This is a genomic window from Erythrobacter sp. NE805, assembly GCF_046452355.1.
GTDB lineage: Bacteria > Pseudomonadota > Alphaproteobacteria > Sphingomonadales > Sphingomonadaceae > Erythrobacter.
Genome location: NZ_JBKFDI010000001.1, coordinates 673503 through 1118950 on the forward strand (window position 1 = coordinate 673503; position 445448 = coordinate 1118950).

Below are 445448 nucleotides of genomic sequence, written 5' to 3' on the forward strand. Positions count from 1 at the left end.
AGGCCCCGAGAGGACCCGCATCGCCGCCGGGTACTTGGCCGCGCCGGTCGAGATGTTGACGATCCGCCCCCAGCGCCGCTCGACCATCGGGCCGACCACCGCCTTGATGTAGTCGATCGGGCTCAGGAGCGCGGTCGCCACCGACTGCTCGAAGGCCTCGCGCGAGACGGTCCGGAAGTCGCCGGTGAAGGGCGGCGGGGCGCAGGTGGCGACGAGGATGTCGGGATCGGGGATGGCGGCGAGGATCGCCGCGCGCCCCTCTTCGGAGGCGTGATCGGCGATGATCGGATGCACCCGTGCCCCCGTCACCGCGGCGATCTCCCGGCAGGCCGCCTCGAGCCGCTCGGCGCCGCGGGCGGAGACGAACACCTCGCAGCCCTCGCGCGCAAGGGCGAGCGCTGCCCCGCGTCCCATGCCGGCGCTGCCGCCGTTGACCAGCGCCCGGCGCCCCCTGATGCCCAGATCCATCGCTACACCCTCACCAGCATCTTGCCGCGGCTGCGGCCTTCCATCAGGTCGACGAAGCCCTGCGGCGCGGCCGCAAGGCCCTCGACCACCGTCTCGGTCTCGACCAGCGCGCCCTCGGCTTCCGCGGCGGCGAGGTCGGCGATGATTTCGGGTGCGCGCGGGAAGTAGAAGCCGGCGTTGAAGCCGGTCAGCGTGACGTGCTTCTCGATTGTCGCGAAGAGGTTGCGCGGCCCGGCGCGGTAATTGGCGCTGTCGTAGAGCGCGATTGCGCCGCACAGCGCGATCCGGCCCTGCGGCGCGGCGGCGTCGATGAGGATCTCGAGCTGCTCCCCGCCGACATTGTCGAAGGCGGCCGCGAGGCCCTCGGGGGCGAGCTCGGCGAGACGGGCGCCGAGGTCCTCGGTCCGGTAGTTCACCACGTGATCGGTGCCGAGTTCGCGCAGCCAGGCGCATTTCGCGTCCGAGCCCGCCGAGGCGATCACCCGCGCCCCCGCGCGCTTCGCCAGCTGCACTGCGACCGACCCCACCGCCCCGGCGGCGGCGTTGACGAACAGCGTCTCCCCCGGCTCCGGTTTCAGGACCCCGTGGATGCCGCCCCAAGCGGTGATCCCGGTGAGCCCGTAGAGCCCGAGCCAGCGCTGTGCCGGACCGGCCTCGCGGTTCACCGCTTGCAACTGGTCGGCGCGGGCGAGGTAGTGGTCGCGCCAGCCATGCGCCATCGAGACGACCAGCGCGCCGACCGGCATCGCCTCGCTCGCGCTGGCGATCACCTCGCCGACCGCACCGCCGGGCATCGCCTCGCCGAGCGGGACCGAGCCGTGGATGCTGCCGGTCTCGGCCATGAAGAGCCTCATATAGGGATCGAGCGAGAGCCACAGGTTGCGCACCAGCACCTCGCCCTCGCCGGGCGCGGCAAGCGGGACCTCGCGGATCGCGAAGTCACCGGCCCGCGCCGCGCCCGCGGGCCTGCGGACGAGCACGATCTGGCGGGCGTTGGCGGGCATGACGGCGCTCTCCCCAAGCGGTTCGGGCGAGGGTGTGCGCCCGCCGGCCTGCGCGCGTAAACTGGCGAAGTTGCTGGCGCGCTCAGCCTTCGGGGACGATGCGGAACAGCCGGCCGCTGCCGCTTCCGGGCACCTCGACGAGGCCGGGCGGGGGGACGAAGTCGCGGGGAATCGCGCCGACCATCCAGACATGGGTGAAGGCCGCCCGCGGGAGCATCGCCAGCGCTTCCGACAGCGGCCGGCGGGCGCGGTGGCCGCAGCGATCGCCCTGCACAAGGTGCGAGGGATCGCGGGTGAAGGGCTCGGCGGCGGGGTAGTGGACCTTGAGCGGGTTGACGCCGGGCTGCTGCCACTGGTCGTTGACGAAGGCATCGCGCCGGGCCGTCGCCGCGCCGGCGAGGTGGTCGAGCGGCGCCAGCGCCCACGCCACGCGGCACGGCTTGACCGCGAAGAAGGCGACCCGCGCGCCGCGCGGCATCTGGTCGACCGCGGGCAGCGCCGCCTCGGCCGAGCGCGCCTGCTCGACATAGGCCCAGCCCGTCGCAGTCATGCGCACCGCGAAGAAAGCCAGCGCCACCGCGCCGGCTGCGGCGAGCACCCTCGAACGGGCGCGCACCGGCCCGATCGCGACCAGCCCGATTCCCATGCCATAGGGCAGCAGCCGCATGTCGGCGAAGGCCGATCCGAACACCTTCACCGGCAGGGCGGCGAAGAAGAACAGGCACAGGAGCGCGGTGATCGCGAGGCCCCGGTCATAGCGCACCGTGCGGCTGAACAGCGCCCAGACGAGCATCAGCAGCACCACCAGTGCCGAGCCGATGTCGAAGATCTCCCACTTGGTGCGCAGCGGCGAGAGCAGGAAGACCCACTTGTAGAGCAGCGACCAGCCCGACATCGCCGCGCCCGAGCTCTCGGCGCGCCAGATCACCATCGGGATGACCGGCAGCAGCAGCGGCCAGCACGCGCCGAGAATGCGGCCGATGGCGGGCAGCACCCGATCGCGCTCGGCGAACACCTGCGCGAGCATGGTCGATCCGGTGAGCAGGCCGAGGAACGCCCAGCCATAGGTGTGCGCGACCCAGATCGCCGCCCCCGCGACCGCCAGCCAAAGCCGCGCGGCAAGGCTGCGATCCTGTCGGTGGAGCCGCAGCCACACGATATAGGCGAGCAGCGCCAGCGCCATGCTCAGCGCGTAGTTGAGGAAGCCGTAGTTGAAGGGGTAGCCGTAGAGCATCGGAATGGCGGCGACGGCGAAGGGCGTCACCCGACCGTGGACCTCGCGCGACACCAGCAGCAGCCCGAACGCGCCGAGCAGCTGGGCGAGGATCACCGCTGCGCGCACCGAAGCCTCGAGGCCGAGCAGCGGGTGGAGCAGCTGGACCACGATATCGCCGCCGAGATTGCCGATCAGCTTCCACTCGTAGGAGAAGAACGGCTGCAGCGCGGGCCGCTGGGCGAGCTCGGTCTGCACCGCGTAGCGGCCGAGATGGCCGTAGAGATCGGTGAGCGGCGGGAAGTCGACCACCAGCAGCGGGAGGATCGCGGCGAGGCAGACGAGCGCGATCACCGGTCCGCGGTCGAGCCAGCCGGGCGCAGGAGTCGGGCCGCCGCCCGGCGACGTGATCGGGGATGTGAGGGGGGTCATTCGGAAGCGGTGGGCCTGAACACGAAGAACTGGGAAAGGGCGAAGAAGATCACGACATAGGCGGCGATCGCGGGCAGCTGGGCGAGCGCGTTGCCCGCGCCGAGGACACCCCGGGCCGTGTGGAGCACCGCGAGGTTCGCTCCGTAGGCGACCGCGAAGGCGGCGAGGAATCGCGCCACCTCGCGCGCGCCGACCGCGCCGGTCACGCCGAACACGAAGCGCCGGTTGAGCGTGAAGGACAGGACGAGGCCGACCCCGAAGCCCGCGGCATTGGCGGCGAAGTCGCCGAGGCCTGCCCACAACCCGCCGAAGATCACCGCCCAGCCCACGGCCGAGTTGGCGAGCCCCGTCAGTCCGAAGCGCAGCAGCCGCGCCAGCATCGCCCCCGCGCCCTCGTCAGCGCGCGACGAGGCAGTATTGCGCCCCGAGCGGCAGCCAGCCGAGCGCCCCCTCGAGCGGGCGCAGCGCGCCGAGGAACGCCGGGAAGAACAGCGTCCACTTGAGGTCGACGTCGGCAAAGCCCGCCGCGCGGAAGCGGCGCCGCATCTCGGGCGCGCTGATCAGCACCGCGTTGGCATCGAAGGGACAGGTCGCGACCGCGTGGCGGGTGAGCGGGTTCCAGGGATTATGCTCGAACAGGATGAAGCGCCCCTGCGGGCTCAGCGTCCGGCGGATTTCCGCGAGAAGACGGACGTGGTCCGCTTCCGGGATGTGGTGAAACACGCAGGCGGTGAAGACGAGGTCGAAGCTCCCGTCTGCGAAGGGCAGGGTCTGCCCGTCGTAACACACCGTCTCGAGCGGCCGGACCGCGCGCGCCGCGCAGTGGGTGAGCGAGCGCGCCGAGACGTCGAGCGCGGTGAGCTGGCCTTCGGGAAAGGCCTCCTGCAAGTGCGGCACGCAATTGCCCCGCCCCGCGCCGAAATCCATGATCCGCCGCGGCGCGATGCCCGCCGCGGCCATCACGCGCGCGGCTTCCTGCGCCTTGTAGGCGGCGAAGAAATCGGGGTCCTCGCCGCTCAGCTTCACCGAGGCGGCGTGCTGCGCGTCGTATTCGTCGACATAGGCGTCGAACTCAGCCTGCGACACGGACGGCCTCCCCGGCTTCCTCGGCCGCGTCCTCCGCATTGGCGGCGACCGGGTGGCGGCGCACCTCGGCGACGATGAACAGCGGGCGGTGCTTGCCCTCCATGTACATGCGGCCGAGATATTCGCCGAACACACCGAGCACCAGCAGCTGGACCGAGCCCATGATGAGGATCAGCGCGGCAAGGCTCGCCCAGCCCTGGACCGTGCCGCCCTGAAGCCAGACCCAGCCGATGAAGGCGAGCGAGGCGAGCCCGGCGAGACCGAACAGCATGCCCAAGTGCGAGGCGAAACGCAGCGGCACCACCGAGAAGCTCGTCACCGCGTCGATCGCCAGCGCCATCATCTTGCGCAGCGGGTAGTTGGTCTCGCCCGCGAAGCGCGGATCGCGCTCGTAGGGGAAGGGCACCTGGCTGAAGCCGATGAAGGCGACCAGCCCGCGGATGAAGCGGTAGCGCTCGGGCATGGCATTGAGCTGCTCGACGACCCGGCGGGTCATCAGGCGGAAATCGCCGGTGTCCTGCGGGATGCGGGTGTCGACCAGCTTGTCGAGCAGGCGGTAGAACAGCGCCGCGGTGCCACGCTTGAAGGCAGTCTCGCCGTGGCGCTTGACACGCTGGCCGTAGACGACGTCGTGCCCCTCGCGCAGCTTCGCGAGCATCGGCCCCAGAAGTTCGGGCGGGTCCTGGAGATCGGCGTCGAGCACGAAGACCAGCTCGCCGCGCACGTGGTGGAGGCCCGCGGTCAGCGCCAGCTGGTGGCCGTGGTTGCGCGCGAGGTTGATCGCGACGATGCGCGGATCGCGCTCGGCCGCGGCGCAGATCCTGGCCCAGCTCGCGTCCTTGGAGCCGTCGTTGACGAGGATGAACTCGTAGCGCTCGCCGAAGTTCGCGCGCGCGGCCGCGGTGACCCGCTCGATCAGCGCGTCGAGCCCGGCTTCCTCGTTGTAGACGGGGATCACCACCGACAGCGCGCAGGTGCCGGGTGCTGTTTGCGAAACCTGCAACTTTCCCAACCTCCCGATGTCTGGCGTGAGCGATCAATGAAGCGTGTCCGGCCCGGTTCCCGGGGACTCGCCGGGCGCGCAGGACGTCTCGCCCTTCCGCGTGCGAAAGGCGTGGACAGTATCGCCCCTTGGACGATCTTTGCGCGGTGCACAACCCGAACCTCGCAAGCGAGGCGCGCGGATCAGGCGCTGCGGTAGATCCGTTCGAGGAGGTCGGAGGCGGCGCCGATCTCGCGGGCCTCGGGCGCGAAGCCGCGGTCCTCGGCGAGGCGGTGAGCCCAGGCGGCGGCGGCGCGGCCGCCCCAGTCGTCGGGCGGGGCGACGAGGCGCTTGGTGGCGGTGCCGGTGAGGTGGAGCAGCTCGAGATCGTAGAAGCTCCCCGCGACGTTGCGCAGCGACGCGCCGCCCCTGGTGCCATAGAGGCTCGCCGCGATCACCGCGTCCTGCCCGGCATTGAGCCGCCACGAGCAGGCGAGCCGCACCGCCGCGCCCGTCGCCAGGCCGAACTGCGCGGCGGCATAGTCCTCGACCTCGCCCGCGTCGGGAGCAAGCGGCCGTCCGCCCGCGAATATCCGGGCCGCCACGTCGCTCACCTCGGGAAAGCCGGTCAGCCACAGCACGAGGTCTGCAAGGTGGACGCCGAGGTCGATCAGGCACCCCCCGCCCGCCTGCGCCTTGTCGTAGAACCACGGCTTGTCGGGCCCATAGGCGTTGTGGAAGGTGAGGTCGGCCGCGAAGATGTCGCCCAGCGCGCCCGACTGGACGAGCTCGAACAACGCCTGCGCGGCGGCGGTGTGGCGGTAGCAGAAGTCGACGCCGAGCAGCCGGTCGGCGGCCTCGGCGGCGGCGATCACGCGGGCGACCTCCTCCCCGCTGCGCCCCAATGGCTTCTGGCAGAACACCGCCAGCCCGCGTTCGAGCGCGGCGATCGACTGCTCGGCGTGGGAAGCGCTCGGCGTGGCGATCACCACGCCGTCGAGCCCCGCATCGAGCAGCGCCTCGAAAGAAGGCAGGATCGCGGCCTCCGGCGCGATCGCCTGCGCCTCGCGGGCGCATTCCTCGGACGGGTCGACGATCGCGGCGACGGCGATCGCGCCGGTCTCGCGCATTGCCCCCATGCGGTGGCGGCCGATCCATCCGGTGCCGAGGAACCCCACCTTCGGCGTCATGGCGCGAGCTCGATCAGCGCCTTGACGAAGCCCTCGGGCTTGTCGCGCGTGGCATCGAGCGCCTCGCCGAGCCGCTCGAGCGGATAGCGGTGGGTGTAGAGCGGCGCGGGGTCGAGCCGTCCGCTCGCGACCGCCTCGACCGCCTCGCGCACTCCGCGCAGCTGGACCTCCACGTCGCGCTCGTGGGCGTTGACGACGTCGATGCCCTTCCAGTTCCAGCCTTGCATGTTGATCTGCCGCAGGCCGTCCTGGTGGTAGCCGGCGATCACCAGCCGCCCGCCGAAGCCGACGAGTTCGCCCGCGAGGTCGAGCGGCCATTGCTTGCCGACGCATTCGATCACCCGCTCGCAGAAAGCCTCGCCGGTGATCGCCTTCACGTCCGCGATGATCCGCCAGTGATCGTCCATGCTGATCGTCTCCGCCGCGCCGTAGTGCCGCGCGAGCGCAAGGCTTTCCGGACGGCGCGAGATGGCGATGACCCTCGCCCCCGCCTCGTTCGCCAGCCGGGTGAGCACCGCGCCGAGGAAGCCGATGCCGATGATCGCGACGTGCTGGCCCGCGCGGATGTCACTGCGGCGGAAGATGTTGAAGGCGCAGCCCAGCGCCTCGCCGGGGAAGGGCAGGCCGTCGAGCTCCTTGGGGAGCCGCACCACCATCGCCGCGGGCACCACCTCGGCCTCGGCATAGGAGCGCGTGCCGAGCGCCGCCACCCGGTCGCCCTCGGCGAGCCCGGTGACGCCCGGCCCGATCGCCTCGATCCGCCCCCAGCCCTCGTGGCCGAGCTCGCCGGGCGCGGTCGGATAGGTCATCCACTCCGGGCCCTCCCAGGGCGTGAGGTTGGAAGCGCATACCCCGCAGCCCTCGAGCCGCACCCGCACTTCGCCCGCGCCGGGCTCGGGCCGCGCCGCCGCCTCGATCCGCATCCTGCCCGGTGCCGCCAGCACCGCCGCCTGCATCGTCATCGTCATCGTCATGTGCCCCTCGCCTTGTGTTGATCGATCTCGTCGAGCACCTCGCCCGCGACCACGTCCCGCTCGATCTCGGCGAGTTCCGCCCGGTCGACCGGCACCTCGAGCCGCTCGGCGATACGGTGCAGCAGTTCGGCGAGGCGGGTCAGCTCGTGCTCGGTGAGGAGCGAGATGTGGAGGTCGAGGTCCGCCCGCCGGTCGGCGAGCGCGGCCATGCGGTTCTGGCTGATGAGCACGAAGGTGGAGAGGAAGATCGCCTCGACCGACGCCGCGCTCGCGAGGATCACGAAGCTCGGGTCGAAGCGCGGACCCGGCAGCCAGCCGAGGTTGACCGCGATCCACGCGGCGACGATCGCGACATGGACCCAGACGAAGACCATCGAACCGGTGAAGGCGGTGATGACCCGCGCCAGCCGCTCGGACCATGGCGCGCGCGCATTCTCCTCGTCCTCGCGTGTCGCGAGGGCGACGATGTTCTCGCGCAGGGTGCCGCTGAGGCCGGCTCGGGCAGGCATCAGCCGGCCGCGATGAAGGCTTCGAGTGCGGCGAAGGCCTCGTCGTCGGTCATCTGCTCGGGCGGGTGCTTGCAGAAGTAGGCCGCTGCCGGGTGGATCGGCCCGGCAAGGCCGCGGTCCACGGCGAGCTTGGCGCAGCGGATCATGTCGATCGCGACCCCGGCGGAGTTCGGCGAATCCTCGACCGACAGGCGCAGCTCGAGGTTCATCGGCACCCCTCCGAACATCTCGCCCTCCATCCTCAGGAAGCACACCTTGTTGTCGTTCTGCCAGGCGACGTAGTCGGAGGGGCCGACGTGAATGTTCTCGTCGACGAGGCGGCTGGCAGCGACCGACTGCACGGCTTCGGTCTTGGAAATCTTCTTCGAGGCCAAACGCTTGCGCTCGAGCATGTTGAGGAAGTCGGTGTTGCCCCCGGTGTTCAACTGGTAGGTGCGCTTCAGCTCGACGCCGCGCTTCGCGAACAGGTCGGTGAGCACGCGGTGGACGATCGTCGCCCCGAGCTGCGCCTTGATGTCGTCGCCGATGATCGGGACCCGCGCCGCGCGGAAGCGTTCGGCCCAGGCGGGGTCGCTGGCGATGAAGACGGGGATGGCGTTGACGAAGGCGACCCCGGCCTCGAGGGCGCATTCGGCGTAGAACTCGCTGGCCTTCTGCGAGCCGACGGGCAGGTAGTTCATCAGCACCTCGGCGCCGGTGTCGCGCAGGGTGGCGACGATCCTGTCGCGATCGGGTTCGGGGGCGGTCGAGGGGGCGAAGGTGCGATCTTCGGGAAAGTCGCGCATGTGCGCGGCGATACCGTCGAGCTTGCGCCCCATCTGGACGATTGCTCCCGTATTTTCAACGGTTTGGCAGAAGCGCGCGGTGCAGTTCGGAGGTGCGAAGATCGCCTCGGCGACATCCCGCCCGACCTTGCGGCGGTCGATGTCCCAAGCGGCCACCACACGGATGTCGCCGGGCTCGTAGCCCCCCAGCGAGCGGTGCATCAGCCCGGTCGTGTCGTTCGCCCCGCCGCGGTAATGCGCGATGCCCTGCACCAGCGAGCTTGCGCAATTGCCGACGCCGACGAGGGCGACATTGATGCCTTGCGAGGGGGGGCTGAGCATGGGTTGGTCCTTGGTCGAGGGGGTCTGAAGGGGGTCTAGGCCCGGGCAAGCAGGGGCTGCGCGGCGGCCGGCGCGTAGCGTTCGGTCATCTCGGCGCAGAAATCGGCGAAGGCCTGCGGATCGCGCGCGCAGCTCGTGTGATGCGCCTCGACCCCGAGGTGCTCGGGGGTGAAGCAATAGGTCACCATCACCTCGAAATCGGCGAGGGCTTCCATCTGGCGGTCGAACCAGTCGAGCGCGCCCTCGCGGAAGCGGTCGGCCCAGCTGAGGCCGGTGCGGATCTTCCTGACCCCCAGCTCGCGCATCCAGCGCACCGCGTCGTCGAGGCGCGGGTCGTGGAAGTGGAACCATTGCATGATGCCCATCTCGCCGGCCACCCGCCGGTAGGACTCCAGCGCAGGCTTGGGAGAGCCGTCCGCGCGGATCAGGCCCATGTAGAAGTGGCGGTAATAGCTCGATCCCTCCGCCTCGCGGTGGCGGGTCTCGGCGCCCCACTCCTGCGGCAGGTCGAAGAGCGAGTACCAGTAGACGTTGGGCACGCGGCCCAACAGCAGCTCGGCGGTGCGCTCCAGCCCGAAGACCTGCACTTCCTCCGCCCCGAAGCTGCCGACGCCCACTTCGGTCGCCCAGATCGGCTTGTCGGGCACCACCGCCTCGATTTCGGCGATCTTGCCCGGCCAGGCATTGATCGGCCACAGGTTCCAATCGAGCGGGAAGCCGTGGACCGCGACCACGTCCACCTCCTCCAGCGCGCCGTGGCCGCGCATTCGCTCCACCCAGTGCGGGTCGATCGGGCTCATCCCGCCGAGCACGCGCGTCACCTCCGGGTTGATCGCGGCGATCGAGCGACCGGCACGGATCACCGTGTCGGCATAGATCGCCCAGTCGGGGTCGAGCTCGGGGTTCCAGTGCGACTTGTTGTTGGGCTCGTTCCAGATCATCGCGGCTTCGATCACGCGCGCTCTCCTCTTGCGGGATAGACCGCCGCGGGACCCAGCGCGGCATAGGGGACGGAGGCGACGCGGCAGAGGTAGACCTCGGCCTCGATCTGCGCCTCGATCGCGAAGCCCGCCGCGCGCAGCATCGCCTGCGAGCAGGCCGCGTTGGGCGCCCACCAGTTGCTCCAGTCATGCGCATATTCGCGCTCGATGAAGTGCAGCTTCGGGTAGCCGGGCTCGTCGAAATACTCGGGCGGGTCGAAGGTGCCGGGCTTGTGGAAGGGGTGGTCCGCCGGGACCTCGGCGACCGTCTCGCTGCCCCGCTGCATTGTCTGGAACAGCATGAGGTCGCCCGCCACGTGCTCGCGGATCAGGTCCAGCGCGAGCAGCGGGTGGCGCAGGTGGTAGAGCACCCCCATGAAGATCACGAGATCGAACGTCTCGCCCAGCCGCGCCACGTCGTAGACGTCGAGCCGGCGGAACTCGAGGTGCCCGAAGCCCAGCGCCCCGCTCGCCAGCTCCGCCTGCGCCAGATAGCGGGGGTCGCTGTCGATCCCCAGCACCCGCGCCGCGCCGCGCTTGGCCATCTCGATCGCGTAGAAGCCCGCGTTGCAGCCGATGTCGAGCACCGACTTGCCGGTGAGGTCAGCCGGCAACGTGTCCATGAAGCGGCGGTATTTGAAGGCCGGATAGTCGCCGAGGAAGTGGTCGGGCGCGGTGGTCAGCCCCTCCCCGAGGTCGATGTTCTGGAACCAGGGCGCGAGAGCCTCGACCTGCTCACGCAGGTCGCCGGCGGCGCGCTCGCGGGGCGGGGCCTCGGCCATCCTCACGCGCTCCGCTCGTTGAGCGTCACGAGCCGCTCGCCCCACTCGCCCGCCTCGATGCGCGTCACCGAAGCGGGGTCGATGGTGAGCGCGAGAATGCGCGAGAGCGAGAGGCCGATGATGCCCGCGACGCACGCCCGGATCACGTCGGCGTGGCTGACCATCGCCACGACGCTGCCCGCCGCGCTGCGGGCGACCTCGCGCAGGTGGGCGAGGACCCGCGCCTGCACCGCGCCGATGGTCTCGCCGCCCGGCGGGCAGGCGTCCGCGCGCTCGCTGTTCCAGGCCTGCCAGCCCGGATCGGGGGCGAGGTCGGCGAATGACCGGCCGGTCCATTCGCCGAAGTCGACCTCCTCGAGCGGCGACGCGACGAGCGGCGCGAGACCGGCCGCCTCGCCGATCGCGGCGGCGGTCTCTCGCGCGCGGCGGACGGGGCTGGTCTGCAGCGCGTCGAGGCGCCCCGCGGCGAGCCTCGCGGCAAGCGCGCCGACCTCGCTGCGCCCTGCCTCGGACAGCGGCAGGTCGCCGCCCCGGCCGGTCAGCACCCGGCCGATGTCGCGGGTGGTGCCGTGGCGGACAAGAAGGATGGTGGCGGTCATGAGGCTCCGGGAAATCGAAAGGAGGTAAGTAGAAGCCGAGGGGAAAGATGCCCTCAAGCAGCCATGTTCCTGCCTTGGTTTATGGCCGATCGGTTCAGCCGATGATCTTGGCCGTTCATCGCGATTCCGCAGTCAAACGACTGGTTCTGAACTTAAATTAACATCACCTACTATGATGCTCTTCGGGGCATTCGGACTAGGAACTTACAAGAACAAGAACCCGCCCGTTCAGGAGGCGCAATTTGTCTGGTAAGGTCCTCATCACCGGCGGTGCCGGGTTCATCGGGCGTCATCTTTCTCGCGAACTGCTGGAGCGCGGCTATGCGGTCCGCGTGCTCGACGCGCTGATCGAGCAGGTTCATCCCGACGGCGAGCCTCCCGCCGATCTCGAGGGCGATGTCGAGCTTATCCGCGGCGACGTGCGCGACGGGGACGCGGTCGCGATGGCGCTGAAGGGCATGGACCATGTCGTCCACCTCGCGGCCGAGGTCGGGGTCGGCCAGTCGATGTACGAGGTCGAGCGCTACACCTCGACCAACGACACCGGCACCGCGGTGCTGATGGAGCGGCTGATCGACCATCCGGTAAGGCGCATCGTCACCGCCTCCTCGATGAGCATCTATGGCGAAGGCCTTTACTGCGACGCGGAGGGCGCGCTGGTCGAGGATGCGGCGCGCGGGGCGCTGCGTGACGGGCAGGGAAGCTGGGACCCGGTCGATGGGCAAGGCCGCCCGCTCACCCCCGTCGCCACGCCCGAGTGGAAGCGCCCCAACCTCGCCTCGGTCTATGCGCTCAACAAGTACGTGCAGGAGCGCATGACCCACATCATGGCGGCGCCCTACGGGATCGAGAGCACGTGCCTCCGCCTGTTCAACGTCTACGGGCCCGGCCAGGCGCTCTCCAATCCCTATACCGGGGTGCTCGCGATCTTCGCCGCGCGGCTGATGAACGGGCAGGCGCCGATGATCTTCGAGGACGGCGAGCAGCGCCGCGACTTCGTCCACGTGAGCGACGTCGCGCGCGCCTTCGCCGAGGCGCTGGAGCACCCGGCCGCACCGGGGGGCACCTTCAACATCGGCTCGGGCGATGACCGCTCGGTGAAGGAAGTTGCCGAGGCGCTCGCCCGCGCGATGGGGAAGAACGCCATCGAGGCCGAGATCGTCGGCAAGGCGCGCACCGGGGACATCCGCCACTGCTACTGCGACGTCACCGAGGCGCGCGAGACCTTCGGCTTCACGGCGCGGCAGGACTTTTCCGAGGGCCTCGCCAACCTCGCCGAGTGGCTCGCCGGCCAGACCGCCGAGGATCGCGCCGCGCGCGCCCGCGAGGAACTGGAAGCGCGGGGGCTGGTCGCATGATCCCGCGCGAGGGCGACACGATCCTCGTCACCGGGGGCGCGGGCTTCATCGGCTCGAACCTCGCGATGCGGCTGCTCGAGCGCGGCTGCCGGGTGCGGGTGCTGGATTCGCTCGAGCGCCCCGGAGTCGAGCGCAATCTCGAATGGCTGGTCGCGGCCCACGGCGACCGGGTCGAGCCGCTGATCGCCGACCTCACCGACCCCCAGGCGGTGACGCGCGCGGTCGCGGGGGTGGATGCCGCCTTCCACTTCGCAGCGCAGGTCGCGGTGACGACGAGCCTCGCCGACCCGCGGCTCGACTTCGCGGTCAACCTCGCGGGCACCTTCGCGCTCCTCGAGGCGCTGCGCCGCGACCGGCCGGGGGCGCCGCTGATCTTCGCCTCGACCAACAAGGTCTACGGCGACCTCGCCGACCTCGCCTTCCGCGACGACGGTGCGGGCTACGTCCCCTCCGACCGCGCCCTTGCAGCGCACGGGGTCGCAGAGAACCGGGCACTCGACTTTCACACCCCCTACGGTTGCTCGAAGGGCGCGGCGGACCAGTATGTGCTCGAATATGCCCGCAGCTTCGGCCTGCGCGCCGCGGTGCTGCGGATGAGCTGCATCTACGGCGAGCGCCAGATGGGCACCGAGGACCAGGGCTGGGTCGCGCATTTCCTGATCCGCGCGCTCGCGGGCGAGACGATCACGCTCTACGGCGACGGGCGGCAGGTGCGCGACATCTGCGACGTGGCGGACACCTGCGCGGCCTATCTCGCCGCGCTGGAGCGGATCGAGGCCGTCGCGGGCCGCGCCTTCAACTGGGGCGGGGGGCCGGCCAATGCGGTGAGCCTCCTCACCCTCATCGACGAGATCGGGCGGATCACCGGCGCCGCGCCGCGGGTCGCGTTCTCGGACTGGCGCGCGGGCGACCAGCGGTGGTTCGTCGCCGACACCCGCGCCGCCGACGCCGCACTCGGGCTCCCCCCACGCAAGGCATGGCGCGAGGGGGTGCGCGACCTTGCCGCCTGGCTCGCGGGCAGCCGCCCGGCCCCCGCCGCGAGCGCGCCCACGCCCGCCCTCGCCCCCGAGCGCGTCGGATGAGCACCCCCACCCCCGGCCACGTGCTGATGACCACCGACGCGGTCGGCGGGGTGTGGCACTATGCCTGCGACCTCGCCGCCGAACTCGCGCGCGCGGGCACGCGGGTCACCCTCGCGGTGCTCGGCCCCGCCCCGGGCGCGGCGCAGCGCGGCTGCCTTCACGATGCCGCGGAGATCACGCTGGTCGAGACCGGCCTGCCGCTCGACTGGCTGTGCGCCGACGCCCCCGCCGCCGCCGCCAGCGCGCAGGTGCTCGCCGAGATCGCGCGGGCCTGCGGGGCCGAGCTCGTGCACTGCAACTCCCCCGCACTCGCGGGCGCGGCGCGCTTCCCGGTGCCGGTGGTCGCGGTCGCGCACGGCTGCATCGCGACCTGGTGGGAGGCGGCGAAGCCCGGCGCTCCGCTCGATCCCGCGCTGCGCTGGCACGCCGAGATGATGCGCCGCGGCCTTCTCGCCGCCGATGCGGTGGTCGCGCCGAGCGTCAGCTTCGCCGCGACGCTCCAGGCGACCTACCGCCTGCCGCGCCTGCCGCTGGTCGTCCACAACGGCCGCCCGCCCGCCGCGCCCGACCTCGGCGCCCAGCGCCTCAACGCCGCGCTCTGCGCCGGGCGGATGTGGGACCCGGTCAAGAACGCCGCAGTGCTCGATGCCGCGGCAAGCCTCACCGACATCACCGTCCTCGCCGCCGGACCGACCCGCGGCCCCAACGGCGAGGAGGCGCGCTTCGCCCACGCCGTCGCGCTCGGAGAGCTCCCCGGCCCCGACCTCGCCGACCTCCTCGCGCTGCAACCGATTGTCGTCTCGCCCGCGACCTTCGAGCCCTTCGGCCTCGCCGTGCTCGAGGCGGCCGCGGCGGGCTGTGCGCTGATCCTCTCCGACATCGCGACGTTCCGCGAGCTGTGGGACGGGGCTGCGGTCTTCGTCGACCCCGCCGACCCCGCCGCCCTCGCCGCCGCCATCGCCGAGGTCCACGCCGACCCCGACCGGCGCGAGGCGCTCGGCGCGGCCGCCCGCGCGCGCTCGGCCCGCTTCACCCCCGCCGCCACCGCTGAGGGCATGGCCGCGATCTACCGCAGCCTCGTCACCCGCAAGGAGGTCGCCGCATGAGGATCGCCTATTTCACCCACTCGCTGACCTCGTGCTGGAACCACGGCAATGCGCACTTCCTGCGCGGGGTGCTCGATGCGCTGATCGCGCGCGGCCACGAGGCCCGCGCCTACGAGCCCGAGGGGGCGTGGAGCCGCGAGAACCTCGTCGCCGACCACGGCCTCGCGGGCCTTGCCGCCTTCGAGCAGGCCTACCCGCGCCTCATCTCCACCATCTACCCCGCCGACGCCGACCCCGAGGCGCTGGTCGAGGGCGCGGACCTTGTCATCGTCCACGAGTGGAACGCGCCCGAACTGGTCGCCCGGCTCGGCACCCTCAGGAAGCGCGGCGCGCGCTTCACGCTGCTGTTCCATGACACCCACCACCGCGCCGTCAGCGAGCCCGCAGCGATGCGCGCCTACGACCTGTCCGGCTACGACGGCGTGCTCGCCTTCGGGGAGACGCTCGCCGAGGTCTATCGCGGCTGGGGCTGGGGCAACCGCGTCCACGTCTGGCACGAGGCCGCCGACATCACCCGCTTCCACCCGCCCGAGCACGAGGACGAGCGCGAGGGCCTGGTCTGGATCGGCAACTGGGGCGACGGGGAGCGCTCGGAGGAGATCGAGGAGTTCCTCCTGCGCCCGGCGCGCGCCACCGGCCTGCCGCTCGACATCTACGGGGTGCGCTACCCCAAGCCCGCGCTCGCCGCCCTCAAGCGCTACGGCGCGCGCTTTCGCGGCTGGGCGCCCAATGCGCTCGCCCCGGGCATCTTCGCCCGCCACCTCGCGACCGTCCACGTGCCGCGCCGCTTCTATGTCGAGGCGCTGCCCGGCATCCCGACGATCCGGGTCTTCGAGGCGCTCGCCTGCGGCATCCCGCTGGTCTCGGCCTATTGGGACGATGCCGAGGGGCTGTTCCGCCCGGGCACCGACTACCTCGTCGCCCACGACGGCGCGGAGATGACCGCCTGCCTCGCCGACCTCGCCGCCGACCCGCAGATGCGCGCCGAGCTGGTCGCGAACGGCCTCGCCATGATCCGCCGCCGCCACACCTGCGACCACCGCGCGGCCGAGTTGCTCGCGCTGGTCGGGGCGCCCGCACCCGCACCCGCCGCCACCGAGGAGCCCGCATGAACATCGCCTTCTACGGATCGAGCCTCTTGTCCTCCTACTGGAACGGGGCGGCGACCTATTACCGCGGCATCCTCAAGGCGCTCGCCGAGCGGGGGCACTGCATCACTTTCTACGAGCCCGACGCCTTCGACCGCCAGCAGCACCGCGACATCGAGCCGCCGGAATGGGCCCGCGTCGTCGTCTATCCGGCCACGCCCGAGGGCCTCGCCGGGGTGCTCGCCGAGGCGGGCGAGGCCGATGTGGTGGTCAAGGCGAACGGTGTCGGCGTCTATGACCGCGAGCTGCTCGAAGGGGTGATCGCGAGAGCCGCGCCGCACGCGCTGAAAATCTTCTGGGACGTCGACGCCGCCGCGACCCTCGACGAGATGCGGGGCGACGAGGCCCACCCCGTCCGCCGCGCGCTCCCCCACCTCGACATGGTCTTCACCTATGGCGGAGGGCCGCCGGTGGTCGAAGCCTATCGCGGCTTCGGCGCGCGCGATTGCGTGCCCATCTACAACGCACTCGATCCCGCGACCCACCACCCTGTCGCCCCCGATCCGCGCTTTGCCAGCGACCTCGCCTTCCTCGCCAACCGCCTCCCCGACCGCGAGGCGCGCGTCGAGGAATTCTTCCTCAAGCCCGCTGCGTCCCTCCCCGAAAGGCGCTTCCTGATCGGCGGCAACGGGTGGGCGGACAAGCCGATGCCCGGCAACGTGACCGCGATCGGCCATGTCGGGACGGGCGCGCACAACGCCTTCAACGGCTCGCCGCTCGCGGTGCTCAACGTCGCGCGGGATTCGATGGCCGAGGTCGGCTTCTCGCCCGCCACCCGCGTCTTCGAGGCGGCGGGCGCGGCTGCGTGCCTCATCACCGACGCCTGGGAGGGAATCGAGCTGTTCCTCGCCCCTGACGAGGAAGTGCTGCTCGCCCGTGACGGGCAGGACGTCGCCGAGCACCTCGCGAGCCTCACCCCCGATCGCGCCGGCGCCATCGGCCGCGCCGCGCTGGAACGGGTGCAGCGCGAGCACACCTATGACCTGCGGGGCGCGATCGTCGACCGCGAGCTGCGCCGCCTTGCCGCGGGGGTGCGCGAGGTGGCGGCATGAAGCTCGTCGTCCTCGGCCTGTCGCTCTCCTCCTCCTGGGGGAACGGCCACGCGACCACCTTCCGCGCGCTGCTCTCGGCCTTCGCCGCGCGCGGCCACGAGGTGCTGTTCCTCGAACGCGACGTGCCCTGGTATGCTGAGCACCGCGACCTGCCCGATCCCGAATTCTGCGAGCTTGCCTACTACGACGACCTCGCAGGGCTCGAGGCCTTCCGCGAACTCATCGCCGCAGCCGACGCGGTGATGGTCGGCTCCTACGTGCCCGAAGGCACTGCGGTCGGCGCCTTCGTGCAGGGATGCTCGCGCGGGATCACCTGCTTCTACGACATCGACACGCCGGTGACCCTCGCGGCGCTCGACCGGGGCGCGTGCGAGTATCTCTCGCGCGAGGTGCTCGGCGGCTACGACATCTACTTCTCCTTCACCGGCGGCGAGACCCTGGCGCGGCTGGAGCGCGACTACGGCGCGAGGTCCGCCCGCGCGCTCTACTGCTCGGTCGACACTGCGCGCTACCGGCCGCTGGACGTGCCGACGCGCTGGGACCTCTCCTATCTCGGCACCTACAGCCCCGACCGCCAGCCGACGCTCGAGCGGCTGCTGATCGAACCCGCGCGCCGGCGCCCCGACCTGCGGTTCGCGGTCGCCGGGCCGCAATACCCCGAGGACATCGCCTGGCCGGCGAACGTCACCCGCATCGAGCACCTCCCGCCCGCCGAGCACGCCGCCTTCTACTGCGCCTCGCGCTTCACGCTCAACGTCACCCGCGCCGACATGATCGCCGCCGGGTGGTCGCCCTCGGTGCGGCTGTTCGAGGCGGGGGCCTGCGGGACGCCGATCATCTCCGACCGCTGGCGCGGCCTCGACGAGCTTTTCGCGCCCGGCGAGGCGATCATCCTTGCGGACGGTGCCGAGGACGTGATCGCCGCGCTCGACCGCCCCGCCCGCGCGATCGGCGCGGCGGCGCGCGCCGCGGTCCTCGCCGGCCACACCGCCCAGCAACGTGCCGCGCAGTTCGAGGCCGACCTCCTCGCGGCGATCCATACCCACCAGAACAGAACCCCCAGCAGGAGAGAGATGGCATGACAAGCGAAACGAGGGGCGAACCGAGGGGCAGGAAAATCGGCTGGACGCTCGTCGCCGGCGGTGCGGGGTTCATCGGGTCGCACCTGTGCCGCACCCTGCTCGAGCGCGGCGAGCGCGTGCTGTGCCTCGACAACCTCCAGACCGCGCGCGCCTCGAACCTCGACCTCCTCGAGAGCCATGCTGGCTTCCACTTCGTGCGCGGCGACATCACCCTGCCGCTCCCGCCCGAGGTGACCGGCAAGACCGCCGCGATCCGGCGCATCTACAACCTCGCCTGCGCCGCTTCGCCGGGCCTCTACCAGGCCGATCCCGAGCACACGATGATGACCAACGTGGTCGGCACCGACCGGCTGCTGCGCCTCGCCGAGCAATCGGGGGCGCGTTTCCTCCTGACCTCGACGAGCGAGGTCTACGGCGATCCCGACGTCCATCCGCAGCCCGAGAATTACCGCGGGAATGTCAGCTGCACCGGCCCGCGCGCCTGCTACGACGAGGGCAAGCGCGCCGCCGAGACGCTCGCCTTCGACTTCGCGCGGATGGGCCGCGCGGACGTGCGCGTCGCGCGGATCTTCAACACCTACGGGCCCCAGATGCGCATCGACGACGGGCGGGTGGTGTCGAATTTCATCGGCCAGGTCCTCGCGGGCGAGCCGCTGACGATCTACGGCGACGGCAGCCAGACGCGCAGCTTCTGCTATGTCGAGGACACGGTCGACGCGCTGATCCGGCTGATGGAGGCGGACCTGCCGGAGGAGACGCCGGTCAACATCGGCAACCAGCACGAGCTGACCATCGCCGAGCTGGTCGAGGCGCTCGGCACCGTGACGGGCCAGCCGGTCGAGGTAGTCCACCGCGCCCTGCCCACCGACGACCCGACCCGCCGCCGCCCCGACATCGGCCGCGCCCGCGCCTTCCTCGGCTGGGAACCGACGACGCCGCTGCTCGCCGGCCTGCGCAAGACCTACGCGTGGTTCGCCAGCGAACACGCCGCCCGCCCGCGCACGCCCCTTGTTGCAGCCGCGCGGCACGAGCCGGCACGGTCGCGGCTGTGACAGCTTCCGGCGATGTCAGGAAACAGGCGAGTGGTGCCGCTTACGTGACTCGAACACGTGACCCCATCATTACGAATGATGTGCTCTACCGACTGAGCTAAAGCGGCATCCTCGCGTCCGGACCTAGATCGGGTGGTCCGCTCGCGCAATGCGAAGGTATCAAATCTCAGCGGAAGCCCCTCAAGCTATCGCTGATATCAAACAGATTCTTCGAACCTGGGGCGGAGCCGATTGCATCAGTTTCCCCTCATTTCAACATAATTTTTCGAGCACGCCTGTCGCTGGGAACTGCCAATCGACGGATGATCCAGATATTCAAGGCTTTTGTCGTAGCGCCAAGGAAGCTTGAGCCCGACCCGATGCGCCAGCACTCGAAGGCTCGATGAAAGCGCCGAGAATCCGGGTCTTTTGTGCAGCAGCGACGATTCTCAATGCGTGCTCTCTAGCCCCCCTCCAGGCACGACTTCTGATCCGATCAGTTCACCATGACCTTGCCTACAAGAGTTTCGCCGGTGCGTCCTCGTCTCGCACGCACAGACCGAGGTGGCGGCCGCGTACGTCATCGTGTTGCGGCCCGAAGCCGTTGGGGAACGTCGCCGTGCCAATATCCTTCGGATCGCTGCGCATCGCACCGGCCCCATGGGCATCGACCCAGCGGCGCTGCCCGGATCCGGGCGGCAACTCCATATAGCCGAGGGCAGGACCGATGGCGGCGTAGACTGCAAGCTCACCCCGGCGTGTGAAGGGACGATCAGCCACTTCGGGCCCGGGCGGCGCTTCAAGATGAGTGGTGGACGACCACAGATAGGCTGCCGTGTCAGAGAGGACGAAACGCGGATCGATGGCCGGGCTGCGCGTGTAATCGACGATCGAATGCAGCTCCTTGGCGTTCGGAAGGCGCCAGTCCTTCGCGCCGCCCAAAGTGAGACCGTTGCAGTAGGCGAGCGCCTCTGCCCAGCTTCGCATCCTTCCATCATCGCGGCGCTGCCACATCAGCCCAGTGGCACGGTCACTTATCGTCTGCTCGCCGACGATGAAGGCGTTGATGCCATAGGCGCGCCCGCGCACGAGCCGAACAGCAAGTCGGTTCGGGCTCTGCATCCGGTTGGCAGGGTCCATCACAGGATAGCCCTTGATCCGGCCATCGGCGAAGTTAACGCCGAAGACCGTCTCGTCACGCCCCATGGTCAGACCCACGTAGCGGGTTGCACTCCACTCCTGGACGTCGATCGGACGGCGTCCACGCGCGGCATCACCAAGCCCTGTGCCGTTTCCGTAGCGGAACCTGAAGACCGTCGTGTCCAGGTAGGGGCGCGAAGTGGCGGGGTCACCGCTATAGCTGCCACGGTAATCAATCAGCGAGTAGAGCTCACGGATCGTCGGCACACGCCAATCCGAGTAGCCGCCCAGACGGCTGCTGCGGGCAAAGGCCTGTGTCTCGGCGAAAGTCATCGGGGAACTTGGGGCTTGCGACCACATCAGTCCGGTGACCTCATCCGAGACCGTGCCGTTGCCATTGGCGACATAGACCGGGTCATGGCCGCGATGCGCTGCATCCTGACCTTCGCCTGAAGCGCTCGCGCAGTCGACCCGCGTCCCGGTCGCCGTATAGCAGGCGTCCTGCCCGGTCCCGACAATGGGATACCACGCAGGGCCCGAGAGATTGGCGGGCGCTGCCGATCCGCAGGTGAGGATTGCGGAAAACACCAGGACAGCACGCTTAAGCTGCATCATTGCTCACCTTTTTTGCAGAGTTTCGTGAGGGGCGCGGCCGCCCAACGCGTCGCGTGCCCGCAGCGCCGCCCCGCCGAGTCCGTGTTGCAGTTCAGGCCCGAGTATCTCGCGCAGCGCGTCCTCGACCCGAGACCAGGCTTGCTCGATCTTGGGCACAAGCGCCGCACCGCTATCGCTGAGCCTGACGAGAGAGCGTTTCCTGCCCTCAGCGTGCTGCCGATCGACCAGCCCTTCCCGCACGAGGCGCTCGATCATGACCGTCATCGAAGGCCGGGAGACAGCAAATGCCTTGGCAAGGGCAGCCTGCGATATCGGCCCGGAACCACCAATCGCCACGATGATGCGAGCCTGACGCGGTTGAAGTCCGGTGCAGCCCAATTCCTTGCGCACCATATCCTCGATGAGGTGGGCCGCATGAAGGACAGGGTGGAAACTCCAATGCATGCGACACTAATGTTAGATATCTAACAAAGAGTCAACCCGGCGTTCGTCCGCAATGCATGGGACATAACCGCGCTTCATCTGGCGGCAGCCGGCCCTCACCGTGCACTTCATGAAGCTCGCCTTCCGTGATCGTGAGATCGGCGCCAGCGCTGTCGAGGGGATTGTCGCGGATCTGAGGCGGAGCATTCCCGCTGAAGCGCAGCTACTGGTTCGGCAGCCTTGGTCTGACAGTCTGTCGCGAGGAGTGGCAATAGACGGTCCTGGCGAGGGACCCCACGTATTCCAGTGGCTAAGCTTTGAATGACGAGCGGCGTTTAGCGCTCGCGAGCTGCCCCCTCGTTCGAAAAATGAGAAGAGCTCGCTGAAATCTGACAAAAGGTGGAGGCCCGAGCCGGAATCGAACCGGCGTATACGGATTTGCAGTCCGCTGCGTCACCACTCCGCCATCGGGCCGAGCCTTCCGGGAGCAGTGTCCCGGTCGGAGCGCGGGCACTAGCGATTCGACAGGGCAAAGGCAATGCGAGATTGGGATCCCGCTGACGCGCGGGCAGACCCCCCACCCCGCCTCCCCACCCGGCCACCAATGATACCATCAGGCTATGGTGGCCGGGTGGGGAGGCGGGGTGGCCAAAGAAGCGGAAGGTCTGCGCCACCGAAAGTGGCCGCCGAACCGGAATCCCTTCCGCTACGTCAGTCTGGACGGGGCCTCGCGCGCGCGGCAAAGCGCGTGGCATGACCATCGCCAGCCTGCTCGAACCCGTCACCGGCCAGCCCGGCCCCGCGCGCCTCGCCCATGCCGCCGACTGGATGCAGGGGCGCACGCTCTACGGCGGCGCCTCGGCGCTCGTCGCCTACACCACGGCGGTGCGCGCCTTCCCGGGCCTGCCCCCGCTGCGCGCCGGGCAAGTCGCCTTCGTCGCGCCGGTGGGCGAGGACATCGAACTCACGGCCGAGATCGTCCGGCAGGGCCGCAACGTCACCCAGGTGAGGAGCGAGATCCACTGCGAGGGCCGCGTCGCCCTCACCGCCTTCTGGCTGTTCGGCGAAGGGCGCGAGGCGAACGCGCATCACCCCTCCGGCGGCCCCGAGGACTGGCCCGGCGCGCCCGAGGACAACGAGGTCGTCACCCACCAGTTCGCTCCCGCCTTTGTCGCCAAGAACTTCGAGCTGCGCCACGGTCAGCCGAAGGGCACCGACAAGGGTGCGACCGTGCGGCGCTGGGCGCGGCTCACCGAGGCGCACGATCTCGACCCCGTCTCCAAGCTCGTGCTGATGGGCGACGTCATGCCGCCCGGCGCGATGCGGGCGATGCAGCGGCTGGGCCCGATCAGCTCGATCAACTGGTCCTTCAACGTCCTCGAACCCGAGAGCCGCTCGCGCGACGGCTGGTATCTTGCCGAGAACGCCAGCCAGCACGCCGACGCGGGCTATTCCTCCGAGCGGCTGAGGATGTGGGACGTCGACGGACGGCAGGTGCTCGATGGCCTTCAATGCGTGGCTGTTTTCGGCTGAACAGGTCAGCCGGGGCGATCTTCGGCTGATTAAGCCCCCTCGCAATCGCCCCTAGCCGGGCGCGACGGTCTCTTAAGCCGCAGGTTAAATAATCTCCCCATCGCGACACAGCACTCAGGGGAGCCGCATGACCCATCCCGCACCAGACCACGCCTTCGCCCGCACCATGCTCGAGGAGGCGCTGCAATTGCAGGAGGCCGGCAACCTCGCCGCCGCCGAGCCCCGCTATCGCATGGTTGTCGAGCAGGGTTACCGCGTGCTCGAGGTGCTGCCGATCCTCGCCTGCCTCGTCGCCCTGCGCGGCGCCGACGACGAGGCGCTCGCGCTGTGGGACGCGGTGCTGGCGCTCTCCCCCGACCATGCCGTCGCGCATCACGAGAGGGGCCTGATCCACGCCCGCGCGGGCCGTTTCGAGCCTGCCATCGCCGCGCTCCGGGCAAGCTGCGCCGCCGACCCCACCGACCCGGTCGTCGCCAACAACCTTGCGGTGACCCTCGCCGATGCCGGGCGCAAGAGCGAGGCGCTCGAGCAGTTCGCCCGCGCGCTCGCCCTGAACCCCGGCAATATCCACATCGAGCACCAGATCCGCCGCCTCAGCGCCGAGATGGTGCCCTTCTGGCACGTGCCGATGCTCAACGACACGCGCCGCAACGATGCCTTCGAGGCGGCGATCCGCGCCGCCCTTGCCAAAGCCGGGCCCGATGCGCGGGTGCTCGACATCGGGACGGGGAGCGGGCTCCTCGCGATGATGGCGGCGCGCGCGGGGGCGAGGCACGTGACCGCCTGCGAGATGGTCCCGATCATCGCCGCGATGGCGCGCCGGATCATCGCCGACAACGGCTACGACCGGCAGATCGCGGTCCACACCCTCGCCTCGAGCGAACTCAGCGTCGGCGAGCATCTCGACGAGCCGGCCGACATCCTCGTCTCGGAAATCCTCTCGAGCGACCTCCTCACCGAGCGCGTGCTCGACACCTTCGAGGACGCCCATGCGCGCCTCCTCAAGCCCGGTGCGATCGTCATTCCGCGCGCCGCCGCGGCGATCGGCTGCCTCGTCGAGAGCGCGACCCTCGCCGACTACGTCTTCGTCCAGGAGGTCTCGGGTTTCGACGTCGCGCGCTTCGGCGCGCTGGCCGCGCCCAAGCTGCCAATCCACGGTACCATGACCGACTGGAAGCGCCTCTCGGAGGATGTCGAGCTGCTGCGCGTCGACCTCACCGCGCGCGCCCATCCGAGCGACCTCCAGCTGCTCAGCATCCGCGTCACCGCGGACGGCATCGCGGCGGGGATCGTCCAGTGGATGCAGGTCGATCTTGCCGAGGGGATCACCTTCGACAACCACCCCGACGGCTATACCGACGGCGGGTGGCTCCAGGTGCTCCACGCCTTCCCCGCGCCGCTCGCGGTCAGGGCGGGCGACGTGCTGCACCTCGCGGTCGGCCATGACCGGGTGACGCTCATCATCCGCCCGCTGGAAGTCGCCTCGGCCTTCGCCGCCCGCGCGCAGGTCGCCTGACGCGCGAGCGGGGGCGGGGCTCAGACGTCCTCGAAGTTCGGCTTCCTGCGCTCCATCTCGGCCATCACCGCCTCGATCTGGTTGCGGGTGCGCATGATCGCGTGCTGCTCGATGCTTTCCTCGAGCAGGATCGCATCGGTCTCGCGCTCGTGCATCCCGGCATGGAGGCGCTTGGCGGCGCGGATCGCGTGGGGGTTCTTGAGCGCAATCTGGCGCGCGATGGCGAGCGCACGCTCGCGCGGGTTCTCGTCGAGATAGGTCGCAAGGCCCAGCGTCTGCGCTTCGGCTCCGGTGAACTCTCGATTGGTGTAGACGAGCTCGCGCAGCACGTCGTCGCGCACCAGCCCGCGCCACAGGGCATAGCCGCCCATGTCGGGGACGAGGCCCCACTTCATCTCCATGACCGCCATGCGCGTTTCCGGGTGGACGATGCGGATGTCCGCGCCGCTCGCGATCTGGAGGCCCCCGCCGAAGCACACGCCGTGGACCGCGGCGATCACCGGCACCGGGAGCTTCCTCCACTGCATCGCCACCTGCTGCGGGCGGTTGGCATTGCCGTAGGTGCGCTCGGTGAGGGCGGGTTCGTCCTCGGGGGGCTTCCTCGAGAAGTTCGACAGGTCGAGCCCGGCGCAGAACGCCCGTCCCTCGCCCGAGAGCACCACCGCGCGCAGGCCCTTCATCTGGTGGAGCGTGTGGCCCGCCTCGATGATCCGCTGAAACATCTCGGGATCGAGCGCGTTCATCTTGTCGCCGCGCACGAGGCGGACCTCGGCGACGCCGTCCTCCCCGAGCGCGATGGCGACGCGGTCGTTGGCGATCGTGGTGGGAGCGGCGTAGACTTGGGCGGACATGCGTGTGATCCCTCGAAGGCTGATGCGCGCGAGATTGGCGGATCGCCCGCGCCCTGTCCAGACAGGCTTTCGTTCGCGGCGGGGGCTAGGAAAGGCGCGCGGCGGGGATCACCCCCGGCACCGCGCGCACGGCGAGCTGGTAGCCTCCCTCCGGCCGGGCCGCGATCAGCCCCGCAAGGCCGAAGCCCGCGAGCTTGTCGGCGAGCCTTCGGACCTGGTCGGCGATGTCGCCAAGCTCGCAACCGAAGCGCACCCGCAACAGGTCGGCGGTCAGCGCCGTGTCCGCGACCAGCGCGCCGGGGCGCTCGGCGAGGCGCCAGAGGATCGCGAACTCGCGCGGCTGGAGCCCCAGCCAGCGGTCCTCGACCCGGCCGTCGTGGTGGAACAGGTCGAGCGTGAGGTCGCCCGCCTCGCGGAAGCGCGTGGTGGTCCCCTCGGCGAGGAGGTAGTGGCCGAGGCCGGGGAGCGCGTTCACAGCAGGCCTCCCGCGCGCATCGAATAGACCTCGTGCGGGGTGAAGATCAGGTGGTCGATCAGCGCGATGTCGAGCGCCCGCGCAACCTCGGCAAGGCGGCGCGTGGCGGCGATGTCGCAGCCGCTCGGGCGGCAATGGCCCGAGGGGTGGCTGTGCGCGAGGATGAGGCCCGCCGCATCGAATCGCAGCGCCTCGCCGAGCAGCGCGCGCATGCTGAGCGTGAGGGTGCCGACCGAGCCGATGCCGCAAGGCGCGTCGCCGAGCCAGCCGCGCGCGCCGTCGACGAAGATCGCGTGCCCGCGCTCGTGGGTCGCGGGCGGGGCGAGCACGACGCCCTTGAGATAGGCGATCATCGCGCCGGTGCGCTGCTCGGGCGCGCGCGCGGCCGCGGGGGCGGCAGGACGGGCCGGGGTCAGGAGCGCCACGCGCCCGCCCCCCTCATGCGCGCCACCATTGCGGCGCCTGCCAGCCCAGCCGCCATTCGCGATAGGGCCCGAAGCGGCGCTGGCGCGCGGTATGGCGCGCAAAGCCGCCCAGCAGCAGCAGCAGCTGGCAATAGGACGGCCCGATCACGAGCACCGCGTAAGCGAATGGCGAGACGTCGTGGACCAGCGCCTTGACCAGGTGCGCGACCACCGCGACCAGCTGGAATCCCGCGATCCATAGCGGGTAATTGCGGTTGGCATTGAGCGCGATCGCGGTGAACAGCGCGGCGGCGAGGACGTCGAGCCCGATGTAGAGCGGCGCGTAGGGGCTCGCCTCGGCGGCCCAGATGCCGAGCGCGTCGAAGACATACATCGGGGCGATCATGGTCGCGAGGAACGCGCCCATCAGCCACCGCTCCGGGGCTCCGCCCCAGCGCCAGATCGCCGCTGCGAGCAGGACGCTGGCAAGATGCTGGGCGGAGACCCGGTAGGCGTTGAACCATTCGACCCAATCACCCATCGATCAGGCCTGGACCCGGTCCTTCGGCGCCGGCATGGCATCGAGCGCCGAGGGCGTGATGACGGTCGGCACGCCGCTGTCGCCGCCGGCGTGGACCTCGGCGACCTTGCTGAGTTCGTCGTGGACGCGCAGCAGGTTGGTCGACATCGCGAGCGCCTGGCTTTCGGCCTCGGTGAGGCGCAGCAGCGCGCGCTGGCCGGTGTGGACTTCGACCACCGGGTTCTGCCGCGCGGCGAGCATCGCCTGCTTGAGGCGCGCCATCGCGATGATCGCCTCGTCCGCGAGCGCCTCTGCCTCGCGGATCAGCTTCTTCAGATTGTGGGCATCGGCAAGAATGCGGTTTTCCATCGATGTTCTCCAGCGCCGCCGGTGCTCACCCGGCGACGACCCCTGGTTCCCCGGAGTAGGTGGCCTTGCCTTCCGTCGCCGCACTGAGGGTCACCGCCGCCGTCACCGCGAGGATCACGGCAGCGAGCACACCCGATGCAATCCCGATGATTGCCCCAAGCCGAAACAGGACGGCATGCTCACCATCGAGCACTCCGGGGACGACCTTCGGCTCGCCCGGCTTCAGCCACGGTGCCTGTTCTATGAGCGGCATCGCGTCGCTGAGGACCAGGTGGCCCGGATCGTCCCGCCGCTGGAAATCGGCCAGATCAGTCGCCGGGTTAACCTGAGAAAATATGTATGCAGATTCGCTGAAGACCTGCGACGGGCCGGGTTCGCCGGCCGCTCCGGCGGAGCCGTCGGGCGCGGCGTCGGCGGCCTCGCGGCGGGGCCGGGTGGCACGGTAGTTCTCGACCAGCTCGCCGAGGCTCGCGGCCGCGTAGAAGTCCTTCAGGGCGCGGATATGCTGGTTGATCCGGGTCTCGGATACGCCGAGTTCCGTGGCGATCACCTTGATCGGCACGCGCCGGTCGATGCGCTCCATCACGGCACGTTGCCTGTCGGTCAGCCGACGAGCGGCTCCGGACGCCATGTACCCCTCCCTGTGCGATTCACCCGATTTGTAACACTCTCGTATTCGATTCTGGACGACTCGTTAATCAAATTCGGACTAAATCGATCCAATTTGATCTCGCGCAAATTTCCGGGCGACCGCCCCCTCACGCCGCCGAGCTGTTGACTCCCACCGATTGCAGATACCGCTTGATGTTGCGCGCAGCCTGGCGGAGCCGCTGCTCGTTCTCGACCATCGCGATCCGCACATAGCCCTCGCCGTTCTCGCCGTAGCCGACGCCCGGCGCGACCGCGACCTGCGCCTGGGTGAGGAGCTGCTTGGAGAATTCGAGGCTCCCCATCGACTTCAGCGCCGGGGGGAGCGGGGCCCAGGCGAACATCGAGGCGGGCGGCGGCGGGATCTCCCAGCCGGCGCGCCCGAAGGCCTCCACCATCACGTCGCGGCGCTTGTGGTAGAGCTCGCGGTTGCTCTCGATGATGTCCTGCGGGCCGTTCAATGCCGCGCAGGCCGCCGCCTGGATCGGGGTGAAGGCCCCGTAATCGAGGTAGGACTTGACCCGCGTCAGTGCCGCGATGAGCTGGCGGTTGCCGACCGCGAAGCCCATCCGCCAGCCCGCCATCGAATAGGTCTTGGACATCGAGGTGAACTCGATCGCGACGTCCTTCGCGCCCGGCACCTCCATGATCGAGCGGGTCGGCTTGCCGTCGAAATAGAGCTCGGAATAGGCAAGGTCGCTGACGACCCAGACCTGGTTCTCCTTCGCCCAGGCGACCAGCCGCTCGTAGAACGGCAGCTCGACCGTCTCGGCGGTGGGGTTCGAGGGGTAGCTCACGACCAGCACCGAGGGGCGCGGAACGGTGTAGTTCATCGCCCGCTCGAGCGATTCCCAGTAGTGCTCGTCGGGCGTCGTCGGCACCGAGCGGATCGTCGCCCCGGCAATGATGAAGCCGAAGGTGTGGATCGGGTAGGAGGGATTGGGCGCGAGCACCACGTCGCCCGGCGCGATGATCGCGGTGGCGAGGCTCGAGAGGCCCTCCTTCGAGCCCATCGTCACCACCACCTCCGTCTCGGGATCGAGCTCCACCCCGAAGCGGCGCGCATAGTAGCCCGCCTGGGCACGGCGCAGGCCGGGGATGCCCTTGGACTGCGAATAGCCGTGCGCATCGGGCTTGGCGGCAACCTCGCACAGCTTGTCGATGACGTGCTGCGGCGGGGGCTGATCGGGGTTACCCATGCCGAGGTCGATGATGTCCTGGCCGGCGAGACGGGCTGCATGACGCATGGCGTTCACCTCCGCGATCACGTAGGGGGGCATCCGCTTCATGCGATAGAACTGGTCGTTCATGGCCGTCATTACCTCGTCACGCGCGGCAGTGATGCAGCCGCTGCAACTCTTCCCTAGGCGAAGAGGGCGTTGGCTGGAAAGCGGGTTTTCGGCAAGTTGCGGTGGCGGTCGATTGGCGGCAGTATCGCCACAAGGCCGATGCGAAGGGACGATTGCGGGCGATGGCACAGGATGGCGACCTGATGGCGACAGCGGGCGAGGGGCTGAAGGGCTTTCTCGCAATGCAGGGCGAGGCGTTTCGCGGGATGATGGGCGGGGCGGGGCTCGAGGCGCTGCTCGGCCAGGGTGCGGACGCGGGCGAGATGACCGAGTGGGCGGCGAACGCGGCGCAGCTCCAGCAGCTGTGGCTCGACTTCGCGACCCACCAGACCGAGGCCGCGGCCGAGAAGGCGGCCAAGGGCCTCGCCGCCAGCCCGGTCGACCCGGCGCAATGGCTGCTCGTCTCGCAGGCGATGCTCGGCCAGATGCCCAAGGGGCTGTTCGCGGCCGCGGGCAAGCTCGCCGAGGGGCAGATGCAGCTGTGGTCGGGGGTGATGCAGAGCTTCGCCGCGGGCGCGACCGGGGGCAAGCTCGCCGAGGCGCCCGAGGCCGCCGCGCTCCCCAAGCACGACCGGCGCTTCGCCGACCCCGCGTGGCGCGAGCACCCGGCGTTCCTGCTGCTCCACCAGACCTACCTGATGCTCGCCGACTACTTCCGCACCGCGGTCAAGGGCATGGACGGGCTCGATCCGGTCAAGCGCCAGCAGCTCGAATTCGCGGTGACAGCGCTCGCCGAGGCGATGAGCCCGGACAATTTCGTGGCCTTGAACCCGGTGGTGCTGAAGCGCACCGTCGAGACGCGGGGCGCGAACCTCGTCAAGGGGATGCAGCACCTCGTCAATGACCTGAAGCGCGGGCAGCTCACCCACACCGACCCGGACGCCTTCCGCCTCGGCGAGAACCTCGCCGCGACGCCCGGCAAGGTGGTGCACGAGACGCCGCTCTACCAGCTCATCCAGTATTCCCCCTCGACCGAGGCGGTGCTCGAGGTGCCGCTGGTGATCTTCCCGCCGTGGATCAACCGCTTCTACATCCTCGACCTCACCCCCAAGAAGAGCTTCATCAAGTGGGCGGTCGATCAGGGGATCACGGTCTTCGTGGTCAGCTGGAAGAGCGCCGACGAGAGCATGGCCGAGGTGGTGTGGGACGACTACATCCGCAGCCAGATCGAGGCGATCGATCATGTCCGCGCGCGGCTCGACGTTCCGGCCGTCCACACCATCGGCTACTGCGTGGCAGGGACGACGCTCGCCGCGACGCTCGCGGTGCTGCACCGCCGGGGCGAGGCGGACAAGGTCAGATCCGCGACCTTCTTCACCGCGCAGGTCGATTTCGAGCGGGCGGGCGACCTCAAGCACTTCATCGACGAGGGCCAGCTCGAGATGATCGGGCAGCTCTCCCCGCAGGGCTATCTCGACGGGCGCTATCTCGCGGCGACCTTCAACGCGCTGAGGGGCCGCGACCTCATCTGGAACTATGTCGTCAACAACTACCTGCTGGGCGAGGACTACCCGGCCTTCGACCTGCTCCACTGGAACGGCGACGTCACCAACCTGCCCTCCAAGTGGCACAATGCCTACCTGCGCGACCTCTACCGCGACAACAAGCTGGTGGTGCCCGACGCGCTGTCGGCGGACGGCACGCCGATCGACTTGCGCCTCGTCGCCACGCCCACCTTCGTGCAGGCGGGGCGCGAGGACCACATCGCGCCGGCCGAGAGCGTGTGGCGGATCACCCGGCACTTCCGCGGGCCGGTCGAGTTCCTGCTGGCAGGCTCGGGGCACATCGCCGGGGTCGTCAATCCCCCGGCGGCGGGCAAGTACCAGTACTGGGTCGGCGACAGCGCCGCGCCTTCGCTGAAGGAATTCGTCGAAGGCGCGACCGAGCATCCGGGAAGCTGGTGGCCGCACTGGCTCGAATGGCTCCACAAGCAGTCCGACACGCGGGTGCCGGCGAAGGGCAAGCGGGTCCCGGGCAGCAAGGGCGACCGGGTGATCGAGGATGCGCCGGGGCGCTATGTGAAGACGCGCTGAGGGGCCTTCGTTCAGCAAGTACATCCAGCGCGCAGGATCAACTTGTTGAATCCGAAGCAAATCCAACAGGATTGTGCACTGCACAAAAAGACTTGACTTCGCATCCGCACTCACTATTTTGTGCAGTGCAACATGAAGCGAGGTCGTATGTCCGACGTTGAGAAGACTGCTGCTGCCGAGACCGCTCCGGTCGCCAAGGTGCCCGCCCCCGCGGTGAAGGCGCCCAAGCCTCCGGTCGCCAAGATCGATGCCGCCGCCGAGAAGGCCTATGCCGAAGCCGCCGCCAAGGCCGCGCCGGTGAAGGTCGCCCCGGCCAAGACCGTCGCGCCGAAGGTCGAAGCCGCGAAGGTCGAAGCCGCGCCGGCCGCCGCTCCCGTCCAGGGCCCCGCCGCCACCAAGGTTATCGCCGCTCCGAAGACAAAGACCCCGGTCGCCAGGAAGGCGCTGAAGGTCACCAAGGTCGCGGCCAAGACCGTCAAGAAGACGGCCACCAAGACCGCCGCCAAGCTCCCGGTCAGGAAGCCCGTGCTGGCCAAGGCGGGCGAACCCGCCGCTGCCCCCGCTGCGCCGAAGACCAACCCTGTCATCAAGCTCAAGGATACCGTCATGGAAACCGTCCAGAACACCGATCTCACCGCGACCGCCAAGAAGGCCTTCGCCGAAGCCCAGACCCGCGCCCAGACCGCCTATGCCAAGGGCACCGAGTTCGCCACCGAGGCGACCGAGTTCACCAAGGCGAACGTCGAAGCCGTCGTCGAGAGCAGCAAGATCTTCCTCGCCGGCGCGCAGGAACTGCTCAAGGACAATGTCGCGACCGGCAAGACCGTGGTCGAGACCGTCACCGAAGACGCCAAGAAGATCGCCGCCGTCAAGTCGCCGACCGAGCTGTTCCAGCTCCAGGGCGAGATCGCCCGTCGCAACTTCGACGCGGTCGTCGCCTACGGCTCGAAGCGCACCGAAGCCTGGGTGAAGCTCTACAACGACGCCTTCGCCCCGATCTCGAACCGCGTCAGCGTCGCGGTCGAGAAGGTGAAGACCGCCGCGTAATCCGAGGAATTCTCCGACCGGGCCTCTCTCCTCTCTCTCCCAACCCGGTCCACGAGAGCGCGCCGCAAGGCGCTGGCCCGAGCAAGCCCTGCTTGCTCGGGCCTTTTTCTTGCTCGCAGCATGAAGCCCACCCCGCTGCGACTAGGCGGCAGCGCCGCCAAGTCTCGCTCCCCTCCCGCTTGCGGGAGGGGCCGGGGGTGGGCCCGACAGGCCAAATGTTTCGCACCTATCGCTTGCACCCTGCGGAGCGAATCCCATAATGGAGGGCCATGCCCACACCCGTGCCCTCGACCTGCGCGATGCGCGACGTGCTGCCTCGCTGGCAGCCGCTCGCCGTGCGCGCCGCCGAGGACGAGGATTCCGACAAGGACGGCGGCGGCCAGAACCAGGTCGGGGTTGCCACCAAGACCCGCGCCAAGCCCAAGAAGCCGAGCCAGTACAAGGTGCTGATGCTCAACGACGACTACACCCCGATGGAATTCGTGGTGCTGGTGCTCAAGCGCTTCTTCGCGATGGACCTCGAACAGGCGACCCGGGTGATGCTCCACGTCCACCAGCGCGGCGTCGGGGTGTGCGGGATTTTCACCTACGAAGTCGCCGAGACCAAGGTGAACCAGGTGATGGACTTCGCGAGGGCGAACCAGCACCCGCTCCAGTGCACGCTCGAAAAGGCGTGAGCGCGGCGGGCTGATGCGCCAGCCGCACCACCCCGAGCCCGATCCTGTCCTCCCCGGGCAGGAGAGCGTCTGGCACTACCCCCGCCCCGCCATCGCAGAACCGACCGCCCGGCACATCCGCATCGTCCACAAGGGCGTGACCCTCGCCGACAGCCGCGCCGCGTGGCGCACGCTCGAGACCTCGCACCCGCCGACCTACTACCTGCCGCAAGCCGACATCGCGATGGCGCATCTCGTCTCCAACCCCGTACGCTCGATCTGCGAATGGAAGGGGCAGGCGACCTATTGGGACGTGGGCGTAGCCGGCGAGCGCATCGCCGCGGCCGGCTGGTCCTACCCCTCGCCCACCCCGGCCTTCGCCGGCATCGCGGGCCATATCGCCTTCTACGCCGCGCCCTTCGACGAAGTCACCGTCGACGGCGAGCAGGTCATCCCCCAGCCCGGCGGCTTCTACGGCGGGTGGATCACCTCGCGCGAGGCCGGTCCCTTCAAGGGGATCCCCGGCAGCCGCTTCTGGTAAATCCGGGGCTAAGGCACGCACCGGCACAGCAATTGGGGACATGACGCGGGCCCGCCAAAGCGCTAGGGCTTGGGCGCCATCGCGAACCGACGGACCGACACCTCTTGTTCAACCTCCTCCCCGCCATCGATCGCTACGTCCTGCGGCTCACGCTCGTGCCGATGCTCGGGGTCTTCGCACTCGCCGCCTCGCTGCTGATGCTCGACAAGATGCTGCGTCTGTTCGATTTCGTCGCGGTCGAGGGCGGGCCGGTGGCGGTGGTGTTCAAGATGCTCGGCGCGCTGATCCCCGAATATGCGAGCCTCGCGATCCCGCTCGGGCTGCTGCTCGGCGTGCTGCTCGCCTTCCGGAAGCTCGCCACCTCCTCCGAGCTCGACACGATGCGCGCGGTGGGCCTCTCCTACAACCGCCTGCTGCGCATGCCCTACGCGATCACGCTGGTGCTGGTCGCGATCAACGTCGCGCTGGTGTTCTACATTCAGCCGGTCAGCCGCTACTACTACGAGCAGATGGAGTACGAGCTGCGCTCCGGCGCACTCGGGGCCTCGATCAAGGTCGGCGAGTTCAACACCATCGGCGGCCGCATGGCGCTGCGCATCGAGGCGAGCGAGGACGAGGGTCGGAAACTGGTCGGCATCTTCGCGCGGGTCGCCAACAAGAAGGGCCAGGTGCTCAGCATCTCCGCGCGCGAGGGATCGTTTCTCGCCACCAAGGACAACCCGGACACGATCATCCTGCGCCTCACCGAGGGCACGATCATCCAGGATACCGGCATGAAGGGCCAGACCCCGCGGGTGCTCTCCTTCAGCCGCCACGACCTCCCCATCGACCTCCCCGCGATCGAGAAGTTCCGCGCCCGCGGCGACGAGACCCGCGAATACATCCTGCCCGAGCTGCTCCGGATCGGCTGGAGCAAGGCGAGCCCCGCCGAGGCGCGCGATGCGAGCGTCGCGAGCTTCAATTTCCGCCTCGTCGAAGTGGTGATGATGCTGCTGATGCCGCTGCTCGCGGTGGCGCTGGCGATCCCGCCCAAGCGTTCGACGAGCGCATTGGGCGTGTTCGTCTCGATCGTGATGGTGGTCGCCTATCACAAGGTCAACCAGTACGGCGAGGACGTCGCCGCGCTGGGCCGGCTCGATCCGGTGCTGGCGCTGTGGGTGCCCTTCGCGCTGTTCGCCGCGCTGATCCTGTGGATGTATTACCGCGTCGCCTATGTCCCCGGCGGGCAGGCGATCGGGGCGCTCGAGACCGCCTTCGCCAAGCTCGCCAAGCGCCTCGGCAAGCTCTTCGCGCGCCGCCAGCCGCGCGGGGCCGCGCCGCGCGCCGCCGAACCCGCCCCTGCGGAATAGCCCATGCAGCTCGACTTCTTTCCCTCGCGCACGCTGACCTTCTATCTCGCGAAGCTGTTCATCGTGCGCATCCTCGCGGTGCTGGTGATGCTGGTGCTGGTGCTGCTCGCATTGGACCTGCTCTCGGCGACGGGGGACATCCTCGCGGTGAAGGGGAACGGCCAGGCCGAGATCCTCAAATATGCGAGCCTGCGCGCGCCGCAGCTGGCGAGCCGCTTCCTGCCCTATTCGGTGCTGCTCGCGACGCTCATCACGCTCGTGACCCTCAACCAGAACAGCGAGGTGGTGGCGATGAAGGCCGCCGGGCTCTCGGCCCACCAGGTGCTCGCCCCGCTGCTGCTCACCTCCGCGCTCGTCGCCGCGGTGAGCTTCGGCTTCAACGAGCGGATCGTCACCCGCGCCAATGCGACGCTCGATGCCTGGGAGGCGGCGGACTACGGCCCGATCCCAAGGGCCGAGACCGCGGGCGGGGTGCGCTCCAACCTCTACCTCATCGACGGCGACAACATCCTCGCCGCGGCGACCATGTCGGGCACCGGCAGGGACATCGTGCTGACCGGCGTCACCTGGTACGCCCGCGCGCCCGGCGGGATCATCCGCGAGCAGATCCGCAGCCCGCGCGCGACCTACGCCGCGCCCGGCTGGCAGCTCGAGAACGCGGTGCGCTTCGACGTCGCGGGCGCGGTCACCGAGCGCTCGCCGGCGCTGGTGGTCGGCCGGGACCTCACCCCCGAACGCATCGGCCTCCAATCGGTCGACGCCGACGGGCAGAGCTTCTGGGAACTCAAGCAGTCGATCGACGCCTACGAGATCGCCGGGCGCAACACCGACGAGATGCGCGCGAACTGGTGGCACCGCCTCTCGGGGCCGCTCTCGGCGCTGCTGATGCCGCTGCTCGGCTCGGTCGCCGCCTTCGGGCTCGCCCGCTCGGGCCAGCTGTTCGTGCGCGCGATCATCGGCATGGCGCTGGGGTTCGCCTATTTCGTCGTCGACAATGCCGCGCTCGCGATGGGGAGCTTCGGCGGCTACCCCCCGTTGCTCGCCGCCTGGGCGCCCTTCGTGCTGTTCCTGCTGCTCGGCGAGACGGTGCTGATCCGGACCGAGGAGTGACACCGACAGGTGCGCGAGACTGGTCGCTTCGGCTGGCACGGGCCGAGGACGTCGAGGGGCTTCGCGCACTGCTGCCCGAAGCCGCCGACCCGGCGCGCCTGATCCGCCGGGGGCACAGCCTCGTCACCCATGTCGGCGAGGCGCTGGCAGGCGCGCTGCTCGCCCAGCCCTTCAGCCGCGAATTGCACCTGTGGCACCTTGCGGTCGCAGCGCCTTACCGCGGGCGCGGGATCGGCAGCGGGCTGGTGCGCGCCGCGCAGATCGATGCGCGCAACACCGGGATGAAGGCGCTCACCTGCACCACCGACCGCGAGAGCCGCGCGCGGTTCTTCGCGCGGCTCGGTTTCGAGGAAGTCACAGCGCTCGACGCGCATCTCAGGCTCTCCGGCGAACTCGCGGTGGAGGTCGACGACGGGCTCGACGCGCAGCAGCGCTGCGCGATGATCTGCTTTCTGGATTGAGGCTTCACCCACGCTCCCCGTCCCTACGGGATGGAGGAAGACTCAGGCGCGCCGCCCCATCGTGCTCTTGGCGATCCGGCCGACCAGCGTCAGCATCCCCGGGTGGTTCGCGCCCTCGTAGGTCGAGCCCGTTCCCAATTCGCGCACCAGCCGGCGGTGCGCCTCGGGGAGGTCGTGGTAGGGCATCGAGGGCATCAGGTGGTGGAGCGCATGGTAGCGCAGGCCCACCGGCGCCCAGATCTCGGCGGCGAGGCCCGGCGGGGGGACGTTGACAGAGTCGAGGAACTGCGCGGTCACCGTCATCGCCTCGCCCTCGTTCTCCCACAGGTGCGCGACCAGCGTCCTCAGCTGGTTGAGCACCGCGGCGAAGGAGAGGATCGCCATCGCGGTCGCGAGCGGCTCCCAGCCGAACACGAAGGCGCTCGCGATCAGCGCCATCGCCCACAGGCTCGCGCCCGCTTCCTGCCAGCGCACCCGCCCGGCGAAGTCGCCCTCGGGCGCCTTGCGGCGGAACTCGGGATTGATCGAGAGCGCGGAGAAGCGCTCCCAGACGAAGGTGCGCAGAGGCGGGATTATCAACCCGAGCGGATAGAGAATGCCGAAGCGCAGCAGCAGGCCCACCGGAAGCAGCATCGCCACGAGCACGAACAGCGGCAGGCTCCACGGCTTCATCAGCGCGAGCGGCAGGTATTCGGGGTCCTCCACCGTGCCGTATTGCGTGCGCTTGTGATGGATGGTGTGGACGCCCTCGTACATGAAGGAGGGGGTGAGCATCGGGATGCCGACGAGGAGGTTCCACGCCGTGCGGAAGCCCGGCAGGGCGTCGCGGTGGATGTGGGTCAGCTCGTGGATGAACATCAGCGCGCGGTAGAGCGCCAGCGCCGCAACCAGCCCGGCGGCAATCTTCACGCCGATGCTGCCCGAGGCGATCGCCACCGCGATGCCGGCATAGCCGATCCCGGCCGAGAGCAGCATATCGGGCCAGTAGATCGACGCCTTCGCCTCGCCGAGCCCCTTGGTGAGGTCGCGCGCGGCGCGCAGCATCGCCTTGTCGTCCTCGGCCATGAACTGGACGCGCGTCGCCCGCACCGCGACCGGTGCGGCGCCTGGGGGCTGGGAGGGGATGGTCTGGTGCAGGGTCATTCTCGGCATTTCCTGTGGGGCCGCCCTACCCGAAAACGGGCGCGCGGCCAAACGCGTGTTGTTGGTCAATGTGATCGACGGCCTTGCGCAGATGGCGCCGGCGCGACACAGACGCCTTGACCTGACGCAATACGAGGACGAGCGCGTGACGGATGTGGCGAGCCGCGAGGCCGAGATAGTGATCGTGCCGGTGACCGGCAAGCGCGGGCGCGAGGCCTTCGTCGACCTCGGGAGGGCATTCTCCGACCGCCTGCCCCATTTCGTCCCCCAGATCCGCGCCGAGCAGCTCGAACTCGTCGATCCGGGCAAGAACCCCTTCTTCGGCCATGCGCGGGTCCAACTGTTCATCGCCGAGCGGGCCTGCAAGCCGGTCGGGCGCATCTCCGCGCATATCGACGAACTCGCGCTCGCCATGCCCGCCGAACAGGGCTTCGGCCCCGGCACCGGCTTCTTCGGCTATTTCGACGCCGAGGACGAGAGCGTCGCCCGCGCGCTGCTGACGGCGGCGGAAGGCTGGCTGGTGGCCGAGGGCATGACCCGGGTGCTCGGCCCGATCTCGCTGTCGATCTGGGAGGAGCCGGGGCTGCTGGTGAAGGGGCAGGATCACGCACCGATGCTGCTGATGGGCCACCACCCTGCGCATTACGCCGCCTGGATCGAGGCGGCGGGCTATAGCCTCGCGAAGACGCTCTACACCTACGATCTCGACATCTCGAAGGCCTTTCCCCCGCTGGTGCAGCGGATCGTGCAATCGGGCCACAAGAACGCGCGGATCACCGTGCGCCCGGTGCGCAAGCAGGACTGGGACGCGGAGGTGGCGACGATCCTCGGCATCCTCAACGATGCCTGGTCGGACAATTGGGGCTTCGTGCCCTTCACGCCGGAAGAGGTCGCCTACGCCGGCAAGAAGCTGCGGCCGATCATCAAGGAGGACCTCAACATGGTCGCCGAGCTCGACGGGCGGCCGGTCGCCTTCATGCTGACCTTCCCCGACGTCAATGACGCGCTGGCGAGGATCAGGGGCAGGCTCTTCCCGTTCGGGTGGATCACCATGCTGCGCTGGCTGCGCTTCCCGAGGGGCGCGGGGATGCGCGTGCCGCTGATGGGGGTGGTCAAGGAGCTCCACAACTCGCGCCTCGCCAGCCAGCTCGCCTTCATGATGATCGAGGCGATCCGCCACAACGCGAACACGAAATACGGCTCGGTGCGCGGCGAGATCGGTTGGATTCTCGAGGACAACCAGGGAATGGTGGCGATCGCCGACACGATCCAGAGCAAGATCAACCGCGAATACGCGATCTACGGGAAGGGTTTGGGGTAAGCGATCGCGCTGACGCGCGATGCAGACCTCCCGCCCCGCCTCCCCACCCGGCCACCAATAGTACCACTATTCTGTGGTGGCCGGGTGGGGAGGCGGGGCGGGAGGTCTGCGCCACCAAAGGTGGCTCCAAAGAAAAAAGGCCTCCGTTGCCGAAACAACGGAGGCCTTTCGGGATCGTATCACCAGCCGCTTGGACGGGAGGGGGGTCTCGGCGGTGACAATTCCAGAATGATCGTCCGCAACGTCGGTTCCCGGACCGGCCGAAATTTTTTTCGCGGGCGCGGAACAGGAAGCGGGGCCGAGAGATTCCAGAGACTTGCGGGTAAGCCGCGACGGCGCGGGCGCGACATTGTATGGCTGCGAATCGGCAGTTCCGGCCAATCCGCCGGCTCACCGACCAGCGAAAGGTGCCCCATGTCCCTCGCCAGCCAGATCGCGGCCAACCTGCCCTTCCTGCGCCGCTACGCCCGCGCGCTGACCGGATCGCAGACCACCGGCGACGCCTATGTCCGCGAGATGCTCGAGGGCGCGCTCGCCGACGAGGAGCTGAAGGCGAGCCTCGCGGGCGGCCGCGTCCCGCTCTACCGCGCCTTCGGCAAGCTCTGGGCGAGCGCCTCGGCGGCGATGGCGGCGGTCCCGGCCGACGGCACCGCGACCAGCGAGCACGAGGCCGGCGCGCAGGCGCGGCTCGGGATCATCACCCCGCCCGCGCGCCAGGCACTGCTGCTCACCACGCTCGAGGATTTCACCATCCCCGAGGCCGCGGCGATCCTCGAGACCACCCCCGAGGCGGTCGCCGCGCTGGTCGCCGAGGCGATCGCCGAGATCGACCGCGAGCAGTCTACAGCCGTGCTCATCATCGAGGACGAGCCGCTGATCGCGATGCAGCTGGAGGACCTCGTCACCGGATTGGGCCACACCGTCAGCGGCACCGCGGCGACCCGCACCCAGGCCCGCGCCGCGGTCGCCGAGGCGATGCCGGGGCTGGTGCTCGCCGACATCCAGCTCGCCGACGGCTCCTCGGGATTGGACGCGGTGGACGACATCCTGAGCGTCGGCTCGATGCCGGTGATCTTCATCACCGCCTACCCCGAGCGCCTGCTGACCGGCGACCGGCCCGAGCCGACCTATCTGGTGACGAAGCCGTTCCAGGAAGCGACCGTGCGCGCGGCGATCAGCCAGGCGCTGTTCTTCGGGTCGACCAGGCCTCTTTGATCGCGTGCCACCTGCGGTGGCGCAGACCACCCGCCCCGCCTCCGTCCGAGGGTTACGAAAACGTCCGGGGGACGTTTTCGCCGAGGGGCCGGCCACCAATGATACCATCAGGCTATGGTGGCCGGGTGGGGAGGCGGGGCGGGAGGTCTGCATCGTGCGTCAGCACGATCGCCATACTAGGGCTTCCGCACCCGCCGGTCTCCGTCCTTCTCGCGAATGCGGAACCCCGCGGGCCGCCGCACCGGGACCCGCAGCACGCAGCGCACGCCTTCGGGGGCGAAGTCGAGGGTGACGGGCTGGCGCAGCTCGTGGGCGACGACCTTCTCGATCAGCTCGGTGCCGAAGCCGCGGCGGCGCTGCGCGGCCGCGGGCGGTCCGCCGACCTCCTGCCACTCGACCTCGGCCCAGTTCGTCTCCGCGCCCTGCTCCTCGCCGCGCTGCCAGCGGATCGTCACCTGCCCGCCCGGCACGCTCAGCGCGCCGTATTTCGCCGCGTTGGTGGCGAGCTCGTGCACGGCGAGCCCGAAGGAGAGGGCATCGTTGGGGGCGAGCTCGAGCTCCGGCCCCTCGAGCCGGATCGCCTCGCCGAGCACCTCGCGGAAGTGCTGGAGCTCCGCCTCGATCACCGCGCGGATCGGGGTCGTCCCCCAGTCGGTCACCGTCAGCAGGTCATGCGTCGCCGAGAGCGCGCGGATCCGCCCCTGGAGGCTGTCGGCGAACTCGTCGAGGCTGTTCGACCGCCGCCGCGTCAGCGACAGGATCGACAGCACGTTGGCCAGCGTGTTCTTGACCCGGTGATTGAGCTCGCGGGTGAGCGAGTTCCTGATCGAGTGCTGCTCCTCGAAGAAGGCGAGCCGCGCCTGGTCCTCGAAGGCCTGCTGGGTGAGCAGCCGGGCGAGCAGCATGAGGAGGCTCGCGAAGCCCAGCCCGAAGATCAGCGTCACCATCGACAGCGGCGAGAGCACGCGCGCATCGACGCTCTCGATCACCAGCATCAGCTGGCGGTCGGCGATGTTGACCGCCTGCGAGACCGTCTCCTTCGGCGCCCCGCCGCCGACCGACTGCGCGACGAGCAGGTGCCCGGTCCCGACCTCGCCGTCGTAGAGCCTGACGCCGAAGCGCTCCTCCCCCTGCCGGTCGATCGCCGCGTCGAGGAACTCGCGCGCGCGGAAGGGCGTGTAGACGAAGCCCGCGAGCCGGGAGGCGCGAACCACCGGCATATAGATCGCGAAGGCCGGTGCGGTGCCGCTCGTCTCCTGCATCAGGATGATCCGGCCCGAGGCGGCGGGGCGCAGGTTCATCTCGGCCTCGGCCATCGCCGCGGCGCGCGCCGGGTCGGAATACATGTCGTAGCCCAATGCCCGGCGGTTGAGCGCGGTGGCGGGGGCGAACATCTGCACCGGCGCGACCCGTCCGGTTCCCGAGGCGGGCGCGGGGTAGATGTCGGGGTAGGAGGGCTGGCCGATGCGGGTCCTTGCGAGGAAGGCGGGCACGTCCTTCGCCTCGATCACCGGGATCCAGCCGATCCCTTCCGCGCCCGAGTATTCGGTGTTGAGCTTCAGCACCCGCACGAAGTTGTCGAAGGTCTCAGGGGAAACCTCCCCGAGGCTCGCGAACAGCGCCGCCCCGGCGCGCAGGTAGGAGGCAAAGCCGCTCCCGCTGCGGTCGAGCGCGGCGGCGACGCCTTGGGCATATTCGCGCATCTGCGCGCGCTCGCGGGCGCGGGCGTTGCTCTCGATCGCGAAGACCGAAAGCGCGGTGATCGCGGCGATGGCGAGGAAGATCGCGAGCGGGATCGCGCGCGGATACTGCACCAGCCAGCGCCGCGCCCGCGCCGTGCCCGAGGGCGGCGGGAGCGCCGGATCGGCGTCAGTTTCGGGGGCGAGCGGCTCGATGTCGTGTGTCCTGTCCGGCGCAGGCGGAACCAAACAGGTAGCGCATCGTTCCCGAATCGTCCAAACTCCGCTTTACCGGGACGGCGGGCCATGCTTCTGTCGCCCGCCCCGGCAGCGACAACGGCCCCGGCCGGGGGTCGCACGACGGGATCAGGGACGCGGCGCAAGGCAGGTATGGCTTCGAATTCAGCACAGGGCCCGGGCGGCAGCAGCGGCGGCGACGGCAGCGTCCCGCGCCGCGCGCCGGAATGGGCCGACGGCCTGAAGCAGCTGTACGATTCGGTGGTCGAGGAGGACCTGCCCGACACCTTCCGCGACCTGCTCGACCGGCTCGACGCGATCCCGACCAAGCGCGGGCCCGCCGGCGGGCAGGACGGCAGCCCGGGAGTGGGCGGCCAATGACGGACGGCGGCCGGCCCGGCAACCCGCGTTCGGTCACGGAGCAGTCCGATTTCAAGCGCGAGCTGACCCAGGTGGTGCCGCACCTGCGCGCCTTCGCCCGCGGGCTGTGCGGGCGGCCCGACCTCGCCGACGATCTCGTGCAGGAGACGCTGCTCAAGGCCTGGGCGGCGCAGGACCGCTTCGAGCCGGGCACCTCGATGCGCGCCTGGACCTTCGTGATCCTGAGGAACGCCTACCTCACCGACATGCGAAGGAACCGCTTCCGCGGCGAATATGACGAGGGCGTCGCCGAACGCATCCTGACAGCGCCCGCCGGGCAGGAGGAGCCGATCCACCTCTCCGATCTCCACCGCGCGCTGCTGACCCTCCCCGCCGAACGCCGCGAGGCGCTGCTGCTGGTCGGCGCGGGCGGCTTCTCCTACGAGGAGGCGGCGGCGATCTGCGGCTGCGCGGTCGGCACGATCAAGAGCCGCGTCGGCCGGGCCCGGGCCGCGCTGTCGGAGATGCTGGCGAACGGCGCGATTCCCCGGCGCTCGAGCGACGACGACGTCGCCCACCGCGCGATCCTCGAGGAATTGGACGAGGTAGCGGCGGGCAATGGGGTGAGTTCTCGCCCCTGATCGTCACCCCAGCGAAAGCTGGGGCCTAGAGCCTCATAGAACAGCGCCTGCCGCCCTGGGTCCCAGCTTTCGCTGGGATGACGACGAAGCAAAAAGGCCCGGAGGCGTTTCCGCCCCGGGCCTTCCCTTTATCCGTTCAGATCAGACTTACGCGTAGGTCCACACCGTCCCGCGCGCGAGGTTCTCGCTCGCGAAGGCCCAGTTGAGCTTGGTCTCGACCACCGCGTCGAGATAGGCGGGGCGCTTGTTCTGGTGATCGAGGTAGTAGGCGTGCTCCCACACGTCGAGCACCAGCAGCGGGTTGAAGCCCTTGTCCGCGAGCGTGTCGGCGTCGTGCGATTCCTCGACCGAGAGCGTGCCGTCCTTCTCGGCGAGCCACACCCAGCCGGACGCGAAGTGGCCCGCGCCGCGGTCCTTCAACTGCTGCTTGAGATTGTCGATCGAGCCGAAGGCCTCGTCGATCTTGGCGGCGAGCTCGGCCGAGGGCGCGGTGGTCGCGGGCGCGAGCGAGTTCCAGTAGAAGGCGTGGTTCCAGGTCTGCGCGGCGTTGTTGAACAGGCCCTGGTTGGTCCCGCGCGAGGCGGCGACGATTTCCTCGAGCGACTTCGTCTCGTGCTCGGTGCCGGCAATCGCGGCGTTCGTCTTGTCGACGTAGGTCTGGTGGTGCTTGCCGTGGTGGAACGACAGCGTCTCGGCCGAGATCGCGGGCTCGAGCGCGGTGTCGGCATAGGGAAGCGGGGAAAGTGCGAAAGCCATGGGGTTCTCCAAGGTCGTTGGTGTGAATCGGGTCGGGGCTCAGTAGCAGCAACGCAGATGAGGGCGAAGGGTTGCGGGATCAAGTCGCGGCGTGGGCCGTCTCGGCACCCCGGTCAACCGCGCTGGTGACCGCGACGTTCATCGTGACGTTGCCGAGGGTGCGCATCAGGTCGGGCAGCATCTCGACCGCGACGAGCAGTGCGAGCGGCTCGACCGGCACGCCCATCGCGAGCGCGATCGGGCCGATCGAGACGACGAAGCTGATCGATCCGGGCAGGCTCACCGCGGACAGGCTGATGATGCTGGCGATGAGGATGCCGGCGATGGCGACCGAGGGCGCGACCTCGACCCCGGCGAGCGCGGCGATGTAGTAGACCACCGCGAGGTTCATCGCGGCGCTGGTCGCCCGGAAGATCACCACCGCGAGCGGCAGGACGAATTCGGCGGTCGCGGGTCTGAGGCCGAGGCGTCCGGCCGAATCGAGCATCGCGGGCAGGCTCGCCAGCGAGGACTGGGTCGACAGCGCCACCGCCTGCGCGGGCAGCAGCGCGCGGGCAAAGCCGAAGAGCCCCTTGCCCCCCAGCACCGCCGCGACGAGGTAGGCGAGGAGGAAGATGAAGGTCCCCATCAGGGTGACGGTCACGACATAGTGCCCGAGCGCCGCGAAGGCCCCGCCGCCGCTCTGCACGCCCACCCCGTAGGCGAGCGCCAGCACGCCGACGGGTGCTGCGGCGAGCACCCAGCCGATGATCAGCAGCATCGCATTGCCGAGCGCGTGGAAGAAACCGAGCAGCCGCTCGCCCTCGACCTCCGGCAGGCGGGTGATCGCAACCGCGAACATCACGAAGAACAGCGTCAGCGGCAGCATCGCCGTCTCGGCCGCGGCGGCGACGACGTTGGGCGAGACCAGCGTCGCGAGGAAATCGAGCACCTCGGGCACCTTGCCGACGTCCTTGGGGCTGTTGGCGAGGAACGCCTCGGCCCCCTGCGGCACCGGGAAAGCGGCGAGCAGCATCGGCATGAACACCGAGGTGAAGGCCCCGCCCGCGAGCTGCACGGCGACCATGATCGCGATCATCCGCTGCGCCACCTTGCCGACCCGCGCGGCGTGGATCATCTGCACGAGGCCGAGCACCAGCAGCGCCGCGACCAGCGGGATGATCGTCATCTGCAGGGCCTTGAGCCACCATCCGCCGACGAGCCCGGCGATCTTCGTCACATCCTCGGGCGCGCCGGCGAGTCCGCCGACGATTCCGGCACCCAGCCCGCCGACCAGCGCGGCGAAGGTCAGCGCCACCGGCAGGCGGATCTCGACCAGCGCGAACTTCCCCTGCCCGGCCGCATGGCTGCCGGTCTTCCTAGCTTCGTTTTCCTGCAACGACCTGTCCTCAACCGGGCGCAGCGCCCTTCCCTTTGACCGATAACCGCGCCAGAAGAATGAGACAACACGGGCCGCGACACGCACGAGGGCAGGGGACACGATGGCAAGGAAGCTGTTCGGGACCGACGGGATCAGGGGCCGCACCAACGCGGGCGCGATGACCGCGGCGACGGCGATGAAGGTCGGGCTCGCCGCGGGCCGCCACTTCATGCGCGGCGGGCACCGGCACCGGGTGGTGATCGGCAAGGACACGCGCCTGTCGGGCTACATGATGGAGAGCGCGCTCGTCGCGGGATTCACCTCGGTCGGCATGGACGTCATCATGACCGGCCCGCTCCCCACCCCCGCCATCGCGCTCCTCACCCGCGAGATGCGCGCCGACCTCGGGGTGATGATCTCGGCGAGCCACAACCCCTACGCCGACAACGGCATCAAGCTGTTCGGCCCCGACGGCTTCAAGCTCTCCGACGAGGCGGAGATGGCGATCGAGGCGCTCATCGCCGATCCCGACATTCCCCTCGCCCCGCCCGAGGCGATCGGCCGCGCCCGGCGGATCGAGGACGCGCGCGGGCGCTATATCCACGCGGTGAAGGATTCGGTCTCCTCGGAGATCAGCTTCGACGGCCTCAAGGTGGTGGTCGATTGCGCCAACGGGGCTGCCTACCAGGTCGCGCCCTCGGCGATCTGGGAACTGGGCGCGGAGGTGGTCGCGCTCGGGGTGACGCCCAACGGCACCAACATCAACGACGGCGTCGGCTCGACCGCGATCGCCGCGCTTCAGGCCAAGGTGGTCGAGGAGGGCGCGGACATCGGCATCGCCCTCGACGGCGACGCGGACCGGCTGATCGTGGTCGACGAGACCGGCCGCGCGGTCGACGGCGACCAGATCATGGCGCTGATCGCGGGCCGGATGCAGGACCGGGGGAGCCTCAGGGGCGGCGGGATCGTCGCGACGGTGATGAGCAATCTGGGGCTCGAACGCTACCTCGCGGGCCGCGGGCTCGACCTGATCCGCGCCAAGGTCGGCGACCGCTACGTGCTCGAGGCGATGAAGGCGGGCGGCTACAATGTCGGCGGCGAGCAGTCGGGGCACATGATCCTCCTCGACTACGCCACGACCGGCGACGGCACGGTCGCCGCGCTCCGGGTGCTCGCGAGCCTCGTGCGCAGCGGCAAGCCCGCGAGCGAGCTGCTCCACGTCTTCGACCCCGTGCCGCAGCTCCTCAAGAACGTGCGCTACGAGGGCGGCAAGCCTCTCGACAACGCCGCGGTGCAGAAGGTGATCGCCGAGGCCGAGGCGAGCCTTGCCGGCAAGGGCCGCCTCGTGATCCGCCCCTCGGGCACCGAGCCGGTGATCCGGGTGATGGCCGAAGGCGACGACCAGCGCCAGGTCGAAGCGGTGGTCGACGCGATCTGCGAGGCGGTGCGCGAGGCGGTTTAGGACAACCACACAAACCCCGCTCGCCCTGAGCTTGTCGAAGGGCTGTCCTTCTTCCTATCGTGCCGCAAGAAAGGAAGTGCAGTGCTTCGACAAGCTCGGCACGAGCGGAATTAGGAGGTTAGGCCCATGCTCGAAATGCGCCCCGATTGCGAGACCTGCGGCGTGCTCCTGCCCGCCGATGCGCCCGGCGCCTTCATCTGCTCCTTCGAGTGCACCTACTGCGCCGAATGCGCCGAGGACCTCGACGACCGCTGCCCCAATTGCGGCGGCGAGCTGATGGACCGGCCGACCCGGGCGAAGGCGCTCCACGCGAAGTTCCCGCCGAGCACGACACGCAAGTTCAAGGGCTGAGCCGCCCGCGGGTCCCGCGTCAGCCGAGCAGCACGCCTGCCGGCGCGCCGACCAGCAGCAGGCCGGCGCCGACCGCCTCCATCCCGACCGCGGCCCAGTTCTTCGCCGTGTTGCCGTCGTCGAGTGCGATCGAGATCACCCGTCCGACCGCCGCGCCCAGCCAGCAGGCGCCGGCGGTCAGAAAGGCGTGGGGGTCCTGCGTCACCAGCGGAACCGCGCCAAGGAACACGAAGGTCACGCCGAGCGTCCCGCGAAACTCCGCACGCGCGGGCGGCGTCGAGGCGACCAGCCCGGTGAGCGCCGATGCCTTGCCGGGAAAGAACAGGCCGAGGCATCCCATGCCGATCGTCGCCGCCGCGCCGAGGTTGTTGAGCCACTCCATGATCCACGCTCCCCTTGCTTGCAGGCATGGGCTATCGCGCGGATCACCTTTCGTATAGTACGCACCTTCTGGTGCCTGCCACAGGCGTGTGAGGAGACGACCGATGCAACCCGACGTGATGGCCAAGCGCTGCGCCTCGCGCGCCTACATGGCACTGCTCGCCGACAAGTGGTCGCTGCTCGTCATCAACGCGCTGGGCGAGGGGCCGATGCGCAACGGCGCGCTGATGCGCCGGATCGAGGGCATCTCGCAGAAGATGCTCACCCAGACGCTGCGGAGCCTCGAGACGCTGCACATCGTCGCGCGCCGCGACCTCCAGACCATCCCGCCGAACGTCACCTACGAGCTCACCGCGCTCGGGCAGTCGCTGCGGCGCGAGGCGGTGGCGCTGATCCGCTGGGTCGAGGCGCACGTGCCCGACCTCGCGCCGCGCTGAGCGCCCCGGGCGGCTAGCCCTTCGGCTTTCCGCTCTTCGGTCGGCCGCGCACCTCGTCGTGCTTGAGCTGCGCAGTCGAGGGCTTGGCCCCGCCCGCCTTGCCGCCGCGCTTGCCTGCGTGGCCGTCGCCGCCCGCGGGGACGGCACCGGGGTGGACGTCGGCGCTCTTCTTGGTGGTCATGTCATGTCGCTCCTTCAGGGGAAGCGCCGAGCCTCGCCCCCGCAGCGAGGCCGGGCCATGACATGGGCGAGCCGCATGGGAGGCGAACCGGCGGTCCGGCGCGCCTCCCGGGCGGTTCAGGGCTTGCGCGCCGTCGCCGGGTCGACGCCCGCACGGCGCAGCGCCTCGTCGAGCGCCTCGCTGGCCGGAACCGCAACGTCGGGGGCGATGCCGGTGCCCTCCCAGCCAACCCCGGTGCGCGGGTCGAGCGTGCGGCCGTTGGGGACGAAGGCGGCGTAGCTGAAGCCCTTGTCGAGCGGCACCATCCCGCCGAAATTCCCCGCACCGTAGGTCGTCTCGCCGATCAGCGTCGCGCGGGCCGTGCCCTTAAGCGCCAGCGCGAGGTGCTCGGCGGCGGACGCGCTGCGCTTGCTCGTCAGCACGAAGACCTGCGCGCGCTGGAAGGCGCCGTCCTTGGCGGGCTCGACATAGTGCTCGTCGCGCACCATGCCCTCGGGGCCCGCGACGCGGCGCACCCGCGCATCCTCGACCGGCGAGCCCTGCCGCGCGGCGACGCTCGCACGGGTGTCCATCGCCACGAGCGTCGTCGGCTCGGCGTAGATCTCGGGGAAGAGCAGGTCCATCTCGGCGAGCCCCCCGCCGCGGTGGCCGCGGATGTCGATGATGAGCGTTTTCGCGCCGCGGTGCTCGGCGATGAAGCTGCGGAGCGCGGCCATCGTCGCCTCGGTGCCGAAGAAGGCGTCGAAGCCGATATAGGCCACCCCCTCGGCGAGCCAGCCCGAGCCGGTAATGGTGTTGGTGTCCGGCCCCGGCATCCCCGGCCCGCCGCCGCCCTGCCGCTCGCCCTCGGGCCCGCCGCGCGCCTCGGGGGGGACGACGTGGACGCGCAGGTGCCCGTCGGGCGAGACCGCCTGGAGGTCGGCGCTGACCGCCTTGGCGAAGGCCTCGGCGCTCGCCGAGCCGTCGTATTTCCCGGCCGCGAGGTTGGCGCGCAGCATCGCGGCATAGGCCCGGCCCTTGTCGGGGAAGACGAAGTCCTCCTCGAGCCGGGTGGCGAGCGCCGCGACCGCCTCGCGGCCGACGGCGGGATCGAAGGGGGTCGCGGCGGGCGCGGCGGCGGGGACGGCAGGCGCCGCCGACTGGGCGAGCACCGCGCCCGCAGGGAGAACCGCGGCAGCCGCGGCGAGGAGAAGGATGCGCATTCGGGGGTAACCTCTTCAACGTGTCTTAGTCCCACAACACACTAGGCCGATCCGGCAACCAGTTGCGCGTAAAATTCGTGCGCACCGTGCCAGAATCTGGCACACTCGCCGCGATGCTCGACGATTTCGACCGCGCCCTTCTCACCCACGTCCAGCGCGACGACGGCGCGACTGCCGAGGAGCTCGCGACCCGCGTCGCGCTCTCCCCCTCGGCGATCGCGCGGCGGCTCAGGCGGCTGCGGCGCGACGGGTGGATCGCGGCGACCATCGCGCTCCTCTCCCCGCGCCTCACCGAGCGGCGCCTGCGCGCGGTCGTCGCGCTGCAGCTCGCCGAGCACGCCGACCTCAAGGGCAAGCGCGCGCTGCTCGACCGGCTCGCGGCCGCGCCGCAGGTGCAGTTCTGCTACGAGCTCGCCGGGGCGGTCGACCTCCAGCTGCTGCTCGACTGCCGCGACATGGCCGAGTTCAACGCGCTCGTCGAAGCCCTGTTCGAGAGCGACGGCGTGGTGCGCCGCTACGAGACGAGCTTCGTCAAGCGCGCGGTCAAGTTCGCGCCCTTCATCGACCTCGCCGCCCCCGACAGCGCGGCCTGATCCTCTCCGTCCCGGCATTTGCACGGCAAGGCCGAAGCGGCGAAACCTTCCGTGCCGCGTGCGCCTTGTCCCCGGACCAGCGTGAAGGAGACGAGAGCATGGACGACGAGCGCATCTGGGAATTCGAGGCGAGCCTGTGGACCGGCGATGCCGAACACTACCGCAAGGTCATCGACGCGGCCTGCCTGATGGTCCTCCCCGCCGAGCCCTTCACCTTCACCGGCGCAGACGCGATCCGCGCGGTGCAGGACACCCCGCGCTGGGAGGAGGTGACCTTCTCGCACCAGCAGGTTGCGCGCCCGCAGGAGGGGCTGATCGTGATCCACTACAAGGCCGAGGCGCAGCGCGAGGGGCAGGCCTACTCCGCCTATTGCACGAGCACCCTCAGACGCCTCGCGCACGACGAATGGCGCGTGGTCCAGCACCAGCAGACGGTCCCGCTCACGACCGGCTGACGGCGCGGGGGCGAGCCTGCTATGGCGGGGGGATGACCACCCCTGCTCCCCCCCGCATCCTCTCCATCGCCGGCTCCGACTCGAGCGGCGGGGCGGGGATCCAGGCCGACATCAAGACCATCGCGATGCTCGGCGGCTATGCCATGACCGCCGTCACCGCGATCACCGCGCAGAACACCCGCGGGGTGCAGGGGATCGCCGGAATCGCCCCGGAGATGGTCGCGCGGCAGATCGCCGCCTGCGTCAGCGACATCGGGGTCGATGCGGTGAAGATCGGAATGCTCCACGAGGTGCCCGTCATCGCCGCCGTCGCCGCCGCGCTCGAGGGGCTGGCCGTGCCGGTGGTGCTCGATCCGGTCATGATCGCGACCTCGGGCGCCGCGCTGATCGATCCGCAAGCGGTCGCGGCCTTGCGCGAGCAGCTGTTCCCGCGCGCGCGCCTCCTCACCCCCAACCTCCCCGAGCTCGCCGCGCTGACCGGGCGCTCCTTTACCGGCACCGCGGCGATGGTCGCGGCGGCCGAGGCGCTGGCCGAGGCGAGCGGCGCGGCGGTGCTGGCCAAGGGCGGGCACGCCGACGGGGAGACCATCACCGACGTGCTGGTGGTCCCCGGCGAGCGCCCCCGCTTCTACGAGCACGCGCGGATCGACACGGTCCACACCCACGGGACGGGCTGCACGCTGTCGTCCGCCATCGCCACGCTGCTCGGGCGCGGCGAGAGCCTTGCGGAGGCGGTGCGGCTGGGCCGCGAGTTCGTCTTTGCCGCGATCGCAGCCGCCCCCGGCTACGGCGGCGGCCACGGTCCGCTCGGCCATCAGGCGGTGCGCCCGGCATGATGGCGCCGGTGATCCGGGTCGACGGCACGGGAGCGGACCCCTGCGGGGGGACGGTGCGGATCGACTGGCCCAAGGCGCTATGGAACGCGGGCATGATCGCCGGAACGCTCGCCGCGCTGGCGATGGCGACCCGGCAGGCGGTCGCCCTGTTCCTCGTCCTCACCTGGGCGAGCCTGCTCGTCGGACATTCGGTCGGCATGCACCGGATGATGATCCACCGCACCTTCCGCGCGAAGCCGTGGGTGGCCCGCACGCTGATCTATGTCGGCACGCTGGTCGGCGTCTCCGGCCCCTCGGGCATCATCCGCATCCATGACACCCGCGACTGGGCGCAGCGCGAGCCCCGCTGCCACGACTTCTTCGCCCACCGCGCCGGGTTCTGGCAGGACCTCGCCTGGAACCTCTTCTGCCGCTTCGACTTCACGCGCCCGCCGCGGATCGTGATCGAACCTGCCATCGCCGCGGACCCCTTCTTCCGCTTCCTCGATGCGACATGGCGCTGGCAGCAGGTGCCGCTGGCGCTGGTGCTCTACGCGGCGGGCGGCTGGCCCTTTGTCCTGTGGGGCGTGTGCGCGCGGGTCTTCGTCAGCACCGCGGGGCACTGGAGCGTCACCTGGTTCTGCCACAATCCCGGACCGGGGCGGTGGATCGTCAGGGGCGCAGGCATCCAGGCCTCGAACCTCCCCGGCCTCGGCCTCCTCACCTATGGCGAGTGCTGGCACAACAACCACCACGCCTTCCCCGAGAGCGCGCGCATCGGGCTGGAGCCCGGCCAGACCGATCCCGGCTGGTGGGTGATCCGCGCGATGGCGCGGCTGGGGTGGGTGAGCGACGTGGGCGCGCCGCGGCCCGAGGGCGCGCGGGAGGATCTGGAGGAGCGGGGGCAAGACCTGCCCCGCCGGGCGGACCTCAATCCTCCGAGGGTTCCCGGATCTCGTAGAAGTCGCTGATGCACTTCCACGCGTCCTCCGCCGTCTCGCACCAGGTGATGAGGTCGAGGTCGCCCTTGGAGATCACGCCCTCCTCGGCGAGCGCCTCGAAGTTGACGACGCGCTCCCAGAATTCCTTGCCGAACAGGATGATCGGCATGGGCTTCATCTTGCCGGTCTGGATCAGGGTGATGAGCTCGAAGAACTCGTCGAAGGTGCCGAAGCCGCCGGGGAAGACCGCGACCGCACGGGCGCGCAGGAGGAAGTGCATCTTCCTCAACGCGAAGTAGTGGAACTGGAACGAGAGGTAGGGCGTCACGTAGGGGTTGGGCGCCTGCTCGTGGGGGAGGACGATGTTGAGCCCGATCGATTCGGAGCCCGCGTCGGACGCGCCGCGGTTCCCCGCCTCCATGATCGACGGCCCACCCCCGGTGGTGACGACGAACTGGCGGAGGCCGTTCTCGATGATCCCCTTCTCGCTGACGAGCCGGGCGAGGCGGTAGGCCTCGTCGTAGTACTTCGCCTTCGCCGCGAGCCGCTCGGCGACTGTCTTGTCCCACTCCGAGCCGTTCTGGGCCGCCGCGAGCCGCGCCTCGGCCTGCGCGGGGCTGGGGATGCGGGCCGAGCCGTACATCACCAGCGTCGAGCCGACCCGCGCCTCGTCGAGCAGCATTTCGGGCTTCAGCAGCTCGAGCTGGAAGCGGACCGGACGCAGCTCGTCGCGCAGCAGGAAGTCGGTGTCGCGGAAGGCGAGCTTGTAGGCCGGGTGCGCGGTCTGGGGGGTGCGCTCGGGCCCGCCCTCGGCGAAGCGGGTCTCCTCGCCGGCGCGGTAGAACTTGCGGTCAGTCAGGTCTTTGTCGGTCATGCACGGGTCCCTGCCAGACCCCCGCTGGCCCGGCAATAGCCGGCGTTTGCCGGGCGTCAGGCCGCGGCGAGGCGCATCAGGTTGGCGACCGCCGCCGGGCCGGTCTTGCGCAGCTCCTGGAGGATCGCAATCCGCGCGGTGTCGCTCTTGTCGAGCGCGGCGGCGATCTTGCCGAACCCGTCGAGCCGGCTCCGGCGGATCCACGCGCCGAGCCGCTCGTCGCCGAACCAGGCGCCCTGGTTCATGATGTTGACGATGTTGGTGGTGAGGAAGTCCTTGAGCGAATGCGGGAAGGGCACGGTCCGGCAGAGCGCGTTCCGGACCGCGTCGTCTTCGTAGTGGACCTCGACATAGGCGATCAGCGCGGCCGAGAAGCACGGCTGGGGGACGCGCACGAGCTGGGGGACGATCGTCTCGCCCTGGAAGATCGGCTGCGTCGGCCTGGGCTCGACCGCCGAGGCGGTGCAGTCGATGTAGAGCGCGTTCGGAATGGCGGGCTCGGTGCCCTCCTCGAGCTGGATCATGTCCGGCCGGATCGCCGCGACCCGGCCCTTTCGCACGACATTCGTGACGCAGCGCAGCGCCTCGACCTCGCCGCGCGAGATGGTCGCGTAGTGAAACATGGTGGGGGTCACCTCGGGGTCGATCCGGAGCATCATCCCCGCCGCCTCGAGCCGGGCGAAGATGTCCTCGGGCGAGGTCCCCTCGGCGAAGGCGCGCATCTGGGCGAGCTGGGCGCCGAACACCGCGTCGAAGAACTCCGCGCCCGGCTGGGTCGTGGCGCGGTCGATGAGCCAGCTCTCGCGCGGCTTGACCCACTGGATCGCCTCGGGAGGCGTGCCCATCGCGAGCAGCCAGCCCACAGTGTCCATGGCGGTCTTTCCCGCGCCGAGGACCACGAAGCGCTCCGGCCGCTCGGGGGCGAGCCACAGGCGGGCGAGCTGGCCGGGGGGCACCACGCGCACGCCTTCCCCGATGGCGAAGCGCGGGGTGTGGTTCGCCGGGATCACCGGGCTCATCAGAGTGGAATCGACGAGCTTGCGGCGAACCGTCACCTGCACCGCCTCGCCCGACATCAGCGAGACCACCCGGCCCTCTCCCCGATAGTCCGACATCGGCAGCCACGTGACCCGGCCCGAGGGCAGCAGGCTCTGGCGCAGCACCTTGTCGAAATAGCCGCTCACCTCCGCCCCCGAGGCGAGCTCGTAAAGCCCCGCGTTTACCCCGTGCGCGTCCTTGCGGTTCTCGCCCAGCGGCAGCGAGTTCACCCCGTAGAAGGCCGAGGGCTGGTGCAGCGCGACGAAGGGATAGGCGTCGTTCCAGTGCCCGCCGGGCCGCGACTGCCGGTCGACGATGGTGACGTGCGCGTCGCTCTCGGCGATCATGGTGTCGGCGAAGGCCATCCCCACGGCGCCTGCGCCGATGATCAGGTAATCGGTCTCGATGTGGCGCACGGCCCTGCTCCTGACGTCATTTACACCGTAAATTTACAGCGTAAGATTGCTGAGTCAAGCCGCCCCGGCTAGGCTCTCCCGCGATGCCCCCCGCCTCGCGCACCCTTTCCGATGCCGAGCTGGCCGCCTTCAAGGAGCGGCTGTGCGACGTCGCCGAAGCGATGTTCGCGCAAGCCGGCGCCGCCCATGTCTCGATGCGCCAGATCGCCGCCGCGCTCGGGGTGAGCCCGATGACGCCCTACCGCTATTTCGCGGGCCGCGAGGAGATCCTCGCCGCGGTGCGCATCCGCGGCTTCGAACGCTTCGCCGGGCTGCTCGAGGCGGCCCATGCCGGGACCCCCGGCAGCGCCGCCGCCAAGGCCGCCGCGGCGGGGCGCGCCTATGTCGACTTCGCGCTGGCCAACGCCAACACCTACCGGCTGATGTTCGACACGCACCAGCAGGGGGACAGCGCAGACACCCCGCTCGGCCGCGCGGTGGCGCGGGCGCGGGCGACGCTGTCGGTCTATGGCGACGGGCTGATCGCCGCCGGGACGCCCGAAGCCGAGGCGCGGGCGATGGAGCTTCTCATCTGGTCGACGCTCCACGGCGCGGTGACGCTCGAACTCGCGGGCACCACCCCGCCCGGTTCGGCGCGCGAGACGCTGCGGCTGCTCGCGCGGCTCGGCTAGCCCCGCGCCGCCGCGATCACCTTGAAGGTCGCCGCGGCCTTGGCGACGAGCGCGCCGTCGGCGCTGATCCGCGCGTCGGCGAAGGCGAGCGAGCGGCCGAGCTTCGCCGGCACCGCGCGGACTTCGAGCCACTGGCCGATCCGGCCGACCGACAGGAAATCGACCGACAGGCTGACGGTCAGCGCCGAGGTGCCCTCCATCCCGAGCACGCAGGCGAGCCCCATCGCATTGTCGGCGAGCGCGGAGATCACTCCGCCGTGGAGCAGCCCGCGGGCGTTGCAATGCGCCGCGGCGATCCTCAGGCCGAGGCTGAAGGCCTCGCCCTCGGCCCGCGCGAAGAGCGGCTCCCAGGGATCGGTCACCGGGCTCTTGCGGAAATGCGGCTCCCAGCCGGGCGGCACGTCGCCGCTCATCGCGCGAGGAATTCCCGGATCGCCGCCAGCACCAGCTCGGGCGCCTCGAGCTCGGGCGTGTGGCCGAGGTCGTCGAAAGTGACCGTGGCGACGCCGTCATACAGCGCGGCGAGCGAATGGGCGTTGCCCTCGGGGTGCGAGCGGTCGGCGGCGCCCCAGATCGAGAGGATCGGCTGCGGCGGGCGGGGGAGCTCGCCTTCGAGGTCCATGTAGATCTGGTAGGCGCTCGCCAGCGACCACATCGCACCGTGCGCGAAGGAGCGTTCGGCGCAGGCGCACAGGTGCGGAATTTGCTCCTTGCGTCCGACCGAGAGCCGGTACCAGTCGGGCATCCGCTTGGGCGCCATCCGCGCCATCGCCAGCTGGCCGAGCACGGGGCGGGCGAGGATGCCCTTGGGGTCGCGCCCCGCCTTCCACCGCGCGAAGGCCGCGGTCCCGCCCGCCTGCATCAGCGCAAGGTGCGAGGCGAGCGCGGGGCGGCGCGCGGCGATGTCGAGCGCGGCGAGGCTGGCGACGCAGGAGAAGGCGAAGATGCTCCCCTCCCCCGCGACCGCTTCGAGAAAGGCGGCAAGATCGTCGTTGGTCTCGCGGAAGGCGAAGCCGTAGTCGCCGGTGGTCGCGGAAAAGCCCATCGCGGGAAGCTCGACGACGATCACCCGGAAGCGGGCGGCGAAGGCCTCGACGAGCGGCCCGTAGACCTCGATGGTCATCGGCGGGTCGGCGGTGAAGACGATCGTCGGCCCGGCGCCCACCTCGAGGTAGCGGTATTGCACCTTGGGGGTGCGGTGGAACCTGACCTGCGGGGTCGCGGTCGCGGGCCAGCCGCTGCGGAAGGCACGCATCTTCGCCTCGCCCCCGCGGGTGTCGAGCCGCGCACCGAGCCGCGCGAGGAGGCCGGTCACGGCAGCTCTCCCGGCCGGCGGGCGGCGCGCGCGAGCACCAGCGCCGCGATCACCAGGAACACCGCGATCCCGAGGTGGCGCGCGACGATCGCCGTCGGCGCGCCCGCCTCGGAAGCCAGCCACGCGTCGCCGAGCGGCATGACCAGCGCGGCAACCGCCATCCAGCGCAGCGCGGCGAAATCGCGGCGCAGCAGCAGGATCGCGGCGAGCACCGCGACAAAGCCGGCGCGCAGGCCGTAGACCTGCACCCAGCCGAGCGCGTCGAGCGCGTCGACCGGCAGGCCCATGTAGGTGGCGAACCCCTGCGGATCGAGCGCGGTGCGCAGCGCGTTCACCCCTTGGAGCACCGCCATGATCCCGGCGAGCGCGAAGCCCGCGACGTGGCTCGGGCGAAGTGTCGATGTCGATTGTGCCATGGCAGCCTCCCTCGTGATCGTGTGCACGGCATGGTAAGCGATTGCGCGGCGCGGGTGATCTTGCGATATGGCAAAACAGTTTTCGATTATCGCAAGGACGTGCCGCGATGCCGCTCGATCCGCAGGACCTCGGCGACCTGGTCGCGATCCGCGACGCGGGCACGCTCAGCGCGGCGGCGAGGCTGCGCGGGGTGGCGGTTTCGACCGTCTCGCGGCGCGTCGCGGCGCTCGAGGAGGCGCTCGGGCTCCAGCTCGTCGACCGGCGCACCGATGGGGTGCGGCTGAGCCGCGAGGGCCTTGCGCTGGCCGAGGCCGCCGCCCCGCTCGCCGAGCAGGTGCGGCGGGTCGAGCGGGTCGCGGAGAGCCTCAGGCAGGGGGCGCGGCGCGTGCCGGTGCGGATCTCGGCGACCGAGTTCGTGATCTCCGACGTGCTCGCCCCGGCGCTCGGGCGATTGTGGGCGATGGGGGCGGATGTCCCGGTGCACTTGCAGTCGCAGGCCGACATCGTCAGCCTCGCGGGCCGCGACGCCGACCTCGCGATCCGCATGGTCCGGCCCGAGGGCGCGAGCCTTTATGCGCGGCGGCTGGCGGATATCCGGCTGGGGCTGTTCGCTGCGCCCGGCTATCTCGGGGCCCGCGCGCCGGAAGAGCTCGACCTCGCGCGCGAACGCCTGCTGATCTACGACGAGAGCTACGGCCGCCTGCCCGAGCTTGCCTGGGTCGAGCGCCACGGCCTCGCCGAGGCGGTGGCGATGCGCACCGGCAGCACGCGCGGGCTGCTGGCGGCGGCGCTCGGCGGCGGCGGGGTCGCGATGTGTCCCGCCCCCTTCGCGCTGCGCACCGCCGGCGCGCTGGTCGAGATCCCCCCGCCCTCGCCCCTGCCGAGCCGCCAGCCGTGGCTGATCGTCCACCGCGACCTGCGCGGCCTTGCAGGGATAAGGCTGGTGCAGAAGTGGATCGTCGAGGCCTTCGCCGGCCTGCCGGGCGGGGGATGACGGATTCGCAGGCCGGGCCTTGCAACCCTCCAGACCCCGTCCAGACGCCCTTTGGCCCCGTCCAGACCCCTCCGAGAGCCCTCCAGACCCCCGCCAAATGCGCGTTTTCGCGATGTTTCACGTGAAACATCCGGAAAATGGGGGGGTGCGGATACCGAATTCACGATCGACCGGAGAGCGCGCCGGTCTTTCCCGCAGACGACCGTCGATGACTCACGCCCGTAGGCGGGTTCGTTACAGGCGTGCAATGAACTCGGAAAAAGATCGACACAATCGGCGGCGATGAGACCCCCGGGGGCCATGACGCTCGCGCCGGACCGGCGCGGGCCGCCTGGGAGATTGGTTCACCATGACGATTGGACGCCTGGCCCTGCTCGCAACCGCCGGGGCACCGGCGATGCTTGCCTCGCCGCTGCTTGCACAGACCACCGTGAACGACGAGCGCACCGGACCGCTGCGGACTTCGCAGGCCGGCAACATCACCCTCACCGAGGACGGAGTGGTGACCGTCACCAGCGGGCCGGCGATCATCGTCGATAGCGCCAACTCGGTCACCAGCGAGGGCGAGATCGAGACCGGCGAGGACAGCGGCGCGGCGGGGATCGCCATCCGGCCCAACATCGCCGCCAACATCACCAACGAGGGCGACATCTACGTGCGCGAGAGCTTCTCGCCCGAGGATCGCAACGAGGACGGCGTCGTCGACGGGCCGGTCGCCCGCGCGTCGGGGCGCTATGGCATCCTCGTCGAGCCGGGCGGCACCTACACCGGCAACATCACCGATGACGGCCGGATCGTGGTCGAGGGGCTCAACTCCGGCGGGATCGTCGTCGCCTCGACGATGCGCGGCGACCTCGTGCACACCGGGTCGATCAGCGTGCTCGGCGACAACTCGGTCGGGGTGCGCACCGCGCGGGTCGAGGGCGATGTGCAGCTGCGCGGCGACATCACCGTGCTCGGCCGCGGTGCGAGCGCCTATGTCGCCGAGGGCCCGATCGACGGCGAGCTGGTGCTGCAGGGGACCATCGCCCAGCGCACCAACTATACCGACGACCGCGGGCGGAGCATGTCGCTCTCGCGCAACGACCTGCGCGCCGGCGCAGCTGCGGTGTGGATCAAGGGCGACGTCACCGGCGGGATCACCGTCGCCGAGCCGCCCGAGACCGAAAGCGCCAGCGACGACGACGAAGACGACGACGGCTTCGACGATGCCGACGAGGGCACAGGCTCGGTCGTCGGCTACGGCGCCGCGCCGGCGCTGCTGATCGGGGGCAGCGGCCCGATCACCATCGGCGCGGGCGATCGCGGCTTCGCCCTGCAGATCGACGGGAGCGTGAGCGGCAACGGCGGGAGCCGCGGCATCGATGCCACCGGGGTCTCGATCGGCGGATCGGGCGAGGTCGTGACGCTCGAGGGCGGAGTGCTGCTCACCGGGCGCATCAACGCCTCGACCATCGACACGACGGCGACCGGCCTCCTGATCGGCCGCAATGCCGTGGTTCCCACGCTCGAGCTTCGCGACGGCGGGACGATCACCACCTCGATCAGCTCGACCGGCGACGGCGCTTCGGTCGGGGTCCGGGACCTCTCGGGCACGCTGACGACGATCCGCAGCCAGGGCTTCATCACCGCCAACGGCTCCTTCGAGGACGAGGTGGTCGCGATCGACCTCTCCGCCAACACCACCGGCGTATCGATCATCCAGTACTCGGCCGACGACGAGGACGAGGACGAGGAGGACCTCGTCAACACGTCGATCAGCGGCGACATCCGGACCGGCTCCGGCAACGACCTTGTCGACATTTCCGACGGCCAGGTGCGCGGGGATGCCTTCCTGGGCTCCGGCTCGGACACGGTGAAGCTCAGCGGCGATGCGGTCTGGCGGGGCGACATCTCCTTCGGCAGCAGCACCGGGACGCTTTCGGTCATCGACGACGCGCAGCTCGTGGGGTTGCTCGACTTCGCCGGGGCGCCGGGCACGATCACCATCGATGGCCAGGGCTCGGTTCTCGCGGAGATCTCCGGCGGCGAGCGGCTCTCGGTCGACGTCAGGTCCGGCTCCTTCGGCGCGCGCGAGGTCGAGACCCTGTCCTTCTCCTCGCTCTCGGTCGGCAGCGACGGCACGCTGGTCGTCCGCATCGACACCGAGGAAGGCACCAACTCGCGCTACGAGGTCGGCACCGCCACCTTCGCCGCGGGATCGAAGATCGGGCTCGCCGTCCCCTCGCTCGATGTCGAATCCGGAAGCTACACCGTGCTCACCGCCGACAGCCTGACCGGCTCGCCGGACTTCGCGACCGAGGGCGGCGACCTGCCGTTCCTCTATGCGGGCGAGGTCGTGACCGACACGGCTGCGGGCGAGATCACGCTCAACATCCGGCGCCGCGACGCGACCGAACTCGGCCTCGATCCGGTGCTCGATGCCGCGCTGCCGAGCCTGCTCACGGCCGCGGCGGAGGACGCGGGGCTCGAGACGAGCCTGCTCGCCGCCAACGACGGCGCGGTGCTGCGCCGCCAGTTGCTCGCGCTCACGCCCGAATACACCGGGGGCAACTTCGACCTCGTCACCCGCGCCTCGCGCACGGCCGCGGCGAACCTTGCCGACCGGGACACGATGTTCGAGGCGAGCGGCACCCGCATCTGGCTCAATGCCTACACGCTCTCGGGCGAGCGCGACGCCCCGGCGCTGGCCGGCGGCTACGACATCAGCGGCACGGGGATCACCGGCGGCTACGAGTTCAGCCTGGGGATCGGCCGGGTCGGCCTGTCGGGCAATGCCTTCTGGGGCGAGAACGCGCGCTCCGACGTCGACGGCACCACCGAGGCCTCGCAATACGAGCTCGCGCTGCACTGGCGCCGCAACTTCGGCAAGCTGCTCGCCTTCGCGCGCGGATCGGCGGGCTATGTCCAGTTCGGCTCGGAGCGCACCTTCAACGGCTACAGCGACGGGGTCGAGGACGACGACGAGGACGGCGAGCGCGACGATCCCGACGTCGTGCGGACGGCGACCTCCGACTCCTCCGGCGTCCTCCTGTCGGGCCTCGCCGGCGTCTCGTGGGAGGGGCAGATCGGACGCAGGCTTACGATCACGCCCGAGGCCTCGGTCGAGTATTTCCGCCTGACCGAGGACGGCTACGAGGAGGACGGCGCAGGCGCAGGCATGAACCTCACGGTCGCCGACCGGAAGAGCGACGCGCTGAACCTCAATTCGCTGGTCACGCTCTCCTATTCGCTCGGCGATCGGGGCCGCGGCAGATTGCCCCTCGCGGTGTCGCTCTCGGGCGGCCGGCGGACCAATCTTGGCGGGGCGCTCGGCGACACCACCGCGAACTTCGAGGACGCCGATCCCTTCACGCTCGGCGGACGCCGGCTCGACGATGCCTGGCTCGGGCGCGCGACGATCAGCGGCGGCGGCTACGACTGGAAGTGGTTCGTGACCGGCAGCGGCGAGAAGGAGACCGACCAGACCACCTACAGCGTGCAGGCCGGTCTGGAACTGGCGTTCTGAGCATGGCCGTGCACCTCATGGACCGCGCCCTCCTGCGGAGCCTCGTCTTCGCCTGCGCGATAGGCATGGCGCCGGACGCGCTTGCCGCGCAGGACCCGCCAGCCCCGCCCCCGCGCGAGCAGGAACCGCTGATCACCGCCGTCACCGTGGAGGGCAACGAGCGGCTCGAGGCCTCCACGATCCTCAGCTATGTCGCGCTGAGGGTCGGCGATCGCTACACCCCCGCCCTCGCCGACGCTGCGCTCAAGGATCTCGCCGCGACCGGCCTGTTCAGCGCCTCCCGGATCGTCTTCCGCGACGGGATCGTGACGATCGAGCTCACCGAGAACCCGGTGATCAACCGCATCGTGATCGAGGGCAACAAGCGCATCAAGAACGACAAGATCCTGCCCGAGATCAAGCTCGCCCCGCGGCAGATCTTCACCCGTTCCAAGATCCGCGCCGACGTGGCCCGGATCATCGAGCTCTACAAGCGCCAGGGCCGCTTCGCCGCGACGGTCGAGCCCAAGATGGTGCAGCTGCCGCAGAACCGCGTCGACATCGTCTTCGAGATCAACGAAGGTCCCAAGTCGCGCGTCCAGAAGATCAACGTCATCGGCAACACCCTGTTCGATGACGAGACACTGCTGCGGCAGATGGTCACCAAGGAGAACCGCGCCAAGAACTTCCTGAGTTCGGGCACCAGCTACGACCCGGACCGCCTCGCCTTCGACCAGCAGAAGCTCCGGCAGTTCTACCTGACGCAGGGCTATGCCGATTTCCGCGTTGTCTCGGCCGTCGCCGAGCTCACCCCGGACCAGCGCGACTTCATCATCACCTACGTGGTCGAGGAAGGGGAGCGCTACACCTTCGGCGACGTCTCGACAGACGTCCAGCTGCGCGACTTCGACAGCGAGGCGTTGAACGCGAAGCTGCCGATGAAGGACGGCGACGTCTACAACGCGAAGACGGTGGAGGACACCGTCGAGCAATTGACCGAGCTCGCCGCCCGCTTCGGCTATGCCTTCGCCGACGTCCAGCCGCGCTTCCGCCGCGATCCCGAGGCGCGCCGGATGAACGTCACCTTCGTGATCCGCGATGCGCCCCGGGTCTATGTCGAGCGGGTCGATGTCAACGGCAACACGATCACGCAGGACAAGGTCATCCGCCGCGAGTTCCGGATCTTCGAGGGCGACGCCTTCAACAGCCTGCCGGTCGCCCGTTCGGCGGCGCGCATCAAGTCGCTCGGCTATTTCCAGGAGAACTTCGAGATCAGGCAGACCCAGGGCAGCGGGCCCGACCGGGTCGTCCTCGAAGCCAATGTCGAGGAGCGGCCGACCGGCGAATTGCAGCTCTCGGCGGGTTTCTCGTCAGCGGAATCGATCCTGTTCAACGGCTCGATCCGGCAGCGCAACTTCCGCGGGATGGGCCAGACCCTCGGGCTCTCGCTCAATTATTCGAACGTGACCCAGTCGATCCAGGCGAGCTTCGCCGAGCCCTACATCTTCGACCGCAACATCTCCTTCGGGGCCGACGTCTACCGCCGCGATTACGACGATGCGGCGACGCGCGATGCGGATTCGTCCTACCGCCAGGCGACCACCGGCTTCGCGCTGCGCCTCGGGCTGCCGCTCTCCGAGTTTTCCTCGCTGATCGGCAGCTACACCCTCAACTACGACGAGGTCACTCTCGACGAGAACACCTACTTCGCCGATCTCGACGGCGACGGCGAGAACACCTGCGAGCCGCTGCTCGCCGGACGCTACCTGTGCGACGCGGTGGGCAACCGCCTGAGCTCGATCCTCGGCCTCAGCTACAATCACAGCACGCTCGACAACGGCTTCCGCCCGACCCGCGGGCGCCGCGTGATTGTCAGCACCGAGCTGGCGGGGCTCGGCGGGGACACCGCCTATGTGCGCCTGCGCGGCCAGGCGACCCGGTTCTGGAACATCGGCAGCGGCTTCATCGGCCGGGCGCATGTCGAGGGCGGCTACATCCACAACCTCGAGCGCGGCGAGACGCGCCTCACCGACCGCTTCTTCCTCGGCGATCCGCAGCTGCGCGGCTTCGACATCCGCGGGATCGGCCCCGCGATCGAGCGCATCGAGCTTGTGAGCGACGGCGACGGCGACGAGGAGGACGGGGACAGCACCCGCGAGGGTCTGGGGGGCAATGCCTATTACCTCGGGCGGCTCGAGCTGGAGATCCCGCTGCCCGGCGGCGCGCGCGAGCTGGGCCTCAGGCCGACCCTGTTCCTCGATGCGGGCTCGGTCTTCAGTCTTGCCGACCCGGCCTTGTCCTCGAGCCCCTTCCCCGACGGCCGCTTCATCGCTTCGCGCGACGATCGCGGGCGGGCGCTCTACAGCCAGACCTACGACACCAACGGCGACGGCGTCGCGGAGACGATAACGACGATCGCGAGGCGCGCGCCGGACGGGTCGGAGAACCAGGCGCTCGGCACCACCATCGGCCCGTTCCGCGAGCGTTACGTGGGCGACACCTGGCGGCCGCGGATGTCGATCGGCGCAGGGATCAACTGGAACTCGCCCTTCGGCCCGTTCCGCATCGATCTGGCCTTCCCGATCCTCAAGGAGGACGCGGACGATACGCAGATCGTCTCCTTCAACGTCGGCACCCAGTTCTAGGTCGCCGCAAACCGGAGTGCCATCCATGACGAGAAAGCCGGTTCCGGGAATCCTGACGCAGCGCGCCGCGCAGGCCCTCACCCTTGCCTTGGCGGCCGCGGTCGCACTCGCGGCCCCGGCCGCCCAAGCCCAGAGCGGACCGCCCGGGGGCATGCCTCCCGGCGGGATGCCGCCCGGCGGCATGCCCCGCCCGCCCAAGCCGCCCAAGCCGCTGAAGGTCGAGGTGTTGCTCGAGGCCGTGGACGAGCAGTTCCGCGCCGGCGACCGCGACCGCGACGGCTTCCTCACCGTCACCGAAGTGCGCGAGCAGATCCGCGAGGCCGCCACCCGGGCGGTACGCCGGCGCTTTGCCGCGATCGACCTCGACCGGAACGGCGCGCTCGACTTCGGCGAGTTCCAGCAGTGGCAGGAGCAGATGGGCTCGCAGGCCCTCTCGGATGTCGCCGCCGCGTCGATCCGCGGCGAGATGGTGCCCTCGGCGCTCCCGCTCGATCTGGGGTCCGGGGACAACGCGATGATCCTGCGCCTGCTGATCGAGCCGCTCGGTGCGACCGTAGTCCTGCAGGCGGATGCGGATTCGGATGGCCGGGTCGATCCTGCCGAGCTCCGGCAGTACCAGCGGCGCCGGTTCGACCAGTTCGACGCGAACAAGGACGACGCGCTCGACATGATGGAGCTGCCGCGACCCGGACCGGGCAAGGGGCCGGGCGGCGGGATGCCGATGCCGCCGCCGCCGAGCGGGATGCCGATGCCCGAGCGGCCCGGCTGATCGGCCCTTCCCCTACCGATGTGTCAGCTTCGAAATGTTTCGCGGCTGACACAATCGCGCAATTCCGCGACAATCCGGCGCCCCTAGCACGGCTCCATCATGAAGCCTGGGGACGAGACCGAGCGAGCGGAAGGGCGAGTGTGCGGATGGGGGCCACCGCGCGCGGCGCGCGTGCTGCTGCCGGCGCTGCTGCTCTCGGGCTGCGCGACCGGGGCACTTCCCGCCCCGACCGACCCGGGCATCGCCGTGCCCGACCGCTTGCCCTCGCAGCCTGCGGACGCCGCCGCGCCCACCCCGCTCGACCGCTGGTGGGCGCGCTTCGGCGAGCCCCCGCTCGACGCGCTCGTCGCCATGCTGGCGAGCGATAATCCCGATTTGGCCGCAGCCCGCGCCCGCTACGAGGCGGCGCGGAAGAGCGCGATCGCCGAGCGGGCCGGCCTCTTCCCGCAGCTGTCGGCAAGCGCGTCGTCGAACCGCACGGTTGCCGGCGACACCCAGCCCGGGTCGGGGCGAAGCATCTACCAGGCCGAGCTCAGCGCCAGCTGGGAGATCGACCTCTTCGGCGGCCTGCGCGCGAGCGCGCGCGCCGCCGACGCCGAGGCGCGCGCCTCTGCCGCCGACTACGGCGACCAGCGACGCGCCCTGATCGGCTCGCTTGCCCGCAGCTATGTCGACGAGCGCCTCGCGGCGGCGCGCATCGCGCTCACCGAGGACCTGCTGGTCTCGCAGCGCCAGACCCGCCAGATCGCCGCCTGGCGGGTGCAGGCGGGGCTTGCCACCGGCCTCGACAACGAACAGGCGCGCCAGCTCGTGCTCGGCACCGAGGCGCAGCTGCCCGCCCTCGCCGCCGACCGGCGCAGCGCCGCCAACCGGCTCGCGGTGCTTTCGGGGCGGACCCCGGGCGCGATCGACGAACTGATCGGCGCAGGCACTGGCATCCCCGCCCCGCTCGACGTCGCGCCCCTGACCCCGGTCGAGATCGTGCGCCGCCGCCCCGATCTGCGCGCCGCGGAAGCGAACCTTGCCGCCGCGCTTGCGCAGGTCGGCGTCGCGCGGGCTGCGCTGCTGCCGCGCCTGTCGCTCAGCGGATCGCTCGGCGGCAGCGGCAGCGGCCTCGGGAAGCTCGCCGACGCTGTCGGCGGCAGCATCGGCGCGCTGATAGACCAGGTGCTCTTCGACGGCGGGCGCAACCGCGCCAACCTCGCCGCGCAGAAGGCGCGGGCCGAGGCGGCGCTCCAGGACTACCGATCGGCACTCCTCGCCGCACTGGAGGACGTCGACAATGCTTACGCCGCGCTCGCCGCCGCGCGCGAGCGGCTCGCACTCAGGCGCGGGGTCGAGACGGCCACCGGCAACGCTGCGCGCATCCTGCGCCAGCAATACGCCGCCGGCGTCGTCGACTTCCGCGACCTGCTCGACGCCGAGCAGAACCTCGTCACCGCCAGCGACCAGCGCGTCCAGGCCGAGGCCGACGTGACCCGCGCCGCCATCACCCTGATCCAGGCCCTGGGCGGCGACGACCCGCTCGCATCGCCGAAGCCGGAGCAACCGACATGAGCGACACACCGCAAGGCCTCGTCGCGGGCGTCAGGGCAGAGCTGGCGCGGCGCCGCCTGCCGCGGCGCTGGGTCTGGGCGCTCGCAGCAGTCGGCGCGGTCCTCCTTGCGCTGGCGGCACGCGCGCTGTTCTTCGGCGCGGATACCGGGCCGCAATATGCGACCTTCGATCTCGAGAAGCGGGATCTGCTGGTCACGGTCAGCGCAACCGGCAATCTGCAGCCGACCAATCAGGTCGAGGTCGGTTCGGAGACATCGGGGATCATCACCCAAGTCTATGTCGACAACAACGATCTCGTGACTGCCGGCCAGGTGCTCGCCGTGGTCGATACCGAGCGGCTGCGCGCCTCGCTGCGGCAGGCCGAGGCGACACTCGCGTCGGCCCGGGCGCAGCTTGCGACCAACGAGGCGACACTCGCCGAATCCGCAGCCCAGCTCCAGCGGCTCGAGGAGGTGCGCCAGCTCTCGGGCGGGCAGGTGCCCTCCAGGGCCGAGTTCGACGTCGGCCGCGCCGACTACCGCCGCGCGCTCGCCCAGGTGGATTCCGCAAGCGCCTCGGTGAAGCAGGCCGATGCGCAGGTGTTCAGCGCCCGGATCAGCCTCGAGCGCGCGACCATCTTCGCGCCCGTCACCGGCATCGTCCTCTCGCGCAAGGTCGATCCCGGCCAGACCGTCGCCGCGCAGTTTCAGACGCCCGAGCTGTTCGTCATCGCCGAGGATCTCTCGACCATGCGCCTCGATGTCGAGGTCGACGAGGCCGACATCACCCGCGTGAAGGCGGGGCAGGCCGCCCGCTTCACGATCGACGCCTTCCCGGGCCGGAGCTTTCCGGCGCGTGTCGAGCGGGTGGACGTCGGCGCAACCAAGTCCTCCGACGGCGGCACGGGCACGAGCGGCAGCGGCGACGTGGTGTCTTACGTGGCGCGGCTGTCGGTGGCCAATCCCGACGGCCTGCTGCGACCCGGCATGACCGCGACCGCCAGCATCACCGCGCAGACCTACCGCTCCGCCTTCGTGGTGCCGCTCGCGGCGATGCGCTTCGCTCCGGCCAGGCCCTCGGCGGGCAAGGCGCTGAGTGTCGGCCCGCCCGACCTCGGCGACCAGCAGCGCCAGCAGGCGCGGATCGGGGCAGGGAGCACGCAGACCATCCATGTGCTGGGCGCGGACGGCAAGCTCAAGGCGCTGACGGTGCAGATCGTCGCGGTCTCCGCCGACCGCGCCGCGGTGACGGGCAAGGGCCTGCGCCCTGGCCAGAAGATCGTGCTCGGCCTGCTCGAGGCGGCGAAACCATGAGCACCCCGCTGGTCGAACTCGCCGGCATCACCAAGCTTTACGACAGCGGTCCTTCCGCCTTCGCCGCGCTCAAGGGCGTCGACCTCAGCATCCCGCGCGGGCGCTTCGTCGCGGTCATGGGCCCCTCGGGCTCGGGCAAGTCGACGACGATGAACATCATCGGCTGCCTCGACCGGCCGAGTGCGGGCGAATACTTCCTCGAGGGGGAGGCGATGGTGAGCCTCACCAACGACGAGCGCGCGCTGATTCGCCGCCGCGCGATCGGCTTCATCTTCCAGGGCTTCAACCTGCTGGCACGGACAAATGCGGCGAGGAACGTCGAGCTGCCGCTGCTCTATCGCGGCGATCCCAAGCCGGCGCGGCGCAAGGCGGCGCTCGAGGCGCTGGCGCTGGTCGGGCTCGAGCAATGGTGGGACCACACCCCCGCCGAGCTCTCCGGCGGGCAGCAGCAGCGCGTGGCGATCGCCCGCGCGCTGGTCACGAACCCGCGCCTGCTGCTGGCCGATGAGCCGACCGGGAACCTCGACAGCGCCCGCTCGCAGGAGATCATGGAAATCCTCGTCCGGCTGAACCGCGAGCGCGGGATCACCATCGTCATGGTCACGCACGAGCCGGAGATGGCCGCCTATGCCGACCTCGTGGTCCACTTCGCCGACGGGCTGATCGCCCGGATCGAGGACCGGCGATGATGTGGACGGCTGTGGCGATGGCGCTCGAGGCGCTGCGGCGGCACCTGTTGCGCAGCGTCCTCACCGTGCTCGGCCTCGTGATCGGCGTGTGGTCGGTGGTCACCATGGTGACGCTCGGCAATGCCACCACGGTCGCGATCACCGCCTCGATCAGCGCGCTGGGCTCAGACACGCTCACGCTAATGCCGGGGCAGACGGTGCGCGGCGGCGGGGCGGGCGGGCGGCCCTTCAGCCTCGACGACGTCGCCGCAATCGCTGCGGAGATCGCCGGCGTCCGGCTCGCCGTGCCGCAGGTGACGACTCAGCGGACGGTGGTGGCCAACGCCTCGGACTGGAAGACCTCGGTGACCGGCACCACGGGTGCCTATCTCGACGTGCAGCAATGGCCCGTCACCGCCGGCCGCCGCTTCACCGCCGAGGAGGAGGACAGCGGCAGCGCCGTTTGCCTGCTCGGCGACACCGTGCGCCAGCGCCTGTTCGGGGACCTCGCCTTCGTCGGCGGGTTGATCCGCGTGGGCAAGGTGAGCTGCACCATCGTCGGCGGGCTGAAGCCGCGCGGGCAGGGCTTCGGCAACAATCCCGACGACAGCGTGCTCATGCCGATCGGCGCGGTGCAGCGGCGCCTGACCGGCTCGCGCGACGTCAGCACGATCGTGGTCGCCTACGACAATCGCTACGACCCGGAGCGCATCAAGGAAGACCTCAGGCGCCTGATGCGCGACCGGCGCTATATCGACGCGGGCACCGACGACGACTTCAGCATTTTCGACGCCCGCCAGATCGCCGACACCGTGTCCTCGACCACGGCGATGCTCACCGCGCTGCTGGCGGCGGTCGCGGCGGTGAGCCTGATCGTCGGCGGCATCGGGATCATGAACATCATGCTCGTCTCGGTCACCGAGCGCACGCGGGAGATCGGCATCCGGCTCGCGGTCGGCGCGACCGCGCGCGACGTGCTGGTGCAGTTCCTGATCGAGGCGGTGGTGCTCTCGGCGTTCGGCGGGTTGGTGGGTCTCGCGCTTGCCACTGCCACCACCGCCCTCGTGGCCCCCTTGATGGGGGTCACCTTCGCCTTCGATCCCTTCATCAGCATCCTGGCGGTCGCCTTGTCGGGCAGCGTCGGCATCCTGTTCGGCTATGTCCCGGCAAAGCGCGCTGCGGCCCTCGACCCGATCCAGGCACTGCGGCATGAATAGGTCCATGGATCCCGCTTATCCCGCCGCGGCACGCGATGCCGCCGCCGCGCCCGCCGAACGCATCCTCGTGGTCGATGATGACGAGGCGATCCGCCGTCTCGTCTCGGCAAGCCTCACTCGGCACGGATATGAGGCGAGCGCCGCGGCGGATGTCGCCGAAGCCGAGCGGATGCTCGCTGCGCGCAGCTACGACGTGGTGATTCTCGACGTGATGATGCCGGGCGAGGACGGCCTCAGCTTCTGCCGCCGCATCGCCGGCCCGGACGCGCCGATGATCCTGATCCTGAGCGCGCTCGACGCCAGCAGCGATCGCACGGTCGGGCTCGAGGTCGGCGCCGATGCTTATTGCCCGAAGCCCTGCGAACCGCGCGAGCTCGTCGCGACCGTCCGAGCGCTTCTGAGGCGTAGCCGCCGCGCGGTCGACGAAGGGCCGCAAACCGGCCGCATCCTCGAATTCGGCACATGGCAGTTTGATCTCGTCGATCGCGCACTTCGCACCTCTGAGGGCGAGAGGATCGAGCTTTCCGCCTCCGAGTTCAGCCTGCTGCGCAGCTTCGTCAGCATGCCGCGGCGGGTGCTGACCCGCGACCAGCTGCTCGACAGCGCTTACGGCTCTGGCGTCGACGTCTTCGACCGCGCCGTCGATGTACAGGTCTCGCGCCTGCGCCGGAAGTTCGGCGCGGAGGGCGCCAGCGTGATCCGTACCGTGCGCAACGGCGGCTATATGTTCACGCTGCCGGTGGTGCGCCGGTGAGCTGGCTGCGGCGCCCGCGCCTCGGGATCTTCGGACGAACCTACGGGCTGATGCTGGCCTCGGTGCTCGGCGCGGAGGCGCTGATCTTCTCCGCGATGCTGTTCACCGCCCCGTCGCTACCCCCAATCGTCGAGTTTCCGCGGCTGCTCGAACTGCTCGAGGGCGACACGGCGGCGGCGGCGGACCTGAGGATCGACATCACGATTGAAAGCAAGGCGCCGCCCGGGGGGGAGGACGCTGCCTCGCAAGCTCTGGCGAGCGCGATCCGGCGCGAGGAGGGCCTGGCGCGCGATTCGGTAAGGGTGGACATCTCCGGCATCGGCCCGCCCACGCCGTTCGGCCCCCAACCGGTAGACAGCGTCGCGCGCGGTGCCCGCCCGCTGGTTCTGGTCGGCGAATTCACCGTCGCCCGGCGACTGGCCGACGGACGCTGGCGGGTCCTCAGGAGCGATCCGAGCTTCGTGTGGGAGGCGACCATCAGGCTCGGCCTGCTGCTGCTCGGAACGCTCGCGCTGGTGGTGCCCGCCGCCTACCTCCTTGCGCGCCACTCCACCCGGCCGATCCGCCGCTTCGCCGAGGCCGCCGAGCGGCTCGGGCGCGATCCGCACGCCCCGCCGCTGGTAGAGCAGGGACCGCAGGAAATCCGCGTCGCCGCCGAGGCGTTCAACCAGATGCAGCAGCAGCTGGCCTCCTACATCGAAGAGCGCACGACGATGGTTGCGGCCGTGGCGCACGACTTGCGCACACCGCTCATGCGCATGGCCTTCGAGATCGAGGAGGCGCCGCAGCCGCTCCAGCAGGCGCTCACAGCGCAGATCAGGGAGATGCGCGAGATGGTGGACGCCATCATGCGCTTCCTTCGCGCGGAGCACTCGCGCCACCACCGCGAACCGCTCGATCTCGATGTGCTCGTGCGCGAAATCGTCGAAAGCTTCGCGCGGGATGGCGCCGCTGCGCGCATTGCGGGGCATCAAGGGGCTCTTTCGGTGGTCGGCGATCCTGCCGGTCTCAAGAGCGTTATGCGCAACATCATCGGCAACGCCATCACCTATGGTCAGGAGGCCGAGGTCGAGATGACGGAGCGCGAGGGGCGCGCAGTGGTGTCGGTTCGCGACCGTGGTCCTGGCCTTGCGGAGCTCGACCTGAAGCGGGTCTTTCAGCCCTTCTACAGGGTAGAGAAGTCGCGCAACCGGGCGACGGGCGGCATCGGTCTCGGCCTGACGATCGCCCGCTCCATCGTCGCTGCGCACGGCGGCGGTATCGTCTTCGCCAACCGTCCGGAAGGCGGTCTCGAAACAATCGTCCACCTGCCACTCTGGAGGTCAGGACGGAACTAGTGCAGACGAGCGCGGGAGCCCCCCGACAATGCGCCTGTCTTGACCCTCAGATGCACGTCATTCCCTGTTCTTCCCTGTTTATCAGGCGAACCGAACCAATGCAGGAGCCGCCAGAGACGCGCTCCGCAGACGCCCTCGATGTCGTTGAAGAGATGGGCAGCAGCCTCGAGCGCGCAGGGGTCTGGAGGGAGAGGATGTGCATCGCCAAAAATGATGTGAAGAATGCTCACATCCATGTCGAGGACAATTCGTTGGTTTCGCGCTCCGCGGCGTGACAATCATCCTGCCATGAACGAAATCGAACTTCTCGCCGACGCCGATGCACGTGCGCGGCGCTTCGTCGCCGGCAGCGAGACCCGCCGCGCCTTTCCGGGGGCCGAGGCCATCGCAGCGCTCGCCGCCTTCGACGAGACGCTCACCGATGCGGGGCGGCCGCCCGAAGAGACGCTGGCGATGCTGGATGAGATCGGCTCGCCTGCAGCGGTGGCCGGCAACGGCCCGCGCTATTTCGGCTTCGTCGTGGGCGCGAGCCTGCCCGTTGCCGCCGCTGCCGAACGGATGGTCCTGGCATGGGACCAGAGCGCCAGCACGCCGCTCGGCGCGCCGGGCGGGGCCGCGATCGAGAAGGTGGCCGAGCGCTGGGTGCTCGACATCCTGCGCCTGCCGCCCGGGAGCGCGGTGGGCTTCGGCACCTCGGCGAGCGCCTGCGGCCTCACCTGCGTCACCGCCGCCCGGCGCAAGCTGCTCGCGCAGGCAGGCTGGGACTTCGACCGCAAAGGCCTGGCAGGCGCGCCGCCGATCCGCGCCGTTGTCTCCGATGTCGCGCACGTCACGATGATCAAGGCCCTGCGGGTGCTGGGCTTCGGTACCGACAACCTGGTGGTCGCAGCGACCGACGACAACGGACGGATCGATCCCGCCCGGCTGCCCACGCTCGACGATCGGACCATTCTCTGCCTCCAGGCGGGAGAGGTGAACACCGGGTCGTTCGATCCCTTCGCCGAGCTGATCCCCCGGGCCAAGGCCGCCGGGGCGTGGGTCCACGTCGATGGTGCCTTCGGTCTGTGGGCGAGGACGTCCGACAGGCTGCGCTGGCTGACCGACGGGATCGACCAGGCCGACAGCTGGACCACCGACGGGCACAAGTGGCTCAACACGCCCTATGACTGCGCGATGGCGATCGTCCGCGACCCCGCGGCGCTGACTGGCGCGATGTCCAGCGATGCCGCCTATTCGAGCGCCGGGGCCGAGGCGCAGAAGAACCGCACGATGGAGTTCTCGCGCCGCGCGCGCGGGGTGGCGATCTGGGCGGCGCTTCGCTCGCTCGGCCGGACCGGGGTCGCCGCGCTTGTCGAGCGATGCGTCGCCCATGCCCAGCGGATCAGTGCCGCACTCGAGGAGGCGGGGTATAATGTGCTCAATGAGGTCGTCCTCAACCAGGTTCTCTTCCGGGCCGCGAGCGACGCGGAGACCGTAGCCATCAGGGACGCCGCGGCCGCCTCGGGCGAAATCTGGTTCGGCGGCACCGTATGGCGCGGGCAACAGGCCTCGCGCATCAGTGTATCGTCCTGGCGGACCGGCGACGAGCACGTCGACTTGGCGATCGCCAAATTGCGACAGCTGATGGAAGGTCATCAAGCGGGCGCCACCGAGCCATCAATGTGAGGGACGGTTCAGTCCCAACCATCCCTGCAGCGCGTCGCGCGAGACTGGCTCAACCCGCCAGAACTGCAAGAAACCTTGCGACCTCCTCGTTCAACTCATCGTAAGCGGGCTGCTCCAAGGGGAGATGCGAGCCGTTGGTCAGTTGCACGAAGGCCTTGCCGATCTCGACGAGATCGCGCATAATGTCGGCAGTCTCCTTCTCCGTCTTCACGAAAGCGCGGGTCTTGCCATTGCGCTGCCGAAGGACCGTGATCGCCTGCCGCTTGCCGGACTGATTAGCCGTCTTCCTGCGATCGCGGCGGTGCGTCTTGAGATTGGCCGGCTTGACGTAGCCGCCGACATCGGTGGCGTCACCCTCCACCTGCCCAGACAGCTTCTCGGCGTGCTGGAGCGCGCCCATAACCTCACGCAGCTTCTTCTCCAGCAAGAACGCCGTCTTCACGTTCACGTTCATGTCGCGACACAGATGAAGATCGGCTTCGCCCTTGGCACCGTTCACCCACAGGCCGATGCCGAACAGAATGTCACGATGTTCGAGCTTACGTCCGTGGAAGATGGTGCCCGAGGTCGGCGAGAACTGCTTGAGGCAATCGGCACAGGTGAACTTGCGCCGCCTCCCGACGATCTGGCCGGTATTGCGGTTCTTTACGTTGCGATCGATCCGATAAACGACAGCACAGCCGCAGTATGGGCAAAAGGGCTCTCCGTCCGTCTCTGCCCAACGCAGCCGGACGAACGCATCCACCGCCTCCTCCTCGGACATGCGAGCGATCCGCTTGAGATCAAGCGTCCTTGCTCTTGCCGAGGTGAGAAAATGTTGCGACTTATCCTCCGATGCAGTGAATTTGCATCGGATTTGATGAATAAGTCCGAGTCGGTCAAGTGCTTTTTCACCATATGTGGTGAAAAATCCTTTCAGGAGATGAAGTTTGGAGGACTGGGGCGATAAGGCCGGAGCCATACTGAGGTCGGAGATGGCGAAGCGGCGGATGAAATATCCCGATCTCGTTCGGGCGCTCGCCGGGATCAGAATCCAAGACAACGAGAGGAATCTCAGCAACAAGATCGGTCGCGGGACCTTCTCTGCTGGATTCTTTCTCCAGTGCCTCGCCGCGATGGAGGTGAAAAATCTCCGTCTCGACGAGGACTAAGTTATTGTCTGGACTCCAAAACGCGAATCAGGCATAGCGTAATAACGCGCAGTTGATCTGCACGGTTCACCTCCTTCCTACCACGAGGGCGCATGAATTGGAGCCACAGTCGTGTTCGAGACGACTGTGGCTCCGACCTGTGCATCAGGTCGGCGAATCACTAATGCACTGATTCGGATGCGTTTGTCTTCGGCAATTATGAGTTTACATTAAGCGTGTCACTGTAAACTCAAACTATACATTGCTAAGGGTCAAACGTGATCTCGGGCTTGTTGATGGCCCGCCACTGAGCCGGATACTTCCCCGACGACTCCACGGTCCGGCCTCGAAACTTCCGAAATGATGCTTCCACGGCGTTCTGAACGCGGCGAAGGGTCTCGGCATCGGGCGCTTCACATCCGACCTCTCGCAGGACTGTCTTGGCAACTTCGCGAACGGTCATCGGGACCTCAGACTTCCTCAGAACCTGCATCCCTCGCCTGCCGCACTGGCCGAACGGCACCGGGATATGGTGCGTCCAAGGCTTAACAGGCGGCGCTTGCTCCTCCTGCCAATCGGGATCGGCGTCTTCGAGCAGCAGTCGAGCGCTATCAATCAGTCGTTCAAGCTGTGGGATGCGCGCTTCAAGCTCCGGCAGCTTTTCGACCTCGCGGTGGATGCGAGCGATCGATGCGCGGACATCTTCAAGCTGGCCGGTCAGAGCAGAGTAGCGCTTGTTCAGCGATTGACGAAAATTGGTATGTCCCATGCCCCTAATGATGCGGCGCGGCGGATTGGAACGCCATCCGGGTCTTTGTGCGTTTGCTACCAAATACGGGAAGGCTGGATGCCCCGCAAGGATTCGAACCTTGATTGACGGAGTCAGAGTCCGCTCTCTTACCATTAGAGGACGGGGCATCGGCCTTGCCGCGCGCGTGCTGCGGCATCAGCGAGCGCGCTCCCTAGTTTCGTGCGCGCGCGAGGTCAAGCGCTCACGTTGCGCACGCCGCCTTGCCCTCGGCGAAGGCTTCGGTTAGCTTGGTGGCAAGTGCCGTGCGGTCGGAGGGTATGGTCCGCGCGGTGAGATGAAAGCGTTGCGATCATGGCGGAAACACTCCCGCCGGACAGAAATGAAAATGCTGGGAAAAACCGGGGCGGCAAGTCCGGCAAGGTAGCCGATTTCCGCTACAAGCGCCCCCCTCAGCCCGACCCGAGAGCGAGCGGCCGCGACGGCCGGCCCAAGGGCGCAGCCAAGGATGGGCGCCGCCCCCCGCGCCCTGCGAACGGAACCCCGCGCGCCCGCCCGGACCTCGCCGAGATCGGGCCGGAGATCGGCGCGAAGGCGCAGGGCGAGGCCTATGCCGCCCTCGACCTCGGCACCAACAATTGTCGCCTGCTGATCGCCCGCCCCTCGGGCCGCGACTTCACCGTGATCGACGCCTTCAGCCGGGTGGTCAAACTCGGCGAGGGACTCGCCACCACCGGGCGCCTCAGCGAGGCGGCGATGGAGCGCACGCTCTCGGCGCTCGCGATCTGCGCCGACAAGCTCCAGCGCCGCAACGTGCGCCTCGCCCGCTCGGTCGCGACCGAGGCCTGCCGCCGCGCCGAGAACGGCCCCGCCTTCATCGAGCGCGTGCGGCGCGAGACCGGCATCGCCTTGGACATCATCAGCGCCGAGGAGGAGGCGCGCCTCGCGGTGCTCGGCTGCCACATCCTGCTCGAGGCGGGAGAAGGCCCGGCGGTGATCTTCGACATCGGCGGCGGCTCGACCGAGCTCGTCCTGGTCGAGGCCGGGGCCGAGGGCGGGGCGCGGGTGCCGCGCATCCTCGACTGGCAGAGCGTCCCCTGGGGCGTGGTCTCGCTCACCGACACGGTCGGCCGCGGCGAGGACAGCGAGGCGGCGCGCCTCGCCCGCTTCGCCCGGATGCGCGAAATGGTCGCGGAGAGCTTCGCGCCCTTCGCGGGCCGCGTCGCCGCAGCGGCGAAGCACCCCGACATCCGCCTGCTCGGCACCAGCGGCACGGTGACGACGCTCGCCAGCCTCTACCTCGAACTGCCGAGCTACGACCGCAAGGCGGTCGACGGGCTGATCGTCCCCGCCCCGGCGATGCGCGACATCAGCGCGCGGCTCGCGGTGATGACCCCCTACGAGCGCGCGACGCTCCCCTGCATCGGGCAGGACCGCGCCGACCTCGTGGTGGCGGGCTGCGCGATCCTCGAGGCGATCCTCGACCTGTGGCCCGCGCGGCGGCTCGGGGTCGCCGACCGCGGCATCCGCGAGGGCATCCTCAGGAGCATCATGGCCGCCGAACAGCACTCCGAGCGGACCCTCAAGGCGTTGCACAAGCAGCGATCCGGGCGCCCCGAGCGATGACCCGCGGCGCGAAGGACACCGGCAAGCGCGTCAGGACCGCGAAGGGCCGCACCGCGAGCCAGGTGCGCTGGCTCGAACGCCAGCTCAACGACCCCTACGTCCGCCAAGCCAAGGCCGACGGCTACCGCAGCCGCGCGGCCTACAAGCTGATCGAACTGGACGAGAAGTTCGCCCTGCTGAGGAACGCGAGCCGGGTTGTCGACCTCGGCATCGCGCCGGGCGGGTGGAGCCAGGTGGTGCGCGCCAAGCGCCCGAAAGCCGAGGTGGTGGGGATCGACCTCCTGCCCGTGGAGCCGCTCGAGGGGGTGACGATCTTCCAGATGGACTTCATGGCCGACGAGGCCCCCTCGGCGCTTGCCGAGGCGCTCGGCGGCAAGCCCGACCTCGTGCTCTCGGACATGGCGGCGAACACGGTCGGCCACAAGCAGACCGATCACCTGCGCACGATGGGCCTTGTCGAGGCAGCGGCGTGGTTCGCGGTGGAGAACCTCGAGGCGGGCGGGGCCTTCGTCGCAAAGGTGCTCGCGGGCGGCACCGATGCGGACCTGCTGGCGCTGCTCAAGAGGCACTTCGCCACCGTCAAGCACGCCAAGCCCCCGGCGAGCCGCAAGGGCTCGTCGGAGTGGTACGTCATCGCTCAAGGGTTCAAGGGCCAGGCCTGAGGCCCGGTCCCCTGCGCGGATTACTGCGCGGGGGTCTCGGTCGCGGCCGGGGTCTCGGTCGCCGCCGGGGTCTCGCCACCACCCGCCGCCGCGTCGGCGACGAAGGTCGGCACCGGCAGGTTCGAGCCCTGCGAGTTCAGGTACATCGCCACCGCGGCGCGGTCCTCGACCTTGGAGAGGCCGGCGAAGCTCATCTTGGTGCCCGAGGCGAAGGCCTTGGGGCTCTTGAGCCACGCGTTCATCGTGTCCCAGTCCCAGTTGCCGCCCTTCGACGACAGGTCGGCCGAGAAGGCGAAGCCGCGGCCCTTGCCGATCGGTTCGCCCATCACGCCGTGGAGGTTGGGACCGATGCCGTTCGCGCCGCCTGCGTTGATCGTGTGGCAGCTGGCGCACTTCTGGAAGATCTTCTCGCCCGCGGCGATCTGCTCGGCGGCGGGCATCTTGTTCAGCGCCTCGGCCATGCTCATCTCGGCCGGGCCGGAGCCGCTCTCCTCGACCACGCCTTCGATCACGTAGCCGAGCTTTTCAGGGCGCTGCGGCTTGTCGCCGTGGAAGAACTTGCCCGAGAGGATCGAGAGACCGAGCCCGAGGCCGGCGGCAAACAGCACCCAGCCCGCGGCGGTGTTGAACAGATCGCCGCCGCTCTTTTGAACGTCGGCCGTCGGCTGCGAAGAGTTGTCCTGTGTCATCCCGCGCGCTCCATAGTGGCGGCTTTACGGGCGCGCAAGACCGATCGTGCCACGAATTCTTGCGCCTTTTGCAATGGGGCTCTAGGCGCGTGCACCATGCGATCCTTTCCCGGCCCCGCCCTCGAAATCGTCGACCGGATGCGCGCCGCCGCCGCCGCCGAACCTGCGCGCGCAATCGCCTTCCAGGGGTCGCCTGGCGCCAACTCGCACCGCGCCGCGACCGAGGCGCGCCCCGATCTTGCGCCGCTCCCTTGCTTCAGCTTCGAGGATGCGCTCGACGCGGTGAAGGACGGTCGGGCCGGCGCGGCGATCATCCCGATCGAGAATTCGCAGCACGGCCGCGTTGCCGACATCCACTTCCTGCTGCCCGAAAGCGGCCTCAACATCGTCGGCGAATATTTCATGCCGATCCACCACGCGCTGATGGCGGTCGGCCCGGCGAGCGAGGGGCGGAGCTTCGAGGCGGCCTACAGCCACCCCCAGGCGCTCGGCCAGTCGCGCCGCTACCTGCGCGCACGGGGCATCGTGCCATTGAGCCACGCCGATACCGCGGGTGCTGCCGCCTACGTGGCCGAGCGCGGCGACCCGACCGTCGCCGCCATCGCCCCCGCGCTCGCTGCCGAGCTCTACGGGCTCACCATCATCGAGCGCAATGTCGAGGACAGCGCCGACAACATGACCCGCTTCGTGATCCTCGCGAAGGAGCCCCTCGCGCCCGAGGCGCTCGCCGGCCGGCCGGTGATGACCACCTTCATCTTCGAGGTGAAGAACATCCCCGCCGCGCTCTACAAGGCGCTGGGGGGCTTTGCGACCAACGGCGTCAACATGACCAAGCTCGAGAGCTACCAGCAGGGCACGAGCTTCGCGGCGACGACCTTCTATGCCGACATCATCGGCGCCCCGGGCGACGCCGCGGTCGACCGCGCGCTCGAGGAATGCGCGTTCCATTCCAAGGAATTGCGCATTCTCGGCAGCTACGAACAGGCCCGCGCGCGGGGTTGAGGCAGGGGCAGGACGGTTTCCCGTTGCGCCGGCCCGAGCGCCGTGCCACCACCCGCTCCGGGATGACCGCAGCGGCCGCAACGAACCCTTCCGAATCAATAGCCAATTCGGGCGGTTCACCCCCTGCCGGGTGGGAAGCCCTGCGCGCCGACGGCAACCTCCAGTTCGCCCCCGTCCCGATCCCCGAGATCCCGCCGCGCGAGCCGAGCTGGTTCGAGCGGATGCTGAACAAGCTCGCTGCGTTCCTCGCCGACGTGCTGGGCCCGGTCGGCCAGGCGCTCGGCGCCTCGTGGTGGTGGCTGCAATGGGTGCTGCTCGCCGCGGTGGTGGCGCTCGCGCTGGTGCTGCTCGTCCGGATGCTCGGCCCCGGCTTCGGCAGGTCCCGCAAGGCGGCCGAGGCCGCAGCCGAGGACGAGTGGCGCCCCGACGCCGCGACGAGCCTCGCGCTGCTCGAGGATGCCGACCGCCTCGCCGCCGAGGGCCGCTATGACGAGGCGACCCACCTCCTCCTCCAGCGCAGCGTCGGCCATATCGCCGAGGCGCGGCCCGACTGGACCCGCCCCTCGAGCACCGCGCGCGAGCTCGCCGCGCTGCCCGCGCTGCCCGAGGCCGCCCGCGCCGCCTTCCGGGTGATCGCCGAGCGGGTCGAGCGCTCGCTGTTCGCGCTGCGCTCGCTCGACCGGGCCGACTGGGAGGCCGCCCGGGCTGCCTATGCCGAGTTCGCGCTCGCCCGCTTCGATCCGCGGAGCCGCGCCGCATGAGCGCCGCCGCCGCGCCGCCGGCCGCCTTCTCGCGCGGCGGCGCGCTCGCGCTCGTCGCGGGCGGCGTCGCGCTGTTCCTCGCGCTCATCTACCTGATCGGCTCGGGCGCCGATCTCGGCGGCGACAAGGGCGATGGGCAGGCCCATGCCGCGGCGAACGGCCTCAACGGCTATGCCGGGCTCGTCCGCCTGGTCGAGGCGCAGGGCTACAGCGTCGAGCGCTCGCGCAGCCGCGCGGGGTACGAGACCGAGGGGCTGCTGGTGCTGTCCCCGCCCCTGCTCACCGATGCCGCGGAGCTCGCCAAGATCCTCAACGAGCGCCGCTATATCGGGCCGACGCTGGTGATCGTTCCCAAGTGGTGGGCAACCAGGCCGCCGCGGAACACGCCGCCCAAGGTGCGCGAGAAGTTCAAGCGCGGCTGGGTCGCGATCGACGGCGTGCTGGAGAGCGAGTGGCCCACCGAGCTTCCCGCGCCCTACGCGTTCACCCTCGCCCTCGACGGCGACAGGGAGGGCGCGCAGCCCGTGCGCTGGAGCGGGCTCGGCGAGGCCGGTAAGCTCCCCGCCCCGCAGGTGCTCCACGCCGAGCCGAAGGGCGCGCGCCGGACGCTCTTCACCGACGCGAGCGGCCGCATCCTCGCCTTCGAGATCCAGCTCGGCCAGAACAACCAGCCCGACGACGAGGCCTACCCGGTGACCTTCCTCGCCGAGCCCGACCTTGCGAACAACTGGGGCCTCGCCGATCGCCAGCGCGCCGCGGCGATGGTCGCGCTGTTCGACGACCTCACCTACGGGCAGGAGATCGAGGACGTCACCTTCGACCTGACGCTCAACGGCTTCGGCGCCTCGGAGAACCTCCTCACCCTCGCCTTCCGCCCGCCCTTCCTCGCGGCGACGCTGAGCCTCCTGGTGGCGCTGCTGATCGTCGGCTGGCGCGCCTTCCAGCGCTTCGGCCCGGCGGCGGCCTCGGACGGCCCGGCGATCGCCTTCGGCAAGCGCCAGCTGATCCTCAACGGCGCGGGCCTGATCCTGCGCGCCCGGCGCTTCGGGCTGCTCGGGCGGCCCTACGCCGCGCTCTCCGCAAGGCGGCTCGCCGAGCGGCTCGGGCTCGCGCGGCCCGACCCGGAGGCAATCGACGCCGCGCTCGCCCGGCGCCTGCCGGACGAGGAACCCTTCACCCGCCGCGCCGCGCGGCTCGAGGCGGCGGCCAGGCCCGCCGACATTCTCGCCGCCGCGCGCGCGCTCGACGATCTTGCCACCAGGCTGCAACAGGGACCGCCCACCGAATGACCATGACACTCGATGATGTCCGCGCGCTCGCGGACGCGATCCGCGCCGAAACCGCCAAGGCGATCGTCGGTCAGGAGGCGATGGTTGACATGCTGCTGGTCGCGCTCCTGTCCGAGGGCCACGTGCTGCTCGAAGGGCCGCCGGGCACCGCCAAGACCTTCCTCGCCAACAGCTTCGCGACCGCGCTCGGCCTCGACTTCGGGCGCATCCAGTTCACCCCCGACCTGCTGCCGGGCGACATCCTGGGGTCGAACCTGTTTAACTTCCAGACCAGCCAGTTCACCCTCACCCGCGGTCCGATCTTCCGCGACCTGCTGCTCGCCGACGAGATCAACCGCACTCCCCCCAAGACCCAGGCCGCGCTGCTCGAGGCGATGCAGGAGCGGCGCGTCACGCTCGACGGGGAGACGCACCTCCTGCCCGACCGCTTCATGGTGATCGCGACCCAGAACCCGATCGAGAACCAGGGCGTCTACCCGCTTCCCGAAGCACAGCTCGACCGCTTCCTGTTCAAGCTGCTGGTGCCCTACCCGGCCGAGGCGGAGGAGGCGCGGATCGTCGCCACCTACGGCCAGCGTTCGGGTCCGCAGCGCCCCGCCGACCTCGGGGTCGCGGCGGTGACGAACGCCGCCGGGATCGGCGCGGCGAGCGCCGCGCTCGACCAGGTGACCGTCGCCGAGGAGATCGTGACCTACGTGGTGCGGCTGGTGCGTGCGACCCGCGAGCATTCGGAGCTCACCGTCGGCGCTTCCCCGCGCGCGGCGGTGCTGCTGGCGAACGCCGCCCGCGCCCGCGCCGCGCTCGAGGGCCGCGCCTATGTCATTCCCGACGACGTCAAGGCGCTCGCCGTGCCGGTGCTGCGTCACCGGTTGACGCTCTCGCCCGCCGCGGAGATCGAGGGCCGCGACATGGAGGCGCTGGTTGCCGAGCTGGTAGCAGCGACCGAGGCGCCGCGCTGAGGTGAATCGCGCCCTCGCCCTCCTCGCCCGGCTCTTCGCGCCGCTGCGGCCGCTGCTCGTGCTCGCACCGACCGAGCGCGCGGCGTGGGTGGCGGCGGGGCTTGCGCCCTTCGCGGTGGTGATCGCCGCGACCTCGCCCGGGGCATGGGTGGTCGCCCCGGTGCTCGGCGGCGCGCTGCTGGTGCTGGTGGTGCTCGACGCCGTGCTCGCCGGGCGGCTCGCGGACTGGGAGCTTGCCGTCCCCTCGGACATCGAGGTCGGCCAGCCGAGCCCGCTCACGATCACCGCGACCTTCGCCGCTCGCCAGCCCGCCCGCGCCGAGGCGGCGCTTTCCTGCGACCCGCGCCTCGCGCCCGAGGGGCGGGCGATCTTGGCGCTCGCGCGGCAGCCCTACGAGGACGGCTGGCGCGGCGAGGCGATGCTCGCGCCCACCCGCCGCGGCACCGGGATCGTCAGCCGCGTCTGGCTGCGCTGGCAGGGCCCGCTCGGCCTCGGCGCGCGGCAGGCCGACTTCGCGCCAGACCGGCGCATCCGCGTCTGGCCCGACCTCTCCGCGGTCCGCTCCCCCGACCTCCAGACCTTCCTCAGGAACGCCCAAATCGGCCTCATCGCCCGGCGCATCCGCGGCGAGGGCACGCAGTTCGAGGCCTTGAGCGAATACGAGCCCGGCATGGACCGCCGCCGCATCGACTGGAAGGCGAGCGCGCGTCACACCCGCCTGTTCGCCCGCGAGAACGAGAGCGAGCGCAACAACCAGATCGTCTTCGCCTACGACTGCGGGCAGGCGATGTGCGAGCCCGTCGACGGGCTCCCGCGCATCGACCGCGCGGTCTCAGCGGCGCTGACCTGCGGCTATGTGGCGCTGAAGGGCGGGGACAAGGTCGCGCTGTTCGGCTTCGCCCGGCGGCCGCAGATCATGACCCCCTTCATCGGCGACGCGCGGGCGTTCCACCGCTTGCAGAGCGCCGCGGCGGGGCTCGATTACGAAGCGGTCGAGCCCAACTTCACCCTCGCGCTCGCGACCCTCACCGCGCGGCTCCAGCGCCGTTCGCTGGTGGTGATCTTCTCCGACTTCGCCGATCCCACCGCGGCCGAACTGATGGTCGAGAGCCTCGGGCGGCTCGTGAACAAGCACCTCGTGCTGTTCGTGACGATGGGCGACAGCGAGGTCGAGGAACTGATCGCCGCGCCCCCGGGCGACATCGCGACCCTCGCCCGCAGCGTCACCGCCGACAGCCTCGCGCAGCAGAGGAAGCTGGTCCTGACCCGGCTGCGGCGGCTCGGGATCGACGTGCTCGAGGCGCCGTGGCAGAGCATCGGCCCCCGGCTGATCGACCGCTACCTCACCATCCGCAACAGCGAGGCGATAGGATGAAGGCACCGGTCATCTCCTCCTGGTTCGGCCGCGGACAAGTCGCCGCCCCCTCCGATATCGAGAGCGCGACACTGCGCTCCGACCGCTTCCGGCTGGAGCGCGAAGGCGAATGGAAGCGATTGGAGGCGATCCTCGCGCGGATGGAGAAGGGCGGCCTCAAGCGCATCGCCGACGATGACCTGATCGCGCTACCCGCGCTCTACCGCACCGCCGCCTCGAGCCTCGCGGTGGCGCGCGAGACTTCGCTCGATGCCGCGACCCTCGCCTATCTCGAGGCGCTGGTGCAGCGTGCGTGGTTCCAGGTCTACGGCCCGCGCATGGGCTTCGTGCGCTGGCTGCGCGGTTTCCTGATGGGCGGGTGGAGCCGCGCCGTGCGGGCGCTGTGGCTCGACATCTGCATCGCGCTGTTCGTGATGGTCGCCGGCGCGATCGTCGGCTGGCTGCTCGTGGCGCAGGACGAGGCCTGGTATTACCGGCTCTTCCCCGCAGGCGGCGGCGAGACTCGCGTGCCGGGCGCGAGCCGCGAGCAGCTGCTCGAGACGCTCGGGCACGACGAGGGCGCCTTCGGCCTCGCCGGCTTCGCCGCCTTCCTGTTCAGCAACAACGCGGGCGTGTGCATCCTGTCCTTCGCGCTGGGCTTCGCCTTCGGCATCCCCTCGCTGATGCTGCTGGTGCACAACCTCGCGATGCTGGGCGCGATGCTGTGGCTGTTCAACGGGCAGGGGCTGGTGGTCGAGCTTGCCGCCTGGCTCTCGGTCCACGGCACGACCGAGCTGTTCGGGATCATGCTCTCGGGCGCGGCGGGGCTGCATATCGGGCGCGCGATGGCCTTTCCGGGCAAGCTCCCGGTGCTCGAGGCCGCCGCCGCCGCCGGGCGCCGCGCGGCGGTGGTGATGGTCGGCGTGGTCATCATGATGATCGTCGCCGCGCTGCTCGAGGCCTTTCCGCGCCAGCTCGTCGAGGACACCGGGAGCCGCTTCCTGATCGGCGGCTCCATGCTGCTGTTCTGGCTCTCCTACTTCATCCTCTACCGCCCCGCCCCGCAGGAGCAGGCCGGATGAGCGCGGGCAAGCCCAGGCGCGCCCGCGCGCCCAACGACACGCGCCGCACCCGCACGCTGGTGACGCCGGAGGGGCTCCAGCTGCCGATCGCGCTCGCCCCGCGCGGCGCGCGCGCCGGGGCGCTGGTGATCGACGTGCTGATCATCTTCGCGGTCCTGATCGCCGTCCAGCTGATGCTGGTGTGGATGCTGACCGGGATGCTCGAGGGCACGGATTTCGACCCCGACCAGCTCTCGCGGGGCGCGGCGGAGTTCCTCGGCATCGTTCTCACGCTGTTCGTATTCTGCGGCTGGTACGGATACTTCCTCGTCCAGGAGCTCGGCCCGGGCGGGGCGACCTTCGGCAAGCGCATCGTCGGCATCCGCATCGCCGCAAGGGGGCAGGCGCGGCTCACCCCCGAGGCGGTGATCGCACGCAATCTGCTGCGCGACATCGAGATCTTCTATCCTTTGATCGCGCTGCTGATCCTCACCGTCTCGGCCGAGGCGGGCGAGGAGGTGGGCGTGCTCGCCTGGGTGCTGACCGGGTGGTTCGGGCTCTTCGCGCTGTTCCCCTTCTTCAACCGCGACGCCCTGCGCGCGGGCGACATCGTCGCCGGCACCTGGGTGGTCGAGCGCCCGCGCGCGCGGCTCGCCACCGTGCTCTCGGCACAGGGCGCGGCGGCCGCCGCGGGGGCCAGCGAGGTCACCGGTGCGCGCTACGAATTCGGCGAGGCGGAGCTCTCGGTCTATGGCGAGAAAGAGCTCCAGACGCTCGAGCGGATGCTGCGTGACGCGCGGCCCGAAGCGCTTCAGGCGGTCCACGCCACGATCTGCCGCAAGATCGGCTGGGACCCGGGCGCGGGTGACGAACGCGCTTTCCTCGAGGCCTTCTATGCGCAATTGCGCGCGAAGCTCGAAGGCGACATGCGCTTCGGCAAGCGCAAGGCGGACAAGTTCTCATGATCGACAGGCGGCATTTTCTCGGCGGAGCGCTGGCGCTGGGCGCGAGTGCCTGCATCCCGCCCGACCAGAGCCCGATTGGCCGCCTCCAGGCCGAGCTGCGGCTGATCGAGGGAAAGGCCGATGCGACGCTGGGCGTCTGCCTGTTCGACACCGGCACAGGACGGTCGGTCGGGATCAACGAAACGCGCCGCTTCGGTCACACCTCCTCCTTCAAGCTGTCGCTCGCCGCGCTACTGCTCCAACGCCATGCCGCAGGGACGATCGACGCCGACCGGCGGGTGACCTGGACCGAGGCGGACCTGATCTTCCACGCGCCTTTCACGAAAGAGCGGCTGGGGACCGGCGCAACGCTGCGCGAGCTCGCCCGCGCGGCGCAGATCACCTCGGACAATCCGGCGACCAACATCCTGCTGCGTGCGCTCGGCGGACCTGCCGCAATGACTGCGTTCTGGCGCTCTATCGGCGATACGGAAAGCCGGCTCGACCGCTACGAGCTCGGCCTGAACGAGGTGCCGCCCACCGAGTTCCGCGACACCACCACGCCCGCCGCGATGGCGCGAACGGTGGCGAAGATCGTCTATGGTGATGTCCTGCCGCCGACCGGACGCGCCGAGCTCAAGGGCTGGATGATCCAAACCGAGAGCGGCCTTAGGTATGTGCGCGCTGGCCTGCCTACGGATTGGGCAGCGGGAGACAAGACGGGCTTTTCCGGCATGGTCGGCGACGAGAACAACTTCGTCGACATCGGCTTTGCGGAAAGCCCCGCCGGCCGCGCGCCGATCACTTGGGCCGCCTACATCCGCACCCGCCAGCCGGAGGCGACGATGCAGGCCCGCGCCGACCGGGCGCTCGCCGAGGTCGGGCGGGTGATCAAGGAATTCGCCGAGCCCGAAAGGGGCCTGCCGGTCATCGGCAAGCTCTATTAGCTCAATCCCGCTCGGCCTGAGTTTGTCGAAGGCCTGCACTTCCTTCTCGAGGCAGCGCGGACATCAAGAAATGCAGCCGTTGGCCTATCAGCCAGCTTCGCTTCCGACAAGCTCAGGGCGAACGGAAGTTGACACCGGGAATTCAGTGGTTCGGCGTGCCCTTCGCGCCTGCGCCGACCTCGCCGCCGAAGATCGCGACCTCGTTGACGCCCGCGCTGGTGGCGCGGCCGCGGTACATGCCGGTGGTATTGAAGCTGAAGATCGCATGGCCCTCGGGCGTCACGAGGATCACTCCGCCATCGCCACCGAGTGCCGCGACGTCGGCCATCACGGAGTCTGCGGTGTATTCGGCCTCTTCGGGCTCCAGCACAGCGACGCCACTACTATCTGCTGTCAGCGTATTGAATTCTCGTATCCCCCGCAGCCGCGCACAAATCTCGTGCGCTACGCCAACGCGGATGAAGTACTCCCCCCACCCCGTGGCAGACACCGCGCACGAGCGATTATCCGCATAGGTCCCCGCGCCGATCACCGGTGCGTCACCCACGCGGCCCCAGCGCTTGCCGGTCATCCCGCCAGTCGAGGTGCCCGCCGCAAGGTTGCCCTTCTGGTCGAGCGCCACCGCACCCACCGTGCCGAACTTGTGGTCGACATCGAGCGCCGAGAGCTTCTCCGCCTTCAGCCGCTCGAGCGCCTCGCGCCGCGCTTCGGTGGCGAAATATTCGGGCGGGGTGACGGGAAAGCCCTTGGACAGGGCGAACTCCTCGGCGCCCTTGCCGATCAGGAACACGTGCTCGCTTTGGGTGCGCACCGTGTCGGCGAGAAGGATCGGGTTCTTCACCGTCTTCACCCCCGCCACCGCTCCCGCAGAACGGTCGCGCCCGTCCATGATCGCGGCGTCCAGTTCGTTGGTCCCGTCCCAGGTGAACACCGCACCCTTGCCCGCGTTGAACAGCGGCGAATCCTCGAGGATCACGATCGCGGCCTTGACCGCGTCGATCGCCTCGCCGCCATCCTTCAGCACCTTCGCCCCGGCATCGAGCGCCGCCTGCAACGCGCTCTCATAGGCGACCCGCTTGTCGGGGGTCATCTGCGCGGGGTCGAGCGTGCCGGCCCCGCCGTGAATGGCGAGCGACCATTTCGGGGCGGCGTCTTCGGCGAGGGCGGGCTGGATCATGAGGGCGAGGGCTGCGGCTGCAAGGAGTTTCTTCATGAGCGGCAGGTCTAACGCGCCCCCGCCGCTTTCGCCAGCTTAACAGCGCATCGGCGAGCGGCTAGGGCGCGGGGATGATCCTCAGACCCGCCACCCCCGCCGACGCCGCGCCCCTCGCGAAGCTCGGCGCCGACAGCTTCGTCGCCGCCTTCGGCCACCTCTACAGGCCTGAGGACCTCGCCGCCTTCCTCGCCGAAGTGCACGACCCCGCAGCGGTCCTCGCCGAGATCGAGGGCGCGGACTGCACCCACCGGCTCGTCGAGCATGACGGCACGCTCGTCGCCTTCTGCAAGCTGCGCCATCCCACCAAGTTCGGCGAACACACCGACGCGGCAAGGCCGATCGAGCTCGCCCAGCTCTACGCCCTCCCCGGCCACACCGGCGCCGGCATCGGCGCGCAGCTGATGGACTGGGCGCTCGCGACCACGCGCGCGGGCGGGCACGACGCGGTTCTGCTCAGCGTCTATGCCGAGAACTTCGGCGCACAGCGCTTCTACCAGCGCTACGGTTTCGCGAAGATCGCCGACATCACCTTCAAGGTGGGCAACCACCTCGATCCGGAATATCTCTACGAACTGAAGCTATAACGAAGGGAGAGGGACATGAGCGGATTCGGCTGGGCGAGCACCACCGACGAGGTGCTGGCGGGCAAGGACCTGTCGGGGCGGACGGTGTTCATCACCGGCGCCAATTCCGGCCTCGGGCAGGAAACCGCGCGGGCGATGGCGAGCAAGGGTGCGCACGTCGTCATGGCGGGGCGCGATCAGCACAAGCTCGACGCGGCGGTTGCGGCGATCCGCGAGACCCTGCCCAAGGCGCAGCTCGACACGCTGACCGTCGATCTGGGCTCGCTCGAATCGATCCGCGCCGCGACCTCGCGCGCGCGGCAGGCCTTCCCGCGGATCGATCTCCTCATCAACAACGCCGGGGTGATGGCGACCCCCTTCGAGCACACCGCGGACGGATTCGAGCGCCAGTTCGGCACCAACCACCTCGGCCACTTCGCGCTCACCGCCGAGCTTATGCCCGCGATCGAGCGCGGGCACTTGAAGCGCATCGTCAACCTCTCGAGCCGCGGGCACTTCATGGGGCAGGTCGATTTCGACGACCCGAACTTCACCCGCCGTCCCTACGATCCCTGGGCGAGCTATGGCCAGTCGAAGACCGCGAACGTGCTGTTCACCGTCGGGCTCGAACAGCGCTTCGCGGTGCTCGGCATCCACGCCTACGCGGTGCACCCGGGCGGGATCGAGACCAATCTCGGGCGCTACATGACGCCCGAGATGCGCGAGGGGCTGATGAAGCGGGTGTCCTCTTCGGATACCGGCTTCGCGTGGAAGACCATCCCGCAGGGCGCGGCGACGAGCTGCTGGGCGGCGACCGCCGACGAGCTCGAGGGCTGCGGCGGGGTCTATTGCGAGGACTGCCACGTCGCCGAGGTCGACGACGAGAACCCGAAGGAGGGCGTACGCTCTTACGCGGTCAACAGAAGCTATGCCGACCGGCTGTGGAAACTCAGCGAGGAGCTGACGGGAGCGCAATTCCCCAGCTGACGGGGGTGCTGACCCCGCTTCCCGATGGGTAAGCGGGGTCTCGGGCGGGCTTAGTGGGCCCTCAGGAACTCCTTGAGCAGCCCGAGCGCGTCCTTCGCCTCGCGGGTCGGGACGATCGCCATGAAGACGTGGGGTGCGGCCTCGTATTCGTAGAGCTTGGCGTCGACCCCGGCCGCGCGCAGACGCCCGAGGAAGCTGCGCGAATCGACGATGAAGAGATCGTGCCGCCCGGTCCAGATGCGGGTCGGGGGAAGCTGGGCGAGGTCTTGGGCGCTCGCGTAGAGCGGGCTTACCGCGGGATCGTCGATCGCGCGCCCTCCAGCGACCAGTGCGCCGCAGGCGCGCAGGGTGCCGATCTTGAGCATGATGTCGTGGGGCTCGACCGCGGCAATGGCGGGATCGGCGAGCCCGAGGTCGAGCCACGGTGCGAACAGCGCGAGCTTGCCGGGCAGCGGCCCGCCAGCCCGCACCAGCCTGAGCGCGAGCGCGAGCGCCATGTGCCCGCCCGCCGAATCGCCGTTGAGGATGATCCGCGCCGGATCATGGGCGGCGGCAAGCTCGGCATAGACTGCATCGGCAAGCGCGTCCTGCGCTGTATAGCTCGCCTCGGGCACCACCGGGTAGAGCGGGACGGTGACGCTGATCCCGCAGACCTTCACCATCTCGGCGACCAGCGGCCAGTGCTCCTTGAACATCGGCCGCACGAAGCCGCCGCCGTGGAAATAGAGCATGTGCCATTCCGCCGGGCCCGCCTTGGGGTGAAGCGTCACCACCTTGTGCCCCAGAACCTCGCGCTCCTCGACGAGGAAGCGGCTCCGAAAGCCCTCGGGCATCGGCGCATCCTCGGGCCGCTTGCGCCCGTTCATGACCGCGTGGAAGCCCGCCTCGTCATGCGGGAAGACCGCCGGGCGGCGGCCCACCAGCCACTTCACGAAGCCCAGCAGCAGGCTCGGGCTGGCCGAGCGCAGTTCGATCGAGGTGTCGGTCAGCATGGTCTCTCCCTTGTCGCAGCCCAGACTGCCGCGCCCGTTGCCCGAGTCAAGCGGCGGCAAGCGCTTTGCATTGCCCCGCGCGGCTTTGCGGCCTATATGCGCGCGCATGTCTTCCATCCGTCCGTGGCGCACGATCGAACGGCGCAAATGTCGCCAGATCATGGTGGGGAACGTCCCCGTTGGTGGGGACGCGCCCATCACCGTCCAGACCATGACCAACACGCCGACGGAGGACGTCAAGGCGACGGTCGACCAGATCCGCCGCTGCGAGGAGGTGGGCGCCGACATCATCCGCGTCTCCTGCCCGACGGAAGAGTCCACGCGCAACTTCAAGAAGATCACCCGCGCCGCGCGCATCCCGGTGGTCGCCGACATCCACTTCCACTACAAGCGCGCGCTGGAAGCTGCCGACGCCGGCGCGGCCTGCCTGCGCATCAACCCCGGCAATATCGGCTCGGCCGACCGGGTTGCCGAGGTGGTGCGCGCCGCCAAGGCGAACGGCTGCGCGATCCGCATCGGGGTCAATGCCGGGAGCCTCGAGAAGGATCTCCTCGAGAAATACGGCGAGCCCTGCCCCGAGGCGCTGATCGAGAGCGCGCTCGACCACATCAAGCTGCTGCAGGACCACGATTTCCACGAATACAAGGTGGCGGTGAAGGCGTCGGACGTGTTCCTTGCGGTCGCGGCCTACCACGGCCTTGCCGAGACGGTCGATTGCCCGCTGCACCTCGGCATCACCGAGGCGGGCGGCCTGATCGGCGGCACGGTCAAGTCCTCGATCGGCATCGGCTCCTTGCTGTGGGCCGGGATCGGCGACACGATCCGCGTCAGCCTCTCGGCCGAGCCCGAGCAGGAGATCAAGGTCGGCTTCGAGATGCTCAAGGCGCTGGGCCTGCGCACCCGCGGCGTGCGCATCGTCTCGTGCCCCTCGTGCTCGCGCCAGGGCTTCGACGTGATCCGCACCGTCGAGGCGCTCGAACAGCGATTGGAGCACATCAAGACCCCGATGAGCCTCTCGATCCTCGGCTGCGTCGTCAACGGCCCGGGCGAAGCGCGCGAGACCGATGTCGGCCTCACCGGCGGCGGCGCGGGCAAGCACATGGTGTACCTGCGCGGGGTGACCGACCACACGATCCAGGACGAGGATATGCTCGACCACATCGTGCGCCTCGTCGAGGAAAAGGCCGCCGAGATCGAGCGCGGCGAGACCACTGCCTTCGATCCGCACGCCGCGCCGCAAGCCGCCGTCGCCGCCGAGTAGGGCGTGGGCTGGGCCTATCTGCTGCTCGCCGGGCTCTTCGAGGTCGGGTTTACCACTGCCATGCGCTACACGCATTCGCTCCGGTTCGACTGGCCCAATCTCGCTTTCGTGATCTGCGTCGTGCTGAGCTTCGGCTTCCTCCAGGAAGCGCAGAAGACCATCCCGCTCGGCACTGCCTACGCGGTCTGGGTCGGGATCGGCGCGGTCGGCACGATCGTGGTGGGGGTGGCGCTCGGACTGGAAAGCCTGAGCCTCGCGCGGGGGCTGCTGCTGGCAGGTCTTGTGGGATGCGTGATCGGCCTCAAGGCGCTGCATTGACCTTGCGGATCGCTGCGGCCCTTTCGGCTTTGGCGCTGGCTGCCTGCGCCACCATGCCGCCCGACGGGGCCCATCCCGAGGCGCGAGTCTATGCCGTCGAGGCCGATGCGGAGGCCGATGTCGACGCCGCGCTCGCCCGCGCCGACGCTTCGGGCAAGCGCGTGCTGCTGGTGCTCGGCGCCAACTGGTGCCACGATAGCCGCGCGCTCGCCGGGTGGCTCGAGAGCCCGCGCTTCGCCGGGATCAGGGCTCGCTACGAAATCGTCTATGTCGATGTCGGCGTGCCCCAGACCGGCAAGGGCCGCAATCTCGAGATCTCGAAACGCTTCGGACTCGCGGAGCTGACGGGGACGCCCGCACTCCTGGTGCTCACACCTGACGGGACGGCCGTAAACCTCGATACCGCCGCCGGCTGGCGCAATGCCGCGAGCCGCAGCGAGGACGCGATCTACACCGAACTGACCTCGCTCGCGGAAAGGCCTGCACCATAATCGCCGCCCTCCTCCTCGCCATTGCCCTCGCGATGGACGCCTTCGCCGTGGCCCTGACGCAGGGCGCGCGGTTCCGGCCTTCGGTGCGCGGCGGCATCGCCATCGCAGTCACCTTCGGGGCGTTCCAGGCGGTCATGCCGCTTGCCGGGTGGGCGGTGGGCACGGTGGCCCTGGCCTATGTGGAGGCGGTCGACCACTGGATCGCCTTCGGCCTGCTCGCCTTTCTCGGCGCACGGATGCTGACGGGGCACGTCGGCGATGCGGAGGGCACCCACGCGCTGACCGGCCGCACGCTGCTCGTCGCCGGGCTCGCCACCAGCATCGACGCGCTCGCCGCCGGGCTGACCCTGCCGACGCTCGGCGTGCCCCCGCTGCTCGCCGTCGCGCTGATCGGCGGGGTCACCGCGCTGATGAGCGGCGCGGGCGTGGTGCTCGGCCGACGCGCGGGCGAGCACCTCGGCGAATGGGCCGAGCGCGCGGGCGGGCTGATCCTGATCGGGCTGGGCGTGAAGATTCTCGGCCAGCACCTCGGCTGGCTGTAGAGGCGGGCGTGCTCCACGTCGTCCACCACGCCGACTACATGGCACCCCGACCCGAGCGCGGCTACTTCCGCTTCGACAAGTATTACCTCGTGATGGAGAAGCTGCGGGCCTCCGGCGCGCCCCTCACCGTCCACGCCCCGGAGCCGATGCCGCGCGAATGGCTCGAGGCGGTGCACTGCCCCGACTATGTCGACGAGGTCTTCCGCGCCGCAGTCCCGCGCCACAAGGAACGGCGGATCGGCTTCCCGGTCACCCCGGCGATCCGCGACCGGGTGCGGCACACCAACGGCGGCACCTGGCTCGCCGCGCAGCTCGCGATGGCGCACGGCTATGCCGCCAACTCCGCCGCGGGGAGCCACCATGCGCTCCACGACACCGGCGCGGGTTACTGCGTGTTCAACGACCTCGCCGTCACGGCCAACCGCCTGATCGCGGAAGGGGACGCGCGCCGGGTGCTGATCGTCGACCTCGACGTCCACCAGGGCGACGGCACCGCAAGCCTCACCGCCGGGCGCGCCGACATCTTCACCCTCTCGCTCCACGCCGAGAAGAACTTCCCCGTGCGCAAGGCCCGCTCGAGCCGCGACGTCGGCCTGCCCGATGGCACCGACGACGAGGGCTATATGGAGGCCCTCACCCGCCACTTGCCGCAGGCCCTCGCCGACTTCGCCCCCGACTTCGTGCTCTACCAGGCGGGGGTCGATCCGCACCGCGAGGACAAGCTCGGCCGCCTCGCGCTCACCGACGCAGGCCTTGCCGCGCGCGACCGCTTCGTGGTGCGCGAGGTGCGGGCGTGCGGGCTGCCGATCGCTAGCGCCCTGGGCGGCGGCTATGGCGACGATCCGCGGGTGGTCGCCGCGCGCCATGCCGCCTCGATGCTGGCGATGGCGGCGCAGAACGCCGCGTTTCCCGCTCCATCGGCGACGAAGTGAAACTAACCTGCGATAGGATGTGACGATCCCCGCTTGGGAACCGGGCGTGTTGCGTTTACGTTGCAACGCAATGCAGCGGCGCGACATTCTCAAGGGTAGTCTGATCGCCGGGGCGGCGCTTGCGCTCCCCGGGCGCCTTGCCGCGCAGATGCTCCCCGCGACCCCAGCCAGCGGCTCCCCGCGCGACCGCATCCTCTTCGACATCGCCAAGCGCGAGTTGCTGCGCGCCGGCGATGCGATCTGGAAGCACGACATCGTCGGCATCGCCGATTTCGGGCTGCACTCGGCGAAGCCCCGCTTCCACTTCGTCAATCTCGAACGCGGCGAGGTGCGCTCGCATCATGTCAGCCACGGGGTCGGCTCGGACTACCAGCACGACGGCTGGCTCAAGCAGTTCTCCAACGTCGAGGGCTCGAACGCGACCAGCCGCGGGGCCTATGTCACCTGGGAATGGTACAAAGGCCGCTACGGCACCTCGGTGCGGCTGGGCGGGCTCGACGAGAGCAACAGCGCCGCGCTGCAACGCTACATCGTCATGCACCACGCCGACTATGCCGAGCCGTCGCACCTCGCGCGCTACGGCCGGATGGGCCGCTCGAACGGGTGCTTCGCGATGGGCACCGAGCAGTTCCACGACGCGCTGATGTATCTCTCGGGCGGGCGCCTGCTGTTCGCCGACAGCCTCGGGCTCGAGGAGGACGGCTCGATCCAGCCGGTCCCCGAGCTGGCGATGTACGACCGCCGCCCGCTCGATTTCGGCCCGGGCCCGGTCGCCAGCGCGTTCTGAATTCCCGGACCACCCAAATCCGTCCGTGCCGAGCCTGTCGAAGCACCGCAAGCCTCACTGGAGCCTGGTCTGAGCTCAAGTGAAATGCAGCCCTTCGACAAGCTCAGGGCGAGCGGAGGTAGGCGGGAAAAGCTCTCCCTCAGGTATCCTTGAGGTCGTCCTCGATCACAATCACCTCGCTGGTCGGGATCGCGGAACGGTTGCGCACCCGCGGCTTGTCGAGGCTGGCGAGGACCGGGGTGTCGCGGCCGTAGATGTCCTTGAAGGTGGCGAGCTCGCCGTTGATGTCCGAGGCCATCGTGAAATAGGTGATGTAGGCCGCCCAGGGCTTCTGCAAGGCCACCTTGGTGTACTTGCCCGAGTTGGCGATGGTCACCGCCTCGTCCTTGGTCGCGCCCTTGCCGAGGATCGCCATCGTCATCGCCAGCTCGAGCGCGCGCTCGGTGCGCACGCAGCCGTGCGAGAGCGCGCGGTCGGCGTTGGCGAAGAGGTGGCGCGAGGGCGTGTCGTGGAAGAAGATCGCGTGCTCGTTGGGCATCTCGAGCTTCATCAGCCCCAGCGAATTGCCCCTGCCCGGCTGCTGGACGACGGTGATCGTCCCGTTCGCCGACTTCGTGCCGACATAGCCGTTGGCTTTCGCCCAGCCCGGGTTGGCGAGCACCTTGGCGCCCAGCCCCTCGCCCTTGACGATCGACTGCGGCACCGTCCAGGTCGGGTTGAAGACCACGCCCTCGACCGTCTCGGCGAGCTGCGGCGTGGCGGTGCGCCCCGGCTTGCCTACGATCGTGCGGTAGGTGCTGATGATCTTGTTGCGCACCGTCAGGCGCAGCTGGAACTCGGGCACGTTGGTGATGAGGTATTGCGAGCCCAAGTCGCGCGCCAGCCAGCGCCAGCGGTCCATGTTGGCGCGGATCAGCTTGCGCTTGGCGACGGCGCTCGCGGGCGTCGCGGCAAGCTCGGCCTTGAGGCGCGCGTAATCGGGGTGCGTCGGATTGAGCTTGGCGAGCGTGCCCGCGATGTCGCCGCTGGCGAGCGCCTCGGCGAGGACGTCGCCGGTGCGGCTCACGTCGCGGTCGGGATCGACCACGAACCACTGCTGGCGTGCCTCCATCGGGGTGCGCCCGTCGCGCAGGTCCTCGACCAGCCAGGCGAAGGCCTGCGAGGCGATCTGGTTGAGCTCGGCCGAGGGCCCGGCCTTGATCGCGGTCTTGAGCGGATCGAGATCGTAGTCCTTCGGGTCGAGCCCCTCGGCGCCGATCCCCTCGATCGCCGCGACGAGCTTGGCCGCATTGGCGAGGCTCCAGGTCTGCACCGTCGGCGCCTCGGGCGGCAGGACCTGCACCACCGGCTGCGCGGTGGTCGGAAAAGCCTGGGTAAAGGCCTCGGAGGCGGGCTTGGGCGCGGGCGCGGCAGGGGCGGGCACGACCGCGGGGCCGCCCGCCGGCTGGCTCGCCGCGACCGGACGCTTCGCGCCTGCGCCATCCTGCGCGAGAGCGGCCGTCGCCACCAGCGCCGCAAGGGCGCTGCCGCCAGCGAGTTTACCCAACAACCTCATCATTTCACGTCGCTTTCATCGCCCCGTGCCGCCGGAGGACCGGCAGCCTGACATATCGCCGCAGCCTTACCCGCTCGGCCCTGCCCCTATCAACCATTCTCGCTTTCACCTGCATTAATGTTCACAGGCGTGACCTTGCCATCCGCCGGGCCTATGGAGCCCTCCATGGTCCCGAGCGGTCTCCCCCTGCTGCCCTTCGCCGCCGCACTCATGGGGGTCGGGTTCCTGTCGCTGATGGACGCCTTCATGAAGGAGGCTGCGCTGCTGCTCGGGGCCTATACCGCGACGGTGCTGCGCGCCTTCGTGGGCGCGGGGATGATCGCCCCGGTCTGGCTCGCGCGCGGCGCCCGGGTTCCTTCGGGCGCGGTGATGAAGCTCCACGCGGAGCGGGGAATCGTCTCGGCCTTCATGGCGCTGACCTTCTTCTATGCGATCACCAAGCTGCCCCTCGCCGAGGCGATCGCGCTGTCCTTCATCGCACCGCTCGTAGCGCTCTACCTCGCCCGGGTGCTGCTCGGCGAGACGATCAGCCGGGCGGCGATGGGGGCGAGCCTGCTCGGCTTTTCGGGCACGCTGGTGATCGTCGGCGGGCGGATCGGCACCGGCCGGTTCGACGCGGACGCGATGCTCGGCACGGCCTCGCTGTTCGTCTCGGCGCTGCTCTATGCCTACAACTTCATCGTGCTACGGCGGCAGGCGCAGGTCGCCGGGCCGCTCGAGATCGCGACCTTCCATTCGGGGATCGGCGGCCTCGTGCTGCTGACCCTCGCGCCGTTCCTGTGGGAGGCGCCCTCGGGCGAGGCGCTCGCCCCGCTGCTGGCGGCGGGTGCGCTGACCGTCGCCGGATCGCTGTCGATCGCCTGGGCCTATGCCCGCGCCGAGGCGAATGCGCTGGTGCCGACCGAGTATTCGGGCTTCGTCTGGGCGGCGATCTTCGGCTGGGCCTTCTTCCACGAGCCGGTCACCTGGCCGACCCTCGCCGGCACCGCGCTGATCGTCACCGGCTGCTGGCTCGCCGCCCGCGCCCCGCGCGAGGCGGCTGCCGCGGCGGCCGCATAGGACGAATTGCCAAGGGCAGCCCCCTTGACCTCGCGCGCGAGGGAGCGCAGGAGCGCGCGCATATACCGCGCCCCCTGAAGAATTTTCTTCGCGTGGATCGGGGGCGGGCCAATCGAAAGGACGGACCTCTCCCATGACCGCAATCGGCCAGGATTCGCTCGGCACGCGCCAGATGCTTGACGTGAACGGCAAGCAGTATGCCTATTACTCGCTGGCGAAGGCCGCCGAGCAGCTGGGCGACATCAGCAAGCTGCCGATCTCGATGAAGGTGCTGCTCGAAAACCTGCTGCGCTTCGAGGACGGCGGCTTCACCGTGGGCGCTGAGCACATCAAGGCGCTGGTCGACTGGCAGGCGAACCCGACCACCGGCGAAGAAATCCAGTACCGCCCGGCGCGCGTGCTGCTCCAGGACTTCACCGGCGTGCCCTGCGTGGTCGACCTTGCCGCGATGCGCGATGCGATCAAGAAGCTCGGCGGGGACACCGCCAAGATCAACCCGCTGGTCCCCGTGAACCTCGTGATCGACCACTCGGTGATGGTCGACGAATTCGGCCACCCCAAGGCGATGGAAGCCAACATGGCGCTCGAATACGAGCGCAATGCCGAGCGTTACGACTTCCTGAAGTGGGGTTCCAAGAGCTTCCAGAACTTCACCGCCGTGCCCCCGGGCACCGGGATCTGCCACCAGGTCAATCTCGAGCACCTCGCCCGCGCGGTGTGGTCCTCGGAAGGGCCTGACGGCGTCACCGTCGCCTATCCCGACACCTGCGTCGGCACCGACAGCCACACCACCATGATCAACGGCCTCGGCGTGCTCGGCTGGGGCGTGGGCGGGATCGAGGCGGAGGCCGCGATGCTCGGCCAGCCGGTCTCGATGCTGATCCCCGAAGTGGTCGGCTTCCACCTCGAAGGCGCGATGGCCGAAGGCGTGACCGCGACCGATCTCGTGCTGACCTGCGTCCAGATGCTCCGCCAGGTCGGCGTCGTCGGCCGCTTCGTCGAGTTCTACGGGCCGGGCGTCGCCAACCTCACCCTCGCAGACCGCGCGACCATCGCCAACATGGCCCCCGAATACGGCGCGACCTGCGGCTTCTTCGGGATCGACGACAAGACCCTCGACTACCTGCGCCTCACCGGCCGCAGCGAGGAGACCATCGCGCTCGTCGAGGCCTATGCCAAGGCGCAGGGGATGTGGTTCGATCCGGCGAACGTGCCGGTCTTCACCAAGACCCTGAGCCTCGACATGGCGACCGTCGTCCCCAGCCTCGCCGGGCCCAAGCGCCCGCAGGACAAGGTGGTCCTCCCCGAGGTCGACGACCTGTTCAACGCGGACCTGACCAAGGTTTACGGCAAGAGCGCCCCGGCGCGCGTGGGCGTCGAGGGCAAGGATCACGACATCGGTGACGGCGACGTGGTGATCGCGGCGATCACCTCGTGCACCAACACCTCGAACCCCGACGTGCTGATCGCCGCCGGCCTCGTCGCCAAGAAGGCGAACGAGCGCGGCCTGAAGCCCAAGCCGTGGGTCAAGACCTCGCTTGCCCCCGGCTCGCAGGTGGTGACCGACTACCTCGTCAAGTCGGGCCTGCAGGAGCACCTCGATGCGGTCGGCTTCGACCTCGTGGGCTATGGCTGCACCACCTGCATCGGCAACTCCGGGCCGCTCGCCGCGCCCATCAGCGCCGCGATCAACGGCAACGACATTGTCGCCGCGAGCGTCCTGTCGGGCAACCGCAACTTCGAGGGCCGCGTCTCGCCCGACGTGCGCGCGAACTTCCTCGCCTCCCCGCCGCTGGTGGTCGCCTATGCGCTGAAGGGCACCGTCACCGAGGACATCACCACCACGCCGATCGGCCACGACCAGAACGGCGCGCCCGTCATGCTCGCCGACCTGTGGCCGACCAACGCCGAGATCGCCGAGCACCGCGCGGCCAACATCGACCGCTCGATGTTCGAGACGCGCTACGCCAACGTCTATGACGGGGACGAGCACTGGCAGGCGATCACCGTCGCCCCGTCGGACACCTACACCTGGCGCGCCGGCAGCACCTACGTCGCCAATCCGCCCTACTTCGAGGGCATGACCATGACCCCCGCGCCGATCACCGACATTGTCGATGCGAAGCCCCTGGCGATCCTCGGCGATTCGGTCACCACCGACCACATCTCGCCGGCCGGCTCGATCAAGGAGGACAGCCCCGCGGGCAAGTTCCTGATGAGCAATCAGGTCACCAAGAAGGACTTCAACTCCTACGGCTCGCGCCGCGGCCACCACGAAGTCATGATGCGCGGCACCTTCGCCAACATCCGCATCAAGAACGAGATGGTCCCGGGCGTCGAGGGTGGCTTCTCGACCTATGCGGGCGAGACCATGCCGATCTACGACGCGGCGATGAAGCACAAGGAAGACGGCACGCCGCTGGTCGTCATCGGCGGCAAGGAATACGGCACCGGCTCCTCGCGCGACTGGGCGGCCAAGGGCACGATCCTGCTCGGCGTGCGGATGGTGATCGTCGAGAGCTTCGAGCGCATCCACCGCTCGAACCTCGTCGGGATGGGCGTGCTGCCGCTCCAGTTCAAGGACGGCGACACCCGCCAGAGCCTCGGCCTTGCGGCGACCGACAGCTTCTCGATCCGCGGCCTTGCCGACCTCACCCCCGGCCAGGACGTCACCGTCGAGGTCACCCGCGCGGACGGCTCGACCTTCACCTTCACCGCGCTCTGCCGCATCGATACCGCGAACGAGATGGAATATTACCGCCACGGCGGGATTCTCCATTACGTGTTGCGCAAGCTTGCGGCATAAAGGAGCCGATGACGCCCGCCCGCTCCGCCTTGCCTCTGACCGCCGCCCTGCCGCTGCTTCTTGCAATGGCGGCCTGCGGGGGCGAGCAGGGCCGGTCGGGCGGCGAGCGCGGGGCGGGCTCGGCCCCGCTCGGCTTCGAGCTGGCCTTCGCCGCTGCGGGCGGTGTCGGCGCGGGTGATCCGGCTCCGCAGACGCCGGCCCCCGTGCCGCTCTCGCCCGAGGAACTCGCCGCCAGGGTCAAGGCCGGCAACATCCGCCTGATCGACGTGCGCACCGAGGCCGAGGTCGCCGAGGGCACCATCCCCGGCGCCGAGCACATCCCCCTCGACCGCTTCGATCCCGCCAGGCTCGACCTGTCGGACGGCCGCGAGGTGGTGCTCTACTGCCGCTCGGGCCGCCGTTCGGGAATCGCGGCGGAGCGGCTGGCGAGCGTCACCGGCGCGCCGGTCGAGCACCTCGAAGGCGGAATCCTCGCCTGGGAAGCCGCGGGGATGCCGGTGGCGAAGAAGCCCTAGCCCCCATCAGCGCGGCGCAAACGAAAAGGGGCGGCCTCGCCGGGCCGCCCCTTTTCGTTTGCGCCCGGAGCGCGCCTCAGCCGAGGAACTTGCGCCGCCCGAGGATCGCCGCGGCGCCGAGGCCGAACAGCGCCATCATCGGCGGCGCGGGAACGTCGTGACCGCCCGAGGAGCCGCTCGAGCTGCTGGTGCTGGTGCTGCTGCTCGAGGAGGTGGAGCTGCTGCTCGAAGTGGACGAGGAGGTCGAGGAGGAGGAGCTGCTGCTGCTCGAGCTCGACGAGGACGAGCTGCTGCTGGTGCTGCTGGTCATGTCGCCCGAGGTGCTGCCCCCGCTGGTCGCCCCGCCCGAGGACGAGGACGACGAAGACGACGAGGAGCTCGAAGACGAGGAGCTCGACGAGGACGAGGACGAGGACGACGAGCCCGAGCTCGACACCGCGCCGGTCGAGGAGCTGACGTTCCCCGAGGAGGACGAGACGTTGCCCGAGGAGGAAGAGACGTTCCCCGAAGAGCTCGAAACCGCCCCGGTGCTCGACGAGACCGCGCCCGTGCTGCTCGACACGGCCCCGGTCGAGGAGGACACGTTGCCGGAGGTGCTGGTGCTCGACACCGCGCCGGTCGAGGAGGAAACATTCCCCGAGCTGCTGGTGCTCGACACCTGCCCGGTGCTGCTCGACACCTGCCCGGTCGAGGAGGTGACGCTCCCCGAGGAGGTGCTCGTCGAGGTGCTCACCTGGCCCGAGGACGAGGTGCTGGTCGAGCTGATCTGACCCGAGGACGAGGTGGTGGTGGTCGAATTGTCGATGATCACCACAACGCCGCTCGACGACCCGCCGCTCGACGATCCGCTGCTGCTGCTCGACCCGCTCGAGGAGCCGCTGCTGCCGCCCGAGGTCGAGGTCGAGGTGGTGGTGGTCACGTTGACGCTACCCGAGGACGAGCCGCCGCCGCCGAAGAACCCGCCGAAGAACCCGCCGCCGAAGCCGCCCCCGAAGCCGCCGCCCCAGCCGCCGCCCCAACCGCCGCCCGGCCCGCCGCCGCCGCTGATCGGCGCGAGCGCCGGGAGCGGCGCGGGCATGTAGGCGACCTGCTGCAGGGGCGGACACTCGGCCGCGTCGTAATAGGCCTGCACTGCGCCCGCCGGCAGGCTCGCCGGAGCCGCCGCGCCCGCCGGGCCGACCGGCTGGCACTCGATGGTGCGCTCGACGATGCGGCGACGGCGCTCCTCGGGCTGCGGGATGATCCGCTCGCGGGTCTTGATGTAGCGCGCCCCGGTGACCGGATCGACCTTGATGAGCTTGCCGTCGATATTGGTCGTGAAGTCCGGCGCGTCGGTGTTCATCGGTTCGGCCATGCGCACCGCACCGCCTTGCAACAGCGCCACGCCCGCCGCGGCGGCGGAGAGTTTCGCGATGGCCAATCTGAGCGACATGGTCTGGTACCCTGCTTGCCTGAGGCGACGGACCGGGAGCCCGGACGTCCTTACAAATCCAGCCTTCTTGTGATGTCATAAACGGCACAGGGGCAATGCGGATTAACCATGTCGCCCGCTGCACCGCGCCCGGAATCGCCCGGAATCGCGGGGTTTTGGGAGGCGCTGTCCCGAACTGGCACCGAAACGGAGGGTCGTGTTAGCCCAAAGGTTAACGCAGAAGCACCCTTCAGTCCTCGAACAGGGGACCCGGCGGCGGGGGTGATTCTCGCGGCGGCGTCATCTCGAGATGCGCCCAGCCGGCGTCGTTGAGCACCCGCCCGCGCGCGGTGCGGGCGACGAGGCCGAGCTGGATGAGGTAGGGTTCGACCACCTCCTCGATCGTGTCGCGCGGCTCGGCGAGCCCCGCCGCGAGGGTCTCGATCCCCACGGGGCCGCCCTTGTAGGTGGTGGCGATCATCGCGAGGTAGCGGCGGTCCATGAGGTCGAGCCCGAGCCGGTCGATCTCGAGCCGGGTGAGCGCCTCGTCGGCGACCGCGCGGGTGACCGAGGCCGCCCCCGCGACATCGGCGAAGTCGCGCACCCGCCTGAGCAAGCGCCCCGCGACGCGCGGCGTGCCGCGCGAGCGCCGCGCGATCTCGCGCGCGCCCTCGGGCTCGATGGCGAGGCCGAGGAGGCCCGCAGCGCGGGTGACGACACGGTCGAGTTCGTCATGGGTGTAGAAATTGAGCCTGACGGGGATGCCGAAGCGGTCCCTCAGCGGCGTCGTCAGCAACCCCTGCCGGGTGGTCGCGCCGATCAGGGTGAAGGGCGGCAGGTCGATGCGCACCGAGCGCGCCGAGGGTCCCTCGCCGATGATGAGATCGAGCGCGCGATCCTCCATCGCCGGGTAGAGCACCTCCTCGACCATCGGCGAGAGGCGGTGGATCTCGTCGATGAAGAGGACGTCGTTGGGTTCCAGGTTGGTGAGCAGCGCGGCGAGGTCCCCCGCCTTCGCGATCACCGGGCCGGAAGTGGCGCGGAAGCCGACGCCGAGCTCTCCCGCGATGATCTGCGCCAGCGTGGTCTTGCCGAGGCCGGGGGGGCCGAAGAACAAGGTATGGTCCATCGCCTCCCCCCGCGCACGCGCGGCGGCGATGAAGACGGCGAGGTTGCCCTTGGCCGCCTCCTGCCCGACGAACTCGGCCAGCCGCCGCGGGCGCAGCGCGGCGTCCGGATCGCCGGGCTGGCGGGCGGGAGAGTGGAGGGGAACGGGGTCAGTCATGACTCGATCACGGGGGCCGAACGCGAATGGTGCAATACGCGCACGATGATGATCCGCTTCTCGTCGAGACGATACAGAATCCGATAGCCGCGCAGCACCTTGCACCGGATGTTCTCGCCGAATTCGGGACGTTCTGGTGCCGACCGGGGAAATTCCGCCAGCATGACGAACGCCTCGCGGATGGCAGCTTGCATCGCATTGGCAGCCGGCTCCCCGAAGCCGCTGAGGCCGTAATCGTCGATCGTTTCGAGGTCGCCGCGCGCCAGCGGCGAAATCTCGACCCTAAGCACGCCGCGCTTTGCGATTGGCCACGATCTCGTCCAGCACCGCGAAGGCGTCCTCTTCGCACACCCCCGACGCGAGGCCCTCGGCCACCTTTTCGCGCACCCAGGCGATGTATTCAGGGGTTTCGCTGGCGTGGCTCAATTCCATGCCGGGCAGCAGGCCACCCTGATCGCGTCGCACCAGGTCGCGCAGATAGTCCGCCGCGTCGGCGTAGCGGCCCTCGGCCACCTGCGCCTCGATCCACCGCTCAAGGGCGGGGGGGAATTGGAAGGTCATCTCGCCCATGCCCGTGCTATAGGCGGTTTGTCAGCGAGGGGGAAGAGACGCCGCCGCCGATCACCCCGCCGCCTTCTTCAGCGCCACGCGAATGAGGTCGCCCTCGCTGGCGTCCTCGCCGAGTTCTTCCAGCGCCCGAGCCACGGCCTGGGCTGCCACCGCGGGCTTGAAGCCGAGGTTCTCGAGTGCGCTCGCCGCGTCGGCACCCTTGCCGCCGGCGGGGGCGATGGCGGCCGAGACCGCAAAGCCGCCAGAGCCGCCCGGCATGGCCCCCGCCTTGTCCTTGAGCTCGTTGACGATCCGGCCCGCCAGCTTCGGCCCCACGCCCTGCGCGCGGGCAACCATCGCTGCGTCGCCCTTGCCGCAGGCGTCACGCAACTCGCCGGTCGAGAGAGCGGAGAGGATCGCCAGCGCCACCTTGCTCCCCACGCCCTGCACCCCGGTCAGCAGCCGGAACCAGTCGCGCTCCGATGCTTCCGCGAACCCGAGGAGCCGCATGTCGTTCTCGCTCACCTGCAATTCGGTGTGGACGGTGCAGGCCTCCCCCACCTCGCCGAGCGCGGCGAGGGTGCGGCGCGAAGCGTGGACGAGGTAGCCCACCCCGCCGACATCGACCACCGCCCAGTCCTCGCCGGTCGCGTCGAGCCTGCCTGAGAGCTTTGCAATCATGGTTTGTTCCTGAATGAAACGCTCTGGTTTGGCTAGATGTTCGGAAGAGTTTTTCACGCGGAGACGCGGAGGCGCGGAGATGTCGGGGACGTTGGCAGAGCGATCGCGGCCGCCCTTGTGCAGCGCGCCTTGTGGCGGCTTTGCCGCAAGAAGCTTCTTCCCGCCCCTCCGCGTCTCCGCGTCTCCGCGTGAACCCGAATGGCGCTGGATGCTCGACAAGAACGGGACTTCGGGTAAAAGCACCGCCCCATGAGCTGGAACACCTTCGGGCGCGTGCTGCGCTTCACCACCTGGGGCGAGAGCCACGGTCCCGCATTGGGCGCGGTGGTCGACGGGTGCCCGCCGGGGTTGGCGATTTCGGAAGAGTTCATCCAGCCCTTCCTCGATGCCCGCAAGCCCGGCACCAGCCGCTTCACCACCCAGCGGCGCGAGGATGACCTGGTGCGGATCCTCTCGGGCGTGTTCGAGGGGCAGACCACCGGCACGCCGATCAGCCTGATGATCGAGAACACCGATCAGCGCTCGAAGGACTACTCGCAGATCGCCCAACAATACCGCCCGGGCCATGCCGACTACGCCTACGACGCCAAGTACGGCATCCGCGACTACCGCGGCGGCGGGCGCTCCTCGGCGCGCGAGACGGCGGCACGGGTCGCGGCGGGCGCGGTGGCGCGGCTGGTCGTCCCCGAGGTGAGCATCACCGCCTATGTCTGCGAACTCGGCGGCGACCGGATCGACATGGCCAACTTCGACGCCGCCGAAATCGCGAACAACCCCTTCTTCTGCCCCGACCCCGCCGCCGCCTCGCGCTGGGAAGAGAAGGTCGACGCCGCGCGCAAGGCCGGATCATCGCTCGGCGCGATTGTCGAATGTGTCGCTACCGGCGTCCCCGCCGGCTGGGGCGCGCCGATCTATGCCAAGCTGGACAGCGATCTGGCCGCCGCGATGATGAGCATCAACGCGGTCAAGGGCGTCGAGATCGGCGACGGCTTCGCGGCCGCGCGCCTCTCGGGCGAAGAGAACGCCGACCGGATGCGCCCCGGAAACGAGGGCGCCCCGATCTTCCTCGCCAACCATGCGGGCGGCACGGCGGGGGGCATCTCGACCGGGCAGCCGGTGGTGTGCCGCGTCGCATTCAAGCCGACCTCCTCGATCCTCACCCCGGTGGAATCGATCAACAGCGCCGGAGAGGCGGTCGAGGTGGTCACCAAGGGCCGCCACGACCCCTGCGTGGGCATTCGCGGGACGCCGGTGGTCGAAGCGATGATGGCGCTGGTGCTGGCCGACCATAAACTCCTCCACCGAGGACAGGTCGGCTAGCGCACCATCTCCTTGGGCGGCACGTAGCCCGGGTCGTGCGTGAAGGGCATCGCGCGCGCCTCGCGCAGGGCCGCCAGCACCGCCGCGAAGTCGGTCCGGCAGCGGAAGCCGAGGTTGCGCTCGATGGCGGAGGGGTCGTAGACCCGCCCGATGCTCTCCGGCAGCACCCAGCCGCGCGCGGCGTAGAGCGCGGGGGCTTCGGGGAAGCGTTCCGCGATGAGGGCGGCAGCATCGTGCTTCAGCCGCGCGGCATCGGCGGGGGTGAAAGGCGGGGGCGCCGAGACGACGTAGAGCCCCCAGCCGACCCGCGGCGCGGCCTCCAGCGCGGCGATATGCGCGGCGGCGCAGTCCTCCACCGTCAGGCGGCGATTGAGGAACTCGTTGGCCTTGAGGTTCTCGCCCGAGGGGACCGCCAGCGTGTCGTCGTCCTCGGGGAAGAACCGCGCGGTCCGCAGCACCACCACAGGCAGGCCGTGGAGGTCGTGCCACAGCCGGCACAGCTCCTCGGCGGAGCGCTTGGTTACCCCGTAGATGTTGCGCGGGGCGAGCGGGCCCGAGGTCTCGTCGAGCCACGCCGCCGCCGCGCCCGCCTCCTCGCGGATCGCGCGGGTAATCATCAGCGAGGTCGTCGAGGTGAAGACGAAGCGCCCTGCCCCGTGCCGCACCGCCGCCTCGAGCAGGTGGAGCGTCCCGCTCACGTTGACGTCGACGAAGGCGCTTGCCGGATACCGCGCGATGTCCGGCTTGTGCAGCGCGCCCGAATGCACCACCGCCTCAAAGCGCTGCTCGGCGAAGAGCCGCTCGACCAGCGCCGCGTCGGCGACGCTGCCGATCACGTCGGTGTGGGCACCCGGAGCGACATCGAGGCCGATGACCGCGTGACCCTCGCCCGCGAGCAGCGGGGCGAGAAAGCGGCCAAGCCAGCCCGAGGAGCCTGTCAGCAGGATGCGCACGCCGCCCCCTAGCCGCGCGTCGCGCAGGAACGCAAACGCCTCTTGCGGCTTATCCGATTGGTTCCCGCCGCACAGATAGAAAAAACCGATCTTCGCAATCGCAACAATGCACTTTTGTGCAGCGCGCAAAACCCTATCTGGGCAGCGTCGGAAACGACCCCTCTTCCCACACCCAGCATAAGGACACACTCCCCATGGGTATCATCGGTTCGACCATCAAGCCGTTCACCGCCACCGCCTACCAGAAGGGCAAGGACTTCTTCCAGGTCACCGAGGCGGACCTCGCCGGCAAGTGGTCGGTGTTCTTCTTCTACCCGGCCGACTTCACCTTCGTGTGCCCGACCGAACTCGAGGACATGGGCGAGAAGTACGCCACCCTCCAGTCGATGGGCGTCGAGGTCTATGCCGTCTCGACCGACACGCACTTCAGCCACAAGGCCTGGGCGGACACCTCGGACAAGATCGGCAAGCTGACCTTCCCGTTCCTCGGCGACCAGAACCACGTGCTGTCGAACAACTTCGGCGTGCTGCGTGAAGGCGCCGGCCTCGCCGACCGTGCGACCTTCGTGGTCGATCCCGAGGGCGTGATCCAGATCATGGAAATCACCTGCGAGGGCGTGGGCCGCAACGCCAACGAACTGACCCGCAAGATCAAGGCCGCCCAGTACGTGCGCGCCAACCCCGGCCAGGTCTGCCCGGCGGCGTGGGAAGAGGGTGCCGAGACGCTCGCTCCCTCGCTTGATCTCGTCGGCAAGATCTAACCAGACCGGTCTCGCGCACCGGCACTCCCCCCTCGAGCCCCGCGCGAGACCGTCAATCCCGAGAGCCATCCAAGAGCCCTCGGGTCGTAGCCGGGACCGGATGCGCCCGCCCTTCCCCCCATTTCGGGGCGGGCCGTCCGGTCCCGCGTTGCCCGTCTCGGATCATCTGAGACCAACGCGCGCTGCCCGATGCGCGCCCGGAGGACCCCATGCTCGACGCCGCCATGCAGGCCCAGCTCAAGACCTACCTCGCCAACCTGCGCGAGGGCGTGGAACTTGTCGCCTCGCTCGACGACAGCGAGAAGTCGCGCCAGACCCGCCAGCTCCTCGAACAGATCGCCTCGCTGCACGACCTCGTGACGGCGCGCTTCGACGGGACCGATGCGAGGAAGCCCAGCTTCGTGATCCGCCGCGCCAGCGACGCCAAGAAGTGGGTGCGCTTTGCCGGCCTGCCGATGGGCCACGAATTCACCAGCCTCGTCCTCGCCCTGCTGTGGGCGGGGGGTCATCCTCCGAAAGTCGACGCCGACCTGATCGAGCAGGTCCGCGCGCTCGAGGGCGACTATCACTTCGAGATGTTCTTCTCGCTCACCTGCCACAACTGCCCCGACGTGGTGCAGGCGCTGACGCTGATGGCGCTCGAGAACCCGCGCGTCACCGCGACGCTGATCGAGGGCGGCACCTTCCAGGAGGAGGTCGAGCGCCGCGACATCATGGCGGTGCCCGCGACCTTCCTCAACGGCGAGCCGTTCTGGAACGGCAAGATGGAACTCGCCGAGATCCTCGCCAAGCTCGACACCAATGCCGATGCCAAGCAGGCCGAGAAGCTCGCCGCCAAGGCGCCCTTCGAGGTGCTGGTGGTCGGCGGCGGTCCGGCGGGCGCGGCGGCGGCGGTCTACACCGCGCGCAAGGGTTTTCGGACGGGCATCGCGGCGGAACGCTTCGGCGGGCAACTGATGGACACGCTCGGGATCGAGAACCTTCCCGGCACCCCCTACACCGAAGGCCCCAAGCTGACCGACAGCCTCAGGAAGCACGTCGGCGAATACGAGATCGACCTGATGGACTTGGCCCGCGCGGTCGAGCTGCGCGCAGCGAAGGACGTGGGCGGCTACCATGAAGTCGTGATGGCCAACGGCGCGACCCTGCGCGCCCGCTCGCTGATCCTCTCGACCGGCGCGCGCTGGCGCAACCTCGGCGTGCCGGGCGAGGCGGAGTATCGCAACAAGGGCGTCGCCTATTGCCCGCACTGCGACGGCCCGCTGTTCAAGGGCAAGCGCATCGCGGTGATCGGCGGCGGCAACTCGGGCGTCGAAGCGGCGATCGACCTCGCGGGGATCGTCGGCCATGTCACCCTGATCGAGTTCGACACCAAGCTGCGCGCCGACGAAGTGCTCCAGCGCAAGCTGCGCTCGATGCCGAACGTCGAAATCATCACCAATGGCCAGACCACCGAAATCCTCGGGGCCGACGGCAAGGTGAACGGCCTCGTGGTCAAGAACCGCGCCAATGGCGAGGAGCGCCGCATCGCGCTGGAAGGCGTGTTCGTCCAGATCGGTCTCGTGCCGAACACCGAATGGCTGCGCGAGACCGGCCTCGAGCTTTCGAAGTTCGGCGAGATCGTCACCGACGATCACGGCGCGACCAGCATCCCCGGCATCTATGCCGCGGGCGACTGCACCACCGTGCCGCACAAGCAGATCGTCGTCGCGATGGGCGAAGGCGCGAAGGCGGGTCTTGGCGCATTCGACTTCCTGATCAGGAACGAGCCGGTCGAGGACGTGGCGAAGGCTGCTTAAGTCACATTCCCACCCCTAACCCCTCCCGCAAGCGGGAGGGGAACTGGTGGCGCTGACACTCCCCTCCCGCTTGCGGGAGGGGCCGGGGGTGGGCCTGAAAAAGGCTCGCCCCTTTTTCATGTTCGCACCCTTTGACTAATCACCTCACTCAATCAAAAAACGCGCATTAATCGATTGGACGCTCCATCGCGAAAGCGTCATTCTCCCCCCATAGGCTCGGCCCCGAGGCGAGTCCGATCACGAGAGGAGAGACGATCATGGACGCAAAAACCGGTGAGATGAGCGGGGGTTGCCCGTTCCACGGCAGCATGGACATGCGCAACCTTCTGGGCCGCACCAACCGCGACTGGTGGCCGCAGGCGCTCCAAGTCGACATCCTGACCGAAGGGGGCCGCAGCGCCAATCCCTATGGCGAGGACTTCGACTACGCCGAGGCCTTCAACGCGCTCGACTACGATGCGCTCAAGGCCGATCTCACCGCGCTCATGACCGACAGCCAGCCGTGGTGGCCGGCGGACTACGGCCACTACGGCCCCTTCTTCATCCGCATGGCCTGGCACGCCGCGGGTACTTACCGTACGGGTGATGGCCGGGGTGGAGCCAACAGCGGCCAGCAGCGCTTTGCTCCGCTCAACTCCTGGCCCGACAACGGCAACCTCGACAAGGCCCGCCGCCTGCTGTGGCCGATCAAGCAGAAATACGGCAAGAACATCAGCTGGGCGGACCTTTTCATCCTCGCCGGCAATGTCGCGATCGAATCGATGGGCGGCCCGGTGTTCGGCTTCGGCGGCGGCCGTGCCGACGTGTTCGAGCCCGAGTCTGTCTACTGGGGCACCGAGGAGCAGTGGGTCAACGAAGGTGTTGCCACCCGCATCCAGCCCAAGGAAGGCAAGGCGCTCGAAAACCCGCTCGCCGCGATCCAGATGGGGCTCATCTACGTCAACCCCGAAGGCCCGCAGGGCAACCCGCATGATCCCGAGGGCATGGCCCGCGACATGCGCGAGACCTTCGCCCGCATGGCGATGAACGACGAGGAGACCGTCGCGCTGGTCGCGGGCGGCCACGCCTTCGGCAAGGCCCACGGCGCGCACCCGGCCGACACCTTCGGCGGCGCTCCGGAGAGCGAGGACCTGCACCTGATGGGCTTCGGCTGGCTCAACGACGCGGACGAGATCGCAGCGGGCAACATCACCACCTCGGGGATCGAGGGCGCGTGGTCGAACAACCCGACCCAATGGGGCGGCGACTACTTCCGCATCCTCTTCAAGTACGACTTCGAGCTGGTGAAGTCGCCCGCCGGTGCCCACCAATGGACCCCAATCAACCCCGATCCCGAAGACATGGCCCCCGACGCGCGCGACCCGTCGAAGAAGGTGCCGACGATCATGACCACCGCCGACATGGCGCTCAAGAACGACCCGGGCTACCGCGCGATCTCCGAGCGGTTCCGGGACGATCAGGCCGCGCTCGACGATGCCTTCGCCCGCGCGTGGTTCAAGCTGTGCCACCGCGACATGGGACCCAAGATCCGCTACCTCGGGCCGGAAGTGCCGTCCGAAACGCTGATCTGGCAGGATCCCGTTCCGGCGGGCACCACGCCCTCCGACGCCGAAGTCGCCCGCTTCAAGGAGGCGATCCTGAACAGCGGCCTGTCGGTGCGCGAGCTCGTCAAGGCGGCCTGGGCCTCGGCCTCGACCTACCGCAACTCCGACCACCGCGGCGGCGCCAACGGCGCGCGCATCCGGCTCGAGCCGCAGCGCAACTGGGCGGTCAACGACCCGGCGGAGCTCGCCAAAGTGCTCGCCACCATCGAGCAGCACCGCGGCGCGCTGAGCATGGCCGACGCGATCGTCCTCGCTGGCAGCGCGGCGGTCGAGAAGGCGGCGCGCGATGCCGGGCATGACGTGACCGTGCCCTTCCTCGGCGGGCGCGGCGATGCGACCGAAGAGCACACCGACGCGGCGAGCTTCGAACCGCTCGAACCCTTCGCCGACGGCTTCCGCAACTACTTGAAGACCAAGGCGCAGGTCCGCACCGAGGAGATGCTGATCGACCGGGCGCACCTGCTCGGCCTGTCGATCCCCGAGATGACGGTGCTGGTCGGCGGGATGCGGGCGCTGGGCGCGGTGAGCGACCATGCGCACCACGGCCACCGCATCGGGGTGCTCACCGAGACCCCGGGCAAGCTCACGCCCGACTTCTTCCGCAACCTCCTCGACATGGGGACCAAGTGGTCGCCGGTCGACGACAGCGGGGACGAGGAATATGTCGGCGTCGACCGTGCGACCGGCGAGGAAAAGTGGCGCGCCACCCGCACCGATCTCGTCTTCGGCTCGAACTCGATCCTGCGCGCGCAGGCCGAGGTCTATGCCGAGAGCGGGAACGAAGGCAAGTTCGTGTGCGACTTCATCTCGGCCTGGAACAAGGTGATGAACGCCGACCGCTTCGACGTGACCTGGGCGAAGTACCACGCCTGAGGTTGACGCGCTGACCCAAGGAGAGGCCTCCGGTGGCGACACCGGGGGCCTTTTCCTTTCTCCCCCTCCCCTTGCGCGAGGGGGTCGGGGGGAGGGGACTCCCGCCAGCGGCCACGCGGCGAGGCCTGCGGCCTCGCCCCCCCGGCCCCTCCCGCGAGGGGAGGGGAGATATGCCTAGATCCAGCGCGCGTCCCTCAATTCGGCGACCTTGGCCCGCGCCACCGGGGCCTCGATCCCGCGGGCGAGCTTCAGGCGGACGTTGCGCCCCTCGCGCACCACGTCCTCGACCGCGCCGCGCGCCACCCACCACGAGCGGTGGACCTGCATCCCCTCGATCTCCGCCACCAGCGCCACCGCGTCGCGCATCCGCATCAGCACAAGTGCCGAGCCGAGCGCGGTGTGGACCCGCACGTAGTGGTCCTCCATCTCGAGCGCGAGGATGTCGCTGCCGAGCTCGGCGGGGAGCTGTTCGAGCAGCGGATTGGACGGGGGCGGAACAGGAACCGGCGCCACTGCGGGTGAGGGTGGGGGGGCGACGCTCGCTGGCGCGGCGGGCGCCCCGGCCACCGCCGGGGTCCCGGGCCGCGGCGACTGGACGAGGTTGAACAGCACCGTCACCGCCCCGCCGATCACCAGCACCGAGAAATAGGTCCCGACCCACACCTCGAGCCGCGGCCAGCGCCAGCCGCCCGCCGCGAGGCCGTTCACCCCCAGCACTGCGACCGTCATCGGCACGGTGGCGATCAGCACCGCCGCCGCGACCATCCCCCAGCGCGGCAGGGCGAGGGCACGTTCGCCCCAGCTCACCACCGCCTGCATCGGGCGGTAGCAGGCATAGCCGAGCCACGCGAAGCCGAGCCACGTCACCAGCCGCTCCGAAAGGGGCGCGGCGATGCTGCCGAAGGGGCCGATGATCGCGAGGAACACGCCGATCACCGTCATCGCCGCAAGGTCGACGAGCACCCGGCGCAGCAGCGCGTTGCGGGACGAGACGGACGCGGCGGATGCCTCGGCAGCGGACATGGCCCGCATTCCTGACGGTCCGTTCGCGCTTCGTAAAGTGGCAAGCCCCCCGATTTGCGGACATTTCGCGCGGAAGAGGCGCGCTCCGCGAAGTTGCGATTGCCCGCGAACGGCGCCGGGGCAACCCGGGGGCAGACAGATCACCCGGCCTTCAAGGAGACCCGCCATGACCACGCTCGCCCTGCCCTTCGCCGCCACCGCCGCTGCCCGCCCCGGCCTCGACATTGGACCCGCCGCCCGCACCGCGATCAGCCTCGCCTGCTTCACGTTGAGCTTCCTCGCGCTCTGGGCGCTCGCCCGCTGGGCGCTCGGCCTCGCCCCGGATGTGAGCTTCTACGCGAAGCTCCCGATCGTGATCCACGTCGCGGCGGTGCTGCCGACGATCCCGCTCGGCGGCTGGCTGCTGCTCGCGAAGAAGGGCACGCCGATGCACAGGAGCCTCGGCAAAGTGTGGATGGGGCTGATGGTGGTGACCGCCCTGTCGGCGATCTTCATCAAGACGTCCGGAAGCTTCAGCTGGATCCACCTCTTCGTGCCGCTCACGCTTCACGCCGCGTGGAAGGTAATGCAGACCGCGCGCAAGGGCGACATCCGCGCGCACAAGGCGCACCTGGTGCGCACCTACCTCACCGCGCTGCTGATCCCCGGCCTGTTCGCCTTCGCGCTCCCCGGGCGGCTGATGCACGTGCTCGCCTTCGGGTGAGGCTTGCACGCGGGCGCGGCGGGCCTAGTCTGCCGCGCCATGCCGAAGACCAACGCCCTGCTCCTTGCCGGAGCCGCCGCCCTCCTCCCCGCCGCGCCGCTCGCCGCGCAAGGAAATCCCAACCCCGCCGACACGACACCGCAAGCGACGCAGGGCATCGGCCCGGGCGCGCGGCCGGTCGGCGCGGAATGGAGCCGCAGCCCGGTGGTCGCCCCGCACGGCATGGCCGCGACCGCGCACCCGCTCGCAACGCAGATCGCGCTCGACATCCTCAAGCAGGGCGGCAGCGCGGTCGATGCCGCCATCGCCGCCAATGCGGCGCTCGGCCTGATGGAGCCGACCGGCAACGGCATCGGCGGCGACCTCTTCGCGATCGTCTGGGACCCGAAGACCGGCAAGCTCGTCGGCATCAACGGCTCGGGCCGCTCGCCTTCGGGGCAGACGCTCGATCAGCTCAAGGCGAAGCTCCCCGCGGGCGCGACCGGGCTGCCGCCGGTCGGGCCGCTGCCGGTCACCATCCCCGGCACGGTCGACGCATGGTTCGATCTCCACGCGCGCTACGGCAAGCTGCCGATGGGCGAGGTGCTCGCCCCGACGATCCGCTACGCCCGCGAGGGGCACCCGGTCGCGCCGGTGATCGCGATGTACCTCGCGCGCAATCTCGAGGCCTTCGAGCGGCTCGGCAAGCGCACGCCCTTCGATCTCGGCAATGCGCGCGCGACCTGGTTCAAGGAGGGCCGCGCGCCGCAGCCCGGCGAGATGTTCAGGAACCCCGATCTCGCCAGCACCCTCGAGGCGATCGTCAAGGGCGGGCGCGATGCCTTCTACAAGGGGCCGCTCGCGAAGGTGATGGTCGATTACCTGCAAAGGCAGGGCAGCGCCTTCACCCTCGCCGATTTCGCCGCGCACGACAGCACGTGGGTGGACGTCACCTGCGTCCGATACCGCAAGGGCTACGAGCTGTGCGAGCTGCCGCCCAACTCGCAAGGGTATGCGGCGCTCCAGATGGTCAACATCCTCAAGAACGTCGACTTGGCGCAATGGGAGCGCGGCAGCCCGCAGGTGCTGCACTACATCATCGAGGCCAAGCGCCTCGCCTTCGAGGACGCCGCGCGCTTCTATGCCGATCCGGACTTCGCGAAGACCCCGGCGGAGCTGCTCACCGAGGAATACGGCAAGGCGCGCTTCGCCCTGATCGATCCGGCCAGGGCGACCCCGGCCTTCACCCCCGGCGCGCTCGTCGCGCCGAAGCTCGAGGGCGAGGGGGACACCACCTACTTCACCGTCGCCGACAAGGACGGCATGATGGTGAGCCTCATCCAGTCGAACTATCGCGGGATGGGCAGCGGGCTGGTGCCCGACGGGCTCGGCTTCATGTTCCAGGACCGGGGCGAGCTCTACAGCCTCGATCCCGCGCACCCCAACGCCTATGCGCCCGCCAAGCGGCCGTTCCAGACGATCATCCCGGCCTTCATCAGGAAGGACGGCAAGCCGTGGGCGAGCTTCGGGGTGATGGGCGGGGGGATGCAGCCGCAGGGCCACGTGCAGGTGCTCGTCAACCTCGTCGACTACGGGATGAACCTCCAGGAAGCGGGCGACGCCGCGCGGCTGTTCCACGATGGCGGCCGCCAGCCGACCGACGCGCTGGCGGGGAGTCCGAGCGACACGCGGGCGATCGACACGCTCGGCGTGCTCCAGGTCGAGCCGGGCATCCCGGCGGCGACGGTGGAGGCGCTCAGGGCGATGGGCCACAAGGTCGAGGTCGAGACCACCGGCATCCCCTTCGGCGGCTACCAGGCGATCGCGCGCGATCCCGTCACGGGGGTCTACACGGGCGCGACCGAGATGCGCAAGGACGGGCAGGCCTCCGGCTACTAGGCCGGCAAGGCGAGGTGCTTGCCGCCGAACACCGCCTGCCAGCCCGCGATCTCCTCGACCACCGCCTCGTCCAATGCATGGACGAGGTCGGCGGCGGCGGCATAGGTGAGCGCGCTCTCCTCGCCCGCCAGAAGCAGGCCGATGCGCTCCTCGAGCGCGCGCAGCTTCTCGGCGGCGACGTGCGAGATCGCGGCGAAGCGCTCGAAATCGCCGAAATAGCGGATCCCGGCGAGGTTCGCGCCCAAGGTCGGGAAGGCGACGCCACAGAAGGTGAACAGCCCCGAGAGCTCGCCCGCGAGGTGCTTCGGCACAACCCCCGCGAGCCCCAGCCCCTTCAGCGCGAGATAGGCCGCGACCGAGGCGACCGCGAGCGCGAAGCACGCCTCGGCCGTCTTGTCGAGGCGGTGGTGGACCCGCTCGAGCCGGTGCGCCTTGGCCTCGTGATAGGCGGCCTGCGCGACGACATGGGGGAGCACCGCGCCGACCAGCCCGGCGCGCAGGTAGGCCTTCGTCACCGCCGCCTGCGGCAGGCCGACATCGCGCAACGCGTGGCGGGCGAAGTGCTCGGGCCAGCGCGCCGCGCCGCCGCCGCGCGGCCAGCGCCCGGTCGGCCGCACCACTCCGAGCAGCAGCAGCGCGGGCGCGTGGCGCAGGTATTCCGCGACCCGCCGCATCGCGAACCACCGCCGGTGCCACCCGAGCCGCGATCCCGCCGCGGTCAGCGCAAGGATTCCGCCGAGCAGCAGCAGCTCGGCGAGCGCGAAGACCCACTTCGTCTCCTTCAGCCCGAGCGGCAGGTAGAGCAGCCCGATCATCACCGCGAGCGCCGCCAGCACGAAGTTCACCGCCATCCCGCTGCGATAGGCATCGGCGAGGCGGTTCGCGATCCCGTCGGCCCAGGCGAAGCGCGGCAGCACCTCCTCGGCGAGGCGGCGCGTCACCGCCGCATCGCCCCCCGGCATCGCCTGTGCCGCCGCGACCAGCTCCGCCGCGCTCCCGCCGGCAATCGCATCCGGCGCCTCGTAATCGATCCGCAGCGAGCCGAAGGGCGAGCCGCCGCCGCCGAACACCCGCTCGATCCGGCGGTGGAGCCCGAACACCCGGCTCGAGCGCGGCCGCCAGCGCTCGGCGGCGAGCTGCGCCGGGCTCCAGTCCTCGACCGCCACCGCGGCGCGGATGATCGCGGCGAGCTGCGCGCGGGGCGGCGCGGCCTCGGGATCGGCGCGATGGGCGAGCGCCTCGGGCCGGTCGAGGATGCGCCATGTCGCGGGCGCCGCCGGGTCGATCAGCAGCACCGGCGCCCCCATCGCCAGCGCGCGCGTCACCGTGTGCCCGGTCCCGCCCGGCAGGTTCGCGACTGTCCCGTCCCACACCGCGACGAGGAGATCGCAGCGCTCGATCATGACCCGGCCCGCCAGCGCGACATTGTCGGATGCCAGCGCCTCGAAGGCGCGCGCGGCGGCGCGGTCATCGGGATCGGCAAGGCTCGCACGCCACAGGGCGGCAATCTCGGCATCGCTGTCGGCAAGGGCGAAGACCCCGGCATCGGCAGTGACCGCGCGGATCGCGGCCGCCTTCGTCTCCACCGCCGGATCGCTCGCCGCGCCCCCGGCGAGCAGCGCCTCGGCATCGGCGAGGCTTTCGGGATGGGCGTTGATCGCGCAGTTGAGCGCCTCGCCGAAAGGCAGCGGCACCGCCAGCTCCCAGCCCCGCTCGAGCGCGCGGGTCGCGGCGACCTGGTCGGTCCCGTCGACCAGCAGCGAGTGCAGCCGCACCGGCCCGATCGCCCCCGGCAGCGCGGCCGCAACCGCGTCGATCTCGGCGAACAGCGCCGCGAGCGCTGCGTCGATCGCGGCGGCGTGGGCGCGGTAGGAGGGGTTTGAGGCGCGGTGCCCGGTCACCCCGAGCGCGAGATGCGGCTGCCAGTTCGCGCTGACCGGAGGAGGCTCGCCCGTCGCCATCGTCTCGCGTCTCTCCCCCCCTTGCCTTCCGGCGTCCCCAAGGCGCGCGCCCCCGCGCGGGGGCCTTCGCAAGCTGCTTAACCGCTCACCCGCGCGCCTCACAAGCGGCAATGGCCGCGGTTTGACCGACTCGGGCGAAAAATGGCATTCATGCAGGGGCTTGAGGGGGCTTTGGGGGGAGAGCGACAATGCGCAGGCGATGGGCGCGGATGATGCTCGCGGCGCTGGCGATGCTGGCGGTTCCGGTCGCAGACCTCGAGGCCCAGACGCAGCTCCCCGCACAGGCGCCGGAGGCCTGGTCGCGTTTCACCCCCAGCGACGGGCCCGAGCGCGCCCGGACCGACACCTCCCCCGCCCTGCGCGCCCGCGAGGCGGAAGCGGCGGCGGCTGCCGCCACGCGCTGCGATGCGGGGGAGGCGGCGGGCTGCGCCGCGCTCGGCCGCGCCTATCTCCACGGCGAGGGCCGCCCGCAAAGCCGCCCGGTCGCCGAGATTCTGCTGCGCGAGGCCTGCGCGCGCGGCGCGGGTGAGGCCTGCGGCAGCCTCGGCTACTTCCTCGTCGACACCCGCAGGCCCGATCTCGCCCCCGAAGGCGCGGCGCTGCTGCGGCGCGGCTGCGATCTCGGCGCGCTCGACGCCTGCGCGGACCTCGCCGACCGCCTCGCGCAAGGGTTCGAACCCGACTACCGGCCCGATCCCGCCGCCGCGACCGCCCTGCGCGAGGCGACCTGCGCCAAGGGCGGGGCGGCGGCCTGCGCGACGATTTTCGCGGCGCGGCTCGCCGCTGCCGCCTCGGCCGCGGAAGAGGACGAGGCGCTCGGCGCGCTCGGGCGGCTGTGCCGCGAGGGCACGGCCCCCGCCTGCCGCACGCTCGTCACCCGGCTGGTGCGCGAGGACACGCCGCGCAAGGTGCCCTATATCGCCGCGCTGCTGGGCGATGCCTGCCGCGCCGGGCTCGCCGAGGCCTGCGCCGACCTTGCCCGCAGCGCCTTCCGCGCGGGCGAGGGACCACCCGAGAGCCGCGCCGCCGCGCTCGAACTGTTCGACCGCGCCTGCGATCTCGCGCGCCACGAATGCCGCGCCGCCGCCGACATCCGCGCCCGCCCGGCGCTCGCCGTGCCTTGCGCGGGCGGCGACCAGGCGGCCTGCACCGGGCTCGCCGATCTGCTCGCCGTCGGCAGCTCGCCCCTCGCCGACGAGGGCGAGGCGCTGCGTCTCCTCGCCGCCGCCTGCGAGGCTGGGCACATCCCCGCCTGCGGCCGGGCCGCGAGCGTGCTGCGCGGGATGCAGCCGCGCCCCCTCCCGCCGCAGGATGCCGCGCGCGTGCTCGGCTGGCTCGGCAGGGCCTGCGAGGCTGGCGAGGCGCTGCAATGCGAAAATTTGGGTGAGCTGCTGGTGCGCGGCGAGGACGTGCCTCAGGACCGGGCGCGCGGCTTCGCCTTCGTCTCGCTCGCCTGCGAGGGCGGGCGGACCTATGCCTGCGACGCGCTCGAGGAGGCGGCGGAAACTGACCCCGAGGCCCCGCTGCCGACCGCCGACAGCCGCCTGCTGCCGCCGATGGACGCAGCCGAGGAGGCCGCGCTCTACGCGCGGGCGGAAGAGGAGCGCCGCGCCGAGAACGAGCGCAACCGGACGACGGACTGCACCACCACCACGGTCGAGTTCCGCGGGCAGGCGTTCACCGACACGATCTGCGAGAAAATCCAGCGCGTCACCGGCGCCTTCATCGCGCGGATCGGCGAGGCGCCGTGGCAGGCGCTGCTGTGGCGCCCCGCCAGGCTCGGGGACTTCCCGCTGACCCGCGCCCAGCAGGTGCTGTGCGGGGGCGCGGTGGTGCGCACCGGCTGGGTGCTGACCGCGGCGCATTGCCTCACCGACGAGATCACGATTGCGCCCGGCCGCAAGCAGTATTTCCCGGTGAATGCGACCTCGGGGCACCGCATCCGGCTCGGCCTCGCCAATCCGCTCGCCGACGAGGGGATCACCTATCCGATCCTCAAGGTGCTGAAGCCCAAGCAGTTCTCCCGCGCGGGCTTCGCCTTCGACATCGCGCTGGTGCAGTATGACCCGAAGGCCGGGCGGCGCGGCGCGGTGGTGCGCCCGGTGGCGCAGATCCGGCTCGACCCGCAGCCGCTCGGCACGCGGCGGATCGTGCCGCGGGCGCCGGCCTATGTCTATGGCTGGGGCAGCACCGCCTACGAGGGCGGGAGCCTGCCGCCCGACGCGCTGCGCGGGGCGCGGCTGCTGCTGCGCGGCGAGGAGGATTGCATGGAGGTCACGCGGCTCGGCGGGCTGCGCGCGGGCTCGGTGCTGTGCGCCGCCGGGGCGCGCGGCGAGCAGGCCTGTTTCGGCGACAGCGGCGGCCCGCTGGTGAGCTTCGACGATGCGAGCGGGGTGCCCACGGTGATCGGGGTGGTGAGCGCCGGGATCAAGTGCGGGACGACCGGCAAGCCGAGCCGCTTCACCCGGCTCGGGCACCCGGTGGTGCGCAGCTGGCTCGCCTCGCACGTGCCGGGCTACGTGGTGGGCCGGGTGCCGCGGTGATTCTCGCGGGGAACGGGGGCGGGTGGCAGGGTCGGTCCAGCCCCCGGCCAAACGCGTCCAGACCCCTGTCAGACCCCGGTTAGCCCCTCCTTAGGGCCCTTCAAGGTGGCGCCCGCGCCGATGTTTCATGTGAAACATCGGACGCGGGGCGCTGGCCGGGCGTTACTGCGCCGGAGCGGTCGCGGCCGTGGTCGGGGCCGGGGCGGCGACGCCGGGGCCGATCGGGTTGCCGGTCGGATCGAGGGTCTCTTCGGCCGCCGGGGTCTCGGTGGTGGCCGGGGCCATCATCTCGGTCGCCGCGGTTTCCTCGGCCGCCGGAGCCGCCTCTTCCTTGGCGCCGCACGCCGCCAGCGCCAGGGCGCCGGTCGCAACCATCGCAAAGTTCACGATTTTCTTCATGTCGGGAATCCCCCTCGCGCGCGCCCCCCATTGAGCGCGCGGGGCTTTGCTATCACGAGCCGAGCCGCTTGAGCAAATCCGCGAAGGCCGGCTCGGCGCGCAGCGGATCGAGCAGGGGGTCGTTGGGGGCCCACAGCAGGCCCGGGTCGCGCGCGGTGTAGGCATCCTCGAGCAGCGCGAGCGCCTGGGCTCCCTCGCCGCGCCCGGCATGGACCTGCGCCTGCTGGTAGCGGCTGTCGTCATAGCCCTTGGCGAGCTCGGCAAGTGCCTGATCGGACGCGGGTTTGTCGCCAAGCCTGGCCTTGGCGACAGCGATCATGGTGAGCGCGTACGCCTTGCCCGGCTCGGCCTCGGCGGCCTTGAGCGCGCCCGCGGCGTCGCCCTGCATCAGCTGCGCGATGGCGATCGCGAAGCGCGCGCTGGCGAGGCTCGGATTGAGCGCGAGAGCCCGCTCCATGCGCGCGACGACCTGCGGATAATCGCGCGAAAACAGCGCGATGTAGCCCGCCGAGCGGAAGGCGCGGGCGTTCAGCGGATCGAGCTCGAGCACCGTTTCGATCATCCGCCGGGCGAGCGCGAGGTCGGTCCCGTAGGCATTGAAGCTCGCCACCGCGCGCAGCACGTCGGCGTCCCCCGGCGCAAGGCTCTCGGCCGCCCGGTAATGCGGCGCCGCCCCCCTCCGGTCGAGCCGCCCGTTGGCGAGCGCGAAACCGAGCGCGAGATGCCCCCGCGCGAGCCGCTTCTCGAGCGCGACCGCGCGCCCGGCGGCGGCGATGGCGGCGTCGAACAGGCGGCGGGATTCGCCCTCGCCGCGCCCCACATTGTTGGCGATCGCGGCGAGCATCGTCGCGCGCATCGCGTGGGCGGCGGCGTAGTCGGGGTCGGCGGCGACGGCGGCCTCGAACTGCACCAGCGCGGCGCGGTCGGTCTCCTCGCCCGAGGACAGGTCGTAGAGCGCCATGCCGCGCAGGAAGGCCTCGTAGGCAGCCACCGAGCGGGTGCCGCCGATGTCCTGCTGCGCCTTCGCGGCGGCCTCAGCCTCGCCTTCCGAGGCGACCTCGGCGACCAGCGAGAGCGCGACGGTCTCGGCGATTTCGGACTGCACCGCGAAGACGTCGGCGAGCGGGCGGTCGTAGGTCTCCGCCCAGCGCACCAGCCCGCCGTCGATCGCCACCAGCTCGGCCGAGACCCGCACCCGCGCGGTGTCGCGCTGGACCGAGCCGCGCAGGATGTGCCCGACCCCGAGCTTGCGGCCGATCGCGAAATCGTCCTCGCCCTCGATTGCGCTCGAGGAGGTGGGCGCGGCGACCCTGAGGCGCGGGTTGCGGGCGAGCACGCTGCGCAGCTCGCGGGCGAGGCCGTCGGAGAAATACTTGCGGTCGGGGTCGCCGGTCTGGTTGGCGAAGGGCAGCACCACCATCGAGATCGCCGCCGAGGCGGGCGAGCCGAAGAGCCCGAACTGCCACGCGCCGAGCAGCCCCGCCGCGCCCGCGATCCCCGCGCCGCCGAGGACCAGCGCGCGCCGGGAGAGCGCGGGGCCGGGGCTGCGGGAAGGCACCGGCGGCGCGGGGCTCGTCGGCGCCGTCGCCGGGCCACCCCCCGCCTTGGCCCGCACCGCGACGAGGATTCGCGCCGCCTCGACGCTCGCGGGAGAGCCGTCCCAGGCGCTGATGTCGAGCAGCTGGAACTGCCGGAAGCCGAGCGGCGCGATGGTGCCGTCGATGGTCAGCGGCACGAGGCACCCGCGCTCGCGCCCGCGCTGCGCCTCGTCGCGCACCCAGTGCGATTGCGTCGAGGTCGCCGACCAGAGCACCACCACGCAATCGGCGGATTCGAGCGCGGCCTCGGTGGTCTGGAGGTAGTTCTCCCCGCCCTCGAGCCGGCCGTCCCACCACACCGCGTAGCCCGCGCCCTCGAGCAGGTCGATCACCGGGCGGGCGCGGGCGAGGTCGGTGCGCGAATAGCTGACGAACAGCCGCGCAGGCCTCGCACCCGCCGTCCCGTCGCCCTCGCCGCCGCTCACCACCGCCCGCGCCCCCCGATGCCTCGGCAGCACTGCTACCGCGAAACCGCCCCCCGCGCCAGACGGCGATGCGCGGCGCCTCGGCTCGCCCCGCGTGCGAAACCGCTTGACGCGCGCCTCATTTGATATAAAGGCAATATCACAATTATATCGCAACCGGAGATTCGTCATGTCCCCTACCGATACCCCCGCGCTCAATCGCAGCCGGGAAGTCCCGGCCTCGACCCAGAGCGGCTATGTCATGCTGCTGGTCAGCCTCGCGCTCGTCGCATTGGCGGCGTGGCTGTTCATCGGCGCGATCGAGGGCGAGGGTCCGCCCGAGGGCCTGCCGCTGATCGGCGCCTTCCTGGTCGGCTTCGTCGGCCTGTTCATCCTCACCGGCTTCTACATGATCAACCCCAACGAGGCCGCCGCGATCCAGCTGTTCGGCGCCTACAAGGGCACCGACCGCAGCGAGGGGCTGCGCTGGGTGCTGCCGTGGCTCGCCCGCAAGAAGATCGCGGTGCGCGCCAACAACGTCATCTCCGAGAAGATCAAGGTCAACGACGCGCGCGGCAACCCGATCGAGATGGCGGCCCAGGTCGTGTGGCGCGTCACCGACACCGCGCAGGCGCTGTTCGACGTCGACGACTACCGCGAGTTCGTCACCGCCCAGATCGAGGCGGCGGTGCGCGCGATCGGCTCGCGCTATCCCTATGACGACATCGAGCACCTCGAGGTGACGCTGCGCGGCAACCACGAGGAGGTCAGCGCCGAGCTGCGGGTGGCGCTGATCGAAAGGCTATCGGTCGCGGGGATCACCGTCGACGAATGCGGCCTCACCCATCTCGCCTATGCCCCCGAGATCGCCGGCGCGATGCTCCGCCGCCAGCAGGCCGAGGCGGTGCTCGCCGCGCGCCGCAAGCTCGTCGAAGGCGCGGTGACGATGGTCGACATGGCGCTCCAGCAATTGAGCGAGAAGAACGTCGTCGAGCTCGACGACGAGCGCAAGGCGGCGATGGTCTCGAACCTGATGGTGGTGCTGTGTGGCGAGCGCGACACCCAGCCGGTGGTCAACGCAGGTTCGCTCTACTGATGAACCGAAGGCCGTTCATGTCGAGCGCAGTCGAGACACTTCGCTCCGGCACGGACGGCCTTCATGCATCTCGACTTCGCTCGATGCGAACGGAGTTAGAATGACGGTATGACCGGGAAGAAAGCCTTTCCCCTGCGCCTCGATCCGGCGCTTCACGATGCGGTCCAGCGGCTGGCCGATGCCGAGCTGCGCAGCGTGAACGCCGAGATCGAAGTGCTGCTGCGCGAGGCGCTGGCGCGGCGAGGGATCCGGCCGGAGCGGAGCGAGCCGGCGCGGCGCGGGCGCCCGCCCTCGGGCTCGGGCTCGGGTCCGGACGTGCCGGATTGCAACAAAAGTTAAACAACTTCTTCGATTTCCTTACCTGGATCAGAGTCCTTGGTGTAACGCACGATATTCGCCCCTCGAATAGCGGAGCGTCGCACAGGCGCCCGTGGTCGCAGGAGAAGGTCGTCGTGTCGGGCAAGCAAAGGCCCTTTGTCGTCTATGTCGGGGGTGCGATAGCCTATCGGATCGCGCCGCGCGGCCTGCGGGGATGGCTCCACCTCCTCGTCTGGCTCGCCCTGCTGGTGCCGGCGATCCTGTGGCTCGACGAGCATCTCGATAGTCCTCTGACAAGGTCGGAATACGCCGCCGGGCTGCTGCTGTTCGCCGTCGGTGTCGTGGCGTGGCTGATCGGCGGCATCTGGTGGATGCTGGCGCATGGCGAGATCGTCCAGGTGGTCGAGATCAAGCGCAAGCGGCAATACGAACGCCTGCGCCGTGCGCGCGAGCGCGAGCGCGGCGAGGAGCGCGGGGGCTAGGCACGGGCGCGGCCTGCTGGCATCCCGCCGCCATGCTTGCAGCCCCCCGCCTCGCGCTGGCCTGCGCGGCCCTCCTCGCCGCCCCGGGCACCGACGCCCAGCCCATCGCTCCTGCCGAGGCACCCCGCGCCGCGCTTCCCGAGACGCTGGTGCTGGCGGGCGAGAACCTCGTCACCGTCACCGTCAACGGCGTGCCGCTCCGCTTCGAGGTCAGCGCCGAGGCCTTCGGCCCGCCGGTCGTCAATCCCGCAGTCGCCGCGCGGCTGATGCTGGTGCCCGAGGCGGCGCGCGGCTGGCGCTTCGGGCCGGTGGTGGTCGAGGGCCACTCGGCCAGCGCGCTCGCCGATTTCGGGGCGGGGCCAGCGGTGCTGACCCTCGCCTGGTCGGACCGCACCGCCTCGGAGAAGGCCGACGGGGTGATCGGGGTCCACCACCTGCCCCACGCCCGCGTGACCTTCGCCTTCCATGCCCCGGCACCCGGCGAGACGATCGAACGCTTCGCCCTCAAGCGCGCCGGGGGCCGCGGCAATACCCGGCTCGGCACCGAGGTCGCGGTCGGCAAGAAGCGGCTGATGATGATCTTCGTGCCCGAGCGGCGCGAGAACCTCGTCACCGCGCCGACCGCGAACTTCATCGCCACCCACCGCGAGGGCGGCTTCGAGCCGGGCTCGGATGGCGTCGCGGTGATGGATTTCGGCGTCGAGCGGCCCACCCGGATGATGCGCATCGCCGATCCGATTGCGCTCGGCAGCCTCGCGCTCGAGCGCTTCGCTGTGCGCGTCGAGGACTACGGCGCGCCGCGGCAGGTGGGCGAGATCGCGCGGGACGATCCGCGCTTCGACCGCAACGGCATCCTCGTGAGCCGCCGCAGGGGTCGCGGCCGTCCCGACCTCCTGACCCGCATCGGCAGCGACCAGCTCGCGCATTGCTCCTCGCTCACCTACGACCTCGCAGGGCGCGCGATCGAGCTCAGCTGCGCGCCGCCGCCCGGCTGATCGCGTAGGCGCGCAGCGGGGGGAAGTCCTCGTCCGGCTCGGCCATCCGGCAGGTGCAGTCCCCCGCGACGAGCGTGCGGTAGAGGCGGGTGAAGACCGCGGCGTACCAGGCGAACAGGCTGTCGGGCGGGGGCAGGCTGTCCCCGGCCTCGGAGCGGTCGATGGTGAAGCGCCACGCGCCGGTGCTCGCGAAGGCGCCGCCGCCGATGAAGGTCCAGGCGTGCTTGCGGATCGCCGCCATCAGTGCCCACGCGGCGAGCCCGGGCGGCGCGTGGCGCAGCAGCCACACGGCGGGCCGCGGGATGCGGTGGGCGATGATGTAGTCCGCGGTCCGCGCCCCCGCCTCCTCGGCGACGACGAAGGCGCCCATCGGGTCGTGGAGCGACAGCCAGCGGTGGAGCCGCAGCGCCTCGATCTCGGGGATCATGTGCTCGCCCGAGGGCAGGCGCTCGATCTGCGCGTCGGCGAGGATCGCGCGCGTCTCGGCATGGCCGAGCCGCTCCTCCATCACCGCCACCGCCTGAAGGATGGCGTTGGGGCCGATCAGGGCGCCGGGCTTGCGGCGGGCGAGGATGCGGCGCTCAATCGACATCGATCCGGTCCCGGCGCCGCGCCTCGCCCCGCTGCTTCATCTGCGCGCGCACCGCCTCGCGGCGCTCCGCGGCCTGAGCCGCGCGGTCGGCGGCGGTCTCCCAGTCGCCCGCGGCATCGATCGCGGCGGCGCGGCTTTCGTCGAAGTGGAACGCGACGCTCTTCTTGGTCTGCGGCCCCCAGTAGCCCGCCTTGCCGAGATCGTAGAAGGTCCGCTTGAACCCGGCGCGCAGGAAGGCCCACAGGCACCCCAGCAGGTAGCGCCGCCGGAAGCCCGTCCCGCGCCACGGATAGTGGAACAGCGCCTTGCGGCTGTAGAAGCGCCGGTAGTTCTTCATCACCCCGTCGAGCAGCTCCCCGCGCTCCATCGCGGCAGGCTTCATGATCGGGGTGACGAAGTTGTACTTCGAGAAATCGTGGACCTCGACCTGGTCCTTGAGCGTCTCGAACAGCGGGGTGTAGGGCCATGGCGTGTACATCGCCCAGTTGGCGAGGTCGGGCTGCCAGTCCCACGCCATCTGGAAGGTTTCCTCGAGCGTCTCGGGCGTCTCGTTGTCGAGGCCGACGATGAACTGCGCCTCGACGAAGATGTCGGCCTCACGCAGCAGCCGGATCGCCTCCTTGTTCTCCTCGACCTTGGTTTCCTTGTTGAACCGGTCGAGCTTCATCTGCGCGGCGGCCTCGGTGCCGAGGCTGACATGGACGAGGCCCGCGCGCCGGTAGAAGGACAGCAGCTCCTTGTCGCGGTAGATGTCGGTGACGCGGGTATTGATGCCCCACTTGACCTTGTCGGGCAGGCCGCGGTCGATCAGCTCCTGACAGAAGCGGATGAAGGTCTTGCGGTTGATGGTCGGCTCCTCGTCGGCGAGGATAAAGAAGCCGACGCCGTGCTTTTCGTGGAGCTCCTCGATCTCGTCGACGACATCTTTCGGGTCGCGCACCCGGTAGTCGCGCCAGAACTTCCACTGCGAGCAGAAGGAGCAGGTGAAGGGGCAGCCGCGCGCCAGATTGGGGATCGCGACGCGGGTGCCCAACGGGATGTATTTGTATTGGTCCCAATCGAGCACATCCCAATCGGGCTTGATCGAGCCCATGTCCTTGATCGTGTCGGCAGCCTCGGTGGCGACGACCTGATCGCCCTCTCGGAAGGCGAGGCCCTTGATTGTGCGGGCATCCTTGGGCCAGCGGCCTTCTTCGATCGCGGTGAACAGTTCGACCGCGATTGCCTCCCCCTCCCCGCGCACGATCACGTCGATATGCGGCGCCTCGGCGAGCACCTGCGCATACATGAAGGTCGCATGGATGCCGCCGAGCACCCTGACCGCGCGTGGCACCGTCAGCGCGGCGACTTCGAGCACGCGTTCGGCGGCATAGATCGAGGGCGTGATCGCGGTGGTGCCGACCACATCGGGCTGGAGCGCGCGCATCCGCTCGGCCAGCTCCTCGTCCGACAGCCCCTCGGTCATCGCGTCGATGAAGGTGATGTCGTCGAACCCCGCACGCTTCAGCGGCCCGGTCAGATAGGCGACCCAGGCGGGCGGCCAAGTCCCCGCGATCTCGGCGCCCCCTGAGCGGTAGTTGGGATGGACGAACAGGATACGCATGGGCCGACTCCCCCTTGTTGGACGGCCCAAGGTGGGGGAGCGGCGGGGATCAGGCTTTGCGGTGGATCAAATGTTAGACGCGCGAGGCAGTGCGCAGGATCGTTTCACGCAGAGGCGCAGAGGAAGCAGAGGCGCGGAGGCTTCGCGTCCGCCGCGCGAGCGGCATCCGCATTCTGGTTCGCGCTAAAAAGCCAAGGGGCCAAGCCGCGCCCGCCTTCTCCGCGCCTCCCTTCTTCTCTGCGCCTCTGCGTGAAAACACTCGGTGCGCGGCGTCATCACGCAGGCGTGCGCGGGGAGCACGCCCACCCCCGGCCCCTCCCGCAAGCGGGAGGGGGGTTACTGGCCCCTCGCCGCGTGCTCCGCCCGCGCGATCTCGTGGAGCCAGTCGGCGTGGCGGGGGGCGGTCTTGGTCTGCGACCATTCCTCGAGCATCACCGGGGCGACGCGGGCGAGTTCGGCATATTGCTCGGCCGTGCCGATATCGGCGGCGAGTTCCACCCGGTGGCCGTTGGGATCGAAGAAGTAGATCGACTTGAAGATGCCGTGGTGCGTGGGGCCGAGCACGTCGATCCCTAAGCCAACGATATGCGCCTTGGCCGCCAGCAGCGCCTCTTCCGAAGGCACCTTCAGCGCCAGATGCTGGACCCATGCGGGGGTGTTCGGGTCCTTGCCCATCTCCGGCTGGTTCGGGAGTTCAAAGAACGCCAGAATGTTGCCATTCCCCGCATCGAGGAAGATGTGCATGTAGGGATCATACTCGCCGGTCGAGGGCACGTGATCCTCGGCAAAGGCGGTGGTGTAGGTCATGCCGAGCACGCGGGCATACCACTCCACGGTCTCCTTCGCGTCCTTGCAGCGGTACGCGGCGTGGTGGATGCCTGACAGGGATACGGGGTGGGTCATTCGGCCGGTTCCTCGACGTTGAGCACGCCGCGGATGATCTGGTCGCGTTCCATGCTTTCGAACAGGGCCTTGAAGTTGCCCTCGCCGAAGCCTTCGTCGCCCTTCCTCTGGATGAATTCGAAGAAAACGGGGCCGACCTGCGCCTGCGCGAAGATTTGCAGGAGGAGGCGGGGCGCGCCGCCCTCCGTGGTGCCGTCCAAAAGGATGCCGCGCATCTTCAGCGCCTCGACATCCTCGCCGTGGCCGGGGAGGCGGCCCTCGAGCATCTCGTAATAGGTCGCGGGCGGCGCGGTCATGAAGGGGACGCCGAGTTTCTGGAGGCGGTCCCAGCAGCTCACCAGATCGTCGCAGATCAGCGCGATGTGCTGGATGCCCTCGCCGTTGAACTGGCGCAGGAACTCCTCGATCTGGCCCTTCCCGCCCTCGCCTTCCTCGTTCAAGGGGATGCGGATCTTGCCGTCGGGCGCGGTCAGCGCCTTGGAGGTGAGGCCGGTGTATTCGCCCTTGATGTCGAAGAAGCGGATCTCGCGGAAGTTGAAGAGCGTCTCGTAATAGTCCGCCCAATACTTCATCCGCCCGCCATAGACGTTGTGGGTGAGGTGATCGATGGTGTGGAAGCCCGCACCCTCGGGGCGCTTGTCGACGCCGGGGAGATATTCGAAATCGATGTCGTAGATGGTGAGGCCGTTGCCGCCGGCCGCGCCCTCGTAGCGGTCGACCAGATAGAGGATCGCTCCGCCGATGCCGCGGATCGCGGGGATGCGCAGTTCCATGACGCCGGTCTGGACAGCGACCGGTTCGGCGCCGCGCGCAATGAGGTAATCATAGGCCTTGGCGGCGTCGCGCACGCGGAAGGCCATCCCGCACGCGGAAGGTCCGTGCTCGCGGGCGAAATACCACGCGGCCGAGCGCGGCTCGTAATTGGCGATGAGGTTGATGCCGCCCTGCCGCCACAGGTGCACGTCCTTGGAGCGGTGCTGCGCGACGCGGGTGAAGCCCATCGCCGAGAAGACGGGCTCCAGAACGCCCTTCTCGGGGGCGCAGAACTCGACGAATTCGAAGCCGTCGAGCCCGGCGGGGTTGTCGAAGAGGTCCTTGGTGGGAGCGTTCATGGCGGGTTCCTCGGGCGCGGGAGATAGTTTCAATTGAAACCATCTAGCGCCCTCGCGCGATTCGCGCAAGGCTCGCGGGATGCGCGCGCCATGACTTGCGGTGATGGGCGTGTCGCGGCACTCTCTCCGCCCGAGGGAGAGTGACACATGCTGACGACCAAGGGCATCAACCACATCGCGCTGGTGTGCCGCGACATGGCGGAGACGACGCGCTTCTACACCGAGGTGCTGGGGATGCCGCTGTTCAAGACGGTGCAATTGCCCGACGGCGGGCAGCACTTCTTCTTCGATGCGGGCGGGGGGAACGCGGTCGCCTTCTTCTGGTGGAAGGACGCGCCCGCCGCCGCCCCGGGGGTGGCCTCGGTGCGGAAGTTCCCGTTCGACGCCAAGACCGCCGTGGGCTCGATGAACCACCTCGCCTTCCACATGGAGGAGGCCGAATTGGAGGCCGCGCTGGACCGGCTCGCGACGGCGGGGGTGGAGCACACCCACATGGTCTTCAACCACGACGACAGCCCCACGGGGTACGCGCGCGAGATGCACGAGGGCGTGTTCGTGCGCTCGGTCTATTTCACCGACCCCAACGGGATCATGCTCGAATTCGCCGCGACCACCCGCGCCTTCGGCCCGGAGGACGTGCGCCACGAACCCGCGACGCTGGCGGAGGACGCCTGATGCCGCGCCTGCGCGAAGTGCCGCTCGCCGAAGCCGACGCGAAGGTCGCCCGGCCGCTCTACGCCCAGCTCTTCGGGACGCGCGACCCCGTCGCCGAGCCCGGCACCGCCACCGGCACGCGGGGCGACTGGTGGACGGTCTTCGCCAATTCCCCCGACACCCTGCGCCACGCCGCGCAGGGGTTCGCCTATTACCGCTCGCCGGAGCGCAAGCTCGATCCGGTGCTGAGGGAGCTGGGGCAGACCTGGGCCGGGTGGGCTTGCGGATCGCAGTTCGTGTTCTCGCAGCACTGCAAGAGCCTGCGGGGGCTGGGGGTCAGCGAGGACAAGATCGCTGCGCTGCCGGTGTGGCAGACGTCCGACGTGTTCGACACGAAGGAGCGCCTCGTCCTTGCCTATGCCGACAGGCTAGTGTGCCATCAGGGCCGCGTGCCCGACGCGCTGTTCGCCGAGTTGAAGGCGGCGTTCAGCGACGAGGAAATCCTCGAGCTGACCTACATCACCTGCCTCTACCAGATGCACGCGGTGATGAGCCGGGCGCTCAGGACCGAGTTCGATGATCGGGACGATCCGATTGTCGAGGTGGCCGCGCCCGAGGGCTTCGATGCGCTGGACTTTCTGGGTGGCCGGCGAAAGGAATAACCAACTCCGTTCGTGCTGAGCTTGTCGAAGCACTGTCCTTCTTCTCGAGCGAGGCACCCGAAAAAAGGACAGCCCTTCGACAGGCTCAGGGCGAACGGGTTTAGAGAGTGACCCGCCCCACAGTCCTTCCCCGTTCGTCCTGGATCAGCGACAGCCGCACCCCGAAGGGCTCGCCGCTCTCGAAGGCGTCGGCCGTGGCGGCGTCCGAAAGATCGGCATTGCCCACCACCCGCTCGCCCGCCTCCGAGCGGCCGATAAAGATCGCCTCAGGCCCCTTGGGTCCGCGGTTGATGGTGTAGGTCTCGACCACCGCCGCCTCGACCGGCCCCTTCGCCACCGGCACTGCGTCGGTTGCCTTGGGGAGCACGGCGAAGCGGTCGTTGCCGCTCCAGTCGGCAGGCTGCGTCGAGTAGATCCCGGTCGCGTACTTGCTCATCCAGCCGCCATTGGCGCCCACCAGAGCATAGGACCCGCGATCCCCCCGCACGCGCTGCACCGCCTCGGCGATGGCGTGGGCCGAGTAGTTGTTCCCCGCGCCCCCGAAGAACGGCAGGCCCCCGGTCAGCGTCAGCCCCCGCGGGTCGTCGACCGAGAGGCCGAAGTGGTCGCACTGGTTGAAGACGGGAATCGCGAAGCACGAGTAGAAGTCGATGTAGCGGATATCCGCCATTCCCTTCCCCGCCCGCGCCAGCGCCGCGTCGACGCTCGCGAGCGAGGCCGGGTTGCCCGCAAGATCGGGCCGCTCGGAGAGCTTCAGCTCGGTCGCCGCGGTGACGGCGTGGATGTGCACCCACTTGTCCTCCGGCACCCCGAGTTCGCGCGCCAGCCCGGCGCTCGCGACGATCACCGCCGCCGCCTGGTTCACCTGATCGCGCGCGACCGTCATGCGCGGATAGGGTTCGGCGACGATGCGGTTGCGGTCGGTGACGGTCGCCAGATCCTCCGCGGTCCGCGCGACCGGCGCCGCCGAGTGCGGGTTCGCCGCCGCGACACGCGTGAAGGGCGCGAACAGCCGGCCGATCTCGAGCCGGTATGCCTCGAGCCCCATCCCCAGCCTGCGCCGCCGCGCGTTCTCCGCGAGCGCATAGAGCGGGATCGCCCCCGAGGCGCCGTGCGCGAAGAGCGCCGGTTCGAGCAGCTCCTCGACGCCGAAGCCCTGATCCTCGAAGTCGCCGGGCACGTCCTCCGACCAGTCGGGCTTCTCGCCCTTGGCCGAGAGCGCGAGCACGGTCGAGATCGCCTCGCTCCCGACGATCACGGCACAGCGGCTCTCGCCCGCCGCAATGGCCTGAGCGAACTCGCCCACGAGCTGCTGGTTGGTCTGCCCGCCGGTGGTGGTGAGGATCGCCCGCGCCGGGTTCGCCCCCACCCGCTTCGCGAGGGCGCGGGGCACGTTGTTCGCCGCGCCGAAAGGCGGCTCGCGCCCCGGACGGCTCATCTCGAAGGCGCGGATCGCGGCGAGGGTGTCGATGGCCCCCGCCACGTCACCGCTCGCGCCCGTGTCGGCGATCGCCGCCGCCAGCGCGCGGCCGCCCAGGTCCATGTAGGAGAGGGCCGCGTAGCCGGGCTCGCCGACCCTCTCCGAATATTGCCCGACCCCGATGACGACCGGGGTGTTGTCCGCAACCTCAGTCGACAAAGCCGTCGACCCGCTCAACGAGGATCGCCGGGGCCATGCCGCCCGCCGCGCACATGGTGACGAGGCCGTAGCGCCCGCCACGACGCTCGAGCTCGTCGACGATGGTGCCGATCAGGATCGACCCCGTCGCGCCGATGGGATGGCCGAGCGCGATCGAGCCGCCGTTCACATTCACCTTGTCCCAGTCGAGCTCCAGATCGCGCACGAATTTCGCGGCGACCACCGCGAAGGCCTCGTTGATCTCGTAGAGGTCGATGTCGTCCTTGCTGAGACCTGCCTTGGCCAGCACCTTCTTCGCCGCCGGGACCGGCGCGTTGAGCATCAGCGTCGGGTCGTCGCCCATGTTGGCGGTGGCGACGATGCGGGCGCGGGGCTTGAGGCCGTGCTTCTGCGCATAGTCCTTCGAGGTGATGAGCACCGCCGCGGCACCATCGACCACGCCCGACGAATTGCCCGCATGGTGGAAGTGCTTGATCTCGAGGTCGGGATACTTCTGGTTGACGAGCTTGCGGAAGGTCGTGCCCTGCTCGTCCAGCGGCATGTCGGCGATCTTGGGGAAGGCCGGCTCGAGCTTGGCGAGGTCCTCGCGGGTGGTCTGCGGGCGCGGATATTCCTCGCGGTCGAGGATCACGCTGCCGTCGTCCGCCACCACCGGCACCACCGACTTGGCGAAGCGGCCTTCGGAAATCGCCTCGGCGGCGCGCTGCTGCGAGCGGTAGCCGACCTCGTCGAGCTCCTCGCGGGTGAAGCCTTCGAGCGAGGCGATGGCATCGCCGCAGATGCCCTGGTGCGACTGCGGGTGCACCTTCTGGAGCCGCTCGTTGTAGCTGCCCATCATCGGCGGCCTGATCCCGGCGCGCATCTTCTCCTGGCTCATCGCGGCGGTGAGGCTCATCATTTCGGTGCCCCCGGCGACAACGCAGTCCTCCATCCCGCTCATCACCTGCGCGGCGGCGAGCGCGACGCTTGTGATCCCGCCGCCGCAGAAGCGGTCGAGCGTGGTGCCCGAGGAGGTGATGTCATAGCCCGCATCGAGCGCCGCCATGCGGCCCATGTCGCCCGCCTGCATCCCGTCCTGCGTCGAGACCGACCAGATCACGTCGTCGACGGTCTTGGTGTCGAGGTTGTTCCGCTCCTTGATCGCCTTCAGCACGGTCGCGGCGAGGTGCTGCGGGTGGCACGCGGCGAGCGCGCCCTTGCCCTGCTTGCCGATCCCGCGCGGGGTGCGGACGGCGTCGATGATGTAGGCTTCGGCCATGATGGAATCCTCTCCGGTCTAGCGAAAATGCGGTTGACGCGTCCGTAAACCGGCTGCACCACTCGCACAAGAATTGCGTTTCGAAACGTAATGACAAATTCGATAGGCCAAAGAGAGAGGATCCGCCCCGTGAGCGACACCACCGCGCCCGAAGTCCTGACTGAAGTGGAGGACGGCGTCCTCATCGTCACCATCAACCGCCCCGAGGCGAAGAACGCCATGACCAAGGCGGCGTCCGAGGCGATCGCGGCGGCGATGGACCGTTTGGATGCCGAGGACGACCTGCGCGTCGGCATCCTCACCGGCGCGGGCGGGACCTTCTGCTCGGGGATGGATTTGAAGGGCTTCCTGCGCGGCGAATCGCCGAGCGTGCCGGGCCGCGGCTTCGGCGGCGTGGTGCAGGCTCCGCCGGCCAAGCCGCTGATCGCCGCGGTCGAGGGCTATGCGCTCGCGGGCGGGCTCGAGCTGATGATCGCCTGCGACCTCGTGGTGGCGCACGCGGGCGCGAAGTTCGGCATTCCCGAAGTGAAGCGCGGCCTTGTCGCGGCGGCCGGGGGCGTGATGATGCTCCCCGACCAGATCCCCGAGCGGATCGCGATGGAGCTCGCGCTGACCGGCGACTTCATCGACGCGCCCCGCGCCTACCAACTGGGCCTCGTCAACGAAGTGACCGAGGGCTCTGCGCTCGATGCCGCCAAGGCGCTCGCCGCGCGGATTGCGGCCAATGGCCCGCTCGCCGTCAAGGTTTCGAAGCAGGTGATGAAGCAGTCGCGCGGCTGGGCGATGGACGAGCGCTACGCCAGGCAGGGCGAGCTGATCGGCCCGGTGTTCGTCAGCCACGACGCGCGCGAGGGCGCCGCGGCCTTCGCCGAGAAGCGCAAGCCGAACTGGACCGGGAAGTAAGCCCGTCCGAGAGGGGCGCTAGCGGGCGGGAAGCGGGCGCCAGACCCCCGCTTGCCCCCCTCCAGACCCCTCCCAGACCCCCCTTCAGCGCAGTGCTTCACGTGAAACATCGCAGGACTTGATCACCAGGAGAGAGAGAGACCATGCCCGTCATCGACGTGCCCCCGCCCGCCTTCATGGAAGACGAGGAGATCGCCATCTTCGCCGATGCGGTCGGCAAGTTCTACGCTCAGCACGCCCCCCAGAAGCGGGTCGAGAAGTGGCGCGAGGACGGGATGGTTGAGCGCGAGTTCTGGCGCGAGGCCGGGGCCGCCGGGCTCCTCGGCGTCTCGGTGCCGACCGAATACGGCGGCCACGGCGGGGACTTCCGGCACGACATGGTGGTGATCGCCAAGCAGGGCGAATACGGCGTCGACGGCTTCGGCGCGTCGCTCCACAACACCATCATCCTGCCCTACCTCGTGCGCCATGGCACTGAGGAACAAAAGAAAAAATACCTCCCACGGCTGGTGAGCGGCGACCTCGTCAGCGCCATCGCGATGAGCGAGCCCGACGCGGGGAGCGACCTCCAGTCGATCAAGACCACCGCGCTGAAGGACGGCAACGGCTACCGGCTGAACGGCTCGAAGACCTGGATTTCGAACGGGCAGCTCGCCGACTTCATCATCGTCGTCGCCAAGACCGACCCGAACGAGGGCGCCAAGGGCATCTCGCTGCTGCTGCTCGAGACCGAGGGGGCAGAGGGCTTCCAGCGCGGGCGCAAGCTCGACAAGATCGGCCTCGACGCGCAGGACACCAGCGAGCTGTTCTTCGACAACGTCTTCGTTCCGGCCGACAATCTGCTCGGCGGCATCGAGGGCCGCGGCTTCTACCAGCTGATGGGCGAGCTCCCGCAGGAACGCCTCGTGATCGCGATGAACGCCATCGCGGGGATCGAGAAGGCGCTCGACGTGACGGTCGAATATGTCAAGAACCGCAAGGCCTTCGGCAAGACCATCTGGGACTTCCAGAACACCCAGTTCACCCTCGCCGACCTCAAGGCCCGCGGCACCGCGGCGCGCGTGTTCGTCAACGACTGCATCGCCAAGCTGCTCGAGGGCAAGCTCGACGTCGCGACCGCCAGCATGGCCAAGTACTGGGTGACCGAATTGCAGTCGGAAGTGGTCGACAAGTGCCTGCAATTCCACGGCGGGGCGGGCTACATCAACGACTACGCCATCGCCCGCATGTACCGCGACACCCGCATCGCGCGGATCTACGGCGGCTCCAATGAAATCATGAAGATGCTGATCGCGCGTTCCATGTGAGCAGCCCCATCCGGGGCTGCTTCCTCGGTGCGTTTCGAGCCCTGCGGCCTCGAGTACCTGCGGGGCGGCCGCGTGGCCTTGCGGTCGCTGGCGCGACCGATCTGGTGGCCTGCGCAAAAAGAAAGGGGCGGCCCGGTTTCCCGAGCCGCCCCTTCTGTTTGGCCGAAGCCGGCTGGCCTAGAACTTCGCGCGCAGCGTCACACCGTACTGGCGCGGCGGCAGGGTGAAGGCCGAGCGCGAGTTGGCCGCGCCCGAGCCCCGCAGCGTGGTGTTGAAGGTCACCCCGCGCACCACCTCGTCGGTGAGGTTGTTGACCCAGCCTTCGAGCGCGTACTTGCCCTCGGCGAAGCGGAGGCCCGCGCGCAGGTTCACGAAGGCCTTGCCGTCCTGGATGTCGGCAACGATCTTCGGCTGCGCCGCGACGGCCCCGGCAACCCCCAGCGTTGCGATCTGCTGGACGCTCGGCGGCACGATCGGCTGGGTCGAGGTGCGCTGATCGTCTTCCATGCGCACCTGGCCCGCAACGAAGAAGTCGATGCCGTCGGTCAGCGGCGTCTCGTAGTTTGCACCGGCGAGCGCGATGATGCGCGGCGCGTTGGTGAGGTCATTGCCGCACAGCGACACCACCTGCGGCGCGATCTGCGTGCCGGCGCAGTCGTCGGGATAGGCGGCCTTGAGGAAGGTCGCGGCGAGGTTGAAGGTCAGGCCGGGAGCCGGACGCAGCAGGCTCTCGATCTCGACCCCGCGGGTCTTCGCCTTGGGCACGTTGAAGGTCGCAAAGGCGGTGCCGGTGAACTCGAGCACCTGGAAGTTCGTGAACTCCTCGATGAAGCCCGCGACGTTGACCGTCACCGAGCGGTCTGCGGTCTGCGCCTTCACGCCGACTTCGTAGGCATCGACTTCTTCCGACAGGAAGCGCGGATCGGCGCCGCTCACGGCAGCTGTCGAATCGAGGTTGATACCGCCCGACTTGTAGCCGTGGGTGAAGCTTGCATAGGCGTTGATCGACGGGCTGAACTCGTAGGCGAGCTTGGCCGTGTAGATCAGTTCCTCGTCCTTGAAGTTGGTCTGGAAGGTGCGCGGCAGCGGCAACGCGGCGGCCTGCGGGAGGTTCACCGGTGCAACAAAGCCGAGGCAGCCGACCGCGACATAGGCGCCCGTGACCTGCTGGCGGGTCGCGGCCGGCGTTCCCGCCGGCAGCAGGGTGTTGAGCGCGCCGAGAGAGGCAAGCGTTGCCGGGCAGATCTGGTTGTTGGTCGCGATCTGGCGGAAGCCGCCCGACTTGTCTTCCCACGAATAGCGCGCACCCAGGGTGAGTTCGAGCCCGTCGGTGATTTCGAAACTGTTGTGCGTGAAGAGCGCGTAGCTCTTGGCATCCTGATTGAAGCCATTGGTGGTGCTCGTTCCGGTCGGGGTACGCACAGGCGTGGTCCCGGCGACAGTCTGAAGGAGCTGCAGAGGCGCAGGCCCGAAGGAGCCGCCCAGCAGGGCGCCGAGGTTCGCCTCGTATTGCGAGCCAAGACCGAAGGTCTGGTTCTGGTCAATGCGCTCGTCGGAATAGAAGCCGCCCACCATGTAGTTGAGCCTGCCGCCCGCCGCTTCGCCCTGCAGGCGCAGTTCGGCAGTCCAGGTGTCGATGTCGAGATTCAGCCCGTCGACGTTGAAGAGATTGAGCCCGGTGAAGTCCGTGTCGTAGCGCTCGAAGCTCTGGTACTTGCGGTAGGAGCCGATGAAGATGAGGTTCGCGTTGTCGGAAACGGGGAACTCGAGCTCGCCGGTGACACCGTAGTTCTTGATGTTCGCCTCGGGCACGAAGTTGGCGGAGACGACGCGATTGTCCATCGCCCGCTCGAAGCCGCGCTGATCGTTGGCGGCGGTGGCGACGAAGGGCTGGCCATTGCCGCCCCGCGCACCGAGGCCGACCGCATTGTAGACGCCGCCAGTCACCAGTGGCGACTGGTACAGCTCGATGGCGCCGCAGCAGCTCGAGGTGTTTTTCGAATAGTCCGCGATGATCCGGCCGCGAATGCCGCTTTCGGTATCCCAGCCGATCTGGCCGCGCACCATCCACTGGTCGACGTCGTTGGTCTCGCCGATCTTGGTGCCGCTGGCGTTGACGACGTCAAGGAAGCCGTCGCGGTTGCGCCACGCGCCGGTGACGCGGACCGCGACCGTGTCCTTGACGATCGGCACGTTGATCGCGCCCTGGATCGCCTTCTCGTTGAAGTTGCCGTATTCGGCGTTCACGAAGCCGCCGAACTCGGTCACGTCGGGGCGCACGTTGGTGATGTTGAGCGCACCCGCCGAAGTGTTGCGGCCGAACAGCGTGCCCTGTGGCCCGCGCAGCACCTCGACGCGCTCGACGTCGACGAATTCGCTGAGCGCCACGCCCGGGCGCGACTGGTAGGCGCCGTCGATGAAGATGCCGACCGCGCTCTCGAAGCCGATGTTGTTCGAGGTCGTGCCGACGCCGCGGATGCGCAGCACCACCGAGCCCGAAGCGAGCTGCGCCTGGCTGGCGGTGAAGGAGGGGGCGAGCGCGCCAACCTGCTGGATGTTGACGACGCGCTGGGTCTCGAGCTGCTGCGGCGAGATCGCAGTCACGGCGAGCGGAATGTCCTGGACGTCCTGCGCGCGGCGGGTCGCGGTCACGATGATCACGCCGTCGTCGTTGGCCGGGGCCTGGGCTTCGGTTTCCGTGTCCTGAGCAAAGGCGGGGGTGGTCAGTGCACTGCAGGCCATCAGGCCGCACGCATAGATTGCGAGCTTGCGCGTCATGTTTTCCCTTCTCTCCACATGCCAGCCGGTCTTTTTGCCGACTTGGGTTAGCGGGGCGAAACCTATCAGGGTCGCGCGCCCTAACAAGAGTGAGAGCGAAAGTTCTGGCCGATAGTAGCAAAAATGCCACAACGGGCGGCTGACAGGCAGCATAGCGTCGCCAATGGCAGTGTAGCCGCAACTTTGTTTTGCAAGCGGGATCGGGCCTCTCAGAACCCGTAGCGCAGGCCGATCCACCCGGTGCGCGGGGTCCCGAGATCGATCGAGCCCGCCTGGTTGCGGGTGACGATCCGCTCGCCCGTCAGGTTCTCGCCGCGCACCACCACGGAGAACTTCTCCGCGAGCGGCATCGCGAGGAAGGCGTCGAGCGTCGTCGCCGCGGGGAGCCGGTCGGTCCCGCGGTCATCCTCGAACTGCGCCGCAACGTGCCGCAGCGTGCCCGCAAAGCGCCAGCCGGCTGCGGGCTCCCAGCCGAGGGTCGCGGTCGCGGCGAGCTTCGGCGTCTGCGCCGGACGCTTGCCGTCGAGGTCGGCGGAAAGCCCGCGCCCGCGCGCCTCGGCATCGGTCCAGGCGAGCGCCCCGTCGAGGCTCACCCGGCCGACCCGCGCCGCGACGCTCGCCTCGACCCCCCGCGCATCGATCGCGGGGAGATTCGCCCGGCGGCGCAGGTTGGGGCCGATGGTGACGTTGGCGATGGCGTTCTCCACCCGGTTGTCGAAGGCGGTCACCGCGATCACCACGGCGCTGACCGGCTGCCAGTCGAGCCCGACCTCGTAGCCCTTGAGCCGCTCGTTCCTGAGGTCCGCATTGGCCTCGGTGGTGACCGGGAAGACCACGAAGGGGCGGTAAAGCTCGTTCAGCGTCGGGAGCCTCAGGCCGGTGTAGGCCGCCCCGCGCAGGGAGAGGCGGCGGGTCGCGTAGAACAGCGCACCCGCGCGCCAGCTTGCCGACCAGTCGGAGCGGTCGGCGGGCAGGATGGTGTTGACCGGCACCCCGGTGGCGCTCACCGCGCGATAGAAGCCGCCCGTCACGCTCGAGCGGTCGGCGCGCAGACCACCGTTGATCGTCAGCGGGCCGATCTGCCAGTCGTCCTCGACGAAGAGGCCGAGGTTGTCGGTCGTGCCCCCTGCCCGGCGACGCTCGGTGACGCGGCCGGTGACCGCGTTCAGCGCCTCCTCGCGCGTCTCCCCCTCGGCGCGGCGGTAGTCGGCGCCGATGCGGATATCGTGGCCCTCGAGGAGCGGCGGGCGCAGCTCGAACTTGCCGCCGACCCCGGTCGAGGGGGTGGCGCGCTGGTCGAGCGTCGGGGTGAAGCGGGTGGCGGAAATCACCACGTTGGAAAAGTCGCGCGCCTGGACATAGGCGAGCGCGTCGAACTGCCAAGCCCCGCGCCCGACGAAGCGGATCGAGGCCTCCTGCCCCTCGCTCGCCGAGACTGCGCCCTTGAAGCGCAGCGTGCGGGTGTCGCGGAAAGCGGCGATGCGGGCCTGGACCTCGATATCGGGGGCGAGCGGCGCTACCGTGCGCAGGGCCGCGTTCCAGCTGTCGAAGGCGGCGCGGGCGGTGGCGGGGACGCGCTGGTCTGCGGGCGTGGTGAAGAAGCCCTGCCCCCGGTCCCAGCGCCCGCTCGCCACCGCAAAGCCGCTGCCGAGCCGCCGGGTGAGCACCCCGCTCGCCTCGGTGTCCGCACGGTCGTTGATCGCCGCGCTCCCGAGGAAGCCGCCAGCCTGCCCAGGCTCGGCGCTCTCGAGCTCGATCGTCCCCGCCAGCGCCCCTGCGCCGAAGGGCCCGGAGCCGCCGCCGCGCGTCACCCGGATCGTGCCCAGGGTCTCGGGCGGGATCGCCGACAGGGGAATGTAGCCGAAGAAGGGATCGGCGACCGGCACCCCATCGAGCAGCACCAGCGCGCGGCTCGTCGCGTTGCCGCCGAGCGCGCGCAGCGTCACGCCCTGCGCACTCGGGTTCGAAGAGCGGCTGTCCGATCGGCGGAACTGCTGAAAGCCCGCGACATTGCGCAGCACGTCCTCGATCCGCCCCGAGGGCGCGGCGACGATGGTCTCGCGCTCGAGGGTGGTGGTGGCGTAGATTCCGGTCGAGAGCGCCGGGTCGAGCCCGCGTCCGGTGACGACGATCTCCGCGGCGGGAGGGCTCTCCTCCGCCTCTTCAACATCTTGCGCGGCGAGCGGCACTGCAAGGGGCAACAGCGAGACGGCGACGAGCAGGCGGGCGGCGAAGGTCATGGCCCGCGCCCTATCGCCTCGCCTTTCCCCCGTCACCCCAAACTCGGTTGCAAATTGCCATTCGAGACTCGCTTTTGGCCCGCACGTGTGGTTACATCGGTGTCAATTAGGGAGAGAGAGGCCCGCCATGCTTGCGACACCACCAGACTTCGACGTGCTGATCGTCGGTGCCGGAATTTCCGGCATCGGAATGGCCGCGCACATGGAGATGAAGGCGCCGCAGCACCGCTACGCCATCGTCGAGCGGCGCGACAATCTCGGCGGCACCTGGGACCTGTTCCGCTACCCCGGCATCCGCTCGGACAGCGACATGCACACCCTCGGCTTCGACTTCGAGCCGTGGCGGCACGAGAAGTCGATCGCCGATGCGCCCGCGATCCTCGAATACCTCGACCGCATCGTCGACGAGCGCGGCATCCGCCAGCACATCCGCTTCGGCCACAAGGTGCTGAGCGCCGATTTCCGCCACGACGAGGCGCGCTGGCACGTCGAGTGCGAGCTCGCCGACGGCAGCAGCACCCGCCTGACCGCGAACTTCCTCTATCTTGGCTCGGGCTATTACGACTACGACGAGCCCTACGACCCCGGTTTCGACTTCGGCGCGTTCGAGGGACAGGTGCTCCACCCGCAGTTCTGGCCCGAGGACCTCGACTATTCCGGCAAGCGCGTCGTGGTGATCGGATCGGGGGCGACCGCGGTCACCATCGTCCCCTCGATGGCGCGCGAGGCGGCGCATGTGACGATGCTCCAGCGCACCCCGACGTGGATGTTCACCCGCCCCGCCAAGGACGCCTTCGCGAACTTCCTGCGCGCGGTGCTGCCCGAGCAGCTGGCCTACCGGCTGACCCGCTTCAAGAACATCTGGTTCCAGGACTTCAGCTTCAAGATGGCGCGCGACAAGCCGCAGAAGGTGAAGGACGCGCTCTACAAGAAGATCGAGAAGTCGCTCGGCAAGGACTACGACAAGGCCGCCTTCACCCCGCCCTACAACCCGTGGGAACAGCGCCTCTGCCTCGTGCCCGACGAGGACCTGTTCCGCGCGATGAAGGCCGGCAAGGCCGATGTCGTGACCGGGCACATCGCGAAGTTCGAGAAGGGCGGCGTGCGGCTTGCCGACGACCGCTTCCTCCCCGCCGACATCGTCGTCACCGCCACGGGCCTCAAGCTCGCGGTTGCGGGCAAGATCGCGGTCAGCGTCGACGGGGAGCCGGTCGCCTTCAACGAGCGGTTCTACTACAAGGGCTGCATGTTCTCGAACCTGCCCAACCTCGCGGTGGTGTTCGGATACCTCAACGCGAGCTGGACGCTGCGCGCGGACATCAACTCGGACTACGTGTGCCGGGTGCTCGAGCACATGCGCAAGACCGGCACCGCGATCGCCACCCCGGTGCTGACCAAGGAGGCCGAGGCGGCGATCGAGGAGGACGACGTGTTCGACTTCTCGAGCGGCTACATCCAGCGCGGCAAGCACATCATGCCGAGAAACTCGGTGAGCTATCCCTGGCGCCTCAACCAGGAATACGTGATCGACCGGAAGCGCATGAAGGAGGACCCGCTCACCGACGGGATCCTCACCTTCACGAGGCCGGGTGCCAACGCGCGCGCCGCGGACCAGCAGCTCGAGGCGGCGGAGTAGCATCCTTCCGTTCCGTTCGTGTCGAGCGGTTGCAAAGCACTGCCGAAGGAAGAACGCGAGACACCTCGCGCGGGTGGCATCTCGACTTCGCTCGAGGCGAACGGAGGGTGATGAAGCCCTTTTTCTCGCCGCCAATCTCCCCTAACCAATCCCCATGACCTCTCCCGACAAGATCTGGACCGCCGGGCTCATCGTCATCGGCGACGAAATCCTCTCCGGCCGCACGCAGGACAAGAACATCGCGCAGATCGCGAGCTGGCTGCAGGTGCAGGGCATCCGCCTCGCCGAAGTGCGGGTGGTGCCCGATGTCGAGGCGCGGATCGTCGCCGCGCTGAACGCTTTGCGCGCCGATTACGACTATGTCTTCACCACCGGCGGGATCGGGCCGACGCATGACGACATCACTGTGGACGCCGTCGCCGCGGCGCTCGGCGTGCCGGTCGTGATCCACCCGGAGGCGCGCGCGCTGCTCGAGCGCTACTACGCGACCCGCGGCGGCCTCAACGAGGGGCGCCTGAGGATGGCCCGTGTGCCGGAAGGCGCGGAGCTCATCCCCAACCGCATGTCGGGCGCGCCCGGAATCCGCATCGGCAACCTCTTCGTCATGGCCGGGGTGCCCCACATCACCGCCGGCATGCTCGACGCGCTCACCGGCCAGCTCGAGGGGGGCGCGCCGCTGCTCTCCGAGACGATCGGCTGCTGGGTCGCCGAAAGCGAGGTCGCCGACCTCCTGCGCGAAACCGAGGCCGCGCACCCGGCGTGCCAGATCGGCTCCTACCCCTTCTTCCGCGAGGGCCGGGTGGGCGCCAACTTCGTGATCCGCTCGGTCAGTCCCGAGGACCTCAGGAGCTGCTGCGAGGCGCTCGCGGGCGCGCTCGCAGCGCAGGGCCACGCCCCCACGCCCGGCGGCATCTGAAACCCGAAAGATACATCATCACCGCGTCTTAACCCTCTTGCCCTATTGGGCAGGAACATGACGACGCGGGTCTTCATCACGATCGACACCGAGTATTCCTCGGGGCTCTACACCGGGCCTACCGCCGCGGACCGCGCGGAGAACTTCGCGCGCTCGATCGCCTGCGTCACGCCCGAGGGGCCCTCCGGCATCACCCACAAGCTCGCCCTGCTCAACCGCCACGGGCAGAAGGCGGTGTTTTTCGTCGACCCCATGCCCGCGCTGGTGTGGGGCATCGCCGCGATCGAGGATATCGTCGGCCCGATCCTCGATGCCGGGCACGACGTCCAGCTCCACTGCCACACCGAATGGCTTGCGCTCGCCGGAGCCGCCAACCCGGTGCCCGGCAAGCCCACGGGCACCTTCCTCTACGACTTCCCCTTCGAGGAGCAGTGCCGCATCCTCGACTACGCCCGCGCGACGCTGGTCGCCGCCGGAGCCCCCGCGCCCATCGCTTTCCGCGCGGGCAATTACGGCGCCAACGACGACACGTTGCGGGCGCTCGCGACGATCGGACTGCACTACGATTCGAGCCACTGCCCCGCCCTTTCGACCGGGGGCAGCCGCATCGGCCTCGGCCCGGACGACCGCGACCCGCTCGGCCACATGGGGGTGATCGAGGTGCCGGTCGGCGCGATCAGCACGCTCTCCGGGGGGCTGCGCCACGCCCAGATCACCGCGCTGACCCTCACCGAGATGCTCGCCGCGATCCGCCATGCGCGCGATAACGGGCATGAGAGCTTCACACTCGTCAGCCACTCCTTCGAGCTCATCAACCGCCGCAAGCAGGCGGTGAACCATGTCGTGCGGCGACGCTTCGTCGGACTGATCGGCGCACTCGCGGCGATGCGGCGGGTCGAGACCGGCACCTATGCCGAGACGCCGCCGCTGCTGCGGCTCACCGGCGGCAACGCCACGCTCCCGGCGAGCCCGCTGCGCACCAGCATCCGCCTCGCCGAGCAGTTCGTCTCCAACGCCTTCTACGGCGCGCGCTGAGCCTTACGGGTGCGGCGGTGAGCGCGATCGACTTCACCCTCGGCTCGCGCCGGCTGGCGAGCGTGCCGCGCGCGCTCGCGACCTGGGCCTTCACCCTCGAGGAGGTGCTCGCCGGCGCGCTCCCCGAGGCCCCGCCTGCGGGCCGCGACGGGGTGCGGGTGCTCTCCGCCCCGACCGCGCGGCTCGCCGAGATCGCCGCGCGCTACCCGGGCGCGCTGGTGGGGGCGCGGCAGGACTACCGGCGGCACTACATCGATATGCAGACGGGCTTCGCGGCCTACATGGCGCGCTTCTCGGGCAAGACCCGTGCGACCCTGCGCCGAAAGGCGAAGCGGCTCGCGGACGAGGCGGGGAGCTTCGCGGTCACCGCGCACCGCACTCCGGCCGAGGTCGAGGCCTTCCTCGCGCTCGCCCTGCCGCTCTCGGCACGCACCTACCAGGCGCGGCTGCTGGATGCGGGGCTGCCCGACACGCCCGAGGCGCGCCGCACGATGCTCGAGGCTGCCGAGGCGGACCGGATGCGGGCCTTCCTGCTCCACGCGGGCGGCGCTCCGGTTGCCTACCTCTCGCTCCCGGTGACGGGCGCGACGCTGGTCTACGCGCACCTCGGCCACGATCCCGCCTGGGCGCGGCTTTCGCCGGGGACGGTGCTCCAGATGGAGGCGCTCGAGCGGCTGTTCGGCGAGGGCCGCTTCCGCTTCTTCGACTTCACCGAGGGCGAGGGCGCGCACAAGGCGATGTTCGGCACGCACCACGCCGCATGCACCAGCCTCGTGCTGCTCGCCCCGACGTTCGCCAACCGCACGCTGCTCGGCGCGCGGGGCGCGTTCGACGGGGCGGTCGCGGGGGCGAGGACGCTTGCGGAGCGCTCAGGGGCGCTGGGTCGGATCCGGGCGCTGCTGCGCGCCTAGGCCGGTGCGCGCCTCGGCCTTGCGGCGGTTGCGGCTGTGCACCGCGGCCGTCTCGACGATCGAACTGCGCACCGAACGCGCGCCCGACAGCGAGCCGTAGCGCAGCGCGAGGTAGAGCCACACGGCGATTACCCCCCCGAACAGCGCGCCCGCCGCGAAGCCGAGGCGCGGATCGTAGCTCGCCAGCATCACAACCGCGGCAAGCGCGACGGCGGCGACGATCCACTTGGGCGCGAGCCAGCCGACCAGGCGCTCGGACGGGAGGGGCATGTTCCGGACCTCTTTCAAGATGCGCGGCGGGAGTGGGGAGGAGGTGCCGCAGGCTCGCGAAAGAGATGGATGATCTTCCGGGAAAGACAAGTGCCCGGGCAATATAAGTTAAGTTCCCGCGCTTCGATCAGTGCGGGTCGGCGCCGCTGTCCCGTGCCCGCTCGGCGCGCTGGCGGTGCGTCGCCGCCTCGGCCTCGCGGACACTGGCGCCCCGGGCGCTGCGATTGAACAGCCAGCCCAGCAGCAGCACCGCGAAGAGCAGGGCCGCACCGATGCCGGGGGCGACGAAGGACCGGGTGACGTAGGTCGCGATCAGGCTCGCGAGGATGATGGCGATGATGACGGGTCTCAGCATGGGATGCTCCTTGCCGGAACCCTACCCGCGCCCGCCCCGACATGATCCGCAAGGGATCGCGCCCCTGCCGCCGCCCGGCGCAAAAGGGGCCGGAAGCGCGATGCTTCCGGCCCCTCTTGATCCGTTGATGCGAAACGAAGGTGCTTACGCGCCTTCGACTTCCGACAGGTCGACCTTGAGGCCCGGGCCCATCGACGAGGTCACGGTGACCTTGCGGACGTACTTGCCCTTGGCGCCCGAGGGCTTGGACTTCACCACCGCCTCGGTCAGCGCCTTGAAGTTCGCCTTCAGCGCGTCGTCGGAGAAGCTGAGCTTGCCGATGCCGGAGTGGATGATGCCCTGCTTCTCGACCCGGAACTCGACCTGGCCGGCCTTGGCATCCTTGACCGCCTGGGCGACGTTCGGGGTGACGGTGCCGAGCTTCGGGTTCGGCATCAGGCCCTTGGGGCCGAGCACCTTGCCGAGGCGGCCGACCACGCCCATCATGTCGGGCGAGGCGATCACGCGGTCATAGTCGAGGTTGCCGGCCATCATGTCTTCCATGAGGTCTTCCGCGCCGACCTTGTCCGCGCCGGCGGCAAGCGCCTTCTCGGCATTGTCGCCGCGGGCGAAGACAGCCACGCGCACGTCCTTGCCGGTGCCCGAGGGCAGCGAGACCATGCCGCGGACCATCTGGTCGGCGTGGCGCGGATCGACGCCGAGGTTCATCGCGACTTCGACGGTCTCGTCGAACTTGCTCTTGTACTGGCGCAGGGTCGCGAGAGCTTCCTCGACGGTGTAGAGCTTCTCGCGGTCGAGGTTGGCGAGCACCTTCGCCTTCTTGGTGATCTTGCCCATGTGCTTAGCCCTCCACCACTTGCAGGCCCATCGAGCGGGCCGAGCCGGCGATGATCTTCATCGCCTGGTCCACGTCGTTCGCATTGAGGTCGGCCATCTTGGCTTCGGCGATCTCGCGGATCTGCGATTCCTTGATGGTCCCTGCCGACACCTTGCCCGGCTCCTTCGAGCCCGACTTGAGGTTGGCCGCCTTCTTGAGGAAGAACGAGGCGGGCGGGGTCTTGGTGACGAAGGTGAAGGAGCGGTCGCCGTAGACGGTGATGACCGTCGGGATCGGCATGCCCTTTTCCATTTCCTGCGTGGCGGCGTTGAACGCCTTGCAGAATTCCATGATGTTCACGCCGCGCTGACCCAGCGCCGGGCCGATCGGCGGCGAGGGCGTGGCAGAGCCCGCGGGCACCTGCAGCTTGATATAGCCTTCGATTTTCTTGGCCATGAGGCCTTACTCCTGTCGCACTGTTGCCGCGCTGTTTCCATCGCGGCTCATGTTGAGCGGTCAAACGCCAGCGGCTGTGCAACGCCGCAAGCTCCCGCACGGAATCACCCGGAGCCGAAGCCCGAGCGAAGGCGCGCGCCTAGGCGCAAGCCGGGCAAAAAGCAACCCGGCTGTGACTGCGCCGCAGGGCAAGCGGACAAAGCGGACACCCTGTCCGCTTTGCAGGACTGCCAATTGTACCATGATTTCAGTCGCTAAGGGCCAGTTTCGTCAAGCGGACGGACAGGGGATCGGGGCCTTGTGTGGCGCCGCACAGACCCAACGGCCTCGCAGACCGGCCGAACGATGGGAAAGAGCCTGGAGGCACCTTAGCGGCTGGCCGGGGCGTAGGAAATGTCGGCAATCGCCCCCTGACCGCCGAAAGCGAACGTTCGGCTATCGACCCCTAAGCAGCCGCTTACGCAGGGCCGGATAAGCGGATCGCCAATCGCCATGCTTCCCGTGCAGCGCCATGTGCGGCGGGTCAGCGGCTTGCTTTGTCCCCCCCAATTCTCAGTGCGGTCGCTGGCACCTTTTCGCAAAGGATGCCCCATGACCGAAACGCCTTCACCCGCTCGCCGCCGCTGGGATCCGATTGTCCGGATCACCCACTGGTCCATCGCGCTGGCCGTGCTCGCCAATGCTCTTGTCACCGAGGAAGGCTCCGGGCCGCATATCTGGGTCGGTTACGGTTTGGCCGCGATCCTCGGCCTGCGCCTGCTGTGGGGTCTGGTCGGCCCCGCCGAAGCGCGCTTCTCGGCCTTCTGGCCCAGCCCGCACAAGGCGCTCAGCCATCTGCGCGATATCCGGGCGGGCAGGAAGGAGCACCACTCCTCGCACAATCCGCTCGGCGCCTTGATGGTCTATGCCATCTGGGGCTGCCTGCTGACGATCATCGGCACAGGGATAGCCATGGCTGGCCCGCCGCCATGGGACGGTTCGGAGCGTGAGGCCGAGCATCGCACCATCGCCACCGCCACCCAAGGCGAAGACGCAGAGGGTGAAGAGGAAGGCGGAGAGGCAGGTGAGGCCGAGGAAGGCCCGCTTGGCGAAATCCACGAGACGGCCGCCAATCTGCTCTACCTGCTGATCCTGCTCCACATCGGCGGGGTGATCTTCGAGACCCGGCGCAGCGGCAAGCAGGTTCTTATGGCGATGGCCCCGCTCGGACGATAGGCAGGCAGCATGACCACAAGAGCGCGCAGCATTGAACGCAAGGCCACCGGGATCAGCATCCTCGTGGCCTTGCAGGCCCTGGCCTGCGCGTTCTTCATGGCCGATCTGGTGGGGGATGTGCTGGCCGAAGGGATCGGCTCGCATCTCGTGATCGAAGCCATGGCCGCCACCGCCCTCCTCGTCGCCGTCGTGCTGGGGGCCTTGCAGGTGCGCAGCCTTATCGCCGCCGCCCGGCGTGACGAGGCCGCGGTTGCCGCGGCGCAAGGCGCACTGGCCGATCTGATTGCCTTGCGCTTCGCGGAGTGGCAGCTCACCGCGGCCGAGGCTGACGTGGCGCTGTTCGCGCTCAAGGGCTGCGATATCGCCGAGATCGCGGGCTTGCGCGGCTCGGCAGCCGGCACTGTCCGCGCGCAGCTTGCGCGGGTCTATGCCAAGGCCGGGGTCGATTCCCATTCAGGCCTGATTGCGCAATTCCTCGAAGAGCTGATCGCCTTGCCGGATCGGGAGCCTTTAGGATCGCTTTGAGGCGGTCAGGCAACTTTCCACCCACCATCGGTCACAACGCAATCGGACGCTCACGCCCGAAAGCGGACGCGACGCAGGTGATTGCGGCATGGCGCAGCGCTATGCCTTGCGGCTGGGTGCATCGCCAGCCGCGACGCGCGGCACCCGCAGGCCCTTGGTCCGGCTGGTGAGGTGGAATTGCGCGCACAGCGTGCACTTATAGGCGCGCAAGCTGACGTCGGCGGCGAGCGCCACGACCTCGGCCTCCTCGCGCGTGGCGAAGCGGCGCTTCCTTCGGCAGATCCCGGGGCGCGTCCTTACTTGACGAGCTCCACTTCCTCGAAGCCCAGTTCCACCGGCGTCGCGCGGCCGAAGATCGAGACCGAGACCTTGACCCGCTGCTTGTCGAAATCGAGCTCTTCCACGATCCCGTTGAAGCTCGCGAAGGGCCCCGCGTTGACCTTCACCGAATCGCCGATCTCGTAATCGACGCTGATGTCGCGCTTGGGCGCGGCCTGGGCCTCGGCGACGCCGCCGAAATAGCGGGCGGCCTCGCGCTCGGAGATCGGCTGCGGCTTGTTCCCCGAGCCGAGGAAGCCGGTCACCTTGGGGGTGTTCTTGACGAGGTGGTAGATGTCGTCGGTCATGTTCAGCTTGGCGAGCACGTAGCCGGGCATGAACTTGCGCTCGACCTGGACCTTCTTGCCGCGCTTCACCTCGGTCACGGTCTCGGTGGGCACCTGCACCTCCTCGACGCCCTCGGAGAGGCCGAGGCGCTCGGCTTCGGCGATGATCGCGTCGCGCACCTTGTTCTCGAAACCGGAGTAAGCGTGGATGATGTACCAGCGAGCCATGGGAGGTCCTTGCGTATTGGGGTCTGTCGGGCGGGGGGGCGCGGAGCCTACTGGAGCAGGCCGATCAGCGCGCGCACGACCATGCCGAACAGGCTGTCGATGCCGAGGAAGAACACCGCGAGGATCAGCATGAAGATGAACACGAAGATCGCGGTGCGATAGGTCTCTTCCCAGGTCGGCCAGGCGATCTTGTTCGTCTCGGCCTTGACCTGGTTGAAGAACTCGCCCGGCGAGGTCTTGCGCTTCTTTTCTTCGGCCCCGTCCTTGGGAGCGATCATCTTGTCGGCCATGAGAGCCTTGATCCTTCGCGTAATGCCTTCACGTCTCGTCCGGCCGGCTTTGAGGTAGGGCTCCGCGCCGCCCGGGACAAGGTCGCCGGAGGGGCTGGAGGATCTGCCGATGTCGGAAAGACGTCTGCGCCCTTACGCGCGAGGGCGCGCGAATGCAAGAGGGGCGGGGCAGCGCCGGTGCTGCCCCGCCCCTCCGTGTCGTTAGGCCGGGGGCCGTGCTCAGACCCCGACGATCCCGCCGTCGGCGCGGGTGATCGCGACCACGCCCGAGCGCGGGCGCACGCCCGGCGCGGCGCCGGTCTGGCTGGCGGGCCAGTTGCTGTCGGGGTTGTCGGCGGTGCCGTCCTCGCCCGGGTGCTGGATGCCGACGAACAGCGTGCGGCCGTCCGGAGTCGTGTCGACGCCGGTGATCTCGCAGCCGACCGGGCCGGTCAGGAAGCGGCGCAGGGTCGCCCCCGTAGCCGCCGCGCCGACGAAGGTCGCCTGGGTGCCGGTGCCGCCGTTGGTGTTGGTGATCGTCCGCGCCCCGCCGTCGCCGACCTGGCCGGGGAGGGCGGCGAGCATCTGGTTGTTGGTGCGGTCGGTGAAGGCGCCGTCGTCGGTCTGGATCCACAGCAGCGGCCGCCCGACGCCCGAGGGGTTCTGCGGCCGGGCGAACCACAGGCCGTCGGGGCTCGAGAAGTCGTTGTCGGCGGTGAGCCCGGAGAGGTTCACGTTCTGGGCATCGGCGTCGATCGAATCCGCGCCGAACAGGTAGATGTCCCAGGTGAAGCTGGTCGCTGTGGGCAGGTTGCCGTTCTCGCGCAGGCGGATGATGTGGCCGTTGGGGTTGCCCGCGCTGGTGCCCGCGCCGACCGGCTCGACATAGGAGCGCGGGTTGGCCGCATCGGTGCCGGTGACCGGGCGCCCGGCGGCGTTGTTGTTGGTGAGGGTCAGGTAGATCTCGCCGTTGGCCGGGTTGACCGCGGTCCATTCGGGGCGGTCCATCGGGGTCGCGCCCACCGCGTCGGCGGCGAGGCGGGTGTTGACGAGGATGTCGGCCTGGCTCTGGAACACGTATTCAGGCTCGCCGCTCACCGCCGGACGGTTGGGCACCTGGCCGAACACCAGCGGCAGCCACGTGCCGGTGCCGTTGGCGTTGAACCGGGCGACGTAGAGGGTGCCCGCGTCGAGATACTTGTCGCCCACCGCGAGGCGGTCCGAGCGGTTGCGGTCGGCCTCGGTCCAGGCGGCGTCGGAGACGAACTTGTAGAGGTATTCGCGCCGCGCGTCGTCGCCCATGTAGACCGCGATGCGCTGGCCCTCGACCAGGTTGGAGAGCCACGCACCCTCGTGCCCCATGCGCCCCAAGGCGGTGCGCTTGCGGGGCGCCAGGGTCGGGTTGTAGGGGTCGATCTCGACCACCCAGCCGAAGGTGTTGGGCTCGTTGCGGTAGTCGCTGGTCGCATCCCCGGTGCCGGCGCGCGCGTCCCAGCGGCGGAAGATCGGATCGGTGGTCGAGGCCGAGGCCCAGTTGTAGTTGCCGCGGTTGCTGTTCACCCCGTAGCGGCGCAGGCTGGTGAGCTCGCGCGCGGTGCGGTTGGCGGTGTCGGCGCCCGGACCGGTGTTGTCGCGGCGGAAGTAGCCCGCCCAGTTCTCCTCGCAGGTGAGGTTGGTGCCCCACGCCGCATGGCCGTTGGCGCAGTTGTTGATCGTGCCGGTGGCGGCGGTGCCGTCGGGCGAGGCGACGGTGCGCACGAAGGCGCTGCCGCGCACCGGACCGCTGATCTGCATCGGCGTGTTCGGCGTGATGCGACGGTTGAGCGCACTGTTCGGAATCGTCACCCAGTTGCGGTTGCCGGTGTCCTGGATCTCGACCACCGAGACGCCGTGCGCCTCGATCTCCTTGATCGCCTCGGCCGCCGGGCGCGCGCCCGAGGTGAGGTTGGTCGGGCCCGAGGGGTGGAGATACTGGACGTTGAGGTTCTCGTGGTTCTGCACCAGCAGCCCGCGGATCGAGCTGTTGTCGTCGCGCACGCCGGCGGCCGAGAGGCCGTAGAAGTAGAGCGCATCGCCGTGGTCGCCGATGCGGCCGGCGAAATTGGTGTCGGTGCCGTTGTTGGCATAGGCCGGGACGCCCGCCGCGATCGGATCGCCGAGGCGGGTGAGCACGGTGACGTTGTGGCCCGATGGCACGGTCACCACGTCGTTGCGGTTCTTGGCCACCGCGGTGAAGCCGAGCTGCGCCGGGTTGACGGTGATGTTGACGTCGTCGACCTGGCCGTTGGCGGCGATGCGGAAGCCGAGCACGGTCGGCGCCGAGACCCCGGGGGCGAAGAAGCTGCGGGTCGCGCCCGTCCCCGACAGCGTGACGGTCGGGCCGGCGAACTGCTCGACGGTGAAGGCGGCATTGTTGGCGGTGGTCGGCGCGATCGTGACCAGCCGCCCGGCCGAGGTCGTGGCATCCTGGCCGGCATTGACCAGCACCCCGGAGGAGGGGGTGCCGTCGTCGTCGCCGCAGGCGGTCAGCATCGAGGTCCCGAGGAACGCCGTCAGCGACGCGGTGAGCGCGCCCATCAGCGTCTGGCGCCGCGAGAAGCGCTCGTCGGCGAGCTCGTTGAGGGTGCGCAGGTTGGTGAAGTTGGTGTCGACGTCCCCGTCGGAATAGGCGGCGTCGATGATCTTGGTAGCCATGGCTGAGTGTGTCCCCCTGGGAATGAATTCCAGCGGGTGACACATGGCCGCAGGTCATGACGCGGCGGTTGCGAAATCATGGCAAAGCGATGAAATCGCCGATCAAATCGGCGACTTTGCGACGAACGGAGTGCACCCGTCGCAGGCCCCGGGGCGACCGGAGCGGCGCTGCGCCTCAACGCAGGCCGAACAGGCGGGCGAGGAGGCCGGGCTCCTCGTGCATCGGGCGCAGCGGCCCGTGGATCGCCGCGAGCCGCGCCGGATCGCGGGTCGGGCGCGGGCTGACCCACTGGTCGGGACGCGAGGAACGGAAGGTGTGGGCGCTCATCCTGAAGTCTCCTGTGCGAGCGACGTGGAACTCAACTCGTCGACAGGAATACACGCCTCGCCTTGCCGCGGGATGAATGCGGGATTCGGGAAAGCGCAAGGAACGGCGGCTGTGACCACGGAGCATGGCTGCCGGGCGGCGGCTCGGCGCGCAGCGCCGCGAAGCCACGCGGCCGAGCCGGACCGGCCCGGAACGAAGCGCAGCGAAGTGGAGGATCAGCCGGGAGGACGAACCCGCGGAGGCGGGTTCGCGAACAAGAATGGCAGGGGTGACAGGATTCGAACCCGTGGCCCTCGGTTTTGGAGACCGATGCTCTACCAGCTGAGCTACACCCCTGCACTCGCGGCAGGCGGGCCCTTTAACGAAGGCGCCGGAGATAGGCAATCCACTTTACCTGCCCGCGTGCGCGCCTGTAGTATCGCCTGCGACCATGCATTCGCCCCAGCGCCCCCCGGTCCCCGTCGAGACCCTGCTGCTCGCCTATCGCAGCGGGATCTTCCCGATGGCCGACCGGCGCGAGGACCCGGAGGTGTTCTGGGTCGAGCCGCGCGAGCGGGCGATCATTCCGCTGGACGGGCTGCACATCTCCAAGTCGCTCCGGAAGGTCATCCAGTCGGATCGTTTCACCGTCACCGTCGACCGCGCCTTCGAGCGGGTGATCCGCGCCTGCGCCGAGCCGCGCCCCGACCATCCCGATACGTGGATCTCCGAGCGCATCGTGCGGAGCTATGTCGGCCTCCACCGCGCCGGGCACGCCCACTCGGTCGAGTGCTGGCTGCCGGGCGCGGACGGTGCCCCGCCGCAGCTGGTCGGCGGGCTCTACGGGGTGAGCTTCGACCGGGTGTTCTGCGGCGAATCGATGTTCAGCCGCGTGCCCGACGCGAGCAAGGTCGCGCTCGCCTGGCTGGTCGCGGTGCTGAGGCGCGCGGGCTTCGTGCTGCTCGACTGCCAGTTCATGACCGAGCACCTGCGCTCGATGGGCGCGGTCGAGATGGCGCAGGCCGATTACCGGCGGCGGCTCGAGGGGGCGCACGGAAGCCCGCGCTCGAGCATCGGCATGGCGTGGCGCTGGTTTGCCGAGGGCTATGCGGCGGGGGTCGCGGCAGGCGCGGGCGCGGCTTCGGGCGTCGCCGCGGCCGAGGGGCTCGCCGAGGGCTTGGCGCCCGGTGCGGAAGGCGGCGGCATGGCGGGGCCTTCCTCGCCCGGGAAGCGCATCACGCAGTCCTTGACCCAGACGTCATAGACCGGGTGCTCGACGACGTTGAGGCTCGGGCTCTCGAGGAACATCCAGCCCGAGAAGACCCGCGCGTGGTTCTGCTGGCCGCGCCCGCGGATGTCGACCTGCACGAAGGCGCCGGTCTGCTGCGGCATCTCCCAGGGCGCGGTGCGCTCGCAGGCCGAGACGCGGACGATCACCGGGCCGATCTCGCGCGCCTCGCCGGGCTTGAGGCGGATTTCCTCGGAGACGTTGTTGCGCTTGTTGAGGAGGCCGAGCACCGCGACGCGCGCGTTCATCGGGGTCGCGCCGTAATCTCCGGTCGGCGCCGTGGCGGCGGCGACGGGGGCGGGGCTCGCCGCCTCCAGCGGAACCTTGACCGCTTCGGCCTGCTTGGGCGCGAGCCAGTCGCAGCCAGCCAGCGCGAGCGTAAGGACCAGCAGGGTGACGGGCGCCCGCACGAGGGCGACTCAGTCCGCGGCCCCGGGGGTCCAGGCCTCGTAGTCGCCGACCGCCTTCGCCCGCACGCCGCCGCGTTCGAGCGCGCCCTGCGGGCGGTAGGCGGCGGCGGTGCCGGTGGCATTGGGGGTCCAGTCGGCCTCCCAGATCTTGGCCGGGGGCAGGTGGCTCTCGGGCACGTCGTCATAGGTGCCGTGGAGCCAGCCGTGCCACTCGGGCGGCACGCGGCTCGCGTCGTTGGCGCCGGCGTAGATCACCCAGCGCTTCTCGCGGCTGGTGTAGGAGCCGTCGCGCTTGCCGGTCTCCTTCGTGCGCGCGCGGTAGTACTTGTTGCCGGCCGCGTCGGTGCCGACATGCTCGCCCCTGACACGGCTCGCCCAGAGGTGGGTGCCGATGGTGGCGCCGTCCCACCAGGTGAAGATCTTTGCGAGGATACCCATGGGGTGCGCGCCTAGCGGATTCGGCGGGAGGGGCCAATACCTGTTTGCTTGCCCGCCTCTGCGGGCACGTCCTCGGTGCGTTTCGAGCCTTGCAGGCTCGAGCACCTGCGGCTCGGCCGCGTGGCCTCGCGGTCGCTAGCGCGACCGAATCCAAAGCCACACCCGGGTCTGGCAGTGATCCGGCCCGCCATCGGACGGGCCGCGAGCGCACGCGCGCGAGCCGCAGGCGATCAGGCCCGCAAGGGCCTGAGACTCGCCGAGGACGTGCCCGCGGAGGCGGGCACGCAAACTAGAACACCACCTTGTCCCCCGGCACAATCCCCAGCGCCGCTGCCCGGCCCGCGCGCAGCTCCAGCACCGCGCTCGCATTCCCCTTCGAGCTCACCGAGGCGAGTGAATAGGGCTCGGTGTTGGCGGCGATGTTGAGGATCCGCCCGTCAGCGCCGATGAAGATGATGTCGAGCGAGAGCGGCGTGTTCTTCATCCAGAAGCTGCGCGGCTGGGGGGTGCCGGAGGGGAAGATCATTCCCTCGAAATCGCCGAGGCTCTGGCGGAACATCAGCCCGCGCGCCTGGGCTTCCTGGGTGTCGGCGAGCTCGACCTTGAAGGCGAGCCTCTTGGCGCCGCGCTCGACCGTGAGGTCGATCACCCTGAGGCCCGAGACCGGGTGCACCGCCGCGCTCGCCGCGGCGGGCGCGGGAGTCTGCGCGCTCGCGGTCGCGCTCTCGCCGGTCGAGCAGGCCGCAAGCGCCAGAGCCATCACGCTGCCTGCCAGGATATGCCTCACCATGCCTCGTCGATCCCTTCCTCGTCGCCCTCGGCTTCGGCGACCCATTCCTCGACATCCTCGACACGCTGCGCGGCGAGGATGAGCTTCACGTGCTCGTACTGGTGGCCTGCGCGCAGCATTGCTGCAACGGCTTTTTCGTGGGCCTTGCGCCGAAGCAGCGGGTCGGCGGGCTCGGCCGACGTGCTCCACGGCCCGAGCCGGCGCTTCGCCGCGAGCAGCGCCGCCGCGCGGCGGCTCGCCGCCTCGCCCGGGGCATGGACGCGGCGCAGCCCCTCGCCCACCCCGGCGTGGCGCAGGCTCTCCTCGACCCGCCGCGCGCCGTAGCCGCGGCTGCCGAGATCGCGCGCGCGCATCCGGGCATAGGCGTCGTCGTCGACATAGCCGAGCTCGACCAGCCGGGCGACCAGCGCCGGCAGGTCGGGCGCGATCACCCGCCCGTCGGCGTCCGCGGCGAGCCCGCGTTCGCGGATCTTGCGCGAAAGATAGGCCTCGAGCCGCGCGCCCGTAGAGGCGAAGCGGGCGGCGTAGTGGAGCGCGAGGTCGCGCAGATTCGCCTCGGTCAGCGGGGGCTTGACCCGCCGCGCGCCCCGGCTCCGGCCCGGGCGATCCTCCCCGGCAGCGCGGCCGGGCGATGACGAATTCGCTTTACCTGAAACCATTTCGCCTTATTCGTGCCACTTTCCTTATCAAATGCGAAATATTCAAACGCCGCCGGGCGTGGCCCGGTGGCACGGGGTTATGCCAGAGCGCGTGAGGGAACGTCACCATGAAACGCGCCGCAACTGACGGGTATCGCACAACAACATGACCGACGCCGTCCTGACGCCGACGCCGAACGACTGCGAGCTGCCGCGTATCCGCGCGCAGTTCGCGACCTTCAACGCAGCGATCGACTATGCCGCGCAGAGCCGCAAGGGCCTGAATTTCCACGACATGCGCGGCGAGCTCGCGCGAGTCTATCCCTATGCACAGATGCGCGAGGACGCGCTGGTCATGGCCCGCCGCCTCGTCGCCGCCGGGATCGGCAAGGAGGACCGCGTCGCGCTGATCGCCGAGACCGGGGCGGAGTTCGCCGCGCTGTTCTGCGCCTGCGTCTATGCCGGGGCCTGGCCGGTGCCGCTGCCGCTGCCGACCACCTTCGGGGGCAAGGACAACTATATCGACCAGCTCGCGATCCAGCTGATGAGCTCGGACCCGAAGATCCTCCTCTACCCCGAGGAAATCGCCGAGATGGCGAGCGCCGCCGCCGCGCGGCAGGGCTGTGCGGCCGAAAGCTGGCAGGCCTTCGCGACGCGCGAGGCACCCGAGGTGACCCTCCCCGAGGCTTCGCCCGACGATATCTGCTACCTGCAATATTCCTCCGGCTCGACCCGCTTCCCGACCGGGGTCGCGGTGACGCACCGCGCGCTGCTCCACAACCTCTACGGTCACGCGACCACGATGGACCTCGGCACCAACGACCGCTGCGTGAGCTGGCTGCCGTGGTATCACGACATGGGCCTCGTCGGGTGCTTCCTGTCGCTGATCGCCAACCAGGTCTCGGCCGACTACATCAAGCCCGACGCCTTCGCGCGGCGGCCACTGGCGTGGCTCGACATGATCACCCGCAACAAGGGCAACTCGCTCTCCTATTCGCCGACCTTCGGCTACGACATCTGCGCGCGCCGCATCTCGAGCCAATCGAACGTCGCCGAGCGCTTCGACCTTTCGCGCTGGCGGATCGCGGGGAACGGCGCGGACATGATCCGGCCCGACGTGATGCAGAACTTCGTCAACGCCTTCGCCCCCGCCGGCTTCAAGGCCGCGAGCTTCACCCCCTCCTATGGCCTCGCCGAGGCGGTGCTGGCGGTGACGGTGATGCCGCCGGGCGAGGGCATCCGGGTCGAGCTGGTCGAGGAGGAGCGCCTCTCGGGCGCCCCGCGCGACCTCTCCCGGCCCGCGCGCTATCGGGCGATCGTCAATTGCGGAAAGCCGCTCCCCGACATGGAGGTCGCGATCCGCGGCGAGAACGGCGAGGCGCGCGGCGATCACCAGATCGGCAAGGTGTGGTGCAAGGGCCCCAGCGTCATGCACTCCTACTTCCGCAACGAGGAGGCGACGAACGACTGCCTCGTCGGCGAATGGCTCGACACCGGGGACATGGGCTACACCGCGAACGGCTACCTGTTCATCGTCGGCCGGGCGAAGGACATGATCATCATCAACGGCAAGAACCACTGGCCGCAGGACATCGAGTGGGCGGTCGAGCAGCTCCCCGGCTTCAACCACGGCGACATCGCCGCCTTTGCGATCGAGATGGAGAACGGCGAGGAAGCGCCCGCGGTGCTGGTCCACTGCAAGGTCTCCGACCCCGAAGAGCGCGTGAAACTGCGCGACCAGATCGCCGACAAGGTCCGCTCGGTCACCGGCATGAGCTGCATCGTCGAACTGGTGCCGCCGCGGACGCTGCCGCGCACCTCCTCGGGCAAGCTCAGCCGCGCCAAGGCAAAGAAGCTGTATCTCGCCGGCGAGATCGTCCCGATCGACCTGGCGGCCTGAACCCGCACCACTCCCCCAGCGTCGCCCCGTGCTCGACACGGGGCTCGGCTTCCTTCGGTTCACGCGCAGATCAAGAAAAGCCAAGCCCCGGATCACGTCCGGGGCGACGGGGTTGTTCTTCAGTTCCCCCTGCCACCCCAGCGCAAGCTGGGGCCCAGGGCTTCACAGGACAGCACCCGCCGCCCTGGGTCCCAGCTTCCGCGGGGACGCCGGGGAGTGGCAGGTTCAGGCGTTGCGCCGAGCAATCGGGAAGGACCCGGAGTGGGTGATAGCCGCGGGATTGGTGACCCTTGCGACGCCGGCATCATCGTATCGCGTCGTGCAACACAGCTGACCCACCTTCAGCCTCGGCCCGGCCATTGCTGACGTGCGCGAAGCCAGCCTCACGAAGCCCGCCAGATACGGCATCGACGAAAAGAGCCTCCTCGCCATAATCCTTTCGGGCCGCCCACGCGTGCGTGATCCCGATCAGGCGCGCGCCCGGGCGCAGAGCTTCTGCGAGCTTCGCAGCGGTCGGTCCGAATGGGCGGCAAATCTGCAACGTGTGGACCGCAATGGCCGCGTCGAACGGCCCGGTGGCTGGATCGAGATCGGCGGCGGTGCTCTTGATCAGCCGCAAACGCCCGGCCTGGATCGCCGCCCTGTTCCGGGCCGCAGCTGCATCTTGCATGACCTGCGAAGGGTCGATCCCAACCACAAGGTCGACCGGGTGCTCAAGCAGGTATTCAAGGCCGACGCCTGGCCCGAACCCGATCACCAGCACTTTGCTCCCTTGCAGCGGATCAAGGCGGCGCACGGCTTCGCGTTCCGCCTCGGCGTTCATCCGTTCCATCACCTTGGCCGCGATCCGGCCCGAAACACCCTCGAACATCGACATTGTGTCGCCCCAGTAAATTGACAACAGAGTTGACATAATTGGCGATTGAAGAATGTCAATTTGGTTGTCATTCAGGAGGTGTGAGCAACACGAACCACACCGACTTCCTCGCCAACCTGACGCGCACCTATCACTTGCTGGACGCGGTTTCAGAACAGCTCCATGCCGGTCACGGGTTCTCGGCCGGAGCTCGCGCGATCCTGCTCCTGCTGGATCGGAAAGGGCCCATGACAATGTCCGAAATTGCCCGCGACCGGGCTGTCTCGCGGCAACTCATTCAACGTCTGGCGTCGGCATTGCTGGACAAGGGCGTCATTGAAGCGATGCCCAATGTGGCTCACCGCAAATCCGCGAAACTGGGCCTGACACCGCAAGGCCGATCGGCAGTGGAAGGGATCTTGCTGCGCGAAAGCGGCATTGTGGCCGCTGTGATGGAATCCATCGAAGAGATCGAGCTGCAACAGACGCATGCTGTCCTGACCAAACTGAACGCGCTTCTGGCACAGATCAGGAAGGTCGGGTCCGTGAAAGAGTGACGCCGTTGGCAGCTTCAGGGGAACGGCCGAAGCGCGGCTCTTGGCCGTGACACCAGCGATTGCCGCCCGCCCCCATCCGACCTACCATGCCTGCAACGCTTGAAAGGCGTGTCTTAGATCACTAATACAGTGGGGAGCCCGCGCGCGCGCTGCGGGTTACAGGGAGCACGAGGCAAGGCATGAGCACCGAGACGCAGACGATCACCGCCACCGAGTTCACCCTCACCCCGCCCGATCCGGTGCCCCAGGTCGCGCCCGAGCAGGCCGCGGGGCTCGTGCCGGTCACCTCGGAGCAGAAGTCGAAGCTCGACACCAAGGTCGATGCCTTCGTCAACGAGCTCGTCAGCGTCGATGCCAACTCCCCGGCCTTCGGCGAGAAGGTCGACCAGATCACCCGCATGGGCCAGGAGCAGATCCGCGCGGCGGCGGCGATGTCGAACCGCTTCCTCGACCGCCCGGTGCGCGCGATGGATGCCGATGGCTCCGTGGGCAAGGACCTCGCTGAACTGCGCCGCACCGTCGAGGACCTCGATCCGGGCAAGCAGGGCAAGCTGTCGGGCCCGCGCAAGATCCTCGGGATCATCCCCTTCGGCAACAAGATCAAGAACTACTTCGACAGCTACACCTCGGCGCAGGGGCACATTGCCTCGATCCTCGCGCGGCTCGAAAGCGGCAAGAAGGAGCTGCATCTCGATAACGCCGCGATCGATACCGAACGCCAGAAGCTGTGGGCGGCGATGGGCGAATTGGAGCAGATGATCCACATCGCCAAGCGTCTGGACGAGAAGCTGGAGGCCAAGGCGCTGGAGCTGGACTCGTCCGATCCGGCCAAGGCCAAGGCGCTGCGCGAGAGCGCGCTGTTCTACGTCCGCCAGCGCACGCAGGACCTGCTCACCCAGATGGCGGTGAGCGTGCAGGGCTACCTCGCGCTCGATCTCGTCAAGAAGAACAACGTCGAGCTGGTGAAGGGCGTCGACCGCGCCAGCACCACCACCGTCGGCGCGCTGCGCACCGCGGTGACGGTGGCGCAGGCGATGACCAACCAGCGGCTCGTGCTCGGGCAGATCACCGCACTCAACAAGACCACCGCCGACATCATCGATTCGACCAGCACGCTGCTGCGCGAACAGACCGCGCAGATCCACGAGCAGGCGGCGTCGAGCACGATCCCGCTCGAGACGCTCCAGCGCGCCTTCCAGAACATCTACGACACGATGGACGAGGTCGACGCCTTCAAGGTGCGCGCGCTCGATTCGATGAAGCAGACGGTGAACGTCCTCACCAGCGAGGTCGAGCGCTCGAAGGGCTACATCGCCCGCGCCGAAGGGCAGGCGCAGGCGCAGGCCAAGGTCGCAGCCTCGGGCCCGTCGCTGCTCGCACTGGACAGCTGATGCCCGACACCGCCCGCGATAGCGACCGCATCCTGCGCGAGGCGAAACGGAGCCTCCTCACCCAGCGTAACGGCGGGACGCACCGCCCGGCGCCCCGGGCGCGGAGCATCGGCAAGGCCTCGGCCGAGCTGAAGACGAAGGCCCTGCTGAAGAAGGTCCGCAACATCGCGCTGGCGGTCTTCGCGATCTGGGTCGGTGCGGGGATTTTCAGCGCGATCGTCGGCCCGCTCTTGTTCTGGGGCTTCATGGCGACACTGGTCGCGACGGTGGTCGCGGTCGGCGTGTTGGCGATGTCGGGCAAGGTCAAGGTCCCCCAGCGCGCCGAATTGAAGCAGGGCAACCCCGCGCAGATGGTCGCGCGCACCGAACTCTGGCTCGAGGCGCAGCGCCCCGCGCTCCCCCCGCCGGCGCAGGCGCTGGTCGACAAGCTCGGGGTGCAGCTCGATGCGCTGGGGCTGCAACTGAAGGGCCTCTCGCCCGACGAGCCGGCGATGGCCGAGGTGCGCGAGCTGGTCGGCGAATACATCCCCGAGACGATCGACAACTACCGCAAGATCCCCGCGCACCTGCGAGGGGAAGAATATGCCGGCAAGACCGCCGACGCGCGGCTCGTCGAAAGCCTCGAGAAGCTCTCGGGCGAGGTCGACCGGGTGACCCGCCGCCTCGCGGAAGGCGCGCTCGACGACCTCGCGATCAAGAGCCGCTATCTCGAATACCGCTACGGCGGGGCCGAGGCGCTCGAGGACGGGACGGGGATGCCCGACACCGGCGTCCCGCTCCCCGACTTCTCCGCGATCCCCACCAAGCAGGAGCGCTGAAGCCATGCGCGTCGCCCTTCCCCACAACCTCGGCAAGGACGAGGTGCGCCGCCGGATGCACAAGCACGCGGACGAGATCGGCAGCTTCTTCCCGGCGGGCCTCGCGCGCGTCACCACCGCCTGGCCGCACGAGGACCGCATGACCATCACCGCCGAGGTGATGGGCCAGTCGATCCCCGGCGGGGTCGAGATCCGCGAGCACGAGGTCGTCATCGAGATGGACCTGCCGCTGCTGCTCAGCGTGATGAAGGGGCCGCTCGAGGCCGCGGTGAAGAAGGAAGCCGGGCGCCTCCTCGCACCCTGAACGCGGGCTGCCGCAAGCCGCTCGCGCTTGCCTTCGATTGCTTTACACCTTGATCCGTGTCATATGTGTTGGACACGACTTTTGCCTAATTTGCCTTACACTGCGAGATCGGTGAGGTGGATCGGCTCGAGAGCCGGTCAGGGCAGGAAGGACGGGTCGGATGGCACCGGTCAAGGAGGATACCAGCCTGCGCGGCCAACTGCGGGCCGCGACGATGGCCGCGCACGAGCTGCTCGACCACGCGATGCAGGCGGCGAGCGGGTGGCGGACGCGGGAGGACTACGCGCGTTTCCTCGCCCTGCAACACGCCGCGCGCGCGCCGCTCGAAGCGTGGCTCGCCGCGAATGCCCCCGCCGACCTCCGCCCCCCGCCGCAAACCCCGCTGCTCGCCCGCGACCTGCGCGCTCTGGGTGCGGACCTGCCCCCTGCCGCCCCGGCCCCGGAGGCGATGCCTCGCGCGGAGCACGGTCTGATCGGCGCCGCCTGGGTGCTCGCCGGATCGGCGCTCGGCAACAAGGCGATCGCGAAGCAGGTGGCGCGGATCGGCGGCGGCACCTGGCCCGTCGCCTTCCTCGGCGACGGAGCGATGATGACCTTCTGGCAAGGCCTGCGCGCCCGCATCGAGCGCCCCGCCACCCCCGCCGAGGCCGAAGCCGCGACCCGCGCCGCCGAGGCCGTCTTCGCGCATTTCCTTGCCGTGGCCGAGGCCGGGCAAGCCCCTGAACGGGAAGCCGAAAGCCTCGGCGCATGAACCTCCAGCAGCGCACCCCCGCGCTCACCGAATGCGACCGCGAGGCGATCCACCACATCGCCGCGATCCAGAGCTTCGGCGGATTGATCGCCGTCGATGTGGAAGCGCGGATCGTCCACCGCTCGGCCAATGTCGCAGCCTTGCTCGGCCTCGCCGCGCTCCCCGATCCCGGCACGCCGCTCGCGGAGATAATCGCCCCCGCGGCGCTCGCCAGCCTCGAACAGGCGCTCGCCGCGGCGACCGCCCCGGACGCGATCGAGCGCCGCTTCGGCCTCGATTTCACCGGCGCAAACAGGCTCTTCGACGCCGCCGTCCACCGCAGCGGCGCGCTGTCGGTGATCGAGTTCGAGCCCCACGCCCGCAGCGACTTCGCCGATCACGTCAGCATGATCGTCCCCGTCATCGCCAAGCTCGAACAGGCCGGCACGGTGGGCGCGCTGTGCGACACCGCCGCGCGGCTGGTGCGGCAGATGACCGGCTACGACCGCGTGATGGTCTACCGCTTCCACCCCGACGAGAGCGGCGAGGTGATCGCCGAGGACCGCGAGCCGAGCCTCGAGCCCTACAAGGGCCTAAGATACCCCGCCGCCGACATCCCCCGCCAGGCGCGCGAGCTGTTCCGGCGCAACCGCTTCCGGATCATCGCCGACATGGACGCCGCCGCGGTGCCGATCCTTCCCGCGCTCGGCGAGGGCGACGCGCCGCTCGACCTGTCGATGTCGATGCTGCGCTCGCACTCGCCGATTCACCTCACCTACATGCGCAACATGGGGGTGGGGGCGAGCCTCGCCATCGCCATCGTCCGGCACGACCGGCTGTGGGGCATGATCTCGTGCCACCACCGCGAGCCCCGGCTCCCGCCCTATTCGCTGCGCACCGTCGCCGAGCTGCTCAGCCAGACCTTCTCGCTGATGCTCGACCGCATCCTCGTCGCCCAGGCCGAGGCCCTGCGGGAGCGCGCGCGGCAGCTCAATGACCGCCTGCTCCTGCGCATGGCGGGCGGCGTCGCGCTCGCCGACAGCCTGCCGATGATCGAGGAGCTGCTGCGCGGCACGATCCAGCACGACGGCATCTCGCTCTTCGCCGGCGGCGAATACCGCGCCAGCGGCGAGGCGCCGGGAGAAGAGGCGTTCCTGCGGATCGCCCCGCTGCTCGCCAGCACGCTGGGGGCGGCGACCCATGCGACGACCCGCCTCGCCGAGCAGATCCCCGAGGCGCTGCCCTTCGCGACCCGCGCCGCCGGCGCGCTGGTGCTCCCCCTGTCGCGCGGCACGCGGGATTCGCTGGTGCTGTGGCGCCGCCCGCTGGAGCGCACCGTCACCTGGGCGGGCGACCCCGAGAAGGCCGCCGCTGCGCCGGGCGAGCTGCTCCAGCCGCGCGCGAGCTTCGCGGCGTGGCACGAGACGGTGCGCGGCCACTCGGCCGAGTGGTCTCCCGAGGAATGCGAGATCGCCGCGCGCCTGCGCCGCACGCTCATCGAGGTGATCCTGCGCATGAGCGAGGACCTCACCCGCGAGCGCGCCCGCGCCGCCGAGCAGCAGGACCTGCTGATCGCCGAGCTCAATCACCGGGTGCGCAACATCCTCGGGCTGATCCGCGCGCTGGTCGCGCAGTCGCAGGCCGAGGCGCTCTCGGTCCCGGGCTTCGCGGCGATCGTCGGCGGGCGCATCGCCGCGCTCGCATCCGCGCACGACAACATCACCGCCAAGAACTGGGGCCCGGCGAGCCTCACGCGGCTGATCGAGCGCGAGCTTGCCCCCTATGCCGCCGAAGGGCGCGCGCGCTTCCGGCTGACCGGGGAGGACGTGCTCGTCACCCCCGAGGCCTACACCATCCTCGCGCTGGTGATCCACGAGCTCGCCACCAACTCGGCGAAATACGGCAGCCTCTCGGCGCGCGCCGGGAGCGTCGAGGTGCGCCTCGCGCGGACCGCCTTCGGCGACCTCGCGCTGGGCTGGCGCGAGCGCGGCGGCCCGCCGGTCACCGCGCCCACGCGCCACGGCTTCGGATCGACGATCATCACCCGCTCGATCCCGCACGACCTCCAGGGCGAGGCCGACGTGCGTTACCGGCTCGGCGGCGTGGAGGCCGATTTCCTCGTGCCCGCGCGCTACCTCGCCGCCGCCGATGCGCCGGGCGGCCGGACCCTGCCCCCGCCGCCGACGCCCGCCGAGGACATCCGCCGCACCGCCGCGCTCCAGCCGGGGCGGGTGCTGGTGGTCGAGGATTCGATCATCATCGCGCTCGACACCGAGGAGAACCTGAAGCGCCTCGGGGTCGGCGAGGTGCAGCTCGAAAGCTCGGTCGAGGGCGCGCTCGCGGCGATCGCGGCGCACCCGCCGGACTTCGCGATCATCGACTTCAATTTGGGCGGCGAGAGCTCCGAGCCGATCGCCGCGGCGCTGCGCGCGGCGGGGGTGCGCTTCGTGCTGGCGACGGGCTATGCCGAAGGCGCGGGCAGCTTCGAGCGGCTCGGCGCGGAGGCGGTGCTGAGGAAGCCCTACGGGATGACCGAGATCGAGAAGCTGCTGGTGGGCGCGTGATTTCAGCCCGGCGCTTGCGGGGTTCCAGCCCCCCGCAAGATGGCGGCAGACCCCTGCTACACCCCCTCTAGCCCCCCGTCAGAGGCGTGTTTTTGCGATGTTTCACGTGAAACATCGCCGTTCAGACGGGACGGGTGAGCAGGGTCACGCCGGCCTTGGCGAAGTCGAGGCTCGCGAGCCCGTCCGCCACCAGGCACTCTCCCGCCGCGGCCCGCGCCGACCCGTCCTTGGCCGCCACCTCGCCCGCGAGCGGGAGGACCAGCAGCGCGCCGGGATAGGCGGCGCGGGTGGCGGCGTCGGGTGCGCACTCGATCCGGTCGAGCCGGAAGTGGGGCCCGTCGACCAGCACCGGGCCGTCGGCGATGCTGCGGCGATGCTCGGCGGCGTAGGGAACGCCCTCGGCGACCTCCAACCCGCGCGCGAGGTGCAGCTCGCGCGGGCGACCGTAGTCGTAGAGGCGGAAGGTGGTGTCGCTGGTCTGCTGCACCTCGACCAGCGCGAGGCCCGGACCGATCGCATGGACCGTCCCGGCGGGGAGGTAGAAGAGGTCGCCGGGCCGCGCCCGGTGCCAGGTGAGCAGGTCCTCGATGGTGCCGTCCTGCGCGGCGGCGGCGATCTCGGCCGGGCTGACCGCGCGCGCGAACCCGATCGCGAGCCGCGCGTCCTCCTCGGCATCGAGCACCAGCCAGCACTCCTCCTTCCCCGCCTCCCCGGGCCGCGCGGAGGCGTCGGAGGGGTGCACCTGGACGGACAATTTCTCGCTCGTGAACAGGTACTTGACGAGCACCTGCGGGAGCTCCGGGGGCGGCTCGAACCAGATCTCGCCGATCCGCTGGCCCTCGGGCGGGACGAAGGGAGAGGGGAGGCGGTCGCGGCCCCACACCTTCTCGACCATCCGGGTGGGCAGCCGCCGCGCGCTCAAGGGGTCGCGGCTCCCGGCAGCTTGCCGACCGCCTGCGCGCCCTCGCGGGTGGTGACCAGCACCTCGCCCCCCGAGACGATCACGCACACCCCCTCGAGCCCGACGACCGAGACGCGCGGTCCGTCGGTGATGGCGAGCACATCGCGCGCGCCCGACAGGTCGACGGGCCCGCGCACGACGTTGCCCTCCCCGTCCGCGTCGCCTGCCAGCGCCTCGGCGAGCGCGGCCCAGTTGCCGATGTCGGACCAGCCCATGTCGGCCGGCACCATCGCCGCGCGGGCGGTGTTCTCCATGACGGCGTAGTCGATTGATTCCCCGGCGATTGCCGCGAAGGACTCGGCCGCCGGGTGGAAGCGCGCGCCGTCCTCGCGGCCGCCCGCGACCGCCGCCCGCACCGCCTCGGCCATCGCCGGGCGGTGGGCGGCGAGCTCGGCGAGCAAGTGCCCGGCGCGGAAGGCGAAGATCCCGCCGTTCCAGCTGTAGTCCCCGCTCGCGAGATAGCTCTCGGCGCGGGCGAGGTCGGGCTTCTCGACGAACTGCCGGATCGCATAGCCCCCGGGGAGCGGCTCGCCGCGCCGCAGGTAGCCGTAGCCGGTCTCCGGGCGGTCGGCGGCGATGCCGAAGGAGACCAGCCAGTCCTCGCGCGCCAGCGCCGCGGCGGCGAAGGCGGCGGCGCGGAAGGCCTCGTGGTCGGCGACATGGTGGTCGCTCGGGCAGACCAGCATCACCGCGTCCTCGGGAAGCAGCGCGGCGGCGAGCGCGATCGCGGGAGCGGTGTTCTTCGCGGCGGGCTCGATCACGAGCCGCGCGCCCGAGCGATTGCCGAGCTGCGCGGTGACGAGCTCGGCATGGGCGGCGCCGGCGACGATGATCGGGGGCGCGAAGTGCGCGCCGTCCGCGACCCGGCGCAGCGCCTGCTCGAACAGCGTCTCCTCGCCCAGCAGCGGGAGGAACGGCTTGGGCAGTGCCTGGCGGCTCATCGGCCACAGCCGCGTCCCGCTGCCGCCGCACAAGATGACCGGATGGATTGCCGACACGCCGTTTGGACCCCTTGCCTTCCCGCCGGGGGGTATATCAGGGGCAAGCCGCGATGCCAGATCGAAGTTGCACGCGCTGCCGCGTCAGAACCACTGCTGGCGCCAATAGAAGGGCGCGGGCACCGGGCGGCCCGCGGCGTCGGTTGCCGGGCGGAAGCGCAGGCGGCGCTCGACGAGGTCGCAGGTGATGCGGTCGGCCTCGGGGTCGGGGCTGGGGCGGACCACCGCGCAGTCGCGCGCGCGGCCGTCGGTGCCGACGGTGACGCGCACGATCACCTGCGTGCCCCGCCGCGCCGCGCGCCCGCCGGCGGGGACCGGGAAGTCGCGCGCGTTGTCTATGCTGCCGGAGACGAGCACCGGCTTCGACGCCGCCCCGCCGCCGCGCCCGGCACCGCCCTTGCCGCTCCCGGTGCCCGCGCCGCTGCCCGCCGCGCCGGTCCCTTCACCTGCCGCCGCCGCGCCCGAGAGGCTGGCGATCCCCGTCGAGGCGGCGCGCGGCGCGGGCGGATCGCGCCTGACCGTGACCCGCGGCGGCGGGCTGACGACGGGCTTCGCGACCGCCTCGCGCCCCGGTGCACCTTGCGCGCCCGAGTCGGGTTCGGAGGAGACGGTAGGGGGCGGCGGCGGCGGCTCCGGGATCGCGAAGGCCGCGACGACCTGGCGCCCGGCCGCCGCGGTGATGTCGGGCGCAAGCGCACTCGCAAGGCCGTAGAGCACGGCAAGGTGCGCGGCGAGGATCGCCGCCAGCAACTGCCAGCTCGGCCGCCTCGTCCCTGCCCTGAAGCCCTCCGGTTCCATGTCCCTCGCGTATTTGCTCCGATCCGGATGCACTTCTGCCCGCAAGCGGCTGCCCGCGACTATAACAGAGGCGCAGAACCTGGCGATGGAGCGCAGCGATCGAGCGCGCACTGGATCATGACCGGCACGGCGCACAGGATCACGCCGATGCTCTGGACGACCTCGCCTCCACCGAAGCGACGGGCGACGAGCCGCGCGCACCGCCTGCGACCCTCCAGTCGCGCGGGCCTTCGCCGCGCCCGGGCGCCGACACGCGCCTGCCGGGCGGCCCCGGCGAGCCTGCCGGCTCCCCTTCTTCCCCCCGCCGCGCAGTCGGCGGCGCGGCGTGGCCCGCGCGGCTCGCCGGGGTGCTGCGCATCGCCGCCGGCCCGCTCGACAGGGCAAGCCTGCTGGCGGCGCTGATCGGCGGGGCAGGCTATGCGCTGCTCGCCTGCCTCAGCTCCTATCTCGCCGAGACGAGCGGCCTCGCCGGCTCGCTGTGGCTCCCCAACGCTTGCGCGGTCGCGCTGCTGCTGCGCGCGCGGCTGCACAACGAGCTGCCCTTCCTCCTCGCCTGCTTCGCCGGGAGCCTCGCCGCCAATGCCGTGCTTCACCTGCCCGACGCGCTCGCGCTGCTCGAGGCGGTCGCCCACCTCGTCGAGATCGCCGTCGTGCTCGCGCTGTCCCGCGCCCCGGGCCGCGCCGAGCCCGACATGAACCGCCTCGCCGACCTCGGGCGGTTCGTGTGGGCCGGCGGGCTGGTCGGCCCGCTGCTCTCGGCGCTGATCACCGTGCCGCTCGCCGGGGCGAGCCTCGGGGCGCTCGGCGCCGCGCTGCTCGCCCGGTTCCTGACCGACAGCATGGCGATGGTGCTGATCGTGCCGACCGTGCTGCTGCTGGTCGACCGCCGGCGCGGCGTCCTGCCGCGCGCCGCTGCCCCTGTGGCCGAGCGCATCGTGCTGCTCGGCGGGGGCATGGCCTGCGCCTTCCTCGTGTTCCGGCAGGAGGCCTCGCCGCTGCTGTTCCTGATCCAGCCGATCACCCTGCTCCACGCCTTCCGCCTCGGCAGCCTCGGGAGCGCGCTCGGGGTCGCGGGGCTGGCGGCGGTCGCGGGGGCGATGACTTTCGCAGGCCACGGGCCGGTCGCCGCGACGAGCCTCGCCGGGCTCGCGCAGCTGCACCTCCTCCAGGCGTTCATCGCCGCGAACTTCCTCACCGGGCTCCCGGTCGCCGCGGTGCTCGCCGGGCGGGACCGGGCGCTGGCGCGGCTCGCGGTGGGCAAGCGCGAGGTCGACCTGCTCGCCGAGAACATCAGCGACGCGGTGCTGCGCTTCGACCTTGGCGGGATCTGCACCTATGCCTCGCCCTCGGTGCGCGAGGTGCTCGGCGCGCCGCCCGAGCGCTATCTCGGCCGCCATGCCACCGCGCGCCTCCACCCCGACGCGCAGGACCGCGCCGCCGAGGCGCTCGCCCGGCTGATCGACGGCACCAGCGAGCGCGAGCGCGTGACCTATCGCCGCCTCGATGACGGGCCGGACGGTGCGCCGGTGTTCCTCGAGGCCGATTGCACCGTGGTCGCGGACCCGGTGACGGGCCTGCGCGAAGGCATCATCGTCGCCGCGCGCGACGTGACCGAGCGGGTCGAGCTCGAGCTGCTCCTGACCCGCGCCCGCCGCCACGCCGAGAACGCGGCGCGTGCGAAATCCGAATTCCTCGCCAACATGAGCCACGAGATCCGCACGCCCATGAACGGGGTGCTCGGTTTCGCCGAGCTGATGCTCCAGGGCGAGCTCGCCGAAGACCAGCGGCGCTTTGCCGAGCTGATCGTCCAGTCGGGCCGGTCGATGATGATGCTCCTCAACGACGTGCTCGACCTCTCGAAGATCGAGAGCGGCCAGTTCGCGATCGACCGCGCCCCTGTCGATCTCGCCGCCTGCCTCGCCGAATGCGCCGCGCTCCACCGCCCGGCGGCGGCGCGCAAGGGCCTCGCGCTCGATATCGCGTGGGAGGAGGGCGCAGGGCGCCCGTGGCTGCTCACCGACGGGCTGCGGCTGCGGCAGATCCTGCTCAACCTGATCGGCAACGCGGTGAAGTTCACCGAAGCCGGCGCGATCCGCATCGAGCCGCGCCTCTCGCGCCACGAGGTGCGGGTCAGCGTCGCTGACAGCGGCATCGGCATCAGCCCGCTCCAGCTCGAGACGATCTTCCACCCCTTCACCCAGGGCGAGAGCTCGACTGCGCGGAAATATGGCGGCACCGGGCTCGGCCTGTCGATCAGCCGCCAGCTGGCGAGCCTGCTCGGCGGGCGGATCGAGGTCGCGAGCGCGCCCGGCGAGGGTTCGCGCTTCACCCTGGTGCTCCCGGCGACGCTCGTGCCGCCCCGTCCGGAAGGCGCGCCCGAAGGTGCTCTCGGCGATCCGCTGCCGACCGGCCGGGGCAGCGCGGCCGATTTCGTTCCCGAACTGCTCGGCCCGTCGCGCATCCTCCTCGTCGAGGATCACGACATCAACCGTATCCTCGTCACCGAGATGCTCGAGCGCTGCGGGCAGGAGGTCGCGGTGGCGCATGACGGGAACGAGGGAATCGCGATGGTAATCGATTCGATCATGCGCGGGAGGCCTTACGATCTCGTGCTGATGGACGTGCAGATGCCCGACTGCGACGGGCTCGCGGCGACCCGGGCGATCCGTGCCGAGGGGATCGGGCCCGGCGAGTTGCCGATCATCGCGCTGACCGCGAACGCCTATCCCGAGGATGTCGCCGCGGCGCGCGAGGCGGGGATGCAGGGACATCTCGCCAAGCCGGTGGTCTTCGCCCAGCTCGCCCGCGCCCTGCAGCGCTGGCTGCCCACCCGGATCGTCGAGGACGAACCCGCCGCGCCATGCGCGAGCGCCCCGCCGCGCTCGCCGAAGCTGGTGGCGCGCTGGCAGGCCCGCCGCCGCGAGACGCTCGCCGCGGTGCGCGAGGCGCTCGAGGAGGGCTGGCTCGCGGGGGTCTTGCCGCCAGAAGCCGAGGGCGCAGGCGATCGCCGCACGGCCCTCGCGCGGCTGCTCCACAAGCTCGCGGGCAGCGCCGCGCTGTTCGACGAGCCTGCGCTCGGCGAGGCCGCGGGGACGCTCGAGCGGGCGCTGGCGGGCGGAGCGGCGCCGCGCGACACCGCGGCGCTCGCCGAGGCCCTGCTCGCGCTCGCCGCGGCCGCGGTCTCGGCACCCGGCCTAGACGGGCCGCCTTTCGAGCGGGGATGAAAGACACGCGCCCCGGCTGACCGCTCGGCCAATGGAGGCTCCCGCGCCGCCGCGCAGCACGGCTCCGCCCCTGCCGCCCGCCCCAACGAGAAAGGGCGGCCCGTCGCCGGACCGCCCTCTCGTATCACTCGATTTGCGGCGCGAATTAGAACTCGTAACTCACGCCGACCTTGATGCGCCACACCGAACCGGTGACGTTGATGAACTCGTCACGGTCGAAGTCGCTCACCCCCTGCGCGTTCGGGGTGATCGCGTTGGCGTTGGTGAAGATGTAGCGGCCCTGCGCGTCGACGCCGGAGATTTCCGCAAGGTCCGTCCAGCCGGTGAAGTTGCGACGCTTCTGCAGGTTCCAGCTCGAATCGAGCAGGTTGAAGAAGTTGTCGACCGTCGCGAACAGCCGGATCTTGTCCTGGGTCAGGCCGAACACGCGGCCCGGGCCCGGGATTTCCTGCGAGAACGACAGGTCCATGTCGAGGTACCACGGCAGCGAGCAGGTGTTCCGCTCGATGCTGCGGCCGATATAGCCCTTGGCGCAGTCGAGGTTGTTGGCGAAGTCCGTCAGCGCCTGCACCGCCGTCATGTTCGAGGTCGGCGCGACGTTGGGATCGTTCACCCCGGTTGGCAGGTAGATCAGCGAGCTGTCGAAGGCCGTCGTGTTGATGTCGTTGAAGTAACGGCCGGTGAAGGTCAGGCTGTAGGGACGGCCCGAGCGCGCGACGAAGGTCATGCCAAGACGCGTGCTGAGGTTGTCGAAGAACTCCTCGCGGAAGTTCGCCTGGGCGGTGATGTTGAGCTTGCTGTTGTAGAAGCCGCGCGACACGTCCGGCTGCTGACGGTCGAAGGCGGCGTTGCCGTCGTACACCGAGCCTGCGGTCGACGAGTACTGGTTCCGCCGGTCGTTCGAGTCGGTGTAGGCAAGGCCGAAGCTGAAGAAGGTCGAGCCGTTCTCGGTGAGCACCCCGCCGTCGAAGGTCTTCGACAGCACGAAGGAGGCCACCTGGCTGTCGTAGCCGTCGTCGTTGGTCAGCATCAGTTCGTCATCGCGCTGGGTGCTGAAGCAGGCCGCCGCATTGGCGGCGGTCAGGCCCGAGTAGACCGGCACCGGATCGAAGCTGACGAGCCGCGCGCCGCAGCCAGGCTGAAGCGGATCGAGCGAGCGGTAGATCGGGCGACCGTCGCGGGTGAACCCGTTGAGGCCGAGGCGGATGTCCGGGGTCTGCGACAGGTCGACGAGGCCGAGCGGGTTGCGGTAGCGGCTGTAGATGTAGTCGATGTTGAGGTTCCAGCCGCTGAAGAAGCCGCTGTCGGCGAAGTTCAGCTCGCTCGAGAACCCGAAGTTCGCGCGCAGCACCGTCGGCGGCTTGATGTTCGGGTTGATCGACTGCGCATCGCCGAGGCCGCGCGCGGCCTGGCTCACGCCGTCCTGCACGAAGCAGCTCGGCACGCCGGTGAACTTGCCGTTGGTCACGACGTCGACCGACTTCGAGGTCGCGCCGCCCGGGCAGTTCGCCGACTGGTAGGTGCCCTCGGCGAAGGTGATGCCGTTGTTCTGGAAGGCGTTGCCGAACCACACGCCGGGGTCGCCGCCGCCGAAGATGCCGACGCCGCCGCGCAGCACCGGGCGGGCGAAGAAGGCGAAGTCGTCGGCTTCGTAGGTGAGCGCGACACGCGGCTGGAGGACGCCGCCCAGTGCGCTGAAGCCGGTGGTGTTGCTGAAGCCGTAGCGGTTCAGGAACAGCGGGTTCGACGCCGGCGCATTACCGTCGTACCAGTCGTAACGCAGGCCGAGGATCGCGCTGAGGCGGTCGCTGATCTCCCAGTCGTCCTGCGCGAAGACGGTGTAGATCTTGCGCTTGACGAAAGCGGTCGCGCTGCGCGGATCGCCGGTCGCGGAGAAGTTCCCGTGGATGCCGATGGTCTGACCCTGCACCAGCTGGGTGGTGGTGGGGTTGGTGCTGCCGTTCGGAACCGAGAAGATGATGCCTTCGCGCAGGTCGTTGACGTTGCGGAAGTACAGCGTGCCGGTGGCGTTCTGGATGAACAGGTTCTCGAGATCGAGGTCGTTCAGTTCGGCGCCGAGCTTGAGCTTGTGGTTGCCGGCATCGAGCTTGGCGACGAAGCGGTATTGGTCGACGCGGTAGCGCAGGTCGTTCGCCGAGCGCGAGAAGCCGGGGCCGGCGAGCACCGAGCCGAACGGCGCGACGCCGTCATTGCCGGTGTCGATGCCGACGATGATGCGCGGGATCGGATTGGCGTCCTGCGCCTCGCCGCCACCGACCGGCCCCTGATTGTCGACCACGTCGGAGCGGGCGACGCGGACTTCGGTCGAGAAGGTGTCGCTCCAGTTCGAGTAGAGGCGGCCGGAGTAGAACTTCGAATTGCTGCCGCTGTTGCGATAGGTGTTGAGGCCGGTGATGCGGGCGTTGGCCGGCGTGGTGCTGAAGTCGTCAGTCAGCACGGTCGTCTCGTCGACCTGCTGGTAGGTCGCCTCGAGACGATGCCGATCGTTGATCTGGAAGTCGAGACGGGCGAAGTAGCGGTCGTTCTCGAAGGGCCGGCTGAACACCAGCGGGCCGGTGTCGATGCCGTAGACGTCCTTGAGGACGGTCGAGATCTCGTTGAAGGCGGCAACCGGAATCGAGGCGATCGGGTTGGTGTAGCCGGCACCCGAGGGGCCGTCGTCCTGCGACTGACCGGCTTCCTGGTGCTCGTAGGCGCCGAAGAAGAACAGGCGGTCCTTGATGATCGGGCCGCCGAGGTAGGCGCCCCAGCGCTTCTCGGGCTCGATCGCAGCGACCGGCAGGCCGTTGACGTTGTCGCCGCGCAGGCCGTTGTCCGAATATTCGAAGAAGCCGCCGCCGTGGAAGGCGTTGCTGCCCGACTTGGTCACAGCGTTGATGGCGCAGCCGGTGAAGCCGCCGAACTCGACGTCGAAGGGCGCGAACTGGACCTGGATTTCGCGGATCGCGTCATAGGGGATCGGCGAGGAGCTGCGCGAGGCGAAGGGCGCATCGTTGAGGCCGTAGACGTCGACCTGCGGAATGCCGTCGAGCGTGAAGGCGTTGCCGCGGTCGAGGCCGCCGAGGCACGAGATGCGGTCCTGGCCGTTGCCGCCGGTGGTCGAGTCCTCGCGGTCGAGGCTGACGCGCGGGTCGATCTTGATGACGTCGCGGATGTCGCGGTTGAAGCTCGGTGCGGCGGTGAGCACTTCGCCGGTGAAGCTGGTGCCGGGGCCGACCGCCAGCTGGGTGACCTTCACGCGGGCACCGGTCACGACGATCGCGCCCGAGCCGGACTGAAGCGAGAAGTCGAGGCGGGTCGCACCCTGCAGCGAGGTGTAAACGCCCTCGATCGACTGGCCTTCGAAGCCGCCCGCGTTGGCTTCCACGGTGTAGGGGCCGCCGGTGACAAGGCCGGTGGCGACGAAGGTGCCGTCGGCACCGGTCGCGAGGGTGCGGCTGGTACCGGTGCGGGTGTCGGTGACGGTCACGGTCGCGCCGGCGACCGGCTGGCCGTTCTCGTCGGAGACCGAGCCCTGCACGGTGGTGGTGATCTGCTGGGCGAAGGCCGGAGTGGCGATCGTGGTCGTCGCCGCGAGGCTGACGATGCTCGCCGCGAGGAGATAATTAAGCTTCATGGTGTGAGGCCCCTGGGTCGATGGAGAGAGTGAACTCAGAAATTCGATACGCGGCCTCAGCTAGGCCGGAACGCTTTCGGCAAAGCGACTGTTCTGTGACAGTTTGATGAAATGCCCTGCCCCTGCGCGGCGTTTCCTTAGTGCGGCGCGTGCAGAACGCCAGAAAAGCCTCGCAATTGCGCGACTTCCGAGGCGGTGTGTTGCATCGCAGCAACGCCCGTTCAGAAATTTTTAATGCGGATCGACAGCGTCGAAACCGCCCCCTCAGGCGAGGTTGATCTCGCGCAGGCGCTGCATGAGGAAATCATGCGCGGTGATCGGCGGCGGCGGGGGATTCGCGGCGCCTTCCTCGATGCATTCGGGGAGCGGCTCGATCAGGAAATCGGGCCGGAAATGGAGGAAGAACGGCATCGAGTAGCGCGCCCGCCGCGCCGCATCGCCGCGCGGGTTCACGACCCGGTGCGTGGTCGAGCGCAGGCGCCCGTTGGTCTGCCGGTCGAGCATGTCGCCGATGTTGATCACCAGCGCGCCCTCGGCGGCCGGGATCGGCAGCCATTTGCCCTGCTTGGTGAGCAGTTCCAGCCCCGCCTCCTCGGCGCCGAGCAGCAAGGTGATGGTGTTGATGTCCTCGTGCCCCGCAGCGCGCACCGCGCCTTCGGGCGCACTCTCCCCGAGCGGCGGGTAGTGCAGCAGGCGCATCACCGAATTGCCGTCCGTGACCGAGGCCGCGAAGAAGTCGCGCGGGCGGCCGAGGTGCAGCGCGATCGCTTCGAGCACCCGCCCGCCGGCGGTCTCGAAGGCGTCGAACAGCGCGCTCATCGTCTCGCGGAAGCCCTCGACCTCGGCGGGCCAGACGTTGGGGGGCATGTATTCGGCGAGCGGGTGGCCCTCGGGCAAGGTGCGGCCGACGTGCCAGAACTCCTTGAGGTCGAACACCTCGGCGTCCTTGGCCTTCTCGGTGCCGAACGGCGTGTAGCCGCGCGCGCCGCCGTTGCCCGCGATCCGGTAGCGGCGCTTGACCTCCTCGGGCAGCGCGAAGAAGGCCTTCGAGGCCGCCTCGGCGCGGTCGATCAGGTCCTGCGGGATGCCGTGGTCGCGCACCACCGCGAAGCCGTATTCCCCGAAGCTGCGGCCGAGTTCGTCGGCGATGGTCTCGAGCGGCTGGGCGAGGCTGACGGATGCGATGTCGATCATGCGCGCGCCCTTACACCCGGCCGGGCGAGCCGCCAAGCGTCAGAGCGGCAAAAACAGGCTCGCCAACGCCGCGCTCATCAGGTTGGCGAGGCTCCCGGCGGCGAGCGCCTTGAGGCCGAGCTTGGCGATCACCGGGCGCTGGTTGGGCGCAAGCCCGCCGGTCACCGCCATCTGGATCGCGATCGACGAGAAGTTGGCGAAACCGCACAAGGCAAAGGTGACGATCGCGCGGCTGCGGTCGGTCAGCTCGCCGGCGGTCAGCTGGCCGAGGTCGATGAAGGCGACGAATTCGTTGAGCACGATCTTGGTGCCGAACAGCCCGCCCGCGATCTGCGCCTGCTGCCAGTCGGAGATGCCGATCAGGAACATGACCGGCGCGAAGATGTATCCTAGCAGCTCCTGGAAGCTGAGCTTTTGCAGCCATGCTGCGACTTCGGGATCGAAGGGCGTGCCGAGCTGCGCGGCAAGGCCCACGAGCCCGCCGCCGATCCCGGCGAGCATCCCGTTGGCGAGCGCGACCAGCGCGACGAACACCATCACCATCGCGCCGACCGCGACCGCGAGCTTGACCCCGGTCTGGGTGCCCTGCGCGGCGGCCTCGATGATGTTGGCGGGGCGCTGGCCCTCCTCGAAGGTCTCGGCCGCGCTCACCTCGTCGGCCTTGCCGCCGCCCTCGACCAGCGCCGCGGGGCCGACCGCGCTGATGCGCGCCTGGGGGAGTTCGACCTCCTCGCCGTTCTCGTCGTACATGACGACGCGGGTCGCCTCGGTGAGCGACTGGGTCTTGCGCGCGCGGGCCGCGGCGGCGGCGGCGATGGCGTGATCGCGGCCGATTGCCTCGGGCACGTCGGGCATGATGATCTTGGCCATCAGGATCCCGCCGGGCGCCGACATGAAGGCCGCCGCGAGCAGGAAGGGGACCGCCTCGGTGCCGATGAAGCTCGCATAGGCGGCGAGGATCGTCCCAGCGACGCCCGCCATGCCGACGCTCATCAGCGTGAACAGGCCCGAGGGGCTCAGCGCGGCGAGATAGGGGCGCACCACCAGCGGGCTTTCCGACTGGCCGACGAAGATGTTGGCGGCCGCACCCAGCGCCTCGACCTTGCTGATGCCGGTGATCCAGCCGATCGCCCCGCCCACCCAGCGCACCAGCCGCTGCATGATCCCGAGATGGTAGAGGATCGAGACGATCGCGGCGAAGAACACGATCACCGGCAGCGCGGCGATGACGAAGGTGTTTGCAAAGGGGTTGCTCTCCATCGGCCCGAACACCGAGGTGATGCCGATCTTGGAGAAATCGAGCAGCGCGATCACGCCGGAGGACAGGCCCCCGATCACCGCGACCCCCGCCTCGCTGCGCAGCACGATCAGCGCCGTCACCGCCTGCAGCGCGAAGGCCGAGCCGACCACCCTGAGGTTGATGCGTTTGCGGGCCGAGGACAGCGCGACGGCGATGCCGAGAATGGCGGCCACGCCTGCAAGGCTCAGCAGGATGGACGTGATACTTGCGTTCACGGCAGCGAATGTCCCTCGATGGCAGAATGCGACCCGACCCGTGCACGGACCGGTTGGCCTCGCGCACGGCACGTCCGGGCGTGGCAGTTTGCGCTGGCACTTGCAAGCCGGTTGCGACGGCGCGCCGTGCGAAGCCCCGCAGGCATGGCACCGGTGACACAGTGCCGGCGGCGCTTTCCTTTTGCCCGCGCGCTGGCTAGCACCGCGGGCGATGGAAACGCCCGCAATCGCCAGCCTCGCCCCCAACCCCAACGCCCGGCAGGTCGCGATGCCGCTCGGGATGTTCGTCTTCACGCTGCTCTACGGCGGCATGACCGTGCTCGCCGGGGTGCTGGCGTTCAAGCAGGTGCAGCTGTGGCCCACCCAGCTCGCGGTCGAAAGCGGGATCTTTCCTTTCCTGCTGCTGGTGGTGATCTCGAGCACGCTCTCGCAGCTCTACGGGCGCGAGGCGGCCAAGCGGATCGTGTGGTGGGGCTTCCTGCCGCTGGGGCTCTCGGCGCTGCTGATGCAGCTGGTGCTGACCCTGCCCGCCTCCTCGGAGATGATCGCCTTCCGTCCCGAGGATTTCGCCGCCTTCGAGCGGGTGCACCATTCGACCTGGCGCGTGTGGATGGCGGGCCCGGCGAGCTACATCACCTCGCTGCTCCTCAACATCTGGATCTTCGACCGGCTGCGCGGGAGCGGCGACGGCGAGGGCACGCTCGGCCTGATGGTGCGCGGCGCGGTCGCCTCGGCATTGAGCCAGGCGGTGGATTCGGTGATCTTCATCACGCTCGCCTTCTACGGCGAGTTCGACATCACCGACCTGATGATCGGACAGGTGCTCGCCAAGGTGGTGCTGAGCCTGGTGCTGGTGCCCTTCCTCATCACCGGCGGCGTCAGGGCGGCGCGCTGGCTCGACGCGAGGAAGGCCGCCTAGGCTCCCGCCCCGCCTGCGCCACGGACCGGCGCGGGGAGCGGACCCGCGGTGCCGCTCGCCGAATTTCCTTCCCGCCGGGAGCGCGAAGGAGACGGGAATGCTGGCATCGATTCTCATGGGCCTCGTCGCCGGGCAGCGCGCGATGACGCCGCTTGCCGCGGTGGCGGCGGCTGCGGCGCGCGGAGAACTGCGGCAGGAGGGCGCCGCCGGACGCCTGCTCGGTCACCCGCTGGTGGCGGCAGGAGCCCTCGCGCTCGCGGCGGCCGAGATGGGGGGCGACAAGCTGAAGTCGGCGCCCGACCGGATCGTCCTGCCCGGCCTCGCGGCGCGCGTCGCGACGGCGACAGTCGCCGGAGCGGCGCTGGCACCGCGCGGTGAACGCAGGATGGCAGCGGCGCTCGCCGTGGCGACGGCGCTCGGCGCCTCGTGGCTCGGCTGGCGCGCGCGGCTCGCGGCGATCGAGCGCCACGGCCGCGTCCCGACCGGCTTCGCGGAGGACGCCCTGGCGCTCGGCTCGGCGGTCGCCATCATCCGCGCGGCCAGCCGCTAGCCCGCCGCCTCATTCGTGCCGCAGCGCGTCGATCGGGTCGAGCTTCGAGGCGCGGCTCGCGGGGTAGTAGCCGAACACGATCCCCATGCCTGCAGCGAACAGGAAGCTGACGATGTTGATCACGGGATCGAAAACGAACGGCACGTCGATCAGCGTCGCGATGCCGATCGAGGCGCCGAAGCCGAGCGCGATCCCCGCGAGCCCTCCCAGCGCGCAGAGCACCACCGCCTCGGTCAGGAACTGGAGCCGCACCTCGCGCGCCAATGCGCCGATCGCGAGACGGATGCCGATCTCGCGGGTGCGCTCGGTCACCGAGACGAGCATGATGTTCATGATCCCGATGCCCCCGACGAGCAGGCTGATCGAGGCGATCACCGCCACCATCGCGGTCAGCGCGCCGGTCGCCGAGCTCAGCGCCTGGTTGACCTGCGCGGTGTCGATCACGTTGAAGTCGTTGGGGGTGCTCCCCTGAAGCAGCCGCCGCTCCCGCAGCAGGTCGACGAGCGAGGCCTGGATCACAGCCGGGGCGTAGGTCGGGTCATACTTGACCACGAAATACTCGAGGTCGTCATTGCCCTTGAAGCGCCGCTGCACGGTCTTCAGCGGCATATAGACGGCATTGTCGTCGTCCACCCCGCCGCCGCCTTGCCCACGTTCCTGGATCTCTCCGACCACGGTGCACGAGACGTCGCCGAGCCGCATCCGCGCGCCCAGCGGGCTCGCGTCCCTCGGGAAAATCGCGGCGCGCACCTTCACGCCGAGCAGGCAGACGTTATTGCCCGCAAGCTCCTCTTCGCCGGTGAAGCCGCGCCCGCGCTCGATCTTGAGGCCCTGCGCGCGGAAGAAAGCGTTCTCGACCCCCTGCACCCGCGTGTCCCAGTCCTGCCCGTTGTAGAAGGCGGTGGTGCTCGCCGACACGCTCCCTGCAGCGATCTCGACCCCGGCGATCTGCTGGCCGACGATGCGCACGTCCTCGGCGTCGAAGGGGCGGATCGTGCCGCGGTCGGTGCGCACCGGGAAGACGATGAAGTTGCTCGCGCCCAGCGAGGAGATCTCGTTCTGCACCGAGGCGGTGACCCCGTTGCCGAGCGTCACCATCGTCACCACCGCGGCGACCCCGATGATGATCCCGAGCGTGGTCAGGATCGAGCGCAGGATGTGCCGCCGGATCTCGCGCAGCGCGAGCAGCAGGGTCGAGCCGAGCATCAGGCGGGCACTCCCGCCTTGCGGTCGATCCGCTCGACAAGGCCGTCGCGGAAGCGGACGATGGTCCCGGCATAGGCCGCCATGTCCTCCTCGTGGGTGACCATCAGGATGGTGATACCCTCGCCGTTCAGCCGCCGCAGCAGCTCCATGATCTCGACCGAGCGTTCGGAATCGAGGTTGCCGGTCGGCTCGTCGGCGAGCAGCACGTCGGGGCCGGTCACCAGCGCCCGCGCGATGGCGACGCGCTGCTGCTGGCCGCCCGACATTTCCGCCGGGGTGTGCGAGGCCCAGGGCACCAGCCCCACCTGCTCGAGCGCCCGCATCGCCGCCTCGCGCCGCTCGCCCTTCTTCTGCCCGCGGTAGAGCAGCGGCAGCTCGACATTCTCGAGCGCCGAGGTGCGTGCGAGCAGGTTGAAGCCCTGAAACACGAAGCCGAGGTAGCGGCGCCGCAGCAGGCTCCGCTGGTCGCGGTCCATCTTCTGCACCTCGACCCCGCGGAACCGGAACACCCCGCCCGTGGGCACGTCGAGGCAGCCGAGGATGTTCATCATCGTCGACTTGCCCGAGCCCGAAGGGCCCATGATCGCGACGAACTCGCCGCGCGCAATGGTGAGGTCGACGCCCTTCAGCGCCTGGAAGGCGGCCGCCCCGCTGCCGAAGGTCTTGGTGATCCCCTTCAGCTCGATGAGCGGTTCGCCCGTCATTGTGCCGCGGCCTTGACCCCGGTGACGACCTTCATGCCGGCCTTGAGGTCCTTCGAGCGGACCACGGTCAGACGCCCGTCGCTGCGCCCGGTGACGACGTCGATCGCGCGCAGCGTGCCGTCGGCCTGAAGCACCTGCACCTGCTGGCGGCTGCCCTCGCCGATGGTCGCCTTCTGCTCCTGTTCCTCGAGTCCGATCTTGGGCTGGAACACCCCGCCCTCCTCCTTGGCCTTCTCTTCGGGGCGGAAGCGCAGCGCGGCGTTGGGGACGAGCAGCGCGGGGCCGGTGTTCTGCGTCTCGATGGTCGCGGTCGCGGTCATGCCGGGGCGGAGCAGTCCTTCGGGGTTCTGAACGTCCAGCCGCGCCTCGTAGCTGACCACCGAGGCGCCCGCCCCCGCCGCGGCCGCAGCGCCGCCGGTCCCCGAGCCCTCGACGGTGTTCTTCGAGGCAAGGTCGACCCGCTCGAGCACCGCCGGGAAGCGCCGCCCGGGATAGGCGTCGACGGTGAAGGTCGCCTGCTGGCCGGGCTTGACCTGGCCGACGTCCGCCTCGTCGATCGCGACGCGCAGCTGCATCTCGGAGAGGTCCTCGGCGATCACGAACAAGGTCACGGTGTTGAAGCTCGCGACCACGGTCTGCCCCGGCTCGACCCGCCGCGCGAGCACCACGCCGGTGACGGGCGCGCGGATCACCGCGCGGCTGCGGGTGGTGAGGTTCGCCTTGAGCGAGGCTTCCGCCGCATCGATGTTGGCCCGCGCCGAGGCGAGCGTCGCCTTGTCGCGCTCGACCGCCGCGGCCGCCTGTTCGAGCTCGATCTGCGAGGGCACCCGACCGCCCGACAGGCGCCGCACCTCCTCGAGCCGCTTGAGCTGGACGGTGTCGATGTTGAAGGTCGCCAGCGCCTGCCCGAGCGCGGCGCGCGCGGCGTTGAGGTTGGCGCGCGACTGGGCGATCTGCTGGTCGATGATCTCGGTGTTGATGACGGCGATCACCTGGCCCTTGGTGACCCGGTCGTTGACGTCGACCAGCACGGAATCGAGCGGGCCGGTCACCTCCGCGCCGACCTCGACCTGATTGGTCGGGCGCAGGTTCCCGGTCGCGGTGACCGACAGCGCGAGCGACGCCTGGGTCACGCCCTCGGTGATGTATTCGGGCCTGGGGTCCTCGGCGGTGCAGCGGGCGACGAGCAGCACCACCACCAGCAGGAGGAGACCGGGCAGCCAGTACTTCATCCACCGCCGCCAGCGGGGCACGGGCTTCGTCCCGAGGAATTCGTCCACGCCCGGCGCCTCTGCCGGATTGCTCGCTTCGCTCACCTGGAACCTTCCCCTGCCGTCATGTCTGCGTTTGTCGGAGCGGCGATCGCCGCCCCCTCGGGCACCGACCACCCGCCGCCCATCGCCCGGGCGAGCGCGATGAACGCCTGCGCCCGCGCGCCCTCGGCACTCACCAGCGCGGTACGGGCGGAGAGCAGCTGGCTCTCGGTCACGAGCAGCGTCTGGAAGTCGATCAGCCCCGCCTGGTACTGGCTGCGCGCGAGGATCGCGGCGTTCTGCGCGCCCTCGCTCGCCTCGGTCAGCGCCGCGACCCGCGCGTCGCCGGTGTCGAGATCGACCGCCGCGCTCTCGACCTCCTCGAGCGCGGTGAGGATGCTCTGCCGCCACGCCGCGAGCGAGCCGTCGGCATTGGCGCGCGCGGCGTCGATCTGGCCGCGCACCCGCCCGCCGTCGAAAATCAGCTGCGAGATGCCGGCGAAGACGCTGCCGGTGACGATGTCGAACAGGTCGCCGACGTCGGTCGCGCCGGTGTTGAGGCTGCCGGTGAGCCGCACCAGCGGATAGAGCTGCGCGCGGGCGACGCCGACCCGGTCGAGGTCGGCCGCGAGCCGCGCCTCGGCGGCGCTCACGTCAGGGCGGCGGCGCAGCAGGTCGGCGGGCGCGGCGAGCGCGACGCGGCTCGGCGGGACGGGCACGGCGCGCGGGTCATCGGCAAGGGCGCGGTAAACCCGCCCCGGCGGCTCGCCGATCAGCGTCGAGATCGCGTTGGCGACCGTGACGAGGTTGCTCTCGAGCTGCGGGATCGAGGCCGCGGTCTGCGCCCGCTGGGTGCGCGCCTGCTCGACGTCGAGGCTGGCGACGAGCCCCGCCTGGTTGCGCCAGCGCGCGATCTGAAGGTTGTCGTCCTGGTTGGCGAGCGTGTCGCGGGCGATCGCGAGCTGCGCGGCGAGCGAGCGGGCGGTGACGATCTGGGTCGCGACCTGCGCGACGATCACGCGCTGGAGGTCGCCAAGCGAATAGCCCGCCGCCTGGAGATCACCGCGTGCCGCATCGCGCGAGGCGTCGATCCGGCCGAACAGGTCGGCCTCCCACTGGATGTCGGCACCGAGCGAGAACTGCACGCCCTCGCGCCGCAGGTCGCCAACGTCGCGCTGCGCGCCGCCGCTGCCCGAGATCGTCGGCAGGAACCCCGCCTCGGCCTGCCGCAGCCCGGCGCGCGCGACCCTGAGGCGCGCGGCAGCCTGGGCGATGTCGAGGTTCTGATCCTGCGCCCTGGCGACGAATTCCTCGACCAGCGGATCGCCGAGCATCGTCCAGTAGCGATCGAGCGGGACCTCGGTGTCGCCCGGCCGGGCGACCGCCCACTGGTCGGGCAGGGGCTGGACGCTCGCCATCGGAGGCGGATCGCTCGCGAGGCTCGTGCATCCCGCAAGCCCGAGTGCGGCGGCCATCGCGAGGAGGCTTGCAGGGCGCCGCGCCGCGACGCGCAATCCTGCCGCTGGTCTCAACACACGTTTGCGCCCCCTTGTCCGTCCGACTTTGGACCCCCGCACCGGCAATGTGGCCGAAGCGCGGGATGTCAGGCGCCTTCTAGCACTTGCGCACGGCGCGGCAACGCGCGTTCGTCGGACGCGCTGCCGCCGTCATCGATACCCACAGAAAATCCGCCCCGCCCGTGAAGAGGCGGGGCGTCAGTCGGGGCCTGGTCAGAACCGCACTTGGACGGTAGCTCTGGCGCCGTGGTCTGTGACGGTGTCGCCGATGAGGCCTGTATAGCCGACGGCGATGGAGAGGTTCTTGCCGAGGGCGAGGGTGGCGTCGAGGCGGGCGGCGAGCGCGGTCTTGTCGATCTGGGTGCCCGCAATCGCGAAGGCCGAGGCGGGGGCCGCGGCGAGCGCGAGGCTCGCTTCGGGGTCGCGGTCGCCGAGCTGGTGGCGCGCGGCGAGCGTGCCGGCGAGCTTCAGGCTCTTGCCGACCTCGACCACCCCGTCGATCCCGCCCGTCACCGTGCCGGTCGAGTAGCTCTGCTTGCGCATCACCAGCGCCGCCGGCCCGCCGACCTCGGTCAGCGCGTCGAGCTTGAAGCTGCCGATCGTCCCGTTGACGAAGGGCCGGATCTGGCTCTTGCCCGAGCCGAAGCTGTAGGACAGCTCGGCGAAGGCCTGGCGCGCGGTGCCCTCGGTCTTGCCCACGTCGGTCTCGGCAAAGCCCGGCAGCGCGATGTCGCGGAACGCCCGCAGGTCGACGTCGGCGAGGTAGCCGCCCACCGCGATCCCGAGCCTCCCCGAGTTGAACGCCCCGTAGACGCCGCCGCCCGACTGGCTGACCTCGGCCCGCGAGACGCGCGCCGCGACCGTGACGTCGCTCTGCACGTGCATCCCGAAGGCCCCGAGGCGCCAGCTGCCGGTGTCGTTGCCGCCGCCGAAGTCGATCCCGGTGATGAACCCGGTGCGATCGCTCTCGAAGCTCGCGGCATTGCCGTCGCTGTCACCATCGCCCCAGCCGCCGAACAGCTGGCCCCAGGCGCCGAAGCGCTTGGCGGTCGCCCCGTCGGCGCGCGCATCGGCCGCAACCGAGGCGATCCGCCCGAGCACCGCTTCCTTGAACAGCCGCTCCTGCTCGATCCCCACGCCCGCCGCGGTCGCATAGACCTCGCCCGAGAGCTGGTCGAAGGCGCCGGGAAGCTGGGCATTGGGCAGGATGTAGATGTTGAACAGCGGCTGCGGGTTGTAGCCGGCGGTCACCGCGGTATCGATGCGGGTCACCACCGAGCGCTGGTTGGGCGTGAGCGGGGTGTTGCCGACGATGTTGGTGAGCAGGTTCGGCGCGAAGCGCAGCCGCACCTGGGTGCCGGTGTAGACCAGCTCGGGCCGGTAGATGATCCCGAACCCGGCGAGCCCGGCGGCGTTCGCGAAGGTCCCGGTCCGCCCGCCGTCGGCCTGCAGCAGCAGGTACTCGCTGCCAAAGGCGTAGGCATTGGCGCCCGAGAGGTTGATGAAGGAGGCATTGCCGGCGAGCGAGGCGGTGCCGGTCGCAAGGATGCGGTCCCACGGGGCGCTCGCGGCGATCTCGTAGACCACGTTGCTGCCCGCCGCGAGGCTGACATTGCCGTTGACCGTCAGCGTGCCCGGGCTGGTGCCCGGCGCGATCGTGCTGCCGCTCTGCGCGACCAGCCCGCCGATGATCCCGGTGCCCGACAGGGTCGTGCCGGTCTGCACCGTCACCACCGAGCGCCGGAGGTCGCCGTTGACCCGCAGTTCCCCGCCGACGACGAAGCTGCCGCCGGTGAAGGTGCTGGAGTTGCCGGTCAGGGTGAGGAGGCCCGCCCCGGTCTTCTCGAAGCGGCCATTGCCAAGCAGTGCGCCGGCATAGGTGCCGGCCGTGCCTTGCGCGAACTCGAGCACGCCCGGGGCGTCGATCTGGATCGCGCCCTGCAGCGCGGTGGTGTTGCCCACCAGGCGGCCATTGGTGACCAGCGTGCCCCCGCTGTAGGTGTTCGCCCCGGTCAGCGTGGTCGTGCCGGTGCCGATCTGCGCGAACATCCCCGTGCCCGAGATCACGCCCGCGAAGGTGTAGGCATCCGAGCGGTTGACGATCAGCATGCCGTTGTTGAGCACCGGACCGACGATCGCGCCCGAGGTCCCGCCGTCACCCAGCTGCAGCGCGCCGCCGCTGATGGTGGTGCCCCCGCTGTAGGTGTTGGCGCCGGTCAGGGTGAACCGCCCGGTGCCGACCTTCACGAGGCTGCCCGTGCCGCCGATCACCCCGCTGAACAGCGTGTTGGTGTTGAGCCCGCCGGTGGTCAGCACCGCGCTGCCGAGCGTGATGCTCCCCGCGCCCGCCACCGAGCCCACCGTGGTGTTGAACCCGGCAAGGTCGAAGGTGCCCGCCGCGGTCTGGCTGAAGGCGGTGATCCCGGTGGTGGTCCCGGTCAGCGTGAGCGAGCCCGCGTTGGTCACGAAGCCGTTGACCGCCCCCTGGACCCGCGCCGTGCCGGTGTTCTCGAGGCCCGTGCCGATCGTGCCCGTAGAGGTGAGGGTCCCGGCGTTGCTCGCCCCGCCCGCGATCGTCCCGCCGTTGGTCGCGGTGCCGGTCGCATTGTTGAACAGCGCGCCGGTCACCGTGCCGGTGCTGGTGTTGGTGAAGCTGCCCGCGTTGGTGACGTTGCCGCCGATCGTGCCGCTGTTGCTCGCCGTGCCGCTCGCATTGTTGACGAGCGAGCCCGCCACCGTGCCGGTGTTGGTGAAGCTCGCAGTGTTGGTGACGCTGCCGCCGACGCTGCCGGCATTGGTGAAGGTCGCGTCATTGGTCACCGAGCCCGCGATCGCCCCGCTCGCGGTCACCGCCAGCGTGCCCGCGCTCACCGTGGTGAGGCCGGTGTAGGTGTTGACGCCGGTGAGCGTGAAGGTCCCCGTCCCGACCTTGGTGAGGCGGCCGCCCGCCCCGGCGATCACCCCGCCGAAGGTGGTCGAGGCGTTGTTGCCGCCGAGCGTCAGGAGCCCTGCGCCGAGGTTCACCGTGCCCGCCCCGGCAAGGCTGCCGAAGACAGTGTCGAACCCGCCGAGGTTGAACACCCCGCCCGCCCCTTGCGTCACCGCGCCGATCCCGGTGGTGGTGCCCACCAGCGTGATCGTCCCGTCGTTGCCGATCGGACCGTTCAGCGCGCCCGCCAGCTGGGCGGTGCCGCCCGTCTGGTTGGTCAGCGTGCCGTTGACGGTCCCCAGCGAGACCAGGCTGCCGGCGTTGGCGATGTTGCCCGCATTGAGCGTGCCCGCGGCCACCACCCCGAAGGTCGCGCCCGCGCGGTTGGTCACCGTGCCCGCCGTGGTCAGCGTGCCGCCGATCAGCACCCCGCCGGTCGGGAACGTGCTCGCATTGTCGAGGCCCGTCAGACCCGTCCAGGTCACCCCGGCCAGCACCTGCACCGTGCCCGTGCCGGTGTTGGTGAGGAACCCGTCGCTCGACAGGTTGCCGTCGACCGTCAGCGCGCCCGCATTGCCGATCGCCCCGTTGAGCGTGCCCTGCACGAAGGCCGTGCCGCTCGCGGTGTTGGTCAGCCCGCCCAGCAGCGAACCCGACGAGACAAGCCCCCCGGCATTGGTCACCAGGCCCACGACCGTGCCGCCGTTGGTGAAGCTGTCGTTGTTGAGCACCGTCCCGCCCAGCGTCCCGCCGTTGGTGAGGATCGCGTTGTTGACGACATTGCCCGCAAGACTGCCGGTCACCGCCAGGATGCCCCCGTCGACCGTCGTCAGCCCCGTATAGGTGTTCGCGCCCGAGAGCGTCTGCGTGCCCGCGCCCACCTTGGTCAGGCCGCCGTCGCCAGAGATCACCCCGGCAAAGTCCGCACTCGTCCCGTCAGTGCCGACCGTCAGCAGCCCGCTGCCCAGCGTAACCGTCCCGCCCCCCGCAAGACTGCCGACGCTCGAGGCGAAGCCCTCGAGCCGGAAGCTGCCGACAGCGCCATTGGTGAAGCGCCCGGCAAAGGTGCTGTCGCCAAACAGCACGATCTCGCCATTGTTGAGCGTCGCACCCTCGATCCGCCCGAAGATCGAGGCGAAGCTGGTGGTGGCAAGATTGGTGAAGTCCCCGAAAATCCGGCTCCCCGCCGGCGTGTCCCCACCCAGCGCAAAGCTCGCATTGTTCACCACCGAGCCCGCAAGGCTCCCGTTGAACACCGTCAGGAACCCGCCATCAACCTGCGTCAGACCAGTGTAAAGCTGGTCGCCGAACAACGTCTGCTGGCTCGTCCCAACCTTCGTAACCCCGCCGCTCCCCGAAATCACACCGAAGAAACCGTAAAAACCCCCAGCCGTGCCAATCGTCAAAGTGCCAGAGCCGAGCGTCACGGTCCCACCGCCTCCGAGACCCCCCACGCTCGCATCGAAGCCCTCGAGCCGGAAGCTGCCGGTGATGCCGTTGGTGAAGGTCCGCGCGAAGATGCTGTCGCCGAGCAGCACGATCTCGCCGTTGTTGAGCGTCTCGCCCTCGATCCGCCCCCTGATCGAGGCGAAGCTGGTGGCGGCAAGGTTGGTGAAGTCCCCCGCGATCCGGCTGCCCGCGGCGGTGTCGCCGCCGATCGAGACGCTCGCATTATTGACCAGCGAGCCCGCGAGGCTGCCGTTGAACAGCGTGAAGAACCCGCCTTCGACCCGGGTAAGGCCGGTGTAGAGCTGCTCGCCGAACAGCGTCTGCTGGCTGCCGCCGGTCTTGGTCACCCCGCCGCTGCCCGAGATCGTGCCGAAGAAGCCCTGCGACCCGCTCGCCCCGTTGAGAGTCAGCGTTCCGGAGCCAAGCAGCACCGCCCCGTCGCCCGCCAGCAGCGCGATCGCCGCGTCGTTGCCCGCGAGGTCGAAACTCGCGTTTGCGGTCTGGGTGAACACCCCGTCGCCCGAGAGCGCGCCGGTCAGCGTGATCGTGCCGGTCCCCTCGTTGCTGATCCCGCCGTTGACGGTGCCCGCGAGCTGGGCCGATCCGGAGTTGGTCAACCCGCCCGCGATCGTGCCGGTCGAGACCAGCGTCGCGGCATTGTTCACCCCGCCGCGGATCGTGCCCTGGTTGACGAGCGTCCCGCCGATCACCGCGGTCGGGCCGGTGTAGGTGTTGTCGCCCGAGAGGGTGAGGGTGCCCGCGCCGCTCTTGGTCAGAGAGCCGTTGCCGGTGATGATCGCCGCGATCGTCGCGCCCACGCCGTCCGCGGTGCTGATGCCGGTCGGGCCGGCGAGTTCGAGCCGCGAGGCCGCATCGCCGCCGACGATGGTGTAGCCGTCGGTCACGAAATCGAGGCCGACCGGGGCGACGGTCTCGCCCGCCGCGATGGTCACGGTCCCACCGCTCGCGCCGCCGAACACCGCGAGGCTGCCGTTGCCCGCCCACGGCCCGCTCACCGTGCCCGCAGCGTTGGCGAAGTTGCCGCCCGAAAGGCTCCAGGTGCCGCTGCCGCCGACCAGCGCGCCGCTCGGCACGGTCGTCGAGCCGTTCCAGTGGACGAGGTCCGAGGCGGTCGCGACGTTGAGCAGCACCGTGCCGGTCCCCAGCGCAAGGTTGCCGAAGAAGTCCCCGCCGAGCGGGTTCAGCGTCATGTTGCCGAGCGCGCCCGCGAGCGAGCCATATTCGAACAGTGTGTATTGCCCGCCCGAGAAGCCTGCACCGCGCACGATGTCGATGGTGCCGCCGTTGAGGGTCAGGAGCCCCGTCACCCGCACCAGGTCGTTGTTCGCGCCGCCCGCGACCCCCGCCTCGCCGAGCTCGAAGATCGCCGTCGACCCGGCGTTGAGGGTCAGCGAGGGCATGGTCAGCGTGCCGGGGCTCTGCCCGGCGGCGAGGATGCCGCCCTCGTTGATCGACACCGACCCGAGCAGGGTGCCGGTCCCGCCGAGCGAACCGCCGTTGATGTTGATCGCGCCGCCGAGCGTGCCATTCACCACCAGCTGCCCGCCCGACACCGTGACGGTGCCGATGAAGCCGCTGGCGTCGCCGGTGTAGGTCGTGGTCCCCGTGCCGCGCTGCTCGATGGTGCCGTTGCCGGCGATGAGATTGCCGAGCGTCAGCGCGTCCGAGCGGTCGAAGACCAGCCCGCCGCTCACGAACACCGTGCCGGTTCCGAGCGTCCCGCTCGTCCCGCCGTCGCCGATCCGCAGCGTGCCCGCGTCGATGAAGGTGGAGCCGATGTAGGTGTTCGTGCCGGTCAGCGTCAGCGTGCCCGCGCCGACCTTCTGCAAGGTGCCGGTGCCGCCGATGGCGTTCCCCACCATGATGTCGTCCGAGCGGTTGAAGATCAGCGTCCCGCGATTGGTGACGCTGCCGGTGCCGAGCGTCCCGCTCGTCCCGCCGTCGCCGATCCGCAGCGTGCCCGCGTCGATGAAGGTGGAGCCGGTGTAGGTGCTCGTGCCGGTCAGCGTCAGCGTGCCCGCGCCGAGCTTCTGCAAGGTGCCGGTGCCGCCGATGGCGTTCCCCACCGTGATGTCGTCCGAGCGGTTGAAGATCAGCGTCCCGCGGTTGGTGACGTTCCCGCTACCGAGCGTCCCGGTCGTGCCGCCATTGCCGATCTGCAACTGGTTGCCGCCCGCGATGTCGGTCGCGCCGTAGGTGTTGGTGCCGGTCAGCACCAGCCGGCCAACGCCGCCCACGACATTGAGCTGCCCGCCCGAGAGCGTACCGGTCAAGGTGGTGGGGCTTGCGATGCTGAAGGGATCGATCCGCGATCCCGCGCCGCCGCCGAGCACGATGTCGTTGGCGAAGGTCAGGCCCGAGTTGAACACGAAGAGGGTCGTGCCCTCCGCCATGGTCAGCGTGCCGGTGCCGAGCGAGGCATTGTTGAAGACACTGATTCGGCCCTGCTGGAGATCGATCCCCCCGCTGAAGGTGTTGGCGCCCCGCAGCTCGAGCACGCCGGCTCCCAGCTTCGTCACCGATCCCGTGCCGCTGATGATGTTGCTGACGCCGAAGTCGTTCGAGCGGTTGAACACCAGCGAGGCGTTGTTGACGACATTGCCGGTGCCGAGCGTGCCGGTTGTCCCGCCGTTCCCGATCTGGAGCGTGCCGCCGTTGATCGTGGTTACGCCGCCGTAGGTGTTGTTGCCGGTCAGCGTGAAGGTGCCGGTGCCCTGCTTCGTCAGCGACAAGCCGGCGTTGATGAGGTCGCCCGCATAGGTGGTCGAGGCGTTGTTGCCTCCGAGCGTCAGCGTCGCCGGCTCGAAGGCGTAGACAACGGTCCCAGCGTTGCCCGAAAGCGAGCCGATCGTCTCGTCGCGGGCAATCAGCATGGAACCGCCGTTGAGGGTGATCGAGGCGCTGTCGTCGATCGCGCTGTTGGTTGGGCCACCCCCGTAGCTCAGTTGGAGATCGCCGTTGTTGACGATGACGTTCCCGGTGAAGCTGTTGACGGAGTTGAGCGCGAGCCGCCCGCTGCCATCCTTGACCAGCGTTCCGCTGCCGATGGCGATCCCGCCGTCGATGATGGTGATGCCGCTCCCGCCGAAGGTCAGCGTCTGCCCGTCGCCGAGGATGGCGCCGATCACCGAAAGGAAGCCGCTATCGGCGTTGATCCGGCTGTCGCCTGCCAGCGTAATGGTGTTGAAGAGGAACGAGTTGCCCCCGAGGTGGCGGATCGCGCCCGCGCCGCCCACCCCGCTGCCGGTGATCGTGATGGCGTCGGAGGTCGATTCCCCTGCCGCCGCAAGGGCGAGGGTCGCACCGTCGAGCACCCGCGTCCCGTCGCTGTTGGATCCCAGCGCGCTGCTGCTTGCGATGAGCAGCGTGCCGGCCCTGACGACGGTTTCGCCGGCATAGGTGTTCGCGCCGCTCAGGGTCACTGTGCCGGATGTCGTCTTGTCGAGGCCGATAGATCCCGCCAAGGCAGCCGAAATGTTGCCGGAGCGGACGTCGAAGTCCAAATTTGCCGTCAGAGTGTAGGAGCCGGTGATCGACCCCCCGGCCAGCGTGACGCGGCCAACCTCGCGGTCGGACAGCAGCTCCAGCGTGCCGCCATCGACCAGCAGGCTCGCGACTGAAACGCCGGTGCCGCCGAGGCGGAGCGTACCGTTGGACACCTGATAAGTCCCGATGAACTGGTGCGCCCCGTCGAGCTGGAGAACGAGCTCGTCTGCCAAGAGACGAAAGGTGCCGGCGCCAATCAGCGTGGCGGTGCTGGTCGCCGTGAAGGGCGTGCCCACCCCGGTCAGCGTCAGGGTCCGCCCGTTCAGGTCCAGCACCCCGGTGTCGCCGCCAACCAGCGCGCCGATCGACTCGCTGTCGAGCAGCCTCACGGTGGCCGCATCGATCGCCAGAATGTTCTGAATCCCGATGGCGTTGCCGCCTTGCAACTGCAAGGTGCCCTGGTTCACCTCGATGCGGCGCGCGCCCGTCGTGGTGTTCGCCCCGGCAAGGGTCAAGGTGCCGGCCCCCGACTTCACGAAGTATGGGCTGTTGAAGCCGCCATTGCCCGTGAGCGCGCCCGAGAAGGTGCCATCGACCGATTGATTGACGGTCAACTGCGTCCCGTTCCCGAAGTTGATCGTCCCGCCCCGGCCCGACAGCGAGCCGATCGTGTCCGAGCGGACCACATTCACCAGACCGCCATCGAGCGTGAAGGCAGCGGTGTCGGAGAAATCGGAATTGAAGCTTACTTCGACGGTCCCGCCGTTGATCGTCGTCGTGCCCGTGACAACCCCGTAATTGAAGAACCTTGCGTTGCCAGAGCTGAGGGGGGTGAAGAGCACGTTGCCACTGATGGTCGTCGTGTTGGAAAGAACCGCCTCGCGTCCCCGCACCTCGACATCGCCGTTCAGCTTGCCATTGGCTGAGATGATCAGTTGCGCGCTGTCCAGCAGCGTCGTCCTGATCGCGGTCAACTGCGCCCGCGCCACCAGAGACGCGCGATCCTGCAAGTCGAGAAAGCTCAGGTTGGCGGAATCGACCAGAAGTTCCACATTGTCCGTCTGGTCGAGGGTGACAGACCGGTTATTGGTGGGGACGCCATCAGGGTTCCAGTTCGCGGCGTCGGACCAATTCCGGGTGCCCGCACCCCCGTCCCAGTCCTGCGCCGCCGCTGGCGCGGACATCGCGAACAGCGCGGGCACAAGCGCAGTGGTGGCGAGCAGCTTGGCGCTGCGGCGGGTGGCGGCGGTGGTCATGGCTCTTCCCCTGAAATCACGTGCGTGACCGGCCCGGTCTGCGCCCCCGGGCATCTTCATGGGGCAGGTATTTATACGATGATCGGGCGGGGCGAGAGGCAATCCGTCTCACGCCATTTGGCAAATCGTCTCAAAGGCCTTCAGATCGCGCGATATTTCTCGCGGAACTCGCTCGGGCTCAGGCCCTCGTGGCGGCGGAAGGCGCGCGCGAAGGAGGCGCTGTCGTACCACCCGCAGCGCGCCGCCACGGTGCCAACCGGCAGCTCGGGCGCGCCCGCGAGGATCGCCTTGGCGCGCTTGATCCGCATCTGCGCGATCGCGTTGGAGACGCTCGTCCCCGCCTCGGCGAAGGCGCGGTAGAGTGTCGCGCGCGAGCAGCCGAGATGCGCCTGGAGCATCCGCGCGTCGAGCCCCGGGCGCCCGAGGTTCTGCTCGATCAGCCCGAGCGCCGCGCCCAGGAGGTCGGCGCGCTGGGAGCCGCGCAGCGGGTTGTGCGCCGTGGCGCTCTCGCAGGCGAACAGCGCGAGCTGCATCAGCTGGCCGAGCATGAAGTCGCGCTCGACCTCGTTGGCCGCGACCATGTGCCGCGCCGCGAGCAGCATCTGCGACTTGAGCACCTCGCCCATCGGCGAGCCGCCGAGCAGCGCGACCATCGCGGCCGGATCGGGAATGCGCTCGCCGATCCGTTGCTCGAGCTCGGCGCGGGGAACCGAGATCTGCACCGCGCGGTGATCGCTCCACGCCACGCGCGAGCTCCAGCGGTTGTCGAAGACGAAGAACTCGCCCGCGCGGCTGACCACCTCGCCCGCGCCCTCCTGCGCATAGGTGCGGCGGCCCGCGACCACCACGCCGATCGTGTAGGTCTCGCGGTCGTTGGCCCGATCGGCGGGCACGCCGCGCCCGCTCACCGCCTTGGAGCGGTAATGGAGCAGCTGCACCGGATCGGTGATGAGGCACTGGGTGCGCGCGCTGAACGCGCGCGCCGCGTCGGCGGGAAGGCTGTCGCCCTCGAAGCTGTAGTAGAGCAGCGTGCGCCACATCTCGTAGCGCGCGTGCTGCGGCATGGCATCGGTGGAGACGTCGAAATAGACCGGTGCCTTGGGCATCCCGAGATCGAGCGACCAGCGCACGGTTTCGGGCGACCAGGCCCAGTCGGTGGGCGACCAGGACCACAGCCCCGCTTCCTTCGCCGCACTCCAGAGTTCCCCCATGAACACTCCTGCCGACAGCCGCGCTCCGCTGGCGATTGCGCAGACTAGAGGCCAAAAGATGCAGCGCAAGGCCTCTCGGCGCTTCGGCGGCGCGAGCCGCGCGCGGCGCGCGGCGCGCGGGGCGGCGGGAGAGGAGAGGCGCGGTGGTGAGCCCGACAGGATTCGAACCTGTGACCCGCTGATTAAAAGTCAGCTGCTCTACCTACTGAGCTACGGGCCCACACGCTTGGGGTGGCGCGATGCCGCGCGAGCGGCGGGCGCGGGCTCACCTAGGCAGGGGGCGCGGGCGGGTCAAGCGGGCATGGGCCTGGGCAAGGGCGAGGCCGCTCTCCGGATCGCGCCAGCGGGGGGCGACCTCGCGCGCCGGGGCGAGGACGAAGCGGCGCTGCGCGAAGTGCGGGTGGGGAATCGCGAGGCCGTCCGCGCGCGCCCCGCTGCGCCACGCGCCGCCGCTCCACAGGATGATGTCGCAATCGAGCACCCGGTCGCCCCAGCGCCGTCCGCGGCGGCGGCCGAATGCGCGCTCCATCCGCTTGAGCGCCGCGAGCAGCGCGGTGGGTGCGAGCGCGCTGTCGAGCACCAGCGCGGCGTTGGCGAAGCGGCGGCGGGCGGCGCCCAGCGGGGCGCTGGCGATCACGCGCGAGCGGGCGGTGACGGTGCCGAGCGCGGCGCATTCCTCCATCGCCGCGCGCACCACGCCCTCCGGCGCGCCGTGGCGGTGATGCCGCCGGTTACTCCCCAGCGCGACGAGATAGGTGCTGCTCAAGCCGCCCCCGGCCTGCTCGCTCAGATGTGCCCGTCAGACATCTTGGGCGATCCGCCCATAGAGCTGCGGGCGGCGGTCGCGGAAGAAGCCCATGCCGGCACGGTGCCTCGCGGCGCGGGCGAGGTCGAGCCGCGCGGTCAGCACGCCCGTCTCCTCCTTGCCGTAGAGCGCGAGGTCGTCGCCCCACTCGTCGCAGATGAAGGAGTGGCCGTAGAAGCTCTGGGCCCGTTCGGCCGGACCCTCGTGGCCGATGCGGTTGGAGGCGACCACCGGCATGCAGTTCGAGACCGCATGGCCGAGCATCGCGCGGCGCCACATCCGGCTGGTGTCGAGGTCGGCGTCATAGGGCTCGGAGCCGATCGCGGTCGGATAGAGCAGCACCTCGGCGCCCAGCAAGGCCATGACCCGCGCGCATTCGGGATACCACTGGTCCCAGCAGATGCCGACGCCGACCTTGACAATGGCGCCGCCTTCGCCGGGCACGTCCCACACCTTGAACCCGTCGTTCCCGGGGCGGAAGTAGTACTTCTCCTCGTAGCCCGGGCCGTCGGGGATGTGGCTCTTGCGGTAGGTGCCCATGACCCGCCCGTCCGGGCCGATCATGGCGAGGGTGTTGTAGTAGTGGTGCCCGTCGCGCTCGAAGAAGCTGGTCGGGATCGTCACCTTCAGCTTCGCGGCGAGGTCCTGCATCGCGATCACGCTGGGGTGCTCGGCGGTCGGCCGGGCGAGGGCGAACAGCGCCTCGTCCTCCTCGCGGCAGAAATATTCGCCGGAGAAGAGCTCGGGCGGGAGGATCAGCTGCGCGCCTTGCGCGGCGGCCTCCTCGACCAGCGCGGCGACGGCGGCGATGTTGGCGGCCTCGTCCTGATCGGAAAGGGCGAGCTGGAGGGCGGCGACGGTGATGGCGGTCATGGGCGCGCCCCCTACAGCAAGACCCGGCGCGGGGAAACCTCCCGCCCGCGCCGGTGCGGCGAGCTACTTCGCCTTCTTGAACAGCAGCGTCATCCGGTCGCTCTCGCCGAGGCCCTTCAGGTCCTCGCGCTTGGTGGCGAGCACCGGGGGCATTTCCCAGACGCCCTCCTTGTGGTCGGCGGTATCCTTGGGGTTGGCGTTGATCTCGCTCGAGGCGACCAGCTCGAAGCCGTTCACCCGCATGAAGTCGATCACGTCCTTCTCGCGCAGGTAGCCCTTGGTGCCGTCGGCATAGGACCACGGCGCATCGGCGCGCGCGCGGTGCTGCTCGATGCCGATCAGCCCGTCGTCCTTGAGCAGCGCGCGCATCGCCTTGAGGTCGGTGTCGGCGGTGCCCGAGCGCCACATGTTGTGCATCGCGCGCATGATGAGAATGCGGTCGAAGGTGCCCTTCTGGCTCTCGATATCGTCGAGGGTGAGCCCGCTGAACCGCTCCGCCGGAAGGCCGGTGTAGCCCGCGACCTCCTTGCCGAAGCCCGCCGCGGTATCGCGGATGCGCTGCTGGCGGGCGGGATCGGGGGTGAAGGCGACCGGGTTCGCATAGAGCCCGACGAGCTGCCCCTGCCCGCCGAGGTAATGCCCGAGCAGGCGCGAATACCACCCGCCGCCGGGCGCATATTCGCCGACCTTCATGTCCTCGCCGACATGGAAGAAGGCGAGCGTCTCGGCCGGGTGGCGATACTTGTCGCGCGCCGAATCCTCCTTGCGGCTCGGGTGGTTGATCGCCCCCGACAGCGCCTCGCCGTGCATCTTGAGGAAGGTCGCGGTGTCCTTGATGTGCGCCTCGTCGACCTCCCCGGCGGCGGCGGCGTGGCCGGCATGGCCCGCGTGCTGCGCGAGCGCCGGCGCGGCGAGGGCGAGGCCGCTCGCGGCGGCGAGGGCGAGGATCGGCTTGGTCATCATGTAACTCTCCCGGGAACTTGAAAGAACCTGCGATTGCCGTGCTGGCAAAATCGGGCTGCTGGCCTATCTCTGGCACAAAGCAACGGAGAATTCGATGAGCAACATGGACACGGCGATCATTGCAGGCGGCTGCTTCTGGTGCACCGAGGCGGTGTTCCGCGACGTCGTCGGGGTGAGCGCGGTCGAGAGCGGCTATATCGGCGGCAACAAGCCGAATCCCACCTACAAGGAGGTCTGCACCGGGACGACCGGCCATGCCGAGGGCATCCGCGTGACCTTCGACCCGACCGTCATCACCCTCGCCGAGATCTACGACGTGTTCCTCGGCACGCACGACCCGACGCAGCTCAATCGCCAGGGCAACGACATCGGCACGCAATACCGCAGCGCGATCTTCCCGCTCTCCGAGGAGCAGGGCCGCGAGGCCGAGGCCGCGATCGCGCGCTGGAACGCGGAGAACGGCAAGACCGCGGTGACCACCATCGAGGGCCTCTCGGGCGGCGCGCAGACCGCGGCGTGGTATCCGGCCGAGGACTACCACCAGGAATACTGGGACGGCGAAGGCCAGCGCAATCCCTACTGCCTCGCGGTGATCCCGCCCAAGCTGATGAAGCTGCGCAAGTCGTTTCAGAAATATGTGAAGTAAGGGGGCTGAACCCTCACAACATCGTCGCCCCGTGCTTGACACGGGGCGACGATAATCGAGAGTTCACCGATATTTCCCCGCGGTGATGAACTTGCCGAAGGCCTCGCACCAGATTACCACCGTGTCGTAGTCCTCGATGTTCACGCCCGCGGGCACCTCGGTGATGAAGCCCTTGTAGCTCTTGATCGAGCCCAGTCGCACCGACTTGTCCTTGATCGCGCGGAAGCCCGCGTCGGTGTCGACATAGGAGGGCGCGAGGTAGATCTTGTAGTCCGGCCCCGGCGCGAGCTCGCCCTGGTGAACGATCCGATGCGGGGTGACGCTGATCGTGCCCGTGCCCCAGTGGAGCGCATCGCTGCCCGGCAGGTCCTTCTTGAACGTCGCGGTATAGGCCGCCGACTTCGCCGCCGCGGCAAGCTGCGAAGCCTCGGGCGCGCGCTCGGCGACGAGGATTGGGAGGTAGTAGACCCCGAGCCCGAACCCCACGCCCAGTGCGGCGAGGTGGGTGGCGGCGAGGAGGATGGTCTTCTTCATGTGCGCGGGTCTTTCGCGAGTGGTGTCGGGCACCTTTCGCGCGTCGGGGCGGTCCGGTTACCCACCGCTCTCGACTGATCGTCTGCCCGGGCTTGACCCGGGGCCCCGCTGCCTCAGCCCCGCGAAGAAAAAAGCGGGGTCCCGGGTCAAGCCCGGGAAGACGGGAGGGTTATGGGCTGACCCACCGCCCCACGAAGAACCCGTCGAGCCCGCCCTCGTCGGCCAGCATCCCCGGATGGGTCCGCAGCCAGCCCTCGCTTGTGGGCGCGAGGCCCGCCGGAAGCTCGTCCGCCGCGATCGGCTTCGCGGTGAGGCCCAGTTCGACGTCGATCCACGCGCCCTGTTCCTCGCCCTCATCGGCCTCGATCGAGCACACCGCATAGACCAGCACCCCGCCGGGATTCAGCCACCCGGCGGCGCGGGCGACCAGCGCGCGTTGCAGCTCGACCATCTCGGCGATCGGCCCCCTGCCGATGCGGTGGAGCACGTCGGGGTGGCGGCGGCAGGTGCCGGTCGCGGTGCAGGGCGCGTCGATGAGGATCGCGTCGAAGCGGTGCTTCGGCTCCCAGACAAGCGCGTCGGCGCGCACCGGCGAGGCCTTGAGGCCGGTGCGCCTGAGGTTGTCCTTGAGGAGCTCGAGCCGCCGCTTCGACAGGTCGAGCGCGGTGACCTTCCACCCCGCCGCGGCGAGCTGCATGGTCTTGCCACCGGGCGCGGCGCAGAGGTCGAGCGCGCTCCGGCCCTGCCCTTCGCCCAGCAGCCGCGCGGGCAGCGAGGCGGCGAGGTCCTGCACCCACCAAGCGCCTTCCTTGAACCCTTCGAGGCTCTCGACCGCGGTCCCGCGCGGCAGGCGGATATGGCCGGGGGCGAGGCTCACCCCGCCCATGCGCACGGCGCGGGTCTCGGTCTCGGCGGGGTCGCGCAGGGCGAGGTCGAGTTCGGGCGGAAAGGCGAGGCCGGGGGCGATGGCGGCGGCCTTCTCGGCGCCCCAGCGGGCGGTGACGCGTTCGGGAAGCGACGGGACGGGCGGAAGCGCCGCGCCCTCCTTCACCAGCGCCGAGAACACCCCGTGGGCAAGGCGTCGCGGGCCGCCGGCGAGGAGCGGCAGCCCGGTCGCGATCACCGCGTGCGGCGGCGTGTCGAGCCGCAGCGCCTGGGCGAGCATCAGCCGCAGCACGCTTCGCGCCTTGGCGTCCTCGGGCAGGCGCTGCTTCGTCGCGCTGTCGATCAGCGCGTCTAGATCGGTGAGCCAGCGCAGGGTCTCCCCCGCGATGGCGCGGGCGAGCGCGCGGTCGGGGGCCTTGCGGATGTCGGCGAGCGCCGGGCCTTCCGCCTGCTCGAGCGTCTCGCCCCGTCGCAGCACGGCGTCGAGGAGGCGCAGCGCAGCGCGGCGCACGGGGAGACCGGAGGGAAGTGCCATTCGCCCCGCCCTAGCCCCGCTTGAATCGAAGCGCCAGCATGGGCATTTGGGAAGGCATGACCAAGGAAAAGTCCGAAGCCGCCAAGGCCTTCAGGAAGCCCGCCCACTGGACCAACGACCCCGCGCCGGCGCCCAAGCCGGTCGAGGATGACGAGACGCTCTCCCCCACCCGCTACGGCGACTGGGAGAAGGACGGGATTGCGGTCGACTTCTGACCCGACCTCGTCGATGCAAAGAGCCGCAGGCGACGAAGCATTCCACGGGCTGACGCGGCACCTCCCGCAAGATGGGTCCACGGCCAGACCCCTGCCCGCCCCCGCACAAGTGCCCTTCAGCCTCGCTTAGACCCCCTCAAGACCCGTCTGGACCCCCTCCAGACCCCCCGTTTGAACGATGTTTCACGTGAAACATCGCGTTTCAGAGCGGTGTGAAGGTCACCTTGAGGCCGTCCCTGGGCTGCGGGATAGGCCAGTCCTGCCAGGCCGGATCATAGCCATCGGCGACCTCGATCCTATAGCGCTGGAGCAACTGGGCGAGAAGGATCTTGACCTGCATGTAGGCGAAGTGGAGCCCGAGGCACATGTGCGCGCCGCCGCCGAAGGGGACCCAGGCATACTTGTGCCGCTCGCGAACCTTGTCGGGGGTGAACCGCATGGGGTCGAAGGCATGGGGATTTTCCCAATATTCCTCAGAGTGATGCGTCCAGTGGATGTTGATCCCGACCATCGCGCCGGCGGGGATGCGGTAGCCGCCGTACTCGAACGCGCGCAGCGCCCGGCGCGGCATCGAGGGGACCGGGGGGATCATCCGCAGCGATTCCTTGAACGCCATCTCGGTGAGGTCGAGCTTCGCAAGATCGTCGTAGTCGAGCGCTCGGGGGTTGCCCTCCCCGTCCGGGCCGCCGGTCACCGCGATGATCTCCTCGCGCAGTTTCTCCTGCCATTCCGGGGACTTGGCGAGGTAGAAGATCAGCGAGGTCGCCGAAGAGGTGATGGTATCGTGCGCCGCCATCATCAGGAAGTTCATGTGGTCGACCACCTCGTCGACCGGCAGTAGGGAACCGTCCTCGCGGGTCGCCGTGGCGAACTGGCTGAACATGTCCTGCCCGCCCCCTTCCGCGCGGCGGCGCAGGGTCTCGCGGGTAAAATAATCAACGAGATAGGCGCGCCCGTCGACGCCCTTCTTCATCTTCGTGAAGGGCAGCGGGCGGCGCACCGGGGCGACCGAGGCCTGCACCATGTCGACGAAGGCGGCGTTGATGCGGTCCGCCTCGGGACCCCACGGAAGGCCGATGAAGCTGTCGGCGGCGAGGTCGAGGGTCAGCTTCTTGATCGCCGGATAGAAGGTCATCGGCCCCGCCCACGAGGCGACTTCCCTTGCAATTCCGCGGTTTAGCGCGCCCGAATAGTGCCGCATCGGCTCCGGCTTGAAGGCGATCGAGAGCGCCCGCCGGTCGATCCGGTGATGCTCGAAATCGATCAGCATCAGCCCCCGCGGGAAGAGCTGGTCGAGCACCGGGCCCCAGCCCTGTTCGGAGGAGAAGATCTTGTCCTTGTTGAACAAAAGCAGCTCGTTTGCCTCCGCTCCGATGAGCGCCACCTGCCAGCCGCCGAAAGCGCGGTTCTTGTAGACCTTGCCGTGGGTGCGGATCATCCGCTCGGCGAAGGCGTGGGGGTTGGCGAGCATGGTGAAGGTGTTGCCGACCACCGGCCAGCCCGCATCGCCCGGGATGTGGGCGAGATCGGCCTCGGTGAGACGCCGCTCGCTCCAGTGTCGCGGGGCCTCGGCGGGGGCCAGGTCGGGGGTGCGGGGGGCTTCGGCGAGGGTAGCCATGGGGTGTCTCGATGCTCCGGTACGGGTTCGGATTCGCTACTGACCCTTATGTAAATACGCCGTCCCGTCAATCCGGGGGGAAGCCTCAGATCCAGCCGGCAAGTTCCCGCCGCAGCATCGCCTCGATCATCGCGAGGCCATCGCCCGAGGTGTTGAGGCATTCGAGCACCGCATACTTCTCGCCGCCGGCCTCGAGGAATTCGTCGCGCCCCTCGAGCGCGAGCTCCTCGAGCGTCTCGACGCAGTCCGCCGCGAAGCCGGGGGCGGCGACGATCAGCCGCTTGGTGCCCTTGCCCCCTTCCGCGATCAGCGTCGCGTCGGTCGAAGGTTCGAGCCAGGCCGCCGGGCCGAAGCGCGACTGGAAGGTCGTCTCGAAGCGAACGCCGGCGAACTCCGGCCGCTCGGCGAGCATCTCGCGCAGCAGCCGCGCGGTCTTCATGCAGTGGCAGTAATAGGGATCGCCCTTCTCGAGCGTCTGCTGCGGCATCCCGTGGAAGGAGAGCAGCATCACCTCGGGGGTGAAATCGAGCCCCCGCACCTGCCGGGTCAGGTCCTCGGCGAGCGCGGTCAGATAGGTCGGCTCGTCGTGATAGGGCGGCACGAAGCGCAGCGCGGGTTGCCAGCGCATCGCCTTCAGCACCCGGGCGACCTCGTCGAACACCGTCGCGGTCGTCGCGGCGCAATATTGCGGATACATCGGCGCGACGAGGATGCGGTCGCACCCTTCCGCCATCAGCGCGGTGAGGCGGCTCTCGATCGACGGGTTGCCGTAGCGCATCGCGTAGTCGACGACGACGTGCTCGCCGAAGCGCCCCGCCATCGCCTCGGCCTGTCGCGCGGTGATGTCGGCGAGCGGCGAGCCGCGCTCCGTCCAGATCTTCTGGTAGGCCTTGGCGCTCTTCTGCGGGCGGGTGTTGAGGATGATCCCGCGCAGGATCAGCTGCCACACCAGCGGCGGGATCTCGACCACGCGGGTGTCGGAGAGGAACTGCTTGAGATAGCGCTTGACGCTCTCGGGGTCCGGCCCGTCGGGCGTGCCGAGGTTGACGAGCAGTACGCCGATGCGGCCGCTCTTCGCAGGAGGATGGTCGCCCGGAAGGCGCTGGGTCTGCCAGGTCATGACCCGCCCAACGGTCGGCGGGCGTTTCGTATCCGGGCCGCGGCAAATCGCGCCCGGCGCAGTGGCAAACATGTCGGGATCATATGCCGTCCGAAAGTAGGGGCAAGCGCCTGAGCCTCAAGCCCGTAGCCGAAAACAGCGCGTTGGCAATCGCCGGCGGGGCGACCACCGCGCCGAGCTCGCCCGGATCGGCGGGCGCCCCGTCGCTGGCGAGGAACTCGATGCGCATCTCCGGGCAGTCCGCGAGGGTCGGCAGGCCGAGCGCGGCGTCGTTCGCCACTTCGGGGAGGCCGCCGCGCAGCCGCACCGGGTTGCCGAGCGCGATGCCGATGCCGAACACCAGCCCGCCCTCGATCTGCTGGCGGGCGATGTCGTGGTTGACGATCCGCCCGATGTCGACCGCCGCGGAGAGCCGGATCACCCGCACCCCGCCCTCGCCCTGGCGCGCGGTGGCGACGCAGGCGATGCGCGCGGCGTCCGGCCCCTCGCCGAGGCGCGCGCAGGCGAGGCCCTGGCCGCTGCGGTCCGCCCCGCCGTCCCACTCGGCAAGGCTCGCGGCGCGCTGGAGGCAGGCGGCGAGCCGCACGTCGCTGCCGAGCATCGCCATGCGGTAGGACAGCGGCTCGCGCTTCATCTTGGCGGCAGCCTCGTCGATGAAGCTCTCGATCGCGAAGATCGTCGGGCCATAGGCATTGCCGCGCACCCGGCCGGCAGGAAGGCCGATCTCGGCCGGGATGTGCTCGACGAGCAGCGCCGGGATCCGGTAGGGCGGCACCGCGCCCGCGCAGGCGAGCGGGTCGGCATCGCCCGCCGTCTCGCGCATCGCGGCGCCGGGCGTCAGGTTGTCGAACAGCCGCTTGCCGAACTCGCGCGCCGCGGGCGGGGTGGCGATGCGGATGCGCATCGCGTCGATCGCGCCCCCCTCGCCCGCGGCGCCGGGCTTGGCGAGCTGCGCGCCGAGCAGCAGCCACGCGGGCGGGCGGGGCCGGGCGCGGATCAGCTCGTCGCGGCGCGGCCAGGTGAGCTGCACCGGGCGCCCGAGCTCGCGGGCGATCTGCGCGATCTCGATGGCGTGGTCATGCTCGAGCCGCGCATCGAAGCTGCCGCCCGCGGGCATGGGATAGAGCGCGACGTCCTCGACCGCGAGGCCGATCGCCTTCGCCGCGGCGAGACGCGCCTGCTCGGGCGCCTGCGTGGCGATCCACAGGTCGAGCCGCCCGTCGGCGAAGCGCGCCGCGGCCGAGGCGCTTTCGAGCGGCATCGCATAGGCGGCCTCGACCTCGTAGCGGCGGCCGATATCGACGCGCTGGAGCCCCGCTCCGCCGAAGCCGGTCTCGGCGATGACATGCGCCTCGCCGCCGGTCAGCAGGGTGTCGAGCTTGGCCGCGATGTCGCCGCTGTCGACGGGCGCGGCGGTGGTCCAGCGCGGCTTCATCGCGGCGAGCGCGGTCTCGGCGCTCCACCAGGTGTCGGCGGCGACGGCGATCCAGCGCTTGCTCTGGACGATCCCGGCAAGCCCGCGGATGCCGGCGAGGCCCTTGGGGTCGAAGCCGGCGAGTTCGGAGCCCTCGGCGGGGCCATGGCGGATCGAGGCGAACACCATGCCCGGCAGGCGCACGTCGCCGGCAAAGCGATAGGAACCGTCGACCTTGGAGGGCAGGTCGATGCGCGGGTAGGCGGGCGCGCCGTCGACATCGGCGGGGAGCGGCTTTTCGCGCATCGGCTCCGGGCGCAGCGGCGGGGGCTCGGGCGGGGTGAGTTCGGCGGCGTCCTGCGCAAGCTCCCCGAAGCTCGCGCGCCGCGTGCCGTGGGTGACGAAGCCGCCGGCGACCTCGCACTCCTCCCAGCCCACGCCCCAGCGGGCCGCAGCGGCCTCGGCGAGCATCGCGCGGGCGGCGGCGGCGGCCTCGCGGCAGGGCAGCTCGTAGGCGGCGAGCGCGGTGCCCTCGGCGGTCGCGTTGAAGCGGCGCGATTGCGCGAAGCGGGTCGCGATCAGGTCGTCCGTGGCCGCGCCCACCCCGGCGAGCGCCGGGTCCCACAGCGCCATCCATTTTGTCGCCAGCGGGATGTTGGCATAGGCCCCCGAGATCGGCGCGGGCTCGACGGCGACCTGCCGCCAGTCTGCGCCGAGCTCATTGGCGACGATCTGCGGCAGGAGCGTGGTGATCCCCTGCCCCATCTCGAGCTGCGGCACTGCGACCGTCACCACGCCGTCCGCCGCGATCTTGAGCCAGGCGCCGAACACCTGCTCGCCCTTCGCCGCCACGAGCGGCGTCCGGTAGCTGCGCGGCATCAGCCACCAGGCGACGACCAGCCCGCCGCCTGCCGCCGCCCCGGCGAGCAAACCGCGCCGCGTCACCGCCACCGGTCAGATCGTCCCCGTGTCGAGCCAGCGCGCCAGACGCTCGGCGATCGCGCGGAAGGGCGCGGCCTCCTCGCCCTCGCCCGCCGCCGGGGGCTCGCCCTTGTCGCCGGCGATGCGGGTGGCGAGGGTCAGCGGCACGCGGCCGAGGAAGGGGATTTCGAGCGCCTTGGCGAACTTCTCCACGCCCCCGGCGCCGAAGGGATCGCTGACCTCGCCGCAATGCGGGCAGGCATAGCCCGCCATGTTCTCGACGAGGCCGATGATCGGCACCTCGCCCTGCTCGAACAGCTGCCCGGCGCGCGCGGCGTCGATCAGCGCGAGGTCCTGCGGCGTGGAGACCAGCACCGCCCCGTCGGGCTTGTGGGCCGAGAGCATCGAGAGCTGCACGTCGCCCGTCCCCGGCGGGAGATCGACGAGCAGCAGGTCGGTCTCGCCCCAGTCGGCATCGATCAGCTGCGACAATGCCTTGCCCGTCATCGGCCCGCGCCAGGCGAGCGCCTTGCCGGGGGCGACGATGTGCCCCATCGAGAGCACCTTGACGCCGTGGCGGCTGTCGATCGCGACCAGCTTGTCGCCCTCGGGCGTGGCGGCGGGCTTGATGCCCTCGGTCGCCAGCAGCTTGGGCTGCGAGGGGCCGTAGATGTCGCCGTCGATCACGCCGACGCGGCGGCCCATCCTCGCCAGCGCCACCGCGAGATTGGTGGTGAGCGTCGACTTGCCGACCCCGCCCTTGCCCGATCCGACCGCAATCAGCCGGCGGCGGCGGCGCTCGCCGGTCAGCGCGATGCGGACTTCGCAGACCTCGGGGAGAGGTTCGAGCGCGGCGGTGATCTCCGCCTCGAGCGCGGCGCGGCCCGTGTCGGAGAGGTCGCCCGCCTCGGCGACGATCACCGCGCGCCCCGAAACGATCCGGGCCGAACGCAGCCGGTGGTTGATCTCGGGGGTCAGCGCGGCGCGGATCAGCGCCTCCTCGGCTTCAGGCTGGCGCGATGGTTCGGACGGGTTGCTCATTTCGCGACGCCTCTAGAGCCTGCCCCGGCCAGGGGGAAGTCTTGTCATCGCGTCAGGAAGCCCGCTGGACAGGAGCGGCGCGCAGCAGGGGCTGGTTGCCCCTGCAAGGGCCGCGACGAAGCCAGCGGGCTTCCTGACGCGACCCCGGAGGGGCGGGCCGCTTTCGGCCCTTCGCCACGTCGCTCGTCGGTCCCTATGCTTTGGCATGGCTCCCTCCTCGCTTCTCGCGCAGGGCCAAAATCGGCTCCGTGCCAAGACATCCCCCTGGCCGGGGCAGGCTCTAACACCAAATTCACGCAGCGAACCCCTGTTTTTCGCCCGAACCCGTGCCTATAAACAGCTCATGCAGAGTATGGACGGCTGGAGAAAGCGTCTTGGTGCGGGCCTGAAGGGCCTTGCCATGGCCGGCAGGAACAACCCCTGGGGCGGAAGCGGGTCGGGCGGCGGCGACGGGCCGTCGGGCGATGACGGTTCGGGCGGCGGTGGCGGCTCGGGCGAGGGTCCGCGCAATCCGTGGCTCCCCGGCGGCGGCGAGCCCGGCAAGCGGCGCTCGGCCAGCATCGAGGATATCTTCAAGAACCGCGGCCCCGAAGGTCCGCGCCGCGCGGGCGGCGGGGGCGGCGGCGCCGGCTTCCGCCTGCCCGAGCGGCCCGGCGGCAAGAGCTGGGTGCCGGTGATCCTCGGCGGCGTCGCGCTGGTGTGGATCGCGGTCTCGAGCGTCCACTTCGTCCAGCCCGGCGAGCAGGCGATCGTCACCTGGTTCGGCGGCAAGTATTCGCACGAGCTCGAATCCGGCACCAACATCACCGCGCCCTGGCCGATCCAGCAGGTCGAGAAGGAGAACGTGACCCAGGTCCGCCTCGAGCAGGTGCCCGGCACCAACACCGAGAAGCTGATCCTGACCGGTGACCAGAACCTCGTCGACCTCTCCTACCTGATCCGCTGGAACATCTCGGACCTGACGCTTTACAAGTACCAGCTGAGCGACCCGCGCGACGCGCTGCTCGAGATCGGCGAATCCGCGATGCGCGCGGCGGTCGCGCGGCAGAAGCTCGACACGGTGTTCACCGGCGAGGGCCGGGCCGAGATCGAGCAGGACGTGCGCACCGCGATGCAGGCGCGGCTCGATGCCTATCGCTCGGGGATCCAGGTGCAGGGCATCGAGATCAACAAGGTCGATCCTCCGCAGCCGGTCGAGGAGGCCTTCAAGGACGTCTCCTCGGCGCAGCAGGACGCCGACGCGGCGATCAACCGCGCCCGCGCGGTCGCCAACACGGTGATCGCGCGCGCGCAGGGCGACGCGCGCGAGTTCAACGACATCTACGAGGAATACAAGCTCGCCCCCGAGGTGACGCGCCGCCGCCTCTACTACGAGACCATGGAGCAGATCCTGTCCAAGACCGACAAGACCATCGTCGAATCCGGCAACGTGCAGTCCTACCTGCCGCTCCCCGAATTGAAGCGCCGCGCCCAGGGCGCGTCGCCCCAGCAGCAGGGGCAGTGAGGCGATGAACAGCGTGTTCCAGAGGTACAGGAACCTCGTCATCGGTGCGATCGTAGTGCTGGTGGCGCTGCTCGCCAGCGTCGTCATCATCCCCGAGACCCACCAGGGCGTGGTGGTCGCGGCGGGCAAGCCGGTGCGGGTGTTCAACCAGTTCCGGCCCGATGTGCCCTACGGCCAGACCGGGGCGGGCCTCGTCCTGCGCGTGCCCTTCTACGAGCAGGTGCGGATGATCGACCGCCGGGTGCTCGACGTCGACATGGAGCGCACCCAGGTGCTTTCCAACGACCAGCAGCGCCTGCAGGTCGACGCCTATGCCCGCTACCGCATCATCGACCCGGTCAAGCTCGTCGAGCGCGCCGGGACCGAGGCGCAGTTCGAGGCGCAGCTGCTGCCGATCCTCACCTCGGTGCTGCGCCAGGAGCTGGGGCGCATCCCCTTCACGGCGCTCATCAATGCCGAGCGCGGGGCGGCGATGGCGAACATCACCAAGTCGCTCGACCAGCAGGCGCGGACCTACGGCGTGCAGGTGCTCGACGTGCGCATCAAGGCCGCGGACCTGCCCGAGGGCCGGCCGCTCGACGCCGCCTTCACCCGCATGGAAACCGATCGCCAGGAGGAGGCCGCGACGATCCGTGCCGCCGGGCAGCGCGATGCGCAGATCATCCAGGCCGAAGCGAGCGCGCAGGCCGCCAAGATCTACGCCGATGCTTACGGGAAAGACCCGAAGTTCTACGACTTCTACCGTGCGATGCAGAGCTACCGCCAGACCTTCCTCGTCGGGCAGGGGCAGAGCAGCATGGTGCTGTCCGACGACAGCGAGTATTTCCGCCAGTTCAAAGGCGAGCGCTGATCGACCAAGCGCGGATGCGGGGCGCCGAACGTGATGGGCGTTCAATCCGCGTTCAGGGCTCGGGGACGCATTTGGAGCCGCCGCTCCGGCTTGCCGGGGCGGCCTCTCGACGGGTTTCAGGAACGGCGCGGTAGCTCCACGCATTTCCGATCAGGATAAGGACCAAGAGGACGTGAACAAAGTGCGCTATGTATATGGACTGACGAGCGCGCTGCTGGTGGGCGGCGCTGCCATGTCGCTGATCACCGGCTCGCCGCTCGGCGCGCAGGTGGCGCAGAACGACGATGCGGTGATGAACCGGGTGGTGCCGGTCGCCGGCGCCCCGGCGAGCTTCGCCGACCTTACCGCGCAGCTCGCCCCGGCAGTGGTCAACATCTCCACCCGCCAGCGCGTCGAGGTCGCCAACAACCCCTTCGCCGGCACGCCCTTTGCCGACCTCTTCAACGGCCGGCAGGGCAATGGCGGCGGCGCGCCGCAGACCCGCGAGGCGCAGTCGCTGGGCTCGGGCTTCATCATCTCGGCCGACGGGATCGTGGTCACCAACAACCACGTGATCTCGCCCCCCGACACCCGCGCCAAGCTCGAGGCGATCACCGTCACCTTGCCCGACGGCACCGAGTACGAGGCCGACCTCGTCGGCTCGGACGCGGCCTCGGACCTCGCGGTGCTCAAGATCCGCAGCAACAAGACCTTCCCCTTCGTCAAGTTCGGGGATTCGAGCTCGGCGCGCGTGGGCGACTGGGTGGTGGCGATCGGCAACCCCTTCGGCCTCGGCGGCACGGTCACCAGCGGGATCATCTCGGCGGTCTACCGCAACACCGGCCAGGGCGGCGCCTATGACCGCTACCTCCAGACCGACGCGAGCATCAACCGCGGCAATTCGGGCGGCCCGCTGTTCGACATGCGCGGCAACGTGATCGGCATCAACAACGCGATCTTCTCGCCCTCGGGCGGGAGCGTCGGCATCGGCTTTGCCATCCCCGCCGAGATCGCCGCGCCGATCGTCGAGAAGCTGCGCGCCGGCCAGGAGATCCAGCGCGGCTACCTCGGCGTCGGCCTTGCCCCGATCGACGAGGACTTCGCCGCCTCGCTCGGCCTGCCCAAGCGCCGCGGCGAGCTGGTCCAGACCGTGCAGGACGACAGCCCCGCCTCGCGCGCGGGCCTCAAGCCGGGCGACATCGTGGTCAAGGTCAACGGCAAGGACATCTCGCCCGAGCAGACCGTGTCCTTCACCGTCGCCAATCTCCAGCCGGGCGCCAAGGTCCCGGTCGAGCTGCTGCGCGACGGCGAGCGGCTGAACCTCACCGTCACCCTCGGCAAGCGCCCGAGCGAGGCGGAGCTCCAGAGCCAGACGCAGACCTTCGACCCCGAGGCGGACGAGCCGATGGCGCCGGGCACCTCGGACGCGACCATCGAGCAGAAGCTCGGCCTCCAGGTCATGCCGATGAACGCCGCCGCGGCGCGTGCGCTCGGCGTGCCGGCGGACACCAAGGCGGTGGTGGTCGCCGCGGTCGACCAGAACTCCGACGCGGCGCGCAAGGGGCTCCAGCGGGGCGACCTGATCCTCTCGGCGAACTACCAGCCCACCCCGACGGTCGAGGCGCTGCTGGCGCAGGTCCGGGCGGCGACCGACGCCAAGCGCGAGGCGCTGCTGCTGCGCGTCCAGCGCCGCAACAACCCGCCGATCTTCCTCGCCATCCGCCTGCGCTGACGGCACGGTCAGGGCCAGGACAAAAGGCGCCGGGAGCCCAGCTCCCGGCGCCTTTTTCGTGGCCGAACGGCCCCCGCGCCTACTGGGCGGGCAGCTTGACCTGCGGCTGCGGCGGGGGCCGCCGCGGCTCGCGTTGCGGGCGCTGGTTCGGCTGCGGCAGCGCGCCGCCGGTCGCCTGTTCGAGGAAGTCTTCGCTCGCAGCCGGAGGCGCCGCCTGGTTGCCGATGCGCTCGCCGTCGGGGCCGAGCAGGCCCGGCTGCTGCTCGCGCCGCCCGGGCTCGACGAGATTGCCCTCCTCGTCGATGTAGTAATAGTCCTCGGGCGCGCCGAACATCGCCTCCTCGTCGGGCTCGAGCTGCCAGTCGGGGAGCGTGAGGGTCACGTCGAACTGCTCGACCGGGCGGCTCTTGACGGCGAAGCGCATATAGGCCGCGAAGGCCTGCGCCGGCGCGCGCCCGCCCTGGAGGCCCGGCACCGCCTTGGCATCGTCGCGGCCCATCCACACGCCCGTCGTGATGCCGCTCGAGAAGCCGATGAACCAGCCGTCCTTGTTCGAGCTGGTCGTGCCGGTCTTGCCGGCGACCGGGCGGCCGATGTCGGCGGCGCGGCCCGTGCCGGTCTGCACCGCGGCCTGGAGGAGGTCGGTGATCCCGGCGGCGACATAGTCCGGCACCGCGGGCGAGGCCTTCGAGGGCGCGCGGCTGTAGAGCACCTCGCCGTTCGTGCCCGTCACCTTGACGATGCCGTAGGGCTCGATTGGGACGCCCTTGGCGGCAACCCCGGCGAAGGCCTGGGTCATCTCGATCACCCGCACCTCGGAGGAGCCGAGCACCATAGAGGGGTAGGTGTCGATCTTCGAGCTCACCCCGAAGCGCCGCGCCATCGAGGCGACCGTGCCGAACCCGACCTCGTTGCCGAGCTGCGCCGCGACGGTGTTGATCGAATAGGCGAAGGCGGTCCTGAGGTCGGTCTCGCCGACATTGCGCCCGGTCGAGTTGCGCGGGCTCCACCCGTCGATCGTGACCGGGGTGTCGACCACCTTGTCGTCGGGCTTGTAGCCCGCCTCGAGCGCCGCGAGGTAGACGAACAGCTTCCACGCCGACCCAGGCTGGCGCAGCGCGGCAGTGGCGCGGTTGTAGTTGCTCGCGACGTAGTCGGTGCCGCCGACCATCGCGAGGATCGCCCCGTCGCGGTCGAGGCTGACCAGCGCCCCCTGCGCGCCCTTGGGGGTGTTCGCCTCGATCGCGGCGGTCGCGGCGCGCTGCATCCCGATGTCGAGCGTCGTCCAGACCTCGATCGGCTCGTTGGTCTCGGGCAGGATGATGTCGAGCTGGGGGAGCACCCAGTCGGTGAAGTAGCGCACCGAGTTCTGCCCGGCCTGCTCCTTCAGCTGCACCGCGTCGACGTCGACATTGGCCTGGTCGGCGGTGATGTAGCCCTGCTCGCGCATCAGCGAGAGCACCACCTTGGCGCGATCGACCGCGGCCTGGACGTCGGCGGTGGGGGAATACTGGCTCGGCGCCTTGACCAGCCCCGCGATGATCGCCGCCTCGCCGACGTTGAGCTCGGTCGCGGGGTGGCTGAAGAACTTGCGGCTCGCCGAATCGATGCCGTAGGCGCCGCCGCCGAAATAGACCTTGTTCAGGTAGAGCTCGAGGATCTCCTCCTTCGAGAACTTCCACTCGAGCGCCAGCGCCAGCACCGCCTCGCGCGCCTTGCGATCCAGTGAGCGGTTGTTGTTGAGGAACAGGTTGCGGGCGAGCTGCTGGGTGATCGTCGAGGTGCCGCCAAGGCGCTTGCGCGATCCGGTCAGCCCCTCGATCATCGCGCCTGTCAGGCGCACCGGATCGACGCCCCAGTGCGAGCGGAAGCGCTTGTCCTCGACCGCGACCATCGCGTTGGTCATGTTCTCCGGGATGTCGCGATAGGCAATCCACTCGCCGAAGCTCGGCCCGATCTCGACCAGCTCGCGCCCGTCGCGCGCGCGCACGAGGATCGTCTGGCCGGGCTGGGTGGCCTTCAGCGTCGCGTAGCTGGGGAGCGAGGAGGCGGCGAAGCCGACCGCGCAGACAAGGAACAGGAGGCCGAGCGCGGCAAGTCCGCCGCCCCACACCATCGCGCGCCGCAGCCAGAACCGGAAACGCGAGGGCGCTTGGCCGCCTCCCGCCGGCCCGCCGCCGCGGGCGGGGCCGGTACGCTCCGCCGCCGCGCGCCGCGCGCCGCGGGCGTCCTTGTTCTGCAACCGCTCACCCCTTTTCGACATGACCTGTGCCCATCCGATGGCCGCCTCGCTACCGGGCGGCTCGCGGGCCCATGCATAGGGAAGTTGTAACCGCCGGTGAACCCGGCTTTACGCGTGGCTCCCCCGCGCCGGCTCAGCCGGCCGCCGGAGTGAAGATCAGCGCCGCCGAGTTGATGCAATAGCGCAGGCCGCCCTGTTCCGGAGGCCCGTCCGGGAAGACATGGCCGAGGTGCCCGCCGCACTTGCCGCAGCGCACCTCGGTGCGGACCATTCCGTAGCTGGTGTCGCGGTGCTCCTCGATCACCTCCTCGTCGGCGGGCCGGGTGAAGGCGGGCCAGCCGCAGCCGGAATTGTACTTGGCGGTCGAGTAGAACAGCTGGGTCCCGCAGGCGGCGCAGTGGTATTCGCCCTCGTCGTAGAACTTGTCGTATTCGCCGGTGAAGGCGCGCTCCGTGCCGGCCTCGCGCAGGATGTGATACTGCATCGGGGTGAGCTTCTCGCGCCACTCGGCGTCGGTCAGGCTGCGGGGATCGTCGGTCATGGAATGTCCTCTCTGCTCGGCGCCAATATCGGCGCGGCAGGGGCAATTCGCAAGCGTGCGGGCGGGCGTTACCCGTCGAGCAGGGCGTAATGCGGCGGCGGCTTGATGACGTCCATCCGTTCGGTGAGCAGCGGGCGGAAGCTCGGGCGGCTCTTGAACACCGCGTACCAGCCGCGCGACTGTTCGTGCCCGGTCCAGTCGATCCCGCCGAGATAGTCCGCGACCGAGATCTGCGCCGCGGCGGCAAGATCGGCGAGGCTCATCGTCGCGCCCGCCACCCAGGGGCGGTTGTCGATCAGCCAGTCGAGGTAGTCGAGGTGCCCGTGCGCCATCTTCATCGCGTCGCGCAGCGCGCGGCTGTCGGGAGGCTGGCGCAGGATGCGCTTCTTCATCCGCTCGGAGAGCAGCGGGGCGGTGACGTCGGCGTAGAAATTCTCGTCGAACAGCGCGACCAGCCGGCGGATTTCGGCGCGCTGGGTGGCGGTGCCGTTGATCATCGGATTGCGGTCGACCGTCTCCTCGAAATACTCCGCGATCGCGCGGCTGTCGGGGATGGTGATCGCCTTCTCGCGGTTGACGATCACCGGGGTGCGCCCTGCCGGGTTCAGGTTGAAGAACATCTCCGAGGCCGCCCAGGGGTCCTCGCGCACCAGATCGAAGGGGATGTTCTTCTCGCTCAGCAGCAGCCGGATCTTGCGGCTGAACGGGCAGAGCGGGAACTGGTAGAGGTGCCACATGATGCGCCGGTCCATGCCCCATCCGGCGCGGCGAATCCAGCACAGGGGAGGGTGCGGGCGGGGGTTTTTCGCCCCTGATTACAATCCTGCGGCCGATTTCATCAGCTGGCAGGCGGGCATCAGCGCCGCGATGCGCTCCGCGCCGTCGGGCCGGTCGTGATCCTCGACCCCGGCCTCGGCGAGCGCGACCACGTCCTCGCGGGTGAGGCCGGCCTCGTCCATGAGCTTGGCCATGACCCGCACGAAGAACTCGCGCCCGCCGCCCGCCGCGATATCGGGATAGGCGCTCCCGCGTGCATCGCCCACCCGCTGCCAGCGGCTGACCGTGGCGAAGGCAATCGCGCAGCGCGCCGCGGCGGCCTGCTCTATGGGCAGCGCGTCGATGGTCACAGGAGCCCGGGGCGGCGGCGCAGGCTCAGCGGCGGGCGTGTCCTGGAGCGCGAGCGCGGCGAGAAGAAAGGGCGTGAGCATGGCCTCTCCTATGGCCTGCGAGATGAACCTGTGGCTACCGGAAAAGCGCGTTGCCGCAGCAGGTCGTCCGTCCTATGCCCTCGCCACCTTACGCAAGGAGAGGGGAAATCATGTTCAGTCACGTGATGGTGGGCACCAGCGATTTCGATCGCGCCAAGGCTTTCTACGACAGCGTTCTCGCCACGCTCGGCGCGAAGCCCGGGATGATCAACGTCGCCGCCACCGGCCACAAGCGTGCCTTCTGGATGCACAATGGCGGGATGTTCGCGATCAGCGAGCCGATCAACGACCAGCCCGCGACCTGCTCGAACGGCTCGACCATCGGCTTTGCCTGCGACAGCCTCGAGCAGGTGCAGGCCTTCCACGACGCCGCGGTCGCCGCCGGCGGCAAGTCGATCGAGGATCCCCCGGGCCCGCGCGTGGGAGCGATGGGCACGCTCAACCTCGGCTACGTCCTCGACCTCGACGGTCACAAGCTGTGCATGCTGCATAGAGCCTGATGTGTTTGCGCGTTCACTGACGTGAACGGCAGACCCCCCGCCCCACCTCCCCACCCGGCCACCATACCGTAATGGTATTCTTGGTGGCCGGGTGGGGAGGTGGGGCGGGAGGTCTGCGCCGCGCGATAGCGCGGCCGCCAATCAACGACTTAATTCAAACACCGCGAATTCGGCGCGCCAGTTTGCCGCTGGCGCGCCGATCTGTTTCTCATTCGCGAAGAACCACGCCTGCTCGATCCGCGCCCTCTTTATCCGGACGAGGTCGCGGAAATCCTCGACCGTCACATGGTGGATGTTCTGCGTCTCGTACCAGCTCACCGGAAGCGCGCGGGTGACCGGCATCTTCCCCCCGAACATCAGCGCCGCGCGGGTGCGCCAGTGGGCGAAATTGGGGAAGGACACAAAGGCGCGCCGCCCGACCCGCAGCAGCTCGTCGAGGATCAGGTCGGGCCGGGTCGCGGTCTGGAGCGTCTGGCTGAGGATCGCGTAATCGAACGCCTTGTCGGGGTAGTTGGCGAGGTCGACATTGGCATCGCCCTGCACCACCGAGAGCCCCCGCGCGACGCAGCGCTCCACCAGCGCGCCGTCGAGCTCCATGCCGCGCGCATCGCACCCGCTCGCGCTCTCGAGCTCGGCCATCAGCGCCCCGTCCCCGCAGCCGATGTCGAGCACGCGGCTGCCCGGCGCGACATGGGCCGCGATCGCGGCGAGGTCGGGGCGGAGGGTCATGCGTAGACCTGCGGGTCGTGGCGCTCCATCGCGAGCGCGGGGTTGGCGAGCGGCGTCCAGCCGAACTGGGCGTAGAGGCCATGGGCGTCGCGGGTCATCAGCATCCATCGCCTGAGGCCCTGCAATTCCGGATGAGCATGGAGCGCGGCCACCATCGCCTTGGACAGCCCCTGCCCGCGATTGGCGTCGAGCACGTAGACGTCGGCGAGGTAGGCGAAGGTCGCCCTGTCGGTGACCACCCGCGCGAACGCGACCTGCGCGCCAGCATGGCGTACCGCGACGCACAGACTCCCCGCCAGCGCCCGCTGCACGGTCTCGAGGGGGATGCCGCGCGACCAGTAGCTCGTCGTCAGGTAGGCATGCGCCGCCACCGCGTCGATGGCGTCCTGGTCGGTGACGAGCGTGTAGCCTTCGGGAAGCGCGGTCATTCCACGAACCCCTTCACCACCCGGTCGAGCTGGGCGTGTTCGAGGAGGAAGGAGTCGTGCCCGTTCGGCGCGGAGAGTTCAACGAAGCTGACCTTGGCGCCGGCGGCGTTGAGGGCATGAACCACGTGGCGGCTCTCCGCGGTGGGATAGAGCCAGTCGGTGTCGAAGCTGACGATGCAGAAGCGCGCCTCGGTGCCCCGGAAGGCGTCGGCGAGCTTGCCGCCGTGCTCCTCGGCCCCGAACTCCTCGGCTAGGTCGAAATAGTCCATCGCGCGGGTGATGTAGAGATAGGAGTTGGCATCGAACCGCCTGGTGAAGCCGCTGCCCTGATAGCGCAGATAGCTTTCGACCTGGAAATCGGCGTCGAAGCCGAAGCTCTTGGCGTCGCGGTCCTGGAGCCGCCGGCCGAACTTCTCGGTCAGGCCGGCCTCGGAAAGGTAGGTGATGTGCGCCGCCATCCGCGCCACGGCGAGGCCGTTGTCGGGCTTGGCGTCGGCCGCATAGTAGTTGCCCTCGGCCCAGGCGGGATCGGCCATGATCGCCTGCCGTCCGACCTCGTGGAAGGCGATGTTCTGCGCCGAGTGCCGCGCGGTCGAGGCGATCACCAGCACCCGCGCGGCGCGCTCGGGCCAGTTGGCGGCGAGGCTCAGCGCCTGCATCCCGCCCATCGAGCCGCCGACGACGGCGTGGAGCTTCGCGATCCCCAACCCGTCGAGCAGCGCGACGAGGCCCCTCACCATGTCGCGGATGGTGATGACCGGGAAGCGCATCGCGTAGGGCGCGCCGTCGGGGGCGAGGCTCGCGGGGCCGGAGGAGCCCATGCACGAGCCGATGACGTTGGCGCAGATCACGAAGTGGCGGCTGGTGTCGATCGGCTTGCCCGGGCCGACCATCCGCTCCCACCACCCCGGCTTGCCGGTGATCGGATGCGGGCTCGCCAGATACTGGTCGCCGGTCAGCGCATGGCACACCAGCACCGCGTTCGAGGCGTCGGGCGCGAGCGTGCCGTAGGTCTCGTAGGCGATCTCGCACGCCTCGAGCACCTGCCCGCTGTCGAGCGGCAGGGGGCGGGGGATGCGATAGACGGGCGAAAGGATCGACAAGGGTGCGCCTGACAGGGGGACTTTTCGAGGAGCGCCCCCATAACCGTTCGTCCCGAGCTTGTCGAAGGGCTGTTTTTCTATAAGCGGGCTTGCGATGAACGCCAGACCCGAACCCAAGCCCTGGATCGCCGAGATCCACGCCTACGTCCCCGGCAAGTCGAAGTCGGCGAGCGGGCGGCCGCTGGTGAAACTCTCGGCCAACGAGAACCCGCTCGGCTCGAGCCCGGCGGCGCTGGCGGCGCTTGCCGAGGCGCACGTCGCGGCCGACTATCCCGATCCCGACGCGCGCGCGCTGCGGGAGAAGATCGCCGAGGTGCACGGGCTCGACCCCGACCGGATCGTGTGCGGCACCGGCTCGGGCGAGCTGCTGCACTGCGCGGTGCAGGCGCTCGCCGGGCCGGGGGACGAGGTGCTCGCCTCGCGCTATTCCTTCTCGCTCTACCCGCTGCTCGCGCAGAAAGTGGGCGCGACGCCGGTGCTCGCCGAGCCCGAGGGCTACGGCGCGAGCGTCGACAACCTCCTCGCCGCCGTCACCGCGCGGACCCGGGTGGTGCTGCTCGACAACCCGAACAATCCGGTCGGCACCTTCCTGCCGCTCTCCGAGGTGGCGCGGCTCCACGCGGGGCTGCCCGCCGACGTGCTGCTGGTGGTCGACGAGGCCTATGGCGAATATGTCGATCCCGCCCACCAGCGCGCCGCTTTCGACCTTGCCGCGGCGCACGAGAACGTGCTGGTCAGCCGCACTTTCTCAAAGGCTTACGGCCTTGCCGCCGAGCGGGTCGGCTGGGTGACGGGGGCGCCGCACCTCGTCGATCTCGTCAACCGACTCAGGGGCGCGTTCAACGTCTCGGTGAGCGGGCAGAAGGCGGCGCTGGCGGCGCTCGGGGACCAAGCCTTCGTCGCCGCCGCCCGCGAGCACAACGCCCGCGAGCGCGCCCGGCTGGCCGAGGCGATCGCGGGGCTCGGCAATCACGGCATCTCGGCCTCCCCGAGCGAGGCGAACTTCCTGCTTGTGCACTTCGAGGGCGCGGTCACGGCCGGCCAGGCCCTCGAGGCGCTCTCCGACGCGGGCTACGCGGTCAGGCACCTGCCCTCGCAGGGGTTGCCCAACAGCCTTCGCATCACCATCGGCCGGACCGAGGACATGACCCGGGTGATCGCCACCCTTCGCGCGCTGTGCGGGGAGGCGGCATGAGCATTCGCTCGGTCGCGATCATCGGGCTCGGGCTGCTCGGCGGGTCGATCGGGCTGGCGGTCCAGGCGCGCGCGCCGGACATCGCCACGAAGGGCTGGGACCGCGACCCCTCGGTGCGCGAGCGGGCCGCCGCGCGCGGGCTGATGGGCCACGTGTATGACACGCCCGAGGACGCCGTCGCTGAGGCCGACCTCGTCATACTCTGCGTCCCTGTCGGCGCGATGGGCGATGCGGCCCGCGCAATCGCGCCGGGGCTCGCACCCCACGCGATCGTCAGCGATGTCGGCTCCTCCAAGGCCGCGGTCGCCGAGGCGCTGGCCGCCGCGCTCCCCGGGGTCACCGTCATCCCCGCCCACCCGGTCGCGGGGACCGAGCAGTCCGGGCCCGAGGCGGGCTTCGCCTCGCTCTTCGCCGGGCGCTGGTGCATCATCACCCCGCCCGAGGGTGTCGACAGCCAAGCCCTTGAAGCGCTGAGCGATTTCTGGACGCAGCTCGGCTCCAAGGTCGAGATCATGGACGCCGCGCACCACGACCTCGTGCTCGCCGTCACCAGCCACATCCCGCACCTCATCGCCTACACCATCGTCGGCACCGCGAGCGATCTCGAGGACGTCACCCAGAGCGAGGTCATCAAGTATTCCGCGGGCGGTTTCAGGGACTTCACCCGCATCGCCGCCTCGGACCCGGTGATGTGGCGCGACGTGTTCCTGACCAACAGGCAAGCCGTGCTCGAGATGCTCGGGCGCTTCACCGAGGACCTGACCGCGCTCCAGCGGGCGATCCGTTCGGGGGACGGGGACACTTTGTTCGACCTCTTCACCCGCACCCGCGCGATCCGCCGGGCGGTGATCGAGCAGGGCCAGGACGACGAACGCCCGGACTTCGGACGCGGCCATGGCGAGTGACGATGTTTCACGTGAAACATCGCGAAACCCGGGGGTCTGGCGGGGGTCTGGTGGGGGTGTGAAGGGGGTCCAGCCGAGGGTAGCGGGGGCCTGACCGCACTTTCGGGCCGGCTGAACGGACCCTGCGATTCACCCCGCCGCGTTCAGCACATTGATCGCCGCGTGGACCCGCGCCTCGACCTCCTCGCGCGGCAGGCCCGCGGGGATCATCTCGCCGACCCGGTAGGTGATCCGCCCGGGCCGCTTCACCACCCGGTGATAGAGCCGCCCGCTGTCGACCGCGATCGGCACCACCGGCAGGCGCAGCAGCTTGTAGAGCCCGGCGAACCCGGCCTGGAGCGGCGGCTGCGTGCCGTGGGGAACGCGCGTGCCCTCGGGGAAGATCACCAAGGGGCGGCCCGCCTCGACCCGCTCCTTCGCGGTCGCGATCATCATGCGCAAGGTCTTCGCCCCCTCCTCGCGCGCCACCGGGATCAGGCCGTAGACGAGCGCCGAATAGCCCCAGCCGGGGATGCGGAACAGCTCCTGCTTGGCGAAGACCGCCGGGTAGGCGAACAGCCGCGGGGTGTCGATCGCCTCGAAGAAGGCCTCGTGCTTGACCGCGATCAGCACCGGGCCGGCCGGCAGCTCGCCCTCGAGCACCACCTCGATCCCGAGCACGTGGCGCACGCACCACAGGTGCCAGCCGCCCCATGTCGCCACCACCGGCGCCAGCCAGCGCTTCTGCGCGATCACGGCGATCACCGAGGCGCTCACCAGCAGCGCGCTGCCGCCATAGAACAGCACGTAGAAGGCAAGGCTCCGCAAGGCGGCGAGGAGCCAGCTCACAGGTCGATCAGCCCGGCCGCGCGGCTCGCGATCAGCTTGTGATATTCGAGGAACAGGGTCCGCAAATTGGGCTGCGAGCGCACCGCGTCGCGGATCACCGTGACGTGACCGGGCAGCGTCCGGTCGAGCTCGCCCGCGGCGCGGCGCATATGCCAGTCGGTCGTCACCAGCCGCAGCGAGCGGACCTCGTTCTGCGCCACCCACTTGGCGGTCTCGGCGGCGTTGGAGCGGGTGTCGACCGCCGCGTAGCCCAAGGTGATGCAGCACGCCATCTCGCGCGGGGCTACGCCGAACTCGGCGGCGAATTCCTGCGGGCGCACCTCGGGATCGACGCCGCTCACCAGCATCTTCTTGGCCTTGCCCTCCGCCAGCACCGCGAGCCCGCGGGCGATCCGCCCCGGCCCGCCGGTCGGCACGATCACCGCGTCGGTCGTCACCCCCTCCTCGGCCGGGCGCGGCAGGGCGACGACGAACCACAGGAAGCCGATCGCCCAGACGAGGAACAACAGGGAAAGGGCACGCCGGAACATCGTTGTGCCCCTAGAGCATGTCCTTGAGGGCAAGCGCAATGGTGATGCGCGCGGTGGCGAGCGCGAGCAGCACCCCGGCGAGCGGGATGCAGGCGATCGCCAGCCAGTCGCCGAGCAGCAGCCCGCCGCCGCTCACCATCCCGCTGTCGAGCGCGGCGAACTGCCGGCCGAGCAGCCACACCGCCCCCGCGCCCGCCAGCCCGCCGAGCACTGCGCCGAAGGCCGCCTCGCGCACCACGTCGCGCAGGAACACCGCGGCGATCTGGCGCTGGCTCGCGCCCAAGAGGTGCATGATCTCGACCGTGTCGCGCGCCGCGGCGAAGGCGTTGCGCACCGCGAGCCACACCGCCGCCGCGGTGGCGAGCGCGACGAGCGCGATCAGCCCGAAGGCGAGATATTCGAGCGCCGCGAGCGCGTCCTCGACCGGGCCCAGCCATGTCCCCTGCGCATCGACCCGCGCGCCGGGAACCTCGGCGGCGAGCGCCTGTTCGATCCGCGCGACCTCGCCCGGGGTGGCGGGGCGGGTCAGCTCGACGTCGATCAGCGCGGGGATCGGCACGTCGCCGCTCGCCGCCCCCTCGCCGAGCCAGGGTTCGAGCATCGCGGTGAGCTCGGCCTCGGGTACCAGCCGCACCGCCTGCACCCCCTCGAGCCCGGTGAGGAGGCGCGCGGCGGCGGCACCGCGCGCGGGGCGCAGGTCGGGGTTGGGCTCGATCACCTGCACGCTGATCGCGCGCGACAGCCCGGCATTGGCGCTCGCCGCGAGATTGCCGAGCGCAAGGCCCCCGGCCGCCGCGATCACCACCAGCGCGATCAGGATCGCGATCACCCAGGGGATCGGCCCGGTCAGCCGGGTCGGCGGCAGCAGCCGCGCCGCCGCCCGGCCGCGGGGCCGTTCGGGCGCGCGCGCGGCCTCGTCGCTGTCCGGCTCGGCGGGAAGCGGGGGAAGCGTGCTCATGCAGCGCTTCCCCCGCTCCCGCCCGGCCCCGAGGGGCGCGGCGGGTAGCGCAGCGCGCCGGTCGGATCGGAGAGCTGGCCCTTGTGGAGCCGCATGATGAGGCTGTCGGGCACCTTCTTCAAAAGGTGGACGTCGTGGGTCGCGACCACCACCGTCGTGCCGACGCGGTTGTTCAGCGCCTCGAACAGGCGCAGCAGCTTCAGCGCCATGTCCGGGTCGACGTTGCCGGTCGGCTCGTCGGCGATCAGCATCTTGGGCCGGGCGATCACCGCGCGCGCGATCGCGACGCGCTGCTGCTCGCCGCCCGAGAGCGTCTGCGGGACGGCATGGGCGCGGTGGGCGAGCCCCACCCAGTCGAGCATGTCGCCGACCGCCTTCACCACCTTCCTCTCCTCGGTCCCCGCGAGCCGCAGCGGCAGCGCGACATTGTCGAAGGCGGTGAGGTAGGGGACGAGGCGGAAGTTCTGGAACACCACGCCGAGCCGGCGCCGCAGCTCGGGCAGGCGGCTCTGCGGCATGGTGACGAGATCGTGCCCGAACATCCGGATCGCCCCGCGCGAGGGGGCCTGCGCGAGGTAGAGCATCTTCAGAAGGCTGGTCTTGCCCGCCCCGCTCGCGCCGGTGAGGAAGTAGAAGCTGCCCGGGTAGAGCGTGAAGGAGAGGTTGCTCAGCACCTCGGGGTCGGTGCCGTAGCGCAGCCCGACGTTGTCGAATTTGACGTGGCCTTCGAGGGAAGCGCTCATCGCTTGCGCACCTAACAGGGGGCCGGGCGGCGGGGAAGCCGCAGAACGCGCGAAGTTGCGCCGCGACCGGCGGTTTTGGGCTGCGCAATGTGGAAAACGCGTCACAAATCGGACGCCCGGCGGCCCGCGCTCTTGTGCGCGGGAGAGCGAAGACTATCACCTGATGTGCAATGATCATCGCCTGCCCAGCCTGTGGCACCCGTTACGCCGTGCCCGATGCCGCGATCGGCAACGAGGGGCGCACCGTGCGCTGCGCCAAGTGCAAGCACAGCTGGTTCCAGGAGCCGGGCGAGCTCGAACTGACCACCCCGGCCCCCGCGCCCGAGGCAGCGCCGCCGCCGCCGCCGCCTCCGGTTCGCACGCCGACGCCTCCGCCCGCGGCCGCTCCGACGCCGCGGCCCGCCGCCGAGCCGCCTGCCGCGGCGCCCTCGGTGAGCCACTGGCGCACCCCCGAACCGGAGCCCCGGCCCGAGCCTGCGCCGCCCTCCGCCGAGCCGCGCAACTACGGCGAGGACGACGCCCCGCTCGCCGCGCGCGCGCTGCGCCGCGGTCTCGGCGTGCCGGGCGAGGCCGGCGCGCCTCCGCCGCCTCCGCCTCCTCCGCCGCCCCCTCCCCCGCCGCCCCCGGTGTTCGACGACCCGCCGGCCGCCTTTCCGGACGCGCCGCTCGCCGGGGACGGCGCGGGCTATGCCGAGGACGAGGGCGACTTCGACGAGGACGGCGGCTCGCAGTTCGATTACCGCGCGCCCTTCACCCGCCCGCGCAACACCCTGCGGCTGTGGTGGATCGCGGTAGTGCTCTTCGCCGCGCTCGCCGGGGCGGGGGTCTTCGCGATCAACCAGTACGGCCCGCCCGACTGGCTGCCGATCCAGCGCCCGACCTTCGGGGTCGGCCAGCCCGGGCTCACGCTCGACTTCCCCAAGGCGCAGATGGGCAAGGAATCGCTCGAGAACGGCGAGGAGATCTTCCGCGTGCGCGGCACCATCACCAACACCGCGAGCGAGAGCCTCGACGTGCCCGATCTGCTCGTGGTGTTCAGCGACCGGCGCGAGCGCAATGTCGGCGACTGGGTGGTGCGCCCCGCCAAGCGCCGCCTCGCGCCGGGCGAGACCGTGACGGTGACCGAGGCGATCGCCAACATTCCGCCCGGCGCAGCGGAGGCCGCGCTCGGCTGGGCGCCGCGCTAGGCTCCCTTTTCGGCCTCTTTCCCGGAGGCGGCGTTTAAGCCCTTGCGCAGGTCCCGGCCCCTTGCTAGGGGCGCGCTCCTACCGCGGGGCCGCCTTTCTGGCAGCCCCGGCAAACCCCGAGTGCGGTCGTGGCGGAACTGGTAGACGCGCAACGTTGAGGTCGTTGTGGGCGAAAGCCCGTGGAAGTTCGAGTCTTCTCGACCGCACCAATCTTACTCCGAGGAAATCGCGATTTCTCGCCTTCGGGCGCGCCGGCCTTCGCGAGCGGCGTGGCCGCTGCGGGATTCCGCTGTCCGCTGCCGCCTCGGGCCGGATCAGATGAAGCCGAGGCTCCCGTCCGCCCGCGCGATGCCGACGCGGTTGACGATGAAGGGGCGGTAGGCGCGGCTGGCGATTGTGTCGACCGCGACGAAACTCGCCGTCGCCGCCTCGCGCGCCATGTCGAGGCGGACATAGCCCTGGTGCATGTTGTCGGTCCACGCGACCTCGCGGACGTGCTCGGCGAAGGCCGTGTCGAGCGCGCGTGACAGCGCCTCGCCGAAGCCGCTGTCGACGAAGTCGCCGGGCGAGGTGATCCCGGCGGTGCCGAGCTCGACCCCGACCGGGCGGCCCGCGGCGTCCTTGAGGCTGTTGGCCCAGAAACTGTGGCTGTCGCCGGTGAGGAACACGAGGTCCGCCGCCCCCGCCTCCCGCGCGAGGTCGTAGAGGCGTTCGCGCGCCCAGGGGTAGCCGTCCCAGGTGTCGGGGTAGAAGGGCAGGCCCGCGCGCCCCTTGGCGGCGAGCTGGCGCGCATTCTCGAGCGCCGCGCCGGTGAAGGGCGCGCCGGGCGCGTCGGGATCGGGGAGGACGCCGAGCGCCACGAGGTCGGGCACGTCGGTGCGCGCGATCGGGATGGCGTTGCCGATCAGCCGCCACGGCTGCCCGGCCGCGACCGATGCAGCGAGGCTGCGCGAAAGGTCCGCCTCGCATTCCGCCGAGATCATCCGCCGGCCGGGCGCGCCCAGCACGTCGCGGCGAAAGGCCGCGACTGCCGCAGCGTCGCCCGCTTTGCCCAGAATCGGCGCGTAGTCGATCTGCTCGGCGCGCGCGGTGTGGCGGGTCTCGAGCGTCGCGAGGGTCGCGAGGTCGCCGAAGCTGTAGCTGCGCCAGAACTCGATCCGGGTGGCGCCGGGGCGGGCGAGCCATTCGGGTTCGCGGACCGGCATCCACTCGTAATAGGCGCGGATCGAGGCGTCGCGGCGGGCCTGCCAACCGCCTTCCGTGGCGCTCTGGTGGTTCTGCGCGCCGCCGGTCCAGGGGTTGTTGGCGCTCTCGTGATCGTCCCAGCAGGCGAGGAAGGTGTGCGCGGCGTGCATCGCCTGCGCGCCGGCGTCGGTCTTGTATTGCGCGTGGCGGCGGCGGTAGTCGGCGAGGCTGACGATCTCGCGGGGCGGATCGTGCCGCCGCCCGAGCCCGCGCGCGGTCGCGTCGCCCCACTCGTCGTGCCCGTATTCGTAGATGTAGTCGCCGGTGTGGAGGACGAAATCGACCGCCGGGTCATGGGCGATCGCGTCGTAGGCGTTGAAGTGGCCGAAGGCGAAGTTCGAGCACGAGGCGAGGGCGATGCCGAGCCGGTCGAGCCGCCCGGTCGGCAGGGTGCGCGCGCGGCCGACGGGGGAGACCGCGCTGCCGAGGCGGAAGCGGTAGTGATAGGTTTCGCCCGCAGCGAGCCCGGTGGCGAGCCACTTGACGGTGTGATCGCGCTCCGGGCCCGTCGCGAGTTCGGCGCGGGCGGCGATCTCGGCGAAGTGCGGGTCGCGGGCGATCTCCGCGGTCACCCGCGCCTCGCCCGAAGTGGTGACCCGGGTCCACAGCACGAGGCTCTCCGCATCGGGATCGCCGCTCGCGACGCCGTGGTGGAACGGGCCGTCCTGCGGGACATCGGCAGCGGTCGCGGGCAGGGTCAGGACGGCGCTCCCCGCGGCAAGCGTGCCGAGCGTGGTGCGGCGCGAGACGGGCCTGTCGAGGGGGTTGCGGATCACGGCTGGGGCCTCGTCGCGAAAGCAGGAGGGCCGGCCCGGCAGGACGCGCCTGCCGGGCCGGCCTCGCGGGCTCAGAAGCCCTTGCGCAGGGTCACGAAGAACTGCTGCGGCGCGCCCGCGAGCAGGGTCTGGTTGTCGCCCGAGAAGCCGAAGCCGTTCGAGCCGATCGTGCCGACATATTCCTCGTCGAAGAGGTTGGTGACGGTCCCCTCGATGGCCAGCCCGTCGAGGAAGCGGTTGTCGCTCTTGAGGCGGAAGCCGATCAGCGCGTCGACGAGCACGCGGCCCTCGACCGAGCGGTCGTTCGAATAGGTGAAGAACCGCTCGGAGGTGTAGTTGCCGTTGGCCCGCGCGTAGAACTGGCCGTCGTCATAGGCGAGTTCGAGGTTGGCGATGCTCTCGGGGCTGTCGACCACGGTCTTGCCCTTGGTGCGCTGCACCACGGTGCCCGACTGGTTGATCACGTCGTCGCGGTAGGTGTTGTCGTTGTAGGCGTAGCTCGCGGTGACGGTGAAGGCCGACACCGGCTGCCACTGCACCCCGATCTCCGCACCCACCGAGCGCACGTCGCCGACGTTCGAGAGCAGCGCGGCGTTGCCGACGATGCCCGGGCCCTGCGGGATGGCGAGCAGGCGGTTCGAGAAATTGACGAGGTAGGCAGCGATCACGCCCGAGAACTGACCCTCGCCGAAGCGGAAGCCGCCTTCGAAGGTGTCGGTCTTTTCCGGCTCGATCCGGTCACGCAGCGCGGCGAAGCCCGCGGCCGAGGTCGCGAAGGGACCGGTGGTCGCAGCGGCGGTGAAGGCGCGCTGGTTCTGGGTGAAGCTCGCGAAGAGCTCAGCTCCGCCGGCGAGCTTGTAGAGCACGCCGACCTGCGGGAGGAACAGATCCTCCGACTTGATCTCCCCGAGCGCGAGCGGGCCCGGGGTGGGGTTGATCGGGGTGGCCTCGAGCTTCACCGACTGGCCCTTGAACCCGGCGGTGACGGTGAAGGCGTCCGAAATCTCCCACTGGTCCTGCACCGCATACTGGAAGGTCTTGGTGTTGTAGGCGTTGTTCCACTGGGTGAAGAACGGGTTCGACTGGTAGTCGAGCGCGCTGCGTCCCGGCACGGTCAGGCTGGAGCCCATGTCGTAGAAGCGGCGCGCCTGCTCGAAGTCGTTGTTCTCGTACCACAGGTCGAGCCGCAGCGTGTGCGCGCCCAGTTCGGCCTCGAGGTTGCCGAGCACGCCGAGGCGCTCGATCTCGTATTCGGTGGTGCGGAAGCTGATCGGCAGGCCGCCGCTCGGGCTGGCGACATAGGGCGTGATCCACGAGCCCTGGCCCTTGTTGGTGTGGTAGTAGACCTGGAGGCCCGCGCTCACCGCCTCGCCGAACTGCTGGTCGATCCGCCCGCTCGCGAGCCAGTCGCGGCGCAGGCCGGCGGCGTCGAAATAGGCATCGTCGACCGAGGTGATCGGCGCGGGCCAGGCGGTTCCGAAGGTGTTGGGACCGACCACGACGCCGGTGCCGCCCGACAACCCGGCGGCGCTCCGGTTCGCGCCGATGAAGGCGAGACGCACCGCCAGCGGCCAGTCGTTCGAGATGTTGTCCCAGTCATAGCCCAGCCGGTTGATCATCTCGAGGCTGAGGTCCTGGTAGTCGCTCTCCTTGCGGTCGGAGAAGTTGACGAAGGCGGTGAAGGTGGTGGAGGGGCTCAGGTCCGCGACCAGCTTGGCGTTGACCTGGGTCGAGCGCTGGGTGCCGAAGCCCTTCCACTTGTCGGCGTCGATATGCGCGGCGCTGATATAGGCCTTGAGCCCGCCGAGATCGCCGGTGTCGAGCGCGCCGAAGACGCGGAAGGTGTTGCTGTCGCCGTAGGTCGCGTTGCCGGCGATGCCGAGCTCGTCCTGCGGATCGCGGCTGAAGAACTCGATCGTCCCGCCGAGGTTCGAGGTCGAGGCGGTGCCGAGCGCGCCCGCACCCTGGCTCACGCGGGTCTCGCCGATGTTGTCGGCGATGATCGCGCGGCTGATGTGGAGGCCGTTGGTGTTGCCGTAGCTCATGTCGCCGAGCGGCACGCCGTCGAGCGTGAAGCCCAGCTGGTTCTGGTTGAAGCCGCGCAGGGTGATGCGGGTCGACCATTCATAGGTGCCGAAGGGGTCGGCCGACTGGAAGTTGACGCCGGGCAGCTTGCGCAGCGCGATAAAGGGGCTCGAGCCGGCGGTGGTGAGCGCGATGTCGGCGGCGCCGATCTCGGTCACCTGGCGCACTTCGCCCTTGCCGTAGACCATGATCTCGCCGCCGTCGGTCGTCTCGGCGGTCTCGGCATCGGCGGCCGCGGCGACGGCGGTCGTCTCGGCGGTTTCGGCCTCGGCGGCGAAGGCCTGCGCGGGGATCGCGAGGCCGATGATCGCGGCACTGGAGAGGAAAGCGTGACGCAGGATCGAGGATTTCATTGTGCTGTGCCCCTGGCTTGGTTGTGGTTGCCGCGGCAGCGCCTAGTCCCGCGATGTTGCGGTTCGGTGAGATTTCGGTTGCACCTCGGCGACGCGCGCATGACGATTTCAGGACGTTGCGCCGGCGACACAAACCCCCGCGATCCTGATCTGGGATAATGTGGCAGGGCAGGGAACCGCCGAGGGTCGCGCACGGGGCCGCCGATCGGGGCCGCTTTAGGGCAGGGGCCTTTCGTGACGTCTTTCACCAACAGGCGCATCCTCGTGGCGGACGACGAGCCGCTGGTCGCCCTCATGGTCGCCGACATGCTGGGGGAGCTCGGCGCGATTCCCGTCGGTCCGGCCCGTTCGTTCAAGCAGGTCTCCGCGGTGATCGGCGCGGGCGGCTTCGACGGGGTGGTGCTCGACGTGAACCTCGGCGACGGGTTGAGCTTCCCCGTCGCCCGCGAGTTGCGCGCGCGCGGGATTCCCTGCTGCTTCGCGACCGGCTACGGCGGCGCCGCGATCCCCGAGGAGTTCGCCGACATGGCGGTGCTCCAGAAGCCCTACGGGACGACGGCGCTGGCGCGGTCGCTCGACGTCATGTTCCGCGAGGTGGAACCGCGCCCGGGCGGCGACGACGCGCCGCCGCCCCGGTCCTGACCCGCCGCGATGACCCGCGAGCGCCCGTCATCAGGCGGCGGCACCAACGCCGGCCGCCACCCCGCACCGCCCCGGCCTGCGGACGACCCCGCGGTCGCACACGAGCGGCTCCTGCTCGCGACCGAGGGCGCCGGGGTCGGCACCTACGACCTCGATATCGCAAGCGGCCACGGCTACTGGTCGCCGCGCGCCTTCGCGCTCCTCGGGATGGAACCGACCCCCGACGGCGCGGCGCGGCTCGAGGCCTGGTCGGAGCGCATCCACGAGGCCGACCGCGCGCGCATCGCCGCGGAGCACGCCGCCGCCGCGGCGCGCGGCGGGGCGTGGCAGGCGGAGTACCGGATCGTGAGGGCCGACGACGGCGCGGTCGTCTGGCTCCAGACCTTCGGCCATTTCACCCACACCGCGAGCGGGCACGTCCGCTCGACCGGGGTGGTCATCGACATCACCGAGAAGAAGCAGGCCGAGGCCTCGCTGCGCGAGAGCGAGAGCCGCCTCAGGCGCTCGCAGGAAGCCGGCGGCGTGGGCAGCTACGAGTGGTTCATGGACGGCAGCGGCGGGACCCAGTCCGAGGGTATGCTGCGGCTGATCGGCCTGCCGCCGGGGCGCAACTACACCTTCAAGGAGATCATCGCCCCGGTCCTGCCCGAGGACATGGAGGACGTGATCGCCACCACCCGCGCGATCCGCGAGGGCAGCCCGCGGCGCGAGACCCATTACCGGGTCAGGCGCAGCGACGGCGAGGTGCGCTGGATCCGCGACATCGGCCAGCTCGAACGCGACGAGGCGGGGCGGCCCTACCGCTGGGTCGGGATCGTCCAGGACATCACCGAGGAAAAGCGCGCCGAGGAGCGCCGCGAGCTGCTCATCAACGAATTGAACCACCGGGTGAAGAACACCCTCGCGGTGGTGCAGTCGCTGGCGCACCAGACCCTGCGCTCGGCCCTGCCGCTCGACGCTGCGCGCGCCTCCTTCGAGCAGCGGCTGGTGGCGCTCGCCACGGCGCACGACCTGCTGACCAAGGAGAGCTGGCAGTCGATCGCCATCACCGAGCTGGTCGACGGCGCGCTGAAGGCGCTCGGCGTCGCGGAGAGCCGCGTCGCCGTCGCGGGGCCCGACCTCCAGATGAAGCCCAAGCCCGCGGTCTCGCTCAGCATGGCGCTGCACGAGCTCGGCACCAATGCGATGAAATACGGGAGCCTGAGCGTCGAGACCGGGCGGGTGGCGGTCAACTGGGGGCTCGAGGGCGAGACCTTCGTGTTCTCGTGGGTGGAGCGCGGCGGCCCGCCGCCGCCCGAGGTGCGCCAGCCCGGATTCGGCACACGGATGATCCAGCTCGCGCTCGCCGCCGAGCTCGACGGGAGCGCGGAGCTCCGCTTCGAGGCCGACGGCCTCACCTGCCGCGTCACCGCCCCGCTCGGCAACGCGGTCGAGCCGGGACGCGCGTGAACGGCGCCTTTCCGCTGATCGCGGTCCTCGCGCCGAGCCTTGGCGAGGAGGCCTGAGCGCCGCGCGTGCGCGTCAGCGCGGCGCGGCGCCCTCGAGGAACAGGCGCCAGCTGCACTCGACCCAGGGCGCGACATCGTCCGGGCCGGTGTCGCGTCCCACGACGCACCACTGCATGAGGATGCCGGCGGTCATCTCGATCAGCAGTTCGGCGAGCTGCCAGGGGTCCTCGGGGCGGATCGCCCCCTGCTCCTGCGCCTCCCCGACCAGCTGCGCGCAGCGCGCGATCAGCGGGTCGCGCGCCGGGTCGCTGAAGATCGAGGCGATCTCGGGGAAGCGCAGCGCCTCGGCGATCGACATGCGGTAGAGCGCGACCATCTGCGGATCGACCGCCACCTGCGCCGCGCGCAGCACGATGGCCTTCAGCCGGTCGAGCGGTCCACCGCTCTCGCCGTCCTCGCCGGCGCGCGCCTCGACGATGGTGAGCATGGTGCGATCGACGCAGGCTCTGAAGAGCGAAGCCTTGTCCGGGTAGCGGCGGTAGATCGTGTGCTTGCCGACCCGCGCCTCGCCCGCGATCGCCGCGATCGAGGTCGCCTCGTAGCCCCGCTCGGCGAAGAGCCGCATCGCGGTGTCCAGCACCTTGTCGGTGAGCTGGGCGGATTCGTCGGAACGAGGACGACCGACGCGGACCTGGATCGAGCACAGTGACATCACGGATGCACCACTAAACCGCTTGCGTCGCGAAGGGAAGCCGCTATGAAACGGCACGTATCCGTTCCATTAAAGAAATAAGACATGCCCCCTCTCCTCCCCCGCCGGCACCCCGCCAGCTTCGCCGTTCTCGGCGCGGCGCTGCTGCTCGCGGGCTGCGTCTCGGCGGGACCGATTCGCCCCGCCGAGGTGGCGGTGCCCGGCGCCTTCGAGGGCGAGCGCGGCGCGCTGCCGGCAGCCGCGCTCGACCGCTGGTGGCTCGCCTATGAGGACCCGCAGCTCGCAGGCCTGATCGAGACCGCGCTCGCCCGCGGCACCGACGCGCGTGCCGCCGCGGCGCGCCTTCGGGAGGCGCGGGCGATCCGCCGCGGCGCGCTCACCGACTACGGGCCGCAGGGCAATCTCCAGGTCGGCGCACAGGGGCAGGACACCAGCATCCTGCGCGGCGGCGACTCGGGGCTCGGCAGCGCGCCCGGCACGCCGGGGCAGGACGACCAGAACCCCTTCGTCCAGCAGGGCCTCGTCAAGTCGGGCAACATCGGCTTCGACGTCTCGTGGGAGATCGACCTGTTCGGGCGTCAGGGCGCGGCGCGGCGCGAGGCCGACGCGACCCTTGCCGCCGAGCGCTTCGCCTTCGAGGCGAGCCGCGCGAGCCTCGCCGCGCAGGTCGCCGATGCGCTGTTCGCCGCGCGCGGGCTCGCACTGGAGCTCGAGGATGCGCGGGTCACGCTGCGCATCCAGCAGCAGCTGCGCGCCACCGCCCTCACGCGGGCCGAGCGCGGGCTTTCCGCCGAGACCGACGTCGCGCGGATCGACGCCGACCTCGCCGCCGCCGAGGCCGAGGTCGCGCGGCTCGAGGCCGAGCTCCAGGCCAATGCCCGCGCGCTGCTGGTGCTGACCGGCACGCCTTTCGAGCCGACCGCCGCGCTGCCGCTCGAACCGCTGCTCGCCGCGCTGCCCGCGACCCCGGACGCGCTCCCCGGCGAGCTGCTCGCCCGCCGCCCCGACGTGCGCGAGGCGCAGGCGCGGCTCGCGGCGGCGGCGGGACGGCTCAGGCTCGACGAGCTCGCCTTCTTCCCGCGCCTCACCTTGAACCCCGGCGTCGGTCTCAGCGACAGCCGCGGCGGGATCTTCGACGCGACGAGCTTCGTGTGGACCATCGCCGCCGGGCTCACCGCGCCGATCCTCGACCGCCCGCGTCTCGCCGCGCAGCTGCGCGGGCAGGAAGCGCGGACCGAGCAGGCGGTGATCGCCTACGAGCAGGCCGTGCAGACCGCCTTCTCGGAGAGCGATCAGGCGCTCGTCCGCCTCGCCGCCGACCGCCGCCGGGTGACGAGCCTCAAGGCCGGCGAGGTCCGGGCGCAGCGCGCCTTCGCGGCCGCGCAGCAGCTCTACGCGCGCGGGGTGACCGACCTCCCGACGCTGCTCGATGCCGAGCGCGCCTACCGCGCCAGCCGCACCAACGCGATCCAGGCGCAGGTCCAGGCGCTGCGCCGCTCGGTCCAGGTCTTCAATGCCTTGGGCGGCGGCTGGAACCCCGCCGACACCTCTCTCCCGCAACAGGACACCCCATGACGCTTCGTGCCGGCGCCCTCTTCGGCGCGCTTCTTCTGCTCGCAGGCTGCAACAGCGGCGCCCAGGTCCGCGAGGAAACCCTGCAGGACCAGGCGCGCGCGGTGCGCGTCGCCGCGGTGACGACGCGGCTGCTCGAGGTGCCGATCAGCGCCTCGGGCCGGCTCGTCCCGCGCGAGGAGGCGGCGGTCGGCGCGGAGCTCGCAGGCTACCGGGTCGCGCAGGTGCTCGCCGAGGAGGGCGACGTGGTGCGCCGCGGGGCGGTGCTCGCCCGGCTCGACCCGGCGCTCATCGAGGGCGAGATCGCCCGCGCCCGCGCCGAGGTCGCGCGCGCCGACGCGACCGCGGCGCGCACCCGGCTCGAGGCCGAGCGCGTGAAGGGCCTCGACGGCAGCGGCGTCCTCTCGCAGGAGGCGATCGACCAGCGGCGGATCGCGCAGCGGGAAAGCGACGCCGCGCTCGCTTCGGCGCGCGCGCAGCTCCGGGACCTCACCACCCGCCGCGCGCGGCTCACCCTGCGCGCGCCCGTCGGCGGCACGATCATCGCCCGCAGCATCGCGCCGGGGAGCATCTCGGGCGCCGGGACCGACCCGCTGTTCCGGATCGCCCGCGACAGCCTCATCGAGCTCGCCGCCGAGGTGACCGAGGCCGACCTCGCACGCATCCGTCGCGGTGCCAAGGTCGATGTCACCCTCCCCGACGGCAGCCTCGTCGCGGGCGAGGTGCGCACCATCCAGCCGCGCATCGAGGAGGCGAACCAGCTCGGCATCGTGCGCGTCCGCCTGCCGGTGCGCGAGGACCTGCGCGCCGGGGGCACCGCCACCGCGCGCTTCGCGGGGGCGGCGCGCAATGTCCTCGCCGTGCCCGAGGCGGCGATCCAGTACGGCGCGCAGGGCCCCTCGGTGATGGTCCTCGCCGCCGGCAACCGCGCCCAGCGCGTCGCGGTGCGCACCGGCACCCGCGCAGGCGGCTATGTCGAGCTGCTCGCGGGGCCGAAGCCCGGCACGCAGGTGCTGCTGAGCGGCGCGGCCTTCGTGCTCGAGGGCGATATCGTGCGGCCCGTGAAGGACACCCCCGCCAAGGGAGCGCCCCGCCCGTGAGCCTGCGCATCTCCGCCTGGGCGATCCGCAACCCGATCCCCGTCGCGGTGCTGTTCATCGCGCTCGCGCTCGCCGGCATCGCTTCCTACACCCTGCTCGCGGTCAAGCAGTTCCCAGACGTCAGCTTCCCCGTCGTGCAGGTCACCGTCACCCAGAACGGCGCCGCGCCCGGCGAGCTCGAGACGCAGGTCACCCGCCCCGTCGAGGACGCGGTGGCGGGCATTGCGGGCGTGAAGACGGTGCAGTCGACCGTGGTGCTCGGCGCCTCGACCACCACCATCGAGTTCAAGATCGGCGAGGACGAACAGAAGGTGACGGACGAGGTCCGCACCCGGATCGCGCAGATTCGCGCGAACCTGCCGCGCGACATCGACGAGCCGATCGTCGAGCGGCTCGAGGTCACCAACGCGCCGATCGCCACCTGGGCGGTCGCGGCGCCGGGCATGACCGCCGAGCAGCTCTCGTGGTTCATCGACAACGACCTGACCCGCCGCCTCCAGGGCCTGCCCGGGGTCGCCGAGGTCAGCCGCATCGGCGGGGTCAGCCGCGAGATCAACGTGACGCTCGACTTGGACCGGCTGCGCGGCCTCGGCCTCACCGCGCCCGAGGTCAACCAGGCGCTCGCCCGCTTCAACATCGACGCGCCGGGCGGCACCGCGCGGGTCGGATCGCGCGAGCAGACCATCCGCGTGCTCGGCGAGGCGGACACCATCGAGGCGCTGCGCGCGCTCACCATCCCGACCGGACAAGGCCGCCAGGTGCGCCTCTCCGACGTCGCCTCGATCGGCCCCGGCGCGGCCGAGCAGCGCGCCTTCGCCCGGCTCGACGGGCGCCCGGTGGTCGGCTTCCAGGTCAACAAGACCAACCAGGCGAGCGACGTCGCGGTCGAGGACGCGGTGATCGCCGCGCTGGAGAAGCTCGAGGCCGAGCGCAAGGACATCACCATCACCAAGCTTGTCTCGACCGTCGACGAGACCCGCGCGAGCTTCGCGGCGACGCTGCACGTGCTGATCGAGGGGATGCTGCTCGCCGCGCTGGTGGTGTTCCTGTTCCTGCGCGACTGGCGCGCGACCGCGATCGCCGCGGTCGCCATGCCGCTCTCGCTGGTGCCGACCTTCACCTTCATGCTGTGGTTCGGCTTCAGCCTCAACATCGTCACCCTGCTCGCCCTGACGCTGGTGATCGGCATCCTCGTCGACGACGCGATCGTCGAGGTCGAGAACATCGAGAAGCGCATCGAGCGCGGCGAGCCGCCCTACAAGGCCGCCTTCCTCGGCGCCGACGAGATCGGCCTCGCGGTGGTCGCGACCACCATGACGATCGTCGTGGTGTTCGTGCCGGTGTCCTTCATGGGCGGGATGGCGGGGCAGTATTTCCGCGAGTTCGGCCTGACGGTCGCGGTCTCGGTGCTGTTCTCGCTGCTGGTCGCGCGGCTGGTGACCCCGCTGATGGCGGCCTATTTCCTCAAGGACAAGAAGCGCCACGCGGAGCCGAAGCCCTTCGCGGGGCGCTACCGCCGGACGCTCGACTGGGCGCTCGACCACCGCTGGCTCTCGGTCGGCCTCGGCGGGGCATTCTTCGCCGGGTCGCTGTTCCTCGCGACGCTGCTGCCGACCGCCTTCGTGCCGACCACCGATGCGGGCTTCCTCTACCTGAAGCTTGAAGGCTCGCCCGGCTCGACCGCGCGGAACATGGAGCAGATCGTGCAGGACACGACTGCGATCCTGCGCCGCGAGCCCGATGTCGCCAATGTCTTCGCGCAGGTCGGCTCGACCGCGAGCGCCGGGCCGAACCTCGGGGGTGCAGGCGTGACCGACGGGACCATCACCGTGGTGCTGAAGAAGGACCGCGACCTCTCGACCGACGAATTCAAGCAGAAGATCCGCCCCCTCCTGCGCCTCGTGCCCGATGCGCGGGTGACCACCCAGGGCGGCTGGGGCACCGCCGATGTCGAGATCATCCTCGCGGGCAACGACGGCGACGCGCTCCAGGCCGCCGCCGACCGGGTGCAGCGCGAAATGCGCGGGCTCAAGATCATCAGCGACGTGCGCACCACCACCCCGCCGCCGGGCGGCGAGCTGATCGTCCGCCCGCGCCCCGACGACGCCGCGCGCCTCAACGTCACCTCGGACGCGCTCGCCTCAATCGTCCGGGTCGCGACCATCGGCGACATCGACGCCAACGTCCCCAAGCTCTCGGAAGGCGAGCGCCGCATCCCGATCCGCATCCGCCTGCCCGAGGGGGCGCAGAGCGACCTTGCAGTGCTCGGCGCGCTTCAGGTGCCGACCAGCGACGGGCGCACCACGCCGCTCTCCGCCGTGGCGGACCTCAGCTTCGAGCCCGGCCCGGCGCAGATCCAGCGCTTCGACCGCGAGCGCCGGATCGCGGTGCAGGCCGATCTCAACGGTGCGCAGCTCGGCACCGCGCTCGAGGCGATCGGCAAGCTGCCCGCCTTGAAGAACCTGCCGCAAGGCGTGCGCCAGGCGGTCTACGGCGAGGCGGCCGACCTCGCCGACCTCCAGAAGAACTTCGGTCTCGCGATTGCCTCGGGCGTGCTGCTGATCGTGGGCGTGCTGATCCTCCTGTTCCGCAGCTTCTTCCTGCCGGTCACGATCCTCTCCGCCCTGCCGCTGTCGGTCGGCGGCGCCTTCCTCGCGCTGCTCGCGACCGGCCTGTCGCTGAGCCTTCCGGCGATGATCGGCTTCCTGATGCTGCTCGGGCTTGCCGCCAAGAACTCGATCCTGCTCGTCGAATACGCGATCGAGCGCGAGCGCGAGGGGATGCCGCAGCGCGAGGCGATCATCGCCGCCTGCCGCGAGCGGGCGCGGCCGATCGTCATGACGACGCTGGCGATGATGGTCGGGATGCTGCCCACCGCGCTGGCGATCGGCGAGGGTGCCGAGTTCCGCCAGCCGATGGCGGTGGCGGTGATCGGCGGGCTGATCTCCTCGACCCTGCTGAGCCTCGTGCTGGTGCCGGTGGTCTACGAGATCATCGACGATATCGAACGGCGCATCAAACCGCGCCTCGCCCGTCTCGTCACCCCTCCGCCCGAACAGGAGGAGACGCTGCACGGGGCCCGTCCGCACACCGCGCCTTGATCTCAGGCGCTCGCCGCCGCGACCTCCACCATCCGCTCGCGCAGCCAGGCGAGCAGAGGGTCCGCCCCGCGGTAGCGCGCCCACACCATCACCACGCCGAGCCGCACATTGGCGAGCGGTGGTTCGATCAGCGCGAGCGGCAGCGGCAGGGTGCGGGCGAAGGCGCGCGAGATGGTGGTGACCGCATCCGACGCCGCGACGATCTCGGCCGCGGCGCGGAAGCTCGGCACGATCGCGGCGATCGGCCGCTCGATCCCGGACGCGGCGAGCTCGGCGTCCATGTCGGAGGCGCGGTCGCCGAGCAGCGAGATGAACACGCTGGGGTAGCGCGCGTAATCCTCCCGCGACCAATGCCCGCCGCAGGGATGGCCCTCGCGCACCACCGTCGCTACCCGGTCCTCGACCAGCGGGGCCGACGCCGCGCCGGGCGGCAGGGGCGTGGTATCGAGCGCCAGCGTGACGTCGATCTCGCCGGCGAGCATCTTGCCTTGGAGCCCCGGGCCGATCGGCACCCACTCGATCACCACGCCGGGCGCCTCGCGGCCGACGCGCGCCACCAGCGGCGCGAGGATCAGCGCGGCCTGTGCGTCCGTCATCGCGATGCGCAGGGTGCGCCGCTCGGCGGCGGGATCGAAGGCGGGCTCGGCGAGCAGGCCTTGCAGCTCGCCCAGCAGCGCCGCGAGCGCCGGGCGCAGCGCTTCGGCGCGCGGCGTCAGCAGCGCCCCGCCGGCTCCGCGGACCAGCAACGGATCGCCGAGAAGCTCACGCAGCCGCCCCAGCGCGCGGCTCATCGCCGGCTGGCTCAGCCCCACCTCCTGTCCGGCGCGGGTGGCGTTGCGATGGCGCAGCAGCGCGTCGAGCACCGGCAGGAGGTTGAGGTCAATCGATCGAAGATGCTTCCCAAGCATGGCAGGCATTAGATCATTGCATTGGGCGCATGGTCAAGCCTGCGCTATGCTCCGGGTCATCGAAGGAGAAGCGACATGACGACAGACATCCTGGTGATCGGTTACGGCCCCTGCGGGCGCGAAACGGTCGAGCGGCTGCACGCCCGCGGCACTCCGGTGCGGGTCGCGCAGCGGCGCCGGCCGGCGGACCTGCCCGACGGCGTCGGCTTCACTTCGTGCGACGTGCTCGACCTCGCGCAGCTGCGCGAGGCCGTGGCGGGCGCCGCGCAGGTGGTGCTCACCATCGGCTTCGCCTACGAAGGCCGGGTCTGGGAGGAGGTGTGGCCGCGCACCATGCGCAACCTGCTCGCCGCCTGCGAGGAGGCGGGCGCCCGGCTCGTGTTCCTCGACAACCTCTACATGTACGGGCCCCAGACCGCGCCGCTGGTCGAGACGATGCCGCTTACCGCACACGGCCGCAAGCCCGCGGCGCGGGCAGCGGCGAGCCGCCTGTGGCAGGAGCAGGGCCGGGTGCGTGTCGCGTCGCTGAGGGCGCCCGACTTCTACGGGCCGGGCGTGACGCTCTCGCACCTCGGAGCGACCGGGCTCGCCGCGGTGGCGAAAGGCAAGCTGGCGAGCTTCGTGTTCTCGCCCGACGTGCCGCACGACTACGCCTATACCCCCGACATCGGCCGCGCGATCGTCACCCTGCTCGACGCAGGCGACGATGCCTTCGGACAGGTCTGGCACATGCCTTGCGCGCCGACACGCACCTCGCGCGAGCTGCTCGCGATGGGCGCCGCGGCGGCGGGCACGAAGCTCAGGCTGTTCGCGATCCCGCCGCTGCTGTTCGCCCTGCTCGCGCCCTTCGTGCCGTTCCTGCGCGAGCTCAAGGAAATGCGCTTCCAATGGGACCGGCCCTACCATGTCGACGCGAGCAAATGGCGTGCGCGGTTCTGGAGCGACGTAACCCCCTTCGAGACCGGCGTGGCGGCGACGACCGCCTCGTTCCGGGACTAGGTCGGGACGAGCTCGGAGCGGCCCGGCGTCACTTCTGGAAAACGACCTCGGTGCGCCCCGAGACCATCTGCGCGAGCCGTGCCGCGTCCCAGTTGGTCAGCCGCACGCAGCCGTGGCTCTGGGTCTGACCGACAAGCGCCGGCTCGGGCGTGCCGTGGATGCCGTAATGCTCCTTGTCGAGGTCGATCCACACCACCCCCACCGGGCTGTTCGGCCCCGACGGCAGGTGCTGCTTGTCCTCGCTGTCGTCGACGTCCCAGAACAGTTCCGGGTTGAAGACGAAGGTCGGGTTGTAGGCCTTGCCCTTCACCCGCCAGTCGCCGATCGGCAGCGGGTCGTGCTGCGAGCCGGTCGAGACGGTGAAGGCCGCCACCAGCCGGTCGTCGGCGTCATAGGCGCGCAGCCAGCCCTCGCTCTCGTCGACCACCAGGCGCGCGGCCTCGGGCTGATCGGTGCCCACGCCGAGCATCCGCAGGGTCGCGCGCCATGCCCTGTCGTCGACCCGGGCAGGGTCGATGCGGTCGGCCCCGACATTGGGGACGCGGATCGTCTGGCCGGGCTGGAACGACACCGCCGCCGGTGCCGGTGCAGGCGCCGAAGTGGGCACGGTCTCGGCCGGGGCAGGGGCTGCCGCGGGAGCGCCCGCCGGCCGCCCGCCGGGGTTGAGCGCGGCGAGCACCTCGGGGGTGGTGTGGAACCGCTCGGCGAGCTTCTCCGCAAGGCTCTCGTAGTGCAGCTCGGCGAGCTTCGCCTGGTCGGCAGGCTTCTCGGGGAGCGGGGCGAGGGTCGTCCGCACCCAGTCCACGGGGATGGTGACGACCCGGGTCGCCGGGATCGCGTTCCATCGGGAGAGCGCCTGCCGGGTCTCGGCGTCGAACTCGCCCGTCACCGCGAGGCCGCGCGATTCCTGGAAGGCCTCGAGCGCCCGGACGAAACGCGCGCCCGCCCGGCCATCGACCACTCCGACGCTGAAGCCCAGCCGGTCGAGCACCACCTGCGCCTGCATCACCGGGCGCGGCGCGCTGTCGGGCACGGGCTCCTCCACCGCCTCGCCCGGCGCCGGGTCGCGCGAGGCCATGCTGTCGGCGCCCTCCTCCGGATCGGGGGCGCTCGCCGCCCGGTCGTCCTCGACCCCGTCGGCCTTGAGGAAGTTGCAGCCGGAGAGGATCGTCAGCGAAAGGCAGGCGGACAGGATCGGCAGGCGCATCGAGGCTCCTTGGCGGGTGAGCGTGGGGGGTGGTGTCAGGCAGGGGTCGCGGCGACCCAGGCGCGCGCCGCGTCGACTGCGGCGGCGTCGAAGGCGCGGGATTCGAGCGGCAGGAGCTTGCCGAAGGCCTCGACCCCAGCCGCCGCGATCGCCGGGGCGGCGACCACCGCATAGCGGCGCACCGGCCCGATCGAACGCAGGCTCGTCCACGCCCCCTCCGCCGAGAGGACAGCGCCCGGCGAGATGTGCTCGGTCGCACGCATATCGAGCAGCAGCGCCAGCGCGTCGCCCTCGGCAATCGCGCTCTCGACCACCCGCGCCATCTCGATAACCTGCGCGTGATCGAGCGTCGCATCGAAGGCGAAGGCGAGGATCGTGAGACCCTCGCGGTGCAGCATCTCGACTTTCATGGCGGCACATTCTCCTCGGGCGCACACCTTCGGCAGCAAGGCCGGCGGCGTCGCTAACCCAGGCTGGCGACATGGTTGAGTAGCGGTCGCGACGCCTTTTGCACCTGCGAAATACCATGTAAAATCAGACACTAACATGGATCAACCGAGCGCTGTTCAGCCGACTTGCGCTTCGCTTGACCGCTTAGCTCCCGCGCCCGTCCGGGCGACGCGTTATGCCTTGCGGCACACGGCAGGAGATTCACCCATGACGACGAATTCCGAAACCGGCGGAACCTTGCGCGAGGAACTTGGCAACGACACCGCGCATCTCGGCAGCACCCTCAAGGACCGCGCCAAGCAGGAGGCCGAGACCCGCAAGGGCGCGGCGCTCGGCGTGGCGAACGCGGCGACGGGCGCGCTCGGCAAGGCCGCCGAGGAGCTCAGGAACGATCCCGAGGCGCCCGAGTGGCTCGCGAACGGCCTCCAGCAGGTCGCCCGCCAGGTCGACCGGATCGCGAACGATCTCCAGGGCCGCAGCGTCGACGACCTGACCCGCGACGCGAACCGCCTCGCCCGCGAGAACCCGGGCACCTTCCTCGCCGTCGCGGCGCTCGCCGGCTTCGCCGCCGCGCGGGTGCTGCGCGCCGGGGCCGACCACAAGCGCAACGCGGGCGGCGCGAATGCCCGGCAGCAGCAGGCCTACCAGCCCTCGCAGCAAAGCTTCGACAGTGCCCCCGCCTGGCCCGCCGACGAGAACATCATGCCGACCGACACCGGCACCGACCCGGGCTTCGCCCCTGCCTATGGGGGCGCCGAGGGAGGGACGATCCGGTGAACGACCTGCCCCGCACCCCTGTCACCCCCGGGCCGCGTCCCGATGGCGCGGGCGAGGATCGCAACATCGTCGATCTTCTCGGCCGGCTGACCCAGCAAGGCGCGCACCTCGCCCGCGAGCAGGTCAACCTGATGCAGGCCGAGATCCGCGAGACCGGCAACGACGTGAAGGCCGCCGTCGCCGCGATGGCCGGCGCCGCAGTGGTCGGGATCGCCGGGCTCGGCGTGCTGCTGATGGGCATCGCCTACCTCGTCGGCGACGCGATCGACAACCTCGCGCTCGGCACGATCATCGTCGGCATCGCCACGCTGCTGCTCGCCTTCGTGCTCTACCTCGGCGGTCGCAAGAAGGTCGACGCCGCGCACCTCAAGCCCGAACGCAGCATCGAGACCCTTTCCGATACCCCCGCGGTCGCGACGGGCGACCTGCATCACCACTCCGGAGTCCGCAAATGACCGACACCACCACCACCGACCAGCGCAGCCCCGAGGAAATCGAGCGCGACATCCGCGCGACGCAGGAAGAGATGAGCCGCACCGTCGAGCAGATCGGCGGCGAGTTGAACGCGCGCAACATCCTCAACTCGCTGCTCGACAAGGCCGAGGACGGCGGGATCGATGCCCGCTTCTTCCTCGACAACGCGCGCCGCAACCCGATCGCGCTCGGCATGATCGCGATCGGCGGGCTGTGGCTCGTCAGCGACGCCGATGCGCGACCCGCGGCGCTCGGGATCAGGCTCGGCGGCTCGGGCAGGAGCGACAGCGAGATCGAGAGCTTCGGCAGCACCTCGGGCAGCTCCGGGCGCAGCAGCGGCAGCTTCTGGAACCGCAAACCGGATGGTTGGCACCCCGATCACCGGCGCTATGTCGAGCACATGTCCGCCTGCCAACCCGAGAGCGGCGAGGACGACGAGACCTATCGACGCCGCCGCGACATTGCCCGCGCGAACTATTTCATGATCGAGCAGGGTCACGACGAGGACCACTCCGCCTTCCGCCAACGCCTCGACGCGGCGACGCAGACCGCGCGCGACAGCTGGACCAGGGCCGGCGAGGCCTGGTCGAAGGCCGGGCGCGGCGCCTCGCGCGTGGCGAGCGGCACCCGCGAGCGCGCGCGCGGCGCGGCCAGCGACGTGCAGGACTTCTACGGCGACAACCCGCTGCTGATGGGGCTCGGCGCGGCCTTCATCGGTGCGGTTGTCGGGGCGATGCTCCCGGCGACGCGCACCGAGGAGCAATATGTCGGCGGCCTTGGCGAACAGGCGCTCGGCGCGGCGAACGCGCAGGTGAAGAAGGTCGGCGAGGCCGCGCGCCAGAAGAAGGACGAGCTGCTCACCAAGGTCGACGACAAGGTCGGCGCGAGCGGGCAGCAGCAGTCGGGCGGCCAAGACATGGGCGGTCAGGAGACTGGCGATATGAGCACCGCCCGGCAGGGCAGCGGCGTCGGTCAGCAGGTCTGAGCCATGAGGGGCGGGTCCGGACGCAGCAGCGCCCGGCTCCGCCCCCTCACCCGCCCTGCCGCTCGACCGAATAGTCGATCGGCTTGAAGCTACCCCCGTTCGATGCGTAGGCCGAGCACGCGGTGAGCCCCACCACCAGGTCCATCTCCGCGCGAAAACGCACGAAGTCCCCCGGCTCGGTCCCCGGCGGCAGGACGGCGATCTTTCCGCCCTCGCCGACCGCGACGTTCATGAAGATGTTGAAGGCGGTGGGGATCGCGTCCTCTTCCAGCCCGTAGGGCGCGAGCGCCTCGGCGAGGTTTCCGAAGCAGCCGCGGTGGAGCGGCTTGTCGGGGTAGAAGTGACGGAAGGTGTCGACCGAGCATGGCGTCAGCAGGAAGTCGTGCTGCGGCGCGCGGTCCTCGAGGATCGTCAGCATCACCCGCGAGCGGTTCGACCACAGCCGCGCGCCCGTCGTCAGCCGCAACGTCTCCTCGTAATCGAAGGTGCGTCCGTTGGAGAGCACCTCGCGCGGGTCTTCGGCGGCGATCGCCAGCATGTCGCTGACCTGTCCGCCCTCGGGGTCGATCACGGTGAGGATGTCGCCCTTCGCCAGCTGCACCGCCACCCCCGAGCGCGGCGCGATGCGCGCGCTCATGCGTCGCCCCGCAGGTTCGCCGCCATCGGGCAGACCCAGTCATCGCCGACCGCGCGGCCGCTGTACTGGCGCGCCTCGCTGATCTCGCCGTGGCGCGCGACCATCGGGTTGACCGAACCGGCAAAGGCCGCGTCGCGGGCGAGGATCACGCTGCGCATCTTCTCGTAGCGGCCATCGGCGCGCAGGGCGGCGAACTGACTGTGGAGGTTGAAGACGATCCCCGGATAGGGGAGCCGCCGCGCGCGGCGCGAGGCGCCGGGGTGAAGACCGACCGCGAAATAGGCCTCGCCGCCGAAGCTCAGCGCGAAATCCGGCGCGGCCGGGTCGGCGCTGAAGCCCGCTGCCTGGGCATAGCCGCGGCGCCGGTCGAGCGCGCGCAGCGCGGCGAGCCGCTCCCACAGCCGCGCCTCGAACCCGCGCTCGTCGAGCATCACCGGACCGGCGAAGACGACAACGAGGCTGCGGAACCCATCGGCGAGCCTCTTCGCCGCGCGGCTCCACGCGACGAGGCGGCGATGGATGCGCGCATCGTCGGCGTCGCTGTCGAGCGATGCGGCGGTCATGATCTCGAGATTGCCCTGCGCGAGGGCCGACTTGGCGCCCACGCAGGGAAACTCCGGGTCCTCGACGAGTCGCGTCAGCGCCCCGCCAAGCCGCGGGCAGGACGCCTCGGGGTCGCGCGCAGGAATGTCCCCAGCGAGCGGAAATTCATCGGAAAGGGGCCAATTGCGACGAAACGCGGGAATGAAGTTCATGATGTGGTCCACCAGAATTGCACAATCGAACCGCCGCCGACCGCCCGCGCACCGCGAACACTTCGCGCTGGCGCCAGACGATCTCGGGCAGGGCCGACAAGACTTTGGATATTCCGCTAAGTGGGCGCCGGGCGCCGCCCCCTAACCTGGGTCGCCAACGCGCCGCGCGGGCGGGCTGACCGGTGCCACGACTGCGGTGATAGGTGCTTGCGACAAGCTCGGATCGCGGGCGGCAGCGCAGATTGCTGCAAGCGTTCACCCGGCGCCGAACGACCTGCGGCTCTCCACGCTTCGTCGCAGACGCTTTGTTAAAACCTGCGGGCGCAGGGCCTTGCGGGTGACGGAAGAAATGCGCCTCGATGCCATCCGCAAGCTCGATCTCGAGGCGATCGCGGATCGTGAGCTGTTTTCCCGCATCACGCTGCTCGCGAGCACCATGCTGGGCTGCCCGATCGCGCTGCTCTCGGTGGTCGAGGGCGACCGCCAGTGGTTCCTCGGGCGCACCGGCACCGAGCTCGGGGGCACGCGCATCGAGGATTCCTTCTGCGCGGTATGCATCCTCGACGAGGGGCCGCTGCTGGTCGAGGACGCGCGCGCGGACCCGCGCTTCGCCGCGAACGACCTCGTCACCGACGCGCCCTTCATCCGCTCCTATCTCGGCGTCCCGATCCGCGGCGACGACGGCCTGCTGATCGGTGCGCTGTGCTGCATCTCGGACCGGGAAGGCGCCTTCCGGCCCGAGCACATCGCACCGCTGTCGATGCTCGCAGAGATGGCCGAGCAGTCGATCACGCTCCACGCCCGCACCCGCGCGCTGAGCCTCGCCAACGTCGCGCTGCGGCAATCGAGCCTGATCTTCCGCCAGGCCGAGCGCGCCGCCAATGTCGGCAGCTGGCGGCTCGACCTCGCGACGCGCCAGCTGCACTGGTCGGACCAGGTCTACGCGATCAACGGGGTGTCGCCGAGCCATACCCCGCGGATCGAGGATTCGCTCGCGCTCTACGCGCCCGAGGACCGCGCGATGGTGCGCGCGCAGATGGAGAAGGTGATCGCGGAGGGAAAGCCTTTCATCTTCGAGGCGAGCGTCCACCGCCCCGACGGCGAGCCGCGCCGCATCCGGGTGGTCGGCGAGCGCGTCGATGTCGGCGGCAAGCCGGATTCGGTCGCGGGCGTCGTGCTCGACTGCACCGAGGAGCACCTGCGCAACGTTGCGCTGAAGCGCGCCGCCGAGCGCGACCGGCTGACCGGCCTCTACAACCGCGCGATCTTCGACCGGCGGCTGGCGGGCGCGATGGGCCGTGTCGAGGAGGCGCCGGTGACGGTCGCGCTGCTCGACCTCGACGGCTTCAAGGAGGTCAACGACACGCTCGGCCACCTCGTCGGCGACCGCGTGCTCGAGACGATCTCCGCGCAGATCCAGCACCGTATCCCCCCCGGCGTGTTCCTCGCGCGCTGGGGCGGCGACGAGTTCGCGATGATGTTCCCCCCCGCAATGGCGCTGGCCGAGGTCACCGCCTTCCTCGAGGACCTGCTCGGCGAGCTCGCCGAGATGCCGCCGCTCGGCGCCACGCATATCCGCATCGGCGCGACCTGCGGGCTTGCGCGGATGACCACCAGCGCGAGCAGCGAGGAGATCATGCGCCGCGCCGACCTTGCGCTGTATCGCGGCAAGGAGCTCGGGCGCGGCACCGTGGTGTGCTGGGACAGCCAGATCGACGCCCGCCAATGCCAGCGCCAGCGCGCGATCGTGCTGCTGCGCGCGGCGCTCGACGGGCGCGGGGCGATGGCGGCCTACCAGCCGATCATGGAACTCGGCACCGGCCGCACCGTCTCGGTCGAGGCGCTGCTGCGGCTGCGCGACGAGCAGGGCCGCCTGATCGAGGCCTCGGAGGTCTTCGCGGCGCTGCTCGATCCCGAGCTGTCGCGCCGGGTGTCACGGGTGATGCTCGACCAGGTGGTGCGCGACGGACCGGCGATCCTCGCGCTGTTCGGGCCGGAGACGCGGATCGGGATCAACCTCTCGGACGCGGACTTGCGGCGCGGCGATTTCGTCCGGCATCTCATCGACGTGATCGACGACAGCCCGCTCTCGCCCGCCAACATCACCATCGAGGTGACCGAGACGATGCTGCTCGACGCGAGCGGCCACCTGCACGCCTCGCTGGCGATGCTCGACCAGTGCGGCTTTACGATCTGCCTCGACGACTTCGGGACGGGCTTCTCCTCGCTCACGCACCTGCGCGCCTTCCCGATCAGCAAGGTCAAGATCGACCGCGACTTCATCGCCGGGATCGGCGAGGACCACCAGTCGCGGCTGATCATCCAGGCGATCGTGCAGATGGGCCACTCGCTCGGCCTCAGGGTCGTGGTCGAGGGGGTCGAGACCGAGGAGCAGGAGACCTTCCTGCGCGCGGTCGGCTGCCGCCACGTGCAGGGCTATCGCTACGGTCGGCCGATGCTGCTCGCGGACCTCCAGACGCGCTTCGCGGCCGTCCAGACCCCGCGCCGCCGCCGGGCCTAGGGCGCGAGCGGGGCCTCGCGCGGGTCGTCGCCGAGCCGGAAGATGAAGGTCACGGGCGCGGTGCCGCCGCCGATGTTGACGCGGTTCTCCTGCCGCGCCCAGACATCGGTGAGGATCTGCGAATTGACCCGCACCACCGCCCGTCCCGCCGCCGGTGCGGGGACCTCCTGGTAGACCCACAGGCTCCCGCGGGTGATCTCGCTGCCGACATAGGCGGGCGTGGCAGGCTGGCCGTCGATCTCGATAAGGAAGCGCCGGGTGACATAGGCGGCGAAGGCCTCGCGGCTCTTGGCGCTGCCGATGATGTCGGGGGTCTTCACCCCCTGCGCGGCGAGCGCGTGCTCGGCATCGTGGACCGGCACCTGGTGGGCAAGCTCGATCATCCCGGTGCGCGGATTGAGCGCGACCGTGCTGATCGCGATCTTCTGCTGGTGCGCGCGCGCGGTGAGCGCCCCGGCGAGCGGGGCGAGCACCAGCGCGAGCAGGACGAGCCAGCGGCGCAGCATCACTTGCGCTTCTTGTCGGGCTCGGCCCCGGCGGCCTCGCCCATCAGGTCGCGGTTGACGCGGGCCTTCGACGCCTCGTCCTTGAAGGCTTCGACGCGGCTTGGGATGATGCGGCGCGGGTAGTGGTTGTTCTCTTGGTCGGCATCGCCGGTCTCCCAGTCGGGATCGACGACCACCTGCACCAGCTCCTTGCCCTTGGGATAGACGAGCAGCTTGGCGACCTCCTTGGCGTTGCGCCGCCAGATCTCGGCCGGGATCGTCAGCTTCTCGGTCTTGCCGTCCTTGAAGGTGAGGCCGAGGATGATCGGCATCACGAGCCCGCCCCGGTTGGTGAAGTTGAGGACGTAGTAGTTCGCATCCTCCTTCACCGCGCGCTCGAAGGCCTGCCGCTCCCAGGGCTGGAGCCCCTCGAGGAAGTCGGCGTAGCCCTTGCGGTCCTTGGGCGTGACGGTGAACTCGTCGTTCTTGTCGTAGAAGTCGGTGACGCCGGGGTTCTCGAGCACCCAGATCGGCAGGCCCTGCTGCTGGTTGAGGCCGATGCCGACGGGCGTCGGCTCGTCGGCGCGCTCCTGGCGGCGGCGGGCAAGGTCGATGTCGGGGTTCCTGGTGTCGATCTTCAGGCGGTAGATCGAATCGAGGCTGATATCGACATGGTCGGTGGTGTAGAACCAGCCGCGCCAGAACCAGTCGAGATCGGTGCCGCTCGCCTCTTCCATGGTGCGGAAGAAGTCGGCAGGCGTCGGCCGCTTGAACTTCCAGCGGCGGGCATATTCCTTCAGCGCGAAATCGAAGCGTTCACGCCCGATGATCGTGTCGCGCAGCAGGTGGAGCGCCGCCGAAGGCTTGCCATAGGCGTTGGAGCCGAGGTTCGTGATCGAATCCGACTGGGTCATGATCGGCTGCTGGTCGGAGGAGACCATGTAGCTGACGAGATCGCGCGGGATGCTGCGGGTCCACGGCATGTTCGGGTCCCACTCGTAACCCGCGACCGAATCGAGGAACGAGTTCAGCCCCTCGTCCATCCAGGTCCACTGGCGCTCGTCGGAGTTCACGGTCATCGGAAAGTAGATGTGCCCGACCTCGTGGATCACCACGCCGACAAGGAACATCTTCTCGGCCAGCGAATAGGTGCGCGTCCCGTCCTTGTTGAGTGTGGTGCGCGGGCCGTTGAAGGTGATCATCGGGTATTCCATCCCGCCGACCGGCCCGTTGACGGACTGCGCGGTGGGATAGGGATAGTCGAAGCTGAAGCGCGAATAGACCTTGAGCGTGTGGACTACCGCGGCGGTCGAATACTTGCGCCACAGCTCCCCGCCCTCCTTGGGCCAGAAGCTCATCGCCATGACGGTTTCGTGCTCGGCGCCGGGCTGCTTCACGCCTTGCGCGTCCCACATGAACTTGCGGCTCGAGGCCCAGGCGAAGTCGCGCACGTTGGTCGCGGCGAACTTCCAGGTCTTGGTGCCCTTCGGATTGCCCGCCTCGGCAGCGGCGGCCTCCTGCGGGGTGACGACGAAGACGGGAGCGGCGGCGTTCTTCGCGGTTTCGAGCCGCTGGCGCTGCGCGGCGGTCAGGACCGCGTCCGGGTTCTGGAGCGTGCCGGTCGCCGCGACGATGTGATCGCTCGGCACGGTCATCTCGACCTCGTAGTCGCCGAATTCGAGCGTGAACTCGCCCCGCCCGAGGAACTCCTTGTTGTGCCAGCCCTCGTAGTCCGAATAGACCACCATGCGCGGAAACCACTGGGCGAGCAGGAAGATGTCGTTGCCGCCCTTCCGCGGATCGTCGGGAAAGTGCTCGTATCCCGAGCGCGCGCTGACCGCGTCCTCCTCGACGATGTTGAAGGCCCATTCGATCGCGAACTCAGTGGTCGCGCCCGGGGCGAGCGGCTCGGGCAGGTCGATGCGCATGAGCGTGCCGACGATGGTGTGCGGCAGCTTCGCGCCCGCGAGGCTCGTCACCGCGGCGATGTCGTAGCCGTAGTCGTTGTCGGCCATCGCCTGCTGGCGGCGCAGCTCCTCCATCGACAGCTTGGTGGGCTCGCTGCCCGAGCCGAGCGTGACCTTGGGCCCGCGCCGGCCGGGGCCGCCGAAGACGTCGGTGAGCTCGGCCATCGAATCGCGCTTGAAGATGTTCTGGTCGAGCTGCATCCACAGCCACGGCAGCGCATCGGGCGAGTTGTTGGTGTAGCGCACCGTCGCGCGCGCGGTGATGCGGCGCTTCGCCTCGTCGAGGCTCGCGGTGATCTTGTAGTCGACCTTCTGCTGCCAGTATTCGTGCCCCGGCGCACCGCTCGCGTTGCGATAGGTATTGGGGGTAGGCAGCACCTCGTCGAGCTGCCGGAACTTGTCCTCGAAGGCGCCCTTGGTCTGCTGGACCCCCTGGCCTTGGGCAGGCGCGGCGATGGCGAAGAGGGCGGCGACGAACAGCACGAAACGACGCAAGGGGGGTCTCCGAATTGACGGCAGGCGAGCTTGACAGCGCAAAAGCAGGGTCCACGCAAGGGGGGTTTAATGCGCAAGCGAGGCATTTTGTTTCACGCATGGCAAATGGATCACATCGGGGGTAGGGCAACTCCCATGACCGAGCCCGCCTGGCACGCCCTGCACGAAGCCGCCTGCGCGCGCGGTGAGGCGACCTATTGCGATCCCGAGACCGGCTTCGACGTGTTCACGCGGGTCGCGCACTTCGCACGGGGGAAGTGCTGCGGCTCGGGCTGTCGCCATTGCCCTTACGGTCACGAGGCCGTAACCCGCCGCTCCTGAGCTTCGGAGACCTCATGCTATGAAGACCCGCGCCGCCGTCGCCTTCGCCGCCAAGCAGCCGCTCGAGATCGTCGAGCTCGACCTCGAGGGTCCCAAGGCCGGCGAGGTGCTGGTCGAGATCATGGCGACCGGCATCTGCCACACCGACGCCTACACCCTCGACGGCTTCGACTCCGAAGGCATCTTCCCGAGCGTGCTCGGCCACGAGGGCGCCGGGATCGTGCGCGAGGTCGGCGCGGGGGTGACGAGCGTGAAGCCGGGCGATCACGTCATTCCGCTCTACACCCCCGAATGCCGCCAGTGCAAAAGCTGCCTCTCGGGCAAGACCAACCTGTGCACCGCGATCCGCGCGACGCAGGGCAAGGGGCTGATGCCCGACGGCACCACGCGCTTCAGCTACAAGGGCCAGTCGATCTATCACTACATGGGCTGCTCGACCTTCTCGAACTTCACGGTCCTGCCCGAGATCGCGGTGGCCAAGATCCGCGAGGACGCGCCGTTCCAGAGCGCCTGCTACATCGGCTGCGGCGTCACCACCGGCGTCGGCGCGGTGACCAACACCGCCAAGGTGCAGGTCGGCGACAATGTCGTGGTGTTCGGGCTGGGGGGCATCGGCCTCAACGTCATCCAGGGCGCGCGGCTGGCGGGCGCCAACCTGATCGTCGGGGTCGACATCAACCCGGCGCGCGAGGAATGGGGCAAGCGTTTCGGCATGACCCACTTCCTCAACTCGTCGGGCATGAGCCGCGAGGAGATCGTGGCGAAAGTGGTGGAACTCACCGACGGCGGCGCGGACTACACCTTCGACGCGACGGGCAACACCGAGGTGATGCGCACCGCGCTCGAGGCCTGCCACCGCGGCTGGGGCACGAGCGTCATCATCGGGGTCGCCGAAGCCGGCAAGGAAATCGCCACCCGCCCGTTCCAGCTGGTGACGGGCCGCAACTGGCGCGGCACCGCGTTCGGCGGCGCCAAGGGCCGCACCGACGTGCCGAAGATCGTCGACATGTACATGACCGGCAAGATCCAGATCGACCCGATGATCACCCACGTGATGGGGCTCGAGGAGATCAACACCGCCTTCGACCTGATGCACGAAGGCAAGTCGATCCGCTCGGTCGTGGTGTTCTGATGACCGCGCCGAGCCCCGCCAAGGTCAACCTCGCCGAGAAGCTCGCGCTGTTCTCCGACCATTGGGCGCCGCGCATCGCCGGGCGCTACAACGGCAACGAGATCCGGCTGGTCAAGGCCGCGGGCGACTTCCGCTGGCATGCGCACCCCGAGACCGACGAGCTGTTCCTCGTGCTCGAGGGCCACCTCCACATGACCTTCCGCGACCGCACCGAGGTGCTCGGCCCGGGCGAGATGATTATCGTGCCCGCCGGGGTGGAGCACTTCCCGCGCGTGCCGGAGGGCGAGGTCAAGGTGCTCGTCATCGACCCCGCCGACACCCCCAACACCGGCGACCCGCAGAGCGCCTTCACCCCGCTCGAGATCTGAGCCGCGGGCGCTTGTCGCGGGCAGTGGTTAACCGGGTGGTTACGCCCCGGGCGTAAGGCGGACAGCGACAGAGGTCCCTCCCCCGGGACCGGCAGGTGAGGAATGTACGCAAGCAGGATTGCAGCCGATCCCGTGACCGTCGTTGCGGTGGCGGGCTTCGCGCCCGAGCTCGACGCGCTGGCGGCGTGCAACCCTGCGCGCCTCGGGTTCCTGCGCGCGGCCTGGTATGGCGCGGGCAGCCCCGCAGGCGCGCGCACCCTGGTGATGCGGCGCGGCAGCGCGGGCGCGCCGATCGCGGCGATCCCGACCGTGCCGCTCGGCCCCGCGCTCACCGGCGCGCGGCAGGTGCCGGGGGCCTATTGGCCGCTGCGCGCCGTCCCCCTCGCCGCCGATTGCGACACCCTCGAGCTCGCGCAGGCGCTCGAGCACCCGGCTGCCCGGATGCTCGGCCCGGCATGGCGTCTCGGACCCGCGCGCCGCGACGATCCGGCGACCGCGCTGCTCGCGGACGCCGCCCGGCTCGCCGGATGGAGCGTCCTCGCCCGGCCCGCCGGAACCGCCTTCGTGATCGACTGCCACGCCGCCCGCGCCGGGGGCTGGCCGCGCCCCTCGACCACCCGGCGCCTCGCCCGGATCGAGCGCCGCCTCGCCCGCACCGGTGCGGTCAGCTGGGACATCGTTCGCGGAAGCGGCTGGAACGATGCCGTCCTCGCGGAGCTCGGCGCGATCGAGGCGGCGAGCTGGATCGCCACCCGGACCAACGGGCGCGCCGCCAAGTTCATGACCCCGCCCCAGCGCGCCCGGTGGCGCGGGGTGCTTGCCGACCCGGTGCTGGCCGAGATGCTCTGCGCGACCATCCTCAGGCTCGACGGCCGCGCGGTCGCCTTCTGCTTCGACCTCGACGACGGCCCGGTGCAATACGGCATCGCCGGAAGCTACGCGAGCGACCTTGCCCGCTACGAGATCGGCAAGCTCGTCAATCACCGCACCCTTGCCGACGCGATCGCCGACGGCCAGCGGGTGCTCGATCTCGGCGCGGGCGACAGCGGCTACAAGCGCGCGATGGGCGCGGTGGCGGGCTACGATCTCGTCGACCTGATGTTCGTGCGCCACGCCGCGGCGGCGCGGCTGATGGAGCGCGTCTGGGGCCGGCCGCTCGCGCCGGGCAAAGACTGGGCAATAGAGGTGCCGGGCCATGAGTGAGGGCCCGCTCCAGGATGCCTCGGTGACCGGGGCGCCGCAGCCCTCGCTCGCGTCGCAGGTGCGCACCGCGGTGATCTGGCGCTCGGGCAGCCAGATCGGCACGCAGCTCGTCTCCTGGGCCTCGACCCTGATCGTCATCCGCCTGCTCGCGCCGCAGGATTACGGCCTCTTCGCGATGGCGCAGGTCATGCTGATGCTGCTCAACACGATGAACGGCTGGGGCCTCGCCAGCGCGCTGATCCGCGAGCCCGAGGTCAGCGAGGAGCGGCTGCGGCAGGCGCTCGGCATGCTGATCCTGCTCAATGGCGGCCTTAGCGTCATCCAGTTCCTCACCGCCCCGCTGGTCGCGCTGTGGTTCGAACAGCCGCTGGTCGCCGACCTCCTCAGGGTGCAGTCGCTGATCTACCTCACCGTGCCGTTCAGCGCGCTGCCCTATGCAATCCTCTCGCGGCGGATGGACTTCCGCAGCCCCGCGCAGGTCAAGCTCTTCTCGGCGATTGCCGGAGCGGTGACGGCGCTCACCGGCGCGCTCTCCGGGTGGGGGGTGTGGACCCTCGTCTTCGCGCCGCTGGTGATGTTCGTCACCGAGGCGGCGGGCATGACCTGGGCCGCCCGCGCCCCGATCCGCCCGAGCTTCCGCTTCAAGGGCGCGGGCCACATCGCCGGGTTCGGCGGGGTGATGACCGCCACCCAGCTGTTCTGGTTCGTCCAGAGCCAGTCCGACGTGATGATCGCGGGGCGCGTGCTCGATCCGCACGAGCTCGGGGTCTACACCACCGGGCTGTTTCTCGCCCAGCTGCTCGCGGCGAAGTTCGTGCCGCCGATCAACGAGGTCGCCTTCGCCGCCTATTCGCGCGCGCAGGAACATGGTCAGGGCGGGGGCCTCGGCAACGACGGCGCGGCGAAGGCGCTGCTGGCCACGATCCGCCTCGTCATGATGGTCGCGCTGCCCGCCTATGCCGGGATGGCCGCGGTCGCCCCGGCGCTGGTGCCGGTGGTGCTCGGGGAGCAATGGCACGAGATCGTGCCGCTGCTGCCGATCATGGCGACGGCGATGGCGATGATGACGCTCCAGATCCTCTTCGCCCCCGCCACCAACGCCCGCGGGGTGCCCTTCGCGGCGCTGAGGATCACGATGATCGGCAGCGTGGTGATGACCGGGGCCTTCTTCATCGGCTCGCACTGGGGGCTGCCCGGCTTCGCCTGGGGATGGGTCGGCGGGATGGCGGTGCTGACGAGCGCGACGGTCGTGCTGTCGGGCGGGATCGTCGGGCTGCGGCTCGGCGCCCTCGCGCGCGCGGTGCTGCCGCCGCTCGGCGCCGCGCTGGCGATGGCGGCGCTTGTGCGGATGGTGGTGCTTCTGCTTCCGCCCGGGCTGCTGCCGCTGGTGGTGCTCGCCCTCACCGTGCCGCTCGGCGTGGCGCTCTATCTCGGCGGGCTCCAGCTGATCGCGCCCGAGCGGATCGCCGAGGCGCTGCACTTCATCCGCCACCGCGACGACGACGCCGAACCCGCCCCGGCGGAGTAGCAGGCCCTGACAAAAGCGCGCGATTGACTTGGGGGCGGCGATGCGGTTCCTCGCCGCCATGACCACCGCCCGACCCGCTCCGGAAACCCGCCTCCACGCGATCGGCGGCACGACCATCGCCGCGCACCACTGGGCTGCCGAGGGCGATGCGGCGCCGCTCGTCTTCGCCCACGCGACGGGCTTTCACGGGCGGGTGTGGGACGCGATCGCCGAGCGCTTTCCCGCGCACCCGGTCCACGCGCTCGACCTGCGCGGGCACGGACGCTCGGGCGGGGGGCCGATCCACGACTGGCGGGTGCTGGCGAGCGACGTCGCGGAATTCCTCGCCGCCGAGGGCATCGCGGGGGCGGTCGGCATCGGGCACTCGATGGGGGCGCACACGCTTCTCCAGGTCGCTGCCGACAATGCAGGAAGGTTTGCCCGCCTCGTGCTGTTCGACCCGGTAATCCTCGCCCCCGCGTTCTACGCCCCCGGCGAGCCGCTCTACACCGCCGAGAACCCCCACCCCGCCGCCCGCCGCAAGCGCGATTTCGCCTCGCCCGAGGCGATGATCGAGAGATTCCGCGAGCGCGATCCCTACAACCTCTTCGACCCCCGCGTGTTCGAGGACTACTGCCGCCACGGCCTCGTCCCGGCCCCCTCGGGCGAGGGCATGGAGCTCGCCTGTTCGCCCGAGGACGAGGCGAGCGTCTATGCCTCGAGCCGCAGCAACGGGGGCATCCTCGAGGCGGCGAAACGGGTCGAGATCCCGGTGCTGGTGGTCCGCGCGCTGCACACGACCCTCAACGATTTCAAGAGCTCGCCGACCTGGCCCGAGCTGGCGAAGGTCCTCCCGCGCGCCACGGACCTCTACCGGCCCGACATGACCCACTTCCACCCCTTCCAGGACCCGGCCGATGCGGCGCGGATCATCGCGGAATTCATGGGGAACGGGTGAGCGGGACAGCAATGTTTCACGTGAAACATTCCCCGCATCTAGCCCGCCGCTTCAAGCAGGTCTCTGATATCGCTGCGAATCTGCTCGAGCACCGCGGCGTCGGCGTGTAGGATTTGCGCCCCGATCTGGCTCGCCAACCCGCCATAGAAGGCGACGAGGCTGGGGCGCAGCGGGTGCTCCGGGGCGACCGACTGGGCGAGCCACAGGAGGATCGTCTGGGCCCGGGTCAGGGGCTCGCTGGGCGGGGGCGAAGAGCGGTCAAGCGCGGCCTGGACCTGGCCTAGCGCGGCCCAGGCTTCCTCGAGACAGATGCGGGTGAGGTCTGCCCCGCCCGAGGCCTCGATCCGCGCCTCGAGCGCGACGCGGCGATAGGCGGCGGCGGGATTGCGGCTGAGCATCTGCATCGCGCGGCCCCCTTACCGGTCCTTTGCCGACCAGACGTCGACCTGCTGGCGCAGGAAGGCGAGGGTCGACTGCGAGGCGGCGACGCGCTTTTCCGAGGCGTTGAACTCGCGGGTCAGACGCTCGCGCAGCGCCTCCTGCTGCTCGGCGATCTTCGCGAGCTTCTTCTCGTTGGCGCTGCGCTCGGCCTCGAAGCGCTTCAGCGACCCGCCGAGCGAGCCGGGGTCGCTCGCCAAGGACGTGTCGCGCGACAGCCGGTCGAAGGCGGCGAAGACCCCGCTCGCCCCCGTGGTGAACATCGCCCCGACCGCGTCCGGGCTGGTTTCGAGCGCGCGGGTGAGGCGCGCATTGTCGAGCTTGAAGGTGCCGTCGCGCTCGAGCACGAGGCCGAGGTCGCCGAGGGTGCGCGGCTCGCCCGCCGCCGCGCCCGCCATCACCACCTGTCCGGCGAGCCCGGCGAGGTCGCGCTTGAGCTCGCGCGCGCCGGGATCGCTGCCGAGCCTGCCGCCGACCGGCGCGGCGAGCTCCTTGATCTGCCCGGCGATGTCGTTGAGCGCGGCGACGAGGTCGTTCATCACCCCGGTGATCGCCGAGGCATTGCCCGCGAAGCTCAGGGTGGTCGGCGCGCCGCTGTTGGTCGCGGTGAGGTCGAACGTGAAGCCCGCCGGCAGGCCGCTGACGCGGTTGGTGGGGCTGGTCATCGCCACCCCGTCGAGCCGGAAGGCGGCGTCGCGCGCCGCGGTGCGCAGCAGGGTGCCGGAGCTCGCCGGGGTCCAGCCGAGATAGGTAAGGTCGCCCGCGACATCGCTCGGCGCCGCGGCGGCGCTCGCCGCTTCGAGGACGAAGCCGTTCGCGGCGCCATCGCGGCCCTTCATGACGAGCTGCGCGCCGCCGGTCCCGGTCGCGACATAGGCGGTGACTGCCCCGCCGCTCGACTGTGTGATCTTGGTGGCGAGGCTCGCCAGCGTGTCCGAGGCGGTGACGGTGATTGCGACCGGGGTGCGCGCGGCGTCGGCGGTGAAGCTCGCACCGTCGATCGTGCCGAAGCGCAGGGTGAGCGTTCCCGCGCCGACCGTCGCGGTGGGGCTCGCGAGGCTGCGCGAGAGCAGCGTCTGGCCCTGCGCGAGCTGCGTGACCTCGAGCGAAAAGTTGCCGCGCGGGGTCTGGCCCGGCGCCACGGCGACCTTGGCGACGGCCGAGTTGCCGAGCTCGCCGCGCGGGGCGAGGTCGCCGTTGCGGACCCGGTCGCCGAGCGCGCTCGCGATGCTGCTCATCGCCCCGCGCAGCTGCCCGGCGGCGGAGATCTGCGCCTCGAGCGTGGTCTTGCGCGTCGTTGCCCTGTCGCGCTGTGCGGCGAAGCTCGCCTCGGCAAGGTCGCTGGCGAGCTTGGCATAGTCGATGCCGCTGCCCGCGCCGAGCGCCGAGATGACGGAGGAACCGGTGGTGGTCATGGCAGGGAGGACGGATCGGGGGCCGGGAGTTTAAGCCTCGGCAGGCGGGCGGCGATCACGTCTCCACCCTCCCGTCGCCGTCGAAGCGCAGGGCCTCGGGCACGTCGATCACCGGGCGGCGCGGGCGCTGGCCGCGCTTCAGGGCCATGACGAAGGCGACCAGCGAGGCGAGCGCGATATAGAGCTCCTCGCGCACCATCTGGCCCTGCCTTGTGGTGAAGTAGACCGCACGCGCGAGCTGCGGATATTCGAGCACCGGCAGGCCGCTCTCGGCGGCGATCTCGCGCATCGCCAGCGCGGTCTCGCCGCGGCCCTTGGCGAGCAGCAGCGGCGCAGGCGCGCGCGCCGGGTCGTAGGTCAGCGCGACCGCGAAGTGCAGCGGGTTGACGATCACGAACTGCGCCTCCTTCATCGCCTTGGCGACCCCGCCGCGGGCGAGGTCGCGCTGGCGCTGGCGACGGGCCGAGCGTATCTCGGGCGAGCCCTCGGATTCCTTGGTCTCCTCCTTCATGTCCTGGAGGCTCATCATCAGCCGCTTGTCGCGCTGGAAGCGTTGCAGCGGGTAATCGATCGCGGCGATGACGAGGAGGCCGATCAGGAGCGCGCCGATGAGCGAGGTGATCGCCTCGAGCCCGCGCGCCACCTGCGTCTCGAGCGGGAGGGTGCCCAATGCGAGAAGCTCGGGCAGGCGGCCCTTCGCCCAGAACCACGCGATCCCGCCGAGCAGCGCGAGCTTGGCGAGGCCCTTGCCGAGCTCGATCAGCCCCTGCCAGCCGAGGATGCGCTTGAACCCCGAAAGCGGATTGATGCGCGAGGGCTTGAAGGCGAGGTTGCCGGGATTGAAGCGGCCCTCCTGCCCGAGCAGCAGCTGCGAGGCGAGCGCGGCGGCGGCGACGATCAGGCCCAATGCCATCACCGGCGGCAGCGCCGCGAGCGCCGCCGCGCCGAGCAGCGCGCCCGGCGCGAAGTGATCGAGCGCGGCGGCATCGAAGGTCAGCCCCGCGCGCGCGACCGCGCCGAGCGCCTCGCTCATCCACGCGCCCAGTGCATAGAGCCCCATCGCCCCCGCGCCGGTCGCGGCGAGGGTGGCGAGCTCCCTGGAGCGCAGGACGTCGCCCTTCTTCGCCGCGTCGGAGCGGCGCTTCGGGGTCGGCGCGAAGGTCTTCTCGCCCGGGGTCTCCTCAGCCATCCGCGCCTCCGATCAGACGGGCGCCCTGCGCGAGCGCGCTGTCGAGCACGCCCTGAAGCTGGGAGGTCGTCACCGGCAGCGCGACGATCAGCGCCGCTACCCCTGCGAGCACGCCCGCGGGCAGGCCGAGCGCGAAGAGGTTGAGGGCGGGCGCCGAGCGGGCGAGCAGGCCGGTCACGATCTGCACCAGCAGCAGCACCAGCACCACGGGCAGCGCGATGGCGGCGGCGGTGGCGAGCCCGGTGCCGAAGAACAGCACCAGGCTCTCGGCGCGCCACGCTCCCACGCCCGAGCCTGCGGGGAGGAGGCGGTAGCTCTCGACCAGCAGCTCGAACCAGGCGAGATGCGCGCCGGTCGCGTAGAAGAGGAGGCTGAGGACGAGGCTCAGGAAGGTGCCGAGCGCGCCCGCCTGCGCGCCGCTCGCCGGGTCGATCGAGGTGGCGATGGCGAGGCCCATCGTCCCCGCGATCTGCTCGGCGGCGATCAGCGGAATGGCGAAGGCGATCTGGAGGACGAAGCCGAGCATCAGGCCGATCGCGATCTCGCCCAGCACCGCGAGGATCGCGGCGATGCTCGCCATTGCGGGCGGCGGGGCGAGCGGGACCCAGGCGGCGATGAAGAAGCCGAGGGTGAGCGACAGCAGCACCCGCACCGGCGCGGGGACGGCGTTCCCCCCGATCATCGGCGCGGCCATCAGCGCCGCGCCGCAGCGGATCGACAGGAACAGGATCTGCCACAGCTGCGCCTCGATCCCGGCGAGGCCGAAGTCGAGGATATTCACGCCGTCACCGGCTGAGCCCGGCGACCTGCGCCATGATCTCGCGGGTGAAGTCGGTGAGCAGCCCCATCATCGCCGCGCCGAGCACCACGAAGACCAGCGCGGTGACCGCAAGCTTGGGGATGAAGGACAGCGTCTGTTCGTTCACCGAGGTGGCCGCCTGGATGATCCCGACGACGAGGCCGACCACCAGCGCCGCGATCAGTACCGGCCCGGCGATCAGCGCGGTCACCCACATGGTCCGGTCGGCGAGCGCGAGAAGGGCGGTGTCCTCGGGCATCAACTGAAGCTCATCGCGAGGCTGCCCATCAGCAGCGCCCAGCCGTCGACCAGCACGAACAGCAGCAGCTTGAAGGGCAGCGAGATGATCGTCGGCGAGAGCATCATCATCCCAAGGCTCATCAGCACGCTCGCCACGACGAGGTCGATGACGAGGAAGGGCAGGAAGATCATGAAGCCGATCTGGAAGGCGGTCTGGAGCTCGCTCGTCACGAAGGCGGGGAGCAGGATCGAGAAGGGGACGTCCTTGCCGCTCCGGAAGGTCCCGCCCCCGGCGACATCGGTGAACATCACGAGGTTCGATTCGCGGGTCTGGCGCAGCATGAAGGCGTGGAAGGCCTCGCCCGCCTTGCCGATCGCGGCGTCAGCGGTGATCTGGTCGGCGGCGTAGGGCGCGATCGCCTGGGTGTTCACGACGTCGAGCGTCGGGGCCATGACGAAGAGCGAGAGGAACAGCGCAAGCCCCGCCAGCACCTGCCCCGGGGGCGAGCCTTGCAGGCCCAGCGCCTGGCGCAGGATCGAGAGCACCACGAGGATGCGCAGGAAGCTCGTCATCATCAGCACCAGCGCGGGCAGGATGGTGAGGAGGCCCATCACGACCAGCAGCTGGAGCGAGAGGCTCAGCGGCGAGCCGTCGCCCGCGCCCTTGTCACCCAGCGCCCGCTCGACCGCCGCGCCGACCCCCGCCGCGACCGGATCGGGCGCGGGCATGGCGGCGGTGGCCGTCGCAGCAATGGGTGCCGCCGCGGGTGCCGCGGCGTGGGCGATCTCCGGCACCAGCCAGAACATGGTTAACGCGGCAAGGCAGACGATGCCGATACGGACGATCAGCGAGCGGAGCATCACACGCTCTCCGGCGCGGTCGCGGAAGGAGCGGGAAGCGGTGCCTCGCCGAGGCGCACCATGCCCTGCCGGGTGCAGCCGAGCAGGATCTCGCGGTCACGGAAGCGCACCACCGCGAGCTTGATCCCCGGCGCGATCAGGCTGGTCTCGACCAGCTGGAGCTGGCGCGCACCGCCTATCCCGCCGGGCGCGCCGTGGAGCCGCTGCTGGAGCCAGCGGGTCAGCCACAGGCTCCCCCAGATCAGCCCCGCCAGCAGCGGCAGCAGCAGCGCGAGGCGCAGGAGATATTCGAGCATCGCCCGCGCGCCCTACTTGAGGAGCTCGTCGAGGTTGAACGGATCGTCGTCGACCGGCGGAGGCGGCGCGGCGGCAGGCTCCGGCGCGGCGGCGAAGGACGGCGCGGGCTCGGGGACGGCAGGGGTAGCGGCATGGGGCGGCGGCGAGGGCGCGGCGCCGCCGGGGGCGGGGGTGGGGGCGGGGGCGGGGGGAACGTCCTGCCCGTCCTCGCCGACGAGACTCACGATACGCAGCGCGAAGCGCCCCTTGTCCGCGACCACCTCGCCGCGCGCGATCACCCGGCCGTTGGCGGTGACGTCGAGCAGCTCGTCGGTCAGCCGGTCGAGCGTCACGGTGCTCCCCTCGCCCAGCGTCAGCACCTCGCGCAAGGGCAGCTCGGCGCGGCCCAGCTCGACCGAGAGGCGCACCGCGACATCGCCGAAGCGGGAGAAGGCAGCGGGTTGGAAAGCGGTCATGGCCGGGCACCTCGGGCGAAAGCGGGGACGGGAACGGAAGCGGGCGCCGCCGGGGGCAAGCGCGTGAGGCGGATCGCCATGCGGTCGGCGGCGGTGCCGACCGAGCCGTGGGCGAGCACCGTCTCGCCGATCATCAGCGGCACCTGCCGCCCGACGGTGAGCGGGATCGTGTCGCCCGGGCTCAAGGTCTGGAGCCGCGCCAGCGAGAGGTCGAACTCGGCGAGCACCACGTGGAGACCCAGCGGCATCTCGGAGAAAGGCGCGGCCATCCCGCTCGCGGGCGGGCGCGGCACGCGCGGGCGCGGGGCGACGCGGCGGCTCCCGCCGGGGAGCAGCCGGGCGACCCGCGCGGCGGCCATCGCGAGGCCCGCGCGCCAGGTGCAGCCCTGGCGGTTGGCGATCTCGATGACGAAGAACAGCGCCTCATCGTCGAGCGCGAAGGGCTTGAGGCGCGCGGCGCTCTCGCTGCGCACGATCACCTCGCCCGCCTTCGCGGAAGCCGTGGCGATCGGCGGGGGCTGGTCGCCGTAGCTCGCGCGGGTGATCGCGGCGGCGATCATCGTCGCGGTCTCCTCGACCAGCAGCGCCGCCGAGCGCGGCAGCGCCTCGGGCACGCCGCCGCCGGTGCGCCCGTCGCCGCCGAAGGAGCGGTCGGTGAGCGCGATCGCGGTCGCGAAGTCGAAGGAGAGGAGCGCCGTCTCGCCGGTCGCGCCGACGCGGATCAGGCTGTTGGCGGCGACCGGCCCGATGCGGCGCAGCGCGTCGGCGCCGCTGAGGCTCTCGGGCTCGCCGATCGCGACATCCAGCCGATCGCCCGAAAGCAGCGCGGAAAGGTCGTCGGCGAGCAGCCGGGCGAGGTCGCGGCGGAAGGCGGCGAGCAGCGCGGCGCTCTCCTCGGGGCGGGGTCCGCGGCTGGTGAGCTCGGGGCAATGCTGCGCCGCGATCCGGGCAGCGGCGAAATCATGCGCCATCCTCATTGGACCAGGAAGCCCTTGAAGTGCACCGCGTCGATCCCGCCGAAGCCTTCCTTCTCCTCGAGCACCTCGTTGATCGCCTTGGTGAGCCGCGCGGCGATGCGCTTCTTGCCCTCGACCGAATAGGCCTCGGCCTCGGTGGTGGCGGCGAGCTGGGCAAGGATCGCCGAGCGGATCGCAAGCTCGTGGGTCTTGACCCATTGCAGCACCCGCCCGTCGCGGCGGGTCGAGACGGCGAGCTCGACCTGCACCAGCCCCGGCGAATCCGCGAGGTTGGAGGTGAAGCTCTCGGTGAAGGAGTAATAGGCGGTGCGGTACTTGCTCCCGCCCTCGCCATAGACCGGCGCGGAGGCGTCCTTTTCCTTGGAGGCGCCTGCGAAGGGATAGGGATCCTCCTCGTTCTTGAGCACCAGCTTGGGCTCGTCGGGCTCGTGCTTGGCGTCCGCGCCGGGGATCAGCCCCATCGCGAAGGCGCCGTAGGCCCCGCCCGCGCCAAGGCCGAGCAGCAGCACCGCGCCGAGGATCATCTTGATCGCCCCGCCCTTGCCCTTGCCGCCGCTGTCCGCGTTGTCGGACTTGTCCTTGCCCTTGGCCACCCTGTCAGCTCCGTCATTGACTCATCCGCCGGTCAGGCGAACAGCCCGCCCGCATGCGGCGCGGCGCTGCCCGGGCCGCCGTCCTCCGCCTCGGCCCGCGCCGCGAGGGCGGCGGCGGTCGAGGGGCGGCGGTGGTCCGGCGCAGCCTCGCCGTCACGGCCTCCCGATTGCCCGAGGTATGGTTGCGAGGCCCCTTGCCCGCCACTAGGGGATGACCCGGAGCGGTGCTCGCCCGTCCCGGAATGGCCCAGGAAATTGCCGCCATTCTGGGCGCTGTCGGAGGAGGCCGCCGCGGCCTGCACCGCGCGGGCATCGAGCGCGGCCTGGATCGCCGGGACGAAGCCGGGGTCGCGGCTCGCGAGCACCGCGCGCCAGCCCTCGCTCCCGCCGGCCTCGAGCCGCAGCGAGACCGCGCCGAACTCGGCATGGTTGAGGGTCATCGCCGGGCGCGCGGAGCGCAGCGCCTCGCGCAGGTCCCCGACCTGGTCGATGGTCGATTGCTGGTGCGGGCCCGGCGCGGCGGCACGCGGCTCGGGGGCATGTGCGGGCTGCGCCGGGCCGGCGGCAGCGGCGAGCGCGGTGGGGGCCGGAGCAGGGGCCGGGGAGGCGGTCGCGGAGGTGGCGGATGCAGCGCCACCGGCAACCGTCTCCGGCCCCGCCGGATCGGCCGGGGCGAGGTCCGGGGAGGCGGGGCCGAGCACCTCGGCGAGGCTCGCGAACACCGCCGGGTCCGGCGCGATGACGTGCGTGGGCTGCGGCGCCGCGGGGGCGCGCGGAGCGGGCGGCGACGCCGGACCTGCCGGGGCGGGTGCGGCAGGGAGAGCGGGATCGGTCACCGGCGGCGCCTCCCCACCCGCCCCGGCGAAGGCGGTTGCGGCGACAGCAGGCGCGGCAGGCAGAGGTGCGGTCGGCGAAGATGCGGAGGGCGCGGCGCTGGCGGGCACCGGCGTGGAGGGGGTGTCGGGCAGTGGCGGCACGAGCGTCGCCCCCGGGCTCGCCGAGGTGGCCCTCGGCATTGCAGCGGCCGCGATCGGCGCGGCGTTGCGCTGCGCGGCGCGGGCAGCCACCGGCAGCGTCGCAAGCGGGGGCGGAGGCGCGCTCGCAGGCACGGGCAAGGCGACGGCCGACGGCGCAGGCGCCGAGGGCACCGGCGGCAGCGCGACAGCCTCGAGGCTTGCGGCGAGATCGGTCTCCTCGCCATCCGCCGCATCCAATGGGGGCGCGCCCGGGACAGGAACGGGGATTGCCCGCGCCGACCCGAGTGCAGAAGTCTCGGCGCCGCTCGCCTCGGGGAGTGCAGCGAGGCTCGCCGCCTCGCGCCGGAGCAGCAGATCGCGGCGGACCGCTACCGGTAGGCGCTCGGGTGTCGCGGACGCGGCCTGCGGCAGAGGCGCCGTCGCGGCGGCACCCTCTGCGGGGAGCGCCTCCGGCAGCGGCGGGACAGCGGCTATCGGCGCGAGGCCAGGCCGCGCATCCTCAGGCTTCGACCGGACGGCAGCGGGCGGCCCGGCCGCCCTCGCCGGTCGCGGCTGCGCATCGGCCGAAGGAGCGGGCAGTTCAGGCAGGGCGGGCGCGTCGGCGACCACGGCGGGCCGCTCCGGCTCGGCCATGTCCCCCGCGACCGGCGCCATCGGCGCCGCCTCGGCCCCGGGGGCGCTCTCGGACGGCACCGGCGCGAGCGGCGCAGCCGCGAGCGCCCGCTCGGGCACCACCACGACCGGCAAGGACGTGCCCGGCAGCGGCAGGCTCCTGCCGGTCGGCACCGGCTGCGCCAGTCCCGCGAGCGGCGCAATGCCCGTCGCGGGCTCCTGCGGAAGGGGGGGATCGCCCGGGACCGGAGCCGTCACCGGGAGCGGCGCTGCCGGGCCGGAGGGAGATTGCGTCGAGGGCGCCGGCAGGGCGGCGTCGAGCAGCCCCGCGAAGTCGAGCCCGATCGTCTCGCCCCCCGCCGGAAGCGGCGGCAGGGCGGCTCCCGGGGGGGTGGAGGCGGGCGCAAGCGAGAGCAGATCGGGCAGCAAGGGGTTCATCGTCACGTCCTCGTGCGGCGCGTCCGGCGGGGGGCGCGGACGGCAGGCTTCACTTCGAGCTGTGCAACTTGCGTGCCAGCGGCAGTCCGCGGGCCTGCTCGCGCCGCTCCTTCGCCGCCGCGAGCGCCGCGCGGGCCTCGGCGGTCAGCTCGCCGAGGCGGCGCGCACGGGTCTCGGCTTGCGCCAGCGCCTCGGTCGCCCAGGCGCTCTGGCGGCGCGCGTCCTCGGCCCCGTCGCGGGCATGGGCGGCGAGCTGCGCGAGCCCGGCGGTGAAGCCCGCCCGCGCCTGCAAGGCCGCCCCCGTGGTCGCGCCCGCGCGCGGCGCGCCGGCGGCGACCAGAAGGCGGCTGCGCTCGGCCAGCGCAGCCCCGCGCGCCTCGGCCTCGAGCGCCTCGGCAAGTCCCCGCAGCGCCTGCTTCCGCGCCACGTCGGCGATCAGTCGCTGCCGCTCGAGCAGCGCGAGGCGCCGCGCCTCACGCATCGGCCATCAGCGCGAGCAGGCCCGCGTGGCTCGCCGCCAGCGCCTCGGCCTCGCCCCGGCGCTGCGTCAGGAAGGCATCGATCGGCTGCGAGAGCGCCAGCGCCGCGTCGAGCAGCGGGTCGCCCCCGGCGCGGTAGGCGCCCATCATCACCAGGTCGCGCCCGCCCTCGCGCGCCGCGATCAGGCCCCGGAGACGCCGCGCAGCGGCGGCGACGGGCGCGCTCACCAGGTCGTCCATCACCCGGCTCAGCGAGGCCGGCACGTCGATCGCGGGATAGTGCCCGCGGCTCGCCAGCTCGCGCGAGAGCACCACGTGCCCGTCGAGGATCGCCCGCGCAGTGTCGACCACCGGGTCATTGGCGTCGTCCCCGTCGGCGAGCACGGTGTAGATCCCGGTGACCGCCCCGCCCGAGCGCGCCGAGTTCCCAGCGCGCTCGACGATGCGCGTGATCGCGGCGAGCGCGGAGGGCGGATAGCCCCGCGCCGCACCCGGCTCGCCGAGCACCAGCGCGAGCTCGCGCGCGGCGTGGGCGACGCGGGTCAGGCTGTCGAGGATCAGCAGGACGCGCCTGCCCTGCGCGCGGAAATACTCGGCGATGCTGCTCGCATATTGCGCCGCGCGCAGCCGGAGGTTCGGCGCATGGTCGGCTGGCACCGCAACCACCACGATCCCCCCGCGGCGGTGCCCCGCCATGTGCCGACCCACGAAGTCCGAGACCTCGCGCGCGCGCTCGCCGATCAGCGCCACCACGGTGACGTCGGCGACCGCGTGGCCGGCGATGGTGTCGACCAGCACCGACTTGCCGACGCCCGAGCCGGCCATGATCCCGAGCCGCTGGCCGACCCCCATCGTCGCCAGCGCGTTGATCGCGCGCACCCCGCAGTCGAAGGGCTCGGTGACGCTCGCCCGCTCGAGCGCGCCCTCGCGCCGCCCGGCGAGCGGCCAGGCGAGCGGCAGGTCGAGCCCCGGGCCGCCGTCGATCGGCTCGCCGAGCGCGTCGACCGCGCGGCCGAGCAGCGCCTCGCCGACCCGCACCTCGCCCGGATTGCCGAGCGCCCGCACCCGCGCCTGCGGCCGCAGCAGCATCGCATCGCCGAGCAGCATCATCAGCGAGTGCCCGGCGCGAAAGCCGATCACCTCGGCGAGGCACTCGGCGTGCACGTCGTTCTCGATCAGTCCCAGCGAGCCGACCGGCAGCGGGAGCCCCGCGACCTCGATCAGCCCCCCGTCGCAGGCGACCACCCGGCCGGTGAGCACCGGGCCGCCCGGGACCGGCGCGCTGCGCATCCGGGCGAGTTCGAGCTGGAGCTGGTCGATCATCCCCGCACCGCGGCGGCGATTGCGCGGCGCCATTCCTCGGGGCCGTCGCCGACCGCGCCGTCGGGCCCCTCGATGCGTAAGCCGCCGCGGACGATCGCAGGGTCGGGCACGACCCGCCAGCCGGCGAGCGCGTCGGCGCCGATGATGTCGATGTCGGCGGGGTGGAGATGGAGCGCGAGGCTGCCCGCCGCCCCGCCGATCCGCCGCGCCGCGGCCTGGCAGCGCGCGAGCAGCCCGCCGCGGTCGACCGCCGCCTCGCCGAGCACGCCCTCGGCGAGCGTCATGACCGTCGCGGCAAGATCCTCGGCGAGCACGCCGAGCGCGGCCTCGTCGAGGCTGCGGAAGGTGAGCCGCAGCGCCCGCTGGCGCGCGGCGCTGTCCGCCGCCTCGGCCTCGGCTGCGGCGCGCCCGGCCGCCTCACCGCGCGCATAGGCGAGCTTCGCGGCCCGCGCGCGGGGATCGGGCGCGGGCGCCTCCGGCGGAGCGGGCGCGGGCTCGCCGAAAGGCAGGGCCTCGCGAAACGGCTCGGGCCCGCCGAGCACCGCCAGCCAGTCCGGCCCGCCCGCGGGCGGGGCCTCGGGCGCAGGAAGCGCGGCGAGCTGCCCGAGCCAGCCGGAATCCCCGGGCCCTGACCCAATCCGCTCAGACAAAGTCGGCACTGCCGCTGCCGATCACGATCTCGCCTGCATCGGCAAGACCGCGGGCGATGTCGACGATTGCCTTCTGCGCGGCGTGGACCTCGCTCTTGGCAAGGCGCCCGCGCAGCTCGATCTCGTCGCGGATGCCGTCCGCGGCACGGCTCGACATGGCGGCGAAGAAGGGCGCGCGGTCGGGTTCCTTGAGGCCCTTCAAGGCGTCGATGAGCTTCTCGTTGTCGACGTCGCGCAGCAGGCGGCCCATCGCTTGCGGGTCGAGCACGAACAGCATCTCGAAGGTGAACAGCTGCTCCTCGATCTGCTCGGCGAGCGCGGCGTCGCGCTCGGCGATCGCGGGGAGGACCGTGTTGCGCAGCTCGCCCGCGGCGAGGTTGATGAGGTTCGCCGCCTCGCGCGGGCCGCCGATCATCAGCGCCGCGGTGCCGTAGGCCGCGCTGATCCGCTGGGTCAGCAAGGTGTCGATGGTGGCGATCGCGGTCGCCGAGATCGTGCCGCTCCGCGCGACCCGCTCGACCACCAGCGACTGGAGCTCCAGCGGCAGCATCGCGAGCACCTCGGCGGCGGGCTCGGGTTCGATCAGCAGCAGCAGCGCGGCGATCACCTGCGGGTGCTCGTCGAGGATCAGCCGCACCAGCACGCCGGGCGCGAGCCACTGCGCGAGCTCGAGGCTGCGCGGGGGCGTATCGGGGGCGATGCGCTGCATCATGCTGTCCGCGCGCGCGGGGCCCAGGGCCTTGTCGAGCAGCGAGCGCACCCGGTCGTCGCGCCCGCGGCGGGGCAGCGCCTCGCGCGCCGCCTCGCCCGCGAAATCGGCGAGCGCCTCGGCCATGTGCGCGGCCTCGACCTCGCCGAGCGCCATCATCGCCGCGCCGAGCTTCTCGAGCTCGGTCGGCGAGAGGCGCGAGAGGAGGCCGGTCGCCTCCTCGTCGCCGAGCAGCATCAGGAAGACCGCGGCGCGGTCGACCCGGCTGAGCAGGGCGGGTTCGGCGCTCATGCGGCGTCCGCCTGCCGGTCGGGCGCGTCGAGCATCCGCTGGAGCGCCTCGACCGCGCGCTCGGGCTGGCTCGCGGCGAGACGCCGGGCGAGCTCGACCTGGCGGGGGAGGTCCTCGAGCGAGGGCGCCGGCGTGCCCGCCCCGGCGCCGGTCGCGTCGGCGAGCGCGGGCGGCGCGTCCTCGCCGGTCTCCGCGGCCGCCGCGCCCCGGCCGCGCAGCCGCGCGATCAGCGGGCGCACCGCGAGCAGCAGCACCAGGATCACCGCAATCAGCGCCGTGGCGTAGCGGACCAGCATCGCGAACCACGCCTCCTCGTAGAAGGCGGGCGGCGCGAGGTCGGTCGGCTCGAACTTGCTGGCGACGACCTTGACCATGTCGCCGCGCTGGGTGTTGGCGCCGACCGCGGCGCTGACCAGCGCCTCCAATTGCTGCGCGGTGAGCGGCGCGGCCTTGCGGAGCGCGACGTCGCTGACCGCGACCGCGACCGAGAGCTTCCTGAGGCTCCCCGGCCCGGCGGTGGTGACGGCGACCTCGCGGCCGAGCTCGTAGGAGCGATCGGTCGAGGTTTCGGTGTCGGTCGAAGTGGCGGGGGCGGCGGGCGCGGCGGGCTGGGGCGCGCCGTTGACCAGCTGGGCCTGCGGGGGCGGGGTGTTGGCCGCAACCCCCGGCACCCCGCCCGCGGGCGCGGCGCCGGTGCGGGTCGCGTTCCGCTGGCTCTCGGCGCGGACCGCACCATCCTTCTGGTAGGTCTCGCGCGCCGAGGTCACCTCGGAGCGGTCGAGCTCGACCTGCACCTGCGCGGAGAAATTGCCCTCGCCGAGCAGCGGCAGCAGCAGCGCGTCGACCTGCTCGGCGAGCTTCGCCTCGTGCTCGCGCTGGAGGGTGAGCCCCTCGCCCTGGCGATCGCGCGGGTCGGAGAGCAGGCGGCCGTTCTGGTCGACCACCCGCACCGCGTCGGCGCTCATCCCCGGCACGGAGGCGGCGACGAGGTTGACGATCGCCCCGACCTGTTCCTGGGTGAGGCTCCGCCCGCTCGCGAGGCGCAGCATCACCGAGGCCGAGGGCGCGCTGTTCTCGCGCACGAACACCGAGCGGTCGGGGGTGGCGAGGTGGACGCGCACGGTCTCGATGCCGTCGATCTCCTTGATCGTCAGCATCAGCTCGCGTTCGCGCGCCAGCCGCAGGCGCTCGCCCTCGAGGGTGCGCGAGGTGCCTAGCGGCATCGAGTCGAGCATCGCCTCGGCCCCCTCGGGCGCCGCGATCCCGGCATTGCTCGCGACCAGCATCTTGGCGCGGTAGAGGTCCTTGTCGGCGACCGAGATCGCCCCGGTGCCGCTGTCGATCGCGTAGGCGATCCCGCCCGCCTCGAGCGTCTCGACCACCTTGGCGCGCTCGGCGTCGGTGAGGCTGGTGTAGAGCACCCGGTCGGGGCCGTTGGCGATGGTCATCCACAGGGCGGCGGCGGCGGCGAGCGCGCCCACGCCCGCGAGCGCGGGGAGCGCGCGGGCGAGCGCCGGCTGGGCGAGGAAGCCCGCGACCGGCGGCGGCAGCATCGCGCGCCAGCCGGTCTGGCTTGCGGGCACGCCGGGAGACTCGACCGGAACGGGGAGCGCAGCGTCGGCCATCTATCAGCCCCCCATCCGCATGATGTCTTGATAGGCGTTGAGGAGCTTGTTCCTCACCTGCAAGGTCGCCTCGAAGGCGACGCCCGCCTCCTGCCGCGCGAGCATCACCTGGGCGATGTCCGTGACCTGGCCGCGTTCGTAGGCGGCCTGCATCTGGCTGGAACGCTCCTGCACCGCGCTGACCTGGCGGAGCGCGGTGGTGAGCGTCTCCGCGAAGCCGGCGCCCGGAGCCCTGCCGGGGGCCTGAAGCGCGCCGCTGGCTTCGCTCGCGGCGCGCACGTCGCGCAAGGCCGCGCTGCGGGCGAGCACCTGCTGGCGCAGCGCCATGACGTCCTCGACGCCGAAGCCAACCCGACCGACGCCGCTCATGCCGCACCTCCCGCCGCAAGCATCCCGGCGCCGCGCATCGAGGCGAGGCGGTAGCGCAGGGTGCGCTCGGAGATGCCGAGGCTGCGCGCGGTGGCGGCGCGGTTGCCGTCGTTCTTCGCGAGCGTCTCGAGGATCGCCCGCGCCTCGGAGGCGAAGGCGACATCGGAGAGCGAGCGCGGGGCGGCGGCGCCCGCGCGGGCGAGGCCGGACGCGGTCGGCGCAGGTTCGGCGACCGCGCGCACCGCGGTGTCGAAGACGATGTGCGACGGCGCGATCGCGTCCTTCTCGCCGGCGAGCAGGATCGCGCGGCGCATGACGTTCTCGAGCTCGCGGACATTGCCGGGCCAGGCATGGCTCTCGAGCAGCGCGAGCGCCTCGGCCTCGATCCAGCCGGGGCGGCCGGGCTTGGGGGCGTGGCGCAGCAGCATCGCGAAGGCGAGCGCGGCGATGTCGCCCGGGCGGTCGCGCAGCGCGGCGAGGCGCAGGGGGAAGACGTTGAGGCGGTAGAGCAGGTCCTCGCGGAAGCGGCCGGCCTCGACTTCGGCGGCAAGGTGGCGGTTGGTCGCGGCGACGACGCGCACGTCGACCTTGTGCGGCTTGGTCGCGCCGAGCGGCAGGACCTCGCCCTCCTGGAGCGCGCGCAGCAGCTTGGCCTGCAACGGCAGCGGCAACTCGCCGATCTCGTCGAGCAGCAGCGTGCCGCCGTCCGCGGCGCGGAACAGGCCCTCGCCCGCCTCCGCCGCGCCGGTGAAGGCGCCCTTGCGGTGGCCGAACAGCAGCGCCTCGAGCATCGCCTCGGGCATGGCGGCGCAGTTGACCGCGACCAGCGCGCCCCCGCTCTCGCGCGCGGAGAGGCGGTGAACGAAGCGCGCCAGCACCTCCTTGCCGGTGCCGGTGGGGCCCTCGAGCAGCACCGGGATATCGCTCGCGGCGATGCGTTCGGCGAGGGTGAGGAGCGCCAGCGACTGCGGGTCGCCCGCGACCGGCCAGCCGCCCTGCGCCGAGGCGGCGATCAGCGCGGCGCGCGCCGGGACGAGGTGCTCGGGATCATAGGCGAGGCGGGCGCGGCCCGTCCCCGCGAGAGTCAGCGCGGGGCGCGCAGCGTGCTCGAGCGCGATCGCGACCTTGCCGCCGCGCGCGATCCCGGCGGCCATCGCCGGGGGCATCGCGTCACCGATCACGATCCGGTCGCGCTGCCAGCTGCCGCCCATCAGCGGCAGGGTCATGTCGATCAGAATATCGTGGGCACCCCGCCCGGGCGTCGCCATCGCGCCGGGCACAGTGCCGCTCGCCGCTTCCATCATGCTTGCCCCTGAATGCGTTGCGGGTTGGTCTCGGCAATCCTGTGCCGCAGGCAGGGCTTTCAGGAGGCAAATTTAAGCCCCCGTAGCTTTCCCTAAGCCGGCGGGCAGCGGCACGGCAGGGACGATCGCGGGGCCGGGCCGCGTGCCAGAGGCTGCCGCGGCAAGTCTTTCTCGGCAAACGGGAAAATGTCCGGCTTAAACATTTCCCGCGGCGACCGCTCTTAGCCCCAGCAGCGACGGGCCAGTTCGTCCTGCATGATGGACCACTCGGGAGTTCTCACAATGAACGTTGTCAACACCAACATCTCGGCGCTGCGCGCCACCAACGCCAGCGTTGCGGCCGGCAAGGCCCTCGGCACCTCGATGGAACGCCTGTCGAGCGGCAAGCGCATCAACAGCGCCGCCGACGACGCCGCCGGCCTCGCGATTTCGGCCTCCTTCACCTCGCAGATCCGCGGCATGGCTCAGGGTATCCGCAACGCCAACGACGGCATTTCGCTGGCCCAGACCGCGGAAGGCGCGCTCGACGAAGTGACCAACATGCTCCAGCGCATGCGCGAGCTGACCGTGCAGCGTTCGAACGGCACCTATTCGAGCAGCGACGTCGCGAACATCGACTCCGAGCGCGACGCGCTGGCTTCGCAGATCAACTCGGTCCTTTCGAACACCACCTTCAACGGCATCAACCTGTTCTCGACCGGCAGCAACAGCATCTCGATCCAGGCGGGCGCTGAATCGGTCGACGCGATCAGCGTGACCCTGCCGGAACTCGACGCCGCATCGACCATGACGGCCGTCATCACCTTCGGTTCGAGCAGCGCAGCTGTCACCGGTGCCACGCTGGATCAGTATGACTCGGCGATCGGGGAAGTCACCACCGCCCGCGCCGACCTCGGTGCGTTCCAGAACCGTCTGCAGTCGGCGGTGAACAACCTCACCAACGTCTCGACCAACCTCACCGACGCCCGCTCGCGGATCATGGACACCGACTACTCGGCGGAAACCACCGCGCTCGCCAAGGCGCAGATCCTCGGTCAGGCTTCGACCGCGATGCTGGCGCAGGCCAACCAGTCGCAGCAGAACGTCCTCTCGCTGCTCCGCTAAGTCCCTCGCGCGCGCCCTCTCCCCTGGGGCGCGCGCAGGAACGCGCAAGGCCCGGGATCTCGCGATCCCGGGCCTTTCTTTGCGTCTCGCGAAAATCTCAGCGGAGGGGCCGTTACGCCGCCGCGCTGCTGCGGTCCTGCCAGGCGATCACTTCGAGATAGTTGCGCAGCCGGTTCTCTTCGAGCTGCGCGATCAGCGGGTTCTGGTGATAGGGGGCAAGCCGTCCGGCCAGCGCGTCCGACCAGGGCGCATCGGCGGCAAAGATGATGCCGAGGCCAAGCACCGCAGGAATATGCGCATAGCACAGCGGGCGATCTGGCGTGTCGGCAGCGGCGAGGAAGTCCTCGACCGCGGTGAGCACCCCGTTGCGCGGACCGCCCTCTTCCATCGCGATGGCGAATTGCCCCATGCCGCGCCAGCCCTGCCGGAACAGCGCCTCGGGGCAGCCAAGCCGCGCACCATGCTCGAAACTGTGCGGATGGCGCCACTCGGCCGGAATGCGATCGGGCGCGTAATAGAAATCGCGCCGGGCGCAGGGCCACGAGACGTCGTGAAGAAACACCAGCAAGGGCTTCCCGGCCGCGCGGGCCACGGTGTCGATGTGGCCGAGCTCGTGGAACACGGTGTAGTAATTGTGATCCCCGTCGATCAGCCAGGCATCGGCCGCAGGCACGTCGGCCAGCACCTCGAGGCTGGGCCGCGCGACATGTTCGACGTGCGGGCGCGCTGCGGCCCACTGCGCGAATTCGGGTGCCGGGGCCGGATCGATGCAGGTGAGCCGGCCGCCGCGCGCCGCGCAATGATCGGCCAGCGCCTGCGACATCGACCCGAACTCACTGCCGACTTCGGTGATCGTGGCTGCGCCCGCGTCTTCGAGACACGGCAGGATGACGGCGGCAAATTCGGCCATCGAATGGATCAACAGGTCGCTCATGCGGCATCCTTGCTGGCGAGAGGGGCAAGAGCCAGCCGTGCTTCATCGGCGCGCTGGCGCGGCGCGAGGGGCCGGAACACGACCTCGATCATTTCCGAACCGGGAATGTCGAGCCGGGAATCGGCGTCCGGGACGATCATCATCAGCGCACTCTCCGAAAGGCATTCGAAGAGGCCCGGCGCGTGCTCACGCATCGCGTCGTGGATGATGTTGGTGCAGGGCTTGCCGACCTCGTCGACCAGCGTGGCGGCCAGCGAACCGATGCGCGACCGGGTGACCTCGGCGATCTCGACGAAGCTCCAGTCCTGACCCAGCTGCAATCCCACCGCGGCGCAATCCCTGGGCAGCGGAATGCGGGCGACGAAATAGCCGTCGTGGGTGTGATGGGCCTCGACATCGCCGGCGGTCTGCTGGTCGGCGGAAAGGTGGAAGGTCCGCAGGGACATCTTGCGCGGCGCGTAATCGGCATAGGTGAAGGCAGGGTCGAACCGCTGCTGCACCATCAGCGCGAGCCTGACGCTCATGTCCTCCTGCGCCAGCTCCGCCGGCAGGAACATGCGCGAGGAGCCGCGCATGTAGAACAGCCCGCGGCGCTTGATCTGCCGGGTGGCGAGCTCCGGATCGAACAGCTTGACCATCTGGTCCGAGCCGAGATTGACGTCATGCTCGAAGCTCTTGAGAATCGCGAGTTCGGCCGGGTCGGGCAGGAACATGAAGCGCAGCAGCGCCTGGGCTGCGGCGTCGCGCCACGCGCGGGCGCGCTCGGCATCGGCCTGCCGCAGCACCGGGCCGCCACCCTGCGCGGCGCGCGCGAACTGCACCGCGCCCTGCTGCACGCGGCCGCGCACATCGCTCTGGCCGCCCTTGATGCTGCTCTTGCCCCGGATCGGCGTGCCATTGGCCTCGTATCCGATCACCGAGCCGATCTCGCAGGTCGCCAGCTGTTCGATCACCGCGACGTTCATGCACATCGCCTCGAGCACGCCCGGATCGAAGTGGCGCTGATCAATCAGCCCCGACTTGTCGAGCCCGGTTGCGGCGACTTCGCGGCAGATCAGGTAGCGCCCGGCGACATGCACGCCGAGCCGTTCGCGCAGCAGCGCATCGATGTGATCCTGCACCGATCCATTGTAGCCAAGGTCGATCAGCATGAGCGTGTCGCCCGGCTGCGGGTTGCACACCGCGCGCACATGGGCGACCAGCCGGTCGGCATAGCGCTCGGCCCGCTGCATGGTGCGCTTGCGGCGGTGGCGGGCGTGGAGTTCCTTGTCGAGCGCGGCCACGGCCCTCGCCTGATCGGTCATGTTCCTGATGCTGCCGAGGATCCGGGCCATCTCGCCTTCTTCCAGCAGCATCTGGCGCGCGATGATCGTGGGCTTCATGCCGCGCAATGCGCCCACCTGTCGCTGATAGCCTTCCGCACTGACCAGCGAAGCGGCGGTCGCGACGAAGCGGCTGATCTCGGCACGCGCGGTGCTGGGCGCGCTCCCGCGTGCAGCGTGAACCACTTCCGGCAGGTGCCCGTCGCGCAGGCAGAACAGCCAGTGGACGGTGCCGCCGCGCGCCTGCTGCAAGGCTTCGGCCTCGGCACGCAGCCAGTCGTCGAAGGCGGTGAAGACCGGCCCGAGCACCGTCGCGCCCAGGGCTTCGGCCGGATCGTCGATCCGGGGCTCGAGCGCCGCGAGCAGTGCGCGGTGCGGCTGCAAGCCGACGATGCGGGGTTCGATGCTGCCCTGCTCGCGCACATCCATGCGGGCGCAGGCGCGTTCGTGGCGCAGCCGGCGCGCGGCCGGGTCGGCGAACTGGAGCAGGTGCAGGGCATGAACGCCAAGCCGGCGCGCGGACTGGAAATCGGCACGCGGGTTGTCGCCGATGTGCAGCACTTCGTCAGGGGCCTTCTGCATCGCCTCCAGCGCGACCTTGATCAGCCCCTGGCCCTTGGAAATGCCATGATCGCTCGAGGCGAAGATGCGATCGATCAGGCCGACCACCTCAGGGCCCGCAGCCGCTGCGATGAGCTCGCGCAGCTGGTCGGAGGAAAGGTAGGTGTCCGACACGATGACGACATCGAGCCCCTGCGCCTTGGCCACGCGCATCAGCTCGACCGTGGGCGCAAAGGCAAAGCACGCCCGCGCCTCGGCCTCGAGCTCGGCAGCGATGGCCCGATCGCGCGCGGCCTGATCGGCGAAGGGCATGACTTCGGCGTAGATGTCCGCAAGGGTCACCTCGACAGCCTCGCGGATCTTGCTCTTGGCCTTGCGGGCCCTGATTTCGCCCGAAACCCGCTGCTGGATCAACAGGCCCGGCAGCGCCGCAAAGACGTCGGTCGGCTGGTGGCAATCGCGCCACAGCAGCGTGTCGAAGCAGTCGAGCGACAGCATGGTGATGCCGGCGGGCGAGCGCAGCAGCGCCTCAGGCAACTGGTGCGGCAGAATTATCTCTTTCATCAGAGCCCCTTACCTTTGTGCCGAACGCTCGGCTGCGGCAGAGGGCTAACCGAACATGGTTTATGCTCCCACGCGGCTACGATCGGGGTTTGCCCCTAGGTGGCGGGAGGTCTGTTTTCGGTGCGGACAGGGCGCCGGGGGCACCGACTACTTTTTCGCCGGAACGGCGCGTTCGGGAGAGGGAGCCATGCCGACCCGCCCCTCGAGCAGCAGCAGCGAGATGCGGCGGTTGCGCGGGTCGGCGGGGTTATCGGCGATCAGCGGTTCGGTCTCGGCGACGCCCTCGATCCGGGCGAAGCGGCCCGCGGGCACGCCGCCGAGCACCAGCGCCTGGCGCGTCGCCTCGGCGCGGCCGGCAGAGAGCGACCAGTTGTTGCCCCGGACATTGCCGCGCCACGGCAGCGAATCGGTGTGGCCGCGCAGGATCAGCGGCGCGGGCTCGTCCCTGACGGTGTCCGAGATGACCGTGAGCAGGTCGCGCGCCTGTTTGGTGAGGATCGTCGTGCCGAGCTCGAACATCGAGAAGTCGGCATCGTCCATCAGGTCGATCCGGATGCCCTCGGGCGCGCGCATCACCCGCACCTGCCGGGCGAGGTTCGCCAGCTTGGTGCGCTCGGCCAGCTTGCGCTGGATCTTGGCGCGCACCTCGCGCAGCCGCTCGTCGTCCTTCTGCTCCGCGGTCTCCGCGCCGTTCGCCTGCGGCCCGCCGGCCGAATCGCGCGGGATCGTCAGCGCCTGGCGACCGGTCTGGCCCTTGCGATTGGGGTAATTGTCGACATCGGTGATCGACGAGCCGCCCAGCAGGCCGTTGGCCCCGGCGCTTTCCTTGCGGAGCTTGACGAGCGTGGGGGTGAAATAGTCGGCGATGCCCTTGCGCTGCTTCTCTTCCGTAGCGCCGAGCAGCCACAGCAGCAGGAAGAAGGCCATCATCGCGGTCACGAAGTCGGCATAGGCGACCTTCCACGCCCCGCCGTGGTGGCCGCCCTCGACGATCGTCACCTTCTTGACGATGATCGGAGCGGGGATGGCCGCCTTGCCCTCGGCCACGTCAGCGGCCCCGCATCATGTCGAGCAGGTCGGTGAGCTTGGGCCGGTGCGCCGCGGGCAGGCCCGAGCGCGCCGCCTCGAGCACCAGCGGCTGCGGATAGCCGTGCAAGGACGCGATGATGACCTGCTTGATCGAGTGGAAGATCTGGCTGTCGTGGGTGTTGATCTGCTTGAGCCGCCCGCCGAGCGGGGCGACGATGCCGTAGGCGAGCAGCACCCCGAGGAAAGTGCCGACCAGCGCGGAGCCGATCATGTGCCCGAGCACCTCGGGCGGCTCGTTGATCGCGCCCATGGTCTTGATGATCCCCAGCACCGCCGCGACGATCCCGAGCGCGGGCAGCGCGTCGGCGAGCGACTGGATCATGTGCGCGGGCTCCTCCATGTCGTGGAGCTGGGTCTTGATCGCGCTGTCGATCACCTCCTCGACCGCGTGAGTGTCGAGCGTGCCCGAGGAAACCACCATCAGCGTCAGCGGGTCGCAGATCATCCCGGTGACGATGGGATCGGCCTGGAGGCGCGGATATTCGCTGAAGATCGTCGAGGCGGCGGGCTCGGTGACGTGGCTCTCGAGCGCCACCGCGCCCTCCGAACGCAGCAGCTTCATCAGCTTGCTGGTCAGCGCGATCGCGTCGATGTGGTCCTCGTCGGTGTATTTCTGCCCCTTGAAGGTGCGCTGCACCCCCGCGCCGAGCAGCTTGATTGCGTGCATCGAGTTGCCGATCAGCGTCGCGCCCACCGCCGCACCGCCGATGATCATGAATTCCAGCGGCAGCGCTTCGAGCACCGGCCCCATCGCGCCCCCGGCGAGGATGAACCCGCCGAACACCATGACCAGAAGCACGACGATGCCGATCGCGACGAACACGTTCCGGGGCTCCTCAGCGGCGCAGCGCGTCGAACAGCGTCAGCGAGCTGACGCGGGCGAAGGCGGCCTGGGTGGCCTCGAGCGCGGTGAGCGACTGCTGGAGCCGCGCGACCGCATCGGCGACGTCGGTGTCGCCGACCCGCGAGCGCTGCTCCGCGAGCGCGATGCCGCGCTCGCCCTGCTGGTCCTGGACCTGCTCGACCCACGCCATGCGGGTGCCGAGGATGGTCTGCGCGCGGTTGATCGTCTCGAGCGCGGTGTCGAGCCCTTCGAGCGACGCGTTGGCCGCCGCGGCCGGATCCGCCGCGCCCCCCTGCAAGGCGCTGGTGAGCGCGCCGAGCACTGCGAAGGCGCTCGAGGGAGAGCCGCCGAGGCTGAATTCGAAGACCTCGCTCCCCGGCAGCCCGCGCTCGATCGTGGTGCCCGGCGCAATCGGCACCGCGCCGCTGGTCGCGGTCCCGGCATAGGTGACATTGCCCGCGGCGTCGCGGGTGAAGGCCTGCGCCGAGGATTGGCCGGCGAACAGCGGCTCGCCGGTCAACGAGGCGGCGTTGGCGCGGCTGAACAGCTGTTCCTGGAGCTGCCCGAGCTCGAAGACGATCGCCTGCCGCCCCTGGCTGCCGGTCGGGGTGTTCGCCGCCGCCAGCGCCAGCTCGCGCGCGCGCTGGAGCAGCACCGTGACCGCCTCGAGCTCGTTCGAGGCCGCGCCGAGGTCCTGCCCGAGCCGCGCGGCATTGTCGCCCTCGACCTTGGCGAGCGCCTCGCGCCGGGCGACGCTGCGCAGCTGGGCGGCCGCCGCGGGGTCCTGCGAGCCGCGCTCGATGCGCCTGCCGGTCGCGATCTGCGAGCGGGTGCGCTCGATCCCGGCGCGCAGGTCCGCCATCTGCGAAAGCGAGCGGTTGAAGAAGGACCCGGGGGAATTGGTGATCGAACTCATCGCGCGCGACTCCTCACTTCAGCCCGAGGATCGTGTCGAACAGCTCGGCGGCGACCTGGATCACCCGGCTGTTGGCCTCGAAGGCCTGCTGGAGGCGCACCAGGTTGGCGGCCTCGTCGTCGAGATCGACGCCGGTTTCGCGCAGCAGCTCGCTCTCGGCGCTCTCGGCGACGACCTTGAGGCCTTCGCTGCGGGTCTCGAGCGCCGAGACGCGGCTCGACAGGCCGAGCAGCAGGGTATCGGCGCGGGTCACCGGGCCGGTGCTGGCGCCGAGCGCGCCGATCAGCGCGGCGAGGTTGGCGGTGTCGCGGCTGCCCGCGGGCGACCCGGCGGGCGCGGTAGCGAGCCCGCTCGCATCGGCGAGCACCACCGCGATGTCCCCCACCCCGGTTCCCGCGAGCAGCGGCTGGCCGGGGGTGCCGTCGGCAGCGACACCCGCACCTTGCGCGGTGTTGGCGATGGCGATCACCGACTGGGCGATGGTGTCGAGATCGGTCTGGAGGCCCGCCATCCCGACGAGCGCGCTCGCGCGGCCCGCCATCGCCCCGCCCGAAGGCGCGAAGGCGGTCGCACCGAGCGCGAAGCCGGCGGTGCCGTCGGCGGCGAAGCTGACCGACAGCGTCGCAGCCGTCCCCCCGCTCACCAGCGTCACCGGCGGGGTGCCGGTCAGGGTGACGTCGGCGGTGCCGTTGGCGTTGATGGTCGGCTCGATCGCGAATTCCTCGGCGAGCTGGCGCAGCACCTTGTCGCGCGCGTCGAGCAGGCCTGCGCGGCCCGCCGTGCCCTCGCGCGAACCGACGAGGTCGGCGTTGATAGCGGCGAGCTCCTTGGCGCGCTCGTTCATGGTCAGCGCCTTGGCGCTCACCTCGTTCTGCACCAGCGAGCGGGCATTGCCGAGCGTCCCGTCGGCGATGCGGAAATTGCCCGCCATCTTGCGCGCGCCCTCGAGCACCGAGAGCCGCAGCGCAGGCTCCATCGGGTTGTTCTGGAGCCGGGTCAGCGCGGCCTCGAAATCGACGAGGCCGGTGTAGAGCCCCGAGGTCTCGATCGCGCTCTCGGCCTCGCGCATCGCGAAGAACTCGGCCCGCGCGCCCGACAGCGCCGAGGAGGCATCGCGCGCCTGGCGCTGCACCAGCGCGCTCTCCGCGCGCTCGATCGTGCCGGGGCGCACCCCTCCGAGCGAATCCTGCGCATTGGTGCCGATCGAGCCGGTCATCACCAGCTCGCCCTGCGTCAGCGTGCGGCGCGAATAGTTCGGGTTCTCGGCATTGGCGACGTTCTGCGCCGCGAGCTCGAGGCTGCGGCGGGTCGCGGCAAGGCCCGAACGGCCGATGGTGAAGATCGCGGTGGGCATCAGCTATCTCCTTGGCTCGGAAGGTATTGAGCAAGCTGCGCTTCGATGCTCCGGGCAAACCCGAAGGAGCCCGAGGCGGCGGCGATGTCGGCGAAGGTCTCGTCGCGCATCGCCTCGAACTGCTGGCGGCCGCCGCCGGTGAGCGGGGTCTCCTCGGTGGCGGTGGCGGCGCGCGCGGTGGCGAGCCACCGGCGCAGCATGATCGCCTCGAAGCCCTCGGCCGCCTTTCGCAGCGCAGCGCGTTCCGCGGAGAGGGACTCCGCCGGGCGCGCCGCGCTGCCGGCCGCGATCGGGCGGGAAGGGGTAACCGGCCCGGTCACAGCACGATCATTTCGGCTTGCAGGCTGCCGGCCTGCTTGAGGCTCTCGAGGATCACCACGAGGTCCGCCGCGCCCACGCCGAGCAGGTTGAGCGCGTCGACGATCTCGTTGAGCGACGCGGCGCCGGGCATGTAGGCGACCCGGTCGGAGCGCTCCTCGACCGAGATGTTCGAGGATTCCTCCTGCGCGGTCTGGCCCTGGCTGAACGGCGCGGGCTGGACGATGGTGGGGTTCTCCTCGATGCGGATCACCAGCTTGCCGTGGCTGACCGCGGCGGGCTTGAGGCGCACCGCGTCGTTGATGACCACGGTCCCGGTGCGGCTGTTGACGATCACCCGCGCGGCGACCGGCGCGGGGGTGACGGCGAGCATCTCGATCTCGGCCATCATCGCCGAGCGCACGTCGTTCGCCTGCGGCAGGGTGAGCGCGATCGACACCCCGTCGGCGATGCTGGCGATGCCGGAGAAGCGCGCATTGATCGCGTCGCGCACCCGTGTGGCGGTGAGGAAGTCGGCATTGCTGAGGTTGAAGCGCAGCACCGGCGCGGCATCGAAGCCGGTCGCGACGCCGCGCTCGACCGTCGCGCCGTCGGCGATGCGGCCGACCGTGGCGACGTTGACGCTGACCTGCGAGCCGTCGCGCCCGGACACCCCGAGCCCGCCGACCGCGACATTGCCCTGCGCCATCGCGTAGATCTGCCCGTCGGCGCCGTAGAGCGGGGTCAGCACCAGCGCCCCGCCCCTGAGCGAGGAGGCCTGGCCGAGGGTCGAGACGGTGATGTCGATGCGCTGGCCGGGCTTGGCGAAGGCGGGCAGCTCGGCGGTGACAATCACCGCGGCGGCGTTGCGCAGCGTCGGGCTCACCCCCGGAGGCAGCGGCAGGCCGAGCCGGCCCGACACGCCGCGCATCGCCTCGGTCGCGTATTCGAGCTGGTTGTCGCCTGTCCCCTGCAAGCCCACGACGATGCCGTAGCCGGTCAGCTGGTTGGCGCGCAGCCCCTCGAACTGGCCGAGGTCGCGGATGCGCTCGGCATGGGCGGCGCCGGGCAGCTGGCCGAAGATCGCGGCGAGCAGCAGGTAGAGGAGCGGCGCGAGGATGCGGGGGCGGATCCGGGGGCGGGTGCGGGTCATGGCGGGCGGCTCCCTCAGAACGGCGAGATGACGTTGAAGAAGCGGCTCAGCCAGCCCGGCCGGCTCGCCTGCTGCACCGCGCCCTTGCCCGAATAGATGATCCGGGCATTGGCGACCTGCGAGGAGGCGAGGCGGTTGTCGCCGTCGATGTCGACCAGCCGGATGCGGCCGGCGAACTGCACCCATTCGTCGCCCTGGCTGAACATCATCTGCTTTTCTCCGACCACTTCGGCGGTGCCGTTGGGGTAGATCGCGGCAATCGTGACGGCGACAGCGCCGTTGAGGCGGCTCTGCTGCCCGGCATTGCCCGAGCCGTTGAACGACCCTTCCGCGGCGGCTTTAAGGGCCTCGGGGTCGAGGAAATCGAGCGGGCCCTTGGTCGGCGGGGTGATCCCGAAGCTGCCCTCGCGGGCGGTCTTGCCGGTGGTGCTCTTGGAGGTGGTGGTGGCCTCGGTGAGCACGATCGTCACCATGTCGCCGAGCATCCGCGCGCGGGTCCCGGTGACGAGGCCGGCATAGCCGTTCGAGGCCTGGAAGATCGCGCCAGCGCTCGCCGGCTGGGCCGTCGCCGCCGGCAGGGCGGTCAGCGCCGCGCCCGGGGGAGGCGGGGCGACGAAGCCCGGCTGCGGACCGCCGCCGCCGCCCATGCAGGCGGCAAGCGCCAGCGGCGCAGCGAGGGCGAGGAGGATGCGCGGCGTCATCGAGGCCCTCACAGCGTCTGGTTGGCGTTGCGCAGCATCTCGTCGACCGCGCTCACCATCTTGGAGTTGATCTCGTAGGCGCGCTGCGTCTCGATCATCTCGACCAGCTCCTCGACGACGTTGACGTTCGATCCCTCGAGCATCCGCTGACGGATCTGCCCGCGCCCGTTCTCGCCGGCGAGGCCGACCTCGGCCGGGCCCGAGGCGGCGGTCTCGACGAGGAAGTTGTCGCCGATCGCGCGCAGGCCCGCCGGGTTGACGAAACTCGCAATCTGGAGCTGGCCGAGCAGCTGCGGCTCGGCCTGGCCCGGGGCGAGGGCGCTCACCGAACCGTCCGGCGCGATGGTGATCGATTGCGAGCCGGGCGGCACCTGGATCGGCGGCTGGAGGGCATAGCCCTGCGCGGTGATGATCGTGCCGTCGTTCGAGAGGGTGAAATTGCCCGCGCGGGTGAAGCCCGGCTGGCCGCCGCCCGGCAGCTCGACCTGGAAGAAGCCGTCGCCGTCCAATGCAATGTCGAGCGCATTGCCGGTGTTGTTGAGAGTGCCCTGCGTCTGCATCCGGGTCGTGCCCTGCACCTGCACCCCGGTGCCGAGGTTGAGACCGACGGCAAAGGCGGTCTGCCCGGTCGAGGCCTGCCCGGCGGTGCGCTGCTCTTGGTAGGCGAGCGTCGCGAAGTCGACCCGGTCGCGCTTGAAGCCGGTCGTGCCGATATTGGCGAGGTTGTTGGCGATGACGCGCATCCGGGCATCCTGGGCCTCGAGGCCGGTGCGGGCGACGTGAAGGGCGGAAGTGGGCATTTATGTCTCTCCTCGTGGGGAACTGGGGGGATCAGCGCAGCGCCATCAGGCCGGCGCCGGCCTCGTCGAGCTCGCCGGCGGTGGCGATCACCCGGGCGCGCTGTTCGAAGGAGCGCTGGGCCTCGACCATCTGCACCAGCGTGTCGGCGGTCTGGACGTTGGACATCTCGAGCGTGCCCGGGGTGAGGCGCGCGGTCGGATCGGGGGGCAGCACGCCGGTCCCGCCATTCGGACCGGGCACCTTGAGGAAGCCGTCGATGCCCTTGGCGAGCGGGCTGCCTTCAGGATTCACCATGCGGATGCGGTCGATCGGCTCGGACGGAGAATTGGCCTGCGTCGGGTCGCGCCCGAGCACGGTGCCGTCGGCGGCGATCGCGAGGATGTAGCCCGGCGGCACGGTGATCGGCGCCCCGCCCTCGCCGAGCACGGCAAGCCCGTCGCCGTTCTCGAGCACGCCCGAGGCGGCGACCCTCAAGTCGCCGCGCCGGGAGTAGACCTCGCCCTGGCGGTCGGGCGACTGGAAGGCGAGCAGCGCCTCGCCCTCGAGCGACACGTCGAGCGGGTTGCCGGTCGGCACCGAACGCCCCGCGCCCATGTCGGCGCCGCGCACGTTGCCGCGCGCCATCGCCCGCGCCTCGAGCGAGCCGTCCCTGAGCGTCGCCGGGGTGACCGCGAAGACCTCCTGGCGAAAGCCCGGCGTCGAGGCGTTGGCGAGGTTGTTCGCCACCACCCGCTGCCGGTCCATCGCCGCGTTCATCGCGGTCATGGCGGTGTAGATCAGCCGGTCCATGAGCTTAGCTGCGCAGGTTGAGCACGGTCTGCGAGATCTGGGTGGCGGTATCGATCGCCTTGGCGTTGGCCTGGAAATTGCGCTGCGCGGTGAGCAGCGAGATCATTTCCTCGGCGAGGTCGACATTGGAGCGCTCGAGCGCGCCGCTGATCATCTTGCCATAGGTGCCGATGCCCGGGTTGCCGAACACCGCCGCGCCCGAATCCCCGGTCGCCTGCCACTTGGTCTGCCCGGCTGCGCGCAGCCCGTTGGGCGCCGAGAAAGCAGCGAGCGCGACCTGGCCGATCGGCGCGGTGGTGCCGTCGGCATAGGCGGCGGTGATCGTGCCGCGCACGTCGATCGTCACGTTGGCGAGCGTCGAGCCGGCGCCGTTGGTGATCGGCACATCGACATCGGCGGGCGTGGTCGAGGTCGGATCGCCCGCAGCGTCGACCGGGTAGGCCTGGAGACGGTTGCCCCAGCTATCCTCGAGCTCGCCCGCGGCGGTCAGGCGGAAATTGCCGTTGCGGGTGTAGGACACCTGGCCCGAGATCGGGTTGGAGAGCGCAAAGAAGCCGTCCCCGTCGATCGCGAGGTCGAGCGCGCGGCCGGTCTGCTCGAGCGGGCCGAGCACGAAGTCCTGGGTGATCCCGGCGACGGTCGCGCCGATCCCCGGGCTGCGGCGCGGGTCGGTCGCCGAGCCGGTGGCGACGAGGTCGGCGAACTGCACCGAGCTCTTCTTGAAGCCCACCGTTTCAGCGTTGGCGATGTTGTGGGAGATGACCTGAAGGTCGGTCTGGGCGTTCTTGAGACCGCTCAAGGAAGTGAAGAAAGACATGGGGGACGATCCTTTCGGGTGGGGGTCGGGAAGGTGAGGCTCAGGTGCGGGGCCGCAGCGCGGCCTCCTGCGCGGAGATCAGCCGGTCGAGCTTGGTCGAGATCTCCTCGAGCGTCGCGCCGCTCGCGGTCTGGGCGGAGAGGGCGGAGAACTGCGCCATCTGCGCGATCATCGCCTGGTTGTCCTGCGGCTCGAGCGGGTCCTGCTGCGAGAGCTGGGTGGTCAGCAGCTTGAGGAAATCGGCCTGGTCGAGCGTCTGCGCCTGGCCCGTCAGCTTCGAGGGCGTGTTGAGGCGGTCGAGCGTCGCCTGCGCGGCGGGGGTGATCGAGTTTGTGGTGGTCATCATTGGCTCCTCAGGGTTTCGAGCATCAGCTGCTTGGCGGTCTGGAGCGCCTGGACCAGGTTCTGGTACTGGCGGGCGCTCTCCATGATCTCGACCATCTCCGCGCTCTCATCGACCGCGGCCTCCCAGACGTTGCCGTCCTTGTCGGCGAGCGGATGGTTGGGATCGTGGCGCTTGGTCGGCGGCGCCTCGGCGCGCACGAGGCCGCTGGTGGTCACCCCCGCAAGGCCCGAGGCCTTGTCGAGCTCCACCGCGAAGACCGCGCGGATCGGGCGGTAGGCGCCCTCCTCGGTCGAGGAGACCGAGCCGGCGTTGGCGAGGTTCGAGGTCGCCGCGTTCATCCGCACCATCTGCGCGCTCATCGCGCGGGTGGTGAGCGAGAACAGCGTGGGCGGGGTGCGGTCGGGCATCGCGCTCACTCGCCCTTCAGCGCGCGGGTGATGGTGCTCACCCGGCCCTGCACGAAGGCGAGCGTCGCCGAATAGGCGACCGCGTTCTCGGCGAAGGCGACCTGCTCGCGGCCAAGCTCGACCGTGTTGCCGTCGAGCGAGGGCATGGTCGGGCGGCGGTAGACCATCCGCGCCTCCCCTCCCTGCCGCGAGAGGCGGGCGTCGAGCGCGGCGTTGAAGTCGATGTCGCGGGCCTTGAAGCCGGGGGTCGCGGCGTTGGCGATGTTCGACGCGATCACGCCCATGCGCTCCGAGCGCAGGGTCAGCGCGGCGCCGTGTATTCCGAAAAGTCGCTCGTTCATGCCAGGGGTCTCCTGCCGGGCCGCGGGGGCAGGCCCGCAGCATCGCAGGGCCCGGTCAGCAGGAAGCGTGCCAAACCGGCGCCCGACGCCCTGCCGACGCCCTGCCGACGCCCTGCCGCACCCGCCCCGCGCCGGGCGGCGGCAGGTCCTTGCCGGGCGCCGGGGCGCGGCAGGCAAGGCCGTGCCGGGGCAATCACCTAGGCTTAATCGCCCCTGCGCGCCGACGTTCTCGCATGACGAGACCAGCTTTTCCGGGAGGCCCGCCATGCCGCACAACCTGTCCGCCCTGTTCGATCCCGGCGCACTGGCGATCGTCGTCCTCGGCACGATCCTCGCCACCGTCGCGCGCTGCGGCTGGCGCGAATGCGCGGCGGCGCTCGACACTGCGAGTCGCCTGCTGCGGCGCGGCTTCCGGCGCGAGGCCAACCGCCGCGCGCTCGCCCAGGCGGCGGGCGCGATCCAGCGCGACGGCGCGCGCCGCGCCGATCCGGCGCTGCCCCCCGACCGCGCGCTCGGGCTGATGCTCGAATCCTACCTGCGCCACGGCAGCCTCGAGGCGGCGGGCCAAATCCGCCGCTCCGAACGCGCGCTCGACGAGGCGCGGCGGGTCGGCGCGGTGCAGGTGTTCGGCTGGGCGGCCGAGCTTGCCCCGGTGTTCGGGCTGATCGGCACGCTCTACGGCTTCACCCAGCTCAACCCCGACGCAGGCGCGGGCAGCACCACGGCGATGATCATGACCGCGATCTCGACCGCGGTGCTGACCTCGCTTTACGGCGCGCTGATCGCGCACCTCGTGTGCCACCCGCTGGCGAGCGCGATCGAGCGGCGCGGGGCCGCCGAGGAGCGCGAGCGCGAGGCGCTGGCCGAATGGTTCACCGCGCAGATCGAATCCACCGATCCGGCCGCGCGCGCGCGCCGTGCGCACCTCAGGGGCGTTGCATGACGCGCAGCGCCGTGGCCCCCCGGGGGGGACCGGCGCGCGGGGGACATAGCTGGCAGCTGATCCTCGCCGACCTCGCGCTGATCCTGTTCCTCATGACGCTCTCCGCGCTCCCCGCCGCCGAGGCCGAGAGCGGCCAGCGGCTCGCCGACCGCGAGGCGCGCGAGCAGGACACGCGCAGCACCCCCCGCCCGCAGATCGCCGCGGCGCTCGCGCTCTACCGGGCGGTGCCGGGCGGCCCGAGGCTCGGCACCTGGCTCGCGGCGCAGCAGCCCGACCCGCGCGCGACGCTGACGATCTTCGCGACCCACACCCCGGGCGGCGAGGCCGCCGCCTTCGCGCGCGCCGAGGCGCTCGCCGCCGAGGCGCGCGCGGGCGGTACGCGGGTGCGCACGATCATCACCGCAGGCGAGCGCGAGGACCTCTACGCGAGCCTCGCCTATGACGAGAAGGTCGCCGATCCGGCGCGCTGAGCGCGCGCCTCAGCCCAGTTCGATGCGGTTGCGGCCCTGCTGCTTGGCGCGGTAGAGCGCCGCATCCGCGCGGGCGAGCGCGCCGCGGGTGTCGGCGTCCGCGCAGACCTCGGCGATCCCGCCAGAGAAGGTGATCCGGCCGAAAGGCTCGCCGGTGTCGCGGTTCAGCAGCACCCGCGCCGCCTGGGCGCGGCGGATCGCGTCGAGCCGGCCCTTGGCCGCTTCGCGCGAGAGTCCGGAGAACAGCAGCACGAACTCCTCGCCCCCGTGGCGCGCGGTGAAGCAGGCATCGCCCGCCATCTCGCGGAAGCTCGCGGCGAGCGCGCACAGCACGCGGTCGCCGGCGGCGTGGCCGTGGCGGTCGTTGATCCGCTTAAAGTTGTCGACGTCGCAGAAGGCGATGCTGAGCGGCTCGCCGCGGTCGCGCGCGGCGATCGTCGCGGCGACCAGCTGCCGCTCGAAGGCGCGGCGGTTGGGGAGGCGCGTGAGGTGGTCGATGTCGGCCTCGCTGCGCGCCCTGGCGAGGCTGTCCTGCAAGCGGTCGATCTCGAGCTCGCTCTTCGCCATCGCCGCCTCGACCTGCTCGATCCGCGCGAGCATCGCGCGCGACAGGTCGAGCACCTGCGCCAGCCCCTCGGGCCGGGCGAGGCCCGCGATCTGCACCCCGATCGCGCCGCGGTGATCGCTGGTCTCGCTGTGCGCCTCGCGGGTGGTCTGGGCGAGGTGGGTGAGCGTGTAGTCGAGCTTCTCGGACAGCGTCTCGAGCGCGGCGATGCGGCTGTGCCCGTCGGGATCGAGCCGGGCGAGCGTATCGAGCCAGCGCTGGTCGATCGGCTCGCCCGCCGCCTCGCGCCGCACCAGCGCGGCGGCGAGTTCCGGGTGCGAGCCCGACAGCGCGCCGCAGATCGTCGCGAGGTTCTGCGCGGTCACCGCGAGGTCGTGGCGCAGCACGAAATCGCCGATCTTGCCGAGCAGCGTGCGGCGCGCCTCCTCGGCACGGCCCTCGGGCGCGTCGGGGGCGCTGGCCCGCACGCGGGGCCTGGGTGAGCGGGAGAGGTAGCCGTTGGGAAAGGGCATGGCGTGGCGCGTGATCGAGGGGTCCGGGAGTGTGACCCCCTGTTCTAGCGGGCCATGCTTAAGTCGCGCCGTGCCGCTCCCAAGGGTTATCACCTAGTCGCGCCCCGGCATGGCTTGGCATGGCCCTTGCTCCACCCATCGCGAACGCACCGCCGCCCCGGCGGGCGCAACACCTTGCCGCCAGGAGCCTGCCGCGATGGAAAGCACCTCGACCCTCACCGCCGGCTGGCGGTTCGCCCCGCTCGCCCTGCCGATGCTGCTGCCGCTGTGCGACCCTGCCGCGCGGGCGAGCGCGCCCGCCGCGACACCGGCGCTGATCGACCGCGCCGTGGCCGAGTTCACCGGCGCCGCCGCCGGGACCCCCGGCGGGGCGCGCGGCGCGACCGACCCGCGGCTCCAGCTCGCCCCCTGCGGCGGCGCGCTCGCGGTCAGCTGGCAATCCACGGCGAGGAGCGCGGTGAAGGTCGAGTGCCCCGGCCCGACCAGCTGGCGGGTGTTCGTCGCCCTCACTCCCGCGCAGGGCAGTGTCGCAGGAGCGAAACCGGCTCCGGTCGTCAAGCGCGGCGAGGCGCTCACCGTCCAGGTGCGCGGGCGCGGCTTCAGCGTCCAGCAGCCCGGCGAGGCGCTGGAGAGCGGCGCGGTCGGCGACTGGATCGCGGTGCGCACCGGCGCCAAGTCGCAGGGCCTGCGCGCGCGGATCGCGCGTCCGGGCCTCGCGATCATCGGGTCCGAGTAGGAATACCTAGGCCCCCCCTTAAACCCGCGCGCCGCGCGCCGTTCTCGGCTCCGGAACCTGATCGAAGGATTAGCACGTCATGCCCTCTGTCGAACTGAGCAAACTGTCCGGGGTCGGCGGCCTGCGCGCCGTGACCGCCGGGGACCGCGCGCAGATCGAAGCGCGCCCCGCCGCCGCGGGCGGCAGCACCGCGCCTGCCGCCGCCGCCGCCGGCATCAGCCTCGAGGTGACCGCCGCGAGCGCCGCCGCCACCCCGCCGGTCGATGCCGAGCGCGTCGCAGAGATCCGCAAGGCGCTGAGCAACGGCTCCTACCCGCTGGTGCCGACCCGGATCGCCGACGCGATGATCGCCGCGCAGGTCAGGCTCTCGCTGCCCGAGCGGAGCTGAGCGGGTGCCCGAAATCCTCGTCCCCGCCCAGATGGCCGCCCCGACCCCCGGCAGCGATCCGCTCGCCAGCAACCTGCGGCAGATGATTGCCGTGCTCGAACGCGAACGGCAGGCGCTTGCCGCGCTCGATGCCGACAGCCTGATCGGCGCGGCGCGGGACAAGGAGGCGCTGTGCGACACGCTTGCCGCGTTCGGCCCCGACGGGCTGCGGCTCGAGGGTGAGACCCGCAACCTCGCCGAGACCGCGCGCCAGCTGAACGAGGTCAACCGCCGGGTGCGCAACCTCCTCGCCGCCAATGTCGCCGCGCGGATCGAGGCGCTCGGGGGCAAGCGCCGGATGCCGCGCGCGCCCTATGCCAAGATGCGGCCTAGGTAGTCTTACCAGGGCCGCCCCGCCCCGCGTCTGGCACACCGCTTGCTGATCCTCCCCCGAGACGCGCGCCGCATCCCGCGGCGCCCCTGACCGGCGGAGGACGCGTGAGCCAGCCACTTCCCTTCACCAGCCTGCCCGCGGGCTCGATCCGCGCGGGCTTCGAGACCGCCGCGCGCATCCACGCCGCGGCGCGCGAGGCGATGGACGGGCGCACCCCCGCGACCCGCGAGATCGCCAACCCGGGCAATCCGGTCGAGGCGGCGATCGCCAGCGCCGCGCGCGCGACCAGCGTCGATTTCGATTTCCTGCTCGCCCAGGCCCAGGTCGAATCCGCGATGGACCCGAACGCCCGCGCCGCGACCTCGAGCGCGACCGGGCTCTACCAGTTCATCGAGAGCACCTGGCTCGGCACGATGAAGCGCCACGGCGCGCGCTTCGGGCTCGGCGATGTCGCCGACCAGATCGACACCACCGCCTCGGGCGAGGCGTGGGTCGCGGACCCGGCGCGGCGCGAGGCGATCCTCGCGATGCGCAGCGACCCCGAGGTCGCCGCGCTGATGGCGGCAGGGCTGGCCGAGGACAACCGCGCGCACCTCATGCCGATCCTTGGCCGCCAGCCGAGCCATGCCGAGCTCTACCTCGCGCACTTCCTCGGCGCAGGCGGTGCCGGGCGGTTCCTCTCCGAGCTCCAGCAGGACCCGACCCAGAACGCCGCGGCGCTGTTCGCCCGGCCCGCCGCCGCCAACCGCGCGATCTTCTACGCGCCCGACGGCAGCCCCCGCAGCCTCGCGCAGGTCATGGAGGTGATCGGCGGCAAACTGGGCCGCGCGCTCGACCGCGCGAGCGACGGGCAGGGCATCCGCTACGCCCGCGCCGACTACCCGCGCACAGGAAGCGGCGGGGCGGGGTTCACCCCCTACCTCGTGGCGGACGAGGCGGTGTTCGGACCCGGCATCCCCGCAGCGCTGACGCAGGAGAGCCTCCCCGCCGCCGCGCTGCGCGCGCCCGAAAGACCCCCCATGTCGCAGGTGCTCGGCAGCACCTTCGGCGGCGATCCGGCCGCGGCCCCGCCCGGGGTGCGCCGCGCCTATGACCGGCTGAAGGCGCTCGGCCTGTGACCCCTGCGACGACCGCTTCCGACCCCCTCGCCCGCTTCGGCAAGCTCTCGGGCTCGCTGATGCTGCCGGTCGGCATCTTCGCGCTGCTCGCGCTGATGGTGCTGCCGATCCCGGCGGTGCTGCTCGACGTGTTCTTCGTGCTCAACATCGCGATCTCGATCGCGGTGCTGATGGTGGCGTTGAACGCCCGCCGCCCGCTCGACTTCTCCTCCTTCCCCTCGGTGCTGCTGTTCGCGACCCTCCTGCGGCTCGCTTTGAACGTCGCCTCGACGCGCGTGGTGCTGGTCCACGGCCACGAGGGCGAGGCGGCGGCGGGCGAGGTGATCGAGAGTTTCGCGGCGTTTCTGGTGGGCGGCAATTTCGCGGTCGGGTTGTTCGTCTTCGCGATCCTGATGATCATCAACATGATCGTCATCACCAAGGGCGCGGGCCGCGTCTCCGAGGTCTCGGCGCGCTTCGTGCTCGACGCGCTGCCGGGCAAGCAGATGGCGATCGACGCCGACATCGCCGCCGGGCTCATCACCGCCGACGAGGCGCGCGAGCGCCGCCGCGAGGTGACGGTCGAGGCCGATTTCTACGGCTCGATGGACGGTGCCTCCAAGTTCGTGAAGGGCGACGCGATGGCGGCGCTGCTGATCCTCGGGGTCAACATCGTCGCCGGGTTCGGGATCGGGATGATCAGCCACGGCCTCTCCGCCACCGAGGCGGGCGAGGCTTACGTGACGCTCGCGGTGGGCGACGCGCTGGTCGCGCAGGTGCCCGCGCTGCTGCTGTCGATCGCGGCGGCGGCGATCGTCACCCGCGTTTCCGACCAGCGCGACCTTGCCGGGCAGATCGGCGGGCAGTTCGCCGATCCGCGCGGGTGGCTGCCGGTGGCGCTGATCCTCGGCGCGGTGGGCGTGGTGCCCGCCATGCCGCAGGTGATCTTTCTCCCCGCCGCCGCCGTCGCGGGCGCGATCTGGTGGCGGTTGAAGCGCCGCGCCGCCGCCCCCGCGCCGGTGCCCGCCGAGGCCGCGCCCGAGGTCGCCCCCGACCACATCGCGCTCGCCGACGTGGCGGACTCGACGCTGGTGACGCTCGAATTGGGCTATGGCCTCCTCGGGCTGGTCGACGCTGCGCAAGGCGCCCCGCTCGTCACTCGCATCACCGGCATTCGCAAGCAGATGTCGCGCGACCTCGGCTTCGTCCTGCCGCAGTTCCGGATCCGGGATTCGCTCGATCTCGCCGCGCAGGACTACGCGGTGCTGATGGGCGGGGTGAGCATCGCGCGAGGGAGCGTGCGGCCCGGCAAGCTGCTTGCCATCGACGCGGGCGAGGTGCGCCCCGGACACGGCTTGACCGGCGAGCCGACCCGCGACCCCTCCTTCGATTGCCCCGCGCTGTGGATCGCCCCCGCGAGCCGCGACCATGCGGTGGCCGAGGGCTTCCTGGTGGTCGACCCCGCCTCGGTGATCGCCACTCACGCCAATCAGGCGCTGCTCGCCGAGGCGCACCAGCTGCTCGGGCCCGACGAGGTGCGCGAGTGGGTCGAGGGGTTGAAGGCCCGCTCGCCCGCGCTGGTCGAGGCGGTGCACCCCGATCCGCTGCCGCTCGCCGCGCTGACCCGCACCCTGCGCGCGCTGATCGCCGACGGGATCGGCCTCGCCCACCCCCAGCCGCTGTTCACCGCGCTCGCGCTCGCGCTCCAGAAAACCACCGACTTCGACGCGGTGATCGACGCGGTGCGCGCCGACATGGCCGCGCGGCTGGTCGGGCGCATCGCGGCGCCGGGCGAAAGCCTCAAGGTGGTGACGCTCGACGCGGGGCTGGAAGCCGCGATCCTCGGCGGGATGCACGATCCGGCGACCGGCCAGCCGCTGATCGAGCCCGATTGCGGGAGCATGATCGTGCGCGAGGCGGGGCGGATCGCCGACGCCGAGGGCACGCCGATCGCCCTCATCGTCCAGCCGCCTGCGCGCCGCGCGCTCGCCGCGCTGCTCAAGACCCGCTGCCCGCGCTGCCTCGTCCTGTCGATCGCCGAACTGCCCGCCGCGCAGCCGATTGCCGTGATCGGCGTGATCGGCGGCGCCGAGGAGGGCCCGGTGCTCGCCGCCCCCGCGGAGCTGGCCGCATGAAGCACGACCACACGGGTTTCGGCGCGCCTGCGGGGCTCTATGCGCCCTCGCGCGCCGAGGTCGAGGACCGGGTGCGCCGCTTCCTCCCGCTGGTGCGCCGCGCCGCCTGGCACATTCACGGGCGCGGGCGGGATGGCCTCGAGGTCGAGGACCTCGTCCAGGTCGGCGTCCTCGCGCTCACCGAATGCGCCCAGCGCCACACCGCGCCAACCGAGGACGGGTTCGCCGCCTATGCCAAGATCCGGGTGCGCGGGGCGATGCTCGACGAGGTGCGCCGCGTCGCCCACGACAGCCGCACCGCCCGCGCGCGCCGCGCCGCCTGCGAGCGCGCGCTCGCCAGCTTGCGCGGTTCGCTAGGGCGCGATCCGAGCCGGGGTGAGCTGGCGCGGGCGCTCGGCGTGAGCGATGCCGAGCTGCTCGCGATCGAGGCCTCGGGGGTGCGGCTCACCTCGATCGACGAGGCCTATGACGAGACCAGCCTCGCCTTCGCCAGCGACGACCCCGACCCCTTCGAGGCGCTCTGCGCGGTGGAGGACCGCGAGCGCCTGATCGCGGCGATGACCCGGCTGCCCGACCGGCTGAAGCTGGTGCTCCAGCTGTTCTTCGTCGAGGAGCTGAACCTCACCGAAATCGCCGCGGTGCTCGAAGTGAGCGTGCCGCGGGTGCACCAATTGCGCGCGAAGGCGCTGAAGGATTTGCGGGCGCTGCTGGAGGGGGGGTGAAACGGCCACATTCCCGTTCGTGCTGAGCCTGTCGAAGCACTGTTCTTCCGCTTCGAAGAGAAGTGCAGCCCTTCGACAAGCTCAGGGCGAACGGTGATTTGGGCGGCGACGGGGTGGCTACCCCGCGTCCCCGTCGGAATGCCCGCGGCCCTCGCTGGTCGTGCGCTGCGAGCCGCCCGCGCCGGTCGCGCCTTCGCCTTCCCACCAGTAGGCGCGGCGCTTCGCATCGCCGGTGCCGACCTCGTTCATCGTCCTCGCATCGTAGAGCCGCCCGCCGAGCATCACCTTCTCGATATCGTCCGAGTTAGCAATGTCGGCGCTCGGATCGGCGGAAAGGATCACGAGGTCGGCGAGCTTGCCGGCCTCGATGCTGCCGATGTCCTTCGCCATCCCCAGCGACTGCGCGGGGACGATGGTGCCCGCCTTGAGCGCCTCGACCGGGGTCATCCCGCCGCGCACGAAGCTGCCGAGCTCCCAGTGCGCACCGACGCCCGCCTGCTGGCCGTGGGCGCCGATCGACACCTTCACCCCGCGCTGCGCCACCTTGCGGGCCTCGCGCGCGTTGTTGTCGTCGACATAGGCCCAGTCGGGCGCCTTCACCCGGCGGCCCGTCTCGGCGAGCAGCATCTTGGGCGGGGTGTGCACCATCAGCGGGTTTTCCCAGACGTTGGTCGCCTGCCGCCAGTAGGGATCGCCCGCGAGGCCGCCATAGGTGACGACCAGCGTCGGGGTGTAGTTGGTCGCCCCGCCGCCGAACAGCTGGAGCACGTCCTCGTAGATCACGTCGACCGGCACATTGTGCTCGAGCGTCGAGTTGCCGTCGGCGATGATGTTCATGTCCATCCCGAACAGCGAGCCGCCCTCGGCGACGACCAGCATGTTCTCGGCCGCCGCGGCGCGGACCACCATCTGGCGCTGCTCGCGGCGCGGCTGGTTGTAGTTCTTGACCGAGATCCCGCCCTGCGCCTTGATCCGCCGCACGTGGGCGAGCGCGTCCTCGTAGGTGTCGATGCGGGCATAGACCCCCGGTGCCTTGGCCCCGTAGATGATCTCGCCGGTCGAGAAGATCCGCGGGCCGAGGGTGAGCCCGGCGCGCTGGCGCTCGGCGGCGGCGAAGACGGTGCTCGCCTGGCTCGAGGGGTTGTGGATCGTCGTCACCCCCATCGCCAGATCCTGGATCAGCGCCCAGTTCTGCTGCGGGATGAGGTCGCCGACCCCGTAGGGCCCGTGCGCGTGGGCATCGACGAGGCCGGGCATGATGACCTTGCCGGTCGCGTCGATCATGCGCGCATCGCCGGGCAGCTTGATGCGCACGGTGGTCGCGTCATAGACCCCGGTGATCCGGTCGCCCTCGATCACGATCAGGCCGTTCTCGATGACGCCGGCGTCGTCCGCGGCGAGGCCGGGCTTCATGGTCAGGATCTTGGCGCCGGTGATGACGGTGACCCCCGAGGGCTTCGCCTTCTGGACGGTCACCTGCAGCGGGATGCCGGTGGTGGGCGAGGTGTAAGCGGGGCCCTTGTCGGTCTCGGTCTTCGGCGCATTGGCGAAGAGCGCGGCGACATTGGCGCTCTCGAGCCGCGGGCCGATCGACCAGAACAGCGTCTCCCCGCCGCGCGCCCAGCCGAGGTAATCCGCGCCGCCGGTGCTGACCTTGACCACCGGGAGCGCGCTCGCCTGCTCGCCCACGTCGAGGGGCTTGCCGCCGGGGACCAGCGGCATGGCGAAGACCTCGTAGTTCTGGCGGAAGGCGATGGTGCGGCCGTCGGGCGCGATGCGCAGGTCGTTGGCGAGCTCGCCGCGGGCGTGGATGCGCTTCGCCTCGCCGCCGAGGTCGGTCGAGACGAGCGCGAGCTTGCCCCCGTCGCGGCCGAGCATGAACAGGCGGTCGCTGGTCGCGCCCCATTGCGGGTTCGCCCCGTCGCGGGTGACGAGCTTCGCCTCGCCGGAGCCGCTGGTGGGAATCACGTAGAGGCCCGGATTCTCGGAATAGCCGGGCGCGGTGAGGTAGCCGCCCTCGCGCTTCTCGAAGGCGATCAGCGCGCCGTCGGGCGAGAAGGCGAGGTTGCCGTAGTGCCCCGGCCCGGCGATCACCCGGCGGTTCTGGCCGTCGGCATCGGCAACGACGATCTCGCCGAGTTTCTCGTCGCTCCAGCGGACATAGGCGAGTTGCCGCCCGTCGCGGCTGAAGGCGGGGAAGGCCTCGAGCACGTCGGCGCTGTCGCCGGTGAGCGGGCGCGGCGCGTCCTTGCCCTTCGCCGACTTGGTATAGAGCCGCCCGAGGCTCTCGAACACCACGCGGCTGCCGTCGGGCGAGAGCGTGGCGAAGCGCGGCATGGTGGTGGTGAAGGTGTCGGGGCTGACCTCGATCACCGGGTGCGGCGCATCGGCGACGTCGCGGGTGTCGTCGACGGCGAAGGGGATCACCGCATGGCCCGATCCGTCGCGGTTCACCCGGTTGAGCTTGCCCCCGGCCCAGAAGACGATGGCGCTCGAATCCGGCAGCCAGTCCAGGTTGGGATAGACCCCGGTGACCGCCCAGGTCTCCTGCACGTCGAGGTCGAGCTTGCCGTAGATCATCTGCTCGCGGCCCGAGGCGATGTCCTTGACCCAGAGCTGGGTCTGGTCACGCTCGCGCCGGACGAAGGCGATCTGCTTGCCGTCGGGCGAGGGCGCGGGGCGCACCGCGCCGCCGTAGCCCGAGACGGCGGTGGTCACCTCGCCGGTCGCGAGGTCGTGGCGCTCGATCGCGAAGATGCCGGTCTGGCTGTCCTGCGCATATTCGAAGACGTTCCCCGGCGTGGTGTTGCGCGTGTAGTAGATCGCGCTGCCGTCGGGCGCGAAGACCGGCTCGCCCAGCTCCTTCTGGAGATTCTCGTTGGCGCGCTCGACCACCGGCACCCCGCCGCCGCCCGACACGTGGTAGAGCCAGATCTCGCCGGTCCCGGCGCTGCGTTCCGTCGTGAAGTGCTTCTTGGCGACGATGAAGCGCCCGTCCGGCGACCAGCCGGGCTGGTTGAGCAGGCGGAAGTCCTCCTTGGTCACCTGCCGCTTGTCCGAGCCGTCGGCGTTCATCACCCAGATATTGTCCCCGCCGCCGCGGTCGGAGGTGAAAGCGATGCGCCGGCCGTCGGGCGAGAAGCGCGGCTGGACGTCCCAGGAGAGCCCCTCGCTGATCCGCGTCGGCGTCCCGCCGGCGATCGGCATGGTGTAGATGTCGCCGAGCAGCGTGAAGGCGATGGTCTTCCCGTCGGGCGCGACGTCGACGTCCATCCAGGTGCCTTCGGTGACCTTGATCGGCACCTGCTTCAGCACCGCCCCCTTGGGCGCATCGACGCTCCACTTCTCCTCGGCCTTGGCGTCCTTCTTGGAAGCGGGCGCGGCGGCGAGCGGGGTGCAGATGCAGGCGGCCCCGGCGAGCAGGGCGGCGGCGAGATGGCGCATGGAAACTCTCCCTCTGTCGGCGCGGGAGACTAGCGGCGAGCAAGGATATTGCTAGATGCGGCAATGTCGTTGGTCGATTACACAAGGCCGCCGACAGGGGGAACATCGGGGGGCCGGTCATGCTGAACAGGATTACCAACAATTTCGCCGTGCTGACGCTCGCGGGCGTGGCGCTCGCCTGGGTGTGGCCGGAGGGCTTCACCTGGCTGACCGACGGCAGCAACCGGATCGCCGGACAGCCGCTGCTGAGCATCGCGCTCGGGATCATCATGCTGGCGATGGGCCTGACGCTGACATTCGAGGATTATCGCGGCCTGCTGGTCATGCCGCGCGCCTTTTTCGCGGGGCTGGCGCTGCAATACACGATCATGCCGCTCTCGGGCTTTGCGGTGGCGAAGGCGCTGGGGCTCGAGCCGGGGCTGGCAGTGGGGCTGATCCTGATCGCCTGCTGTCCGGGGGGAACCTCCTCGAACATCGTCACCTTCATCGCGCGCGGGCACGTCGCCCTGTCGGTGGCGATGACGATGGCCTCGACCTTCGCGGGCATGATCCTCACGCCCCTGCTGACGGGGTGGCTGGCCGGGCAATACGTCGCGATCGACCGCTGGAACCTGTTCGTCAACATGGTCGCGGTGGTGCTGGTGCCGGTGGTGGCGGGGACGCTGCTCAACCGCCTGTTCCCGCGTGCGGCAGCGCGGGTTTCGGCCGCCCTGCCGGTGGTGGCGATCCTGCTCGTCATCCTGATCGTCGGGGCGATCGTCGGCGGGGCGAAGGCGCAGATCGTGGAGCACGCCGGAATGCTGCTGCTCGCGACCTTCCTGCTCCATGCCTCGGGCTTCGGGCTCGGCTACGCGCTGTCCCGGGCGCTGAGGCTCGGGGTGACCGAGGCGCGGACCATCTCGATCGAGGTGGGGATGCAGAACTCCGGGCTTGGTTCGGGGCTCGCCAAGACCCCCGCCTTCGCCGCCCAGTTCGCCGACGCCGCGCAGGCTGCCCTCGCCCCTGTGCCCGCCGCGATCTCGGCGATGTGGCAGGTGCTGATCGGGAGCCTGCTCGCGGGGTGGTGGCGGCGGCGGGGTTAGGCGAACATCCCCCGCTTCGGCCCGAGATAGCCGAACAGGTAGGCCCCCACCTTGCGCATCTGGATCTCCTCCGAGCCCTCGGTGATCCGGTAGCGGCGGTGGTGGCGGTAGATGTGCTCGAAGGGCTTGTGCCGCGAATAGCCGATGCCGCCGTGGACCTGCATCGCCCGGTCCGCCGCCTCGCAGCACAGCCGGTTCGCCCAGTAGTTGCACATCGAGACCTTGTCCGAGATGGTCCGCTCGATCTCCTCGTGGGGCATGTTGTCCATCTCCCACGCGGTCTTGAAGATCAGGAGGCGGAGCATCTCGGCCTGGGTCGCGAGCTCCACCAGCGGGAACTGGATCGCCTGGTTCCTCGCCAGCTCCTCGCCGAAGGGCTTGCGCTCGCGCGCATACTTCACGCTCTCGTCGATGCAGTAGAGCGCCGCCCCGCAGGAACTCGCCGCCTGGCGGATGCGGTTCTGGTGGACGAAGCTCTGGGCGAGCGCCAGCCCCCGCCCTTCCACGCCGAGGATCGCGCTGTCGGGCACCCACACATTGGTGACGCTGAGGCGCGGGTGGTCGGTGGGCATGTTGAAGGTCCACATCCACTCCTCGATCTCGAGGCCCGGGGTGGGGTTGGGGACGAGGAAGCAGGTGATCCCGCTCGCGTCCCCCGCCTTGCCCGCCGTGCGCGCGAACATCGCGCAGTGGGTGGCGACGTGCATCCCGGTGATCCACATCTTCTCGCCGTTGATGAGCCAGCCATCGACACCATCGCGGGTTTCCCTGACTGCGTGGGTCTCCATGTGGGTGGCGTCGGAGCCGTGGTGCGGTTCGGTCAGCCCGAAGGCGACGCGCCGGGTGCGCTCGAAGCCGCCAAGGATGAATTCCTGCTTCTGCGCCTCCGTCCCCCACTGGTCGAACATGGCGACGAAGGGGAAGTTGCCGACGATCGAGTGCTCGTTCTGGAGATCGTTGTGGAGGCCGAGGCCGGCCCTCGCGAAGTGCTCGCGGATCACCGCCATCCAGAGGTTGCTGCCGTCCTTGCCGCCGTAGCGCTTGGGCGCGGAGAAGCGCCAATGGCCCGCCTTGTCGGCGCGGCGGGTGGCCTCTTTCAGCAGTTCCTCCCACTCGTGCCGCGGGAGGCCGCCGCGCTCCCAGTCGGTGCGGGCGTGCTCGCGACGGTGGTCGAAGAAGCGGATGTTGTCGTCCTGCTGCTCCAAGGGCTTGATCTCGGCGGCGATGAAGGCGTCGAGCTCGTCGAGATAGGCTTGCAGGTCGGGGGGGATGGCGAAGTCCATCAGTGTTCTCCAATCCATTTTGCGCGGGCAGCGCGAAGCGCCGGGTACTTGGGAACGTCGGCGCTCAGCTTCTGGAGCGCCCGCGACCTGAGGTCAGCTAGCAATCCGGATGAATGCAGCGATTTCTCGCCCGCCAACAATTCCTCCGAAAGCAGCAGATCGCTTTCCATCGGCAGAAGGTCAGCCTCCCGCGCGATCATGCCGAGGGCGTTGCGGGCGACAGCCAACTGGAAGCGATCATGGCCGGTCAGCTTCTCCTTCAGCGTCTCCAGCCATTCGGCGATCGCCGTCGCCATCTCCTCCTGACTGGCCTCGCCGAGATAGGTGCAGGACATGTCCGGAAGGACGACGGGCCGCGCCCGCTCCGCCTCCGGCGCATCCTCCTCCAGCAGCAGCAGGAGGTCGAGTTCCTGCTCGCTCGTCCGGCGCGAGATCACCACGCGTTCGAGCATCCGGTCCGCACCGGAGCGCCATTGCGCGGCCATCTTGAGGCAGCCGAGCGCCCACCACACGGTGCGGTAGATGGTCCAGAAGCGGAAGCGTTCGCGGTCGATGGTGACCCCCGCCTTGGCCTCGTAGGCGGCGATGTAGTCCTCGACCGCGCCGAGCCCCAACGCGGGGCGGTCGTAGCGGGCGAAGCGCCACACCTCCATGCAGCCGAAGGCGAGGTCCTCGTGGCGGTCGCCGAAATGGGCGATTTCCCAGTCGAGCACCCCCGTGAGGCGCGAACCTTCCACCAGCAGGTTGCCCATCCGGTAGTCGCCGTGGTTGAGCACGGGCTCGACGGGCGGGGGGCAATTGTCCTCGAGCCACCTGAGGCCGAGCGCGATGATCGGGCGGTCACCGCCCGCGGCCATGAACTGCTGTTTGAGGTCGGCGATTGCGGCGCGGGTGTCTATCACCGGGACGCCCGCGGGCACGTCGGCCTTTCGCAGCGAGTGGATGCGGGCGAGGTCGCGGGCGATCTGTCGGAGCAGCCCGTCGGGGTCCTCGCAACCGAGGATCACCTTCGGGTCCGCCGTACCCGGCAGCGCGCGCATGACGAAGCCGCTCCCAAGCCTGTCGCCCTCCTCGAGCACCGCTACCACTGCCGGCGCGGTGACGCCCTTGGCGCGCGCGGCCTCGATCAGCGTGGCCTCGACCGCGTGCCCATAGGGCCGCCCTTCCATGAAGGCGAGGCTCGGCGCGCGGCGCAGGACATAATCGGAGCCGCCAGCGGAAAACCGCCAGCTTTCCATCACCGCCCCGCCCGTCAGCCGCTGCGGCTCGCCCGTCAGCGTGCCCAGCCCTGCGCGCTCGCAGACCCTCGCCAGACCCTCGCGCAAGGAAGCGGTGTCGATCATCCCTTCCGGCTCTCTCCCCAGAAGCCGCTGTCCTACACGGAACCAGCCTGCCAGCCTCGGCCCGCAGCGCGGGCGGCCGGTCGCAGCGTGCAAGTTGATGCGTCCCGAAACCCGGCCCCTGAATGAACTACGTCAACTTGCGCGGGCGAATCGGAACGCGCGCGTCCCCGATCCGCCCGGAAGCTGTAGGCAGGTCAGGCCGGCACGTTGTCCTTCCTCACGGTGATCACCTGCGCATAGGTGAACTCCTTGAGCCCTTCCTTGCCGTATTCGGCGCCGAAGCCCGACTGCTTGTGCCCGCCGAAGGGCGCGAAGGGCGAGAGGTGGAGGTATTCGTTGACCCACACCGTGCCGGTCTCGAGCTGCTCGGCGATTTCGACGCCCTTCTCGGGGTTGCCGGTCCACACCGCGCCGGCGAGGCCGTATTCGGAGTTGTTGGCGCGGCTGATGACCTCTTCCTCGGTCGAGAACTTCATCAGCGGCATTACGGGTCCGAACTGTTCCTCGGCGACGATCCGCGCGTCCTCGGGCGGGTTGTCGAGGATGGTGATCGGCACGTAGTAGCCGGTGCCGCTCGGGTCCACGTTGCCGCCGAGCAGGAACTTGTAGCCGTTCGATTTCGCATCCTCGATCAGCTCGAGCACGCGCTCGTACTGCTTCCTGTTCTGGATCGGGCCGACCCCGGTGCCCTGCTGGCTGCCGTCGCCGACCTTCACGGTCTTGGCATATTCGACGATCGCGGCGCTGAGCTCGTCATAGATGTCCTCGTGGATGTAGACGCGCTTTGCCGCCACGCAGATCTGCCCGGCGTTGGAGAAGCTCGACCAGAACAGCTGTTCGGCGACCTTCTTGGGATCGGCGTCGGGGAGCACGATCGAAGCGTCGTTGCCGCCCAGTTCGAGCGTGATGCGCTTGAGGTCGGCCGAGGCGCCCTCCATGATCTTCTTGCCGGTCGCGGTCGAGCCGGTGAAGGTGATCTTGTCGATGTCGGGGTGCTGGGTGATCAGCGGGCCGAGGTCGTCCTCGCCGGTGATGATGTTGACGACGCCGGCGGGCACCTTGTCGGCGATCAGCTCGGCGATCTTGAGGGTGGTCAGCGGGGTGAAGGGCGAGGGCTTCAGCACGATGGTGCAGCCCGAGAGCATCGCCGGGACGATCTTCTGGATCGCCATCATGACGGGGAAGTTCCACGGCACGATCCCGCCGACCACACCCACCGGAACGCGGCGGGTGCGGCTGAGGCGGGTATCGCTGTCCTCGGTGATCTCGTCCTCGAGGCTCAGCGTCGACTGCGCCGCGCTCATGCCGGCCGCGCCGTAGATCTCGCCGCGCGCCTGGTCGTGGGGCTTGCCCTGCTCGCTGGTTAGGAGGCGGTAGAGCTCCTCGGCATTGGCCTTGATCGCGCCCGAAATCGCCATGATCGCGGCGCGGCGTTCCTCGATCGGGGTGTTCTTCCAGGTCTTGAAGGCGGCGCGCGCGGCGGCGACGGCGCGGTCGAGCTCGGGTTTGCCGCAGGCGGGGACCTGGCCGATGACCTGCTCGTTCGCGGGGTTCACCACGTCGAGCCAGCGGTCGGTCGCGACCATCTCGCCGCCGATGAGGTTCTTGTACTGGGTGACCATGTCTGTGTCCTCTCTTGCGAAGTGGGGAGTCGTCTCTCTCCCGCTCAGGTTGGCGCGTTGCATCCGAAAACGCAATCGTCCGCTTGCCGCCCCAGCCTAGCGCGCCGCACGGCGCCGATCACCTGACGATTGCGCTATCGGGTGAGCGGCCTATGAGGCGGCGCACAACAGAACGACAGGGAGCCCGAAACGCATGACCGACCCCCGCCCCGATCTCGTCATCTACGGCAGCCCGCTCTCGCCCTTCGTGCGCAAGGTCGCCGGAGTGTGCATCGCCAAGAGCGTGGCCTTCGAGGTCGAGGGGATCAACGTCTTCGACCCGCCCGCGTGGTTCGCGGACATCTCGCCGATGAAGCGCATCCCGGTGCTGCGCGACCGCTCGGTGGCTGAGGAGGGCATCGCCGGGACGATCGCCGATTCGTCCGCGATCTGCGCCTTCATCGAGAAGAAGCACCCCGCGCCTGCGCTCTACCCCGAGGACCCGATGGCCTTGGGGCAGGCGCTGTTCATCGAGGAATATGCCGACACCGCGCTGGCGATGGCAGGGGGCCTCGGCATCTTCCGCCCGATCTTCTTCGCCATGTCGAAGGGCGAGGAACCCGGCCTCGACAAGGCGCGCGAGGCGTGGGGCGTCCAGCTGCCGCCGATCTTCGACGTGCTCGAGACGCGCCTCGCCGGCCGCGAATACTTCGCCGGCGACGCGCTCTCGATCGCCGACATCACCGTCGCCTGTGTGCTGATGCAGGTTGCGCTGGTCGCCGAGACTCCTCTCGACAAGTGGCCCGGCCTTGCCGCGCATTTCGCGGCGATGAAGGCGCTTCCGCTCGTCGCACAGCCCTTTGCGGGCGCCGAAAAGATCGTCCGCAGGGCCTTGCCCACGCCCTTCGACCTGACCTAAGCCCCGCATCCCCCAGCGAGAGAGGATACAAGGGCGCATGGCCAGCGAATGGTGCATCGGGATCATCGGCGGATCGGGGCTCTATGCCATCGACGGGCTCGAGGACGCGCAGTGGATCGCGATCGAGACGCCCTGGGGCGACCCCTCGGACGAGATCCTGTGCGGGACGCTCGGCGGGGTGAAGGTGCGCTTTCTCCCCCGCCACGGGCGCGGGCACCCGGTCTCGCCGTCCGAGCTCAATTCGCGCGCCAATATCGACGCGCTGAAGCGCGCCGGCTGCACCGACATCCTCGCAATCAGCGCGGTCGGCTCCCTGCGCGAGGAGCTCGAACCGGGCCGCTTCGCCGTGGTCGAGCAGTTCATCGACCGCACCGTGGCGCGGCCCGGCACCTTCTTCACCAGCGGCTTCGTCACCCATGTCTCGATGGCCGACCCGGTCTGCCCGCGCCTCTCCGAGATGGCCGCGCAGGCGATCGCCAAGGCCAGGGGCAAGGTCGCGGTCGGCGCCACTTACCTCGCGATGGAAGGCCCGCAGTTCTCGACCCGCGCCGAGAGCCGGATGTACCGCGCCTGGGGCGCCGACGTGATCGGCATGACCGCGATGCCCGAGGCCAAGCTCGCCCGCGAGGCGGAGCTGCCCTATGCGCTCGTCGGCATGGTCACCGACTACGACTGCTGGCGCGAGGGCGAGGCGGTCGACGTCGCGCAGGTGGTCGGCCAGATGCAGGCCAACGGCGCGCTCGCGCGGGCGATGGTGAAGAACCTCATCGCCGCCCTGCCCGAGGTGCGCGAGCCCTCCCCGATCGACTTCGCGCTCGACGATGCGGTCATCACTGCGCCCGCCGAGCACGACCCCGAGCTGATGGCCAAGCTCGACGCGGTCGCGCGGCGGCTGTTCGCCTGACGCGCGCCCGCGCCCGCCGGCGCGGCGTCCGGCTCAGCCGAACAGATGGGTCTTGGTGTCCGGGTTCCCGCTGCGCCACATGACGCTGTCGAGCACGTAGTGGTGCACGTTGAGGAAAATCCAGAACATGAAGGGGAACAGGGCGCCGGGGATCGCCTGCCGATCATAGGGCACGAGGCCGTCGACCGCTACGGGCACGCCCCAGAAGCCGAGAAAGCCCAGCAGCGCGCCGAAGATCACGAACACCGCCAGGTGGCCGGCCGGGTTGGCGCCGAACAGCGCGCGGATCATCGATCCCTTGCGATAGGCCTCCGAGGAAAGCTGCGCCGTCTCGTAGTTGAGCTGGAACCGCCAGACCACCACCAGATATTGCAGCGAGTGGAGCGCCGGGACCACCAGGCCCCACAGCGGATTGACGTTCACGAACAGCAGCCAGAGGTAGAGGCTCACCCCATAGGCGACCACGCCGTTGACCGGCAGGGCACCCTTGCGCTTCCAGTGCATCGCGAGCGCCCAGGTGGCCGCCGCGCTCGTCGCCATTGCCGCGAGGCCGGTGACGATCTGGAGCGGCCGGGGCAGGGCGAAGCTGTAATAGGCCAGGCCCCACAGGTCGTCCTTGCTGATCGCGACGTTGAGGTTCACCCACGCCGCCAGCCAGACGGCGTAGCAGTTCACCAGCAGCACCTTCTTGGTCCGCTCGTCGAGGAAGCGGCGCTTGAGCACGGCATCGACCATCAGCATCCCGTAGCCCTGCTTGGCGTAGTGCCAGCCGACCGCGAGCACCATCAGGTTCGCGCCATGGCCGAGCAGCCGCGTGTCTTTCGCCAGGGCGCCCCAGGCGAGGAATGCCGCCAGCAGCACCGGTGCGACGAGCCCCGCGAACAGGTACCGCGCCTGCATCTCGCGCCCGAGGGAGAGGGTGAAGGCCTTCCGCGCGAAGCCCCGGTAGAAGATCTGGTAGCTGTGCGCGAAGTGCGGGTGGTTGAGGACGTTCGCGAGCAACAGCATCAGGGTCGTGACCGGGCCCGCATAGCGCGCCTCGGGCAGCATGAAGAGGAACGGCAGCAGCAGCAGCGAGCTCCCGCCGAGGCAGAGGAAATCGACCACGGGTCCGAACAGGTAGCGCCTGTCGCGCGCCTTGCCCTTCGACATGGCCGGGGTCACCCCGGCCGAGCCGGGGGTCAGGTCGAAGCTTGCTGTGGATTGCGTCTGCAATGATCCACCCTCCCACGCGGGGCCCGGTCGTCGGCCCGTGCCGCACTCCTAGCGGGGTATGCTTAACAAATTGGTTCACCCGATCGCCCGCCCCTTTGCGTTTTGCGCGGGGGCCCAGTCCATGGTAGCTTCCGCAAGCAGGGGCCGGAGTTCACGGACGAGGGGAGGGACATCGATGTCAAGCAGCACATTCGGGAAGGCCGCCGCATCGCTGGCGGTGATCGCCATGGCGGCCACGCCGGTCGCCGCGAAGAAGGCGGGTTCCTTGCGCGACCTCGTCGGCATCTCGGGCGCTAGCGCCGAGAGCGAGCTCCAGCGGCGCGGCTTCGAATACAAGAGCGGCGACAAGAGCGGCACGGTCAGCACCACCTGGTGGTGGCACCGCGGCGACAAGGACTGCGTCGCGGTCGCGGTGAGCAATGGCCGGGTCGCCGGGATCGACGACGCCAAGGCTGCCGATTGCGGCGAGAAGGGCGGCGGCGGGAGCGGCGCGGCTATCGCCGCCGGTGCGATCGGCGCGCTCGCGATCGGGGCGATCCTCCTCTCCAAGAAGGACAAGGACAAGCACCGCGAGCAGTACCAGCAGGACTGGCAGCCGGTCGAGGCCTACAACACCCAGTCGGGCCGCCTGCGCATCTTCCGCAATCCGAGCAAGGACGCGCGGGTCCAGCAGGAGGTGAGCGAGGGCACCCGGCTCAGGAACTTCGGCTGCGACCAGTATAATGGCGAGAGCTGGTGCGAGGTGACGACCATGAACGGCCGCACCACCGGCTGGGCGCGCGACCGCTACCTGCGCCCGGTCGACCAGGGCTATCCCGGCGGCGGTGGGGGCTGGGGCAGCGGCGGCGGCGGTGGCTGGGGCGGCGGCGGCTCCTACCCGGCCGAGTTCGCCGACCTCGACGGAACCCGCGTGCCGGGCGCCGAGGCGGCGCTGCGCGACCGCGGCTTCCGCAATGTCGACGGCTTCAGCTCGGGCTCGACCCGCTACACCATCTGGTATCGCAGCGGCTCGCGCCAATGCGTCCAGATGGGCGCCGCGAATGGCCGGGTCGCGAACATCGTCGACATCCGGACCCACCCCTCCTGCCGCTGAGGCGAGCGGCGGCGGCGCGGCCTAGTCGCCGACGAAATCCCCCGGCGTGCCCTCGTGGGGCGCCTCGTGGGTCGCCCAGTCGGACCCGCCCGGCGGCGCCGCAGGCGCCCCGGCGGGCCCGGCGGGGGCGCTCGGCTCGCCTTGTCGCAGGCGGTGGAGGTGGACCTTGGCGATCATGTTGGCGCTGATCGGCGCGGTCATGAACAGGAAGGCCGAGACGAGCAGCTCGTGGCTCGTCCACACCCCCCGCGCGAGGTGGAACCACAGCACCGAGGCGACCAGCATCGCGCCCAGCCCCAGCGTCGAGGCCTTGGTCGGCCCGTGCAGCCGCTCCATCAGCGAGGGCAGGCGCACCAGCCCCCAGCTGCCGATCAGCGCGAACCCCGCACCGGTCACGACCAGCGCGCTGACGAGGATCTCGGCGAGACTCGCGGCGCTCATTCGACGATGTCTCCCCTGAGCACGAACTTGGCATAGGCGACCGTCCCGACGAAGCCGACCATCGCCAGCAGCAGCGCCGCCTCGAAGGAGGTGCCGCTGTTCTCGGCGATGCCGGTGAGGACGATCAGGCCGATGACGTTGATGACCATCGTGTCCAGGGCGAGGATGCGGTCGGCCATCCCCGGCCCGCGGACAAGGCGCCACAGGTTGAGCACGAGCGCAAGGCCCAACGCCGCGAAGCCGAAGGCGAGCGCTCCCTCGATCATCGGAAAATCTCCTTCAGCCGCGCCTCGTAGCGCGCCTTGACCTTGGCGATCTCGGCCTGAGGGTCGGGGGCGTGGAGCGCGTGGACGAGGAGGTAGCGCCCGCAGGCCGACACGTCCGCCGAGACGGTGCCCGGGGTGAGGCTGATCGTTCCGGCGAAGACGGTGATCGCCTCGGGGCTGGCGAGCTCGAGCGGGATGGTGAGCCACGCAGGGTTCAGGTCGCGGGTGCGCTTGAAAAGGATGATCGCGGCCACCTGGAAATTGGCGACGACGATGTCCCACAGCACGAGTCCCCCATAGGCGAGCGCCGGGAGGAAGCGGATGCGCGGGCGGCCCGGCCACCACGGCGCGGTGAAGATCGGCACGGCGATGCCGAACACGAGGCCGAGGAACAGCACCCCGAAGGTGGGGTCGCCGACCATCACCATCCACAGCATCACGAGCAGCACGGTGAGGCCGGGGTGGGGGAGCAGCCGCCGGGTCATCGCCGCGCCTCCCCGAGCACCGCGCGCGCGCTCGCCGCCGGGTCCAGCACCTGCGCCGCGGCGGCCCCGGCATAGGCGCTCGCCGGACCCGCCCCCGCCGACAGGGCCGCCAGCAGCGCGAGCGCGAGCGCCGGGGCGAGGAGGTCGCGGCGCGAGGGCGGCGCGGGCGGGGCCTCGCCCTCCACCGACTTCCAGAACACCGCGCTCCCGGTCCGCGCGAAGCCGACCACGCCGAGGAATGTCGTGCCGAGGATCACGCTCCACGCCCAGCCCCAATCGGGCAGCTCCGCGACGGCCTTGAGGATCAGGAGCTTGCCGATGAACCCCGACAGCGGCGGCAGGCCGGTCGCGGCGATCGCGGCGGCCATGAACATCAGCGCCGCGACCCCTCGCCCGGCGAAATCCGGTCCGGGGTGCGCGGCATCGCCCCACGACCCGCGCCGCCGCGCGGCCACGTCGGCGACGAGGAACAGCGCCGCCCCCGCGAGGGTCGAGTGCACGAGATAGTAGAGCGCCGCCCCGAGGCTCGCCGCGCTCCACCCCGCCACCGCGATCAGCAGCGTCCCCGTCGATCCGATCACCGCATAGGCGGCCTGCTCGGAGAGGTCCCGCGCGACGAACACGCCCGCGAAGCCGACACACGCGCTCGCCAGCGCGGCGGGGAGGAGCCAGGGGTCCGGCACCCACGCCGCCGCCCCCGCCGCTTCGCCGAACACCTGCGGCACCACCCGGATCAGCGCATAGACCCCGACCTTCGTCAGAATCGCGAACAGCGCCGCCACCGCCGGGGTGGCGGCCGCATAGGTCCGCGCCAGCCACAGGTGCAGCGGGGCGAGTGCCGCCTTCAGCGCGAAGACGCTCGCCAGCAGCAGCCCGGCGATCCTGAGCAGTCCCTGGTCCGCCGCCGGCACCGCAGCCACCCGCGCCCCCATGTCGGCCATGTTGAGCGTGCCGGTCAGCGCGTAGAGCATCCCCAGCGCGATCAGGAACAGCGCCGAGCCGACGAGGTTCACCACCACATATTGCACCCCCGCCTTCAGCCGCGCCGGGCCCTGCCCGTGGAGCATCAGCCCGTAGGAGGCGATCAGCAGCACCTCGAAGAACACGAAGAGGTTGAAGAGGTCGCCCGTCAGGAAGGCGCCATTGAGGCCCATCAGCTGGAAGTGGAACAGCGGGTGGAAATGCCAGCCCTTGCGGTCCGCGCCCGTCACCACCGCGTGTGTCAGCGCCACCAGCGACAGCACCGCGGTCAGCACCAGCATCAGCGCGGCGAGCCGGTCGGCGACCACCACGATGCCGAAAGGCGCGGGCCACTCGCCGAGCGCATAGGAGCGGATCGGCCCCCCGCTCGCCCCCGCCATCAGCACGAGGCCGCAGGCGAGCAGCGCGAAGCACGAGGCGAAGCCGATCCCCACCGCCAGCCCCCGCCGCCGCCGCATCGCCAGCAGCGCGATGGGCGCGGCGAGCGCGGGGATCGCGATCGGCAGGATCGGAAGATGCGCGGCGAGGCTCACGGCGCTTCGTCCTCCGCCAGCCCGTCCTGCGCGTCGCAGGGCACCTTGTCGCCGTCGACATGGTCGCTGCCGGTCTCGAGGAAGCTCCGAAGCGCGAGGATCACCACGAAGGCGGTCATGCCGAAGGTGATGACGATCGCGGTCAGCACCAGCGCCTGCGGGAGCGGGTCGGTGTAGGCGGCCACCCTCTTCGCCCAGATCGGCGGCTTGCCGATCACCAGCCGCCCGGACGCGAAGAGGAACAGGTTCACCGCGTAGGAGAGCAGCGTCAGCCCCAGCACCACCGGGAAGGTCCGCGCGCGCAGGGCGAGGTAGATCCCGCCCGCGACCAGCACGCCGATGGCGCTCGCGACGAGGAACTCGTAGCTCATCGCGCAGTCCCCCCGTCGGCCGCCCGCGCCGCGCGCTGGCCGATGTGGCTGAGCTGCTCGAGCGCGAGCATCACCGCGCCGAGCACGGTGAGGAAGACGCCGGCGTCGAACAGCATCGCGCTCGCCAGCTCGAAGTCACCGATCAGCGGCAGGTGGACATGGTCGAACCACGAGGTCAGGAAATTCGCCCCCAGCGCCATCGCGCCGAGGCCCGTCGCCATCGCGGTCAGCACCCCCCAGCCGATCAGCCGGTGCTCGGCGAAGGGCTTCCGCGCATCCGACCAGTCGAAGCCCGCAGCGAGATATTGCACGAGGAAGGCGATCGCGACGACCAGCGCGGCGATGAAGCCGCCGCCGGGCTGGTTGTGGCCGCGCAGGAACAGGTAGATGCCGACCGTGAGCGTCAGCGGCAGGATGATCCGGCTCGCCGCGACGAGCATCATCGGGTGGCGCTCGGGCGAATGCGGCATGTCCGCCTTCCATGCCCTCAGCCGCGCCCCCGCCGCCCCCCTCGCGGCGGTGTCGAGCAGGGCGTAGATCGCGAGCCCCGCGATGCCGAGCACGATGATCTCGCCCAGCGTATCGAAGGCGCGGAAGTCGACGAGGATGACGTTGACGATGTTCGTCCCCCCTCCGCCCGGCTTGGCGTTGGCGATGTGGAAGGCCGCGATGCTCGGCCCCGCATCGCGCGTCAGCATCGCCCAGGCGATCCCGCCGACGAGCAGCCCCCCGGCAATCGCCAGCGCCGCATCGCGCCCCTTGCGCGCGGACGAGGACAGCGCGGGCGGGCGCTTGGGGAGGAGGTTCAGCGCGAGCAGCAGCAGAAGCACCGTCACCACCTCGACCGCAATCTGGGTCAAGGCGAGGTCGGGCGCGGAGAATTGCACGAAGGCGAGGCACACGACGAGGCCGATGACGCTGACGTAGACGAGCGCCCGGAAACGGTTCTGCGCGTCGATCACCACCGCCGCGGTGGCGACCACCAGCAGCGCCCAGGCGGCGATCCCGGCGGGCGCGGCGGGGAGCAGCGCGCGGGTCCCGGTGAGGAGGCCGCCGCCGGTGAGCGCGCCCTCGATCACCAGCAGCACGGTGACCGCGAAGCTCGCGAAGAGCATGGTCTGGAGGCGCGGCGTGTGGGTGGCGACGATCGCCTTGCGCGTCCAGCGGTCGGCGAAGGCGAGCGTCACCTCGAAGATCCGCTTGGCATCGGGGAGCGGAGTGCGCTCCCACAGCGCGAGCAGGCGCGCGTGCTGCCACAGCAGGACGACGCCCCCGGCGATGGCGAGGGCGCTGAGGATCAGCGCGAGGTTCACGCCGTGCCACAGGCCGAGGTCGAGCTCCGGCGGTGCGCTCCCCGTCACCGCGCCCGTCGCGGCGGCCACCAGAGGGGCGGCGAGGAGCATCGGCACGAGGCCGAGCAGCACCGCGAGCGCGGTCAGCAGCGCCGGGCTCGCCCATAGGCCGGGCGCGGGATCATGGGCGCGCGCGAAGGGCTCGGGCTCGCGGGGTTTGCCGAAGAACAGGTGCGCGGCGAGGCGCAGCGAATAGCCGACCGAGAGGGTCGCCCCGAGGCTCGCCAGCACCGGCAGCAGCCACGGCACCCCGAACAGCGCGAGCTTCGGGGTCTCGTAAAGCATCGCCTCCTTGGAAATGAAGCCCCCCAGTGGCGGCAGCCCCGCCATCGCGGCGGCGGCGAGGGTCGCGATCAGCGCGGTGACCGGCATGGCCTTGGCGAGCCCGCCGAGGCGGCGGATGTCGCGCGTGCCGGTCTCGTGCTCGACGATGCCGGCGCTCATGAACAGCGCGGCCTTGAAGGCGGCGTGGTTGAGGATGTGCAGCACCGCCGCCGTCACCGCCGCCTCGCGGGAGAAGCCGAGCAGCATCACCAGCATCCCGAGCTGGCTGATGGTGGAGTAGGCGAGGATGCTCTTGAGGTCGTGCCGGAACACCGCGACGCCTGCGCCCAGGAGCATGGTGACGAGGCCGGTGGTGGTGACGGCGAGCGTCCAGGCCTCGGTCCCCGCCAGCACCGGCCACAGGCGGGCGAGGAGGAAGACCCCGGCCTTCACCATCGTCGCCGAGTGGAGATAGGCGCTCACCGGCGTGGGCGCGGCCATCGCGTGGGGCAGCCAGAAGTGGAACGGGAACTGCGCGGACTTGGTGAAGGCGCCGATCAGGACGAGGCCGAGGATCGCCGGGTAGAGCGGCGAGGCCCGCACCGCGTCGCCGCGCGCGAGGATGGTGGCGAGGTCGAAACTGCCCGCCGCGAGGCCGAGCAGCACCATGCCGGCGATCAGCGCGAGCCCTCCGCCGCCCGTCACCGCGAGCGCCATGCGCGCGCCCTGCCGGGCCTCGGGCTTGTGCTGCCAGAAGTCGATCAGGAGGAAGGAGGCGAGGCTGGTCAGCTCCCAGAACACGAGGAGGAGCAGCACGTTGCCCGCGATCACGATCCCCAGCATCGCGCCCTGGAACAGCATGAGGCTGGCGAAGAAGCGCCCGGTGTCCTCTTCGCGAGCGAGGTAGGAATGGGCGAAGATCACCACGAGGAGGCCGATGCCGAGGATCAGCAGGGCGAACAGCCAGCCGAGCGGATCGACCATCAGCGCGAGGTCGAGGCCGAGGGCGGGGACCCATTGCCAAGCCGCCGTTGGGACAGGGCCTTGGAGAGCCGGGGCGGCGAGGCTGGCGAGGAGCGCGAGACCGCCCGCGCTCGCTCCCGCAGCGATGCCGGTGTGGACCGCGCGCCCGGCGCCGCGCAGCAGCGCGATGGCGAGCGCGGCGGCGAAGGGAAGCGTCACCAGCGTCAGAAGCGTCATGGCGGTTGCCATCGGCGGTCCTCGGGTCCTTCCCGGTGGAGGGTTGGTGCGGGCGGGTCGGCGGCGTGCGCCCCTCGAAGGCATAGACGAGGGATTTGCGGGGTGACAACCGAAACCGGGCGCGATGGCGGGCGGGCGCGGGCGAGGCTGCGCGAGGTGCGCCCTTGCCCGGGGTAGCCGGGGGCAAGACCCCCCTTACACCCCCGCTAGACCCGGCTTTTTGAGCAATGTTTCACGTGAAACATTGTCGTGGCGGGGGCGGCGGTGCGGCGATCAGTCGCCCTCGAACTCCATCAGCGCCTCGACCGTGATCCCGGCCTGCCGCAGCCGCTCGGCCCCGCCGAGGTCGGGCAGGTCGATCACGAACAGCGCGTGGGTGACCTCCGCCCCCGCCTCGCGCAGCAGCTGCGCCGAGGCGAGTGCGGTGCCACCGGTGGCGATGAGATCGTCAACGATGACAACCCTTTCGCCCGGTTGGACGGCGGCGGGGTCCATCTCCAGCCGGTCGGTCCCGTATTCGAGCGCATAGTCGATGCCGATGGTGACGATCGGCAGCTTGCCGGGCTTCCTGACGGGGACAAAGCCGACGCCCAGTTGGACCGCGACCGCCGCGCCGAAGATGAAACCGCGCGCTTCCATACCCGCGATCTTCTGCGCCCCCGCCGCCGCGGCGAGCAGCGCGAGGTACCCGACGCTCGCGGCAAGGCCCTGCGGGTGGCCGATCAGCGTGGTGATGTCGCGGAACTGGATGCCGGCATGGGGGAAATCCGGCACGGTGCGCACGAGCGCCTTCAGGTCCTCGGGCGAGAGCGATGCTGCGGTCATGTCGGAATGGCCCCTTTCGGCTCCCTCAAAGCACAAGCGCCCCGCCATCCGCAAGGGATGACGGGGCGCCCGGATGCGTTGGAAGCGCGAGGCTTACTTCTTCTTCGGCTTAACCCCGGCCCAGATCTGCTTGTAGGACAGGAAGGCGAGCGCCGTCGCGAAGAGCAGGAAGCCGATCACGAACCAGCCGGTCTGCTTGCGCTGGATCAGCGAGGGCTCGGCGGTCCAGGTCAGGAACGCCGCCACGTCGGCCGCCATCGCGGCAGTGGTGTTGGGAGACCCGTCGGCGAAGGTCACCTGGCCGTCGCTGAGGGGCTGCGGCATGGCGATGTTCACGTTGGGGAAGTGCTTGTTGAAATAGAGCCCGTCGGGGGTCTCGAAGCCGACCTTCGCCGCCTTGGCCGGGTCGGGTTCGTCGTAGCCGGTGAGCAGGCCATAGACGTAGTTCGACCCGTCGTGACGCGCCTTGGTCATCAGCGAGAGATCGGGCGGGACCGCGTTGTTGTTCGCCGCGGCGGCCGCGATCGCATTGGGATAGGGGCTCGGGAAGTTGTCGGTCGGCAGGCCCGGGCGGGTGGTCGTCTCGCCGGTCGCCGGGTCGATGCCCGGGACGGTCCAGCTCTTCGCCTCGGCATCGACTTCGGCATCGCTGTAGCCGAGCTGCTTCAAGTTGCGGAACGAGACGAACTTCAGGCTGTGGCAGGCCGAGCAGACCTCCTTGTAGACCTGGTAGCCGCGCTGCAGCTGGGCATAGTCCCACTTGCCGAACGGACCGTCGAACGAGAAGCCGCCCGCGGGGCCGTGGGCGTGCTCGTAGAAGGCCGCCGAAGGCTGCTTTTCCGGCGCCGGGCCGAAGGCGAGGTTGTAGGCACCGGGCAGGAGCGACCACAGCACCAGCACCAGGGTGATGGCGAGGCCTGCAAGGATGCCGCCGAGACGAATGGTCATGTCCGAACTCTTTCTCGTTGTCGGTTCAGATTGCTTGGGGTTGGTCCCGGCCGATCACTCGGCCGGGGCCAGCGAGCCGTCGGGGGCGGTGCCGGGGAGACCCTCGACGACGCTCTCCGGATCGATCTTGCCGCCACCCGAGGTGCTGCCCGGCTTGTCGCCGCCGAGCACCGCTTCGGTGATCGAGAAGGGCAGGGGCTTGGGCACCTCGATCTGGCTGACGATCGGCAGGATCACCAGGAAATGGAGGAAGTAGTAGGCGGTCGCGATCTGGCTGATGATCACGTAGGGCTCTTCCGCCGGGGCGCCGCCGCAGATGAACAGCGCGATCATGGTCGGGATCAGGCCGAACCAGAAGAACTTGCGGAACAGCGGACGGTAGTGGCCCGAGCGCACCGGGCTCTTGTCGAGCCAGGGCAGGACGAACCACAGGAGGATCGAGCCGAACATCGCGATCACGCCGAGCAGCTTCGCCGGGATCAGCGTGATGCCGGTGAAGGGGATCGTGAGGTCGCCGGTGAAGGCGCGCAGGATCGCGTAGAAGGGCCAGAAGTACCACTCGGGCACAATGTGCGCCGGGGTCGAGAGCGGGTTCGCCTCGATGTAGTTGTCCGGGTGCCCGAGGTAGTTGGGCAGGAAGAACACCATCGTCGTGAACAGGATCAGCGCGATGCCGAGGCCGAAGCCGTCCTTCGAGGTGTAGTAGGGGTGGAACGGCACGGTGTCCGACTGCTGCTTCACCTCGACGCCGGTCGGGTTCGACGAGCCGGGGATGTGCAGCGCCCAGATGTGCAGGATCACGACGCCCGCGATCACGAAGGGCAGCAGGAAGTGCAGCGAGAAGAAGCGGTTCAATGCGGCGTTGTCGGGCGCGAAGCCGCCCAGCAGCCACACCTGGAGCGGCTCGCCGACCAGCGGGATCGCCGAGAACAGGCCGGTGATGACCTGCGCGCCCCAGAAGCTCATCTGGCCCCACGGCAGCACGTAGCCCATGAAGGCGGTCGCCATCATCAGCAGGAAGATCACGACGCCCAGCAGCCAGATCATCTCGCGCGGGGCCTTGTAGGACGAATAGAAGAACCCGCGGAAGATATGCAGGTAGATGACGATGAAGAAGAAGCTCGCCCCGTTGGCGTGGGCGTAGCGCAGCATCCAGCCGTAATTGACGTCGCGCATGATGTGCTCGACCGTCGCGAAGGCGACGAGGCCGTTCGCCGCATAGTGCATCGCGAGCACGACGCCGGTGACGATCTGCACCACGAGGAAGAAGCCGGCGAGCACGCCGAAGTTCCACATGTAGTTGAGGTTGCGCGGCACCGGGTAACCGGCGCCCACCGCGTTGTAGACGAGCCGCGGGAGCGGCAATTTCTCGTCAAGCCACTTGGTGAAGGCGGACTGCGGTTCGTACTGCTTGGCCCAGGCGAAACTCATGGCGTTCTCTCGGCTTGATCGAAGGAAGGGATCGGACGGTTGTCGTTATCGGCGCAGATACGGAAGCTCAGCCGACGCGGACGACGGTGTCGGACTTGAATTCGTACTCCGGCACGTGGAGGTTCTTGGGCGCCGGGCCTTTGCGGATGCGCGCCGCGGTGTCGTAGTGCGAACCGTGGCAGGGGCAGAAATAGCCGCCGAAGTCGCCGCGGTTCTCGCCTTCGGCGGCGCCCAGCGGGACGCAGCCGAGGTGGGTGCACACGCCCATGGTGATGAGCATGTCCTCGTGCCCCGGCTTGGTCCGGTCGGCGAGGGTCTGGGGATCGCGCAGCGAGGCGACGTCGACCTTGTTGGCCTCCGCGATCTCGGCGGGGGTGAGACGGCGGACGAACAGCGGCTGCTTGCGGAACACCGCCTTGATCGCCTGGCCGGGCTGGATCGCGCCGACGTCGATCTCGGTCGAGCTCGCCGCGAGCACGTCGGCCGAGGGCGACATCTGGCTGATCAGCGGCAGCAGCACCGAGGCCCCGCCGACACCCGCGGTGCTGAGCGCGGCGATGTGGATCCAGTCGCGGCGGCGCACGCCCTCGTCGGTGGTCAGGTCCGTGGTGGCGGCCGGTTCAGTAGCCATTTCGTCTTACCCTGCTCGTTTTGCCGCGCCGGGGAAATGGCCTGCGCGGCGTGTGTTCCAGTGGCGGAGCGCGAGAGCCCCGTTCCGATCCGTCGATTGGTCCCTGTCCCGGGTCCGGAAGGCCTCGCGGCGCACCCGGTCCGGAACTTGGCGGCGGCAATTAACGGCAATCCAGCGAAAATCCAACCTCGTTTTAGTCAAGCCCCGTTCGCCGGCGTGCAAGGGGGATTCAGGGCAGCGCGATCATGCTGATCTGGCGTCCATAATTCGCCTCGCCGGCCTGCGTGGCGCGTCGATGCGAGTGGTAACGCGCGGGCAGGGAGAATGTATCCCGGCCCATGTCCGCAATTTTGCTGAGGCCTGACGCAGAGAGCTGCGCGAGGATGAACCCCGGCAGGTCGAAGTGCCAGCGCGCCGCGCCCTCGCGCTCCGGGGCGGGGGCGAAGAAGCGCTCGGCGCTGTCGGGGAAGCGCGCGCGGAACGGGGGATCGACCTCGTAGCTGCCTTGCGCGATCGTCGGCCCGAGCACGGCGACGATGGCCTCGCGCCGGGCACCCAAGGCCTCCATCGCCGCGAGGGTGTTTGCGAGCACCCCCTCGACCGCCCCGCGCCAGCCGGCATGGGCCGCGCCGACCACCCCCGCTTGCGGATCGGCGAAGAGGATCGGGCCGCAGTCCGCCGTCACGATCCCGAGCACGAAGCCGGGGGTGGCGGTCACCACTGCATCGCCGACGGGGCGCGTCTCGGCAGCGTCGGTCCAAGGCTCGGTCACGGTCACCACGTCGGGCGAATGGACCTGGTGGGGCGCGGCGAGCCTGCCGCCGGCGAGGATCGCCTGCGCCGCCGCGGCCCTCAGCGCGCGCACCGCCTCGCCGTCCCCCGGGCCGCCGAAGCCGAACTGGTCCTTGCCGCCGTTGCTCCCGAAGAAGCCGTGCGGCACGCCCGCCAGCAGCGGGTGGGTCTCGACCTGCAAGCCCACGCGCCTCAGCCCTCCAGCGAGCGGCTGACCTGCTCGAAGGTGTCGCGCGAGAGCTTGCCGTTCGCGAGGATGCGCTCGAGCTCCGCCTTCATCAGCGCCGCCCGCGCAGGCTCGATCCGCCGCCAGCGGCCGAGCGAGGGGACGAAGCGCGCCGCGGTCTGGGGGTTGATCGGATCGAGGGCGAGGATCACGTCGGCGATCATCCGGTAGCCCTCCCCGCTCGCATCGTGGAAGCCCTTGGGATTGCCCGCGAAGGCCATGTGCAGCGAGCGCACGCGGTTGGGGTTCCTCAGCGTGAAGTCCGGGTGCTCGGCGAGCTTGCGGACCTGCGCGATCACGTCGGGGTGGAGCGAGAGCGCCTGCAAGGTGAACCACTTGTCGATCACCAGCGCGTTGCCGGCATAGCGCTGATAGAACGAGGCAAGCCGCTCTTCGCGCGCCGGGGTGCCGAGCCCGCACAGCACCATCAGCGCGCCCTGCCGGTCGGTCATGTTGTCGGCGATGTCGTACTGGTGCGCGGCAAGCTCGGCGGCCTTGGCCGGGTCGCTCGCGGCGGCGAGCGCGAGCACCAGCGTCTTGAGCTTCCTCGCCCCGCGCCCCGCAGGATCGTTCAGCGCGACCTTCTCGCAGCGGTCGTAGAGGCGGTGGAGGTCCGAGGCGAGCTCACGGCCGATCGCGGCCTTCAGCGCCTCGCGGGTCGCATGGATCGCGCCCGGATCGGCGAGCCGGTCGCCGGTCGCCATCGCCTCGAACAGGTAGGTTTCGCTAGGCAGCACCATCAGCTCGCCGCGCATCGCGTCGTCGAGCGCGGGATCGGCGATGCTGGCGCGGAAGGCGGCAATGATCGCGGCCTCGCCCGCTGCCTGCACCTCGGCGTCGAGGGTGCCGGAGGCAGTTCCGACGAGGTGCCCGACGGCGAGCTCCTGCAAGGCCTCGGAACGGGCGAAGGGATCATCGTCATGCGCGGCGAGGAAGACGAGGTCCTCGCGGGCGAGGTCGCGCTCGATCACCACCGGCGCCGTGAAGCCGCGGTTGATCGAGAGCACCGGCTCCGGGCCGGCGAGCGGCAGGTCGAAGCTCTGTTCCTCCTGTTCGAGCACCACCAGCTGCTCGGCGCCCAGCGCCCCGCCGCGCGAATGCACCGCGATGCGCAACGGGATCGGCATGGGCAGCTTGTCGGGCTGGCCGGGGGTAATGGGCACCGTCTGCCGGAGGGTGAGCTTCAGCGTGTCGCCCTCGACCGCCTGCGACACCGCGACTCGCGGCGTGCCCGCCTGCGCATACCAGCGGCGGAAGCGGGTGAGGTCGATGCCCGCTCCGTCCTCGATCGCCGTGACGAAATCCTCGCAGGTCGCCGCCTCGCCGTCGTGGCGGTCGAAATAGAGGTCGGTCCCTGCCCGGAAGCGCTCGACGCCCACCATCGAGCGCATCATGCGGATCACCTCGGCGCCCTTGTTGTAGACCGTCGCGGTGTAGAAGTTGCTGATCTCGCGGTAGGAGTCCGGGCGGATCGGATGCGCGAGCGGCCCTGCGTCCTCCGGGAACTGCGCCGCGCGCAGGATGCGCACGTCCTCGATGCGCTTCACAGCCTCGCCCCGCATATCCTGCGAGAAGAGCTGGTCGCGCAGCACGGTGAAGCCCTCCTTCAGCGAGAGCTGGAACCAGTCGCGGCAGGTCACGCGGTTGCCCGACCAGTTGTGGAAATATTCGTGCGCGATCACGCCCTCGACGGCGTCGAAGTCCGCGTCGGTCGCGGTATCGGGGTCGGCGAGCACGTACTTCGTGTTGAAGACGTTCAATCCCTTGTTCTCCATCGCCCCCATGTTGAAGTCGGAGACGGCGACGATGTTGTAGAGGTCGAGGTCGTATTCGCGGCCGAACACCTCCTCGTCCCACTTCATCGAGCGGTGCAGGCTCTCGAGCGCGTGGTCGGTGCGGGCGAGGTCCTCGGCCCGCACCCAGACGTTGCACTCGACCTCGCGGCCCGAGCGGGTGGTGAAGGGTTTGGAATTCGCCACCAGATCGCCCGCTACCAGCGCGAAGAGGTAGGAGGGCTTGGGCCAGGGATCGTGCCACTCGGCCCAGTGGGTGCCGTCGGCGTTCTCGCCCGCCGCCACGCGGTTGCCGTTGCACAAGAGGATCGGGAAGCGCGCCTTCTCGCCCTCCATCCGGACGGTGTAGGTCGAGAGCACGTCGGGCCGGTCGGGGAAGAAGGTGATACGGCGGAAGCCCTCGCTCTCGCACTGGGTGCAGAGCATCCCGTTCGAGGCGTAGAGGCCCATCAGCTGCGTGTTGGCTGAGGGCTTGATGGCGGTGAGGATGCCCACCTTGTGCGGGCCGCTGCTCAGGGGAATGACGAGGTCGGGACCGTCCATTTCCCAGCCGTCGAAGTCCGCGCCATCGACCATGACGGCGACCGGAACGATCCCGTCGCCGTCGAGGCGCAAGGTGCCGGTCGTCTCGGCGGCCGGGTTGGGCTCGACGGTCAGCTCGGCATAGACGCGAGTCTCGTCGAGGCCGAGGTTGAAAGCGAGCGTGGTGGTCGGCACCAGCCAGGGGAAGGGCCGGTAATCCTCGCGGCGGATCACCGGCGGCTGGTGCGGGGTGGGCGCGGCATCCGCGAGTTCGGGGTTGCCTTCGGGGTTCTGCGGGGTGGTGGCGATATCCATGGCGCCCGATTTAGGTTGATTCGTGCGGGCGTCCAATCATTAGCTTGAGACCATGGGGCAATTGCTGATCTTCGGGCTGGGCTACACCGCATCGCGCATCGCCGAGGGGATGCGCGCGCGGGGCTGGCGGGTAGCGGCGACCGGGAGCGCGGGGGACCTCGTCTTCGCTGACCGTGCCGCCGTGCTCGCGGCGCTCGGCGAGGCGAGCCACGTCCTCTCCTCCGTCCCGCCGGAGCGCGAGCGCGGCGATCCGGTGCTCGCGGCCTACGGCGAGGCGCTGGCCGGAAAGGCGCTGTCCTACCTCTCCTCGACCGGGGTCTACGGCGACCGCGCCGGGGCCTGGGTCGACGAGGCGACGCCGACCATCGCGCAATCGGGCGAGGGCCGCCGCAACGCCCGCGCCGAGGCCGATTGCGCATGGCTCGAGAGGGGCGCGCGGGTGTTCCGCCTGCCGGGCATCTACGGCCCGGGCCGCTCCGCGCTCGACCGCGTGCGCGCGGGACAGGCGCGGCGGATCGACCTTCCCGGACAGGTGTTCAGCCGCGTCCATGTCGAGGACATCGCAAGCGGGGTGATCGCCGCGCTCGTCCACGACGCGCCCGCGGGGGCCTACAACCTCGGCGACGACCTCCCGTGCAGCGGCAATGAAGTGACCGAGCACGCCTGCCGCCTGCTCGGCCTGCCGCTCCCGCCGCTCGAGTCGCTGGAGGAAGCGAACCTCTCCGAGATGGCACGCGGCTTCTACATGGAGAACCGCCGCGTCGCGAACGGCAAGGCGAAGCGGGTGCTCGGGTGGACGCCGCGGTATCCGACCTATGTCGAGGGGCTGGCGGCGCTGCTCTAGGGGTTCTTCTACCGCCGCAAAGCCCCGCTCTGCTGCACCTGCACCGCCTTCACCCGCCGCGCCCTCAAGGCGAGGCCCATGCCGGTCAGCGCCAGCGCCATGCCCAGTGTCGAGAGCCCGTCCCAGCGGAACCCCTCGAACAGGGTCGAGAGCAGCATCGCCACGCATACCGTGACGATCCCGTTATAGGCCGTCTTGCCCGCACCGATCTCGCGCACGAGGTTGTAGTGCAGCGGGAAGGTCACCACCGAGCCGATGATCGCGAGATAGGCCGTCCCCGCCCAGAACTGCCACGCATCCGGCACCACCGGCGGGCCCTCGGTGAGCAGGGCATAGCCAAAGTCGAAGCCCGTCCCGTAGAGCATCGCCCAGGCGAGCAGGCTCACCATCGGCACCCCGCGCCCGGTGGGGTTCGCCTGCACCACGTTGGCGATCGAGGCGGCGAGCATCCCGCCGATCGCGAGCACGATCCCGAGGTCGACGTCCCCGCCGAGCGGCGCCGCGTTCCACTCGTGCACCAGCAGCAGCGACACGCCGAGGATAGCGACGAGGCTCCCGCCGATGAAGCCGCCCTGCACGCGCTCGCCGATGAACACCCGGGCGAAGATCGCATTGGGCACCATCAGCAGCGCGAACATCACCGCGACGATGCCGGAGGTGATGTGGCTCTCCGCATGATAGACCAACAGGAAATTGCCCGAGAACTGCGCGATCCCGACGCCCAATGCGAGGAGGTGCTCCGCGCGGGTCAGCTGCAGCCGATTGCCCATGATCCGCGCGAGTAGGAACATCGCCGGGGTCGCGAGCATGAAGCGGAAGAACACGCCCCAAGCCGCGGGCACGCCGGAGATCTGCCCGGTGATGACGAACCAGGTCGAGCCCCAGATCGTCCCCGTCAGCAGGAAGGGGACCAGCACGCGGGGGCTGAGCATCGAGGGGGCGCCTGACCCGGTCACAGGGAGGCGATCGCCTTGCCGAGCGCCTGCGCGTCCTCGGGGCGAGTGTTCCAGGCGGTGACGAAGCGGGCGGAGTCCGCGCCCCAGTCGTAGAAGGCGAAGTCCTGCGCCCGGAGCGCCTCGCGCTCCTCCGGCGAGAGGCGGACGAACAGCTCGTTGGCCTCGACGGGGTGGAGCAGCCGCTCGCCGCAGCCCGCCGCGACTTCCTGCGCCGCGGCATTGGCGGCGTGGGCATTGGCGAGCCACAACTCGCCGTCGAGCATCGCGAGGATCTGCGCGGCGAGGTAGCGGCCCTTGCACTGGAGGTGCCCGGCGCGCTTGCGGCGGTAGCGGACCTGATGGGCGACCTCGAGATCAAAGAGCACCACCACCTCCGCGCCCATCCCGCCGTTCTTGATGAAGCCGAAGGACAGCGTGTCGACCGGGCCGCTCGCCGCCCGCGCCGCGTCCTCTGCCGAACCGCCGAGGAAGGCCGCGGCATTGGCGAAGCGCGCGCCGTCCATGTGGAGGCCGAGGCGGCGCGCCTTCGCGAAGGCGCCGAGCGCCACCAGCTCGCCGGGTGTGTAGCTGCGCCCGTATTCGCTCGCCTGGGTGATCGCGATGGCGTGGGGCTGCACCTGGTGGACGTCATCGCGGATCGGGTCGATCAGCGCTGCGATGCCCTCCGGCGTCAGCTTGGCCCCCTCGCCCTCCGCCAGCATCAGCTTCGCGCCGTGGAGGAAGAACCCCGGCGCGCCGCCCTCGTCGACCTCGATATGCGCCTCGCGGTGGCACACCACCCCGCCGTGGGGCTGGACCATCGTGCCGAGCGCGAGGCAGTTCGCCGCGGTCCCCGTCGCCACCCACAGCGCCGCGCATTCGCGCCCGAACAGCGCGGTGAACCTCGCGTCGAGCTCGGCCGAGAGGCGGTCCCCGTCGTAAGGATTGTCCGGCTCGTCGGCGGCGCGCATCGCCTCCCACAGCTTGGGGTGGACGGCGGCGGCATTGTCCGACAGGAAGGGCTTGGCAAGGGTCATGGGCCACGCCTCTAGTCCCACATTCGGGCGTGACAAGCGGGAGCATCGGGTCATGGGCGAGGAAAGCGCAAAGGTGACAATCACCCACCACGTTCAGGGAACCGGCGGACGCTATGTCGCGGCGGTCGAGGGCGAGGTCGAGCAGGGCTATCTCGAATGGGAGGCGGGCGGCGAGCAGGGCGGAAAGGAAGTGCGCATCGCCGCGCACACCATCGTGCCGCGCGCGATCGGCGGGCGCGGCGTGGCGGGCGCGCTGGTCGCAAGGCTGATCGAGGATGCCGGGCGGCAGGGCTTCCTGATCCGCCCCGACTGCTCCTATGTGGCGAGGCGGTTCGCCGAGAACCCGGACTGGGCCGTGCTGAAAGCCTGATCCGCCGCCGGCTGATCGAGCCGTGAATAATCGGTCGCGCTGATCGTCTCCATCACCGCCGCGCGCAAGGCCCGCGCCTCGGCGAGGGGCACGCCGTGCATCGCGAAGGTCCCGCCCGCGAGCCCGAGGTGCACCGTCGCATAGCCGCGCCACCGCGCCAACGGTCCCTGCGCAATCTCGACCGAGTGGAGCTTCAGCCGCGTCGCGATCTCCTGCGTGGGCGAGAGGAAACCGTGGCTTGCATAGACCTGGGAGCCGTCGATCGCGTGGCGGCGGAACTCCCAGGCGTAGAGATTGACGCCGACGGCGACGAGCGCGGCGCCGAGCGGGATCAGGAACAGGCCGAAGGGGGCGAAGATCGCCGCAGCGACCGTCAGCCCGGCGAAGACCGCCGCGTCGCGCACCGCCGTGTCGGTGCGGTGCCGGGTGCTGGCGCGGTGCCAGGGGGTGGCGGCATCGGGCAGGCGGAAGCCTGCCGAGGCGGCGATCCGCGCGATCTCCGCGTCCTTCGCGAACGGCGCGACGACGTGGCTCTCCCCTTCCGTATCCTGCGCGAGGCTGACGAAGCTCAGCGCGCGCCAGCCGAAGCGGTAGCGCAGCAGGCCGGTGCCGATCACCAGCCCCTGCACGCGGTGCGCGGGCATCACCACGTCGGTGCGGGTGAGCAGGCCGCGCTGCCGCCGGAAGCCGCGCGCGCTCCGGGTGAGGGTGAAGCCCCAGTCGCGCAGCACGGTGCGCACGATGCCGGTGAGGAAGCCGACGGCGACAAGCGCGAGCAACCCCGCTGTCGCCGCCGCGACCTGCGCCAGCGGGCCGAGGGCCGCGACGGTCGCCGCGCCCTCCTCCTTGAGCAGGCGGTACCACAGGTCGACGTCCCAGACATCGACCCCGAAGACGTTGTCGGCATATTGCAGGAGCCCGCCGAGCACCGCGAAGACCGCGAGCGAGAACTCGAAGGCGCCGAAGGCGAGCAGGCGGCGCGGGGTGAGGGCGTAGAGCACCTCGCCCTCCTCCGGCTGTTCCGCCGCGACCGGCGCGGGGGCACCGGGGAGCGGCGCGGCGGCGAGCTCCTCGTCGCGGCGCTCGCGCACCAGCCGGCGCAGCGCCTCGCCCTCGGCGGCGGTGAGGTATTGCAGCGCGAGGTCGTCCGCCCCGCCCGCGCCGGTCTCGAACTTGACCGCGACCAGCCCGAACAGGCGCGGCAGGAGGCTCGCCTCGAGGCTCACGTCCTGGATGCGCTCGTAGGGCACCGAACGCGCCGCGCGGCTGAGGATGCCGCTTTCGACCCGGATATCGGTCTCGCCGACGGTGTAGGTCAGCCGCCGCCAGTTCACGAAGGCGACCCCCGCACCGACCAAAGACGCAGCCGCGAAGATCCCGAGCGCCAGCAGCAGGCGCTCGGTGCCGCCGACCCCCGAGAAAGCGATCGCCGCCGCGCCGATCACCGCCCCGCGCGCCGAGGTGATCGCGCCGAGCACGACGCTGAGCGGCGCGGTGCGTTGCGGCTCGGTCACAGCGTCTCGCGGCGTATGTGCGCGCGGATCGTCTCGCGCATCGCGCGCGCGTCCGCCTCGCCGAGGCCGGGGAGCGAGACGCTGGCATTGTGGTTGCCGGCGGTGTGGACGGTGAGCGTGGCGATGCCGAAGAACCGCTCGAGCGGGCCCTGCTCGACATCGATGTGCTGCACCCGGCCAAAGGGCACCACGGTGTCGGAACGGAACAGCAGGCCCCGCACCACCCGCAGCCGGTCGGCCCCCAGCTGGTAGCCGCGCGCGCCGTAGCGCCGCTGGGGGATGCGCAGGATGAGGAGGATCGCGACGACCAGCACCGCACCCGCGAGCAGCCCCGGCGGGAACAGCGCGAACTTGCGCAGCGCCAGCTCGGCGACGAGCGCGCCGACCAGCACCGGCAGCGCCGACAGCGTGGTGCGCACCCGCAGCGCGTGGGCATAGCCCGGGTGGAGCCTGGTCAGCTCGCCCTCCTCGTCGAGGGGCTGTCCGGCGGGTTCGAGGGCGGGCGCGTGGTCCATGGTGCCTTAGTTGCGCAATACAGCGCGTCTCTGCAAGCGGTTTCGCCGCAGGCCCTAGCGCAAATATGAGGACGACGCCGGGCGCCCTCGCCCCTAGAACCCTCGGCACATCCAACGGGAGAGACCCAACATGACCACGCTCCATTCCAGCCTCGGGCCCAACCCGCGCCTCGTGCGGATGTTCATGGTCGAGAAGGGGCTGGTCGAGGGCCGCGACTTCGCCCGCGTCCACTACGACATCATCGCCGGGCAGAACCGGAGCGATGCGGGCTACGTCGCGAGGAACCCGCTCGGCACCACACCGACGCTCGAACTCGACGACGGCACCTGCCTCACCGAGAGTTGGCCGATCTGCGAATATCTCGAGGAGCTGCACCCGAGCCCCAACCTGTTCGGGACCACGCCCGTCGAGCGCGCCACGGTGAGGAAGTGGGCGCGATTGTTCGACCAGGAGGTCGTGGTGCCGATGACGATGGGCTTCCGCGCCACCACCGGCCGCCCGATGTTCGCGCCGCGGATGAGCGTGCTCTCGGAAGGGGCGGGCGCGGAAATCTTCGCGATGGCCGACGAGAAGTGGCGGCTGTTCGACGGCTTCCTCGGGGAGAGCGACCACATCGCACTCGGACGCTTCACCTTCGCCGACCTCCTGATCTTCGCCTTCGCCAATTTCGGCTTCACCGTGGGCTGGAAGCTGCCCGAGGGGACCGCCAACCTCGCCCGCTTCGTGACGAAGCACAACGAGCGGCCCTGTGCCGCCATCTGGAAGGACAGCGAATAGTGCCCGACCTCGCTGGAAAGGTCGGACTCGTCACCGGCTGCGCGAGCGGGATCGGCGCGGCGACCGTCCGGCGCTTCGTCGCCGACGGGGCGCGGGTGCTCGGCACCGACCTCGACGCGGCGCGCGGGGCAGCGCTGTGCGAGGCGCTGGGCGCGCGCTTCGCGCAGCAGGACGTCGCCGACCGGGCACGCTGGCCGCAGGTCGTGGCGCAGGCGGTCGAGGCCTTCGGGCGGCTCGACATCCTCGTCAACAATGCCGGGATGGTGAGCCAGGCGGGGATCGGCGACTTGGACGATGAGGCGATGTTCGCGGCCTGGGACAAGGTCCTCGCCGTCAACCTCACCGGCACGATGGCGGGGTGCCGCGCGGCGATTGCGGCGATGCGGGCGAACCCCGGCGGCGCGAAGGGCGCGATCGTCAACATCGCCTCGACCACCGCGATCGCTCCGCTGCCGACCGACGTCGGCTATTCGGCGAGCAAGGCGGCGGTGCGGGCGCTGTCGAAGTCGGTCGCGACGTGGTGCGCCAAGCAGGGCCTCGCGATCCGCTGCAACACGGTGATCCCGGGCGCGACCCACACCGGCATCCTCGACGCGGCCGAGGTGCAGATGCCCGGGCTGATCGCGGCGGTGGCGGCGACTTCCCCATTGAACCGCCTCGCCGACCCGTCCGAGACCGCCGCGGCGATCGCCTTCCTCGCGAGCGACGATTGCCCCTTCATGACCGGCGCGGAGATGCTCGTCGACGGGGCGGCGCTGTCGATCCATCCGGGGTTTTGAGGCGAACGGACCTTGCACTACCCCGCCCGCATCTTCTCCAGATACCCGCTCGGACCCATCTGCGCGGCGGTCCACGCGAAGATCGCGAGGCTCACCGCTCCCGAGGCGAGGCACACGCCGAACACCGCGATGGCAAGCGCGCTGTCGCCATGGCTCGCGCCCAGATTGTCGCTGAGCGCGCCGATCACCCCGAGACCCAGCGTCTGGCCGATGAGGTTGTTGAAGAACAGCGCGATCGCGACCGCGAAGCCGCGGCTGGCGGGCTCGACCGCGGCCTGCACCCCCGAGAGGATCCCCGCCTGGCTCGCGACATAGATCGCATAGGCCACCCCGAACCACGCGAGGAAGGCGGTGAAATCGTCCGAGGTGAGGCTCAGCGCCAGCGGGGCGACGCAGCCGAGGCTGACGAGGCCGGGGAGCCACGCCCGCCAGCGCTCGTCGCGCAAGGTCAGCCACTGGGTCACGTAGCCCCCGAGGATCGGCCCCGGGATGCCACCGAGGAAGAAGGTGAAGCCGAGATAGAGGCCGACGTCGCCGGTCGAGATCGGGAACATCCGCAGCATCACCGCCGCCATCCAGAAGGCGAGGCCGTAGCCGATCATGATCTGCACCGCCCAGCCCAATGCGAGCCCCATGAACACGCGGTTCGACAGCAGGCTGCGGATCGTCTGCCCGAGCGGCAGCTGCGCCATGTCGGTCCCCGCCGGGGCATAGCGCCCGCGGATCGGCTCGCGCACGGTCAGGTAGATGATCCCGCCGAGCACCAGGCCGGGCAGGCCCATCAGGATGAAGGCCCAGCGCCAGTCGAAGAGCTCGGCGAGCTGGCCGCCGACGATCAGCCCCCCGGCGGTGCCCATCGCCGAGCCGATGGTGAGGTAGCCCATCGCCTTGGCGAGCTCGCCCCGCGGGAAGTAGTCGGCGACCATGCTCTGCGAGGAGGGGCCCGAGCAGCCCTCGCCCACGCCCACCCCGGTGCGCGCGAGGAACAAGGTCCAGAACCCCGTCGCCATCCCGCAGGCGGCGGTCATCAGGCTCCAGAAGGAAATCGCCGCGGCGACGATGGTCTTGCGCGTCGAGCGGTCCGCGATCCGCGCCGCGGGGAAGCCCGCCAGCACGTAGATCAGCGAGAAGGCGAGCCCGCCGAGGAGGCCGAGCTGGAAGTCCGAGAGGCCGAACTCGGCCTTGATGTCCTGCACAAGGATGCCGAAGACCAGCCGGTCGGCGACGCTGAAGGCGCTCGTCAGCGTGAGGAGCGCCAGCACATACCAGCGGTATGCGCCCGGCTGATCGCCCTCAGTGGTGGGGGCGGGCGTAGAGGCCATTGTCCACCGGGATCGTCAGCCCGTTCAAGAAGCGCGCCTCGTCCGAGGCGAGGAAAAGCACGCAGCCCGCGACGTCCTTGGGGTGGCCGAGAGCATTGGCGTCTAGCGGCCCTTCCGGGATCTCCATCGGCGTCGTGCCCGCCCTTCCGCTCACGCCCATCACCATCGGGGTCTCGATGCCGCCGGGCGCGAGCGCGTTGACGCGCACCCCGTAGCCCTTGTCCTGGAAATCCACCGCCAGCGCGCGGGTCATCCCCGCGATCGCCGACTTCGCCGCGGCATAGGCGGGGATGTTGCCGTAGCCCATCAGCGCGGCGGTCGAGGCCATGTTGATGATCGACGAGCCCCCGCCGCCGATCTTCAGGTGGCGGTGCTTCATCAGCGGCAGCGCGTGCTTGCAGCCGAAGAAGGTGCCCATCACGTGGATGTCGAGATGCAGCCGAAAATGCGCGGTCGAGCAGTCCTCGATGCTCTCGAAGATCACGTTGCCGGCATTGTTGACGAGGATGTCGAGCCCGCCGTGACGTTCGGCCACCGCCTTGATCACCTCGGCCCACTGCTCCTCGTCGGTCACGTCGAGCGCCAGTGCGTCGCCGCCGATGCTGTCGGCCACCTGATGGGCAAGCTCGGCGTCGCGGTCGGTGACGATCACCTTGGCACCCTCGCGCGCGAGCACCTCGCAATCGGCCTTGCCCAGGCCCATCGCCCCGCCCGTCACGAGCGCAACCTTGCCCGCTACCCGTCCCGCCATTCGTCCTCTCCCAATGTCTTGTGTTTATGGCGGTCAGCCTATCGGGCGGGCGCGCCGCGACCACTGTCGAAAGCGCGAGGACGCTACGGAAGGCGCGCCATGTATTCTCCCGGGCCGAGGGAGAGGCGCGATGATGGATGCGGCCGAAGTCGAACGCCTGAAGGCGCTGATGGAGTGGGAGGGCCGCCGCACCGCGCCGCCCGAGGGCTTCCCGGCGCTTCCCGACATGCCCGCGGGGCGCTACACCTCGCCCGAATACTTCGCGCTCGAACAGCAGCACGTGTTCCGCAAAAGCTGGCTCTTCGCCGGGCACATCGACGAGATTCCCGAGCCGGGGTGCTGGATGCGCTGGCACAATGCCGGCGATCCGATCGTCATCGTCCACGGCATGGACGGCGTGGTGCGGGCCTTCCACAACACCTGCCGCCACCGCGGCGCGCCGGTGGTGACGGAGGACCGCGGCAAGTCGTCGCGGCTGATGTGCGGCTACCACAACTGGACCTACAAGACCGACGGCAGCCTCGTGGGCGTGCCCGAAAGGCGCGACTTCCCGGCGGATTTCGACCTTGCCTGCCGCGGCCTCCTGCCGGTGCGCTGCGAGCTGTTCGGCAAGGTCATCTTCGTCAATTTCGACCTCGAGGCCATACCGCTCCTCGACTGGCTCGGGCCGCTCGCGCGCGAGTGGGAGGAGTTCGCCTTCGACCGCATCCGCCTCGCCGCACGGCACTCCTTCGAGCTGAAGTGCAACTGGAAGGTCGCGATGGAGGCCAACATGGAGGTCTACCATGTGCCCTTCATCCACCCGAACACGGTCGCGCCGCTGGTGGACTCGAGCCGCAACCTCAACACGCTCTACCCGAACGGCCACGCCCGGATGCTCGCCCCCGCGCCGCGCGAGACGAACCGCGAGCACGTGCGCGCGATCGACTCCCCGCCGGGCTGGCAGCAGATCGCAACCGTCGGCGAGCTGGGGCGCACCTGCACCCAGAGCTACACGCTGTTCCCCAACTGGGTGAGCCCGCTCTCCAACTATTTCGTCCCCCCGCTGCTGTTCTGGCCGACCTCGCTGACGACGACGCGATTGGAGCTGGTGACGATGGCGCTCGATTGGGGCGACGCCCCCGCACCCGACCTCTGGACCGTGCCCGACGCCTCGCAGCCGAACGGGCGACAGATGAGCCCGATCATCCTCGAGGACACCCAGTTCGGCGAGGCGATCCAGCACTCGGTGCAGAGGAGCGCCTTCCGCTCGGTGCCGCTGTCGTACCAGGAGGCGCGGATCTACGCTTTCCACCAGAGCCTCGACCGGATGATCGGGGCCGAGAAGGTGCCGGACGAGCTGAGGGTCGAGCCGGTGATCGGGCCGGAGTGGGTGTGGCCCCACGACCCGCGCGTCGCGCAGATGGAGCGCGAGGCGGAACCACGCCAAGCGGCCGAGTGACGTTACGGCACACGCGCTTTCGCGCCGCCGTGTGGCGCAATTGTCGCAGTTTGCCGGGGTCACTAGCGCTTTTGCTGATGGCGCGCGGGCGGGGGCACCATACACCTGCGAGGATACCCGAGGGCTTGTGCCCGAAGGCGTGAAGGAGACGCGCCGAGGGGTTGGGGATAACCGGGTGCGCGGGGGAGCCGCGGCCCACAGGGGAGAGAGGACCATGAACATTATGCGTGCCCGAATTGCGTCCGCCAGCCGCTCGAGCGGCCTGCGGCGCGCCCTGATGTGCGGTGCGGCGCTGGGCGGTCTTGCCGCCATGCCGAGCGCCGCCCTCGCGCAGGAGCAGACCGACGAGGCCGAGGCCGCCGCCGCGCTCGCCAACGACAACGTCATCATCGTCCAGGCCCGCCGCCAGAACGAGACCCTTCAGGAAGTCCCCGTCACCGTCACCGCGATCGGCGGCGACACCCTGCAGAAATACAACATCGACAACGTCGCCGACGTGACCAGCCGCGTGCCGACCCTCAACGTGCAGGTCGGCGGCTCGGGCTCGGGCGGCCAGATCTCCTTGCGCGGCGTCGGCTCGTCGAACATCTCGGCGGCCTTCGATTCCGCGGTCGCCTTCGACTTCGACGGCGTGGTCGCCTCGAGCATGCGCCTCGTCCAGTCGGGCTTCTTCGACGTCGAGCAGATCGACGTGCTGCGCGGGCCGCAGTCGCTCTACTTCGGCAAGTCGGCGACCGCCGGCGTGCTCTCGATCCGCTCGGCCAACCCGACCGCGACCTGGGAGGTCGGCGGCACCGGCTCCTACGAGTTCGAGGAGAAGGGCTACCTCGTCAACGGCTTCATCTCGGGCCCGATCACCGACACGCTGGGGATCCGCATCGCGGCGCAGTACAACAAGATCGACGAGTTCCAGAAGCTCCAGGCGAACACCCCGGCGGTCAACCAGGAGCGCGGGCTCAAGGAGTTCATCGGCCGCGTCACCCTCGCCTGGCAGCCGTCCGACCGCTTCAGCGCCAACCTCAAGGTGCAGTACACCCGCAACGAGAACGACGGCGCGATCGGCACCGCCGAAGTCAATTGCGGCCCCAACGGACGGGCCGACGAAATCGCGCTCCTGTTCAGCCCGGCCACCGGGCGCTACGGGGTCGCCATTCCGGCCGGCTACGACTGCAACACCCGCGACCAGCGCTACTACCTGACCGACGCCGCTGCCACGCTCGCGTCGGGCGTGCCGCTGCCCTCCAAGGCTGCCGGCCGCAACGGCGTGCCTTTCGGCGAGAGCGACATCTGGTTCGGCCGGTTGCAGTGGGAGCTCGACCTCTCCGAGCAGCTCAAGCTGACCTCGGTCACCGGCATCCTCAACGTCGATGCGGTGGACTTCGACAGCTATTCCTACGGCGGCTTCTTCCCGGGCCCCAACGGCACCCGCCTGCCGGGCGGCGCGGGTTCGTCGGACCCGATCAACAAGCTCGAGCAATACAGCCAGGAACTGCGCCTCACCTCGGACTTCGACGGCGCGATCAACTTCATGCTCGGCGCCTTCTACGAGGACCGCACCTTCACCTTCGACACCGCGCAGCAGGGCGTGAACATCTCCTTCGCTGGCCGCGATCCGGTGACCGGCTACACCTACGACTGGGACAAGACGCACCTCACCAAGACCGAGGCGCTGTCGTTCTTCGGCAGCCTGACCTTCGACATCACCGAGCAGCTCCAGCTCTCGGGCGGTCTGCGCTACACCGACGAAAAGAAGGTGCAGACCATCTCGGTGCCCTACGTCCACACCTTCCTGCAAGGTCCCAACTTCGTGCGGCCGGGCTTCTTCTCGGGCCCGATCAACTTCACCGACGACAACTTCTCGCCGGAAATCACCCTGCGCTACCAGGCGACCGACGACCTCAACTTCTTCGCCTCGTACAAGACCGGCTACAAGTCGGGCGGCATCGACAACTCGGCGCTCCCCTCGAACAGCCTCAGCCAGGCGGCGCTGACCGGCGACTTCTCGTCGCTGATCTTCAAGTCCGAGAAGGCCAAGGGCGGCGAGGTCGGCATGAAGTCGCAGTGGGCGGGGCGCAGCTTCACCCTCAATGCGACCGCCTTCTACTACGTCTTCGACGACCTTCAGGTGCAGAACTTCAACGCCACCACGATCCAGTTCGTCACCAGCAACGCCGGTCAGCTCACCACCAAGGGGATCGACCTCGAGACGAGCTGGCGTACCCCGGTCGAGGGCCTGCGGTTCTCGGGCAACCTGTCCTACCTCGATGCGCAGTACACCGCGCCCTTCCTCCAGCCGGGCGGCGCCGGCGGCCCGATCGACCTCGACGGTCGCCGCGCCTCGCAGTCGCCCGAGTGGTCGGGCAACATCGCCGCCGACTGGGAGATTCCGCTGGGCGACAGCCTCGCGCTGTTCCTGTCGGGCAACGCCGCCTACAACTCGGGCTACATCACCGACGAGGCGACCCTCAACGACTACAAGCAGCCGAGCTTCTGGCTGCTCGACGCGAACATCGGGATCGGCCATCCGGACGGCAAGTGGCGGCTCTCGCTGGTCGCGCAGAACCTCACCGACGAGATCTTCACGATCACGACCGGCGGGCGTCCCTTCCTGGCAGGGACGAACAACAATGGTCTGCCCATCGGCGACGACTTCATCATGACCCAGAACCGCGGCCGCCAGATCTTCGCGCAGGCGAGCTTCCGCTTCTGATCGAAGCGCCGGCACGGCACACCGGGAGGGCGGGCTCGCAAGGGCCCGCCCTTCCTCTTTCGGGGGGGCATTACCTGCGGCCTTTCGCATAAAAGTGCCAATTGCCCCCCTCGCCCGGCAAGCGCAACATCGCCCCCAAGGAACCGGGAGAGGATCACCCATGTCACGCGAAACGCTGGTCGCCATGACCCGCAACCTCGTCGCCCACGGGGCGGCCGACACGATGGAATATGCCGACGAAGTCGTGCGCATTCCCGCCTCCGCCTACACCGACCCCGAGCTGTTCGAGCGCGAGAAGCGGCAGATCTTCCGCCGCCTGCCGCTGATGGTCGCGCCCTCGTGCGAATTGCCCAACCCGGGCGACTACAAGGCGATGGACATCTGCGGCGTCCCGCTGCTGCTGTCCCGCCAGAAGGACGGTCAGATGGGCGCCTTCCTCAACATGTGCACCCACCGCGGCAACCCGGTGGCGAGCGGCACCGGCAACGCCAGCCGCTTCACCTGCGGCTATCACGGCTGGACCTTCAAGGCCGACGGCGCGCTGCTCGGCGTCGCGAGCCCGCAGGATTTCGGCAGGATCGACAAGGCCGCGCACTGCCTCACCAGGTTCCCGGTTCACGAGAACGCCGGCCTCATCTGGGTGACGCTCGATCCGCACTCCAAGCTCAGCATCCCCGATTACCTGTGCGGCTATGACGCGCTCCTCAAGGCCTTCGAGTTCGAGGGCTGGACCCTGTTTGCGCAGCGCACGCTCGCGGGGCCGAACTGGAAGACCGCCTATGACGGCTACCTCGATTTCTACCACTTGCCGGTGCTCCACAAGGACACCTTCGGGGCCGATTTCTACAACCGCGCCAACTACTTCGCCTTCGGCCCGCACCAGCGCCTCTCGACCCCGTCGAAGTTCGCCATCAAGGTTTCGGGCGAGGACGACCAGCAGCTCGATCTCGAAGCGATGAGCGACGATCAGCTGCCCCAGGAGGTGCTCGTCCAGGGCGTGTGGACGATCTTCCCCCACATCTCGATCGCGAGCTTCTACGGCGGCGGCCAGCGCGGGGCGATGATCAGCCAGCTCTTCCCCGGCGCGACGGTGGGCGAGAGCTTCACCACCCAGTTCTACGTCATGGAGAACCAGCCCGAGACCCCCGAACAGGTCCAGGCCGCGCACGACCAGTTCAACTTCCTCGAGATCGTGGTCCGCGACGAGGACTACGCCACCGGCAAGCGCCAGCAGCAGGCCCTCGCCTCGGGGCTGATGAAGGAGGTGCTGTTCGGCCGCAACGAGAAGGGCGGCCAGGTCTTCCACCAGTGGGTCGAGCGGCTGGCGGGCGCGAGCGGCGAGGAACTGGTGGAGATTTTTGCGCAGGAGCAGCGGCAGGCGGCGGAGTAGGGGTTCCGACTGCCTGCAGGACGGCTGCTTTCGGAGTTAGCGGCGTTCGGTCTGAATGGTCGGAAGTGGGTGGGGACCTGCCATCCTCCTCTCAGCGTCGCCCCGGACGTGATCCGGGGCTTGGCTTTGCTTCATGCCACCTCGCACTCGAGAGGAGCCAAGCCCCGTGTCAGGCACGGGGCGACGAAGGGGAATGGGTCTCGCCGTTTCCCACACCCCCGCCAGCCGCTACAATCCGCCCGGCTCTTTCCCATCGTCCTGTCCGGCCCGCGAGGCCGTCGAATGATCGAGTAGCGGTTTCGCGCCGCGCCCCCGTGTCCGTCCGGGTGACGCGCTTGGCGGCAATGTTCTGAAATAACAAGAGAAAGACCGATTTTCCAAACCGGACAGGGTGTCCGCTTTGTCCGCTTTGCCCAGCTTGAGCGTCGTCATTGCGAGCCGAAGGCGAAGCAATCGATGATCAGCTGTCGCCCTGATAGGCAAGTCTTGTCCATGGATTGCCGCGTCGCCTTCGGCTCCTCGCAATGGCGAAAAGGACTACCCGAACGCCGGCCTGTAATTGCTCTCGCCCCATTCCTGCCGCTTGGTCCAGCTGCCCATGTCCTCGAGCTTGCCTTCCAGTTCCGGAAAGCGCTCGTAGACGTGGTCCATGTCGACCGCGAAAGGCCGGGTGGGGGCGTTGTTGTTGTATTCGTAGAAGGCCTCGATCCCCTTGGCGAAGTCGGCGCGCATCTCGGGCGGCATGGTGTCGCCCGCGGCATCGACGAGGTACTTGCCGAACTCGGCCGGGGTGCAGGGGTCGTACTTGATCTCTTTGCCCAGCGCCTCGGAAATGTACTGTGTGACCTGCTTGCCGACGAGCCGCTCGGGCCCGCCGATATTGAGCCAGGCGCCCTCCATGTCGGACCGCTCGAGGCTCGCGAGCATGAAGCGCGCGACGTCGTCGAGGCTGATCCAGTTGGCCTCGAGCGAGGGGTTGTGCGGGTAGACGTAGCGGCCCTCATTGACGATGAAGGGCCGCGCCCAGCCGGTCAGCAGGTTGTCCATGAACAGCACCGAGCCGAACACCGTCCCCGGCGCGCCCGAGCGCCACAGGGCGTTGATCCCCTTGGTGTTCTCGCCATAGGTGAAGGGGTCGCCGGGCTTGTCCGGAATCCAGCTCGAGGTGTTCCAGACCACCCGCTTGACCCCGAGGTGCGCGGCGACCTTGCCGACCTCGCCGATCAGGTAGGCGCGGTCGGCGCGGGCCTGCAGGGGGTGGGTGTAGAAGATGTAGTCCGAGCCCTCGAGCGCGGCGGCGAAGGTCGAGGTGTCGTAGAGGTCCATGGGCCGCACCTCGACCCGCTCGACGCCTTCGACCGGCGCGCCCTCGAGCGCGTCGGGCCGGCGCGAGATCGCGCGCACGTCGTAGCCTGCGGCGAGCGCCTGGCGCACCTGGGCAAGCCCCTGCCGCCCGCTCGCGCCGATTACCGTGATGAGTGCCATGTTCTCTCTCCCCTCATGGTCTGCCGGGCGAGACTAGGAAGCCCCCCCGCCTGCCGCACCGCGCCAAAGTGATAGCCTCCTAGCGAAAAGGCGGGGTTGCCGTAGCGGCCGGGGGGCCGGACACAGGGGCATGGACAACCGCTTCTGGCGCATTGCGCGCCGCCCCGAGGGGACCGACTTCGCCGCCGCGCTGGAGCTGGAGGCGGCCCCGCTGGCGCCGCTGGCCGAGGGCGCAATCCGCATCCGCAACACCCACCTGTCGATGGATGCGGGCACCCGGATGTGGCTCACGGACCGCGAGGACGGCTACCAGCCGCCGCTCCCGGTCGGCGGGGCGATGACGGGGCTGGTGCTGGGCGAAGTCGTTGAAAGCAGGGCTATAGGGTTTTCTGTAGGCGATCTCGTGCGCGCCTTCGGTCAATGGGCCGATGTGAGCACGGTCGATGCGGCGATGTCGGGGGCGGTCTTGCTCGACCCGGCGGTCGCGGACCGCCGCGCGTGGTTCGGCCCGCTCGGCATGAACGGCTGGACCGCGCTGTGGGGAATCGAGCGGACCGGCGCGGCGAAAGCGGGCGAGCGGGTGCTGGTCTCGGCGGCGGCGGGAGCGACGGGAATCCTCGCGGTGCAGATCGCGAAACTGCTCGGCTGCGAGGCGTGGGGCATCGCGGGGGGCGCGGCGAAGTGCGCGTATCTCAAGGATAATCTGGGGATCGCGGGGGCGGTCGACTACAAGGCGGGCGACCTCGCGGCGCAGCTCGACGCGGCCGGAGCCTTCGACGTCTATTTCGACAATGTCGGCGGCCCGCTGCTCGATGCGGTGCTGACCCGCATGAACCACTATGGCCGCATCGCGGTGTGCGGCCTCCTCGCCGACTACGCCTCCGGCACCCGCACCGCGCCGAAGGAGTTCGACCAGGTGCTGATGCGGCGCTTGCGGGTAGAGGGCTTCTTCTCGCCCGACTTCATGCACGAGGGCCCCGCCCTCACCGCCCGCCTCCGCGCATGGCACGAGGCGGGCGATCTCGTCATGCCCTACGACGTGACCCAAGGGCTTGAAAACACGCTCGACGCCTATGCCAAGCTGTTCACCGGCGGGAATATCGGCAAGGTGATCGTGGAGCTCGACGCATGACCGGAACCCTCGAAGACCGCGAAGCCATCCGCGACGTGCTCGCCGCCTACGCCCACGCCATCGACCGGCGGCGCTGGGGGATGATGGAGCGATTGTTCCACCCCGACGCGACCTTCCGCTTCGGCCTCGTCGCAGGCGACTGGCGCGGCTTCGTCGAGCAGGCGCGCGCGATCATCGACCCCTGCCTCGCGACCCAGCACCAGCTCGGCCAGACGATCTTCGGCTTTGAAAATGAGGGCGTTTGTCACACCGAGACCTACATGACCGCGATGCACACCATCCCGCCGGGCTACCCTATGACGGCCGCCTTCCCGGACAAGGGAATGATCTATTCGGGCATCGTCGCGGGCCGCTATGTCGACCGCTTCGAGAAGCGGGGCGGCGCGTGGCGCATCGCCCAGCGCACCGGCCTCTACGACTGGCGCGAGTTCCGGGTGGTCGAGGGCGCGGACCTGTCGAACACCCCCGAGGGCGCGGCGGGCTACCACGACGAGCGCGATCCCTCGACGGCGGCCGTCCGGCAGTGGCTCGGCTAGGGCCGGCGGAACGCGAACACCCCGCTCATCGTCGCGATCTGTTCCTCGCCCCGCCAGATGCCGCCCGAGGTGTAGGCCGTCCGCCCGCCGAGCCGGTCGATCCGCACCCGCGCCTCGAGCCAGTCGCCGAGCCGCGCTCCGGCGAGGTAGTTGACCGTCAGCGTCACCGTCGAGGGTGCGAGGCGCGGCCGCTCGGCATCGTAGACCGCGTGGCTGAGGGCGACGTCCGCGAAGGTCGAGATCACCCCCCCATGCGCCGCGTCTTGGTAGTTGATGTGGTGCGGGCAGACAGCCAAGCCCACCACCCGCACGCCCTCTACCGGGGCTCCGAGATAATAGGGCCCGCCGTGGTCGAGGAAGCCGGGGGTGAAGCCCGCGGGGTCGAAACCGTCTGGAATGCTCATGCTCTCCAGCCTAGCGCGCCTGCTTGCCGGCGCCGCTATGAATTGTGCCAATGACAGCCCCGGCGCGCCCGTCTATTTCCGTCGGCATGGGAGAGAACACAGCACTGGCCGCACAGTCCTTCTGCGACGTTGTGCGCGAGCATGCGCAGGCGCAGGGCGAGGTCATCGCCTTCACCTACGGGGACGAGGAGATCAGCTTCGCCGAGCTCTCCGCCGGCGCGGACCGGGTCGCGAACGGCCTCCTCGCGCTCGGCGTCGCCCCGGGCGAGCGGGTCGCCTTCCTCGGCAAGAACCATCCGCTCTATTTCGAGGCCTTCCTCGGCGCGGCCCGGATCGGGGCGGTGATGACCCCGGTCAACTGGCGCCTCGCCCCGCCGGAGGTCGCCTACATCCTCGACAATTGCCAGGCCCGCGTGGTGTTCGTCGGCGAGGGTTTCGCGCAAGCCCTCGCCACCGCGCGCGCCGAGGCGACCCGCATCGAACAGGTGATCGGCATCGACGCCCCCGACTTTCCCGGAACCGACTACCGCACCTGGCGCGACGGCTTCGCGCCGACGCCCCCGTCGCACCGCGTGAAGGCCGAGGACGACGCGCTCCAGCTCTACACCTCGGGCACCACCGGCAAGCCGAAGGGCGCGGTGATGACCCACGGCTCTATCCTCTCGAGCCGCGACGCCACGCAGTCCGGCGAGGAGATGCGCAAATGGCAGGAGCCGATCCCCGGCGACGTCACGCTGCTCGCCATGCCGTGCTTCCACATCTCGGGCACCGGCACCGGGATCGGCACGATGGTCGCGGGGTCGAACGCGATCGTCCTGCCCGAATACGACCCGACCAAGGCGCTGGACCTGATCGAGAACTTCAACATTTCGAAGATCTTCCTCGTGCCCGCGGCGCTCCAGATCCTCCTCAACCACCCGCGGGTCGGCGAGGTCGACTTCAGCCGCCTCAAGTACATCACCTACGGCGCCTCCCCGATCCCGCTCGAGCTGATGCGCGAGGCGATCCGGGTGATCGGCTGCGGCTTCGTGCAGATGTACGGGATGACCGAGACCAGCGGGACGATCGTCGCGCTCGACCCCGAGGACCACGTGCCCGAGGGGAGCCCACGGATGCGCTCGGTCGGCAAGCCGCTCGCCGGGGTCGAGATCAAGATCATCGACGAGGCGGGCAACCCCGTGCCGGTGGGCCAGGTGGGCGAGATCGCCACACGCTCGTCCAAGAACATGCGCGGCTACTGGAACAACCCGGAAGCCACCGCCGCCGCGATCGATCCCGAGGGCTGGCTGCGCACCGGGGACGCGGGCTATCTCGATGCGGATGGCTATCTCTACATCCACGACCGGGTGAAGGACATGATCATCTCCGGGGGCGAGAACGTCTACCCGGCCGAGGTCGAGAACGCGCTCTATTCGCACCCCAAGGTCGCCGACGTCGCGGTGATCGGGGTGCCCGACGCCAAGTGGGGCGAGGCGGTCAAGGCCTGCGTGGTCGTGAAGAGGGGCGAGGAGCTGACCGAGGCCGAGCTGATCGCGCACGCCCGTACGCTGATTGCGGGCTACAAGTGCCCCAAGTCGGTCGACTTCATCGAGGCCCTTCCGCGCAACCCCTCGGGCAAGATCCTGCGCCGCGAGCTGCGCGCGCCCTACTGGGTGGGCAAGGACCGGGCGGTCAACTGAGGTGCTGCCCGTCCGGCAGCTCGCTTACAAGGTCGAGACCCTCGAGGCGGCGGCGCTGGCGCACCACCGGGCGTTCGGATCGGGGCCGTTCTTCGTGCTGCGGCACGTGGCGCTGGCGTCCTCGCGGCACCGCGGGGTGGAGCGGCCCTTCGACCACTCCTCGGCCTACGGCCAGTGGGGCAGCGTGATGGTCGAGCTGGTGGTGCAGCACAATCCCGATCCCAGCGCACTGCACGACATGTTCCCGCACGGTTCGGGCAGCGAGGGGCTGCACCACGCCGCCCTGTTCGTCGACGACCTCGAGGCGGCAATCGCCCGCTTCGCCGCCGAGGGCGCCCCGCTCGCGCAGCTCTCGGTGACGCAGACGGGCACCGCCTTCGCCTTCGTCGATGCGCGGGCGAGCCTCGGGCACATGCTCGAGCTCTACGAGCCGACGCCGCAGCTCACCGGGTTCTACGACTTCGTGGCGGCGGCGGCTGAGGGCTGGGACGGCAGCGACCCGATCCGCGAACTCGGCTAGAGCCCCGCGGGCGGCTCCAGCCCCGCGTGGCGATGGGCGGCGACGAGCGTGTTCCTGAGCAGCACTGCAATCGTCATCGGCCCGACCCCGCCCGGCACCGGGGTGATCGCGCCCGCGACTTGCGAAGCCTCGCCATAGGCGACGTCGCCCACCAGCCGGCCCTTGGGCCTGTCCTCGGTGGGCGGCAGGCGGTTGATGCCGACGTCGATCACGCAAGCGCCGGGCTTGATCCAGTCGCCGCGCACCATCTCCGGGCGGCCGACGGCGGCGACCACGATATCGGCGCGGCGCACCACCGCGGCGAGGTTCTTCGTTCGGCTGTGCGCCAGCGTTACGGTCGCATTCGCATCGGTCAGCAGCTGCGCCATCGGCTTGCCGACGATGTTCGAGCGGCCGATCACCACCGCCTCGAGCCCCGAAAGGTCGCCCAGCCGGTCCTTGAGCAGCATCAGGCACCCCAGCGGCGTGCAGGGGACGAAACCCTCCTGCCCCACGGCAAGGCGCCCGGCGTTGATGACGTGGAACCCGTCGACATCCTTGTCGGGGTCGATCGCGGCGATCACCGCCTGCTCGTCGAGCCCGCCGGGGAGCGGCAGCTGGACGAGGATGCCGTCGACCGCAGGGTCGCGGTTGAGCCGCTCGACCAGCGCCAGCAGGTCCTCCTCGCTCGTGTCGGCGGGAAGGCGGTGCTCGAAGCTCGCGATCCCGGCCTCGACGCAGGCCTTGCCCTTGGCGCCGACATAGACCTGGCTCGCCGCGTCTTCGCCGACCAGCACCACCGCAAGGCCCGGCGCGCGGCCGGCCCTCTGCGCGAAGGCGGCGGCGTGCTCCGCGACGCGGGCGCGCAGCCCCTCGGCGAAGGCCTTGCCGTCGATCCGCGCTGCCTCACCCATCAGCGCAGCGCGCCCTGGAGGATGTAGCCGATCGCGTTGAGGATCATCAGGAACACCATCGGCGAGAAGTCGATCGCGCCGGTGTCGGGCATCACGCGGCGGATCGGGCGCAGCGCGGGCTCGAACAGGCGGCTCAGCGCGTCGTGCACGGCGCCGGCGAACTGGTTGCGCGGGCTCACCACGTTGAAGGCGAAAAGCAGCCCGATGATGAACCAGACGATCAGCAGCATGTTCGCGGTGTTGATCACCATCAGGAAGATCTGGAGAAATGCGTCGCTCATTGCGTGTCCGTTTCCGTTGCATGGGGCGCCGCCGAGGAGGGGCGCGCCCGGTCATGTCCCTGCCGAGGCGTATTAGCCTCTTAATACGCCTCGCGCCACCCCCGGTTCCTCAGGCGCGCACCAGCGTGCCCGCGCCGCGGGCGGTGAAAAACTCGAGCAGCATCGCGTGGCCGACCCGCCCGTCGAGCACCACCGCCGCCTCGCAGCCCGATTGCACCGCGGCGACGCAGGTCTCGAGCTTGGGCACCATGCCGCCGCGGATCACGCCCTCCTCCCGCAGCTTGGCGATGTCGGCGGGGGTGAGGTCGGTGAGGAGCTCGCCGTTCGCGCCCATCACCCCCGCGACGTCGGTCAGCAGGAACAGCCGCGCCGCGCCGAGCGCCGCCGCGATCGCGCCCGCCATCGTGTCGGCGTTGATGTTGTAGGTGTGCCCGTCCTCGCCCGGTGCGATCGGGGCGATCACCGGGATCATCCCGGCCGCGACCATGGTGTCGATTACCTTGGTGTCGACGCTCGCCGGCTCGCCGACGAAGCCGAGGTCGACCGCCTGCTCGATGTTGCTGTCGGGATCGCGGGTGGTGCGGGTGACCTTGCGCGCCGTCACCAGCCCGCCGTCCTTGCCCGAGATGCCGATGGCCTTGCCCCCGGCGGCGGCGATCCAGCCGACCAGCTCCTTATTGATCGCGCCCGAGAGCACCATCTCGGCGACCTTGGCGGTCGCCTCGTCGGTCACCCTCAGGCCGTCGACGAAGGTGCTCTCCACCCCGAGCCGCTTGAGCATCGAGCCGATCTGCGGGCCGCCGCCATGCACCACCACCGGGTTGATGCCGACGGCCTTAAGTAGCACGATATCCTCGGCAAAATCGCGCGCCGCCTCGGGGTCGCCCATCGCGTGGCCGCCGTATTTCACCACGAAGGTGCGGCCGGCATAGCGCTGGAAATAGGGCAGCGCCTCGATCAGCACCTCGGCTTTGAAGAGGTCGGGCGTCTCGGCCCGCGGGTGGGTCTTGCTGTCGTTCACCGGCGTGTTTCCGTCGCGCGGGGAGCCGCGCCTCGGGCGCGCCCTAGCGGCTTCGCTGCGCGGGGCCAAGCGGCTTGGTGCGCACCGGCTCCCCGGGCGAGCACCCACGACAGGGTTGCGGGCGGCGCATCGCCTCATGCCCCGCCCGCGCAAGCTCCTGACTTGCCGAGACTTTACTCCGCCGGCGCGTTCTCCAGCAGCGCCGCGATCTCGTCGAGCAGGTGGAGCCGCTCGCGCTTCAACGCCTCGAGCCGCGCGTCGCTCGCGGCCTCGGCCTCGGCCTCGATGCGGTGGATCGCGCGGTTGACCGCGTGGTGCCGCTCGGCGAGGCGGGCGAAGTGCGCGTCGGTGGTCTTCAGCCGGTGGAGCGCCGCGGCATCGGCGGGGAAGGTCTCGGCGAGTTCGTGGGGGGTATGAGCGGACATTGGGGTCTCCCGTGTTGGACCCCCTCCCTAGAGCCCTACGCTGCATCCGCATTTGACCGGGGTCAAATGTGCTGGAAGCCTTCGGCGCCGCCGCTATAGTCGGCGGCGGGATAGCTTCGTGACACGCCTCGGATCATTGCGCCGCTGGTCGGCTGCCGTGCTCGTGCCGCTCGCCGCGGCGGGAGCGCTCGTGCTGGGGCCGCGCGTAGGAGAGGCCCAGGGCCGCTCCGACATCGCGGAGCACCGCGCGCTCTTCCCGGTCTGCGCGGGCGGACCCCGCGTGACCTGCGTGGTCGACGGCGACACGATCTGGCTCGCGGGCGCCAAGATCCGCATCGCCGACATCGATACCCCCGAGGTTTCAAGACCTTCCTGCCCGCGCGAGGCGGCCCTCGGACGGCGCGCGACCGAGCGGCTGCGCCAGCTCCTCAACGCCGGGCCCTTCACGCTCCACCCCCCGCCGGGCGGCCGGCTGCGCGACCGCTACGGCCGCGAATTGCGGCTCGTCCAGCGCGGCGGCGAGTCGCTCGGCGAGGTGCTCGTGAAGGAGGGGCTGGCGGTGCGCTGGGGCGGGCCGAGAGCGCGCTGGTGCGGGGCTGAAGGGGGTGTAAGGGGGGTCTAGAGGGGGTCTGGGCGCGGCTAGACCGGGGATGAAATCCGCCCGCATTGCAGACAAGCTGTTGAAGGATAGAGGCTTTTCCTCGGGAATCCCAAACCGCAGGCGGTTTCGCGCGGGTTTTCAACCAAATGCCCGGGGCAGGCTGACAGGCCGCAAGCCACTAGGAAAGCCCCCGCAGCCCCGCCCCTGCCTACAGGGCCGCTTCCGCCGCCTTGGCCGCTCCGGCGCGGTGTAGGGATGGGGGGCGGGGCCGGGGAGCCCAAATTCGTGTAGGAGTCGGCGCGCGGCGCGTCGCCGGAAAGGCAGCCGCCGCCTCACCGACTGACCCACCCCTAACCCCGATACCTGCCCCGGCGAAGGCCGGGGGCAAGCGGGAGGGGGACCTACTTCTCCCCTCCCGCCTGCGGGAGGGGCCGGGGGTGGGCCTTGTCTTGTCCTTACCGCCTCCCACAGTGTATTCTCCCCCCCATGCCCACCTTCGCCCCCCCCGCGACACCGCGCGCGCCCGGTCGCTGCGGCGCGAGGCGACGCTCGCGGAGCGGACCTTGTGGGTGTATCTGGCGCGGAGCCAACTCGGCGCCAAGTTCAGCCGCCAGATGCCGGTCGGCCCGTTTTTTGCCGACTTCCTGTGCCGCGAGCTGTCGCTGGTGGTCGAGCTCGACGGCATCAGCCATGACATCGCCCCCGAGCGCGACGCGAGCTACTGCCGGGATAGAAGATGAAGAGGATCTGGCTAGATCAGGATACGGAAGAAGAGAGCGCCAAGGTTGAAGCGACGCCACCTTCTTCTTTACTACGGTAGATTACACCGTGATCCAGAGTCACAATCCATTCAAGCGTGTAGTTGGCTTTAGCTTCCGGTGTGAGCCGGCTTGCGGCTTCCGAATCGCTACGGATTTGCGACAAAATCGCGGCGTCGCTCATGGCGCTCCCCTTAAAGCCTCCCTACGCTGGATCCGTCTTCTGATCCCCGTTGCCAGCGTTGTGAGCACTATGAATCTTTTCGATGACGGGTGCAATCTGGTTTGCGATGAACAGTTCACGATCGTCGCCATCTGAATCCTGCGAAGCGCCGATAGGGTATGCGGATGAGGGACGCCACTCCGTTATCATACCGAAACCATCTTTTCGCTTCTTGTAAGAAAATGCGCGCTGGAAGAGAACGGGTGATACGCCCCTAAAGGAACGGAAAACGACTCTCTTGGCGTCTTCCTTCATCGCTGCGCCGACATGCTCCGAAACGATCTCACGCCGGTACAGACCGTCCGTCATGCTTTTCGGATAAGGCTCAATGTAAACAACCTCATCAATCCCCGACGAAATAATGTGCCTAGCACAGAGATGACATGGATAGGTGGTGCAATAAAGAATCCCACCTTTCACAGACCTGCCTAGTTCTGCCGCCTGTGAGAGGGCGTGCATCTCGGCATGCACCACGCGACTGAACTCGATCAAGTTTCGCAGCCTTACGTCAGCCGCTTCTTCTTTAAATTGGCCGTGCAGTAACTCATTAGCGAGATCATCACTATTCGTTGCCTCATCAATAGCGCCAGCGATCTTTAATAGCGATATGAACTCAGAAATTGACCGCTTAACTTCATTGAAATTTGGGTCATGCCCCTCCTCCTTGTCCCTGTTATCGCCTATCGCGCCTTCTTTTCCTTCGTAGAAGAAGCCTCCACCAGGATATGGAACTTCATTACAGCCGGTGGCGATTATCGCCCCCTCTCTCCCGGCGATTACAGCACCAACCTGCCTGGAAAGATCACAGGAACGTAACGAAGTGGCCTTGGCCACAAACATCATGTATTCATCGACTGTTGGAGTAATGAACGGATCTTGAAATATCAAGCGAACGAAACGTTTGATTGACGACTCTACATCCGAAGAGTCCAAGAAAAAGTCAGATTTTGGGAATGTCTCTTGAACACCCTGCCCTGTCGCTTTCTTTCCCTTTTGGTCTCTCGCCATGAGCTCCTTGGCAAGATCCTGATGCTCCTCTTTAAAAGGCTGCTTTCTCGATCCTGCTATCTTGTTTGCGATGTAATCACATCTTTGGGGGGAAGAGGCAAAAACCGAGATAGAATAGAAATTTCGACCATACAAAAGGTCTAGTACCTCGTGCTCCTTAGGATTTTTCAGTGAGTCGATTATGTACGCAACAGGCTTCTCACTCGACACCTTCTTCTTCTCGGCTCTAATCGCAGTGACAATTAATGAAGCCACTCCTGAACCATTGTCTGAAGCAGATCGAATTTCGTCGCCCGCGTCCATAAGGCGTTTAGTTCGTTCGTAGTAATCTTCAGGTGGACTTAGCTCCAAGACCTCTTCAATTGCAGCACTTACCTTGATCTCGCGGCATTCGTAGCCAACCACTGAGAGTTGCGCGGCCAGCTGCTGCTTGGCTTCCGCCAAGTCAGTACCTGCCGCGCAGGTAAAGCCAATATAGAGGGTCGGCTTTTTGGCCACCCCCTACTCCGCAGCCTCAGCCCCAAACAGCCCGGCGACCGCCTCCTCGGCAGCCCCCTCGTTCGCGGCCTTCGCCTTCTGGCGCTTGTCGAAGCTCGACCACACGTCGTTCCAGTTCCCCCGCGTCGCGCCCTTCGAATATTCCGTCGCGCGGGTCTCGAAGAAGTTGGCGTGCTCGACGCCGTTGAGGAGCGGGGCGAGCCAGGGGAGGGGGTGCTCCTCGATCATGTAGATCTCCTGCAAGCCCAGCTGCTTCAGGCGCCAGTCGGCGATGTAGCGGATGTAGCGCTTGATCTCCTTGGCGCTCATGCCGTCGACCGGGCCCATTTCGAAGGCGAGGTCGATGAAGGCGTCCTCGAGGCGGACGGTCTTCTGGCAGATGTCGATGAGGTCCTCCTTCACCGCCTTGGTGAGGCACTGGCGCTCCTCGCAGAAGGTGTGGAAGAGCTTGATGATGCCCTCGCAGTGGAGGCTCTCGTCGCGGACCGACCAGCTGACGATCTGGCCCATGCCCTTCATCTTGTTGTGGCGCGGGAAGTTCATCAGCATCGCGAAGGAGGCGAACAGCTGGAGCCCCTCGGTGAAGCCGCCGAAGGCCGCCAGCGTGCGGGCAATGTCCTCGTCGGTGTCGACGCCGAACTGGCCGAGGAAGTCGTGCTTGTCCTTCATCTCCTCGTATTCGAGGAAGGCGCTGTATTCGGTCTCGGGCATTCCGATCGTGTCGAGCAGGTGCGAATAGGCGGCGATGTGCACCGTCTCCATGTTGGAGAAGGCGGCGAGCATCATCTTGACCTCGGTCGGCTTGAACACCCGGCCGTAGTTCTCGTGGTAGCAGTTCTGCACCTCGACATCGGCCTGGGTGAAGAAGCGGAAGATCTGGGTGAGCAGGTTGCGCTCGTGTGTCGAGATCTTCTGCGCCCAGTCGCGGCAGTCCTCGCCCAGCGGCACTTCCTCGGGCATCCAGTGGATCTGCTGCTGGCGCTTCCAGAACTCGTAGGCCCAGGGATACTGGAAGGGCTTGTAGGTGTTGCGGGCTTCGAGCAGCGACATGGGCGGGTACTCCTTGGGGTCGTTCTTTGTATCAGATACGCAGGCCGGGGCCGCGCGGATTCAGGCGAGGCGCCCCGGGCTCAGGGCGCGTAGGCGACGAGGATGTAGAGGCAGAAGGGCACGAACATCGACACCATCGCGACGTGGATCATCGCCGCGTTGCGGGCGTGACCCTCGACGTTGCGGCGCAGTTCGCGCCAGGCGTTGAAGGCGAAAACGGCGCTGACGACGAGGCCGAACAGGCCCATGGCGAATGGCAGGTTCATGTGTCGGAGGTCTCCTTCAAATCAGCCCACCGGCTTGTTCAAGGCGCCACAGCCTGATTACTTCTTCGGATTCTTCGGGGGAGGTGGCGGCATGGACGGTGCGGCCGACTTCGTTACGCCAGTTGATCCAAATGCTTGCCGGCCCTCTTTAGGCCGTGATGGCGGCGGAGGTGGCGGTGTATTGTTTTTCTTGTCGGACATTAGTTTCTCCGATCTGCGACGCAGCGATGATCATTAGAAATAGCAAAGCGGCGGCAAACGCTAAAAACTGGATCAGCTGCGCCATTCGCACATAGAAGTTCTCGAGGGGCTCAGAGTAACTCTTGATGACCTTAGTGTAGTATCGCTCTACAATCTCTTGCTGCCGTTGATGAGCCTTCGCGGAGAGGTGGTGCTCAGCCAACCCAGCGCAGATCGATATCAGCAACGAGAACGCACAAAAACCAAACAGCGATTCAGAAGCATCAGTTAACTTATCTCTGGCGTTCACCGCAAATCCAGCAAGTAATAACAGAAGCCCAGAAGAAAGCTGTATAATGCTCTTCACGAAGTTATCTTCACTTTCGCGCCTAGCTTTATTTAGCTCCGTCCGTTCCGCCATCATCACTTTATAAAGCTCGTCAGGGTCGCAACCATCCAAGGGATGAGCATTAGACGGATCAAGGATTGCCTCCAGCTTCTTTGGAAAGCCAGCCTTCCAACTTCGCCTCACATTTGACATCGCGACTGCTGATCCAATGGTTCAAACTCACTGGCAGCTCAGGCATTCCTCGTAATCGGTCTGCTCGCCGCTCGCGGAGAGCTCGATCCGGGGCGCTTCCGAGGTGTTGTCCGCCTCGACCCCGCCGGCGAACCCGGCGCGCTGCACCGACTTCGAGCGCAGGTAGTAGAGCGACTTGATGCCGCGCTCCCACGCCTGGTAGTGGAGCATCATCAGGTCCCACTTGTCGACGTCGGCCGGGATGAACAGGTTCAGCGACTGGGCCTGGTCGATATAGGGCGTGCGGTCGGCGGCGAATTCGAGCAGCCAGCGCTGGTCGATCTCGAAGCTGGTCTTGTAGACCGCCTTTTCCTCGGGCGTCAGGAAGTCGAGGTGCTGGACCGAGCCGCCGCGCTCGAGGATCGAGTTCCAGACGTTGGTCGAGTTCTTGGCCTTCTTCTCGAGCAGCTTCTCGAGATACGGGTTCCTCACGATGAAGCTGCCCGAGAGGGTCTTGTGGGTGTAGATGTTGGCCGGGATCGGCTCGATGCAGGCGCTCGTCCCGCCGCAGATGATCGAGATCGACGCGGTCGGCGCGATCGCCATCTTGCAGCTGAAGCGCTCCATCGCGCCCATGTCGGCGGCGTCGGGGCAGGGCCCGCGCTCCTGGGCGAGCAGCATCGAGGCTTCCGAGGCCTTGGCGTGGATGTGCTTGAACATCTGGAGGTTCAGCGCCTTCGCCATCGCGCTTTCGAAGGCGACGCCCTTCTGCTGGAGATAGGAGTGGAAGCCCATCACGCCCAAGCCCACCGAACGTTCGCGCGCGGCGGAGTACTTGGCGCGGGCCATCTCGTCGGGCGCGCGGTCGATGTAGTCCTGGAGCACGTTGTCGAGGAAGCGCATCACGTCCTCGATGAAGGCACGATCGCCCTTCCACTCTTCCCACGTCTCGAGGTTCAATGACGACAGGCAGCACACCGCCGTGCGGTCATTGCCGAGGTGGTCGATGCCGGTCGGCAGGGTGATTTCCGAGCACAGGTTCGAGGTCGAAACCTTGAGGCCGAGGTCGCGGTGATGCTTGGGCATCATGCGGTTCACGGTGTCGGAGAAGACGATGTAGGGCTCGCCGGTCGCCAGCCGGGTTTCGACCAGCTTCTGGAACAGCGAACGCGCATCGACACGCCCACGCACCGAGCCGTCGCGCGGGGACTTCAGCGCGAACTCCGCACCCTCGCGCACCGCGTGCATGAACTCGTCGGTGACGAGCACGCCGTGGTGGAGGTTCAGCGCCTTCCGGTTGAAGTCGCCCGAGGGCTTGCGGATTTCGAGGAACTCCTCGATCTCGGGGTGCGAGATGTCGAGGTAGCAGGCCGCCGAGCCGCGGCGCAGCGAGCCCTGCGAGATCGCGAGGGTCAACGAATCCATCACCCGCACGAAGGGGATGATCCCGCTGGTCTTGCCGTTGAGGCCGACCGGCTCGCCGATCCCGCGGACATTGCCCCAATAGGTGCCGATCCCGCCGCCCTTGGAGGCGAGCCAGACGTTCTCGTTCCAGGTGCCGACAATCCCTTCGAGGCTATCCTCGACCGAGTTGAGATAGCACGAGATCGGCAGGCCGCGGTTGGTGCCGCCGTTCGACAGCACCGGCGTCGCGGGCATGAACCACAGGTTCGAGATGTAGTCGTAAAGCCGCTGGGCGTGCGCCTCGTCGTCGGCATAGGCATCGGCGACGCGGGCGAAGAGGTCCTGGTAGACCTCGCCGGGCAGCAGGTAGCGGTCGGTCAGGGTGTCCTTGCCGAAATCGGTGAGCCGCGCATCGCGCGAGGGATCGGTGACGATGTTGAAGCGGCGGTCGTTGACCTTCTTGCTGTCGGCCTTCGCGGTATCCTTCATCGCGGCCGCCATCGCGCCGGCGAGGGCCCCAGAGAGAACTTCGCCCGCCTTGGCGGCGACCAGTGCGTCGGTGCCCATATCGCTCGTCTTCATCGTCACAGCCTTCTCATCCCCCGCCGCAGGCGAGCCCGCATCCAGTTCATTGGTCACATCGGTGTTCACCGCGTCATCGGGCACGTTGTCGCTCGCCTTGAAATCCATAGTCAGCCCACCTTGTCCCCCGAATCGGCACCATCGCACAAGGTGCGATGTTCCGATTCTGTTCTATACCGGCAGGTCCACAGACTTGCCAACAGGAGGGCCCGTGTCCGGGCGTGTCGGCAGGTCGGTCGGTCCCCTTCGCGGCGCGGGTCGGTCCAAGCTCCCGAGGCGAATCCCTGTCTTCGATGCCCTCTGCGGGGCGGCGGGGTCTCACCATGGCTTGGGGGTCCGATTTGCGCCGAACCACTAGATGATGAATCACCCGGGGAATCCCGTCAACGCCCGATTAAGCCCTTACTTACCATCCGCCGGGCTTCATCACGGCGTCACAAACCCGCGACGCGTGGAGCAAGCTTGAGTCGCGGACCCCGCAAGCCCCAAATTGAATCTGTGAAGAAAAATATGGGGAGTGAATCATTCGAATCCACCCGTGAATCTTTTGCACCGGCGCAGCTTCGAATGTTGCGCTGGAGGGGTCGTTAAGGTCCGCTGGAGCCAGCGCGGGAACGGGTGCTTCGGGCCGTTCGCGTCCGCGACATGCCCGTCAGCGAGCGATCCCCTATAGACACCATCTGATCTTCGTCGCCCCGTGCTTGACACGGGGCTCGGCTCATCTGTTTCTGCCTTCGCCGCGATCTCGGATCATGGTGAGGGAACCCCGGTGGGGACGATCTGTAGGAGCAGTGGTTTACACCCGAAGCATCGCCGAAGTAGCCAAGCCCCGTGTCAAGCACGGGGCGACGAGCATCGCAGCGGCAGCCCCCACCAGCTACCGACACTCACCCCGCCCTGCGCCGTCCTTCCGAAGCGGACGTCAGCGCGCCTCGATCGGGTCGGCGGGGCGGCGCGCTTCGTAGTCGAACACCGCCGGCTGCCGGCGCAGCGGCGAGACGCGCACGCCCTCGGCCTCGAGGAGGGCCTGCTGCGCTGCGGTGCCGCCGGGGTACTTGGGGTTGAGGAAGCCGCCCTTCTTCAGCACCCGCCACCAGGGGGTCAGTTCGTCCTCGGGCAGGTAGGGACGCTGCTCTTCGGCGGCGCGGGCCGCCATGTTCAGGAAGATCGCGGTCGAGACGGGACAGGCGACCGCCACCTGATGCCGCCGGGCGAGCGCCTGCCGCAGGTCGTCGAGGGTGACGATCTCGCCCGCCTTCAGCACCCGCACCAGCGCGTTCACCTCCGCCGGGCTCGAGACCACCATCGCCCCGCCCCCGGCCTCGCGGAAGCCGGGCGCTCCGGGCGGGATCATGTGGACGATGTGCGGCTCGCGGCCGTTGTTGAGATGGTCGAGGGCGGTCTTGCGCTTGGCCATGGGTTTCCTCCTCCTTCCGGATTCGCGCCCGGTGTATCGTGGCTGGCGCGAGGGGAGAATAAGGCGACTTTGTTCCCGTTCTGATCCGGAAGCGGCGCCGTCACTCGGGGGTGACGTCGAGGCGGATCGTGCACACCACGCCGCTGGTCGAGCTCGTCGACGAGCGCGCGGCGCATCGCCTCGGCGCGCCGCTCGCGGGTGATGTCGCGCACCTCGATGACCGTGCCGATGGTTTGCGAGGCGTCGTTGCGCACCGGGCTGGCGCAGAACGCGACGGGGTAGAAGTGCCCCTCGCGGTGCACGAACATCTCCTCGCCGCGCATCTGGTTGTGCTCGGGAAAGGCGCGGTCGATGGCGCATTCGGCGAGCGGGAAGGGGCGGCCGTCGGGTCGGGTGTGGTGGACGATGTCGTGGAGCGGCCGGTCGGCTGCGAGGATCTCGCCGAGCGTGTAGCCGGTGAGCTGCTCGGCGGCGGCGTTCATGTAGATGCAGTGCTGGCGGTCATCCATCAGGAAGATTGCGAGTGAGGCATTGTCGAGCACCGCCTGGAGCCGCCGATCGGGGCTGGCGAGGCCGCCGGTGGCGGCGTCGGCGTCAGGTGGTTCGGTCATCGCCCGTTGCTCGGACAAGAGCGCGCCTTATGGCACAACCTAGGTTGCAACAGGGCGCCGAAGCGCCGCGTTTCAGCGCGTTAGCGCGGCATCCGCGATCGCCTGCGCGGTCTTGTAGTCGGGCTTGCCGTTGTTGAGCCGCAGCGACTGCGCGGTGATGACGTAGCGCCGCGGGATCTTGTAGCCGGCGAGCCCGGCGCGGGCATGGGCGTCGAGCGCGGTCTCGTCGACCTCCCCCTCCGGCTGCACCACCGCGACGACCTTGCGCCCGAAGCGCGCATCCGGAAGGCTGACGACGCGCACGTCCTTGACCGCGGGATGCTCGAGCAGCACCGCCTCGACCTCCTCGGGGAAGACCTTCTCGCCGCCGGTGTTGATGCACATGTTGTCGCGGCCGATGAACTCGAGCGTGCCGTCCGCCGCCCAGCGCGCGCGGTCGCCGGTCATCAGCCAGCGCCTGCCGTCGATCACCGGGAAGGTTGCCGCGTTCTTCTCATCCTCGCCGAGGTAGCCCAGCGGCAGCGGCCCGGTGCGCGCGACGATGCCGACGCCCGCGGTGCCCTTGGGGATCTCCTCGAGGTTCTCGTCGAACAGCCGCACCTCGCGGCCCGGCCCGGGGAGCGGCTGGAACTTGCCCCCGCCGCTGCTGCCGGCGGCGGTGGTGACGACGATCCCGGTGCCCGAGCTCTCCGACGATCCCAGCGCATCGACGATCATCAGCCCTGGATGGTGCGCGAGGAGCCGCTGCTTGAGGGCCGGCGAGAACACCGCGCCCGAGGAGGTGATGCTCCTCAGCGAGGCCAGCACCTCCGCCCCGTCGCCGCGCGCGTCGAGCCGGTCGGCGATCGGCAGCGCGAAGGCGTCGCCGACGATGAAGACGCCCCTGGCGCCCAGCCGTGCGATCTCGTCCAGCGCCAGATCGGCGTCGAACTTCGGCGCCGGGAGCAGCGCCAGCGTGCCGCCCTTCAGCAGGTGGATCACCGCGGTGAACTGCCCCGCGCCGTGCATCAGCGGCGACAATAGCAGCAGCGGCGAGGTGCTCGCCGGGTGCTCGGGGCCGATCCGGGCGGCCTCGGCGACCTGCTCCGCGAGGCTGGCGACCACCAGCGGCGGAGTGCCGGGCGGGCGCTGCCAGACGCCGATGTTGAACGCGCCCCAGGCTTCGCGCATCGGCCACATCACCGCCTTGGGCATCCCCGTGGTGCCTCCGGTGGCGGTGAGGAACAGCGCTTGCGCGTCATCGTGGATCGCGAAGCCTTCCGGCACCTCGCTCGCGCAGAGCGCCTCCCACTCCGCGCCCCCCACGTCGATCGTCAGCGTCCCCTCCGGCATCGCCGCGCTGGCGGCCTCGGCGAAGTCGCTCTCGGTGAACAGCGCCTTCAACCCGAAGCGGGTGAAAATGTCCGCGAGCTCCCGCGCCTTGTAGTGGTAGTTGACGTTGACCGGCACCACCCCCGCCTTCGCGCAGCCGAACCAGGCGAGCATGTAGTCGGGGGTGTTCCTCAGCATCTGCCCGGCGATGTCGCCCGGCCTCAGCCCCCGCGCCCTCAGCTCCGCCGCGATGGCGTCGGTCAGCGCGTCGAGCTCGCCCCAGGTGACGATGCGCTCCCCGTGGACGAGCGCCGGCCGCGCAGGCTCGATCGCATTGCCCAAGGCCTTCAGGACCACACCGAAATTCGCACCCCCGAACACCCCCTCGCTCACCATCGCCTCTCCTTGCCTCATGTCACTTTCGCTAGCCCCGCGCGGGCCTCGCTTCCCCTACGTAAATGATGAGGACAATCGACAAAATTGCGCTAGTCTTCCGACTCAAAGAACAAATGAGAGGAGCCGCCCCCTACATGGCTACGAATGTTGTCGAGCTGCGCACGCCGCAGGGACGCGAATCGCTCGAGCAGATGCTCGCCGCGGTCACCATCACCTGCCCGGAGGATATCCACGATGCGGCGGTGAACCTCGCCCGCATCGCGCAGGAGCGGGGGATGCAGATCGCGGTGTGCGACGACATTTCCTCGAAGGAGCCGATGGTCGATGCGGAAGGCACGATCCTCAACGCCGACATCTTCCGCTGGCTCGACGACGGCGCGCGCTGGTGGGAGGACCACCGCCTCGCGCTGCACTCGCCGCTGCCGCGCGCCTGCCGCTACGAGAGCGAGCCCTTCTGGGTGAACCGCCACGGCTTCAACACGCGCTGGCGCAACCACTACCTCGCCGAGATCGACCTTGCCGATTTCGAGCGCCGCGCGCTCTGCAAGGCGGCGATCGTGATCCCGACGCACCTGCCCTTCGGCCAGATCAGCGCCTCGAGCTTCATCAGCTGCGACCGCAGCAAGGAGGATCTTGCCCAGGAATTCGCCGAATACGGCGCGCTCTTCGCGATGGTCACCCGCTGCTTCGTCGCCGGCTACGTCCAGGCCAACCGCACCAAGCGGCGCATCCCCTCGGACTGCGTGCTCTCCAAGCGCGAGGTCGAATGCCTGCGCTGGGCGGCGATCGGCAAGACCGACAAGGAGATCAGCATGATCCTCAACCGGTCGCACGCGACGATCCGCTACCACATCCACCGCGCGGGCGAGAAACTCGACAGCGTGAACCGCGCGCAGACGATCTTCAAGGCGGGGCAGCTGGGGTACTTGGGCGCGAGCGACTGACCTTCATCTCCCCTCCCGCTTGCGGGAGGGGTCGGGGGTGGGGCGAGGCCAAAGGCCTCGCACGTGGCCGCTGGCGCAGGCCCACCCCGCTGCGACTAGGCGGCAAGCCGCCAAGTCTCGCTCCCCTCCCGCGAGCGGGAGGGGTGGACTTACCCCAGCTTCCGCAGCGGCTCCGACCCGTCCCAGTCCTGCCCGGCAGCCTTTATCATCCCGAACAGGTCCGGCCCGTCCTTGGCCTGCTGGAGGATCTCCACGAGCGTCCCCGGTCCGGTGCCCGGGTCGACGTAGATCACCTCGCTCGTTCCGAAGCGCCCCTCGATCACCACCTCGGCCCCGGCCTCCTCGCACACCGCCCGCGCCGCGGCGAGGTCGTCGACGAGGATGCACACGTGGTGGAGGCCGTTGCCGGTCGACCCGTATTCCCCGCGGTAGATCGAAGGGTGATCGTCGCGCGGGCGGATCAGCTCGATCTGCAAGTCCCCCCAATAGGCAAGCGCGAGGTCGAACACCGCCTCGGTGGGTGCTCCGCGATACGTCATCCCGTCGAGGTGGATGCCCTCGATCATGTAGAAGGGGCCCACCCCCATCGTCCCGGTCCAGTGCCGCACCGCCGCGTCGAAATCCGCGGGCACGAAGGCGAGCTGCATTATGTCGCCCAGATCGGCCATCTTGCCCCGTAAAGCCATGTTCCTCTCCAATCCGATAGGGTGTCCTCCCGGCGAAGCTGTGTGATATTCTCCGCCCGAGACACTGCACAAAGTGCGAGGACGTGGGACGGGGTGCGCGCACCCCCGCGAGAGGACCGGACACACCCGATGAACGAGATCAAGGACATTGCCCGCGGCGACCGCTGCCCGGGGATCAGCTACACCGACATGCTGAACGGCGACACCCGCCGCGCGCCCGACTACCTGTTCGAGGAATCGCACATCGACATGGGCGACGACCCGCTGCCGGTCGCGCCCTACATCTCCGAGGAGTTCGCGAAGCTCGAGCGCGAGAAGATGTGGCCCAACGTGTGGCTCTTCGCCGCGCGCGAGGACGAGATGCCGGACGCGGGCGACACCGTGGTCTTCGACATCGCCGGAAAGAGCTTCCTGCTGATCCGCCAGAAGGACGGCAGCGTGAAGGCCTTCTACAACGCCTGCCTCCACCGCGGCCGCAAGCTGCGCACCGAGAGCGGCCAGTCGGTCCAGCTGCGCTGCCCGTTCCACGGCTTCACCTGGCGCAACGACGGCTCCTTGAAGGAAATCCCCTGCGCGTGGGACTTCAAGCACCTCGAGGGCAAGGACATGGACCTGCCGCAGGCGCGCGTCGAGCTGTGGCAGGGCTTCGTGATGCTCACCGAGAACCACGCCCTGCCCGATTTCAAGACCTGGCTGGGTCCTGCCGCCTCGCATTACGAGCGCTACGACTTCGCAAACCGCTATACGGGCATGTGGGTGCAGAAGCGCATCCCCGCCAACTGGAAAGCCACCGCCGAGGCCTTCATGGAGGCCTGGCACTCGATCACCACCCACCCGCAGCTGCTCGCCTTCCTCGGCGATGCCAACACCCGCTACGACCTGATCGGCGATCACTTCAACCGCGCGATCACCCCCTCGGGCGTCCTCAGCCCGCACGTGAAAGGCAAGAATTCCGACTACGTGCTCGAGAAGATGAACGAGTTCTCGGGCGGGCAGGACGCGCGCACCAACCGCCGCTTCTCGGCGAGCGAGGAGGTGCCCGAAGGCTACGACCCCGAGGATCCGCTGGGCGCGCGCAAGCTCCTCGCCGAGGCGGGGCGCAGGGGCTTTGCCGAGCAATACGGCTACGACTACTCGGACGCCGCCGACACCGAAATCCTCGACAACTTCACCTACAACATCTTCCCCAATTTCGCGCCGTGGATCGGCTTCCTGCCGACCCTCGTCTATCGCTGGCTGCCCGGCGACACGCCCGACTGGTGCATCATGGAGATCCGCCTGCTCTTCCCCACCCCCAAGGGCGAGCCGCGCCGCCGCGCGGTGGCGATGGTCACCATCCCCGACGACCAGCCCTTCGCCTGGGCGAACGACATCATGGGCCCGCAGCTCGCCAATGTCTTCGACCAGGACATGGCGAACCTCCCCTACGTGCAGGAAGGCATGAAGGCGATGAAGGGCGGGCTGATGGAGCTCGGCCACTACCAGGACAGCCGGGTGCGGCACTTCCAGACGACGCTGATGAAATACGTGAACGGGGAGCTGCCGGCTGTCGGTTAATCCCCTTCGTCATTGCGAGCCGAAGGCGAAGCAATCCATGGACCGAGGGTTCCGCAAGCGGCACGGTTCGGCCATGGATTGCCGCGTCGCTTCGCTCCTCGCAATGACGAAAGACTGAAAGACCGATGAGCTTCTCCTTCGACCTCACCGGGCGCCGGGCGCTCGTCACCGGCGCGTCCTCGGGGCTCGGCACGCGGTTCGGGCGGATCCTCGCCGCGAGCGGCGCGCAGGTCGCGCTCGGCGCGCGGCGGGCCGACCGCCTCGCCGCGCTCGCCGCCGAGATTGGCCCCGCCGCCGCCGCGGTCACGATGGACGTCGCACGCGAGGCGGACATCGTTGCGGGCTTCGACGCGGCCGAGGCGGCGTTCGGCGCTCCCATCGACACGGTCATCGCCAATGCCGGGGTCGATGGTGCGGGGATGGCGACGACCATCTCCGAGGAAGAGATCGAGCAGACCCTCGCGATCAACCTCAAGGGCGCGATACTTACGGCTCGCGAGGGGGCGAAGCGGATGATCGCGGGAGGCGTGACCAAGGGCCGGATCGTGCTGATCGCCTCGATCACCGCCTTCGAGCCCTCCCCCGGCCTCGTCGCCTACGCCGCGAGCAAGGCGGGCGTGGTGCAGGCCGGCCGCACGCTCGCGCGCGAATGGGCGCGCTCCGGCATCTGCGTCAACACCGTCTCCCCCGGCTACATCCGCACCGCGATCAACGACGCGTGGTTCGACACCGAGGGCGGCCGCAAGCAGATCGCCCGCTTCCCCAAACGCCGGCTGATGGGCGAGGAGGGATTGGACGCGATGATCCTGTTCCTGTGCTCCGACGCCGCCGAATTCGTCACCGGCGCGGACTTCGTGCTCGACGACGGGCAGACATTGTGACCCGCCGCCTGATCTCGCTCGCCGCCGGGATCATGCCCGAGGCCACCCCCGCCCAGCTCATCGAATGCGCCGCCGCGAGCGACTTCGACTTCGGCGGGATGTGGGTCGAGAAGGACAGCTGGACCCCCGCCACAACCCGCGCGATCCGGCGGCAGGCACAGGACGCCGGCGTCCAGCTGCTCGACTGCGAGGTCGCATGGATCATGCCCGGCCCGCCCGATCCGTGGCTGACCGAACTGGTCCACATCGCCGCGGAGCTTGGCGCGCGCAATCTCCTGTGCGTCTCGTCCGACCCCGACATGGCCGCCACCACCGCCAAGTTCCAGACGCTGGTGAGCGCCGCCGCGGGCACCGGGGTCAGGGTCAATCTCGAATTCGGCATCTTCACCGAGGTGAAGACCATCCACATGGCCCGCGCGGTGCTGGAAGCCGTCGAGGGCGCGGCCAAGGCGCTGCTGGTCGACACGCTCCACTGGGCGCGCTCGGGCGGGACGGCGGAGGACCTCGCGGCGATCCCGCGCGCGTGGCTGTCCTACTGCCAGCCCTGCGATGCGCCCGCGCAAGGGCCCGACGTCAAGAATTTCGACGCCATCATCGACGACGCGATCAACCGCCGCCTGCCGCTCGGCCAAGGGGGGCTCCCGCTCGCGGCGATGGTCGACGCGCTGCCCGATCACCTGCCGCTGGCGATCGAGGAGCGCTCCGCCGCCTTGCGCGACGCCTTCCCCGACCTCGCCGAGCGCGCCCGCGAATGCGCGCGCACCTCGCGCGCGTGGCTGGACGCGCGCGGGTGAGCCTCCTCCCCGTCACGCTCGTCCAGAACGCCTATCTCGTCCGCAATCTCGAGGAAGGCTGCGCCGCGCTCAATCGCACCTTCGGCTGGGGCCCCTTCCTCGGCGGCACCGAGGGGGTGCTCGCCGACCACGTCTACCGCGGCAAGCCCACCGAGCCGATCCGCATCCGCGGGGTGTTCGTGCAGACGGGGGCAATCAACGTCGAGGTGATCGAGGTGGTCTCGCGGGGGCCGAGCGCCTTCCACGAGATGCTACGAGCCGACGGCCAGCCGGTGCTCCACCACTGCGCGAGTTTCGCCGCCGACTACGATGCCACCCGCGACCATCTCGTCGCGCAGGGCTATCAGGTGGTGAGCGAATTCGGCTTCGCGGGACGGCGCATCTGCTACGTCGACACGCGGAGGCTCCTCGGCTTCATGACCGAGGTCTATCCCGAGCTGCCGGTCATCCGCGCGATGTACGAAGAGGCGCGCGAGGCGGCGGCGGCGCGTCCCGGAGACCCCGGCATCACCCCCTTCGCCACCCCGCGCTGAAAGGCTCAGGACAGCCCGTCGTCGACGGCGCAGGTGAGCTCGCCGATCGGGGTCCCGGCCGGGAAGGTCGCGTCGAGCGCATCGGGGCAGCCCGAAGCCTGGGTCAGCTTCTCGAAGGTGCCCAGCTCTTCGAGCTGGGGGGTGGTGTAGGCGCGCAGGGTCATGATCGTCTCCTTGTGCTGTGCCATTCGACAGCACCGGCGAGAGCTATGAAGATGCCCCTCGCCGACCCTAATCTGCTTGAGGAAACGGCCTTGCGACCAGCCGCTCGCCGCCCGCGCAGGGGTGCGAGCGGCGGAGCGTGCAGCTTTTGCGATACCCCCGCTCAGCCGCCGCGCGCGTGACCGGCGATTTCGCCCGCGACGCGCGGGATCAGCGGCAGCGGCAGGTCGTGCCCCCAGCCGGGAATCGTCACCAGCCGCGCACCCGCGATGTGCCGCGCGGTGTCCTCGCCCGCGGCGAGCTTGACCAGCGGATCGGCCTCGCCGTGGAGCACCAGCGTCGGCGTGCGCACGCTGGCGAGACGCGCGCGGCGGCACCCGTCGTCGATGATCGCGGCAAGCTGGCGCGGGAGCCCCGCCGGATAGACGCTCCGGCGCATGTTCCGCAGGACCCGCTCGCGCTGCGCCGCCTCGTCGAAGGGGAATTCCTCGCTGTCAGGGGTGCCGATGTTCCGCGCGATGTTGAGGCCGTGGGCGACGAGCGTTGCCTCGTCCATGCCCTTCAAGGGCGCGGTCAGCGCGTCGATCGCGTGCTTCTCGGCCTGGGGGAGCTTGCCGTTGCCGGTGGTCGACATGATCGAGGTGAGGGTGAGGAGGCGGTCGGGGTGGTGCACCGCCATCAGCTGCGCGATCATCCCGCCCATCGAGGCGCCGACCACGTGCGCGCGTCCGATCCCCAGCGCGTCGAGCAGCCCGATCCCGTCGTCGGCCATGTCCCTGAGCGTGTAGGGCACCCTGGCGGGGAAGCCGATCTTCTTGCGCAGCACCTGCACCGCCGGCGAGGGCGCGCGGGCGCCTTCCATCTTCTGCGAGAGGCCGATGTCGCGGTTGTCGTAGCGGATCACCCGGAACCCGTCGCCGACCAGCGCCGCGACCAGCTCGTCCGGCCACAGCGTCATCTGCGCGCCGAGGCCCATGACCAGCAGGATCACCTCAGCCTCGGGGCTTCCGCTGTCCTCGTAGAAGAGCTCGATGCCGGTGTTGGGGGTGACGATGGTGGGCATGGCGCAGGCTTATCCTCTCGACCGACCTCCGCGGTCACTTCCACGGCGGTCCGGCGATATCGAAGCCGCGCGCGTCCAATTGGTCAAGCACCCCGCCGCTTTCCGCCAACACCCGCAATGGCACGACTGCGAGGGTGGTGCCCTTCGCGGCGCTCGCCTCGGCGATGCGATCGACCCAGATGGTCCTGAGTTCGCTGCCCAAAGTCTCGTCCGCCCAGGGCCAGCATTTCCCGAGCGCGCTCTCGAGCGGGTTCGCCATGACGGCGGGAATCCTGAAGCGCCGCCAGTTGGTCGCGCGCTCCTCGACGATCTGCGGCCCCGCCTCGACCGCGTCCATCGCCGCGTCGAGGCAGGGGATGTGGGCGGTGGGGGGCGCTTCGAAGAGATTGTCGATCACGTCCTCGCCCCTGAGCGTCGCGGCGCGGGTGATGGCGATGTCGGCCTTCTCGGCCGCGTCCTTCACCACGTCCGAGGCGTCGCGCGCGGTGTCCTTGTTGAAGCGCAGCTCCTCGCGCAGCATCTTGAAGGAGGTGAGGAGGAACGACTGGCGCGAATAGTCCTCCTTGTGCGCCGCGGCGAGCGCTTCGAGCCGCTGGATCTGGGCGGGGGCGAGGTAGTCGCCCGCCACGGTCTTGTCGGGCAGCTTGGTGAGCTTGCCGCCGGAGAACATCAGCCGGAAGACGTCCCCCGGCGAAACCTTGGGCCGCGCGCCGAGGATGACGCGATCGGCCGCGCGGGTCGCCTCCTCGAGCCGCGCGGGCTCCCACGGGGTGGTCTTGGGGATCGCGCGAATCTCGCCGACGAGGATGACGGTGCCGGAAGGCGTCTCGACAATCCACATCGGCGCGCCCGAGCGCTGGGCGGTGACGACGATGGCGTTTTCTTCTGGCGGTGCGTCTTGCGCGGCAAGGGGGGCGGCAACCAGCGCCAAAAGGGATAGGGAAGTCAGCAGCCTCTTCATCGCGCGCCCCAACATTGCATCATTTGGCAGCTCGCTAGAGCGGTGCGCCTGAACGCCAGCCGAATTTCCCGATCCTCCGTTCGCCCTGAGCTTGTCGAAGGGCTGTCTTTCACTTCTCACGGTAGCAAAAAGAGAAACGCGGTCCTTCGACAAGCTCAGGACGAGCGGGTCAGGCTACCAAGCGGCAAGCCCGTGCAGATAGTGCCTCAAGCGGTGCAAATGATCGCCCCAGTGCGCTTGGTAGCCGAACCGGAACTCCCAAATTGCATCAGCCTCTGAACAGTTTTCAAAGGCCCACAGCACCTTGGCGAGATCGGCCGCGATTTCGGCCAATTCGGAGGTCGCGAAGGTGCACATGGCCTCCTGATCAGGCCCGCCTTCTGGGTCGATGAGCCAGATCACGTCATCTCTTTCGAAGAAACGAGCCGCACTCCGGCCAAACGCGGCTTCATCGAAACGCGGTGCCGCAAACCCGTCGGTGGTGTCCGGCTCGACGGCTGGAGTATTGAAGTAGACGCGGACGAGGTCATCCAGCGCCATCGCCACGTCGCGCAGAGTGGAGGCTGTGTTCTCAGGCTCGAAAAGCGAAAGGTAGCGATGAATGGCCGCTTCGATCCTTTCGCGATGCTCGCTCACGGCACCAGCACCGTATCCTTCGCCTCCTCCGCCAGCTCGGGGTAATCGAGCGTGTAGTGCAGCCCGCGGCTCTCCTTGCGGCGAAGGGCGCTCCTCACGATCAGCTCGGCGGCCTGGAGGAGGTTGCGCAGCTCGATGAGGTCGGTCGTCACCCGAAACGCGCCGTAGTAGTCCTCGACCTCGCGCTTGAGCAATTCGATGCGGCTTGCGGCGCGCTCCAGCCGCTTGGTGGTGCGCACGATGCCGACGTAGTTCCACATGAAGCGGCGGATCTCGGTCCAGTTCTGCTTGATGACGACTTCCTCGTCGGAGTCCGTCACGCGGCTTTCGTCCCAGGGGAGGATCGCAGGGGGCGCTTCGAGCGTGTCCCAGCGCGCGAGGATGTCCTGCGCGGCGGCCTCGCCGAAGACGAAGCATTCGAGCAAGGAATTGGACGCCAGCCGGTTCGCGCCGTGGAGGCCGCTTTCGGTGCACTCGCCCGCCGCCCACAGGCCCGGGACGTCGGTGCGCGCGGCGAGGTCCACCACCACCCCGCCGCAGGTGTAGTGCTGCGCGGGGACGACGGGGATCGGCTGCTGCGTCATGTCGATGCCGAGACCCATCAGCTTGTCGTAGATGGTCGGGAAGTGCCCGCGCACGAAGTCGGGGTCTTCGTGGCTGATGTCGAGGTGGACATAGTCGAGGCCGAAGCGCTTGATCTCGGCGTCGATCGCGCGGGCGACCACGTCGCGGGGCGCGAGCTCCATCCGCTCGGGGTCGTAGTATTCCATGAAGCGCTTGCCGGTGCGCGGGTTGATCAGGCGCCCGCCCTCGCCGCGCACCGCCTCGGTGATGAGGAAATTCTTGGTCTCGAGGTGGTAGAGGCAGGTCGGGTGGAACTGCATCATCTCCATGTTGGAGACCCGCGCGCCCGCCCGCCACGCCATCGCGATGCCGTCGCCGGTCGCGCCGCGCGGGGCGGTCGAGAACTGGTAGACCCGCCCCGCGCCCCCGGTCGCGAGCACCGTCGCGCGGGCGGTGTGGCACTCGACGCGCCCCGTCGCCTCGTCGAGCGCATAGACCCCCCACACGCGGCCCGCGGCGGAGAAGTGCTCGCGGTGGCGGTCGGTGACGAGGTCGATGCAGGTGCGCCCGGGGAGCAGCGTGATGTTCGGATTGGCCTCGGCGGCGCGCAGCAGCGCCTCCTGCACCGCCCAGCCGGTCGCGTCGTCGACATGGACGATGCGGCGGTGCGAATGGCCGCCCTCGCGGGTGAGGTGCAAGTCTCCGCTCTCGCGGTTGAAGGGCACGCCCAGTTCGCACAGCCGGTCGATCGAGGCGGGCGCGCGCTCGATCACGAATTCGACCGTCGCCCGGTCGTTGAGCCCGGCGCCCGCGACCATGGTGTCGCGGATGTGGTCCGCGAAGGTGTCGCCCGCGTCGAGCACCGCGGCGATGCCCCCTTGCGCCCAGGCGGTCGAGCCGCCGGTCAGCGAGCCCTTGGCCAGCACCAGCACCCGCCGCGTCTCGGCCAGCGCGAGCGCCGCGGTGAGCCCCGCCGCGCCCGAGCCGATCACCAGAATGTCATGCGGCTGCGCTATTGCCTCGAGGGTCGCCATGGCGGTGCAATGGCTGGCATTTCAGCTTTCGGCAAGAGCCCTGCAATCCGGTTGTTTTTTGGGGGGTGACCTACGTATTTGCCGCTAGGTTGCAGTGCAGCACAATGCTACTCACCGCCGCAGCGCGACTCGTTCAACGAAACGGCTCGTGCCATCGGGCCGCACATAGTCTGACTGGACGTTACCTCATTTCGGGGCACATTCGCGCATGTCCGTATTCGGCCTTGGTTGTCTGCTGAACCGCCACGATCCCGACCGCAAGCAGGTCCGGTGGAACGGGTACGATTACGTCGGCGAATGCCGCCATTGCGGCGCGCCGATCGTGCGCCATTCGCGGCGCAACTGGCGCAAGCAGGAAGCCAAGAGCGAGCCGACCGACGGCGCCGCGGGCTGATCAGCCGGCGGCGTCCGGGCCGGCCGCAGTGAGCTGGACGAAGACATCCTCCAAATCGGCCTCGCGCGTGGTCACGTCGACGATGGCGATGCCCTGCGACTGGAGGATGCCGAGCACCTGCCCGGCGCTGAGGCGGTCCTTGTCGTAGGTCACCTCGATCGCGCGCGCGCCGTCCCACTCGACCTTGCCGAAGGCTTCGTGCGCGGGCGCGGCGGCGAGGTCGGCGGCACTCGTCACCGCGACGATCTTCTCGCGCGCCATCTCGACCAGCTCGCGGGTCGGCTTGTCGGCGATCACCCGGCCGTGGTTGATGATCGCGATCCGGTCGCACAGCTCCTCGGCCTCCTCGAGGTAGTGGGTGGTGAGCACCACCGTCACGCCCTCGCGGTTCAATTCGCTGACCAGTTCCCAGAGCTGGCGCCTGAGGTCGACGTCGACCCCCGCGGTCGGCTCGTCGAGCACCAGGATCGGCGGTGCGTGGACCATCGCCTTCGCCACCAGCAGCCGCCGCTTCATGCCCCCCGACAGGGTGCGCGCATAGGCATCGCGCTTGTCGGCGAGCCGCACCGCCTCGAGCAGCTTCTCCGAACGGCGCAAGGCGGCGGGGATGCCGTAGAACCCCGCCTGATTCTCGAGCACCTCGAAGGGCGTGAAGAAGGGGTCGAAGACGATCTCCTGCGGCACGATCCCGATCGAGCGGCTCGCGTTGCGGCGGTCGCGGTCGATATCGAAGCCCCAGATGTCGACGCTGCCGGCGGTCTTGTTGACCAGCCCGGCGAGGATGTTGATGAGCGTCGACTTGCCCGCCCCGTTGGGGCCGAGCAGCCCGAAGATCGCGCCTTCCGGCACGTCGAAGCTCACCCCGCCGAGCGCGAGCTTGCCCTCGCTCATGCTGCCCCTGGCGCCCTTGGCGGGAGCGTAGCGTTTGACGAGGTTGTCGATGCGGATGGCGGGCGCTGAAGGGCTCGGGGCTGGCATCCCCCACGCCTAGGCAAGCGCGCCCCTAAAGGCAATTGCGCTCGGCAGCGCGCGGGGGTAACGGCGCAGGCCATGAGCATTCCCCCTCCTGAAGTCCTGGTGGTCGACGCGCACCGGGTGATGTGCGACGGATCGAGCGGCATCCGCGGCGGCCAGGGATATCGCCCCGCCGCGCTCGGCCACCCGCGCGTGTTCCTCGAGATCGACGAGCACGGCTATGTCGACTGCGGCTATTGCGACCGGCGCTTCGTGCTGCGCGGGGGCCCGGCGGACGGGGCCGACCAGGCGGGCCTCGCCGACATCGCCTCGGCCGCGAGCGATCCGGGCAAGATCGGGCGCGACTAGCGAGGGGGCCGCTCAGCGCAGGTTCAGCGTCGGCGGGGCATACACGCGCGCAAGACTTCGCCAAGGAGAGCGTCTCATGACCCGAGTCCCTGTTCTCACCCGCACGGCTTTCGGCGCCGCCGCACTCGCGCTCGCCGCCGCCCTGCCCGCCGCCGCGCAGCAGCAGGGCGAGGTCGAGGCCAAGGTCGATGCGGCCGCGACCCCGACCAAGGGCGAGACCAAGCTCGCCAAGCTGCTCGAGGGCCGGGTCGCCGGCGCGCCCGTCTCGTGCATCCGCAACAACCTGCGCGATCCGGTGCGGACCATCGACGGCACCGCCTATGTCTACGGCTCGGGCCAGACGATCTACGTCCAGCGCACCCGCGACCCGCAGAGCATCGATACCAATGACACGCTGGTCAGCACCCGCTTCAGCGGCAGCCAGCTGTGCCGGCTCGACACGATCACCACGATCGACCGCGTCACCGGCATGTTCAGCGGCGCGGTGTTCTTCGAGGACTTCATCCCCTACACCCGGGTGAAGGGCACCGCCAAGGAAGGCTGATCGGCGCGCGGCGGCCCTGCCCTGGGGCAGTCGGCCGTGCAGGTCCCGCAGGCGCAATCCGCACCGCCGGGGTGGCGCATCGCAGCGGCGTGGCGCACGCCGATTGCCGCGCGCGGGGCGGGCTCGCAAGCGCCGGGCCCCGCCCAGTAGAGCTGCAGCCCCTCGACATCGGCGTCGGCGAGGACCTGCTCGGCGCGGCGATAGGCGCTGACCTGCTCGTGCAGCTCGCCGAGCGAGGCACCGCCTGCCAGGGCGCTGCGCCGCTCGTCGCTGGCAAGCGGCCTTGAGGTTTCGGCATCGGCTGCATCGCTTTGCTGACCGGCGAGCGCGCGCGACAGCGCCTCGGAGCTCGGCACGTCATCGGCCAGCGTCTCGCGCCGGGCGGGCGGGGGGGCGAGCCCGCTCTGCCAGCGCCCGAGCATCCACGCCGCCAGCATCAAACCGGTGATGACACCGCCCAGCGCAGCCGGGCCTCCGAACCATTCCATTCCACGACTCCCGTCCAACCATCAGGCGAGGCCGATCCCGCCGCGCCGGACGAACACATTTGCAGCCACACAGGCGCTGCGCCGGCCCCTCCAGACTCGGGCGCATCGCGAAACTGCATGGTGCCGCAGTGCAGCACGCTCGGGAATTCGGGGCTTTACCTAGGGTGCGCCCAGAGTGGCACGCCCCGTGAACGCTTCATCGCGTTCAGGCGCGCGCCATCGCCTGCATCCGGGCGATGATTTCCTCGGCCTGGAGCATGATCCGGTCGATCAGCTCCTTGCAGGTCGGGATGTCGTGGATCAGCCCGGCGACCATGCCGCAGCTCCACGCGCCTTCGTCCATCGCGCCTTCCATCATGATCTTGGGGTAGACCCCCGCGACCTCGGGGAGGATGTCCTGGATGGTGATGGCGTCGCCGAGCTCCCTTTCCTTCTGGATCAGGCGCTCGACCGCGGCATTGTTGAGCACGCGCTCGGTGTTCCTGAGCGGGCGCATGACGAGGCGGGTGTCGAGTTCGGAGGCCGCGAGGATCGCCTGCTTGACGTTCTCGTGCACCGGCGCCTCCTTGGTGGCGATGAAGCGGGTGCCCATGTTCATGCCCGCCGCGCCCATCGCGATCGAGGCGATGAGGCTGCGCCCGTCGGCCATCCCGCCGCTCGAGACGAAGGGGATCTCCAGCTCGTCCGCCGCGCGCGGCAGGAGGATGAAGTTCGGCACGTCGTCCTCGCCCGGGTGGCCGCCGCACTCGAAGCCGTCGACGCTCACCGCGTCGCAGCCGATCTCCTGCGCCTTGAGGCTGTGCCGGACCGAGGTGCACTTGTGGATCACCTTGATCCCGGCGTCCTTCAGCGGCGGGAGCAGCTCGACCGGATTGCGCCCGGCAGTCTCGACGACCTTGACCCCGCCGTCGATCACCGCCTTGACGAGGCCCGGATAGTCGGGCGGGGTGAGGGTCGGCAGGATCGTCAGGTTCACGCCGAAGGGCTTGTCGGTCATGTCCTTGCAGCGCGCGATCTCGTTGGCGAGCTTCTCGGGCGTGCCCTGGGTCAGGCCGGTCATGATCCCGAGCCCGCCGGCATTCGACACCGCCGCGGCCATCTCGGCGAAACCGACATAGTGCATCCCGCCCTGGATGATCGGGTGCTCGATGCCGAACATTTCGGTGATGGCGGTCTTCATGGCGTGTGCTCTCCCCTCGTGAATGCGTGTTTGCGCCGGAGACAAGCCGAGTTGCGCGGCGCTTTCAAGTGCGCTTTTGCGGGGAGCAGGGGCGGCGCACGCGCGCCGTAGCGTCACTCAGCCGCGGTTGAAGGCGAGGATGAAGCTGACCGGCACCGCCGGGGTGATCGAGGGCAGCTGCGCTGCCGCACGCAGTTCGCCGAGTTCGTCGGTGAGCTCGAACATGTCGGTCGAGACGATCACCGGCGCGGTCGGCACGACGGTCACCCGGTCATCGGTGACGCGGGTCACGAGCACCTCGGTCTCGACCTCGGCGGTGACGCCCTTGACGGTGACGCTCGCCTTGAGCGGCCGGGTCAGCGCCTGCCCGACGGCGAGGCCGGCGAAAGCCTTGGGGTCGAGCGTCGCGGTCACCGTCGCGGTCGGATTGGCGGCGACATCGAAGAACATCTCGCGCATCCGCTCGTCGCGCAGCGCCACGCCGGTGTCGAGCGAGGCGAGGTCGATCGCGAGGCTCGCGGTGCCGTCGGGCGCGACCCGGCCCGAGAGGCGGTCGAAGCGGCTCGTCTCGGCGATCTCGCCCGCCTTGATCGAGACATAGGTGAGCTTCGAGGCGGCCGGGTCGAGCGTCCAGGTCCCCTCGGTCACCGCCGCCGGCGCGGTGGGCGCATCGCCCGGTGCCTCGGCGGCTTGCTGCGCGCAGGCCCCGAGGCCCAGCGCAAGCATGGCGGCAAGAGCAAGGGGGCGAAGCTTCGGCATGGCGCCAGCCCTATGCGATTTGTGATGCTGTCGGAAGAGGGGTGGTGACGCTCATTCCCACTCGATCGTGCCCGGGGGCTTGCTGGTGTAGTCGTAGACCACCCGGTTGATGCCCTTGACCTCATTGACGATGCGGGTCGCCACGCGGGTGAGGAAGCCGGCGTCGAAGGGGTAGACGTCGGCGGTCATCCCGTCGGTCGAGGTCACCGCGCGCAGGGCGCAGACCGAATCGTAGGTGCGCCCGTCGCCCATCACGCCGACGGTCTTGACGGGGAGCAGCACCGCGAAGGCCTGCCAGATCGCGTCGTAGAGCCCGGCGGCGCGGATCTCCTCGAGGTAGATCGCGTCGGCCTTCCTGAGGATGTCGCAGCGCTCCTTGGTGACCTCGCCCGGAATGCGGATCGCGAGGCCGGGGCCGGGGAAGGGGTGGCGACCGACGAAGGCATTGGGCAGGCCGAGCTCGCGGCCGAGCTCGCGCACCTCGTCCTTGAACAGCTCGCGCAAGGGCTCGACCAGCGCCATGTTCATGCGCTCGGGCAGGCCGCCGACATTGTGGTGGCTCTTGATCGTCACCGAAGGCCCGCCGGTGAAGCTGACGCTCTCGATCACGTCGGGATAGAGCGTGCCCTGCGCGAGGAAATCCGCCCCGCCGATCTTCGCCGCCTCGGCCTCGAAGACGTCGATGAAGGTCTTGCCGATGAACTTGCGCTTGGCCTCGGGATCGGTGAGCCCGGCGAGCCCGCCGAGGAACAGGCTTTCGGCCTCCACATGGACGAGCGGGATGTTGTAGTGGTCGCGAAACAGGGTGACGACCTGCTCGGCCTCGCCGAGGCGCATGAGGCCGTGGTCGACGAAGACGCAGGTCAGCTGGTCGCCGATCGCCTCGTGGATCAGCACCGCCGCGACCGCCGAATCGACCCCACCGGAGAGGCCGCAGATCACCCGCCTGTCGCCGACCTGCTGGCGGATCTCGGCGATCTTGGTCTGCCGGAACTCGGCCATCGTCCAGTCGCCTGCGAGGCCGCAGACATGGCGCACGAAGTTGGCGATGAGCCGCCCGCCGTCGGGGGTGTGGACGACCTCGGGGTGGAACTGGGTGCCGTAGAAGCGGCGACCCTCGTCGGCGATCACCGCGAAGGGCGCGCCGTCGCTCACCGCGACGATCTCGAAGCCGGGCGCGAAGGCGGTGACCTTGTCGCCGTGGCTCATCCACACCTGGTGGCGCTCGCCGACCTCCCACAGCCCGTCGAACAGCGCGCATTCGGCGGTGACGGTGAGGAAGGCGCGACCGAACTCGCCGCCCTCGCCGGTCTCGTGCCCCGGCTTCACCTCGCCGCCCAGTTGGTGGCTCATCACCTGCTGGCCGTAGCAGATGCCGAGGATCGGCACCCCCGCCTCGAACAGCATCTGCGGCGCGCGGGGGGAGCCCTCCGCCGGGACGCTGGCGGGCGAGCCGGAGAGGATGATGCCCTTGGGGCTCAGCCTGTGGAAGGCGGCCTCGGCCTGGGTGAAGGGCGCGATCTCGGAATAGACGCCCGCCTCGCGCACCCGCCGCGCGATCAGCTGGGTCACCTGAGAGCCGAAGTCGACGATCAGGATGGAGTCGGAGACGGCGGAGTCGCCCACGTGGGGCCCGGAGGAGTGCGCGCTCATGGCCGCCGATTAAGGAGCGCGCCGGGTGCTGTCCAGCATCGCCGCGCGCGCCTAGGCATTTTTGCGGTGCAGCACACAAATGATGGCAGAATTCCAGAAGGTTCCCGAAAAAGTGGCGGAAATGCGTTGCAAAGTTTGGAACCATCTTTCCCGAATTCGCATTTGCACAATGCTCTTGTGCGCTGCACCAGAGTTTCAAACAGCAACCGAATGCCGGCCAGCGGCATCTCTCCCCGACACCCTCTCTTGTTTCCGGAGTTCAGACCCATGCGTTTCCTTCTCCCCCTCCTCGCCCTCGCCACCGTCGCCGTTCCGGCTGCGGCGCAGGAAACCGTCACCGTGCGCATCGGCTACGGCGACGTCGACGTGACCACCAGCGAAGGCCGCGCCGTGCTCGAGGCGCGCATCGAGGCGCGCCTCAAGAAGGCCTGCGCGCTCGAGGGTGCGGCGCGCTACACCCACTCGGGCAAGGCGATCGACAGCAAGTGCCTGACCGAGGCGCGCGCCGCGGCGAAGACCGAGCTCGAGCGCATCGCGCTGCGCGAGGGCCGCGGCGCTGCGAGCCTCGCCGCCAACTGAGCGAGGCCAACCTCCTGAAAAGCAAGCGGCCGCCGGGGCGATCCGGCGGCCGCCTTGCGTTCGCGTCCGCGCGGTCTTATTGCAAATGATGCAATCGACCTTGGCGTTTTCGCATTTGAATTCGACGCCGTCGAACACCACTTCGCCGCTCGAGCGATGCGGCGCCGGGCTCCTCTCTCCATCCCGGCCATCTCCCCCCGGAGCCATTGCCCGGCAGTGCGACCGAAAACGGCCGCTTGCCATGCCTGCCGACGCGGCAGGAGCGGCCAGCCTTCCCCCGCTCGGCCCTCCGCGCGTCGCGATCCGGCGTCCCGCCGGATCGGCAGCGAAGAGACGCGGCCACTACCCTCCCCCCCTGAACTGGTGGCCGCGTCTCGAGCCGCCCCGGCGCGCCGCGCTTCGCTGCTGCGCCGTTGATTGCCGTTTTCGATTGCGGTGATGCGTTATTTCCAATCTACGTTGGGATTGAAAATTGCGCCTGACGATTCATATGATGCCCAAGCCCGGCGCGGTTCTCTCTCCCCCCTCTCCCCTGCGGACCGCCCGGGCCCCCAACCACAACAGAACAGGGAAACCCGTACCATGCGTATCATCAGCGAAAAGGCCATCGCCCTGCTGCTCGCCGTTGCCCTCAGCGGCACCGCGTTCCAGACGTTTATCGTATGAGACGCGAGGCGTAGCCCGCGAAGCCCCCCGCCCGGCCCGGTTCTCCGCGAGGAGCGCCGGGCCGGGCCGTTTCAGGCCTTGCGTCACGCGACCCCGCCGCGCCGCGCCGCTTCCTCGCGCAGCTCGCTCTTAAGCAGCTTGCCGATATGGCTCCTCGGCATCTCGGCGATGGGGTGAAGCGCGGCGAGCCGCTGGGTCTTGCCGAGCCGCGCGTTGACCGCGGCGAGGATCGCCTGCGGATCGGCCGCGCCCTCCCTCAGCACCACGAAGCCGACCGGGCTCTCCCCCCATGCGCGCGAGGGCACGCCGACCACCGCCGCCTCGGCGACCCCCGGCTCCTTCGCCAGCTCGGCCTCGAGATCGCTGGGATAGATGTTGAACCCGCCCGAGATGATCATGTCCTTGGCGCGGCCCACCAGCTCGACGAAGCCCTCCGCGTCGACCCGGCCGATGTCGCCCATGCGCATCCACACCTCGCCGGTCGCGGGGTCGGTCCACTGCGCCTCGGCGGTCTTGTCGGGGCGGTTCTTGTAGCCGCTCATCATGGTGAGGCTGCGCCCGACGAGGTTGCCCGGCGTGCCCGGCGGCACCTCGCGGTCCTCGTCGTCGAGGACCTTCAATTCGCTCCCCGGCGCGGGACGACCGACGGTGTGGAGCTTGTCGGGGAACTCGTGGCACGCGAGCAGGCACACCACCCCGCCCTCGGTCATCGAGTAGATCTCGATGAGCCCGCCCGGCATCCGCCGCAGCACCTCGCTCTTGAGCTCGGCGGAGAAGGGGGCGGAGGTGCAGTACTTGAGCCTGAGACTGGAGAGATCGAAGGCGTCGAACTGAGGGAAATCCATCAGCCGCTGGTATTGCACCGGCACCAGCATGGTGATCGTCGTGCGGTCCGCCTGCGCGTGTTCGAGCCACTTCGCGCAGTCGAACTTGCCCATCACCCGCACGCAGCCGCCCGCCAGCAGCACCGGGAGGAAGGCGACCATCGTCGTGTTCGAATAGAGCGGCGTCGAGGCGAGCGAGCGGACCTCGAGCCCGGCGCCGAGATAGCTCAGCGCCGTCGCCGCGAACTGCCGCCAGCGCATCTGGTGCGAGTGGACGATCCCCTTGGGGATGCCGGTCGTCCCGGAGGAATAGATGATGTTGAACGGGTCCCGGGGCTCCGGCACGAAGTCAGGCGCGCGGCTGCCCGGAGGGGCCATCCACTGGTCGATGCTCTCGAGCGGCACGCGGATCAGCTCGGCCATGAAATCGGGGCCGAGCTCGGCCGCCTTGGCGGCGTCGATGAACAGGTGGATCGCGCCCGAATCCCGCGCCATCCCGGCGAGCTGCTCAGGGGTCGCGCTGGTCGTCAGCGGCGCGGCGACGCCCCCGGCGCGGACCGCGGCGAGGAACACCAAGGCATATTCGACCGTCGAGGTCCCGAGGATCGCCACCGACTGCCCGCGCTCGAGCCCGGTCTCGACCAGCCGCGCCGCGAGCCGCTCGACCAGCCCGACCAGTTCCGCCCAGTAGACCTCGCGCCGCTCGTCCCTGAGCGCGAGTTCGTCACCCCGGAGGCGCGACCATTCCATGAGGATTGCAGGGAAGGAGCCGAAAGGTTCGGCGAGGCGGGCGATCATCGTCTCGTGGCTCATGATCGCCGTGCATAACGAGGCGCGGCGACCGCGCAAGGATTTGCAAGCACCCGCGCGGCGGTGGCAGGAAGCGAAGAAAAGGGAGGGGCCAACATGATCCGTATCACCGCCACCATCGCCGCAGCCGCGCTCGCCGTCGCACCCGCCGCCGCGCAGACCCCGCCGGAGCGGCAGGACGTGCTGGTCGTGCTCGCGCATCCCGACGACGAGCTGACCATGGCCCCGGCGCTCGCGGCGCTGGCGCGGCAGGGGCGCAAGGTGACGCTGCTGTTCGCGACCACCGGCGATCAGGGCCCGGGCGTGACCGACCGCGCGCGCGGGCCGGCGCTCGGCGAGGTGCGGCGCGGCGAGGCGCTCTGTTCGGCCAAGGCGCTGGGTGCCGAGGCGGTGTTTCTCGAGGGGCTGGGCGACGGCACTCTGGCCCAGTCCCCGCAGGCGCCCGATGCCCCGGCGCAGCGCTTCCTCGCGCAGTTCGCCGCCCACTATGTCGAGCACGATCCCGGCCTGGTGCTGACCTGGGGCCCGGACGGCGGCTACGGCCACAGCGATCACCGCATGGTCAGCGCGCTGGTGACCGAGGCGATGCAGTCGCTCGCCGCGGCCTATCGCCCGCAGCTGCTCTATGTGGGCATCCCGGCGGGCCGCCTGCCGCCGGTGCCCGAAATGGCGCGCTGGGCCGAGACCGATCCGGCGCTGCTGACCGAGAGCCTGCGCTACGCCCCCGCCGACCTCGCCGCCGCCACGACCGCCGCGCAATGCCACGCGACCCAGTTCAACGCGACGATGCGCGGGGCGATGATGCCGCTGTTCGACACGTCGATGTGGCGCGGCAAGGTGCATTTCCGCCCCGCCTTCTGAGCCGCGCCCGGGGCCGCTTGTCGGACCGCCTCCGGCACTCGTGGAAAAGCGCCGCCAAGGGGCCTCCCGCAGTTGGGTTTCGGCGGCGCAGCGCCTATATGCTGGGGCATGAACGACACCACCTCAGAGACGCCTGAAGGTTCGGGCAGCACGCCCCCCGAAAAGCGCCCCAACGCCAACGAGTACGGCGCTGATTCCATCAAGGTTCTGAAGGGCCTCGACGCGGTCCGCAAGCGCCCCGGGATGTATATCGGCGACACCGACGACGGCTCGGGCCTGCACCACATGGTCTTCGAGGTTTCGGACAACGCCATCGACGAGGCGCTCGCCGGGCATTGCGACCTCGTGCTGATCGAGCTGAACCCCGACGGCAGCGTCAGCGTCGAGGACAACGGGCGCGGCATCCCGACGGGGATGCACCCCGAAGAGGGCGTCTCGGCGGCCGAGGTCATCATGACCCAGCTCCACGCGGGCGGGAAATTCGAGAACACCTCGGACGACAACGCCTACAAGGTCTCCGGCGGCCTTCACGGCGTCGGCGTCTCGGTGGTCAACGCCCTGTCCGAATGGCTCGAGCTCACCATCTGGCGTGACGGGCAGGAGCACTGGATGCGCTTCGAGCACGGCGATGCCGTCGCGCCCCTCAAGGTCGTCGCCGATGCGCCGAAGTCCGAGCGCAACGCCGATGCGAACGGCTTCAAGAAGGGCACCCGCGTCACCTTCAAGGCCAGCCACGAGACCTTCAAGAACGTCACCGAATTCGATTTCGAGAAGCTCGAGCACCGCTACCGCGAGCTCGCTTTCCTGAACTCGGGCGTGCGCATCAAGCTCAGGGACCTGCGCCACGAGGAGGTGCTCGAGCACGATCTCTACTACGAGGGCGGGATCGCGGCCTTCGTCAAGTATCTCGACCGCAACAAGCAGCCGCTGGTGAGCGAGCCGATCGCGGTCTCGGCCGAAAAGGACGGGATTGGGATCGACGTCGCGCTCGAGTGGAACGACAGCTATTACGAGAACGTCCTCGCCTTCACCAACAACATCCCGCAGCGCGACGGGGGCACGCACCTTGCCGCCTTCCGCGCCGCGCTGACCCGCACGCTCAACAACTATGCCGAGCGTTCGGGGATGCTGAAGAAGGAGAAGGTCAGCCTCTCGGGCGAGGACATGCGCGAGGGGCTCACCGCCATCGTTAGCGTCAAGCTGCCCGACCCCAAGTTCTCCAGCCAGACCAAGGACAAGCTGGTCAGCTCCGAGGTCCGCTCGCCCCTCGAAACCCTCATGGGCGAGAAGATGACCGAGTGGCTCGAGGAGAACCCGAACGATGCGCGGGCGATCATCCAGAAGATCATCGATGCCGCCGCCGCGCGCGAGGCCGCCCGCCGCGCGCGCGAGATGAGCCGCAAGGGGGCGATGAGCGTCGCCTCGCTGCCCGGCAAGCTCGCCGATTGTCAGGAGCGCGATCCCGCCAAGTCCGAGCTGTTCCTCGTCGAAGGCGATTCCGCAGGCGGCTCGGCCAAGCAGGGACGTGACCGCAAGACCCAGGCGATCCTGCCATTGAAGGGCAAGATCCTCAACGTCGAGCGCGCGCGGTTCGACCGGATCATTTCCTCGAAGGAAGTCGGCACCCTCATCCAGGCGATGGGCACCGGTATCCGCGACGAGTTTACCATCGAGAAGCTGCGCTACCACAAGATCGTCATCATGACCGACGCGGACGTGGACGGCGCGCATATCCGCACGCTGCTGCTGACCTTCTTCCACCGCCAGATGCCCGAGATCATCAAGGCCGGGCACCTGTTCATCGCCCAGCCGCCGCTGTTCAAGGTGAGCAAGGGCCGCAGCGAGGTGTACCTGAAGGATCAGGCTGCGCTCGACCGCTACCTCGTCGATGCCGGGCTTCAGGGCCGCGTGCTGGAAACCGCGAGCGGCACCCGCTTTGCCGATGACCTGCGCGTGCTGGTCGACGGGGCGCTGCGCCTCAAGAACCTCCTTGCCTTCGTGCCGCGCCGCTACGACAGCGGGATCGTCGAGCAGATGGCGCTGGTGGGCGCGCTCGAGCCGGGACTTGCGGGCGAGGCGCTCGCCGCCGCGCTGACGCGGGCCGCCGAGCGCCTCGGCGCGGGGGACCGCGAGGCGCGCTGGTCGGCCTCGCAGCGCGAAGACGGCACGGTGGTGTTCGAACGCCTGTGGCGCGGCGTCACCGACGTCCACGAGATCGACGCGCGGTTCCTCTCCTCGACCGAGGCGCACAAGCTCCACGGCCTCGCCGCCGCACAGGCCGAGGCCTATGCCCAGCCCGTCAATCTGGTGCGCGCGGGCGACACGCCCGAGGAACCGGAGCCCGAAACCCCCGCCGAGGGCGATCCGCTCGCCGGCGAGGCCGAGGAGGCCGCACCTGCGCCCGTGATGCCGGTCGATGGCGCGATCAGCCGCCCGAGCCAGCTCCTCGAGGCGATCTTCGCCGCGGGCCGCAAGGGCCTCTCGATCAGCCGCTACAAGGGCCTCGGCGAGATGAACGCCGAACAGCTGTGGGAAACCACGCTCGACCCCGAGGCGCGGGTGCTGCTCCAGGTCAAGGTCGAGGATGCCGACGTAACCGACGAGATCTTCACCCGCCTGATGGGCGACATCGTCGAGCCGCGCCGCGAGTTCATCCAGGATAATGCCCTCAACGTCGCCAACCTCGACGTGTAGCGGCACTTATGACCGAAGCGACCACCCGCACCGACGATCTCCAGCGCGCGAGCTTCCTCGTGATCCTCGTCGTCGTCAGCCTGCTGATGGCGGTGATCGTCTATCCCTTCGCCCAGCCGCTGCTGTGGGCGGCGCTGGCGGCGATCATGTTCCAGCCGCTCTACCGCTGGATGCTCCGCAAGCTGCGGGGCCGGCGCAACCCGGCCGCGGCGCTGTCGCTGCTGGTGATCTTCCTCGTGGTGATCGGTCCGGCGGCGTGGATCGGCTCGCTGGTGGTCGAGCAGGCGCTGGTGCTCGTCGACACGCTCCAGAAGCAGCCGCCCGACCTCGCCGCGCTGTTCGACAGCGTCTATACGAGCCTTCCCCGCATCGCCCGCGAGGCGATCGACCGCGCCGGGTGGGCCGACATCGCCAACGTCCAGCGCCGCATCCAGGATCTGGTCACCGAGAGCGCTGGCCTGATCGCGACGCAGGCGGTCTCGATCGGCAGCGGGGCCTTGAGCTTCTTCCTGTCCTTCGGCGTCGCGCTCTACGTGATGTTCTTCCTGCTGCGCGACGGCGAGCGGGTCGGCCGCTCGATCCTGTGCGCCGTCCCGGTCAAGCGCAGCATCGCCGATCGCCTGTCCGAACGCTTCCTCGGAATCGTGCGCGCGACCATCAAGGGCACCGGCGTCGTCGCGCTGGTGCAGGGCGCGCTCGGGTGGGTCGCGATGCTGATCTGCGGCGTCCCCTCCGCGCTGCTGTTCGGCGTGCTGATGGCGATCTTCGCGCTGATCCCGGTGATCGGCGCGGGCGGCGTGTGGCTGCCGGTCGGGCTGTGGCTGCTGGTCACGGGCGAGACCTGGCAGGGGATCTTCATGCTGGTGTTCGGCTTCGTCGTCATCTCCTCGGCGGACAACGTGCTGCGCCCGATCCTCGTGGGCCGCGACACCGGCATCCCCGACTGGATCATCCTCGTCACCACGCTGGGCGGCATTGCGCTGGTCGGCTTCTCGGGCATCGTGCTGGGGCCGCTGGTCGCCGGGCTGTTCCTCGCCAGCTGGTCGATCCTGCGCGAGCAGCGCGAGGCCGACGAGGAGGCCGCGCAGCACGAGGCGATCCACGTCGACGCCTCGGGCCATGCGCCCGTCGCCTGATCCGATGCAGCCGCTCGTCACCCCCGGCTCGCAGGGCGAGGCGATCGGCCGGCTGGTGGTCGCCGGGCTGGTGGTGACGATGCTCCCGGCGCTGCCCTTCGGCGCCTACCTCATCTACCCCTTCGCGATCCTCACGACCTGGTTCCACGAGATGGGCCACGGCCTTACCGCATTGGCGCTCGGGCAGCATTTCGAACAGCTGTTGATCTTCGCCAACGGCTCGGGCGTCGCCCAGAGCGCGGTCGAGCCGGGCGCCTCGCGCTTCGTCTCGGCGGCGATCGCGGCAGGCGGCCCGCTCGCGCCGAGCGCGGTGGGCGCGCTGCTGATTGTCGCCAGCGCGCACCCGAAGGCGTGGCGCGCGGTACTCGCGCTCTCGGCGGCCGCGATCCTGGCCAGCGTCGTGATCTGGGTGCGCTCGCCGACCGGGTGGTGGGCGCTGCCGCTCGTGGCGGCGATCCTCGCCCTTGTCGCGTGGCGCGGCTCGCCGGCGTGGCAGCGCTTCACGCTCCAGTTCCTCGGCGTGATGGGGGCGTTCAGCTGCCTCAAGGACTTCGACTACCTGTTCACCGAGCAGGCGGTCATCGACGATCAGGCGATCCTCTCCGACACCGGGGCGATCGAGGCGGCGATCGGCCTGCCGCACTGGCTGTGGGCGGGGCTGATCCTCGCGCTCTCGGCGGTGATGGTCGGCGCGGCGCTCAAATATGCCCTCGCCGAGAAGCGCCTGCGCCCGCCGCCGAAGAAGCTCCCCGCCAACGTCCTCCAGTTCCGGCGCGATCCGCGGGGGCGCCGCTGAGACTTTCGGCAGTCCCGCGCGCCGCCGGGGCGCGGTAGCCTGCCGCGCATGGACACGACCGAACTCGCCGACCGCCTCGCCATAGCCGAGACCCTCGCGCTCTATTGCCGCGGGATCGACCGCTGCGATCCCGAGCAGCTCGCCGCCGCCTTCACCCCCGATGCCGTGATCGACTACGGCGACGGCGCGCGGCCGATCCGCGCTGTGATTCCTGGGCTTATGTCGGGCCTCGGGTCGATGCGGCTGACCCAGCACAACATCTCCAACACGGTGATGCGGATCGTAGGCGATCGGGCGAAGGTCGAGACGAACTGCGTGGCGCTGCACATCATCCCATCGCCGGAGGGCGAGACGGATCTAGTGGTCGGCGGGCGCTATCTCGACACGCTGGTCCGGCACGAGGGCCGCTGGCTGATCGCCGAGCGGCTCTACGTGATGGACTGGAACCGCTCGGCCCCGGCGACGATGGCGCTGGAGGGCGGGCTGCTGGGCGGGCTCAAGAGGCGCGGCGCGCGCGGGGCGGAGGATCCGTCTGCGGGCTGGTGGGCGGAGGCCTAGGATCCGTTTGCCCTGAGCGGGTGCCCTAAGACGCCACCTTGAGCGTGTTCACCCCCGCCGCGTCGCTGCCCGCCTCGCCCGACAACCCGATGAACATCGTGTCGACAATCCGCGCCAGTTTCTGCTCGGTGAGCTTGTCGCCGATGTAGATGATCGCGTCGGGCAGGGTGTAGTTCGAGATCATCTGGTTGATCAGCGACAGCGCCTCGTCGATCTCCAGGCCGGCGAAGAAGCCATCGGCCTGCGCCTCGGCGATCAGCTCGCACAGATAGTGATCGGCAAGATCGACATAGGACCGCACCCGCTCGAGGTTCGCCGCACCCATCTCGCAGATGGTGGTGAAGAAGGCCGGGTCCTCGCGGAAGCGCTCTTTCGAGATCACGAAGCGGCGGCGGAAGAACTCGTACATCTTGCGCTGCGGGGGCAGGTTGCTCGCGAGCACCTCCTCCATCACCGCCATATGCGGTGCGAGCCATAGCTGCGCGACGGCATCGAAGAGGTCATCGTAGTCGGCAAAGAGTGTCTCGAAACGCGCACGGGCCAACCCGCTTTCGGCCATCGCGACGGTCCAGGGCACCTCGGCACCGCGCACCTTGACCAGTTCGAGCACGTGGCGCGCGATCCGCCCACGTTCGGCTTCCCGGTCGGTCTGGGTCAGTGCCATCTCGCTCGCGCCTCCTTGCGCGCCGACAGCATAGGCGAGCTTTGCGCGGACTTGAAGGGCCGCTCGTCGATTTTTGTGCGACGCAGCAAGTCGCCGCGTGCCGCCGCGCCGCGATCAGTAGACCGGCGGCCAGGGGAAGAAGGCCGAGGTTTTCCTCTCGTAAACCGCGTACTTGTTGCCTTTCGAGCGGTGCAGTCCCCGCTCGAGCAGCGGCACGCCCGACCACCTGGTGAGCGTGAAGCTCAGGAAAATCGGGCCGATCACGGTCGCGGCGGCATATTCCCACCCGGCCGCGGCCGAGGTCAGCCAGATGCCCCACCAGACGCAGAAATCGCCGAAATAGTTGGGGTGGCGGGTGTAGCGCCACAGCCCGGTGTCGAGCACGTGGCCCTTGTTGGCGGGATCGGCCTTGAAGCGGGCAAGCTGCCAGTCGCCGACCCACTCGAAGAAGATGCCGACGCACCACAGCGCGAAGCCGCCCCAGGCGAGCGGGGTGATCTCCGCCGGGTGCGGGCTGGCGAGGATGCCGACCTGCGCCGGGCTCGACACTGCGAAGAGCAGCACCGCCTGCATCAGCCACACCCGGGTCAGCGCATGGCTCGCGAAGCGGCCCTGCTCGCGCGCGTCCTTGAGGATGCGCCGGTACCGCCGGTCCTCGCCCTCGCGCCGCCAGCGGAAGAACAGGTAGATGCCGAGCCGGAAGCCCCACAGCACCGTCATCGCCATGATGAGCGTCGCCAGCTCGCTCGGGCCGCCGCGCACGTGCAGCCAGCTCGCGATCGCGAGGAGCGCCATGCCGACCCCCCAGAAAGCGTCGATGAAGGAGACATCCTTGATCGCGACGCTGACGCCCCACAGGATCAGCACCAGCACGATCAGGATGGCGGCGTTGACACCGAGGAGTCCAAGCATCGTTGTGAGGAAGGCGGGGTCGAGCCCCGGGAGTTCAAACATCGTTGCGCCCTGCAATTATGTCCCGCGCCTGCTGTTCCAGCACCTTGAAGCGCTCGTAATCGGGCAGCTTGGAGCGGAACCACTCGGCGATCTTGAGAAGGTCTTCGCCATAATTCCCGCTGGGAATCAACGGCTCGCCGAAAGAGATCACCAGCCGCGCGTTATCGGCGAAGGCCGGGACGATGGGGACACCGGCGGCGCGTGCGATGTGGTAGAAGCCCGATTTCCACTTGCCGTCCGACTTGCGGGTGCCCTCGCAGGCGATCACCAGCGCCAGATCGTCGCGCCGGGCATATTCGGCGGCGACCTGCTCGGTGGCATTGAGGCGGCTGCGGCGGTCCACGGGAAGCCCGCCCATGTCGAGCATGAAGTTCTTGATCGGCCACTGGAACAGCGTGTGCTTGCCCATGAAGTTGGGGCGGATGCCCTCTTCATGGGTGGCGCCGGTGAAGAACACGAAGTCCCAGTTCGAGGTATGCGGCGCGCCCGCGATCACGCATTTGCGGATATTGCGCGGAAAAGTGCCCTCGATCTTCCAGCCCTTGAGGTACCAGATCGCGAGGATGATGCGGCGCACGATGCGCGATAGGATCGTGGGCGCGCGGGTCGGCGCGGCGGCGGTCGGCATGTGCGGCAATGTCCCTGCCCTCTCCCAAAAGGCTTGGCCCCTTGTGGCCTAACTTGGGTTAGCTACGCAAGGGGAGGGGGGAGGGATTAATCCTCCCCGAACTTGTTCGGGGAGGGGGACCGCCCGCGCAGCGGGTGGTGGAGGGGTAACCGGGCCAAGGCATAAGCCGCAATCCCGTCGGCGGCAGCCACAGCGTCGGACAGAACGGCCCTTGCCGGAATACGCAAGGTTTCAATTCCGGTTCGCGCGAACCATTCGTCTCGAACTGAATCGCGTTGCGGCTGGTCGCCACGATCATGGGCCTCGCCATCGATCTCGATCGCGAGACGAGCATCGGAACAGAAGAAGTCGAGCACATACGGCCCAGAAGGATGCTGGCGTCGGAACTTCAGTCCGGCGGGTCGTTTGCGCAACTGCTCCCAGAGTGAGACTTCAGGCAAAGACATGGCTTTGCGGAGCTTTCTGGCCTTGCGAACGGTGCCGTTCTTTGGCTGCGGGGAAACGTCCTTGAGCATCGGATACCCCCTCCACCACCCTGCGGGTGGTCCCCCTCCCCGAGCGAGCTCGGGGAGGGGGCAGTCGCGCCAGCGACTGACGGAGGGGGTATAGCACTACATCCGGAACACCCCAAACGCGGGCCGCTCGGCAATCGGCGCCTCGAGACACGCCGCGAAGGCAAGCCCCAGCACGTCGCGGGTCTGCACCGGGTCCACGACCCCGTCGTCCCACAGGCGGGCGGTGGCGTAGTAGGGGTTGCCCTCGTCCTCGTATTTCTGGCGGATCGGGGCCTTGAAGGCCTCGGCCTGTTCCGGCGTCCAGCTCTCCGCGTCGCGGTGGACGGTCGCGAGCACGGAGGCCGCCTGCTCGCCGCCCATCACCGAGATGCGGGCATTGGGCCAGGTGAACAGGAAGCGCGGGGAGTAGGCCCGCCCGCACATCCCGTAGTTCCCCGCCCCGAAACTGCCGCCGATCACCACGGTGACCTTGGGCACGGTGGCGGTGGCGACCGCGGTGACGAGCTTCGCCCCATGCTTGGCGATCCCTTCGGCTTCGTATTTCCCGCCGACCATGAAGCCCGAGATGTTCTGGAGGAACAGCAGCGGAATGCGGCGCTGGCAGGCGAGCTCGATGAAATGCGCGCCCTTCTGCGCGCTTTCGGAGAACAGCACCCCGTTGTTGGCGAGGATCGCGACCGGCATCCCCCAGATGTGGGCGAAGCCGCAGACGAGGGTGCTGCCGTAATGCGCCTTGAACTCGTGGAACTCGGAAGCATCGACCAGCCGGGCGATCACTTCCTTGACGTCATAGGGCGCGCGCACGTCCTCGGGGATGAGGGCGTATAGGTCCTCGGCGTCGAATTTCGGCGGGCGCGGGTCCTTGAGCGCGACGTCCTTGGCCACCCCGGTGTTCGCGCCGAGGTGCGAGACGATATCACGCACGATGGTGAGCGCGTGCTCGTCGTTCTCGGCGAGGTGATCGACCACGCCGGACTTCCTGGCGTGCAGATCGCCGCCGCCGAGGTCTTCCGCCGAAATCTCCTCGCCCGTCGCGGCCTTCACCAGCGGCGGGCCGGCGAGGAAGATCGTGCCCTGGTTGCGCACGATCACCGTCTCGTCGGACATGGCGGGGACGTAGGCGCCCCCCGCGGTGCAGCTGCCCATCACGCAGGCGATCTGCGGGATGCCGAGCGCGGACATGTTGGCCTGGTTGAAGAAGATCCGCCCGAAGTGGTCGCGGTCGGGGAAGACCTCGGCCTGATGCGGCAGGTTCGCGCCCCCGCTGTCGACGAGGTAGATGCACGGCAGGCGGTTCTCCTGCGCGATCTCCTGCGCGCGCAGGTGCTTCTTGACCGTCATCGGGTAGTAGGTGCCGCCCTTCACGGTCGCGTCGTTGCACACGATCATGCACTGGCGGCCGGAGACGCGGCCCACCCCGGTGATGATCGAGGCGCCGTTGACGTCGCCCTCGTACATCCCGTTCGCCGCCAGCTGGCCGACTTCCAGAAAGGGCGACCCCGGATCGAGCAGCCGCTCCACCCGCTCGCGGGGCAGCAGCTTGCCGCGGCTGACATGCCGCTCGCGATGCTTCTCCGGCCCTCCGAGCGCCGCCTCGGAAACCCGGGCACGGAGTTCCTGCGCGAGGGCATGGTTGTGCGCGAAGCGGGCCTTGGCCTCGGGGCTTTCGCGGTCGAGTTTGGTGGTGAGGGTGGGGGCGGTCATTTGCGTGCGACTTCCAGAAGCGACCAGACAAGGCCGACGAGCGCCGTAGCGAAGGCCATACCGATCAGGATGGTGAGAAACCCGAGGTCGAAATTGCCGGGATCGGAACCGCCCGGATCATAGACCTTGCCGAAGAAACTGCCGAACAGCATGCCCAGACACGCCGCCCAACCGGCGATGAACAGGTGGCTGCGCAGCGGAGTCGGGTGGGCCATCAACACAGCGCCCGCCAGAAGAAGCCCACCGCTCCAGTAATCGTCGAACCAGAACGGCCAAGGCCTGCCGGTCCCCCACGTGCGGATCCCCTCGCCAATCATCAGCGACAGGGCAAGCCCGCCGCCAAGGATGCGCAGGACGGCGAGCGGCACGCCCGGCTGGATCACCCCGCCGCCCCGATCAATTCGCGCCCGATCAGCATCCGCCTGATCTCGTTCGTCCCCGCGCCGATATCGAGCAGCTTCGCGTCCCTCATGTAGCGCTCGACCGGCCAGTCGGTGGTGTAGCCCGCGCCGCCCAGCGCCTGCACGCTCTCGGCGGCGACCTTGAAGGCGTTCTCGGAGGCCAGCAGGATCACCCCCGCCGCATCGAACCGCGTTGTCTGCCCCGCATCGCAGGCCTTGGCGACCGCGTAGGTGTAGGCGCGCGCGGATTGCAGGGCGACGTACATGTCGGCGACCTTGGCCTGCATCAGCTGGAAGGAGCCGATGGGCTTCCCGAACTGCTTGCGCTCACGCAGGTAGGGGATCACCGTGTCGAGGCACGCCTGCATGATGCCGAGCTGCAACCCGGCAAGCACCACGCGCTCGTAATCGAGCCCGCTCATCAGCACGCCGACCCCGCCGTTGACGGGGCCCATCACGCGCTCCTCGGGGATGAAGCAGTCGTTGAAGACGAGCTCCGCGGTGGGCGAGCCTTTCATCCCGACCTTGCTGATCTTCTGGCCGATCGAGAACCCCTCGTCGCCCTTCTCGATCAGGAAGGCGGTGATACCGCGCGACCCTGCGTGCCCGTCAGTCTTGGCATAGACCACCAGCGTATCGGCCTCGGGCGCGTTGGTGATCCAGAACTTGGTGCCGTTGAGGACGTAGCCGCCCTGCACCGCGTCGGCCTTGAGCTTCATCGAGACCACGTCCGACCCCGCGCCCGCCTCGGACATGGCGAGGCTGCCGACGTGTTCGCCGGAGATCAGCTTGGGGAGATACTTCGCCTTCTGCTCGTCGCTCCCCCAGCGGCGGATCTGGTTGAGGCAGAGGTTCGAATGCGCGCCGTAGGAGAGCCCCACGCTGGCGCTCGCCCGCGAGACCTCTTCGACCGCGATCACGTGCTCGAGATAGCCGAGCCCCAGCCCGCCCCATTCCTCCTCGACGGTGATACCGTGGAGGCCCAGCGCGCCCATCGGCTCCCACAGCTCGCGCGGGAAGCGATCCTCGCGGTCGGTCCGCTCGGCGAGGGGGGCGATCTGCTCGTCGGCGAAGCGCGCGGTGGTATCGCGGATCATCCCGGCCGCCTCGCCGAGCTGGAAGTCGAAGTCGGGGGTGGCGCGCATGAATCGTTCCTCGCCGGGCAATGATTGTTCTGCGACTTCGCATAGCAAGGCCGCGCGCAAAGGCCAATCGCGCAAGGCTGGCGCTGGTGCGACAACCCCGCTAATCCTCGGCCCGAATGACGACCGCGCCGCCCCTGCTCCGCTTCGACGGGGTGATCTGCCGCTTCGGCGAGGTCACGGCCGTTGGCTCGCAGGGTGGGGGCGGCATTTCCTGCGAGATCGCCAAGGGCAGCTTCGTCGCGCTGGTCGGCGCGTCGGGATCGGGCAAGTCGACGCTGCTCAAGACCGTCAACACGCTGGTGCACCCCTCGGAAGGGCGCGTGCTGTTCGGCGGCGAGGACGTGAGCACGCTGCCGCCCGCCCGCCTGCGCCGCCGGGTCGGCTACGTGTTCCAGGGGATCGGGCTCTTCCCGCATTTCTCGGTCGCCGAGAACATCGCCATCGGACCGCGCCTCGCGGGCGAGAAACTCCCGCCCGAACGCATCGCGGAGCTCCTCGCGCTGGTCGAGCTCGATCCCGGTTACGCCAGGCGGATGCCCGACGCGCTCAGCGGCGGGCAGCGCCAGCGGGTCGGCGTCGCGCGCGCGCTCGCGGGCGGGCCGGAGCTGCTCATCATGGACGAGCCCTTCGGCGCGCTCGACCCGGTCACCCGCGACGCACTGGGTCGCAAGGTGCGCGAGCTTCACGACACGCTGGGCCTCACCACCGTCATGGTCACCCACGACATGGCCGAGGCGCTGCTGCTGGCCGACCGCGTGCTGGTGATGGATCGCGGCGCGCTGGTGGCCGACGCCACCCCGCAAGGCCTGCTCGCGGGCGAGGGCGGCGCGGTCGCCCAGCGGCTGGTGCGGGTGCCGCGCGAACAGGCCGAACGGCTCGCGGCGATGGAACTGCGCGGAGAGGAGCGCGGCTGATGCAGGAGATCTGGGAGATCCTCCCCGGCCTCGGCGACAAGCTCGCCGCGCACGTCGTGCTGGCGGCGAGCGCGATCGGCCTCGCGATCCTCGTCGCCCTGCCGCTGGCGGTGTGGGCGAGCCGCTCGGCGCTGGTCGCGCGCCTCGTCCTCAGCCTCGCGAGCCTCGTCCAGACCATTCCCGCGCTCGCGCTGCTGGCGCTGTTCTTCCCGCTGCTCTTGTCCTTGCGCGCGGTGTTCGGCGAGGGGTTGCCGACGCTCGGCTTCCTGCCTGCGCTGATGGCGCTGACGCTCTACGCGCTGCTGCCGATCCTCAGGAACGCCGTCACCGCGCAGGCCAATCTCGATCCGGGCGTGCTCGAGGCGGCGGACGGCGTCGGCATGACCCGCTGGCAGAAGCTCGCGCTGGTCGAGGCGCCGCTGTCGGCCCCGTTCATCATGGCCGGGATCCGCACCGCGAGCGTGTGGACGATCGGCGCGGCGACGCTTGCCACCACGATCGGCCAGCCGAGCCTCGGCGATCCGATCTTCGCTGGCTTGCAAACCCAGAACTGGGCGCTGGTGCTCGCCGGGTGCCTCGCCAGCGCGGGGCTCGCTCTGGCGGCGGACAACCTGCTGTGGGTGATCGAGGTCGGTCTCGCGCGGCGCTCGCGGCGGATGACCTCGGGCGGGATCGCGGTGGTCGGCCTCGGCATCCTCGCCGCGCTGTGGGCGCAGGGCGCGGGCAGCAGCGGCGAGCGGCCGGTGATCATCGCCGCCAAGTCCTTCTCCGAGCAATACGTGCTCGCGCAGCTGATCGGCCGGCGCCTCGAGGCGGCGGGCTACGCGGTCGAATACCGCGACGGGTTGGGGAGCGCGGTGCTGCACTCCGCAGTCGCCAGTTCCTCGGTCGACATCTCGGTCGACTACACCGGCACGATCTGGACCAATTACCTGAAGCGCACCGACAACCCCGGGCGCGAGGCGATGTACACCACGATCCGGGAGTGGGAGGCGCGCGAGAACGGGGTGACGGTGCTCGGCCGCCTCGGCTTCGAGAACGCCTACGCCTTCGCGATGCGCGCCGACCGGGCGCGGGCGCTCGGCGTCACCTCGCTCACGGACCTCGCGCGCGTGGCCCCGCACCTCACCGTCGGCGGGGACCCGGAGTTCTTCGAGCGCCCGGAATGGATCGCGGTGCGCGACGCCTATGGCCTCAGCTTCGGCAAGAGCCGCAACTTCGCGCCGACCTTCATGTACAACGCGCTCCAGTCCGGCGAGGCCGACGTGATCAGCGCCTATACCTCGGACGGGCGGATCGCCGCCGACCGCCTCGTGGTGCTCGCCGACCCCAAGGGCGCGCTGCCGAGCTACGATGCGCTGCTGATGCTCAGCCCCCGCATCGCGAAGGACAAGCGGGTGCGCGCGGCGCTCGAACCGCTGCTCGGGGCGATCAGCGTCGAGGCGATGCGCGAGGCGAACTACGCGGTCGACCGCAAGGGGGAGGGCAAGCTGTCGCCAAGACAGGCAGCGGAGGTGCTGGCGAGGACAGCGGGGCTTTAGGAAGTGCCCACCCCTGACCCCTCCCGCAGGCGGGAGGGGGACTTACAACTCCAATACTCCCCTCCCGCCTGCGGGAGGGGCAGGGGTGGGCCTGGCCGCTACCCCACCTTCTTCCACACCTGCGTCTGGCAGAACGGGCCGACGCAGCCCTTGACCTCGAGGGTCTTCGCATCCTTGCGGCGCACCTCGGAGGTGTAGGTCTTGCCCGACTTGGGGTCGTAGACCTGCCCCTTCCACACGTCGGCGTCGGCGGCGAGGCCGGTGAGGATCGCGGTGCCGATCAGCTTGCGGCTGCGCTTGGCCGGGTCGGCATTGTTGACGTCGCGCTGGTCGTTGCCGCCCTTGGGGAGGATCAGGAACTTCTCGATCGTCCCGCACAGCGCCTTGCCGCACCGGGCGATGGCGACCACCGCGTCCTTCTCCCCCGTCACCCAGCGCCCGGTGATCGGCTCGGCCGCGAGCGCGGGAACCGCGACGGCGAGGCCCACAGCGAGTGCGACAACTTTCCTTCTCATGCCCGTCATCCTCATTCGAAACCGACCCCGAACGGCCAGCGCCGCCCGCAGATCCCGAGCACCTTGAAGAGTGTGCCCATCTGACTGTCCTCGACCAGCCGGTCGCGCTGGCGCCTGATCACCTGAGCCTCGCGCGGATTGCGCCGCTGGAGCGCCTCCATGCGCGTGTCGATCCCCATCTGGCGCAGCCATTCGCCCTGATGCTGGAGCCCCATCAGGTCCGCGCCGTTCTCGACCGCGACCTGCGAGAGCAGCTCGAAATCGACGTGGGCGGTGATGTCGGCCTCGCCGGGATGGGCGAAGATGTCGACCTTCCGGTGCGACTTCAGCGCCTGCACGGTCGAGCCCGAGCGCAGTTCCATGTGCCCGTAGTCGATCACCAGCGCCGCCCCGCCCTGCTCGCGCAGGCGGCGGGCGATCTCGGCCATCAGCGCGACGCTCGCCGGGCTGGTCTCGATCATCGCCCCCTGCGCCGCACTCGTCCAGCTCCTCGGCACGAGATGGTCCATCCGCTCGCGCCCGGCGACGAAGGTGAAGGCCTCGCCGTCGAGCCCGACCATCCGTTCGAACCACCCGTCGGCGGCGCGCACCAGCTGGTGCACCGGCAGGGCGTCGAAGAACTCGTTCGCGACGATCAGCAGCGGCGCGTCGTCGGGCAGCGTGGTGAGGTCGTGGTGATGGTGGCAGCCCGGGAAGGCCTCGCGCTGGAGCTTCCTGAGGCTCGCCGAGGTCTCGACGAAGTGCACTTCGGGCGCGAAGTCGTAGCGCCGCGCGGCGCCCAGCGCGTCCTTTGCCAGCGTGCCGCGCCCGGGGCCGAGCTCGACATAGTGGATGCGCTTGCGGCTCCCCATCCGCACCCACAGGTCGGCGAGCCACAGCCCGATCAGCTCGCCGAACATCTGGCTGATCTCGGGCGCGGTGATGAAGTCGCCCTGCTCGCCGAGCGGATCGCGGCTGGCATAGTAGCGCGCGTTGCTCTCGCCGATATACTGCGCGAGGGAGATCGGCCCGGTCTCGCGGATCAGGCGCCGGAGCGAGGCGACGACGTCGACATTGGCGCGGGCGCGCATCTCCTCCTCGAGCCGCGCCTGCTCGGCGGCGGCGGCCTCCTCGGCCTCGCGGCGGGCCTGTTCCTCGGCGGCGAGGCGGGCGGCCTCCTCCGCGGCGAGACGGGCGGCTTCGGCGGCCGCGGCTTCCTCGGCCTCGCGCCGGGCTTTCTCCTCGGCTTCGCGGCGCGCCTTCGCTTCGGCTTCCTTGCGCGCCTTCTCCTCGGCCTCGCGCCGGGCCCTCTCTTCCGCCTCGGCCTTGGCGCGAGCCTCCGCCTCCGCGCGCGCCCTGGCTTCGGCCTCCTTGCGCGCCTTCTCCTCGGCGGCGCGGCGGGCCTTCTCCTCCGCTTCCGCCTTGGCCTTGGCTTCCGCCTTTGCCTTGGCCTCCGCCTCCGCGCGCGCCCTCGCTTCCGCCTCGGCTTTCGCCCGCGCTTCCGCTTGCGCCTTCGCTCGTGCCTCGGCTTCCTTGCGCGCCTTCTCCTCGGCCTCGCGCCGCGCTCTGGCTTCGGCTTCGGCCCTTACGCGGGCTTCCGCTTCCGCCTTGGCGCGGGCCTCGGCCGCGGCTCGGGCGTCCGCGTCATCGTCGCCCGCCGGGTCGATCAGGCGGAGGCTGCTCCGCCACACCCGCGCGCCGCCGGTCAGGCCGGCGCCGTGGTCCCCGCCGCCAGCGGCTTCCTGCGCAGCGCGTAGATCACGACAATCAATCCAGTCAGGATAAGCGGTATGGTCAGCCATTGCCCCATCGATAGCCCGGTGCGGGCCGCAAAGTCAGCCAGTTGTTTGTCCGGCTCGCGGAAAAATTCGACGATGAAGCGCGAAAGCCCCATGCCCACCGTGAACACTCCGGCGAGCAGCCCCGGGCGGTAGCGGGCGCGGGTTTTCCAGAACAGCAGCAGCATCACCACGAGCATCGCCAGCCCCTCGAGCCCGGCCTGGTAGAGCTGGCTCGGATGGCGCGGCAGCTGGAGGGGATCGGTGGGGAAGACCATCGCCCAGGGCACATCGGTCGGCCCGCGGCCCCACAGCTCGCCGTTGATGAAGTTGGCGAGGCGGCCGAGCAGCATCCCCATCGGCACGCCGACGCTGACATAGTCGACGACGCGGATGAAGTTCAGCTTGTCGCGCCACGAGACCCAGGCCATCGCCACGGTCACGCCGATCAACCCGCCGTGGAAGCTCATCCCCCCGTCCCACAGCCGCAGCAGCTTCCAGGTGACGAAGCCCTCGCCCGCGAAGCCCGTCCACAGGCTCTGGTCGTAGAAGGCGGCATAGCCCAGCCGCCCGCCGAGAATCACCCCGAGCGTGCAGTAGAAGAACAGGTCGTCGGCGTGGCGCTGCGCCATCGGCGCGCCGGGCTGCTTGAGCGCGACCGAGGTGTGCCAATAGGCGAAGATCACCCCCAAGAGGTAGGCGAGCGAGTAGAACCGCAGGGTGAAGAACCCCAGCTCGATCCCCGGCTTCAGCCCGAGGCTCGCCCACTGGATCGGTTCGGCAGCGACGCCGCTTGCGGCAAGTAGTGACAGCACGAAGCGAACCTCTTATTGCAATGATATGCCGTATCGGCGGGCCGGAGGAGGGCCCCGGTCGCGCTGGCGCTTCTGGCACAGCATCCGGGGCAGGGGAAGGGGCCGGGGACGCCGGGCGGGACTGGGACAGGCCGTCCGGATACCGGAGCGCCGCAAAAAGAGAGAGAGGAAACCACGCATGCCCACCCAGCTGGACAATGCGCTCGAGAACATCATGGCCGCGCTGACCGCCGAGGGCCAGCCCTTCGCCACCGTCCCCTTCGAGCGCGACGGGGTCACCATGCCGGCCTTCGCGGGTGCGCCGCCGACGCTCGCGCACTATTTCGCGCATTTCGCGAACCAGAACGGCGCCCTGCCCTTCCTCGTCGACGGCGACATCCGTCTCACCTTCGCCGAGACCTACGCCGCCGCCACGCGCGTCGCAGAGGGCCTGGCGACGATCCACGGGGTCCAGAAGGGCGACCGCGTCGCCATCGCCGCGCGGAACTCGGCCAACTGGATGATCGCCTATATGGGGATCATCATGGCCGGCGGCTGCGCGACCCTGCTCAACGGCTTCTCCTCCGGCGACGAGCTCGCCTACGCGATCGACCTTGCCGAGGCGAAGCTGGTGCTCGCCGACGAGGGCCGCGCCGCGCGTCTGGAAGGCCACGATCACGCCGCGACGGTCGTGCTGTTCGGCCACGGCAACGCGCCCGCCGAGGGGCTCGCCGCGACCTGGGCCGAGGGCACCGGCACCGCCACCGCGATGCTCGGGCAGCTCGGCCCCGATGATCTCGCGACGATCCTCTACACCTCGGGCTCGACCGGCAAGTCGAAGGGCGCGTGGTCGGATCACCGCGGCGTGGTGAACGGCATCATGAACTACGTCGCCCAGTCGGCGATGGCCAAGGTCCACGTCGAATCGCAGGGCGAGGTGCTCACCGAGCAGCCCTGCGCGCTCGTCGCCGTGCCGCTGTTCCACGTGACGGGCGAGATCCCGCTGTTCCTTCAGAGCTTCGCGATCGCGAGGAAGCTCGTGCTCATGCCCAAGTGGGACGCCGGCCTCGCGATCCGGCTGATGGCCGAGGAGCGCGTCTCCTACTTCGTCGGCGTGCCGCTGATGAGCTACGAGATCGCCAATCACCCCGACCGCGAGAAGTACGACCTGTCGGCGTGCAAGAGCTTCGCCGCGGGCGGCGCGCCGCGCCCGGTCGAGCACGTGACGCGCATCAAGGAGGCTTTCCCCGGCGGCTTCCCGCTGCTCGGCTACGGCCTCACCGAGACCAATGCGGTCGGCTGCGGCAACTTCAACGAGAACTACCTCGCCAAGCCGGGCTCGACGGGGCGCGCCTCCAAGCCGCTCGTCGACCTCAGGATCCTCGACGATGCCGGCAACGAGCTCCCGCAGGGACAGGTCGGCGAGGTGTGCATCCGCTCGGTCTGCAACTTCCGCGGCTACTGGAAGAACGAGGAGGCGACCCGCGCCGCCTTCACCGACAGCGGCTTCTTCCGCACCGGGGACCTGGGCTATCTCGACGCGGACGACTACCTGTTCATCGTCGACCGCAAGAAAGACATCATCATCCGCGGCGGCGAGAATATCTCCTGCATCGAGGTCGAGGACGCGATCTACGCGCATGACGACGTCGGCGAGGCTTCCGTGTTCGGCCTGCCGTGCGAGCGCTTCGGCGAGGTGCCGGCGGCGGTCTACGCCATGAAGGAAGGCCGCCCGCGGCTCGCCCCGGCGGAGCTGCGCGCCTTCCTGCTCGAGCGCATCGCGCCCTTCAAGGTGCCGCTCGAGGAGCACATCTGGCTGGTCGAGGAGGCCCTGCCGCGGCTCGGCACGCAGAAGATCGACAAGCGCAGCGTCAAGGCGCGCTTCCTCGCAGTCGCGGCGCAAGGGGCGGTCGCCGCGTGACCCGGCCGTGAGCCCGCCCCGTGTCTCCTAGGCGCGTCCCCGGGCAGCGCGCGATCATCGACCGGCGCGCGCTCGCCGAGGAGATCGCCGCGCTCCACGAGGCGCAGGGGACGGCCGCCCGCCCGGCGATCGTCGCCGCACTGAAGATGGCGCTCGACGAGGGGCGCGTCGAACTCGCGCGCCGGCTCGAGGAGACGCCGTCGGCCGGGCACGAGGTCACTGCGGGCTTCTCCTTTCTGATGGACCAGCTGCTGCGGGTGATCCACGATCACGTCACCACGCACCTCTATCCCGTCCCCAACCGCACCCAGGCCGAGCGACTCGCGATCCTCGCCGTCGGGGGCTACGGCCGCGCCGAGATGGCGCCGCATTCCGATGTCGACGTCGCCTTCATCACCCCGAACAGGCGCGCGCCGTGGTGCGAGCAGGTGATCGAGACGATGCTCTACCTGCTGTGGGACCTAGGCCTCAAGGTCGGCCACTCGAGCCGCACCGTCCCCGACACGATCCGCATGGCGAAGGAGGACCTGACGATCCGCACCGCTCTGCTCGAGGGGCGGCTCGTATGGGGCGAGCAGGCGCTCTACGAGGAGCTGCGCGCGCGCTTCTGGAACGAGGTCGCGCGCGGCAGCGAGCGGCAGTTCCTCACCCAGAAACTCGCCGAGCGCGACGCGCGGCACAAGCGCATGGGCGACAGCCGCTACGTGGTCGAGCCCAACGTCAAGGAGGGCAAGGGCGGGCTGAGGGATCTCCAGACGCTCTACTGGATCGGCAAATACGTCCACCGCGTCGGCAGCGCCGCGGAGCTGGTCGACGTCGGCCTGCTCACCGCCGCCGAATATCGCAGCTTCCGCAAGGCCGAAGGCTTCCTGCTCGCCGCGCGCTGCCACATGCACCTCATCACCGACCGTGCCGAGGACCGCCTGACCTTCGACCTCCAGCGCCAGGTCGCCGAGCGGATGCTGTTCGCCGACCGCCCCGGCAAGAGCGCGGTCGAGCGGTTCATGCAGTACTACTTCCTCCAGGTGAAACGGGTGGGGAGCCTCACCGGCGTGTTCCTCGCGCACCTCGACGAGGAGATGGCGAGGAAGCGCCCGCGCACCGGCTTCTTCGCCGGCTTCACCCAGCGCCCGCGGATGCTCAAGGGCTATATCGTCGATGCCGGCCGGATCCGCGCGCCGGGCGACGACTGGTTCCGGCAGGACCCGGTGCGGCTGATCGAGGTCTTCCAGCTCGCCGAGGCCGAGGGGCTCGAGGTCCACCCCGAGACGATGCGCCAGGCCGGACGCGACGCGCGGCTGATCGACGGCAAGCTGCGCCGCGATCGCCGCGCCAACGCGCTGTTCCTCGAGCTGCTCTCGGGCCGCAAGGACCCCGAGACCGCGCTCCGGTGGATGAACGAGGCGGGGGTGTTCGGCCGCTTCGTGCCCGATTTCGGCCGGGTCAACGCGCAGATGCAGTTCGACATGTATCACCACTACACCGTCGACGAGCACACCATCCGCGCGATCGGCCTCCTCTCGCAGATCGAGCGCGGGCTGCTCGCAGGAGACCACCCGCGCGCGACCCGCGAGTTCCCCAAGCTCGCCTCGCGCCGGGCGCTCTATGTCGCGGTGCTGCTCCACGACATCGCCAAGGGGCGCGGGGGCGATCACTCGGTGCTCGGCGCCGAGGTCGCGCACCGGCTGTGCCCGCGCTTCGGGCTCGATGAGAAGGAGACCGGCCTCGTCGCCTGGCTGGTGCTCCAGCACCTGCTGATGAGCCGCACCGCGCAGAAGCGCGACCTCACCGACCCCAAGACCATCGAGGATTTCGTCGCCGAGGTGCAGAGCCTCGAGCGGCTGCGCAACCTCGCGATCCTCACCGCGGTCGACATCCGCGCCGTCGGGCCGGGGACCTGGAACTCGTGGAAGGGCCAGCTGCTCGGCGAGCTCTACGATGCCGCGCAGGAGCGCCTCCGGCTCGGCCACAAGGGCACCGGGCGCAAGCAGCGGGTGACGGCGAAGAAGGATGCGGTCGCGCAGCTTCTGGGGCCTGCGCAGGACCACCTCGTCGACGGGATCGGCGCGCTGCTCGGCGATGCCTACTGGATCGCCGAGCCCGAGGACATCATCGCCAGCAACCTCGCGCAATACGACGCCGCCGAAGCCGCAGGCGAGGCGCTCTCGATCCATTGCGAGGTCGACGAGACGCGCGGCGCGACCCGCGTGAGCGTGATCGCCGCCGACCACCCGGGCCTGTTCTACCGCATGGCGGGCGGCATCCACCTCGCCGGCGCGAACATCATCGACGCGCGCATCCACACCGCCAAGAGCGGCTATGCGGTCGACAACTTCCTGGTGCAGGACCACAACGCCCAGCCGTTCCGCGAGGACGCGCAGATGGCGCGGATCGAGAAAGGCATCCGCGACGCGCTGCTCGCGCAGGTCGAACTGGTGCCCAAGCTTGCCGCGCGCCCGCTGGCGCATTCGCGGGCGAAGGCCTTCGACGTCGCGCCGCAGGTCGGCTTCGACAACGACGCCTCGAACCATTTCACCGTCATCGAGGTCACCGCCCGCGACCGCCCGGCGCTGCTCAACCGGCTCGCCCATGCGCTCTACAAGGCGAGCCTGATCGTCCACTCGGCGCACATCACCGCCTATGGCGAGGCGGCGGCGGACACCTTCTACGTGACGGACCTCACCTCGGCCAAGGTCAAGGCGCCCGAGCGCCTCGCCGAGATCGAGGCCGCGCTGCTCGCCGCGGCGAGCGACCAGCGCCAGCAGCAGCTCGAGAAGGCGTAACTGCAACACTTTGAAGATGAAGCGATTTGAAGGTTCGTCGGGGGTGCGCAGATAGGTTGCATCTGTGAAACGTATTGCTATGGGGGCGGCCTTCAACTCAGGGAGAGTTACAAAATGAAGAACCAAACCCCCGTGTCGGGCCGCGTGCGGCTCGGCAAGCTGGCGCTGCTGCTCTCGGCCGCCACGCTGACCCCCTTCGCCGCCGCCGCGCAGGACGCCGACGCGTCGGCCGAGCCCGCGAGCACCAACGCGCTCGACGCGGTCGACGAGATCCTCGTCACCGGCACCAAGACCAAGGATGCCGAGAACGTCCAGGACGTGCCGCTGGCCGTGACCGCGTTCAACGCCGGCACTCTCGAGGCGTTCAAGATCCGCGACATCTCGGGCCTCTCGTTCCAGGCCCCGACCGTCAGCCTCGACCAGGTCGGCACCAGCCGCGGCACCGCCAACTTCACCGTGCGCGGCCTCGGCATCAACTCCTCGATCCCCTCGATCGACCCGACCGTGGGCGTGTTCGTCGACGGGGTGTATCTCGGCATCAACGCCGGCGTGGTGTTCGACCTGTTCGACCTCGACAGCGTCGAAGTGCTGCGCGGCCCGCAGGGCGTGCTGTTCGGCCGCAACGTCACCGGCGGCGCGGTGGTCATCAACACCGGCAACCCGACCGAGGACTTCCGCGGCAAGTTCCGCGCGGCGGTCGACGGCCCGGTCGACGGCGGCCGCGGCGGCGCGAACTACACCGTCAGCGGCGTGATCTCCGGCCCGATCGTCGAGGATACCCTGTTGTTCAAGCTCGGCGCCTACTACAACAAGGACGAGGGCTACTTCCGCAACCTCTTCAACGGCGACAACCAGGGCGCGGCGGAGACCAAGATCCTGCGCGGCGCGCTCGAGGCGCGGCTCGGCGGGCTGACGCTGCTCGGCAAGCTCGACTACTTCGAGAGCGACGGCGACGGCCCGGCGGCGCAGAACCGCGGCTTCTTCGACCGCAACAGCTTCGACCTGTCGATCGACGAGCCGGGCTTCTATTCGAACAAGATCTGGACCGGCTCGCTGACCGCGACGATCGACATCGGCCCCGGCACGCTCACCAACGTGTTCGGCTACCGCGACTACGAGGCGGCGACCCGCGGCGACATCGACGCGACCCCGGTGTTCCTGTTCCACTCGAGCACACAGACCGAGCAGGACCAGATCTCGAACGAGTTGCGCTACGCGATTGCGACCGGCGGGCTCGACCTCACCTTCGGCGGGTTCTACTTCAAGCAGAACGTCGCCTATGACGAGAGCCGCGAGCTGCGCCGCGACCTCCCCGTCAACCTGCGTCCCCCCGTCTCCTACGGCGGCGGCCGGCAGGAGCACGAGGTGCTCGGCCTGTTCGCCAACGCCCAGTACGAGATCGTGGACGGCTTCTCGCTGATCGGCGGCATCCGCTGGAACCAGGAGAAGAAGGACGCGGCGGTCACCTACGTGCTCGCCCGCCCGGCCTGCTCGGTGATCGCGCGCACCTGCCCGACCGGCACCCAGCCGTTCAACCCGGCGACCGAGACCAACGGCTTCCGCGACGACGTGACCTTCCGCAACGTCTCGCCCAAGCTCGGCGCGCAGTACGAATTCGGCAACAGCCAGGTCTACGGCCACTGGAGCCGCGGCTTCCGTTCGGGCGGCTACAACTTCCGCATCACCAACGTCGCGATCTTCAACCGCGCGTTCAACGCGACGGGCTCGCTCGGCTTCGACGAGGAGAAGGTCGACAACTACGAGATCGGCGGCAAGTTCCAGACCGCGGACCGCTCGTTCACGCTCAACGTGGCGGGCTATGTCACCAAGGTCGGCAACATGCAGCGCGAGGTGAACCTCTCCGATCCGGGTGCGGGCGTGGTGCAGAACATCCTCAACACCGCCAACGCGACGATCAAGGGCTTCGAGGCCGAGGCGCGGATGCGCGTCTCGCCGGAACTGGCTTTCACCGCCAATATCGGGATCACCGACGCCGGGTATGACAAGGTGCTGTTCGACATCTCGGGCGACGGCCGCATCACCGATGCCGACCTCGACCTGAGCCTGCCGCGCGTTCCTCCCGTCGTCTTCGGCGTGGGCCTGATCCACGACCTCGAGCTCGGCAACAGCGGCAGCCTGCTTACCCGCGTGAACTACCAGTACCGCGACCGGGCGGCCTACACCGACGACAACTTCGGCTGGCTCAACGAGTTGCAGACGCTCGAGGCGAACATCACCTGGACCACCCCGATCCAGGGCCTGTCGCTGTCGATCTACGGTCGCAACCTGCTCGACGAGGTGCAGGAGGGCGGCGACACCCAGGTGCCGTTCGGCGGCCCGCGCTCGGTCGGTGCAGCCAATCGCCGTCCCTTCGGGCCGAACCCGGCGGCGGGCACCTTCTCGCCGCTGATGCGCGGCCGCAACGTCGGGATCGAAGCGCTCTTCGAGTTCTGAGGACCGCGCGAGCGTGACGCAAACGAGGGGCGCCCCGGCAACGGGGCGCCCTTTCTTGTTCGCCTACCGCTTCGCTGCTTGAGGCGTTTCTTGTTCGCCTACCGCTTCGCTGCTTGAGGCGTTTCTTGTTCGCCTACCGCTTCGCTGCTTGAGGCAGGTCAGCGCGCGCCGAACAGCGCCGTGCCGACCCGCACGTGGCTCGCGCCGAGCATCACCGCGGTCGCGTAGTCGCCGCTCATGCCCATGCTGAGGCCCGTCACCCCGTTGTCGCCGGCGAGCTTGGCGAGGAAGGCGAAGTAGGGCGCGGCCTCGGTGTCGGCGGGGGGGATGCACATCAGGCCGGCGAGCGGGATCGCGGTCTGGCGCACCGCGGCGAGGAAGGCGGGCAGGTCGGCAATCGGGCAGCCGCCCTTCTGCGGCTCGTCGCCGATGTTAACCTGCACGAAGCAGGGCACCTGCCGCCCCGCCTTGTCCATTGCCTTCGCCAGAGCGGTGAGCACACTCGGCCGGTCGAGCGAATGGATGCAGTCGAACAGCGCGACCGCCTCCTCGGCCTTGTTCGATTGCAGCTGGCCGATCAGGTGGAGTTCGACGCCGGGATGGGCCTCGCGCAGGGCGGGCCACTTGGCCGCCGCCTCCTGCACCCGGTTTTCGCCGAAGACCCGCTGTCCGGCATCGATCAGCGGCACGATCGCCTCGGGGCCATGCGTCTTGCTGACCGCGATGAGCGTGACCGAGGAGGCCTCGCGGCGAACCGGCTTGCACGCTCGGGCGATGGTGTCGCGGACTTCGGCGAGGCGGGAGGCTGCATTCGTCATGGCGGCGCTCTATAGCGGCTGGGTGACGCGCGCAAAGACCCTCCCCGACCTGTGGCTGATCTCCGACGCACGCAACGACGCGCGGCTGGAGGCGGCCCTCGCCGCGCTGCCGCGCGGTTCGGGGTTGATCTACCGGCACTATCATCTGGACGGTCCGGAGCGTCTCGCCCGCTTCCGCGCGTTGCGGCGGATCGCGAAGGCGCGGGGGCACGTGGTGGTGCTGGCGGATTCGGCGCTCACCGCGCGCGAATGGGGGGCGGACGGGATCTACGGCGCACCCCGCTCGCTCTACCCCCGCCGCGCGGGGCTGCTGCACCTCGCCACCGCACATGACCTCGCCGAGCTGGGACTGGCGCGGCGGCTGGGGGCGGACGCGGCGCTGCTTTCGCCGGTCTTCCCGACCAGATCGCACCCCGGCAGCGGGACGCTCGGACCGGTGCGCTTCCGGCTCCTCGCGCGGCAGGCGCGGCTTCCGGTGATCGCGCTCGGGGGCATGGATGCGCGGCGGGCGAGGGGGCTGCGATGGGCGCGCTGGGCTGCGATCGACGGGCTCTCCTGATCTCTGATCGCCCCCACGCAGGCTCGTCGCCCCATGTCGTTCGTCGCTCCGTCCTTGACCGGACTCCGCCGAGGATTCATGATGTGTTCCACGCAGGAGATCCCCCCATGGCCAGCCGCGCGGCGCCAGTGATGAAACCCGGTCGCCAGACCGATGCCGAATGGCGCGCGGGCCTGCGCCGATCGCTGCGCCGCCTGGCGCAGATGACCGGCGCCGGGCTGCTGCTCGGCGCGGCGGTGTTCCTCGCGCTCGCGCTCGCGAGCTACACCCAGACCGATCCCTCCCCCTCGACCGCTGCCGATCCCGGCGAGGTGAGGAACTGGATGGGCACCGCCGGGGCCTGGGCGGCCGACCGCGTGCTGCTGGTCTTCGGCCTGCCCGGCGCGCTGCTGCTGCCGCTGCTCTATGTCTCCGCGCGCAAGCTGTGGCGCGACGTCGAGAACGGGGACGAGCCCGAGACCACCGCCTGGTGGATGCCCGCCGCGCTGCTGCTGATCGCGATGAGCCTCATCGCCACGGTCCTCAGCCTCGCCTTCGAGGGGCCGGGCGGCACGCTCCCCGCGCAGGCTGGCGGCCTCACCGGATTGCTCGGCGCGAGCGCGGTGCAGGCGATCGCCGCGCGCTTCGGGGCGGGGGCGGAAGGCTGGGTGATCCTCGGCCTCGCGCTGACCAGCCTCGCGGTGGGGGTGGCGCTGCTCACCCGCATCTTCGCGATCGACTGGCGGGTGCTGATGAGCCTGCCCGACTTCCTCGGCGGCGGCACGCTCGCCGGCCTCGCGCGGCGGCTGCCGCTGCTGCCCGGGCGCAAGGCGGTGCCCGCGCTGACCTTCGCCGGGAACGACGCGGACGAGGAGGACGAGGAGGACACCCCCGCCCGCCCGCGCCGCGCCGCCGCCAAGCCCACGCCCGAGGTGGAAGAGCGCCCCCGCCGCGCCCCCGAGATTTCCGACCCCTCCGCCCCGCCCAAGCGCGCCCCCACCGGCAAGACCGCGCAGGCCGACATGTTCGCGCCCTACAAGCTGCCGAGCCTCGACCTTCTCGCCGAGCCGCCCGCCGAGAAGGCGCCCAAGCTCGACAAGCTCGCGCTCGAGCGCAACGCGCGCCTGCTCGAAAACGTGCTCGGCGACTTCAACGTCAAGGGCGAGATCACCGCGGTGCGCATGGGCCCGGTCGTGACCATGTACGAGCTCGAGCCCGCCCCCGGCATCAAGGCGAGCCGCGTGGTCGGCCTCGCCGAGGACATCGCCCGCAACATGAGCGCGATCTCCGCGCGCGTCTCGCCGATCCCGGGACGCACCGTGATGGGCATCGAACTGCCCAACCAGGACCGCCAGACGGTGATGCTCAAGGAGCTCGCTGCCTCGGCCGCCTTCCAGGAGGCGAAGGGCAACCTCCCCGTCATCCTCGGCAAGGACATCGCGGGCGAGCCGATCATCGCCGACCTCGCCGCGATGCCGCACCTGCTGGTCGCGGGGACCACCGGTTCGGGCAAGTCGGTGGGATTGAACGTGATCCTGCTGAGCCTGCTCTACCGCTTCACCCCGTCCGAGCTGCGCCTGATCCTGATCGATCCCAAGGTGCTCGAGCTCAAGATCTACGACGACATCCCGCACCTCTTGTCGCCCGTGGTGACCGAGCCCGCGAAGTCGGTGCGCGCGCTCAAGTGGGCGGTCGAGGAGATGGAGCGCCGCTACCGGATGATGAGCGCGATCGGCTCGCGCAATATCTCGAGCTTCAACGAGAAGGTCGCGGGCGCCATCGCCAAGGGCAAGCCCCTGGGGCGCCGGGTGCAGACCGGGTTCGACCCCGAAACCGGCGAGCAGTTGTTCGAGGAGGAACAGCTCGACTACCAGCCGCTGCCGCAGATCGTGCTGATCGTCGACGAGCTCGCCGACCTGATGGTCACCGTCGGCAAGGAGATCGAGGTGCTGATCCAGCGCCTCTCCCAGAAGAGCCGCGCGGCGGGCATCCACCTCATCATGGCGACCCAGCGCCCCTCGGTCGACGTCATCACCGGGGTCATCAAGGCGAACCTGCCGACCCGCATCAGCTTCAAGGTGACGAGCCGGATCGACAGCCGCACCATCCTCGGCGAGCAGGGCGCGGAGCAGCTGCTCGGGCGCGGCGACATGCTCTACAAGCCCAACACCGGCGCGATGGTGCGCGTCCACGGGCCGTTCGTCAGCGACGAGGAGGTCGAGGCGGTCGCCGACCACTGGCGCTCGCAAGGCGCGCCGACCTATGTCGACGCGGTCACCGAGGAGCCCGAGGACGGCGGCTTCGGCTTCGAGGACGAGTTCACCGCCTCGGACAACCCCGAGGAGCGCAAGTACCGCCAGGCCTGCCAGATCGTGATCGAGAACCAGAAGGCGTCCGGCAGCTGGCTCCAGCGCCAGATGGGCGTGGGCTACAACACCGCCGCCAAGTGGATCGAGCGGATGGAAGAGGACGGCCTCGTCGGCCCCGCCAACCACGTCGGCCGCCGCGAGATCTACAGGGACGCGAACGGGAACCCGCTTTAGCTTGCCGATCGCGCTGACGCGCGATGCAGACCCCCCCGCGCCGCATGACCCCTCCGTCACCGCTTCGCGGTGCCACCTCCCCATCCTTTCAGGACGGGGAGGGACCCACGGGGCGCGATGCAATTGTGCAACGTCTTCAATTCGTAAGCTACGTGTAACGGAGCTTTCATCGACCCGTAGCGCAGCCGTCACCGCCCGGTGCCACGGCGAGGGCCTCTCTCCAGCAACAGGGAAAGCCCAGATCATGAACCGCACCCCGCCCGCCCCCGCACGCTTGCGGCACGCCTCGCTGATCGCGCTCGCCGCCGGCCTTGCCGCCGTGCCGCACGCCGCCTTCGCGCAGGACAATGCCGAGGACGCCGAGGGCCCCGCCAATTCCGGCAACGAGATCATCGTCACCACCCAGAAGATCGAGCAGCGCGCGCTCGACGTGCCGATCACCGTCTCGGCGGTCAGCGGCCAGCGGATCCGCGAGCTCGGCGTGACCGATCTCGACGAGCTGTCGGTCTACGTGCCCGGCCTCAACATCCAGGAGCAGAGCGCCAACAACCCCGGCGTCGTGATCCGCGGCATCACCTCGGACTCGGGTTCGGCGCAGCAGGGGCCGCGCGTCACGCTCTACTACAACGGCGTCGACATCTCGCGCTCGCGCGGGAGCTACCAGGCGATCTACGACCTCGAGCGCGTCGAGGTCATCAAGGGCCCGCAGGCGACGCTGTTCGGCACCGCGAGCGCGGTCGGCGCGATCAGCCTCGTCTCGGCGCGCCCGCGCGAGGGCTTCTCGGCGGAAGTGCGCGGCGGCTACGGCAACTTCAACCAGACGCTGCTCGGCGGCTTCGTCAACGTCGGGAGCGACACGCTCGCCTTCCGCCTCGCAGGCGAGTGGCGCACGCGGGACGGTTACGTGGAGAACCTCAACCCGAACCAGCGCGAGGATCTCTACGCGCAGGACCAGCTCGGCCTGCGCGCCTCGCTGCGCTGGACGCCGACCAGCGACACCACGCTCGACATCATCGGCACCTACGACCAGCAGCGCAACGGCGGCACGCCCTTCATCTCGGGCCGCTTCCCGGCCGCGGCCGGCAGGCCCGGCGGGGCGGCCAATGCCTTCCTTCCGGCCAACCTGAGCGGCAACCCGGCGGGTGCGGCGGCGCTCGGCGACGACCAGCTCGGCCTCAACCGCGAGGTCTACGACATCAGCCTCACCCTCGACCACAAGTTCGCCGATGACTGGTCGTTCACCACCGTCAACGGCTACCGCGAATTCGACAGCCGCGAGCTGTTCGACGCCGACGGCACGGCCGCGCCGTTCCTCGAGTTCGCCGAGATCGCCGACGGCTGGCAGATCAGCCACGAGGGCCGCTTCACCTACACCGGCACCAAGCTGCGCGGCAGCTTCGGGTGGAACGCCTTCATCGAGGACGGCCGCCAGAACGTGCCCTTCGCGACCGAAGAGGGCACCTTCCTCCAGTGCCTGAGCTCGCTGTTCGGCAGCCCGCTGATTCCGGGCATCGCCTGTGTCGCGCCCAACGGCACCGTGCCCGCGAGCGGCGTGACCGCGATCGCCACGCAGGGCGCCTTCACCGCGATCCCCTACAGCTCGGTGTTCGAGAACCAGGGGCGCAACGAGGCCTATTCGGTGTTCGCCGACGCGACCTGGATCCCCTTCGAGAAGCTCGAACTGACCGCGGGCGTGCGCTTCCTCAGTGAATACCGCCGTTCGGGCTTCTTCGCCCGTGCGCCGATCTCCTTCCTCAGCCGCGCGCCGCTGATCCCGGGGCAGATCGACACCGAGGGCAACACCTTCGAGGCCGACGATCGGTTCGAGGCGTGGCTGCCGCGCGTCAACGCGCTCTACCGCGTGTCGGACGACCTCAACGTCTTCGCCACCGTCTCCAAGGGCCGCCGCTCGCCGGTGGTGCAGGTCGGCGCGGCGCGCAGCGGGTCGCGGGTGGTCGCGAACGTCCAGAACGTCGCCGAGGAGACCGTGTGGAACTACGAGGGCGGTTTGAAGCTCGCCACCGGCCGCGTCTCGGGGTCGATCGGGGTCTACTACCAGGTCTACAACGACTTCCAGGTGAGCGTGCAGGAGCGTGACGCCAACGGCAACCCGACCGGCCGGACCGTGACGCAGAGCGCCGGCAAGGCCTCGAACCTCGGGGTCGAGGCCGAGCTCGCGGTCGACGTCACCGACTGGCTGACGGTGTTCGGCAATTTCGGCTACATCGACGGCGGGATCGACAAGAACAACGACTTCGCCCCGCAGTTCTCGGGCGCGCGCTTCCGCCTGCAGCCCGAATGGCAGGCCGCGGGCGGGTTCACCATCGACAAGGAGCTGGCCGGCGGCGTGCGCCTCTTCGCCACGCCCTCGATCACCCACCGCAGCCGCATCTTCTTCGAGGTGCCGAACAACCCGCTGATCTCGCAAGGCCCGGTGACGCTGGTCAATGCCCGCGCCGGGGTGAGCTTCGCCGAGAACCGCTACGAGGTCGCGGGCTTCATCCGCAACGCCTTCAACGAGGACTACCTCCTCGACGCGGGCAACACCGGCGGGGCCTTCACGATCCCGACCTTCATTCCCGCCGAGCCGCGCTTCTACGGGGTGGAAGTCACCGCCAGGTTCTGATCGTCACGCCCTGTTCGGGTGGACAGCGGGGGCGGGAGGGTCGCGGGGGGCGGCCTTCCCGCCCTTCGTTATTCCGGCGCAGTCATGATCGGCGGCGCGGTGGGCTCGAGCGGATCGGGCGGCGCGTCGCGCTCGGCGATCTCGGCCGGGGTGAGCGGGCGGAAGCGGATGCCGACGGGGGTGAAGCTGCCGTCCTCGCGCTGCCGGATCGTCACGATCCCCCGCTGGTCGCGGTTCTGGAGCTGTTCCTGCAAGGCGGCGGCACGGTCCTGCCCGATGTAGAGACGGCCCCGCGCGAGGGCGCTGATGCCGTAGACCCCGCCCTCGCCCGCCACCACCGGATGCGCACAGGGCTCGCCCGCAGCGATCGCCCGCGCGCGGTCGAGACGCGGCGCGGCGCCCTCGAGGCAGAGACGCTCGGGGAAGGGGAAGCCCTCGTTCGCGATCCCGGGCCAGTCGTAGCTGAACTCGACATAGTGCCCGCGCAGGTAGTCGCGCGGGTCGTAGCCCTGGATCGGCACCTCCCATTCGGTGCCCTGATTGTAGGTCCGGACGCTTGTCGCCCACAGGCTGGCGAGGCCCGCGAGCGGCAGGATCGCGGCGAGGAGGCGTGCGGCGCGGATCATGCCTCGGACTCCTCGCGCGGGGCGAAGCGCTTCGAAACCCGCACCGCGCCCCAGGCGACGCCGAGGATCATGACTCCGGCAAGGATCAGCCCGAAGCCGCTCGTCAGCAGGTCGGCGGCGAGCTCGAAGGAGAGGATCACCAGCCGCACCGCGATCACGCCGATGGCGAGCTGGAACACGCCCCGCCACGAGGCCGCGAGCGCGGCGGCAGCGATCCCGCCCCAGAGTAGGAAGAACAGCAAGGCGGCGGGAACGGTCGCGCCGTCCGCGGCATAGGCGAGCGGCACCGCCAGCCCGGCCCCGGCGATTATCGCGCCCGTCATCCGGCCCGAGACGCCGGGCCGCGCCGGCACCACGCCGAGACCCGCCACCATCATCACCACGCCCCCGAGCAGCAGGCTCGCCCATTCGTTCGCGACCAAGCCTCTGCCGAAACCGTCCCAGCCGGCGACCGCGGTGGCGAGGGACCCGCAGCCGACCGCATAGGCGAGCGCCAGCTGCTCGAGCCGACGCCAGAAATCGGGGCGCAGGCTGCGTTCCCTCGCCCGGGCGGCGAGCGGAGCGAAGGCAACCGGCGCGCTCAGCACGAAGGCGAGCCACAGGTCGCGCGCGAGGTCGTCGGCCCCGCCGAACGGGTCCTGCGCCCCCGCATATTCCCACGCCGTCCACGCCGCACCGCCGACCACCGCCAGCGCGGTCGGCCAGCTCCGGCCGGTGAGCAGCAGCAGCGGGGCGAACAGCACCAGCCACACGGCCAGCGGCTGCCACAGCGGCGAGGAGGTCTGGTAGACCTGCCCGAGGTGCCCGAAGAAGGTGAGGCCCAGCGCGGCGGCGACGAAGGCGAGCGCCTCGACCGCCCAGGGCGAACGCTCGGCGAGGCGCGCCTCGCGGGCGAACAGCGCTCCCACGCTCGCGGCGATCAGCGCGAGGTGGACCGCGAGGCGGACCTCGCCCGGGATGTCCTCCCAGTTGGCGGCGATCACCGACACGAGGCCGAGCCCGATCGCGAGCGCGCCGATCCCCCACACCGCCCACAACAAGAGCGGGCGCGCGTGGGCGGCTTCATGGGCGAGCAGGCGGTCGCGGGTGTCGGCGTCGATCAGGCCGGCTGCGTGCCACTCGGCGATCTTGCGCGAACTCATGGGCCAAGCCTAACGGCCCGCCCCCGGCTTAGCAACGGCCTGTATCGCTTACTTCTTCGCCTCGAGATCGGCCTTGGTGAGCAGCGTCTGGCCCTCGACCTTGGCGGCGTTGGCGGCCATCGTCTCGGGGGGCATGGCGACCATCCCGATGCGGGTCAGCGGGCCGTCCTTGGCCCAGCTCTTGACCCACTCCTTCATGAACGCCTCGAGCCCAGGGATCGCGCGCATGTGCTGCTGCTTGACGTAGACGTAGAGCGGGCGCGCGCCGGGGTACTTGAAGCTCGCGATGTTCTCGTAGTCCGCGGGTACGCCGTTCATCGGCAGGTCCTGGATCTTGTCGAGGTTCTCCTCGAGGTAGGAGAAGCCGAAGATCCCGACCGCCTTGGGGTTGCCGGTGATCTTCTGGACGATCAGGTTGTCCTGCTCGCCCTGGTCGACATAGGCGCCGTCGTCGCGGACCTCGGTGCAGACCTGGGTGTAGGTTTCCTCGTCGCTCTTCTTCAGCGCCTTCATCGCCGGATCGGTGTCGCAGCCGACGTGGAGGATCAGCTCCTTGAGGGCGTCGCGGGTGCCCGAAGTGCTCGGCGGGCCGTAAACGAGGATCGGCTCGGCCGGGAGCGCCGGGTCGACGTCCTTCCAGGTCTTGGCGGTCTGGGGCTTGCCGAAGGGCCGCGCGGCAATCGCCTTGTAGACCGTCTCGGGCGAGAGGTTCAGCATGATCCCCCCCTTGGCCGAGGCGAAGGCGATCCCGTCGAGGCCGACCTGCAGCTCGATGATCTTGTCGACCCCGTTGGCGAGGCAGCCGTCGAACTCGGAGGGCTTCATGCGGCGCGAGGCGTTGACCATGTCGGGGGTGTTGGGCCCGAGGCCGGAGCAGAACAGCTGGATGCCGTTGCCGGTGCCGGTGGATTCGATCAGCGGCGAGCGCATGTCGGGGTTCGAGCGGGCGAAGTTCTCGGCGACCAGCTTGGCGAAGGGGTAGACCGTCGAGGAGCCGACCGCGTGGACCGACTGCGCGCCCGATCCGCCGCCGCTGCCGTCGCAGGCCGAGAGGGTGATCGCGGCGAGCGCGAGGACGGCGCCGGTCTTGAGCGCGGCGGCGAAGCGGAGGGCCATGGCGTTTGTTCCGAAGGGAGTGATGCGAGGGTTGCGCTAGGCGGCAATGATGACACGCAAGTGACACTCGCCGCGCTGCTTTCAAGGGGCGGAAAAGCGGGCAGAATTCCCGCGCTGCCGGGGCGCGTCAAGCGCATGAGAACGCTCGCATTTATCTCCGGAATGGAGGGATTCCGCTTAACAGCATCGTAAGGGGTTACCTGATAGTCCCGCGGCATGGCTCTGCTCCGCCTTCTCGGCCGGGTCGCTTCGGCTCTTGTCCTGCTCGCGCTGCTGGCCGCCCGGCCGGCGGCGGCGGACGAGCGCGTGCTGCCGACTTTCGCCCCGGCCTGCCACGCCGCGACCGAGGCCGCGCGCCCCGAGGCGGCGATGCGCGGCCGCGCCGGCTGGGTGTGCCACAACGGCGACTGGCGCTCGGGCAGCGAGGCGGCGTGGCTGCGCTTCGAGGCCTCGGCCTGGCAGGGCCAGGACCTGCCGCGCCAATTCTTCTCCCGCATCGCGCGCTTCGAGACGATCACCCTGACCGCGATCGACCACGACGGGACGAGGCGCGTCGCCCGCTACGCCGAGGCCGACGCCGAGCCCGTCGCCGCCGGCCCGGTGTTCCGCCTGCCGCTCCCCGAGGTCACCCCCGCGACCGCGCTGGTGCTGGTGCGGATCGAGGCGCCGCACTCGGTCCCGCTGCTCACCGAGGCGCGGCTGACCCGCGACATGGACCACGCCGCCTGGCCACGCATCGAAATCATGCTGCTCGCCTTCGTGATGGGGATGCTGGTCCTGCCGCTGCTGTTCGACGTCAGCTTCTTCCTCGTGCTGCGCGAGCGCTTCGTGGTGCTTCACGCGGGGCTCGTCAGCGCGATGATGGTCTACGTGCTGACCGCCGGGGGCCTCGTCACCGCCTTCGCGCGGCTGCCGCTCGCGGCGATGGCGGTGCTCGGCCCGCTCTCCTACGCGCTGGGCGCGGGGCTGTCGGCGCTGTTCCTCACCGACTTCCTCGAGCGCGGTGCGCAGTCGCCGCTGCTGCGCCGGGTGACGATCGCGATCGCCTGGTTCACGATCATCGTGCCGGGGATCTGCGCGCTCCAGCTCGGCGCCACGCAGCGCTTCGACGACACCGCCTACTTCCTCGCCTTCCTGCCCTTCATCCTCGTCATCACCACCGCGATCCTCGAGGCGGTGATGCGCGGCAGCCGCTCGGCGCGCTTCATCGCGGTCGCCTGGACCCCGATCATCATCGCCTCGGTCGAGCGCCTGCTGCGCGGCTTGGGCGCCCATGTCGGCCCCTCGAGCCTCGACCAGATGCTGTTCGTGGCGCTCGGGATCGAGGTGGTGGTGATCTCGCTCGCGATTGCCGACCGCTTCCTCGCCCTCCGGCGCGAGCGCGACGCGGCGCTGACCGAGGCGAAGATGCTCGAGCAGATCTCGACCCGGGATTCGCTCACCGGGCTGATGAACCGCCGCGCCATCGAGGCGCGCTTCGACGAGCTGCTCGCGCAGGGCTTCGACACCTTCGCGCTGGTCGATCTCGACCGCTTCAAGGCGATCAACGACCTCCACGGCCACCAGGTCGGCGATGCCGCGCTGATCGCCTGCGCGAGCGCGATCCGGGCGAGCGACCGCGACGCGGTGGCGGTGCGGCTGGGCGGCGAGGAGTTCGTGGTGCTGCTGCGCGGCCCTCGCCCGCTCGAGCGCGCCGAGGCGCTGCGCCAGGCGATCCCGATGCGGATCGCCCAGGAGGTCCCCGGGCTCGACCTGCCGGTCACCGCCAGCATGGGCGTGGTCATGCTCGCCGAGGCGGGCCGCCACCGCATGGCCTTCGCCGAGTTCTACGCCCGCGCCGACGCGCTGATGTACGAGGCCAAGGCCGCCGGTCGCAACCGCCTCGCCTACGAGCGCCTCACGGTGTTCAACGCCCCGCCGGAAAGCCGGTCGAAGGGCGAGGAACGCGCGGCTTAGTTTGTCGGTCGCGCTGTGGCGGGAGGTCTGACCCTCACAAGAAAGCCGCCAGCACCTCGGGCCGCACGCGCGCCAGCCGCCCGGTGGCGCGGTCGAGCATGGCCCAGGTGGTCGCGGCGCTGACGAGGCGCTTGCCCGCGGCGTCGGTGAACTCCACCCGGCGGAGCGATGTGGCACCCTGCGCCGGGCCTTCGATCCACGTCGTCGCGGTGACCTCCGCGCCCTCGGACACGTTCCCGCGATAGTCGATCTCGTGCCGCACCACGACCCAGAAGAATGCTGCGCGATCCTCGGGACGGGCGACCGCATCCCAATGCGCGGTCGCCATGTCCTGGATCCACTGCACCCACACGGTGTTGTTGACGTGGCCGAGCTCGTCGATGTGCTGCGGCTCGGCCACGAAGGTGCGGGAGAAGCGGGTTGTCATGGGCAGGCACCCGAGCCGACTGTGCACGGAGCGAGCAGGAGCACGAATGCCGCGAAAGCTAGCGCCGCAAGCACAGCGACGAGCAGCGAAACATCGCGGAGATAATTCCGCTCCTTCACTCGCCCCCGCTCTTGGGCGCCATGCCCATCTGCCACAGGATGAAGGCGAATTCCTCTGCCGTCTCCTTGAGGCTGTTCCAGCGGCCCGACTGCCCGCCGTGGCCCGCGCCCATGTTGGTCTTCAAAAGCAGCAGGTTGTCGTCGGTCTTCAGTTCGCGCAAGCGGGCGACCCACTTGGCGGGCTCCCAGTAGGTCACGCGCGGGTCGTTGAGGCCGGCGGTGACCAGCAGCGGCGGGTAGGCCTTGGCGGTCACCTGGTCATAGGGCGAATAGGACAGCATATAGGCAAAGGCCGCCTTGTCGGTGATCGGATTGCCCCATTCCTGCCACTCGCCAGGGGTGAGGGGGAGCTTCTCGTTGAGCATGGTGTTGACCACGTCGACGAAGGGCACGTGGGCGACCACCGCGCCGTATTGCGCCGGGTCCTGGTTGATCACCGCCCCCATCAGCTCGCCCCCCGCCGAGCCGCCGCTCGCGGTGACCATGCCTTCCGCGGTGTAGCCATTGGCGATCAGGCCGCGCCCCGCATCGACGAAGTCGTTGAAGGTGTTGGTCCGCTCGAACAGCTTGCCCTGGAGATACCAGCGCCGCCCGAGATCGTCGCCGCCGCGGATATGCGCGATCGCATAGGCGAAGCCGCGGTCGACGAGGCTGAGGCGCGAGGTCGAGAAGCCCGGCGGGACGGCATAGCCATAGGCGCCATAGGCATAGAGGTGGAGCGGCCCCGGCCCCTCGATACCCTGCTTCTTCAGGATTTCCGCGCGGTCCTTCCTCATCAGCACGCTGACCGGCACCTGCGTTCCGTCGCGCGCGGTGATCGTCACCCGCTCTGAAACGTAAAGCTTGGGATCGTAGCCGCTCGGGATCTCCTGCGTCTTGAGGGTCTCGAGCTTGCCGGTCTTGACGTCGTAATCGTAGACCGTGCTCGGCGTCACCATCGACTGGTAGGCGAGCCGCAGCTTCGTCATGTCGTATTCGGGGTTGTTCGAGAGGCCGGCGGTGTAGCTCGGCTCGGGGAAGGTGATCGGGGTGATCTTGCCGGGCTCGGCATATTGCCGGAGCTGGATCTGGTCGAGGCCATTGAGGCGCCCCTCGGTGACGAAGAAGTCCTTGAAGAGGTCGAAACCGGTCAGGTAGAACTCGTCCGAGCCCGCGATCACGGTCTGCCACTCGGCCGGCGCTTTCAGCGAGGCCTTGGCGAGCCGGAAGTTGATGTGCTCGTCGTTGGAGAGCACCCACAATTCGCCGTCGCGGACATCGACGCTGTATTCGACGCCCTTCTGGCGCGGCTTGACGAGGATCGGCGCGGCGGTCGGGTCGTTCGCCGGAACGAGGCGCACCTCGCTCGTCTCGTTGTCGCCGGTGGCGATCACCAGCCAGTCCTCCTGCGCGGTCAGCCCGGCGCCCACCGAGAAGCTCTGGTCCTCTTCCTTGTAGAGGGTGACATCCTCGCTCGTTGGGGTGCCGATCACGTGGAGCTTGGTCTCGAGCGTGCGCCACTCCTCGGTCGAGGGGCCGTAGACGAGCGCGGTGTCGCCCTTCACCCAGACGAGGTCGCTGCGCAGGTTCTCGATCACGTCGGGGAGCAGCTCGCCGGTCTGCAAATCCTTGATTCGCGCGGTGTAGCGCTCCGACCCGTTGGTGTCGGTCGAATAGGCGAGATAGCGCCCGTTCTTGCTGATCGAGGCCGCGCCGAGGCGGAAATATTCGAGGCCCTTGGCGAGCTCGTTCTCGTCGATCAGCAGCTGCGCCTCACCCCCCGCGACCGGCTTCCTGTAGTGCTTGCGATACTGCGCGCCCTCCTCGAACTCGGACCAGTAGAGGTAGTCGCCGTCCTTCTGGGGCACGGTCGAATCGTCCTCCTTGATGCGCGCGCGCATCTCGGTGAACAGCGCCTCGGTGAAGGCCGCCTGCCCGCCCATCTTCGCCTCGAAATAGGCGTTCTCGGCCTTGAGGTGGTCGAGCACCTCCGTGTCGTCGACCTTGGGATAGGACTTGTCGTAGAGCCAGTCGTAGGGGTCCTCGACGGTGATACCGTGGACCGAATAGGTGTGCGGCTTCTTCGCGGCGACGGGGGGCTTCGCCGCGGTGGCGGGAGCGGCGGCGGTCGAAGCGGCAGACGTGGTCACTTGTGCGGAATCCTCTCGGGTCTCGGCCACGGCGGGCGCGGCAAAGGTGGTGGCGGCAAAGGTGGTGGCGGCGAGCGCCCAGGCAAGTGCGGTCGTGCTCGTGGGACGGATCATCTGGCGGTGTTCCCCTGGTGGAAAGTGCTTGGCAACAAGCCTATGGTGCCGGTTCTAGACAACCATTCCCGCGCGGCAAGGCCCCGCGCCCAAGGATCGACGCCATGCTGATGCTCACCCACGAAGCCCGCCTTGCCGCCCTGCGCGAGGAATTGAAGCGCCGCGGCCTCGACGGCTTCATCGTCCCGATCTCCGACGAGCACATGAGCGAATATGTCGGCGACTACGCCCAGCGCCTCGCCTGGCTGACCGGGTTCGGCGGCTCGGCCGGGTTCGCGGCGGTGACGCTCACTCACGCGGCGATCTTCGTCGACGGGCGCTACACCGTGCAGGTGCGCGAGCAGGTCGACGGCAACCTTTTCGAATACCGCAGCATCCCCGGCGACACGCTGGCGGGGTGGCTCACCGCGGTGAGCGAGCCGGGCGCACGGATCGCCTACGATCCGTGGCTCCACACCCTCGCCTGGGCCGAGGCGCTGGAGCGGGCGCTGTCCGCGCATGGCCTCGCGCTGGTGGCCGCGGAGGGCAACCCGCTCGACGCCGTCTGGGCCGACCGCCCCGCGCCCTCGCCGGCCGCCGCCACGCCCTATGACGAGGCGCTCGCCGGGCGCTCATCGGCCGACAAGCGCGCGGGCGTCGCCGACTGGCTCGCGAAGGAGGGGCTCGACGCGGTGGTGATCCCGGCGCTCGATTCGGTCGCCTGGCTGCTCAACATCCGCGGGAGCGACGTCGCGCGCACCCCCGTCGCGCTGTCCTATGTGGTCGCCCACAAGGACGGCAGCGCCGAGCTGTTCATCGCCCCCGAGAAGGTCACCCCCGAGCTGACCCGCCACCTCGGCAATGCCGTGACGATCCGGGATCGCGCCGCATTCGAGGGGGCGCTCGGCTGCGCCTTCGCGGGGAAGAAGGTCGCGCTCGACCCCGATTTCGCGGTCGCAGGGATCGCGCTGGCGCTGAAGGCGGGGGGCGCGTCCTTCGCCTTCCGGCAGGACCCGACGATCCTCGCCAAGGCGATCAAGAACCCCGCCGAACAGCAGGGCCACCGCGACGCCCAGGCGCGCGACGGGGCGGCGGTGACGAAGTTCCTGCGCTGGCTCGAGATCAACGCCCCCTCGGGCGAGGTCGACGAGCTCGGCGCCGCGGCGAAGCTCGCCGCCTTCCGCGCCGAGGACGCGGGGCTCGCCGACCTCTCCTTCGACACGATCTCCGCCGCCGCCGGCCACGCCGCGCTGCCGCACTACAAGGTCGACGAGGAGAGCAACATCCCCATCCCGCCCTCCTCGATCTACCTCGTCGATTCGGGCGGCCAGTATCCGGGCGGCACCACCGACATCACCCGCACCGTGTGGGTCGGCCCCGGAGAGCCGACGCAGGAAATGCGCGACCGCAACACCCGCGTCCTCAAGGGCCACATCCAGATCGCCCGCGCGGTCTTCCCGCAAGGCACCGCAGGCGGCCAGCTCGACGTGCTCGCGCGGCAATACCTGTGGGAGGCGGGCGTCGACTACGCCCACGGCACCGGGCACGGGGTCGGCAGCTTCCTTTCGGTCCACGAAGGCCCGCAGCGCATCGCCAAGCCCAATGGCGGGCAGGCCGGCACCGCGGCGGAGCTCCACGCCGGGATGATCCTCTCGAACGAGCCCGGCTACTACAAGCCGGGCGCTTTCGGCATCCGCATCGAGAACCTCGTGCTGGTCGAGGAGCGGGTCATCGCGGGCGGCGAGGGCCGCTACCTCGGCTTCGAGACGCTGACCTTCGTGCCGCTCGACCGCAAACTGATCGACAAGGCGCTCCTCACCGCGGAGGAGATCGCCTGGGTGGACGCCTATCACGCGAAGGTGCGCGAGATCCTGTCGCCGCGGCTGGCGGGCGAGGACCTCGCGTGGCTGGAACGGGAGACGGCGCCGCTTTGACGAAGAGTCCCTCCCCGTCGCGCAGCGATGGGGAGGTGGCAGCGCGGAACGCGCTGACGGAGGGGTAAAGGCGGCTGGGCGCGACCCCTCCGTCACGCGCCTGCGGCAGGCTCCCCGCTTGTTGGAACCCCGATGTTCCTGTAATGTTCTCCAACAGCGATTCGCTCACAAGGGAGGAACATCATGATCGGCTACGTCACCCTCGGCACCAACGACCTGCCGCGCGCGGCGGTGTTCTATGACGCCGTCGCCGCGCATTTCGGGCTCGGGCGGATGATGGAGTTCGAGACCTTCATCGCGTGGGGGCAGTTCGGCGGCGCGCCCGGCATCGCGGCGACCGTGCCCTTCGACGGGCAGGCGGCGAGCGTCGGCAACGGGGTGATGGTCGCGCTCGAGGTCGATGCGCCGGAGAAGGTCCACGCGATCCACGAAACCGCGCTCGCCCACGGCGGCACCTGCGAGGGCCCTCCGGGACCGCGCGGCGACGAGGGCTTCTACGCGGGCTATTTCCGCGATCCGGACGGCAACAAATTGAACGCCTATTGCATGGTCGCGCCCGCGGGCGGCGAGCAGGCGGGTCAAGGGTCGTGAGCGCGGCCCGGCTCGAGGAGCGCTTCATCCATCTCGGCCTCGGGGCAAGGGCGGTCGAGCAGCCGCCCTTCTCCGGGATGGAATGGTACGCAGGCTACGGCGCGCGCCACGGCGACGACGGCGCGGAAGGGCGGCTGGTCTCGCAATACACCTTCACGACAAACTGGGACTCCTGGGAGATGCACCCCGCGGGCGACGAGGTGGTGATCTGCACCGCGGGTTCGCTCGTGCTGGTGCAGGAGTTCCCCGGGGGAGAGCTGGTGAAGACCCCGCTCGCCGCCGGCGAATACGCGATCAACCCGCCCGGCATCTGGCACACCGCCGACGTGTCCGGGAGCGCGACCGCGATCTTCATCACCGCCGGGGAAGGCACGCAGCACAGGCCGCGCTGAGGGCGCCCCCTTCTTCTCCCCTCCCGCTCGCGGGAGGGGCCGGGGGTGGGCGCTTGCCGTCATGCCCGGGCACACGCAGGTGCCGATAAGCAGCCTCGCCAAGCCCGCACTTCACGCGCGGCCCAAACCCGCGCCAGACCCCTCCAGACCCCCTCCAGACCCCCTCCAGACCCGGGTAGCCCCCCTTCAGACCCCCGCGTTCGCGATGTTTCACGTGGAGGCGAATCTCTGCGAAGCGGAGACATCGCCGCCCGAGGCATCAGCGCATCAGCCCGCCGATCAGGTTGCGCACGAACCGCCCGACGATCGGCCCGGCCAGGTCGGTCGCGATCGAGCCGGCCGCCGAGGTCACTCCCGAGGCGATCGGGTTGGCCCGGCTCTTCTTGCCGAGGACCTTGGAGGCGGCCATCCCCGCCGCCCCGCCGAGCGCGACTTTCGCCCCTGTCGTCAAGGCCTTGCCCCACAGATTCGGGCTCTTCCTCGCCTGCCCGCGGACCGCCTCCTCGCCGTCGGCCGCGACCTCCTCGGCGGTGGCGGCGGCATCGGCGGCCTTGGCGGCGAGCACCTCGGCGGCGCTCTCCCGGTCGACGCGCGTGTCGTACTTGCCGGCGAGCGGGCTGACCGACTGGATTATCGCGCGTTCCTTGGCATCCACCGGCCCCAGCCGCGAGCGCGGGGGGACGATCAGCGTCCGCTCGACCACCGTCGGCGCCCCCTCCTCGTCGAGGGTCGAGACAAGCGCCTCCCCGACCCTGAGCTCGGTGATCGCGGTCTCGATGTCGAGCTTCGGATTGACCCGGAAGGTCTCCGCCGCCGCCTTGATCGCCCGCTGGTCGCGCGGGGTGAAGGCCCTGAGGGAGTGCTGCACCCTGTTGCCGAGCTGGCCGGCGACCTTCTCCGGGATGTCGATGGGGTTCTGGGTGATGAAGTAGACCCCGACGCCCTTCGAGCGGATCAGCCGGACGACCTGCTCGATGGTGTCCATGAGTGCGTCCGGGGCCTCGTCGAAGAGCAGGTGCGCCTCGTCGAAGAAGAACACCAGCCGCGGCTTTTCCGGGTCGCCGACCTCGGGAAGGGTTTCAAAGAGTTCCGCCAAAAGCCACAGGAGGAAGGTGGCGTAGAGCTTGGGGCTGCGCATCAGCCGGTCGGCGGCGAGCACGTTGACGATCCCGCGGCCCTGCTCGTCGACCCGCAGGAAATCGTCGATCTCGAGGGCCGGCTCGCCGAAGAAATGGTCCGCTCCCTGCGCCTCAAAGGAGAGGAGCTGGCGCTGGATCGAGCCCACCGAGGGCTTGGTGACGTTGCCGTACTTGCCTGACAATTCGGCGGAATTCTCGTTCGCCCAGGCGAGCAGCGCGGCGAGGTCGGCGAAGTCCAGCAGCAGCAGCCCGTTCTCGTCGGCATGGCGGAAGACGATCTGGAGCACCCCCTCCTGCGTCTCGTTGAGGTCGAGCAGGCGCGACAGCAGCAGCGGGCCCATCTCCGAGACGGTGGTGCGGATCGGGTGGCCCTGTTCGCCGTAAAGATCCCAGAAGATCACCGGATTGTCGCGATAGGCATAGTCGGTGACGCCGAGCTCCTTCGCCCGCGCCTCGAGCTTGTCGGCGTGCTTGAAGGTCGGCGAGCCGGGCATGGCGATGCCCGACAGGTCGCCCTTCACGTCGGCGACGAAGACGGGGACGCCGGCGGCCGAGAAGCTCTCGGCAATGCCTTGCAAGGTCACGGTTTTCCCGGTCCCGGTCGCGCCTGCGATCAGTCCGTGGCGATTGGCGCGCGAGAGCAGCAGCGCCTGCCGCGAGCCGTCCGCGCCCAGCCCCAGGAAGATCTCGCCCGCGCCCTCGGCCATCACCTGCACCCCTCTTTCGAACACTGCGCGAGATGTGCAGGGCGGGCGCACGGCGGTCAAGTTCTCGACAGCGGCGCGGTTTTTGGCCAAGGCTGGCGCGCATGGGAGTGTCAGCGCCGTTCGTCCTGCTCGATGATGCCCGCGCCGGGGATGGGGCGGCCGATGCGCTGCTCTACGAGGCCCCGCGCGCGCTGTTCGTCGCGCACCGGCCGGAGGAGGTCGAGGGGGCGCTCGCGGCGGCCGAGGCGGCGCGGCGGGCCGAGGGTGGATCGCTCGCGGGGACGATCGCCTACGAGGCGGGGCTGGCGCTCGAGCCGAAGCTGGCGGGCCTCGCGGCGGGGCGCAGCGGCGCGGCCGGTCCGCTGGTGTGGCTCGGGTTGTTCGATGCCCCGCGCCGGATCGCCGCCGCCGAGGTGCCGGGCTGGCTCGCCGACAGGGCCGGGGGTGCGGGCACGCTGGGCCCGATGGAGCCGCAGCTCTCGCCCGGCGGCTACGCGGTCGCCTTCGCTGCCCTGCGCGAGGCGATCCACGCCGGCGACATCTACCAGGCGAACCTCACCTATCCGCTCGCCGGCTCGTTCCGCGGCGATCCGGTCGGGCTCTACGCCGCCCTGCGCGACGGGGCGCGGGCGGGCTATGGCGGGCTGATCTTCGACGGGGCGCACTGGCTCCTGAGCTTCTCGCCCGAGCTGTTCGTCGCGCTCTCCGGGCGCGAGGCCAAGGTCAAGCCGATGAAGGGCACGCGTCCCCGTGCCGCCGATCCCGCGGTGGATCGCGCGTGGGCCGAGGAGCTCGCGACCTCGGTCAAGGACCGCGCCGAGAACCTGATGATCGTCGACCTGATGAGGAACGACCTGTCACGCGTCGCCGAGCCCGGCAGCGTCCATGTCGATGCGCCCTTCGCGGTCGAGAGCTATCCGACCGTGCACCAGATGGTCTCGACGGTGCGCGCCCGCCTTGCCGAGGGGCAGGGCGCGATGGAGCTGGTGCGCGCGCTGTTCCCCTGCGGCTCGATCACCGGCGCGCCGAAGATCCGGGCGATGGAGCTCCTCGCCGAGATCGAACGCGACGCGCGCGGGCCCTATTGCGGCGCGATCGGCCGGATCGACGCGGAAGGCAACGCGGCCTTCAACGTCGCGATCCGCACCCTGCGCCTCACCCCCGTCGAGAACGGACAGGGGACCGCGGTGCTCGGGATCGGCTCGGCGATCGTCGCCGACAGCGAGCCGATGGCGGAACGCCGCGAGTGCGAGGTCAAGGCCGGCTTCCTGCGCCGCGCGGCGCCGGGGCTGACGGCGCCGCAATGCGACCTCATCGAGACGATGCGCTTCGAGCCCGAGGCCGGGATTGCGCTGCTCGAGGAGCACCTTGCCCGGATGAAGGCGAGCGCGGCGGCGCTCGGCTTCGCCTTCGATCGCCACGCGCTCAGGAACCAGATCCAGGCGCTGTGCTTCGAGCTCGACGCGCCCGCCAAGGTGCGCCTGCTGGTGGCGCGCAGCGGGGCGAGCGCGCTCGAAACCGCGCCGCTCCCCGCGCCCGCCAGCGAGCCCTTGCGCGTGGCGGCGCTGCCCCATCCGCTCGACCCGTCCGACTGGCGGCTCGCCCACAAGACCTCCGACCGCGGCTTCTACGAGGAGGCCGCGGCGGCGGCGCGAACGCTCGGGGCAGAAGAAGCGCTGCTGGTGCGCGCCGACGGGCTGATCACCGAGGGGAGCTACACCAACCTCTTCGCCCAAGGCCCGGACGGCGTGCTGCTCACCCCGCCGGTGAGCCTCGGTCTGCTCCCCGGCGTGCTGCGCGGGAGCTTGATCGCGCAGGGGAGAGCGCGCGAGGCGGAGCTGACGCTCGACGATCTGGCGCAGGGCTTCTGGCTCGGCAACGCGGTGCGCGGGCTGGTGCGTGCGGTGCTGGTGTGATCCCCCCCATCCTCTACGAAGACGGCGAGGCGCTGGTCATCGACAAGCCCGCGGGCCTGCCGGTCGACCGCCCGCGCAAGGGCGGGGCAAGCCTGGAGGATCACCTCGAGCGGCTGAAGCTCGGCTTCCAGCGCCCGCCGGTCGCGGTGCACCGGCTCGACACCGACACCTCCGGCTGCCTCCTGCTCGCGCGCAACCCCAAGGCGCTCGCCCGCTTCAACCGCGCCTTCGAGGAGCGGCTGGTGGGCAAGACCTATCTCGCGATCCTCGCCGGGCGTCCGCCGGGGACCTCGGGGACGATCGCGCTCGCACTCGCCAAGATCAGCTCGGCCGAGAAGGGCTGGCGGATGATCGCGGCGAAGAAGGGCAAGCCCGCTGTCTCGCACTGGGAGCTGGTGGAGGAGCTGGGCCCGCACAGCCTGATCCGCTTCCGCCCCGAGACCGGGCGGACGCACCAGTTGCGGGTCCACGCGCTCAAGGGGCTGGGGGCGCCGCTGCTCGGCGATCCGGTCTATGGCGCGGGGCCGGCCCAGGGCGCCCGGCGGACGATGCTCCATGCCGAGAGTCTCACCGTCGCCCGCCCCGGCAAGACCGCCATCGAGGCGCGCGCTCCGCTGCCGGCAGACTTCGTCGCATTCGGGGCGAACGATGGATGAGGATGCGCCCGAACCGCTGACCTCCCGCGCCCTGCGGCTCGCCAGCGAGAGCTTTCTCGCGGGCTCGGGGCCGGGCGGGCAGAACGCGAACAAGGTCGCGACCGAGGTCGAGCTGAGGGTCAACATCTTTGCCCTGCGCCTCGCCCCGCCGGTGTTCGCGCGGCTGAGGAAACTCGCGGGCGGGAAGCTCGCGGGGAACGGCGACCTGATCGTCACCTCGAAAGCCCACCGCACGCAGGAGGCGAACCGCCAGGATGCGCGCGACAAGCTCTCCGCCCTGCTCGAGGAGGCCCAGACCGAGCCCAAGCGGCGCGCCAAGACCCGCCTCAACCGGGTCGGCAAGACCGAGCGCCTCAAGGTCAAGAAGGCGCGCGGCACCGTCAAGGCGAACCGCGGCAAGCCTCGCGCGGGGGACTGGTGAGCCGCCTTGACTTTTCCCCGTGAATCGGCGAGAGGCGCGCCCGTGTGCGGTGTGCCGGCAAGTCCGGGCGCGCCGCGTTTGTTTTTTGACGCCCGCTACAACGCATCCGTGGGCCGACCCAGTTGACAGGAAACCGCCATGGCGAAGCCCACCACCGTCAAGATCCGCCTCGTCTCGAGCGAGGGCACCGGCTTCTTCTACGTGACCAAGAAGAACCCGCGCAACATCACCGAGAAGATGAGCTTCCGCAAGTATGACCCCGTCGCGCGCAAGCACGTCGAGTTCAAGGAAGCCAAGATCAAGTAAGATCGGCTCGGCGCGAGGCGCCCCCGACGGGCGGCCCGGCACGATAATTCATCGACAGTTCAAGCCCTCGGCCCTAGGCGCGTCGGCATGATCAAGCACATCTCCCCCGCCCGCACCCTGGTGCTGGGCCTCGGAGCCGGCGCGCTCGCGCTCGGCCTTGCCCCCGGAAATTCCGTCTCGCTGACCCCGCCCGCGGCCGCCCAGAGCACCGCCCAAGCGGGCGAGCTCGACCGCGTGGTCGGCGCGCTGCGAGCGATCTCGACGATGAAGGCGGACTTCACCCAGACCGACCGCCAGGGCCGCACCCTGCGCGGGACGATGACCTTGAAGCGCCCCGGCAAGATCCGCTTCGACTACGGCAAGGACGCGAACTTTCTCGTCGTCTCGAACGGCAAGTCGCTCTACGTGATCGATTACGAGGTCGCCCAGGTCGAGCGCTGGCCGATCGGCAACTCGCCGCTGGGCGCGCTGTTCGATCCGGACAAGGACGTGAAGCGCTTCGGCAAGCTGGTGAAGACCAGCGACCCCAATGTGCTGAGCGTCGAGGTGCGCGATCCCAAGAAGCCCGAATTCGGGATGATCACGCTGATCTTCGTGAAGAACGCCGCCGCGCCGGGAGGATTGCAGCTCACCCATTGGGTCGCGCTCGATGCGCAGAACAACCGCACCCGGGTCCAGCTCTCGAACCAAAAATACGGCGTCGCGGTCGCCGACAGCGCCTTCACCTTCAAGGATCCGCGCCGCACGGCCCGTCGCCCGGGGTGAACGGGTCGCGGATCAGCGGTTGTAGGAAAGCGACAGAAAAAGGTTTGCGTTCATCTGGCCGAAAGGCGCGCTGGGCTATCCAGTGTGAACAAGGCGGGCCGAAGGGAGGTTTCCCCCCTGTTGCCCACCCTTCGAAAGGGCCGGCCTTGTACAAGCGTGACGAACGCTCCATGGAACCCTCGACCCACCGCCCCCGGGTCGAGGGTTTTTTGTTTCTTGTTTGCTTGTTTGGCCCTCAAGCGCCGGGCGCGGCCCATCCGGGCCGCTTGGCTGTCCTCGCATAAGGTCGGGCGGCCGTTCGGCCTTGCGGTCGCTGCGCGACCGAATCAGAGTGCCCGCGCCAGCTTTGCCCTCACTTCTTCCAGCCGAGCGCCTCGGTCATGATCGTGTAGATCATGTTCTGCTCGATCACCCCGTGCGCGCGCGCGGCACCCGGGCCGGTGGCGAAGAGCGCGACATCCTCGCCGCCGTGCGTCTCCGCGCCGGTCGGGACGAGCGATTGCTGCCGCGCCTCGAGACCGGTCTCGGGCACAGGCCGCTCGCCCTTCACCGCGCCGGGGCCGTTGGCATAGCCGAGCGTCGTGTAGGGCTTGCCGTCGAGCGCCGGAGTCGGGTCGCCCTCCTTCAGGGCCCCCGCGTGGTCGCCGTCGCCGCCGCCCGGCGGGGGGACGACCAGCCCGAGGATCGGGTTGCCGCGCACCGGGTAGCCCGCGATCGTGAAGACGTGGCTGTGATCGGCGGTGACGAGAATCAGCGTCTCCTTCGGATCGGTGTGGTCGACCGCGTATTGCACGGCCTTCGCGAATTCGACCGCCTCCTCGAGCGCATAGCCCGCGCGGCCCTCGTGATGCGCATGGTCGATCCGCCCGCCCTCGACCATCAGGTAGTAGCCGTCCCGGTCGCCCTTGAGCCGCTCGATCGCCTGCGCGGTCATGTCGGTGAGGGTCGGTTCGGCGGGGTTGCGCTTGGGGTCGGCCATGTAGCCGAGATGGCTCGGGTTGAAGAGCCCGAGCACCGGCCGGTTCTTGGGCGCGGCGGCGAGGGAGGCGGCGTCCTTGACGACCACGCCGCCGGTCCGCGCCGCCCACGCGGCGGGAAGATCCGCCGCCGGATCGGCGCGCCGTCCGCCGCCGTTCTTGCCGTAGAACATCCCCGTCCCGCCACCCAGCGCAACGTCGAACTGCGCCTCGGCGAGCTGGAGCGCGATGTCCTTGCAGCCCTGGCCCTGCTGGGCGGCCGGGATGTTGGTGTCACTCTCCCAGTCGCGGTCGGCGATGTGGGCGTAGACGGCGGCGGGGGTGGCGTGGGTGATGCGCGTGGTGGTGACGATCCCGACCGCGAGCCCGCGCTTCTTCGCCTCCTCGCCCATCGTCGGCAGCTGGTGCGCGAGCGCCTCGCTGCACACGCCGCGCGTCGCCTCGGGACCGATCCCGAGCACGCCGATGCGGGTCTTCACCCCGGTGTTGATCGCGGAGGCCGTCCCCGCGCTGTCGGGCACCTGGGCGTTGGTGTTGTAGGTCTTGACCAGCGCGACCTGCGGGAATTTCTCGAAGCTGAGCTGGTTCTCCTCGCCCGTCTCCCCGCGCTTCTGGCCCTCGTAGATGCGCGCCGCGGTGATGGTCGAGATGCCCATGCCGTCGCCGATGAACAGGATGACGTTCTTCGCTTTCGGCTCGGCCGGGGGGCGCTTCTCCTTGGCGAGCGCGGGGGCGGCGGCGGTGCTGGCGAGCAGCAGGGCGGCGAGGATCGTGCGGGTCATGGCGGGTCTCTCCCAAGCAGTCGCCCGGCTCTATCGCGCGCTCATGCGACATGAAAGTGAAAGCTGGAGAGTCCTTGCTGTCCTATCGCTTCGCTACTTGAGGACGGGGGCCGGCTACCCTAAGTCCCGCCCCATGCTCACCGTCGCCACCTGGAACATCAACTCCGCGCGCCTGCGCGTCGGGCTGATCGAGAAGCTCCTCACCGAGGCCTCGCCCGACATCCTGTGCCTCCAGGAGATCAAGTGCGAGAGCCACCTCTTCCCCGCCGAGGCGCTGGCGAACCTCGGCTACGTCCACCAGGCGGTGAGCGGGCAGAAGGGCTACCACGGCGTCGCCACCGTCAGCCGCGTGCCGATCCGCGAGCTCGCCCGCCACGACTGGCAGGACAATGGCGAGGCGCGGCACATCGGGGTCGAGGTGATCGGCAAGGACCTCGTCGTCGAGAACGTCTACGTCCCCGCCGGCGGCGACGTGCCCGACCGCGAAGTGAACCCCAAGTTCGGCCAGAAGCTCGATTTCCTCGGCAGGATGACGAAGTGGGCCGACACGCTCGACCGCCCCACGCTGATCGTCGGCGACTTCAACATCGCCCCGCTCGAAAGCGACGTGTGGAGCCACAAGCAGCTCCTCAAGGTCGTCAGCCACACGCCGATCGAGGTCGAGACGCTGGGCAGGTTCCGCGACGCGCACGGCTGGGTCGACATCGGCCGCGAGCACGTGCCGCATCCGGGGCGCTACTATTCCTGGTGGAGCTATCGCAATCCGGGGTGGAAGGAGAACGACAAGGGCCGCCGGCTCGACCACATGTGGGCCTCGCCCGAACTGGCGAAGCAGGCGACCGGGCACCGCGTGCTGGAGGAGGCGCGCGCGTGGGACCAGCCCTCGGACCACGTCCCGCTGATCACGGAGCTCGACCTCTGAATTCGGGCCCCTCTCCCGCCCGCCGCGCCGCGCAGGCGGTCGACGGCTTGCGCCACGGCTGGCCGCTGGCCTTCGCGGGCGGACCCACGCTGCTCCCGGTCGAGACCGCCATCGCGCAAGGGGCGAGTGCGCCGCAGATGCTGATCTCCGCCGCGCGCGCCGCCACCCTGAAGCTGGCGAACCAGCGCGAGGCCGCCGTCCCGCACGCGCCGGTCCTCATCGCCGGGGGCGAGGACTTTACCCTGCGCGACGCCCTGCCGATCGCCGATCCGGCGCTCGACCTCGGCAATCCGCTCAAGGGCCCGTTCAAGGCGGTGCCTTGCGACTGGGCCGAGACCGCCGCCGCCGCGCTCGAACTGGCGCGGATCGCGGGCATCCTTCCGGCCTTCCTCGTCGATCCCGTCGAAGCGGGCGAGGCAGTGCCGATCTCCAGCGACGACCTCGCCGCCTATGCCGATGCCGGTCAGTTGCGGATCGTCACCCGCGCGCGCCTTCCCGTCGCCGCCTGCGAGGACGCCGAGATCGTCGCCTTCCGCTCCAACGCCGACCTGCGCGAGCATGTCGCGCTCGTCATCGGCAGGCAGTCGGGCGACCGCCAGCCGCTCGTGAGGCTCCATTCCGAATGCCTCACCGGCGATATCCTCGGCAGCCTCAAGTGCGACTGCGGCCCGCAACTCGACGCCGCGCTCCACGCGATGGCTGCCGAGGCGCGCGATAGCGGCGGATGGGGCGTGCTCCTCTACATGCGGCAGGAGGGGCGCGGGATCGGCCTCGTCAACAAGCTGCGCGCCTATCGCCTCCAGGACCAGGGCTTCGACACGGTCGAGGCCAACCAGCGCCTCGGCCTCCCCGACGAGGCGCGCGACTTCCCGGTGGCGGCGCGGATGCTCGCGCTGCTGGGGTCGACGACCATCCGCCTCCTCACCAACAACCCCGCCAAGGTGCGCGCGCTCGAGGCGGCGGGGATTACCGTGAGCGAGCGGGTCCCGCACCAGCTCCCCGAGAACCCCCACAACGCGCGCTATCTGGCGACGAAGCGCGACCGCTCGGGGCACCTGCTGATCTGAGGACCGTCTCGGCCACCGGCCTCGAAGCGATCGACTTCTCTTCGTCGCCCCGGACAAAGCGGACACCCTGTCCGCTATGCGCGAGCGGGCATTCAGACCAAATTACAAGATGATAATTCGCCTCCCGCCAAGCGGACGGACAGCGTGGTGCGGCGCGAAATCACGCCTCGGTCACTCACCGGCCTCGCAGGCCGGGCAGAACGATGAGAAGGAACCGGCAGCAAGGCTATCAGCGACATCTGACGTAGGAAACGGAGACGGAAAAGTCCGCATTCGTGGCCGGAGCGCGAGAACCTGCCAGTCTGGAAGCGACCCCGGAGCGGACATCGCACGGGCCCACCCCCAGCCCCTCCCGCAGGCGGGAGGGGAGCGAGACTTAGCGCGCCGTAGGTGCGCTTAGTCGCAGCGGGGTGGGCATGAGGGAGCGTCCGGAAACCACCCACTTGCCGACACCAGCGCAGCAGGCCGGCATCCCCGCGACCGGACATCCGGCCCGCCTCTCCGGCAGGCCGCCAGCCTCAGCGCGTCTCGTACTGCTTGATCCCCGCCGCGATGCGGTTGCCCTGCATCACCACCCGCGAGGCGGTCCAGTCGGCGAGGAACACGCTGCTGCGGGTGAGGCCGGGGACGAAGCGGGCCTCGTTGTTCTCGACCCTGAGGCCGTCCGAGGAGTGCAGCAGGTCCTCCGCGCCCAGCGCGATGAAGGCCGAGTGGTTCTCCTTGTCGGCGCCCTGGACGAACCAGTTGCCCGCGATCCGGCCGATGCTTCCCGCGGGCAGGTCGATCATGTAGTTGGTCGCGCGGCCGTTCGCGTCGTCGAAGCTGTTGCCCTCGATCACCACCTCGGCGCTCCGCGCCTTGACGTAGTGCCCGCCCATGCCGCGCTCGAAGCGGCTCTCGCGCACGGTCAGCGAGCCGTAGTTGCCGATGTAGATCGAATGCGCGCAGCCGGCCGAGTTCTCGCAGGTGCCGAGCCCCGAGAAGGTCGAGCGGATGATGAAGATGCGGCTCGACGGGTCGTCGGCGGTGAGGATGCCCTGCTCGCTGTTCTGGAAGCGCGCATGGGCGACGTTGAGCGCCCCCTTCTCGAGCCGGATGCCCGCCCCGTTGCCGTCGGGCACCTTGATGTTGCTGAAGGTGATTCCGCGAATCTCGGCGCCGATCCCGCGCAGGACGAAGGCCGCCTTGCCCTCGCAGGCGCGCGCCATGAAGGTCACGCTGCCGGGCTCGGCCGCCTCGTAGATGATCACCCCCTGCTCCTGCACCGCGCACTGGCGGTAAGTGCCCGGCGCGATGCGGATCGTGGCGCGGGCATTGCCGACCGCGTTCACCGCCTCCTGGAGGGTCGCGAACCTCTGCCCCGTCTCGGCAATCGTGAAGGCGTCGGGCACGGGCTGCGCCTGGACGACGGCGAGCGGCAGGGCGAGCGCGACGGCAAGGGCGAACGCGCGGGGGACGATCTTGGGCATGGGGCGATGATATCATGTGCGGCCCCGGTAACCATCGGATGCGAAGGGGGTGTGCCCATTTGGCACTTGGCGTCGGGGGCCGGGCTTGGCTAAACCGCTGGGCAAGCAGACGGAGCCGGCGAGGCTCCGCCCCCACCCCTGAGAGGAGAGACCCGATATGCGTAGCCTCAAGACCCTCGTCGTGCTGGCGGCCCCCGTGCTGATGCTCGCCGGCTGCGGCAGCGCCGATGACGCCTCGACCGAGGCGAGCGCCGACACCGTCGAGATGCCCGCCGACAGCGCGCTCGCGCCGGTCACCGACGCGCCGGTCGCCGATCCGACGGCGACCGCCACCGACACCGCCGCGCCCGAGGCGACCACCACCGAGACGGCCGATGCCGCCGCGAATGTCGCTGCCGCTGCAGCCGCCGCAGCCGAGGAAAGCCCGGCTCCGGCCGAGTGAGCCGCTGCCGCGTGCCGCTGCGCCCGACCCTTGCCGCCGCGCTCGCGCTCGCCTGCGCCCTCGCCGCCTGCGGCAGCGAGCGGGCGAGCGCGCCCGGCGAGGTCAGCCCGGGCGAGGCCAGGGCGCTCGAGGACGCCGCCTCGATGCTCGACGAGCGCAAGCTCCCGCCCGAGGCGATCCCCACCGACGCGCCGAGCGCCGCTCCCTCGGCTGCGCCCGCCGAAATGACAGGCGACACCGCGCCCGCGCAGCCCTAGGCCGCCCGGGCGCCGCGCCTTCTCCCTATCAAGGATTACGACGATGAACGCCCCCGCCACGCTCTCCGCCCCGCACAACGCCGGGATGGACGAGGAAACCTTCGAGCAGTTCGCCGAGCAGCTCACCCGCTATGTCCGCGAGCGGCTGATCCCCGCGGAAGCCCAGGTGATCGCCGACGACCGCATCCCCGAGGAGATCCTGAACGAGATGCGCGAGATGGGGCTGTTCGGCCTCTCCGTGCCCGAGGAGTACGGCGGCGCGGGGCTCAACATGACGCAATACGCCCGCGTCGTGAACATCATGGCCTATGCCGCGCCCGCCTATCGCTCGATCTTCTCGATCAACGTCGGGATGTTCGCGAGCGCGCTCAAGAACGGGGCGACCGAGGGCCAGAAGGCCGAGTGGTATCCGAAGATCGCGGAAGGGAAGATCGCCTGCTTCGGCCTCACCGAGCCGGGCTCGGGGAGCGATTCCGCCGGGCTCCAGACCACCGCCGTGCCCGATCCCGAAGGCAACGGCTGGATCCTCAACGGCACCAAGCGCTACATCACCAACGCCCCCCATGCCGATGTGGCCCTCATCATGGCGCGGACAGCCAAGGAGGCGCTGCCCAAGAACGCACACGTCAGCGCCTTCCTCGTGCCGATGGACTCGCCCGGCGTCTCGCGCGGCTCGCCGGACAAGAAGATGGGCCAGTCGGGCTCGCACATCTCCGACATCATGCTCGACGACGTGCGGGTGCCGGGTGACGCGCTGCTCGGCGGAGAGACCGGCAAGGGCTTTGTCTTCGCGATGAAGAGCCTCGACAACGGGCGCATTTCGGTCGGCGCGGCGGCGACCGGCTATGCCCGCCGGGCGCTCGATTCGGCGCTGCGCTATGCCAACGAGCGCAAGGCCTTCGGCGAGCCGATCGCCAACTTCCAGCTGATCCAGCAGATGCTCGCCGACAGCGAGATCGAGATCTATGCCGCAGAGAGCATGATGAAGGACGTGACCGCCCGCGCCGACCGGGGCGAGAACATCCTCGTCAAGGCCGCCGCCTTCAAGGTCTTCGCGTCCGAGATGTGCGGCCGGGTGGTCGACCGCGTGGTGCAGATTTACGGCGGCGCGGGCTACCTCGCCGAATACGACGCCGAGCGCTTCTTCCGCGACGCGCGCATCTACCGCATCTACGAGGGCACGACGCAGATCCTCCAGCTCCAGATCGCCAAGCACATGCTGCGCGAGTGGGCGGCCAACGCGTAAGATGTATCAACTTCTCAATGACCTCTCCATCGTCGAAGTCTCGAGCTTCGTCGCCTCGCCCACCGCGGGGCTCTATTGCGCGCAGATGGGCGCGGAGGTGATCCGCGTCGACCACAAGGCGGGCGGGCTCGATTACAACCGCTACATGCTCACCCGCGAGGGGCGCTCGCTCTCGTGGGAGAACTTGAACCGCGCCAAGAAGTCGGTGGCGCTCGACCTGCAATCCCCCGAGGGGCGCGAGCTGCTGGTCGAGTTGGCGAGCACGGTCGGCCAGTGCATCACCAACCTGCCCGAGCACAGCTTCCTCAGCCACGCCGCGATGCAGGCGAAGCGCGCCGACATGGTGAGCCTCAGGATCATGGGCTGGCACGACGGGCGGCAGGCGATGGACTTCACGGTGAACGCCGCCTCGGGTTACCCGCTGATGTGCGGGCCGGAGGAGTGGGACCCGGCCACCGCCCCGCCGGTCAACCAGGTGCTCCCCGCGTGGGACTTCATCACCGGGGCCTACGGCGCCTTCGCGATGCTCGCCGCGCTGCGCCACCGCGACCGCACGGGCGAGGGCAGCGAAGTGCGCCTGCCGCTGGGCGACGTCGCGATCGGGACGATGGCCAACGCCGGACTCATGGCCGAGGTGCTCTACCGCGGCGGTGACCGCGAGCGGCTCGGCAATGCGATCTGGGGCGCCTTCGGGCGGGATTTCCGCAGCAGGGACGGGGTGAGGTTCATGGTCGCCGCGCTGACGCCCAAGCAGTGGTCGGGGCTGGTGAAGGCCTTCGGGGTCGCGGACGGCATCGCCGCGCTCGAGGCCCGGCACGGTGTGCGCTTCGCCGATGGCGACACCCCGCGCTTCACCCATCGCCGCGCGCTGTTCGACCTGTTCCAGCAGGCGGCGGACGGCATGGACTACGCCGAGCTCGAAGCGCGCATGGCCGCCGAGGCCTGCACCTTCGAGCGCTACCGCACCGCCTACGAGGCGGCGAACGACCCGGTGCTGGTCGCGGAGAACCCGCTGTTCGGCCCCTCGCCTGCCAACCCGAGCGGGTTCGAATATCCTGCCACCCGAAGCTTCGCGAACCTGCCGGGCCGCGCGGCGGGCGACCCCCGGCCCGCGCCCTGTCTCGGCGAGCATTCCGAGGAGGTGCTGGCGGAGAAGCTCGGGCTGTCCTCGGGCGCGATCGGCAGGCTGGTCGACGCGGGGACGGTGGCGCTGAGCGACAAGTGACACCACACCCGTTCGTGTCGAGCGGTTGCGAAGCACTGCCGAAGGCAGAACTCGAGACACATCAGCACGAACGGTTCTCGACTGCGCTCGAACCGAATGGAGAGTAGAGATAATGACCAGACGCGCCGCCATCTGCACCCCCCTGCGCACCCCGGTGGGCAAGTTCCAGGGCGGTCTCGCCAGCCTCAATGCGGGCGAGCTTGGCGCGGTGATCCTCAAGGCGCTGATCGAGCGCAGCGGCATCGACCCGAGCCAAGTCGACGACGTCGTCTTCTCGCAGGGCTACGGCAATGGCGAGGCGCCCGCGATCGGCCACTGGAGCTGGCTGGCAGCGGGTCTGCCCATCGAGGTGCCGGGCTTCCAGCTCGACCGGCGCTGCGGATCGGGGGTGCAGGCGGTCGCGACCGCGGCGATGATGGTCGAGACCGGCATGGCCGACGTGGTGGTCGCGGGCGGGGTCGAATCGATGTCGAACGTCGAGCACTACACCCTCGCCGCGCGCGGGGGCGTGCGGATGGGCGACATGGTGCTCCACGACCGCCTCTCGCGGGGCCGGGTGATGAGCCAGCCGGTCGAGCGCTTCGGGGTCATCACCGGGATGATCGAGACGGCGGAGAATCTCGCCAAGGATTACGGCATCACCCGCGAACAGGCCGACGAATTCGCGGTCCGTTCGCACCAGAACGCCGCGCGCGCCTGGGCCGAGGGCAAGTTCGCCGAGCAGCTCGTCCCGGTCGCGATCCCGCAGCGGAAGGGCGACGCGATCATCTTCGACCACGACGAGGGCTACCGCGCCGACGCCAGCACGGAGACCCTCGGCAGGCTCGCCCCCATCGACCTCCGCCGCGACCCGCAAGCTATTGTAACGGCAGGCAATGCCAGCCAGCAGAACGACGCGGCGGCGGCCTGCCTGGTGGTTGCCGAGGACAAGCTCGAGGCGCTCGGCCTCACCCCGATGCTGTGGTTCGGCGGCTGGGCGGCGGCGGGCTGCGACCCGGCGCGCATGGGGATCGGCCCGGTCCCCGCTGTCGAGCGTCTCTTCGCGCGCCGGGGCTACAGCTGGGACGATATCGGGCTCGTCGAACTCAACGAGGCCTTCGCGCCGCAGGTGCTCGCAGTGCTCAAGGGGTGGGGCTGGTCCGAGGACGATTCGCGCCGCGAGATCCTCAACGTCAACGGCTCGGGCATCTCGCTCGGCCACCCCATCGGAGCTACGGGAGGGCGGATCCTTGCCGACATGGCGCACGAGATGCACCGGCGCGGGGTGCGCTACGGCCTTGAAACCATGTGCATCGGCGGCGGTCAGGGCATCGCCGCGGTGTTCGAGCTGGCCGCATGAGCTTCGAGGCGTGGATCGGGCGTGAGGCGCGCGCCAGGGACCGCCTCGACGAGGGGCTGGCCCACCGCTGGCTCGCCACCTTCGACTTGCCGCGCCCCCATCCGCCGGTCATGCCGCAGGGCATCCACTTCGCGCTGTGCACCCCCGAGGCGCCCTCGGCGGCGCTGGGGGAGGACGGGCATCCGGCGCGGGACGATACACCCCGGAGCTTCCTCCCGCCTTTCCCGCTGCCGCGCCGGATGTGGGCCTCGAGCAAGATCGCCTTCCACGCCCCCATCGCCATCGGCGCGGTGATCGAGCAGGTCAGCCGCATCGCCGCGATATCCGAGAAGCAGGGCTCGACCGGGCCGCTCGCCTTCGTCGATGTTGCACGTGAAACATTCGCCGATGGCACGCTGGCGGTGGTCGAGACCCAGTCTATCGTCTACCGGGAGGCGGCTGGCGGGGGTCTGGCGCTGTCTCCGCCCCCCTTAACCGAGGCGAGCTTCTCGCCCGATAGCTGGGAGGCGCACCGCACCCTCGTTCCCGACGCGCGGCTGCTGTTCCGCTACTCGGCGCTGACCTTCAACACCCACCGCATCCACTACGACGCGCCCTACGCCCGCGAGGTCGAGCGCTACCGCGGCCTCGTGGTGCATGGCCCGCTGATCGCGAGCCTGCTGCTGCAACTGGCAGCGCGCGAACTCGGCGAGAACCGCTTGCGGAGCTTCGCCTTCCGCGGCCTCTCGCCTGCCATCGCCGGCGAGCCGCTGCACCTCGTCATGCGCAATGGCGAGGCGGGTTACGACCTCGCCGCCTTCGCCGAGGACGGCCGGCAGGTGACGCAGGCGAGCGCGGGGGTCTGAACCTTCGTCATTGCGAGGAAGGTCGAACCTGCTCGACCTGACGAAGCAATCCATGGCCGGCGCTCGCGAGGGCAGGACCGGGGCAATGGATCGCCGCGTCGCTGCGCTCCTCGCGATGACGACTAGACTTCGAAGTCCTTGATCGGCTTCAGCATCCCATAACTCTCCTTGACCGGCGCGCGGCCCAAGTCGGGGAAGTCGATCGCCTCGGGCGCCTCGTGCGTGTCGGGAACCCGCGAGAGGAGGTCGCGGATCAGGGTCAGGCGCCCGCGCCGCTGGTCGTTGAAGTCGACCAGCGTCCAGGGCGCGTGGCGGGTGTGGGTCGCCTTCAGCATCGCCTCGCGCGCCTTGGTGTAGGCATCGTACTGGTGACGTGCGGCAAGGTCGACCGGCGACAGCTTCCAGCGCTTCAGCGGGTCCTCGAGCCGCTCGCGCAGGCGCGCTTCCTGCTCGCTCTGGTCGGCCGCGAGCCAGTACTTGAAGAGCAGGATACCGTCCTCGACGAGCAGCTTCTCGAACTTCGGCGCGGCCTTGAGGAAGGCGGCGACTTCGGCCTCGCTGGCATAGCCCATCACCTTCTCGACCCCGGCGCGGTTGTACCAGCTGCGGTCGAAGAGCACGATCTCGCCCGCGGCGGGGAGGTGCGCGACGTAGCGCTGGAAGTACCACTGGCTCGTCTCCGCCTCGGTCGGCCTGGGCAGCGCCACGGTGCGGCACTGGCGCGGGTTGAGGGCATGGCGCACCGCGCCGATCGCGCCGCCCTTGCCCGCGGTGTCGCGCCCCTCGAAGAGCACCACGATCCGCGCGCCGGTCAGCTTCGCCCAGCGCGCCATGCTGACCAGCTCCAATGTCAGCGGTTCGAGCGCCGCCTCGTATTCCTTGCGCTTCATCCCCATCGGCGTTTGTCCTCACCGCAAAAGAATAGTATCAACTGAAACCATATGGACAGGCTCGCAGACCCCCGCCCCGATTTCGCCACCCTGCCAGACATGGCGGAGGATGTCTTCACCGCGCCGCTCGCGCGCCCCGCGCACGTCGGCGCGGACTGGCTCGAGCCCGCGCAGACCGCCTACACGGCCGAGGACAACAAGGTGTGGGACGACCTCTTCGCGCGGCAGATGGAGGTGCTCCCCGGCCGCGCGTGCAGCGCCTTCCTCGCGGGGCTCGACAAGCTCGACCTGTCGCGCGGGGGCATCCCGGAGTTCGGGGCGCTGTCGGAGGAGCTCGGCGCGCTCACCGGGTGGAGCGTCGTGCCGGTGCCGATGCTGATTCCCGACCACGTGTTCTTCTGGCACCTCGCCAACCGGCGCTTCCCGGCGGGGAACTTCATCCGCACGCGCGAGTGCCTGGACTACATCGAGGAGCCCGACGTCTTCCACGACGTGTTCGGTCACGTGCCGATGCTCACCGACCCCACCTATGCCGACTACATGCAGGAATATGGCCGCGCCGGGTGGAAGGCGATGCGCTACAACCGGCTGAAGGCGCTGGGGGCGCTCTACTGGTACACGGTCGAGTTCGGGCTGATCGAGGAGGCGGGAAGCGTGCGCGCCTACGGGGCAGGGATTCTCTCCGGCCCGACCGAGGCGCGGTTCGCGGTGGAGGCCGAGAGCCCCAACCGGATCATGCTCAACGTCGACCGGGTGATGCGCACCGACTACGTCATCAGCGACCTGCAACCGACCTATTTCGTGATCGAGAGCTTCGCCGATCTCTACCGCCAGACGGTCGAGCGCGACTTCGACCGGCTCTACCGCAGCCTGCCGGCGGGCTTCACCTATGCGAACTCTGCGGTGATCGATGTCGACAACGTGCTGCACCGGGGGACGCAGGAGTATCACCTGCGCGGCGGGCGCGGCAGCGGGGCGAGGCCGGTCTAGGCTCTCACAAGTCGGCGCGCGATGGCGTGATACAGCACCAGCGCCGCCCCCGTCGCGGCAAGCGCTATGCCGAGGCTGACCAGCGAGAGGCTGCCGATCATCGTTCCGTCATTGGCGATCTCGCCCGCCACCACCGAGACGAGGAGGCCCAATGCCATCTGGCGCAGGATGTCGCCCGGCGCCTCGGTCCGCGCGAGGATCGAGGCCAGCCAGCCCAGACTTGCCCCCAACACGATCAGCACCAGCAACGCCATTTCTTCAAGTCTCCGGGGAGGGAGGGCTCGCATGGTGCGAGCCTGTCCCCCTCCAATGAGCGGGGCCGCAAGCGGTTCCGGCGAATGTGACGCTTATCCGAGGGTCAGCCAGGCGAGGCCCGCGGCGCCGAGCATGATGCGGTACCAGGCGAAGGGTGCGAAGCCGACGCGGGTGATGATCGTGACGAAGGCCTTCACCACCACCAGCGCGGTCACGAAGCCCACCGCGGAGCCGATCGCGATCAGCTCGAAATCGTGCCCCGTCAGCCCCCCGCCCTGCTTGTAGAGCTGGTAGACGGTCGCCCCCGAGAGGGTCGGGACGGCGAGGAAGAAGCTGAACTCGGCCGCGGTCTTGCGGTCGACCCCGAAGGCCATCGCCCCGAGGATCGTCGCGCCCGAGCGGCTCACCCCCGGGATCATCGCGAGGCACTGGACGAGGCCGACGAGGATCGCGGTCCGCAATGGCACGCCCGCGACCCCCGGCCCGGTCGCGGGCGGGTTCGCCCAGCGCTCGATGGCGAGGATCGCGACCCCGCCCACGATCAGCGTCCAGCACACCAGCACCGCGTTGCCGAGCATCGTCTCGATGATGTCCCCGAAGGCGAGGCCGAGGATCACCGCCGGGAAGAAGGCGACGAGGATGTTGCGCACGAAGGCGAGCGCGCCCTGCTCGAGGCCGAACAGGCCCTTGGCCACGTCCCAGAAGGTCCGCCAGTAGAGCACCACGATGGCGAGGATCGCGGCCGGCTGGATGGCGATGTTGAACACCTCCCAGTCGGCCTGGTCGAATCCGAGCAGCTCGGTCGCGAGGATCAGGTGCCCGGTCGAGGAGACGGGGAGGAACTCGGTCAGGCCCTCGAGGATGCCGAGGAGGATGGCGGCCAGCGTGTCGGTCATAGCGGCGGTGCTTCGACGAGCGCGGGGGGAGTGTCAAACCGAAAAGGCCCGCCCCACATCGGGAGCGGGCCTCCGAGGCGCACGCCGCTCGGCCCGCCTTGGGACGGGCCGCGAGCGCACGCGCGCGAGCCGCAGGCGCTCAAGCCCGCAGGGCTTGAAGCTGCGCCGAGGACGTGCCCGCGGAGGCGGGCACGCAAACAGGAAGGTCTCACCAGATGCGCACGCGCTCCTCGGGCGGGAGGTAGAGCTTGTCGCCCGGCTTCACGCCAAAGGCCTCGTACCATTCGTCGAGGTTCCGGACGACGCCATTGACCCGGTATTCCTCGGGGCTGTGGCTGTCGGTGCGCAGGCGGTTCCTGTAGTTCTCCTCGCGCTGGGTCGAGCGCCACACCTGCGCCCAGGCGAGGAAGAAGCGCTGGTCGCCGGTGAGGCCGTCGATCACCGGGACCTCCTTGCCCTTCGTGGCGAGCTTGTAGGCGCGCCAGGCCATGCTGAGCCCGCCGACGTCGCCGATGTTCTCGCCGAGCGTCAGGCGCCCGTTGACGCAGGTCTTGCCCTCATCGAGCGGGCAGAAGGCGTTGTACTGCGCCACCAGCCGGTCGCCGAGCTTGTCGAAGGCGGCGCGGTCGGCGTCGGTCCACCAGTTGCGCAGGGCGCCGCTCGCGTCGGACTTCGAGCCCTGGTCGTCGAAGCCGTGGCCGATCTCGTGCCCGATCACGCCCCCGATTGCGCCGTAGTTCACCGCGATGTCGTTGGAGAGCGCGAAGAACGGCTGCTGGAGGATGCCGGCGGGGAAGACGATCTCGTTCTTTACCGGGTTGTAGTAGGCGTTGACCGTCTGCGGCAGCATCCCCCACTCGGTGCGGTCGACCGGCGCGCCGAGCTTGGCGACATTGTCGGCCTGCGCCCAGGCGGCGGCGGCCATGCGGTTGGCGAGCGGGTTGCCGGGGCTGATCGCGAGGCCCTCGTAGGTCTCGAGATTGGGGCGGTAGCCGATCTTCGGGTCGAAGCTCGCGAGCTTGGCATGGGCCTCGGCCTTGGTGGCGGGGCTCATCCACCTGATCTCGTCGATCGATTGCCCCAGCGACCTGCGCAGGTTCGCGACCAGTTCGTCCATCGCCGCCTTGTTCTCGGGCGGGAAGTAGCGCGCGACATATTCCTTGCCGACCAGCTCGCCGATCAGGCTCTCGGTCTCGCCGATCGCGCGCTTCCAGCGCGGGCGCTGTTCGGGGGTGCCGGTCAGGGTCTTGCCGTAGAAGGCGAAGCGCGCGTCGTCGAAGCGCCTGGGGAGGACCGCGGCGTTCGACGAGAGGAACTCCTTGACCATCCACGCCTGCAAGGTCGCGGGCGCCGTCTCGCCGAGCAGCGCGAACATCCCCGGCAGGCCGCTCCCGGTCTTGGCGCGGGTCGCCGGGTCGAGCCTGTTCTTCGCGACCGCCGCGTCGCTCAGGGGCATCAGGCTGACGAGGAAGCCGGGGCTCTTGGCGATCCCGATCTTCCACATCATCGCGGCGACCGGCACCTTGCCGGCGATCGCGTTCAACTCCTCGGCGGTCAGCAGGTTGTAGGTGAGGTCGCGGTTGCGCCGCACCGCGCGGTCCCAGGCGATGCCGCGGGCGATGCCGTCCTCGAAGGCGTAGACCGCCTCGGCCGCCGCGGCGGGGTCGGCATAGCCCGCCTCGCCGAGCAGGAAGGCGAGATAGGCCTTGTACCTGGCCTGGATCGCGCGGCCCTTCTCGGTGGTGTCGAGGTAGTAGTCGCGGTCGGGCAGGCCGAGCCCGCCGAAGCCGACGCTGGCGATCTGGCGGTCGGGCTGCTTGGCGTCGATGGTGACGCCCGCGCTCACCGGGCTGGCGAAGCCCGGCTCGGCCCACAGCATCGCCAGCTGGTCGAGCGTGGTCGCGGCAAAGATACGGTCGAGATAGGGCCGCGCCGGGGCGAGGCCCGCCCGCTCGATCGCTTCGGTGTCGAGGAAGCTGCGGTAGGTGTCGAGGATGCGGCGCTCGTCGCCCGAGAGGCTCGCGGGGTCCTTCGCGGCGAGCTCGTCCATCAGCGCCTTGACGTCGGCGGTGCTCTTCTCGCCGAGCAGCACGAAGGCGCCGATCCGACTGAACTCGGCCGGCAACGGGTTGGCGTCGATCCAGCGCTTGTTGGCATAGGCGTTGAAGTCGTCGCCGGGCTTCACGTCGGTGGCGAGATAGCCGGGGTCGAAGCCCCACTTGCCGAAGCTGATCGTCGGCAGCGGCGCGGCGGTGACCGAGGCGGGCGAGCCTTGCGCGAGGGTGTCGGTGCCCTCCTCGTGGCCGTGGCCGTCGTCGGCGAAGGCGGGGCTCGCCAGCGCGAACAGGCTCGCCCCGAAGAGGGCAGCGGTCTTGTGGATCATGTGATTCGCGAGTCCCTGAGAATGGCGCCAGAATGGCGGCGGCGCGTCACACTAACGTCACACAAGGCGAAGGGTTGCGCTTCGTCGAGCACCAGCGCGGTTCGTCGATTGGGAAGCGGTCGTTTGGCGGCCACCTTCGGTGGCGCAGACCACCCACCCCGCCTCCCCACCCGGCCACCAATGATACCATCAGACTATGGTGGCCGGGTGGGGAGGCGGGGCGGGTGGTCTGCGGTTCGCGCCAGCGAACCCTGCAATCAGGCCGCGTCCGCCGCGAATTGCAGCCTTGCCAGCCGCGCATAAAGCCCGCCCGCCTTGCTCAGCGCCTCGTGGGTGCCCTGTTCGACGATCCGGCCCTCGTCGAGCACCACGATGCGGTCGGCGGCGCGGACGGTGGCGAGGCGGTGGGCGATGACCAGCGTGGTGCGGTCCTTCATCAGCCCGTCCAAGGCCTGCTGGACGAGCTGCTCGCTCTCGGCATCCAATGCGCTGGTCGCCTCGTCGAGGAGCAGGATCGGCGCGTCGCGCAGCAGCGCGCGGGCGATCGCGACGCGCTGCTGCTGCCCGCCCGAGAGCTGGGTGCCGCCCTCGCCCAGATAGGTGTCGAGCCCGTTGGGCAGCGCGCGCAGGAAGCTCTCGGCATTGGCGGCGCGGGCGGCCTGCCAGATGTCGGCGTCGGTGGCGTCCCACCGGCCGTAACGCAGGTTGTCGCGGGCGTTGGCGCTGAACAGCACCCCGTCCTGCGGCACGAGCGCGATGCGCGCGCGGATCTCGGCCGGGTCGGCGCTGGTGAGCGGCACGCCGTCGAGGCGGATGGTCCCGACCTGCGGGTCGTAGAAGCGCTCGACCAGCTGGAAGATCGTCGACTTGCCCGCGCCCGAGGGGCCGACGATGGCGACGGTCTCGCCCGGCTCGATCTCGAGGGTAAAGTCCTTGAGCGCCGCGGTCTCGGGGCGCGCTGGGTAGCGGAAGGAGACGTTGCGGAAGGAGAGGCTGCCGCGCGCCGGAACGGGCAGGCGCTCGGGCCGCGCCGGCGGGGCGATGTCGGGCTTCGCCTGGAGCAGTTCGGCAAGCCGGCTCGCCGCGCCCGCGCCGCGCAGGAGGTCGCCATAGACCTCGGTGAGCGCGCCGAGCGCCCCGGCCACGAGACCGCCGGTGAGCACGAAGGCGGCGATGGTGCCGCCGCTGATCTCGCCCGCCGCGACCGCCAGCGCGCCGCGCCACATGACGAGGACGATGCCGCCGAACACCAGCAGGATGACGAGCGTCGTCATCGCCGCGCGCAGCAGGATGCGGCGCTTGGCGGTGGCGAAGGTGCTCTCCACCACGCCCGCGAAGCGCTCGCCCTCGCGCCGCTCCTGCCCGAAGCTCTGCACGATCTTCATCGCCGAGAGCACCTCGGTGACATAGGCGCCGACGTCGGCGATGCGGTCCTGCGAGGTGCGCGAGACGGTGCGGATCTTGCGCCCGAAATAGACGATCGGGAGGATCACCAGCGGGATGCCGACGAGCAGGCCGAGGGTCAGCTGCGGGGCGAGGAAGACGAGGAACCCGACCCCGCCGATGCCGGTCAGCGTGTTCCTGAGCGCGACCGAGACGGTCGTGCCGACCACGTTCTCGATCACCGCGGTGTCGGAGGTCATCCGGCTCGAGATCTCCTTGGGGCTGTTCACCTCGTAGAAGCCGGGCGAGAGGCGCAGCAGGTTCTCCTGCACCTTCAGACGGATGTCGGCGACCACCCGCTCGCCGAGCCAGCTCACGAAGTAGAAGCGCAGCGCCGTGCCGATGCCGAGGATCAGCACGATCATCAGCAGGTATTCGAAGGCGTGGCCGATCTGCGCGGGGTTGGCGCGGCCGGAGAAGGCCTCGTCGATGATGACCTTGAAGCGGTAGGGGATTGCCAGCGTCGCCGCCGAGGTGATGACGAGGGCGATCAGCGCCAGCGCGATCTCGCGCGGGTACTGGATCGCGGTGCCGAACACCATCCGCAAGGGGGCGAGGCTGCGCGCCCTGGGCGCGGGCTCGGCGGCGGGGGCGTCGGCGGCGGGCAGCGCCTCGGGGCTCGCGGGCGGCGTGTCGTCCTCGGGGGTGCCGGAAGGGTCGTGCGGGGGGGTGTCGCCGTGCATGATCGCAGCGCTCTAAACCGCCCGGCAGGCAAATTCACGTGCAAAAAGCGGCGACGTGGAAGCACGGCGGGTCGGTCGGTATACAATTGTGCGTTGCACAATGCGCTGCGAAGGCGCATCTGTCGGGGCAAGGCGCCAGGGGATAAGGCGCCGGAGAGTTCGTCGCCCAGAGGAAACCGATGCTTTATCATGCCTATGAGCTCCAGCGCAGCTGGATGAACAGCGCCAGCGCGCTCGCCTCGATCAGCGCCGGGATGCTGTCGAACCCCGCCAATCCGCTGTCCGCCTTCGGCATGGGACCGCTCGCCGCCAGCGCGCTCGACGTCTTCGCCCATGCGACGGCGCATTACGGCAAGCCGGCGTTCGGCATCAGCGAGGTGCAGATCGACGGCAAGCCGCACGCGGTGACGCAATCGACCGTGATGAAACGCCCCTTCGGCGACCTCCTGCGCTTCCGGGTCGAGGGCGCCCCGGCGGACCGCCCGCGCCTCCTGATCGTCGCGCCGATGAGCGGCCACTACGCGACGCTCCTGCGCGGCACGGTCGAGCGGATGCTCGAGGCGTGCGAGGTGTTCATCACCGACTGGGCCGATGCCAAGATGGTCCCGGCGAGTGCGGGCAAGTTCGATCTCGACGATTACATCGACTATCTCATGGACTTCGCCGAGCACGTCCATTCCGAGGCAAACGGCCAGCGCATCCACATGATGGCGGTGTGCCAGCCCTCGGTCCCGGCCTTCGCCGCGACCGCCCTCCTCAACCTCCACAAGTCGCCCGCGACCCCCGCGACGCTCACCATGATGGGCGGCCCGATCGACACCCGCGAGTGCCCGACGGTGGTCAACAACATGGCGATGCAGCGCCCGATCGCGTGGTTCCGCCAGTCGGTGATCGCGACGGTGCCGATGAAGTACCCGGGCGCGGGGCGGCGGGTCTATCCGGGCTTCATGCAGCTCTCGGCGTTCATGAGCATGAACCTCTCGAGCCACATGATGAGCCATTACGAGATGTTCAAGCACCTCACCGTCGGCGACGAGGAAAGCGCGCAGGCGACCAAGGATTTCTACGACGAATACCGCTCGGTGTGCGACATGACCGCCGAGTTCTACCTCCAGACGGTCGAGGAGGTGTTCCAGAAGCACTCGATCCCCAAGGGCGAGTTCCGCCACAAGGGCGAGCTCGTCGACATCACGCAGATCACCGACACCGCGCTGCTCGCCATCGAGGGCGAGCGCGACGATATCTCGGGGCTGGGGCAGACGAAAGCGGCGCTTAAGCTGACCCCGAACCTCGCCGACGACAAGAAGCGCTACTACATGGCCGAGGGCGCCGGGCACTACGGCATCTTCAACGGCTCGCGCTGGCGCACCAAGGTCGCGCCAGTGGTCGAGCAGTGGATCGCCGCCCACGCGGGGTGACGGCAACGGGGGCGACCGCTGGCCGCCCCCGCGCCGGTGGTGGTCAGAAGCGGAAAGTGACCACCGCCTTCACGGTCTGGATGTCGAAATTGTCGCCCGCGCGGCGGAAGTCGACGCCGTTCGCCAGGACGAAGGGGTTGGTCGCGCCCGCGGTGCCCTGGCCGACGCGGATCAGCGTGTCGTCCGCGCCGTAGCCGGTGTAGAGATACTCGACGCCGAGCGAGAAATTGGTGCCGAGCTTCTGCTCGATCCCCGCGCCGAGCTGATAACCCCAGGTCTCGTCGTCCTCGAGCACAGTGAAGGCGTTGGCCGTGTTGCTGGTCTCGAAGGACTGGTCGAGCTTGGCATAGGCAACGCCGCCCGTCGCGTAGATCAGGGTCTTCTCGGCGGGGGTGAACCCTGCGCGCAGGCGCAGTGCGGCGGTGTAGTCGATCTCGCGGGTCATGGTGTAGAACGCCGGGGTGGTGCTGAACGCCGCCACCGAGTCCCTGAGGTCCGCGGTGCCGACCTCGGCCACCGCGCCGAGCACGAAGGTGCCCATCTGGCTGTCATAGCCGAACCGTCCGGCGAAGGTCACGCCGTCGGAATCGCTGCGGCAATTGCTGTTCTGCGGCGAAGTCGCCGCGCCGCCGCAGAAGCCCGGCGAGAAGGCGTTGGCCCCGGCGGCGGTGGTCACCGTCTCGCCGAAGGTGCCGTCCGAGCCGCGGTCGAAGCTGATGCTTTCGCCGCTGTCGCCGGCCTGGAAGTCGTATCCGACCGAGGCGCCGGCGTAGAAGCCGTCGAATGCGTCCTCGGACTGGGCCTGGGCTGCGGCCGGCACGGCGACGAGGACAGCCGACAGGGCGGCGAGCGAGAGTGCTTTCATGAGGATCTCCGGCATTGCGTTGCATGTCCCAGCCTCGCTGGGGCGACGGAGCGGGGTGGCACCGCCCGGGTCGACAGCAATGCAGCCCCCTCCCTCGCTTCGAAGATACGAGAACTTGCAGATATCGGATGCACGCGGCCGGCGGAGTTTTTCGCGATCACAACAGGATCGCGGCCGCGGGCGGGGCTTGCGGGGTTTGGCGCCTAGGCCTGCCCCCGCCCGCGCTCCTGCACCGCAGCGCGGCGGGCCTCGACCTCCTCGGGAGCAACCGCGCTGTTGGCGGCGCTTGACCGCTGTGCCTCGAGCGCCAGCCCCTCGCCGAAGCTTTGGGCGTAGCCGTCGTCGATGAGGCGCTTGTAGCCCGCGAGGAAGGCGGGATCGATACTCGCCATGTCGCCCGCCAGCTTGCGGGCGAGGGGGAGCAGTTCCTCCGGCGCGACGACGTGATTGACCAGCCCCCAGGCATGGGCCGTCGCTGCGTCGAGGAAGTTGCCGGTGAAGGCGAGTTCCTTGGCGCGGGCAATGCCGATCATCCGCGAGAGCTTCTGCGACAGGCCCCAGCCGGGCACGATCCCGACCCGCGCATGGGTGTCGGCGAAGCGCGCGCTGGTGCTCGCCACCAGCACGTCGCAGGCGAGCGCGACCTCGAAGCCGCCGGTGATCGCGACGCCGTTGATCGCGCCGATCACCGGCTTCCTGCACAGCTCGATCGCCTTGACCGGGTTGTCGGCCGGGTCGGTGGCATTGGCGCTGCCGAGCGCGCCTTCCTCGCTGCCCAGCTCCTTGAGGTCGAGCCCCGCGGTGAAGGCCCGCTCCCCCGCGCCGGTGAGGATCACCGCGCGCGCGCTCTCGTCCGCGTCCACCGCGCGCATCACCTCGGCGAGCCGCTTCCTCAGCGCCCGGTTCAGGGCGTTCATCGCCTGCGGGCGGTTGAGGGTGACGGTGGCGATGCCGTCCACCACGTCGAGCAGGATCACGTCGTCCATCACAATCTCCAGTCGATGGTGCCGCGCCCGTTGGCCTCGAGGAATTCATTGGCCCGGCTGAAGGGCCGCGAGCCGAAGAAGCCGTTGTGCGCCGATAGCGGGCTCGGGTGGGCCGAGGCCACTATCAGATGGTGGGAGGCCCGCCCGAGCGCCGGAACGCGGCTCGCCTTCTTGCGCGCGTGGCTGCCCCACAGGATGAACACCGTCGGCGCCTCGCGCGCCGCGACCGCCGCGACGCAGGCGTCGGTCACCGCGTCCCAGCCGCGCCCGGCATGGCTCCCCGCCAGCCCCGCCTCGACGGTCAGCGTGTTGTTGAGCAGCAGCACGCCCTGCCGCGCCCAGGGCGAGAGGTCGCCGCTCGCGGGGCGGGGCAGGCCGAGGTCGCTCTCCAGCTCCTTGTAGATGTTGACGAGGCTCGGCGGCGGCTTCACCCCGGCCTGCACCGAGAAGGCGAGGCCGTGCGCCTGCCCCTCGCCGTGGTAGGGGTCCTGCCCGAGGATCACGCAGCGCACCGCCTCGAGCGGCGTCAGCGCCAGCGCCGCGAGCCGCGTCCCGCGCGGCGGATAGACCCGCTTGCCCGCCGCCTCCTCGGCCGTCAGCCACCCGCCGAGCCTGCGCGCCTCGCGGCTCGCGAGCACCGGCTCAAGCACCGCGCGCCAGCTTTCGGGGATGGTCTCGGTTCCCATGATCGCGAAGCCTATACGCGCCGGCGCGGATCGGGCCACCGCCCCCTTCCCCTCTTTCCCCAATGCGCGTAGGGCGTGCGCCATGGCTGTGCATTTTCACGAAGAAGACCTCCCCGCCGGCGTGCTCACCGGATCGAGTGCGATCGCGGTCGATACCGAGACGATGGGCCTCGTCACCCACCGCGACCGGCTGTGCGTGGTGCAGCTTTCCGACGGCAGCGGCGACGAGCACCTCGTGCGCTTCGCCCCCGGCAGCGCCTACGACGCGCCGAACCTCACGGCGGTGCTCGGCGATCCCTCGCGCGAGAAGATCTACCACTTCGCGCGCTTCGATCTCGCCGCGATCCATCACTATCTGGGCGTGATGGCGGGGCCGGTGTTCTGCACCAAGATCGCCTCCAAGCTGGTGCGCACCTACACCGACCGGCACGGGCTCAAGAACCTCGTCGAGGAGCTGCTGGGAGAGTCGATCTCCAAGCAGCAGCAGTCCTCCGACTGGGGCGGGCCGGTGCTCTCCGAGGCGCAGCGCGACTACGCCGCGAGCGACGTGCGCTATCTCCACCGCCTGCGCGACGAGCTGACCCTCCGGCTGGAACGCGAGGGGCGCACCGCCATCGCGCAGGCGTGCTTCGCCTTCCTCCCCACCCGCGCGCTGCTCGACATCGCCGGCTGGGCCGAGCACGACATCTTCAGCCACATGTAAGGTCGCAGGCGGCAAAGAGCGCAGCATGATCGCCCCCGAGCAGAGCATCGAGACGAACGAGGCGCGGCTCCTGCGCAGCCGGCGGCAGCGCTTCGCCGCGCCGGGCGGCTCGCACGACCGGCTGGTGCGCTTCCTCGCCCGCGGCTTGCCGATGGCGGTGGGGGTGGTCGCGGCGCTGATGATCATCACCCCGTTCAGCCAGCGCAGCGAGGTCAGCTTCCTGCTCGACCGCAACAAGGTCGCGCAAATCGACGAGCGCCTGTCGGTCGACAAGGCGATGTACCGCGGCCGCGACAACCAGGGCCGCCCCTTCTCGCTGCTGGCGGGCGAGGCGGTGCAGCGCTCGGGGCTCGAGGGGCTGGTGCGGATGCGCGACCTCGTGGCGCAGATCCTCCTCGCCGACGGCCCGGCCCGGCTCAGCGCCGAGGGCGGGACCTACGACATCCGCGCCGAGACGATGGCGGTCGAAGGCCCGGTGCGGCTCACCGCCTCGGACGGCTACGCGATGACCGCGAGCGGGGTGTCGGTCGACCTCAAGTCCAAGACGATGGCGGGCGACCGCGGCGTCTCGGGCGAGGTCCCCGCGGGCACCTTCTCCGCCGACAGCTTGCGCGCCGACCTCGCCGCGCGCACCATCACGCTCGAGGGCAATGCCCGCTTCACGATGATCCCCGGCCAGCTGAGGATGCCGCGATGACCCAGACCCGCACGCCTTTCGTCCGCCTCGCCCTCGTCTGGGGGATCGGCGGCTTCGCGCTCACCGCCGCGCTCGCGGGGGGCATGAACCTCGCCGCGCAAGGCATCGCCAAGCACGATTCGCGCGCGCCGGTGACCTACGACGCGGGCAAGTTCGTGTTCGACGACAAGGCCAATCAGGGCATCGCGAGCGGCGGGGTGGTGGTGGTGCAGGACGGCCTCCGGGTCCAGTCCGACCGGATGCTCGTCAACTTCACCGATGCGGGCCAGCTCGAGATCCAGCGCATCACCGCGACCGGCGGCGTCGTCGTCACCCGCGGCGACGAGCGGGCGAGCGGCAACAACGCGATCTACGACTTCAACCGCCGGATCATCACCATGGCGGGCGACGTGCGCCTGCGTCGCGGCACCGACACGCTGAGCGGCGGGCGGCTGGTGATCGACCTCGAAAGCGGGGTCTCGACGGTCGACGGCGCCGCGGCGGGCGGAAGTCCGGCCGCCCCGGGAGCGCCCGCGGGCCGCGGCCGGGTGACCGGCAGCTTCACCGTCCCGCAGGGAGAGAGCAAGACCAACTGAGTGGCGGCGGCGGCGGCCGCGGCCGCGGCGCCGACCTAATAGGCGTTCTCGTGGGTCAGCACCCGGGCGGTGCGCAGCACGATCATGATGTCGCGGCGCAACGACCAGTTGGCGATGTATTCGAGATCGGACTGGAGGCGGTCGGTGAGGTCCTTCTCGACCTCGGTCGCACCGCGGTGGCCGCGCACCTGCGCAAGCCCGGTGAGGCCGGGCTTGAGGCAATGGCGCTGCCAGTACTTGCGGTCGATGTCCCAGAAATACTTGTTGTTCGCGCGCGAGCCGAGCGCGTGCGGGCGCGGGCCGACGATCGACATGTCGCCCTTGATGACGTTGAGCAGCTGCGGCAGCTCGTCGATCGAGGTGCGGCGGATGAAGGCCCCGATGCGGGTGATGCGGTCATCGTCGCGCGAGGCCGAGCGGTTGCCGTCGTGGTCGAGCTTCTCCTCGCGCATCGAGCGGAACTTGAACATGTCGAAGAACTGGTTGCCGCGCCCGAGCCGGCGCTGGACGAACAGCACCGGGCCGCGGTCTTCGAGCTTGATCAGCACCGCGACCACGATCAGCAGCGGCGAGAGCAGGGTCAGCGCGCTCCCGGCGACGACGAGATCGAAGAGCCGCTTGAGGACGCGCGCGCGGAAGCCCAGCGGGCCGGTCGAGACCACCAGCGTGGTGCGGTCGAGCGCGTCGTAGCGGTGCACCCCGACCGCGCCGAGCTCGTGCGCGGGCTCGCTGACGATCTCGCCATAGACCCCGGCAGACTTGAGCAGGAAGGCCCAGTCGCCGCGCCGCTCGCGCGGGCAGCTCACCACGACCTGGTCCTGGTTGCGCAGGAGCTTGCCGAGTCGGTCGAGCATGAAGGGATCGTGGCTCGAGGGGTTGAGGCCGAAATCGGCCGCGGCGATGCGGTTTGCGCCGTCGAAGGGAAAGCCCGAGCCGCCGTCTTCGATCACCAGCCGGTTCGCCACCCGGCCGCCCCAGCGCGCGGCGATCACCATCGCCACCACCCGGCGCAGCGACACCAGCGCGACCGCGGCGAACAGCAGCCCGAGCGTCACGGTGACGCGCGAGAACTCGTCGTTGGACTTGGCGTAGAAGGCGATGAAGTTCCCGAGCGCCGCCGAGATCGTCAGCGCCGTCAGCGACTTGCGGATCGCGAACAGCCAGTCGCCGAGCGCGCTCGAGCTGTAGGTGCCGTTGTAGAGCGCGATCGTGAAATAGACCGGCAGCATCGCCTGCGCGGCGAGCATGGCGCGCGCCTCGCCCCACTCGCCCAGCCACAGCTCGCCGGCGAGCGCGAAGCTCAGGATGAACAGCGCGCCGTCGGTCAGCATCAGCAGCGCGTAGGCGCGCAGCCGACGACGTTCGAGCGAGGGCGCGAGCCGGCCTTCAACCGACTCGTGCCGCACGGCATCGAGCATGTCATACGTTGCGCGATTCATGTGCCACCTTCCCCCAAAGGTGCAACCCCACCTTTGCTGTAGCACCTTGTGTGCCACAGAAAAGGAGCTTTTTGTGCGACTGCGAGAACGTCCCGTCGTGGATCAGCCCCGTTTCGCGGCGAATCGTCCGATTTCGGCGCATTCGCGGGCGAGCAGCAGCTCGGCGGACTGGCTGTTGGCAAGCAGGTTGCGGTGCAGCGCGGTCAGCCGCGGGACGAGCCGGTCGAGTCGCGACTCGCGCGCGCCCCGCGCGGCGGGAAGGGTCCAGCGCTTGTACTGGTGGATGATGTCGCGCTTTTCCTTGAAGAAGATCCCGAGCCGCATCTCCGCGCCCTTGTCGATCTGCTCGATCGAGCCGCGCGGGCCGAGGAAGGCGGCGATCTGGGCGAGCTGCGCCGCGCGCCGCTCGAGCGCCAGCGCCACGCCGACCGGGTTGAGCCCGAGCTCGCGCATCCGCCGGATCTCGCCCGCGAGCTTGCCGAGCTCGCCGCCGAGCACCGCGTTGACGAGCGGGGCGAAGCCGTCCTCCTCGGTCGCGGCGCCGATCGCGGCGTGGTCCTCGGCGGTCGCGGGGCGCGGCGCCTGCGGGTCGGCGCCGACGTAGAGCGCGAGCTTGTCGATCTCGGACTGGGCGAGGCGCACGTCGAGCCCGGCGGCGCGCGCGATCCGCTCGGCAAGGTCGCCGCCGAGCCTCAGGCCCGCCGCATCGGCCATCGCCCGCACCGCCTGGGCGACGTCGCGCAGCTCGGGCTGGTGGAACATCGCGACGAGCGCGTCCTTGCGCTTTTCGAGCAGCTTGGCAGTGCGCGACTTGTCGGTGGCGCTGGTCGCGACGACGAACACCGGCGCCGCCTCGCCCGCGCCGGCCTCGGCGGTCTCGATCAGGAATTGCAGCGCGTCGTGCGCCTCGTCGCCGCTGGCGCGGACCCAGATGTGGCGCTTGTCGCCGAACAGCGAGGAGGAGCGCGCCTCGTCGCCGAGCAGGGCCGGATCGCGCCTGAGGTCGGCGCCCGCCAGCTCGACGCGCTCACCCGCGTCGGGGAGCGCGGC

417 protein-coding genes, 6 tRNA genes and 1 pseudogene (2 of these 424 cut by a window edge) are annotated in these 445448 nt (G+C 69.9%); 192 read left to right on the forward strand and 232 right to left on the reverse strand.

Annotation, left to right across the window (positions count from 1 at the left end):
• From ACLBKU_RS03035 to ACLBKU_RS03095, 13 genes are all read right to left on the reverse strand, one after another.
• On the reverse strand, positions 1 to 468 hold the 5' portion of the coding sequence (locus ACLBKU_RS03035; RefSeq protein ID WP_410178058.1) for an SDR family oxidoreductase. The gene continues 321 nt to the left of window position 1, outside the view; the window shows 468 of its 789 coding nt (coding positions 1-468); it begins with the start codon at positions 466 to 468; its stop codon lies off the left edge, out of view.
• A gap of 2 nt (positions 469 to 470) precedes the next feature.
• The gene (locus tag ACLBKU_RS03040) at positions 471 to 1472 is read right to left on the reverse strand and encodes a zinc-binding dehydrogenase (RefSeq protein ID WP_410178059.1); all 1002 of its coding nucleotides are present in this window, start codon (positions 1470 to 1472) and stop codon (positions 471 to 473) included.
• Positions 1473 to 1554: 82 nt separating this feature from the next.
• Positions 1555 to 3117 carry a hypothetical protein gene (locus tag ACLBKU_RS03045; RefSeq protein WP_410178060.1) on the reverse strand — a complete coding sequence of 521 codons (1563 nt, stop codon included), beginning with the start codon at positions 3115 to 3117 and terminating at the stop codon, positions 1555 to 1557.
• Positions 3114 to 3497, reverse strand: coding sequence for a GtrA family protein (locus ACLBKU_RS03050; protein WP_410178061.1), 384 nt, complete (start codon positions 3495 to 3497; stop codon positions 3114 to 3116). The genes ACLBKU_RS03045 and ACLBKU_RS03050 overlap by 4 nt, the downstream gene beginning before the upstream one ends.
• A 16-nt stretch (positions 3498 to 3513) precedes the next feature.
• Complete coding sequence (locus ACLBKU_RS03055) at positions 3514 to 4203, reverse strand: class I SAM-dependent methyltransferase (protein WP_410178062.1); 690 nt, start codon at positions 4201 to 4203, stop codon at positions 3514 to 3516.
• Positions 4190 to 5206, reverse strand: a complete 1017-nt coding sequence (locus tag ACLBKU_RS03060; protein ID WP_410178063.1) for a glycosyltransferase family 2 protein — start codon at positions 5204 to 5206, stop codon at positions 4190 to 4192. Before ACLBKU_RS03060 ends, ACLBKU_RS03055 begins: the two co-directional genes overlap by 14 nt.
• Positions 5207 to 5388: 182 nt before the next feature.
• Positions 5389 to 6375 carry a Gfo/Idh/MocA family protein gene (locus tag ACLBKU_RS03065; RefSeq protein WP_410178064.1) on the reverse strand — a complete coding sequence of 329 codons (987 nt, stop codon included), beginning with the start codon at positions 6373 to 6375 and terminating at the stop codon, positions 5389 to 5391.
• A complete protein-coding gene (locus ACLBKU_RS03070; RefSeq protein ID WP_410178065.1) occupies positions 6372 to 7349 on the reverse strand; it encodes an MDR/zinc-dependent alcohol dehydrogenase-like family protein in 978 nt (325 codons plus the stop codon). Before ACLBKU_RS03070 ends, ACLBKU_RS03065 begins: the two co-directional genes overlap by 4 nt.
• Entirely contained in the window at positions 7346 to 7858 is a 513-nt protein-coding gene (locus ACLBKU_RS03075; protein WP_410178066.1) for a DUF1003 domain-containing protein, read from the reverse strand. Before ACLBKU_RS03075 ends, ACLBKU_RS03070 begins: the two co-directional genes overlap by 4 nt.
• Positions 7858 to 8964, reverse strand: coding sequence for an inositol-3-phosphate synthase (locus ACLBKU_RS03080; protein WP_410178067.1), 1107 nt, complete (start codon positions 8962 to 8964; stop codon positions 7858 to 7860). The genes ACLBKU_RS03075 and ACLBKU_RS03080 overlap by 1 nt, the downstream gene beginning before the upstream one ends.
• A 35-nt stretch (positions 8965 to 8999) precedes the next feature.
• Positions 9000 to 9920, reverse strand: a complete 921-nt coding sequence (locus ACLBKU_RS03085) for a beta-xylosidase (protein ID WP_410178068.1) — start codon at positions 9918 to 9920, stop codon at positions 9000 to 9002.
• Positions 9917 to 10726, reverse strand: coding sequence for a TIGR04290 family methyltransferase (locus tag ACLBKU_RS03090; RefSeq protein ID WP_410178069.1), 810 nt, complete (start codon positions 10724 to 10726; stop codon positions 9917 to 9919). Before ACLBKU_RS03090 ends, ACLBKU_RS03085 begins: the two co-directional genes overlap by 4 nt.
• 2 nt (positions 10727 to 10728) lie before the next feature.
• The gene (locus tag ACLBKU_RS03095) at positions 10729 to 11325 is read right to left on the reverse strand and encodes a histidine phosphatase family protein (RefSeq protein ID WP_410178070.1); all 597 of its coding nucleotides are present in this window, start codon (positions 11323 to 11325) and stop codon (positions 10729 to 10731) included.
• 242 nt (positions 11326 to 11567) lie between these two features.
• Between ACLBKU_RS03095 and ACLBKU_RS03100 the strand changes: the two genes are divergently transcribed.
• The 7 genes from ACLBKU_RS03100 to ACLBKU_RS03130 are packed head-to-tail and all read left to right on the forward strand — an operon-like array spanning position 11568 to position 19205.
• Positions 11568 to 12683, forward strand: a complete 1116-nt coding sequence (locus ACLBKU_RS03100) for an NAD-dependent epimerase/dehydratase family protein (protein WP_410178071.1) — start codon at positions 11568 to 11570, stop codon at positions 12681 to 12683.
• The gene (locus tag ACLBKU_RS03105; protein ID WP_410178072.1) at positions 12680 to 13765 is read left to right on the forward strand and encodes an SDR family NAD(P)-dependent oxidoreductase; all 1086 of its coding nucleotides are present in this window, start codon (positions 12680 to 12682) and stop codon (positions 13763 to 13765) included. Before ACLBKU_RS03100 ends, ACLBKU_RS03105 begins: the two co-directional genes overlap by 4 nt.
• A complete protein-coding gene (locus ACLBKU_RS03110) occupies positions 13762 to 14871 on the forward strand; it encodes a glycosyltransferase family 4 protein (protein WP_410178073.1) in 1110 nt (369 codons plus the stop codon). The genes ACLBKU_RS03105 and ACLBKU_RS03110 overlap by 4 nt, the downstream gene beginning before the upstream one ends.
• Positions 14868 to 15983, forward strand: a complete 1116-nt coding sequence (locus ACLBKU_RS03115) for a glycosyltransferase (RefSeq protein ID WP_410178074.1) — start codon at positions 14868 to 14870, stop codon at positions 15981 to 15983. The genes ACLBKU_RS03110 and ACLBKU_RS03115 overlap by 4 nt, the downstream gene beginning before the upstream one ends.
• Positions 15980 to 17071, forward strand: a complete 1092-nt coding sequence (locus tag ACLBKU_RS03120) for a glycosyltransferase (protein WP_410178075.1) — start codon at positions 15980 to 15982, stop codon at positions 17069 to 17071. The genes ACLBKU_RS03115 and ACLBKU_RS03120 overlap by 4 nt, the downstream gene beginning before the upstream one ends.
• Positions 17068 to 18153: a glycosyltransferase gene (locus ACLBKU_RS03125; RefSeq protein ID WP_410178076.1), complete on the forward strand. Its 1086-nt coding sequence runs from the start codon at positions 17068 to 17070 to the stop codon at positions 18151 to 18153. Before ACLBKU_RS03120 ends, ACLBKU_RS03125 begins: the two co-directional genes overlap by 4 nt.
• A complete protein-coding gene (locus ACLBKU_RS03130; protein WP_410178077.1) occupies positions 18150 to 19205 on the forward strand; it encodes a UDP-glucuronic acid decarboxylase family protein in 1056 nt (351 codons plus the stop codon). Before ACLBKU_RS03125 ends, ACLBKU_RS03130 begins: the two co-directional genes overlap by 4 nt.
• A gap of 31 nt (positions 19206 to 19236) precedes the next feature.
• Here ACLBKU_RS03130 and ACLBKU_RS03135 read toward each other — a convergent pair.
• The 4 genes from ACLBKU_RS03135 to ACLBKU_RS03150 form a co-directional block, all read right to left on the reverse strand.
• Positions 19237 to 19312, reverse strand: a tRNA-Thr gene (locus ACLBKU_RS03135).
• A 388-nt stretch (positions 19313 to 19700) separates the two neighbouring features.
• Complete coding sequence (locus ACLBKU_RS03140) at positions 19701 to 20939, reverse strand: DUF1566 domain-containing protein (protein WP_410178078.1); 1239 nt, start codon at positions 20937 to 20939, stop codon at positions 19701 to 19703.
• A gap of 3 nt (positions 20940 to 20942) precedes the next feature.
• A complete protein-coding gene (locus ACLBKU_RS03145) occupies positions 20943 to 21383 on the reverse strand; it encodes a MarR family winged helix-turn-helix transcriptional regulator (protein WP_410178079.1) in 441 nt (146 codons plus the stop codon).
• Positions 21384 to 21762: 379 nt separating this feature from the next.
• Positions 21763 to 21836, reverse strand: a tRNA-Cys gene (locus ACLBKU_RS03150).
• A 279-nt stretch (positions 21837 to 22115) separates the two neighbouring features.
• On the opposite strand from ACLBKU_RS03150, the gene ACLBKU_RS03155 reads away from it, so the two are divergent.
• Together ACLBKU_RS03155 and ACLBKU_RS03160 are read left to right on the forward strand one after the other, a co-directional pair.
• A complete protein-coding gene (locus tag ACLBKU_RS03155; protein WP_410178080.1) occupies positions 22116 to 22895 on the forward strand; it encodes an acyl-CoA thioesterase in 780 nt (259 codons plus the stop codon).
• Positions 22896 to 23022: 127 nt separating this feature from the next.
• A complete protein-coding gene (locus tag ACLBKU_RS03160; protein ID WP_410178081.1) occupies positions 23023 to 24411 on the forward strand; it encodes a tetratricopeptide repeat protein in 1389 nt (462 codons plus the stop codon).
• Between the two features lie 20 nt (positions 24412 to 24431).
• On the opposite strand, the gene ACLBKU_RS03165 is transcribed toward ACLBKU_RS03160, so the two are convergent.
• From ACLBKU_RS03165 to ACLBKU_RS03195, 7 genes are all read right to left on the reverse strand, one after another.
• Entirely contained in the window at positions 24432 to 25262 is an 831-nt protein-coding gene (locus ACLBKU_RS03165) for a crotonase/enoyl-CoA hydratase family protein (RefSeq protein ID WP_410178082.1), read from the reverse strand.
• Positions 25263 to 25347: 85 nt separating this feature from the next.
• On the reverse strand, positions 25348 to 25737 hold the full coding sequence (locus tag ACLBKU_RS03170; RefSeq protein ID WP_410178083.1) for a hypothetical protein: 390 nt from the start codon (positions 25735 to 25737) through the stop codon (positions 25348 to 25350).
• Entirely contained in the window at positions 25734 to 26162 is a 429-nt protein-coding gene (locus ACLBKU_RS03175) for a JAB domain-containing protein (RefSeq protein ID WP_410178084.1), read from the reverse strand. The genes ACLBKU_RS03170 and ACLBKU_RS03175 overlap by 4 nt, the downstream gene beginning before the upstream one ends.
• Positions 26163 to 26175: 13 nt before the next feature.
• Positions 26176 to 26682 (reverse strand): hypothetical protein, encoded by a 507-nt coding sequence (locus tag ACLBKU_RS03180; RefSeq protein ID WP_410178085.1) that lies wholly within the window; start codon positions 26680 to 26682, stop codon positions 26176 to 26178.
• A 3-nt stretch (positions 26683 to 26685) separates the two neighbouring features.
• Positions 26686 to 27030 (reverse strand): hypothetical protein, encoded by a 345-nt coding sequence (locus ACLBKU_RS03185; protein WP_410178086.1) that lies wholly within the window; start codon positions 27028 to 27030, stop codon positions 26686 to 26688.
• 25 nt (positions 27031 to 27055) lie between these two features.
• A complete protein-coding gene (locus ACLBKU_RS03190; RefSeq protein WP_410178087.1) occupies positions 27056 to 27661 on the reverse strand; it encodes a hypothetical protein in 606 nt (201 codons plus the stop codon).
• Positions 27662 to 27788: 127 nt separating this feature from the next.
• Positions 27789 to 28988 carry an LL-diaminopimelate aminotransferase gene (locus ACLBKU_RS03195; RefSeq protein WP_410178088.1) on the reverse strand — a complete coding sequence of 400 codons (1200 nt, stop codon included), beginning with the start codon at positions 28986 to 28988 and terminating at the stop codon, positions 27789 to 27791.
• 161 nt (positions 28989 to 29149) lie between these two features.
• Here ACLBKU_RS03195 and ACLBKU_RS03200 point away from each other — a divergent pair, with 161 nt between their 5' ends.
• The 7 genes from ACLBKU_RS03200 (at position 29150) to ACLBKU_RS03230 (ending at position 36224) form a co-directional block, all read left to right on the forward strand.
• The gene (locus ACLBKU_RS03200) at positions 29150 to 31060 is read left to right on the forward strand and encodes a PHA/PHB synthase family protein (protein WP_410178089.1); all 1911 of its coding nucleotides are present in this window, start codon (positions 29150 to 29152) and stop codon (positions 31058 to 31060) included.
• A gap of 147 nt (positions 31061 to 31207) precedes the next feature.
• Positions 31208 to 32107, forward strand: a complete 900-nt coding sequence (locus tag ACLBKU_RS03205) for a phasin family protein (RefSeq protein ID WP_410178090.1) — start codon at positions 31208 to 31210, stop codon at positions 32105 to 32107.
• Positions 32108 to 32406: 299 nt separating this feature from the next.
• The gene (gene clpS / locus ACLBKU_RS03210) at positions 32407 to 32784 is read left to right on the forward strand and encodes an ATP-dependent Clp protease adapter ClpS (RefSeq protein WP_410178987.1); all 378 of its coding nucleotides are present in this window, start codon (positions 32407 to 32409) and stop codon (positions 32782 to 32784) included.
• Positions 32785 to 32797: 13 nt separating this feature from the next.
• Positions 32798 to 33304: a DUF427 domain-containing protein gene (locus ACLBKU_RS03215; RefSeq protein ID WP_410178091.1), complete on the forward strand. Its 507-nt coding sequence runs from the start codon at positions 32798 to 32800 to the stop codon at positions 33302 to 33304.
• Positions 33305 to 33408: 104 nt separating this feature from the next.
• On the forward strand, positions 33409 to 34653 hold the full coding sequence (locus ACLBKU_RS03220; RefSeq protein ID WP_410178092.1) for an LptF/LptG family permease: 1245 nt from the start codon (positions 33409 to 33411) through the stop codon (positions 34651 to 34653).
• A 3-nt stretch (positions 34654 to 34656) separates the two neighbouring features.
• A complete protein-coding gene (gene lptG, locus ACLBKU_RS03225; RefSeq protein WP_410178093.1) occupies positions 34657 to 35763 on the forward strand; it encodes an LPS export ABC transporter permease LptG in 1107 nt (368 codons plus the stop codon).
• Complete coding sequence (locus ACLBKU_RS03230; RefSeq protein ID WP_410178094.1) at positions 35760 to 36224, forward strand: GNAT family N-acetyltransferase; 465 nt, start codon at positions 35760 to 35762, stop codon at positions 36222 to 36224. Before lptG ends, ACLBKU_RS03230 begins: the two co-directional genes overlap by 4 nt.
• Positions 36225 to 36266: 42 nt before the next feature.
• Here ACLBKU_RS03230 and ACLBKU_RS03235 read toward each other — a convergent pair whose 3' ends face one another.
• On the reverse strand, positions 36267 to 37367 hold the full coding sequence (locus tag ACLBKU_RS03235; protein ID WP_410178095.1) for a fatty acid desaturase family protein: 1101 nt from the start codon (positions 37365 to 37367) through the stop codon (positions 36267 to 36269).
• A 145-nt stretch (positions 37368 to 37512) separates the two neighbouring features.
• Between ACLBKU_RS03235 and ACLBKU_RS03240 the strand changes: the two genes are divergently transcribed.
• Both ACLBKU_RS03240 and ACLBKU_RS03245 read left to right on the forward strand, forming a co-directional pair.
• Positions 37513 to 38688, forward strand: a complete 1176-nt coding sequence (locus ACLBKU_RS03240) for an N-acetyltransferase (protein ID WP_410178096.1) — start codon at positions 37513 to 37515, stop codon at positions 38686 to 38688.
• A gap of 414 nt (positions 38689 to 39102) precedes the next feature.
• Positions 39103 to 39903, forward strand: coding sequence for a response regulator (locus ACLBKU_RS03245; protein ID WP_410178097.1), 801 nt, complete (start codon positions 39103 to 39105; stop codon positions 39901 to 39903).
• Between the two features lie 176 nt (positions 39904 to 40079).
• On the opposite strand, the gene ACLBKU_RS03250 is transcribed toward ACLBKU_RS03245, so the two are convergent.
• Positions 40080 to 41831, reverse strand: coding sequence for a CHASE domain-containing protein (locus tag ACLBKU_RS03250; RefSeq protein WP_410178098.1), 1752 nt, complete (start codon positions 41829 to 41831; stop codon positions 40080 to 40082).
• A gap of 141 nt (positions 41832 to 41972) precedes the next feature.
• On the opposite strand from ACLBKU_RS03250, the gene ACLBKU_RS03255 reads away from it, so the two are divergent.
• Complete coding sequence (locus ACLBKU_RS03255; RefSeq protein ID WP_410178099.1) at positions 41973 to 42200, forward strand: NepR family anti-sigma factor; 228 nt, start codon at positions 41973 to 41975, stop codon at positions 42198 to 42200.
• Complete coding sequence (locus tag ACLBKU_RS03260) at positions 42197 to 42820, forward strand: sigma-70 family RNA polymerase sigma factor (protein WP_410178100.1); 624 nt, start codon at positions 42197 to 42199, stop codon at positions 42818 to 42820. Before ACLBKU_RS03255 ends, ACLBKU_RS03260 begins: the two co-directional genes overlap by 4 nt.
• A gap of 147 nt (positions 42821 to 42967) precedes the next feature.
• On the opposite strand, the gene ACLBKU_RS03265 is transcribed toward ACLBKU_RS03260, so the two are convergent.
• Positions 42968 to 43576, reverse strand: a complete 609-nt coding sequence (locus ACLBKU_RS03265; RefSeq protein WP_410178101.1) for a superoxide dismutase — start codon at positions 43574 to 43576, stop codon at positions 42968 to 42970.
• Positions 43577 to 43655: 79 nt separating this feature from the next.
• Positions 43656 to 44954, reverse strand: coding sequence for a dicarboxylate/amino acid:cation symporter (locus ACLBKU_RS03270; protein WP_410178102.1), 1299 nt, complete (start codon positions 44952 to 44954; stop codon positions 43656 to 43658).
• Positions 44955 to 45057: 103 nt separating this feature from the next.
• On the opposite strand from ACLBKU_RS03270, the gene glmM reads away from it, so the two are divergent.
• Both glmM and ACLBKU_RS03280 read left to right on the forward strand, forming a co-directional pair.
• Positions 45058 to 46398, forward strand: a complete 1341-nt coding sequence (glmM, locus tag ACLBKU_RS03275) for a phosphoglucosamine mutase (protein WP_410178103.1) — start codon at positions 45058 to 45060, stop codon at positions 46396 to 46398.
• A 126-nt stretch (positions 46399 to 46524) separates the two neighbouring features.
• Positions 46525 to 46749 carry a DUF1272 domain-containing protein gene (locus tag ACLBKU_RS03280; protein ID WP_410178104.1) on the forward strand — a complete coding sequence of 75 codons (225 nt, stop codon included), beginning with the start codon at positions 46525 to 46527 and terminating at the stop codon, positions 46747 to 46749.
• A 19-nt stretch (positions 46750 to 46768) separates the two neighbouring features.
• Here ACLBKU_RS03280 and ACLBKU_RS03285 read toward each other — a convergent pair whose 3' ends face one another.
• Entirely contained in the window at positions 46769 to 47131 is a 363-nt protein-coding gene (locus tag ACLBKU_RS03285; RefSeq protein ID WP_410178105.1) for a DUF4345 family protein, read from the reverse strand.
• A gap of 103 nt (positions 47132 to 47234) precedes the next feature.
• Here ACLBKU_RS03285 and ACLBKU_RS03290 point away from each other — a divergent pair, with 103 nt between their 5' ends.
• Positions 47235 to 47567 carry a winged helix-turn-helix transcriptional regulator gene (locus tag ACLBKU_RS03290; protein WP_410178106.1) on the forward strand — a complete coding sequence of 111 codons (333 nt, stop codon included), beginning with the start codon at positions 47235 to 47237 and terminating at the stop codon, positions 47565 to 47567.
• A 13-nt stretch (positions 47568 to 47580) separates the two neighbouring features.
• Here ACLBKU_RS03290 and ACLBKU_RS03295 read toward each other — a convergent pair whose 3' ends face one another.
• Together ACLBKU_RS03295 and ACLBKU_RS03300 are read right to left on the reverse strand one after the other, a co-directional pair.
• Positions 47581 to 47748, reverse strand: a complete 168-nt coding sequence (locus tag ACLBKU_RS03295) for a hypothetical protein (protein ID WP_410178107.1) — start codon at positions 47746 to 47748, stop codon at positions 47581 to 47583.
• Between the two features lie 116 nt (positions 47749 to 47864).
• The gene (locus ACLBKU_RS03300; RefSeq protein ID WP_410178108.1) at positions 47865 to 48950 is read right to left on the reverse strand and encodes a S41 family peptidase; all 1086 of its coding nucleotides are present in this window, start codon (positions 48948 to 48950) and stop codon (positions 47865 to 47867) included.
• Between the two features lie 77 nt (positions 48951 to 49027).
• On the opposite strand from ACLBKU_RS03300, the gene ACLBKU_RS03305 reads away from it, so the two are divergent.
• The 4 genes from ACLBKU_RS03305 (at position 49028) to ACLBKU_RS03320 (ending at position 51784) form a co-directional block, all read left to right on the forward strand.
• Positions 49028 to 49543, forward strand: a complete 516-nt coding sequence (locus tag ACLBKU_RS03305) for an Lrp/AsnC family transcriptional regulator (RefSeq protein WP_410178109.1) — start codon at positions 49028 to 49030, stop codon at positions 49541 to 49543.
• A gap of 98 nt (positions 49544 to 49641) precedes the next feature.
• Entirely contained in the window at positions 49642 to 49998 is a 357-nt protein-coding gene (locus ACLBKU_RS03310) for a DUF4440 domain-containing protein (protein ID WP_410178110.1), read from the forward strand.
• Positions 49999 to 50030: 32 nt separating this feature from the next.
• Positions 50031 to 50834, forward strand: coding sequence for a bifunctional hydroxymethylpyrimidine kinase/phosphomethylpyrimidine kinase (gene thiD / locus ACLBKU_RS03315; RefSeq protein WP_410178111.1), 804 nt, complete (start codon positions 50031 to 50033; stop codon positions 50832 to 50834).
• A complete protein-coding gene (locus tag ACLBKU_RS03320; RefSeq protein WP_410178112.1) occupies positions 50831 to 51784 on the forward strand; it encodes an acyl-CoA desaturase in 954 nt (317 codons plus the stop codon). Before thiD ends, ACLBKU_RS03320 begins: the two co-directional genes overlap by 4 nt.
• Here the strand turns inward: ACLBKU_RS03320 and ACLBKU_RS03325 are convergent.
• Entirely contained in the window at positions 51744 to 52628 is an 885-nt protein-coding gene (locus ACLBKU_RS03325; RefSeq protein ID WP_410178113.1) for an LOG family protein, read from the reverse strand. The two genes, ACLBKU_RS03320 and ACLBKU_RS03325, sit on opposite strands and share 41 nt — an antisense overlap.
• A 56-nt stretch (positions 52629 to 52684) precedes the next feature.
• A complete protein-coding gene (locus tag ACLBKU_RS03330; protein ID WP_410178114.1) occupies positions 52685 to 54082 on the reverse strand; it encodes an NAD(P)-binding protein in 1398 nt (465 codons plus the stop codon).
• Between the two features lie 83 nt (positions 54083 to 54165).
• Here ACLBKU_RS03330 and ACLBKU_RS03335 point away from each other — a divergent pair, with 83 nt between their 5' ends.
• On the forward strand, positions 54166 to 54753 hold the full coding sequence (locus tag ACLBKU_RS03335) for a TetR/AcrR family transcriptional regulator (protein ID WP_410178115.1): 588 nt from the start codon (positions 54166 to 54168) through the stop codon (positions 54751 to 54753).
• Here ACLBKU_RS03335 and ACLBKU_RS03340 read toward each other — a convergent pair.
• The 3 genes from ACLBKU_RS03340 to ACLBKU_RS03350 are packed head-to-tail and all read right to left on the reverse strand — an operon-like array spanning position 54750 to position 56484.
• The gene (locus ACLBKU_RS03340; RefSeq protein WP_410178116.1) at positions 54750 to 55166 is read right to left on the reverse strand and encodes a PaaI family thioesterase; all 417 of its coding nucleotides are present in this window, start codon (positions 55164 to 55166) and stop codon (positions 54750 to 54752) included. The genes ACLBKU_RS03335 and ACLBKU_RS03340 overlap by 4 nt on opposite strands.
• On the reverse strand, positions 55163 to 56068 hold the full coding sequence (locus ACLBKU_RS03345; protein WP_410178117.1) for an alpha/beta fold hydrolase: 906 nt from the start codon (positions 56066 to 56068) through the stop codon (positions 55163 to 55165). Before ACLBKU_RS03345 ends, ACLBKU_RS03340 begins: the two co-directional genes overlap by 4 nt.
• A complete protein-coding gene (locus ACLBKU_RS03350) occupies positions 56065 to 56484 on the reverse strand; it encodes a DUF4267 domain-containing protein (protein ID WP_410178118.1) in 420 nt (139 codons plus the stop codon). Before ACLBKU_RS03350 ends, ACLBKU_RS03345 begins: the two co-directional genes overlap by 4 nt.
• Positions 56485 to 56591: 107 nt before the next feature.
• Here ACLBKU_RS03350 and ACLBKU_RS03355 point away from each other — a divergent pair, with 107 nt between their 5' ends.
• The 11 genes from ACLBKU_RS03355 (at position 56592) to ACLBKU_RS03405 (ending at position 72870) form a co-directional block, all read left to right on the forward strand.
• The gene (locus ACLBKU_RS03355; RefSeq protein ID WP_410178119.1) at positions 56592 to 57479 is read left to right on the forward strand and encodes a LysR family transcriptional regulator; all 888 of its coding nucleotides are present in this window, start codon (positions 56592 to 56594) and stop codon (positions 57477 to 57479) included.
• A 349-nt stretch (positions 57480 to 57828) separates the two neighbouring features.
• Positions 57829 to 60987, forward strand: a complete 3159-nt coding sequence (locus tag ACLBKU_RS03360; protein WP_410178120.1) for an autotransporter domain-containing protein — start codon at positions 57829 to 57831, stop codon at positions 60985 to 60987.
• Positions 60988 to 60989: 2 nt separating this feature from the next.
• A complete protein-coding gene (bamA, locus tag ACLBKU_RS03365; protein WP_410178121.1) occupies positions 60990 to 63611 on the forward strand; it encodes an outer membrane protein assembly factor BamA in 2622 nt (873 codons plus the stop codon).
• 25 nt (positions 63612 to 63636) lie between these two features.
• The gene (locus ACLBKU_RS03370) at positions 63637 to 64380 is read left to right on the forward strand and encodes a hypothetical protein (protein WP_410178122.1); all 744 of its coding nucleotides are present in this window, start codon (positions 63637 to 63639) and stop codon (positions 64378 to 64380) included.
• A gap of 171 nt (positions 64381 to 64551) precedes the next feature.
• Positions 64552 to 65937: an efflux transporter outer membrane subunit gene (locus ACLBKU_RS03375; RefSeq protein ID WP_410178123.1), complete on the forward strand. Its 1386-nt coding sequence runs from the start codon at positions 64552 to 64554 to the stop codon at positions 65935 to 65937.
• The gene (locus tag ACLBKU_RS03380) at positions 65934 to 67229 is read left to right on the forward strand and encodes an efflux RND transporter periplasmic adaptor subunit (protein ID WP_410178124.1); all 1296 of its coding nucleotides are present in this window, start codon (positions 65934 to 65936) and stop codon (positions 67227 to 67229) included. The genes ACLBKU_RS03375 and ACLBKU_RS03380 overlap by 4 nt, the downstream gene beginning before the upstream one ends.
• Positions 67226 to 67918, forward strand: coding sequence for an ABC transporter ATP-binding protein (locus ACLBKU_RS03385; RefSeq protein WP_410178125.1), 693 nt, complete (start codon positions 67226 to 67228; stop codon positions 67916 to 67918). The genes ACLBKU_RS03380 and ACLBKU_RS03385 overlap by 4 nt, the downstream gene beginning before the upstream one ends.
• Positions 67915 to 69114, forward strand: coding sequence for an ABC transporter permease (locus ACLBKU_RS03390; protein WP_410178126.1), 1200 nt, complete (start codon positions 67915 to 67917; stop codon positions 69112 to 69114). Before ACLBKU_RS03385 ends, ACLBKU_RS03390 begins: the two co-directional genes overlap by 4 nt.
• Positions 69115 to 69118: 4 nt before the next feature.
• Positions 69119 to 69868, forward strand: coding sequence for a response regulator (locus ACLBKU_RS03395; protein WP_410178127.1), 750 nt, complete (start codon positions 69119 to 69121; stop codon positions 69866 to 69868).
• The gene (locus ACLBKU_RS03400; protein ID WP_410178128.1) at positions 69865 to 71205 is read left to right on the forward strand and encodes a sensor histidine kinase; all 1341 of its coding nucleotides are present in this window, start codon (positions 69865 to 69867) and stop codon (positions 71203 to 71205) included. The genes ACLBKU_RS03395 and ACLBKU_RS03400 overlap by 4 nt, the downstream gene beginning before the upstream one ends.
• 222 nt (positions 71206 to 71427) lie before the next feature.
• Complete coding sequence (locus tag ACLBKU_RS03405) at positions 71428 to 72870, forward strand: pyridoxal phosphate-dependent decarboxylase family protein (protein ID WP_410178129.1); 1443 nt, start codon at positions 71428 to 71430, stop codon at positions 72868 to 72870.
• 49 nt (positions 72871 to 72919) lie between these two features.
• On the opposite strand, the gene ACLBKU_RS03410 is transcribed toward ACLBKU_RS03405, so the two are convergent.
• Entirely contained in the window at positions 72920 to 73930 is a 1011-nt protein-coding gene (locus tag ACLBKU_RS03410) for a transposase (protein ID WP_410178130.1), read from the reverse strand.
• Between ACLBKU_RS03410 and ACLBKU_RS03415 the strand changes: the two genes are divergently transcribed.
• Positions 73860 to 74021 (forward strand): DUF6471 domain-containing protein, encoded by a 162-nt coding sequence (locus ACLBKU_RS03415; RefSeq protein ID WP_410178131.1) that lies wholly within the window; start codon positions 73860 to 73862, stop codon positions 74019 to 74021. The two genes, ACLBKU_RS03410 and ACLBKU_RS03415, sit on opposite strands and share 71 nt — an antisense overlap.
• Positions 74022 to 74265: 244 nt before the next feature.
• On the opposite strand, the gene ACLBKU_RS03420 is transcribed toward ACLBKU_RS03415, so the two are convergent.
• Both ACLBKU_RS03420 and ACLBKU_RS03425 read right to left on the reverse strand, forming a co-directional pair.
• Positions 74266 to 74769 carry a hypothetical protein gene (locus ACLBKU_RS03420; RefSeq protein WP_410178132.1) on the reverse strand — a complete coding sequence of 168 codons (504 nt, stop codon included), beginning with the start codon at positions 74767 to 74769 and terminating at the stop codon, positions 74266 to 74268.
• Between the two features lie 75 nt (positions 74770 to 74844).
• Positions 74845 to 74918 (reverse strand) — tRNA-Gln (locus ACLBKU_RS03425).
• A 184-nt stretch (positions 74919 to 75102) separates the two neighbouring features.
• Between ACLBKU_RS03425 and ACLBKU_RS03430 the strand changes: the two genes are divergently transcribed.
• Both ACLBKU_RS03430 and ACLBKU_RS03435 read left to right on the forward strand, forming a co-directional pair.
• Positions 75103 to 76374 (forward strand): Ppx/GppA phosphatase family protein, encoded by a 1272-nt coding sequence (locus tag ACLBKU_RS03430; protein ID WP_410178133.1) that lies wholly within the window; start codon positions 75103 to 75105, stop codon positions 76372 to 76374.
• Positions 76371 to 77036, forward strand: coding sequence for an RlmE family RNA methyltransferase (locus tag ACLBKU_RS03435; protein WP_410178134.1), 666 nt, complete (start codon positions 76371 to 76373; stop codon positions 77034 to 77036). The genes ACLBKU_RS03430 and ACLBKU_RS03435 overlap by 4 nt, the downstream gene beginning before the upstream one ends.
• A 20-nt stretch (positions 77037 to 77056) precedes the next feature.
• Here the strand turns inward: ACLBKU_RS03435 and ACLBKU_RS03440 are convergent, their stop codons facing one another.
• Entirely contained in the window at positions 77057 to 77725 is a 669-nt protein-coding gene (locus tag ACLBKU_RS03440; protein WP_410178135.1) for a c-type cytochrome, read from the reverse strand.
• 96 nt (positions 77726 to 77821) lie between these two features.
• Between ACLBKU_RS03440 and ACLBKU_RS03445 the strand changes: the two genes are divergently transcribed.
• The 8 genes from ACLBKU_RS03445 (at position 77822) to bla (ending at position 86042) form a co-directional block, all read left to right on the forward strand.
• Positions 77822 to 78727, forward strand: coding sequence for a prephenate dehydratase (locus ACLBKU_RS03445; RefSeq protein WP_410178136.1), 906 nt, complete (start codon positions 77822 to 77824; stop codon positions 78725 to 78727).
• Positions 78728 to 78789: 62 nt separating this feature from the next.
• A complete protein-coding gene (locus ACLBKU_RS03450) occupies positions 78790 to 79488 on the forward strand; it encodes a hypothetical protein (protein WP_410178137.1) in 699 nt (232 codons plus the stop codon).
• Positions 79485 to 80777: a DUF4350 domain-containing protein gene (locus ACLBKU_RS03455; RefSeq protein WP_410178138.1), complete on the forward strand. Its 1293-nt coding sequence runs from the start codon at positions 79485 to 79487 to the stop codon at positions 80775 to 80777. Before ACLBKU_RS03450 ends, ACLBKU_RS03455 begins: the two co-directional genes overlap by 4 nt.
• A complete protein-coding gene (locus ACLBKU_RS03460) occupies positions 80774 to 81736 on the forward strand; it encodes an AAA family ATPase (RefSeq protein WP_410178139.1) in 963 nt (320 codons plus the stop codon). The genes ACLBKU_RS03455 and ACLBKU_RS03460 overlap by 4 nt, the downstream gene beginning before the upstream one ends.
• A gap of 1 nt (position 81737) precedes the next feature.
• Positions 81738 to 83111 (forward strand): DUF58 domain-containing protein, encoded by a 1374-nt coding sequence (locus ACLBKU_RS03465; protein WP_410178140.1) that lies wholly within the window; start codon positions 81738 to 81740, stop codon positions 83109 to 83111.
• Positions 83108 to 84172, forward strand: a complete 1065-nt coding sequence (locus ACLBKU_RS03470; protein ID WP_410178141.1) for a stage II sporulation protein M — start codon at positions 83108 to 83110, stop codon at positions 84170 to 84172. Before ACLBKU_RS03465 ends, ACLBKU_RS03470 begins: the two co-directional genes overlap by 4 nt.
• Complete coding sequence (locus ACLBKU_RS03475; protein WP_410178142.1) at positions 84169 to 85116, forward strand: RDD family protein; 948 nt, start codon at positions 84169 to 84171, stop codon at positions 85114 to 85116. The genes ACLBKU_RS03470 and ACLBKU_RS03475 overlap by 4 nt, the downstream gene beginning before the upstream one ends.
• Positions 85113 to 86042 (forward strand): class A beta-lactamase, encoded by a 930-nt coding sequence (gene bla / locus ACLBKU_RS03480; RefSeq protein WP_410178143.1) that lies wholly within the window; start codon positions 85113 to 85115, stop codon positions 86040 to 86042. The genes ACLBKU_RS03475 and bla overlap by 4 nt, the downstream gene beginning before the upstream one ends.
• A gap of 142 nt (positions 86043 to 86184) precedes the next feature.
• Here the strand turns inward: bla and ACLBKU_RS03485 are convergent, their stop codons facing one another.
• On the reverse strand, positions 86185 to 87255 hold the full coding sequence (locus ACLBKU_RS03485) for an isoaspartyl peptidase/L-asparaginase family protein (protein ID WP_410178144.1): 1071 nt from the start codon (positions 87253 to 87255) through the stop codon (positions 86185 to 86187).
• Between the two features lie 74 nt (positions 87256 to 87329).
• Between ACLBKU_RS03485 and ACLBKU_RS03490 the strand changes: the two genes are divergently transcribed.
• Together ACLBKU_RS03490 and ACLBKU_RS03495 are read left to right on the forward strand one after the other, a co-directional pair.
• On the forward strand, positions 87330 to 87842 hold the full coding sequence (locus ACLBKU_RS03490; protein WP_410178145.1) for an N-acetyltransferase family protein: 513 nt from the start codon (positions 87330 to 87332) through the stop codon (positions 87840 to 87842).
• Between the two features lie 15 nt (positions 87843 to 87857).
• Entirely contained in the window at positions 87858 to 88808 is a 951-nt protein-coding gene (locus ACLBKU_RS03495) for an SDR family NAD(P)-dependent oxidoreductase (protein WP_410178146.1), read from the forward strand.
• A 50-nt stretch (positions 88809 to 88858) separates the two neighbouring features.
• On the opposite strand, the gene ACLBKU_RS03500 is transcribed toward ACLBKU_RS03495, so the two are convergent.
• Positions 88859 to 89800 carry an alpha/beta hydrolase fold domain-containing protein gene (locus tag ACLBKU_RS03500; protein WP_410178147.1) on the reverse strand — a complete coding sequence of 314 codons (942 nt, stop codon included), beginning with the start codon at positions 89798 to 89800 and terminating at the stop codon, positions 88859 to 88861.
• Positions 89801 to 89906: 106 nt separating this feature from the next.
• Here ACLBKU_RS03500 and ispG point away from each other — a divergent pair, with 106 nt between their 5' ends.
• From ispG to ACLBKU_RS03530, 6 genes are all read left to right on the forward strand, one after another.
• On the forward strand, positions 89907 to 91061 hold the full coding sequence (gene ispG, locus ACLBKU_RS03505) for a flavodoxin-dependent (E)-4-hydroxy-3-methylbut-2-enyl-diphosphate synthase (protein ID WP_410178148.1): 1155 nt from the start codon (positions 89907 to 89909) through the stop codon (positions 91059 to 91061).
• Between the two features lie 3 nt (positions 91062 to 91064).
• On the forward strand, positions 91065 to 91379 hold the full coding sequence (locus ACLBKU_RS03510) for a DMT family transporter (protein ID WP_410178149.1): 315 nt from the start codon (positions 91065 to 91067) through the stop codon (positions 91377 to 91379).
• Positions 91376 to 91870 carry a thioredoxin family protein gene (locus ACLBKU_RS03515; protein ID WP_410178150.1) on the forward strand — a complete coding sequence of 165 codons (495 nt, stop codon included), beginning with the start codon at positions 91376 to 91378 and terminating at the stop codon, positions 91868 to 91870. Before ACLBKU_RS03510 ends, ACLBKU_RS03515 begins: the two co-directional genes overlap by 4 nt.
• Positions 91871 to 91902: 32 nt before the next feature.
• On the forward strand, positions 91903 to 92412 hold the full coding sequence (locus ACLBKU_RS03520) for a manganese efflux pump MntP family protein (RefSeq protein WP_410178151.1): 510 nt from the start codon (positions 91903 to 91905) through the stop codon (positions 92410 to 92412).
• A gap of 38 nt (positions 92413 to 92450) precedes the next feature.
• Positions 92451 to 93344 carry a histone deacetylase gene (locus ACLBKU_RS03525; RefSeq protein ID WP_410178988.1) on the forward strand — a complete coding sequence of 298 codons (894 nt, stop codon included), beginning with the start codon at positions 92451 to 92453 and terminating at the stop codon, positions 93342 to 93344.
• Between the two features lie 70 nt (positions 93345 to 93414).
• A complete protein-coding gene (locus tag ACLBKU_RS03530) occupies positions 93415 to 94131 on the forward strand; it encodes a murein L,D-transpeptidase catalytic domain-containing protein (RefSeq protein ID WP_410178152.1) in 717 nt (238 codons plus the stop codon).
• Between the two features lie 139 nt (positions 94132 to 94270).
• Here the strand turns inward: ACLBKU_RS03530 and ACLBKU_RS03535 are convergent, their stop codons facing one another.
• Entirely contained in the window at positions 94271 to 95686 is a 1416-nt protein-coding gene (locus tag ACLBKU_RS03535) for a L,D-transpeptidase family protein (protein ID WP_410178989.1), read from the reverse strand.
• A gap of 165 nt (positions 95687 to 95851) precedes the next feature.
• Here ACLBKU_RS03535 and ACLBKU_RS03540 point away from each other — a divergent pair, with 165 nt between their 5' ends.
• The 3 genes from ACLBKU_RS03540 to ACLBKU_RS03550 all read left to right on the forward strand — a co-directional run bounded on the left by ACLBKU_RS03540 (position 95852) and on the right by ACLBKU_RS03550 (position 100066).
• Positions 95852 to 96745: a DMT family transporter gene (locus ACLBKU_RS03540; protein WP_410178153.1), complete on the forward strand. Its 894-nt coding sequence runs from the start codon at positions 95852 to 95854 to the stop codon at positions 96743 to 96745.
• A gap of 133 nt (positions 96746 to 96878) precedes the next feature.
• Entirely contained in the window at positions 96879 to 99551 is a 2673-nt protein-coding gene (gene acnA / locus ACLBKU_RS03545; RefSeq protein WP_410178154.1) for an aconitate hydratase AcnA, read from the forward strand.
• Between the two features lie 8 nt (positions 99552 to 99559).
• Complete coding sequence (locus tag ACLBKU_RS03550; RefSeq protein WP_410178155.1) at positions 99560 to 100066, forward strand: rhodanese-like domain-containing protein; 507 nt, start codon at positions 99560 to 99562, stop codon at positions 100064 to 100066.
• 76 nt (positions 100067 to 100142) lie between these two features.
• Here ACLBKU_RS03550 and ACLBKU_RS03555 read toward each other — a convergent pair whose 3' ends face one another.
• On the reverse strand, positions 100143 to 100376 hold the full coding sequence (locus ACLBKU_RS03555; protein ID WP_410178156.1) for a PEP-CTERM sorting domain-containing protein: 234 nt from the start codon (positions 100374 to 100376) through the stop codon (positions 100143 to 100145).
• Here ACLBKU_RS03555 and ACLBKU_RS03560 point away from each other — a divergent pair.
• Complete coding sequence (locus ACLBKU_RS03560; protein WP_410179018.1) at positions 100261 to 100836, forward strand: hypothetical protein; 576 nt, start codon at positions 100261 to 100263, stop codon at positions 100834 to 100836. The genes ACLBKU_RS03555 and ACLBKU_RS03560 overlap by 116 nt on opposite strands.
• A gap of 33 nt (positions 100837 to 100869) precedes the next feature.
• Positions 100870 to 101148: a hypothetical protein gene (locus ACLBKU_RS03565; protein WP_410178157.1), complete on the forward strand. Its 279-nt coding sequence runs from the start codon at positions 100870 to 100872 to the stop codon at positions 101146 to 101148.
• Positions 101149 to 101727: 579 nt separating this feature from the next.
• Here the strand turns inward: ACLBKU_RS03565 and ruvB are convergent.
• Genes ruvB through ruvA form a run of 4 tightly spaced genes read right to left on the reverse strand, consistent with a single transcriptional unit; the run spans position 101728 to position 103992 of the window.
• Entirely contained in the window at positions 101728 to 102762 is a 1035-nt protein-coding gene (gene ruvB, locus ACLBKU_RS03570) for a Holliday junction branch migration DNA helicase RuvB (RefSeq protein ID WP_410178158.1), read from the reverse strand.
• On the reverse strand, positions 102759 to 103052 hold the full coding sequence (locus ACLBKU_RS03575) for a type II toxin-antitoxin system RelE/ParE family toxin (RefSeq protein WP_410178159.1): 294 nt from the start codon (positions 103050 to 103052) through the stop codon (positions 102759 to 102761). Before ACLBKU_RS03575 ends, ruvB begins: the two co-directional genes overlap by 4 nt.
• The gene (locus tag ACLBKU_RS03580; protein ID WP_410178160.1) at positions 103045 to 103332 is read right to left on the reverse strand and encodes a type II toxin-antitoxin system ParD family antitoxin; all 288 of its coding nucleotides are present in this window, start codon (positions 103330 to 103332) and stop codon (positions 103045 to 103047) included. The genes ACLBKU_RS03575 and ACLBKU_RS03580 overlap by 8 nt, the downstream gene beginning before the upstream one ends.
• A gap of 51 nt (positions 103333 to 103383) precedes the next feature.
• Entirely contained in the window at positions 103384 to 103992 is a 609-nt protein-coding gene (gene ruvA, locus ACLBKU_RS03585; RefSeq protein ID WP_410178161.1) for a Holliday junction branch migration protein RuvA, read from the reverse strand.
• 249 nt (positions 103993 to 104241) lie between these two features.
• Here ruvA and aroC point away from each other — a divergent pair, with 249 nt between their 5' ends.
• Positions 104242 to 105312 (forward strand): chorismate synthase, encoded by a 1071-nt coding sequence (gene aroC / locus ACLBKU_RS03590; protein ID WP_410178162.1) that lies wholly within the window; start codon positions 104242 to 104244, stop codon positions 105310 to 105312.
• Here aroC and ACLBKU_RS03595 read toward each other — a convergent pair.
• The gene (locus ACLBKU_RS03595; protein WP_410178163.1) at positions 105309 to 106265 is read right to left on the reverse strand and encodes an NAD-dependent epimerase/dehydratase family protein; all 957 of its coding nucleotides are present in this window, start codon (positions 106263 to 106265) and stop codon (positions 105309 to 105311) included. The genes aroC and ACLBKU_RS03595 overlap by 4 nt on opposite strands.
• 194 nt (positions 106266 to 106459) lie before the next feature.
• Here ACLBKU_RS03595 and ahpC point away from each other — a divergent pair, with 194 nt between their 5' ends.
• From ahpC to katG, 3 genes are all read left to right on the forward strand, one after another.
• Positions 106460 to 107026, forward strand: a complete 567-nt coding sequence (gene ahpC, locus ACLBKU_RS03600) for an alkyl hydroperoxide reductase subunit C (RefSeq protein ID WP_410178164.1) — start codon at positions 106460 to 106462, stop codon at positions 107024 to 107026.
• Positions 107027 to 107235: 209 nt separating this feature from the next.
• A complete protein-coding gene (gene ahpF / locus ACLBKU_RS03605; protein ID WP_410178165.1) occupies positions 107236 to 108825 on the forward strand; it encodes an alkyl hydroperoxide reductase subunit F in 1590 nt (529 codons plus the stop codon).
• 257 nt (positions 108826 to 109082) lie between these two features.
• Positions 109083 to 111302: a catalase/peroxidase HPI gene (katG, locus tag ACLBKU_RS03610; RefSeq protein WP_410178166.1), complete on the forward strand. Its 2220-nt coding sequence runs from the start codon at positions 109083 to 109085 to the stop codon at positions 111300 to 111302.
• 174 nt (positions 111303 to 111476) lie between these two features.
• Here katG and ACLBKU_RS03615 read toward each other — a convergent pair whose 3' ends face one another.
• Complete coding sequence (locus ACLBKU_RS03615) at positions 111477 to 112334, reverse strand: LytTR family DNA-binding domain-containing protein (RefSeq protein ID WP_410178167.1); 858 nt, start codon at positions 112332 to 112334, stop codon at positions 111477 to 111479.
• A gap of 157 nt (positions 112335 to 112491) precedes the next feature.
• Here ACLBKU_RS03615 and ACLBKU_RS03620 point away from each other — a divergent pair, with 157 nt between their 5' ends.
• A complete protein-coding gene (locus tag ACLBKU_RS03620) occupies positions 112492 to 113028 on the forward strand; it encodes a DUF2306 domain-containing protein (RefSeq protein WP_410178168.1) in 537 nt (178 codons plus the stop codon).
• Between the two features lie 39 nt (positions 113029 to 113067).
• Positions 113068 to 114906, forward strand: a complete 1839-nt coding sequence (locus ACLBKU_RS03625; RefSeq protein WP_410178169.1) for a gamma-glutamyltransferase family protein — start codon at positions 113068 to 113070, stop codon at positions 114904 to 114906.
• Here the strand turns inward: ACLBKU_RS03625 and ACLBKU_RS03630 are convergent.
• Positions 114903 to 116867: a hypothetical protein gene (locus ACLBKU_RS03630; protein WP_410178170.1), complete on the reverse strand. Its 1965-nt coding sequence runs from the start codon at positions 116865 to 116867 to the stop codon at positions 114903 to 114905. The two genes, ACLBKU_RS03625 and ACLBKU_RS03630, sit on opposite strands and share 4 nt — an antisense overlap.
• A 188-nt stretch (positions 116868 to 117055) precedes the next feature.
• On the opposite strand from ACLBKU_RS03630, the gene ACLBKU_RS03635 reads away from it, so the two are divergent.
• Positions 117056 to 119410, forward strand: coding sequence for a trypsin-like serine protease (locus tag ACLBKU_RS03635; RefSeq protein WP_410178171.1), 2355 nt, complete (start codon positions 117056 to 117058; stop codon positions 119408 to 119410).
• Between the two features lie 162 nt (positions 119411 to 119572).
• Here the strand turns inward: ACLBKU_RS03635 and ACLBKU_RS03640 are convergent, their stop codons facing one another.
• Entirely contained in the window at positions 119573 to 119809 is a 237-nt protein-coding gene (locus ACLBKU_RS03640; RefSeq protein WP_410178172.1) for a hypothetical protein, read from the reverse strand.
• Positions 119810 to 119861: 52 nt separating this feature from the next.
• Positions 119862 to 121865 carry a TIR domain-containing protein gene (locus ACLBKU_RS03645; protein WP_410178173.1) on the reverse strand — a complete coding sequence of 668 codons (2004 nt, stop codon included), beginning with the start codon at positions 121863 to 121865 and terminating at the stop codon, positions 119862 to 119864.
• Positions 121866 to 122001: 136 nt separating this feature from the next.
• Between ACLBKU_RS03645 and ACLBKU_RS03650 the strand changes: the two genes are divergently transcribed.
• The 4 genes from ACLBKU_RS03650 (at position 122002) to ACLBKU_RS03665 (ending at position 124702) form a co-directional block, all read left to right on the forward strand.
• Positions 122002 to 122907, forward strand: coding sequence for an SPFH domain-containing protein (locus ACLBKU_RS03650; RefSeq protein WP_410178174.1), 906 nt, complete (start codon positions 122002 to 122004; stop codon positions 122905 to 122907).
• A 108-nt stretch (positions 122908 to 123015) separates the two neighbouring features.
• Positions 123016 to 123246, forward strand: coding sequence for a toxin-antitoxin system HicB family antitoxin (locus ACLBKU_RS03655; protein WP_410178175.1), 231 nt, complete (start codon positions 123016 to 123018; stop codon positions 123244 to 123246).
• Between the two features lie 113 nt (positions 123247 to 123359).
• Entirely contained in the window at positions 123360 to 123707 is a 348-nt protein-coding gene (locus ACLBKU_RS03660) for a hypothetical protein (protein ID WP_410178176.1), read from the forward strand.
• Between the two features lie 32 nt (positions 123708 to 123739).
• On the forward strand, positions 123740 to 124702 hold the full coding sequence (locus ACLBKU_RS03665) for a hypothetical protein (RefSeq protein ID WP_410178177.1): 963 nt from the start codon (positions 123740 to 123742) through the stop codon (positions 124700 to 124702).
• Here ACLBKU_RS03665 and bchJ read toward each other — a convergent pair.
• From bchJ to hppD, 4 genes are all read right to left on the reverse strand, one after another.
• Complete coding sequence (bchJ, locus tag ACLBKU_RS03670) at positions 124677 to 125294, reverse strand: bacteriochlorophyll 4-vinyl reductase (RefSeq protein ID WP_410178178.1); 618 nt, start codon at positions 125292 to 125294, stop codon at positions 124677 to 124679. The two genes, ACLBKU_RS03665 and bchJ, sit on opposite strands and share 26 nt — an antisense overlap.
• A complete protein-coding gene (bchE, locus tag ACLBKU_RS03675) occupies positions 125284 to 126897 on the reverse strand; it encodes a magnesium-protoporphyrin IX monomethyl ester anaerobic oxidative cyclase (RefSeq protein ID WP_410178179.1) in 1614 nt (537 codons plus the stop codon). The genes bchJ and bchE overlap by 11 nt, the downstream gene beginning before the upstream one ends.
• Positions 126898 to 127233: 336 nt before the next feature.
• Positions 127234 to 127800, reverse strand: coding sequence for a VOC family protein (locus ACLBKU_RS03680; RefSeq protein WP_410178180.1), 567 nt, complete (start codon positions 127798 to 127800; stop codon positions 127234 to 127236).
• On the reverse strand, positions 127797 to 128912 hold the full coding sequence (gene hppD, locus ACLBKU_RS03685) for a 4-hydroxyphenylpyruvate dioxygenase (RefSeq protein WP_410178181.1): 1116 nt from the start codon (positions 128910 to 128912) through the stop codon (positions 127797 to 127799). Before hppD ends, ACLBKU_RS03680 begins: the two co-directional genes overlap by 4 nt.
• A gap of 147 nt (positions 128913 to 129059) precedes the next feature.
• Here hppD and ACLBKU_RS03690 point away from each other — a divergent pair, with 147 nt between their 5' ends.
• Both ACLBKU_RS03690 and ACLBKU_RS03695 read left to right on the forward strand, forming a co-directional pair.
• Positions 129060 to 129587 carry a VOC family protein gene (locus tag ACLBKU_RS03690; protein WP_410178182.1) on the forward strand — a complete coding sequence of 176 codons (528 nt, stop codon included), beginning with the start codon at positions 129060 to 129062 and terminating at the stop codon, positions 129585 to 129587.
• Entirely contained in the window at positions 129587 to 130228 is a 642-nt protein-coding gene (locus tag ACLBKU_RS03695) for a carboxymuconolactone decarboxylase family protein (RefSeq protein ID WP_410178183.1), read from the forward strand. Before ACLBKU_RS03690 ends, ACLBKU_RS03695 begins: the two co-directional genes overlap by 1 nt.
• 100 nt (positions 130229 to 130328) lie before the next feature.
• Here ACLBKU_RS03695 and ACLBKU_RS03700 read toward each other — a convergent pair whose 3' ends face one another.
• Complete coding sequence (locus ACLBKU_RS03700) at positions 130329 to 131867, reverse strand: acetyl-CoA acetyltransferase (protein WP_410178184.1); 1539 nt, start codon at positions 131865 to 131867, stop codon at positions 130329 to 130331.
• Complete coding sequence (locus tag ACLBKU_RS03705; RefSeq protein ID WP_410178185.1) at positions 131857 to 133125, reverse strand: acetyl-CoA C-acetyltransferase; 1269 nt, start codon at positions 133123 to 133125, stop codon at positions 131857 to 131859. Before ACLBKU_RS03705 ends, ACLBKU_RS03700 begins: the two co-directional genes overlap by 11 nt.
• Before the next feature lie 90 nt (positions 133126 to 133215).
• Between ACLBKU_RS03705 and ACLBKU_RS03710 the strand changes: the two genes are divergently transcribed.
• Complete coding sequence (locus ACLBKU_RS03710) at positions 133216 to 134028, forward strand: crotonase/enoyl-CoA hydratase family protein (protein WP_410178186.1); 813 nt, start codon at positions 133216 to 133218, stop codon at positions 134026 to 134028.
• Positions 134029 to 134171: 143 nt separating this feature from the next.
• Positions 134172 to 135335: an acyl-CoA dehydrogenase family protein gene (locus ACLBKU_RS03715; protein ID WP_410178187.1), complete on the forward strand. Its 1164-nt coding sequence runs from the start codon at positions 134172 to 134174 to the stop codon at positions 135333 to 135335.
• 177 nt (positions 135336 to 135512) lie between these two features.
• Here the strand turns inward: ACLBKU_RS03715 and ACLBKU_RS03720 are convergent, their stop codons facing one another.
• Positions 135513 to 138077 (reverse strand): TonB-dependent receptor, encoded by a 2565-nt coding sequence (locus ACLBKU_RS03720; protein WP_410178188.1) that lies wholly within the window; start codon positions 138075 to 138077, stop codon positions 135513 to 135515.
• A 245-nt stretch (positions 138078 to 138322) separates the two neighbouring features.
• Complete coding sequence (locus tag ACLBKU_RS03725) at positions 138323 to 140353, reverse strand: TonB-dependent receptor plug domain-containing protein (RefSeq protein ID WP_410178189.1); 2031 nt, start codon at positions 140351 to 140353, stop codon at positions 138323 to 138325.
• A 127-nt stretch (positions 140354 to 140480) separates the two neighbouring features.
• On the opposite strand from ACLBKU_RS03725, the gene ACLBKU_RS03730 reads away from it, so the two are divergent.
• The 4 genes from ACLBKU_RS03730 to ACLBKU_RS03745 all read left to right on the forward strand — a co-directional run bounded on the left by ACLBKU_RS03730 (position 140481) and on the right by ACLBKU_RS03745 (position 144851).
• Positions 140481 to 141989, forward strand: a complete 1509-nt coding sequence (locus ACLBKU_RS03730) for a flavin-containing monooxygenase (protein ID WP_410178190.1) — start codon at positions 140481 to 140483, stop codon at positions 141987 to 141989.
• Positions 141990 to 142143: 154 nt separating this feature from the next.
• Positions 142144 to 142905 (forward strand): competence/damage-inducible protein A, encoded by a 762-nt coding sequence (locus ACLBKU_RS03735; RefSeq protein ID WP_410178191.1) that lies wholly within the window; start codon positions 142144 to 142146, stop codon positions 142903 to 142905.
• 57 nt (positions 142906 to 142962) lie between these two features.
• Positions 142963 to 143940: a polysaccharide deacetylase family protein gene (locus ACLBKU_RS03740; RefSeq protein WP_410178192.1), complete on the forward strand. Its 978-nt coding sequence runs from the start codon at positions 142963 to 142965 to the stop codon at positions 143938 to 143940.
• A 17-nt stretch (positions 143941 to 143957) separates the two neighbouring features.
• Positions 143958 to 144851 carry a GNAT family N-acetyltransferase gene (locus tag ACLBKU_RS03745; protein ID WP_410178193.1) on the forward strand — a complete coding sequence of 298 codons (894 nt, stop codon included), beginning with the start codon at positions 143958 to 143960 and terminating at the stop codon, positions 144849 to 144851.
• On the opposite strand, the gene ACLBKU_RS03750 is transcribed toward ACLBKU_RS03745, so the two are convergent.
• The 4 genes from ACLBKU_RS03750 to rplK all read right to left on the reverse strand — a co-directional run bounded on the left by ACLBKU_RS03750 (position 144810) and on the right by rplK (position 146749).
• Positions 144810 to 145121: a hypothetical protein gene (locus ACLBKU_RS03750; protein WP_410178194.1), complete on the reverse strand. Its 312-nt coding sequence runs from the start codon at positions 145119 to 145121 to the stop codon at positions 144810 to 144812. The genes ACLBKU_RS03745 and ACLBKU_RS03750 overlap by 42 nt on opposite strands.
• Positions 145122 to 145248: 127 nt before the next feature.
• The gene (locus ACLBKU_RS03755) at positions 145249 to 145476 is read right to left on the reverse strand and encodes a hypothetical protein (protein ID WP_410178195.1); all 228 of its coding nucleotides are present in this window, start codon (positions 145474 to 145476) and stop codon (positions 145249 to 145251) included.
• Positions 145477 to 145620: 144 nt separating this feature from the next.
• Entirely contained in the window at positions 145621 to 146313 is a 693-nt protein-coding gene (gene rplA, locus ACLBKU_RS03760; protein ID WP_410178196.1) for a 50S ribosomal protein L1, read from the reverse strand.
• A 4-nt stretch (positions 146314 to 146317) separates the two neighbouring features.
• Positions 146318 to 146749 carry a 50S ribosomal protein L11 gene (rplK, locus tag ACLBKU_RS03765; protein WP_267616949.1) on the reverse strand — a complete coding sequence of 144 codons (432 nt, stop codon included), beginning with the start codon at positions 146747 to 146749 and terminating at the stop codon, positions 146318 to 146320.
• A 591-nt stretch (positions 146750 to 147340) separates the two neighbouring features.
• Here rplK and ACLBKU_RS03770 point away from each other — a divergent pair.
• Together ACLBKU_RS03770 and ACLBKU_RS03775 are read left to right on the forward strand one after the other, a co-directional pair.
• Positions 147341 to 147964, forward strand: coding sequence for a cytochrome b/b6 domain-containing protein (locus ACLBKU_RS03770; RefSeq protein ID WP_410178197.1), 624 nt, complete (start codon positions 147341 to 147343; stop codon positions 147962 to 147964).
• Between the two features lie 9 nt (positions 147965 to 147973).
• The gene (locus ACLBKU_RS03775) at positions 147974 to 148489 is read left to right on the forward strand and encodes a helix-turn-helix transcriptional regulator (protein WP_410178198.1); all 516 of its coding nucleotides are present in this window, start codon (positions 147974 to 147976) and stop codon (positions 148487 to 148489) included.
• A 99-nt stretch (positions 148490 to 148588) separates the two neighbouring features.
• Here the strand turns inward: ACLBKU_RS03775 and ACLBKU_RS03780 are convergent, their stop codons facing one another.
• The 6 genes from ACLBKU_RS03780 to ACLBKU_RS03805 all read right to left on the reverse strand — a co-directional run bounded on the left by ACLBKU_RS03780 (position 148589) and on the right by ACLBKU_RS03805 (position 152949).
• A complete protein-coding gene (locus tag ACLBKU_RS03780) occupies positions 148589 to 148723 on the reverse strand; it encodes a hypothetical protein (RefSeq protein WP_410178199.1) in 135 nt (44 codons plus the stop codon).
• A 62-nt stretch (positions 148724 to 148785) separates the two neighbouring features.
• The gene (nusG, locus tag ACLBKU_RS03785; protein ID WP_410178200.1) at positions 148786 to 149322 is read right to left on the reverse strand and encodes a transcription termination/antitermination protein NusG; all 537 of its coding nucleotides are present in this window, start codon (positions 149320 to 149322) and stop codon (positions 148786 to 148788) included.
• 47 nt (positions 149323 to 149369) lie between these two features.
• Positions 149370 to 149612, reverse strand: a complete 243-nt coding sequence (gene secE / locus ACLBKU_RS03790; RefSeq protein ID WP_410178201.1) for a preprotein translocase subunit SecE — start codon at positions 149610 to 149612, stop codon at positions 149370 to 149372.
• A gap of 219 nt (positions 149613 to 149831) precedes the next feature.
• Positions 149832 to 152285, reverse strand: coding sequence for an alkaline phosphatase PhoX (locus ACLBKU_RS03795; RefSeq protein WP_410178202.1), 2454 nt, complete (start codon positions 152283 to 152285; stop codon positions 149832 to 149834).
• Between the two features lie 175 nt (positions 152286 to 152460).
• Positions 152461 to 152613 carry a hypothetical protein gene (locus tag ACLBKU_RS03800; RefSeq protein ID WP_410178203.1) on the reverse strand — a complete coding sequence of 51 codons (153 nt, stop codon included), beginning with the start codon at positions 152611 to 152613 and terminating at the stop codon, positions 152461 to 152463.
• A gap of 260 nt (positions 152614 to 152873) precedes the next feature.
• Positions 152874 to 152949, reverse strand: a tRNA-Trp gene (locus ACLBKU_RS03805).
• Positions 152950 to 153043: 94 nt separating this feature from the next.
• Here ACLBKU_RS03805 and aat point away from each other — a divergent pair.
• Complete coding sequence (gene aat, locus ACLBKU_RS03810; protein ID WP_410178204.1) at positions 153044 to 153856, forward strand: leucyl/phenylalanyl-tRNA--protein transferase; 813 nt, start codon at positions 153044 to 153046, stop codon at positions 153854 to 153856.
• A gap of 35 nt (positions 153857 to 153891) precedes the next feature.
• Here the strand turns inward: aat and ACLBKU_RS03815 are convergent.
• The 4 genes and pseudogenes from ACLBKU_RS03815 to ACLBKU_RS03830 form a co-directional block, all read right to left on the reverse strand.
• Positions 153892 to 154128 (reverse strand): annotated as a pseudogene (locus ACLBKU_RS03815) (DUF2155 domain-containing protein); the annotation flags it as partial.
• 171 nt (positions 154129 to 154299) lie between these two features.
• Complete coding sequence (locus ACLBKU_RS03820; RefSeq protein WP_410178205.1) at positions 154300 to 154728, reverse strand: NADH:ubiquinone oxidoreductase subunit NDUFA12; 429 nt, start codon at positions 154726 to 154728, stop codon at positions 154300 to 154302.
• Between the two features lie 289 nt (positions 154729 to 155017).
• On the reverse strand, positions 155018 to 155518 hold the full coding sequence (locus ACLBKU_RS03825) for a DUF192 domain-containing protein (protein WP_410178206.1): 501 nt from the start codon (positions 155516 to 155518) through the stop codon (positions 155018 to 155020).
• Positions 155512 to 156177, reverse strand: a complete 666-nt coding sequence (locus ACLBKU_RS03830; protein ID WP_410178207.1) for a RecX family transcriptional regulator — start codon at positions 156175 to 156177, stop codon at positions 155512 to 155514. Before ACLBKU_RS03830 ends, ACLBKU_RS03825 begins: the two co-directional genes overlap by 7 nt.
• A 145-nt stretch (positions 156178 to 156322) precedes the next feature.
• Between ACLBKU_RS03830 and ACLBKU_RS03835 the strand changes: the two genes are divergently transcribed.
• On the forward strand, positions 156323 to 158056 hold the full coding sequence (locus ACLBKU_RS03835; protein ID WP_410178208.1) for a fatty acyl-AMP ligase: 1734 nt from the start codon (positions 156323 to 156325) through the stop codon (positions 158054 to 158056).
• A gap of 304 nt (positions 158057 to 158360) precedes the next feature.
• On the opposite strand, the gene ACLBKU_RS03840 is transcribed toward ACLBKU_RS03835, so the two are convergent.
• Positions 158361 to 158933, reverse strand: a complete 573-nt coding sequence (locus tag ACLBKU_RS03840; protein ID WP_410178209.1) for a class I SAM-dependent methyltransferase — start codon at positions 158931 to 158933, stop codon at positions 158361 to 158363.
• 80 nt (positions 158934 to 159013) lie between these two features.
• Between ACLBKU_RS03840 and ACLBKU_RS03845 the strand changes: the two genes are divergently transcribed.
• The 6 genes from ACLBKU_RS03845 (at position 159014) to ACLBKU_RS03870 (ending at position 165276) form a co-directional block, all read left to right on the forward strand.
• Positions 159014 to 159469, forward strand: coding sequence for a MarR family winged helix-turn-helix transcriptional regulator (locus ACLBKU_RS03845; protein ID WP_410178210.1), 456 nt, complete (start codon positions 159014 to 159016; stop codon positions 159467 to 159469).
• A 179-nt stretch (positions 159470 to 159648) separates the two neighbouring features.
• Positions 159649 to 160860, forward strand: coding sequence for a toxic anion resistance protein (locus ACLBKU_RS03850; protein ID WP_410178211.1), 1212 nt, complete (start codon positions 159649 to 159651; stop codon positions 160858 to 160860).
• On the forward strand, positions 160860 to 161678 hold the full coding sequence (locus ACLBKU_RS03855; protein ID WP_410178212.1) for a hypothetical protein: 819 nt from the start codon (positions 160860 to 160862) through the stop codon (positions 161676 to 161678). The genes ACLBKU_RS03850 and ACLBKU_RS03855 overlap by 1 nt, the downstream gene beginning before the upstream one ends.
• 4 nt (positions 161679 to 161682) lie before the next feature.
• Entirely contained in the window at positions 161683 to 161982 is a 300-nt protein-coding gene (locus ACLBKU_RS03860) for a polyhydroxyalkanoic acid system family protein (RefSeq protein ID WP_410178213.1), read from the forward strand.
• Positions 161983 to 162142: 160 nt separating this feature from the next.
• The gene (locus tag ACLBKU_RS03865; protein WP_410178214.1) at positions 162143 to 162733 is read left to right on the forward strand and encodes a biliverdin-producing heme oxygenase; all 591 of its coding nucleotides are present in this window, start codon (positions 162143 to 162145) and stop codon (positions 162731 to 162733) included.
• The gene (locus tag ACLBKU_RS03870; RefSeq protein WP_410178215.1) at positions 162730 to 165276 is read left to right on the forward strand and encodes an HWE histidine kinase domain-containing protein; all 2547 of its coding nucleotides are present in this window, start codon (positions 162730 to 162732) and stop codon (positions 165274 to 165276) included. Before ACLBKU_RS03865 ends, ACLBKU_RS03870 begins: the two co-directional genes overlap by 4 nt.
• A gap of 121 nt (positions 165277 to 165397) precedes the next feature.
• Here the strand turns inward: ACLBKU_RS03870 and ACLBKU_RS03875 are convergent, their stop codons facing one another.
• The 3 genes from ACLBKU_RS03875 to ACLBKU_RS03885 all read right to left on the reverse strand — a co-directional run bounded on the left by ACLBKU_RS03875 (position 165398) and on the right by ACLBKU_RS03885 (position 168033).
• Positions 165398 to 166171, reverse strand: a complete 774-nt coding sequence (locus ACLBKU_RS03875) for a class I mannose-6-phosphate isomerase (protein WP_410178990.1) — start codon at positions 166169 to 166171, stop codon at positions 165398 to 165400.
• A 23-nt stretch (positions 166172 to 166194) separates the two neighbouring features.
• Positions 166195 to 167235: a mannose-1-phosphate guanylyltransferase gene (locus tag ACLBKU_RS03880; protein ID WP_410178216.1), complete on the reverse strand. Its 1041-nt coding sequence runs from the start codon at positions 167233 to 167235 to the stop codon at positions 166195 to 166197.
• Between the two features lie 84 nt (positions 167236 to 167319).
• On the reverse strand, positions 167320 to 168033 hold the full coding sequence (locus ACLBKU_RS03885; protein ID WP_410178217.1) for a TonB family protein: 714 nt from the start codon (positions 168031 to 168033) through the stop codon (positions 167320 to 167322).
• 347 nt (positions 168034 to 168380) lie between these two features.
• Between ACLBKU_RS03885 and ACLBKU_RS03890 the strand changes: the two genes are divergently transcribed.
• Positions 168381 to 171257, forward strand: a complete 2877-nt coding sequence (locus tag ACLBKU_RS03890; RefSeq protein ID WP_410178218.1) for an ATP-binding protein — start codon at positions 168381 to 168383, stop codon at positions 171255 to 171257.
• Between the two features lie 145 nt (positions 171258 to 171402).
• Here the strand turns inward: ACLBKU_RS03890 and ACLBKU_RS03895 are convergent, their stop codons facing one another.
• The 3 genes from ACLBKU_RS03895 to ACLBKU_RS03905 form a co-directional block, all read right to left on the reverse strand.
• Positions 171403 to 174894, reverse strand: a complete 3492-nt coding sequence (locus ACLBKU_RS03895; protein ID WP_410178219.1) for a TonB-dependent receptor domain-containing protein — start codon at positions 174892 to 174894, stop codon at positions 171403 to 171405.
• 264 nt (positions 174895 to 175158) lie between these two features.
• Positions 175159 to 176088 carry an isopenicillin N synthase family dioxygenase gene (locus ACLBKU_RS03900; protein ID WP_410178220.1) on the reverse strand — a complete coding sequence of 310 codons (930 nt, stop codon included), beginning with the start codon at positions 176086 to 176088 and terminating at the stop codon, positions 175159 to 175161.
• Between the two features lie 39 nt (positions 176089 to 176127).
• Complete coding sequence (locus ACLBKU_RS03905) at positions 176128 to 177603, reverse strand: NupC/NupG family nucleoside CNT transporter (RefSeq protein WP_410178221.1); 1476 nt, start codon at positions 177601 to 177603, stop codon at positions 176128 to 176130.
• Positions 177604 to 177814: 211 nt separating this feature from the next.
• On the opposite strand from ACLBKU_RS03905, the gene ACLBKU_RS03910 reads away from it, so the two are divergent.
• Positions 177815 to 178522: a queuosine precursor transporter gene (locus ACLBKU_RS03910; protein ID WP_410178222.1), complete on the forward strand. Its 708-nt coding sequence runs from the start codon at positions 177815 to 177817 to the stop codon at positions 178520 to 178522.
• Between the two features lie 97 nt (positions 178523 to 178619).
• Positions 178620 to 179072 carry a DUF4126 domain-containing protein gene (locus ACLBKU_RS03915; protein ID WP_410178223.1) on the forward strand — a complete coding sequence of 151 codons (453 nt, stop codon included), beginning with the start codon at positions 178620 to 178622 and terminating at the stop codon, positions 179070 to 179072.
• Between the two features lie 9 nt (positions 179073 to 179081).
• Here the strand turns inward: ACLBKU_RS03915 and ACLBKU_RS03920 are convergent, their stop codons facing one another.
• From ACLBKU_RS03920 to ACLBKU_RS03965, 10 genes are all read right to left on the reverse strand, one after another.
• The gene (locus tag ACLBKU_RS03920; protein ID WP_410178224.1) at positions 179082 to 180278 is read right to left on the reverse strand and encodes an ABC transporter permease; all 1197 of its coding nucleotides are present in this window, start codon (positions 180276 to 180278) and stop codon (positions 179082 to 179084) included.
• Positions 180278 to 180982, reverse strand: a complete 705-nt coding sequence (locus ACLBKU_RS03925) for an ABC transporter ATP-binding protein (protein ID WP_410178225.1) — start codon at positions 180980 to 180982, stop codon at positions 180278 to 180280. Before ACLBKU_RS03925 ends, ACLBKU_RS03920 begins: the two co-directional genes overlap by 1 nt.
• Positions 180979 to 182298, reverse strand: a complete 1320-nt coding sequence (locus ACLBKU_RS03930; protein ID WP_410178226.1) for an efflux RND transporter periplasmic adaptor subunit — start codon at positions 182296 to 182298, stop codon at positions 180979 to 180981. The genes ACLBKU_RS03925 and ACLBKU_RS03930 overlap by 4 nt, the downstream gene beginning before the upstream one ends.
• Positions 182295 to 183710, reverse strand: coding sequence for an efflux transporter outer membrane subunit (locus ACLBKU_RS03935; protein WP_410178227.1), 1416 nt, complete (start codon positions 183708 to 183710; stop codon positions 182295 to 182297). Before ACLBKU_RS03935 ends, ACLBKU_RS03930 begins: the two co-directional genes overlap by 4 nt.
• A 255-nt stretch (positions 183711 to 183965) precedes the next feature.
• On the reverse strand, positions 183966 to 192893 hold the full coding sequence (locus ACLBKU_RS03940; RefSeq protein ID WP_410178228.1) for an autotransporter-associated beta strand repeat-containing protein: 8928 nt from the start codon (positions 192891 to 192893) through the stop codon (positions 183966 to 183968).
• Positions 192894 to 193033: 140 nt separating this feature from the next.
• The gene (locus ACLBKU_RS03945) at positions 193034 to 194104 is read right to left on the reverse strand and encodes a helix-turn-helix domain-containing protein (protein ID WP_410178229.1); all 1071 of its coding nucleotides are present in this window, start codon (positions 194102 to 194104) and stop codon (positions 193034 to 193036) included.
• Between the two features lie 144 nt (positions 194105 to 194248).
• Positions 194249 to 194324: transfer RNA gene (locus ACLBKU_RS03950), tRNA-Lys, on the reverse strand.
• 45 nt (positions 194325 to 194369) lie between these two features.
• Positions 194370 to 194870 carry a 2-amino-4-hydroxy-6-hydroxymethyldihydropteridine diphosphokinase gene (folK, locus tag ACLBKU_RS03955; protein ID WP_410178230.1) on the reverse strand — a complete coding sequence of 167 codons (501 nt, stop codon included), beginning with the start codon at positions 194868 to 194870 and terminating at the stop codon, positions 194370 to 194372.
• A 33-nt stretch (positions 194871 to 194903) separates the two neighbouring features.
• Positions 194904 to 195782 carry an N-carbamoylputrescine amidase gene (gene aguB / locus ACLBKU_RS03960; RefSeq protein WP_410178231.1) on the reverse strand — a complete coding sequence of 293 codons (879 nt, stop codon included), beginning with the start codon at positions 195780 to 195782 and terminating at the stop codon, positions 194904 to 194906.
• 63 nt (positions 195783 to 195845) lie between these two features.
• Positions 195846 to 196745 (reverse strand): class I SAM-dependent methyltransferase, encoded by a 900-nt coding sequence (locus tag ACLBKU_RS03965; RefSeq protein ID WP_410178232.1) that lies wholly within the window; start codon positions 196743 to 196745, stop codon positions 195846 to 195848.
• 103 nt (positions 196746 to 196848) lie between these two features.
• Between ACLBKU_RS03965 and msrA the strand changes: the two genes are divergently transcribed.
• Positions 196849 to 197391, forward strand: coding sequence for a peptide-methionine (S)-S-oxide reductase MsrA (msrA, locus tag ACLBKU_RS03970; protein WP_410178991.1), 543 nt, complete (start codon positions 196849 to 196851; stop codon positions 197389 to 197391).
• Between the two features lie 63 nt (positions 197392 to 197454).
• Here msrA and ACLBKU_RS03975 read toward each other — a convergent pair whose 3' ends face one another.
• Positions 197455 to 197925 carry a DM13 domain-containing protein gene (locus ACLBKU_RS03975; RefSeq protein ID WP_410178233.1) on the reverse strand — a complete coding sequence of 157 codons (471 nt, stop codon included), beginning with the start codon at positions 197923 to 197925 and terminating at the stop codon, positions 197455 to 197457.
• 169 nt (positions 197926 to 198094) lie between these two features.
• Complete coding sequence (locus tag ACLBKU_RS03980) at positions 198095 to 199345, reverse strand: RsmB/NOP family class I SAM-dependent RNA methyltransferase (RefSeq protein ID WP_410178234.1); 1251 nt, start codon at positions 199343 to 199345, stop codon at positions 198095 to 198097.
• A gap of 56 nt (positions 199346 to 199401) precedes the next feature.
• On the opposite strand from ACLBKU_RS03980, the gene ACLBKU_RS03985 reads away from it, so the two are divergent.
• A complete protein-coding gene (locus tag ACLBKU_RS03985; RefSeq protein ID WP_410178235.1) occupies positions 199402 to 199560 on the forward strand; it encodes a DUF1674 domain-containing protein in 159 nt (52 codons plus the stop codon).
• Between the two features lie 202 nt (positions 199561 to 199762).
• Here the strand turns inward: ACLBKU_RS03985 and ACLBKU_RS03990 are convergent, their stop codons facing one another.
• From ACLBKU_RS03990 to ACLBKU_RS04005, 4 genes are all read right to left on the reverse strand, one after another.
• Complete coding sequence (locus ACLBKU_RS03990; RefSeq protein WP_410178236.1) at positions 199763 to 201178, reverse strand: cytochrome P450; 1416 nt, start codon at positions 201176 to 201178, stop codon at positions 199763 to 199765.
• A gap of 85 nt (positions 201179 to 201263) precedes the next feature.
• Entirely contained in the window at positions 201264 to 202298 is a 1035-nt protein-coding gene (gene hemH / locus ACLBKU_RS03995) for a ferrochelatase (protein ID WP_410178237.1), read from the reverse strand.
• A 79-nt stretch (positions 202299 to 202377) separates the two neighbouring features.
• A complete protein-coding gene (locus tag ACLBKU_RS04000) occupies positions 202378 to 204663 on the reverse strand; it encodes a molybdopterin cofactor-binding domain-containing protein (protein ID WP_410178238.1) in 2286 nt (761 codons plus the stop codon).
• Positions 204664 to 204666: 3 nt separating this feature from the next.
• Positions 204667 to 205674: an Mrp/NBP35 family ATP-binding protein gene (locus ACLBKU_RS04005; protein WP_410178239.1), complete on the reverse strand. Its 1008-nt coding sequence runs from the start codon at positions 205672 to 205674 to the stop codon at positions 204667 to 204669.
• A 400-nt stretch (positions 205675 to 206074) separates the two neighbouring features.
• On the opposite strand from ACLBKU_RS04005, the gene hflK reads away from it, so the two are divergent.
• The 3 genes from hflK (at position 206075) to ACLBKU_RS04020 (ending at position 209739) form a co-directional block, all read left to right on the forward strand.
• Entirely contained in the window at positions 206075 to 207178 is a 1104-nt protein-coding gene (gene hflK / locus ACLBKU_RS04010; protein ID WP_410178240.1) for a protease modulator HflK, read from the forward strand.
• A 4-nt stretch (positions 207179 to 207182) separates the two neighbouring features.
• Positions 207183 to 208028 (forward strand): protease modulator HflC, encoded by an 846-nt coding sequence (gene hflC / locus ACLBKU_RS04015; RefSeq protein ID WP_410178241.1) that lies wholly within the window; start codon positions 207183 to 207185, stop codon positions 208026 to 208028.
• 172 nt (positions 208029 to 208200) lie between these two features.
• Positions 208201 to 209739 carry a Do family serine endopeptidase gene (locus ACLBKU_RS04020; RefSeq protein WP_410178242.1) on the forward strand — a complete coding sequence of 513 codons (1539 nt, stop codon included), beginning with the start codon at positions 208201 to 208203 and terminating at the stop codon, positions 209737 to 209739.
• Positions 209740 to 209818: 79 nt separating this feature from the next.
• Here ACLBKU_RS04020 and ACLBKU_RS04025 read toward each other — a convergent pair whose 3' ends face one another.
• The 4 genes from ACLBKU_RS04025 to ACLBKU_RS04040 all read right to left on the reverse strand — a co-directional run bounded on the left by ACLBKU_RS04025 (position 209819) and on the right by ACLBKU_RS04040 (position 213730).
• Entirely contained in the window at positions 209819 to 212002 is a 2184-nt protein-coding gene (locus ACLBKU_RS04025; RefSeq protein WP_410178243.1) for a transglycosylase domain-containing protein, read from the reverse strand.
• Positions 212003 to 212114: 112 nt separating this feature from the next.
• On the reverse strand, positions 212115 to 212522 hold the full coding sequence (gene msrB, locus ACLBKU_RS04030) for a peptide-methionine (R)-S-oxide reductase MsrB (RefSeq protein ID WP_410178244.1): 408 nt from the start codon (positions 212520 to 212522) through the stop codon (positions 212115 to 212117).
• Between the two features lie 68 nt (positions 212523 to 212590).
• Positions 212591 to 213259 (reverse strand): glutathione S-transferase family protein, encoded by a 669-nt coding sequence (locus tag ACLBKU_RS04035; RefSeq protein ID WP_410178992.1) that lies wholly within the window; start codon positions 213257 to 213259, stop codon positions 212591 to 212593.
• Positions 213260 to 213337: 78 nt separating this feature from the next.
• A complete protein-coding gene (locus ACLBKU_RS04040) occupies positions 213338 to 213730 on the reverse strand; it encodes a hypothetical protein (protein ID WP_410178245.1) in 393 nt (130 codons plus the stop codon).
• Positions 213731 to 213840: 110 nt separating this feature from the next.
• Between ACLBKU_RS04040 and ACLBKU_RS04045 the strand changes: the two genes are divergently transcribed.
• Positions 213841 to 214230 carry a VOC family protein gene (locus ACLBKU_RS04045; protein ID WP_410178246.1) on the forward strand — a complete coding sequence of 130 codons (390 nt, stop codon included), beginning with the start codon at positions 213841 to 213843 and terminating at the stop codon, positions 214228 to 214230.
• 141 nt (positions 214231 to 214371) lie between these two features.
• Here ACLBKU_RS04045 and metW read toward each other — a convergent pair whose 3' ends face one another.
• The 3 genes from metW to ACLBKU_RS04060 are packed head-to-tail and all read right to left on the reverse strand — an operon-like array spanning position 214372 to position 216490.
• Complete coding sequence (gene metW / locus ACLBKU_RS04050) at positions 214372 to 214959, reverse strand: methionine biosynthesis protein MetW (RefSeq protein ID WP_410178247.1); 588 nt, start codon at positions 214957 to 214959, stop codon at positions 214372 to 214374.
• Positions 214956 to 215387, reverse strand: coding sequence for a GNAT family N-acetyltransferase (locus tag ACLBKU_RS04055; protein WP_410178248.1), 432 nt, complete (start codon positions 215385 to 215387; stop codon positions 214956 to 214958). The genes metW and ACLBKU_RS04055 overlap by 4 nt, the downstream gene beginning before the upstream one ends.
• Positions 215384 to 216490, reverse strand: a complete 1107-nt coding sequence (locus ACLBKU_RS04060; RefSeq protein ID WP_410178249.1) for a homoserine O-acetyltransferase — start codon at positions 216488 to 216490, stop codon at positions 215384 to 215386. The genes ACLBKU_RS04055 and ACLBKU_RS04060 overlap by 4 nt, the downstream gene beginning before the upstream one ends.
• Positions 216491 to 216584: 94 nt before the next feature.
• Here ACLBKU_RS04060 and ACLBKU_RS04065 point away from each other — a divergent pair, with 94 nt between their 5' ends.
• Positions 216585 to 217685 carry a pyridoxal phosphate-dependent aminotransferase gene (locus ACLBKU_RS04065; protein ID WP_410178250.1) on the forward strand — a complete coding sequence of 367 codons (1101 nt, stop codon included), beginning with the start codon at positions 216585 to 216587 and terminating at the stop codon, positions 217683 to 217685.
• Complete coding sequence (locus ACLBKU_RS04070) at positions 217682 to 218590, forward strand: prephenate/arogenate dehydrogenase family protein (RefSeq protein WP_410178251.1); 909 nt, start codon at positions 217682 to 217684, stop codon at positions 218588 to 218590. The genes ACLBKU_RS04065 and ACLBKU_RS04070 overlap by 4 nt, the downstream gene beginning before the upstream one ends.
• A 129-nt stretch (positions 218591 to 218719) precedes the next feature.
• Here the strand turns inward: ACLBKU_RS04070 and ACLBKU_RS04075 are convergent, their stop codons facing one another.
• Genes ACLBKU_RS04075 through ftsE form a run of 4 tightly spaced genes read right to left on the reverse strand, consistent with a single transcriptional unit; the run spans position 218720 to position 221649 of the window.
• A complete protein-coding gene (locus ACLBKU_RS04075; RefSeq protein WP_410178252.1) occupies positions 218720 to 219418 on the reverse strand; it encodes a lysophospholipid acyltransferase family protein in 699 nt (232 codons plus the stop codon).
• Positions 219415 to 219948 carry a YdcF family protein gene (locus ACLBKU_RS04080; protein WP_410178253.1) on the reverse strand — a complete coding sequence of 178 codons (534 nt, stop codon included), beginning with the start codon at positions 219946 to 219948 and terminating at the stop codon, positions 219415 to 219417. The genes ACLBKU_RS04075 and ACLBKU_RS04080 overlap by 4 nt, the downstream gene beginning before the upstream one ends.
• Before the next feature lie 10 nt (positions 219949 to 219958).
• Positions 219959 to 220906, reverse strand: coding sequence for a cell division protein FtsX (locus tag ACLBKU_RS04085; RefSeq protein ID WP_410178254.1), 948 nt, complete (start codon positions 220904 to 220906; stop codon positions 219959 to 219961).
• Entirely contained in the window at positions 220903 to 221649 is a 747-nt protein-coding gene (gene ftsE, locus ACLBKU_RS04090) for a cell division ATP-binding protein FtsE (RefSeq protein ID WP_410178255.1), read from the reverse strand. Before ftsE ends, ACLBKU_RS04085 begins: the two co-directional genes overlap by 4 nt.
• A 170-nt stretch (positions 221650 to 221819) precedes the next feature.
• On the opposite strand from ftsE, the gene ACLBKU_RS04095 reads away from it, so the two are divergent.
• Entirely contained in the window at positions 221820 to 222836 is a 1017-nt protein-coding gene (locus ACLBKU_RS04095; RefSeq protein WP_410178256.1) for a zinc-ribbon domain-containing protein, read from the forward strand.
• A gap of 122 nt (positions 222837 to 222958) precedes the next feature.
• Positions 222959 to 223045 (forward strand) — tRNA-Leu (locus ACLBKU_RS04100).
• Between the two features lie 105 nt (positions 223046 to 223150).
• On the opposite strand, the gene ACLBKU_RS04105 is transcribed toward ACLBKU_RS04100, so the two are convergent.
• On the reverse strand, positions 223151 to 224857 hold the full coding sequence (locus ACLBKU_RS04105; RefSeq protein ID WP_410178257.1) for an alkaline phosphatase D family protein: 1707 nt from the start codon (positions 224855 to 224857) through the stop codon (positions 223151 to 223153).
• A 71-nt stretch (positions 224858 to 224928) separates the two neighbouring features.
• Entirely contained in the window at positions 224929 to 227295 is a 2367-nt protein-coding gene (locus ACLBKU_RS04110) for a TonB-dependent receptor (RefSeq protein WP_410178258.1), read from the reverse strand.
• 234 nt (positions 227296 to 227529) lie between these two features.
• Between ACLBKU_RS04110 and ACLBKU_RS04115 the strand changes: the two genes are divergently transcribed.
• Together ACLBKU_RS04115 and ACLBKU_RS04120 are read left to right on the forward strand one after the other, a co-directional pair.
• The gene (locus ACLBKU_RS04115) at positions 227530 to 227937 is read left to right on the forward strand and encodes a response regulator (protein WP_410178259.1); all 408 of its coding nucleotides are present in this window, start codon (positions 227530 to 227532) and stop codon (positions 227935 to 227937) included.
• A gap of 9 nt (positions 227938 to 227946) precedes the next feature.
• Positions 227947 to 229386: a sensor histidine kinase gene (locus ACLBKU_RS04120; protein WP_410178260.1), complete on the forward strand. Its 1440-nt coding sequence runs from the start codon at positions 227947 to 227949 to the stop codon at positions 229384 to 229386.
• 72 nt (positions 229387 to 229458) lie between these two features.
• On the opposite strand, the gene ACLBKU_RS04125 is transcribed toward ACLBKU_RS04120, so the two are convergent.
• Positions 229459 to 230097: a TetR/AcrR family transcriptional regulator gene (locus tag ACLBKU_RS04125; protein WP_410178261.1), complete on the reverse strand. Its 639-nt coding sequence runs from the start codon at positions 230095 to 230097 to the stop codon at positions 229459 to 229461.
• An 84-nt stretch (positions 230098 to 230181) separates the two neighbouring features.
• On the opposite strand from ACLBKU_RS04125, the gene ACLBKU_RS04130 reads away from it, so the two are divergent.
• From ACLBKU_RS04130 to ACLBKU_RS04140, 3 genes are read left to right on the forward strand one after another with little or no spacing between them, the layout of a single operon-like run.
• On the forward strand, positions 230182 to 231672 hold the full coding sequence (locus ACLBKU_RS04130; RefSeq protein WP_410178262.1) for a TolC family protein: 1491 nt from the start codon (positions 230182 to 230184) through the stop codon (positions 231670 to 231672).
• A complete protein-coding gene (locus tag ACLBKU_RS04135) occupies positions 231669 to 232769 on the forward strand; it encodes an efflux RND transporter periplasmic adaptor subunit (RefSeq protein WP_410178263.1) in 1101 nt (366 codons plus the stop codon). Before ACLBKU_RS04130 ends, ACLBKU_RS04135 begins: the two co-directional genes overlap by 4 nt.
• Positions 232766 to 235870 carry an efflux RND transporter permease subunit gene (locus tag ACLBKU_RS04140; protein ID WP_410178264.1) on the forward strand — a complete coding sequence of 1035 codons (3105 nt, stop codon included), beginning with the start codon at positions 232766 to 232768 and terminating at the stop codon, positions 235868 to 235870. The genes ACLBKU_RS04135 and ACLBKU_RS04140 overlap by 4 nt, the downstream gene beginning before the upstream one ends.
• A gap of 2 nt (positions 235871 to 235872) precedes the next feature.
• Here ACLBKU_RS04140 and ACLBKU_RS04145 read toward each other — a convergent pair whose 3' ends face one another.
• A complete protein-coding gene (locus ACLBKU_RS04145) occupies positions 235873 to 236778 on the reverse strand; it encodes a LysR substrate-binding domain-containing protein (protein WP_410178265.1) in 906 nt (301 codons plus the stop codon).
• 75 nt (positions 236779 to 236853) lie between these two features.
• Here ACLBKU_RS04145 and ACLBKU_RS04150 point away from each other — a divergent pair, with 75 nt between their 5' ends.
• Positions 236854 to 237777, forward strand: a complete 924-nt coding sequence (locus tag ACLBKU_RS04150) for an NAD-dependent epimerase/dehydratase family protein (protein WP_410178266.1) — start codon at positions 236854 to 236856, stop codon at positions 237775 to 237777.
• 28 nt (positions 237778 to 237805) lie between these two features.
• Here ACLBKU_RS04150 and ACLBKU_RS04155 read toward each other — a convergent pair whose 3' ends face one another.
• Together ACLBKU_RS04155 and ACLBKU_RS04160 are read right to left on the reverse strand one after the other, a co-directional pair.
• Positions 237806 to 238984 (reverse strand): L,D-transpeptidase, encoded by a 1179-nt coding sequence (locus ACLBKU_RS04155; protein ID WP_410178267.1) that lies wholly within the window; start codon positions 238982 to 238984, stop codon positions 237806 to 237808.
• A gap of 35 nt (positions 238985 to 239019) precedes the next feature.
• On the reverse strand, positions 239020 to 239394 hold the full coding sequence (locus ACLBKU_RS04160; protein ID WP_410178268.1) for an STAS/SEC14 domain-containing protein: 375 nt from the start codon (positions 239392 to 239394) through the stop codon (positions 239020 to 239022).
• Positions 239395 to 239641: 247 nt separating this feature from the next.
• Between ACLBKU_RS04160 and ACLBKU_RS04165 the strand changes: the two genes are divergently transcribed.
• Genes ACLBKU_RS04165 through ACLBKU_RS04175 form a run of 3 tightly spaced genes read left to right on the forward strand, consistent with a single transcriptional unit; the run spans position 239642 to position 241670 of the window.
• On the forward strand, positions 239642 to 240211 hold the full coding sequence (locus ACLBKU_RS04165; RefSeq protein WP_410178269.1) for a hypothetical protein: 570 nt from the start codon (positions 239642 to 239644) through the stop codon (positions 240209 to 240211).
• Entirely contained in the window at positions 240208 to 240666 is a 459-nt protein-coding gene (locus ACLBKU_RS04170; RefSeq protein ID WP_410178270.1) for a phage holin family protein, read from the forward strand. Before ACLBKU_RS04165 ends, ACLBKU_RS04170 begins: the two co-directional genes overlap by 4 nt.
• Positions 240663 to 241670, forward strand: a complete 1008-nt coding sequence (locus ACLBKU_RS04175; protein ID WP_410178271.1) for a DUF3618 domain-containing protein — start codon at positions 240663 to 240665, stop codon at positions 241668 to 241670. Before ACLBKU_RS04170 ends, ACLBKU_RS04175 begins: the two co-directional genes overlap by 4 nt.
• 46 nt (positions 241671 to 241716) lie before the next feature.
• Here ACLBKU_RS04175 and ACLBKU_RS04180 read toward each other — a convergent pair whose 3' ends face one another.
• Positions 241717 to 242307, reverse strand: a complete 591-nt coding sequence (locus ACLBKU_RS04180; RefSeq protein WP_410178272.1) for a DUF1989 domain-containing protein — start codon at positions 242305 to 242307, stop codon at positions 241717 to 241719.
• Entirely contained in the window at positions 242304 to 243062 is a 759-nt protein-coding gene (gntA, locus tag ACLBKU_RS04185) for a guanitoxin biosynthesis heme-dependent pre-guanitoxin N-hydroxylase GntA (protein WP_410178273.1), read from the reverse strand. Before gntA ends, ACLBKU_RS04180 begins: the two co-directional genes overlap by 4 nt.
• A 349-nt stretch (positions 243063 to 243411) precedes the next feature.
• Here gntA and ACLBKU_RS04190 point away from each other — a divergent pair, with 349 nt between their 5' ends.
• Positions 243412 to 245583, forward strand: a complete 2172-nt coding sequence (locus tag ACLBKU_RS04190) for a putative bifunctional diguanylate cyclase/phosphodiesterase (RefSeq protein WP_410178274.1) — start codon at positions 243412 to 243414, stop codon at positions 245581 to 245583.
• Here the strand turns inward: ACLBKU_RS04190 and ACLBKU_RS04195 are convergent.
• Both ACLBKU_RS04195 and ACLBKU_RS04200 read right to left on the reverse strand, forming a co-directional pair.
• Positions 245580 to 246089 (reverse strand): DUF6702 family protein, encoded by a 510-nt coding sequence (locus ACLBKU_RS04195; protein ID WP_410178275.1) that lies wholly within the window; start codon positions 246087 to 246089, stop codon positions 245580 to 245582. The genes ACLBKU_RS04190 and ACLBKU_RS04195 overlap by 4 nt on opposite strands.
• Positions 246089 to 248530 carry a M1 family metallopeptidase gene (locus ACLBKU_RS04200; RefSeq protein ID WP_410178276.1) on the reverse strand — a complete coding sequence of 814 codons (2442 nt, stop codon included), beginning with the start codon at positions 248528 to 248530 and terminating at the stop codon, positions 246089 to 246091. Before ACLBKU_RS04200 ends, ACLBKU_RS04195 begins: the two co-directional genes overlap by 1 nt.
• A gap of 135 nt (positions 248531 to 248665) precedes the next feature.
• On the opposite strand from ACLBKU_RS04200, the gene ACLBKU_RS04205 reads away from it, so the two are divergent.
• The 6 genes from ACLBKU_RS04205 to ACLBKU_RS04230 all read left to right on the forward strand — a co-directional run bounded on the left by ACLBKU_RS04205 (position 248666) and on the right by ACLBKU_RS04230 (position 254019).
• Positions 248666 to 248851 (forward strand): DUF5522 domain-containing protein, encoded by a 186-nt coding sequence (locus ACLBKU_RS04205; RefSeq protein WP_410178277.1) that lies wholly within the window; start codon positions 248666 to 248668, stop codon positions 248849 to 248851.
• Between the two features lie 19 nt (positions 248852 to 248870).
• Entirely contained in the window at positions 248871 to 249983 is a 1113-nt protein-coding gene (locus ACLBKU_RS04210; protein ID WP_410178278.1) for an S-(hydroxymethyl)glutathione dehydrogenase/class III alcohol dehydrogenase, read from the forward strand.
• On the forward strand, positions 249983 to 250351 hold the full coding sequence (locus ACLBKU_RS04215) for a cupin domain-containing protein (protein WP_410178279.1): 369 nt from the start codon (positions 249983 to 249985) through the stop codon (positions 250349 to 250351). The genes ACLBKU_RS04210 and ACLBKU_RS04215 overlap by 1 nt, the downstream gene beginning before the upstream one ends.
• Before the next feature lie 132 nt (positions 250352 to 250483).
• Positions 250484 to 251554, forward strand: a complete 1071-nt coding sequence (locus tag ACLBKU_RS04220; protein WP_410178280.1) for a GNAT family N-acetyltransferase — start codon at positions 250484 to 250486, stop codon at positions 251552 to 251554.
• Positions 251547 to 253082: a lipopolysaccharide biosynthesis protein gene (locus tag ACLBKU_RS04225; protein ID WP_410178281.1), complete on the forward strand. Its 1536-nt coding sequence runs from the start codon at positions 251547 to 251549 to the stop codon at positions 253080 to 253082. Before ACLBKU_RS04220 ends, ACLBKU_RS04225 begins: the two co-directional genes overlap by 8 nt.
• Positions 253083 to 253140: 58 nt before the next feature.
• The gene (locus ACLBKU_RS04230; RefSeq protein ID WP_410178282.1) at positions 253141 to 254019 is read left to right on the forward strand and encodes an alpha/beta fold hydrolase; all 879 of its coding nucleotides are present in this window, start codon (positions 253141 to 253143) and stop codon (positions 254017 to 254019) included.
• Positions 254020 to 254057: 38 nt separating this feature from the next.
• Here the strand turns inward: ACLBKU_RS04230 and ACLBKU_RS04235 are convergent, their stop codons facing one another.
• From ACLBKU_RS04235 to ACLBKU_RS04320, 18 genes are read right to left on the reverse strand one after another with little or no spacing between them, the layout of a single operon-like run.
• A complete protein-coding gene (locus ACLBKU_RS04235; RefSeq protein WP_410178283.1) occupies positions 254058 to 254423 on the reverse strand; it encodes a hypothetical protein in 366 nt (121 codons plus the stop codon).
• 12 nt (positions 254424 to 254435) lie between these two features.
• Complete coding sequence (gene fliD / locus ACLBKU_RS04240) at positions 254436 to 255872, reverse strand: flagellar filament capping protein FliD (protein ID WP_410178284.1); 1437 nt, start codon at positions 255870 to 255872, stop codon at positions 254436 to 254438.
• Positions 255873 to 255927: 55 nt separating this feature from the next.
• Positions 255928 to 257061, reverse strand: coding sequence for a flagellar biosynthesis protein FlhB (locus ACLBKU_RS04245; protein WP_410178285.1), 1134 nt, complete (start codon positions 257059 to 257061; stop codon positions 255928 to 255930).
• Positions 257054 to 257842: a flagellar biosynthetic protein FliR gene (locus tag ACLBKU_RS04250; RefSeq protein WP_410178286.1), complete on the reverse strand. Its 789-nt coding sequence runs from the start codon at positions 257840 to 257842 to the stop codon at positions 257054 to 257056. The genes ACLBKU_RS04245 and ACLBKU_RS04250 overlap by 8 nt, the downstream gene beginning before the upstream one ends.
• Before the next feature lie 4 nt (positions 257843 to 257846).
• The gene (fliQ, locus tag ACLBKU_RS04255; protein ID WP_410178287.1) at positions 257847 to 258119 is read right to left on the reverse strand and encodes a flagellar biosynthesis protein FliQ; all 273 of its coding nucleotides are present in this window, start codon (positions 258117 to 258119) and stop codon (positions 257847 to 257849) included.
• Positions 258119 to 258907 (reverse strand): flagellar type III secretion system pore protein FliP, encoded by a 789-nt coding sequence (gene fliP, locus ACLBKU_RS04260; RefSeq protein WP_410178993.1) that lies wholly within the window; start codon positions 258905 to 258907, stop codon positions 258119 to 258121. The genes fliQ and fliP overlap by 1 nt, the downstream gene beginning before the upstream one ends.
• Positions 258908 to 258960: 53 nt before the next feature.
• Positions 258961 to 259257, reverse strand: a complete 297-nt coding sequence (locus ACLBKU_RS04265) for a flagellar biosynthetic protein FliO (protein WP_410178288.1) — start codon at positions 259255 to 259257, stop codon at positions 258961 to 258963.
• Positions 259258 to 259269: 12 nt separating this feature from the next.
• Positions 259270 to 259713 carry a FliM/FliN family flagellar motor switch protein gene (locus ACLBKU_RS04270; RefSeq protein WP_410178289.1) on the reverse strand — a complete coding sequence of 148 codons (444 nt, stop codon included), beginning with the start codon at positions 259711 to 259713 and terminating at the stop codon, positions 259270 to 259272.
• Entirely contained in the window at positions 259710 to 260690 is a 981-nt protein-coding gene (locus ACLBKU_RS04275) for a FliM/FliN family flagellar motor C-terminal domain-containing protein (RefSeq protein ID WP_410178290.1), read from the reverse strand. Before ACLBKU_RS04275 ends, ACLBKU_RS04270 begins: the two co-directional genes overlap by 4 nt.
• Entirely contained in the window at positions 260687 to 261283 is a 597-nt protein-coding gene (locus tag ACLBKU_RS04280) for a flagellar basal body-associated FliL family protein (RefSeq protein WP_410178291.1), read from the reverse strand. Before ACLBKU_RS04280 ends, ACLBKU_RS04275 begins: the two co-directional genes overlap by 4 nt.
• 32 nt (positions 261284 to 261315) lie before the next feature.
• The gene (locus ACLBKU_RS04285) at positions 261316 to 263310 is read right to left on the reverse strand and encodes a hypothetical protein (protein ID WP_410178292.1); all 1995 of its coding nucleotides are present in this window, start codon (positions 263308 to 263310) and stop codon (positions 261316 to 261318) included.
• Between the two features lie 49 nt (positions 263311 to 263359).
• The gene (locus ACLBKU_RS04290) at positions 263360 to 263791 is read right to left on the reverse strand and encodes a hypothetical protein (protein ID WP_410178293.1); all 432 of its coding nucleotides are present in this window, start codon (positions 263789 to 263791) and stop codon (positions 263360 to 263362) included.
• Positions 263784 to 265145 carry a FliI/YscN family ATPase gene (locus ACLBKU_RS04295; protein ID WP_410178294.1) on the reverse strand — a complete coding sequence of 454 codons (1362 nt, stop codon included), beginning with the start codon at positions 265143 to 265145 and terminating at the stop codon, positions 263784 to 263786. Before ACLBKU_RS04295 ends, ACLBKU_RS04290 begins: the two co-directional genes overlap by 8 nt.
• Positions 265109 to 265771: a FliH/SctL family protein gene (locus ACLBKU_RS04300; RefSeq protein WP_410178295.1), complete on the reverse strand. Its 663-nt coding sequence runs from the start codon at positions 265769 to 265771 to the stop codon at positions 265109 to 265111. The genes ACLBKU_RS04295 and ACLBKU_RS04300 overlap by 37 nt, the downstream gene beginning before the upstream one ends.
• On the reverse strand, positions 265755 to 266762 hold the full coding sequence (fliG, locus tag ACLBKU_RS04305; RefSeq protein ID WP_410178296.1) for a flagellar motor switch protein FliG: 1008 nt from the start codon (positions 266760 to 266762) through the stop codon (positions 265755 to 265757). Before fliG ends, ACLBKU_RS04300 begins: the two co-directional genes overlap by 17 nt.
• Complete coding sequence (gene fliF / locus ACLBKU_RS04310) at positions 266759 to 268387, reverse strand: flagellar basal-body MS-ring/collar protein FliF (protein WP_410178297.1); 1629 nt, start codon at positions 268385 to 268387, stop codon at positions 266759 to 266761. The genes fliG and fliF overlap by 4 nt, the downstream gene beginning before the upstream one ends.
• A gap of 3 nt (positions 268388 to 268390) precedes the next feature.
• A complete protein-coding gene (gene fliE, locus ACLBKU_RS04315) occupies positions 268391 to 268756 on the reverse strand; it encodes a flagellar hook-basal body complex protein FliE (RefSeq protein ID WP_410178298.1) in 366 nt (121 codons plus the stop codon).
• Positions 268753 to 270060 (reverse strand): sigma-54 interaction domain-containing protein, encoded by a 1308-nt coding sequence (locus tag ACLBKU_RS04320; protein ID WP_410178299.1) that lies wholly within the window; start codon positions 270058 to 270060, stop codon positions 268753 to 268755. The genes fliE and ACLBKU_RS04320 overlap by 4 nt, the downstream gene beginning before the upstream one ends.
• Before the next feature lie 282 nt (positions 270061 to 270342).
• Between ACLBKU_RS04320 and ACLBKU_RS04325 the strand changes: the two genes are divergently transcribed.
• Complete coding sequence (locus tag ACLBKU_RS04325) at positions 270343 to 271164, forward strand: flagellin (RefSeq protein WP_410178300.1); 822 nt, start codon at positions 270343 to 270345, stop codon at positions 271162 to 271164.
• Positions 271165 to 271276: 112 nt separating this feature from the next.
• Here the strand turns inward: ACLBKU_RS04325 and ACLBKU_RS04330 are convergent, their stop codons facing one another.
• The 15 genes from ACLBKU_RS04330 to ACLBKU_RS04400 all read right to left on the reverse strand — a co-directional run bounded on the left by ACLBKU_RS04330 (position 271277) and on the right by ACLBKU_RS04400 (position 284400).
• Positions 271277 to 272098 (reverse strand): class I SAM-dependent methyltransferase, encoded by an 822-nt coding sequence (locus ACLBKU_RS04330; RefSeq protein ID WP_410178301.1) that lies wholly within the window; start codon positions 272096 to 272098, stop codon positions 271277 to 271279.
• A complete protein-coding gene (locus ACLBKU_RS04335) occupies positions 272095 to 274545 on the reverse strand; it encodes an HAD family hydrolase (protein ID WP_410178302.1) in 2451 nt (816 codons plus the stop codon). Before ACLBKU_RS04335 ends, ACLBKU_RS04330 begins: the two co-directional genes overlap by 4 nt.
• A 147-nt stretch (positions 274546 to 274692) precedes the next feature.
• Positions 274693 to 275592, reverse strand: a complete 900-nt coding sequence (locus ACLBKU_RS04340; RefSeq protein ID WP_410178303.1) for a flagellar motor protein MotB — start codon at positions 275590 to 275592, stop codon at positions 274693 to 274695.
• A gap of 1 nt (position 275593) precedes the next feature.
• Positions 275594 to 276457, reverse strand: coding sequence for a flagellar motor stator protein MotA (gene motA, locus ACLBKU_RS04345; protein ID WP_410178304.1), 864 nt, complete (start codon positions 276455 to 276457; stop codon positions 275594 to 275596).
• A 13-nt stretch (positions 276458 to 276470) separates the two neighbouring features.
• Positions 276471 to 277394, reverse strand: a complete 924-nt coding sequence (locus ACLBKU_RS04350) for a flagellar biosynthesis protein FlgL (protein ID WP_410178305.1) — start codon at positions 277392 to 277394, stop codon at positions 276471 to 276473.
• A gap of 13 nt (positions 277395 to 277407) precedes the next feature.
• A complete protein-coding gene (gene flgK, locus ACLBKU_RS04355; RefSeq protein ID WP_410178306.1) occupies positions 277408 to 278748 on the reverse strand; it encodes a flagellar hook-associated protein FlgK in 1341 nt (446 codons plus the stop codon).
• Positions 278748 to 279068, reverse strand: coding sequence for a flagellar biosynthesis protein FlgJ (locus ACLBKU_RS04360; RefSeq protein ID WP_410178307.1), 321 nt, complete (start codon positions 279066 to 279068; stop codon positions 278748 to 278750). Before ACLBKU_RS04360 ends, flgK begins: the two co-directional genes overlap by 1 nt.
• Positions 279065 to 280198: a flagellar basal body P-ring protein FlgI gene (locus ACLBKU_RS04365; RefSeq protein ID WP_410178308.1), complete on the reverse strand. Its 1134-nt coding sequence runs from the start codon at positions 280196 to 280198 to the stop codon at positions 279065 to 279067. Before ACLBKU_RS04365 ends, ACLBKU_RS04360 begins: the two co-directional genes overlap by 4 nt.
• 14 nt (positions 280199 to 280212) lie before the next feature.
• On the reverse strand, positions 280213 to 280899 hold the full coding sequence (locus ACLBKU_RS04370) for a flagellar basal body L-ring protein FlgH (protein ID WP_410178309.1): 687 nt from the start codon (positions 280897 to 280899) through the stop codon (positions 280213 to 280215).
• A gap of 8 nt (positions 280900 to 280907) precedes the next feature.
• Positions 280908 to 281699: a flagellar basal-body rod protein FlgG gene (gene flgG, locus ACLBKU_RS04375; RefSeq protein ID WP_410178310.1), complete on the reverse strand. Its 792-nt coding sequence runs from the start codon at positions 281697 to 281699 to the stop codon at positions 280908 to 280910.
• Between the two features lie 31 nt (positions 281700 to 281730).
• Positions 281731 to 282489, reverse strand: coding sequence for a flagellar basal body rod protein FlgF (locus tag ACLBKU_RS04380; protein ID WP_410178311.1), 759 nt, complete (start codon positions 282487 to 282489; stop codon positions 281731 to 281733).
• Positions 282490 to 282493: 4 nt separating this feature from the next.
• On the reverse strand, positions 282494 to 283306 hold the full coding sequence (locus ACLBKU_RS04385; RefSeq protein WP_410178312.1) for a flagellar hook-basal body complex protein: 813 nt from the start codon (positions 283304 to 283306) through the stop codon (positions 282494 to 282496).
• A 40-nt stretch (positions 283307 to 283346) separates the two neighbouring features.
• A complete protein-coding gene (locus tag ACLBKU_RS04390) occupies positions 283347 to 283652 on the reverse strand; it encodes a flagellar hook assembly protein FlgD (RefSeq protein WP_410178313.1) in 306 nt (101 codons plus the stop codon).
• Positions 283649 to 284059: a flagellar basal body rod protein FlgC gene (gene flgC, locus ACLBKU_RS04395; RefSeq protein WP_410178314.1), complete on the reverse strand. Its 411-nt coding sequence runs from the start codon at positions 284057 to 284059 to the stop codon at positions 283649 to 283651. The genes ACLBKU_RS04390 and flgC overlap by 4 nt, the downstream gene beginning before the upstream one ends.
• Positions 284060 to 284064: 5 nt before the next feature.
• Positions 284065 to 284400 (reverse strand): flagellar basal body rod protein FlgB, encoded by a 336-nt coding sequence (locus tag ACLBKU_RS04400; protein ID WP_410178315.1) that lies wholly within the window; start codon positions 284398 to 284400, stop codon positions 284065 to 284067.
• Between the two features lie 265 nt (positions 284401 to 284665).
• Here ACLBKU_RS04400 and ACLBKU_RS04405 point away from each other — a divergent pair, with 265 nt between their 5' ends.
• Positions 284666 to 285343 (forward strand): MotA/TolQ/ExbB proton channel family protein, encoded by a 678-nt coding sequence (locus ACLBKU_RS04405; RefSeq protein ID WP_410178316.1) that lies wholly within the window; start codon positions 284666 to 284668, stop codon positions 285341 to 285343.
• Entirely contained in the window at positions 285340 to 285813 is a 474-nt protein-coding gene (locus ACLBKU_RS04410; protein WP_410178317.1) for a hypothetical protein, read from the forward strand. Before ACLBKU_RS04405 ends, ACLBKU_RS04410 begins: the two co-directional genes overlap by 4 nt.
• A 9-nt stretch (positions 285814 to 285822) precedes the next feature.
• Here ACLBKU_RS04410 and ACLBKU_RS04415 read toward each other — a convergent pair whose 3' ends face one another.
• On the reverse strand, positions 285823 to 286845 hold the full coding sequence (locus ACLBKU_RS04415; protein ID WP_410178318.1) for a diguanylate cyclase domain-containing protein: 1023 nt from the start codon (positions 286843 to 286845) through the stop codon (positions 285823 to 285825).
• Positions 286846 to 287086: 241 nt separating this feature from the next.
• Between ACLBKU_RS04415 and ACLBKU_RS04420 the strand changes: the two genes are divergently transcribed.
• From ACLBKU_RS04420 to ACLBKU_RS04445, 6 genes are all read left to right on the forward strand, one after another.
• Positions 287087 to 287626: a flagella basal body P-ring formation protein FlgA gene (locus ACLBKU_RS04420; protein ID WP_410178319.1), complete on the forward strand. Its 540-nt coding sequence runs from the start codon at positions 287087 to 287089 to the stop codon at positions 287624 to 287626.
• Between the two features lie 79 nt (positions 287627 to 287705).
• Positions 287706 to 288014 (forward strand): flagellar biosynthesis anti-sigma factor FlgM, encoded by a 309-nt coding sequence (gene flgM, locus ACLBKU_RS04425; RefSeq protein ID WP_410178320.1) that lies wholly within the window; start codon positions 287706 to 287708, stop codon positions 288012 to 288014.
• 4 nt (positions 288015 to 288018) lie between these two features.
• Complete coding sequence (locus ACLBKU_RS04430; RefSeq protein ID WP_410178321.1) at positions 288019 to 288390, forward strand: flagellar protein FlgN; 372 nt, start codon at positions 288019 to 288021, stop codon at positions 288388 to 288390.
• 101 nt (positions 288391 to 288491) lie between these two features.
• On the forward strand, positions 288492 to 289505 hold the full coding sequence (locus ACLBKU_RS04435; protein WP_410178322.1) for a transglycosylase SLT domain-containing protein: 1014 nt from the start codon (positions 288492 to 288494) through the stop codon (positions 289503 to 289505).
• Between the two features lie 59 nt (positions 289506 to 289564).
• The gene (locus ACLBKU_RS04440; protein ID WP_410178994.1) at positions 289565 to 291619 is read left to right on the forward strand and encodes a flagellar biosynthesis protein FlhA; all 2055 of its coding nucleotides are present in this window, start codon (positions 289565 to 289567) and stop codon (positions 291617 to 291619) included.
• The gene (locus tag ACLBKU_RS04445; protein WP_410178323.1) at positions 291616 to 292341 is read left to right on the forward strand and encodes a sigma-70 family RNA polymerase sigma factor; all 726 of its coding nucleotides are present in this window, start codon (positions 291616 to 291618) and stop codon (positions 292339 to 292341) included. The genes ACLBKU_RS04440 and ACLBKU_RS04445 overlap by 4 nt, the downstream gene beginning before the upstream one ends.
• A 117-nt stretch (positions 292342 to 292458) precedes the next feature.
• On the opposite strand, the gene ACLBKU_RS04450 is transcribed toward ACLBKU_RS04445, so the two are convergent.
• Positions 292459 to 295785 (reverse strand): amidohydrolase family protein, encoded by a 3327-nt coding sequence (locus tag ACLBKU_RS04450; RefSeq protein ID WP_410178324.1) that lies wholly within the window; start codon positions 295783 to 295785, stop codon positions 292459 to 292461.
• A gap of 119 nt (positions 295786 to 295904) precedes the next feature.
• On the opposite strand from ACLBKU_RS04450, the gene ACLBKU_RS04455 reads away from it, so the two are divergent.
• Positions 295905 to 296867, forward strand: a complete 963-nt coding sequence (locus ACLBKU_RS04455) for a bile acid:sodium symporter family protein (protein ID WP_410178325.1) — start codon at positions 295905 to 295907, stop codon at positions 296865 to 296867.
• Here ACLBKU_RS04455 and ACLBKU_RS04460 read toward each other — a convergent pair.
• From ACLBKU_RS04460 to ACLBKU_RS04470, 3 genes are all read right to left on the reverse strand, one after another.
• Complete coding sequence (locus ACLBKU_RS04460; protein WP_410178326.1) at positions 296864 to 298150, reverse strand: acyl-CoA dehydrogenase family protein; 1287 nt, start codon at positions 298148 to 298150, stop codon at positions 296864 to 296866. The genes ACLBKU_RS04455 and ACLBKU_RS04460 overlap by 4 nt on opposite strands.
• Positions 298150 to 299493 carry a phosphotransferase gene (locus tag ACLBKU_RS04465; protein ID WP_410178327.1) on the reverse strand — a complete coding sequence of 448 codons (1344 nt, stop codon included), beginning with the start codon at positions 299491 to 299493 and terminating at the stop codon, positions 298150 to 298152. Before ACLBKU_RS04465 ends, ACLBKU_RS04460 begins: the two co-directional genes overlap by 1 nt.
• Before the next feature lie 194 nt (positions 299494 to 299687).
• On the reverse strand, positions 299688 to 301115 hold the full coding sequence (locus ACLBKU_RS04470) for an aldehyde dehydrogenase family protein (RefSeq protein ID WP_410178328.1): 1428 nt from the start codon (positions 301113 to 301115) through the stop codon (positions 299688 to 299690).
• A 193-nt stretch (positions 301116 to 301308) separates the two neighbouring features.
• Here ACLBKU_RS04470 and ACLBKU_RS04475 point away from each other — a divergent pair, with 193 nt between their 5' ends.
• Both ACLBKU_RS04475 and mtnP read left to right on the forward strand, forming a co-directional pair.
• The gene (locus ACLBKU_RS04475; protein ID WP_410178329.1) at positions 301309 to 302013 is read left to right on the forward strand and encodes a glutathione S-transferase family protein; all 705 of its coding nucleotides are present in this window, start codon (positions 301309 to 301311) and stop codon (positions 302011 to 302013) included.
• A 37-nt stretch (positions 302014 to 302050) separates the two neighbouring features.
• Complete coding sequence (mtnP, locus tag ACLBKU_RS04480; RefSeq protein ID WP_410178330.1) at positions 302051 to 302917, forward strand: S-methyl-5'-thioadenosine phosphorylase; 867 nt, start codon at positions 302051 to 302053, stop codon at positions 302915 to 302917.
• A gap of 33 nt (positions 302918 to 302950) precedes the next feature.
• Here mtnP and ACLBKU_RS04485 read toward each other — a convergent pair whose 3' ends face one another.
• Entirely contained in the window at positions 302951 to 304132 is a 1182-nt protein-coding gene (locus ACLBKU_RS04485; protein WP_410178331.1) for a hypothetical protein, read from the reverse strand.
• A gap of 175 nt (positions 304133 to 304307) precedes the next feature.
• Between ACLBKU_RS04485 and ACLBKU_RS04490 the strand changes: the two genes are divergently transcribed.
• Entirely contained in the window at positions 304308 to 305225 is a 918-nt protein-coding gene (locus ACLBKU_RS04490; protein WP_410178332.1) for a hypothetical protein, read from the forward strand.
• Between the two features lie 21 nt (positions 305226 to 305246).
• Here the strand turns inward: ACLBKU_RS04490 and ACLBKU_RS04495 are convergent, their stop codons facing one another.
• From ACLBKU_RS04495 to pepN, 12 genes are all read right to left on the reverse strand, one after another.
• Positions 305247 to 305666: a Na+/H+ antiporter subunit G gene (locus tag ACLBKU_RS04495; RefSeq protein WP_410178333.1), complete on the reverse strand. Its 420-nt coding sequence runs from the start codon at positions 305664 to 305666 to the stop codon at positions 305247 to 305249.
• Entirely contained in the window at positions 305663 to 305932 is a 270-nt protein-coding gene (locus ACLBKU_RS04500) for a K+/H+ antiporter subunit F (RefSeq protein ID WP_410178334.1), read from the reverse strand. The genes ACLBKU_RS04495 and ACLBKU_RS04500 overlap by 4 nt, the downstream gene beginning before the upstream one ends.
• Entirely contained in the window at positions 305929 to 306417 is a 489-nt protein-coding gene (locus tag ACLBKU_RS04505; protein ID WP_410178335.1) for a Na+/H+ antiporter subunit E, read from the reverse strand. Before ACLBKU_RS04505 ends, ACLBKU_RS04500 begins: the two co-directional genes overlap by 4 nt.
• A complete protein-coding gene (locus ACLBKU_RS04510) occupies positions 306414 to 307931 on the reverse strand; it encodes a monovalent cation/H+ antiporter subunit D (protein ID WP_410178336.1) in 1518 nt (505 codons plus the stop codon). Before ACLBKU_RS04510 ends, ACLBKU_RS04505 begins: the two co-directional genes overlap by 4 nt.
• Positions 307928 to 308302, reverse strand: coding sequence for a Na+/H+ antiporter subunit C (locus ACLBKU_RS04515; protein ID WP_410178337.1), 375 nt, complete (start codon positions 308300 to 308302; stop codon positions 307928 to 307930). Before ACLBKU_RS04515 ends, ACLBKU_RS04510 begins: the two co-directional genes overlap by 4 nt.
• On the reverse strand, positions 308299 to 311130 hold the full coding sequence (locus ACLBKU_RS04520) for a monovalent cation/H+ antiporter subunit A (protein WP_410178338.1): 2832 nt from the start codon (positions 311128 to 311130) through the stop codon (positions 308299 to 308301). The genes ACLBKU_RS04515 and ACLBKU_RS04520 overlap by 4 nt, the downstream gene beginning before the upstream one ends.
• Positions 311131 to 311391: 261 nt before the next feature.
• Positions 311392 to 311943 carry an adenine phosphoribosyltransferase gene (locus tag ACLBKU_RS04525; RefSeq protein WP_410178339.1) on the reverse strand — a complete coding sequence of 184 codons (552 nt, stop codon included), beginning with the start codon at positions 311941 to 311943 and terminating at the stop codon, positions 311392 to 311394.
• Between the two features lie 93 nt (positions 311944 to 312036).
• Positions 312037 to 312891, reverse strand: a complete 855-nt coding sequence (locus ACLBKU_RS04530) for a cytochrome c1 (RefSeq protein WP_410178340.1) — start codon at positions 312889 to 312891, stop codon at positions 312037 to 312039.
• A 54-nt stretch (positions 312892 to 312945) separates the two neighbouring features.
• The gene (locus ACLBKU_RS04535; protein WP_410178341.1) at positions 312946 to 314322 is read right to left on the reverse strand and encodes a cytochrome b; all 1377 of its coding nucleotides are present in this window, start codon (positions 314320 to 314322) and stop codon (positions 312946 to 312948) included.
• Positions 314323 to 314389: 67 nt separating this feature from the next.
• On the reverse strand, positions 314390 to 314953 hold the full coding sequence (gene petA / locus ACLBKU_RS04540; RefSeq protein WP_410178342.1) for a ubiquinol-cytochrome c reductase iron-sulfur subunit: 564 nt from the start codon (positions 314951 to 314953) through the stop codon (positions 314390 to 314392).
• Positions 314954 to 315182: 229 nt separating this feature from the next.
• Positions 315183 to 315932, reverse strand: coding sequence for a peptidoglycan editing factor PgeF (gene pgeF, locus ACLBKU_RS04545; protein WP_410178343.1), 750 nt, complete (start codon positions 315930 to 315932; stop codon positions 315183 to 315185).
• A 5-nt stretch (positions 315933 to 315937) separates the two neighbouring features.
• Positions 315938 to 318601, reverse strand: coding sequence for an aminopeptidase N (gene pepN, locus ACLBKU_RS04550; RefSeq protein WP_410178344.1), 2664 nt, complete (start codon positions 318599 to 318601; stop codon positions 315938 to 315940).
• Between the two features lie 52 nt (positions 318602 to 318653).
• Between pepN and ACLBKU_RS04555 the strand changes: the two genes are divergently transcribed.
• Positions 318654 to 319445 carry an SDR family NAD(P)-dependent oxidoreductase gene (locus ACLBKU_RS04555; protein WP_410178345.1) on the forward strand — a complete coding sequence of 264 codons (792 nt, stop codon included), beginning with the start codon at positions 318654 to 318656 and terminating at the stop codon, positions 319443 to 319445.
• A gap of 8 nt (positions 319446 to 319453) precedes the next feature.
• On the opposite strand, the gene ACLBKU_RS04560 is transcribed toward ACLBKU_RS04555, so the two are convergent.
• Together ACLBKU_RS04560 and ACLBKU_RS04565 are read right to left on the reverse strand one after the other, a co-directional pair.
• Positions 319454 to 320377, reverse strand: a complete 924-nt coding sequence (locus ACLBKU_RS04560) for a DMT family transporter (RefSeq protein WP_410178346.1) — start codon at positions 320375 to 320377, stop codon at positions 319454 to 319456.
• Positions 320378 to 320397: 20 nt separating this feature from the next.
• Positions 320398 to 321417 carry a threonine aldolase family protein gene (locus ACLBKU_RS04565; protein ID WP_410178347.1) on the reverse strand — a complete coding sequence of 340 codons (1020 nt, stop codon included), beginning with the start codon at positions 321415 to 321417 and terminating at the stop codon, positions 320398 to 320400.
• 73 nt (positions 321418 to 321490) lie between these two features.
• Between ACLBKU_RS04565 and ACLBKU_RS04570 the strand changes: the two genes are divergently transcribed.
• Positions 321491 to 321787 (forward strand): GNAT family N-acetyltransferase, encoded by a 297-nt coding sequence (locus ACLBKU_RS04570; RefSeq protein WP_410178348.1) that lies wholly within the window; start codon positions 321491 to 321493, stop codon positions 321785 to 321787.
• Here ACLBKU_RS04570 and ACLBKU_RS04575 read toward each other — a convergent pair.
• The gene (locus tag ACLBKU_RS04575; protein WP_410178349.1) at positions 321733 to 323301 is read right to left on the reverse strand and encodes a PH domain-containing protein; all 1569 of its coding nucleotides are present in this window, start codon (positions 323299 to 323301) and stop codon (positions 321733 to 321735) included. The two genes, ACLBKU_RS04570 and ACLBKU_RS04575, sit on opposite strands and share 55 nt — an antisense overlap.
• The gene (locus ACLBKU_RS04580) at positions 323298 to 323816 is read right to left on the reverse strand and encodes a PH domain-containing protein (protein WP_410178350.1); all 519 of its coding nucleotides are present in this window, start codon (positions 323814 to 323816) and stop codon (positions 323298 to 323300) included. The genes ACLBKU_RS04575 and ACLBKU_RS04580 overlap by 4 nt, the downstream gene beginning before the upstream one ends.
• Positions 323817 to 323946: 130 nt before the next feature.
• Here ACLBKU_RS04580 and ACLBKU_RS04585 point away from each other — a divergent pair, with 130 nt between their 5' ends.
• Both ACLBKU_RS04585 and ACLBKU_RS04590 read left to right on the forward strand, forming a co-directional pair.
• The gene (locus tag ACLBKU_RS04585) at positions 323947 to 324594 is read left to right on the forward strand and encodes a glutathione S-transferase family protein (RefSeq protein ID WP_410178351.1); all 648 of its coding nucleotides are present in this window, start codon (positions 323947 to 323949) and stop codon (positions 324592 to 324594) included.
• Positions 324594 to 325373: an SDR family NAD(P)-dependent oxidoreductase gene (locus ACLBKU_RS04590; RefSeq protein ID WP_410178352.1), complete on the forward strand. Its 780-nt coding sequence runs from the start codon at positions 324594 to 324596 to the stop codon at positions 325371 to 325373. Before ACLBKU_RS04585 ends, ACLBKU_RS04590 begins: the two co-directional genes overlap by 1 nt.
• A gap of 17 nt (positions 325374 to 325390) precedes the next feature.
• Here ACLBKU_RS04590 and ACLBKU_RS04595 read toward each other — a convergent pair whose 3' ends face one another.
• Entirely contained in the window at positions 325391 to 326695 is a 1305-nt protein-coding gene (locus ACLBKU_RS04595) for a spinster family MFS transporter (RefSeq protein WP_410178353.1), read from the reverse strand.
• Complete coding sequence (locus ACLBKU_RS04600; protein ID WP_410178354.1) at positions 326667 to 327446, reverse strand: SDR family NAD(P)-dependent oxidoreductase; 780 nt, start codon at positions 327444 to 327446, stop codon at positions 326667 to 326669. The genes ACLBKU_RS04595 and ACLBKU_RS04600 overlap by 29 nt, the downstream gene beginning before the upstream one ends.
• 130 nt (positions 327447 to 327576) lie before the next feature.
• Between ACLBKU_RS04600 and ACLBKU_RS04605 the strand changes: the two genes are divergently transcribed.
• The 3 genes from ACLBKU_RS04605 to ACLBKU_RS04615 all read left to right on the forward strand — a co-directional run bounded on the left by ACLBKU_RS04605 (position 327577) and on the right by ACLBKU_RS04615 (position 332987).
• Positions 327577 to 328887, forward strand: coding sequence for an aromatic ring-hydroxylating oxygenase subunit alpha (locus ACLBKU_RS04605; RefSeq protein WP_410178355.1), 1311 nt, complete (start codon positions 327577 to 327579; stop codon positions 328885 to 328887).
• 214 nt (positions 328888 to 329101) lie between these two features.
• On the forward strand, positions 329102 to 331597 hold the full coding sequence (locus tag ACLBKU_RS04610) for a TonB-dependent receptor (RefSeq protein ID WP_410178356.1): 2496 nt from the start codon (positions 329102 to 329104) through the stop codon (positions 331595 to 331597).
• Between the two features lie 160 nt (positions 331598 to 331757).
• Positions 331758 to 332987: an aromatic ring-hydroxylating oxygenase subunit alpha gene (locus ACLBKU_RS04615; RefSeq protein ID WP_410178357.1), complete on the forward strand. Its 1230-nt coding sequence runs from the start codon at positions 331758 to 331760 to the stop codon at positions 332985 to 332987.
• 537 nt (positions 332988 to 333524) lie between these two features.
• Here ACLBKU_RS04615 and ACLBKU_RS04620 read toward each other — a convergent pair.
• The gene (locus tag ACLBKU_RS04620; RefSeq protein ID WP_410178358.1) at positions 333525 to 334472 is read right to left on the reverse strand and encodes an SDR family oxidoreductase; all 948 of its coding nucleotides are present in this window, start codon (positions 334470 to 334472) and stop codon (positions 333525 to 333527) included.
• Between the two features lie 130 nt (positions 334473 to 334602).
• Between ACLBKU_RS04620 and ACLBKU_RS04625 the strand changes: the two genes are divergently transcribed.
• Positions 334603 to 335604, forward strand: a complete 1002-nt coding sequence (locus tag ACLBKU_RS04625) for a zinc-binding dehydrogenase (protein WP_410178359.1) — start codon at positions 334603 to 334605, stop codon at positions 335602 to 335604.
• Positions 335601 to 336140, forward strand: coding sequence for a nuclear transport factor 2 family protein (locus ACLBKU_RS04630; protein ID WP_410178360.1), 540 nt, complete (start codon positions 335601 to 335603; stop codon positions 336138 to 336140). Before ACLBKU_RS04625 ends, ACLBKU_RS04630 begins: the two co-directional genes overlap by 4 nt.
• Here the strand turns inward: ACLBKU_RS04630 and ACLBKU_RS04635 are convergent.
• Complete coding sequence (locus tag ACLBKU_RS04635) at positions 336137 to 336544, reverse strand: PaaI family thioesterase (RefSeq protein WP_410178361.1); 408 nt, start codon at positions 336542 to 336544, stop codon at positions 336137 to 336139. The two genes, ACLBKU_RS04630 and ACLBKU_RS04635, sit on opposite strands and share 4 nt — an antisense overlap.
• Positions 336545 to 336630: 86 nt before the next feature.
• Between ACLBKU_RS04635 and ACLBKU_RS04640 the strand changes: the two genes are divergently transcribed.
• Together ACLBKU_RS04640 and ACLBKU_RS04645 are read left to right on the forward strand one after the other, a co-directional pair.
• Complete coding sequence (locus ACLBKU_RS04640) at positions 336631 to 338223, forward strand: fatty acid--CoA ligase (protein WP_410178362.1); 1593 nt, start codon at positions 336631 to 336633, stop codon at positions 338221 to 338223.
• 1 nt (position 338224) lies between these two features.
• Positions 338225 to 338743, forward strand: coding sequence for a VOC family protein (locus ACLBKU_RS04645; protein WP_410178363.1), 519 nt, complete (start codon positions 338225 to 338227; stop codon positions 338741 to 338743).
• On the opposite strand, the gene folD is transcribed toward ACLBKU_RS04645, so the two are convergent.
• From folD to ACLBKU_RS04665, 4 genes are all read right to left on the reverse strand, one after another.
• Positions 338740 to 339636, reverse strand: coding sequence for a bifunctional methylenetetrahydrofolate dehydrogenase/methenyltetrahydrofolate cyclohydrolase FolD (gene folD, locus ACLBKU_RS04650; protein ID WP_410178364.1), 897 nt, complete (start codon positions 339634 to 339636; stop codon positions 338740 to 338742). The two genes, ACLBKU_RS04645 and folD, sit on opposite strands and share 4 nt — an antisense overlap.
• On the reverse strand, positions 339636 to 339917 hold the full coding sequence (locus ACLBKU_RS04655) for a YggT family protein (protein WP_410178365.1): 282 nt from the start codon (positions 339915 to 339917) through the stop codon (positions 339636 to 339638). Before ACLBKU_RS04655 ends, folD begins: the two co-directional genes overlap by 1 nt.
• A 109-nt stretch (positions 339918 to 340026) precedes the next feature.
• Entirely contained in the window at positions 340027 to 340938 is a 912-nt protein-coding gene (gene argB, locus ACLBKU_RS04660; RefSeq protein WP_410178366.1) for an acetylglutamate kinase, read from the reverse strand.
• A gap of 173 nt (positions 340939 to 341111) precedes the next feature.
• The gene (locus ACLBKU_RS04665; protein WP_410178367.1) at positions 341112 to 341363 is read right to left on the reverse strand and encodes a YdcH family protein; all 252 of its coding nucleotides are present in this window, start codon (positions 341361 to 341363) and stop codon (positions 341112 to 341114) included.
• A gap of 118 nt (positions 341364 to 341481) precedes the next feature.
• Here ACLBKU_RS04665 and ACLBKU_RS04670 point away from each other — a divergent pair, with 118 nt between their 5' ends.
• Both ACLBKU_RS04670 and ACLBKU_RS04675 read left to right on the forward strand, forming a co-directional pair.
• Positions 341482 to 341985, forward strand: a complete 504-nt coding sequence (locus tag ACLBKU_RS04670; RefSeq protein WP_410178368.1) for a thermonuclease family protein — start codon at positions 341482 to 341484, stop codon at positions 341983 to 341985.
• A 449-nt stretch (positions 341986 to 342434) separates the two neighbouring features.
• Positions 342435 to 342704, forward strand: coding sequence for an endonuclease domain-containing protein (locus ACLBKU_RS04675; protein WP_410178369.1), 270 nt, complete (start codon positions 342435 to 342437; stop codon positions 342702 to 342704).
• Between the two features lie 16 nt (positions 342705 to 342720).
• Here the strand turns inward: ACLBKU_RS04675 and ACLBKU_RS04680 are convergent, their stop codons facing one another.
• The 9 genes from ACLBKU_RS04680 to ACLBKU_RS04720 all read right to left on the reverse strand — a co-directional run bounded on the left by ACLBKU_RS04680 (position 342721) and on the right by ACLBKU_RS04720 (position 352188).
• Positions 342721 to 342906 (reverse strand): hypothetical protein, encoded by a 186-nt coding sequence (locus ACLBKU_RS04680; protein WP_410178370.1) that lies wholly within the window; start codon positions 342904 to 342906, stop codon positions 342721 to 342723.
• Between the two features lie 21 nt (positions 342907 to 342927).
• Positions 342928 to 344451 carry an anti-phage dCTP deaminase gene (locus ACLBKU_RS04685; RefSeq protein ID WP_410178371.1) on the reverse strand — a complete coding sequence of 508 codons (1524 nt, stop codon included), beginning with the start codon at positions 344449 to 344451 and terminating at the stop codon, positions 342928 to 342930.
• 3 nt (positions 344452 to 344454) lie between these two features.
• Positions 344455 to 345501: a ribonucleotide-diphosphate reductase subunit beta gene (locus ACLBKU_RS04690; RefSeq protein ID WP_410178372.1), complete on the reverse strand. Its 1047-nt coding sequence runs from the start codon at positions 345499 to 345501 to the stop codon at positions 344455 to 344457.
• An 80-nt stretch (positions 345502 to 345581) separates the two neighbouring features.
• Positions 345582 to 345767: a hypothetical protein gene (locus tag ACLBKU_RS04695; RefSeq protein ID WP_410178373.1), complete on the reverse strand. Its 186-nt coding sequence runs from the start codon at positions 345765 to 345767 to the stop codon at positions 345582 to 345584.
• A gap of 148 nt (positions 345768 to 345915) precedes the next feature.
• Positions 345916 to 346488 (reverse strand): hypothetical protein, encoded by a 573-nt coding sequence (locus ACLBKU_RS04700; protein ID WP_410178374.1) that lies wholly within the window; start codon positions 346486 to 346488, stop codon positions 345916 to 345918.
• A 27-nt stretch (positions 346489 to 346515) separates the two neighbouring features.
• Complete coding sequence (locus ACLBKU_RS04705; protein ID WP_410178375.1) at positions 346516 to 348561, reverse strand: ribonucleoside-diphosphate reductase subunit alpha; 2046 nt, start codon at positions 348559 to 348561, stop codon at positions 346516 to 346518.
• Positions 348562 to 349375: 814 nt separating this feature from the next.
• Entirely contained in the window at positions 349376 to 349870 is a 495-nt protein-coding gene (locus tag ACLBKU_RS04710) for an MGMT family protein (protein ID WP_410178376.1), read from the reverse strand.
• The gene (locus ACLBKU_RS04715) at positions 349804 to 350481 is read right to left on the reverse strand and encodes a PAS domain-containing protein (RefSeq protein WP_410178377.1); all 678 of its coding nucleotides are present in this window, start codon (positions 350479 to 350481) and stop codon (positions 349804 to 349806) included. The genes ACLBKU_RS04710 and ACLBKU_RS04715 overlap by 67 nt, the downstream gene beginning before the upstream one ends.
• Positions 350482 to 350553: 72 nt before the next feature.
• On the reverse strand, positions 350554 to 352188 hold the full coding sequence (locus tag ACLBKU_RS04720; protein WP_410178378.1) for an AMP-binding protein: 1635 nt from the start codon (positions 352186 to 352188) through the stop codon (positions 350554 to 350556).
• 134 nt (positions 352189 to 352322) lie between these two features.
• On the opposite strand from ACLBKU_RS04720, the gene ACLBKU_RS04725 reads away from it, so the two are divergent.
• Positions 352323 to 353132, forward strand: a complete 810-nt coding sequence (locus tag ACLBKU_RS04725; protein ID WP_410178379.1) for a helix-turn-helix transcriptional regulator — start codon at positions 352323 to 352325, stop codon at positions 353130 to 353132.
• Positions 353133 to 353281: 149 nt separating this feature from the next.
• Here the strand turns inward: ACLBKU_RS04725 and ACLBKU_RS04730 are convergent, their stop codons facing one another.
• Positions 353282 to 353818: a VOC family protein gene (locus ACLBKU_RS04730; protein WP_410178380.1), complete on the reverse strand. Its 537-nt coding sequence runs from the start codon at positions 353816 to 353818 to the stop codon at positions 353282 to 353284.
• Positions 353819 to 353947: 129 nt separating this feature from the next.
• Between ACLBKU_RS04730 and ACLBKU_RS04735 the strand changes: the two genes are divergently transcribed.
• From ACLBKU_RS04735 to ACLBKU_RS04750, 4 genes are all read left to right on the forward strand, one after another.
• Positions 353948 to 355375 (forward strand): aromatic ring-hydroxylating oxygenase subunit alpha, encoded by a 1428-nt coding sequence (locus ACLBKU_RS04735; RefSeq protein ID WP_410178381.1) that lies wholly within the window; start codon positions 353948 to 353950, stop codon positions 355373 to 355375.
• Between the two features lie 125 nt (positions 355376 to 355500).
• Positions 355501 to 356256 carry an SDR family NAD(P)-dependent oxidoreductase gene (locus ACLBKU_RS04740; RefSeq protein ID WP_410178382.1) on the forward strand — a complete coding sequence of 252 codons (756 nt, stop codon included), beginning with the start codon at positions 355501 to 355503 and terminating at the stop codon, positions 356254 to 356256.
• Positions 356253 to 357050 (forward strand): sugar phosphate isomerase/epimerase family protein, encoded by a 798-nt coding sequence (locus ACLBKU_RS04745; protein WP_410178383.1) that lies wholly within the window; start codon positions 356253 to 356255, stop codon positions 357048 to 357050. The genes ACLBKU_RS04740 and ACLBKU_RS04745 overlap by 4 nt, the downstream gene beginning before the upstream one ends.
• Positions 357029 to 357583: a VOC family protein gene (locus ACLBKU_RS04750; RefSeq protein ID WP_410178384.1), complete on the forward strand. Its 555-nt coding sequence runs from the start codon at positions 357029 to 357031 to the stop codon at positions 357581 to 357583. The genes ACLBKU_RS04745 and ACLBKU_RS04750 overlap by 22 nt, the downstream gene beginning before the upstream one ends.
• Before the next feature lie 5 nt (positions 357584 to 357588).
• On the opposite strand, the gene ACLBKU_RS04755 is transcribed toward ACLBKU_RS04750, so the two are convergent.
• The 5 genes from ACLBKU_RS04755 to nadB form a co-directional block, all read right to left on the reverse strand.
• On the reverse strand, positions 357589 to 357771 hold the full coding sequence (locus ACLBKU_RS04755) for a lasso RiPP family leader peptide-containing protein (RefSeq protein WP_410178385.1): 183 nt from the start codon (positions 357769 to 357771) through the stop codon (positions 357589 to 357591).
• A 137-nt stretch (positions 357772 to 357908) separates the two neighbouring features.
• Entirely contained in the window at positions 357909 to 358808 is a 900-nt protein-coding gene (locus ACLBKU_RS04760; protein WP_410178386.1) for an alpha/beta fold hydrolase, read from the reverse strand.
• A 34-nt stretch (positions 358809 to 358842) separates the two neighbouring features.
• Complete coding sequence (locus tag ACLBKU_RS04765) at positions 358843 to 359769, reverse strand: TraB/GumN family protein (RefSeq protein WP_410178387.1); 927 nt, start codon at positions 359767 to 359769, stop codon at positions 358843 to 358845.
• Between the two features lie 174 nt (positions 359770 to 359943).
• The gene (locus tag ACLBKU_RS04770) at positions 359944 to 360405 is read right to left on the reverse strand and encodes a DUF5063 domain-containing protein (RefSeq protein WP_410178388.1); all 462 of its coding nucleotides are present in this window, start codon (positions 360403 to 360405) and stop codon (positions 359944 to 359946) included.
• Positions 360402 to 362003, reverse strand: a complete 1602-nt coding sequence (nadB, locus tag ACLBKU_RS04775; RefSeq protein ID WP_410178389.1) for an L-aspartate oxidase — start codon at positions 362001 to 362003, stop codon at positions 360402 to 360404. Before nadB ends, ACLBKU_RS04770 begins: the two co-directional genes overlap by 4 nt.
• Positions 362004 to 362211: 208 nt before the next feature.
• Between nadB and ACLBKU_RS04780 the strand changes: the two genes are divergently transcribed.
• Entirely contained in the window at positions 362212 to 362397 is a 186-nt protein-coding gene (locus ACLBKU_RS04780; protein ID WP_410178390.1) for a hypothetical protein, read from the forward strand.
• On the opposite strand, the gene ACLBKU_RS04785 is transcribed toward ACLBKU_RS04780, so the two are convergent.
• Entirely contained in the window at positions 362398 to 363375 is a 978-nt protein-coding gene (locus ACLBKU_RS04785; protein ID WP_410178391.1) for an ABC transporter ATP-binding protein, read from the reverse strand. It abuts the gene before it with no gap.
• A 72-nt stretch (positions 363376 to 363447) separates the two neighbouring features.
• Between ACLBKU_RS04785 and ACLBKU_RS04790 the strand changes: the two genes are divergently transcribed.
• Entirely contained in the window at positions 363448 to 363720 is a 273-nt protein-coding gene (locus ACLBKU_RS04790) for a zinc-finger domain-containing protein (protein ID WP_410178392.1), read from the forward strand.
• 76 nt (positions 363721 to 363796) lie between these two features.
• Complete coding sequence (locus ACLBKU_RS04795; RefSeq protein WP_410178393.1) at positions 363797 to 364264, forward strand: hypothetical protein; 468 nt, start codon at positions 363797 to 363799, stop codon at positions 364262 to 364264.
• Here ACLBKU_RS04795 and ACLBKU_RS04800 read toward each other — a convergent pair.
• The 4 genes from ACLBKU_RS04800 to guaA form a co-directional block, all read right to left on the reverse strand.
• The gene (locus ACLBKU_RS04800; RefSeq protein WP_410178394.1) at positions 364228 to 364752 is read right to left on the reverse strand and encodes a hypothetical protein; all 525 of its coding nucleotides are present in this window, start codon (positions 364750 to 364752) and stop codon (positions 364228 to 364230) included. The two genes, ACLBKU_RS04795 and ACLBKU_RS04800, sit on opposite strands and share 37 nt — an antisense overlap.
• Positions 364753 to 364957: 205 nt before the next feature.
• Positions 364958 to 365932, reverse strand: a complete 975-nt coding sequence (locus tag ACLBKU_RS04805) for an NAD(P)H-dependent flavin oxidoreductase (RefSeq protein WP_410178395.1) — start codon at positions 365930 to 365932, stop codon at positions 364958 to 364960.
• Positions 365933 to 366049: 117 nt separating this feature from the next.
• A complete protein-coding gene (locus ACLBKU_RS04810; RefSeq protein ID WP_410178396.1) occupies positions 366050 to 366691 on the reverse strand; it encodes a YceI family protein in 642 nt (213 codons plus the stop codon).
• A gap of 51 nt (positions 366692 to 366742) precedes the next feature.
• Positions 366743 to 368344: a glutamine-hydrolyzing GMP synthase gene (guaA, locus tag ACLBKU_RS04815; protein ID WP_410178397.1), complete on the reverse strand. Its 1602-nt coding sequence runs from the start codon at positions 368342 to 368344 to the stop codon at positions 366743 to 366745.
• A gap of 267 nt (positions 368345 to 368611) precedes the next feature.
• On the opposite strand from guaA, the gene ACLBKU_RS04820 reads away from it, so the two are divergent.
• Complete coding sequence (locus ACLBKU_RS04820; protein ID WP_410178398.1) at positions 368612 to 368923, forward strand: UrcA family protein; 312 nt, start codon at positions 368612 to 368614, stop codon at positions 368921 to 368923.
• A 438-nt stretch (positions 368924 to 369361) separates the two neighbouring features.
• The gene (locus ACLBKU_RS04825) at positions 369362 to 369589 is read left to right on the forward strand and encodes a hypothetical protein (protein ID WP_410178399.1); all 228 of its coding nucleotides are present in this window, start codon (positions 369362 to 369364) and stop codon (positions 369587 to 369589) included.
• Between the two features lie 83 nt (positions 369590 to 369672).
• Here the strand turns inward: ACLBKU_RS04825 and ACLBKU_RS04830 are convergent, their stop codons facing one another.
• Positions 369673 to 371226 (reverse strand): class I adenylate-forming enzyme family protein, encoded by a 1554-nt coding sequence (locus ACLBKU_RS04830; protein ID WP_410178400.1) that lies wholly within the window; start codon positions 371224 to 371226, stop codon positions 369673 to 369675.
• A 93-nt stretch (positions 371227 to 371319) separates the two neighbouring features.
• Here ACLBKU_RS04830 and ACLBKU_RS04835 point away from each other — a divergent pair, with 93 nt between their 5' ends.
• From ACLBKU_RS04835 to ACLBKU_RS04855, 5 genes are all read left to right on the forward strand, one after another.
• Positions 371320 to 372084 (forward strand): PIG-L family deacetylase, encoded by a 765-nt coding sequence (locus tag ACLBKU_RS04835; protein ID WP_410178401.1) that lies wholly within the window; start codon positions 371320 to 371322, stop codon positions 372082 to 372084.
• Between the two features lie 108 nt (positions 372085 to 372192).
• Positions 372193 to 374778: a DNA topoisomerase (ATP-hydrolyzing) subunit B gene (gene gyrB / locus ACLBKU_RS04840; protein WP_410178402.1), complete on the forward strand. Its 2586-nt coding sequence runs from the start codon at positions 372193 to 372195 to the stop codon at positions 374776 to 374778.
• A gap of 8 nt (positions 374779 to 374786) precedes the next feature.
• Entirely contained in the window at positions 374787 to 375914 is a 1128-nt protein-coding gene (locus ACLBKU_RS04845) for an AI-2E family transporter (RefSeq protein ID WP_410178403.1), read from the forward strand.
• Between the two features lie 4 nt (positions 375915 to 375918).
• The gene (locus tag ACLBKU_RS04850) at positions 375919 to 376710 is read left to right on the forward strand and encodes a M50 family metallopeptidase (protein WP_410178404.1); all 792 of its coding nucleotides are present in this window, start codon (positions 375919 to 375921) and stop codon (positions 376708 to 376710) included.
• Positions 376711 to 376758: 48 nt separating this feature from the next.
• On the forward strand, positions 376759 to 377268 hold the full coding sequence (locus ACLBKU_RS04855; protein WP_410178405.1) for a nuclear transport factor 2 family protein: 510 nt from the start codon (positions 376759 to 376761) through the stop codon (positions 377266 to 377268).
• A gap of 25 nt (positions 377269 to 377293) precedes the next feature.
• Here the strand turns inward: ACLBKU_RS04855 and ACLBKU_RS04860 are convergent, their stop codons facing one another.
• The 7 genes from ACLBKU_RS04860 to ACLBKU_RS04890 form a co-directional block, all read right to left on the reverse strand.
• On the reverse strand, positions 377294 to 377932 hold the full coding sequence (locus ACLBKU_RS04860; protein WP_410178406.1) for a hypothetical protein: 639 nt from the start codon (positions 377930 to 377932) through the stop codon (positions 377294 to 377296).
• Between the two features lie 114 nt (positions 377933 to 378046).
• On the reverse strand, positions 378047 to 378844 hold the full coding sequence (locus ACLBKU_RS04865) for a DUF1295 domain-containing protein (RefSeq protein WP_410178407.1): 798 nt from the start codon (positions 378842 to 378844) through the stop codon (positions 378047 to 378049).
• A gap of 34 nt (positions 378845 to 378878) precedes the next feature.
• Positions 378879 to 379514, reverse strand: coding sequence for a lysophospholipid acyltransferase family protein (locus tag ACLBKU_RS04870; protein WP_410178408.1), 636 nt, complete (start codon positions 379512 to 379514; stop codon positions 378879 to 378881).
• 86 nt (positions 379515 to 379600) lie between these two features.
• Positions 379601 to 380029: an endonuclease domain-containing protein gene (locus ACLBKU_RS04875; protein ID WP_410178409.1), complete on the reverse strand. Its 429-nt coding sequence runs from the start codon at positions 380027 to 380029 to the stop codon at positions 379601 to 379603.
• 96 nt (positions 380030 to 380125) lie between these two features.
• Positions 380126 to 381733 carry a carboxyl transferase domain-containing protein gene (locus ACLBKU_RS04880; RefSeq protein ID WP_410178410.1) on the reverse strand — a complete coding sequence of 536 codons (1608 nt, stop codon included), beginning with the start codon at positions 381731 to 381733 and terminating at the stop codon, positions 380126 to 380128.
• A complete protein-coding gene (locus ACLBKU_RS04885; protein ID WP_410178411.1) occupies positions 381730 to 382116 on the reverse strand; it encodes a hypothetical protein in 387 nt (128 codons plus the stop codon). The genes ACLBKU_RS04880 and ACLBKU_RS04885 overlap by 4 nt, the downstream gene beginning before the upstream one ends.
• Complete coding sequence (locus tag ACLBKU_RS04890; RefSeq protein ID WP_410178412.1) at positions 382113 to 383279, reverse strand: isovaleryl-CoA dehydrogenase; 1167 nt, start codon at positions 383277 to 383279, stop codon at positions 382113 to 382115. The genes ACLBKU_RS04885 and ACLBKU_RS04890 overlap by 4 nt, the downstream gene beginning before the upstream one ends.
• Before the next feature lie 116 nt (positions 383280 to 383395).
• Between ACLBKU_RS04890 and ACLBKU_RS04895 the strand changes: the two genes are divergently transcribed.
• Both ACLBKU_RS04895 and ACLBKU_RS04900 read left to right on the forward strand, forming a co-directional pair.
• Entirely contained in the window at positions 383396 to 384193 is a 798-nt protein-coding gene (locus ACLBKU_RS04895; protein WP_410178413.1) for an ATP-binding cassette domain-containing protein, read from the forward strand.
• A complete protein-coding gene (locus tag ACLBKU_RS04900; protein ID WP_410178414.1) occupies positions 384193 to 385734 on the forward strand; it encodes an ABC transporter permease/substrate-binding protein in 1542 nt (513 codons plus the stop codon). The genes ACLBKU_RS04895 and ACLBKU_RS04900 overlap by 1 nt, the downstream gene beginning before the upstream one ends.
• 98 nt (positions 385735 to 385832) lie before the next feature.
• Here ACLBKU_RS04900 and ACLBKU_RS04905 read toward each other — a convergent pair whose 3' ends face one another.
• The 3 genes from ACLBKU_RS04905 to lgt are packed head-to-tail and all read right to left on the reverse strand — an operon-like array spanning position 385833 to position 388821.
• Complete coding sequence (locus ACLBKU_RS04905) at positions 385833 to 386249, reverse strand: DUF2147 domain-containing protein (RefSeq protein ID WP_410178415.1); 417 nt, start codon at positions 386247 to 386249, stop codon at positions 385833 to 385835.
• A gap of 11 nt (positions 386250 to 386260) precedes the next feature.
• Positions 386261 to 388030: a class I SAM-dependent methyltransferase gene (locus tag ACLBKU_RS04910; RefSeq protein ID WP_410178416.1), complete on the reverse strand. Its 1770-nt coding sequence runs from the start codon at positions 388028 to 388030 to the stop codon at positions 386261 to 386263.
• Positions 387934 to 388821 carry a prolipoprotein diacylglyceryl transferase gene (lgt, locus tag ACLBKU_RS04915; protein WP_410178417.1) on the reverse strand — a complete coding sequence of 296 codons (888 nt, stop codon included), beginning with the start codon at positions 388819 to 388821 and terminating at the stop codon, positions 387934 to 387936. Before lgt ends, ACLBKU_RS04910 begins: the two co-directional genes overlap by 97 nt.
• 178 nt (positions 388822 to 388999) lie before the next feature.
• Between lgt and ACLBKU_RS04920 the strand changes: the two genes are divergently transcribed.
• From ACLBKU_RS04920 to ACLBKU_RS04930, 3 genes are all read left to right on the forward strand, one after another.
• Positions 389000 to 390721 carry a class I adenylate-forming enzyme family protein gene (locus tag ACLBKU_RS04920; protein ID WP_410178418.1) on the forward strand — a complete coding sequence of 574 codons (1722 nt, stop codon included), beginning with the start codon at positions 389000 to 389002 and terminating at the stop codon, positions 390719 to 390721.
• 20 nt (positions 390722 to 390741) lie between these two features.
• Complete coding sequence (locus tag ACLBKU_RS04925; RefSeq protein WP_410178419.1) at positions 390742 to 393504, forward strand: [protein-PII] uridylyltransferase; 2763 nt, start codon at positions 390742 to 390744, stop codon at positions 393502 to 393504.
• Positions 393505 to 393618: 114 nt separating this feature from the next.
• Positions 393619 to 395958, forward strand: a complete 2340-nt coding sequence (locus ACLBKU_RS04930; protein WP_410178420.1) for a TonB-dependent receptor — start codon at positions 393619 to 393621, stop codon at positions 395956 to 395958.
• 158 nt (positions 395959 to 396116) lie between these two features.
• Here the strand turns inward: ACLBKU_RS04930 and ACLBKU_RS04935 are convergent, their stop codons facing one another.
• Entirely contained in the window at positions 396117 to 396776 is a 660-nt protein-coding gene (locus ACLBKU_RS04935; RefSeq protein ID WP_410178421.1) for a YggS family pyridoxal phosphate-dependent enzyme, read from the reverse strand.
• Between ACLBKU_RS04935 and ACLBKU_RS04940 the strand changes: the two genes are divergently transcribed.
• The 3 genes from ACLBKU_RS04940 to ACLBKU_RS04950 all read left to right on the forward strand — a co-directional run bounded on the left by ACLBKU_RS04940 (position 396775) and on the right by ACLBKU_RS04950 (position 402483).
• Positions 396775 to 397335: a thiamine phosphate synthase gene (locus tag ACLBKU_RS04940; RefSeq protein ID WP_410178422.1), complete on the forward strand. Its 561-nt coding sequence runs from the start codon at positions 396775 to 396777 to the stop codon at positions 397333 to 397335. The genes ACLBKU_RS04935 and ACLBKU_RS04940 overlap by 2 nt on opposite strands.
• A 107-nt stretch (positions 397336 to 397442) precedes the next feature.
• Positions 397443 to 399857: a DNA translocase FtsK 4TM domain-containing protein gene (locus ACLBKU_RS04945; protein WP_410178423.1), complete on the forward strand. Its 2415-nt coding sequence runs from the start codon at positions 397443 to 397445 to the stop codon at positions 399855 to 399857.
• Positions 399858 to 400101: 244 nt separating this feature from the next.
• On the forward strand, positions 400102 to 402483 hold the full coding sequence (locus ACLBKU_RS04950; protein WP_410178424.1) for a TonB-dependent receptor: 2382 nt from the start codon (positions 400102 to 400104) through the stop codon (positions 402481 to 402483).
• Between the two features lie 68 nt (positions 402484 to 402551).
• Here ACLBKU_RS04950 and ACLBKU_RS04955 read toward each other — a convergent pair whose 3' ends face one another.
• Genes ACLBKU_RS04955 through ACLBKU_RS04965 form a run of 3 tightly spaced genes read right to left on the reverse strand, consistent with a single transcriptional unit; the run spans position 402552 to position 405367 of the window.
• Positions 402552 to 403109 (reverse strand): GDYXXLXY domain-containing protein, encoded by a 558-nt coding sequence (locus ACLBKU_RS04955; protein ID WP_410178425.1) that lies wholly within the window; start codon positions 403107 to 403109, stop codon positions 402552 to 402554.
• Positions 403106 to 404251, reverse strand: a complete 1146-nt coding sequence (locus ACLBKU_RS04960) for a DUF2157 domain-containing protein (RefSeq protein ID WP_410178426.1) — start codon at positions 404249 to 404251, stop codon at positions 403106 to 403108. The genes ACLBKU_RS04955 and ACLBKU_RS04960 overlap by 4 nt, the downstream gene beginning before the upstream one ends.
• 48 nt (positions 404252 to 404299) lie before the next feature.
• A complete protein-coding gene (locus ACLBKU_RS04965) occupies positions 404300 to 405367 on the reverse strand; it encodes a substrate-binding domain-containing protein (RefSeq protein ID WP_410178427.1) in 1068 nt (355 codons plus the stop codon).
• A gap of 216 nt (positions 405368 to 405583) precedes the next feature.
• Between ACLBKU_RS04965 and ACLBKU_RS04970 the strand changes: the two genes are divergently transcribed.
• Complete coding sequence (locus tag ACLBKU_RS04970) at positions 405584 to 407323, forward strand: diguanylate cyclase (RefSeq protein WP_410178428.1); 1740 nt, start codon at positions 405584 to 405586, stop codon at positions 407321 to 407323.
• Positions 407324 to 407357: 34 nt separating this feature from the next.
• Here ACLBKU_RS04970 and ACLBKU_RS04975 read toward each other — a convergent pair whose 3' ends face one another.
• Both ACLBKU_RS04975 and ACLBKU_RS04980 read right to left on the reverse strand, forming a co-directional pair.
• Positions 407358 to 407750 (reverse strand): acyl-CoA thioesterase, encoded by a 393-nt coding sequence (locus ACLBKU_RS04975; RefSeq protein WP_410178429.1) that lies wholly within the window; start codon positions 407748 to 407750, stop codon positions 407358 to 407360.
• A gap of 115 nt (positions 407751 to 407865) precedes the next feature.
• The gene (locus ACLBKU_RS04980; protein ID WP_410178430.1) at positions 407866 to 410112 is read right to left on the reverse strand and encodes a S9 family peptidase; all 2247 of its coding nucleotides are present in this window, start codon (positions 410110 to 410112) and stop codon (positions 407866 to 407868) included.
• Between the two features lie 104 nt (positions 410113 to 410216).
• On the opposite strand from ACLBKU_RS04980, the gene ACLBKU_RS04985 reads away from it, so the two are divergent.
• The 3 genes from ACLBKU_RS04985 to ACLBKU_RS04995 all read left to right on the forward strand — a co-directional run bounded on the left by ACLBKU_RS04985 (position 410217) and on the right by ACLBKU_RS04995 (position 413008).
• Positions 410217 to 412025: an aminopeptidase P family protein gene (locus ACLBKU_RS04985; RefSeq protein ID WP_410178431.1), complete on the forward strand. Its 1809-nt coding sequence runs from the start codon at positions 410217 to 410219 to the stop codon at positions 412023 to 412025.
• Between the two features lie 183 nt (positions 412026 to 412208).
• Positions 412209 to 412616 (forward strand): VOC family protein, encoded by a 408-nt coding sequence (locus tag ACLBKU_RS04990; RefSeq protein WP_410178432.1) that lies wholly within the window; start codon positions 412209 to 412211, stop codon positions 412614 to 412616.
• A complete protein-coding gene (locus tag ACLBKU_RS04995) occupies positions 412613 to 413008 on the forward strand; it encodes a cupin (protein ID WP_410178433.1) in 396 nt (131 codons plus the stop codon). Before ACLBKU_RS04990 ends, ACLBKU_RS04995 begins: the two co-directional genes overlap by 4 nt.
• Before the next feature lie 259 nt (positions 413009 to 413267).
• Here ACLBKU_RS04995 and ACLBKU_RS05000 read toward each other — a convergent pair whose 3' ends face one another.
• Entirely contained in the window at positions 413268 to 414854 is a 1587-nt protein-coding gene (locus ACLBKU_RS05000) for a helicase HerA-like domain-containing protein (protein WP_410178995.1), read from the reverse strand.
• Between the two features lie 101 nt (positions 414855 to 414955).
• Here ACLBKU_RS05000 and pabB point away from each other — a divergent pair, with 101 nt between their 5' ends.
• The 5 genes from pabB to ACLBKU_RS05025 all read left to right on the forward strand — a co-directional run bounded on the left by pabB (position 414956) and on the right by ACLBKU_RS05025 (position 418918).
• Positions 414956 to 416770 (forward strand): aminodeoxychorismate synthase component I, encoded by a 1815-nt coding sequence (gene pabB / locus ACLBKU_RS05005; RefSeq protein ID WP_410178434.1) that lies wholly within the window; start codon positions 414956 to 414958, stop codon positions 416768 to 416770.
• Entirely contained in the window at positions 416767 to 417426 is a 660-nt protein-coding gene (locus ACLBKU_RS05010; protein ID WP_410178435.1) for an RluA family pseudouridine synthase, read from the forward strand. The genes pabB and ACLBKU_RS05010 overlap by 4 nt, the downstream gene beginning before the upstream one ends.
• Complete coding sequence (gene arfB / locus ACLBKU_RS05015) at positions 417419 to 417847, forward strand: alternative ribosome rescue aminoacyl-tRNA hydrolase ArfB (protein ID WP_410178436.1); 429 nt, start codon at positions 417419 to 417421, stop codon at positions 417845 to 417847. Before ACLBKU_RS05010 ends, arfB begins: the two co-directional genes overlap by 8 nt.
• Before the next feature lie 138 nt (positions 417848 to 417985).
• On the forward strand, positions 417986 to 418153 hold the full coding sequence (rpmG, locus tag ACLBKU_RS05020; RefSeq protein WP_017664380.1) for a 50S ribosomal protein L33: 168 nt from the start codon (positions 417986 to 417988) through the stop codon (positions 418151 to 418153).
• Positions 418154 to 418240: 87 nt separating this feature from the next.
• The gene (locus ACLBKU_RS05025; RefSeq protein ID WP_410178437.1) at positions 418241 to 418918 is read left to right on the forward strand and encodes a LolA family protein; all 678 of its coding nucleotides are present in this window, start codon (positions 418241 to 418243) and stop codon (positions 418916 to 418918) included.
• Positions 418919 to 419270: 352 nt separating this feature from the next.
• Here the strand turns inward: ACLBKU_RS05025 and ACLBKU_RS05030 are convergent, their stop codons facing one another.
• Positions 419271 to 420677: an alkaline phosphatase gene (locus tag ACLBKU_RS05030; RefSeq protein ID WP_410178438.1), complete on the reverse strand. Its 1407-nt coding sequence runs from the start codon at positions 420675 to 420677 to the stop codon at positions 419271 to 419273.
• Between the two features lie 133 nt (positions 420678 to 420810).
• Between ACLBKU_RS05030 and ACLBKU_RS05035 the strand changes: the two genes are divergently transcribed.
• Both ACLBKU_RS05035 and ribA read left to right on the forward strand, forming a co-directional pair.
• Entirely contained in the window at positions 420811 to 421599 is a 789-nt protein-coding gene (locus ACLBKU_RS05035) for an exodeoxyribonuclease III (RefSeq protein ID WP_410178439.1), read from the forward strand.
• A gap of 47 nt (positions 421600 to 421646) precedes the next feature.
• A complete protein-coding gene (gene ribA, locus ACLBKU_RS05040) occupies positions 421647 to 422666 on the forward strand; it encodes a GTP cyclohydrolase II (protein WP_410178440.1) in 1020 nt (339 codons plus the stop codon).
• Between the two features lie 518 nt (positions 422667 to 423184).
• Here the strand turns inward: ribA and ACLBKU_RS05045 are convergent.
• The gene (locus ACLBKU_RS05045) at positions 423185 to 424135 is read right to left on the reverse strand and encodes a right-handed parallel beta-helix repeat-containing protein (RefSeq protein ID WP_410178441.1); all 951 of its coding nucleotides are present in this window, start codon (positions 424133 to 424135) and stop codon (positions 423185 to 423187) included.
• Positions 424136 to 424292: 157 nt separating this feature from the next.
• Between ACLBKU_RS05045 and ACLBKU_RS05050 the strand changes: the two genes are divergently transcribed.
• From ACLBKU_RS05050 to ACLBKU_RS05075, 6 genes are all read left to right on the forward strand, one after another.
• Positions 424293 to 424577 carry a hypothetical protein gene (locus tag ACLBKU_RS05050; protein ID WP_410178442.1) on the forward strand — a complete coding sequence of 95 codons (285 nt, stop codon included), beginning with the start codon at positions 424293 to 424295 and terminating at the stop codon, positions 424575 to 424577.
• Positions 424574 to 424834, forward strand: a complete 261-nt coding sequence (locus tag ACLBKU_RS05055) for a hypothetical protein (protein ID WP_410178443.1) — start codon at positions 424574 to 424576, stop codon at positions 424832 to 424834. Before ACLBKU_RS05050 ends, ACLBKU_RS05055 begins: the two co-directional genes overlap by 4 nt.
• 43 nt (positions 424835 to 424877) lie before the next feature.
• On the forward strand, positions 424878 to 426080 hold the full coding sequence (locus ACLBKU_RS05060; protein WP_410178444.1) for an acyl-CoA dehydrogenase family protein: 1203 nt from the start codon (positions 424878 to 424880) through the stop codon (positions 426078 to 426080).
• 1 nt (position 426081) lies between these two features.
• Positions 426082 to 427305 (forward strand): CoA transferase, encoded by a 1224-nt coding sequence (locus ACLBKU_RS05065; RefSeq protein WP_410178445.1) that lies wholly within the window; start codon positions 426082 to 426084, stop codon positions 427303 to 427305.
• 112 nt (positions 427306 to 427417) lie between these two features.
• Complete coding sequence (locus ACLBKU_RS05070; RefSeq protein WP_410178446.1) at positions 427418 to 428644, forward strand: acetyl-CoA C-acetyltransferase; 1227 nt, start codon at positions 427418 to 427420, stop codon at positions 428642 to 428644.
• Positions 428641 to 429489, forward strand: coding sequence for a MaoC family dehydratase N-terminal domain-containing protein (locus ACLBKU_RS05075; RefSeq protein WP_410178447.1), 849 nt, complete (start codon positions 428641 to 428643; stop codon positions 429487 to 429489). Before ACLBKU_RS05070 ends, ACLBKU_RS05075 begins: the two co-directional genes overlap by 4 nt.
• 122 nt (positions 429490 to 429611) lie before the next feature.
• Here ACLBKU_RS05075 and ppk2 read toward each other — a convergent pair whose 3' ends face one another.
• The gene (gene ppk2, locus ACLBKU_RS05080) at positions 429612 to 430385 is read right to left on the reverse strand and encodes a polyphosphate kinase 2 (protein ID WP_410178448.1); all 774 of its coding nucleotides are present in this window, start codon (positions 430383 to 430385) and stop codon (positions 429612 to 429614) included.
• A 45-nt stretch (positions 430386 to 430430) separates the two neighbouring features.
• Between ppk2 and phhA the strand changes: the two genes are divergently transcribed.
• A complete protein-coding gene (gene phhA / locus ACLBKU_RS05085) occupies positions 430431 to 431369 on the forward strand; it encodes a phenylalanine 4-monooxygenase (protein ID WP_410178449.1) in 939 nt (312 codons plus the stop codon).
• Here phhA and ACLBKU_RS05090 read toward each other — a convergent pair.
• The 4 genes from ACLBKU_RS05090 to ACLBKU_RS05105 form a co-directional block, all read right to left on the reverse strand.
• A complete protein-coding gene (locus ACLBKU_RS05090) occupies positions 431366 to 431623 on the reverse strand; it encodes a hypothetical protein (RefSeq protein ID WP_410178450.1) in 258 nt (85 codons plus the stop codon). The genes phhA and ACLBKU_RS05090 overlap by 4 nt on opposite strands.
• A 93-nt stretch (positions 431624 to 431716) precedes the next feature.
• Complete coding sequence (locus ACLBKU_RS05095; RefSeq protein WP_410178451.1) at positions 431717 to 432520, reverse strand: undecaprenyl-diphosphate phosphatase; 804 nt, start codon at positions 432518 to 432520, stop codon at positions 431717 to 431719.
• Positions 432521 to 432728: 208 nt separating this feature from the next.
• A complete protein-coding gene (locus ACLBKU_RS05100) occupies positions 432729 to 434903 on the reverse strand; it encodes a M13 family metallopeptidase (protein WP_410178452.1) in 2175 nt (724 codons plus the stop codon).
• Between the two features lie 257 nt (positions 434904 to 435160).
• Entirely contained in the window at positions 435161 to 437029 is a 1869-nt protein-coding gene (locus tag ACLBKU_RS05105; protein ID WP_410178453.1) for an ABC transporter transmembrane domain-containing protein, read from the reverse strand.
• A gap of 179 nt (positions 437030 to 437208) precedes the next feature.
• On the opposite strand from ACLBKU_RS05105, the gene ACLBKU_RS05110 reads away from it, so the two are divergent.
• A complete protein-coding gene (locus ACLBKU_RS05110) occupies positions 437209 to 438447 on the forward strand; it encodes a polyhydroxyalkanoate depolymerase (RefSeq protein WP_410178454.1) in 1239 nt (412 codons plus the stop codon).
• Between the two features lie 43 nt (positions 438448 to 438490).
• Here the strand turns inward: ACLBKU_RS05110 and ACLBKU_RS05115 are convergent, their stop codons facing one another.
• The 3 genes from ACLBKU_RS05115 to ung form a co-directional block, all read right to left on the reverse strand.
• A complete protein-coding gene (locus ACLBKU_RS05115) occupies positions 438491 to 439312 on the reverse strand; it encodes an outer membrane protein (RefSeq protein WP_410178455.1) in 822 nt (273 codons plus the stop codon).
• A 203-nt stretch (positions 439313 to 439515) separates the two neighbouring features.
• On the reverse strand, positions 439516 to 440298 hold the full coding sequence (locus tag ACLBKU_RS05120) for an enoyl-CoA hydratase (protein ID WP_410178456.1): 783 nt from the start codon (positions 440296 to 440298) through the stop codon (positions 439516 to 439518).
• On the reverse strand, positions 440298 to 440984 hold the full coding sequence (gene ung, locus ACLBKU_RS05125) for a uracil-DNA glycosylase (protein ID WP_410178457.1): 687 nt from the start codon (positions 440982 to 440984) through the stop codon (positions 440298 to 440300). Before ung ends, ACLBKU_RS05120 begins: the two co-directional genes overlap by 1 nt.
• Before the next feature lie 82 nt (positions 440985 to 441066).
• Here ung and ACLBKU_RS05130 point away from each other — a divergent pair, with 82 nt between their 5' ends.
• The 3 genes from ACLBKU_RS05130 to ACLBKU_RS05140 are packed head-to-tail and all read left to right on the forward strand — an operon-like array spanning position 441067 to position 442959.
• Positions 441067 to 441687 (forward strand): ribonuclease D, encoded by a 621-nt coding sequence (locus tag ACLBKU_RS05130; RefSeq protein ID WP_410178458.1) that lies wholly within the window; start codon positions 441067 to 441069, stop codon positions 441685 to 441687.
• A gap of 25 nt (positions 441688 to 441712) precedes the next feature.
• Positions 441713 to 442384 carry an LPS export ABC transporter periplasmic protein LptC gene (gene lptC / locus ACLBKU_RS05135; RefSeq protein ID WP_410178459.1) on the forward strand — a complete coding sequence of 224 codons (672 nt, stop codon included), beginning with the start codon at positions 441713 to 441715 and terminating at the stop codon, positions 442382 to 442384.
• Complete coding sequence (locus tag ACLBKU_RS05140; protein ID WP_410178460.1) at positions 442381 to 442959, forward strand: LptA/OstA family protein; 579 nt, start codon at positions 442381 to 442383, stop codon at positions 442957 to 442959. Before lptC ends, ACLBKU_RS05140 begins: the two co-directional genes overlap by 4 nt.
• Before the next feature lie 35 nt (positions 442960 to 442994).
• On the opposite strand, the gene ACLBKU_RS05145 is transcribed toward ACLBKU_RS05140, so the two are convergent.
• Positions 442995 to 444398 (reverse strand): sugar transferase, encoded by a 1404-nt coding sequence (locus ACLBKU_RS05145; protein WP_410178461.1) that lies wholly within the window; start codon positions 444396 to 444398, stop codon positions 442995 to 442997.
• Between the two features lie 102 nt (positions 444399 to 444500).
• Positions 444501 to 445448, reverse strand: the 3' portion of a protein-coding gene (gene holA, locus ACLBKU_RS05150; RefSeq protein WP_410178462.1) for a DNA polymerase III subunit delta. The gene runs 120 nt beyond the window's last position; the window shows 948 of its 1068 coding nt (coding positions 121-1068); the start codon falls outside the window, past its right edge; it ends in the stop codon at positions 444501 to 444503.

Bases quoted from the DNA above. Each gene is read 5' to 3' on its own strand.
- ACLBKU_RS04860 (WP_410178406.1), bottom strand. From the start codon at position 377,932: ATGGCACTGACCCAGACCGACCGGGAAGCCGAACGTGGGCGGATCGCG.
- ACLBKU_RS05050 (WP_410178442.1), top strand. From the start codon at position 424,293: ATGCGTAGCCTCAAGACCCTCGTCGTGCTGGCGGCCCCCGTGCTGATG.
- ACLBKU_RS03710 (WP_410178186.1), top strand. From the start codon at position 133,216: ATGACAAATTCGATAGGCCAAAGAGAGAGGATCCGCCCCGTGAGCGAC.
- ACLBKU_RS03550 (WP_410178155.1), top strand. From the start codon at position 99,560: ATGACGCCCGCCCGCTCCGCCTTGCCTCTGACCGCCGCCCTGCCGCTG.
- ACLBKU_RS04390 (WP_410178313.1), bottom strand. From the start codon at position 283,652: ATGATGACCACCACAAACTCGATCACCCCCGCCGCGCAGGCGACGCTC.
- ACLBKU_RS03650 (WP_410178174.1), top strand. From the start codon at position 122,002: ATGTCCCCTACCGATACCCCCGCGCTCAATCGCAGCCGGGAAGTCCCG.
- clpS (WP_410178987.1), top strand. From the start codon at position 32,407: ATGCGCGACGTGCTGCCTCGCTGGCAGCCGCTCGCCGTGCGCGCCGCC.
- ACLBKU_RS03050 (WP_410178061.1), bottom strand. From the start codon at position 3,497: ATGCTGGCGCGGCTGCTGCGCTTCGGACTGACGGGGCTCGCCAACTCG.
- hemH (WP_410178237.1), bottom strand. From the start codon at position 202,298: ATGACCTGGCAGACCCAGCGCCTTCCGGGCGACCATCCTCCTGCGAAG.
- ACLBKU_RS03540 (WP_410178153.1), top strand. From the start codon at position 95,852: ATGGTCCCGAGCGGTCTCCCCCTGCTGCCCTTCGCCGCCGCACTCATG.
- ACLBKU_RS04025 (WP_410178243.1), bottom strand. From the start codon at position 212,002: ATGTCGAAAAGGGGTGAGCGGTTGCAGAACAAGGACGCCCGCGGCGCG.
- ACLBKU_RS03235 (WP_410178095.1), bottom strand. From the start codon at position 37,367: ATGACCCTGCACCAGACCATCCCCTCCCAGCCCCCAGGCGCCGCACCG.
- ACLBKU_RS03990 (WP_410178236.1), bottom strand. From the start codon at position 201,178: ATGGCTACCCTCGCCGAAGCCCCCCGCACCCCCGACCTGGCCCCCGCC.
- ACLBKU_RS04690 (WP_410178372.1), bottom strand. From the start codon at position 345,501: ATGTCGCTGCTCGAAGCCCGCAACACCTACAAGCCCTTCCAGTATCCC.
- ACLBKU_RS04580 (WP_410178350.1), bottom strand. From the start codon at position 323,816: ATGGACCACGCGCCCGCCCTCGAACCCGCCGGACAGCCCCTCGACGAG.
- ACLBKU_RS04365 (WP_410178308.1), bottom strand. From the start codon at position 280,198: ATGACCCGCACCCGCCCCCGGATCCGCCCCCGCATCCTCGCGCCGCTC.
- ACLBKU_RS04490 (WP_410178332.1), top strand. From the start codon at position 304,308: ATGTCAAGCAGCACATTCGGGAAGGCCGCCGCATCGCTGGCGGTGATC.
- ACLBKU_RS04850 (WP_410178404.1), top strand. From the start codon at position 375,919: ATGCAGCCGCTCGTCACCCCCGGCTCGCAGGGCGAGGCGATCGGCCGG.
- ACLBKU_RS04385 (WP_410178312.1), bottom strand. From the start codon at position 283,306: ATGTCTTTCTTCACTTCCTTGAGCGGTCTCAAGAACGCCCAGACCGAC.
- ACLBKU_RS04755 (WP_410178385.1), bottom strand. From the start codon at position 357,771: ATGGCACAGCACAAGGAGACGATCATGACCCTGCGCGCCTACACCACC.
- ACLBKU_RS04330 (WP_410178301.1), bottom strand. From the start codon at position 272,098: ATGAGCGACCTGTTGATCCATTCGATGGCCGAATTTGCCGCCGTCATC.
- ACLBKU_RS05065 (WP_410178445.1), top strand. From the start codon at position 426,082: ATGTATCAACTTCTCAATGACCTCTCCATCGTCGAAGTCTCGAGCTTC.
- ACLBKU_RS04325 (WP_410178300.1), top strand. From the start codon at position 270,343: ATGAACGTTGTCAACACCAACATCTCGGCGCTGCGCGCCACCAACGCC.
- acnA (WP_410178154.1), top strand. From the start codon at position 96,879: ATGACCGCAATCGGCCAGGATTCGCTCGGCACGCGCCAGATGCTTGAC.
- ACLBKU_RS03190 (WP_410178087.1), bottom strand. From the start codon at position 27,661: ATGGCGTCCGGAGCCGCTCGTCGGCTGACCGACAGGCAACGTGCCGTG.
- ACLBKU_RS04475 (WP_410178329.1), top strand. From the start codon at position 301,309: ATGACCGACCCCCGCCCCGATCTCGTCATCTACGGCAGCCCGCTCTCG.
- arfB (WP_410178436.1), top strand. From the start codon at position 417,419: ATGGATGAGGATGCGCCCGAACCGCTGACCTCCCGCGCCCTGCGGCTC.
- guaA (WP_410178397.1), bottom strand. From the start codon at position 368,344: ATGAGCGCGCACTCCTCCGGGCCCCACGTGGGCGACTCCGCCGTCTCC.
- ACLBKU_RS03495 (WP_410178146.1), top strand. From the start codon at position 87,858: ATGAGCGGATTCGGCTGGGCGAGCACCACCGACGAGGTGCTGGCGGGC.
- ACLBKU_RS04740 (WP_410178382.1), top strand. From the start codon at position 355,501: ATGAGCTTCTCCTTCGACCTCACCGGGCGCCGGGCGCTCGTCACCGGC.
- ACLBKU_RS03430 (WP_410178133.1), top strand. From the start codon at position 75,103: ATGGCGGAAACACTCCCGCCGGACAGAAATGAAAATGCTGGGAAAAAC.
- ACLBKU_RS03830 (WP_410178207.1), bottom strand. From the start codon at position 156,177: ATGGTTTCAGGTAAAGCGAATTCGTCATCGCCCGGCCGCGCTGCCGGG.
- ACLBKU_RS03340 (WP_410178116.1), bottom strand. From the start codon at position 55,166: ATGAGCGGCGACGTGCCGCCCGGCTGGGAGCCGCATTTCCGCAAGAGC.
- ACLBKU_RS04715 (WP_410178377.1), bottom strand. From the start codon at position 350,481: ATGACCGAACCACCTGACGCCGACGCCGCCACCGGCGGCCTCGCCAGC.
- ACLBKU_RS04875 (WP_410178409.1), bottom strand. From the start codon at position 380,029: ATGCTCAAGGACGTTTCCCCGCAGCCAAAGAACGGCACCGTTCGCAAG.
- ACLBKU_RS03985 (WP_410178235.1), top strand. From the start codon at position 199,402: ATGACCAAGGAAAAGTCCGAAGCCGCCAAGGCCTTCAGGAAGCCCGCC.
- folD (WP_410178364.1), bottom strand. From the start codon at position 339,636: ATGGGTGAGGCAGCGCGGATCGACGGCAAGGCCTTCGCCGAGGGGCTG.
- ACLBKU_RS04615 (WP_410178357.1), top strand. From the start codon at position 331,758: ATGTCACGCGAAACGCTGGTCGCCATGACCCGCAACCTCGTCGCCCAC.
- ACLBKU_RS04935 (WP_410178421.1), bottom strand. From the start codon at position 396,776: ATGACGAATGCAGCCTCCCGCCTCGCCGAAGTCCGCGACACCATCGCC.
- ACLBKU_RS04695 (WP_410178373.1), bottom strand. From the start codon at position 345,767: ATGAACCTGCCATTCGCCATGGGCCTGTTCGGCCTCGTCGTCAGCGCC.
- ACLBKU_RS03090 (WP_410178069.1), bottom strand. From the start codon at position 10,726: ATGGCCGAGGCCCCGCCCCGCGAGCGCGCCGCCGGCGACCTGCGTGAG.
- pepN (WP_410178344.1), bottom strand. From the start codon at position 318,601: ATGGATATCGCCACCACCCCGCAGAACCCCGAAGGCAACCCCGAACTC.
- ACLBKU_RS03825 (WP_410178206.1), bottom strand. From the start codon at position 155,518: ATGGTGAGGCATATCCTGGCAGGCAGCGTGATGGCTCTGGCGCTTGCG.
- flgC (WP_410178314.1), bottom strand. From the start codon at position 284,059: ATGCCCGACCGCACCCCGCCCACGCTGTTCTCGCTCACCACCCGCGCG.
- flgM (WP_410178320.1), top strand. From the start codon at position 287,706: ATGCCCTCTGTCGAACTGAGCAAACTGTCCGGGGTCGGCGGCCTGCGC.
- ACLBKU_RS05095 (WP_410178451.1), bottom strand. From the start codon at position 432,520: ATGACCGACACGCTGGCCGCCATCCTCCTCGGCATCCTCGAGGGCCTG.
- glmM (WP_410178103.1), top strand. From the start codon at position 45,058: ATGGCAAGGAAGCTGTTCGGGACCGACGGGATCAGGGGCCGCACCAAC.
- ACLBKU_RS03320 (WP_410178112.1), top strand. From the start codon at position 50,831: ATGATGGCGCCGGTGATCCGGGTCGACGGCACGGGAGCGGACCCCTGC.
- ACLBKU_RS03730 (WP_410178190.1), top strand. From the start codon at position 140,481: ATGCTTGCGACACCACCAGACTTCGACGTGCTGATCGTCGGTGCCGGA.
- ACLBKU_RS03655 (WP_410178175.1), top strand. From the start codon at position 123,016: ATGACCGGGAAGAAAGCCTTTCCCCTGCGCCTCGATCCGGCGCTTCAC.
- ACLBKU_RS03925 (WP_410178225.1), bottom strand. From the start codon at position 180,982: ATGACGGGCGAACCGCTCATCGAGCTGAAGGGGATCACCAAGACCTTC.
- ACLBKU_RS04940 (WP_410178422.1), top strand. From the start codon at position 396,775: ATGGCGGCGCTCTATAGCGGCTGGGTGACGCGCGCAAAGACCCTCCCC.
- ACLBKU_RS04620 (WP_410178358.1), bottom strand. From the start codon at position 334,472: ATGGCACTCATCACGGTAATCGGCGCGAGCGGGCGGCAGGGGCTTGCC.
- ACLBKU_RS03460 (WP_410178139.1), top strand. From the start codon at position 80,774: ATGACCATGACACTCGATGATGTCCGCGCGCTCGCGGACGCGATCCGC.
- ACLBKU_RS03095 (WP_410178070.1), bottom strand. From the start codon at position 11,325: ATGACCGCCACCATCCTTCTTGTCCGCCACGGCACCACCCGCGACATC.
- ACLBKU_RS03795 (WP_410178202.1), bottom strand. From the start codon at position 152,285: ATGGCTACCAAGATCATCGACGCCGCCTATTCCGACGGGGACGTCGAC.
- ACLBKU_RS04835 (WP_410178401.1), top strand. From the start codon at position 371,320: ATGATCCGTATCACCGCCACCATCGCCGCAGCCGCGCTCGCCGTCGCA.
- ACLBKU_RS04655 (WP_410178365.1), bottom strand. From the start codon at position 339,917: ATGAGCGACGCATTTCTCCAGATCTTCCTGATGGTGATCAACACCGCG.
- ACLBKU_RS05035 (WP_410178439.1), top strand. From the start codon at position 420,811: ATGCTCACCGTCGCCACCTGGAACATCAACTCCGCGCGCCTGCGCGTC.
- ACLBKU_RS03440 (WP_410178135.1), bottom strand. From the start codon at position 77,725: ATGACACAGGACAACTCTTCGCAGCCGACGGCCGACGTTCAAAAGAGC.
- ACLBKU_RS04950 (WP_410178424.1), top strand. From the start codon at position 400,102: ATGAACCGCACCCCGCCCGCCCCCGCACGCTTGCGGCACGCCTCGCTG.
- ACLBKU_RS04890 (WP_410178412.1), bottom strand. From the start codon at position 383,279: ATGCGCGCCACCCCCGACTTCGACTTCCAGCTCGGCGAGGCGGCCGGG.
- ACLBKU_RS04855 (WP_410178405.1), top strand. From the start codon at position 376,759: ATGGACACGACCGAACTCGCCGACCGCCTCGCCATAGCCGAGACCCTC.
- ACLBKU_RS03475 (WP_410178142.1), top strand. From the start codon at position 84,169: ATGAGCGCGGGCAAGCCCAGGCGCGCCCGCGCGCCCAACGACACGCGC.
- ACLBKU_RS03860 (WP_410178213.1), top strand. From the start codon at position 161,683: ATGCGCGTCGCCCTTCCCCACAACCTCGGCAAGGACGAGGTGCGCCGC.
- ACLBKU_RS04230 (WP_410178282.1), top strand. From the start codon at position 253,141: ATGACCACCGCCCGACCCGCTCCGGAAACCCGCCTCCACGCGATCGGC.
- ACLBKU_RS04135 (WP_410178263.1), top strand. From the start codon at position 231,669: ATGACGCTTCGTGCCGGCGCCCTCTTCGGCGCGCTTCTTCTGCTCGCA.
- ACLBKU_RS04565 (WP_410178347.1), bottom strand. From the start codon at position 321,417: ATGACCCTTGCCAAGCCCTTCCTGTCGGACAATGCCGCCGCCGTCCAC.
- nusG (WP_410178200.1), bottom strand. From the start codon at position 149,322: ATGGCTCGCTGGTACATCATCCACGCTTACTCCGGTTTCGAGAACAAG.
- ACLBKU_RS03285 (WP_410178105.1), bottom strand. From the start codon at position 47,131: ATGGAGTGGCTCAACAACCTCGGCGCGGCGGCGACGATCGGCATGGGA.
- ACLBKU_RS04130 (WP_410178262.1), top strand. From the start codon at position 230,182: ATGCCCCCTCTCCTCCCCCGCCGGCACCCCGCCAGCTTCGCCGTTCTC.
- ACLBKU_RS04805 (WP_410178395.1), bottom strand. From the start codon at position 365,932: ATGAAGACCGCCATCACCGAAATGTTCGGCATCGAGCACCCGATCATC.
- ACLBKU_RS03040 (WP_410178059.1), bottom strand. From the start codon at position 1,472: ATGCCCGCCAACGCCCGCCAGATCGTGCTCGTCCGCAGGCCCGCGGGC.
- bla (WP_410178143.1), top strand. From the start codon at position 85,113: ATGATCGACAGGCGGCATTTTCTCGGCGGAGCGCTGGCGCTGGGCGCG.
- ACLBKU_RS04535 (WP_410178341.1), bottom strand. From the start codon at position 314,322: ATGAGTTTCGCCTGGGCCAAGCAGTACGAACCGCAGTCCGCCTTCACC.
- fliQ (WP_410178287.1), bottom strand. From the start codon at position 258,119: ATGCCCGAGGACACCGCCCTTCTCGCGCTCGCCGACCGGACCATGTGG.
- ACLBKU_RS04500 (WP_410178334.1), bottom strand. From the start codon at position 305,932: ATGATCGAGGGAGCGCTCGCCTTCGGCTTCGCGGCGTTGGGCCTTGCG.
- ACLBKU_RS04295 (WP_410178294.1), bottom strand. From the start codon at position 265,145: ATGGCGCCGCGCAATCGCCGCCGCGGTGCGGGGATGATCGACCAGCTC.
- ACLBKU_RS04970 (WP_410178428.1), top strand. From the start codon at position 405,584: ATGGCTCTGCTCCGCCTTCTCGGCCGGGTCGCTTCGGCTCTTGTCCTG.
- ACLBKU_RS04725 (WP_410178379.1), top strand. From the start codon at position 352,323: ATGGCTACGAATGTTGTCGAGCTGCGCACGCCGCAGGGACGCGAATCG.
- katG (WP_410178166.1), top strand. From the start codon at position 109,083: ATGGACGCAAAAACCGGTGAGATGAGCGGGGGTTGCCCGTTCCACGGC.
- ACLBKU_RS03435 (WP_410178134.1), top strand. From the start codon at position 76,371: ATGACCCGCGGCGCGAAGGACACCGGCAAGCGCGTCAGGACCGCGAAG.
- ACLBKU_RS04440 (WP_410178994.1), top strand. From the start codon at position 289,565: ATGCTGCCGGTCGGCATCTTCGCGCTGCTCGCGCTGATGGTGCTGCCG.
- ACLBKU_RS03520 (WP_410178151.1), top strand. From the start codon at position 91,903: ATGGACGCCTTCGCCGTGGCCCTGACGCAGGGCGCGCGGTTCCGGCCT.
- ACLBKU_RS04455 (WP_410178325.1), top strand. From the start codon at position 295,905: ATGCTGAACAGGATTACCAACAATTTCGCCGTGCTGACGCTCGCGGGC.
- ACLBKU_RS03865 (WP_410178214.1), top strand. From the start codon at position 162,143: ATGGCACCGGTCAAGGAGGATACCAGCCTGCGCGGCCAACTGCGGGCC.
- ACLBKU_RS03915 (WP_410178223.1), top strand. From the start codon at position 178,620: ATGCTGGCATCGATTCTCATGGGCCTCGTCGCCGGGCAGCGCGCGATG.
- ACLBKU_RS04285 (WP_410178292.1), bottom strand. From the start codon at position 263,310: ATGAACCCCTTGCTGCCCGATCTGCTCTCGCTTGCGCCCGCCTCCACC.
- ACLBKU_RS03580 (WP_410178160.1), bottom strand. From the start codon at position 103,332: ATGGGCGAGATGACCTTCCAATTCCCCCCCGCCCTTGAGCGGTGGATC.
- ACLBKU_RS04730 (WP_410178380.1), bottom strand. From the start codon at position 353,818: ATGGCTTTACGGGGCAAGATGGCCGATCTGGGCGACATAATGCAGCTC.
- ACLBKU_RS04180 (WP_410178272.1), bottom strand. From the start codon at position 242,307: ATGAGCGCGCGCATCGCGCCGCGCTCGGGGGTGGCGGTGCAGCTGGCG.
- ACLBKU_RS04125 (WP_410178261.1), bottom strand. From the start codon at position 230,097: ATGTCACTGTGCTCGATCCAGGTCCGCGTCGGTCGTCCTCGTTCCGAC.
- ACLBKU_RS04270 (WP_410178289.1), bottom strand. From the start codon at position 259,713: ATGACCGCTTTCCAACCCGCTGCCTTCTCCCGCTTCGGCGATGTCGCG.
- ACLBKU_RS04720 (WP_410178378.1), bottom strand. From the start codon at position 352,188: ATGGTGAGCGAGGGGGTGTTCGGGGGTGCGAATTTCGGTGTGGTCCTG.
- ACLBKU_RS04910 (WP_410178416.1), bottom strand. From the start codon at position 388,030: ATGGCTGACCATACCGCTTATCCTGACTGGATTGATTGTCGTGATCTA.
- fliD (WP_410178284.1), bottom strand. From the start codon at position 255,872: ATGACCACCACCGGTTCCTCCGTCATCTCGGCGCTCGGCGCGGGCAGC.
- ispG (WP_410178148.1), top strand. From the start codon at position 89,907: ATGTCTTCCATCCGTCCGTGGCGCACGATCGAACGGCGCAAATGTCGC.
- ACLBKU_RS04165 (WP_410178269.1), top strand. From the start codon at position 239,642: ATGACGACGAATTCCGAAACCGGCGGAACCTTGCGCGAGGAACTTGGC.
- ACLBKU_RS03680 (WP_410178180.1), bottom strand. From the start codon at position 127,800: ATGACCCACCCCGTATCCCTGTCAGGCATCCACCACGCCGCGTACCGC.
- ACLBKU_RS03555 (WP_410178156.1), bottom strand. From the start codon at position 100,376: ATGACCAGCAGCACCAGCAGCAGCTCGTCCTCGTCGAGCTCGAGCAGC.
- ACLBKU_RS04195 (WP_410178275.1), bottom strand. From the start codon at position 246,089: ATGCTGCGCCGCTGGCTCGTCCTGCTCGCGCTGGTGCTCGCCCCGCTC.
- ACLBKU_RS03380 (WP_410178124.1), top strand. From the start codon at position 65,934: ATGAGCGACACACCGCAAGGCCTCGTCGCGGGCGTCAGGGCAGAGCTG.
- rplK (WP_267616949.1), bottom strand. From the start codon at position 146,749: ATGGCCAAGAAAATCGAAGGCTATATCAAGCTGCAGGTGCCCGCGGGC.
- ACLBKU_RS04450 (WP_410178324.1), bottom strand. From the start codon at position 295,785: ATGCGCCATCTCGCCGCCGCCCTGCTCGCCGGGGCCGCCTGCATCTGC.
- rpmG (WP_017664380.1), top strand. From the start codon at position 417,986: ATGGCGAAGCCCACCACCGTCAAGATCCGCCTCGTCTCGAGCGAGGGC.
- ACLBKU_RS05070 (WP_410178446.1), top strand. From the start codon at position 427,418: ATGACCAGACGCGCCGCCATCTGCACCCCCCTGCGCACCCCGGTGGGC.
- msrA (WP_410178991.1), top strand. From the start codon at position 196,849: ATGGACACGGCGATCATTGCAGGCGGCTGCTTCTGGTGCACCGAGGCG.
- ACLBKU_RS03725 (WP_410178189.1), bottom strand. From the start codon at position 140,353: ATGACCTTCGCCGCCCGCCTGCTCGTCGCCGTCTCGCTGTTGCCCCTT.
- ACLBKU_RS03120 (WP_410178075.1), top strand. From the start codon at position 15,980: ATGAACATCGCCTTCTACGGATCGAGCCTCTTGTCCTCCTACTGGAAC.
- msrB (WP_410178244.1), bottom strand. From the start codon at position 212,522: ATGACCGACGATCCCCGCAGCCTGACCGACGCCGAGTGGCGCGAGAAG.
- ACLBKU_RS04700 (WP_410178374.1), bottom strand. From the start codon at position 346,488: ATGTCAAATGTGAGGCGAAGTTGGAAGGCTGGCTTTCCAAAGAAGCTG.
- ACLBKU_RS03835 (WP_410178208.1), top strand. From the start codon at position 156,323: ATGACCGACGCCGTCCTGACGCCGACGCCGAACGACTGCGAGCTGCCG.
- ACLBKU_RS05130 (WP_410178458.1), top strand. From the start codon at position 441,067: ATGGCTGTGCATTTTCACGAAGAAGACCTCCCCGCCGGCGTGCTCACC.
- ACLBKU_RS04810 (WP_410178396.1), bottom strand. From the start codon at position 366,691: ATGCCGAAGCTTCGCCCCCTTGCTCTTGCCGCCATGCTTGCGCTGGGC.
- ACLBKU_RS04555 (WP_410178345.1), top strand. From the start codon at position 318,654: ATGGGGCAATTGCTGATCTTCGGGCTGGGCTACACCGCATCGCGCATC.
- ACLBKU_RS03490 (WP_410178145.1), top strand. From the start codon at position 87,330: ATGATCCTCAGACCCGCCACCCCCGCCGACGCCGCGCCCCTCGCGAAG.
- fliP (WP_410178993.1), bottom strand. From the start codon at position 258,907: ATGTTCTGGCTGGTGCCGGAGATCGCCCACGCCGCGGCACCCGCGGCG.
- ACLBKU_RS04040 (WP_410178245.1), bottom strand. From the start codon at position 213,730: ATGCTCACGCCCTTTCTTCTCGCCGCGCTCGCGCTCCAGGACACGCCC.
- ACLBKU_RS03735 (WP_410178191.1), top strand. From the start codon at position 142,144: ATGACCTCTCCCGACAAGATCTGGACCGCCGGGCTCATCGTCATCGGC.
- ACLBKU_RS04870 (WP_410178408.1), bottom strand. From the start codon at position 379,514: ATGCCGACCGCCGCCGCGCCGACCCGCGCGCCCACGATCCTATCGCGC.
- ACLBKU_RS04585 (WP_410178351.1), top strand. From the start codon at position 323,947: ATGACCACGCTCCATTCCAGCCTCGGGCCCAACCCGCGCCTCGTGCGG.
- ACLBKU_RS04530 (WP_410178340.1), bottom strand. From the start codon at position 312,891: ATGACCATTCGTCTCGGCGGCATCCTTGCAGGCCTCGCCATCACCCTG.
- secE (WP_410178201.1), bottom strand. From the start codon at position 149,612: ATGGCCGACAAGATGATCGCTCCCAAGGACGGGGCCGAAGAAAAGAAG.
- ACLBKU_RS04980 (WP_410178430.1), bottom strand. From the start codon at position 410,112: ATGATCCGTCCCACGAGCACGACCGCACTTGCCTGGGCGCTCGCCGCC.
- ACLBKU_RS04710 (WP_410178376.1), bottom strand. From the start codon at position 349,870: ATGGCCAAGCGCAAGACCGCCCTCGACCATCTCAACAACGGCCGCGAG.
- ACLBKU_RS03690 (WP_410178182.1), top strand. From the start codon at position 129,060: ATGCTGACGACCAAGGGCATCAACCACATCGCGCTGGTGTGCCGCGAC.
- ACLBKU_RS03965 (WP_410178232.1), bottom strand. From the start codon at position 196,745: ATGATGACCAAGCCGATCCTCGCCCTCGCCGCCGCGAGCGGCCTCGCC.
- ACLBKU_RS03130 (WP_410178077.1), top strand. From the start codon at position 18,150: ATGACAAGCGAAACGAGGGGCGAACCGAGGGGCAGGAAAATCGGCTGG.
- ACLBKU_RS03485 (WP_410178144.1), bottom strand. From the start codon at position 87,255: ATGAAGAAACTCCTTGCAGCCGCAGCCCTCGCCCTCATGATCCAGCCC.
- ACLBKU_RS04405 (WP_410178316.1), top strand. From the start codon at position 284,666: ATGCCGCACAACCTGTCCGCCCTGTTCGATCCCGGCGCACTGGCGATC.
- ACLBKU_RS05025 (WP_410178437.1), top strand. From the start codon at position 418,241: ATGATCAAGCACATCTCCCCCGCCCGCACCCTGGTGCTGGGCCTCGGA.
- ACLBKU_RS04290 (WP_410178293.1), bottom strand. From the start codon at position 263,791: ATGCGTGAGGCGCGGCGCCTCGCGCTGCTCGAGCGGCAGCGACTGATC.
- ACLBKU_RS04800 (WP_410178394.1), bottom strand. From the start codon at position 364,752: ATGGAATGGTTCGGAGGCCCGGCTGCGCTGGGCGGTGTCATCACCGGT.
- ACLBKU_RS03295 (WP_410178107.1), bottom strand. From the start codon at position 47,748: ATGACCACCAAGAAGAGCGCCGACGTCCACCCCGGTGCCGTCCCCGCG.
- ACLBKU_RS04520 (WP_410178338.1), bottom strand. From the start codon at position 311,130: ATGGCAACCGCCATGACGCTTCTGACGCTGGTGACGCTTCCCTTCGCC.
- ACLBKU_RS04905 (WP_410178415.1), bottom strand. From the start codon at position 386,249: ATGAGAAGGAAAGTTGTCGCACTCGCTGTGGGCCTCGCCGTCGCGGTT.
- ACLBKU_RS03180 (WP_410178085.1), bottom strand. From the start codon at position 26,682: ATGGGTGATTGGGTCGAATGGTTCAACGCCTACCGGGTCTCCGCCCAG.
- ACLBKU_RS03470 (WP_410178141.1), top strand. From the start codon at position 83,108: ATGAAGGCACCGGTCATCTCCTCCTGGTTCGGCCGCGGACAAGTCGCC.
- ACLBKU_RS05140 (WP_410178460.1), top strand. From the start codon at position 442,381: ATGACCCAGACCCGCACGCCTTTCGTCCGCCTCGCCCTCGTCTGGGGG.
- ACLBKU_RS04245 (WP_410178285.1), bottom strand. From the start codon at position 257,061: ATGGCTGAGGAGACCCCGGGCGAGAAGACCTTCGCGCCGACCCCGAAG.
- ACLBKU_RS03625 (WP_410178169.1), top strand. From the start codon at position 113,068: ATGCCGAAGACCAACGCCCTGCTCCTTGCCGGAGCCGCCGCCCTCCTC.
- ACLBKU_RS03525 (WP_410178988.1), top strand. From the start codon at position 92,451: ATGGCACCCCGACCCGAGCGCGGCTACTTCCGCTTCGACAAGTATTAC.
- ACLBKU_RS03945 (WP_410178229.1), bottom strand. From the start codon at position 194,104: ATGGGGGAACTCTGGAGTGCGGCGAAGGAAGCGGGGCTGTGGTCCTGG.
- aat (WP_410178204.1), top strand. From the start codon at position 153,044: ATGCATTCGCCCCAGCGCCCCCCGGTCCCCGTCGAGACCCTGCTGCTC.
- ACLBKU_RS04275 (WP_410178290.1), bottom strand. From the start codon at position 260,690: ATGAGGATGGCGCATGATTTCGCCGCTGCCCGGATCGCGGCGCAGCAT.
- ACLBKU_RS04470 (WP_410178328.1), bottom strand. From the start codon at position 301,115: ATGGTCACCCAGTACAAGAACCTCATCGGCGGCGAGATGGTCGCGACC.
- aguB (WP_410178231.1), bottom strand. From the start codon at position 195,782: ATGACCGCCATCACCGTCGCCGCCCTCCAGCTCGCCCTTTCCGATCAG.
- ACLBKU_RS04225 (WP_410178281.1), top strand. From the start codon at position 251,547: ATGAGTGAGGGCCCGCTCCAGGATGCCTCGGTGACCGGGGCGCCGCAG.
- ACLBKU_RS04145 (WP_410178265.1), bottom strand. From the start codon at position 236,778: ATGCTTGGGAAGCATCTTCGATCGATTGACCTCAACCTCCTGCCGGTG.
- ACLBKU_RS04920 (WP_410178418.1), top strand. From the start codon at position 389,000: ATGCCCACCCAGCTGGACAATGCGCTCGAGAACATCATGGCCGCGCTG.
- ACLBKU_RS04820 (WP_410178398.1), top strand. From the start codon at position 368,612: ATGCGTTTCCTTCTCCCCCTCCTCGCCCTCGCCACCGTCGCCGTTCCG.
- ACLBKU_RS03450 (WP_410178137.1), top strand. From the start codon at position 78,790: ATGACCGCAGCGGCCGCAACGAACCCTTCCGAATCAATAGCCAATTCG.
- ACLBKU_RS03200 (WP_410178089.1), top strand. From the start codon at position 29,150: ATGGCACAGGATGGCGACCTGATGGCGACAGCGGGCGAGGGGCTGAAG.
- ACLBKU_RS04065 (WP_410178250.1), top strand. From the start codon at position 216,585: ATGAACGCCAGACCCGAACCCAAGCCCTGGATCGCCGAGATCCACGCC.
- ACLBKU_RS03630 (WP_410178170.1), bottom strand. From the start codon at position 116,867: ATGGCGACGGGCGAGCCTCCTCCGGTCAGCGCGAACTGGCAGCCGCAT.
- ACLBKU_RS03895 (WP_410178219.1), bottom strand. From the start codon at position 174,894: ATGAAGCTTAATTATCTCCTCGCGGCGAGCATCGTCAGCCTCGCGGCG.
- ACLBKU_RS03740 (WP_410178192.1), top strand. From the start codon at position 142,963: ATGACGACGCGGGTCTTCATCACGATCGACACCGAGTATTCCTCGGGG.
- ahpC (WP_410178164.1), top strand. From the start codon at position 106,460: ATGGGTATCATCGGTTCGACCATCAAGCCGTTCACCGCCACCGCCTAC.
- ACLBKU_RS03910 (WP_410178222.1), top strand. From the start codon at position 177,815: ATGGAAACGCCCGCAATCGCCAGCCTCGCCCCCAACCCCAACGCCCGG.
- metW (WP_410178247.1), bottom strand. From the start codon at position 214,959: ATGACCCTCCGCCCCGACCTCGCCGCGATCGCGGCCCATGTCGCGCCG.
- ACLBKU_RS04790 (WP_410178392.1), top strand. From the start codon at position 363,448: ATGAGCATTCCCCCTCCTGAAGTCCTGGTGGTCGACGCGCACCGGGTG.
- ACLBKU_RS03045 (WP_410178060.1), bottom strand. From the start codon at position 3,117: ATGACCCCCCTCACATCCCCGATCACGTCGCCGGGCGGCGGCCCGACT.
- ACLBKU_RS05060 (WP_410178444.1), top strand. From the start codon at position 424,878: ATGAACGCCCCCGCCACGCTCTCCGCCCCGCACAACGCCGGGATGGAC.
- ACLBKU_RS04705 (WP_410178375.1), bottom strand. From the start codon at position 348,561: ATGGATTTCAAGGCGAGCGACAACGTGCCCGATGACGCGGTGAACACC.
- ACLBKU_RS03855 (WP_410178212.1), top strand. From the start codon at position 160,860: ATGCCCGACACCGCCCGCGATAGCGACCGCATCCTGCGCGAGGCGAAA.
- ACLBKU_RS04080 (WP_410178253.1), bottom strand. From the start codon at position 219,948: ATGTTCCGGCGTGCCCTTTCCCTGTTGTTCCTCGTCTGGGCGATCGGC.
- ACLBKU_RS03820 (WP_410178205.1), bottom strand. From the start codon at position 154,728: ATGGGTATCCTCGCAAAGATCTTCACCTGGTGGGACGGCGCCACCATC.
- ACLBKU_RS03065 (WP_410178064.1), bottom strand. From the start codon at position 6,375: ATGACGCCGAAGGTGGGGTTCCTCGGCACCGGATGGATCGGCCGCCAC.
- ACLBKU_RS03155 (WP_410178080.1), top strand. From the start codon at position 22,116: ATGACCATCGCCAGCCTGCTCGAACCCGTCACCGGCCAGCCCGGCCCC.
- ACLBKU_RS04780 (WP_410178390.1), top strand. From the start codon at position 362,212: ATGTCCGTATTCGGCCTTGGTTGTCTGCTGAACCGCCACGATCCCGAC.
- mtnP (WP_410178330.1), top strand. From the start codon at position 302,051: ATGGCCAGCGAATGGTGCATCGGGATCATCGGCGGATCGGGGCTCTAT.
- ACLBKU_RS04560 (WP_410178346.1), bottom strand. From the start codon at position 320,377: ATGCTCAGCCCCCGCGTGCTGGTCCCCTTCCTGCTGACGGGGACGATC.
- ruvA (WP_410178161.1), bottom strand. From the start codon at position 103,992: ATGATTGCAAAGCTCTCAGGCAGGCTCGACGCGACCGGCGAGGACTGG.
- ACLBKU_RS03565 (WP_410178157.1), top strand. From the start codon at position 100,870: ATGATCACCACAACGCCGCTCGACGACCCGCCGCTCGACGATCCGCTG.
- ACLBKU_RS04320 (WP_410178299.1), bottom strand. From the start codon at position 270,060: ATGATGGAAGCGGCGAGCGGCACTGTGCCCGGCGCGATGGCGACGCCC.
- ACLBKU_RS04930 (WP_410178420.1), top strand. From the start codon at position 393,619: ATGAAGAACCAAACCCCCGTGTCGGGCCGCGTGCGGCTCGGCAAGCTG.
- hflK (WP_410178240.1), top strand. From the start codon at position 206,075: ATGGCCGGCAGGAACAACCCCTGGGGCGGAAGCGGGTCGGGCGGCGGC.
- ung (WP_410178457.1), bottom strand. From the start codon at position 440,984: ATGGGAACCGAGACCATCCCCGAAAGCTGGCGCGCGGTGCTTGAGCCG.
- ACLBKU_RS04990 (WP_410178432.1), top strand. From the start codon at position 412,209: ATGATCGGCTACGTCACCCTCGGCACCAACGACCTGCCGCGCGCGGCG.
- ACLBKU_RS04160 (WP_410178268.1), bottom strand. From the start codon at position 239,394: ATGAAAGTCGAGATGCTGCACCGCGAGGGTCTCACGATCCTCGCCTTC.
- ACLBKU_RS04625 (WP_410178359.1), top strand. From the start codon at position 334,603: ATGGACAACCGCTTCTGGCGCATTGCGCGCCGCCCCGAGGGGACCGAC.
- ACLBKU_RS03075 (WP_410178066.1), bottom strand. From the start codon at position 7,858: ATGCCTGCCCGAGCCGGCCTCAGCGGCACCCTGCGCGAGAACATCGTC.
- ACLBKU_RS04965 (WP_410178427.1), bottom strand. From the start codon at position 405,367: ATGGCCCTCCGCTTCGCCGCCGCGCTCAAGACCGGCGCCGTCCTCGCG.
- ACLBKU_RS03325 (WP_410178113.1), bottom strand. From the start codon at position 52,628: ATGACCGACAAAGACCTGACTGACCGCAAGTTCTACCGCGCCGGCGAG.
- ACLBKU_RS05045 (WP_410178441.1), bottom strand. From the start codon at position 424,135: ATGCCCAAGATCGTCCCCCGCGCGTTCGCCCTTGCCGTCGCGCTCGCC.
- rplA (WP_410178196.1), bottom strand. From the start codon at position 146,313: ATGGGCAAGATCACCAAGAAGGCGAAGGTGCTCGCCAACCTCGACCGC.
- ACLBKU_RS05000 (WP_410178995.1), bottom strand. From the start codon at position 414,854: ATGGCCGAGGGCGCGGGCGAGATCTTCCTGGGGCTGGGCGCGGACGGC.
- bchE (WP_410178179.1), bottom strand. From the start codon at position 126,897: ATGCGTATCCTGTTCGTCCATCCCAACTACCGCTCAGGGGGCGCCGAG.
- ACLBKU_RS04370 (WP_410178309.1), bottom strand. From the start codon at position 280,899: ATGACGCCGCGCATCCTCCTCGCCCTCGCTGCGCCGCTGGCGCTTGCC.
- phhA (WP_410178449.1), top strand. From the start codon at position 430,431: ATGGACAGGCTCGCAGACCCCCGCCCCGATTTCGCCACCCTGCCAGAC.
- ACLBKU_RS03205 (WP_410178090.1), top strand. From the start codon at position 31,208: ATGTCCGACGTTGAGAAGACTGCTGCTGCCGAGACCGCTCCGGTCGCC.
- ACLBKU_RS05100 (WP_410178452.1), bottom strand. From the start codon at position 434,903: ATGATCCACAAGACCGCTGCCCTCTTCGGGGCGAGCCTGTTCGCGCTG.
- ACLBKU_RS03395 (WP_410178127.1), top strand. From the start codon at position 69,119: ATGGATCCCGCTTATCCCGCCGCGGCACGCGATGCCGCCGCCGCGCCC.
- ACLBKU_RS05115 (WP_410178455.1), bottom strand. From the start codon at position 439,312: ATGAAAGCACTCTCGCTCGCCGCCCTGTCGGCTGTCCTCGTCGCCGTG.
- ACLBKU_RS04350 (WP_410178305.1), bottom strand. From the start codon at position 277,394: ATGAGTTCGATCACCAATTCCCCCGGGTCCTTCTTCAACCGCTCGCTT.
- ACLBKU_RS04595 (WP_410178353.1), bottom strand. From the start codon at position 326,695: ATGGCCTCTACGCCCGCCCCCACCACTGAGGGCGATCAGCCGGGCGCA.
- ACLBKU_RS03975 (WP_410178233.1), bottom strand. From the start codon at position 197,925: ATGAAGAAGACCATCCTCCTCGCCGCCACCCACCTCGCCGCACTGGGC.
- ACLBKU_RS03885 (WP_410178217.1), bottom strand. From the start codon at position 168,033: ATGGAACCGGAGGGCTTCAGGGCAGGGACGAGGCGGCCGAGCTGGCAG.
- ACLBKU_RS03355 (WP_410178119.1), top strand. From the start codon at position 56,592: ATGCCGCTCGATCCGCAGGACCTCGGCGACCTGGTCGCGATCCGCGAC.
- ACLBKU_RS04945 (WP_410178423.1), top strand. From the start codon at position 397,443: ATGGCCAGCCGCGCGGCGCCAGTGATGAAACCCGGTCGCCAGACCGAT.
- ACLBKU_RS03215 (WP_410178091.1), top strand. From the start codon at position 32,798: ATGCGCCAGCCGCACCACCCCGAGCCCGATCCTGTCCTCCCCGGGCAG.
- ACLBKU_RS03875 (WP_410178990.1), bottom strand. From the start codon at position 166,171: ATGGTCGAGAAGGTGTGGGGCCGCGACCGCCTCCCCTCTCCCTTCGTC.
- lptC (WP_410178459.1), top strand. From the start codon at position 441,713: ATGATCGCCCCCGAGCAGAGCATCGAGACGAACGAGGCGCGGCTCCTG.
- ACLBKU_RS03695 (WP_410178183.1), top strand. From the start codon at position 129,587: ATGCCGCGCCTGCGCGAAGTGCCGCTCGCCGAAGCCGACGCGAAGGTC.
- ACLBKU_RS04960 (WP_410178426.1), bottom strand. From the start codon at position 404,251: ATGAGTTCGCGCAAGATCGCCGAGTGGCACGCAGCCGGCCTGATCGAC.
- ACLBKU_RS03640 (WP_410178172.1), bottom strand. From the start codon at position 119,809: ATGAAGAAAATCGTGAACTTTGCGATGGTTGCGACCGGCGCCCTGGCG.
- ACLBKU_RS03715 (WP_410178187.1), top strand. From the start codon at position 134,172: ATGCCCGTCATCGACGTGCCCCCGCCCGCCTTCATGGAAGACGAGGAG.
- ACLBKU_RS03720 (WP_410178188.1), bottom strand. From the start codon at position 138,077: ATGGCCTGCAGTGCACTGACCACCCCCGCCTTTGCTCAGGACACGGAA.
- ftsE (WP_410178255.1), bottom strand. From the start codon at position 221,649: ATGAGCGCTTCCCTCGAAGGCCACGTCAAATTCGACAACGTCGGGCTG.
- ACLBKU_RS04095 (WP_410178256.1), top strand. From the start codon at position 221,820: ATGATCATCGCCTGCCCAGCCTGTGGCACCCGTTACGCCGTGCCCGAT.
- ACLBKU_RS04865 (WP_410178407.1), bottom strand. From the start codon at position 378,844: ATGCTTGGACTCCTCGGTGTCAACGCCGCCATCCTGATCGTGCTGGTG.
- ACLBKU_RS03405 (WP_410178129.1), top strand. From the start codon at position 71,428: ATGCTCACATCCATGTCGAGGACAATTCGTTGGTTTCGCGCTCCGCGG.
- ACLBKU_RS03635 (WP_410178171.1), top strand. From the start codon at position 117,056: ATGCGCAGGCGATGGGCGCGGATGATGCTCGCGGCGCTGGCGATGCTG.
- lptG (WP_410178093.1), top strand. From the start codon at position 34,657: ATGCAGCTCGACTTCTTTCCCTCGCGCACGCTGACCTTCTATCTCGCG.
- flgK (WP_410178306.1), bottom strand. From the start codon at position 278,748: ATGCCCACCGCGATCTTCACCATCGGCCGTTCGGGCCTTGCCGCGACC.
- ACLBKU_RS03115 (WP_410178074.1), top strand. From the start codon at position 14,868: ATGAGGATCGCCTATTTCACCCACTCGCTGACCTCGTGCTGGAACCAC.
- ACLBKU_RS04265 (WP_410178288.1), bottom strand. From the start codon at position 259,257: ATGCTCGAATATCTCCTGCGCCTCGCGCTGCTGCTGCCGCTGCTGGCG.
- ACLBKU_RS03775 (WP_410178198.1), top strand. From the start codon at position 147,974: ATGACCACAAGAGCGCGCAGCATTGAACGCAAGGCCACCGGGATCAGC.
- ACLBKU_RS03665 (WP_410178177.1), top strand. From the start codon at position 123,740: ATGCTTGCAGCCCCCCGCCTCGCGCTGGCCTGCGCGGCCCTCCTCGCC.
- ACLBKU_RS04420 (WP_410178319.1), top strand. From the start codon at position 287,087: ATGGAAAGCACCTCGACCCTCACCGCCGGCTGGCGGTTCGCCCCGCTC.
- ACLBKU_RS04155 (WP_410178267.1), bottom strand. From the start codon at position 238,984: ATGCGCCTGCCGATCCTGTCCGCCTGCCTTTCGCTGACGATCCTCTCC.
- ACLBKU_RS04210 (WP_410178278.1), top strand. From the start codon at position 248,871: ATGAAGACCCGCGCCGCCGTCGCCTTCGCCGCCAAGCAGCCGCTCGAG.
- ACLBKU_RS03755 (WP_410178195.1), bottom strand. From the start codon at position 145,476: ATGCTGAGACCCGTCATCATCGCCATCATCCTCGCGAGCCTGATCGCG.
- ACLBKU_RS03070 (WP_410178065.1), bottom strand. From the start codon at position 7,349: ATGACGATGACGATGACGATGCAGGCGGCGGTGCTGGCGGCACCGGGC.
- ACLBKU_RS03080 (WP_410178067.1), bottom strand. From the start codon at position 8,964: ATGCTCAGCCCCCCCTCGCAAGGCATCAATGTCGCCCTCGTCGGCGTC.
- ACLBKU_RS04610 (WP_410178356.1), top strand. From the start codon at position 329,102: ATGAACATTATGCGTGCCCGAATTGCGTCCGCCAGCCGCTCGAGCGGC.
- ACLBKU_RS03935 (WP_410178227.1), bottom strand. From the start codon at position 183,710: ATGGCCGCCGCACTCGGGCTTGCGGGATGCACGAGCCTCGCGAGCGAT.
- ACLBKU_RS04045 (WP_410178246.1), top strand. From the start codon at position 213,841: ATGTTCAGTCACGTGATGGTGGGCACCAGCGATTTCGATCGCGCCAAG.
- ACLBKU_RS04110 (WP_410178258.1), bottom strand. From the start codon at position 227,295: ATGAAATCCTCGATCCTGCGTCACGCTTTCCTCTCCAGTGCCGCGATC.
- ACLBKU_RS04735 (WP_410178381.1), top strand. From the start codon at position 353,948: ATGAACGAGATCAAGGACATTGCCCGCGGCGACCGCTGCCCGGGGATC.
- ACLBKU_RS03445 (WP_410178136.1), top strand. From the start codon at position 77,822: ATGCGATCCTTTCCCGGCCCCGCCCTCGAAATCGTCGACCGGATGCGC.
- ACLBKU_RS04005 (WP_410178239.1), bottom strand. From the start codon at position 205,674: ATGAGCAACCCGTCCGAACCATCGCGCCAGCCTGAAGCCGAGGAGGCG.
- ACLBKU_RS03750 (WP_410178194.1), bottom strand. From the start codon at position 145,121: ATGCCCCTCCCGTCCGAGCGCCTGGTCGGCTGGCTCGCGCCCAAGTGG.
- ACLBKU_RS04640 (WP_410178362.1), top strand. From the start codon at position 336,631: ATGGGAGAGAACACAGCACTGGCCGCACAGTCCTTCTGCGACGTTGTG.
- ACLBKU_RS04600 (WP_410178354.1), bottom strand. From the start codon at position 327,446: ATGGCGGGACGGGTAGCGGGCAAGGTTGCGCTCGTGACGGGCGGGGCG.
- ACLBKU_RS04495 (WP_410178333.1), bottom strand. From the start codon at position 305,666: ATGAGCGCCGCGAGTCTCGCCGAGATCCTCGTCAGCGCGCTGGTCGTG.
- ACLBKU_RS04055 (WP_410178248.1), bottom strand. From the start codon at position 215,387: ATGACCGCGCTTCCCGAAGGCTACACGCTCGTCACCGACCAGGACGCC.
- ACLBKU_RS03105 (WP_410178072.1), top strand. From the start codon at position 12,680: ATGATCCCGCGCGAGGGCGACACGATCCTCGTCACCGGGGGCGCGGGC.
- ACLBKU_RS04215 (WP_410178279.1), top strand. From the start codon at position 249,983: ATGACCGCGCCGAGCCCCGCCAAGGTCAACCTCGCCGAGAAGCTCGCG.
- hflC (WP_410178241.1), top strand. From the start codon at position 207,183: ATGAACAGCGTGTTCCAGAGGTACAGGAACCTCGTCATCGGTGCGATC.
- nadB (WP_410178389.1), bottom strand. From the start codon at position 362,003: ATGGCGACCCTCGAGGCAATAGCGCAGCCGCATGACATTCTGGTGATC.
- fliE (WP_410178298.1), bottom strand. From the start codon at position 268,756: ATGAGCGGCGTCGGTCGGGTTGGCTTCGGCGTCGAGGACGTCATGGCG.
- ACLBKU_RS03145 (WP_410178079.1), bottom strand. From the start codon at position 21,383: ATGCATTGGAGTTTCCACCCTGTCCTTCATGCGGCCCACCTCATCGAG.
- ACLBKU_RS04830 (WP_410178400.1), bottom strand. From the start codon at position 371,226: ATGAGCCACGAGACGATGATCGCCCGCCTCGCCGAACCTTTCGGCTCC.
- ACLBKU_RS04825 (WP_410178399.1), top strand. From the start codon at position 369,362: ATGCGTTATTTCCAATCTACGTTGGGATTGAAAATTGCGCCTGACGAT.
- ACLBKU_RS04335 (WP_410178302.1), bottom strand. From the start codon at position 274,545: ATGAAAGAGATAATTCTGCCGCACCAGTTGCCTGAGGCGCTGCTGCGC.
- ACLBKU_RS04955 (WP_410178425.1), bottom strand. From the start codon at position 403,109: ATGATCCGCGCCGCACGCCTCCTCGCCGCGATCCTGCCGCTCGCGGGC.
- ACLBKU_RS03385 (WP_410178125.1), top strand. From the start codon at position 67,226: ATGAGCACCCCGCTGGTCGAACTCGCCGGCATCACCAAGCTTTACGAC.
- ACLBKU_RS03350 (WP_410178118.1), bottom strand. From the start codon at position 56,484: ATGGCACAATCGACATCGACACTTCGCCCGAGCCACGTCGCGGGCTTC.
- ACLBKU_RS03940 (WP_410178228.1), bottom strand. From the start codon at position 192,893: ATGACCACCGCCGCCACCCGCCGCAGCGCCAAGCTGCTCGCCACCACT.
- flgG (WP_410178310.1), bottom strand. From the start codon at position 281,699: ATGCCCACTTCCGCCCTTCACGTCGCCCGCACCGGCCTCGAGGCCCAG.
- ACLBKU_RS04665 (WP_410178367.1), bottom strand. From the start codon at position 341,363: ATGTCCGCTCATACCCCCCACGAACTCGCCGAGACCTTCCCCGCCGAT.
- ACLBKU_RS04410 (WP_410178317.1), top strand. From the start codon at position 285,340: ATGACGCGCAGCGCCGTGGCCCCCCGGGGGGGACCGGCGCGCGGGGGA.
- ACLBKU_RS03500 (WP_410178147.1), bottom strand. From the start codon at position 89,800: ATGCTGACCGACACCTCGATCGAACTGCGCTCGGCCAGCCCGAGCCTG.
- ACLBKU_RS04895 (WP_410178413.1), top strand. From the start codon at position 383,396: ATGACGACCGCGCCGCCCCTGCTCCGCTTCGACGGGGTGATCTGCCGC.
- ACLBKU_RS03185 (WP_410178086.1), bottom strand. From the start codon at position 27,030: ATGGAAAACCGCATTCTTGCCGATGCCCACAATCTGAAGAAGCTGATC.
- ACLBKU_RS04605 (WP_410178355.1), top strand. From the start codon at position 327,577: ATGATGGATGCGGCCGAAGTCGAACGCCTGAAGGCGCTGATGGAGTGG.
- ACLBKU_RS03280 (WP_410178104.1), top strand. From the start codon at position 46,525: ATGCTCGAAATGCGCCCCGATTGCGAGACCTGCGGCGTGCTCCTGCCC.
- aroC (WP_410178162.1), top strand. From the start codon at position 104,242: ATGAGCTGGAACACCTTCGGGCGCGTGCTGCGCTTCACCACCTGGGGC.
- ppk2 (WP_410178448.1), bottom strand. From the start codon at position 430,385: ATGGGGATGAAGCGCAAGGAATACGAGGCGGCGCTCGAACCGCTGACA.
- ACLBKU_RS04515 (WP_410178337.1), bottom strand. From the start codon at position 308,302: ATGAGCTACGAGTTCCTCGTCGCGAGCGCCATCGGCGTGCTGGTCGCG.
- thiD (WP_410178111.1), top strand. From the start codon at position 50,031: ATGACCACCCCTGCTCCCCCCCGCATCCTCTCCATCGCCGGCTCCGAC.
- ACLBKU_RS04765 (WP_410178387.1), bottom strand. From the start codon at position 359,769: ATGAAGAGGCTGCTGACTTCCCTATCCCTTTTGGCGCTGGTTGCCGCC.
- ACLBKU_RS03165 (WP_410178082.1), bottom strand. From the start codon at position 25,262: ATGTCCGCCCAAGTCTACGCCGCTCCCACCACGATCGCCAACGACCGC.
- pabB (WP_410178434.1), top strand. From the start codon at position 414,956: ATGGGAGTGTCAGCGCCGTTCGTCCTGCTCGATGATGCCCGCGCCGGG.
- ACLBKU_RS05120 (WP_410178456.1), bottom strand. From the start codon at position 440,298: ATGGACGACGTGATCCTGCTCGACGTGGTGGACGGCATCGCCACCGTC.
- ruvB (WP_410178158.1), bottom strand. From the start codon at position 102,762: ATGACTGACCCCGTTCCCCTCCACTCTCCCGCCCGCCAGCCCGGCGAT.
- ACLBKU_RS05110 (WP_410178454.1), top strand. From the start codon at position 437,209: ATGCTTTATCATGCCTATGAGCTCCAGCGCAGCTGGATGAACAGCGCC.
- ACLBKU_RS03300 (WP_410178108.1), bottom strand. From the start codon at position 48,950: ATGCGCATCCTTCTCCTCGCCGCGGCTGCCGCGGTTCTCCCTGCGGGC.
- ACLBKU_RS04120 (WP_410178260.1), top strand. From the start codon at position 227,947: ATGACCCGCGAGCGCCCGTCATCAGGCGGCGGCACCAACGCCGGCCGC.
- ACLBKU_RS03370 (WP_410178122.1), top strand. From the start codon at position 63,637: ATGACGAGAAAGCCGGTTCCGGGAATCCTGACGCAGCGCGCCGCGCAG.
- ACLBKU_RS03455 (WP_410178138.1), top strand. From the start codon at position 79,485: ATGAGCGCCGCCGCCGCGCCGCCGGCCGCCTTCTCGCGCGGCGGCGCG.
- ACLBKU_RS03530 (WP_410178152.1), top strand. From the start codon at position 93,415: ATGCAGCGGCGCGACATTCTCAAGGGTAGTCTGATCGCCGGGGCGGCG.
- ACLBKU_RS04150 (WP_410178266.1), top strand. From the start codon at position 236,854: ATGACGACAGACATCCTGGTGATCGGTTACGGCCCCTGCGGGCGCGAA.
- fliF (WP_410178297.1), bottom strand. From the start codon at position 268,387: ATGGCCGACGCTGCGCTCCCCGTTCCGGTCGAGTCTCCCGGCGTGCCC.
- ACLBKU_RS03615 (WP_410178167.1), bottom strand. From the start codon at position 112,334: ATGCGGGCCATGTCCGCTGCCGAGGCATCCGCCGCGTCCGTCTCGTCC.
- ACLBKU_RS04845 (WP_410178403.1), top strand. From the start codon at position 374,787: ATGACCGAAGCGACCACCCGCACCGACGATCTCCAGCGCGCGAGCTTC.
- ACLBKU_RS03195 (WP_410178088.1), bottom strand. From the start codon at position 28,988: ATGAACGACCAGTTCTATCGCATGAAGCGGATGCCCCCCTACGTGATC.
- ACLBKU_RS04175 (WP_410178271.1), top strand. From the start codon at position 240,663: ATGACCGACACCACCACCACCGACCAGCGCAGCCCCGAGGAAATCGAG.
- ACLBKU_RS03265 (WP_410178101.1), bottom strand. From the start codon at position 43,576: ATGGCTTTCGCACTTTCCCCGCTTCCCTATGCCGACACCGCGCTCGAG.
- ACLBKU_RS03415 (WP_410178131.1), top strand. From the start codon at position 73,860: ATGAAATATCCCGATCTCGTTCGGGCGCTCGCCGGGATCAGAATCCAA.
- ACLBKU_RS05030 (WP_410178438.1), bottom strand. From the start codon at position 420,677: ATGACCCGCACGATCCTCGCCGCCCTGCTGCTCGCCAGCACCGCCGCC.
- ACLBKU_RS03850 (WP_410178211.1), top strand. From the start codon at position 159,649: ATGAGCACCGAGACGCAGACGATCACCGCCACCGAGTTCACCCTCACC.
- ACLBKU_RS03140 (WP_410178078.1), bottom strand. From the start codon at position 20,939: ATGATGCAGCTTAAGCGTGCTGTCCTGGTGTTTTCCGCAATCCTCACC.
- ACLBKU_RS03870 (WP_410178215.1), top strand. From the start codon at position 162,730: ATGAACCTCCAGCAGCGCACCCCCGCGCTCACCGAATGCGACCGCGAG.
- ACLBKU_RS04630 (WP_410178360.1), top strand. From the start codon at position 335,601: ATGACCGGAACCCTCGAAGACCGCGAAGCCATCCGCGACGTGCTCGCC.
- ACLBKU_RS04505 (WP_410178335.1), bottom strand. From the start codon at position 306,417: ATGACCCGGCGGCTGCTCCCCCACCCCGGCCTCACCGTGCTGCTCGTG.
- ahpF (WP_410178165.1), top strand. From the start codon at position 107,236: ATGCTCGACGCCGCCATGCAGGCCCAGCTCAAGACCTACCTCGCCAAC.
- petA (WP_410178342.1), bottom strand. From the start codon at position 314,953: ATGGCTACTGAACCGGCCGCCACCACGGACCTGACCACCGACGAGGGC.
- gyrB (WP_410178402.1), top strand. From the start codon at position 372,193: ATGAACGACACCACCTCAGAGACGCCTGAAGGTTCGGGCAGCACGCCC.
- ACLBKU_RS04680 (WP_410178370.1), bottom strand. From the start codon at position 342,906: ATGAGCGACGCCGCGATTTTGTCGCAAATCCGTAGCGATTCGGAAGCC.
- ACLBKU_RS04445 (WP_410178323.1), top strand. From the start codon at position 291,616: ATGAAGCACGACCACACGGGTTTCGGCGCGCCTGCGGGGCTCTATGCG.
- hppD (WP_410178181.1), bottom strand. From the start codon at position 128,912: ATGAACGCTCCCACCAAGGACCTCTTCGACAACCCCGCCGGGCTCGAC.
- ACLBKU_RS03900 (WP_410178220.1), bottom strand. From the start codon at position 176,088: ATGATCGACATCGCATCCGTCAGCCTCGCCCAGCCGCTCGAGACCATC.
- ACLBKU_RS03770 (WP_410178197.1), top strand. From the start codon at position 147,341: ATGACCGAAACGCCTTCACCCGCTCGCCGCCGCTGGGATCCGATTGTC.
- ACLBKU_RS04035 (WP_410178992.1), bottom strand. From the start codon at position 213,259: ATGTGGCACCTCTACCAGTTCCCGCTCTGCCCGTTCAGCCGCAAGATC.
- ACLBKU_RS05090 (WP_410178450.1), bottom strand. From the start codon at position 431,623: ATGGCGTTGCTGGTGCTGATCGTGTTGGGGGCAAGTCTGGGCTGGCTG.
- ACLBKU_RS04985 (WP_410178431.1), top strand. From the start codon at position 410,217: ATGCTGATGCTCACCCACGAAGCCCGCCTTGCCGCCCTGCGCGAGGAA.
- ACLBKU_RS05075 (WP_410178447.1), top strand. From the start codon at position 428,641: ATGAGCTTCGAGGCGTGGATCGGGCGTGAGGCGCGCGCCAGGGACCGC.
- ACLBKU_RS03840 (WP_410178209.1), bottom strand. From the start codon at position 158,933: ATGTCGATGTTCGAGGGTGTTTCGGGCCGGATCGCGGCCAAGGTGATG.
- bamA (WP_410178121.1), top strand. From the start codon at position 60,990: ATGGCCGTGCACCTCATGGACCGCGCCCTCCTGCGGAGCCTCGTCTTC.
- ACLBKU_RS03800 (WP_410178203.1), bottom strand. From the start codon at position 152,613: ATGAGCGCCCACACCTTCCGTTCCTCGCGTCCCGACCAGTGGGTCAGC.
- ACLBKU_RS03980 (WP_410178234.1), bottom strand. From the start codon at position 199,345: ATGGCACTTCCCTCCGGTCTCCCCGTGCGCCGCGCTGCGCTGCGCCTC.
- ACLBKU_RS03260 (WP_410178100.1), top strand. From the start codon at position 42,197: ATGACGGACGGCGGCCGGCCCGGCAACCCGCGTTCGGTCACGGAGCAG.
- ACLBKU_RS03125 (WP_410178076.1), top strand. From the start codon at position 17,068: ATGAAGCTCGTCGTCCTCGGCCTGTCGCTCTCCTCCTCCTGGGGGAAC.
- ACLBKU_RS05105 (WP_410178453.1), bottom strand. From the start codon at position 437,029: ATGCACGGCGACACCCCCCCGCACGACCCTTCCGGCACCCCCGAGGAC.
- ACLBKU_RS04085 (WP_410178254.1), bottom strand. From the start codon at position 220,906: ATGAGCACGCTTCCCCCGCTTCCCGCCGAGCCGGACAGCGACGAGGCC.
- ACLBKU_RS03360 (WP_410178120.1), top strand. From the start codon at position 57,829: ATGACGATTGGACGCCTGGCCCTGCTCGCAACCGCCGGGGCACCGGCG.
- ACLBKU_RS04900 (WP_410178414.1), top strand. From the start codon at position 384,193: ATGCAGGAGATCTGGGAGATCCTCCCCGGCCTCGGCGACAAGCTCGCC.
- ACLBKU_RS04760 (WP_410178386.1), bottom strand. From the start codon at position 358,808: ATGCCCACCATCGTCACCCCCAACACCGGCATCGAGCTCTTCTACGAG.
- ACLBKU_RS04235 (WP_410178283.1), bottom strand. From the start codon at position 254,423: ATGCAGATGCTCAGCCGCAATCCCGCCGCCGCCTATCGCCGCGTCGCG.
- ACLBKU_RS03245 (WP_410178097.1), top strand. From the start codon at position 39,103: ATGTCCCTCGCCAGCCAGATCGCGGCCAACCTGCCCTTCCTGCGCCGC.
- ACLBKU_RS04380 (WP_410178311.1), bottom strand. From the start codon at position 282,489: ATGGACCGGCTGATCTACACCGCCATGACCGCGATGAACGCGGCGATG.
- ACLBKU_RS03290 (WP_410178106.1), top strand. From the start codon at position 47,235: ATGCAACCCGACGTGATGGCCAAGCGCTGCGCCTCGCGCGCCTACATG.
- ACLBKU_RS04190 (WP_410178274.1), top strand. From the start codon at position 243,412: ATGCGCCTCGATGCCATCCGCAAGCTCGATCTCGAGGCGATCGCGGAT.
- ACLBKU_RS03390 (WP_410178126.1), top strand. From the start codon at position 67,915: ATGATGTGGACGGCTGTGGCGATGGCGCTCGAGGCGCTGCGGCGGCAC.
- ACLBKU_RS04880 (WP_410178410.1), bottom strand. From the start codon at position 381,733: ATGACCGCCCCCACCCTCACCACCAAACTCGACCGCGAAAGCCCCGAG.
- fliG (WP_410178296.1), bottom strand. From the start codon at position 266,762: ATGAGCGCCGAACCCGCCCTGCTCAGCCGGGTCGACCGCGCCGCGGTC.
- ACLBKU_RS04635 (WP_410178361.1), bottom strand. From the start codon at position 336,544: ATGAGCATTCCAGACGGTTTCGACCCCGCGGGCTTCACCCCCGGCTTC.
- ACLBKU_RS03160 (WP_410178081.1), top strand. From the start codon at position 23,023: ATGACCCATCCCGCACCAGACCACGCCTTCGCCCGCACCATGCTCGAG.
- ACLBKU_RS04785 (WP_410178391.1), bottom strand. From the start codon at position 363,375: ATGCCAGCCCCGAGCCCTTCAGCGCCCGCCATCCGCATCGACAACCTC.
- ACLBKU_RS03335 (WP_410178115.1), top strand. From the start codon at position 54,166: ATGCCCCCCGCCTCGCGCACCCTTTCCGATGCCGAGCTGGCCGCCTTC.
- ACLBKU_RS04205 (WP_410178277.1), top strand. From the start codon at position 248,666: ATGACCGAGCCCGCCTGGCACGCCCTGCACGAAGCCGCCTGCGCGCGC.
- ACLBKU_RS03310 (WP_410178110.1), top strand. From the start codon at position 49,642: ATGGACGACGAGCGCATCTGGGAATTCGAGGCGAGCCTGTGGACCGGC.
- ACLBKU_RS05145 (WP_410178461.1), bottom strand. From the start codon at position 444,398: ATGAATCGCGCAACGTATGACATGCTCGATGCCGTGCGGCACGAGTCG.
- ACLBKU_RS04795 (WP_410178393.1), top strand. From the start codon at position 363,797: ATGACCCGAGTCCCTGTTCTCACCCGCACGGCTTTCGGCGCCGCCGCA.
- ACLBKU_RS03535 (WP_410178989.1), bottom strand. From the start codon at position 95,686: ATGAGGTTGTTGGGTAAACTCGCTGGCGGCAGCGCCCTTGCGGCGCTG.
- ACLBKU_RS04525 (WP_410178339.1), bottom strand. From the start codon at position 311,943: ATGACCGCAGCATCGCTCTCGCCCGAGGACCTGAAGGCGCTCGTGCGC.
- ACLBKU_RS04460 (WP_410178326.1), bottom strand. From the start codon at position 298,150: ATGGACTTCGCCATCCCCCCCGACCTGCAAGCCTATCTCGACGAGCTC.
- ACLBKU_RS03620 (WP_410178168.1), top strand. From the start codon at position 112,492: ATGACCACGCTCGCCCTGCCCTTCGCCGCCACCGCCGCTGCCCGCCCC.
- gntA (WP_410178273.1), bottom strand. From the start codon at position 243,062: ATGAACTTCATTCCCGCGTTTCGTCGCAATTGGCCCCTTTCCGATGAA.
- ACLBKU_RS04465 (WP_410178327.1), bottom strand. From the start codon at position 299,493: ATGATCGACACCGCTTCCTTGCGCGAGGGTCTGGCGAGGGTCTGCGAG.
- ACLBKU_RS03255 (WP_410178099.1), top strand. From the start codon at position 41,973: ATGGCTTCGAATTCAGCACAGGGCCCGGGCGGCAGCAGCGGCGGCGAC.
- ACLBKU_RS04070 (WP_410178251.1), top strand. From the start codon at position 217,682: ATGAGCATTCGCTCGGTCGCGATCATCGGGCTCGGGCTGCTCGGCGGG.
- ACLBKU_RS03110 (WP_410178073.1), top strand. From the start codon at position 13,762: ATGAGCACCCCCACCCCCGGCCACGTGCTGATGACCACCGACGCGGTC.
- ACLBKU_RS04400 (WP_410178315.1), bottom strand. From the start codon at position 284,400: ATGAACGAGCGACTTTTCGGAATACACGGCGCCGCGCTGACCCTGCGC.
- ACLBKU_RS03705 (WP_410178185.1), bottom strand. From the start codon at position 133,125: ATGGCCGAAGCCTACATCATCGACGCCGTCCGCACCCCGCGCGGGATC.
- bchJ (WP_410178178.1), bottom strand. From the start codon at position 125,294: ATGTCGATTGAGCGCCGCATCCTCGCCCGCCGCAAGCCCGGCGCCCTG.
- ACLBKU_RS03920 (WP_410178224.1), bottom strand. From the start codon at position 180,278: ATGCTCGGCTCGACCCTGCTGCTCGCGCTGCGCGAGATCCGGCGGCAC.
- ACLBKU_RS04975 (WP_410178429.1), bottom strand. From the start codon at position 407,750: ATGACAACCCGCTTCTCCCGCACCTTCGTGGCCGAGCCGCAGCACATC.
- ACLBKU_RS03420 (WP_410178132.1), bottom strand. From the start codon at position 74,769: ATGGGACATACCAATTTTCGTCAATCGCTGAACAAGCGCTACTCTGCT.